Genomic DNA, 450171 nt, shown 5'->3' with positions numbered 1-450171 from the left:
AGGTAACGACGTTCTGCTGTTCGTCGACAACATCTATCGTTACACCCTGGCCGGTACTGAAGTATCCGCACTGCTGGGCCGTATGCCTTCCGCAGTAGGTTACCAGCCGACCCTGGCCGAAGAGATGGGTACTCTGCAAGAGCGTATCACTTCGACCAAGAACGGTTCGATCACCTCGATCCAGGCGGTATACGTACCGGCGGATGACTTGACCGACCCGTCGCCAGCGACCACTTTCGCCCACTTGGACGCCACCGTCGTTCTGTCCCGTGACATCGCTTCCCTGGGTATCTACCCAGCGGTTGACCCACTGGACTCGACCTCCCGTCAGTTGGACCCGAACGTGATCGGTCAGGACCACTACGACACCGCTCGCGGCGTACAGTATGTTCTGCAGCGTTACAAAGAACTGAAGGACATCATTGCGATCCTGGGTATGGACGAACTGTCGGAAACCGACAAGCAGTTGGTATCCCGCGCTCGTAAGATCCAGCGTTTCTTGTCGCAACCGTTCTTCGTGGCTGAAGTCTTCACCGGTGCCTCGGGTAAATACGTTTCCCTGAAAGACACCATTGCTGGCTTCAAAGGCATCCTCAACGGTGACTACGACCACCTGCCAGAACAAGCGTTCTACATGGTCGGCGGCATCGAAGAAGCGATCGAGAAAGCCAAGAAACTGTAATCCTGGCGCCCGGCAACGGGCGCTCATTAGGTTGAGGCAATCAGATGGCTATGACAGTCCATTGCGATATCGTCAGCGCGGAAGGGGAAATATTCTCCGGTCTGGTCGAGATGGTGATTGCGCACGGTGAACTGGGTGATCTTGGTATCGCCATGGGTCACGCGCCGCTGCTCACTAATCTGAAACCAGGTCCAATTCGCCTGATCAAGCAGGGCGGGGAAAGCGAGGTGTTCTACATCTCCGGCGGTTTCCTCGAGGTTCAGCCGAACAAGGTCGAAGTACTTGCCGATACCGTGCAACGTGCTGCCGATCTGGACGAAGCGTCTGCTCAGGAAGCCGTTAAGGCTGCCGAGAAGGCGTTGAATGAAAAAGGCGCAGACTTCGATTACGGCTCTGCGGCCGCACGCCTGGCCGAGGCTGCAGCTCAGCTGCGCACCGTCCAGCAGATCCGCAAGAAGTTTGGCGGTTAAGCCGTCACTTGTTGTGTGATTGATTAAAAAGGGTAGCCTCGGCTACCCTTTTTTCTTTTCCGAATTCAAACCCCGGTCGCAGTTGCTGACCACCCAGGATTGGAAGCCAGTCATGTCACTAGAAATCGTTATCCTCGCCGCCGGTCAAGGCACCCGCATGCGCTCGGCGTTGCCAAAGGTTCTTCATCCGGTCGCCGGCAATTCGATGTTGGGGCATGTTATCCACAGCGCTCGGCAGCTCGATCCACAGCGCATTCATGTGGTGATCGGCCACGGTGCCGAGGCGGTTCGTGAGCGCTTGGCGGCTGACGATCTGAATTTTGTGCTGCAAGACAAGCAGCTGGGCACCGGGCACGCTGTAGCCCAGGCTGTGCCGTTCATCAGCGCTGACACCGTGCTGATCCTTTACGGCGATGTGCCGCTGATTGAAGTTGAAACCCTGCAACGTCTGCTCAAGCAGGCCGGCCCCGAGCAACTGGGGCTGTTGACCGTCGAGCTGGCGGACCCGACCGGTTACGGCCGCATTGTCCGTGACTCGGCCGGCAAGGTGACCGCGATTGTCGAGCAGAAAGACGCCAACGAGGCGCAACGCGCAATCACCGAAGGCAACACGGGCATCCTCGCCGTGCCTTCCGCGCGCCTGGGTGATTGGATGAGCCGCCTGTCGAACAACAACGCCCAGGGCGAGTACTACCTGACCGACGTCATCGCGATGGCCGTCGGCGATGGCCTGGTGGTTGCCACTGAGCAACCGGTGGACGCCATGGAAGTGCAGGGCGCCAACGACCGCAAGCAACTGGCCGAGTTGGAGCGCCATTATCAATTACGTGCCGGCCGCCGTTTGATGGCCCAGGGCGTCACCCTGCGTGACCCGTCGCGCTTCGACGTTCGCGGTGAAGTCACCGTAGGCCGCGACGTGCTGATCGACATCAACGTCATCCTCGAAGGTCGCGTGGTGATTGAGGACGACGTGGTGATCGGCCCGAATTGCTTGATCAAGGACAGCACCCTGCACAAAGGCGTGGTGATCAAGGCCAATAGTCACATTGACGGCGCAGTGCTGGGTGAGGGCAGCGATGCCGGCCCGTTCGCGCGATTGCGTCCGGGCACCGTGCTCGACGCCCGGGCCCATGTGGGTAACTTCGTCGAACTGAAGAATGCTCACCTGGGTGAAGGCGCCAAGGCCGGTCACTTGACCTACTTGGGCGACGCCGAGGTTGGCGCCCGCACCAACATTGGCGCCGGCACCATCACTTGCAACTATGACGGCGTGAACAAGTGGAAAACCGTGATGGGCGCGGATGTGTTTATCGGCTCCAACAACTCCCTGGTGGCACCTGTGGATATCTTGGATGGGGCAACCACGGCGGCGGGTTCGACCATTACCTCGAATGTCGATGCAGCGCAATTGGCGGTCGGGCGTGCGCGCCAGAAGAATATCGATGGCTGGAAACGGCCGGAGAAAGTTAAAAAGTAAGTTATCCACAAGCGTCATCCGGCTTGAGTTATTCACAGGCTGACCCGCTGCACTCGCGAGCAGGCTCGCTCCCACACGGTGGCAACATCCAGTGGCAGCGAGCCTGTTTGCGAATGGCCTCCTGCTTATTTTTCCGCTGCCGGGTTGACGAAGTTTCGCCAATAGGTTTTGATTGCTTCCGTTATCTTTCGAATCGAAACTTAAGCGATCATGTCTAAGCGCAATACCCCTCAACGTCGTCACAACATTCTTGCGTTGCTCAACGAGCAGGGCGAAGTGAGCGTGGACGAATTGGCCAAGCGTTTTGAAACCTCGGAAGTCACCATTCGCAAAGATCTCGCCGCGCTCGAAAGCCACGGCCTGTTGCTGCGCCGATACGGCGGAGCGATCACCATGCCGCAGGAATTGGTGGCCGACCCCGGCCAGCCCGTTTCCCAGTACAAGCAAGCCATTGCCCGTGCTGCGGTGAAAACCATCCGCGAACACGCGCGGATCATCATCGACAGCGGCAGCACCACGGCGGCGATGATTCCGCAACTCGGCCTGCAACCAGGTTTGGTGGTGATGACCAATTCCCTGCACGTCGCCAACGCCCTCAGCGAACTTGAACACGAGCCGGTGCTGTTGATGACCGGCGGCACCTGGGACCCCCATTCCGAGTCTTTCCAGGGGCAGGTCGCCGAGCAGGTACTACGCTCTTACGACTTCGACCAGTTGTTTATCGGCGCCGATGGCATCGATCTGGTCCGCGGCACCACCACCTTCAACGAATTGCTGGGCCTGAGCCGAGTGATGGCCGAAGTGGCACGCGAAGTCGTAGTGATGGTCGAATCCGACAAGATCGGCCGCAAGATCCCCAATCTGGAACTGCCATGGGGCAGCGTCCATACCCTTATTACCGATGATCGCCTGGGCATTGAGGCCCGCGATCAGATTCAGGCCCGCGGCATCACTTTGATCTGCGCGGCTGTCAGCCAGGAGAAATAGCATGTGTGGAATTGTCGGCGCAGTAGCTGAACGGAATATCACTGCGATTTTGCTCGAAGGACTCAAGCGCCTTGAATACCGCGGCTACGACAGTGCCGGTGTGGCGGTCTACACCCAGGACGAGAAACTCGAGCGCATGCGCCGTCCGGGCAAGGTCAGCGAGCTGGAACAAGCCCTGGCCCTGGAGCCGCTGATCGGTCGCCTCGGCATCGCTCACACCCGGTGGGCCACCCACGGCGCACCCTGCGAGCGCAATGCGCACCCGCACTTCTCCGGCGACCTGGCCGTGGTGCACAACGGCATCATCGAGAACCATGAAGCGCTGCGCGAGCAACTTAAAGCCCTCGGCTACGTGTTCACCTCCGACACCGACACGGAAGTCATCGCGCACCTGCTGCACCACACCCTCAAAGACATTCCTGACTTGGCCGACGCCCTTAAGGCGACCGTCAAGCAACTGCACGGCGCCTATGGCCTGGCGGTGATCAGTGCGCGCCAACCGGATCGGCTGGTTGCGGCCCGCAGCGGCAGCCCGCTGGTGATTGGGCTGGGCTTGGGGGAAAACTTCCTGGCGTCCGATCAACTGGCCCTGCGCCAGGTGACTGACCGTTTCATGTACCTGGAAGAAGGTGATATCGCCGAAATCCAGCGTGAAAGCGTGCAAATCTGGGACGTCAACGGCCGCGCCGTCGAGCGCGAGACGGTGCAGTACCGTGACGGGGCAGAAGCCGCCGAGAAGGGTGAGTTCCGCCACTTCATGCTCAAGGAAATTCACGAGCAGCCGGCCGTGGTCCAGCGCACCCTTGAAGGTCGCCTGAGCCAGAATCAAGTGCTGGTCCAGGCGTTCGGCCCACAAGCGGCCGAGCTGTTCGCCAAAGTGCGTAACGTGCAAATCGTTGCCTGTGGCACCAGTTATCACGCCGGCATGGTTGCCCGTTACTGGCTCGAAGAACTGGCTGGCATCCCGTGCCAGGTCGAAGTGGCCAGCGAGTTCCGCTACCGCAAAGTGGTGGTGCAGCCCGACACGTTGTTCGTGACCATTTCCCAGTCCGGTGAAACCGCCGACACCCTGGCGGCCCTGCGCAATGCCAAGGAACTGGGCTTCCTCGCCAGCCTGGCGATCTGCAACGTCGGCATCAGCTCGCTGGTGCGTGAATCCGACCTGACCCTGCTGACCCAGGCCGGCCGCGAAATCGGCGTGGCATCGACCAAAGCGTTCACCACGCAACTGGTGGGACTGTTGCTGCTGACCCTGTCTCTGGGCCAGGTCCGTGGCTCGCTGGCCGCAGGCGTCGAAGCCGAACTGGTGGAAGAACTGCGTCGCTTGCCAACTCGCCTGGGTGAAGCCCTGGCCATGGACAGCACCGTGGAGAAAATCGCCGAGCTGTTCGCCGAGAAGCACCACACCCTGTTCCTTGGCCGCGGCGCACAATTCCCGGTGGCGATGGAAGGAGCGCTCAAGCTCAAGGAAATCTCCTACATTCACGCCGAAGCCTACCCGGCTGGCGAACTCAAGCACGGCCCGCTGGCGCTTGTGGATAACGACATGCCGGTGGTCACCGTGGCGCCGAACAACGAGCTGCTGGAGAAACTCAAATCCAACCTGCAGGAAGTCCGCGCCCGCGGCGGCGAATTGATCGTCTTCGCGGACGAGAAGGCCGGCATGAGCAACGGCGAAGGCACCCACGTCGTGCAGATGCCGCACATCCACGACATCCTCTCGCCGATCCTCTACACCATCCCGCTGCAACTGCTGTCGTACTACGTCGCCGTCCTCAAAGGCACCGACGTCGACCAGCCGCGTAACCTGGCGAAGTCTGTGACGGTGGAGTGAGTTATCCACAGCTGTGTCGCTAAAACAAAAAGCCCCTGATCCCAGGGGCTTTTTTCATGTCTTCGATTTTCCAGTAGTCGAGTTCAGGGTGATCCCCTGTGGCGAGGGAGCTTGCTCCCGCTGGACTGCGCAGCAGGCCCAAAACCATTTAGCCCGGTGTGTCAGGAACACCGCGTGTACAGGATTCAGGGCCGCTACGCGCCCCAGCGGGAGCAAGCTCCCTCGCCACAAATACGCCAGCTTAAAGCGCGAAACGCACCACGGTTTGATTGAGCTGCACCGCCAACCGTGACAATTCATGGCTGGCGACTTGCGTCTGGGTCGCGCCGGTGGCCGATTGCAGCGACAGCTCGCGGATGCTGGTGAGGTTGCGGTCGACTTCCCGGGCCACTTGCGCCTGTTGCTCGGCGGCGCTGGCGATGACCAGGTTGCGTTCGTTTATCTGCGAAATGCCCAAGGTGATTTGCGCCAGCGCTTCGCCAGCGGCATGGGCGCGCTCCAGGGTCTGGCCGGCATGGTCGGCGCTGCTGGACAAGGCCGTGACGGTGGCCTGGGTGCCGTTCTGGATCGACTGGATCATGCTTTCGATTTCCATGGTCGACGCGGCGGTGCGCAACGCCAGCGAACGCACTTCATCCGCCACTACGGCAAACCCGCGACCGTTCTCCCCGGCCCGGGCCGCTTCGATGGCGGCATTGAGCGCCAGCAGGTTGGTCTGGTCGGCGATGTTGCGAATCACGTCGAGCACGCCGCTGATGTCCCGCGCCTGCACCGACAGGCTTTGCGCCTGCTGCGACGCTGCCACCACTTCCCGCGCGAGGTTCTGCACCAGCTCGATCGTCTGCGACACCTGCTGGTGGCCCTCCTGGGTTTGCAGGTCGGACTCGCGCGACAGCTCCGAGGTTGAGGTGGCGTTGTTCGCCACTTCATCGACCGCGCTGCTCATTTCGGTGACGGCGGTGGCGGCCTGGTCGATTTCCTCGTTCTGCTTTTGCAGGTCGCGGGTGCTGTGTTGCATCACCGTGCTCATTTCTTCGGTGGCGGTCGCCAGTTGCTGGGCCGAGTCGCTGATATGGCGGATGGTGCCGCGCAGGTTGTCCTGCATCAGGCGCATGGCCTCCAGCAATTTCGCGGGCTCGTCCTGCCCCTCAATGTGAATCGGCTGGCTCAGGTCGCCGTCGGCGATCGTCTGTGCCGCCGCCAAGGCCTGACGGATCGGCGCAACGATGCTGCGCGTCAGGGCCCAGGCCAGCGCTACCGTGGCCAGCACCGCGACCAGTAACAGGATCGCCACCAGCCGCTGCATCGCCAGATAATCCGCTTCACTGCGACGTGCGGCTTGGTCGGCGCCGCTTTCATTGAGGCTGATCAGCGCTTGCATCGATTGGTTGGTCTCGGCCCCGAGCTGCACCATCACCGCGCTCATTCGATGAATCAACGCAGCATCTGCCTCAGCCGCGTTCATTTGCGCCAGCACTTGGTCGAGCGCTTGGAAATAACCGCCCAGGCTTTTTTTCAGGGCGTCGGTCAGCGCACGTTCTTCAGGGGTGTTGTCGCGTCGGGCGTAGCTGGCCAGCACGCTGTCGATGCTCTGGCGGGCGTCGGTGATCAGGCGCTCGCTGTGGCGCCGCGCGGCGGCGTCATCGGTGGTGCGCACCCGCAGGCTTTCCAGGCGCACAGTGGAGATCCCGCCGTTGAGCTTTTGCAGAGTGGTGATGCCGGACAGCCAGAATTCGTTGATCTGATGGCTGGCATTATTCAGCGCGGCCATTTGCATCAGGCACAGCACGCCGATCAACAGCAGCGTCAAGGTGATCGCGGCAAAGCCGCCTGCGGCTCGTTTTCCGATACTGATTTTTCGTAACAACATGCGCATGACCCCTATGTATGTGAGAGCCAGGGCGCGACGTATCGAAGGTAACTGGCTGTGAGCCGAGGGTCTTACCTCGGTGATGGCGACGTGACATTAGCGCGCCGACAGCCAATCAAAAATAATACCGAGGTATAGGTAAGCTCAGAACGGTGCCGGCCCGATGCCCAGTGCTTCGCCCATGCGCACCAGGTCAGCGAAGGTGCGCGCGCCCATTTTTTTCATCGCGTGGCCGCGATGGATCTTCACCGTGATGTTGCTGATGCCCATGCGGTCGGCGATTTGCTTGTTCAACAGCCCGGTGATGGCCAAGGCCATGGTCTGCCGCTCGCGGGGTGTCAGGGTCTGGTGGCGAGCGCGCAGTTGCTTGAGGGTACTGCACGACGCGCGGCGCTGGCGGTCTTTGGCCAGAGCAGTTTCCACGGCGTCGAGCAGTTCGTTCTGGCGCAAGGGTTTGGTCAGGAAGGTCTCGGCGCCGGCTTTCATTGCCTGGACGCTGACGGCGATGGAGCCCACACCGCTCATGAAAATAATCGGCAGAGGCGGGGCGTCCTGCTGCAACTGCGCTTGCAGGTGCAGGCCGCTGCCCTCGCCGAGCATCAAGTCGAGAATCAGACAACTGTTGACGTCCGGCCGCTCGAACCGCAGGAAGGCCTCGGCACTGTCGAAGCTGATCACCGCTTCATGGCCGCTGGATTCCAGCAGGTTGACCAGCGACGCGCGCAGGTGCGCATCGTCGTCGACGATGTAGATCATTGCTGCCGACGGGGCGTCGGGCAAGGCTGCACGGGTCATCGGCCCACGTCCTTGGTCACGGGCAGAGAGAAACTCAGCGCGGCACCGCCTTGCGGGCGGTTGCCGGCCCAGATCCTGCCGCCATGGCTGTCGACGATGGTCCGGCAAATCGACAACCCCAGACCGAGGCCATCGGCGCGGGTGGTGAAAAAGCCGTCGAACAGCCGTGGCAGATGCTGTTCGCGGATGCCCGGGCCGCTGTCCTCGACGCTCACGTTGAGCTGCTGGTCATCAGCATGGGACAACCGGACATGCAATCGACGATCGTGGATGTCGTCATGGGTCATGGCTTGCAGCGCATTCATCAGCAAGTTGATGAACAGTTGCTGAAGCTGGATGCGATCGCCCAGCAGCGGCGGCAAACAGGCCGGCACATCGGTAGTCACGCTGACGCGTCGGCAACGTGCTTCCTGTTCAAGCATCTGCAGCGACTGCGCCGCCAGTTCACCGAGGTCGACCCACTGCGGTTCGGTGCGGCTGTCGCGGGACATCGCGCGGATATGCTCGACCACCTCACTGGCGCGGCGATTGCCCTCCATCAATTGCTCGAGTGCGTAACGTACCTTGCCCAGGTCGGGGTTTGGCCGGTCGAGCCAGCGCAGCCCAGCCTCGCCATTGAAGCCGACGGCCGCCAATGGCTGGCTGATCTCATGGGCAATCGACGCCGCCAGTTCACCCAGGGTGTTCAAGCGCGTGGCATGCACCAATTGCGCTTCGCGGCGCAGCAGTCGTTCCTCGACGCGGCGGCGCTGGCGCTTGTTCATCAGTGTCAGCAGGCACGCCGTGCAGATCACACAGACGCTGATCAGGCAGCGCAGCGCGGCCGACAAGGCCCAGTCATCGCCGTGGCCAATGAGCCAGGCCAGCACTGTCATGGCGGAGCACACCGCCGTGACCAACAACACGCCTTGGGTGGACAGGATGTTGGCGAAGATCAGGATCACTAGCACATGCAGCGTGGCGATGGCGATGTCCAGTGAGGTGAAGCAGTCGACCACAAAGATCGCCAGGCCAGCGAGCGTCGCGCTGACCAGGAACAGCCGGGTTCGCGCAGGGCTATGAGGTGACGCGCCGGTCAGCAACAGGCGCCGTGTCAATCCAGCGGATGGCTGATTGGCGGACATGCGGAACTCCAGGATATCGAGGCAAGCCTTGTGGGCGCCCGAGCGATTTGAGCCAATGAAACCCTTGCGTGGTCCCAGGCAATCAGCGGCTGGCCGCGAGGTGCCTGGCAGGTGCGCGATGATGTTCGAGCCGCCGGCGAAGATCAACGCTTGCCGACGGCCTCACGGGGCCATACCTTCTGCACCACAGCTCGTGATCAAGGTGCGCTCGATGGACAGGTTTCAGGAAATGCAGGTCTTCGTTGCCGTTGCCCAGGAACAGGGTTTCTCAGCGGCGGCGCGGCGTTTGGGTATGTCTGCGGCCAGCGTCACCCGGGCGGTGGCGGCGCTGGAGCAACGCATCGGCACCTTGCTGCTGATCCGCACCACTCGCACCGTCAATCTCAGCGAGGCTGGCCAGCGCTACATGGAAGACTGTCGGCGGATTCTCGCCGAGGTCCAGGAAGCCGAGGATTCTGCCGCCGGCAGCCACGCCCAGCCCCGTGGGCAATTGACCATCACCGCGCCGGTGCTGTTTGGCGAGTTGTTTGTGGTCCCGGCGGTGGTCAGTTACCTGGAGCACTATCCCGAAGTGAGCATCAACGCGCTGTTGCTTGATCGCACGGTGAGCATGATCGAGGAGGGCGTTGACGTGGCGATCCGCATCGGCGAGCTGCCCGACAGCAACCAGCACGCCGTGCGGGTCGGGGAAGTGCGGCGGGTGATTTGCGCGTCGCCGACTTACTTGAACCGTCACGGTCGGCCGCAACGGCCGGAAGACCTGACGCATGGTTCGGTGGTGGCGCCGTCCTCCATCGGCCAGCTTCGCACCTGGGCCTTTCAGGACCATGGCGAACCCTTGAGCGTGCGGCCCGAACCCCGCCTGGTGGTAACCGCTAATCAGGCCGCCATCAACGCCGCTAGCCTCGGACTAGGCTTTACCCGAGTATTGTCCTACCAGGTGGCGAGCCGGGTAGCGGCGGGTGAACTGGAGATTGTCCTGGCCGAGTTCGAAATGCCGCCCTTGCCGATCCACGTGATGTATCAGGGCGGACGCAAGGCACCGGTGCGGGTGCGCAGCTTTGTCGATTTTGTGGTGAAGGCATTGCGCGAAGACCCGACCCTTACCCAGTAAGGGTTATTGCACAGAGTGAAATAATGGTTTGCGCATGGTGGTGATTCTCCTCATTCCGTCCTCGGGGGAAGATAGCTCCATCGGCGCCACCTACCTGAGCGTCGCCATCACCAACGGAGACGACCATGCGCGCCATCAAATTTTACGATTTCCCCCGTTCCGGCCACGCTCACCGCGTCGAGCTGATGCTTTCCTTGCTGCAACTGCCGACTGAAAACATCTTCGTCGACCTGGCCAAAGGCGCGCACAAGCAGCCTGAATACCTGGCCATCAACGCGTTTGGCCAAGTGCCGGCGATCGAAGACGACGGCGTGGTACTGGCCGACTCCACAGCCATCCTGGTGTACCTGGCGCAGAAATACGGCAACGGTCGCTGGCTGCCAACCGACCCGGTCGGTGCGGCCAAGGTCCAGCGCTGGTTGTCGGTAGCGTCCGGCGCAATTGCTGCCGGCCCGGCCCGTGCACGGCTGATCACGGTGTTCGGTGCGCAGTACAACGCCGAAGAAACCATCGCCCAGTCCCACGCCCTGTTGAAAATCATCGATCAGGAATTGGCCAAGTCCGACTACCTGGTGGGCAACGAGCCGACCATTGCCGACGTTGCCGGCTACAGTTACATCGCCCACGCGCCGGAAGGCAACGTGTCGCTGGACGACTACGCGAATGTTCGCGCCTGGTTGGCCCGCATCGAAGCCTTGCCTGGTTTCGTCGGCATGCCTCGCACCGTCGCTGGCCTGCAACTGACCGCCTGACCTTCACGGCCCGAGTTCATCGGGCCATTTTTTCACTGCGCCGAAGCAGGGAGAACTGCAATGGACCAATCACCGTGGCACGCTGGCGAAAAGCAGTTGCAGGAACACGTGGGTGTCGCGGAGCGGATGGAAGCGTTCGGCCAGCGGGTGATCCGCAGCCTGATGCCCGACCAGCACCGGCAGTTTTATCAGCAGTTGCCGTTCATGCTGTTGGGCGCGGTGGATGCCCAAGGCAATCCCTGGGCGAGCCTGCTTGATGGCCCGGTGGGTTTCGCCCATTCGCCAGACCCGAGTCTGCTGCAATTCGACCGGCTGCCAGCGGCGGATGACCCTGCGCAACTGCAACCCGGCGCGGCGATTGGCCTGTTAGGCATTGAGCTGCACACCCGTCGACGCAATCGGCTCAATGGCCGGGTGACCTCACTGTCGGCCGATGGTTTTAGCGTGACGGTCGAGCAAGCATTCGGCAATTGCCCGCAATACATCCAGCTGCGGCAATTCCAAACCGTGCCGCTCAGCGATCCGCTGACGCGACCGCCGCAGTTTCTCGAAGGCCTGGATGACGCCGCGCGCACGATGATTGCGGAGGCCGACACTTTTTTCGTCGCCAGCTACGCGGACGTCGATGGCAAACGCTCGGTGGACGTGTCGCACCGTGGTGGCCTTCCGGGTTTCGTCCACATCGATGGCGAAAGCCTGACTATCCCGGATTTTGCCGGCAACCTGCACTTCAACACCCTGGGCAACCTGCTGCTCAATCCGCGGGCCGGTTTACTGTTTATCGATTTCTACAGCGGCGATGTGCTGCAACTCAGCGGCCGCACTGAGGTCATTCTCGACAGTCCGCAGATCCCTGCTTTTCAAGGCGCCGAGCGGCTGTGGAAGTTTCACGTCGAGCAGGTGGTGCGGCGGCCGGCGGCGTTGTCGCTGCGTTGGCGCTTCGACGGTATGTCGCCCAACAGTCTGATGACCGGCAATTGGGAACAGGTCGCTGCGCGTTTGCAGGCCGAGGCCCTGGGCAATGCCTGGCGGCCGATGCGGGTGGCGCGGATTGAGCGCGAGAGCCAGAACATTCGTTCGGTGTACCTGGAGCCGGCGGACGACGCCGGCCTGCCGGTATTCAAGGCCGGCCAGCATCTGCCGCTGCGTTTCAACCTCGACGGCGAGACGCACATCCGCACCTACAGCGTGTCGAGTGCGCCGTCGGACACCTTCCTGCGTATCAGCGTCAAGCGTGACGGGCGGGTGTCGGGGCATGTGCACGAGCGGATCAACGTCGGCGACGTGATTGAGGCGCGGGCGCCGCAAGGGCATTTCACCGTCGCGGCGGAAGAGGGCCGGCCACTGGTGTTACTGGCCGCCGGGGTTGGCGTAACACCGTTGCTGTCGATGCTGCGCGAAGTGGTCTACCAGGGCCTGCGCACCCGGCACATCCGCCCGACCTGGTTTTTGCAGAGTTCGCGGACTCTGGCCGATCAGCCGTTCCGCGCCGAGCTGGATCAGTTGCTTGAAGGCGCCGGTGACGCGGTGCGGGTGACGCGGCTGTTAAGCCAACCAGAGCCGGAGGCCATCGAAGGCGAGGATTTCGATCAGGTCGGGCGGATCGACGGCGAGATGCTCAGGGCGCTGACCGAAGTCGATGACTACGACGAAGTGGACTTCGTGCTCTGCGGCCCTGGCAGCTTCACCCAAGGGCTGTACGACCAGTTGCGCGCGATGGACATCCGCGACGCGCGGATCCACGCCGAAACCTTCGGCCCGTCGACCCTGCGCCGGGTGCCGGACCCTGATGCCGTGGCGTTCGAGCAACCGCCCGCCGCTACCACATCGGTGCCGGTGATGTTCGAACGCTCGGCCAAGGAAGCGCGCTGGAAGCCGGACGGCGGCAGTCTGCTGGAACTGGCGGAAAGCCGCGGCTTGCAACCGGAATTCAGCTGCCGCGGCGGTTCCTGCGGCACTTGCGCCACGCGACTGATCAGCGGCCAGGTGCACTATCCACTGCCACCGGCGGAAACTCCGGAGGAGGGCATGGTATTGATTTGCTGCGCGATACCGGCCGCAGGGTCACCGACCTTGGTGTTGGATGTGTAAGCCGGCGTTGAACTGATCGCTGCCTATGCCTGACCATCCTCAGGCATAGGACAGCGACTTCTCTTCGAGCAATTCCTGATACAGCTCATTCCACTTGCGGCCCATTTCCTCGGCGGTGAACAACTGCCGGTAACGCGCCTCGGCCTTGCGGCCCATCTCGGCGGCCAGCACGGGGTTATCCCACAAGGTGCGCATGGCCTCGCGGAAGGCGTGCGGGTTGCTCGGTGGCACCACCAGCCCGGTTTCGTTGTGAATATTGATGTAACTGGTGCCGGTGCCGATTTCGCTGGAGATCATCGGCTTGCCGTACATCGCGCCTTCCAGCAGGGAAATGCCGAAGGCTTCGGAGCGCAGGTGCGACGGGAACACGATCGCGTAGCTCAGTTGCAGCAGTGCGACCTTGTCCTCATCGCCCAGACGCCCAAGGAAATGCACATTGCGCAGGCCCAATGCCGCGGCCTGGGCGTGCAGCTCATTTTCCAGCGGCCCGGCCCCGACGATCACCACCGGATAATCGAGGTTTTGCAGGGCGTCGAGCAGGATGTGCAAGCCTTTGTAGTAACGCATCACCCCGACAAACAGGAAGAACTTGTCGCCGACTCGCTGGCGCCACCGGTTCATGCGCTCGGCGTCGGGCTGTGGATAACCGGCCTTGTTCAAGCCGTACGTAATCACCCGGGTTTTATCCTGAAATTTTTGCAGCACATCGCTTGTATGCAGGTAGTTCGGCGAGGCGGCGACGATGCGATCGGCACTCGCGAGAAAGCGTGTCATCAACGGGCGATAGAGCTTCAGCAGGTTTTTCTGGCGGATGATGTCCGAGTGGTAAGTCACCACGCTCGGTTTAACGATCCCACTGAGAAAGTGCACGACATCCATGAATGGCCAGGGAAAGTGATAGTTGATCACATCTGCTTCGGCAGCCATTTCGCGAAACTTTTTGAACACACTCACGGAAAACCCTGTGGAAGCGATTTGAATATCCAGCTTGGCCCGGTGTATCTGGTGCGTGCCCATGTGCATCACTTCGGGACTGGGGTCAGTGCTGAGGCTTAATACACGGTTGTCGATGTCATAAGGGGCACCGCTCTCGCAGAGTTGAAAAATGACTTGCTCCACGCCACCCATGGAGTCAGGCAGGTAAGTTTTATAAAAATGAAGAATCTGCATTCAACCTCCCACAACCTTGCGATAAGCGCTGGCAGTTTCCCGTGCGCAGCGTTCCCAGGAAAACATCCCGGCCTGTAGCAACCCGGCTTCTCGGCATGCCTGCCAATGCCGTGAGTCGTCGATCAAACGCAGCATGGCCTCGCGCAGTCCGTCGACGTCCCACGGTTCAATATAGTTGCCCGCTTCGCCGGCCACCTCCGGCATTGCCGAACGTCGGCTGGTGATCACCGGCACGCCGCTGGCCATGGCTTCCAGTACCGGCAGACCGAAGCCTTCATACAACGAGGGGAAAATCAGCGCCCGGGCGCCCGACAGCAGTTGCGCCAGTTGTTCGTCCGGCAGGTAGCCGAGCAGGCACACGTGACCGCTGGCCAGGGCAATGCTCAGCTCATCACTCAACTGCTCGCGCTGCCAACCGGCCATGCCGACGATCAGCAGCGGATAGCGCTGGCGCAGGCTTTCCGGTAACTGTGCGTGGGCCTGCAGGGCCAGGCTCAGGTTCTTGCGCGGTTCGAGGGTGCCGACACACAGAAAGTATTCGCCGGCCTCGACCGCATGAGCCTTGAGCACCCCATCGATGTCTTGCGCGGAGCGCGGATGAAAACGCGCCGCGACCCCCAGTGGTGCGACCACGAAACGCTCGGCGGGCAGGCCGAAATAGACTCGTGCTTCGTTGGCGATGAACTGCGAATCGGTAAGGATCAGCTGTGCCTGCTCCACGCCGTGGGCCACGCGCCGCTCGATTTCCCGCAGGCGCGCCGGGGGCTGGGTCTCGGGGTAGTGCAAGTGGGTCAGGTCGTGCAGGGTGATCACCGTCGGGCCGTCGAACGCCAGGGGCCACAGACTCGGTTCGTGATACAGGTCGACAGACCGCGCGCCCCGTTGGTCGAAGCGCTTTTGTTCAATCCAGCGTCGCGCCTGATAAGCGCCAGGGATCTGCCGCAGCAGCGGGCTGAGTCGCGAATAACCCGGCATCGCCGCCGGCGGCAAGGCCTCGCTCCAGCCCCAACCGTGGAACAGCGACAGCTCGATGTCCGGCTCACGGCTGAGGGCGCAGGCCAACTCGGCAACATACTGGCCAATGCCGGTGCGCGGCGCCTGCAGAATCCGTGCGTTAAGGGCAATGCGCATGTGGCCTCGCTTCTGTGGGCGACACCGCCAGCACGTTGCGCAAGGTGCGCTCGACCAATTGCGCACTGGCTTGCTGCCAACCGATCCACTGCCACTGCGCCACATCACGGGCCGCCGGGAACTGGCCGCTGCGTTCAAAATCGAGCACCAGATCGGCCAGGGTTTGCGGTTGCTCCAGGTTGAAGTACGCCATGAACTCGCCACCGATTTCGCGGAAGATCGCGATGTCGCTGCCCATCGCCGGCAAGCCGCGCTGCATGGCCTCCACCAGCGGCAGACCGAAGCCCTCGACGAAGGACGGGAATACAAGCGCCCGAGCGTGGGAGTAAGCGTGTTCGAGGCTGGTGTCGCTGAGGTCGTTGAACATGAACAAGCGCTGGTTCAACTGTGGATGCTTGCGCACTCGTTCCAGCAGGGCGTCGCACTTCCAGCCGATCCGCCCGGCGATGCACAGCCGCGCCTCGGAGCCTGCAGCCCAGGCGCGCTCAAAGGCGTCGAGCAAATAGTCGTGGTTCTTGCGGGGCTCGATGGTACTGACCATCAGGAACACCGGTTGCGGTGTCTCGAACAACCGCTGCAAGCGAGGCTCGATCACCGCGTCGGCGTGCTGCAGGTCCAGCTCCGAGCCCAGATGAAAATAGTCGAACCAGCGCTGCCCGGCCGCCTCCGCGCCGATGCGCAAGGTCAGTTCCTCGCGCACCTGGTCGCGCACCGTGGCGGAAATCGCCACGTAGCCGTCGGCGGTGCGGGTGATCCAGTCGAACCACTGACTGAACATCTGCACCAGCCGCGTATCGTAGAACTGCGGATGGGTCAGCGGGATCAGGTCATAGACCACCGATACGATGCCCACGCCGTCACGTTTGAGTTGTTCCACAAATGGGAGGAAATCCGCGTGCCAGGATGAATCCAACAACACCAATTGATCTCCTGGCTGGTGCTGCAACGGCGCGCAACGCTTGGGCAACTGATACTGGTTAACCGCTTCGATCAGCCGCAACGGTACGCTGAACATGGCCAGGGCGCTGAGCCGATAGGCTACGTGCAGCGCGCGTCGGGTGAAACGAGAGGTGCAGCGCTGATCAAGGTCGCGGTGCCATTGCCAGTAACGATGGGCCAGGCGCGACAGGCGCTCGCCGAAGGTCATCAAAGCATCGAACAACCGGAGGCCCGTCGGCGCCAGTTGCAAGACGCGGTAGAGCTTGCCCTTGAGCATCACCACCGGAAGGCACTCCACGCCATCGACGGCGGCCGGCAACTGTTTGATGACATTGCGCACCACCCGCTGGATCCCTGAATTGACCTTGGGGTGCTGGAACACGTAAGTGCATTCCACCAGGAGACGAGTCATGGCTGGCGCTCCGCAACCATGGGTTCGGTGCTGCGGGTAATGCTGGTTTTTGCGTCGAGCCAGGCACTGCCGACGAAATCTTCCTGACGGTTGTTGATCACGTGGAACACCAGGCCGTAGTCGCGCCATTCGTAATTGCGATCGAGGTGTGAGTCCAGACGCGACAGGCTCAGGGCCACGGAATAGTTGCCCTTGCCCAGGCCCATGACGAAGGCAAAGCGGTAGGTCACTCGCTCGCCGGCTTGCAGGTCGGTGAGGGCCTTGTCCTGGCGATGGGTGTTGATCCCGTACATGGCCTGGCCGAGGCGATCCTTGATCATGAAACCCAGCACCAGCCGCTCGACGGCTTGCCGCACTTCAATCTGCACCTCCAGCACCACGGCTTGACTGACTTCGGCGGCCTCGATCGAACGTTCACGCTCATCGAGCAGCCGTACGCTGAGGATGGCCGCTTCACCGGTGCCGGATACGGTTTGCACCTGCCCACCGTCGAGCATTTCCCGGCGTACCGTCTGGCCTTCGCGTTCAGCCAGCAAGGCGTTGTAGTAATCCATCACTTCTTCCGGTTTGCCATGCAGGGCCATGCGTCCGTTTTCCAGGAGGATCGCCGAGTCGCAAATCGACTGAATTGCCGAGCGGTCGTGGGAGACGATCAGCAGGGTAGTGCCGGCCTTGCGGAAGCTGCGGATGCGGTCGAAGCTTTTGTGCTGGAAGTAGGCATCGCCCACCGATAGCGCTTCGTCGACGATCAGGATGTCCGGGCGGCGCGCCGTGGCGACGCTGAACGCCAGGCGCATTTGCATACCGCTGGAATAGGTGCGCACGGGGTGGTCAATGGCCTCGCCGATTTCCGCGAAGCGTTCGATCTCGGGCATCAGCGCGTCGATTTCTTCGAGGTGCAAGCCCAGCAACTGCCCGGCCATCACCGCGTTTTGCCGACCGGTAAAGTCCGGATGAAAACCCATGCCCAGTTCCAGCAGGGCAGCGACCTTGCCTTGCAGTTCGATGTGGCCGCAGGTCGGTTGGGTGGTGCCGGTGATCATCTTCAGCAAGGTGCTTTTGCCGGCGCCATTGACCCCGACAATGCCTACCGCTTCACCGGGAGCGATCTCGAACGCGACGTCTTGCAGCACCCAATGCTGGCGATGGCGCGGCGGCGAAAACGGGATCAGCCATTCCGCCAGGCGACTCCAGCGCGTGGGGTATTGCTTGTAGGCCTTGCCCAGGCCCGTGACGCGAATATGCCCCATCAGAGTTCATCCACCATTTCGCCAACCCGCTGGCGAAACAGCCGCAGGCCGATCAGGCAGAACAGCACGCCGATCACCAGGGTCGGCAGCAGCGAACTCCACACCGGCCATTGGCCGTACAGCAGCACATTCTGGTAGGCACCGATCAGGTTGGTCAGCGGATTGAGTTGCAACAGACGCTGCACCCACTCGGGCAGGATGCTGATCGGGTAAACGATCGGCGTCAGCCAGAACCAGAACTGCAGGCAAATTGCGTAGAACTGGCCAATGTCGCGAAAGAACACATTGAGCACGCCGAGGATCATCCCCAGCCCGGCGCAGAAGATCACTTGTAATGCCAGCAACGGGATCAGCGCCAGCAGTGCCGGCCCCGGCAACCGCCCGGTGATCAGCAGGAAACCGAGGAACAGGCCGATGATGATCGCGAAGTTGATCCCGGCATTGAGCAGCACGATCACCGGCAGGCAAATGCGCGGAAAGCTGATTTTCTTCAGCAGGTTGGCGTTGTCCAGAAACATGTTCTGGCTGCGCAGGGTGATTTCGGCGAACAGCCCCCAGGTCAGCAGGCCGGCGCACAGGTAGATGCTGTAGGCCATGCCATCGTCCACCCCCGGCAGGCGCGCGCGCATGATGTGGGAAAAAATCACGGTATACACGACGATCATCGACAGCGGGTTGAGCACGGTCCACAGGGCGCCGAACAGCGAGTTGCGATAACGCGACTGGAACTCTCGCTTGACGCTACCGAGGATGAACCCCCGGTAGTCGCGCAGCGAGCGGTAAAGGGAGAGCAGCATTCAATCCGTCCTGCCGTACTGGTCTTCGAAGCGAACGATATCGTCCTCCCCGAGGTATTCGCCGCTCTGCACTTCGATGATCACCAGGTCGATGACCCCGGGGTTTTCCAGGCGATGCTTGTGGCCGGCGGCGATAAAGGTCGATTCGTTCTTGGCCACCAAGTGGGTGCCGGTGCCGTTGTTGGTGACCTTGGCCATGCCTTCGACGACCACCCAGTGTTCATTGCGGTGATGGTGCATTTGCAACGACAGCTTGGCGCCAGGCTTGACTACGATGCGTTTGATCTTGAAGCGCGGACCTTCCTCAAGCACGGTGTAGGTGCCCCACGGTCGGCTGACCGTGCGGTGCAGTCGATATGCTTCGTGTTGCTTGTCCTTGAGTTGCTTGGCGACGCGTCGTACATCCTGGGCGCGGTCGGCGTGGGCTACCAGCACCGCGTCGGCGGTGTCGACGATGATCAGGTGGTCGACACCGACGGTGGCCACCAGTCGGTCGGTTTGCACAAAGTTGCTGCGGCTGTCGATGAACACCGCATCACCGCTGGCGCGGTTGTCGTGGGCATCGGCCGGGACCAGCGCCGCCACGGCGTTCCATGAGCCGATATCGCTCCAGTCGAACGCGGCGGGCACCACGGCAACTTTGTCCGAATGCTCCATCACCGCGTAGTCGATGGAAATGTCTTGCAGCTCGGCGAACAGCGCGGCGTTCAGTTCCTGTTGCAAGCAACCGCCAGCGTCCACGGCGTTGCTTTCCAGCACACAGGCGCGGGCCTGTTCCAGCAACTGCGGGGCGTGGGTGTGCAACTCGGCCAGCAGGGTTGCTACCGAGAAACAGAACATCCCGGAGTTCCACAGGAACTGCCCGCTCTCGACGTAATGGGTGGCGGTTTCCACGTCAGGTTTTTCGACGAAGCGCTGCACCTTGGCGGCGCCCTGGTCGTCCAGCGGCGCGCCGGCTTCGATGTAGCCGAACCCGGTTTCGGGAGCGGTCGGCACCACGCCGAAGGTCACCAGATAACCAGCCTTGGCCAGGCGCACGGCGTGTTCGACCGAGGCCTGTAACGCGGCTTCATCGAGAATCAAATGATCGGCCGGCATCACCACCATGATCGCGGCGTCGCCATGTTCAGCTTCAATCGCCAGGGCCGCGGCGGCCAGCGCCGGGGCAGTGTTGCGGCCGGTGGGCTCCAGCAGGAAGTGCCCGCGATGCCGTTCCAGGCCCGCACCCTGGTAATGATCCTTGCTTTGGAAGTAGTAGTCGCGGTTGGTCACGGTGACGATATCGCCACGGCCGTCGATCAGCCCGGCGGCGCGGCGGTAGGTCTTGCCGAGCAAGGTCTGGCCGTCTGGCAGGACCATGAACGGCTTGGGCTGGCCTTCGCGGGACACCGGCCACAGGCGGGTGCCGGCACCACCGGACAAAATCACTGGAATGAGCATGGCCTACTCCTTGGCGACGCGTTTCATGTCCGCATCCATCATCATGCGGATCAGGGTGTCCAGGTCGGTCTTGGGTTTCCAGCCCAGCACCCGTTGGGCTTTGGCCGGGTTGCCGAGTAACACATCGACTTCAGCCGGGCGGAAGAACGCCGGGTCGACTTTGACGAAGTCGCGGTAATCCAGGCCAACGTGCTCGAAGGCGATCTGGCACATCTCGCGTACCGTGGTGGTGACGCCGGTGGCGACCACGAAGTCGTCGGGTTTGTCCTGTTGCAACATCAGCCACATGGCTTCGACGTAATCCCCGGCAAAACCCCAATCGCGCTTGGCGTCGATGTTGCCCAGGCGCAGCTCCGACTGTTTGCCTTGCTTGATGCGCGCGGCGGCGTCGGTAACTTTGCGGGTGACGAACTCGATGCCACGCAGTGGCGATTCGTGGTTGAACAGAATGCCGCTGCTGGCGTGCAGGTTAAAGCTCTCGCGGTAGTTGACGGTGATCCAGTGGCCGTACAGTTTGGCCACGCCGTACGGGCTGCGCGGGTAGAACGGAGTGTTTTCGTCCTGCTGCTCGGCCTGGATCAAGCCGAACATTTCGCTGGTGGAGGCCTGGTAAAAACGGGTGTCCGGGCTGAACTGGCGGATCGCTTCGAGCAGGTGCGTGACGCCGAGGCCGTCGACGACGCCGGTGATGATCGGTTGATCCCAGGAGGCGGCGACGAAGCTTTGCGCGGCGAGGTTGTACACCTCGTCCGGCGCCGACTTGATCACTGCGCGCTGCACCGAGCTGCCGTCGGCCATGTCGCCGTCGAGGTAGACGATGTCCGCCTCGACGCCCATCTCGCGCAGGCGCCAGCGTGAGTCGCTGCTGCGCCGCGCCACCAGGCCGTGGACCTTGTAGCCTTTGTCGAGCAACAGTTTGGCCAGGTAAGCGCCGTCCTGGCCGGTGATCCCTGTGATCAATGCACTTTTTGTCATTCTTGTTCTACCCGTGACTCCCAGTCGGACAGGATCGCCCGCAAGGATTGTTGTGTTGTGATTGCCGGCGTCCAGCCAGTGGCCTGGTGCAGCTTGGCAGCGCTGCCACAGACTCGACGCTGTTCTGCGCGACGCAAGCGCGCAGGGTCTTGAACCAGTTGCAGCTCGACCTGGGCGATGTCGCCCAATTGTTCGATCAGGCTGCGAATGCTGTGCTCGGTGCCCGAGCAAATGTTGTAGATCTGGCCTGGCTGACCCTTGTCCAGCAGCGCCAGGTAGGCGCAAACCACATCGCCGACATCGAGGAAGTCACGGGTCACGTCGATGTCGCCGACTTCCAGTTGCGGCGCTTGCAGGCCGCGCTGTATGCGGCTGATCTGCCGCGCGGCGCTGGCGATCACGAAGCTGTCCTTCTGCCCGCTGCCGATGTGGTTGAAGGGGCGGGCGACCATTATCGGCCAGCCTTCGCTCATGCCCCACTGCAGGCTCAGCAGTTCGGCGGCGACTTTGCTTACCGCGTACGGATTGCGCGGCGCGGGTGGCTGCAGTTCGGTGATCGGCAATTGACTTTCACTCACCTGACCATAGACGTCGCCTGAGCTTACGTACAGGAAGGTGCCGCTGAAACCTCGGTTCTTGAGCGCTTGCAGCAGGTTCAGGGTGCCCAGCAGATTGACTTGGAAAGTCCGGGCTGGGTCGCGAAAAGCTTCGGGGACGAAAGTTTGGCCGGCGAGGTGGATGACCGCGTCGGGCAGTTCGGGCCACAGGCCTTCGAGGGTGTCGGGCTGGCACAGATCATAAGGCGAAGAGGCGGGCAGCAAGTGCCACCCCGCGGCGCCAGCCTTGAGGCGGGATTGCAGGTGACGTCCTACGAATCCGTTCAGACCCGTGACGAACAGACGCTTGTTCAAACAGCGACCCCTTTAAGCGAATGACTCCGACCCTATACACCTGCCTTGGCAGGAGCGTTCTGGCATTTCTGTAGGACTAAAGATCAGAAAGTTGTGGGCAAAGTCTTTGTTGTAGTTGTTTGGTGACCAATCTGTGCCAATTGCGCGGCAAATTCAACAGGGCAAACCGTGACCGGCCAGTTCTCGTGATTAATCGCGGCGGGCGGTTCCCGAATCCCCAGCGGATGTGTTTAGAATGCCCCTCGTCACGTTTTGTCAGGGTTCTATGAACTGAGTTCAGGGCCGGGCGAACCTGACCACTAAAACAAGAACGTAGGCGGGCCTGCAGACGAAGGAAGAGCGCTGGCAATTCCAGACTTTTTCCGTTGCTCGACCGTCATTGCGTGGGGCTGCCGGGACGGCGGTTTCACCGTGGAATGCGATGAATTTCATTCTTTACTCGGACGTCAACGACAGCTCTATCAGCCAGAGCCTCGGCCGGCCCGAATACAGTTACTACTTCGTGCTCAAGGCCTATCGCCCGGTGCTGGAAAGCCTCGGTCGGGTGCATGTCGTGGCAACAGTGGCCGAGGTCGATCCGTTGTATCGGCGCTTGTTGGCCGAGGGCGAAGACTGTGTGTTCCTGTCGTTCACCCCACCGCAGAAAACCCCGACCGAACTGGCCTGCCCAACGGTGTGCGTGGTGGCCTGGGAGTTCGACTCGATCCCCGATGAAGCGTGGGACAACGACCCGCGTCAGAACTGGACCCACATGCTGGCGGGCCAGGGCCGGGTCATCACGCTGTCGAGCCACACCGCGCGGGCGATCCGCCGGGCCATGGGTGAGGACTTCCCGGTGCTGGTGCTGCCGACGCCGATCTGGGAGCACTACGCCGGGATTCGCGAGCACCGTCACAGCGAGCCGGTCAACCCCGGCGCGCGGCTGGAGATAAAAGGCTGCCTGCTCGACAGCCGCACCCTGGGCCTGAGCGCTGACGCTTTGATTCCGGCACCCCTGAGCGCCGAGCAACTGGCCGAAATCGAAGCCTCGCGCCCGCCGCCGCTGACCCTCAAGCGACGCTTGGTGATCGCCCGGCACTTCCTGCGACTGTGGGCGCTGGACCTCGGACGCTCGCTGCCGGAGCCGCTGCCGCGCACGCACTTCCTCAGCCGCTGGTATTGGGAAGGCTGGCGTGATCTGTTTTCCGACACGGCCCACGCCACCATTGCCCGTCACCTGCCGAGCATCGCCGGCCCGCAGACCGTAGCCGAACCTGAACCGTTGCCGGAGGATTTCCCGGACACCTCGCTGCACGTGCACACCGAGGTTGAAGGCGTGGTGTATGTCACGGTCTTCAACCCTAAGGATGGCCGCAAGAACTGGCATCAGTTGATCACCGCGTTCTGCTGGGCATTGCGCGACACCGAAGACGCGACCCTGGTGCTGAAAATCACCCAGAGCGACCTCGGCGCCTATTACCGCGAACTCATGACCTTGCTCGCGCAGCTTTCGCCCTTCGCCTGCCGCGTGCTGGTGATGCACGGCTACCTCGACGACGCGCAATACGCCCGGCTCTACGGGGCGGCGAGTTTCTACGTCAACGCCTCGCGCTGCGAAGGCCTGTGCCTGCCGCTGATGGAATTCATGTCCAGCGGCACCCCGGTGATCGCGCCGGACCACACGGCGATGGAAGATTACATCGATGACCAGGTGGCGTTTGTCGTGGCCTCGAGCGAAGAACTGACTGTTTGGCCCCAAGACACGCGGATCATCTATCGCACCCTGCGTCATCGTCCGGACTGGGGTTCGCTCAAACGCGCTTACGAAGACAGCTACCGCATGGCCAAAACCGACCCTGATGCCTACCGGCGCATGTCCGAGGCCGCCATCGAGCGGATGCGCGGTTACTGCTCCTTCGCCCCTGTGCAACAGCGCCTGGCGGATTTTTTCGGTCTGGCGCCGCAGGCTTCTGCGCCGTTGGCTGAGAAGGACAACGCCTGATGCTGATCCTCATTCATTCGGAAACCAACCAGCGCACCATCGCCCAGAACCTCGGGCGCTCGGAATACAGCTACTACTTCGTGCTCAAGGAATACCGCCCGGTGCTGGAACGCCTGGGGCGGGTGGTGGAAGTCAGTGACCCTGACACCGAGGTCGATGCCCTTTACCTCGACGCCCAGGCCCGTGGCGAAGACTGCGTGTTCCTGTCGTTCTCGCCGCCGCATCGCACGCCGGTGCACCTGGCGTGCCCGACGCTGCCGGTGTTTGCCTGGGAGTTCAGCACCATCCCCAACGAGCCGTTCGACGGCGAACCGCGTAATGACTGGCGCACGGTGCTCAAGGCCTGCGGCGCGGCGATCACCCATTCCAGCTACACCGTCGATGCCGTGCACGCAGCCATGGGCGCCGAGTACCCGATTGTTGCCGTGCCCGCGCCGGTCTGGGATCGGTTTGCCGCCCGGGGCTCAGCGTTGAAAACCGAAGTGCCACCGAAGCAGTTCCGTCTCAGGCTCAAGGGCTTGCTGGTGGACAGTCGACAGCTGGATCTGCGGGCATTCGGCCCGGCGCACTTGCGCAGGGGCAAAGGTATCGATTTTGCCGCACCCGTGCAGGAGCGCGAGTTGCTGCTCGACGGTGTCGTGTACAGCTCGGTGTTCAATCCTTGCGACGGGCGCAAGAACTGGGAAGACATGCTCAGTGCCTTTTGCGTGAGCTTCCGCGAGGTGGAGGACGCGACGCTGGTGCTCAAGCTGACCCACTTCGACGCCGAAGAAGCGCTGACCGACCTTCTGCATCACCTGTACAAAAATCAACCGTATCGCTGCCGCATCGTGCTGATCCACGGTTACCTCGCGGACGCCGATTACGAGCAACTGGTGCAAGCGACGCGCTACGTGGTCAACACCTCCTACGGCGAAGGCCAGTGCCTGCCGCTGATGGAATTCATGTCCTGCGGTAAACCGGCGGTAGCGCCACGAACCACGGCGATGATCGATTATCTGGATGCCGACAACGCCTTCCTGATCGACTCCACCGACGAACTCACCGCTTGGCCCCACGACCCACGCAAAGCTTTTCGCACGTTGCGCTACATCACCGATTGGGCCTCGCTGTGCCGAGCCTATCGCGCCAGCTACGCGGTGGCGAAAAACGATGCCGTGCGTTACCGGCAGATGTCCGAACACGCGGTGGCAAGCCTGCAAACGTTCTGCAGCCAAGCCATGGCCGAACAGCGTTTGCGGGGCTTTTTCACGCAATTGGCCGCCGCGCGCGCTGCCGCCGTCGCCGAGGCACCACCGGCATGATCCGCGCCTGGCTGAAGCGGCTGTTTCCGGGACCGCCAGCGCCACCGGTGACGCAAGATGGTGCGCCGGTCAGCGTCTCGCCTGCGGATGTCGGCCTGCACGACGCGATTCACGACGGCTGGTTCCTCGGTGACAGCGGCGAGTTGCTCAAGGGCTTCGCGATTGGCGCCGGCGACACCGTGCTGGACGTTGGTTGCGGCGAAGGCGTGGCGACGCTGTTCGCGGTGCGGCAGGGCGCTTCGGTCATTTTCACCGACAGCGAGCACGACAAGGTGCGCGACCTGGCTCGGCAGGTCGAAGCGCAGACCCGGCAACCGTCCCTTGGCCTGGTCAGCAACAGCCTGCCACTGCCACTGGCTGAGGGCTGCGCGAGCAAAGTGGTGTGCATGGAGGTGCTCGAGCACGTCGATCAGCCCGAAGCCTTCATGGCCGAACTGGTGCGCATGGGACGACCGGGCGCGCAGTACCTGCTCAGCGTGCCGGCGGCGTTGGGCGAAGAGCTGCAAAAAGGCATCGCTCCCGTGGGTTATTACCAGTCACCGAACCATGTACAGATCTTCAGCGCCGAACGCTTCGCGGCGTTGGTCGAGGACGCCGGCCTGGTGATCGAACACCGCCAGGCCAGTGGATTCTTCTGGGTGATGGGGATGATTTTCTTCTGGGCTAGCGAGCGGGCGGCCGGGCGTGACCTGGGCGGCGCGGTGCGGGACCGGATTCAGGCGCCATTTGCGCCACTGATGGAGAGTTGGGCGCGCACCTGGCAGGACTTGCTCACACAACCCGATGGCCTGGCGATCAAGGGCCTGCTCGATGCGTTGATGCCCAAGAGCCAGGTGATCATCGCGCGCAAACCGCTGGCAGGCGAAAGCTCGTCCAGGGGGACTTCGTGAGCAGCCAGCGGATCATGGACATCGAATTGCTGCGCGGCATCGCGGTACTCGGTGTGCTGTTCCATCATCTGCAAGACAGCCTGTTTGCTGTCCCTGTACCGCTGTTGGAGGCGATCCACCTGTATGCGCAGCCGTGGTGGGGCGTGGACCTGTTTTTTGCCATCTCCGGATTCGTCATTGCGCGCAGTTTGATTCCGGCGCTGCGCGGGTGCAGTACACCGCGCCAAACCTGGGAACAGACGCGCAATTTCTGGCTGCGTCGCGCTTTTCGTTTGTTGCCGTCGGCCTGGCTGTGGCTGGCGCTGATGCTGCTGGCGTGTGTGTTTCTGAATCGCTCGGGTGCGTATGGCAACGTGCAGGCCAATATCCAGGCGACCCTCGCCGGGGTTCTGCAATACGCCAACTTCCGCTTTGCCGACAGCTTCTTTCATTACGAGTACGGCAGCAGTTTTGTGTACTGGAGCCTGTCCCTGGAAGAGCAGTTTTACCTGTTGTTCCCGTTGCTGATCGTGCTGTGCCGCAAGTATCTGGTGTGGGCGTTGCTGGCGCTGGTGGCGGTGCAACTGTTCACCTGGCGCACGCCGCTGTTGATGGTGGTCCGCACTGATGCGCTGGCTCTCGGCGTGCTGTTGGCGATGTGGTCGGCGCAACCGAGCTATGCGCGCTGGGAGCCGACCTGGTTGCGCCGGCCCGGGCTCGGGTTGACGGTGCTGATCATGTTGAGCGCGGTGTTGAGCTTCATCGCCACCGATCGCTTTACCTTCACCAGTTACCGCATCGGCCTGATCGCGGTGCTGTGCGCGGTTTTGGTATGGCTGGGTTCCTATAACCGCGATTACCTGATGCCCCGTGGTCTGCTGAAAAACCTGATGACCTGGGTCGGCAGTCGTTCCTACGGGATTTACTTGATCCACATCCCAGCGTATTGCCTGGTGCGCGAGTTGATCTTCCGCTTGCAAACCGCCGGCCTGCCGAGCCCGGCGGGGCACCCGATACTTACCCTGCTGGTGGCCGGCGGCCTGATCGTCGTCCTCAGCGAACTCAATTACCGCCTGGTCGAAATGCCCCTGCGCAACCGTGGCTCGCGCCTGGTGCAGCGCATGGGGGTGTCGCGAACCGCTGTCCCTTCTGGAGCCACCTCATGCTGAATCGTTTGAAGAATCTCATGGCGGGTGCGCCCGCTGCCGTACCCACAGTGGCAGCGCCTGCCGGGCAGGTCGACTCGTTCGAACTAGGCCTGCACGATGCGATGCTCAGCGGCTGGTTCAATCACGCCAGCGGCGAGTTGTACACCGGGTTTGCGGTGTCAGCGGAGGACACCTTGCTCGACGTCGGCTGCGGCGACGGTGGCAACGTAAGATTTTGCGGCATGCGTGGGGCGAAGATCATCATTGCTGACATCGACGCGGCCAAAGTCGAGGCGACGCGGCAGCGCCTGGTCGACACGCCAGCGCGGGACGTCGAATGCCACGTCACTGATGGCAACCCGTTGCCGATTGCCGACGGCACCGCCAGCCGTGTGGTGTCCACTGAAGTCATCGAGCACGTCGACGACCCGGCGCAGTTCCTCAGTGAGCTGGTGCGAGTTGGCCAACCAGGCGCGTTGTACCTGCTTAGCGTGCCGCACCCCAGCTCCGAAGACTTGCAAAAAGGCATTGCGGCGCCGGCGTATTATGAGAAACCCAACCACATCCGCGTGATCAGCGAAGATGAGTTCAAAGCAATGGTCAGTGGCGCAGGCCTTGAAGTGCTGAGCCACAGCCAATACGGGTTCTATTGGTCGATGTGGATGCTGCTGTTCTGGGACGCCAAGGTCGACTTGAGCCAGCCTGACCATCCGATGCTCAACCATTGGGCCAACACGTGGCAAGCCGTGCTGTCGTCCCCGCGCGGCGCGCAAATCAAACAGGCGCTGGACGCCGTGGTCGCCAAAAGTCAGGTGATCATTGCCCGCAAGCCGTTGGCTGAGTAGGGTAGGTGACAGTGCAACCAGGGGCCTTGATCGGCCCCTTTTTTGTGGGCTCAAAGCAGGGAGCGGTATGGGGTCTTTGATTCGCTGGGTGGCGATATTCGGTGCGGCACTGTGGCTCAGTGCGTGCGAGCAGTCACCCCGCTCGCCGCTCGACCAACAAGTCTATGTCTGGCAACGGCAATGGACGCCGGCCCATGAGGCGGCACTGCAAGGTAGCCGCGCGGATTTCTCGACCCTGCGGGTGCTGGCGTTGCAGGCGTTCCCGCAGGAGGGTTGGCGCCGGACGCGGGTCGATCCGGCCTTGCTTAAACAGGATGGCCGGCCGCTGATCGCGGTGATTCGCCTCGACGGCCAGCTCGCGGCATTGGCGCCGCCGCAGATCATCACCCAAGTCCAGCAATTGCTCGCGGATTGGCAGGGGCAGGGCCTGACTCTGGCCGGCGTGGAAATCGATCACGATGCCGGTAATGCGCGGCTGGCGGCCTATCGAGCGTTTCTCCAGCAACTGCGCCCGGCCCTGCCCGCCGGATTACCGCTGAGCATTACGGCGTTGCCAGCCTGGCTCAGCAGCCCGGAACTGCCGAAGTTGCTGGCGACGGTCGACAGCAGTGTGTTGCAAGTGCACGCGGTCAGTCGTCCTCAAAACGGCTTGTTCGATCCGACGCAAACGTTGCGCTGGGCCAAAGACTGGAGCCGGGCCAGCGATAAACCCTTCTACCTGGCCTTGCCGGCTTACGGCGTGGCGTTGCTGGCCGCTGACGAGGGCGCGCCGCTGATCGAGAGCGAGGTGCCGTTGGCGATCGCCGGCTCGCGTCAGGAGATGCTGGCCGACCCGTTGCAATTGGCAGCGCTGGCGACGCAACTGCGCGATGAGCGACCGTCGCACCTGGCGGGGTTGATCTGGTTCCGCCTGCCGCTGGTCGGGGATCGCCGGGCCTGGAGCTTGACCACGCTCAAAGCCGTGGCCCGAGGCGATGCCTTGAGCAGTCGCTTGACCGTGGAACTCACCGCGCACGACCGCCTCTATGACGTCAGCGTGCGTAATCAGGGCAACCTCGATCAGCCCTGGCCGCAACGCGTGTCCTTGGTCGCCCGGCAGTGCCAAGGTGCGGATGCGCTGGCCGGTTATGTGTTGCAACAGAGCGCCGATCGGCTGATCTTCACCCGCGTGCACGACGGGCGTATAACGGCCGGCGGCCAGCGCGCCATCGGTTGGGCACGCTGTGCGTTTATTGACCAAGGAGCTTCGAATGTTGACCCGTAACTGGCGGCGCGATCTGCTCTGCCTGAGCCTGGGTGCCGCCGTGCCCATGGGCTCGGCGCTTGCCTGCGGGCCGGACTTCCCCCTGCGGTTGCTGGAGAATCGCGCGCAGTCGCTGGCGCAATTGCCGGAAGGTAACTTCAGGTTTGAAGTCTCGCGTATCGGGCACGCCGTCGTTGGCCTGAACAACGTAACGGCAGCCACCAACAGCCCGGATGTCGGTTATGGCGAACCACCGAATTACGTAGAGCAGCGGGCCACGGCCGAACTCATCGGCTTGAGCCCAGCGCAGCAAACGCGCGTCACCCAGTTACGTGAATTGACCGACCCCCATGAAGTGGCTCGCCTGGGCGTGGACTTACCGGCGGAGATCCGTGATTACCTGGCCGGTGCCGTGGCGTTTACCGCCGGCGAGTACCGAACGGCCGCGGAGTATTTCCAGCAGGTCCTGGCGTTGCCCGCCGAACAGCGACCGTTGCGCAGTACCTGGGCCGCGTACTCGCTGGGTCGCAGCTTGTTCGCCCTCAGCAGCGAGGCCGGTGAGGTTGAGCCGGCGCTCGCGCAAGCACAGCAGGCCTTTGAACAGGCTCGCCAGTTAAGCATCGACGGCTTCAGCGACCCGCTGGAGCTGGGTGTCGCCAGCCTCGGCGAACAGGCGCGGGTGGCACGCACGGCCGGTGACTGGAACCGCGCCATCGAGTTGTATGCCGCGCAAAACTTGCATGGCTCACCCATCGGCTACAGCTCCCTGAAGCTGCTGATGAACGACCTCGCGGCGTTGCCGTCAGCGCACATTGCTACGTTGCTGAAGGGCCCGGCGGTGCAGCAACTGGTCACCGCTTCGCTGATCAGCCGCATCGGCTGGTCGTTCGATGAACAGCCGCCGAACGAAAAGAAACTGATCGCACTGCTGCAACGCAGTACCGCCGGCAGCTTGCAGAATGCCGATCGGTTGGCGGCGATGAATTATCAACAGGGCGATTACGCCAGCGCCAGGGCCTTCCTCGAACATGCCGGCGACGGCGGTCTGGCGTGGTGGCTGCGGGCCAAACTGGCGGTGCGTGACGGTGACACCGCGGCGGCTACGGCGGCCTACGCGAAAGCCGCGCAGGCGTTTCCCAAGGATGAATCCTGGGGCGAACGGCGCACGCCGGACTGGAGCGTCGAGTCGCTGCAGCCCAAATGCCGGGTCGACGGTGAAAGCGCGATCCTCGCGTTGCAGCGCGGCGACTATCTGCAAGCGTTTGATCAGTTGTATCGCAGCAACGGCGTGTATTGGCTCGACGCCGCGAGCGTGGCTGAACGGGTGCTGAGCGTCGATGAGCTCAAGCAATACGTCGACAGCCAAGTGCCGGCGCCGCCGCCGCTGAGCCAGCAGGATCGCGACAATTATGTGCCGTTACCGGTGGCCGCGAGCCTGCGTGACTTGCTGGGTCGGCGTCTGCTGCGTGAGGGCCGCTACGACGAGGCGCCCACATATTTCGACAATCCCGACTTGCAGAACAAGGCCCGCTGGTACGGGCAGATGCGTCAGGACGCCGAATCCAACTGGTGGCCGACCAATCGCGCGTTTGCCTACTATCAAGCAGCGGCATCAGCGCGTTACGACGGCATGGCATTGCTCGGCTACGAACTGTCACCGGATTACGCCACGTTCGGCGGCAACTTCAGCCTCGACCCCGTGGAATTGAAGGCCGGCCCGTGGCTGGCCGACGCGGAGATCCAGCGTCAGCAGGCGACCTTGGCCCAACCGGACCAGCGTTTCCACTATCGTTACGTCGCCACTGCCCTGGCCAGCAAAGCGGCCGATTTGCTGCCCCACAGCAGCCAGGCGTTTGCCGCGGTGTTGTGCAAGGCGTCGAGTTGGGGCACCAGCCTGCAAGAGCAGAGTGCGTTCTACCAACGCTATGTCGAACAAGGGCCTTACGTGGTGTGGGCCGGCGATTTTGGTCATCAATGCCAGGAGCCGGACTTCCGCAACCCCGACAAGCGCTACGTCACGCAGATCATCGACGCGATGCGCACAACCTTGCGTCCGTTCAAATTAGCGCTGCAGATTGCCGGCGTGCTGCTGGTGACGGCGACCGGGTTGCTGTTGATCAATCGGCGGCGCAAAACGGTTCGTTGAAGCCTCAGGTTTGCTGAAGCACTGCCAGACGCAAGGCAAAACCGATCAGCACGCCTCCGAACAACCACTGCTGGACCCGCTGTGCCGAAGGGCTGCGGGCCAGCCAGCGGCCGAGGCTGGCGCCGATCAGCGCATAGAGAATGTCGAACAGCGCGCCGATCAGCACCAGCATCACCCCGAGCCAGGCGAACTGCGTCAGCACTGCGCCACGCAGCGGATCAATGAATTGCGGCAGCAGCACCGAGCAAAACAACAAGGCCTTGGGATTGAGCAGGTTGGTCAACAAGCCGCGCTGGATTGCCGCGCGCCAGGCTGTCCGGCGTGGGATGCCCGATTCACCGTCCAGGTTCGGCACCAGGCTGGAACGCAGGCACTGGATGCCGATCCACAGCAGATATGCCGCGCCCGCCAGGCGCACCACTTCAAACGTCCACGGCGCCGCTTTGAACAGCGCCGCCAGTCCCAATGCCGCCAACGCCACATGACAGCCACGCGCCACGGCCAGGCCCAGCACCGTGGCCAACGCTGCGCCGCGGCCTTGGCGAGCGCCGGTTTGTAAGAGCAGGATCATGTCCGGTCCGGGTAACAGAAACGCCACCGCCAATGCCAAAACGTACAGCCATAACTGCGCCATGCTGCTCACCTCGTTAGCGAATGCGTGGGCAAATGGTACGGCGCAAGGGCAGGGCAGGTGCTTGCGTAATTGGCTTCTCTAGGATGATTAATTGGCATAACCTGCTGGTTATCTCGCCATTAACCCGCGGAATATGCCAATCCATGAAGCTCAATGCCTACGACCGCAAAATCCTCGCCGCTCTGCAACGGGACGGGCGCCTGAGCAATGTGCAATTGGCCGAGGAAATCGGCTTGTCGCCGTCACCCTGCCTGCGCCGGGTGCGCATGCTGGAGGAGGCCGGAGTGATCCGCGGTTACCAGGCGAATCTGGACCGCGATGAAGTCGGTTTGGGGCTGACGGTGTTCGTGGGGGTCAAAGTGGACCGGCACAACGAGGAATGTGCGGATGCCTTCCGCGCGGCAGTCACCGCGTTGCCGGAAGTGATCTCAGCGTTCCTGGTGTCCGGGGAATCGGATTTTCTGTTGCAAGTGGTGGTGCCGGACCTGCGAGCCTACGACCGCTTCGTCACCGCGAGCTTGTTGAAGTTGCCGGGGATCAGCGATATCCGCAGCAACTTCGCGATTAACACGGTGAAGACGCCAGGGCCGTTGCCGCTGGGGCATTTGCCGGCATAAACCCTGGCGCTAGCCTTTTACATCTGCGTCGCCATGCCCTCCACGTTCATCGCCGCCTGGCGCAAGGCCTCGGAACGGGTCGGGTGTGGGTGGCAAGTGAGGGCGATGTCTTCGGCGGAGGCCGAGAACTCCATGGCCACGCAATACTCGCCGATCATTTCACTGACGCTTGGGCCCACCAGGTGCACGCCGAGGATTTCGTCGGTGCGCTCGTCAGCCAAGACCTTGGCGAAGCCTTCGGTCTCGTGGTTAATCTTGGCCCGGCTGTTGGCGGTGAAGGGGAATTTGCCGACTTTGAACGCCCGGCCTTCTGCCTTGAGTTGCTCCTCGGTCTTGCCGACACTGGCCAGTTCCGGACGGGTGTAAATCACGTTCGGGATCAGCTCGTAATTGACTTCCCCGGCCTTGCCGACGATCTGCTCGACGCAGGCCATCGCCTCGTCCTCGGCCTTGTGCGCAAGCATCGGCCCGGAGGTCACGTCACCAATCACCCAGACGCCCGCGGCTTCGGTGCGATGGCCCTTGTTGGCGAGCATGCCGCGTTTGTCGGTGCTCAGGCCAACGTTCTCCAGGCCCAAACCTTGGGTGTACGGCCGGCGCCCGATGGCCACCAACACATAATCGGCTTCCAGCAGTTCGGCGCTGCCGCCGGCCGCCGGTTCGACGCTTAATTGCACGCCGTTGGCCGAGGTCGTGGCGCTGGTGACTTTCGAGCTGAGCTTGAACGTGATGCCTTGCTTGCTCAGTGAACGTTGCAGGGTTTTGCCCGCTTCGCCGTCGACACCGGGGCAGATGCGGTCGAGGTATTCCACCACGGTGACCTGCGCACCGAGCCGGCGCCACACCGAGCCGAGTTCCAGGCCGATGACGCCGGCTCCGATTACCACCAAGTGCTTGGGTACTTCGCTGAGGGACAGCGCGCCAGTGGAGTCGAGAATGCGCTGGTTGTCGATGTCGACGCCGGGCAACGGCGTCGGCTCGGAACCCGTGGCGATGATGATGTCCTTGGCGCTCAGTTCGGACTTGCCGCCCTCGCTGTCGGTCACCGTGACTTTGCCCGGCCCGTCGATGTGGCCCCAGCCCTTGATCCAGTCGACTTTGTTTTTGCGAAACAGAAACTCGATGCCTTTGGTCAGGGCAGTCACGCTTTCGTCTTTCTGTTTCATCATTTGCGCGAGGTTGAGGCTGGGCTTGACCTCGATGCCGAGGTTGGCGAATTCCGCGCCCATGGCCGCGTCGTACAGTTCGGAGGCGTGCAACAAGGCTTTGGATGGCATGCAGCCCACGTTCAGGCAGGTGCCGCCGAGGGTTGCGCGGCCTTCCACGCAGGCGGCTTTCAAGCCCAGTTGGCCAGCGCGAATGGCGGCGTTATAGCCACCCGGGCCACCGCCCAGGATTACGACGTCGTAGGTGCTCATGCGTTGCTCCGCTAATACTCGGGGGATGGTTGACCGTAGGTGTTGCTAAAAATGATGGTCGTAATATGTACCTGGCTCGGGTTTTTGGTCAAGGCGTTCGTCGAGCTGTGCGCGCCGCTGTTGATTTGGCACGTATCGAACAGCTGACTTTGCTGTCGGTGAAACTCAAGGCCACGGCGACTGCATGCGCGCCGAGCGGGAAAACATCGCCTCCTGCGCACTGGTGTCGCGCCGTTTCGCGTATTAGGAGTTCCACGTGGAACAAAGGAGTTAAGCAGCCATTCAGGGGGCTGCTTGGCTTTTTTGCCGCTTTCATTGCCTGTGCTCGACAATGCCGGCCATGCTGCGTTTCCCTGAGCCGTTACTCAAGCTGAAAGTCCCGGTCTAGAGCGGCTATGAGCGGCTGTTTTACAAGTGACAAAACTTTCATGAACTGTTATTCGAAGCACACTTCCTGTGTTTAGAGGGCTCGCGAGCAGTCATAGGTGTTGGCGCGATTAATCATAGAAAAGGGCTATTAGATCGATAGCCGGCTAATTTCCTAGGATGGTCTAACCTCAATCCAGACGTCTGAAACAAGGGGGATCCTCCATGCTCGCGCAACTTCCACCGGCCTTACAGAATCTGCAATTACCGCTTCGTCTGCGGCTCTGGGACGGCCACGAATTCAACCTCGGGCCCGCGCCCAGCGTCACCATTGTGGTCAAGGACCCAACCATGGTGTCGCAGTTTACGCACCCCACGCTCGACACGCTGGGTGCTGCCTTCGTCGAAGGCAAGCTTGAGCTGGAGGGATCGATCAGCGAAGTGATCCGAGTCTGCGATGAACTGAGCCAAGCACTGATCGAAGAAGAGGATGGCCCGCAACCGGCTCGCCATCTACACGACAAAGCCACCGACGCGGCGGCGATCTCGTATCACTACGACTTGTCCAACGACTTCTATCAGCTGTGGCTCGACAGCGACATGGCGTATTCCTGCGCATATTTCGAGACCGGCAGCGAATCCCTCGAACAAGCTCAACAAGCCAAATTCCGTCACCTGTGCCGCAAGTTGCGTTTGCAGCCCGGTGATTATCTGCTGGATGTCGGATGCGGTTGGGGCGGTCTGGCGCGTTATGCCGCGAGGGAGTTTGGGGTCAAGGTGTTCGGTATTACCCTGAGCAAAGAGCAATTGGCCCTGGCGCGCGAGCGAGTCACTGCCGAAGGCCTGGACGATCAGATCGAGCTGCAACTGCTCGACTACCGCGATTTGCCGCAGGACGGGCGCTTCGACAAAGTCGTCAGCGTCGGCATGTTCGAACACGTCGGCCACGCTAACCTCGCCGAGTACTGCCAAACGTTGTTTGGTGCGGTGCGCGAAGGTGGTCTGGTGATGAACCATGGCATTACCGCCAAACACACAGACGGTCGGCCGGTGGGGCGGGGGGCGGGCGACTTCATCGAAAAATACGTATTTCCCAATGGCGAGTTGCCCCACCTGTCGATGATCTCCGCGGAGATCAGCGAGGCCGGGCTGGAGGTGGTGGATGTAGAGAGCCTGCGCCTGCATTACGCGCGGACTCTCGACCATTGGAGCGAGCGTCTGGAGGACAACCTCGACGCGGCGTCAAAAATGGTGCCGGAGCAGGCACTGCGCATCTGGCGGCTGTACTTGGCGGGTTGCGCCTATGCCTTCGCCAAGGGCTGGATCAATCTGCACCAGATTCTTGCGGTCAAGGCCCACGCCGATGGCAGCCATGAATTGCCTTGGACTCGCGACGATATCTACATCCCTTGAAGCTCGATCAAGGTTAGAGAATCGGTGAAATAAGCCGGGCGATCCGCATGCCGACCTGTTGCAGGCGGTGGGTCTCCCGGCGTTCTTCCTTAGCGATTTCCTTGGCCAAGGCAAAGTCAGCGTTGAGCATCTGTTCCACGTCGGCGGCAAACACGCTGTCGACGGTTAACAGCATGACTTCGAAGTTGAGCCTGAACGATCGGTTGTCCAGATTGGCGCTGCCGATCGCGCTGATTTCACTGTCGATCAACACCACCTTCTGATGCAGGAACCCGGGTCCATAACGGAACACCCGCACCCCGGCGCGGACCGCTTCGAAGGCGTATAAGCTCGAGGCGGCATAGACGATCCGGTGATCCGGCCGCGACGGTATTAACAGCCGGACATCAACACCGCGCAAAACGGCCAGGCGCATCGCTGCAAACACCGCTTCATCAGGTATGAAATAGGGGCTGGTGATCCACACGCGTTCGGTCGCCGCGTGGATAGCTTCGACAAAGAATAGCGAACAGGTTTCGTAGGAATCTGCCGGGCCGCTGGCCAGCAATTGGCAGAGCACGCCGTCGTCCGGGTAAACGTCTGGCAGGATCAACGGCGGTAGCGAGCGCGCAGCCCAGAACCAGTCCTCGGCGAACGACTCTTGCATGCAAGCCACTACCGGTCCGCGAACTTGGACATGGGTGTCGCGCCATGGCGCCAGCGGCGGTTTCTCGCCCATGTATTCGTCGCCGACGTTGTGCCCCCCGACGAAACCTTGCACGCCATCCACCACGACAATTTTGCGATGGTTACGGAAGTTGACCTGAAAACGGTTAAGCCAGCCACTGCGGGTGGCGAACGCTTTGACCTGCACGCCGGCCTCGCGCAGTGGTTGCACGTAACTGTGGGGCAGCGCATGGCTGCCAATGCGGTCGTACAGCAGATAAACAGCCACGCCTTCCTCGGCCTTCTGCAATAGCAGCTGGTGCAGGCGCTGGCCGAGCCGGTCGTCGTGAATGATGAAGAACTGGATCAGCACCGCTTCCCGGGCTTGGGCAATTGCCGCGAAGATCGCTTCGAAGGTGGCGTGGCCGTTGATCAGCAATTTCACATCGTTGTTCGCCAGGCACGGCATGCGCCCCAGTTTCGGCATGGCTCGTAGCGACGCGTAGGCGTTGGACGCGCGCGCGGTCAGGGCCTCTTCCACCCACGGTCGCCAGTTCAATTCAGAGACCGCTTTGCGCATCTGATCGTTGGCCTGGCGGCGGGCCTTGATGTAGCCATCGAAAGTACTGCGGCCGAACACCAGATACGGAATCAGCGTGAGATAGGGCATGAATAGCAATGACAGTGCCCAGGCGATCGAGCCTTGCGCGGTGCGCACGGTTAACACAGCATGGATGGCTGCGATCAAACCGAGGGTGTGCAGTAGGGCGATGAGGTAGCCGAAAACATGCGGGCCGAAGTAATCCATGCGGGCAGCCTTGCTCCTGAAGAGTCGATGCTTAACAGACCATGTTCCGTGCAGAATGTCGCTAATTAATTGGTCCATGAACCGAAGCATAAGGCTGACGTCTAACGGCCACTATCGATCAGGAGTTTCATCATGAATGTTCGTCTGCTGGGTTGGGCAATGCTGGCTGGTGTGTCGTTGCCCGTGGTTGCTCAGGCGCAGATGCTGCAGCCCGGCTTGTGGGAATTGACCACCAGTAATATGAAGGTCGATGACCAGAACATGCCGCAGCTTGAAGCATTGATTCAGATGGCCCAAGCGCAAATGACTCCCGCGCAGCGCGCGGAGTTGGAGAAGCAGGGCATCAGCATGGGAGGCAAGGGCATTCGTGCGTGCCTCACCAAAGAGCAGGTGCAAAGCGACAACATCCCGCTGACGGATCCGAAATCGGGCTGCACGCAGAAGATCACCGAGCGCACCGGTAACCAGTGGAAATTCACCTTCGCTTGCCCCAAGGCTCAGGGCGCTGGCGTTGCCACCTTCCTCAGTGATCGAGAGTTCACTACCAAGGTCAACGGCACGTTCAACGCCACCGGCATCCAGCAGAAGGGCAGCCTCGACACCCGCGCGGTGTGGCTGGGTCAGGAGTGCGGGTCGGTCAAGCCTCGAGCTTACTGAGCGAACTGTTTAATCAGGGTTTCCTCAGCGCGTCGTACAGGGTGTTGAGGTTGTGCTCGAACAAACCGATGAAGGTGCTAGCCGGTCCCTCTGCCGCCAGGGCATCGGAGTACAGCGTGCCGCCGATCTTCGCACCGCTTTCATCGGCAATTTGCTTGAGCAGCCGTGAATCCTTGATGTTCTCCATGAACACTGCTTTAACATGAGCCTGGCGAATCTGCGTAATCAATGCGGCGACTTCAGTGGCAGAAGGTTCGCGCTCGGTGGACAAACCCTGCGGCGCCATGAAGTCGATGCCGTAGGCTTGGCCCAAGTAACCAAAGGCGTCATGCGAGGTGACGATCTTGCGATTGCCCGGCGGCAATGCGCCGAGTTTGGCTTTGGCGTCTGTCAGCAAACGGTAGATCCGTTGCAAATATCGCTGAGCGTTGAGTTGATAATCCGCCTGGTTGGCGGGATCTGCCGCGACCAAGGCTTTGGTGATGTTGTTGATGTACAGCTCGGCGTTCGCCAAGTTGTGCCACGCATGTGGGTCGGGCACGGTTTCCCCGTCCTCATCGAGTGAGCGCGGAATCACCCCGCGACTGGCACTGATCACCGTGGCCTTGGTCTCGGTGCTGGTCACCAAGCGATCAAGCCAGGGCTCAAAACCCAATCCGTTTTTCACAATCACGCTGGCCTTGAGCAATGCTTGGGCGTCCTCCGGTGTGGGCTCGTAGGTGTGGGCATCTGCGTCGGGGCCGACCATGCTGGTGATCTGGATATGCTCGCCACCCACTTGCCGGGTCATATCGGCGAGGATGCTGAAACTGGTGACGACTTGCAGCTTTTCTGCCGCTGACAGCGACATCGACAGCAGCAAGCTGAACAGCACGAGTAAAGCGCGCATTGGGTATTACCTCATTGAGATGTGAGCAAAGGCGGGCGGCGCAGCAAACCGTGCACCGGCCCGAACACCACGGACAGCAGATACAAACCCCCAGCGACCAGGACGATCGCCGGACCGCTGGGCAGCGAATAATCGAACGACAACAGCAAACCCAACCACACCGACAAACAGCCGAGCAGCGCGGCGATGGCGATCAGCACCGGCAGTTTTCGACTCCAGAATCGAGACGCGGCGGCCGGCAACATCATTAGGCCGACCACCATTAGCGCGCCGATGGCCTGGAAACCGATCACCAGGTTCAGCACCACCAAGGTCAGGAATGCGCCATGTGCCAGCGCGCCGAGGCGGCTGACGGTTTGCAAGAACAGAGGATCAAGGGTGTCCAGCAGTAGGGGGCGGTAGATCAGCGCCATCGTCAGCAGGCTGAAACCCGAGACCCAGAGCATGCCGTTCAACGTCGGGCCATCCACCGCGAGTGCTGAACCGAGCAGCAAGTGCAGTAAGTCCAGGCGTTTGCCGGCGACACCCAGAATCAGCACGCCGCTGGCCAGTGAGATGGGGTAGATCGCCGCGAGGCTGGCGTCTTCACGCAGGCCCGTGCGGCGAGTGATCCACGCCGCGAGACCGGCCATGCTCAGGCCCGCCCCGAGGCCGCCGAAGGTCAGTGCGGGCAGGCTCAGCCCAGCAAACCAGAAGCCGAGCGCGGCGCCGGGCAGAATGCCGTGTGCCACGGCGTCACCGATCAAGCTCATGCGCCGAAGAATCAGAAATACCCCCAGTGGCGCTGTGCTACAGGCGAGCACCAGACCACCGATCAAGGCTCGGCGCATAAAGATGAAGTCGTGGAAAGGTTGCCAGAGGTGAGCGGCGGCGAGCATTACGCCACCTGTGTGCGTGGTGGTTGCACAATCAAGTCGCGGCTGAGGCCGAGTTGGCAGCCGACGTGCTTGATCAGTAGTACATCCCCGATGTGTTCGCAAACGGCACCAAGATCGTGGCACACCACCAGTAGCGTGCGACCCTCGGCATGCCAGGCGTGGATGTGTCTCCACAGCATGGCCTGGCCTTCTTCGTCGAGTGCGGCATGGGGTTCATCCAGTAGCAACACGGGGGAGTCGGCCAGACTTAGCCGCGCGAGCAGGGCCCTTTGCAATTCCCCGCCCGACAACGCCATCAGTGGGCGTTGTTGCAGACCACTCAAGCACCAATCTTCGAGGGCTAGTTTCATCCGTTGTTTTCGGACCTGAGCGTTTTGTTTGTTGCCCCATAAACCAGCGGCGACTAGTTCCTGCAGGCTGATCGGGAACTGCCGGTCGAGGTACTGCTGTTGTGGCACGAATGACAGGCCACCACGCCGCGGCACCCCCAGCGTCACCTTTCCCGCCAGCGGCTTTTGCAGGCCGGCAATGACTTTCAGCAGGCTGCTTTTCCCCGAACCGTTTGCCCCAATCACGGCGGTGAGGCTGCCAGCCGCCAGCTGGAAATCGACGGCGGGTGTCAGTGGTTGACCCGGCGCGCCCCAGCGCAAGCCTTCTGCGCCGATCATGGTCGGCTCCACCGATGGCTGGTTTCTGCGACTGCATCATGGGCGTGCAGACTCTCTGCGTGGACCATGCGCACGTGAAATGCCTGGATCTCAGGGCTGCGTTTCAGCGCGCTATTCATGCGCCGTGCGGCGTCTTCGCAGAACATCAGGTTTTGTCCATTAGCCAGTGCAAAGGCTTGTTCATCCGCACGCTTGACAGCGGTTTGCACGGCAGTACCCAGGGCGGCTTCCGTGTCATTGATAATGGCGATCAGCGGCAGGTTATCGACATAGTCATGCAGACGAAGCTGCAGTTGCGCCGTACTGCGTTGACTATGCGGCGTTGCGACAATCCCTTTGGTTGAACCCAGCCACGTCAATAGATCAGCGTGTTGCAGCGGTTGATCGGCAAAGTCCCCGATAAATTGTTGCTGGATCAGTTGCCGGGCCAATGCTGCGGAGCAGGGGCACGTCGATGAATACAGCACCTCTATTTTCAGTTCCACGTGGAACACATCGTTAGTCACCTGCGCTTCGATGCTCACGGGATAGCCTTTCCATCCGGCCAACTGACTGACAAGTGCCGGACGTTTAATCAGCAGATTGCTGTGAATCTTGAGAAATGCGCTATTGGCTAAACCGCCGTGGCTGGCGAGAAAATTATCTAAAACGCGCCTCATCAGTGCCGGGGAAAGACCTTCCTGCTCAAGCATCTCCAACGCCAAGTACAACCGCGACATATGAATACCGCGCGCCTCGCAGTCATCGAGACTCACGCCCGCATCGACGCGAGCATTGACTCGTTGACCTTCAAGCAAAATCGGCAAGACGATGCCGCACATGCCAACCCAATCCAGCGAGATGGATTGATGAGAAGACTGCACGGCGATATCGGGCAGAGTCAGCGCGTTCATGAAGGGATCCAGGCTAAGAGAGTTGCGTGATGTTATCTTATAACACTAATATTCACGCAACCTTTTTCCAACGTGCTGATTCACCTGTGAGGAACACCCGATGCTTGATCGTCTCCCCGTGACCGTACTGTCCGGCTTTCTCGGTGCCGGAAAGAGCACTTTGTTGAACCATATCTTGCGCAACCGCGACAATTTGCGAGTCGCCGTGATCGTCAACGATATGAGCGAAATCAACATTGATGGCAGCGAGGTCCAGCGCGATGTCACCCTGAATCGCGCCGAAGAAAAGCTCGTGGAAATGAGCAACGGCTGCATTTGCTGCACCCTGCGCGAAGACCTGTTGCAAGAAGTCAGCGCACTGGCGCGAGAAGGGCGGTTCGATTATTTGCTGATCGAATCCACGGGCATCTCCGAGCCGCTGCCGATCGCCGAAACCTTCACCTTCCGAGACGAGCAAGGCCAAAGCCTGGCGGATATCGCGCGGCTCGACACCTTGGTGACGGTGGTCGATGGTATGAATTTCCTGCTCGATTACCAGGCCGCCGAAAGCCTGGCATCCCGTGGTGAAACCCTGGGCGAGGAGGACGAACGCTCGATCACCGACCTGCTGGTCGAGCAAATCGAATTCGCCGACGTCATCCTCATCAGCAAGATCGACTTGATCAGCACCCGCGATCGCGAAGAGCTGATAGCCATTCTCGAACGGCTAAATGCCCAGGCGCAGATCATCCCGATGGTCATGGGCCAAGTGCCGCTGGACAAGATCCTTAACACAGGACGCTTCGACTTCGAAAAAGCCGCGCAAGCGCCCGGCTGGCTGCAGGAAATGCGCGGTGAGCACGTGGCGGAAACCGAGGAATACGGCATAGCGTCGACGGCCTATCGGGCGCGCCGACCGTTTCATCCACAGCGTTTCTTTGATTTCATCGACGGGCCCTGGGGCAACGGTAAGCTGTTGCGCTCCAAGGGGTTTTTCTGGCTGGCGAGCAAGCACCAGGAGGCCGGCAGTTGGTCGCAGGCGGGCGGGATGATGCGTTATGGGTTTGCCGGGCGCTGGTGGCGGTTCGTGCCGAAAGACCAGTGGCCGCAAGACCCCGAAAGCACCGCGGCGATCATGCGCCACTGGTCGCCGTCCAGCGGTGATTGCCGGCAGGAACTGGTGTTTATCGGCCAGAACATCGACTTCGAACAGCTCCACGCTGAGCTCGATGCCTGCTTATTGAGTGATGACGAGATGGCCCAAGGCAATGAGGCCTGGCACCTGCTGCCCGACCCGTTTGGTCCTTGGCACGAGGCGGCGTGAGGCGCATCGTGATTTCATAAAAAACCGCGCGCCCGCTGACGACGGCGCCCGGTTAATTCAAGGCGCCAGCCAGTTGCCCTGGCTCTGGCTTTCGCAAAACGGCTTCAAATACGCCGCATCGCTGGCCACGCCGTAATAGTGAATATCCTGGCGGTAGGGCATATTGGCGACTTGAGCGTTGCTGCACACGCCGAATGAGCCCTTCGGGCACTGGTCGACATACTGCACGTCGACCTTTTGCCCCGGCAGGTTGGGTTGGCAGAAACCCTCGCTGAAGAGTTTTTGCGGAATGTTGCGGTTCTGCTGGCAGACCTTCACATCCAGCCGCTCCGCTTGGCTGTGGACCACGCAGGCCTGAGCCAGCGCGTCGCCTGAAGCCAGCAGCAAGAGCAGCGACAAGCCCATCGCTCGCATCCTTTTCCTCCTTAGAAATCGTCAATCATGTTGCAGAACATCCCGACTCACGTCATCGCCGGGCCTTTAGGGGCCGGCAAGACCAGCCTGATCAAACACCTGATGAGCCAGCGCCCGGCCCACGAACACTGGGCAGTATTGATCAACGAGTTCGGCCAGATCGGCCTCGACGCCGCGTTGCTGACCCAGGACGCCGATGGTATCGCACTGGGCGAAGTGGCCGGCGGCTGTTTGTGTTGCGTCAATGGTGCGCCATTCCAGATCGGCCTCGGGCGTTTACTGCGCAAGGCGCGGCCGGACCGGTTGTTTATCGAGCCCTCGGGGCTAGGACATCCGGTGCAGTTACTCAAGCAACTGAGCGAGGCGCCTTGGATCGGCGTGCTGTCGCTCCAGCCCTGTGTGCTGGTGCTGGACGCTCAGGTGTTGCTGGCCGGCAAGGCACTGCCCGAGGCGCAGCAACACGCCTTGCCCCACGCGGGGTTATTGGTGATCAACAAGGCTGAAGGTCTGGATGAAACACAGCGCCGCAGCATTGCCGCGCAGCTGCCCCCGCAGCCGCTGTGTTGGACGCAGCAGGCCGAGTTGCCCTTGGGTGAGTTGCCGGGCATCACGTCGCACGCGGCCGAAGGTGTGGATAACTGGGTGGCGCCCAAGGCATTGGCGCAGTTGCCAGCGATCTGGACCGATCCCGCCTCGCCGATTTGCCTGAGTCAGGCGCAGGAGGGCGGGTGGAGTATCGGTTGGCGCTGGCACCCGAGTCAGGTGTTCGACACAGCCCTGATCGCGCAATGGTTGGGGGCTCTGGATTGGCGACGGGCGAAAATGGTGATCCGCAGCAGCGCCGACGGTTGGGTCTCGGCCAATGCGCTGGATAACGCCGCGTTGGCGTGGAAACCGAGCGAATGGCGGCAGGATTCGCGGATCGAGCTGATTTTTGATGAGGTGCAGGAAGTCGAGTTGCTGCAGAAGTGTTTGGCTCAGTGCCGAGTTTCAACGAAAGGCTAAGGGCCTTTTCGCGAGCAAGCCCGCTCCCACATTGGCTGGAGGTGCGTCAGCCATAGTTTCGTCGAACACAAAACCCTGTGGGAGCGAGCCTGCTCGCGAAGAGGCCGTCACAGCCAACATCATCGTCGACGGTGCCAGCGCTTTCGCGAGCAGGCTCGCTCCCACGGGATTTTCGGCGTCAGCCAGTCAGCTCACGGCCGCCACTTGGTGTGTTCCTGGCGCCATTGGCTCAATTCGATCACCTGGCCCCGTGGCTTTTCGACCTCGACCACTGGCGGCGTGTCGTCGAACGGCATCGGGTAGGGCGCCAGTTCAATCTGCGCACTGTGCGCGCCGAACTGGGTGATAGTGCCGTTGTGCCGGGTTTCACCGGTGACGGTGAATTCGAAGTTGTACACCCGCGCCAAGCGCCGACGTCCGTTCGCATCTTTAATGAAAGCGATTTTCTTCAGCGCGACATTGCCGTCCAGCAGTTCGATTTCCATCTTCGCGCAATGCTGTTTGACTCGCTCCAGGGCGCGCTCACGCAAGCCGTGGTTGTGCCACAACCACGCGGCGCCAGTGGCCAACAGCATCAGCACGAAGATATTTCCCAGGGTCAGCATTCACACGCGCTCCAACAAATTAGCGTCAGCTTAACTGCGTCGTCGGTCTGTCGTACAGGCTGCGTTTAGTCGCATACTGCGCGGCTTGGATTTCACTCGTTTTACGGAACTCAGCGCATGAAACGTACACCGCATTTGCTCGCCATCCAGTCCCACGTGGTGTTCGGTCACGCCGGCAACAGCGCCGCGGTTTTTCCGATGCAGCGGGTCGGGGTCAATGTCTGGCCGCTGAACACCGTTCAGTTCTCCAACCACACCCAATACGGGCAGTGGGCAGGAGAAGTGCTCGCGCCCGAGCAGATCCCGGCGCTGATCAACGGCATCGCCGCCATAGGCGAATTGGGCAACTGCGACGCGGTGTTGTCGGGTTATCTGGGCAGCGCCGCACAGGGCCGGGCAATCCTCACGGGCGTGGCGCGGATCAAGGCGAGCAATCCGAAGGCGCTGTACCTGTGCGACCCGGTAATGGGCCATCCGGAAAAGGGCTGCATCGTGCCGCCGGAGGTCAGTGAGTTCTTGCTGGAGGAAGCAGCAGCCGTGGCGGATTTCATGTGCCCGAACCAGTTGGAACTGGACAGCTTCTCCCGGCGCAAGCCGCAATCGCTGTTCGACTGCCTGGCCATGGCCCGCGCTTTGTTGGCCCGTGGGCCGAAGGCGGTGCTGGTCAAGCATCTGGATTATCCCGGCAAGCCGACAGAGAGTTTCGAGATGCTGCTGGTCACCGCCGAGGGTAGCTGGCATTTGCGCCGACCATTGCTGGCGTTTCCCCGTCAACCAGTGGGCGTGGGCGACCTGACGTCGGGGCTGTTCCTGGCGCGGGTGCTGCTCGGCGACAGCCTGGTCGCGGCGTTCGAGTTCACGGCGGCGGCGGTGCATGAAGTACTGCTGGAAACCCAGGCCTGCGCCAGTTACGAGCTGCAACTGGTCCGTGCTCAAGACCGGATCGCCCATCCGCGAGTGCGGTTCGAAGCGCTGCCGATCAGTCTCTGAATCGCGTACAGGCTCGCTTGCGCCGGACCGCTGAAGATCCGTGGGAGCGAACCTGCTCGCGGAGACAGTCTAAAGAACATTCTCTGACAGCCAGGCTGACTCAAACGTCGCCCTTGATCTCCTGATAGCGCTTTTCCAGTTCCTGGCGAATCTGCCGGCGCTGCTGAGCCTGCACGAAGCGCCGCTTGTCTTCGCTGTTCTGCGGCTGCAATGGCGGGACCGGAGCCGGTTTGCGCTGGTCGTCCACAGCCACCATGGTGAAAAAGCAGCTATTGGTGTGGCGCACCGAGCGCTCGCGGATATTCTCGGTCACCACTTTGATGCCGACCTCCATCGAGGTGTTGCCGGTGTAGTTGACCGAAGCCAGGAAAGTCACCAGTTCGCCAACATGAATCGGCTCGCGGAAAATCACCTGGTCTACCGACAGTGTCACCACGTAGCGTCCAGCATAGCGGCTGGCGCAGGCATAGGCGACTTCGTCGAGGTATTTGAGCAAGGTGCCGCCGTGGACATTGCCTGAGAAGTTGGCCATGTCAGGGGTCATCAGTACCGTCATCGACAGCTGGGCGTTTCCGGGTTCCATAACGTACTCACGGTTCAAGGCAGGTTTCAGGGGAAGGCACCTCTGCGAGTGCCTGGCCGGTTTTTCAAACCAACAGTTATCGGGACGCCAGGCGAGCGGCTGCCGTCACGCTCCAATCGATCTGTTTCCATATATTGCACCGCCTTTCTGCCGCAAGTCGCGGTGTTACCCTTCAAAAGCCCTCCCTCAGGGCATTTCCTACACAAAACGCGGATTTTTACTCAGCTCGACCGGGCGTTTTCTTTGCCTGAAAACCGAGCTTTCTCACCCAAGGAGCCCACACCATGCATGCCATCAGTTTCATTCAGGATTTGGCAGTGATCATGCTGGTCGCAGGTGTGGTGACCGTGCTCTTTCACCGTTTCAAGCAACCGGTGGTACTGGGCTACATCGTCGCGGGTTTCATCATTGGCCCGCACACGCCGCCGTTTGGCTTGATCCACGACGAAGAAACCATCAAGACCCTGGCCGAGCTGGGGGTAATTTTCCTGATGTTCTGCCTGGGCCTGGAGTTCAGCCTGCGCAAGCTGTTCCAGGTGGGGGCCACGGCGTTTATTGCGGCGTTCCTGGAAATCGTGCTGATGATCTGGATCGGCTACGAAATCGGTCGCTGGTTCGATTGGAGCACCATGGACTCGCTGTTTCTCGGGGCGATCCTGGCCATCTCGTCCACCACCATCATCGTCAAGGCCCTCAACGACCTGAAGATGAAGAACGAGCGTTTTGCCCAACTGATTTTCGGCGTGTTGATCGTCGAGGACATCCTCGGCATCGGCATCATCGCCTTGCTGTCGAGCATCGCGGTCAGCGGCACGGTCAGTTCCGGCGAAGTGTTTTCCACGGTCGGCAAATTGTCTTTGTTCATGATCGTCGCGCTGGTCATCGGCATCCTGCTGGTCCCGCGTTTGCTGGCTTACGTGGCGAAATTCGAAAGTAACGAAATGCTCCTGATCACCGTGCTTGGCCTGTGTTTCGGCTTCTGCCTGCTGGTGGTCAAACTCGAATACAGCATGGTGCTCGGCGCGTTTCTGATCGGCGCGATCATGGCCGAATCGCGGCAGCTGCTGAAAATTGAGCGGCTGATCGAACCGGTTCGCGACCTGTTCAGCGCAATTTTCTTCGTTGCCATCGGTTTGATGCTCGACCCGCAAATCCTCCTGCAATACGCCTGGCCGATCGCCGTGATCACCGTCGCCGTGGTGCTGGGCAAGATGTTGTCCTGCGGCCTCGGTGCGTTTATCGCGGGCAATGACGGACGCACCTCACTGCGCGTAGGGATGGGGCTTTCACAGATTGGCGAATTTTCCTTCATCATCGCCTCGCTGGGCATGACCCTGCAGGTCACCAGTAACTTTCTGTACCCGGTCGCCGTGGCGGTATCGGTGCTGACCACGTTGATGACGCCGTACCTGATCCGCGCTGCTGATCCGCTGTCGATCAAGTTGTCCTCGGCCATGCCGCAACGCCTGGGCCGTGTATTGGGCATGTATGGCGAGTGGTTACGCAGCATTCAGCCGCAAGGCGAGGGTGCGCTACTGGCGTCGATGATCCGGCGGATTCTGTTGCAGGTCGGAGTCAACCTCGCGCTGGTGATCGCGATTTTCTTTTCCGGGGCGTATTTTGCCGAACGCATCTCGGCCCACCTGCAAGGCTGGGTCAGCGACCCAAGCTGGCAGAAGGCGTTGATCTGGGGCGGAGCGCTGCTGGTGTCGCTGCCGTTCCTGATCGCCGCCTATCGCAAGCTCAAAGCCTTGTCGATGCTGCTGGCGGAGATGGGCGTCAAGCCGGAAATGGCCGGGCGCCACACGCAGCGGGTGCGCAGAGTGATCTCGGAAGTCATCCCGATCCTCTCGCTGCTGGTGATTTTCCTGCTATTGGCAGCCTTGTCAGCCAGTATTCTGCCGACCAACAAGTTGCTGGTGCTGATCGCCGTCGTGGCGGCCGCTGTGGCGGCGCTGCTGTGGCGCTGGTTCATTCGCGTGCATACGCGCATGCAGGTGGCCTTGCTGGAGACCCTGGACAATCACAAGGACTCCGCCGGCCACTGAGCCGGGCAGGGCGTTGGCTGAATCAGCTTTCCAGCCAGACGTCCCGCGCCCAGTGCCAGACCGATTCCCAGGTTTCCTCGGCCACCAGCTCTTCTTCGGCTTGCCACAGCACTACGGTGCCGTCTTCTTCGACGCAGTAGTAATCGTCGCCATCCTGGCAGATCGGGATCAGGCTGCGATCGACCCCGGCGTCCCAGGCGTTGGCCGCCACATCCGGCAGGTAGGTATGGGATTGCGGATCGGTGACGGTCACCGGTTCCAGGCTGCCGTAGACGACATCGCTGACGGTCAGCAGAAATTCCCTGAAGACAAACGGGATGTCGATGAACAGTTGTTCCTCGATTTCCACCAGCAGATCTTCGTCAGGCAGCTCCAAGGGCACCGGTACCGGTTCGTTGGCTTCACGCAGTTGTTCGATGATTTCTTCCACGGCCGGGATCCTCTTGCTCGATGGCGCGGTTTATATGGGGCGGTTTATACAGTAGCTCGCTATAGATGCAACTGCGAAATAGAAAACCCCGGACAAGTCCGGGGTTTTTGTAGGAGCTTTCCTAACGCGGTTCGGTTCAGCCGTTCTGGCGGATACCGGCCACCAGCCAAGGCTGGTTCTCGCCTTGTGGACGTTCCATGTTCCAGCTTTCGCTGAACACTTCGCCCTGGTCGAAACGCGAGGTCTTCGACACGCCGCTGAAGGTCAGGGTGGCGATGGTCTTGTCCGCACGATCGTCCACGCCGTCCAGTTGCACGGCGAGGTTGTCGATGTAGGTGGACTGGAAGCCTTCGCCCAGTTCCGCACGCTCACGCTTGAGGAACTCAAGCAGTTGCGGGGTCACGAACTCGGCGATCTTGTCCATTTCATTAGCGTCCCAGTGTTGCTGCAGGGACTGGAAGTGATTGCGAGCCGCCTCAATGAAACGCTCTTCGTTGAACCAGGCCGGCGCGTTGATCACCGGACGGACGGCAGCAGGCGCGGCCGAACCACCGAAGATCGAACCCATGGCTGGCTTCTGCTCGAAGACTTCACGCTGCATTGGCGCGCCGGCCGGGGCCAGGTGCTCCTGCTGCTTGCGGCGACGAGCGGCGATGAAACGGAAGACCAGGAAGGCGATGACCGCCATGATCAGGATGTCGAAGATCTGCATACCTTCGAAGCCGCCGCCCATGAACATGGAGGCCAGCAGGCCACCGGCGGCGATACCGGCCAGAGGGCCGAGCCAGCGCGAAGCACCGCCGGCCTTGGCCGCGGCGCCAGCGGCACCGGCCGCAGTGGCTGCAGCGCCACCTGCGGCAGAAGAAGGAGCCATTTGGCTGGTCTGGTGAGTCGGCGCGGCGCCGGAGCTCTTGCCGCCACCAAAGCGCTTGGCGTTGGCGTCGAGGCTCATCGTCAGGCCGATGCACAACGCCATGGCGATGCTAAGAAAACGTTTCATAAAGGGAATTCCCATTTGTGGATGGCACGCGCGCCATGTTGCACAGGTGCAGAGTCACTGGCTAGCGGCAGAGTGTTTCGGGCTTTTGCCTGACAGCTCATGTTCAGCTCTGTCGGCGCAAGAGGACCTGTCTACTTTGGTCTGTAGGAAGAGGTAATTGGTTCTGTAGGAAATGGGGATGGCAGGCGCCACATACGACCCCAGTGGGAGCGAGCCTGCTCGCGAAGAACGATAACGTGGTCATCCAAACGTACCGCGATGTACGCATTCGCGAGCAGGCTCGCTCCCACAGGTCGGAAGCAATCGACTCAGATCGCTTCCAGCTTCGCATAGCCCAGCATCAGCCACTTGCTGCCTTCGCTGAAGTTCACCTGCACCCGCGCCTGCGCACCGGCGCCCTCGAAGTTAAGGATCACGCCGTCGCCGAACACCGAATGGCGTACTGCCTGGCCCAGATTGAAACCGGTGTCCGGAATCTCGCTGCCGCCGAACAGGCTGCTGGAACTCTGCTGCTGGCCACCGCCGAACGGGCGGCTGACGCTGTTGGACAGACGCACTTCCTGGATCAGCCCTTTCGGCACTTCGCGTACGAAACGCGAGACCTTGTTGTAGGTTTCGCTGCCATACAAGCGTCGGGTTTCGGCGTAGGTCATCACCAGGTTCTGCATTGCCCGGGTAATGCCCACGTAGGCCAGACGCCGTTCTTCCTCGAGTCGACCGGGTTCTTCCAGGCTCATCTTGTGAGGGAACAGGCCTTCTTCCATGCCCACCAGGAACACGTAAGGGAATTCCAGGCCTTTGGCGCTGTGCAGGGTCATCAGTTGAATGCTGTCTTCATGCTCGTCGGCCTGGGTGTCGCCGGCCTCCAGCGAGGCATGACCGAGGAATGCCGCGAGTGGCGTCAGGTCTTCGTCTTCTTCGCTGTTTTCGAAGTTGCGCGCGGCGCTGACCAATTCCTCAAGGTTTTCTACCCGGGCCTGGCCCTTTTCGCCTTTTTCCGCTTCGTGGTAGGCGATCAGCCCCGACTGCTCAATGACGGTCTGGGTCATCAAGTGCAATGGCATTTCCAAGCATTTGGCGGCGAGGTTCTCAATCAGCTCGATAAACGCGCCCAGTGCGCCGGCCGCACGTCCGGTCAGGCCTTTATTGGCGACCAATTGGCGCATGGCTTCCCACATCGACACATCGCTGTGGCGCGCGTGATCGCGGATCGCCTCGACAGTTTTCTCGCCAATGCCACGGGCGGGCACATTGATCACTCGCTCCAGCGCTGCATCGTTACCTCGACCTTCCAGCAAGCGCAGGTAAGCCATGGCGTTTTTGATTTCCGCCCGCTCGAAGAAGCGCTGTCCGCCATAGATGCGATACGGAATGCGCTCGCGCAGCAAGGCTTCTTCCAGCACGCGGGATTGGGCGTTGGAGCGGTACAGAATCGCGATATCGCTGCGGGCGAGGCCGGTTTTCAGCGCGCTTTCGATGGTTTCCACCACGTAGCGTGCTTCGTCGTGTTCGTTGAACGCGGCGTACAGATTGATTGCTTCACCATCGCCGCCATCGGTCCACAGCTCTTTGCCGAGCCTACCCGTGTTGTTGGCGATCAAGGCGTTGGCGGCCTTGAGAATGCCCGCAGTGGAGCGGTAGTTCTGCTCCAGGCGAATGGTTTCGGTGTCCGGGAAGTCGGCGGAATACTGGTGGATGTTTTCGATCTTCGCCCCACGCCAGCCATAGATCGACTGATCGTCGTCGCCCACCACCATCAAGCTCTCGCCGCCCTTGGCCAGCAGGCGCAACCAGGCGTACTGCACGGCGTTGGTGTCCTGGAACTCGTCCACCAGCACATGGCGGAAGCGTTTCTGGTAGTGCGCCAACAGGCCCGGATGGTCGCGCCACAGATCGAGGGCGCGCAGCAGTAGTTCGGAGAAGTCGATAACGCCAGCGCGCAGGCACGCGGCCTCGTAAGCCTCGTAGATGCTGCGCATGGTCGCCAGGAACAGATCGCCGCTGGCCTGGATGTGCTGCGGACGCAGGCCTTCATCCTTTTGGCCATTGATAAACCACTGCGCCTGACGCGCCGGCCAGCGCTGCTCATCCAGCCCCAGTTCACGGATTACCCGTTTGACCAGGCGTTGCTGGTCGTCGCTGTCGAGAATCTGGAAGGTCTGGCTCAGCCCGGCTTCCTGCCAATGCGCCCGCAACAAGCGGTGCGCCAGGCCGTGGAAGGTGCCGACCCACATGCCGGCCGGGTTGATCCCCATCAACTGCTCGATGCGATGGCGCATCTCGGCCGCAGCCTTGTTGGTGAAGGTCACCGACAGGATGGAGTGGGGCGAGGCGTTCTCGACCTGGATCAACCAGGCGATACGGTGCACCAGCACTCGGGTTTTGCCGGAGCCAGCACCGGCCAGGACCAACTGACGACCCACGGAGGCAGCTACGGCCTGGCGTTGGGCATCGTTGAGGGAGTTCAGCAGAAGGGAGAGGTCATCGCGCATCGGGGCATTCTAGGGGGACGCGTCACACCGGGCAAACCCCACGGCGTTTTAGCCGATGAAAGAAGCGCCGAGGACGACCGGTCAGTCATTGGCTGCAGCCATTGCCGGGGCTCGCTCGCCAGCATTTGGCCAGTGGCCGGTGATGGCCATTTCCGCCGTTTTAATGACCGGCAGCAGTTTGGTCCGCCCGTTGGCTTGTGTATGCTCGGTCGACGTTTCGGGCTCATGCTCATCATTATAAGAACAAGAAATTGCCTATGACCCTCAGCACCGATCCGTCGGGCCCCTCCGTGGAGCCACGGGTTATCCGCAAGCAGTACGCCATGGAAATGGCGGTCGAGCGCACACGCCTGCTGTATCAAGGCTCGCTGCTGCCGACGCTGTTCATGTTGATCAACGGTCTGGTCTGCGCCGGTTTGCTTTGGAGCCCACAGCGTTATTTCCTGGTGAGTGTCTGGCTGATCTGGCTGCTGTCGCTGGTGGCGCTGCGGGTCATTCAAGTGGCGGCGTTCGACTCGGCGATCCCCAGCCGCCAGGCGCAACCGATCTGGCAACGCATGTTTCTCCTGGGCTCGGCCCTGACTGGCCTGACCCTCGCCGGCGCCGGCATTGCCCTGGTGCCCGCCGACAGTTTCCAGCAACAAGCCTGGGTGTTCGGCCTGATCGGCGCGGCGGCCCTGTCGGCCAGCGTCGCTTACGCCGTCAGCCTGCCGGCCTATCTCTCCTTCACCTTGCCCTGCCTGCTGCCGGCGATCCTCTATCTGTTTTGGGGCGGCGACCCGCAAGCGCAGGGGTGGGGCTGGCTCGGGCTGATTCTCTTGGGATCGCTCAGTGTGGTGGCCTGGCAGGTCAATCGGTTGATCCAGCGCGGCCTGCTGCGACGCTTCCAGAACCAGGCGTTGATCGAGCATTTGCAGCAGGCACAAAGCCGCAGCGATCAACTCAATCAGGAACTGGCGCGGGAAGTCGAACAGCGTCGGCATGCTGAAGACGAGTTGCGCGAAGCCCAGGTCGGGCTGGAAAGCCGCGTTGCCCAACGCAGCCTGGAACTGGATGTGGCCAACCAGGCCTTGAGCAAAAGCGAAGCGCGTCTGGCCCTGGCGTTGAAGGCCAGCGAGCTGGGCTTATGGGACTGGAACCTGCAAACCGATGAAGTGCATCACACGCAGGTTAAAGAGCTGTTTGGCCTGGAGCCGGAGTACGTCACCGCCATGCTCAGCCACCTCAAGCCGCGCCTGCATCCCCAGGATGTGCCGTCGCTCAAGCGCGCGCTGGTGGAGCACCTCAAGGGTCGCACCGAGGATTACCAGATCGAATACCGCGTGCGCCACGGCGACGGGCATTGGGTGTGGATCGAAGACCGCGGCCGGGTAGTAGAGCGGGCGGCCAATGGCCGAGTGCTGCGCATGCTCGGCACCCGGCGCGATATCAGCGCCAGCAAGGGCCTGGAAGCGCAGCGGCAATTGGCGGCAACGGTGTTCGAGGCGGCCAGCGAAGGCATCGTGATCTTCAATCCCGACTACGAACTCATCGCGATCAACCAGGCATTCAGCCGGCTCACCGGCTATCACATCGATGACATGCTGGGCCGCAACGTGGTGGAGTTGCCGTGCAGTCGCGATGCCCGGCGCCACTACAGCAGCATCCGCCAGGCGCTGGCGCAGCACGGCAGTTGGCAGGGCGAGTTGGTGGAAACCCGCAAGAACGGCGAGCTGTACCCGCAATGGCTGCACCTCAACGCGGTACGCGACAGTCGCGGGCATGTCAGCCATATCGTCGGTTTTTTCGCCGATCTGTCGGCGCGGCGCGAATCCGAAGAGCGCATGCGCTACCTCACCCATTACGATGAACTGACTGGCCTCGCCAACCGCTCGCTGTTCCGCGAGCGCCTGCGTGAAGCCCATCAGCGCGTGCGCCAGGGCGGGCGCAGCCTGGCGTTGCTGCACATCAACCTCGACCGTTTCAAATTGCTCAACGACAGCCTCGGCCACGAAATCGCCGATCTGCTGCTGCAAAAAATGGCGCGTCGGTTAATCAACGCGTTGCCGGAGGCCGACACCATCGCGCGGCTGTCCGGCGATGAATTCGCGGTGCTGTTCGATACCTACGGCAACTTGTCGAGCCTGGCGCGGGTGGCCACGCGACTGTCGAGCAAACTGCGCTTGCCGCTGACCGTGGAAGGGCATGAACTGGTGGTCAGTGCCTCGATGGGCATCAGCATGCTGCCCGATAACGCCCGGGAAATTTCCGCGCTGGTCAGCCAGTCGAACATGGCCATGCAGCACGCCAAGCATCTGGGCGGCGACAATTTCCAGTTCTACACCGAGAGCCTGCAAGCCAGCACCCTGGAGCGCCTGCAGCTGGAAAACCAACTGCGCAAGGCCATCGAAGAGCGCCAGTTGAAGGTCTTCTACCAGCCGAAACGGTGCCTGGAAACCGGCAAGCTGAACGCGGCTGAAGCCTTGGTGCGCTGGGATCATCCGACCATGGGCCGGATCCCGCCCGCCGACTTTATCGGCCTGGCGGAAGAGACCGGGCTGATCGGGCCGATTGGCGAGTTCGTGCTGCGGCAGGCCTGCTGGCAAGCCTGTGAATGGCAGCGTCAGGGTCTAGAGCCGATTCGTGTGTCGGTGAATCTGTCGGTGCATCAGTTGCGCCAGGGCAAACTGGTCAGCCTGGTGCGGCAAGTGCTGGAGGAAACCGGCCTGGCGCCGCACTACCTCGAGCTTGAATTGACTGAAAGCCAGTTGCTCGACAGCGTCGAGCACATCATCGCGACCTTCCAGCAGTTGCGCGATCTGGGGGTGAAACTGGCGATCGATGACTTCGGCACGGGGTACTCGTCGTTGAGTTACCTAAAGCGCATTCCGGTGGACTACGTGAAGATAGACCAGGCGTTTATCCGCGGGTTGGGGCAGGGCACGGTGGACGCGGCGATTACCCGCGCGATCATCGCCATGGCTCACGGCCTGTCGCTCAAAGTGGTGGCCGAAGGCGTGGAGTTTCAGGAGCAGCTGGAATTTCTGAAGGCCGAGCGCTGCGATGAAGTGCAGGGCTATTTGATCAGCCGCCCGATGGAGGCCGATGGCCTGGCGGCGTTGCTGCGCGCGGAGTTCGGGGCTACATGAGGCGGACCCGCCTGAATGCGGGGCATGTTGTTACGCTTTGGACGGGCAAAAAGGCAATTCATGTAGTATAACTACAAGATTGCTACATCCCCGGCGTCTGTCCACTACATGTCTGCCCCATAACAAGAGTCCAGCCCCTTGAATCTGTTGCAACACATTGCCCAGTCCCGTCATCTGTTACGCAAGTCGGAGCTCAAGGTCGCCGACCATGTGCTGCTTGACCCTGCGGCCGTGATGCACAGCTCCATGGCTGATCTGGCTCACAGCGTGGGCATCAGCGAGCCGACGATCGTGCGCTTTTGCCGGGCGATCGGTTGCTCCGGGTTCCAGGACCTGAAACTCAAATTGGCACAAAGCCTGGCGGCCGGCGCGAGCTTTGGCCAGTTCGCCATTCATGAAGACGATTCCGTCGCCGACTACAGCCTGAAGATCTTCGACACCACCCTGCACACGTTGATGGAGGTTCGCGAGAAACTCGATCCGCTGGAGTTGCAACGGGCGGTCACCCTGATGTCCCAGGCCCAGCGCGTGGAGTTCTACGGGTTTGGCGCCTCGGGCGCGGTAGCAGCGGATGCCCAGCACAAGTTCTTCCGCTTGTTGCTGACGGCGGCGGCCTATTCCGATCCGCATATGCAGGCGATGTCGGCGGTGACGCTGAAGCCAACCGACGTGGCGATCTGCATTTCTCAATCCGGCCGTTCCAAGGACCTGCTGATCACTGCCAACCTGGTGCGTGAAAGCGGCGCCTCGCTCATCACCTTGTGCCCGAGCCAGACGCCGCTGGCCGAGCTGTCGACCGTCAACCTGGCCATCGATGTGCATGAAGACACTGAAATCTACACGCCGCTGACCTCACGCATCGCCCACCTGGTGGTGATCGACGTGCTGGCCATGGGCGTCGCCATGGCGCGCGGCCCGAGCTTGGTGAACCACCTCAAGAGCGTTAAACGCAGCCTGCGCAGCTTGCGCCTGTCCCCCAAATCGGTAAAAGCCCTCGACGATTGAGCCTGGTTTTGGCTTTTTGTGGCGAGGGAGCCTGCTCCCGCTGGAGGCCGCAGGACTACATCCCCCCAACAGCGAAATAAACCGATAAAACCTCCGATGCAGGTTTTGGGGCCGCTCCGCGACCCAGCGGGAGCAAGCTCCCTCGCCACAGGGGAGCGCCACGGCTGCAACTTTCATCAGCCTGTAACCCCTGCGCCGCCAAACCGTCATGCTCCACGCCTATCGTGAAACTCCCGTACTCGCCTTGGGAGACTCGAAATGGCTCAGCCCTACGAAGAACGCAACAGCGCCGCCAAAACCCGTCGTCAGCAAGAAGACCAGCGCCGCATGGAGTTCCGCCGCGCGATCGAAGATCGCTGCGAGAAACGCGCACTGCTCGCTGAAATCGGCGACTTTCCTGACATGAGCGACCTCAACTACTGGCAGGCAGAGTCGGCAGCTTCCCGTCGAAACGCTCAACCAGGCCACTGATCTGCACGCGCTCGCTGCGGATAAACGCAAGGAACGCGTGAGCCACCGGTGACAGGCGTTTCGCCTTGGCCTGCACCAGGCACCAACTGCGATACAGCGGCAACTCTTCGACCGGCAGTTCCACCAGCGCGCCGGTCGCCAGCTCCAGGTTCAGGGCGTGGCGCGTCAACAAGGCCACGCCCAGCCCTGCCAGCACGCATTCGCGTTGCGCCTCGGCCGAGGCCACTTCGGCGGTCTGGGTGAAGTGCACGCGCTTCTCTTTGAAATACTCTTCACACGCCAGTCGAGTGCCCGAGCCGGGTTCGCGCACCAGCAAGGTATAGGGCTCGAGATCCTGCAGGCGCAACGGGCCCATGTGCGAAAGCGGATGATCCGGCGGCGCCACGGCAACGATCGGGTTGTTGAGAAACGGCAGAAACTCCAGGCCCATGTCCTGCGGCACCATCGACATGATCACCAAGTCATCGCGGTTATCCGACAGGCGCCGGATCACTTGTCCACGGTTGACCACGGTCAGGTGCAGGTTTACTTCCGGATGCTGGCGCTTGAACGCGGCGAACAGATGCGGCACAAAGTATTTGGCGCTGGATTCCACCGCGAGTTTGAGCTGGCCTTGCAGTGAACCCTGCATGTCCGAGAGCTGCATATCGAGGTTTTCCAGACGTCCGAAGATGTCCCGGCTGGCACGTTGCAAGGCTTCGGCGGCTTCGGTCATGTAGAGTTTTTTGCCGACATAATCGAACAAGGGCTGGCCAATCAGCTCCTCGAGTTGACGAATTTGCAGGCTCACCGCCGGTTGCGTCAGCGACATTTCGTCGGCAGCACGGCTGTAAGAGCGTAAGTCGCACACCTCATTGAAGATCTGCAATTGACGCAAAGTCATACGCATCAATGACTTACGCATATATTGGTCGCTCCTAGCTGGACAGATCGTCCAACTATAAGTCTTTATTTATGCACGACCCAATAATTAATCATTTTTGTTAATCCCTCCCTAGGACTAGTGTGGTGGCGCGACCATATTGAAACATTTGGTCATGCGTCGACCTGGTCTAGCAGGTCGTGGTGCCACCGGCTCAAGGGAACCTCCAAGTGATAACAAAGATCCTGATCGCCAACCGTGGTGAGATTGCCGTCCGCATCGTGCGGGCCTGTGCCGAAATGGGCATCCGCTCGGTGGCGATCTATTCCGATGCCGACCGTCATGCGCTGCATGTGAAACGCGCGGACGAAGCCCACAGCATTGGCGCCGAGCCACTGGCGGGCTACTTGAATGCGCGCAAACTGGTGAACCTGGCGGTGGAGACGGGTTGTGATGCCCTGCATCCGGGCTACGGATTTCTCTCGGAAAACGCCGAGTTGGCCGACATTTGCGCCGAGCGCGGCATCAAATTCATCGGTCCATCGGCGGAAGTGATTCGCCGCATGGGCGACAAGACTGAAGCCCGTCGCAGCATGATCAAGGCCGGCGTGCCGGTCACTCCTGGCACCGAGGGCAACGTCGCTGATATCACCGAAGCCTTGGTTGAAGGTGATCGCATCGGTTACCCGGTGATGCTCAAGGCCACCTCGGGTGGTGGTGGCCGCGGTATCCGTCGCTGCGACAGCCGCGAAGAGCTCGAACAAGCCTTCCCCCGCGTCATTTCCGAAGCCACCAAGGCCTTCGGTTCGGCGGAAGTGTTTCTGGAAAAATGCATCGTCAATCCCAAACATATCGAGGCGCAGATCCTCGGTGACAGCTTCGGCAACGTGGTGCACCTGTTCGAGCGTGATTGCTCGATCCAGCGCCGCAACCAGAAGCTCATCGAAATTGCCCCGAGCCCGCAACTGACCCCGGAACAACGCGCCTACATCGGCGACCTGTCGGTGCGTGCGGCCAAAGCCGTGGGCTACGAGAACGCCGGCACCGTGGAGTTCCTGCTCGCCGAGGGCGAGGTGTACTTCATGGAGATGAACACCCGGGTGCAGGTGGAACACACCATCACCGAAGAAATCACCGGGATCGACATCGTTCGTGAACAGATCCGCATCGCTTCCGGCTTGCCGCTGTCGGTCAAGCAAGAAGACATTCAGCACCGGGGTTTCGCCCTGCAGTTCCGGATCAACGCCGAAGACCCGAAAAACAACTTCCTGCCCAGTTTCGGCAAGATCACCCGTTACTACGCGCCCGGCGGTCCCGGCGTGCGCACCGACACAGCGATCTACACCGGCTACACCATCCCGCCGTTCTACGACTCCATGTGCCTGAAACTGGTGGTCTGGGCGTTGACCTGGGAAGAAGCGATGGACCGTGGCTTGCGCGCCCTCGACGACATGCGTCTGCAAGGGGTCAAGACCACCGCCGCGTACTACCAGGAAATCTTGCGTAACCCGGAATTCCGTAGCGGCCAGTTCAACACCAGCTTCGTTGAAAGCCACCCTGAACTGACTAACTACTCGATCAAGCGCAAACCCGAAGAGCTGGCCCTGGCCATCGCCGCCGCCATCGCCGCCCACGCAGGCCTGTGAGGAACACTTCCAATGACTAAGAAAATTCACGTTACCGACACCATCCTGCGCGACGCCCACCAATCGCTGCTCGCCACGCGCATGCGTACCGAAGACATGCTGCCGATCTGCGACAAGCTCGACAAAGTCGGCTACTGGTCGCTGGAATGCTGGGGCGGCGCGACCTTCGACGCCTGCGTGCGCTTCCTGAAAGAAGATCCGTGGGAGCGCCTGCGCCAACTGCGCGCCGCGCTGCCTAACACGCGTCTGCAAATGCTCCTGCGCGGCCAAAACCTGCTGGGCTACCGCCACTACAGCGACGACGTGGTCAAAGCCTTCGTCGCCAAAGCCGCAGTCAACGGCATCGACGTCTTCCGTATCTTCGATGCCATGAACGACGTGCGTAACCTGCGCGTAGCCATCGAAGCGGTGAAGGCCGCCGGTAAACACGCTCAGGGCACCATCGCCTACACCACCAGCCCAGTGCACACCATCAAGGCATTCGTCGCGCAAGCCAAGCAAATGGAAGCCATGGGTTGCGACTCCGTCGCGATCAAGGACATGGCCGGCCTGCTGACCCCCTACGCCACTGGCGAGCTGGTCAAAGCGTTGAAAGCCGAGCAATCGCTGCCCGTCTTCATCCACTCCCACGACACCGCCGGCCTGGCCGCGATGTGCCAGCTCAAGGCGGTCGAGAACGGCGCCGATCATATCGACACCGCTATTTCCAGCTTCGCCTGGGGCACCAGCCACCCGGGCACCGAGTCGATGGTCGCTGCGCTCAAAGGCAGCGAGTTCGACACCGGTCTGGACCTGGAACTGCTGCAGGAAATCGGCTTGTACTTCTACGCTGTGCGCAAGAAGTACCACCAGTTCGAGAGCGAATTCACCGCCGTCGACACCCGTGTGCAAGTCAACCAAGTGCCGGGCGGAATGATTTCCAACCTGGCCAACCAGTTGAAAGAGCAGGGCGCGCTGAACCGCATGGGCGAAGTGCTGGCGGAAATCCCGCGGGTTCGTGAAGACCTCGGCTTTCCGCCGCTGGTGACCCCGACCTCGCAAATCGTCGGCACCCAGGCGTTTTTCAACGTACTGGCCGGTGAGCGCTACAAAACCATCACCAACGAAGTGAAGCTGTACCTGCAGGGCGGCTACGGCAAAGCGCCGGGCACGGTGAACGAGAAACTGCGCCGGCAGGCGATTGGCAGCGAAGACGTAATCGATGTTCGTCCGGCCGACCTGCTCAAGCCGGAAATGACCAAACTGCGCGGCGAAATCGGTGCGTTGGCCAAGTCCGAAGAAGACGTGCTGACCTACGCCATGTTCCCGGACATCGGCCGTAAGTTCCTCGAAGAGCGCGAGGCCGGGACGCTGACGCCGGAAGTACTGCTGCCGATTCCTGAAGCCGGTGGCGTCGCCTCCGCCAAGGGCGAAGGTGTACCGACCGAGTTCGTCATCGACGTCCACGGCGAAACCTACCGCGTCGACATCACGGGTGTCGGCGTCAAGGCCGAAGGCAAGCGTCACTTCTACCTCTCCATCGACGGTATGCCGGAAGAAGTGGTGTTCGAACCACTCAACGAATTCGTCAGCGGCGGCAGCAGCAAGCGCAAACAAGCCACGGCCCCGGGCCATGTCAGCACCACCATGCCGGGCAACATCGTCGATGTGCTGGTCAAGGAGGGGGACGACGTCAAGGCAGGCCAGGCTGTGCTGATCACCGAAGCGATGAAGATGGAAACCGAAGTCCAGGCCGCCATTGGCGGTAAGGTCACGGCGATCCATGTGGCCAAGGGCGACCGCGTTAACCCGGGCGAAATCCTGATCGAAATCGAAGGCTGAATCATCCGCCTCGGTCCAACGCTTTAAACCTCGGGGGAGCATGTGCTCCCCTTTTTTTGCCTGACGTTTATGGCCAATCCTACAACCCTGTGGGAGCGAGCCTGCTCGCGAAAGCGTGACTCCGGCGCGCATCGATGTTGGGGCGGCCTCTTCACGAGCAGGCTCGCTCCCACATCAATCAGTGCGCTGTTAAAACACCATCCGCCATTGCCCCATTAAGCCGTGGTTGCGGCTATCGGTGCCGAGCTCGCCGGTGAGGCCGACGCCCAGCGTATGGTCCTTCGACACGCCCAGGTCGAGCCCCGCGTCGAGTTTGAGGCTGTTGCGATCCAGCAGCGCGCCATCCAGGTCGTAAGCCCTGCCGCCGGCGACCAGTTTCTGCCGGGTGACGCTGTCGAGCTTGCCGTAGGTGTGCTTCCAGCCGGCGCTGAGTCGGGGAGTCAGGCGCATGCCGTTATCCAGGGTGTTCACTTGCGCCAGGCGTAAACCGAAGGTGCTGTTGAGGTTGCTCTGCGCCTGCTCGTACACCTTCAGTGCGGCGGCGCCACCTTTTTCAGTGAAGCCGTCCCGTTGATAGCGTTGGTAGCCGAGGCTGGCGAAGGGTTCGATGGTGTGGTTGGCGCGGCCGAGGTTGTAACCCACTTCAGCGAAGGCTTGTTGGGTGCTGGCGTCATAACGGCCCTTGGGGCTGTCGCGGAAACCATTGAAGGCGATAGTGCGTTTGCTGCTGCCGTCGTGGCTGCTGTAGGTCGCGCCGAGACGCAGGGACATCGGGCCGTTCTGGCGCAACGCATAAGCGCCTACATGCCAGCTGTCGAGGTCGCCATCGAGCTGCTTGGCGTCCATGCGGGTCTGGGATTTACCGCCGATCAAGCCCAGGCGCCATTCCTCGTCCAGTCGCCAATCGGCGCCCAGCACCAAGCCTTGGGTGCTGTGGTGCAAGGTGTCGAAATCCCTGTCCAATTTGCCGCCGTGGCCGAGTGCCTGAAGCCACACTCGGCTCTGCTCGCCGCCACCCGCCGCGATCCTGGGACCATGGCGCGAGCCACTTTGCGCGGCGCTGTCCAGTTGGCGCATGGCCGCGAGCAGGCTGTCACTGACCGGGCCGGCCGCGCTGAGCGTGGTCTTGGCCAGGTTGGCGTTGCTGCCGGCGGCGAGTTGTTCGAGGGCAAGTTGCGCGCCCTGTTTGGTCGAGCGCAGCAAAGCGCTGACCGCTGCGCTGCTGGACGCCTGTGAGACCGCGCCGGGCTTGGCGGGCTCCAGGCTGTCGGCGATGCGCCGGGCGTTTTCGCTGGTGGCGACGCTGGCAACGGGCACTTCGTTTCGAGTGTAGGAAAGCATCGCTTTGGTGGCGTCATAGGTGACGACAGGTGTCATGTACGCGAGGTTGCTAACGACGGGACCAAACTCGCCTTCGAGTTTGCCTGCCTCGAGGACAATGTGATGGCTTTGTTCATAATCTGGCGGTGCGGCAACGACACTCAGTGTGGCCTTGTTGAGGTGAGCCGTGCCGTCAACTTTAATGGTTTCACTCGATCCATCGGCGGTGATGCCATACCTCACTTGCGCGCTGTTTGTCAGGGTCATATCACCGCTGACATGAGGAGCGCCCCTGAGTTTGTCGGCAATCAAATAACCCTCTACGTGCAGGCTGCCAACGGTTCCGGTGCCGCCAAGGGTGGCGGACGGATCAACTTGGACATGCCCTCGTATTTCTCCGTTGTTGATCAATGTACTTTCACCAAAAACTCGGGCTCCGATCTCAAAATCACCTTTGCCGGTTGACGTCCACGTTCCTTGTTTAACGTAAAGCCCTTCGACGTTGAGTGTCTCTGGCAGATCGCCGCCATCAGGGGCGTCCAGTTGGATGATGTCTGTGCCTGCACCACCCGCAATACGGCCTTCGAATCTTCCGCCGTTCACGACCACCAACACATCATTGCCTCGGCCCAATCTGAATGCGCCCTCGCGGTTATTGGGTGTAAGCGCATCAACCACGGTGCGATTGGTGGAAGTGGCCATGACGGTCTCCAGCCTGGCCAACGGATCAGCCTCGGGCGCCATCGCCACCGGCGAATCCACAACCGCCGAGGCAGCCTCGGGCGACAGTTGTTGCGCCAATGAAAACTCTGCACACCCCAGCGCCAGCGCAATAGTCAGCGCCAGGTGATGGGGAAGGTATTTATGTTGAGCGGGCATCGAGTCCGGCCTCTTGATCAGAAAGCCAAAACTCTAAAAGCGTGGGCAGGGCGCTGGATGCCGGGCATTTCTGGCGATCCTGCGGGCAATCGGATTTTCCTCTGCGGAAAAAAGACAGCCTTGCAGGTTCGTCGCTAGCGAGCCTGCAATCTGCGGAGAATTACCTTACAGCTTTCACGGAAGACTCTGAATTTACCGTCAGAAGTTCATCTGCCATTGTCCTATCAACCCGTGATTGCGGCTGTTGCTGCCCAATTCACCGCTGTAGCCAAGGCCCAGGTTATGCCGCGCGGAGATGCCCAGATTGAGACCCGCTTCCAGCACCAGACTGTCGCGATCCAGTGAACTGCCTTCGACGCTGAACGCCGTACCGCCACCGAGGAACGCCTGTTGAGTCGAAGTGCTGACGTCGCCATACGTATGTTTCCAGCCAGCGCTCAGGCGTGGGGTCAGGCTCATGCCGTTGTCGAGGGTGCTGAGGTGGGCCAGGCGCAGGCCGAAGGTGGTGCTGAAGTTGTCCTGGGTTTGGCCGTCGACTTGCAGCGCGGCGGCCCCGCCTTTTTCGTTGTAGCTGTCACGGTGGTAGCGCTGGTAACCGAGGTTGGCGAAGGGCTCGGCGCTGAGGCGGCCGCTGCCCATCGCGTAGCCAAGTTCGGCGAAGGCTTGTTGGCTGTCGGCGTCGTAATCGCCTTTGGGGCGGTCGTTGAAGCCGTTGAAGGCCACTGTGCGTTTGCTCTCGCCCTGGTGGCCGCTGTAGGCCGCGCCGAGTCGCAGGGCGAGAGCGCCGCTTTGACGCAAAGCGTAGACCCCGGCGTGCCAGCTTTCGACATTGCCGTCGACGCCGGTGGCGTCGAGGTCGGTTCGGGAATAACCGCCCAGCACGCCGACTCGCCATTGCGGATCGAGGGCCCAATCGGCACCGAGCACGCTGCCCTTAGTGCGTTGTTCCAGGCCACTGCTGCCGTGTTCGCCGTCGAGCTTGCCGTAGCCGCCAATGCCTTGCAGCCACAGGCGGCCCTGGGCGTTCGGGTCGTTCAGGTTGCGCGCTTCGGCCGGTACGCCGGTGGCCGCGAGCACAGGGGTGTCCCGTTGCTCCAGGCCGACCATAAAGCCTGCGCCACCGCCCATTTGCTGCATGGCACTGAGCATGCTGCCACCGACCTGACTGCTGGCGCCGAGGGTCGCGCTGGTCAGGTTGGCGTTGCTGCTACCGGAAAGTTGTTCGATGGCGGCGCCCGCCGTGGCGTTGGTGGTGTTAAGCAGCGCGTTGTACAGCGCATTGCTCTGGCCCAGCGAGGCCAGGCTGCGGGCGGCGCTGCTGCCATTGGCGGTGACCGCGAAGTCGTTGAACGCCACGTCATTGCGGGTGTAAGTCAGGTCGACTTGGGTGGCGCTGTAATCCAGGGTCGGGGTGATAAAGGCGTAGTCGCTGGTGACCTGGCCGAAGGTGCCGTTGATGTGGCCAGCCTGCAGCACGGTGTAATGGCTCTGCCACGGGTAGGTGCCGCTGGCCGGGTTAACCGCCAGGGTCGCGCCATTGAGGTTGGCCGTGCCGCCGACCTTGACCGGTGCGCTGCTGCCGTCGGCGTTGACGCCATAGGCCAGGGTCGCACCGCGACCGAGGGTCAAATCACGCGTCACCGTTGCCGTGCCCAACCCGGTGTGGGTGCGCAAGGTGCCGTTGACCGTCAGGCTGCCCACCGAACCACCGCCGGCATACACACCGCCGCTGTCGACCGTGAGGTCGCCGGCAATCCCGCCCTGGTTGATCAGCGTCGCGCCATTGCGCACCGCGCCGCCATCGCTGAAGTCGCCGCTGCCGGTCAAGGTCCAGGCACCTTGCTTGACCTCCAGCCATTCGAAATGGCGACTGGCGCCGAAGCTGCCGCCCGCTGCGTCGTCCATCAGCACACGGTCGTAACCGCTGCCGCCATCGACCACGCCGTTAAACCGACTGCCGTTGCGCAGGGTCAGGCTGTCGTTGCCCGCGCCGAGGTCGAGCGCCAAGCCATTGCTGCCGCTGATCAAGCCGCCGTTGACCACGTTGTCGTCGAACTCACCGACGAACTTCACGCCAAAGCCGCTCAGGCCCTGGATGGTGCCGAAGTTTTCCAGAGCGGTGGCCGCGACCCCGGCACCGCCACTGCCGTCGTCCACCAGGATAGCGCTGGTGGCGCCGCTGATCAGCGCATCCTTGCCGTTGTATATGGAGCCGCCGCCCAGCGCGATGCCTTCACTGCCGTTGGCAAAACCGTTCTTGTCCACGCCACCGGCGCCGATGCCCTGGATAGTGCCGTAGTTTTCGATATGGCCGATCAAATCGATGTCGACACCATCGCCGTCGCCATTGGGCTGCAAGCCCGAGTACGCGCCGGTGATGACGCCGTGGTTGATCACAGTGCCGTTACCGTCGGAGCCGAAGCCCGAGCCGTTGCGCCCGGTAATCTGACCAAAGTTAGTGAGCGTGGCGCCGAGGTCGGTGGTGATGCCGTGACGACCGCCGGAAATGGTTCCGTAGTTGACCACCGTGACGCCGGTCGCCGAGTCGATATCGATGCCGTCGAACTTGTCGTCGGCGATGCGCGAATCGCCGGTGGAAATTTCGCCGTAGTTGGTGATGGTGGCGTTGGCGCCGGTCTTCATGCCGTCGCTGGCGTCGCCGCGAATCAACCCGCCCGCGCGGTTGATGATGGTGGTCTTCACGCCGTTGCTGCGCAAGGCGTCGAGGTCCAGGCCCTGGCCGGTGGTGGAGCGGATGATGCCGCTGTTGTCGATCAACAGGCTGCCGCTGACAAAGTTGCTGTCGATGCGCAGCGCGTCGTTGAAGCCCAGAATCTGCCCGCCGCTGCGGTTATAGATGCTGTAGTTGCGCGCCTGGGTCAGGTCGCCACTGCTGTCGATCGCCCGGCCACCGGTGGAAATGATCTTCCCGGCGTTATCGATAACCACCCCGGCCCCGCTGGTGCTGTCCTTCAAACTCACCGCCTTGCCAGCGTTGGTGATACTCCCCGGCGCCGTCACCGTCAACGTATCGGCCCCGCCCATGACTTGCGCGGCGGTGGTGGCCGTGTCGATCACGATGGCCTGGTACGGCGCGGCGAGGGCGCCAGTGCTGATCAACAGGGCGATGGACAACGACAAACGCTGGGGCGAGAACAGCATGAGCGGACAGCCTTTTGTTATAAGCGGGGCGTCCTGTATAGCGGAGGGTTTTTACAGAATGATGATAAAGCGGCGGCTTTTCGAACTGCATTTAATTGCAGATAGGGAACTCGATTTTCAGCGGTAACTGCAATTAATTGCAGGTTGCGAAGGAAATTGCCGTTCGTATCTGCACTAAATTGCAGATTCCGCTCTGGCGTCTTGAGGTGAAGTTGAGGCCGCGGGTAAACGGCTAGCGATTAAGGAGTTGAAATGACGCTGAGTATTGATGCTCGAGCTCGACTTATTGAGAGCATTCAGCAGGGAATCGCCGACGGAAGTCTGGGTCTTGACGGTGCCGTACGCCGCCTACGAGTCGAAGTCACCGGCCTGCACCAGGCGCGATTCGCGAAGATGTGCAAAATTTCGGTGCGCACGCTGGTGCATATCGAGCATGGGGAAGGCAACCAAACATTGAAGTCGCTGAACGCGGTGTTTCGGCCGTTTGGGATGAGGATGGCGGCAGCACGATCAATCGCGGCATTCAGCCAAGCTTTTCACTTGCCCGCCATTCGCCTGGTTCTCCTCGCTCAACCAATGCTCGAAACCCGCGCCAATCGCCGGCCATTCCGAGTCGATGATCGAGTACCACGCCGTGTCGCGGTTCTGCCCCTTGACCACCATGTGCTGGCGGAACACGCCCTCGAAGCTGAAGCCCAAACGCTCGGCGGCGTATTTCGAGCGGGCGTTGCCGTTGTTGCATTTCCACTCCAGACGCCGATAACCCAACTCGAAACTTTCCTTGGCCAGCAGGTAAACGGCCTCGGTGCTTTTCGGTGAGCGTTGCATCGGCGCGCCGAAGGTGACGTGGCCGATTTCGATGCGGCCCTGGGCCGGGACGATCGACATCAGGCTGAGGATGCCTTGCACCTGACCCGTGGCGCGGTCGATGACGCTGAAGAAATACGGGTCGCTGCTCGCCGCGTGGCCCTGCAGCCAGGCGTCGAAAGCGGCGCGCTCGGGGAAGGGGCCGTAAGGCAAATAGTCCCAGAGTTTCGGGTCGGCGCCGGGGCCTTCAAGGGCTTGCCACAGCTGATCGGCGTGGCGCGCCGGATCTAGTTTTTCCAGGCGAATGAAGCGCCCTTCGATCAGTTGCGTGGACGGCGCCGGGGCGCCTTTCCAGTCGGCGAGTGAGGTCGACATGCTGTACTCCTGAGGGCCTAAATGGCTTTGCGAAATTGGATGAAACCGGGGCGTTCGGCAATGCGCTCGTAGAGCTGGATCGCGGTGGCATTGGTTTCGTGAGTCAACCAGTGGACCTTGCAGCAGCCATCGGCCTTGGCGGTGCGGTAAACGTACTCGATCAACTGCCGCCCGGCACCGGTGCCGCGAGTTTCAGGCACTACCAGCAGGTCTTGCAGGTAACAGGCGTTTTCGATGCTCCAGTTCGAACGATGGTAGATGAAATGCACCATGCCCACCGCGTTGCCGTCGCTCCAGGCGAGGGCGGCGTGGGTCGGTTCGGCCGGGTCGAGCAAACGTTGCCAGGTGCTCTGGCTGACAGCATCCGACAACTCGGTGTTGTAGAAGCGCAAGTAGGCCTGCCACAGCGGCAGCCAGGCGGCGTGATCATCGGCGGTGACGGGACGGACGTCGAACGAGCTCATGGTTTTTCCTTGGGCATTAGATGGGCGAGGGCCTGATCGCGCGGGTCGCTGCTGGCGCCGAGCCCTGCGCGAATTCCGGCGAAGTCGGCGGCGCTGCGGTTTTGCCCGAGTTTGCGTTTGCCCTCGAGGCGTTCGATCGGCAAGGCGAAGCCGACGATGGCGCGCAGCATGCTGTCGATGTAATCGGTGGGCGCATCCGTGACTTTCCACGGCTCAGCGCGACGCCCTTCATGCCGGTCGGTGAGGTCGCTGACCAGCCGATGCAAACGCTCGGCATCGTTGAACACCTCGGCGCGGCCGTAGGCGTGCACCGCCAAGTAGTTCCAGGTGGGCACCGCTTTGCCGTGTTCGGCTTTGCTCGGGTAAAACGACGGGCTGATGTAGGCCTCGTCACCGGCAAAAATCACCATCACTGGCGCGCCGGCCTCAAGGTCGCGCCACTGCGGGTTAGCCCGGGCGAAATGCCCATACAGCGTGCCCTGCGCCCCTTCTTCGGGGTTGAGCAGCAGCGGCAAATGGCTCGCCTGCAAGCCTTGTTCGCCGTGGGTCACGACGATGGCCAGGCGAGTGTCGAGCATCTGTCGCTGCAGTGAAGACAAGTCATCGAGGGCGAATGCGCTGGGCGTGTACATGAAATTTGTCCTTGGCGAATGTCTCCATCGTAGGCAGGCTATTGGTCTGTTGTAAGAGCCACTATTAGCCAATTTTATGGGTCCATTGCCATGAGCGAGCCCTTGTCCGTGTCGTTCAACCCTGCCGGGATCGAGCTGGATCGCCGTCAGGGCTTGAGTCGTCAGCTGTACCAGGCCTTGCGCTTGCGAGTGCTGGACGGCCGACTCGCCAGTGGCACCCGCTTGCCGGCCAGTCGCGACTTGGCGGCAGCGCTGGCGATTTCCCGCAACAGCGTGGTGCGTGCCTACGACCAGTTGTACGCCGAAGGCTTTATCGAAGGACGGGTCGGTGACGGTACTTACGTCGCCCAATTGCCGAAAACCACGGACGCCGTCAAAAAATTATCCACCAAACTATCCACAGGGTTTTCAACAGGCTTACCCACAGGGTTATCCACAAAATCGCTGGAAATACCTGGTCATTTGTCCAGTCAAGTTATCCACAATGAGCCATTCGATCGCATCGAACGGCATCAATTACCGCGTCCTCCGAGTGGGCCGCCGAGGGCTTTTCGCGTGGGCGTGCCGGCGTTCGACCTGTTCCCGTTCGACGTCTGGGCCAAGCTGAATGCGGCTTTCTGGCGCAAACCGGGTTTACAGCAACTGTGCTACGGCGCGCCGGAGGGCGATGAGCGATTGCGTGGCTTGATCGCCGCGTACTTGCGCAGTTCGCGGGGCATGCAGTGCACGGCTGAACAAATTGTGATCACCAGTGGCGCACAGCAGGCGATTAGCCTTTGTGCACAGTTGCTTGTGGAGCCCGGCGACGGGGTGGCTGTGGAAAACCCTGGCTACCGCGCCGCGGGCCATGCCTTCGCGGTGGCCGGTGGCCGCTTGCACGGCGTGGCGGTGGATAGCGAGGGCATCGACTGTGCGCAACTGGCGCAACTGAACGATTGCCGCTTGGCCTACGTCACGCCGTCGCATCAATACCCCACCGGCGTGATCATGAGTCTGGCGCGGCGCCTGGAGTTGCTGGCCTGGGCCGAGCGCACCCAAGGCTGGATTGTCGAAGATGACTACGACGGCGAGTACCGCTACAGCGGCGCACCGCTGGCGCCCTTGGCCGCGCTCGATCGTCAGGGCCGCGTGTTGTACGTCGGCACGTTCGGCAAGGTCGCGTTCCCGGCATTGCGTCTGGGCTATCTGGTGCTGCCACCGGGTTTGGCCCAGGCGTTCGCCCGGCGCCGCGCGGTGGATGTGCGGCACTCCGAAGTCAGCACCCAAGCGGTGATGGCCGAATTCATGGCCGCCGGGCATTTCCAGCGGCACATCCGCCGCATGCGCCGCGCCGCGCTGAGCCGGCGTAACGCGCTGCTGGCCGGTTGGCCTGCGCAGATTCCGGGTGTCGGCAGCCTGCCCAGCGTGGCCGCTGGTTTGCACCTGACGGTCGCGGTCGATAGCCTGGCGCGCGAACAACAACTGGTGGCGAAGGCCGAATCGGTGGGTGTGGAGATCAACCCGTTGAGCAGTTATTGGCTGCCCGATTCCACCCTGCCGGTCGACCAGCGCGCCGGGTTGGTCTTGGGTTTCGCCGCCGTGCCTGAAGCCGAGATCGCCTCGGCGCTGGCGCGCTTGCGTAAAGCCTGGAGCGTTTGACGGGCAGTAAAAAAAGACCCGCGCGAGGCGGGTCTGTTAGCCGAGGCGTTTGCATCAGGTCCCGGACTTGATCTTGTTCCAGACCCGGGTGCGCGCCCGTTCGGCATCACGAGGCAGCGGTTGCAAGGTGTAGAGCGTCGTCATGGCCGCTTCGGTCGGGTACAGGTTGGGGTTGTTGCGGATCGCCGGGTCGACCATGTCGGTGGCGTCCTTATTCGGGTTCGGGTAGCCGACGAAATCGCTGACCGGCGCAATCACTTGCGGTTGCAGCAAGTAGTTGATGAAGGTGTAGGCGTCTTGCGGGTTCTTCGCGCCCTTCGGAATTGCGAGCATGTCGAACCAGATCGGCGCGCCTTCTTTCGGCAGGCGCATGTCGACCACTACGCCGTTCTTGGCTTCCTTGGCGCGGTTGGCAGCCTGGGAGAAGCTGCCGGAATAACCGACCGCGACGCAGATGTCGCCATTGGCGATGTCGGCCATGTACTTGGACGAGTGGAAATACGTCACATACGGGCGGATTTTCATCAGCAGCGCTTCAGCCTTTTCGTAGTCCGCCGGCTTCTTGCTGTTGGGGTCCAGGCCCAAGTGCTGCAGGGCCAGCGGCAGGATCTCCGACGGTGAGTCGAGCAGCGCCACGCCGCACTGCTTGAGCTTGCTGATGTTCTCTTCCTTAAAGATCAGGTCCCAACTGTCCACCGGTGCCTTGTCGCCCAATGCCGCCTTGATTTTGTCCGGGTTGAAGCCGATCAGGATGGTGCCGTACATGTAGGGCACGGCGAATTTGTTGCCGGGGTCGTTGGCCTCGATCAGCTTCATAAGCTTGGGGTCGAGGTGGTTCCAGTTCGGCAGTTTGCTGCGGTCCAGCGGCTGGAACACGCCGGCTTCGATCTGCTTGGCGAGGAACACGTTGGACGGCACCACCACGTCATAGCCGGAGTTACCGGTCAGCAGCTTGGCCTCCAGCGCTTCGTTCGTGTCGAAGATGTCGTAGACCAGTTTGGTCTGGGTGTTCTGCGCCTTGAAGTCATCCAGCGCCTTGGGGGTGATGTAGTCGAACCAGTTATAAACGCGCAACGTTCGTTCTTCGGCATGGGCGCCGCCGCTAAGCACCGTGGCGCACAGCGCGGGCGCAATAAAACGCGTGAGTCTGTTCATTGTGGCGATTCCTCAGTGGGCGTTTTCAAAACCTTCGAGAACGTTGACGGCATTGATGCCGATTTCCTCTACCGCGTAACCGCCTTCCATCACGAACAGCGTCGGTGCGCCGAGGGCGGCGATGCGTGCGCCCATGGCCAGATAATCCGGGCTGTCGAGCTTGAACTGGGAGATGGGGTCGTCCTTGAAAGTGTCGACGCCCAAGGACACGACGACGATGTCGGCACCGTATGCGTCGATATCTTTGCAGGCCTGTTCCAGCGCCGCGCTCCAGGTGCCCCACGCCGAGCCGGCTGGCAAAGGGTAGTTGAAGTTGAAACCTTCGCCGGCGCCTTCGCCCAGTTCATCGGCGTAACCGAGGAAGAACGGAAACTCGGCTTCCGGATGGCCATGGATCGAGGTGAACAGCACGTCGCTGCGTTCGTAGAAAATCGACTGCGTGCCATTGCCATGGTGGTAGTCGACGTCGAGGATCGCGACTTTCTTGTGGCCCTGATCGAGAAAGGCCTGGGCGGCAATCGCGGCGTTGTTGAGGTAGCAATAGCCGCCCATCAAGTCGCTGGCGGCGTGGTGGCCGGGTGGTCGGCACAGGGCGAATGCGCTGCGGGCGCCGGCCTGGACCGCCGCTTGAGCAGTGAGCGCCACTTGCGCCGCGCTGTAGGCCGCTTGCCAGGTGCCGGCGGTGATCGGCGCGCCGCCGTCGAAACTGTAATAACCGAGTTGGCCGTGCAGGCTGGTGGGTTTGACCCGGCGCAGGGTGCGGGCCGGCCAGGTGTAGGGCAGCAAGTCGCCGTCGGTATTGAATTCGGTCCAGCGCGCCCAGGCGCCTTTGAAGAAGTCGAGGTAGTCGCGGTCGTGAACGCGGGCGATCGGCTCCAGGCCGAAATCCTTCGGCGCCTCGACCGGCCCGAGGTCACGGTCACGCACCCGTTGCAGCACATGGTCGGCGCGGGACGGCATTTCAAAGCAGGGCATCAGTTGCCCGTCCATCAATTCGCAGCGGCCGTGGTGCAGGTGATGATCGTCCGAGTAGATCGTCAGCATTTTGTTGTTCTCCGCAGGCTGGGTCGGTGATCACAGTCTTGCGGCACGGGCGCGTTCAGAGAACGGCAGGAAAGGCCAAAAGGGGATCGATATGGCCAAAACCTCTGACCGAAATTCGCCCCTTAATGGCGCACAAGCGCTTGTGTGGCGAGGGAGCAAGCGCCCTCTCCACAGGTCAGGGCTGGAACTTGCTTGATCAAGGCCGGAACTGGCTCGGCGCCACGCCGCTCCAGCGCACAAAGGCATGGCGGAAGCTAGCGGTCTCGCTGAAACCCAAGGCTTCGGCGATGCGGTAGATCGGCAATTGTTCTTCGCAAAGCATCTGCTTGGCCTGATCGAAGCGCAGTTCGTCGAGCAATTCCTGATAGCTGCACCCCAGGTCTTTGAGGTGCCGGCGCAGGGTGCGTGTCGAGCAATTCATCTGCTCGGCCAGACCGTCCAGCCCCGGTGCGGCATTCAACTGCGCTTTGAGCAACTGGCGGATGCGTCCCAACCAGGCTTGGCGGCCAGTGAACTCGGTGTTTTGCTTGCGACAGCGTTCGGCCATGGCCTGGTGGGTGATCACGTCGGCCAGCGGCAAGGGTTGCTCGAGCCAGCGGCGGTCGAAGGCGAACGCATTGTCGCCGGCGCCGAAATTCAGCGGGCACTTGAAGTGCTCGGCGTAGGTCGCGTCGTAATCCGGCGCGAGGTGTTCGAACCGCGCGCCGAGCAACGGCAAGGCGTGCCCTAATAAGTCTTCGCAAATGACCTTCAGCGACACCAGGCAAAACTCGGCGTTGAACACCGCCAACGCCGGATTTTCCCGGTAGTCGCTGGCACTTAACCAGATACGCTGGCCATCGTCCTGCAGGCTCAGCTCATAGAGTGTTCCCAAAAGCGCGGGATAGCGCAGCGCCAGGCGCAAGGCGTCACCGAAGGTGGCACTGGTGAGCAGCGCATAACCGAGCATGCCGTAAGCCGATACGTGCATGCGCCGGCCCAGTTCCAGACCGATATCGCGCTTGAGCGCCACCGCATTGGCGCACACCCGCATCTCCTGATCGGTGGTGATGCGCGTATCCGCCCGACTCAAATCCGCCGCACTGATACCACTGCCGGCCAACAACGCCTCACTCGACAAGCCTTCGGCCTTGAAAGTGCTGAGCACCAGAGAAACGGCGTTGAGGGTGGTGAGGTGGGAGTGGAGCATGGGATGAATCCACGTGTGGGCCTGGAGAAATAAGAGCAAGTTTTATGCCGGTGGTTTATCGGTCAGCAAGTGAGATAAATATTGTCCAATCATTATTGTGAGCTCTCGCCTAGCCAAATTAATTAAAATATTCGAGTTTGTACACTGTAAGAAGTTACAGGTTTCCTAAGCAAATATAACCGCTGGTCGAATTGTCAAATAGCATTGAAGTTGGCGAGTTTATTGTTTGACTAGTGTCTGGCCGGGTACTAACTTTCAATTATCGCTGCGCTGTAATAAGCCGAGCGATGACAAGGTGTAAGTTTTTCAATCCTGCACGCTGTTCTAAGCGCCTGCGCGCGAATACAAGGAGTTTGTCATGAGCAAGTCATATGAAGAAAGAGTCTCGGAAGAAAAGTCAAAGAGTTATAAGCGATCTGGGACTGGGCATCTGGATGTACGTTATGAGTCGCAAGGAGATACTTCTCGTTATGATGTGAGACTGGCTGAAGATCGGCAGGGCCGACTGAATGTGGAATTCGCATTATTTGAAGGTGACGGAGGTCCGACAAACCGCTTTATTGCCATAACGGTCGGGAAGCCAACGTCAACGCGCCCTCAAAAATTGGAGTTTTCCACTGAGTCGCCGTATTTCCTGTACCAAAGCGCCACTGAAGAATGGCGGCCAAACCAAGGTTGGATGACTATTACTTGGGATGAACAAAAAAAGAGATTTCAAGGGGTGTTGGAGGACGTCGGAAATACCAGGCCGCAAAACACGACCAAATTGTTTTGGGGCAAATTTGACGTGACGATTGACTAAGGCGGTGGTGCAGACCTTCTTACGTTAAAACGTAAGTAGGTCTGCCAGCTGACACTTTCGAGTACTCAAATCAATTCACCGCAGAGATCGAGTTCAACCAAACGCCGCACTTCAGCCCCACTCAGCTCAGCACCCAACAGCGCATGCAATTTGCCGAACGCCGCTTCGCGGGTCATGCCGCCGCCGGACAACACGCCCACCCCGCGCAAGCGGCTACCGGCCTCGTACACATCCAGTTCAACGCCGCCCTCATGGCATTGCGTCACGGCAACCACAACGACGCCGTTGTCCCGCGCCTGCCCAAGCGCCGCGAGAAACGCCGGGTTGTCGCTGGGGCCGGTGCCGCTGCCGTAGCATTCCAGCACCAGGCCCTGAATGCCGCTGCCGAGCAGGCCATTGAGCACCTCGGCACCGATGCCGGGAAACAGCGGCAATACCGCGACGTTCGCCAGTTGCCTGGGCTGGCTGTAGGTCAGTGCTTCCGGCAGAGAAGCCGCTTTCACGCCGCCACCCTGGCGTTCAAGCCGCTTGAAGGGATGCCGGCCGAAACTGCGGACCTTGGCGCAACGGGTCGGGTCGAGCAGCTCACCGTGGAAGTACAAATGCACACCCGGTGCCAGGCCTTGGCCGAGGGCGACCAGGGCGCCGCTGAGGTTTTCCCAGGCATCGCTGTCAGTGACGCCGGCCGGCAACATCGAGCCGGTGAAGCACACCCGTGCGTGCAGGCCGAGCAGTTGGAAGCTCATGGCCGCCGCGCTGTAGGCCAGGGTGTCAGTGCCGTGCAGGATCAGAACGCTGTCGCAGCCTTGGACATCGACGGCATCGACCACCGCTTCGCGCAGTTGTTGCCAGTAGGTCGGGCTCATGTTGGCGCTGTCGATCAGTGGACTCATCTCGCGAAAGCGCCATTGCGGAATTACCAGTTGCGGTTGGCTGTGCAGGTAGTCGCGCATCCGCGCTTCGAAACCCGAGGCCGGGGCCAGGCCATTGGCGCTGGCCTGCATGCCGATGGTGCCGCCGGTGTAAAGCACCATGACGTGCTGGGCGGTGGGGTAGGTTGTGGCATTCATGGTGCTTCTCCGCAGAACAAGGGCTGTGCGTACTTTAACCGAATCAGTGAACCGCTTTTCCGCGGGAGCGGGCCTACGGGGCTGACATAGGGCAAACGGGCAAAAAAAAGGGCCTGAGGCGTGAACCCCAAGCCCTCAAAAGGTGAGAGGTGTCTAGTCCCTCGACCTGGTGAGCGGTGTTACAAACAGCGTGCGGTCAGGCTTTGAGCGGGACCAGACGCGGAGCGATCATGTTTTCCGGGCGCAGGATGTCGGCGAGCATGGCGTCGTCGAGCAAGCCTTCTTCGCGCACCAGCTCCAGCACGCCGCGGCCGCTTTCAAGGGCGACGCGGGCGATGCGGGTGGCGTTTTCGTAGCCGATGTACGGGTTCAGCGCGGTGACCAGGCCGATCGAGTGCTCGACCAGTTCACGGCAGCGTTCTTCGTTGGCGGTGATGCCGACGATGCAGTGCTCGCGCAGCATGTCCATGGCGCGTTGCAACAGGCGGATCGAGTCGAAGATCTTGAAGGCGATCAACGGCTCCATCACGTTCAGTTGCAGTTGCCCGCCTTCGGCCGCGATGGTCAGGGCCAGGTCGTTGCCGATGATCTGGAACGCCACTTGGTTGACCGCTTCCGGAATCACCGGGTTGACCTTGCCCGGCATGATCGAACTGCCCGGCTGGCGCGCCGGCAGGTTGATTTCGTTGATGCCGGTGCGTGGGCCGCTGGACAGCAGCCGCAAGTCGTTGCAGATCTTCGACAGCTTGACCGCGGTGCGCTTGAGCATGCCGGAGAACAGCACGAACGCGCCCATGTCGGAAGTGGCTTCGATCAAGTCGGCGGCTGGCACCAGCGGTTGGCCGCTGATCAGCGCCAAGCGCTCTACCGCCAGCGCTTGATAGCGCGGGTCGGCGTTGATGCCGGTACCGATCGCGGTGCCGCCCAGGTTCACTTCGGTCAGCAGCTCCGGCGCCAGGGTTTTCAGGCGCGCGAGGTCTTCGCCGAGCGTGGTGGCGAAGGCGCGGAATTCCTGGCCGAGGGTCATTGGCACGGCATCCTGCAGTTGGGTGCGGCCCATTTTCAGCACGTGGCTGAATTCTTCACCTTTGGCGGCGAACGCCTGGATCAGGCTGTCGAGGCTGGCCAGCAGCGCATCGTGACCCAGCAGCAGACCCAGGCGGATCGCGGTCGGGTAGGCGTCGTTGGTCGACTGCGCCATGTTCACGTCATTGTTCGGGTGCAGGTATTGGTATTCGCCTTTCTGGTGACCCATGGCCTCCAGCGCGATGTTGGCGATGACTTCGTTGGCATTCATATTGGTTGAAGTGCCAGCGCCGCCCTGAATCATGTCCACCACGAACTCTTCGTGGAAATCACCGCGGATCAGGCGGGCACAGGCCTCACTGATAGCGGCGTGCTTGGCATCACTCAGGTGACCCAGCTCGCGGTTGGCGTCAGCGGCGGCCTGTTTGACCATTGCCAGACCGACCACCAGTTTCGGGTAATGCGAGATCGGAACGCCGGAGAGACGGAAGTTCGTCACCGCTCGCAGGGTCTGGATGCCGTAATACGCTTGAGCAGGGACGTCGAGTACGCCAAGCAGGTCTTTTTCTGTGCGGAATGATGCAGCGGAGGACATGATAGAAATCATCTCGATAGGAACCCGGTCGGTGCCGGAACACTGCAAATGCTAGGCTTCTGGAGAATTTGGAGCCAATGCTGTTAAGCGCTAGGCTATGCATATTCGGCATAATGTCGATGTGACGTCGATAAGATGACAAACGTGCGACCTGTTTTGGTGCGTGGTCCGGGAGGACGGGATGAATCTGGAAAGTAAATGGCTTGAGGACTTCAGTGCCCTGGCCGCCACCCGCAGCTTCTCGCAAGCGGCGGAGCGACGCTTCGTGACGCAGCCGGCATTCAGTCGGCGGATTCGCAGCCTTGAAGCGGCGCTGGGCCTGACCTTGGTCAATCGCTCGCGCACGCCGGTGGAATTGACGGCAGCGGGGCAGTTGTTTCTGGTGACCGCGCGCACCGTGGTCGAGCAACTGGGCGAGGTGCTGCGCCATTTGCATCATCTGGAAGGCGGGCAGGGCGAGGTCATGCAAGTGGCGGCCGCGCACTCGCTGGCGCTGGGCTTCTTTCCGCGCTGGATCGCGCAGCTGCGCAACGAAGGGCTGAACATCGCCACGCGCCTGGTGGCGACCAACGTCGGCGACGCCGTGCATGCGTTGCGTGAAGGCGGCTGCGATTTGATGCTGGCGTTCTATGACCCGGACTCGGCGATGCAAATGGACCCGGAGATTTTCCCCTCGCTGCACCTGGGCCACACCGAAATGCTGCCGGTGTGCACCGCCGGCCCGGACGGCCAACCGCTGTTCGATCTGGAAGGCGAGGCGAGTGTGCCGCTGCTGGCCTACAGCGCCGGGGCATTCCTCGGGCGTTCGGTGAACGGCTTGCTGCGCCAGCGCGCACTGCGCTTCACCACGGTCTACGAGACTGCCATGGCCGACAGCCTGAAAAGCATGGCCCTGGAAGGCCTGGGCATCGCCTGGGTCCCTCAGTTGAGCGTGCGCGCCGAACTGGCGCGCGGTGAACTGGTGGTGTGCGGCGGCCCACAATGGCACGTGCCGCTGGAAATTCGACTGTATCGCTGCGCGCTGGTGCGCAAGGCCAATGTGCGGTTGTTGTGGCGCAAGCTCGAAGGTGGGGCGGCGCAAGGCGCGCAAAACTGAGGAGAAATTCGGTGGGAGCGAGCCTGCTCGCGAAGGGGCCGGGCCTGCCAATGCTGATTTTGAATGCCAGACCGCTTTCGCGAGCAGGCTCGCTCCCACAAGGGTTTCTCACAAGGGTCGGGGTGTTTGCGCGCTGACCTCAAGGTCAATAAAACCGCCGCGTTGCGCCATAAGACAGATGGTCGCACGGGGGGCTGTTTATAGGCTTCATTGAGGTATACTGCGCGGCCTTCGGCCGGCTTGACTGGCCATAATTTGTACAACAAGCCACGCATTTGCGTGGCTTGTTGTTTTTTGATGCGCCCCCGGGCGCCCAGAGAGAAGAGGCACGACGATGAGCGCACTGGTTGGCGTGATCATGGGCTCCAAGTCCGATTGGTCCACCCTTAGCCACACCGCCGATATGCTGGAAAAGCTCGGCATCCCTTACGAGGTGAAAGTGGTCTCTGCCCACCGCACCCCGGACCTGCTGTTCCAGTACGCCGAAGAGGCCGAGGCCCGTGGCATCGAGGTGATCATCGCCGGTGCCGGCGGCGCGGCGCATTTGCCAGGCATGTGTGCGGCCAAGACCCACCTGCCGGTGCTGGGTGTACCGGTGCAGTCGTCGATGCTGTCGGGCGTCGATTCGCTGCTGTCGATCGTGCAAATGCCCGCCGGTATTCCGGTGGCGACCCTGGCCATCGGCAAGGCCGGCGCGATCAACGCCGCGCTGCTGTCGGCGAGTATCCTCGGCGCCAAGCACCCGCAGTTCCACGCGGTGCTGAAAACCTTCCGTGCTGAGCAGACAGACAGCGTGCTGGACAATCCAGACCCACGCATCGCCTGAGGTTGTTGACGATGAAAATCGGTGTAATCGGTGGCGGCCAGTTGGGCCGCATGTTGGCGCTGGCGGGTACTCCGCTGGGCATGAACTTCGCTTTTCTCGACCCGGCGCCGGACGCTTGCGCGGCCGCTTTGGGCGAACACCTGCGGGCCGATTACGGCGACCAGGCTCACTTGCGCCAACTGGCCGATGAAGTGGACCTGGTGACCTTCGAGTTCGAAAGTGTGCCGGCGGAAACCGTGGCCTTCCTTTCGCAATTCGTGCCGGTGTACCCGGGCGCCGACGCCCTGCGCATCGCCCGCGACCGCTGGTTCGAAAAGAGCATGTTCAAAGACCTGGGCATTCCGACTCCGGCCTTCGCCGATATCCAGTCGCAAGCCGACCTGGACGCCGCCGTGGCCTCGATCGGCCTGCCGGCGGTGCTGAAAACCCGCACCCTGGGTTACGACGGCAAGGGCCAGAAAGTGCTGCGTAAACCCGAAGACGTGGTCGGCACCTTCGCTGAACTGGGCAGCGTCGCCTGCCTGCTGGAGGGCTTCGTGCCGTTCACCGGTGAAGTCTCGCTGATTGCCGTGCGCGCCCGCGATGGCGAAACCCGCTTCTACCCGCTGGTGCACAACACTCATGACAGTGGCATCCTCAAGCTGTCCGTGGCCAGCACCGATCATCCGCTGCAAATCCTGGCCGAAGATTATTCGAGCCGCGTGCTCAAGCAGCTGGATTACGTCGGTGTGATGGCGTTCGAGTTCTTCGAAGTCGACGGTGGCCTCAAGGCCAACGAGATCGCCCCGCGCGTGCACAACTCCGGGCACTGGACCACCGAAGGCGCCGAGTGCAGCCAGTTTGAAAACCACCTGCGCGCAGTCGCCGGTTTGCCGCTGGGCTCCACCGCAAAAGTGGGCGAGAGCGCGATGATTAACTTCATCGGCAGCGTGCCGGACAGCGACAAAGTACTGGCCATCGCCGATTGCCATTTGCATCACTACGGCAAGGCGTTCAAGGCTGGCCGCAAGGTCGGTCACGCCAACCTGCGTTGCGCCGACATGGCCACCCTTGAGCAGCAGATAATCAAGGTCGAAGCACTGATCGCCGAGTAACTTCATGTGGCAGCGGTGGAACCTTCAGGGACCACCGTTCTCTGATGGCAGGATGCCAAAGTCTGACTAGGCTTCGCTTAACGCTATCAATCAGAGGGAAATGCCATGGGAATTATCGGAACCATCTTTATCGGCTTGATCGTCGGCCTGCTGGCACGCTTCCTGAAACCGGGCGATGACAGCATGGGCTGGATCATGACCATCCTGCTCGGTATCGGCGGTTCGCTGGCGGCCACTTACGGCGGCCAGGCCCTGGGTATTTACCAGGCGGGCGAAGGTGCAGGCTTCCTCGGCGCGCTGGTCGGCGCGGTGGTGTTGCTGGTGCTGTACGGCCTGATCAAAAAGAACTGATTCACGCGACAAAGCCCTCTGCGCCTCGCGCGCGCGGAGGGCTAGAATGCTCGGCGTTGCACCGTCCCTTTCTTAGCCGAGCCCCTTCATGCGCCGTCTTCTGTTGACTCTTGTTTTACTGGGCAGTGGTTTGGCCCATGCCGGTGAACTGCCGGAAACCGACTGGCTGGAACTGATGCCCAAGTCGGACCAGAAAGCCCTCGAAGCCATGCCCGACATTGATCACAACTCGCCCGAAGCCAGTGGCACCTTTACCGAAAAAGGTGGCATGAAACAGAGCAAGGGCTTGCCCGCGGTAATGTATTCGACCAAAACCGTGCCGGCGATGAACGACAAGCACATCCGCATCGGCGGTTACCCGGTGCCGCTGGAAACCGATGCCAAGGGCCGCAGTACATTGTTCTTCCTGGTGCCGTATCCGGGGGCCTGCATCCACGTACCGCCACCGCCGCCCAATCAACTGGTGCTGGTGCGTTATCCAAAAGGCCTGAAGCTGGACGATATCTACACGCCGTTATGGGTGACCGGCACGCTGAAAGTGGAAAAGGTCAGCAACGACCTGGCCGATGCGGCCTATGCGCTGGAGGCGGCGAAGGTGCGGGTGGTGAAGGAGTCGGATCTGTAGTGGCGCAGATGCGGGAGCGAGCAGGCTCGCTCCCACAATGATTTCCGGTGTCGGTTAGAGCGGCGTGCTGCCGATACTGACACTCAGCGTGTGGCTGGCCCCCGGTTTCAGCACCACCACATCGTCCATCACGTTTGCCGTCTCGATGCACAACATGCGTTGCCAGCCGTCATCTGCCATGTCGGTGAAGGCGGCGGCGCGGTCGATCCAGGGGTTCCAGATCACGGCGCTGCGCGAGCCCGTGCTGGTCAACACGATGCGGCGTTGCCAGTCCGGGTCGACGATGCTCAGTTGGGCCGGTGCATTGAGGTAGATGCGGTCGGTCTCGCCGGTGAAGCGCAAATCGCCGGTCTGCGTGACGGTCTTCCAGTCGTCGGCGGTGTCGATGTAGCTCAGGCCATCGACCCCTTCAACGCTGACGTTGCGAACGTCGCTGACTGCGAAATAGCTGTGCAGTGCCTGGCTGAGGGTAACCTCTTCATCGCCGACGTTGTGGCTGCTGAGGCTGATGTGCAATTGGGCATTGAGGCGAATCGTCAGTTTCAGGTCGACCTTGTGCGGCCAGCCCGGCAAACCGCCGTCGGGGTAGGGCAGGAGGAATTCGACCTTCAGGCTGTCCCCCTCGGCTTCGATGCCACCCAGCTCCCAATCCAGCGCCCGGACCAGACCGTGGGCCGGCGCCGGTTCGTTGCTGACGCGCATCGCTTGCACACTCTGCGGGTTGCGCGCGAAGTTGCCAAACCACGGCCAGCACACCGGCACGCCGGCACGGATGCTTTTGCCGGTCTCAAACACGGCTTCGTCATTGAGCCAGATCAGCGGCGGCTGCCCGGCCAGTTGATAACTGAGGATGTGTGCGCCTTGCTGGGCCACCAGCAATTCAGCCTGACCGTGGCGAATGCGCCAGCAGTTCAGGTCATCCAGTTTCACGGCTTCAACATTGGGCGTAGGCATGCGGCGGATCTCGTTCAGGAACAATGACTGCTATGGACCATCAATCGGCCGTCGGGTTTAACGCGCCCGCGACGGCACCGATCGGGTGCGGCCACTGCCGTCGATGGCCACAAACACGAACACAGCTTCAGTGACTTTGCGCCATTCGCTCGACAATGGGTCGTCGCTCCACACTTCGACCATCATCTGGATCGAGCTACGGCCGATTTCCAGCGCTTGCGTATAAAAGGACAATTGCGCGCCCACGGCCACCGGCACCAGGAACGCCATGCGATCAATGGCGACGGTGGCCACGCGGCCGCCCGCGACTTTGCTGGCCATCGCGGTGCCGGCCAAATCCATCTGCGCCACCAGCCAGCCGCCGAAAATATCGCCGAAGCCGTTGGTTTCGCGGGGTAGCGCGGTGATTTGCAAGGCCAGATCGCCTTGCGGGATTGGATCTTCTTGTTCGAGCTCTATCATGCCGGGGGTGCCTCTGACCCGTGACTCTTCGTTGTCTTTCAGGTGGATAGCCGTCTCCATGAAAAACGATTCAGCCCCGAACCTATCACGTTCGTCACGTTTTTCTTGAGGCGCCTAAAGGGAAACTCTGCGAAACCGGCTGTTCAAGCCATCACCTTCTTAAGCAATTACCTTGCCCGGCGTCCAGCGGCGTTTTCGCACAGCAACCCTTTACAAATGTTGCAGGGCAGCGAGTATATCGGTCGGTAGACTCCGAGACGACCATCAGGTTCTCATTTCGACTGCAATCGGCGCTGTAACGAGGTTTTCAGCGGAAACTATTCAGTCGCCGTTGAACTAATGGCGTTGAATCTGTGCCGTGTGGGAATAATCCGCCGTTTGAAGTGTTAACCGGGTCAGTACCGTCATTTTCAAGTGCCCCTCAAGAGAAGCCCTTTCATGTCCTCTGTGCCTGCAAGCACTGCCACACCGGCCCGTCCACTGACTCGCAACGACTACAAAACCCTGTCGCTGGCCGCCCTCGGCAGCGCGCTGGAATTTTACGATTTCATCATCTTCGTGTTTTTCGCGGCGGTGGTGGGCAAGCTGTTTTTCCCGCCGGACATGCCCGAATGGATGCGCCTGATCCAGACCTTCGGCATCTTCGCCGCCGGTTACCTGATCCGGCCGTTGGGCGGGATCGTGATGGCGCACTTCGGCGATCTGTTGGGCCGCAAAAAAATGTTCACCCTGAGCATTTTCCTGATGGCAGTGCCGACGCTGGCGATCGGCTTGCTGCCGACCTACGCGCAGATCGGCCTATGGGCGCCGCTGCTGTTGCTGCTGATGCGGATGATCCAGGGCGCGGCCATTGGCGGTGAAGTGCCGGGCTCCTGGGTGTTCGTCGCCGAGCATGTGCCGACCAAACGCATCGGTTATGCGGTGGGCGTGCTGACCGTAGGGCTGAACCTGGGGATTTTGCTCGGTTCGTTGATCGCCACTGCCATCAACGGTCTGTACACCCCGGAGCAAGTGGCTGATTACGCCTGGCGCATCCCGTTCCTGCTCGGCGGTGTGTTTGGCCTGCTGTCGGTGTACCTGCGGCGCTGGTTGCATGAGACGCCGGTATTCGCCCAGCTGCAGCAACGCAAGGCGCTGGCCAAGGAAGTGCCGCTGCGTTCGGTGTTGCGTGATCATCGCGAAGGCATCGTGCTGTCGATGCTGCTGACCTGGTTGCTGTCGGCCGGGGTCGTGGTGGTGATCCTGATGACCCCGGCCCTGCTGCAGGGGGTTTACCACTTCGCGCCCAAGGTCGCGTTGCAGGCCAACAGCCTGGCAATTGTCGTGATGAGCCTGGGTGTGGTGACCTCCGGCCTGTTGTGTGATCGCATCGGCGCCGGTCGCGTGCTGGTGTTCGGCTGCGCGGGCATGATGCTGTCGTGCTGGACGCTCTACACCAGCCTGGCCAGTCATCCCGAATGGCTGTTCCCGTTGTACGCCCTGACCGGGCTGTTTGTGGGTACGGTGGGCGCGGCGCCATTCGTGATGGTCAAGGCCTTCCCGGCACCGGTGCGTTTCAGCGGATTGTCGTTCTCCTACAACCTGGCCTACGCCGTGCTCGGCGGCCTGAGCCCGGTGTTTGTGTCGCTGCTCCTGAAGGAGAGCCCGATGGGCCCGGCGTATTACGTCGCGCTGGTGTGTGTGGTCGGCATGCTGGTCGGGGCGTACTTGTGGAAGCGCGGTCGATAGCGACTGGTCGGCAAAATCGACGGGCGCGGTGTGTGCTTTTCCGGGCGATTTGCTATCGTGCCCGACCGACGCTGGCGCTTGCCAGGGTCAAGCGCCCGTCGATCTGACAATAAGAGAAGCCTTGCCATGTCCTCCGTGCCCGCAAGCAGTGCGCCTACCTCGCGCCCGCTGACCCGCAACGACTACAAAACCCTGTCGCTGTCCGCCTTGGGCGGGGCGCTGGAGTTTTACGATTTCATCATTTTCGTGTTCTTCGCCACGGTCGTGGGGAAGCTGTTTTTCCCCGCCGACATGCCGGAATGGCTGCGCTTGATGCAAACGTTTGGCATCTTCGCCGCCGGTTACTTGGCACGGCCGCTGGGCGGCATTGTCATGGCGCACTTCGGCGACCTGCTGGGCCGCAAGAAAATGTTCACCCTCAGCATCTTTATGATGGCCGTGCCGACCCTGATCATGGGTCTGTTGCCGACGTACGAGCAGATCGGCCTGTGGGCGCCGATCCTGTTGCTGCTGATGCGTGTGATCCAGGGCGCGGCGATTGGCGGTGAAGTGCCAGGTGCCTGGGTGTTCGTCGCAGAACACGTACCGGCGCGGCACATCGGCTACGCCTGCGGCACCCTGACCAGCGGCCTTACTGCCGGCATCCTGCTGGGCTCTTTGGTGGCCACGGCTATCAACAGCATTTATACGCCTGTGGAAGTGGCCGATTACGCTTGGCGGATTCCGTTCCTGCTGGGCGGCGTGTTCGGGTTGTTCTCGGTCTACCTGCGGCGCTTGCTGCACGAAACCCCGGTATTCGCCGAGCTGCAACTGCGCAAGGCCCTGGCTGAAGAAGTGCCGTTGCGCGCGGTACTGCGCGACCACCGTGGCGCGATCGTGCTGTCGATGCTGCTGACCTGGTTGCTATCCGCCGGGATCGTGGTGCTGATCCTCATGACCCCGACCGTGTTGCAGACCGTTTACCACTTCTCGCCAACCACCGCGCTGCAATCCAACAGCGTGGCCATCGTGTTCCTGAGTATCGGTTGCGTGATCTCCGGCGTCCTGGCCGACCGCTTCGGCGCGGGCCGGGTGTTCGTGTTCGGTTGCGGCGCGCTGCTGGCCAGTTCCTGGACCTTCTACCACAGCCTTGCCGAACACCCGGACTGGCTCTTCCCGCTGTACGGCCTAACCGGTTTGCTGGTGGGCAGCATCGGCGCCGTGCCCTACGTGATGGTCAAAGCCTTCCCGCCGGTGGTGCGTTTCAGCGGCCTGTCGTTCTCCTACAACATGGCCTACGCGATCTTCGGCGGCCTGACCCCGATGGTCGTCAGCCTGCTGCTCAAGGAAAGCCCGATGGGCCCGGCGTACTACGTCGCCGCACTGTGCGGCATGGGCATGCTGATCGGGGCGTGGCTTTGGAGGCAGGGGCGCTGATTCCTGTGCCCAGTGAGTTTGATTACCCCTGCGCTCTCGAAAGGCCAGCCATCTAAGCGGATGATGGCCTTTCATCCAATTGTCATATTTCAGCCATAGAGTGTTCACACGGCCTGCCGATACTTGGCCCCGACTTAACACACCCTATCTGCTAGGAGTAAGGCATGAAACTGAAGCGTTTGATGGCGGCTATGACTTTTGTCGCTGCTGGCGTTGCGACTGCCAACGCGCTCGCCGCTGTTGACCCTGCTATCCCGAGCTACACCAAGACCACTGGTGTGTCGGGCAACTTGTCCAGCGTCGGTTCCGATACCCTGGCCAACCTCATGACCTTGTGGGCCGAGAACTACAAAAAGGAATACCCGAACGTCAACATCCAGATTCAGGCCGCTGGCTCCGCCACCGCGCCACCGGCGCTGACTGAAGGCACCTCGAACCTGGGCCCGATGAGCCGCAAGATGAAGGACACCGAACTGGCGGCCTTCGAACAGAAATACGGTTACAAGCCAACCGCTATCCCGGTCGCCGTGGATGCTCTGGCCGTGTTCGTGCACAAAGACAACCCGATTCAGCACCTGACCATGGAACAAGTCGACGCCGTGTTCTCGTCGACCCGTCTGTGCGGCGCCAAAGCCGATGTGAAAACCTGGGGTGACCTGGGCGTAACCGGTGACCTGGCCAACAAGCCAGTGCAACTGTTTGGTCGTAACTCGGTATCCGGCACCTACGGCTACTTTAAAGAAGAAGCCCTGTGCAAAGGCGACTACAAAGCCAACGTCAACGAGCAACCGGGCTCGGCGTCGGTGGTGCAGTCGATCAGCTCCTCGCTGAACGGCATCGGTTACTCGGGCATCGGTTACAAGACCGCCAGCGTGAAAACCGTGGCACTGGCCAAGAAGGGCGGCACTGAGTTCATTGAAGACACCGAAGAAAACGCCCTGAACGGCAAATACCCGCTGTCGCGTTTCCTCTACGTCTACGTCAACAAAGCCCCGAACAAGCCTCTGGCCCCGCTGGAGGCTGAGTTCGTGAAACTGGTGCTGTCCAAACAGGGCCAGGAAGTTGTAGTGAAGGACGGCTATATCCCGCTGCCAGCCAAGGTTGCTGCAAAAGCACTGGCTGACCTGGGTCTGCAAGAAGGCAGCTCGGTCGCCAAGCAGTAAGACCTGAGTCCGGGGGCGACCCCGGATTCCCGTGTGGGGCTTGCCCCGCACGACTAATTTTCAATCCGCTGCCGGTTCACGCCGTTGGCGGATTTGTTGCGTCACTGCACTGTCATCTTTCTGTCATACAGGATCGCTAGGGTGTGCGCATGAATGATCTGGCCAATTCCCCCATGACTACGACTTCTCCTCCCAAGCGCATTGATTTCAATACGCCTGAGCTGCAACGCAAGCGCCGAATCCGCGCGCTGAAAGACCGCCTGACCCGTTGGTACGTCCTTGTTGGCGGCCTCGCCGTGCTCGCCGCCATCACCCTGATCTTCTTCTTTCTTGCCTATGTCGTCGCCCCGTTGTTCCAGGGCGCAAGCCTGACCAGCGAAGACGCGATCACTCCGGCGTGGATGCAGGACGCCGGCAAGCCGCTGATGATTTCCCTGGAAGAACAGAACCAGGTCGCCATGCGGGTTTCCGACAAGGGCCAGGCGCTGTTCTTTAACATCGACAGCGGAGCCGAATTGCGCCGCGTCGACCTGCCGATCCCCGCCGGTACCACGGTCACCTCGATCGCCGAAGACCAGCCAGGCCATCCGCTGGTTGCGGTGGGTCTGTCCAATGGCCAGGCGCTGGTGTTCCGTCACACCTATAAAGTCAGCTACCCGGACGGCAAGAAAACCATCTCGCCCGCCGTTGAATACCCGTACGGCGAAGCACCGATTGCCCTGAACGAAGCGGGCGGTGCGCTGGAACATGTCAGCCTCAATGCCACCGACTCCACGCTGATGCTGGTGGGCTCCACCGGTTCGCAGCTGAATGTGATCTCGCTGACCAGCGAAGAAAACATGATGACCGGCGAAGTCACCAGCGAGCAGAAGCGCATCGACCTGCCGCAGATGACTGAGCCGGTGAAACACATCTTCGTCGACCCGCGCCAGCAATGGCTGTACGTGATCAACGGGCGCGCCCAGGCCGATGTGTTCAGCCTGCGCGACAAGAGCATGAACGGGCGCTACAAGTTGCTCGAAGACGGCACCACTGAAATCACCGCCGCCACGCAATTGGTCGGTGGTATCTCGCTGATCCTCGGCGATTCGAAGGGTGGCCTGGCGCAGTGGTTCATGGCCCGCGACCCGGATGGCGAGCAACGCCTGAAGCAGATTCGCACCTTCCAGATGGGCAAGACGCCGATCGTGGAAATCACCGCTGAAGAACGTCGTAAAGGCTTCCTTGCCCTGGACCGCGCCGGTCAGCTCGGCGTGTTCCACAGCACCGCGCACCGTACCTTGCTGGTGGATCAAGTGGTCGAAGGCCAGGGCATTTTCGGCCTGTCGCCGCGGGCCAACCGGGTGATCGTTGAGCACGATGGAAAGATCCAACCGCTGTTGCTGGATAACCCGCACCCGGAAGTCTCGTGGAGTGCCTTGTGGAGCAAAGTCTGGTACGAGAACTACGACGAGCCTAAATACGTCTGGCAATCGACCGCCGCCAACACCGACTTCGAACCGAAGCTGAGCCTCTCGCCGCTGACCTTCGGTACCTTGAAAGCCGCTTTCTACGCCATGTTGCTGGCGGCGCCGCTGGCCGTTGCCGCCGCGATCTACACCGCGTACTTCATGGCTCCGGGCATGCGCCGCAAGGTCAAGCCTGTGATCGAACTGATGGAAGCGATGCCGACGGTGATCCTCGGTTTCTTCGCCGGTCTGTTCCTCGCGCCGTATGTCGAAGGGCATTTGCCGGGCATCTTCAGCCTGCTGATGTTGTTGCCGATCGGCATTCTGATCGCCGGTTTCGCCTTCAGCCGCTTGCCTGAGTCGATTCGCCTGAAAGTGCCGGACGGCTGGGAAAGCGCGATCCTGATTCCGGTGATCCTGTTCGTCGGCTGGCTCTCGCTGTACATGAGCCCGTACCTGGAAACCTGGTTCTTCGGCGGCGACATGCGCATGTGGATCTCCCACGACCTGGGCATCACCTACGACCAACGCAACGCGCTGGTGGTCGGCCTGGCCATGGGCTTCGCGGTAATCCCGAACATCTACTCGATCGCCGAAGACGCCGTGTTCAGCGTGCCACGCGGCCTGACTCTGGGCTCGTTGGCCCTGGGCGCCACGCCGTGGCAGACCATGACCCGCGTGGTGATCCTTACCGCGAGCCCGGGGATTTTCTCGGCGCTGATGATCGGCATGGGCCGTGCCGTGGGGGAAACCATGATCGTGCTGATGGCCACCGGCAACACCCCGGTGATGGAGATGAACCTGTTCGAAGGCCTGCGCACCCTGGCGGCCAACGTCGCGGTGGAAATGCCCGAGTCGGAAGTCGGTGGCAGCCACTACCGCGTGCTGTTCCTGTCGGCGCTGGTGCTGCTGTTGTTCACCTTCGTCATGAACACCCTCGCGGAGCTGATTCGTCAGCGTCTGCGCAAGAAATACTCGTCGCTTTAAGAAAGGTAGAAGTCTGTGAAACAGAACTCCCTGAATGGATGGTTCAAGAGCGGCGCCCCGGGCGTCTGGATCAGCGGTGGCGCGGTGTCCATCGCGGTCATCATGACCATTGGCCTGCTGGCGGTGATTGCCGTGCGCGGTCTGGGCCACTTCTGGCCGGCCGACCTGGTGCACGCCAGCTACGACGTACCGGGCCAGGCCAACCACCTGGTGATCGGCGAGGTGGTGCAGAAAGAAGAAGTACCCCGTGCCCGTCTGAAAAGCGCCGGCCTGCCGGTGCCGGACGAAGGCCCGGAATTCATGACCCGCGAGCTGATCAAGGTCGGCAACCGCGACTTGAACGGCAACGACTTCACCTGGATCGTCGGCGAGTGGCTGACTAACCAGACTACGCCCCGTGAACTGATGACCATCGAACGTCGCGAGTGGGGCAATTTCTACGGCTACCTGGTCAACGTAAAGCAGGACGGCAAGGTGATCGCCGAGGGCGAAGCGGCCTGGCCGGAATTGCAGGCGCGGGTCGATCGGGTGAACGGCCTCGCGGCGCAGCTCAAGACCCTGGAGAAGGTCGACATCGGCGCGATCAACTCCGGCCTTGAGCGCATCCGCCTGCAAAGCCGCAGACTGGAACTCGACGGCAAGCTCGACGCCGCCGCGCAAGCGGACATGGAGTCCGAGCGCGCCGAGTTGAACGCCCGCTACAAGGATATCGAGGCGCGCCTGGCGGACCTGCACGCGCAGTTCAACCGCGACAGCCTGACCGCCCGCGATGCCAACGGCAAAGAAGTGGTGATCGACATCGGCAAGGTGGTACACGCCTTCCAGCCGAACGCCATGGGCACCTTCACCAAGATTGGTTTCTACCTCAGCAAGGTCTGGGAATTCCTCAGCGACGACCCCCGTGAAGCGAACACCGAAGGCGGGATCTTCCCGGCCATTTTCGGCACCGTGATGATGACGCTGATCATGGCGATGATCGTTACCCCGTTCGGCGTCCTGGCGGCGGTCTACCTGCGTGAATACGCCAAGCAGAACGCCTTGACCCGGATCATCCGCATCGCCGTGAACAACCTCGCGGGCGTTCCGGCGATCGTGTACGGCGTGTTCGGCCTGGGCTTCTTTGTGTATGTGCTGGGCGGTTCGGTGGATCGGCTGTTCTTCCCCGAAGCACTGCCGGCACCGACCTTCGGAACGCCTGGCCTGCTCTGGGCCTCGCTGACCCTGGCGCTGCTGGCGGTGCCGGTGGTGATCGTGGCCACTGAAGAAGGCTTGGCGCGGATTCCCCGCACCGTGCGCGAAGGCTCGCTGGCACTGGGCGCGACCAAAGCAGAGACGCTGTGGAAGATCGTGCTGCCGATGGCCAGCCCGGCGATGATGACCGGCATGATCCTCGCCGTGGCCCGCGCCGCCGGTGAAGTGGCGCCGCTGATGTTGGTGGGTGTGGTCAAACTGGCGCCGTCGCTGCCGCTGGACGGCAACTACCCGTACTTGCACCTGGACCAGAAGATCATGCACCTGGGCTTCCACATTTATGACGTCGGCTTCCAGAGCCCGAACGTCGAAGCCGCGCGACCGCTGGTGTACGCCACGGCGCTGCTGCTGGTGCTGGTGATCGCGACGTTGAACCTGTCGGCGGTGTACATCCGCAACCATCTGCGCGAGAAGTACAAGGCGCTGGATAGCTAAGGAGAGTCTTGTGGGAGCTGGCTTGCCAGCTCCCACAGGGATCGGCGTCAGCCACAGATTTTGAGTAAGCCATTGGCCATGCCAGTGGTTCATAGAACCGAATTTGTTAGCACAGGGAGCCTCCCATGCAGCACGAAACACCTACCCACGGCATCAACATGTCCGCCTTGGGCCGCGACAAGCAGAGCCTGAACCTCGATCAGGAAACCGTGGCCATTGAAGTGCCGGGCCTGAGCCTGTTCTACGGCGACAAACAAGCGCTGTTCGACGTCAGCATGAACATTCCAAAGCAGCGCGTGACCGCGTTCATCGGTCCGTCCGGCTGCGGCAAGTCCACGCTGTTGCGCACCTTCAACCGCATGAACGACCTGGTTGACGGCTGCCGTGTCGAAGGCGCGATCAACCTGTACGGCAACAACATCTACCGCAAAGGCGAGGACGTCGCCGAGCTGCGTCGTCGCGTCGGCATGGTGTTCCAGAAGCCCAACCCGTTCCCGAAAACCATCTACGAAAACGTGGTGTACGGCCTGCGCATCCAGGGCATCAACAAAAAGCGCGTTCTCGACGAAGCCGTTGAGTGGGCGTTGAAGGGCGCGGCGCTGTGGGACGAGGTCAAGGACCGTTTGCATGAATCGGCACTGGGCTTGTCCGGTGGCCAGCAGCAACGTCTGGTGATCGCCCGTACCATCGCTGTGGAGCCAGAAGTCCTGCTGCTCGACGAACCTTGCTCGGCACTCGACCCAATCTCCACACTGAAAGTCGAAGAGCTGATTTACGAACTGAAATCCAAGTTCACCATCGTCATCGTGACCCACAACATGCAACAGGCCGCGCGGGTTTCCGACTACACGGCGTTCATGTACATGGGCAAACTGGTGGAATTCGGCGACACCGATACGCTGTTTACCAATCCGGCGAAGAAGCAGACCGAAGACTACATCACCGGGCGCTACGGCTAGGAAGCTATTGCTGCTGACTGAACTGACGCTGCGGTTCACCGCACCTTACCGGACGCTCCAAGGACGCCAACATGATTAGTAAAGAAGGCCTTACCCACCACATCTCTGCACAGTTCAACGCCGAGCTTGAGGAAGTGCGCAGCCACCTCCTGGCGATGGGTGGGCTGGTGGAGAAGCAGGTCAACGACGCGGTGACCGCGCTGATCGAGGCCGACTCGGGCCTGGCCCAGCAAGTGCGCGAGATCGACGACCAGATCAACCAGATGGAACGCAACATCGATGAAGAGTGCCTGCGCATCCTGGCCCGTCGTCAGCCAGCGGCGTCCGACTTGCGCTTGATCATCAGCATTTCCAAATCGGTAATCGACCTTGAGCGCATCGGCGACGAAGCCACCAAAATCGCCCGTCGCGCCATCCAGTTGTGTGAAGAAGGCGAGGCGCCGCGCGGTTACGTCGAGGTGCGCCACATCGGCGACCAAGTGCGCAACATGGTCCGCGATGCGCTGGACGCGTTTGCCCGTTTTGACGCCGACCTGGCGTTGTCGGTGGCGCAGTACGACAAGATCATCGACCGCGAATACAAGACCGCGCTGCGTGAGCTGGCGACCTACATGATGGAGGACCCACGTTCGATCTCGCGGGTGTTGAGCATCATTTGGGTGCTGCGTTCGCTGGAGCGGATCGGTGACCACGCGCGCAATATTTCCGAACTGGTGATCTACCTGGTACGCGGCACCGACGTGCGGCACCTGGGCCTCAAACGCATGAAAGAAGAAGTTGAAGGCACCAGCGGCGAAAGCGCTAATGTTCCGGGCGAAGCTGACGATAAGTAAGATTGCCCGAGAAAAAACGCCCGGTCCTTTGGCCGGGCGTTTTTTTGCGCGGTGTTCAACTTTAAAAAGCAGCACCCGCGAACGAAAAGTCCCGGCGTGACTGAAGGTTTTTGGCAATGTGCCATTAGTAAGGCGGTATGCTTGCCGGGGTATTTTCGAGGGGTGGTGGATGAGCAAGATCAGTGTGTTGGTGGTGGACGATGCGGCATTCATTCGTGACCTGGTGAAGAAATGCCTGCGCAACTACTTTCCGGGGATTCGCACGGAAGACGCCATCAACGGCAAAAAGGCGCAGGCGATGCTGGCCAAGGAAGCGTTCGACCTGGTGCTCTGCGACTGGGAGATGCCGGAAATGTCCGGCCTGGAACTGCTGACCTGGTGCCGCCAGCAAGACGCTCTGAAAACCATGCCGTTCGTGATGGTCACCAGCCGTGGCGATAAAGAGAACGTGGTGCAGGCGATCCAGGCCGGCGTCTCTGGCTACGTCAGCAAGCCGTTCACCAACGAGCAACTGCTGACCAAGGTCAAGCAGGCGCTGAACAAGGTCGGCAAACTCGACACCTTGATGAACAGCGCACCGACCAAAATGAACACCGCGTTTGGCAACGACTCGCTGATCGCCCTCACTGGCGGCAAGGCTGAAGTGGTCAGCGCCCCTGCGCCCAACGCCTACTTGCAGAGCACTGCGCCCGCAGCCGCTGCCGCCCCGACCAAAGGCTTGCTCAACAGCCCGCCGGTCAAGGCCCCTGCGGCGCCAGCCGGCAGCGGTGGCGGTGGTCGCGGCCAGGGCCAATTGCGTCTGTCCAGTGGCAACCAGCTCTGCGTCATCAAGGCCCTGAGCCTCAAGGAAGCGCTGCTGGTGGTCAAACGCACCGACAACCTGCCGCAGATCCTCGACAGCGCCGTGCTCGATCTGGAGCAAGGCGAAAACGCCGAAGTCGCTCGCCTCAATGGCTACCTGCACGCCGTCGTCGCCCACGAGCCCAAGCCCGACAGTGACTGGCTGCAACTGACCTTCCGCTTCGTCGACCAGGACGCGCAGAAACTCGACTACATCTCCCGCCTGATTGCCCGTGGTACTGCACAGAAACACTTCATTCCAGGCGCGTAAGCGCTGCGTTGCCTCGGGCAACCTTCGCGAGCAGGCTCGCTCCCACCGGTTGAGGGGTGTCGGCACGACGGCGTGACCGAGCCGAAACCTTGTAGGGAGCGAGCCTGTTCGCGAAACGTCTATCAGACCCGCCGCCGATCTTGCGGCCAGACCAATTTGAAACATCTGCCGACTACCCAGGTCTCTTTCACCTGCTAGGCTGCTTCCAGGCCTTCTTTCGACAGAATTTTGCCCATGCTCGCGCGCCTGCTGTTTTTCTGTGGTCTTGTCATGGCCTCCACCACGGCTGTGGCCATGACGATTTACAAATCCACCAATGCCGATGGCGTGGTGTCGTACAGCGATCGTCCGAGCAAGGGCGCGCAGGTGTTCGTTTTCCGTGACCGGATGGAGGAGCATCTGGAGCGCCAGGTGTATCTCGACATCAAGAAGCAGAAAGGCCTGGACGTGGTGTACGTGCGCAATGACCTGTACGCGCCGGTGGAGGTGGAGTTGAGCTTCGCCGGGTTGAGCAACGTCAAGGGCGCGCCGGGGCAGCCGATCCGGCGGGTGCTGCCAGCGCGCAGCAACTCACGTCTGGCGCTGCTGACGGCGATTACAGGCGGCAAGCCGTTGGTGTACACCCCGAAGTTCGAATATTCACTGGGTGACCCGGCAGAGGCCGCACAGAGCTATCGCTATCCGTTGCCGTGGCGGGGCGGGCCGTTCCGCCTCAGCCAGGGCGCGAACGGCCAGTACAGCCACTACGGGCCGAAGAACCGCTATGCCATGGACATCGCCATGCCCGAGGGCACACCGATCATTGCGGCGCGGGGCGGGGTGGTGGTCAAGACCGAGAATGGACAGAACGGGCGCGGCAATGATCCGTCCGGCAATTTCGTGCGGGTGCTGCACGACGACGGCACGATGGGCGTTTACCTGCATTTGCAAAAGGGTTCGGTGAGCGTGCGGGAAGGCCAGCGGGTGGCGGTGGGCAGCCCGCTGGCGCTGTCAGGCAATACCGGCAACAGCAGCGGGCCGCACCTGCATTTCGTGGTGCAGCGCAATACTGGGTTGGGGCTGGTGTCGATTCCGTATCAGTTCGTGCAACCGATGGGCGTGCTGCCCAACTTTGCGTTGGGCAAGCAGTGAGCGCAATGGGTATCCAGAGCGACACTTCCAGGCTCTAAGCTTTTTTGTGGCGAGAGGGCTTGCCGCCGTTGGGCTGCGAAGCGGCCCCAAATCCATCAGTCCACTAAATCCTGACCTAGTGTATTCAGGGCGAGGGACGGCGTTGCCGTCCAACGGGGGCAAGCCCCCTCACCACAGCAGCCCACCACAAGAGCCCAATTACCACCGGTATTGTCGTTAATCGAGCATCAACACCTTGGCCAGAATGATCTTCGGACCTTTCATCTTCTTGATGATGATCCGCAGGCCCTCGACTTCCAGCACTTCTTCCTCTTCTGGCACGCGCTTGAGGGTTTCGTAGATCAGCCCGGCGAGGGTTTCCGCCTCGATGTGGTCGAGGTCGACACCCAGCAGGCGTTCGACCTTGAACAGCGGGGTGTCGCCGCGTACCAGCAACTTGCCCGGCTGATAGGCCAGGATGCCGCGCTCGGCCTTGCGGTGTTCGTCCTGGATATCGCCTACCAGCACTTCCAGCACGTCTTCCATGGTCAGGTATCCGATGATGTTGCCATCGGCTTCTTCGACGACGGCGAAGTGCGAGCCGCCCTTGCGGAACTGCTCCAGCAACTGCGACAGCGGCATGTGCCGGGAGATGCGCTCCAGCGGCCGGGTCAGCTCGGCCAGGTTGAACGACTCGGGAATGTGGTCCAGCGCTGCCAGTTCCAGCAGCAGATCCTTGATGTGCAACAGGCCGACGAACTCCTGGCGTTCGCTGTCGTACACCGGATAACGGCTGAACTTGTGGCGACGGAACATCGCCAGGATCTCCTTCAGCGGCGCGTTGAATTCCAGCGTCACCAGGTCTTCCCGGGAGTTGGCCCAGTCGACCACTTCCAGCTCGCCCATTTCCACGGCCGAGGCCAACACACGCATGCCTTGATCGCTCGGGTCCTGGCCACGGCTGGAGTGCAGGATCAGTTTCAGTTCTTCACGGCTGTAATGGTGTTCGTGGTGCGGGCCGGGCTCACCCTGGCCGGCGATGCGCAGAATCGCGTTGGCGCTGGCGTTAAGCAGGTAAATCGCCGGGTACATCGCCCAATAGAACAGGTACAGCGGCACGGCAGTCCACAGCGACAGCAGCTCGGGTTTGCGGATCGCCCAGGACTTGGGGGCCAGCTCGCCGACCACAATGTGCAGGTACGAAATCACGAAGAACGCCGCGAAGAACGACACGCCCTTGATCACTTCGGCCGACTGCACGCCGAGCGCTTCAAGCAGCGGCTCAAGGATGTGCGCGAACGCCGGCTCACCGACCCAGCCCAGGCCCAGCGAGGCGAGGGTGATACCCAGCTGGCAGGCGGACAGATAAGCGTCGAGCTGGCTGTGCACCGTGCGCAGGATGTGGCCGCGCCAGCCGTTTTGTTCGGCAATGGCTTCGACCCGGGTCGAGCGCAGTTTGACCATGGCAAATTCCGCCGCAACGAAGAATCCGTTGAGCAAAACCAGGATCAGTGCAAAAAGAATCATGCCGAAATCGGCGAAGAGTGTCGCGAGGGTCAAGCCAGGGGAAGGGTCCATGATGGAGTTTTGCGGGTTCCGTGTGATTCGAAATGAAGAAATGGGTGCCTGAAAGGCAGGCACAAGTCAGCCAATGTAGCGGCTGACCGGGCGATTGCCTAGTGGTGCGTGCTCGCCGGTATCAGCCGGCGGTGTCGGCGACGCGCATTTGGCTGACCTGGGCCGGGGCGAAATGGCAAGTGAAAGTGCTGCCGTGGCCGGGCACGCTGCTGATTTCCATGCGCGCGCGATGGCGCAGCAGCACATGTTTGACGATCGCCAGGCCCAGCCCGGTGCCACCGGTGTTGGAGTTGCGGCTGGAGTCGACGCGGTAGAAGCGCTCGGTCAGGCGCGGCAAGTGTTTGCTGTCGATGCCGATGCCGGAATCTTGCACGCTCAGGTGCGCACCCTGATCATCGCCCCACCAGCGAATGCGGATATTGCCTTCGGCCGGGGTGTATTTCACCGCATTGAATACCAAGTTGGAGAACGCGCTGCGCAATTCCGCTTCACTGCCCTTGAGCATGACTTTAGGGTCCGCCTCCAGACTGATGCGCTGATTGCGTGGGCCGGATAGCTGTTGCGCATCGCTCTTGATCGATTGCAGCAAGCTATCGATCGAGACCGGTTGATTGTCAGATGGATAATCAGTGGCTTCCAATTTCGCCAGCAACAGCAGGTCATTGAGCAGCGTCTGCATGCGCCCGCCTTGTTGCTGCATCTGCTCCAGCGCGCGAGTCCAGCGTGGGTTCACATCTTCGACGTTATCCAGCAAGGTCTCCAGGTAACCGCAAATCACCGTCAACGGCGTGCGCAATTCATGAGAGACGTTGGCGATGAAGTCTTTGCGCATTTGCTCAAGTTGATGAATACGGGTGACGTCGCGCACCAGCATCAAGTGTTCGTTGTTGCCGTAGCGGGTGATGTACAGCTGAATGCGTACGCGATCGTTGGTCGGCGAGGGGATTTCCAGCGGTTCGGCGTAATTGCCCTGCTCGAAGTATTCCTTGAAGCGCGGGTGGCGGACCAGGTTGGACACCGGTTGGCCGCTGTCTTGCGGGGTCTTGAGGCCGAGCAGGGTTTCAGCGGCGCGGTTCCACCACTCCAGGTTGCCATCGCTGTCGAGCATGATCACCGCGTCTTTCAGCGCGGCAGTGGACTCTTGGACCCGGTCGATCACCGCTTGCAGACGCCCTCGTACTCTTTGGTCGCGGCGCTGCAGGTGATAGATGCTGTCGAACACCTCGCCCCACAGGCCATATCCATCGGGCGGTGCTTCATCGGGTTTGTGCTGGCGCAGCCATTCGTGCAAGCGCAGCAGTTGCTTGAGGGTCCAGGCCAGGTACAGGCCCAGGCCAGCCGCCAGGCTCCAACCGTAATAACCGGTAATCAGACCGATCACCAGGCAGCCTGTCACCAGCAACAACATGTGACGGATCAGGGGGCCATACCAGTTTTGGTTCACTTGAACACGCGTCCTTGTCGGCTTGTCGGGCAGTGAAGGGCTGGATCAGGCCTTGGTGGAAAACCGGTAACCGGTGCCGCGCACCGTTTGTACCAGGCTTTCATAGGCATCACCGAGGGCTTTGCGCAGGCGACGGATGTGCACGTCGACCGTGCGCTCCTCGACATACACGTTGCCACCCCACACCTGATCAAGCAACTGGCCGCGGGTGTAGGCGCGTTCCTGGTGGGTCATGAAAAACTGCAACAGACGATATTCGGTCGGGCCCATCTCGGCCGGTTTGCCGTCGATGGTCACGCGGTGGCTGATCGGGTCCAGCAGCAGGCCGCCGACCTCGATTGGCGCTTCGCCGTCGGTCGGGCCGGCGCGACGCAGCACGGCTTTGAGGCGCGCGACCAGCTCGCGAGGGGAAAACGGCTTGGTGATGTAATCGTCAGCGCCCACTTCCAGGCCCTGGATCTTGTTGTCCTCTTCGCCCTTGGCGGTGAGCATGATGATCGGGATGTCCCCGGTCAGCTCATCACGCTTGAGGCGTCGGGCCAGTTCGATGCCGGAAGTGCCGGGCAGCATCCAGTCGAGCAGGATCAGGTCCGGCTTGCGGTCGACGATGATGGCGTGGGCCTGCTGGGAGTTCTCCGCCTCCAGGCAGTCATAGCCGGCCATTTCCAACGCAACGGCGATCATTTCACGAATGGGCGCTTCGTCGTCGACGATCAGAATGCTCCTGCCAACCATGCCTTAATCCTCTTGTCATTTAACTGTCTTGCGCCGCATTAGATAACGGAATTATTGCAGTCGTGTGACAGTATTTCTGATGCGGCGGTTGGCTAGAAGCTGGACTAAGCTTTAAATCCGAATCCTGACAACCACCCGAGAAGGTTTCCATGACTCAGTACACGCAATCCTTTAAGGCCCTTTTGTTGGCCGCTGCCCTGGCTTTACCCGGTATGGCTTTTGCCGCAGAACCGGCGATGGTCAACGATGGCATTCTGGTCGATCACAAGGGAATGACCCTGTACACCTACGATAAAGACTCTGGTGACAAATCGATGTGTAACGGTGGCTGTGCCGATAACTGGCCGCCACTGAAGGCCGAGGCCGGCGCCAAGGCTGAGGGCGACTGGACCATCGTCACTCGCGACGACGGCGTCAAGCAATGGGCGTACAACGGCAAGCCGGTGTACCTGTTCAAAAACGATAAATCGGCTGGAGACAAGACCGGTGATAAGAAGGGCGATGTCTGGCACGTGATTCCGGAATAACCACACCGCACTCCGGCCTGTCGCGCTTGAAGCCGCAGGCCGGGTTCAACGCAAAGCGTAATCCAGCACAATCCCCACGAAAATCGCCAACCCCGCCCAGTGGTTGTGCAAAAACGCCTTGAAGCAGCGCATGCGGTCCTTGCCACGGGTGTACCAGAACTCCCAGGCAAAACAGCCCGCCGCCGCGAGCAGGCCGAGATGGAACCAGCCGCCCAACTCGAACCGCGAACCCGCCAGCAACAGGCAACCCAACGCCAGGCATTGCAAGGTCAGGATGATCACCCGGTCCGCTTCGCCAAATAGAATTGCCGTGGATTTGACCCCGATGCGCAAATCGTCGTCGCGGTCGGTCATCGCGTAGTAAGTGTCGTAGCCCACGGTCCACAGCAGATTGGCGATATACAGCAACCACGCCGCGGCCGGCAGCTCACCGGTCTCGGCGGTGAAGGCCATCGGCATGCCCCACGAGAACGCCGCGCCGAGCACCACTTGCGGGTAATAGGTGTAGCGCTTCATGAATGGATAACTGCACGCCAGGGCCAGGCCACCCAATGACAGCCAGATAGTCGTGGCATTGGTGCACAGCACCAGCAGAAAGCTCACGCCCATCAGCACCGCGAAGAACACCAGCGCCTCTTTGGAGCTGATCTTGCCACTCACCAACGGCCGTTGTTCGGTGCGCTTCACGTGGCCGTCGACCTTGCGATCGGCCCAATCGTTGATCACGCAACCGCCGGCGCGGGTCAGCACCACGCCGAGGACGAAAATCACGATATTGGCCAGCGACGGCGAGCCTTTGCCGGCAATCCACAACGCCCAGAGTGTCGGCCACAGCAGCAGGTAAATGCCGATCGGCTTGTCCATGCGCGTCAACTGAATGAAGTCCCAAGCGCGCGGGTTCAAGCGGTTCAGGGACTTGAGCAGGCTCTGGTACATCAGCAGGTCTCCGGATGGGCGCGGGCGGCGCGCCACAGCGTCGGCAGGAAAATCTCCGCCACCAGTACGCTTAGGGCGCCACGGTCGAAGCGCGAGCGGCGGCCCCACAACTCGGGCTCGCGCGCCTCGCTAGGCAGCCAGTCTTGTGGATAGTGGCAAACCTCGATCGCCCGGCGCTGAAACGCCTGGTCGCAAAACAGTAACTCGCCCAGGGATCGGCTGCCCAATTCGTCCATGTGCAAGCCATCGCCCTGCAAGGCGCTGCGCGCGGCCACGCTGCGGGCAAATACCCACGGCTCGCCGTGGCCGCGCAAATACACCTCGCGCACCCAGCCTTCGCTGCCTTGCGCCAGGTCCAGCGCGGCGCACTCATCGGCGCGCAACGGCTGCCAGCCTTCGAACAGCGGCGTGACGCTAAAGCCGTCCTCCGACAAGCGCGTCAGGCGACGGGTCAGCGAGCCTTGGTCGAACAGCCAGTCAAGCGTCAGGGCATCGGGAGTCGGCGTCAGTTGGCCGAGGGATAGCCAGGCGGGAGCAAAAAACGGGGAATTAGAGTGCGGCACGGTGAGTCAGTATTGGCAGCAAATGAGGCGGCGAGCTTACCATGGTGACCGGGGAGTTTGCCGCCCGACCCTGCCGCCGCGCCGAACAGGCTTGCATCTGCTGCGAGGGGTCAGTACAAAACGCCCTGAGCCGCCGGGCAGCGCTTCACCCATCGACCCGGCGCGCCAGCCTTAGCCTGACTCTTGAGGAAGTACCGGAATGAAAAAGTGGCAATGTATTGTCTGCGGCCTGATCTACAACGAAGCCGATGGCTGGCCGGATGACGGCATTGCGCCGGGCACCAAGTGGGAAGACGTGCCCGAAGACTGGCTGTGCCCGGACTGCGGCGTGGGCAAAATGGATTTCGAAATGATCGAGATCAACTAAGGCATTTTTAAGGAGTAGGGCATGAACGCACCTGTCGTGATCGTCGGCACTGGCCTGGCGGGTTACAACCTGGCCCGGGAGTTTCGCAAACTCGATAGCGAAACACCGCTGCTGCTGATCACCGCTGACGACGGGCGCTCCTACTCCAAGCCAATGCTGTCCACCGGGTTCGGCAAAAACAAAGACGCCGACGGCCTGAGCATGGCCGAGCCTGGCGCCATGGCCGAGCAACTCAAGGCTGAAGTCCGCACCCACACCCGCATCAGCGGCATTGACCCCGGCCACAAGCGTTTGTGGATCGGCGAAGAAGCGGTGAGCTATCGCGACCTGATCCTGGCGTGGGGCGCGGAAACCGTGCGCGTGCCCATCAAGGGTGACGCGGCGGAGCTGGTGTTCCCGATCAACGACCTCGAAGACTACGCACGCTTTCGCCTCGCGGCCGCGGGCAAACGTCGGGTGTTGCTGCTCGGTGTCGGCCTGATCGGTTGCGAGTTCGCCAATGACCTGAGCCTCGGCGGTTTCGAGGTGCAATTGGTCGCGCCGTGCGAGCAAGTGATGCCGACGTTATTGCACCCGGCCGCCGCCGCTGCGGTGCAGGCCGGCCTCGAAAGCCTCGGCGCACGCTTCCACCTCGGCCCGGTGCTCACGCGCTTGCAACGCGTGGCTGATGGCCTCGAGGCACATTTGTCCGACGGCCAGGTCATTGCGTGTGACGTAGTGGTCTCCGCCATCGGTTTGCGCCCGCGCATCGACCTTGCGGCCGCCGCCGGCCTGCAGGTCAATCGCGGCGTGATGGTCGACCGCCACCTGAAAACCTCCCACGTCAATATCTACGCCCTGGGCGACTGCGCCGAGGTCGATGGGTTGAATTTGCTGTACGTGATGCCGCTGATGACCTGTGCGAGGGCGCTGGCGCAAACCCTCGCCGGCAACCCGACGGCCGTCAGCTATGGCCCGATGCCGGTCACCGTGAAAACTCCGGTCTGCCCGTTGGTGGTGTCGCCACCACCACGGGGTACTGAAGGCGTCTGGAGCGTCGAAGGGCAGGGCGCCGACATCAAGGCCCTGTGCCGCGACGCCAACGGTAACCTGCTGGGTTATGCGCTCACCGGCACGGCGGTCATGGAAAAACTCGCGCTGAACAAACAACTTCCGGCGTTGCTGGCGTAAATACTGGACGTTCTGTCGGAATCACCCCGCTTTTGACCCTACAAAGATCGCGGGAAGACTGGCGCCGCCCTTGAGCGCGTGCCATCCTCACTCCCGTCTGCCGCAGAGTAGAGCACCTGCGGCGCTTTGGGCGCTGTCCAGATAAGGACAGCACGGACATAACAACAAAAAACCGTCAAAGGGGCTTCACTAATGCGTAAACCAGAACTCGCCGCCGCCATCGCTGAAAAAGCAGACCTGACCAAAGAGCAGGCCAACCGTGTCCTCAACGCCGTTCTCGAAGAAATCACCGGCGCCTTGCACCGCAAGGACAGCGTCACGCTGGTCGGCTTTGGCACCTTCCTGCAACGCCACCGCGGCGCCCGCACCGGCAAAAACCCGCAAACCGGTGAGCCTGTGAAAATCAAGGCCAGCAACACCGTCGCGTTCAAGCCAGGCAAATCCTTGAAAGACAGCGTTAATCCGTAATTGCGGTCGACTTCCTGAAGTGCAGGGAGTTGCGGATTGAAAAATGGGCACACCGATTTGGTCGGGTGCCCATTTTTTTCGTTCAATGACTCAGTAATAACGATCGCCTGCTGTGCAAACTCTCCGTTATAAATTGCCATCAAAGTACTGGCAGACTTTTTATTATTTCTCGCTCGCCGCGCTCCAGTTAATTAATGCCTGCCGTATTTCGGATTATTCCTACAGTTATCGGCTGACATTGTTGGCATGCTTCACCACATCCCAAACGTCAACGGGCCAAGGGTATGCAAAGGTTTCGTCAGGGGCTCGGACTCCAGCTATTAGGGGGGTAGGCGCCTGAGATTTCGCGATTTTCATGTCCGTCAAATTGCGGGTTGGCATATAGGGAAAGATCCTACAAATATTAAAGAAAAGTCATCTCGTTGTTTCATCGAATGTTTGCTAGTGGCCTCCGTCGCCAATGCGATCGCCCGTTTTAAGCGCACTGAATTCGATGGATGAGTATTTTCCACGATGCTTTTCCATGGTTATGCGCTTCTGGGTGCGTGACAGAAAAAGTTAAATAAAGGCCAGGGATGTCCTACTCAAACAAACTATCCGCTCATTATCTTGAACTCGCTAAAACACCTATTTCCGAACAGAGTTTTGCGGGCGAGGACGTGCGTTTTTCGGGCGAATATGAGGCGCTGGAAAGCGAGCTGGGCAAGGCGCAATCCATGCATGCGAGTGGTCAGATCGACTGGCTGACGATCCGTGACGACAGCGAGCACCTGTTGCGCAACCAATCCAAGGATTTGCGCGTCGGTGCCTGGCTGGCCTGGGCTTTGTATCAGCGTGAGTCTTTCCAGGGGCTGCTCGCCGGCGTTGGCCTGTTGCACCACTTGTGTGAACACCACTGGGCCGCGTTGCACCCGAGCAAGCCTCGCACCCGCGCCGCCGCCATCGGCTGGCTGGTGCCGCGCCTGGAGCAAGTGCTCAGCGAAACCATCGCGATCAAGGAGCAATTGCCGCTGTTCCGCCGCCTGGTCGAACACCTTGAAGGCCTCGACGCTGCCTGCACCCGGTACTTGGGCGATGACGCACCGTTGTTGCTGCCGATCTGCCGGCGTCTGCGCAGTCTGGTCCAACGTGCCGCCGACCATCAGCCGGAGCCTGGCGTGGTGAGTGCGGCGGTGGCACAAGTCAAGCAAGCGGCCACGCAACTGTTCACCCCCGGCGCACCAATCGATAACGAAAAAGAAGCTCACAAGGCATTGCGTGCCCAGCAAGACAGCGCGCGGCCATTGTGTGCCTGGTGGCTCAAACAGAATGCGACTGACCTGCGCGCGCTGCGCCTCAACCGCACCTTGTTGTGGTTGCCGATAGACGCCGTGCCGGAGCGCAACGCCGAGCAGATCACCGCGTTGCGCAGCCTGCCGGCCGACAAGCTCAAGGCGTACCAGGACAGTTTTGACCAAGGGAAATACGCCGACCTGCTGGTGGAACTGGAGGCGAGCCTGGCGAAGGCGCCGTTCTGGTTCGATGGCCAGCGGCGGGTCTGGGAGTGCCTGCAACACCTTAACGCCGAACTCGCCATGCGCGAGGTGGAAATCCACTTCGCGCTGCTGATTCAGCGGCTGCCCGGGATCATCGAATTGCGTTACCACGATGGCGTGCCGTTCGCCGACCCGGCCACCCGCGCGTGGATCAGCGCCAGCGTCATGCCGCATCTGCAAAGCGCCAGCGCGCCGCGCAAGGTTGAAGCGCTCGACGGCCTGCCCGCCTGGGAACTGGCTCTTGAAGAGGTCATGCCAATTTTGCGCAAGGACGGCCTCAAGGCTGCTGTGCAGATCCTCAAGCAGGGCTTGGACACCGCCCAGGGGGGGCGTGCGCGATTCTTCTGGCAGTTCGCCCTCGCGCAGCTGTGCTTCACGGCCGGGAAATACGAACTGGCCAAGACCCAACTCGACACCCTCGACCAGGCCTTACAGGACTCCGGCCTGCACGCGTGGGAGCCGGATCTTGCGCTGCAAGTGCTGCATTTGCTGCACAGCTGCTGCGAGTTGCTGCCGCAGAACCATGCTGTCAGAGAACGCAAAGAACAGATTTATCGCAGGCTGTGCCACCTCGATCTTGAAGTGGTACTCGAATAGGCCCCCGGGCCACAACCGCAAGGAGAAACGCCATGGCCAAAGAAGGCTCGGTAGCCCCCAAGGAACGCATCAACATCACCTTCAAGCCCGCCACTGGCGGTGCCCAGCAGGAGATCGAACTGCCGCTGAAGTTGCTGGCGATCGGTGACTACACCCAGCGCAATGACGAGCGCAAGGTCGAAGACCGCAAGCCGATCAGTATCGACAAGATGACCTTCGATGACGTGCTGGCCAAGCAAGCGTTGAACCTGACGCTGAGCGTGCCGAATCGTCTGCAGGAGGACGTCGACAACGAAGAGTTGGCGGTGCAGTTGCGCGTCAATTCGATGAAAGACTTCAACCCCGCCAGCCTGGTCGAGCAAGTGCCGGAGCTGAAGAAACTAATGGAACTGCGCGATGCGCTAGTGGCCCTCAAAGGCCCGCTGGGCAACGCGCCTGCGTTCCGCAAAGCCATCGAAGGCGTGCTTGCCGATGTTCAATCCCGCGGTCGTGTCCTGGGTGAACTGGGCCTGAACGCCAGCCCTGACGCCTGAGTCCCCCAGCCAAGGAAGCCAACACATGAGCACCAGCGCAGCACAGCAAAAAGTCGCCGAAAACGGCGAACTGAGTATCCTCGATAGCATCATTGCCGAGACTCGCCTGACCCGCGACGACGACGCCTACGACATCGCCAAGCGCGGCGTTTCCGCGTTCATCGAAGAATTGCTCAAGCCGCAAAACCACGGCGAGCCGGTGAAGAAGGCCATGGTCGACCGGATGATCGCCGAGATCGATGCCAAGCTCAGCCGGCAGATGGACGAGATCCTGCACCACCCGGATTTCCAGGCGCTGGAGTCGTCGTGGCGTGGCCTGCAACTGCTGGTCGACCGGACCAACTTCCGCGAAAACATCAAGATCGAAATCCTCAACGTCTCCAAGAATGACTTGCTGGACGACTTCGAAGATTCGCCGGAAGTGATGCAGTCGGGCCTGTACAAGCACATCTACACCGCTGAATACGGTCAATTCGGTGGCGAGCCCGTAGGCGCGATCATTGCCAACTACTTCATGTCTCCCAGCTCGCCGGACGTGAAACTGATGCAGTACGTGTCCAGTGTTGCCTGCATGTCCCACGCGCCTTTCATCGCCGCCGCCGGGCCAAAGTTCTTTGGCTTGGAAAGCTTCACCGGCCTGCCGGACCTCAAGGACCTGAAGGATCATTTCGACGGTCCGCAATTTGCCAAATGGCAGAGCTTCCGTGATTCGGAAGATGCCCGCTATGTCGGCCTGACCGTGCCGCGTTTCCTGTTGCGCAACCCTTACGACCCGGAAGAAAACCCAGTCAAGTCGTTCGTCTACAAGGAAACCGTCGCCAACAGCCACGAGCACTACCTGTGGGGCAACACCGCTTACGCGTTCGGCAGCAAGCTGACCGACAGCTTCGCCAAATTCCGCTGGTGCCCGAACATCATCGGTCCGCAGAGCGGTGGCGCGGTGGAAGACCTGCCGTTGCATCACTTCGAAAGCATGGGCGAAATCGAAACCAAGATCCCGACCGAAGTGTTGGTGTCCGACCGTCGCGAATACGAACTGGCCGAGGAAGGTTTCATCTCCCTGACCATGCGCAAAGGCAGCGACAACGCCGCATTCTTCTCTGCCAGTTCGGTGCAGAAGGCCAAGTTCTTCGGAATCAGCGCTGAAGGCAAGACCGCGGAGCTGAATTACAAGCTCGGCACCCAGTTGCCTTACATGATGATCGTCAACCGTCTGGCGCATTACCTGAAAGTGCTGCAGCGCGAGCAGCTCGGTTCGTGGAAAGAACGCACCGATCTCGAACTGGAACTCAACAAGTGGATTCGCCAGTACGTCGCCGACCAGGAAAACCCCAGCGCCGAAGTCCGTGGCCGGCGTCCGCTGCGTGCCGCGCAGATCGTCGTCAGTGACGTTGACGGCGAGCCGGGCTGGTACCGCGTCAGCCTCAACGTGCGTCCGCACTTCAAGTACATGGGGGCCGATTTCACCTTGTCGCTGGTTGGCAAACTGGACAAGGAGTAAGCACATCTCATGACCGGATACGGCAGCCTTTTCGAACGCCTGGGTGGCGACGCCGACAAGCGCGTCGGCTGGAGCCGCGAGATGTCGGCCATGGCGTCAGTGGCTGCCCATCTGGCGAAGATGCTCAGCACCCGGGCGGGCAGCGTGCAGACACTGTCCGACTACGGGCTCCCCGATCTCAATGACATGCGCCTGAGCCTGCACGACTCCCTGAGCCAGGCACGTCTGGCCATCGAGCGCTTCATCGAAGCCTACGAGCCACGCCTGAGCAACGTGCGTGTCATTCCCCTGCCGCGAGACAACGATCAACTGCGCCTGTCCTTCCAGATCGAAGGCTTGCTCGAAGTTGAGGGTTTCAAGCGCCAGGTCAGTTTCGCCGCGCGCCTGGATGGCGGCGGACACGTGACGGTCAGCTAAGGAAAGTGCAATGACATGCTTGAACACGCCAGGAAGGTAACCCGTGTCCTTTAACCACTATTACCAAAGCGAATTGACCGCGCTTCGCCAGTTAGGCCGCCGCTTCGCTGAGCGCAGCCCGGCATTGGCGCCGTTCCTCGGCCAGGCCGGGCGGGATCCGGACGTGGAGCGCCTGCTGGAAGGCTTCGCGTTTTTGACCGGACGCTTGCGGCAGAAGCTCGATGACGAATTGCCGGAGCTCAGCCATTCGCTGATGCAGTTGCTGTGGCCCAACTACATGCGGCCGCTGCCGGCGTTCAGCATTTTGCAGTTCGACCCGTTGAAGCGGTCCGGCCCGGCGCTGTTAGTGGAGCGCGATACGCCGGTGGAGAGCAAGCCGATCGATGACGTGCGGTGCCGCTTCCGCACCTGCTACGCGACCGAGGTCCTGCCGTTGCAGCTGGCCGCACTGAATTATTCGGTCAAGGGTGGCGGATCTCTGTTGAGCCTGCGTCTGGAGATGAGCGCCGACGGCCATCTCGGCGAGCTGAACCTCAGCCACTTGCGTCTGCACCTGGCCGGCGAACGCTACATCAGCCAGATGCTCTACCTGAGCCTGCTGCGCCATCTCGAAGGCGTCGAATTGATCCCGCTGGACAGCACCGACAAACCCGTGAGCGGTGCCAACGGTTTGCCGATGGCGTTCAAAATCCCCGGCAATCCTGTGCAACCCGTGGGTTTTGCCGAAGAAGAAGCATTGATTCCGTATCCGCTGAATACCTTTCGTGGCTATCGCTTTTTGCAGGAATATTTCGCCTTTCAGGACAAATTCCTTTTCGTCGATATCAACGGACTCGATCTGCTCAAGGCCTTGCCTGAGGACACCCTGAAGCTAATTCGTGGCCTGGAAGTGCGCTTCGACATTCGCCAGAGCGGCATCCAGCGTATGCGCCCGACTCTGGACAACGTGAAGCTGTATTGCACGCCCATCGTCAACCTGTTCAAGCATGATGCCTTGCCGATTCGCGTCGACGGTAAACAGGACGAATACTTGCTGTTGCCGGCGGAATACGGCTTGCAGCATTGCGGCGTGTATTGCGTGGAAAACGTTACTGGCTGGAGGCCCGGCGGGCTCGGCTATCAGGCCTACGTGCCGTTCGAATCCTTCGAGCACGACCCGAGTTTCGACGTGCCCGAGAGCCGCCCGCATTACAGCATCCGCCAGCGTTCATCCTTGCTGCACGATGGCCTCGACACCTACCTGAGCTTCGGCCTCCGCCATCCCGACGCCCACGAAACCCTGTCGACCGAGCTGACGTGCACCAACCAGAATCTGCCGCGCAAGCTCAAGCTCGGTGACATCAACCAGGCGTGTGACGACACCCCGGAATTCCTTAGCTTCCGCAACATCACCCCAGCCACCTCCAGTTTCGCGCCGCCGCTGAACCGCGACTTTTTGTGGAAGCTGATCAGCAACATGTCGCTCAACTACCTGTCGCTGGCCGACGTCAACGCCCTCAAGGTGATCCTCGAAACCTACGACCTGCCGCGCTATTACGACCAGCACGCGGAGAAAGTCAGCAAACGCCTGCTCGGCGGCCTCAAGTCGATCAGGCACCAGCACGTAGACCGGCTGCACAGAGGCCTGCCGGTACGCGGATTGCGAACCGAGCTGACCATCGACCCCGAAGGCTATATCGGCGAGGGCGATCTGTTCGTTTTCGCTTCGGTTCTCAACGAGTTTTTTGCGCTTTACGCCAGCCTCAATTCGTATCACGAACTGCGGGTCAAAAGCACACAGGGAGAGGTGTACCAATGGACACCCCGTATGGGCCTGCAGCCCCTGCTTTAAGCAGGCTGGCCCGAGGCATCCGCGAATACTCACTGTTCCAGGCCGTGCTGCTGGTGGTAGACCGCTTGCGCGAGGCGCACCCGGATCTGAGCGAAGACGAGCTGTACGACCAATTGGAGTTCCAGGCCAACCCGAGCCTGGGGTTCCCGGGCAGCGACGTCGAGCGCGTGGAGTTTTTCCAGGAGCACGGGCAATTACGTGCGCGGCTGCGTTTCAACCTGATCAGCCTGGTCGGCTCCGGCTCGCCGCTGCCGGCGTTCTACGGCGAGCAGGCCCTGGGCGACAGCGAGGACGGCAATCCGACGCGCAACTTCCTCGACCTGTTTCACCATCGCCTGCAACGGCTGATGCTGCCGATCTGGCGCAAGTACCGCTATCGCGCGAGTTTCCAGAGCGGTGCGCTGGATGCGTTTTCGGCGCAGTTATTCGCCTTGATCGGCCTCGGCGGCGGCGACATTCGCAAGGCCAGGGAGCTGAACTGGAAACGCCTGCTGCCGTACCTCGGTCTGCTCAGCCTGCGCGCGCACTCGGCGGCGCTGATCGAAGCGGTGCTGCGCTACTACTTCAAACACGCCGAGTTGAACATCGAGCAGTGCATCGAGCGCCGCGTCGAAATTCTCGACGAGCAGCGCAATCGTCTGGGCCAGACCAACAGCCGACTTGGCGAAGACCTGGTGGTGGGCGAGCAGGTCCGTGATCGCAGCGGCAAATTCCGCATCCACATTCGTCAGCTCGACTGGCAGCGTTTCCACGAATTCCTGCCGATCGGGTTCGGTTACCAGCCGTTGTGCGCACTGGTTCGCTTCACCCTGCGCGACCCGCTCGATTACGACATTCGCCTGGTGCTGCGCCAGGAAGAAATCCGCGAACTGCGCATCGGTGAGCAGAACGCCTGCCGCCTCGGATGGACCAGTTGGCTGGGCCGCGAGCATGCAGACGGCGTGGTGACCCTGGGCAGCAAACTCATTAAGGACCTGAGCCATGATTAACCTAGACCTGCAACAACTGATTCAGGCGCTGGACGCCGAGACTCGCCGCGATCTGGAGCGTTCCGCCGAGCGCTGCGTGGCCCGTGGCGGCAGCAAAATCCTCGTCGAAGACTTGCTGCTCGGCTTGCTGGAGCGCCCGCAGGGCTTGCTCGCCCGCGCCCTGCAAGACGCCGAGGTTGATGCCGGCGAGCTGAGTGCCGCGTTGCATTCGCGGGTCGAGCACAATGCCTCGCGCAACCCGGTGTTCGCCCCGGAACTGGTGCAATGGCTGCAAGATGCCCTGCTGGTGGCCAACCTCGAACTGGGTCAGACCCAGGTCGAGCCAGCGGCGCTGATCCTTGCCTTGCTGCGCAATCCGCTGCGCTACGCCGGCAGCCGTTACCAGCCGTTGCTGGCCAGGCTGAACATCGAGCGACTCAAGGAATTTGCGCTTTCACAACAGCAACAACCGGCCAGCGGCAAACCGCTGGCCCAGGGTGAATCGCTGCTTGGGCGTTTCACCCACAACCTCACCCAGCAGGCCCGCGACGGCAAACTCGACCCGGTGCTGTGCCGCGATGGCGCGATCCGCCAGATGATCGACATCCTCGCTCGTCGGCGTAAAAACAACCCGATCGTGGTCGGTGAAGCTGGCGTCGGCAAAACCGCCATCGTCGAAGGTCTGGCCTCGCGAATTGCCGCCGGTGAAGTGCCGCAGGTGCTCCAAGGTGTCGAGCTGCTGTCGCTAGACATGGGCCTGTTGCAGGCCGGTGCCAGTATCAAAGGCGAGTTCGAACGCCGGCTCAAGGGCGTGATCGACGAAGTCAAAGCCTCGCCCAAGTCGATCATCATCTTCATCGACGAGGCGCACACGTTGATCGGCGCCGGCGGCACTGCCGGCGGTTCGGACGCGGCCAACCTGCTGAAACCGGCCCTGGCCCGTGGCGAATTGCGCACCATCGCCGCAACGACCTGGGCGGAGTACAAGAAATATTTCGAAAAAGACCCGGCCCTGGCCCGGCGTTTCCAACCGGTGCAATTGCACGAGCCTACCGTCGAGGAAGCGGTGACCATCCTTCGCGGTCTGGCCCAGGTCTACGAGAAGAGCCACGGCATCTATCTGCGGGACGATGCAGTAGTGGCGGCAGCGCAACTGTCGGCGCGCTACCTCGCCGGTCGACAATTGCCAGACAAAGCGGTGGACGTGCTCGACACCGCCTGCGCTCGCGTGCGCATCAGCCTCGCCGCCGCGCCGCAAAGCCTGGAGCTGTTGCGCGGGGAACTCGCCGAGGGCGGCCGTCAACGCCAGGCCTTGCGCCGCGATGCCGACGCCGGTTTGCCGATTGATCACGAAGCGCTGCAAGTCTTGGAAGATCGCCTCGAAGCCGCTGAAGACGAACGTGCCTCGCTGGAAACCCGTTGGACCGAGCAAAAGGCCTTGGCCGAACGCTTGCTGGAACTGCGCCAGCGACTGGCGGCGGCTCGCGATGCGGCGGGCATTGCTGACGAAACGCAAAGCGTCGAAGCGCTGGAAGCCGCGCTCAATGAAACCCACCGCGCACTGACCCAGGCCCAAGTCAACGAGCGTTTGGTGAGTTTCGAAGTGTGCCCGCGTCTGGTGGCAGAAGTGATCAGCGCCTGGACCGGCGTGCCGTTGACGCAACTGGCCCGTGAGCACAACGCCAAAGTCGCCAGTTTCGCCACCGACCTGCGGGCGCGAATTCGCGGTCAAGAGCATGCGGTTCACGCCCTCGACCGTTCGATGCGCGCTACCGCCGCCGGCCTCAATCGGCCCGATGCACCGGTGGGTGTGTTCCTGCTGGTGGGCCCTAGCGGCGTCGGCAAGACCGAAACCGCGCTGGCGGACTTGCTCTACGGCGGCGACCGTTTCATCACCACCATCAACATGTCCGAATTCCAGGAGAAGCACAGCGTGTCGCGCCTGATTGGCGCGCCGCCGGGCTACGTGGGTTACGGCGAGGGCGGCATGCTCACCGAAGCGGTGCGGCAGAAACCCTACTCGGTGGTGCTGCTCGATGAGGTGGAAAAAGCCGACCCCGACGTGCTCAACCTGTTCTACCAAATCTTCGATAAAGGCATGGCCAACGACGGCGAAGGGCGCGAGATCGACTTTCGCAACACGCTGATCCTGATGACCTCGAACCTGGGCAGCGACTGCATTAGCCACCTCTGTGAAAACGGCGAGCGGCCGGGCATCGAGGTGCTGGAAGAAACCCTGCGCCCGGTGCTCAGCGACCATTTCAAACCGGCGCTGCTGGCGCGCATGCGGGTGGTGCCGTATTACCCGGTGGGCGGCCCGGTGCTGCGCGAGCTGATTGAAATCAAGCTCGCACGTCTGGGCGAACGCCTCAAACGCCGCGAACTGGATTTCAGCTACTGCCCGGCGCTGGTCGATCACTTCGCCGAGCGTTGCACTCAAAGCGATAGCGGCGCGCGGCTGATCGACCACTTGCTCGACTTGCACGTGCTGCCGCTGGTGGCTGATCGCCTGCTCGACGCCATGGCCCGTGGTGAAAGGCTCAAGCGCGTGCATGCGACGCTCGACGCTGAGTCCAGTGTCATCTGCGAGTTCGCCTGAGGTGGGTGTTATGTTGACGCAGGTGCCGCAACCGCTGGTGTATGCCGAGGCCTTGCTGGGGCAATTCACCGGGTTATCACGGGCGGCGGACGGCGCGGCGTTGCTGGGTGAGTTCGTGCGCGGCGTGGCGGCGCTCAGCGGCTGCGAGCTGAGCCAGTTGTACCTGCTGGACGCGACGCACACGCGCCTGGGCATGAACGCCGAATGCCTCAATGGCATCCTGCAACCTCGTGAGGCGACGAGCTTGCCGGCGGACTACAACGGCGAGCAGTTGCTGCAGTTCGCGCTGTGCCAGAACCGCGTGCTGTGCCTGGCTGAACTTAGCGGCAGCCTGCACGAGACCAGCTTTCTGCCAACCCTGGCCACGCCCTGGCAATCGTTGCTTTGCGTGCCGCTGGTCAACCGGCAAAAGGCTGTCGAAGGCTTGCTGCTGTGCGCCAGCCGGCAGCGCGTTGACCTGCACGGCTTCGCTGAATCCCTCGGCCAGCTAGGTTCCTTCGTCCTCGGCCAGTTGCAATTGCTGCAACGGCTGCGGCGGCCGACCGAGGTGACCACCGTGGCACCGCTCAGCGTGCCGAATGCGAGCGGCTACGGCTTGATCGGCAAAAGCGCGGCCATGCGCCAGACCTATTTACTGATCAGCAAAGTGCTGCACAGCGGCTACACCGTGCTACTGCGGGGCGAAACCGGCACCGGAAAGGAAGTGGTGGCGCGGGCGATCCACGAGTGCGGCCCGCGTCGCTCCAAGGCGTTCATCGTGCAGAACTGCGCAGCATTTCCCGAAAGCCTGCTGGAAAGCGAGTTGTTCGGCTACCGCAAAGGCGCGTTCACCGGCGCCGACCGCGATCGCGCCGGGCTGTTCGATGCGGCTAACGGCGGCACATTGCTGCTGGATGAAATAGGCGACATGCCGCTGTCGCTGCAAGCCAAGTTGCTGCGGGTGTTGCAGGAGGGGGAGATTCGACCGCTGGGGTGCAACGACACGCACAAGATCGACGTGCGGATCATTGCGGCGACACACCGGGATTTATCAGTGCTGGTCAGCGAAGGCAAATTCCGCGAAGACCTGTATTACCGGCTCGCGCAGTTTCCGATCGAGTTACCGGCCCTGCGCCAGCGTGACGGCGACATCCTCGACCTGGCCCGGCATTTCGCTGACAAGGCCTGCGCTTACCTCAATCGTGACCCGGTGCAGTGGTCCGACGCCGCGCTGGACCATCTGTGCAGCTACGCCTTCCCTGGCAATGTGCGCGAACTCAAGGCTCTGGTTGAACGGGCGATTCTGCTGTGCGACGGCGACGAATTACAGGTTGAGCATTTCGCCCTGCGTCTGGATGCGCACCCGAAAGAACACAACCTCGACCTGCGTAAGCAACTTGAACAGGTCGAGCGCAATCTGCTGCTCAAATGCCTGCGCAAAAACCGTGGCAACCAGACCCTCGCTGCTCGCGAACTCGGCCTGCCGCGCCGCACCCTGCTGTACCGCCTCGGACGGCTGAACATCAACCTCGGTGATCTGGATGCTTGATGCGCAGTCATGCCCTTTGTGGCACGAGCATTTGTGGCGAGGGAGCAAGCTCCCTCGCCACAAGAGCACCATTTGTTCATATACGGAGACCTTCTGATGCCTGTTCGTCAATGGCCCGCCGTGTTGCTGACCCTCGTCGTCCTGTGCGGCCTGGGCGGTTGCAGCGGCAACTACAAATTCAACGACAACACCTATCGCCCACTGGGTGATCCGCAGGCGGTCAATCGCGGCAAGTGACCGCAAGGAGCATCACGATGGAACTGGTTTTCGACCTGCTGAACTCACAGCAATTCGTGCCCACAGAGCTGTGCCAGAAGACCTTCAAACAGGCCGGCGGGGTGATTGGTCGGGGCGAGGATTGCGATTGGATCATCCCAGACCGTAAGCGTCACTTGTCCAACCACCATGCGCTGATCAGTTTTCGTGACGACGTTTTTTACCTGACCGATACCAGCAGCAACGGCGTACAGACCGGTGGCAGCGGCGCGCGGCTGCGCAAGGGCGAACCGACGCGCATCGAGCACGGCGGCGTTTACCTGCTGGGTGATTTCGAGATTCGAGCGCGGCTGGTGCGTGACCCGGCGATATTCGAAGGCGAGGCCGGCCGTCCGGCGGCGGCGGGCAGCATCATCCCCGATGACGCGTTTCTCGACCTCGATCCGCTGAACGCCCTCGAACAGCAAGAGCGCGTGTATTCGGAAGTCGACGAGTTGCTCGCGCCTGGCACTACCCATGAAGACGCCAGCCAGCGCGCCGACTACGCACGCATCGACATGGAAAGCCTGCGGGTGCCTGAGCTGATTGCCGCGCCGGTCGAAGCGCCCTGTGCGCCGGCCGCCAGCACCGTGGAGCGGCAGAGCGAAACCTTCTGGGATCAGTTTGCCGCCGCCCTCGGCGTGGACCTCGCAGGCCTTGATCACGATGCTCGAGAAACCCTGGCGCTGAACGCCGCGCGCCTGCTCAAGCAAAGCATCGGCGGCCTGCAACAAAGCCTGCGTACCCGCAGCGAACTGAAAAACGAACTGCGCCTGGGGCAAACCATCGTGCAGGGCAGCCAGAACAATCCGCTGAAATTCGCCGTCGATGCCGGTGAAGCCCTGGGGATTTTGCTGCACGCGAACAAACCCGGGCAGTTGCCGGCGGAGCACGCGGTTTCCCGGGCCTTCCGCGATCTGCAAGCGCATCAGGTGGCACTGCTCAGCGCCAGCCGCGCCGCCGTCCGCGGTACCCTGGAACACTTCTCGCCGCAGCAATTGACCCTGCGTTTCGAGCGCGACCACAAACCGCTACTGGCCACCGCAGGCAGCCGCTGGCGCGCCTACTGCCGTTATCACCAAGCCCTGCGCCAAGACGATGACTGGTGCGAACGGCTGTTGGCGCGGGATTTCGCCCAAGCCTACGAAGAACAGATCCGCCTGATTTCCACCCTGCACACCGACGCTCAAGGATGACACGCATGTCTCGCCGCTCGACCCTGTTACTCCACACACTGACTGCGCTGGCCTTGCTGCTGATGGCCGGCTGTTCTTCGCTGTCACCGTACTCGACCGTGACCAAACTCAACCTGACTTTGACCGCCAGCGATCAATTGAATCCGGACCTCAATGGCCGGCCGTCGCCCATCGTGGTGCGCTTGCTGGAACTCAAGCACCCGGTGGCGTTCGAGAATGCCGACTTCTTCAGCCTGTACGAGCACGCCAAGCAATCCCTGACGCCTGATCTGGTGGCCAGCGAAGAGCTGGAGTTGCGCCCCGGCGACACCCTCGATCTGAAGCTCAGCGTCGAGAAGGGCAGCCGCTACGTCGGCGTGCTCGCCGCCTATCGCGATCTGCCGGAAAGCCAGTGGCGCTACACCGTGCAATTGGCCCCGGTAGACATCACTAATGCCAGGCTGACCCTCGACCAGAGCGGCATCCGCAACGCCGACGGCATGCTCGCCAAGGCGGATGACTGACCATGAATGCGCATAAAGTCATTTGGCAGGAAGGCATGCTCCTGCGCCCGCAACACTTCCAGCACAACGATCGTTACTACGATCACCAGATGAAAACCCGAACGCAGATTCTGGGTAGCTACACCTGGGGTTTTCTCGCGTTGGACATCGATGTGCAGTTTCTCAACATGGGCAAGCTGGTGATCAGCACAGCGGCGGGAATTTTGCCGGACGGCAGCCTGTTCGAATTGGCCGGCAGTGCCGAGCCGCTGGCGCTGGACGTGCCGCCGAACACCGGCAACATGCCGATCTACCTGGCACTGCCGCTGGTGACTGGCAACCACATCGAGTCACGCCGCTCGGAGCAGTCCGATGTGCTGGCGCGCTACACCGCGTACGAAGCGCAGGTCACTGACTCCAATGCCGGTGACGACTCCAGCAGCGCGGTCAGTTGCGCGCGCCCGGACTTCCGCCTGTTGCTCGGCGAACAGCAGAGCGATCAGGCGTACGTCAAACTGAAGGTCTGCGAAGTGCTCGACACATCCCCGGACGGGGTGATCAGCCTAGACCCTGACTTCGTGCCGACCTTCATTCAAGCGCATTCCTCCAGCTACCTGCTGTCGTGCCTGAAGGAAGTCATCAGCATGCTCGGTCACCGGGGCGACACCATTGCCGAACGGATTCGCTCCAACGGCAAGGTCGGTGGCGCGGAAGTCGGCGACTTCATGATGCTGCAACTGATCAACCGCACTGAACTGCTGCTGCGTCATTACCTCGGTCTGGAGCAGGTTCACCCGGAAGCGCTGTACCGCACGCTGCTGACCATGCTAGGCGAACTGGCGACCTTCTCCGGCGAGCACAAGCGACCGCGCCTCGACAGCCGTTACCAGCATAGCGACCAAGGCGCGAGTTTCCGCAAGTTGATGGAAGCGATCCGCCAAGTACTGTCGATGGTCCTCGAACAGCACGCCATCGAACTGATCCTGCAAGCGCGTCAGTACGGGATCATCGTATCGCCGCTGCACGACCATAAACTGCTGGGCTCGGCGTCGTTCGTGCTGGCCGCCAGTGCCAACTGCGATGCCGAGGAACTGCGCCACCGTTTGCCAGCGCACCTTAAGGTCGGCCCGGTGGAGCGCATCCGCCAACTGGTCAACCTGCACTTGCCGGGCATCAAGGTCAAACCCTTGCCGGTGGCGCCACGGCAGATCGCGTTCCACTCCAACAAAACCTATTTCATCCTCGAACTCAGTTCCGAAGACCTGGCGCATCTGGAGAGGTCCGGCGGTTTCGCGTTCCACGTGTCCGGCGAATTTGCCGAGCTTGAACTGAAATTCTGGGCCATCAGGAACTGACGGACATGATCAAGGACATGCAACATCCACAGGACGATAAAACTGTTCTGCTCGACCGGTACGGCCACGGCCCGGCGTCGAGCCCACTGACCGACTTCGCCGCGCCGCCGCGTTTCGAGCAGCTCGAAGAACGCATGATTTACGCCGCGCGGCTACGCCCGGCGGAGGCTTTCACGATCGGCCTCAACGCCCTGGTGGCGGCCGCGTCTGACTTGCTCTCGCAGGTGGTGCGGCTCAAGCACAGCGCCAATCGCGAGGATTTGTATGCCCTCAACGAACGGCTGAGCACGGCGCTGAAACTGTTCGAAGTCCGTGCATTGCACAACGGCGTCGAAAGCAGCCAGGTGATGGCCGCACGTTACGTGTTGTGCACTGTGGTCGATGAGGCGGTGGTCACCACCCCGTGGGGCAACGAAAGCGAATGGTCGCAGATGAGTCTGCTCAGCAGCTTCCACAACGAAACCTTCGGCGGCGAGAAGTTTTTCCAGCTGCTCGATCGCTTGTCGAAAAATCCGGTCAAGCACCTACCGATGCTCGAGCTGATGTACCTGTGCCTGTCCCTCGGCTTCGAAGGCAAATATCGAGTGCAGGCCCGCGGCATGCTCGAACTCGAAGGTATCCGCGACGCGTTGTACCGGCAAATTCGCCAATTACGCGGCGACGTGCCTCGCGAGTTCTCGCCGCACTGGGAAGGCCTCAACGACCCGCGCCGCAGCCTGGTGCGCGTCGTGCCAGCGTGGATGGTGCTGCTGTTCACCCTGGTCTGCCTCGTAGTGATGTATTCGGGTTTTGCCTGGGTGTTGGGCGAGCAGCGCGACAGCGTGCTGCAACCCTATCAGCAACTTGGTCCAGCGGCCGTGCAGCCGCAGTCGCCACGGTAAACAGGGACGTGTGATGAAAAAGTTTTTCAAAAAAACCGGTGCCGTGCTGCGCCAGACCTGGGTCTGGACCTTGCTGCTGGTGTTGTTCGTGGCGCTGCTGGTGTGGTTCGCCGGGCCGCTGCTGGCCGTCAACGATTACAAGTTCTGGGGTGGCTCGTCCGCGCGGTTGTTGAGCATCAGCCTGTTGTTTTTGCTCTGGGGCCTGAGCATGGTCTTCGTCAGTTGGCGCGCCGCTGTGCGCAAGAAAGCCGTCGAGGCCACCGAGGACGGCCAGCAGCGCATTCGCCGTGATGAGCTGATCGAAGAGGAGAGCCGTGAGTTGAAGGCGCGTTTCAAGGATGCGCTGAAAACCCTGCAGACCTCGAGCCTGTATCGCGGCCGCAGCGAGCGCTGGCGCAGTGACTTGCCGTGGTATTTGCTGATCGGCCCGCAAGCCAGCGGCAAGACCAGCCTGCTGGACTTCTCGGGGCTGGAATTCCCGATCAACAAGATCGAACGCAAGCTGACCCGTGACACCGTCGGCACCCGACACTGCGACTGGTATTTCGCCGACCACGGGGTGCTGATCGACACGGCCGGTCGCTACCTGACCCAGCCGGATGTCGAGGTCGACGGCAGTGCCTGGAGCACCTTGCTCGCGCTGCTGCGCCAGCGTCGGCGCAGTCGTCCGTTGAACGGCGTGCTGGTAACCATTGCGGTGGAGACCCTGCTCGGCGGCAGCGAGAAAGACCTCGAGACCCTGGCCCGCCAGGTGCGCGCGCGTCTGCAAGAGGTGCATCAAACACTGCATGTCGACGTGCCGATCTACCTGGTCCTGAGCAAGGCCGACCGGTTGCTCGGCTTCGATGAATTCTTCGATCAACTCACCCGCGAAGAAAGCGATCAAGTGCTGGGCACCAGTTTCCGCAAGGAGCAGAGCGGCAGCGATGTCGCGGTGCTGCGAGCCGAATTTGAAGAACTGCTGCGGCGTCTCAACAGCCAAGTGATCATGCGCATGCATCAGGAACGCAATACCCAGCGCCGGGGACGCATCCTCGACTTCCCGCATCAGTTGGGGCAAATCGGTGAGCGCTTGTGCCTGTTCGTCGACATGGCATTTACCGGCAATCGTTATCAGCGCGCCAGCCAATTACGCGGTTTCTACCTGACCAGCGCACCGCACCTCACCGGACAAATGGACGAGACCGCCGCCAGCATCGGCGCTAACTTGGGCATGAACGCCGGGGTGTTGCCAACTTTACGCAGTGGCCGCTCGCGGTTCATTCACCACGTGCTCAGCCGGGTGATTTTCCCCGAGGCCAACCTGGCCGGGTTGGACAAACGCGAGCGCAGCCGCATCCATTGGGGCCAGCGTGCGTTGTATATCGGCGCTCTGGCGACGCTCACGCTGTTCGGCGTACTGTGGGCCAGTGGTTTCTCAGCCAACTACGAGCGTCTTGAAAGCCTGCGCAACCTGGCGCAGACCTGGAAGGAGCAACGCTCGGTACTCAGCGCTCGCGACGACTCGATGGCGGCGCTGCATGTCCTCGATACTCGTTACACCGCGACCCGTACCTTCGCGAAAACCGCCGACCTGGCGTATTACCAACGGACCGGGTTGTATCAAGGTGGCGCTGTCAATCCGCTGGTCGCTGCGGCGTACGAGCAAGAGCTTGCAGCGCAACTGTTGCCCAGGGTCGCGACTTTGCTCGAAGGCCAGATCCGCGCCAACCTGCATGATCGCGAGCGGCTGCTTAACAGCCTGCGCGCGTACCTGATGCTGAACATGCAGGACCGTCGCGATGCTCGTTGGCTCAAAGAGTGGCTCGCCCGTGACTGGTCGGTGCGCTACGCCGGCAACACCGCCGTACAGAACGGCTTGAACACGCACCTTGAGCGTTTGCTGCAACAGCCATTTATCCATCCGCTGAACGAGCAATTGGTGGCCCAGGCGCGGCAAGTGTTGCGCAGTGAATCCCTGGCCAACGTGGTGTATCGCATGCTGCGCGAGCAGGCTCGCGATTTGCCGGAATACCGTTTGGGTCAGCACCTCGGCCCGCAAGGTGCACTGCTTATCGGCACCGATTACCGAATCCCGGGTTTCTACACCCAACAGGGTTATCAGCAGTATTTTTCGGTCCAGGGCTCAGCGCTGGTTACCCATCTCCTGCGCGACAACTGGGTGCTGGGTGAAGGTGCCGGCATCAGCGGCATGGACCTGCGGCGGCTGATGGTCGAACTGGAGCAACTGTACTTCCACGACTACGCCCATTTCTGGAGCGAGGCGGTGGGGCAGGTCGCGCTGCCGCCGATCAATGACGCGGGCGAGGGTGCCGAGCAGCTGGCCGGTCTGACCTCGGCCAACTCGCCAATCGTGCAGTTGCTGGTGCAGGTGCGTGACAACACTCGCTTCCCGATGATTGCCGACAGCGCCGATGGCGCCGATGGCGCGCTCAAGGTTGCGGACCAACTCGCGGAGAAGGGCGGCAAGCTCGGCAAACTGGCGGCCGCTGCGGCGGATAAAGCCTCGGACATGGCCTCGAACTTAGCCACGCAGCTACCGGATACCGCGAAGAAATCCCTGCAACGGCGCTTCGAACCTTTGCACCATTTGCTCGATGACCACAACGGTCCGGCCGCGGACCTGATGCCGGCATTGCAGGCCCTCGACGAGGTGCAGATGCAGCTATCGAGCCTGGCCCGGGCGAGTGCGCCCGAGCAAGCCGCGTATGAAATGGCCAAGCTGCGCATGAGCGGCCAGCGCGACGCCTTGAGCATCTTGCGCAACGTCTCGGGACGGTTGCCACGGCCGCTCAGCGCGTGGTTCGGCGGGCTGGCCGAAGACACCTGGCGCCTGGTGCTCAGCGACGCGTATCAGTACCTGAATCAGCGTTATCAGAGCGAGCTATACAGCTTTTATGGCAAGGCCATCAATAAGCGTTACCCGTTCAGCGCCAGCAGCACCAGTGACGTGGCCATCAGCGACTTCCGCGAGTTCTTCAAGGCCCAGGGCATTGCCGACCGGTTCTTCGATCACTACCTGCGACCCTTTGTCAGCGGCGATCCCGGCAACTACCGCCTGCGCAGCGTCGATGGTCGCAGCCTGCCGATGTCCAAGCTGTACTTCGACCAGATGGCCGCCGCGCAGGTGATCCGCCAGAGCTTTTTCTCTGCCAACCCGGACGAGCCGCAGGTGCAGTTCAAGCTTGAGCCGTACACCCTCGATCCGACGGTCGGCCGCGCCGAGTTCAAGTTCGGCGACAAAATCCTCGAATACCGTCACGGCCCGATCATGCCGGTGGCGTTCAAATGGCCGACCGACGCCGAGGACGGCCGCACTAGCCTGGTGATGGAAAAAATGGTCGGGAGGCCCATCGGCATCGAGAAAAATACCGGCCCCTGGTCGCTGTTCCGCCTGTTCGACCTGATGCAGACCGAGTACCTCCATGGCCGCGACGTCATGGTGCTCAAGGCCGATGTCGGTGGCCTGCGCGCCAATTACCTGCTGACCAGTCAGCGCACGCCGAACCCGTTCGACATGGCCGTGCTGCGAACTTTCCGTATGCCGGTACGGCTCTGATGCCAGTGGGTAACGCTTGGCGCAGCGCGGCGCGAACCCACCCGGGCAAGGTCCGGGCGCACAACGAAGACGCTGTTCTCGATTGTCCACGGCAGGGCTTATGGGCGGTCGCTGATGGCATGGGCGGGCATCAGGGGGGCGACATCGCCAGCCAGTTGATCGTCGCCAGCCTCGCGGACCTACCGCCCCAAGACGATTTCAACGAGCGTCTGCAAGCGGTGCGTCGGTGTCTGCATTGGATCAACCGCCGCTTGAGCCATGAGTTGACGGTCAGCGCCGGACGCTCGGATAACGTCATCGGCAGCACCGTGGTGGCCCTGCTGCTGGAGGGTGACCGTGCAGCGTGCGTCTGGGCCGGCGATAGCCGTTGCTACCTGTGGCGTGGTCAGCGTTTGTATCAACTGTCCAGGGACCATTCATTGCAGCAGCAATTGATCGATGAACAACAGATGAGCCTCGACGACGCCCAGGCACATCCCGCCGCCCACGCCTTGACTCGCGCGGTGGGCGCCACTGAGCAGCTGACTCTCGACGTGCTGGAACTGCGGGTCGACCCCGACGATGCGTTTTTACTGTGCAGCGATGGCTTGTACCAAGGCCTGAGTAGCAACGCCTTGGGCGATGCCTTGAGCCTGGCAGCGCCGCATGTTGCCCTGGGACGTCTGTTCGACAGTGCATTGCGCGGCGAGGCAAAGGACAACCTGACTGCCGTGGTGATCCGCCAATGAGCCCAAGCCTGTCGCCGGATGATGATCTGATCGAGTGCGAAGCAGCGCCCTCCGACCTGACCTGCTTCGCCTTCGCCCATGCACCGCCGGTGGCGGTTATGCCGGCAGGTGCGCCGGCCACCCGCGCGAGCATTGGCGAGTTGCCGCAAGTGCTTGCCGGTCGCTACCGACTCGAACGCCTGCTCGGTGCTGGCGGCATGGGTGCGGTGTTCCGGGCGCGGGACTTGCTGCACGAGCAATTCGGCGATCCCGATCCTTACCTCGCGGTGAAAATCCTCAGCGAAGAGTTCGCCGAATCGCCGGACGCCAGCGCCTTGCTCTACAGCGAGTTCGCCCTGACCCGGCATCTGCGCCACGCCAACGTGCTGCGCTTGCACAGTTTTGAAGTCGACACCCAATGTCAGCGCGCATTTATCACCATGGAGCTGATGCGTGGGCTGACCCTCGACAAACTCCTGTGCGAGCGTCCGTTGGGCTTGCCGTGGCAAGAACAGTGCGACATCGCGCTGCCGTTGCTTGAGGCTCTGGCTTACGCCCACGCGCGTGGCGTGCTGCATGGCGACATCAAGCCGAGCAACGTGATGCTCTGCGAGCAAGGCGTGCGTCTGTTCGACTTCGGTCTGGGCCAGGCCGAGGCGGGCGAGTTGTCGGGTTTGCCACGTTTGAGCCGCGAGCGCTTCAACGCCTGGACGCCCGGTTACGCCGCGCCGGAATTGCACGATGGCGCGCCGCTGTCGGCCAGCGCAGACGTCTACGGCGTGGCGTGCGTGATTTATGAATTGGCGGGCGGCAAACCGCCGTTCCGCCGCTTGCCGTCGAACCAGGCCAGGGACGGCCAACTGGAGCGCGAACTGCACGCGCCCAGACGTTTGCCCAAGCGTTGCTGGCCCGTGCTACGCAAGGCGTTGAGCTTTGATCCGGCGCAGCGCACGGTCAGCGCGCTGCAATTGCATGACGTCTTGAGTAGCACGTCGTCATGGCTGCAACGCCGGGCTCATCGGCGCAATGGATGACACTCGAACAGGGAGCAAAACATGTTCAACCCCTCTAACGAAACGCGTTTCAGCCTGTCTGTCGACGGCTTCGAAGGCGACCTGCAAGTGCTGGCGTTTACCGGCACCGAGGGCATCAGCCGGACTTACCGCTTCGACCTGGATCTGGTCAGCGAAAATCCTGGCCTGGACCTGGAAGCCCTGCTGCACAAACAGGCATTTCTCGCGTTTGATTCGCCAGGTTCTGGCATTCACGGGCAGATTTACTGCGTCGCTCAAGGTGATGCCGGCACACGCCTGAGCCGCTACACCCTCTCGCTGGTGCCGCAGTTGCAATACCTGCATCACCGCCGCAACCAGCGCATCTATCAGCAGATGACGGCGCCGCAGATCATCGCGCGGATACTCGAAGAGCATGGCATCCAGGGCAACGCCTATCGCTTCCAGCTCAGCGTGCCATGCCCGGAGCGCGACTACTGCGTGCAGTACGACGAGACCGACCTGCATTTCGTCCAGCGTCTGTGTGAGGAGGAGGGGATTCACTATCACTTCGAACACAGCCAGAGCAGTCATACGCTGGTGTTCGGCGACGACCAGACCGTGTTCCCCAAACTCGACCCGCCGACCCCCTATGTGCCGGGCAGCGGCATGGTTGCTGAGGAACCGGCGATCAAAAGCTTTGAGTTACGCCTGGAGACCCGCACCGGTCGTACCACCCGTCGCGACTACGACTTCGAAAAACCGCGCCTGCAGCTGGAAGCGGGTTTTCGACTCGACAGCGAGGGCAGCGAGCCAGACCTTGAAGACTACGACTACCCCGGCCGTTTTCTGACCCGCGAGCGCGGCAAATTCCTCAGCCAACGCGCCCTCGAGCGCCACCGCGCCGACTACCGCCAGGCCGAAGGTTTCGGCGACCAGACCACCCTGGTCAGTGGCTACTTCCTGGAAATCTCCAGGCACCCGCGCCAGGAATGGAATGATCTGTGGCTGCTTACCGAGGTTTTCCATGAGGGCAAACAACCGCAAGTGCTGGAAGAGTTGATCACCAGCGCTATCACCGACCATAAAGACGACTTCCACCAGGGTTACCGCAATCGCTTTTTCGCCATCCCGTGGGACGTGTTCTACCGCCCGGCCCTCAAGCACCGCAAACCCCGTGTCCTCGGCAGCCAGACTGCGGTGGTCACTGGACCCAATGGGGAAGACATCCACTGCGATCAATACGGCCGCGTGAAAGTGCAATTCCATTGGGACCGCGAAGGCCAGGCCGACGACAAAACCAGCGGTTGGCTGCGCGTTTCCAATGCCTGGGCCGGCGATCGCTTTGGCGCCATCGCTATCCCCCGCGTCGGCACGGAAGTGCTCGTCACCTTCCTCGAAGGCGATCCCGACCAGCCGCTGGTCAGCGGTTGCCTGTACCACAAAGAAAACGAGGTGCCCTACAAGCTGCCGGCGAACAAAACCCGCAGCGTGTTCAAAAGCCTCAGCTCACCGGCTGGCGGTGGCTACAACGAACTGCGCATCGAAGACAAAAAAGGCGCCGAGCACATCTTCGTCCATGCCCAGCGTGATTGGGACGAGCACATCGAGCACGACCAGACCATCCGCGTCGGCCACCAGCGCCACGACACCGTCGAAAACAACACTTACACCGAACTCAAAGCCGAAGAACACCACACCACCGCCGCCGACCGTAAAACCGAAATTCGCGCCGACGACCACTTGACCGTCGGCGGTTCCCAGCACATCAAACTCGGCACCGCGCAACTCACCAGCGCCGGCAAGGAAATCCACCTCAAGGCTGGCGACAAAATCGTCATCGAGGCTGGAGTGGAGCTCACGGTGAAGGCGGGCGGCAGCTTTATCAAACTCGATGCCAACGGCGTCGCCCTGGTGGGCCCGGTGGTGAAGATCAATGAAGGTGGCTCGGCGGGGAACGGCACAGGGATTGCCATCAAGTTGCCGCAGCTACCCGGGGTGGAGGGCAGGGATGAGGCAGGGAGATCAGTGGAAGCGGCGTTAATCAATGCGCCCGAGGTGCAGCCCAAACGCAAACAGAAACGGATGCTCAGCTTTTCCGGTTAATCAACACAGACGGCCACCAAGCCACCAAGGAATGGAAGCAGGTTAGGGTCATGACAGAAACAATCAGCAAGATCGAAAAATGGTCGTATCCGCTCAAAACAGCGGCGGACGAGACGGCAGATCCGCAGCAGTTTTATCGAGCACTGGCCAAGGCCAGGGATGGTTACTACCCGCTCGGCGCCAATGGACTTTGGCACGGCGGCGTTCACTTTGATGAAGACACCGGATTGGTGAATGACGCGACGGAGGTCAGGTGCATCGCGGACGGCGAGGTCGTGGCTTATCGGATTGACGAGGTCTATCCGACGTCTGAGTTCGGTTCGATGCGTGCCCTGTATTCGACGGGGTTTGTGTTGGTTAAGCACCGTTTGGAAATCCCGGCTGACCCCGGCGCCCAACCCGCGCCTGGCCTGACGATTTTTAGTCTGTATATGCACCTGCTGGACTGGAGCACCTACCGCGCGACGCCCATCCTCGGTCGACCGGCATTCTGGAGCAGTGGTGTCGGGCAGGTCAAAGCAACCGCTAAGGCTCGAGTCTTGGGTTTAAGGGTGCGACAGGCACCGAAAGGCAAACCAGGTTATGGCACTGTCCTGACCGTATTACCTCGCGGCACGATCGTTGAAACGGGAGAAGCGGACCGAGGCTGGCTCAAAGTCGTTAGCGTTACGCCTGCGCAGGCCACCTTGGCGCCGGAAACGGGTTGGGTGTTCAAAGCGGAGATGACAGCGACCACAACGCCCAACCGTTACGTGATCGGACCTGCCGCGAAAGACGAAATGATCCCGCCGCAGAAGGGCCTGGAGGTGCGCGCGGCTGCCAGCCAAACCAGTGCGGTGAAAGCCATTTTGCCGATCGACACCCAAGTGAAAATCGGCAATGACGGAACGCCCGGTAAATACCAGAAACTGCTCGAAATCGTCAGCGGCAATGCCGTTCCGCCACTGGCGCTAACCGATGGGATTCTTGGTTATGTGTGGGAAGGTTCGTTAAAAACCATCAGTGAGCCGGCGACCAAAAACGCTGTTCATGTCCTGAATCAGCCATTTCCCTTGAAGGCCGGAAGCTTGATCGGGCATGTGGGCAAGTATCAAAACCACTCCGACCCTGCGCCCAGGAATTTGCTGCACCTTGAAGTATTCAGTTGCGAGGACGTGGAGGCCTTTGCGCAGCAGAGCAAGTCCCAAGTCATGAACCTGCCCGCCACTGAAAAGACGCTGGTCAAGATTCCGAAAGACAGCCTGTTGATTACCCATGTCGAAGGCATGAACGCGGCCAATCCGCCCAAAGTGACCGATGCGCACAAGACTGTTGGCCATGACTTTATGATCCCGGTCGCTGCACTTGAAGCGCTCCCCGCCGAGAAGAAAATCAAAGTCCCCGTGGTCATGGGCGGCAGCACTACCTACACGTTCTGGTGGCGTGTGGATGGATTGCTCGGGGACGCGGAGGGCAATGAGATCAGTGGCTGGTTCGCGGAGCCCGATATCGCGTTGTCACGGCATTCACCTTTTGAGTGGGAAGGGTTTACGTTTATTAAAGAAGCGGCGACCAATGTTGATCATTTGGCAGACTTTCTTCAAGCGCAGGGCAGCCTTGATGAAGAAGAGCGGGCAGCTTATTTGTCAAATCTCGGGATTACCAACAATGGCCCTGTTAAGCAAAGTTTGTATCGCATTTTTGATAAAAATGACGACAAGAAAATCACGATCTTAGAGATAAGGGAGGCACTTGCGAAACCTTGGTTTTCCCAGCCCATCTCTCAAATGATTACGCAGTACGAGAGCGAGTGGCAGTACAGATATGAGAAATGGGATTGTTTAGATGAGCTGATGGGTCATAGCGACTCTAGTCCGCATGAATTATGGATTAAAGAAAAGTCCAGAATTGATAGATTAAGTTGGTGGGATACTCTGTCGGGGCGTCACGGAATGAGCGGTAGCGCAGTTGTTCACCATCTTCATCCCCTGGGTTTATTGAATAATTTTTTGTCCGGGTGTCCAGAAAAGTGCAAGTCAGAAGTTTATACGATGGAGACATCGGTTGGGTTATACGTTGTCTCCAAAAAGTTATTTGAATTTTTGCTTCAAATCGAGTCCTATCGAGAGCATCCCTATGCGTTAACTGACAATAATAGTGGTGTGACCATTGGGTATGGCTATGATCTTGGTCAGCAAACGGCTGCGCGGGTTGATGCAGAGCTGGCGGGTCTTTATACGGCGCATGAAATCGATAGGCTGAAAGGCGCCCTAGGGAGAAAAGGCCAGGATGCAAGAGACTTTCTTCATAATGTAAGTTCAATAGCTATAAGTAAAGAAAACGCTTTGAAGCTTGCAGTCATAATGAAGAAGAGGTACGCGCAGCAAGTCGTCAACGTTTATCCCAAAGCGATTGGTTTGCACCCTGATTGCCAAGGCGTACTACTTTCCCTTGTGGTCAATAGAGGCAGCGCTTTAAGTGGCAATACTCCAGCTGCAGCTCTGCGCCGTCTGGAGATGAAACAGATAAAGGAAGATCTCGATGGTGACCAGCCAGAGTTAATTCCTTCGCGGCTGCGTAGTATGAAACGGCTTTGGGAAGATGATGCCCAGACAGCCGGGGTCGCTCTGAGACGCGAAAAAGAGGCCGTATTTTTTGAGGAGGCATTGAAATGCAGTTGTTGGAAATAGTTTATAAATCAATAGCGTTTTTCTCGGTATTGTCGTTCTCAATAACGCCCGCATTTGGTGACATTAAATGTAATATTGTAAATTTATCTAATCCAAATATTGTATCCTGCTCTCAAATTTCTTTTGAGAGAATAGACAAAATTCTTAATGAGCAATATAAAGCGTTATCGGCGGATATAGACTCGTCTTTAAAGCCGAATTTGCTAGCAACACAAAGAGCCTGGATAAAACTTAAAGAGGAATACTGTGTTGGTGATGATTATTCAGGTCTGGAAGGGCCGATAGAACGTCTTTCGTGCATGAAGCAATTTACCAGTTTCCGTTTGAATGAACTTGTTTATCTACGAACGGGTGTGATAAACGATGGATTTTATAAAGCAGTGTCAATTGTCAATGAAAGGATCACTGCCATGAACTACATCAAAGCGTTCGAATATGTAAGTGGTGAAGTAAGCTTTGGTCATTTATGGTCGGACTACGCAGAAAAGAATTGCGCCATGACGTTAATTCTATACGGCGAGGCTACTGACAAATGTATGGCGAGAATGAAGTTTCAGATGCCTATTCATTAAAGTTGATGAGGGTAGCAGCCGTGCGCAAATGTGCGAGACCGGGCATATCGAGCCCAGCGACCCGTGAAGCAGTATTTTGCGGTGGTGAGCAGGACTATCCGGGATCTCGGCTCCAACTAGTTCACGACTGACGCCGCTACTTGAAGAACATTTCCGGCTACCTGGCGCGGCGTCGCTCAGGCAGAAAAGCGTGACTTGGCAGTCATCATGCAGGAAAACCATTTCATCTTCCCGTAACGCGTTGCAATGGTGGTGTTATCGGGCCAACTCGCTAAACTGCCCCGGCCGTTCATTTTCGATTGAGGCTATGCGCATGAAATTTCGTTTTCTGTTGTGGATGCTGGGTTTATTGATGGGCAAGGCCAGTAGGACCAACCCCGCGTTTCAGCAGCAGTTGGGTGACAAGGAGTTGGTGTTTCAGCTACAGACCCTGGACGGGAGAGTGGCGCGGCATTTTCGAGTGAAGGATCAGCGTATCACCAGTCAGTCGGGGACTTACCCGGAGCCGGCGTTTGCGATCGCGTTCAAGGATGCAGCGTACGGCTTTGCGACGCTGCAGGCCAAGAACAAGCAGTTGGCGTTTATGACGGGGATTCAGGACAAGTCTATTCAGATCAAGGGCAACCCGGCGCTGGTGATCTGGTTCCAGGGGTTGACCAAGTATTTGAAGCCGAGGAAGGCCAAGCCTAAGGCTTGAGTGGGGCGTGTAGAGTGGCTGGTTTTGGGGCTGCTGCGCATCCCAGCGGGAGCAAGCCCCCTCGCCATGGGTTGGGTGGTATTTCAGGAAGTGCGGGTTGGATTCTTCGCGAGTAGGCTCGCTTCCACAGTCGATTGACTGTGGAAGTGGTGCCTCAGGCCTGGCTGAACTGAGAAGCCAGTTCGCGCAGCAGCACTTCGGCTTCGAGTACTTTGCTGACGACGTCGTTGGCTTTGTCGCGGGTCAGACCGACGCGTTCCAGCAGGGCATCGGGGATGTCCTCGTCGGGACCTGAGCCGATGCCGCGAGCGCGCAGCAGGCGCACGGCCAGACAGACCAAGTTCGGATATTCGGCGTAGGCGCCGTCGTAGTGCGGGTCGTGCTGGAAGCGCAGGGCGGTGGCCAGTTCGTCGGGCATGTCCCAGAAACGCATCAGCCAAGAGCCGATCTGTTCGCGGCTGATGCCCAGCAGGTGTTGCTCGACGTAGCTGTGGCACAGGTGCGGGTTGACCTCCAAATGACGGCAGATCAACGAGAAGTGCGGCGGGAACACATGCGCCAATAGTAAATAGCCGAAGTTGTGCAGCAGGCCGGCCAGGTAGGTCAGGCCGGCTTCCGGGCGTTGGGCGCGGGGCATGGCGCGGGTCAGGCCTTCGATGACGGCAGCGGTGTAGATCGACTGCTGCCAGTACGGCGTGGTCTGTTGCGGATGGTCCTTGGGCAGGCTCAGGGTTTTGCCGAGGGCCAGGCCCAGCGCCAGGTTGATCACCAGATCAAAACCCAGCACCCGCACGATCGCGTCTTCCACCGAACGAATCTTGCCCGGCGACGCGTAGTACGGCGACGCCGCCCAGCTCACCACTTGTGCGGCCAATGCCGGGTCGGTTTCGACCACGCCAGTAATGTCGTCGATGGTGGCGTTGGGGTCGACCCGCAGCTTGATGATTTTCTGCGCGGTCTCGGCCAGCGGTGGAATTTCAATTGTGGATTCGAGACGTTGCTGGATACGCCGCGCGGTGAACGCCTGGACGGCCTGGGTGATTTCCTTGCGGTCGTCGTCCGGGCGGTCGAGGTTCGGCTGGATGCGGCTCACGGCCTCACCGAAATTGGCGGCGCTGGCCTTGGTGAGCATGGTTTTGAAATCGTCACTGCTGACTTCCAGCAACAATCCAGGTTCGCCGCAATTGATCAGCAGCGAAGGCACGCGCAGCAGGCTTTCTTCGTACAGGCACGGCGCCGAGACCAGGGCCGGCAGGCCGGGCAACAGGCTGAGGTTGTGCTTGCCGAGCATCTTCTCGAGGCGATCGGTTGGCACCGCAGTGAGGCGGCGGCCGGTCAGTTCGGTGAGACGGTTGAGGTCCAGTAACTGGCTCTGCGGAAACAGGATCATCAACGCCCCGACCGCGTCGTCGAGCAGCACGGCCTGGACTCGGCGCTCGGCGCTCAGGCCCGGTTGATCAAGGACTTCCGTGTAGCTGATGCCGAGTTTGCCGAGCATCAGCCGAATAACAGACGGAGCGTGCGGGGTGGCGGGTGCGAGGGCAGCTTCTGTCATGACCTGTATCCGTTTTTGAAACAATTGCAGGAGTATAACCAGCTTGCGAATCGCTATCGCCTAGAAACTGCGACGGTGCTCACACTTGGCCGTATTGCTGGCCATGGCGCAGCCAGCGATCGAGCAGCGGGCTGACGTGGTCGGGCCAGCGCTCCAGCAGGGCTTGGGCGGCGTCGCGCACGGCGGGCAGCAAGTCGGCGTCGCGCATCAGGTCCGCAACCTTGAATTGCAGCAAACCGGTCTGGCGGGTGCCGAGCATTTCGCCGGGGCCGCGCAGCTCCAGGTCTTTCTCGGCGATGACAAAACCGTCGTTGGTTTCGCGCATGATGCCCAGGCGTTGGCGGCCGATCTGCGACAGCGGCGGATGATAGAGCAGCACGCAATGGCTGGCGGCGCTGCCTCGGCCGACGCGTCCGCGCAATTGGTGCAGTTGTGCCAGGCCAAGGCGTTCGGGGTTTTCAATAATCATCAGGCTGGCGTTGGGCACGTCGACGCCGACCTCGATCACCGTGGTCGCGACCAATAGCTGCAGATTGCCGGCCTTGAATTCGGCCATCACTGCGGCTTTCTCGACCGGCTTCATGCGCCCGTGGATCAGCCCGACCTTCAGCTCGCCGAGGGCGGCGGTGAGGTCTTCGAAAGTGGTTTCGGCGGCCTGGCAGGTCAGCTCTTCCGACTCTTCGATCAGCGTGCACACCCAATAGGCCTGGCGGCCCTCGGCACAGGCGCCGCGTACGCGCTCGATCACTTCGACGCGGCGGGTATCGGTCACCAGCACGGTGTTGACCGGGGTGCGGCCGGGGGGCAATTCATCGAGGATCGAGGTATCGAGATCGGCGTAAGCGCTCATCGCCAGGGTTCGTGGGATCGGTGTGGCGGTCATGATCAACTGATGTGGACACATGCGCCCGCCGACGCCTTTCTGGCGCAACGCCAGCCGTTGCTGCACGCCGAAACGGTGTTGCTCGTCGATGATCACCAGCGCCAGGTTCTTGAACTTCACCTCGTCCTGGAACAGCGCATGGGTGCCGACCACCATCGGCGTGCCGCTGGCGATCTGCTCCAGCGCAGCCACCCGGTTCTTGCCTTTGAGTTTGCCGGCCAGCCACGCCACTTCAATGCCCAGCGGTTCGAGCCAGCGCTTGAAGGTGATGAAGTGCTGTTCAGCGAGAATCTCGGTGGGCGCCATCAGCGCCACTTGATAACCGGACTCCAGCGCTTGCAGGGCGGCAAGGGCGGCGACCACGGTTTTGCCGGCGCCGACGTCACCCTGAATCAGCCGCAGCATCGGCTCGTGCTGACTGAGGTCGTAGGCGATTTCGTTGCCAACCCGTTGTTGGGCGCCAGTCGGGGCGAAGCCGAGGTTGGCCAGGTACTTGGCCGGCAGCTGCTTGGCCTTCGGCATCGCCGGGGCGCGCAACGAACGCATGCTTTCGCGCAGGCGTTGTTGCGAGAGCTGGTGGGTCAGCAGTTCTTCGAAGGCCAGGCGATGCTGGGCCCAGTGATGACCGAGCGCCAACTCGTCGACATCGGCGTCGGCGGGCGGGTGATGCAAATAGCGGATCGCATCGGCCAGCGGCGCCAGTTGATAGTCACGGGCGAGTTCGGTCGGCAGCCAGTCGGGCAGGCTGGTGGGCCCCAGCAGGGTCAATGTCTGCATGCACAGTTGACGCAAGCGCTGTTGGGTCAGGCCTTCGGTCAGCGGGTAGACCGGGGTCAGGGTTTCGTCCACGGGCGGCGGCTCGTCGCCGGTGATGGCGCGGTATTCCGGGTGGTAGATTTCCAGGCCTGACGCGCCGGGCCGGGCTTCGCCGTAACAGCGAATCCGCGTGCCGCGCTTGAGGCCTTCTTTCTGCGCGTTGCTGAAATGGTAGAAGCGCAGGCTTAAGCCGCCGGTGCCGTCCTGCAAGCGCACGACCAGGCTGCGGCGGCGGCCCATGACCACATCGGCGCCGCTGACGGTGCCTTCAATGACGGCGTCCTGGCCGGGGCGCAAATGGCCGATCGGCACCACACGAGTGCGGTCCTGATAACGCAGCGGCAGGTGAAACAGCACGTCCTGAAGGTTTTCCAGGCCAACCTTGGCCAATTTTTCGGCCATGGCTTCACCGACGCCCTTGAGCGCAGTGACCGAGACCTGCGACAGCTCTGTCATGACCGAGGATTAACCGGCCACCACCGGCACCGGTGGCTTGGCCACGGAGCACAGGCGAATGGAGTCGGCGAGGATCTCGATGGCTTTCGGCCGCGGGAAACTGGCGCGCCAGGCGATGGCCACGGTACGGAACGGCACCGGCGGCGTCAGTGGCCGCACGGCAATCACGCCGGGAGCGTAGTGATGGCTGTCGACTGCCGACAGCGGCAGGATCGAAATGCCCAGCCCCGAGGCGACCATGTGGCGGATGGTTTCCAGCGAACTGGATTCCACCGTGGTGTGCTTGGCGCCGTCGTTGCCCTTGGTCAGCGTCGGGCAGGCTTCGAGCACCTGGTCGCGGAAGCAGTGGCCTTCGCCGAGCAGCAGCAAGCTCTTGTCGTTGAGCAAGCCAGCGTCGATCGATTCCCTTTGCGTCCACGGGTGCTGGGCCGGCATCAGGACGTAGAACGGCTCATCGTAGAGCGGCAGGGTCAGCACGTCGGCTTCATTGAACGGCAGGGCGATGATGATCGCGTCCAGTTCGCCGTTGCGCAGTTTGTCGCGCAGCACGTGGGTGAAGTTTTCTTCGATGTACAACGGCATCTGCGGGGCGACCCGGTGCAGTTGCGGAATCAGGTGCGGGAACAGATAAGGGCCAACCGTGTAGATCGCGCCGACTTTCAGCGGAGCGGTCAGTTGGTTCTTGCCAGCCTGGGCCAGTTCGCGGATGCCTTGCGCCTGCTCCAGGACTTTCTGCGCCTGAGCCACAATGCCTTCGCCGACCGGAGTCAGGCGCACGGCACTTTTGCTGCGCTCGAAAATCAGCACACCGAGTTCGTCTTCAAGCTTTTTCACGCCCACCGAAAGCGTCGGTTGACTGACGTGGCAACGCTCGGCCGCATGGCCGAAATGCTGCTCTTGGGCGAGGGTAACGATGTAGCGTAATTCTGTGAGGGTCATTAGCAAGCGTCCATGAAGTTGCGGGCCAGGCGGACCAACAGTAATCGATAGACGCAGGTTATCAGAACGATTGTATGAAGCGACACCGGGCAATGCGTGTTCGTCGTTACCGGATACGCAAAAAGGCACCTTTTGGTGCCTTTCCGGGTGTGACGCAGTCGAGTGAGAGCAAGCTCCCGCGCCACAGGGTTCTGCGTCAGCGGCGGCGGTCCAGCGAATACACAAATGGCGCGACGATTTCGATCGAGCCGTTGTTCAGCATGTCGGCCGGTGGCTTGGGCAGTGGCTGGGCGCGACGGATCATTTCCAGGGTGGCCCGGTCCAGATCGGCGTTGCCGGAGCGTCCGACGAGTTCGAACGACAGCACGTTACCTTCGGCATCAACTACGAACCGCAGACGGTTCAAGCCTTCCTTGCCTCGCGCCTGAGCACTGGCCGGGTACTTTTTGTACTTGGCCAAGTGGGCGAGCAGCGTGCCTTGCCAACTGGCCTTGGCCGCCATCTGCGCCGGCGAAGGGCCGGGTGCGGGCTGGGCGGATTTCTCTGTCGGCGCCTGGGTCGGTTGAGTTTCGGCCGGTTTTTCCTCGGAAGGTTTTTCCTTCGGTGGATCGGGCTTCTTCTCGACCGGCTTCGGTGGCTGCGGCTTGGGCTTGGGTTTGACCGGCTTGGGCACGGCAATCTCAGCCTTCGGTGCTTCCGCCAGTTTCGGCAGCGGCAGTTCCTCGACCGGAGCCGGTGGCTGCGGTGGCGTGACGACTTTCGGCGGTGCCGGCGGTGGTGGGGCTGGAATCGGCGCCAGCTCGACCATCATGGCCTGGGGAGGCAGCTCGATGGGTGGGCGGGCGGACCAGTTCAGCGCCAGCGCGATGGCCAGGGCGTGAACGCCTAGCACCACGGCCAGGCTACCGCTGTAACGCGTCAGCTTATGGCGCGTCGTGATCATTTCTTGGCTGCCGTCTCGAGTCCGACCAGGCCAACCTTCAGGTAACCGGCAGCGCGCAAAGCGTCCATCACGCCCATCAGGTCGCCGTAGTCCACGCCTTTGTCGGCCTGGAAGAAGATCGTCGTGTCTTTCTTGCCTTGAGTCTTGGCATCGAGCGTCGCGCCCAGGGCCTCGGTTTTGACTTCGTCTTCCCCGAGGAACAGGCGCTGGTCAGCCTTGACGCTGAGGAACACTGGCTTCTCTGGCCGCGGTGCCGGTTTGGCGGTGGACGCGGGCAGGTCAACCTTGATGTCGACGGTGGCCAGCGGTGCAGCGACCATGAAGATGATCAGCAGCACCAGCATGACGTCGATGAACGGCGTGACGTTGATTTCGTGGTTCTCGGCCAGATCGTCGTCTGCGCCTTCTTTCAAATGCAGGCCCATGGCCGATTACCCCATTTTCACCATGTGCGGTTGCGAACTGCGCTCGACCGGTTGGTGGTCGAGATCGCGGCTGACCAGCAGCAGGACTTCTGCTGAAGCATCGGAGACCTGCGCCTTGTAGCCGGCGATGGAACGGGCGAAGACGTTGTAGATGACCACCGCAGGAATCGCCGCGACCAGGCCAAGCGCCGTGGCCAGCAGGGCTTCGGCGATGCCGGGCGCGACGACGGCGAGGTTGGTGGTCTGGGTTTTGGCAATGCCGATGAAGCTGTTCATGATGCCCCACACGGTGCCGAACAGGCCGACGAAGGGCGCGGTGGAACCGATGGTTGCGAGCACGCCGGTGCCGCTGCTCATGTTGCGACCGCAGGCGGCAACGAGGCGCTCGAGGCGGAAGCTGACGCGCTCCTTGATGCCTTCTTTTTCACGGCTGTTGACCGACAAGCGCATTTCTTCGAGAGCGTCGTGCACCAGAATATTGGCCAGGGTACCGGGCTTGGTCGAGCAGGCGCTCGCTTCGGTCAGGGTGGTGGCTTTTTTCAGGGCAAGGATTTCCTGGCGCAGACGGCGCTTGGCGCCCATCAGTTCGAAGCCCTTGGCGATCCAGATGGTCCAGGTGATGATTGAGGCGATGGCCAGGCCGATCATCACGATTTTGACGATGATGTCGGCGTTCTGGTACATGCCCCACGGCGACAGGTCGTGGGCCATGCCCAACGTGTTGTCGGCTTCGAGCACTTCCGGTGCTTCATTACCGGTGGCGGGGGCTGGATCGGTTGCCAACGGGGTGGCAGCTGGCGCGGTAGCCGGTGCAGCCTGTTCGGCCGCTGGCGGTGTAGCGGGTGCCTGGGCGTCAGCGATGGCGGCCGCCGGGGTCAGCAGCAGGCTGAACAGCATGACGGCCAGCGCGCTCCAGGCGCGAGGTCGGGTGGTTGGCGAAGCGGGTTTTTGATTGCGTGTCATGCTGGCCGGACCTGAAGGGGGAAATAAGGTTAATGTTCTTCAAGGCCTCGTAGGCCGAGAACAAAAGTGGCGGGCATTATTGCAAGTAATTCTTGTTAACAAAAGTAATAAGGTAACTTTTTTTCCGCTCATGCCCGCCGCCTGTCTTGTGCCGTGCGGGGTTTAACCGTTGCTAATGGGAGTTTTCAGATGTCAGGGCCTTCTGTATTGATCGCCGGTTGTGGCGATGTCGGCAGTCGTCTGGCCGAGCAGTTACTGGCTGAGCAATGGCAGGTGTTTGGGCTGCGGCGCACGGTTTCACGGCTGCCGGCGGGCGTGATCGGGGTCGCGGGCGACTTGTTCAACGAACAATGCCCTGCGGATTGGCCGGCGACGACGCTGGATTATCTGGTGTATAGCGCGGCCGCCACCGACCACGATGAGGCCGGCTACCGCGCGGCGTATGTCGAGGGGTTGCAGCATGTGCTGAGCTGGTTGAAGCAACACGGCCAGCAGCCAAAGCGGATTCTGTTCGTGTCCAGCAGCAGCGTGTATGGGCAGCAGGCAGGGGAGTGGATCGACGAAACCTCCGCCACCGAGGCCAGTGGTTACTCTGGGCGGCTGATGCTGGAAGCCGAACAGTTGGCGCTCGACAGCGGCATCCCGGCAACGCGCGTGCGTCTGACCGGTATCTATGGCCCCGGCCGCGAATGGCTGCTGACCCAAGTGCGTCGCGGTTATCGCGTGGCGGTGGAACCGCCGTTATATGGCAACCGGATTCACGCCGATGACGCGGCAGGGTTGATGGCGTTTCTGCTGAAGGCCGATCACCAAGGCGAGGCGCTGGACGATTGCTACATCGGCGTCGACGATGCACCGGCGCCGCTGGCCGAAGTGGTGGCCTGGCTGCGCGAATACATGGGCGTTACCGAATGGGCCGAGGATGCCACCGTGCGTCGAACCGGCAGCAAGCGCTGCAGCAACGCCCGGGCCAAGGCGTTGGGCTGGCTGCCCGGATACGCGACTTATCGCGAGGGGTATGCGGCGGTGCTGGCGGGGAGCTGATAAACGATAGTGGGAGCGAGCTCGCTCGCTCCCACTGCGGGTTACTGCTTCTCCAGCAACCACTTGCGATCGCCGGCGGTGTACGACGGCATTTCATCCGCCAATGCCGTGTTCACGCTCTGGAAAATCTCCAGGGTTTTGCCTTTGCGCGCAAAGATCCAGCTATTGCCTTGGCCACCTTGTTGCAGCCAGATGCTGTCGTTGCCGCCGCTCATCGAGGCGCAATCGCCCGCCAGGCACAACGCGTAGCGATCAGCGCCGGGCAGACCGGTGACTTGGCCGTCGGCCTGGAACTGCACGGTATTGCCCTCGCCGTTACCGCTGACGACTTGCCAGCTGCCGCCCATATAGGCGGAGTACAGCGCTCGCTCGAAGCTGGCGCCGATCGGTGCACCCTCAGGCACGGGAATCACGGCGCGGTCGAAGACTTGTTCTGGCTCATTTTCGCTGGCGGCCTGGCTCAACTGCTTGCCGTCGCGTTTGAGTTCAGTGGCCGAACTGCCGTAAAAGTCGACGGCCCAGGCCCCGGGCTTCTCGCCCAGCAATTTGCCCTCGACGTTTTCAAAACCGTTGGTGTAGCGGGCCTGGGCTGCCTTGGTGTTGACGTCCCATTCCAGGTTCGGACCGTATGCCTGCAGTGCTTCGCGCAGCGGACCGCCCTTGGCCGCGGCATCGATCGCCACCTGGTTGATCCAGGTGCCGCTGATATCACGATCTGCAGGGTTGCTGGCACAGCCGCCGAGGAGCACGGCGCACAAGGAGAGGGCAAGCGCTTTGCGCATGGTGGAATCCTTTCAAAGCGAAGTCGGCGCAGCGGCGGACGCTGCGCCGGGTGTATTACTCGATGACCAGGATGGCATCCATTTCAACCTGCGAACCTTTCGGCAGAGCGGCCACGCCGATGGCGGCGCGTGCCGGGTAAGGCTGGTCGAAGTACTTGCCCATGATCTCGTTGACCTTGGCGAAGTGGCTCAGGTCGGTGAGGAAGATGTTCAGCTTGACGATGTCTTTGAACGAACCGCCGGCAGCTTCGGCCACGGCCTTGAGGTTCTCGAACACCTGCACGGTCTGGGCTTCGAAGCCTTCGACCAGTTCCATGGTTTTTGGATCGAGGGGGATCTGACCGGACATGTAGACGGTGTTGCCGGCCTTGATCGCCTGTGAATAGGTGCCGATGGCGGCGGGGGCCTTGTCGCTGGTGATAACAGTCTTGGTCATGAAGAACTCCTGGTAATGGGAAGGGCTACGCCCGCATGCGAGTGATGCGGATGACCCCGGTCAGGGCGCGCAGTTTCTTGATCACGCGGGCCAGGTGCACGCGGTCGTGCACGCTGACCACCAGTTGGACGACGCTGATGCGACCATCGCGTTCATCCATGCTGATTTTTTCGATATTGCCGTCGGCAGCGTTGACGCTGCTGGCCAGCAGGGCAATCAGGCCACGCTGGTGTTCCAGCTCGACGCGCAGCTCGACGTTGAATTCGCCGGTGACATCCTTGGCCCAGGAGAGCTGGATGCATTTTTCCGGGTTGTGGCGGATTTCGCTGATGTTGCGGCAGTTGTCCAGGTGCACGACCATGCCTTTGCCCGCGGACAGGTGGCCGACAATCGGATCGCCCGGGATTGGCGTGCAACACTTGGCGTAGCTGAGCACCAGGCCTTCGGTGCCGCGAATTGCCAGTGGACCTTCAGGGCTCGGCAGTTGTTCGCCTTCGCCCAGCAGGCGGCGGGCGACTACGTAAGCCATGCGATTGCCCAGGCCGATGTCTTCGAGCAAGTCTTCGATCAGTTCGAGGCGGTACTCATTGAGCATCAGCGCCACGCGTTCGGCCGGGATTTTCTCCAGCGAACTGTCGAATCCGTTCAGCACCTTGTTCAGCAGGCGCTCGCCGAGGCTGATGGATTCGGAGCGGCGTTGCAGCTTGAGCGCATGGCGAATATGCGTGCGGGCCTTGCCGGTGACCACGAAGTTGAGCCAGGCCGGGTTTGGCCGTGCGCCGGGGGCACTGACGATCTCGACCGTGGAGCCGCTTTGCAGCGGTTCAGACAGCGGCGCGAGACGGCGATTGATTCGGCAGGCAATGCAGCTGTTGCCAACGTCGGTGTGTACGGCATAAGCGAAGTCGACCGCCGTGGAGCCCTTGGGCAGCTCCATGATTCGGCCCTTGGGCGTGAACACGTAGACCTCGTCCGGGAACAGGTCAATCTTCACGCTTTCAATGAATTCCAGCGAGTTGCCCGCGCGTTGCTGCATTTCCAGCACGCCTTTAACCCACTGCCGTGCGCGGGCGTGGGTGCCTTTCGGTTGTTCGTCGCCGCTGGATTTGTACAGCCAATGGGCAGCGATGCCGTTGTTGGCCATCTCTTCCATCTCACGGGTGCGGATCTGGATTTCGATCGGAACGCCATGCATGCCGAAGAGCGTGGTGTGCAGCGACTGATAGCCGTTGGCCTTGGGGATGGCGATGTAGTCCTTGAAGCGTCCCGGCAAAGGTTTGTACAAATTATGTACAGCACCCAGAACGCGGTAGCAGGTGTCCACCTTGTCGACGATGATCCGGAACGCGTAGACGTCCATGATCTCGTTGAAGGCCCGACGTTTGCCGCGCATTTTCTTGTAGATGCCGTAGAGGTGTTTCTGCCGACCGCTGACCTCGCCCTGGATGCCGTCGATGGCCAGGCAGTGGCTGAGGGATTCTTCGATTTTGTTGACGATTTCCTTGCGATTGCCCCGGGCGCGCTTGACGGCCTGGTAGATCCGCGCGGATCGCATCGGGTGCATGGCCTTGAAGCCGAGGTCTTCGAATTCGATGCGGATGGCGTGCATGCCGAGCCGGTTGGCGATCGGCGCATAGATTTCCAGGGTTTCCTTGGCGATGCGCCGGCGTTTCTCGCCGGACAGCACTTCCAGCGTGCGCATGTTGTGCAGGCGGTCGGCCAGCTTGACCAGGATCACGCGAATGTCGCGGGCCATGGCCATGGCCATTTTCTGGAAGTTTTCAGCCTGGGCTTCGGCCTTGGTCTCGAAGTTCATCTGGGTCAGTTTGCTGACCCCGTCGACCAGTTCGGCTACGGTTTCACCGAACTGCGCTTGCAGCGCTTCTTTGGCAATCCCGGTGTCTTCGATCACGTCGTGCAGCATGGCGGCCATCAGGCTTTGATGGTCCATGTGCATGTCGGCAAGAATATTCGCCACTGCAAGCGGGTGCGTGACGTACGCCTCGCCGCTGCGGCGGCGTTGGCCGTCGTGGGCTTGTTCGGCGTAGAAATAGGCTCGGCGGACCAGATTGACCTGGTCCGTGCCGAGGTAGGTCGATAAGCGATCGGCGAGGGCGTCTATGCTCGGCATGATGACTCCTGCCGTAAGCTGTATTCCCGCGCCGTGCTACGTCGACCAGGCATAGGCTTAGACGGCCTCGTTGGACTCGTCCTCGAACGCTGCGAACAGCGGTTCGTCTTCAACGATTTCTTCGTTGGCGATCATTTCGTAGCTCACCAGGCCTTCAGCGATTTCGCGCAGGGCCACCACGGTAGGCTTGTCGTTTTCCCATGCTACTTTCGGCTCTTTGCCGCCTGTAGCCAGTTGACGGGCACGCTTGGTAGAGAGCATGACCAGCTCAAAGCGGTTATCCACGTGTTCTAGACAGTCTTCAACGGTTACGCGGGCCATGGTCTTCCTCGTAGCAAAATGCAAGATGCGCGCTGCCCGGATGGGCGAGCGGACTCAGCAGTTTAAAAAATCACCAGCGATTAGGGAAGCGCTGATTTTTTAACCAGACCCTCAAACACGCTGCAAGTGCCAATGTAAGGCCCTCGCAGCTATTTTGGGAAGGGCTGTTTAACCGAGCAATTCAGCCAAAAGTTTTCCATGCAGCTGCTGTTGACGCTTCTGGTGCAGCTGATTGGCGCGGAAAATGGCCTTCAAGTCATGCAGCGCGTGGGCAAAGTCGTCGTTGATGATCAGGTAGTCATAGTCGACGTAATGGCTCATTTCGCTGACTGCCTCGCGCATCCGTCCGTCAATGATCTCGTCGCTGTCCTGGCCACGGTTGGTCAGGCGCTGGTGCAAGGCCTGCAGCGACGGCGGCAGAATGAAGATCGAGCGGGCTTGCGGCATGAGCTTGCGCACTTGCTCCGCACCTTGCCAGTCGATCTCCAGGATCAGGTCGTGGCCTGCGTCCAGGGTTTGCTGCAGGTGGCTTTGCGAGGTGCCGTAGAGGTTGCCGAACACTTCGGCGCGCTCCAGGAAGTCGCCGTGTTCGCCCATCTTCACGAACACTTCTCGCGAGACGAAGTGATAGTTCACCCCGTCCACTTCACCCGGGCGCATGGCGCGGGTGGTGTGGGAGACCGAGACGCGGATCTGCTGGTCGGCGTCAGTCAGGGCCTTGACCAAGCTGCTCTTGCCCGCGCCAGAAGGGGCGGAAATGATGTACAGGGTGCCAGTGCTGTGGGTCATGTCGGGTTTGCCTTACTCAATATTCTGCACTTGTTCGCGCATCTGTTCGATCAACACTTTGAGGTTGACCGCCGCCTGTGTGCTGCGCGGGTCGAAGGCTTTGGAGCCCAGTGTGTTGGCTTCGCGGTTGAGTTCCTGCATCAGGAAGTCCAGGCGCCGGCCGGCCGCGCCGCCGGACTTGAGCACCCGGCGGACTTCGATGATGTGAGTGCTCAGGCGATCCAGTTCTTCGGCCACGTCGCTTTTTTGCGCCAGCATGACCATTTCCTGCTCGAGACGTTGCGGGTCCAGCTCGGCTTTCATGTCGGCGAAACGGTCGAGGACTTTTTGGCGTTGGGTGGTGAGCATCTGCGGCACCAGTTCGCGCAGGGTCACCACGTCTTCTTCGATCGAGGTCAGCCGTTCATTGATCAGGCGAGCCAGCTCCGCGCCTTCGCGCTCGCGGCCGGCCTTCAGTTCTTTCAGGCACTGATTGAACAGAGTGAGCGCTTGGGCGTTCAGCGCTTGCGGGTCGATGGCGTCAGCGACCAGCACGCCAGGCCACGCCAGCACTTCAAGAGGATTGAGCGCTGCCGGATTTTTGATCAGGCCCGCGATGGTTTCTGCCGCCGCGACCAGTTGCGCCGCGCGCTCGCGATCAATTTGCAATGGCTTTCCGGTGCTTTCCTCGGTAAAGCGCAAGGTGCATTCGAGTTTGCCTCGGGAGATACCCTGGCGCAGCGCTTCGCGGACCGCGCCTTCGAGGTCGCGAAAGGATTCCGGCAGGCGCAGGTGCGGTTCCAGGTAACGGCTGTTGACCGAGCGCAGCTCCCAACTCAGGGTGCCCTGGGCGCCGGCGTTCTCGACGCGGGCGAAGGCGGTCATGCTGTGCACCATGGAGGAACCTCGCAATACGGGCCGGCGCCGGATGGCAGACCCGCTATCAATAAATGTGAGCCAGTGAATAAAGTCGACGGGCAGCAAAGGCGCAGGATTGTAGCGCAGTGACGCGGATGCGCCCAAACGCCGGCTGTGACAAAGGACTGCACGCCGTCGGTAAAGCGATGTCCTACAAACATATCGGAGTCTTCGGTCGTCACCCGCCGTGATTAGAACTGCCCACTGGCGGCATGCGGCTCTATAATGCTCCGCAGTTTTCCGTCCCCGTACAGGTATCCCTTATGAAACGTCCAAGTGGTCGCGTTGCCGATCAGCTCCGCTCGATCCGCATCACCCGCAACTACACCAAACACGCCGAGGGATCTGTACTGGTCGAGTTCGGTGATACCAAGGTGATCTGCACCGTCAGCGTTGAGAATGGCGTGCCGCGCTTCCTCAAGGGGCAGGGGCAGGGTTGGTTGACCGCCGAGTACGGCATGCTGCCACGCGCCACCGGCGAACGTAACCAGCGTGAGGCCAGCCGTGGCAAGCAGGGCGGTCGGACTCTGGAAATCCAGCGCCTGATCGGCCGTTCGCTGCGCGCTGCCCTGGATATGTCCAAGCTGGGCGACGTGACCCTGTACGTCGACTGTGATGTGATCCAGGCCGACGGCGGCACCCGCACCGCGTCCATCACCGGCGCCATGGTGGCCCTGGTCGACGCCTTGAAAGTAATCAAGAAGCGCGGCGGCCTGAAAGGCGGCGACCCGCTCAAGCAAATGATCGCTGCCGTGTCGGTGGGCATGTACCAGGGCGAGCCGGTCCTGGACCTCGACTACCTGGAAGATTCCGCCGCCGAGACCGACCTGAATGTCGTGATGACCAGCACCGGTGGCTTCATTGAAGTCCAGGGCACTGCCGAAGGCGCGCCGTTCCAGCCGGAAGACCTGAACGCCATGCTGGAACTGGCGAAGAAAGGCATGACCGAGATCTTCGAACTGCAGAAAGCCGCCCTGGCTGACTGAATCGCTGTTCACAGCAAAGGAGAGCGCCATGAGTGACGAACAACCGCTGCTTCCCACCCCGAGCCGAGAAGCTCGCCAGTGGGCGATGTTGTGTCACTTGTCGGCGTTTCTTGGTGTCTGGTTTCCCTTCGGGCATTTGCTGGGGCCGCTGATTCTCTGGCAGCTCAAGCGCGAAAGTGATCCGTACATCGATGCCCAAGGCAAAGAGGCGCTGAATTTCCAGATCACCGTGGCGTTGGTTTCCGGTATCTGCTACTTGCTGATGCTAGTGATTATCGGCTTCGCGTTGCTGCCACTGGTGCTGATCGGCGCGATGGTTCTGTCGATCATTGGCGGGATCAAAGCCAATGAAGGCGTGCCGTATCGCTATCCGTTCACGTGGCGGTTGGTGAAGTAAAAGCCTGGCGCAAAAAAAAGCCGACTGTGAAGTCGGCTTTTTTGTGGCTGCGAACCAACGCTTAGATGGTCAGCGTCCAGTCATAGTCCACGATCAACGGGGCGTGCTGCGAGAACCGTGGTTGACGCGGCAAGCGTGCGCTGCGAACGAAGCGCCGCAGACCCGGCGTCAGGATCTGGTAGTCGAAGCGCCAGCCGAGGTTCAGCATCTCGGCTTGTTCGTTATCTGGCCACCAGCTGTACTGATCGCCTTCGCGGCTGACTTCGCGCAGGGCATCGACATAACCCATGTTGCCGACAATCTCGTCCATCCAGGCCCGTTCCGGCGCCAGGAAGCCCGGTGATTGCTGGCTGTCGCGCCAGTTTTTAATATCCAGCTTCTGCTGCGCCACGTACAGCGAGCCACAGTAAATGTACTCGCGACGCTTGCGCCGTTGCTTGTCCAGGTAACGGGCAAAATCGTCCATTAGCTTGAACTTCTGGTTCAAATCTTCATCGCCGTTCTGCCCCGAAGGAAGCAGTAAGGTCGCGATGCTGACCTTGTCGAAATCGGCTTGCAGGTAGCGCCCGTAGCGGTCGGCCGTCTCGAAACCGAGACCGCTGATGACAGCCTTCGGTTGCAGCCGCGAATACAAAGCCACGCCACCTTGGGCAGGAACTTCGGCATCGCAGGCATAAAGGAAGTATCCATCCAGTTGGAAGGCTGGATCGTCCAGTTCAAAGGCGGAGGCGCGGGTGTCCTGCAGGCAGATGACGTCGGCATTCTGTGCTTGCAGCCAACTGAGCAAACCGCGCTCGACTGCCGCCTGAATACCATTGACGTTCACACTGATGATCCGCATAAATGGCCCCAAAAATCGCGTGCGTGTATGATACACGGCGTCAAGCTAATTAGCTAAATCCGTGGTATTTGGGGTTTTTTTCATGCAGGCGTATCAGCGCGATTTCATTCGTTTTGCCATCGATCGCGGCGTATTGCGCTTCGGTGAGTTCACCCTGAAGTCCGGGCGCACCAGTCCTTACTTCTTCAATGCCGGCCTTTTCAACTCCGGTTCGGCGCTTGCGCAACTGGGGCGTTTTTACGCGGCGGCCATCGTTGAGAGCGGCATCTCCTTCGACGTACTGTTCGGCCCGGCCTACAAAGGCATCCCGTTGGCGGCGACCACCGCCGTGGCGCTGGCCGAGCACCATAACCGTGACTTGCCTTGGTGCTTTAACCGCAAGGAAGCGAAGGCCCACGGCGAAGGCGGGAGCCTCGTCGGTGCACCATTGACCGGCGAAGTGCTGATCATTGACGACGTGATCACCGCCGGCACCGCCATCCGTGAAGTGATGCAGATCATCGCCTCCCAGGACGGCGCAAAAGCGGCGGGCGTGCTGATCGCGTTGAACCGCCAGGAGCGTGGCAATGGCGAATTATCGGCGATCCAGGAAGTGGAGCGTGATTTCGGTATCCCGGTCATCAGCATCGTTTCGCTGAACCAGGTGCTGGAGTTCCTCGCGGATGACCCGCAACTCAAGCAGCACTTGCCCGCGGTGGAAGCCTACCGGGCACAGTTCGGCGTATGAACAACAGGCCTTGCGCAAGCAGGGCCTTTTTTTGCGCGGTGTTTAATGCAGCTTGAACCACTTGGCGCAGAGCTGCGCCGTGAGCATCAGGTTGTACAGCGCAAACAGCAGCAGTGCGACCACAACCATCACGTACAGCGTGCGATCGACGTCGAAATCCCACAGATCCAGGACGCTGGTGTCGATCACCCGCCACGCCGCTGGCAAGTTCACATAAAACAACCCGACGAACATGCCGGACAGCGGCAGCGCACAGCCCAACAGTGCGCGTCGAGCCTTGTCCCGGCTGCGTTTTCTCGCCTGCGGCCCTGCCTGGCGTTCATCCAGTTGCAGGGCTTCATTAACCTGCGGCCAGGCCAGGTTGAAGAGGAAGGTGGTCAGGGTCAGCAGCAAGCCACTGACCGCGACGATGTCACTGAACAGGATCCAGCCCCAGTTGGCGGCACAGCAATGCGTGGGAATCTTCGCTGATTTCAAACTGCCCGGCGCTGCCCTTGCGTTTGGTGATCGGTTTGAAGGTCGGCTCGTTCTGAGTGATCAGCATGTTCAATTCATCCTTGATCACGTCCGAGTGAATCACCACCAGGTACACCGTCTGCGCGTGCTCCGCCGACTCAATCACCGCCCGCATGCTGTGTTGCAGGATGTCGTCGAGCTGATTGCGAAAGCGTGACACCGTGTTTTTCAGCAGCGTTTTGCTTTGGCTCTGCGTGAGCTGAAAGATCGTCGAGATCTGCGATTCGGTCGGCAGCGTTTGCCCGAAGTAGCTTTGAATCAGATACAACAAGCGATCCTGCTTGGCCTCGTCCGCCCGGCTGGGCATGCCGCCTTCAACCAGCATCTTCAGGTATTCGGTCAAGCTGGCCTTGGCGATGCGCTGCAAGGCATGAGCGATTTCGCCGTCGGAAATGCGCAAGGTCTTTTTGACCGGCTCCTTTTGTTCCTGGTCGAACGCATGGGCATCAATCGTGAAGGAGATCTGCATGGTTCTGGCTCTCCTGGATCAGTCTTTGCTCGCAGGGCGGGTGACCACGGCCTGGTTGGTCGCAGCCAGCGTTTCGGTGGTCTCGGGATAAGGATCTTGGACAGCATCGCCTTGCCCGGTCAGGATATTCCAGCCATTGATCAAGTGCGTGCTGGGTGTGAAGTCGGGGCACGGCGGCAGCGAAGATTTCGACTGGTTGCTGTACTGGCGTCCGCAATCGGCGCACGCGTAAGTACCGGCCGACACATCGCTGCCGTAAGGGACGTTGTTTTTCTGCATGGGGAAGATCTCCAGTGGATTCACGGAAGATCCTAAGCAGATAAATTCCGGCGTGATGTCGGACGTTTCGCTGATTTAAGTAGGGCGTTTCCCGCGCGCATAAAAAGACCGCAGGCTTCACCGTTTCCTACAGGCGTTTCATACGCTTGCAGAGGACAGCCAGGCCTGCGGTCGTTTTATGCAGTCGCTCAGTGACGTTTGCGGTTGCTGATCAAAGTACCCACGCCGGTATCGGTGAAGATTTCCAGCAGGATCGCATTCGGCACGCGACCGTCGATGATCAGCGAACTGCCGACGCCACCCTGGACCGCTTCCAGTGCGCAGCGGATCTTCGGCAGCATGCCGCCGTAGATAGTGCCGTCGGCGATCAATTCGTCGACCTGGGCGGTGCTCAAACCGGTCAACACCTTGCCTTGCTTGTCCATCAGGCCGGCAATGTTGGTCAGCAGCATCAGTTTCTCGGCTTTCAGGGCCTCGGCGACTTTGCCCGCGACCAGGTCGGCGTTGATGTTGTACGACTCACCGTTGGCGCCTACGCCAATCGGCGCGATTACCGGGATGAAATCGCCCTTGACCAGCAGGTTCAGCAGATCGGTGTTGATCCCGACCACTTCCCCCACTTGGCCGATGTCGATGATTTCCGGCTGGGTCATCTCCGGGGTCTGGCGGGTCACGGTGAGTTTCTTCGCCCGGATCAATTCGGCATCCTTACCGGTCAGGCCGATGGCGCTGCCGCCATGACGGTTGATCAGGTTGACGATGTCTTTGTTGACCTGGCCGCCGAGCACCATTTCCACCACGTCCATGGTCTGCGCGTCGGTGACGCGCATGCCGTCGATGAAGTGGCTTTCGATCGACAGGCGCTTGAGCAAGTCGCCGATTTGCGGGCCGCCGCCATGCACGACCACCGGGTTGATGCCCACGGCCTTCATCAGCACGATGTCGCGGGCGAAGCCGGTTTTCAGCTCCTCGCTTTCCATCGCGTTGCCGCCGTATTTGATCACCAGGGTCTTGCCGACGTAGCGTCGGATGTACGGCAACGCTTCGGACAGGACCTTGGCGGTGTTGGCGGCGGCTTCGCGTTCGAGGGTCATTCGGGGCTCCGGCACTTCAAAAGGCGCTTCAAAAATCAGAACGGTAGTTGGAGATCAGGTGCAACACGTTTCAATTGGCTGTGGAACACGTCCTTGATGCGCTGCAGTTCCGCCTCGTCGTCAGCCTCGAAGCGCAGCACCAGCACCGGCGTGGTGTTGGACGCGCGCACCAGGCCCCAGCCTTTGGCGTAGTCGACCCGCACACCGTCGATAGTGGTCAGGTCAGCACCGTCGCCCCATTGGGCGTCGTGCAGTGCATCAATGATGCTGAATTTGCTCTCTTCGGTCACATGGATATTGATTTCCGGCGTGGAAATATCATTCGGGAAGGTCGCAAACAACGCCTCCGCGCTGAGTTTTTCCTTGCTGAGGATTTCCAGCAGCCGCGCGGCGCTGTAAATGCCGTCGTCGAAACCGAACCAACGTTCCTTGAAGAAGATGTGCCCGCTCATTTCACCGGCGAGCAGTGCACCGGTTTGTTTCATTTTCTTTTTGATCAACGAGTGACCGGTCTTCCACATTAGCGGCCGACCACCATATTCCTTGATCAGCGGCGTCAGCCGGCGGGTGCATTTGACGTCGAAGATGATTTCCGCATCCGGATTGCGCGCCACCACGTCGCGGGCGAACAGCATCAGCAGGCGATCCGGGAAAACGATGCTGCCGGTGTTGGTCACCACGCCGACGCGGTCGCCGTCGCCGTCGAAAGCCAGGCCGATGTCGGCGTTGGTTTCCTTGACCTTGGCGATCAGGTCGACGAGGTTTTCCGGTTTGCCGGGGTCCGGGTGGTGGTTCGGGAAGTTGCCGTCGACTTCGCAAAACAGCGGGATCACTTCGCAGTTCAGCGCTTCGATCAGTTGCGGGGCAATCACCCCGGCCGCGCCGTTACCGCAGTCGACCACCACTTTCAGGCGGCGGGCGAGTTTGATGTCCTGGACAATTTCGGTGTTGTAGCGGTCGAGGATCTCGACCTGGGTGATGCTGCCCTGGCCGCTGCTCAGGTTGTTGGTCTTTAGGCGATCGTGCAGGGCCTGGATCTGTTCGTTGGCCAAGGTGTCGCCGGCAATGACGATCTTGAAACCGTTGTAGTTCGACGGGTTGTGGCTGCCGGTGAGCATTACCCCGGACTTGCCCGCCAGCACATTGGCGGCGTAATACAGTGCAGGAGTCGGCACCAGGCCGACGTCGCTGACGTGACAACCGCTGTCGGCGATGCCCTTGATCAATTGTTCGACCAGTTCCGGGCCGGACAGGCGGCCGTCGCGGCCGACGTTAACGTTAGGTTCACCCTGGGCGAGACTTTCGGAGCCGATGGCGCGGCCGATCCAGTAAGCGGTTTCAGCGTTCAAGAATTCCGGGACGGTGCCACGGATATCGTAGGCGCGGAAGATGCTGTCGGGGAACTTGGGGGCGACGCGGACGGGGGTGCTCATCTGTGGAAATGCTCCATCTTGAAAGTGGCTGGACAGGCCGGCGAATCAACCGCCGGCTGGTTCAAACTGAAAGGTAAGACGGTGTTTTCCACAGAGAGTTCGTGGTGGTTAAAGGCCATGCCACCGACGTTTGCCGTCTCAGCGACTGCCCGAATGCCCGAAACCGCCCGCGCCGCGCTCGGTTTCGACGAACGCCTCCACCATCTCGAAATGCGCCTGAACCACCGGCACCAGCACCAGTTGGGCCAGGCGTTCGCCGACCTCAAGGGTGAAATCTTTGTCGCTGCGGTTCCAGCACGACACCATCAACGGACCCTGGTAATCGGAGTCGATCAGACCCACCAGGTTGCCGAGCACGATGCCGTGTTTATGGCCGAGGCCGGAGCGCGGCAGGATCAGCGCCGCCAGGCCGGGATCGCCGATGTACACCGACAGGCCGGTGGGGATCAGCAGGGTTTCGCCCGGCTTGATCACGGTGTCCTGTTCCAGCATGGCGCGCAGGTCGAGGCCGGCGGAGCCCGGCGTGGCGTACTGCGGCAGCGGGAATTCGGTGCCAATGCGGGGGTCGAGGATTTTGGCTTGCAAAGCGTGCATACGAATTAAACCTGGTTCAGCCGGTCGGCGATAAAAGTGATCAGTTGGCGAGCAATCTTGCTCTTGCTGGTCTGGGCGAAGAGGGTGGCGTGCAGTTGGCGATCGATCACGCTGCAGGCGTTTTCTTCGCTGTTGAAGCCAATGCTCGGGTTGGCGACGTCATTGGCGACGATCAAATCGAGGTTTTTGTCTTGCAGCTTGCGTGCTGCGTAGTCGAGCAGGTGTTCGGTCTCGGCGGCAAAGCCGACACTGAAGGGGCGATCCGGACGGGTGGCGATGGTGGCGAGAATGTCCGGGTTGCGGACCATTTGCAGCAACAAGCCGTCGCCTTTCGTAGGATCTTTCTTGAGTTTCTGTGGGGCCACGACTTCCGGGCGGTAGTCGGCCACCGCCGCGGAGGCGATGAACAGGTCGCAGGGGATCGCTGCTTCACATGCCGCCAGCATGTCGCGGGCGCTGACCACGTCGATGCGCGTGACGCGATCCGGGGTCGGCAAATGCACCGGGCCGGTGATCAGGGTCACGCGGGCGCCGGCTTCCACCGCTGCTTCGGCGAGGGCGAAGCCCATTTTGCCGGAGCTGTGGTTGGTGATGTAGCGCACCGGGTCGATGTTTTCCTGGGTCGGGCCGGCGGTGATCAGCACGTGCTTGCCGGTCAGTGCCTGACGCTTGAAGCAATCGGCAGCCAACTGCGCCAGGTCGGTGGCTTCAAGCATGCGGCCCAGGCCGACATCACCGCAGGCCTGGCTGCCAGAAGCCGGGCCAAAGACCTTGAGGTCGCGACTTTCCAGCAATTGCAGGTTGGCCTGGGTCGCCGGGTCGCGCCACATCGCCTGATTCATCGCTGGCGCCAGCGCCACTACAGCATCGGTGGCCAGCACCAGGGTAGTCAGCAGGTCGTTGGCGATGCCTTGCGCCAGGCGTGCGATCAGGTCGGCGGTGGCCGGCGCGATCAGCACCAGATCGGCCCACTTGGCCAGCTCGATATGGCCCATTGCTGCCTCGGCAGCCGGGTCAAGCAAGTCGAGGTGAACCGGGTGGCCAGACAGGGCCTGCATGGTCAGCGGCGTGATGAACTCACTGCCGCCACGGGTCATGACCACGCGCACTTCAGCACCCTGGTCCATCAGTCGGCGGACCAGGTCGGCACTCTTGTAGGCAGCAATGCCGCCGCCGACGCCCAGAACGATGCGTTTCCGATACAGCCGCTGCATAGGCCTGCCTTTCAAATTCAATGATGACAACAAAGCGATGTGGGGCGAATTCGCCCACAAAAAAGATGGGCTACGATATCACAGCGACCGCTACGGAACAGCGGCGCCCACAGACATGGAGGTGTTATGAGCATTCGCGATTGGCCAGCGGCAGAGCGGCCGCGGGAGAAACTTCTGGAGCAGGGCTCGGCAAGCTTGTCGGATGCCGAGTTGCTGGCGATTTTTCTACGGACCGGCGTCTCCGGTAAAAGCGCCGTAGACCTGGCGCGGCATCTGTTGCATCAATTCGGCAGCCTGCGCGCCTTGCTGGAAGCCGATCAACCAACCTTTGCCAGCCAACTCGGCCTCGGCCCGGCAAAATTCGCCCAGTTGCAAGCGGTGCTGGAAATGGCCCGCCGCCACCTGGCCGAACGGTTACGACAGAACTCGGTGCTGGACAGCCCCTTGGCCGTGCGCGATTACCTCAAGGCCATGCTGCGCCACGAGCCGCACGAAGTATTCGGTTGCCTGTTTCTTGATTCCAAACATCGGGTGCTGGCGTATGAGGCGCTGTTTCGCGGGTCGATCGACACCACCAGCGTTTACCCGCGCCAAGTGGTCAAGCGCGCCCTGGCGCACAACGCCGCGGCGCTGATCCTCTGCCACAACCACCCGTCGGGCAGCACCGACCCCAGCCAGGCCGACCGGGTGTTGACCAAGCGCTTGCAGGAGGCGCTGGAATTGATCGATGTGCGGGTACTGGACCACTTCATCGTCGGCGACGGTGATCCGCTGTCCATGGCGGAGTACGGGTGGATGTAGCGGGGCCGCGAAGTCGGGTGAGGCCATGTGGGAGCGAGCCTGCTCGAAGGCGTCGTGTCAGTCAGTACCAATGTCTACTGAAAGAATGATTTCGCGAGCAGGCTCCCTCCCACGGGTTTTGCGGTGTGCTGATTACTTGAGGTTGACCTTGGAGTAATCCTGCCGCCCAAACGGGCTGACCGAGTAACCCTCGACATCCTTGCGTGTCAGCGCGTATGCGGTCGGGTGCGCCAATGGCAACCACAACGCCTGTTGCTGGATCTGTGTCTGCGCCTGCTCGTACAGCTTGGTGCGCACGCCTTGTTCGCTGGTGGTTTTGCCAGCGCTGATCAGCTTGTCCAGGCCGGCGTCGCAGTAGCGGGAGAAGTTGGTCCCGGATTTCACCGCCGCGCAGGAGAACTGCGGAGTGAGGAAGTTATCCGGGTCGCCGTTGTCGCCGGCCCAGCCCATGAACAGCAGATCGTGCTCGCCGGCCTTGGCGCGGCGGATCAGTTCGCCCCATTCGATCACGCGGATTTCCGCCTGGATGCCGATTTCCGCGAGGTCTGACTGCAACAGTTGTGCGCCGAGGCTCGGATTAGGGTTCAGCAGGCTGCCGGAAGGGCGGGTCCAGATGGTGGTTTTGAAGCCGTCCTTGAGGCCGGCCTTGGCCATCAACGCGCGGGCCTTTTCCAGGTCGTGCGGGTAGCCGGGCAAGCTCTTGGCGTAACTCCAGGTGTTCGGCGGGTAGGGGCCGTTGGCGGCCTCGGCGGTGTTCTCGAACACGGCTTTAAGGTAATTGGTCTTGTCGAAGGCCAGGTTGACCGCCTGGCGCACTTCAACTTTGTCGAACGGCGGATGCTGGCTGTTGATCGCCAGGAAAGCGGTCATGAACGCGTCAGTTTTTTCGACTTTGAGCGTCGGTTCTTTTTCGGCGGCTTGCACATCCAGTGGTTTTGGTGACAGGGCGATCTGGCATTCGTTGCGTCGCAACTTCTGCAGCCGCACGTTGGCGTCCGGGGTGATGGCGAAGATCAGCGGATCCACCGACGGCTTGCCGCCGAAATATTCCTTGTTGGCGGCATAGCGGATCGAGGCGTCTTTCTGGAAACGGGTGAACACGAACGGGCCGCTGCCGATCGGCTGACTATTGAGCTTCTCCGGCGCGCCGGCCTTGAGCAGTTTATCGGCGTACTCTGCCGAGTAGATCGAGGCGAAGCCCATGCTCAGGGTGGCGAGGAAGGTCGAGTCCGGGTGATCGAGGGTGAAGCGTACGGTCAGTGGATCGAGGGCATCGATCTTCTTGATCAGCGCCGGCAACTGCATCGACTGCGCATGGGGGAATCCGCTCTGGGCCACTTTGTGCCAGGGGTTCGCCGGGTCGAGCATGCGGTCGAAGCTGAACTTGATGTCTTCGGCGCTCAACTCGCGGGTCGGGCTGAAGTAGTCGGTTTTGTGGAATTTCACCTGCGGGTGCAGCTTGAACACGTAAGTCAGGCCGTCGGTGGACACCTCCCAGCTGTCCGCCAGGCTCGGGACCACTTTGCCGCTAGCGGTGTCGAACTCCACCAGGCGATTCATCAGCACATCGGCCGAGGCGTTGGTGGTGGTCAGTGAGTTGTACTGCACAACGTCAAAACCCTCGGGGCTGGCCTCGGTGCAGACACTGAGGGCAGCGGCTTGGGCCAGTGGGCTCAGCAGCAGAGGGGCAAGCAACAGCGGTAGGGCAGCAAGGCGCATGGTCGGTTCCTTTACAGATCGAAGGCCCATCTGCGAGTGCAGTCTGGAAAAGGCTTACCCTAGTGGGCTCTTTTACAAATGACTATCCCCTTTTTCATTTTATGCGGAGTAAAGTGGCAGGCTTGCCGGCACTGCCTGGTGTGAAACCTCGATTTTTGTGGACGCGCTCGCGCTTCTGCGACGAGCGGTCACCAGCGCTCCCGGCCTTTGTCCTAGGCCCTTACGCGCAGAAAAACAGGCTTTTTACGCAGTGATGTCACAGCGGTTGTTGTTGCTCTGTGGTCTTTCTGGTATAAAGCAGCGCTCTTTTCTAGGGGCCCGGTTCCTTCGTTTGTAGGTGTAGCCGGTAAGACCCCTAAAGAAACGCGGCGCCTGGCGCCAAATGACTGAGAGATTAAGCGGCCAACCCATGCCGGGTTGGGCATGTGGTTTTAGAGGGCTGAGGCATGTCGAGAGTCTGTCAAGTTACCGGTAAGGGTCCGGTGACTGGGAATAACATTTCCCACGCAAATAACAAAACCCGTCGTCGTTTCCTGCCGAACCTGCAGCATCACCGCTTCTGGGTCGAAGAAGAGAAACGTTTCGTGCGTCTGCGCGTATCTGCCAAAGGCATGCGTATCATCGACAAGCGTGGCATCACTGTCGTGCTGGCCGAAATCCGCAAAGCTGGCAAGATCTAAGGGAGCTAATCATGCGTGAATTGATTCGTTTGATTTCGAGCGCCGGTACTGGTCACTTCTACACTACCGACAAGAACAAGCGTACTACCCCGGACAAACTCGAGATCAAGAAATTTGATCCGGTTGTTCGCAAGCACGTGATCTACAAAGAAGGCAAAATCAAGTAATTGATTTTCTCCTCTTACAAAAAAGGCCCGTATCGCGAGATACGGGCCTTTTTTGTCGCCTGCAGATTATGAGGCGCCTGGCTGTACCCCTTCGCGAGCGGGTTCGCTCCTACGGTGTCCGCGTTCAAATAATTGCGCGCAAAAGCGTCGGACTGGTGCAACAAGCACGCTCAAGCCTTCTGCTCAAACACCACATAAATCTTGCGGCAGGTTTCCAGCACTTCCCAAGTCCCGCGGAAGCCGGCGGGGATGACGAAGCGATCGCCCACGCGCAGGGTTTTGCTGTTGCCGTCATGGTCGCGCAGGACTGAAACACCCTGAAGGATTTCGCAATATTCGTGCTCGGTGTAATTGACCATCCATTGCCCGACCTCGCCTTCCCAGACGCCGGCACTCATTTGCCCGCACGGACTGTTGTAATGGTTGTACACCGATTGCTCGGGATCGCCCTTGAGCACTTTGGTCGGATCGGGGCGGTAGCGCTCAGGTTGCGGCGTGGCCTGGCTGAAATCGACGACATCCTGAATGTTCATGCTGGAATTCCCCGTAGTAACGGTGCGAAGTGGCTGGACAGTCCGAAGTCTATGTTTATTAAAATGAACATCGCAAGGCCGTTTAGCGCGCTTATGTCAAATATATTGAAACAACACTGGTCGCTGGTTTAGGGTGGCGGGTGCCTTGGGCCGAAAGCAGGCTGGCCAGGCAGAATTCCTGAAGAGGCCACTGAACACCCGTGGCGCTCCGTATTCAATGAGAGGAGGACACTCGCATGACCACCCTGACCCGTGCCGACTGGGAACAACGCGCCAGCGATCTGCAGATCGAAGGCCGCGCCTACATCAATGGCGAATACACCGACGCCGTTTCCGGCCAGACCTTTGAATGCATCAGCCCGGTCGATGGCCGTCTGTTGGGCAAGATCGCCAGTTGCGATCTCGACGACGCTCAGCGTGCGGTGGAAAACGCCCGCGCCACCTTCAATTCCGGCGTCTGGTCGCGCCTGGCGCCGACCAAACGCAAAGCCACCATGATTCGTTTCGCCAGCCTGCTGAAACAGCACGCCGAAGAACTCGCCCTGCTTGAAACCCTGGACATGGGCAAGCCGATCAGTGACTCGCTGTACATCGACATCCCCGGCGCCGCGCAAGCGTTGAGCTGGAGCGGTGAAGCCATCGACAAGATCTACGACGAAGTCGCGGCCACCCCGCACGACCAACTCGGCCTGGTCACTCGCGAGCCGGTTGGCGTGGTCGGCGCGATCGTACCGTGGAACTTTCCGCTGATGATGGCCTGCTGGAAACTCGGGCCGGCACTGTCCACCGGTAACTCGGTGATCCTCAAGCCGTCGGAAAAGTCTCCGTTGACCGCCATCCGCATCGCCGCGTTGGCCGTTGAAGCCGGTATCCCGAAAGGCGTGCTCAACGTGCTGCCAGGTTACGGTCACACCGTCGGCAAGGCGTTGGCGTTGCATAACGATGTCGACACCCTGGTGTTCACCGGTTCGACCAAAATCGCCAAACAGCTGCTGATCTACTCCGGCGAATCGAACATGAAGCGCGTCTGGCTCGAAGCCGGCGGCAAGAGCCCGAACATCGTGTTCGCCGACGCGCCGGACCTGCAAGCCGCTGCCGAATCGGCGGCCAGTGCCATCGCATTCAACCAGGGCGAAGTCTGCACCGCCGGTTCGCGCCTGCTGGTGGAGCGTTCGATCAAGGACACTTTCCTGCCGCTGGTGATCGAGGCGCTCAAGGCCTGGAAGCCGGGCAATCCACTGGACCCGGCGACCAACGTCGGTGCGCTGGTCGACACTCAGCAGATGAACACCGTGCTGTCCTACATCGAGTCCGGCCACACTGACGGCGCCAAGCTGGTAGCGGGCGGTAAGCGCATCCTGCAAGAAACCGGCGGCACCTATGTCGAACCGACGATTTTTGACGGCGTGAGCAATGCCATGAAAATCGCTCAGGAAGAGATTTTCGGCCCGGTGCTGTCGGTGATTGCTTTCGACAGCGCAGAAGAAGCCATCCAGATCGCCAACGACACGCCTTATGGGCTGGCCGCAGCGGTATGGACCAAGGACATCTCCAAGGCACACCTGACCGCCAAGGCGTTGCGCGCCGGCAGTGTTTGGGTCAACCAGTACGATGGCGGCGACATGACCGCGCCGTTTGGTGGCTTCAAGCAGTCGGGCAATGGTCGCGATAAATCGCTGCACGCTTTCGATAAGTACACCGAGCTGAAGGCGACCTGGATCAAGTTGTAAGTCCAGAGCACCCTGCAGGAAAAATGTGGGAGCGAGCCTGCTCGCGAAAAGCGGTCTGACAGTCGACGACAATGTTGAATGTGCAACCGCCTTCGCGAGCAGGCTCGCTCCCACAGTGTTTTTGCCGTGAAAAATAATGATCCACAGGAGCGTGGAAATGCGTTGGGCGACTTATTTCGCCGTGTTGGCGTCCGTCCTCAGTGTCGGCCTGGCCCTCGGGGTCAGCATGCCGTTGGTGTCGTTTCGTCTGGAGAGCTGGGGCTACGGCTCGTTCGCCATCGGTGTAATGGCAGCGATGCCGGCGATCGGCGTGTTGCTTGGGGCGAAGATTTCCAGTCGCCTGGCCGCTTACTTCGGTACCGCCAACCTGATGCGCCTGTGTCTGTGGGCCGGGGCGCTGTCGATCGGGCTGCTGGCGCTGTGGCCGAGTTACCCGGTCTGGCTGCTGTTGAGGCTGATGATCGGGGTGATCCTGACCATCGTCTTCATCCTCGGTGAAAGCTGGATCAACCAGTTGGTGGTCGAACAGTGGCGCGGGCGCCTGGTGGCGCTGTACGGCAGCAGTTACGCCCTGAGCCAGTTGGCCGGCCCGGTGCTCCTGGGCTTTATGGGTACCGACCACGATTATGGTTTCTGGGTCGGCGTTGGCCTGCTGATCGCCTCGCCATTGCTGCTGCTCGGACGCAGCGGTGCGCCGAGCAGTGAGGCGTGCAGCGTGACCTTTCGTGACCTCTGGGCGTTCTGTCGCGGCCTGCCGGCAATCGGTTGGGCAGTGTCACTGTTTGCCGCGTTCGAGGCGATGATTCTGACCCTGCTGCCGGTCTACTGCCTGCGTCAGGGGTTCACGGCGGAAATCGCCCTGGCCATGGTCAGTACGGTGGTGGTCGGCGATGCCTTGCTGCAATTGCCAATTGGCGCACTGGCGGATCGCATTCCCCGGCGTACCTTATTCGCCGGTTGCGCGGTCATCCTGCTGTTGTCGAGCCTGGCGATTCCGCTGTTGATCGACAGCTTGCTGATCTGGCCGTTGTGGGTGCTGTTCGGCGCCAGCGCAGGGGGCTTGTTCACCCTGTCGCTGATCCTGATCGGCGAGCGTTATCGCGACGATGCGCTGGTGCGTGCCAATGCGCACATCGCGCAACTGTGGGGCATCGGCTGCCTGGTCGGCCCACTGGTGGCTGGCGCCGGCAGCCAGTGGGTCAGTGGCCACGCCTTGCCGCTGTTCATGGCGGCGGGGGCGTTGGGGCTGGTGATTTTGTTGATGCGCCAAGGGGCCTTCGGCGCCGCGCCGGAGCCGGCTTAGAGCATCCGCTCCAGGCCGACGCTGGTGCTGAACCACGCGTTGAAACGCCGCCACCAACTGCCCGGCTCCTGGGTCAAGGTGTGCATCTGGCCGTTGTCTTCGGTGACCCACACCACGTGTCCGTCCTGTAATTTCGCCTCGTAGGCCAAGGGCGGCGCCATGCCTTGCAGGGCCAGTTCGCGCACATGCGCGGCGAGTTCGGGGCTGTCCACCAGCACGCCGACTTCGGTGTTCCACAGCACCGAACGGGGGTCGAAATTGAACGAGCCGATGAAGGATTTCTGCCCGTCGAAGATGATCGCCTTGCTGTGCAGGCTCGAGTCCGAACCACGATAAGACTTGCCATAAAACAGATGCGGGCCGCTGCCGCCGCTGCCTTCGTCCCCGGGTTGGCGGCGCAATTCGTAGAGCTTCACACCGTGTTCCAGCAGGGCCTTGCGATAGGGCGCATAACCTCCGTGCACGGCGGGCACGTCGGTGGCCTCCAGGGAGTTAGTCAGCAAGCTCACCGAAACGCCTGCGTCGGCGCGACCGGTCAGGTATACCAAGCCCGGTTGCCCGGGCACGAAGTACGCGGAAATCAGCACCAGTTCCTTGCTGACCCCGGTCAGCTCCGGCGCCAATTGCGTGGTCAGCAGCAATTGCGGGTCCGGCTCGTCCTTGGCCAGCACCTTGCTCGGCGCATCCCATAAGGCCTGGTTCCAGGCCCAGATCAACTCCGAGCGCCACAGGTCCATGCGCGGGTGAGTGGTGTAGGTCATCAGCTGTTGGTAGAGCGCGTGATTCTGTTTGCGGGTTTCTTCCAGCGACTCCTCCAGGCGCGTGCGGGTGTTGGCCAAGTCCTTGGCGGTCGGCGGGCTGGAGAGGAACTCGTCGATTGGCTTGCTCAACGCGCTGTTCCAGTACTGATCGAAACTGTGCCCCAACTGCTCGGCCACCGGGCCAATGCCGAGCATGTCGATGTCAGTGAAGTTCATGTTCGGCTCGGCGTCGAAATACTCGTCGCCCAGATTTCGGCCGCCGACGATCGCCGCGCTGTTGTCCGCCAGCCATAACTTGTTGTGCATGCGCCGGTGTTGCAGCGACAGGTTGAACAGCCGCCCTGCGGCCCTCGTCACGCCGGTGCTGCGGCCCAAGTGCAGTGGGTTGAACAGGCGAATGTGAATCTGCGGATGCGCGGCAAGGGTGGCAATGGCCTGGTCGAGGCCGTCGCTGGTGGTGTCGTCCAGCAGGATGCGCACGCGTACGCCGCGATCGGCGGCCTTGAGCAACTCATCCACCAGCATGCGGGTACTGACGCCGTCGTGGACGATGTAGTACTGCAGGTCGAGGCTGGTTTGTGCATTGCGGATCAGTTCGGCCCGCGCCATGAACGCTTCGCTGCTGTTGGACAGCAGCCGAAAACCCGACTGGCCCTTGTAGGGCGCCGCCTGGGCCTGGATCGAACGGCCGAACGCGGACTGCGCGGCCGGCAGTGCCTGGCTCGGTTCGCGGGGAGCATCGAAGGTCGCGCAGCCACTCAGCGACAGGGCCAGAAACAGGGCAAGGGGCAGGACCGTACTTGATCTCAAGGCGGATTCTCTGTGGGCGGGGCGAAGGCCGAAGTATGGCACGGCGTCGGGTGACGCCGTATCTGACAGATCAAGTGCCGCCAAGTTGTCAGTCACACGCCGAAAATGCGTAGAAGCTACACGGTCAGTCGGAAAAGCCTGATCGTTTGGGCGAGATGTCCTACAGAAAACACGCCTTAAACGGGGAATGATCGCTGCGCATCCGGCGCTTTGCGTGTCCGGAATTTCCGGTCACGAAGGCGCCTGCATTGATGCAGCCCACTTTTCACAGGATGTGTACATGAACAAGATTTTTTCCGCGCTGGCCCTGGCCACCGCAGTCGCGCCTTTCACGGCGCAGGCAGCCAGCGTTGACCTGACCGTCACTGGCACCGTCATCCCCACGGCTTGCATCCCGGCGTTCGCCAGCGGCACTAACGTTGATCTCGGGCGCATCTATTCGGCTGCCCTTGACCCCATTGCGCAGAACGATCTGCCGCCACGGGATATCACCCTCAAGGTCGCCTGCGATGCTCCGGCGGCGGTGGAAATCGCGGTCACCGATAACCGTGGCGCCACCAAAGTGCCGGGCCTGGCGTTCAATGGCCGCCTCAACGACGACCTCTACTATGGCCTCGGCAGCACGCAAGGCATCGGCATCGGTGGTTTTGGTTTGTTGACCGGCCAACCGAACACCGATGGCAATGCGCAAACCTTGCTGGCTCGTTCCCCCGCTGATCCGGCATGGCGGGTGCCGGTCACCGGCCTGGTGGCCAATGCGCCGATCTCTTATTCGTGGGGCCCGAGTGCGGTTACCGGTCCGGCCGCTGCTCGCCTGCACACCTTCCCGATGAAAGTCGCCGCGGTGATTCGCGCCACTTCCGAGCTGCCACCGACCACCAGCGATTTCCCGCTCGACGGTTCGGTGACATTTGACCTGTTTTACCTCTGAGCCGACGGATCGGCCGGGTCAAACACGCCGCGCCGCCGCCTCGATAGGTTCGCCCTGAGAGGGCCGGCGCGGGATGTCATCGAGCACCGACGGATGTGGTGATCCCACGCCTGTCGGTGCTATCTGGAGAAACTCATGCACCCCTCAATTCCCTTGCGGACGCTCGGCGCCGTCGCGTCGCTGTGCCTGGCATTCCATAACGACTCGGCTATCGCAGCCGGGATGATCCCGGAAACACCCGTGGTCGTGGTCGATCAGCAATGGGGCGAAGCCACCCTCAACGTCCGGAACTCCGACGACCGACCGGCCTTGCTCTACAGCAGTGTCGAGAACATCGCCGAGGACACCGAGCGGTTGCTGGTATTGACGCCGCCGGTGGCGCGGGTTGAGCCAGGGCAGAGTCAGCAAGTGCGGTTCATCCTCGCCAGCGACAAGCCGCTGACCACCGAGCGCCTCAAGCGAGTCATCCTCGAAGGCATCATGCCCCGACAGGATGCGGGTGGCGCACGGATCAGCCTGAGTGTGCGACAGAACATTCCGGTGATTCTGCGGCCGGCGAACTTACCGATAGACCGCGCGCCATGGAAACGCCTGACCTGGACGGCCGGTGTCAATCAGTTGCAGGTGAGCAATCCCAGCCCTTACGTCGTGCGCTTGGCCAAATCCGTGACGCTGCTGCCCGGCGGCCAGACCCTGGAGCTCAATCGCACTTACATTTTGCCCGGTGAAACCCTGAAACTCGTGGCGGCGTCGACCCTCGGCAGCCACGTGCGGCTGTTTCCCGCGACCACCTACGGGTTCGCCGTGGACAGCTACGACGCACCGTTGAGCCGGCGCTAGTGAGCCGGCGCAACGCCTGGCTGATGGGGTTGATCCTGAGCCTGGTCGTGGGGCAAACCTCGTCGGCCGAGCCGGCCACCGAGTTTGATCCGTCGGTGCTGGCGGCGCGTGGCATCGATCCGCAGGTGGCCGAATACTTTCGCGCCACGCCGCGTTTTACCCGGGGGCGCCAACGAGTGCTGCTGCAGGTCAACGGCACGCCGGTTGGCCAGGTCATGGCGGCGTTCGATGGCGACGGGCAATTGTGCCTCGATGAAAACCTGCTGAAGCTTGGTGGTATTCGGTCGACGCTGATGCTGCCCGAAAATGCCGAGTTGGAGAGCTGCATTGGGGCGCTCGACGGTTTGCCCGGCGCGCAGGTCAGGCTCAACCCGGGTCTGCAACAAGTGGCGCTGCTGGTGCCGACCGAACACTTGATGACGCGGGGCGCGCAGCACCGCCACTGGGCCTCGGGCGGTGCGGCCGGGGTGTTCAATTACGACGCGTTGCTGGTTTCCAGCACCTATCAAGGCCGGTCGAGCCAGTACCGCAACCTCGGCACGGAGCTAGGGTTCAACGCCGGGGATTGGGTGGTGCGCAGCCGCCAGAACTACACCTCGTTCCAGGGCGTCGAGCGCTCCGAAACGCTGTACACCCAGGCCTCGCGCACTTGGGAGCGTTACCAGGCGAACGTGCAACTCGGTCAATTGAACCTGCAGTCACCGCTATTTGCCGGCGAGCCCTTCAGCGGCTTTCAGATCCGCCCGGAACAAGCGCTGCAGTGCGATTATCCACCAGGCGTGGGCGGTGGCAGCCGGGTTGAGGGGGTGGCCTATACGTCGTCGCGGCTCGAGGTGCGCCAAAGCGGGGTGATGATCTACACCACGGTCGTGCCGGCGGGGCCTTTCACGCTGACCGATTTGCCGCTGATCAGCCAGCACCTCGACCTTGACGTCAGCGTGGTCGAAGAGGGCGGCGCGCAGCGGCACTTTCGCGTGCTGGCCGCCGACTTGCGCCCTGCCGGGGTTGGCGCGCCACCGGGTTACGCACTGGCGGCGGGCAAAGTGCGGCGGTTCAGCCAGGACGTGCGACCGGCACCCTCGTTTCTGGCGGCGAGCAAGGATTGGCAATGGCGAGTGGGCACCCAATTCAACGCCGGTCTGATGGCGGCGGATGATTACCGCGCGGTGGGCTGGGGCGTGCAGCAGGCTGTGGCGCGCAGTTCGCGGCTGAGCGTGCAGCAATTGCGATCGCGCGATCCGCTCGGCGGCCAAGGGCAGGAAGTGCAAGCATCGCTGAGCAGCGCGTTCAGCCCGAGCGGGTCGGTGAGCCTCAGCGCGGTGCAACGCAGCGGGGGCTTTCGGACAATGGCCGACAGCGGCGTGCAGCCCTCGACGGCGCCAACCTTCAGTCGCGCGCAGCATCAGTGGGGCGTTTCATTCAGCTATGCCGACCGGCACTGGGGCGCGTTCAGCGGCGCGCTGGCTCGTTATGCCGCGAATGCAGGGTCGCAGCAAACCCGGTTGAGCGCGTCCTGGTCACGGATGTTCGAAGGCGCGAATGTGTCGTTAAGCGTGCAGCATGAGCCGGGCAACAACGTCGAACGCTCGGCTAACACTGCGCTGTATGCGACCCTGAGCCTGCCACTGGGGCCAAGCCGCAGCCTCAGTCTGTACAGCCGCCGCGATGGCACCAGCGGAATGCGCAGTGGCGCGCGCTACACCGAACAGCTCAGCGACACCTTGGGCTACAGCGTCGCCGGCGAACGTTCCGACTTAGGCGCAAGCAGTTTCAACGGCCGCGTCAACGCCTTGCCGCGCTACACCAGCGTCGATCTGGGTTACGCCCGCAGCGGCTTCGGCGCCAGCAACTCCGACCTGGGCCTGCGCGGCGGATTGGCGCTGCACGAAGGCGGGCTGACGCCGTCGCCGTATCCGTTGCGCGACACCTTCGGGCTGCTCAAGGCCGGCGACGCCAATGGCATCAAACTCAGCACGCCACAGGGCCCGGTATGGACCGATGCCGGTGGCCATGCGGTGGCCGCGAGCCTGCCGGCGTACCAGACCAGCCGCCTGGAAATCGACACCCGCAGCCTGCCGCGGCATGTCGGTGTGCTTAACGGTTTCCAGGAAGTGGACGCCGGGCGCGGTGCGGTGCCGCGCCTGGATTTCACGCTCAGTTCGGCGCGCGGGGTGGTGCTACATGTGCGCGACGCGGACGGCGCCTTCGTGCCCCGGGGCGTGGCGGTTTTTGATCGCCACGGCGAGTACCTGACCAGCGTGGTCGATGCCGGCCTGGTGTATCTGGCCGATGCGCCACAGCCATTTGAGCTGCGACTGGCATTGCCGAACGACGGCACCTGCCTGGTCGCCCTCGAATTGCCCGAGCCCACTGAAGCAGCGATGCCTTACGACATCGTCGAGGCAGTGTGCCGCACGTCGTGATGCTCCATAAAAGGACGTTTATGAATCGACTGATTAGCCTATTGATTGGCCTGGTGCTGTCGGGCGTTCAAATCGCTAACGCGCAAGCGCCGTGCTCGATGCAGTTAAGTCACCCCGCGCTGGATTTCGGCGCCTATTCCGCCGACCCGTGGCGAGCGCCTCTGACTTTCGGCCCGCGCCGCGTGCAGTTGCAGGTGCAGTGCGCTGAACCGCAATCGCTGCGGCTGCACTTCGACGCCCCGTCGGTAGACGGCCAGCGCTACCGTTTTGGTGCCGGCAGCTTGCAGGTCCAGGTGCTGTCGGCCCAGGTGGATGGCCAGGCCAGCCGCTGGTCGAGCGGGCCGGACGGCGCGGACACTTTGCCGTCATGGCGTCCGGGACAGCCGCTGCAACTGGTGTTGCCCGGAAGGTATCTGCACCTGGAGCTGGAAATCGAACCGACGCTGGATGGGCACGCGGCGAAGGTTCGCGACATCAGCCTGCTGCGGGCGTCCGGTCGGTTTCGGTTGGAGTGAAAGCTCAGCCTTCGGCCTGCGCATCGGCCAGCAACTTGATTGCTGCTGCGCCCACCTTGCGCACCGCTTCTTCAATCTGCGGGGTTGGCTTGGCGGCGTAGTTCATGCGCAGGCAGTTACGGTATTTGCCGGACGCCGAAAAGATACTGCCGACCGCAATCTGCACGCCCTGACCATACAGTTCGCGATTGAGCTTCAAACTGTCGAAGGTCTCCGGCAGTTCGACCCACAGCAAGAAACTGCCTTGCGGGCGACTGGCGCGGGTGCCCGCGGGGAAATAGCGCGTGACCCAATCGATCATCACGTCGCGATTACGCTGGTATTGCGTGCGCATCCGCCGCAAATGCGGCTCGAAATGCCCGCCCTTGAGAAACTCGGCAATAGCAATTTGCGGTTGTGGTGCCGTCGAGCCGGTGCTGATGTATTTCATGTGCAGCACTCGTTCGAGATAACGGCCGGGCGCGACCCAACCGATGCGCAAGCCAGGGGCGAGGGTTTTGGAGAAGGAGCTGCACAGCAGGACGCGTCCGTCTTCGTCGAAGGACTTGATGGTGCGCGGTCGCGGATAGGTGTAGGCCAATTCGCCGTACACATCGTCTTCGATGATCGCGACGTCAAAGCGCTGGGCCAGGAGGATCAGCGCCCGTTTGCGTGATTCCGGCATGATGTAACCCAGCGGGTTATTGCAGTTGGGGGTCAACTGAATGACTTTGATCGGCCATTGTTCCAGCGCCAGCTCCAAGGCTTCGAGGCTGATGCCGGTCAGCGGGTCGGTGGGGATTTCCAGGGCTTTCATGCCCAGGCCCTTGAGGGTCTGCATGGCCCCGTGAAAACTCGGTGAATCCACCGCGACGATATCGCCGGGTTCGCAGATCGCACGAATGCTGGTGGACAGCGCTTCGTGGCAGCCGGTGGTGATGACCAAGTCATCGGCGCTCAACTGGCAGCCAGAATCGAGCATCAGCCGAGCGATCTGTTCGCGCAGTTCGAAGGTGCCATAGATATTGTCGTAATACAGGCCGGGCATGTCTTGCCGACGACTGATCCGCGCGAGGCCGCGCAGCAGCGGTTTCATGGTCGGCGTCGAAATGTCCGGCATGCCCCGGCCCAGTTGCACCACGTCTTTATTGACCTTGGTACGGATGAGCTCCAGCACCTGATCCCACTGCGAAATTTCTACCGGCCGTTGCGCCGGGCGGCCGACCGCGGGCAGTTCCGGCAGCTCACGGCTGACGGGCACGAAGTAGCCGGATTTCGGTTTCGGCGTGGCCAGGCCGCCGTCCTCCAGCATCCGGTACGCTTGCTGCACGGTGCTCAGGCTGACCCCGTGCTCGACGCTCAAGGCCCGTACCGAGGGCAGTCGGTCGCCGGGGCGATAGAAGCCCTGTTCGATGCGGGTGCCGAGCAATTCGGCGAGGTTGACGTAAAGCGTCATGATTCAGCCTCGGGGCGGGTGGATCGGTTAACCAATACAGATGGGTAGAAAAACTGCAATTCAGCGCCAGCAGCTCGAATCTGTATGGAATTAATACCGTATCGTTGAATCTGTCATGGTTTTTAGCGTCCGCGCATCATGTCTCTCCAAGGCAACACAAGTAAACAGGAGTGACTGAAATGAACGGCTTGAGCGATGTGCGGCTGACCTTACACAACCAGGAGCTGGCGGCGGGACAGGACCGCGAACGACCGATAGTCCTCTGCGTCGCGCCGTCCGGCCTGAGTCTCTGGGGCCAGTTTCGTCATCGTTTGCACACCCGCAGGGCGTTGCTGGCGCTGACGCCGGAACAGCTCAAGGATGTCGGGCTGACGCTGCAACAGGCGCGGGAGGAGGGGTTGAAGCCGTTTTGGCGGGTATGAGTGTTGCGTTGGCCGGTAGAACCGTTCGCGAGCAAGCTCGCTCCCACAGGGAAAATCAGTGTGGGAGTGAACGGCGTCAGTCAGGCCAACTCTTTCAACCGATGCCACAACATCCCTAGCGCCAGCAACGGCGAGCGCAGATGCTTGCCGCCGGGGAAGGTGATGTGCGGCACCCGGGCAAACAGGTCGAAACCGCCGCCCTCCTGACCGCTGATGGCCTCGGCCAGCAGTTTGCCGGCCAAGTGTGTGGCGTTCAGGCCATGGCCGGAATAGGCCTGGGCGTAATACACATTCGGCTGATCCTTGAGCCGGCCAATCTGCGGCAAACGGTTGGCGCCGATGCCGATCATGCCGCCCCACTGATAATCAATCTTCGCCCCGGCCAGTTGTGGGAACACCTCAAGCATTTTTGGCCGCATGTAAGCTGCGATGTCCCGCGGGTCGCGCCCGGAGTAATGGCACGCGCCGCCGAACAGCAAGCGACGGTCGGCGGAAAGGCGGTAGTAATCCAGTGCGACGCGCTGGTCACACACCGCCATGTTCTGCGGCAATAGCTGATGCGCTTGTTCTTCGCTCAAGGGTTCGGTGGCGATGATGTAGCTGCCGGCGGGCAACACTTTGCCGCTGAGTTCCGGGTTGAGGCCGTTGAGGTAAGCGTTGCACCCCAGCACCAGCGTCTTGGCGCGGACCGTGCCGTGGGCAGTGTGAACCTTGGCTTCAGGGCCATAATCGATACGCGTCACGGCGGACTGCTCGAACACCTGCACGCCCAATTGCTGCACCACGGCGGCTTCGCCCAAGGCCAGATTCAACGGGTGCAAATGCCCCGAACCCATGTCGATCAAGCCGCCGACATAGCGCTGCGAGCCCACCACGCTGTGCATCTCATCGGCCTGCAGCAGGCGGGTCTGATGGCGATAGCCGAGGCTTCGCAGTTCTTCGGCGTCGGCGGCGAAACCTTCGAGGTCGCGGGGTTTATTGGCCAGGTCGCAGTAACCCCAGGTCAGGTCGCAGGGAATCTGATAGCGCTCGATCCGCTGACGGACGATGTCCACGGCTTCCAGGCCCATCAGCTTCATCTGCCGCACGCCATCGCTGCCGATCACCGGCGCAAACTGGTCGAGCCCGTGGCCAACGCCGCGAATCAACTGCCCGCCATTGCGACCGCTGGCGCCCCAGCCGATTTTCCGCGCTTCGAGCAACACCACGCTGAAGCCGCGCTCGGCCAGTTCGAGAGCCGTGTTCAACCCGGAAAACCCGCCTCCGACCACGCACACGTCGGCCAACAGATCGCCCTGCAGCACGGGGAAGTCAGGCTGCGGCACGCTGCTGGCGGCGTAGTAGGAAGCGGCGTGCCGGGCAGGGGCAGTCATAAGGAACATCCTGATTCGCGTGGTTGAAAAATTCGACGGAGCATAAGCGCAGCGTCCGGGGCGGGCAACACGGGGCGGTTGTTGCTGTGCGGATCGAGCTTTTGCGGCAAACTCCCACGCACTATCACTGTTGGGTCACTGTTTCGATGAGCTGCAACCGCCAGATTATCAGCACGCTACGGCAGCAGATTCCCTCGTTCGAGTGCGTGCCCGGCTGCCATGACTGCTGTGGTCCGGTGACCACCTCACCGGAAGAAATGTCGCGCCTGCCGCGCAAGACCCGCGCCGAGCAGGATGCCGCCCTGGAAGCGCTGAACTGCGTGCACCTGGGGCCCAATGGCTGCACCGTGTATGACGAGCGGCCACTGATTTGTCGCTTGTTCGGCACCACCAAGACCTTGCCGTGCCCCAATGGTCGGCGGCCGGTGGAACTGATTCACCCTCAGGTTGAGAAGCAGATTCACGGGTACATGGCGTCGACGCGGCAGGTGTTGGTCTGAGTGAGGATCGAGTCGTCTGCATTCGCGAGCAGGCTCGCTCCTACACAGATAACGCTGGCCCTGTGGGAGCGAGCCCGCTCGCGAAGACGGCCGAACAGGCGCCGAACATCTCAATCCGGAATCGGCAGGCTCAAGCTCTCTTTCACCTCTTCCATCACGATATAGCTTTTGGACTCGCGCACATGCGGCAGTTTGAGCAAGATGTCGCCGAGCAATTTGCGGTACGAGGCCATCTCGGAAATCCGTGCTTTCACCAGGTAGTCGAAATCCCCTGAGACCAAATGGCATTCCAACACGTGCGGCAGTTTGAGTACCGCACGTCGGAACTCTTCGAAAGTATCCCCGGATTTGTAGTCGAGGCTGATCTCGACGAACACCAGCAGACTACCCTTCAGATGCTGTGGATTCAGGCGGGCGTTGTAACCCATGATGATCCCCTCGCGCTCCAGGCGCCGCACCCGTTCGGTACAGGGTGTGGTCGAGAGCCCGACCTTTTCCCCCAGCTCGGTGAAGGAAATACGCCCGTCCGCTTGCAGGATGCGCAGGATGTTGCGGTCGATCTTGTCCAGCTCGCGTTTGGTCTGGGTGTTGGTCCGCATAGGGGATGCGCCTCCGTGAAAAGGGTTTTTGCCGAGAATTGTCGCCAAATATAGGTGCTTATATAGTGAAAAGCACTGGCTAATCTTTTTTAAACTGCCCACATCTTCGGTCTGAACACTACGTCAGCGGTTTACCGCGATGAGGGATAACAAAATGCGCGTCATGGTCTTGGGTAGTGGCGTTATCGGTGTCACCAGTGCTTATTATCTGGCCCGCGCCGGATTTGAAGTGGTGGTGGTAGACCGTCAGCCGGCGGCGGCCATGGAAACCAGCTTCGCCAACGCCGGCCAGGTCTCGCCGGGTTATGCCTCACCGTGGGCTGCGCCGGGCGTACCGCTTAAAGCCATCAAGTGGCTGCTGCAACGCCACGCACCGCTGGCCATCAAGGCCACTGGCGATATCGACCAATACCTGTGGATGGCGCAAATGCTGCGCAACTGCACCGCCAGCCGTTACGCGGTGAACAAGGAGCGCATGGTCCGCCTGTCCGAGTACAGCCGCGACTGCCTCGACGAATTGCGCGCCGAAACCGGCATTGCTTATGAAGGTCGCAGCCTCGGTACCACGCAGTTGTTCCGCACCCAGGCGCAACTCGATGGCGCCGCCAAAGACATCGCCGTGCTGAAGGAATCCGGCGTGCCTTTTGAGCTGCTCGACCGCGCCGGCATTGCCCGGGTCGAACCGGCCCTGGCCAGCGTCACCGACATTTTGTCCGGTGCCCTGCGCCTGCCGAATGACCAGACCGGCGACTGCCAGATGTTCACTACTCGCCTGGCGGACATGGCCGCCAAACTCGGCGTGGAATTCCGCTACGGCCAGGACATTCAGCGCCTGGACTTCGCCGGTGAGCGCATCAACGGCGTGTGGATCGACGGCAAGCTGGAAACCGCCGACCGTTATGTCCTCGCGCTGGGCAGCTACTCGCCGCAATTGCTCAAGCCGCTGGGCATCAAGGCGCCGGTGTACCCGCTCAAGGGTTATTCGATGACCGTGCCGATCACCAACCCGGCGATGGCCCCGACGTCGACCATCCTCGACGAGACCTACAAAGTCGCGATCACCCGTTTCGACAACCGCATTCGCGTTGGCGGCATGGCGGAGATTGCCGGTTTTGACCTGTCGCTCAACCCGCGTCGGCGCGAAACCCTGGAGATGATCGTCAACGACCTTTATCCTCAGGGCGGTAATCTGGCCGAGGCGAGTTTCTGGACCGGCCTGCGCCCAACCACCCCGGACGGCACACCGATCGTTGGCGCCACGCCGTTCAAGAATCTGTTCCTCAACACCGGTCACGGCACGCTTGGCTGGACCATGGCCTGTGGCTCCGGTCGTTTGCTGGCTGACCTGATGGCGAAGAAAACCCCGCAAATCAGCGCCGAAGGCCTGGATATTTCCCGTTATGGCAGCACCGCACAGGAGTCCGCAAAACATGGCAATCCAGCGCCAGCTCACCAATGAGCGCATGAGTCAGATCGTCGCTCACAACGGTACGGTCTACCTGGCCGGGCAAGTCGGTGACGACATGACCGCCGACATTGAGCAGCAGACCCGCGAAACCCTGGCCAATATCGAGCGCCTGCTCGACCTGGCCGGCACCGACAAGCGCCATCTGCTGTCGGTCACTATCTACCTGAAAGACATCGATGCACACTTCGCCGGGATGAATTCGGTGTGGGACCAGTGGCTGCCCAAGGGCGTCGCTCCGGCTCGCGCCACCGTCGAGTCGAAACTCTGCGAGCCAGACATTCTGGTGGAGTTGTCGGTGGTCGCGGCGCTGCCGTAAACCTCTGCAAAAATCCCTCTCCCGGTGCGCTGGCGGTTTACGCCGCCCACGCGTGCCGGTTTTCTTCCCATGACCGCCTAGAAGCCTGCCGCCATGCGTCCAGCCCGTGCCCTGATCGACCTTCAAGCCCTGCGCCACAACTACCGCATTGCCCGTGAAATTACCGGGGCCAGAGCCCTGGCGGTGATCAAGGCCGATGCTTATGGGCATGGCGCGGTGCGTTGCGCCCAAGCGCTGGAGGCCGAGGCCGATGGCTTTGCCGTGGCCTGCATCGAAGAAGCGCTGGAGCTGCGCGCCGCCGGCATCCGTGCGCCGGTGTTGCTGCTCGAAGGCTTCTTTGAAGCGGATGAGCTGGCGCTGATAGTCGAGCACAACTTCTGGTGCGTGGTGCATTCGCTATACCAGTTGGAAGCGATCGAGAATGCCTCCCTGGCCAAGCCGATTACCGTATGGCTGAAGCTGGATTCGGGCATGCACCGCGTCGGCCTGCATCCCAAGGATTATCAGGCGGCTTATCAACGGCTGCTGGCGACCGGCAAAGTGGCGAAAATTGTGTTGATGAGCCATTTCGCTCGCGCCGATGAATTGCACGAGCAGGCCAGCGCCGATCAAGTCGCGGTGTTCGAAGCGGCCCGTCAGGGCTTGTCGGCTGAAGTCAGCTTGCGCAACTCGCCGGCCACCATGGGCTGGCCGCAGATCCCGAGCGATTGGGTGCGCCCCGGCATCATGCTCTACGGCGCGACGCCGTTCGAAGAAGCCAACGCCGTGGCCGACCGTCTGCGACCGGTGATGACTCTGGAATCGAAAGTGATTTGCGTACGTGAACTGCCCGCCGGCGAGCCGATTGGCTACGGCGGCACATTCGTCACGCCCAAGCCGATGCGCGTCGGGGTCGTCGCCATGGGTTACGCCGATGGCTATCCACGTCACGCGCCGACCGGCACGCCGGTGCTGGTGGCCGGCAAACGCAGCCAACTGATCGGCCGGGTGTCAATGGACATGCTGTGCGTCGACCTCAGCGACGTCCCCGAGGCGGGGCTCGGTTCGACGGTGGAGTTGTGGGGCAAAAATATCCTTGCCAGCGACGTGGCCGCCGCTGCGGATACCATTCCGTATCAGATTTTCTGCAACCTGCGGCGGGTGCCAAGGCTCTATTCCGAGGCTTGAGTCCGGCTGCGCGACACCCGTCCTGACAAGGCCCTACAGGATTCAGGGTCAAGTGTTGTAAATACTGAACGCTGTCGCCATGATAACGCTCAATATTCCAACAACCTGAATCCCTGGAGGCTCCAGCATTGGACGTCGGTGAACGACTGCAATCCATCCGTAAACTGAAAGGTCTTTCACAGCGTGAGCTCGCCAAGCGTGCGGGTGTGACCAACAGCACCATTTCGATGATCGAGAAGAACAGCGTCAGCCCCTCGATCAGTTCGCTGCGCAAGGTGCTGGGCGGGATTCCCATGTCCATGGTGGAGTTCTTTTCCGAAGAGATCCTTCAGGAAAAACCGACTCAGGTCGTCTATAAAGCCAATGAGCTGATCGATATTTCCGATGGCGCGGTGACCATGAAACTGGTCGGTCGGGCGCATCCGAGCCGGGCCATTGCCTTCCTCAACGAGATCTACCCGCCGGGCGCCGATACCGGCGAAGAAATGCTCACCCACGAAGGCGAAGAGACCGGGATTCTGGTCGAAGGCAAACTTGAGCTGGTGGTCGGGCTCGAGACATTCGTGCTGGAGGCTGGCGACAGCTACTATTTCGAAAGCACCAAGCCGCACCGATTCCGTAATCCGTTCGATGTGCCCGCGCGACTAATCAGCGCAGCCACTCCTGCGAATTTCTGACAGAAGAGGCGCCAGCCAAGGATTTGAAGGCGCCCGAAGCAACATCTCACCGTGGCACATAACCCCTTCGACTTTGGGGTTGTTTCAGTGCGACGGGGTAACCGTTATACTTGCGCCCGCCCGCGAAACCGTGGCCGTGGGCGTGACTAGCCACCATTGAGGGTGAACGCGTGAACCTAATTATGAAAATGCTGGCCGCACCAGCAACCGTATTGGCCCTTTGGGCTGTGAGCGCTCAAGCTGCAACGAATGACGATATTGCGAAACGCCTTGAGCCCGTCGGCCAGGTCTGTGTGACGGGGCAAGAGTGCAAGGGGATGGAAGTTGCCGCGACCGCAGGCGGCGGTGGTGGAGCCAAGGCGCCGAAAGATGTTATTGCAAAACATTGCAATGCTTGCCACGGCAGCGGCCTGTTGGGCGCGCCGAAAATCGGTGACACCGCGGCGTGGAAAGAACGCGCCGATCACCAAGGCGGTCTCGACGGCATCCTGGCCAAAGCCATTACCGGCATTAACGCCATGCCACCAAAAGGCACCTGCGCCGATTGCTCGGATGACGAGTTGAAAGGCGCGATTCAAGAGATGTCCGGCCTCAAGTAAGCCTACATCCCGCACAAAAAAACCGCCTGACCAGCGGTTTTTTTGTGCCCGGGATTTGCTTGCCGAGGCTGTTCATTGCAGCAAAGACGCGGCAAGCTCGGTCCAAGCCCTATTCATGGATCGCGAGGGAGAATCAGATGGTGCAGTTGTGTTCGATCGAGCAAGCCGTCGACGACGTTTTGGCGCGGCTGCCCGCGCACATTCACCTGGGGCTACCGCTGGGGCTGGGCAAACCCAATCCCTTCGTCAACGCGTTGTACCGACGCCTGGTGCAGTTGCCCGAGCGTCAGCTGACCATCTACACCGCGCTGTGCCTGGGGCGTCCGAACCTGGGCGATGGCTTGCAGAAACGCTTTCTCGAACCCTTCATCGAACGGGTGTTCGCCGATTATCCCGAACTGGATTTCCTTGCTGATTTGCAGCGAGACAAGCTGCCGAGCAACGTCAGGGTCCAGCAGTTTTTCATGCAGCCCGGCAGTTTGCTGCACAGCGCCACGGCGCAGCAGCAGTACGTCAGCAGCAACTACAGCCACGCCGCGCGGGATATCAACGCCGCCGGTCTGAACCTGGTGGCGCAAATGGTCGCCAGCCACAGCGAGCTTCCGGACCGGCTGAGCCTCAGTTGCAACCCGGACATCACCCTCGACCTGCTGCCGATGATCGCCAAGCGCCGGGCGGCGGGGGAGACCATTCTGCTGGTGGGTCAGGTGCACAACGATCTGCCGTACATGCCCGGCGACGCCGAATTGGGCATGGACGCCTTCGACCTGCTGATCGATGAAAAGGACAGCAGCGCACTCTTTTCCACCCCGAACATGCCGGTGGGTTTCCAGGATCACTTCATTGGTCTGCACGCCAGCACCCTGGTGCGCGACGGCGGCACCCTGCAGATCGGCATCGGCTCGATGGGCGATGCGTTGACCGCCGCATTGCTGGCGCGCCAGGCCGACAATGACGGTTACCGCGCGTTACTTGCCGATATCAACCTCAGCCAGTGGGCGCAGTTGATCGAGCGCGAAGGCGGGACCGGGCCGTTCGCCAAAGGCCTCTATGGCTGCAGCGAAATGTTCGTCAATGGCCTGCTGGTGCTGGCGGATGCCGGGATCATTCGGCGCAAGGTCTACCCCGACGTCGCGACCCAGCAACGGGCCAATGACGGCACCCTGGACGAGGCCGCCGAGCCTGACGGGATCTCGGTCCACGGCGGTTTTTTCCTCGGCCCGCGCAGTTTTTACCAGCGCCTGCGGGAGCTGCCGCAGAGCAAACGCCTCGAATTCAACATGACCCGCATCAGCTACATCAACGAGCTGTACGGCCAGGAAGACCTCAAGCGGTTGCAGCGCCTCGACGCGCGGTTTATCAACACCGTGTTCACCATGACCCTGCTCGGCGCCGGCGTGGCGGACCAATTGGAAGATGGCCGAGTGTTGAGCGGCGTCGGCGGCCAGTACAACTTTGTCGCCCAGGGCCATGCGCTGGAGGGCGCGCGTTCGGTGCTGATCCTGCGCAGTTGGCGCGAGTCCGGCGGTGACGTCAGCTCGAACATTGTCTGGGAGTACGGCCACTGCACCATTCCCCGTCATCTGCGCGACATCGTGGTCACCGAGTACGGCATCGCTGATCTGCGCGGCAAAGCCGATGCGGCGGTGATCGAAGCCTTGCTCAACATCAGCGACTCACGCTTCCAGCCCGGCCTGATCGAACAGGCACAGAAAGTCGGCAAACTGCCGAAGGATTTCCGCCTCGATCCACGCTTTGCCGACAACACTCCGCAGCGGTTGCAAGCGATTCAGGCACGCCACCCGAACCTGTTTCCGGAGTATCCGCTGGGCTGTGATTTCACCGACGTCGAGCGCGACCTGCTGCGGGCGCTGAACTGGCTCAAGAGCAAATTCAAACTCAGCGAGATGCTCGATTTGGGCAAGGCGGCGCTGGACGCGCCAGAGCCTTCTGCCTATCCCGAGCATTTGCAACGCATGGCGTTGACCGAGCCTGACGGGCTGAAACAAGAACTGTATCAGCGGTTGTTGCTGGCGGGCCTGAAGGCGAGCGCGATCTAACGCTTAACAGAAATCAAATGTGGGAGCGGGCTTGCTCGCGAAAGCGGTGTGTCAGTCACTGTTGATGTCGACTGACACATCCTCTTCGCGAGCAAGCCCGCTCCCACAAGGTTTTTGCGGTGCTGCGATTATTCGATAAAGGTCACCACACCATCCTTCAGCGACTGCACCCGCGCCAGGGATTCAACCCGGTAACCTTGGGCATCCAATTCCGCACGACCGCCCTGAAACGACTTCTCGATCACGATGCCCAGGCCTGCGACGGTGGCGCCGGCCTGTTTGATGATCGAGATCAGCGCTTGCGACGCCTTACCGTTGGCCAGGAAGTCATCGATGATCAGCACGCGGTCGCTGCTGGTCAGGTGACGCGGCGAAATGGCCACGGTGCTTTCGGTCTGCTTGGTGAACGAGTACACGGTGGCCGACAACAGGTTTTCGGTCAGGGTCAGGGACTGTTGCTTGCGGGCGAAGATCACCGGTACGCCGAGGTTCAGGCCGGTCATGATCGCCGGGGCGATGCCCGAGGCTTCGATGGTGACGATCTTGGTGATCCCCGAATCCTTGAACAGCGCGGCGAATTCGTCGCCGATCAGCTTCATCAGGGCCGGGTCGATCTGGTGGTTCAGAAAGGCGTCGACTTTCAGGACGTGGTCGGACAGCACAATGCCTTGTTCGCGAATTTTCTGGTGCAGTGCTTCCATGAAGCGGTCCTCTTTCAGCGCCGTGTGCGCCTGGCGTGGAAAAAATAATGGTTAAAAAGTAGTCGATTCTAACGCTTGAGCATCGCGCGGATATCCGCCAGTGCGCTGTTGCCGCGCACCGCTTTGACTTCGGTCGGGGTGTCGTCGTTGCCTTCCCAGGCCAGGTCGTCGGGCGGCAGTTCATCAAGGAAGCGGCTCGGCGAGCAATCGATGATTTCCCCGTACTGCTTGCGCTTGGCGGCGAAGGTGAAGGCCAGGGTCTGCCGCGCGCGAGTGATGCCCACGTACGCCAAACGGCGTTCTTCTTCAATGGTATCGGCCTCGATGCTGGAGCGGTGCGGGAGGATTTCCTCTTCCATGCCCATGATGAACACGTAGGGGAATTCCAGGCCTTTGGAGGCGTGCAAGGTCATCATTTGCACGCCTTCGGCGCCGTCCTCTTCTTCCTGCTGCCGTTCGAGCATGTCGCGCAACACCAGTTTGCCGATCGCATCCTCGACGGTCATTTCGCCTTCTTCGTCTTTTTCGAGGGTGTTCTTCAGCGCTTCGATCAGGAACCAGACGTTGCCCATGCGGTAGTCGGCGGCCTTGTCGCTGGAGCTGTTGGTGCGTAGCCAGTTCTCATAATCGATGTCCATGACCATGCTGCGCAGCGCCGAGATCGGGTCTTCGCCGGCGCACTGCTCGCGGACCTTGTCCATGAAGCGCTTGAAGCGCGACAGGCGATCGGTGAAGCGCGTGTCCAGATGTTCGCCGAGGCCGATTTCGTCGGTGGCCGCGTACATCGAGATCTTGCGTTCAGTGGCGTAGTTGCCGAGCTTCTCCAGGGTGGTCGAGCCGATTTCCCGGCGCGGCACGTTGATCACCCGCAGGAAGGCGTTGTCGTCGTCCGGGTTCACGATCAGGCGGAAGTAGGCCATCAGGTCTTTCACTTCCTGACGGCCGAAGAAGCTGTTGCCACCGGACAGGCGATACGGCACCTGGTGATGCTGCAACTTCAGCTCGATCAGTTTGGCCTGGTAGTTACCGCGATAGAGAATGGCGAAATCGCTGTATGGCCGGTCGGTGCGCAAGTGCAGGCTGAGGATTTCCACGGCCACGCGCTCGGCTTCGGCGTCTTCGTTGCGGCAGCGGATCACGCGGATCTCGTCGCCGTGACCCATCTCGCTCCACAGTTGTTTTTCAAACTCGTGTGGGTTGTTCGAAATCAGTACGTTGGCGCAGCGAAGGATGCGGCTGGTGGAGCGGTAGTTCTGCTCGAGCATTACCACTTTCAGGGACGGGTAATCGTCCTTGAGCAGCATCAGGTTTTCCGGGCGGGCGCCGCGCCAGGCATAGATCGACTGGTCATCGTCGCCGACCACGGTGAACTGATTGCGCTGGCCGATCAGCAATTTCACCAGCAGGTATTGGCTGGCGTTGGTGTCCTGGTATTCGTCCACCAGCAGGTAGCGGACCTTGTTCTGCCACTTCTCGAGGATGTCGGCGTGTTCCTGGAACAGCTTCACCGGCAGCAGGATCAAGTCGTCGAAGTCCACCGCGTTGAACGCTTTAAGCGTGCGCTGGTAGTGGGTGTAGACGATGGCGGCGGTCTGTTCCTTGGGGTTGCGCGCGTTTTCCAGGGCTTCGGCGGGCAGGATCAGGTCGTTTTTCCAGGCGCCGATCATGTTCTTGATCTCGTCGACGCCGTCGTCGCCTGCGTATTCCTTCTGCATGATGTCGGTCATCAGGGCTTTGACGTCGGTCTCGTCGAAGATCGAGAAGCCCGGCTTATAGCCCAGCCGCGCGTGCTCCTTGCGGATGATGTTCAGGCCCAGGTTGTGGAAGGTACACACCGTCAAGCCACGGCCTTCACCGCCCTTGAGCAAGGTGCCGACCCGTTCCTTCATCTCGCGCGCGGCCTTGTTGGTGAAGGTCATGGCGACGATGTACTGGGCGCGGATGCCGCAGTTCTGGATCAGGTGGGCAATCTTGCGCGTGATCACGCTGGTCTTGCCGGAGCCTGCGCCGGCGAGCACCAAAAGAGGGCCGCCGACGTAGCTCACGGCTTCTTGCTGCCGGGGATTGAGTCGGGACATACGAAATTGTCGGAGTCGGTAACGAAATGGGCCGGCATTTTAACAGGCTCAGCGAATTGTGCTGCTCTCTCCGACTTGTGACCCCGGACTTATCTCTAATTGCCGCTTTTGCGACTTTCGCGCAGGATGCGCGGTGAATTTGCGTCTACTGTTCCAGTTTCAGACACAAATCAGTATTTGATAACGAATGTCATTGGGACATCGGTGATGGCACCGGCATAATGCCCGCCGCCAACACCTTTGCAGAGTCTAGGGAGCTAGCTTGTCTACGCCTGTCGAACCCTTGCGTTTGCTGCTACTGGCCGAAGAGCCGGCGTGGGCAGCGTTGTTGCGCGAGTGTCTGGCTCCGATGGGGAGCTCGGCTTTGCTGATCACGGCACCGAATTGGGAGGCTGTGAACAGTTTGTTCAGCGACAACCGCAGCGCGGTGTTGCTGACCACCCCGAGCCTTCAGCCAGCACCCGGTCGTTGCAACCTGCCGACGGTATTGCTGCTCGATCACGAGCCGCTCACTGCGCCCGATGGCGTCAGCGACTGGTTGGTGCACGATCTGCTGGACGCGGGCACCTTGCGCCGCTGCCTGCGGCATGTGCGCGAGCGCGGCGTGTTGGAAAACACCCTGCAACGCCTGGCGGAACAAGATCCGCTGACCGGCATCGCCAATCGCCAGGGTTTTCAGACCTTGCTCGCGGCGCGCCTGGCGGAGAACGACGGCCGTGGCCTGGCGCTGGGGCATCTGGACCTCGACAACTTCCGACACGCCAATGACGCCCTCGGTCATCAGGCCGGCGATCGGCTGATCCTGCAGGTGGTGGCACGGCTGAAAAGCCAACTGGAAGTCGGCGATCAGCTCGCCCGTCTCGGCAGTGATGAATTCGCCCTGTTGATCGACACCCGCCGCGCGCCGCAACGGGCCGAGTGGATGGCCGAGCGCATTGTCGAGGTGATGTCCGAGCCCTATTGGGTCGACGGTGAAAGCCTGCTGATCGGTTGCAGCCTGGGCATCGCCCATGCCCGCGCCCAGGCCGGCGCCGATCCCCTGATGTGGCACGCGCACATCGCCATGCAGCAGGCCAAAAGCACCCAGGGCTGCACCTTCCATATCTTCAATGAACGCATCAACCGCAATGCCCGCAGCCTCGCCGACCTGGAAACCGAATTGCGCCGGGCCCTGCGTCGTGACGAGCTGGAGCTGCATTACCAGCCGCGCCTGAACCTGGCGGACGGGCGGATCGTCGGCCTGGAAGCCCTGGTGCGCTGGCGCCATGGCGAGCGCGGCTTGTTGCCGCCGAGCGAGTTCGTGCCGCTGGCCGAGCAGAGCGGCTTGATCGTGCCGTTGGGTTACTGGGTAATTTCCCGCGCCTTGCGTGACATGCAGGCCTTGCGCGAGCGTGGTTTGCCGCCGCTGCACATGGCGGTGAATTTGTCGTTCCGCCAGTTCCAGGACAGCCAGTTGCTTTCGACCCTGAGCCGGCTGATTGCCGAACGCGGCGTCGAGGCGCAATGGCTGGAGTTCGAATTGACCGAAACCGCCGTAATGCGTCGCAGCGACCTGGTCCAACAAACCATGGACGCCCTCGGACGCCTCGGTGTGCGCTTTTCCCTGGATGACTTTGGCACTGGGTTTTCCTCATTCGTGCACCTCAACAGCCTGCCAATTGCCTTGCTCAAAATCGACAAAAGCTTCGTCGGCGGCATGGAGCAACGGGAAGAAAACCGCAAACTGGTACACGCCATGATCAACCTGGCCCATAACCTGAGCCTGCAAGTGGTGGCCGAAGGTGTGGAAACCCAGGAACAACTCGACCTGTTGAGCGGATTTGGCTGCGATCAAGTGCAGGGTTACCTGATCAGCAAGCCGTTGGCGCTGGTGGACTTGGTGGAGTTCCTCACCTCCGACAGCAATCAGCAGGCCGTGTTGGAAGGGGTGGTTTAGGCCGGTTGTTCATGGCCACGACACCTGTGTGGCGAGCCTGCTCGCGAAATCCCAGGGTCAGTCGCCATCCATGTTGACTGACACACCGCATTCGCGAGCAGGCTCGCTCCCACAAGGCGACTCATTCGGGCTGAAGCCCTTCCAGTCGTGGCTGCGCCAGCGGCTCGCTGCGAATCATCCGCTTGATCTTCCGTTCAAACGCCCAAGTCAAGCCCAGCGCCGCGCAGGCCAGCCCGACGGCCAGGCCCCACCAGACACCGGTCGGGCCCCAGTGCAGATGAAACGCCATCCACCACGCCGCCGGCGCGCCGATTAGCCAATAGCAGCCCAGCCCGACCAGGAAAGTTGTCTTGGCGTCCTTGAGCCCGCGAATGCAGCCCATGGCAATGGTTTGCGTGCCGTCGAACAGCTCGAACCACGCGGCCACCGCCAGTAGGCTCACGGCCAGATTGATCACATCGCCAAATGCCGGATCGTTGAGGTCCAGAAACAGCCCGAGCAATTGATAGGGCAAGAACCACAAGACCATGGCAAAACACAGCATGATCGCCGCGCCGAAGGCGAGGCCGACCCGCCCGGCGAGGCGCGCCTGAAGCAATTGCCCAGCGCCGTAGTGCTGGCCGATGCGCATGGTGATCGCATACGACATACCCGCCGGCACCATGAACGCCACCGAGACAATTTGCAGGGCAATCTGATGCGCCGCCAACGGCGTGCTGCCCATGGTGCCCATGCACAGCGCGGCGAACGCAAACAACCCGGCTTCCACCGCGTAAGTGCCGCCAATCGGCAGGCCCAGGCGCCACAGTTCCTGCAGGTATTGGCGGTTTGGCCGCGACAGGCCATGGCGCAACGGGTAAGCGTCGTACGCGCGGTGCCAGCGAATGTGCAGGGCCAACGCCAGGGCCATCAGGTTGGCGACAATCGCCGTCACCAGGCCAATGCCCATCAAACCCAGTTTCGGCAAGCCGAACATCCCGGTGATCAACGCATAGTTGAGCAGGAAGTTGGCCACCGTGCCGCAGACGCTGATCACCATTACCGGAGAGGCGCGGCCGATCGCGCTGGTAAAGCCGCGCAGGGCCATGAAAGTCAGGTAGCCGGGCAGGGCGAAGGGCAGGGCGATCAGGAACTGCCCGGCCATCTGCACGTTGCTGTCAGTCTGGCCGAACATCAGCAGCACCGGTTTCAGGTTCCACAGCAGCAACGCAGCCAGCAGCGCCATGATCCACGCGAGCCACAGGCCAGCCTGGGTCAGACGCGCGGCACCTTCGAGATCGCCGCCGCCCTGACGGATCGCCACCAGCGTGCCGACCGCCGCAATCACTCCGATGCAGAAAATCGACACGAACGAATAACTCGCCGCGCCCAGGCCGCCGCCGGCCAAGGCCTCGGGGCTCAAGCGCGCCATCATCAGCGTATCGGTGAGCACCATCAGCATGTGCGCCAACTGCGAGGCGATCAGCGGCCCCGACAGCCGCAGAATGGCCCAGAGTTCGCGACGTGCAGGATGCTTCATGGTCATCACGCTCAATTCTTATAGAGGACAGGAAACCGTCGATTCTCGGCGCTCTCAACCCTTTGCACAAAGGGATAAAAACGATCATTAGCATGACTCAAACTCATGCTGGGGAGTTTCTGCTAGGGTGACAGCATCCCGTTGTCAGAGATTTCCCAATGTCCCGTCGTCTTCCTCCCCTTTATGCCCTGCGCGCATTCGAAGCGGCGGCGCGGCACAGTTCGTTTACCCGGGCCGCGGAAGAGCTGTCGATCACCCAAAGCGCAGTCAGCCGGCACATTCGCACACTGGAGGAGCATTTTGCCTGCCGCTTGTTTCACCGTAGCGGCCGTAACCTGCAACTTACCGAGTCGGCGCGGCTGATCCTGCCGGGCATCCGCGAGGGCTTCACCGCCCTGGAGCGCGCCTGCAATACCCTGCGTGCCGAAGACGACATCTTGCGCATGAAAGCCCCGTCGACCCTGACCATGCGGTGGCTGCTGGCGCGGCTCAGTCGTTTTCGCCACCTGCAACCCGGCAATGAAGTGCAACTGACCAGCGCCTGGATGGACATTGATCGGGTGGATTTCAACCACGAACCGTTCGACTGCGCGGTGATTCTCAGCAACGGTAATTTTCCTCCGGACTGGGAAGCCACTCTGCTGTTTGCTGAGGAACTGATCCCGGTGGGCGCGCCGAACCTGCTCGACGATCAGCCGTGGGACGTTGCCCGGCTGGCCAGTACCGAGCTGCTGCACCCGGCGCCGGATCGCCGCGACTGGCGCAATTGGCTGGAACGCATGGGCCTGGCGGACAAGGTCTCGCTCAAGGGCGGGCAGGTGTTCGATACCCTGGAGCTGGGCATGATCGCCGCCGCGCGTGGGTACGGCGTGTCGATGGGGGATTTGCTGATGGTGGCCGAAGACGTTGCCCAAGGACGGTTGAGCCTGCCGTGGCCGACCGCCGTGGCCAGCGGGGAACACTATTACCTGGTGTGGCCCAAGACACGACCCGGCGGTGAACGCATGCGCCGACTCAGCGACTTCCTGCAACACGAAGTCAGCGCCATGGAATTGCCCGCAGTCGAGCGCCTCGCGTGAACGTTTGCGCCCCCTGAAATAAAGGCTTACAGCCATACCCGCACAATTCGCTCAAGTATTGGCTTTTGCCGCCGAATCTTGAACATGGGACTTCCGTTTGCAGCGGCCCCGTTTCACCCCTTTTTCTAGAATATTTTGCTGAGCGTGCCACGAGATTATGGATGATCCGTCGACTCGGCCAGGAGCTGTCATGTCTCAACCCCGTGCCCGGATCGCCTCGCAGCTAGGCCTTGCCCTTGCCGTGATACTGGCGATCGTGATCAGCGGCAGTACTGTGTTCGCCTTGCGTTCGCTGGACGCCGCCAACCTCGACACCCGTGAAGAGCATCTCGCCAGTGAAGCACGGCTGCTGGCTGACCAGTTGAACACTTTCCACAGCACGCTGCGTGAAAGCACCCAGCGTCTGGCAGGGCTGTTCGAGAAGCGCTTCAGCGCCGGCTTGACGGTGCATGCAGACGAACCTGTGGTAGTGGCCGGCACGCAAACGCCGGGTCTGCACCTGGGCAGCGAAGTGTTGAACAACAACTTCAAGGAAGTCGACGAGTTCAAGCAAATGACGGCCGGTGTCGCGACCGTGTTCGTGCGCAGCGGTGACGAGTTCATTCGCGTCAGTACCAACGTCACCAAGCAGGATGGCAACCGGGCCATCGGCACCGTGCTCGATCATGCGAACCCGGCTTATGCACGCTTGATGGCGGGGCAAAACTACGTCGGCCGCTCCTTGCTGTTCGAGCGCTTTTACATGTCGCAGTACACGCCCGTTCGCGACAGCAGCGGCAAAGTGATTGCGGTGTTGTACGTCGGTTTTGACTACACCGACGCGCAGAACGCGCAGTTTGAAAACCTCAAGCGTTTCCGTATCGGCCAGACCGGCTCGCTGGCGCTGCTGGACGAGCAGAACAAGTGGCTGGTGCCGATCGCCGGCGTGCAGGCGCTGGACGTGGCCACGCCGATCATCGCCAGCCTGGCGAAAACCCCGGGCAAGGGCGATTTCTGGAGCGACAAGTCCGAAGACTTCTACAGCGTAGCCGTGCCATTCGAAGGTGGGCCATGGTCGGTGGTGGCGAGCATGCCGAAAACCGAAATCCGCGCCGTGACCTGGAGCGTCGGCATCCAGTTGGCTATCGGCAGCCTGTTGGCGATGTTGATCGCGGTAGGTTCGGCGGTGTGGCTGCTGCGCAGCAAATTGGCGCCGCTGGGCGACCTGGTGCGCCAGGCGGAAGCCTTGGGCGCGGGTGATTTGAGCGTTCGTCTGAACGTGGCCAGCAACGACGAAATTGGCCAACTGGCTCGCGCCTTCAACAAGATGAGCGAAGCACTGTCGACCATGGTTTCGCACATTCGCAAAGCGTCCGAAGAGGTCAACAGCCGCGCGCAGGCTTTGTCTGGTCTGTCTGGCGGTGCCTACGAAGGCATGGAGCAGCAGTCCGGCGAAATCACCAGCATGGCCGGCGCGGTGGAAGAATTCAGCGCCACCTCGCTCAACATCGCCGACAACATGGGTGCCACCCAACGTCTGGCGCAGGAGAACGCCCAGCAAACCCAGATCGGCCGGAGCTCGATGAACGAAGCGTCGTCGTCGCTGGAGCAAATTGCCGGTGCACTGAACAGCACCGCTACGGTGATCAACACCTTGGGCCAACGCTCCCAGGAAATCGGTGGCATCGTCGGCGTCATTACCTCGATCGCCGAACAAACCAACCTGCTGGCACTCAACGCCGCCATCGAAGCCGCCCGTGCCGGCGAGCAGGGCCGAGGCTTTGCCGTGGTCGCCGACGAAGTCCGCAACCTCGCCTCTCGCACCCGCGAAGCCACCGATGAAATCTCCGGGATGATCCACAGCATCCAACAGGAAACCGGCAACGCCATCAGCACCATGGAACAAGGCAACCTGTTGATGCAGGAAGGCCTGTCACGCAACGCCAACGTCGCCTCGGCCCTGGCTCGCATCGACGAACAAAGCCGCTCCGCCGGCCAGCAATTCGCCGCCATCACCACTGCCACGCAAGAGCAAAGCAGCACCGCGACCTTGCTCAGCAGCAACCTGCAAAGCATCGCCCTGGCCAACAGCGAACAGCGCGAAGTGGTGTCGAACCTGGCGATCACGGCCAAGGAACTGGAGAAATTGGCAGCCGACTTGCGAGCCGAGGTTGATCGCTTCCGCTGAGTGGCCCCGTGTTTGTGGCGAGGGAGCAAGTTCCCTCGCCACATGATTCGGACATGGAGCGCTCAGTCATACCAAAGCATAAAAAGACCGCGCCGAGGTATGAGTGTCAGCCTGGCTTTCAAGATTTAAAGTGTGTTGACGATCAAACAGCCAGGCGAAGTTGTCATGAAAGTCAGACAGATTCTATGTGCCTTGTTTTTATGGGCAGTCTTCACGGCCAATGCTTCTGAATTCTCCCTCACCAGCAGCGACATCGCACAAGATCAGCCGCTGACCCGTGCTGAAGTGTTCAAGGGCTTCGGCTGCGATGGCGATAACTTGTCTCCTCAGCTCTCCTGGCACAACGCACCGGCGGGCACCAAGAGCTTTGCCATCACGGTGTTCGATCCTGACGCACCCACGGGCAGCGGCTGGTGGCACTGGACGGTGGTCAATCTGCCCGTCACGGTCACTAGCGTGCCGCGCGCTGTTGGCTCAACACTTCCCGTCGGAGCCGTCCAGGGGCGTACCGATTATGGGCAAGCCGGATTCGGTGGGGTCTGCCCTCCTGCGGGTGACAAACCTCATCACTACCAATTCACTGTCTGGGCTTTGAAAGTCGACAAGTTGCCGCTAGACGCCCAGGCCAGCGGGGCATTGGTTGGCTATATGTTGAATGCCAGCGCCTTAGCCAAAGCGACCATTGTTGCAACCTATCAGCGGTAGTCGGTGCCCCTTGAAAACCTCCGGTGTCCATTGTTGGCGGATAGATTGATCACTGCGTTGCCGGTCGATACTGCAACGCCTCTGCCAGATGCTCGCGCTTGATCCTGTCCACCTGCTCAAGGTCCGCCAACGTTCGCGCGACCTTGAGCAATCGGTGTGCCGCTCGCAACGACAACGTCAGCCGCTCGCAAGCCGTTTCCAGCCAGGTTTCATCAGTGGTCGATAACGTGCAGTGCTGGCGCAGTCCAGGCAGGTCGAGGAAGGCATTGGCGCAGCCCTGGCGTTTTTGCTGCCGTTCCCGGGCGTCAGCGACCAATATCGCTGCCGCAGCCGTGTCATCTCCGGGCTTGCTGACCGGGTTCAGTGCCGTTGCCTCTCGCGCCACCGTCAGGTGCAAATCGATCCGATCCAGTAATGGCCCTGACAGTTTGTTGCGGTAGCGCTGCACCATGTCCGGCGTGCATGAGCATTTGCCGCTGGGTTCGCCCAGATAGCCGCAGGGGCAGGGGTTCATCGCGGCCACTAGCTGGAATCGCGCCGGAAACCGCACTCGATCCCGCGCTCGGGAAATCACGATATGCCCGGACTCCAGCGGCTCCCTCAGGACTTCCAAAACCTTACGATCAAACTCCGGCAGTTCATCGAGGAACAGCACGCCATGGTGAGCGAGGGTGATCTCGCCGGGTTGCGGTTTCGAGCCGCTGTAGGCTTTCGAAATACATGATAAATAGCTACGCTAGAGGCCGCTATTGGCCATCAAAACCTTCTGAAATTACTGAGACACTTGTCGGTAATAAATGAGACCAGATAAAAAATGATCGGAAATAGATGCGACCAGATTAAGCCGGTCCGGAAGATCAAGCCGACCCGCCGCAGCATTTCAGGAGTGATGGCTTTCAAAGGGTTAGGTGGGGTCGCTTTTGAGTCGTCATTGGAAAGAGACTTTCTGAAGCGTATGCGCTTCTCTCACCAGGTTGAGTCGGTTATCTCCCAACCGGTGGAGGTTCCTTTCTCCGACTCCCTAGGACGCCCGCAGATCTACACGCCTGATTATCTTGTTTTTTACCACCAGCAGAACTTGCCTTACTTTGGCGTGCTACGGCCGCTGCTTGTGGAGGTAAAACCGAGGGAACAATGGGTAGAGAACTGGCGAGCCTGGTCAGGCAAGTGGAAGGAAGCACGCCGGTTGGCTCGTAGCCAGGGGTGGCAGTTCCGCATTTATGACGAGTCGCGGATTCGTGGCCTTCCGCTCGAAAACATTGTGTTCCTCGAGCGCTTTGAGCGAATGATCTTTGAACAAAGTGACATCGATACAGTGCTGAATACGCTGCGCGAGATGGAAGTTGCTCCGGTGCACTACCTCCTGGCACGGCATTTCAACGGTATTTTCCGCGATCGGGGCGTATCGCTGCTGTGGCACCTGATCGCTACTCGTCAGGTTGACTGCGACATTACTGAACCGCTGAATCATGACCTCGAACTCTGGGTGCCTGATCATGAAACTGTATGAAGACGACACCAGCGAGCATCTGGTCCCGTTTGAGCCCGTTCGGTCTCGCGTTGCCATTGAGGTCGGCGCGATGGTGCGGCGAGACAGGCAGGTCTACCGGATTGTTCAGATCTTGGATCTGCAAACGGTGATTGCGACGGAGGTCGAGACCGGTCGCAGTACGGCTCTACAGATTCTGGACCTAAGGGCTGTGGATGCGGAAAAACTGGACGGCCTATACGTTAACCACGATATCAGCAGCATCAGCTCAGATGCCTGGGCTATTGCGCAAAAGCGTTACTCCGCAATTCTGCCGTTGCTAGGCAACACGGTCTTATCCAAAGAAACCGTCGCGGCGCGTGCGAAGGCGACAGGAATCAGCCCGGCAACCCTTTATCGTTGGCTAGATCGCTACAATCGATGGAATGAGGTCTTGGCTCTCGTGCCGCGCAAACGAGGATGGCGTGAGGGCAGTACGCGTCTTTCTGTTGAAGGAGAAAAGCTCGTACAAGAGGTACTGGCTGATTACTACCTGACTGAGCAAAGGTACACGGTTCAGTCCACCATTTCGGAAGTCGAACGTAGAGCGCGAGTGCTAGACATTCAGCCTCCGGGTGCATCCGCCATCAGGGCCCGGATCCGACAGATTCCCGAGGTGGTGAAGCTTCGCCGGCGCGGATATGCCGAGCAGGCGAACAATAGACACACACCTTCAGTCGGTCAGTTTCCAGACGAAGGCTATCCCCTAGCCGTTGTGCAGATCGACCATACCCCGGTCAATCTCATTGTGGTGGACGAACGCCATCGCAAGCCAATTGGTCGGCCATGGCTCACCCTTGCCATCGACATCTACTCCTGCATGATCGTTGGCTACTACTTGGCGTTCGAGTCGCCTTCCGAGACATCTGTGGCGATGTGCATCGCACATTCGATTTTGCCCAAGGAAGCCTGGCTGGCTGCCCACGACATCCGTGGAGAGTGGCCGGTATGGGGCTTTCCGCGCACGATTCACACTGATAACGGTGCAGACTTCAGGGCGCAGAACATCGTAGATTCTTGCAAGAACTACGGGATAGACAGCGTCTTCCGACCATCCAAGGTTCCAAAGTACGGTGGTCGAATTGAGCGGGTGCTTGGTACCTTCATGAGAATGGTGCACGAGCTACCGGGAACCACCTTCAGTAACCCTCAGGAGCGTGAGGGCTATGACTCGGATGCTAAAGCCGTTCTCACAATGGCGGAATTCGAGGTATGGCTGGTTCGGTCAATTTTGAAGTACCACCAGACCTACCATAAAAAGCTCCACATGAGCCCAGCTCGCAAGTGGCAGTTGGCATTCTTCGGCAATCGGGAGGTAGATCCCCTGATCAGCGTGCCGGCGCGACCGACGGATCCTTTGGCGGTACAGCTGGACTTCCTCCCATCTGTTCGCAGGACAGTGCAGACGTATGGTGTGCAGTGGGATCTGTTCTACTACTCCGAGGCGCTGCGTCATTGGATCAATCAAAAGGATCCCACGACCGGAAAGGCTCTCAAACTGCTCTTCAGGCGGGATCCTAGGGATGTAAGCGTCATTTGGTTCTACGACCCTGTTCTGAAGCAATACTTCCGAGTGCCGGCCTCATACCAGGCATTTCCTGCGGTAACCCTCTGGGAGTATCACGCTGCCAAGGACAAAGCTGTCAGCGAAGGGCGCGAGAACATAGACGATGCGTTGATCGCCGAGTACGCCGTCGAAAACCGAAAGCTTGTCGAAGAGGCGTCCGCGAACAGCAAGAAAGCCCGCAAAGACGCTCAGAAGAGTCGTACCCACAGCAGGAAGGGTACGCCGGCCCAACCGAGCAAGCCCGTTGCGAAGCTGGTACTAGATCCCATTCAGGAGGATTCTGACCTACTTATGCTTTCGGAGGTCGAATCGACAGGTGAAGTCGAATGAGCACATACGAACACATCCATTCTGATTTTCGACCGGTGTTGCAGCTGAGTGACCGGGAACGGATCCTTTTCATGGGAGAGGAGCGCTGGATCGGGTATGCATCGGCTCGCACGATCCTGGATACGCTTAATGACCTGATCGTCATGCCCAAGCGAGCGCGAATGCCTAATCTGCTGATTGTGGGCGATTCCAACAACGGCAAGACGACCATCATTCGGCGCTTCCAGAAAACGCATGGCGAAGGGTACGTCGACGAAAATGATGACCCGGTCCGCCCGTTGATTCTGGCGGAGGCACCTTCGGCTGCTGACGAGAAGGCGCTGTATGTGGCTTTGTTGGAGCAGCTATGGATGCCTTACAGAATCACGGATACCAAGTTGGCATTGCGTTACCAAGTGATCCATTCCTTCCGTGAGCTCAGGGTCAGAATGCTGATCATTGATGAGTTCCATTCGTTGCTGACGGGCTCTGCGATCAAGCAACGTGAGGTGATGAACGCCTTGAAGTCGCTCTGCAATGAACTGGTAATACCGATCATTGGCGTCGGAACAACGGATGCCGTTCGTATCCTTCATCATGACCCACAACATGCCAGTCGCTTCGATGTCATCAAACTCGATCAGTGGAAGCTTGATCCCGAATTCCAGCGCGTACTCAAAGGGTTTGAGTCGGTACTGCCGCTGAAGAAGCCCTCTGAGTTGGCGCATCCAGATAAGGCTCGGCGTATACACGCCATTTCGGGCGGAAACCTGGGGAATGTGCACCGGCTTCTGATGGAGTGTACGAAGCAGGCCATAGCTTCTGGTAAGGAGTGCATTGAGATAGAACTTATCGAGAGCATGTCATGGTTACGTCCTACTCGTGGCATCCGGGAGCAGGCCCTGTAAACTCGATCTGGCCCCTCAGTAAACCGCTGCTCGCCGACGAGCTTCTGACTTCGTGGATTGTCAGGATGGCACTTGCTCACGGCTGCTCCCCCGCAGCGTTGACCGCAATCGCATGGCCTGGCTTTAGAGCTTGGGCAAGTGACCTAGGTCGAACTGTGGCAGAGAATAGGCTTGCGGTTCTGAGCCGGCTGTCGGGTGTACCTTGCGCGAGTCTGCAGTTCGCTACCCTTGGGCATGCGATGTCTTCGATCGTGCACCGTCCGGACAGACTGCCGCGTGGGAATTGGCCTTGGCTAACAGTGCTGGGCTGCAGAGGGGGGCATCATAGTGGGGGGCTGCAATGCTGCCCGGATTGCATTGCGCAATACAACTCGCGGTACTGCATTCAATCGCGCTTGGCCTGGCATACCTGCTGCCCTATCCATGGGGTAGAGCTTGTTGATCGGTGTGGACGTTGTCTGGCTCCTCTGCAGCCGGAGCAACTGAGAGCCGGTGCCATGTTCAGCGACTGCCATAGGTGCGGTGCTGCGCTAAGCGGTGGAGCTCGGAGCCCTGCTGCAGAAGCTGCGCTGGCTTTTCAGAGGTACGTAGACGAAAGCATTGGCCTGCGCCCCCTGTACGGAACATCGTCTCTCGATTTTCGCGATTGGTTAACCATTGCACGAACCATGGTGAGTTTTGCCCAGGTAGCAATACGTCGCCATAGCGCTGCTGCCGGACGATTCTTTGAATCACTGGGCATACCGCTTGAGTCCATTCAACCGATTCCATTGGGTTTACCCCTTGAATACCTTTCTCCCGCTGAACGCTCTGTGCTGCTCAGCATCGTGTGGGTGATAATGTCAGCCGGGCCACAAACGTTTATCGAAGCAGCACGACATGAATCACTTCCAGCCTCGACTCTGCATTTCTCCCCCAATAGTGCGCCCCCAGTTCTGCTGGATTTGGTCGCAGCACTGCGGTCGCCTAGACATCATTTGATGAGCGTTGTTGGCCGTGAACATACCAGTAGCCCCGCGCAGACGCTGCGTATGTGGTTGCGACTGAAACGAAAGGTCAGACGACGTGGCATCTGTTGAGTATTTGGGTCGCTGTGAATGCGACGGCTGTGGCCGTGCCATTGAGCAGCCCAAAAGGATTTACCGAGAAAAGCGCTATTGCGGGAACTGCTATCCACGGCTGTTCAAGCGTCGACTCTGTCCTGGCTGCAGCAATTTCTCCAGGCTTCCGACATTTGATAAGGCCGCGCGCTGCAGCGCCTGCTTAAGGAGTGGGCCATGTGCCCGATGCAACAAGGTCGATTTCAAAGTCGGGCGAATTACTCCATATGGGCCTGTGTGCAAGCCTTGCGCAGTGCACTTTCGTGAGCCGGCAATCTGCGAATCCTGCGGGACGCATTCACAGCGAGTAGCGAGGAATACGCGGACTGGCAAATTGCTCTGCCCAAAATGCAGTGGTCCTGCTGCCGAGACATGTCCTGACTGCCGGCGACATCGCGTATTGATTGCGGGATCTGATGGTCGTCGGCGCTGCAAGGTCTGCATCACAGCAGGTGTGCATGCGTGTGTGACTTGTCGTGTCAGTACACCAGCCGGGCGTGGCGAAGAGTGTGAGCAATGTTATTGGGAAAGAACCTTCCACAAGCGCTTGGCAATTAACGTTGCCGGATTGAGCGTTCAATCCATGGCGCAGCGGTTTCAGCGATTCGGAAGTTGGGCTTTGCTTGAGCTTGGTCCCAAGGCGGGAGCCTTGAAGATCAACACTTATTACAAGTTCTTCAAAGAGCTCGAAAACGTCTGGCAGGATGTGCCTCCGTACGTTGAACTGCTGCGGCATTTCTCGGCTGAAGGATTGCGCCGTGCACGCGTTCCCATGCGTTGGCTGAGCGAGCTCGACGGTTTGATGGTGCGCGCGCAGGCCCGCGAAACAGATTCTGAGCAGCGACGTGTGCAGGGCATCATGGAGCAACCCCGAGAACCCTGGCCCGAGCAATTGATTGTCGGTTATTACCGCATGCTGCAAAGCCGCTTGGCGGCCGGTGACATTAGCCTTAGATCAACCAGGCTCGCTTTACGATCTGCCTCTGATTTGCTGGAACACTCGCGGCTGAAGGCCGGCGCCATGGTTGACCAGAAAGCGCTCGATAGTTATTGGCGTAAGTCGCCGGGGACGGTGGCAAGTGTCACCGGGTTCATCGGGTACTTGAACAGGGTTTACAGCGCGGGACTGAACTCTCGTCCGGATGCGAATTGGGCAAGACAGCAGAAGCTAGCGAAACGCGAGCGAAAGCTTGTCGAGTTGCTGCCACAACGCGACGAGACAAGTGATTTTGAGTCTCGATGGATTGTTAAGGCCTTGGCCTATTTTCATGGTATCGACAGGATCAGTCGCAAGGCACTGGTTTATGTTCCGGCAACCTATCAAGGGACTGCAGGATTCAACATTGAATGTCCGCAAGGGGTGCTGTGGGTGCCATCAGCGGGCACCTATGAGCGAACCATCGTCGATTAAAGGGTAATCCATGGACTTAGCCATCTCTCTGCATTCTACCTGACCATCATGCAGCGCGGCCGCAGCCTGCGGAGAGTGTCTCGTCGCGGTAAGTCATCTATGACTCCAGAGTCCGGGGTAGTTATCTAGCACTGCCGTAGTTGCATGATCGCGTCTGCAATCGCTTTTGAATTTACATCCAGGGTTTCCATAGCTGCCACTGCATTGGCTGCAACACTCTCTACACCATTCTCAGAAAGCCACTTGGTGATTTCTTCGATCGCCGCGCCTAGTGCGTGCTGGTTGTGCAGAAGCAGCGTCAGAGCATCAGCCGTGGCGATCTTGCAGTCTGAGTAGTCAGTCATGACGGTCGTCCTTGGAAAGACCTTCTGGAAGCCTAGTTCATCTCGCCGGCTACAGCGGGACGCTTCTCTAGGGAGTCAGTAGAGCTCCAAGATTAGACAAGCGCTAGATCGAGCTCACCGAATTTGTTGATGAGGATGTTCCGGTAAAGAATTTCCTTGTCATGTTTGCCATGGTTAAAGGTGACGTATTCTTCTGGGTACAGCTTCTTGAGTTTGCTGAACACCCCTCTGTAGCCGGGAATCCTTCGGCATAGCTCGTTGACGAAATGCTTGAATGTCTCTTCATTTCCGCTGAACGTCATCAACAGTCCTGCAGATCCCGGAGGGATTTCACCTTCTTTCCCGTCCTTTCGCTGAACCTCGAAGCAAAAGAAATTGCCCTTGGTCGTCTTGATGCGGACGATCAATATTCCCCGCCGCAGTCCGGCGCTTCGGTCGAGATACAGCCAGGAGCGAACATCTGATGGAAGCTCCTCTTCGTTTTCGACCATGAGCTCAACGACACCGAGTGGCGGCTTACTGCTGAATCGTGCCAGGGGCGTGTACCAGTCAACGCGTAGGATCTTTTCCGGATTGTCAGCGGCGATTGATTTGAGTGCATTCCAGATGTCCATAAAAAAGCCTTGAGTTTCCAGCGCCACGTCAGGTGCTGTCTCATGCTCTGCATCCGACACGGTCTCAAGCTTGCCGACGTTCTTTCCACTTCCGGTGCCAGTACCCGCAGAGACTCCATCTGCCTCAGGTGGTGCTGGGCCAAGTGGACTTTTGTTGGCTTTCACTACAGATTTTGATTTCTTCACTGGCCGTTTTTCGCCAAGCACTTTGAAAGGCGCGGCTTTCGCCTCGTAGATTTCGGCATGTCGATCGGGCTCAATCGTGGAGCGTTCCTGGAGGAACTCCTCGAGGGCAGCGCTTTTGATCGGACGCGGCAGCACGATTCTTCCTAGGCCATCCAAGCCTTCGCTACTGTCGAACTTCAGTTTTTGAAATTCAACTTCTGGACCTTTGGGCATGCTGGTTCCCATCAGATCCAAGCACAGAAAAGTTTTCCCGTCATTCAGCCATTTGCCCCGACCGAGGATCTCACCATGACCTTCGAACCATGGTTCGCATTTGAGGAGCATGGGCTTGCCCGGTGCTTGGGACATGAATTGCGAATTCACCCTTTTTACAATGCTAGCCGTGTACGGGTCGTAGAGAATATGAGCCAGGAACACTGCGTCGAAGAAGCGCATTCTCGGGCCCGGGCGAACTAGCCAAACGGGCAGATTACGCTCTGCTTTTGGGTTTTGATAAAGAACATTAAAAACATCGTCCCATCGCAAATTAGCAAGGGCCCTGCAGATCTCCATGTTTCTGGCATAGGCACGTACGAAGTACTCTGTGCAGGGGATCAGTAGATTTTTATCATCACCCAACGAGAAGTCGAGAAGCTTGCAGGCATCGTCGTTTCCCTTGAGTAACGGATACTCGTCATCTGAGAAAAGCATCCCTTGATCCGCGGCGATGAGCCCTCTGCGTGAGGTAATCCGCCGTCTTGATGCGTTGAAGTTTACCGCTAGCCTTGCCGTGTCGAGCTCGGTGTCTGATATGCAGTGACCATTGCGCCAGATTGTGCCGACTCTGTAATGGGGAAGGCTGGTGAAGGGAACGTGGGCCACCTTAAATTCACCAGGGACGTTATCCTTCAGTTCGCGGAACAGTACGGCCGCAAGGGGGATGGACATCGCCCTGTTATTACGCATCACGGGGCCGTACCACCAGACGATGTAGTCGCCTACCCAGTTTTGAGTTTTGCTATCAGGATTCCTGAGGTCAGGCCTTCGGTATGCAAAATTGCAACGCGTCACTGCTTTGGTCACCGACCATTCTCTCCTGACTTGCAGTTCAACCCATTTCCCGCTTCACCGGCACCGCCGATGTGCCATTTATTTGCCATCACTTGCCGGTGGCAGTGTACTCAGTCGTTTTGTTTGATGCGATGAAAATTGGCGCCGACTTTCGGCCTGGCTGCGGGCTCCTTCAAATCACGTGCGACAGGCGACTTATCCACTGAAACCTTATCCAATACAGCAATCATCCCTCTTCGTCGGTAAAGGTGGCAGTTCGGCTTCAGCGGAAACTATGCCCCCGGCATCACCGTTAATGGAGGCTTCGGGTTTCGCACTACGGGCCCGGTGTGATATGAATTTGCGATTACCGCATCATCATTAAAGAGCTTGGCGCATCAGATGCCGCGCGATTGGATTACCGTTAGAAAGCTGGCAGGAAGATAACAAGATGTTGCGGACGGGACCAAAACGAAAAGCGATTTACGCCATTTCTGGCCACATCTACGTCATCGCCGGTTTGATGTCCTCGGGGACAATCTGGCTGATGGACGTTGAAAAGGACGACAAATGGATCGCCCAGAGACCGGTGGTCTGGACGCTCGTCGACAGCTTCCAGGAGGTAGCAATCTGGGTACTGCTGGCTATCGCGGCGGTGGTCGTTGCCATGGCCGTTATCAAGCATATGGCAGACCCGTGGGTCGTTGAAAAGCTGCAGTTCATCCTCGATGAATACCAAGGGAAGGTATTCAAAGATCTCAATGTACCCAAGGATCACAATAGGGTCACTCTATTCAAATACCGCAAAGGGCTGTTCTTTCGCCGTCATTGGCTCGAGGAGAGTAAGGATGGCTGGTGGCCCTTCAAAACTCGACGGCTCTATGGGAATTATCTGGTTCCGTACATGCGGTCCGGCCATCTGACACTGAAAACCAAGACGCTATTTTTCATCGACAATGAAAACAGCGCACGTACTCAAGGGCTTGCCGGCCTCGCTTGGTCGACTCGCCAGGTTGCCTTGCTGTCTGACCTCCCTGAGATCAAACCGGGGACGGGTGCTGCCAAAAAAGAGAGTTATGCTAAGGTGACCAGGTCGTCAGTGAGGTTTGTGGAGAGGTACCTTGCTGAAGGAAGGACGCTCCCACGCTCCATGGCTGCCGTGCCAGTGGAGTGCAACGGCAAGCTTTGGGGGGTAGTCGTCTTGGACAGTTTGACGTCCTTGGCGGTGACACAAGAGTCCGTTGAGCATTACACGCTCACGGTCGCTCTAATAGGTCACTTATTGGAGAGAGCCTGATGCGTACATCACTTGAAGAGTGGATTTCGGTCTCCCAGCACGATCTCAACGAAGTGGAATCCAGAGAGCAGCGTGGTCTGAAGGTTCAGTTCATGGTGGCTCCGTCCGACCTGCCGAGTGCGTGGAGAGTCGTCCACGAGAAGGCAGACTCTGTCGAGGTCGAGTTCAAATACCTGGGTGGTAACGAGCCGAAACAGCTTGAGCATTGCTCGAATAACATCACCTTGGAAGTCGGCAAAAACAGCAAGCGGATCTACAAGATCACCTTGGACGTGCGGAGCGTGCCTACTTCGGGTGAGCTGATGATCTCCCGTGCTGCGGACGTCGTCGAACATGGTTCCGGACTAAACAAGGGCAATTCGGAAGTCATCCACCGGTTTCTGACGTCCAAGCGATCGAAACCTGAGATCTTAGAGCGTATGGCTCCCTGAGTGCACTGCTCAACACGTCCGGGCTCATGCCCGCTCGGCGTAGCACCTGAGGTGCTCCATCGGATGACTCAAAGGCCTAGTCGTTACTTATTGGGCCACGCAAATCAGCACGCCTTGGTCGCGCATCGATATCCACACCACGATACCGCTGCTCACTAATATGGATAATTGCACTGAGTTGACCGGGCATTTGATCTGGCCAACCAGTTGCATAAGACCTGACCAATACCATTTGGGACAGTGACTAGCTGAGATCCAATCCCACCGTAGCCCAGTGATTGGCTGCTGGAAGAGCAAATGGTAAGGCTCAGGGAGTCGTGATCGAAAAACTCTACTGCAGCGGGCCTAGCCGGCGACGCCGCTGGCTCGGATCTCTGTTGCGCATAACCTCTTTGAGGCGTTCAGTTGCTTCCGCGAAGACCGCAGGGTCTGCCTCTCGGATAGCTTTCATTAGATCTTCGCGTCGGCGAGCCTTGCCCTCAATGATCTCGGCAAAGTTGCTATCTGACTTATGAGAACTACTCATTTGGGCAGCCTCGTGAATCGGGCGGTGTTCTGAGCGTACCACACGGATAGCTGGATGAGACGGTGGGTTTGCAAGGGCCTGGGCGATGGCGCCATGACTCAGACATCAATGTACGCTCTCACCATTCAGTTGGTCATAACTTGAGAAGATTAGTAACCAAGGTGGCCATTCGATATCTCGGCGTTGTGCAGCCGATTATTACTGATGTAGATTGAACCGTATTTGATCAACCCAGCTCGGAATCATTGAAGATGAAAGAGTCGGGCACTGGCCGGCTTCCCTACGCGTCTTGAGGGTAAGCACAAGACTGAGTTTAAAAGCCTCTACCTCACTGCAAGATAATCGTGGATGAGGGCTAAAGCAAAAAAATTGGGACTCAATGGTAGGTGCTCGTAGGGAGATTCTATGGCGTTATCGTAAAGTGCCGTAGCACCAACGCCCTTCGCTCCGAAGACGTTGCGGGCATGAATGAACCAGCGCCCGTTTCAATAGACATCGTCTGGGTAGAAAAAATGCTATGTCTCAAGCCAGTCGCTGCCCCAAGGATGAGCTAAATGTCTAACAATCTCCAAAAAACTAACGGCCCGGAGCTCGGAGAGCCAAATTTCGAGCGCTTTACAGTTGATGCGGCTTTGTTGAGGGAGCTAGGTGAGCGGCTGGTTGGCAAGCCCCACATCGCATTGGCTGAGCTGGTGAAGAATAGCTACGACGCGGATGCCACGAAGGTTACGATACGGTTTGGAAAGGATACTATCTCTGTAATTGATAATGGTGACGGTATGTCGCCGCTTGAATTCAAGAATTTCTGGCTTCGTATCGGTACAACGCACAAGCAGGCAAGCTTCCGAACTGAGAGAAATCGTCAGGTCACTGGTTCTAAAGGGGTGGGTCGACTGTCGGTGCAGTTCCTTGGCGACAAGGTAGATATAGTTTCTCGTAGTAAAGACACTGGGCAGGCGTTCAGTGCTTCTGTGGATTGGACGGGAGCAAGGCAGGCAGGGGAGTTAGTAGAAGCTGGCGCCTTAGTCAGAGCTGCACCTAATATCACTTCGATCGACAATCAATACGGGCATGGTACCGTCGTTACCATCAGCCTGCTAAAGAAGGTTTGGTACAACACCGACCTTCAAGAGCTTGCCAAAGAATTATGGTTTCTGAAACCTCCCTCTGATCTTCTGAATAGTGAAAACGCATCAGAGATCCCGGATGTTTTTGACGTGACTCTAGACGGTGTCACCGAGAGTGCTGAAGGGACCTTTACTGAGCAGATGAACCAGGCTCTTGAGAACTGGATCGCAGTGATTGAAGGGAAGCTAAATGATGGTCGTCAAGGTGGTCCGAACGAAGTAAAACTTACATTTAGGGATGGAGACAGTTATCCGGCCACCTTTCCAACACGTTCACAAGCGTTGGATAAAGCACATTTTAAAATATACATATTTAAACTGTCCGGGAAGCAAACTGGCGGTGTGCAAGTCGGCGCAGCACGTGAGTATTTCAAAAAATTTGGCGGCGTGCATATCTATGACAACAGTTTCAGGCTTCCATTCTATGGTGGGGACGAACAAGACTGGCTGCAGTTGGAGATCGCTCACTCTCATCGCCTGAATAAATCCTATCTGCTTCCTTCGAACCTTCAAGTTCAAAGCGGATTGAACGATTTGCCAACCAACTCTCGGATTTTCGGAATCGTTAACATCTCGACTTCCCACGAGCGCATTGCTGCCGGAAAGGATGAGATAGATAAGGGGCGATATCTTAACGTTCAGGTTACTCGTGATCGGCTCATAGATAACGACGCTTTCGAAGAGCTGCAGCACTCCGTGCGATGGGCAATGGATTTTTATGCTATGCGTTCCTACGAGCGCAGGCAGAGAACGATCGCGTCTCATCGTCTTGATATGCCGGACACGCAGGAGAAAGTTTCCGAAATTCGAGAAGAGCTTTTCCAGATCTCATTAAGTGCCCCATCTGAACTCGCGCAAAGATTAGAGGCGGTATCAAGCCACTTTGAGGAGCTAGAGGCGCTAGAAGCCCAGCGAAAATCAGCGTTCGAAGAGGAGCGAGTTTTGCTGGCTGCGCTAGCGACTACAGGCATGGCGGCTATCGCTATGGAGCACGAGATGCATAAGGAGCTCACTATCCTTAATGATATCCGGCGACGGCTGAATGAGGGTGGAAGCGTGCTAAACGAACCGGTACTTCTTGAAACCCTAAATTCTTGGGCAGAACGCACCGCAAACGCACGAAAGCTATTTTCACCACTTATGCATGAGTCGGATCGTGAAAAGCGGAATTCCTATAATGGTAAGAAACTTTTAGCGAAGATAGTTGATAACTCTGAAATTTTATTGCGGGGCGTGCATATTGTTAATGCTGTCCCTGAGAACGTGAAGCTACCGTCCGCAACCTTGGCAGCTTGGAACGCAGTATTTCAGAATGTATTGATTAACGCTGTCAATGCGATGTTAGAAGTTGAAGTAAGAAGTATAAGGTGTTCTGGAGAAATCAATGATCTTGGAGGCGCCATCTATATTTCTGACACTGGCGTTGGGGTGCGGCTGAAGGATAGTGATGATCTGTTCAAACCTTTCATTCGGCGATTAGAGATTCCTGAAGAAAGGAAGGCGCTTGGGATGGGTGGGATGGGGATTGGATTAACAATTGTGAAAATGGTGGCCGACTCAGTTGACTGTAAGGTTCATTTTATTGAGCCGCATTTGGGTTACAAAACCACTTTCAAAATCGAATGGAGCGAGTTATGAAAATCCTTATTTTAGACGACGAGACCAATCGGGCGAAACTCTGGAAAGAGTCCTTGGATAAATTCGTAAAGGGTGAGGTTGTAGTTTACCAGCCTAATGAGGTATCGAGTCTCATCGGTGAGTTACATAGATCTCGTCTAGCTTCTCGTGGCGAAAAATTTATTCCTGTAGAAGCTTTAAATGGGTTCGACCTAGTCATAATTGACTATGATTTACTAGGTTTAGAAATGGAGTCTCCTGCTGCTTGGGCTACTGGCGCTGAGCTAGCCTATAGTATCCGCCTTATGTCGGAGGTCGGTCCAGTCATCGTAGTCAATCAATTTGGAACCAATGCTTTCGACCTCACTATGCGCAGAAATGTTTCATCTTATGCTGACGTAGATATAGGAAGTGCGCAGATACAGTCGCCGGGACTTTGGTTGTCTAGCGGATTCGATTTATATCGGCCATGGCACTGGCCTAATCTGAACGAAGAGATAAAAAGGTTCGAGTTGATTCAGAGGTATATTTTGCAAAAACTGGACGAGCCTGTTATGGCTACGTTAGGTTTTGAGCTGGAGGATACTGAGGCTTCGAATTATATCAGCTATGAAGTTGCGGCGTTTCTAGGCTCCAGTCCTGGGAAAAAGGATATGACATTTCGAGACATTGTCGTTAGTAATGACGGTCTAAGACTTTTCAATATTCTCGAAAAAGATGTGAAGGTTATCGAGAATTTCTCAGTCGAGCAGACTGCTCGCGTATGTACTGCGATCCTAATTCATTGGCTGGAAAAGGTAGTGCTGCCATCACAGGAAGTCGTTGCTGATGCTCCTCACTTAAGCGGGCAGTTGCCTTGGATTGTATCTGATGCCCGGAGTCTTGAAGCTTGGAATCACTTGTGTCGTCTAGATGCGGTGAGCGTTCCAGAAGCGCTCGCACCATTCGCTGTAGTGCCTGATTTTTTATTCTCCCGTCCGGTTTTTTGGGCTGAAAAGGCACGTCGTGAGATTGCATGTCCAGAAGGTTTCGCTTTTGCTGAGCTGCAGCCTCTCCAGTTTTGTGAGGATAGCTCAAGCTTTGTTCTTGAGGATGATGCATCAAGTTATCCAAGTGACGTTATTGCATTCGACAAGAAACGGTGGGTCAAGGTAGTTAAAAATAATGCTCTTCCCACGGTAAATTATGAGCCTCAATCTTATCTTTTGATGTAATGGTGCAGTCATGGACGAAAATCGAGCGAAGAAACTTGCGGATTTTTTAACAAATTTACATATCGCGAACTCTAAGAAGATACAAGCGAAGCAGGCACTACGTAAATTTCAAGCCATTCAAGAGTCTCCACGTGGGAGGAACGCGTGTGCTATTAACTATTCCAGTGATGTTGCATCTATTTTGAAGGGGAATCTGGTTAAATTTTTATCCCAGCCTCGTGGGTGCTCGGCTGTACTAGTACTTAGCGTTGACGAGAAACATGACTGGATCCGTCTAATTCGTTTCGTAGCCAGGGGGGGAGACGAGTTCAACGCTGAAACTATTTCGTTAACTGGAAAAGGGGTGCCGGGCTATAATGGATTTGGCTATCGTTATGAGCATCCTGAAGATGAAGGAGACGAGCATAATTTCTTTCACGTTCAACCGATCGTCACTACGTCCGCAGGAGAGTCCATCCCTGGCGCCCCTGAATGGTTATCGCATCGTTTTCCGACATTCTATATGCAAGCCGAAAATTCATACGAGCTCGGGATTTATGCGGTAAGTTCAGTCTGCAGTTGGAATGACCTGCAAAAGTATCAGTCGGCCTCCTACGAAGATTGTTGGTTGTTGAGCCATCTTATCTCTAAAGGTAGGGATGCGAAGGCCAGAAACGCTACGACAGTTACATGACGCCCTCTGAGGTAAGAACAAAAATAATGCGCTCGGTGTCTCGTGGAGACACTAGGCCAGAAATATTGGTTCGGTCGCTGTTGCATCAATTAGGATTTCGTTTCCGGCTTCACCAGAAATCTCTCCCAGGGACACCTGATATTGTGCTTCCAAAGTATCATACAGTGGTATTCGTCCACGGTTGCTTTTGGCACAGACATCCAGGTTGCAGGTATGCCAGTACGCCTAAAACTAGACAAGATTATTGGCTGCCTAAATTTGAAGCGAATGTAATGCGAGATGCCAGAAAAGAAGCCCAACTGCATGAGTTGGGCTGGAGGGTTTTGGTTGTTTGGGAGTGTGAAACGCGCGCGGTTTCCGATTTAAGAGACCGTCTTAAGCAGGAGTTCACTGAAGTGCATGTTGCTCGTGGCTCCTGACATGCTGCATCAGGCTTTCGCCGATTATTTGGCCGAGGCGTACTGGGACGGCGTTACCAATCATCCGGCCTACTGCTTTGAATGTAATTTGATCCGGTGGCATGAATTCATAGTCTCGAGGAAATGACTGAAGAATCGCAGCCTCGCGTAAAGAAAGCGCTCGAGCTTGCTCATAGTGACCAAAGCGGCCATTGCCAAATCCATAACATAGCGTAGTCATAGTCGGGCTTGGCTCATTCCTATTCATTCTGCCATAAACGCTAGCATAGGTCTTACCAGTGTCCTTCCGGTGACAATCCGCAATCAGGTGAGGAGGCCAATCCCTCCAAGTACCACCTTCACGGGAGTTCATGATTCGTTGCAAGTTGATAGGGGTCAGCGTGGCTGCTCTATGCATGGGATCGTTTGGGTCGCAGCCGCCAGCAGAAAGTTGCGGTAAGTCGCCAATCATCTGCTTTACGGTCACAGGCGAGTCTAAATGGGTAGGCTCAATCAGCTCAATTGGGCCTAGCTTGGACGCTAATAAAACATGCCGTCTACGGCGCTGAGGCAATCCGTACTCGACGCAAGCGACACGTTTAGCCCAGACTTTGTACCCCTGATCCTCCAAATTTTTCACAAAGTCGCCATAAACTTCGTGTTTTGTCACATCAGGTACATTTTCCATTGTTACGAGCTCAGGCTGAAGCTCTTGAATTAGGCGTGCAAAGTGATACAACAATGGCCATTTGCTGTCACTGCTGGTGTCTCGTCCTTGGTTATAGGTTGAGAAGGGCTGGCATGGTGCACAGCCCGCGAGTAAGCGATAGCGCCCATTTGCTCGGGGGTACCATTCTTCAAGCTGGGTTTTGGTCAGACTTTTAACGTCTTGAGCTACGAATACCGCGTTATTGTTCACCTCATAGGCATGCTTGCACTGGGATTCAATGTCGTAGCCCGCATGCACGTCGATTCCGGCGAGTCGCATGCCCGCGGTTAGGCCGCCAGCACCACAAAAGAGGTCAACTGCATCAATCATGAATAGGTCTTCTTTAAACTAAGCGCATTTTGGAAGCTGAAGGGCGCTGGGGGTCGGTTTCATTTGGATACGCCCAGCCATCTTGGATGCGAAACATGACTTCTTCTTTGAGAAGCACTCCATCTGGATAGGCGGTGAGCGCGTAGCCTATGAAGCTGGTCACACCTTTCTTCAGATATTCGATGATCTCCACTTCCCAAGTAAAATCACCATGTGGCGTCGCGATTCCGAACGGTATGATGCTTTTCGCCCAGTCGTCGCCAGAGCGGGCGCCGTCGTAACTTTCATGAATTTCAATGTCGTTCGCCTGTAGGGAGTATTCAACCCCTTCAGAAACATAGCTCCCGTCATTACAGATCTCTATCCAATACATTCTCACACCTTCCCTGTGCCTTGATGTGAGGATGATCGATCACGCAGAGCGTCTCGTCAATCGTTGATCGCTTCACGTGTGCCGCAATCCCGTGCATACGGGGGAGGAGCGGTCTGCTGAGGCTTGCTTCCGCCCAACACACCTTGCGTGATTAAACGGGCGCTCACGTTTGCTGCAACAGCTCGGTGAGCTCGCAAGCTACGTCGTAAGGGCGTGCAAGAGCATTCTTCAGTACGCACACGAATCATGAAGTGTAGATTTCTGCCTTGGCACCCGTTATTGCCCATGGTGGGAGACTCTGACGCCAAAACTCAAGGTCCAAAATTTACTAGATCTTTCCTATGCAATAATCCTGAAAGGCTAGCTCCGAGGTTCGTGGGCGAAAGCCTCCTCTTGGAGATACTCGAAAGAAAAGCCCATCATCCGATGGGCTTTTTTTGTATCACATACAAAATATCTCACTCTTTTTGGATGCCATACGCAGTGTTTTTTGGAGGATAGATATTTGCTACTGGGATTTGTTGATATACAATCTATATCACCTCCTGTCAGGAGGCGTCGGCACCCGACCTGGGAGCCCTCAGCACACTACCTATCGATACATACCGAGTCTTTCAGATTCTTACCACCTACGTGGAGTTACACATGACCCTCATCGCCGAAAAAACTGAAAGCGTCCTACTGCGCCTTCGCAGAAAGGATACGCCAACAGGGGTAAGCAGTCAGACAGTGGATCTGCTTGCCCAACAAACCGGCCTGAGCAAAACGGAAGTTATTCATCTTGCTCTGCGCCAGCTAGCTGATCGCTGCCTGCCTAAGTACGAGTTGGACGACGGACCACTAACCGATGCGCAATTATCGGCTATCCGTGCAGCGAGCCCCGCTACTCAGATTCCGATCGAGCGCTTTACACAAGGCCTCTTTAAAAATGAACGAGATATTAATCTATAACCCTCTACCTGCTTGCGGCGATTTCGTCTGGGTGAAATTTCCGCAAGCAGAACGTCCTGGGGTCCCAGGATTAAAGCCGCGACCGGCTTTAGTCCTATTTATTTCTCCCACTGATAACGCGGTGATCGTCGCGTACGGCACCAGCCAGCGGACCGAAAAATTGTTTCCTGGCGAATTTGTTTTAGACCCTAACGACCCTGGGTTTTCGCTCTCCGGCCTCAGTGTGCGCACAAAATTTGATGTGTCTCGTACTGTTCAATTGCCTTTCAATTCGGACTGGTTCGATCCAGCACCTGGTGTTCACATCAACAGCCCTCTCCCTAAGATGGGCACGCTGCACCCAAGCTACATGGTTGTAGTGAATGAAGCGCGTAAGCAGTCGATTTAGTTCGTTCAGGGCCTGGCGATTGTGCGCCAGGCATCCTGATGCATCGCCCAGTTTTCTGACCAAACGTGTAGATCAGAAGGAGTTTCAAAATGAGTGATAGCTGGACTAGCCCTGTGTGGGACGGTTTCCAATGGCTCTACGGAGCTGCCGCACGCGAATACCGAATTAAGAAGGCGGGAGGAGTGGACATCATCATATTCAACGCCGCGACTGCGGCAGTAAAAAACGCATTTTCTGCTGTAGAGCAGCTTACGAATAGCTCTGCGAACGCAAAGAACAACGTCGTGGGGATTCGCCGCATTCCCCGTTCAAAGACGCGGTAATTGCATCAAATGTTGGACGGTAGTCGTAGACAACCGAGCGAATGGCGGCGAGTGTTGTTTAGCTGCCTTCGCGATGCACCCCTTTAACCATAGCCGCCAGTAGCACCGAGGGACGCAGAGGAGTGATGCGTCCCTTCGCAGCTCAGGCTATTAGTGAGTTCCCCACCCCTGTGGGAGTGATATTTCTGGATTAAAGCAGCGCATGGACGCTAGCCTCGTTGCTTCGGACGGGGCGTACCCCGAGGTAGTACCCCGAGATACCGGGGTACGTTGCCAGTGGTGTATTCCGCAAGCGTGTCCTCCAGAACTGTTTCAATTCGTCGCATCATTGCTTTGTCTTCAGTAATAAATCCGAAGGGTATTGGCACCGGATGGCGATCTGGCTGAACTAGGTGATATACGACGATCGCAAATGAGTCGACAAGGCTTACAATTTCAAGTCCGGATAGGACTTCACTCTCAATAAAGCCGTGTAAGTATGCTTCAGCTTCTTTACATTCATTAAAAGCTTGGCGCATTGCAAAATTATCAAACTGATTGGCTAATGGGATAAGAACTTTCGGATTGAAAACTGACTTTTCCTTTCCACTGATCGAGACCGTGGCAGAACAAACAAATGCACTCAACGCTTGACCATGGCGCGAGGACTTGCCCCATAAACCATGTGTGGAAGGTGCCAGCCAGGTCATTGCGGCTGGTGGCTTATCATGTTCGGCTGCCAATCGTTTTGCATATTTAGAAAGAAGGGCCGCTACTTTATCCCAGTTATGAGTTAGTTGGAGGGCCCCATATATAGGCTCAATTTTTATTTGACCAGGTCTAGTAGTTGCCTGAGCCTGCGCTGCCTTACGGGGGTCAAAGATGCCGTCCGCTAGAAAGGTCAGGGTGTGGGTGTCATTTATTTTTTCAGCAAAAGATATTAGTGCGTCTGTGTTGGGTTGCCCTATTAGGCTGGCCAACTGCTGACTACGTTGACTGATGTACGCGTTTTCTTGCGGCAAGCCGGCTCGTTCCGAGAAGCTGTAACTAAGCGTGTCTAATTCAAAGCAATAGGATTCGGCAAATCGAATGAACCCGTCCTTTTTCTTAATTACTTCGCTTATTTTATATAGCTCAGGGGGCTGAGCTTCTTCTGACTTGCCAGTTAGCTCGCCTGAACGATAAATCTTGGACAGGTTGAACTGAAATGCTCGCTCAGCTTCAATCGTGGAGTCAGCACGTTTAGAGGGATCGGTATTCAAAGTTACAGAGCATTTTGACGATTCAAGACGATGCTTTGCATGTTCAGTAAATGAATAGGCAAGTAGATCGAACGTAAATACCCGGCGGTACTCCATGCGGCCCTTAACGACTGGGGTGTCGTCGTCACCGCTAAACATCCTCAGCCCTTTTTCTGTAAGTGTCACTCGCCCATCCTGCGCGATTTTCACTTCGCCCTGCTGTAGAAACATTAGTAGAGCGGTACTGACCTCTTTCAGGGTGAATCCAAAAAAACGTGCAATGTCTGCAGGTGTTAACGCTGATACCTTCAGAAGTCTGAGGAGATACTCAGGAATCAAAGGCAGACCACCTTTCTCAACAAGGGTGTACTCGATACGAAATTGCTGTACCGGCACACTGAAGTCTACTTCAAAAAGAGTTTGCTCCTTGAGTATCATTTCGCGACTCCTTTGGCCGGTATGATTCCATAGCCTATTTCATGTTGACGCTGCCTTATGAACGTAGACACCCTGCCAAGGGGCAATGGCGCATTCTTCCCAGCCCACATTCGCATATCGCCAACCACAACGAGACGATCCATTGCCCTAGATAACGCGACGTTCACCCGATTGGACGAGCCGAGAAATCCTGGATTCAGATCTGGCCAAGAGCGAGTAAGGGATATGATCACAATGCGGTTTTCCTTGCCTTGATAGCTGTCCACCGTGTCGATTTTAACCAGTCGCCTGAACGCATCTGGCCAGTTCTGCTCGGCGAACTTCCTCCGAATCAGTTTTTTCTGCTCACCGTACATGCAGATAATGCCGATGGCGGGTTCCTGGGTATGGCCCATCTCATCAATCAGGTCATCGGAAAATTTACTGTTTTGTTCGATCTCTTTGAGTATTTGGATGATTGCATCGGCTTCAGCGTGGTTGATCAGGCTCGTACTACCTTTAGGTAATTGGTGATGAGCCTTATCCCCGAGAGCACCGGTGTCTAGCCAAGTGCATACATGTTTTAGACAACCAGGTGCGTGATCAAAATGTGCTGGTATAGGTCGCTTTCCAGTTTCCAAGACACCGTCGTAGAACACCTCCGAGACCATGTCTCCAATAGCGGGCTGCATTCGATATTGAGTTTTCAAAGTCGCACTGGCCAACTGACCATAGGGGGACTCAAACGCACGCTCAAAGTCGCTGCGCATTATATTTTGGAACTCTTTGGAGGCGGTGCTGAGTTCAAGCGCCCTGGCAATCGCCTTTCTGTGGTCAGCATCGTAAAACGGAGGTAGTTGCCTGTGGTCACCCACCAGAAGGACTCGGCGGCCGACTTGCATTGCGATCGCCAATTCTGTTGGTGAGGAGCGGGCTGCCTCATCTATAATTACCCAATCAAACCTACTTTCGGCGAGGTTCAGATGCTTGACGCCGATGCCGACACAGGTTCCGCATACCAACGTACGGGACCGGAGTAAGAACTCATCATAATTGGCTTTGTCGCTCCCCATCCGCTCAATCATGTCACCTGAGAGTGCGATGAGTGCCAAACAGCGTTTTTGTTCGTGTAGACGGATCCCGAAGTCGGTGGCGATCTTATTTTGAACCTGTTCTAGCCAATTGGAGGGCGCTTCGTCTACATCAACATCGATCGCGAAGTCATTGCGTAGCAAATTCAAGAGCTCTGCACGCATTTCGTTCACAGCATCCGACGTAACACCATCTATGTCTTCTCGCTCGTCCCTGCTATTCATGTCGGCTGTTAATCGTGCGATGCCCTTTACAAGTCCACCGACTTTCTGTTGAACCGTGATTAGCTGCGCAAGGAATGCAGCGCTGACTCCAAGTGAAGGAGCCATGAGGCTCAACCGATGTGTCATCTCTGCGCGGAATGACTCGCGCTGCTGGCTTACGATAGAACGAGAGTAGACATCTCGAAGCTCATCAGAAACGGCCTGCTCACTATTGCTGAACCGAACCATATCTAGGTCGGTGTCCAGCTTTCTGCAATGGGAGCGGATACGCTCTGCTGCAGTATTCACCGCTTCATGAGATTGGCTGGTCAGGAGAATGTTACGGGCGCCCACTACACTGACTAGATAATGACAGAACGCCGCGATGAATTCGGTTTTCCCTGTGCCGGGAGGGCCTTGTAGAAGTCCCAGTGGACCATGACTGACTAATCGTGAAAAGGCCTCTTTTTGAGCTTCATTAAGGCCAATTACTGATCCATCAGCGGCGGGCCGCTCATACATTTTAAAGTGTTGCTCGGTCGGGAGTTCATGGATGCGCTCAGGTATCGCATCACAGTCCTCATCGAAATAGTCGACCAGATTCGGGACAACGGCTAAGCGATCCAGCAGTCGTTCGGTTGCGCGTTTGCGGCGGGAGAACGAGGTGCGTGCTGCTTGGGATTGCATAAACAGTTGGTCGTCAACTTTAATTCCCTGAGCTCGCGTCGACAGAGTTAAGTATAGCTCTGCTAGTGTGCTTTTTCGAATGTTAATAATACCCAGATTAGTAGTAATGCCATCTTTTCGCTTCGAGAGGAAAACAGCATCATCCGGGTCAAAGGACTCTAAAATATCCCGCTCCGCCGAATACGGAATCAGTAAGCCGAGGCGATCCTTGTGCATCTTTGGCGTATCGGCTACTTCAATACTCGGCAATGCTTCGGGCTCGGTCTCTAGAATTGCTTTCCATACTTTAGCGACCGGATATGAATTGGATGGTGACTCAGGGGAAGTCGGAACTAGGTCTGCTGTTTGGTTTAAGTCGACCAGTTGTAACACCGCCTCCCGATCGTCTGATCCTGGAGTGATAGACTTTTCGTTGAAGATACTAACAGCAAGCTCGCCGAAGCCCACCTGTTGCGCCATGCATTCAGTCAGTGCGCCCAAATTGGAGTAGTAACCTTTAGAAACTTTGATGTTCATGTCGACTTCAAAGTCCGCGTTGTGGATTTCGCGAGGCCTGACACTGTCCTGAAACCTAGGTGCGAAGGCCTTGATGAAGCTCCTTACTTTAGGATCATAGGTCGCACGGAACGCTCCACCCACTCCATCGAAGCTTACGACCAGAAGTGTTTTGTCTTGCCGATCCTGATCAATTTTAATGTAAAGTCGGCCATTGTCCGGGTAGATAGTGAACTCTTCTTGTTCATCCCGGCTTGCGATGTCTATAGCAATCGTTGGTCGTGCCTTGGGTGGGTTGCACGCCTGCTCAAAGGCCTCTTTGAATCGATCTAGGGAAAGAAAGCCCGACTCGCTTTGCTGTTCGTGGCTGATGGCTGCCCTGAGTACGGGGACATCGTCATCACCGACGTCCTCCCAGTCCATTCCCAGCAGCTCGACCACCATGCGCATTACTGCGAAGTTGTCTCGTTCAATATCGGTGCAGTTCTCAATGAGAGGGCTGTATCGATAATTGCATGGCTGGATGCCTGAAGCGCATATGTCGGGCATGTCCAGCAGATACAAAAGTGAGGCGGCCGTATCTTCACTGTTGAGACTTACCCTCACGTTCTGAGGGTGCAGGTCACCATGGACTATTTGCTGCTCGTGAAGACATTCCACAGCGGCAATTAGCTTTCGAGCTATAACATAAGCGGTATCTCGCCCGACGGGAGGCAGTTCATTCCAATCGCTACCGTCAACATGGCGCTGGATAATGAAGGGAGTACCGCTTCTGCCATATCCAAAATTTTCTATTATCGGTAGAAATTCGTAACTGCTTTTTTGCAGTAATTCGATCCGCTCAAAAAAACCGAGCAGTAAAGGGCCTTCGCCTCCAGAAACAGAGGTGGCGTCAAGGTTTGGCCACATCTTGACGATATGAGAGCCTGATCGATAAACATCCTTGCTCTCTGAGTCGACAAGCTGGTCCTCTACTGGAAAAGCTTTGTAGGGGACAAAGCCGGCTGACGCGAAGCGCTCCAAAACGCTGTGATCAAACTCAAATTCGGCTTCAGTTTTTGGCGTGTGCTGGTTCAGAGCTTCGAGCAGGGTACCGGCGTCCTCGTAGCGATCGGTAGGATCGGTTTCAATAGCCTTCAGCAAAACTTCAGAATACCAATTATCTGAGCTCATTAGCTTTTGACGTACATCGACTATATGTGAGCTTTCGAATTTGAGAGGAAGCGCGTTTGCGGTGATGAGATGCCAGCACATTAGACCGAGAGCGAATACGTCTCGCTGAAATGGTGTACCTCGATGCGTGTCCGGACTCGCATCTTCAGGCATGCAGATGGCACCGATGCTTAGCTGGTCGCGATGTGGGCCGACGGTTCCAGCTGGCTGGTGATAGGCGGCAATGAAGTTGGATAACGCTATATTGCTGTCGGGAGAGAACCAGATGCTATGGTCGCCGAGATCTCGGTGTGCCACTTTGAACCCGTGCATGGTACCAAACTGCGAGACCATCACTTTGGCCAGACGTACTCGGCCGGCTTGGTCGAATTGCTCGACAAAACGGTTGATGAATTCATTGAGCCGGTAGTGTTCCGAAGGCAACTCGCAAAGTTCAGAATACTCCTGAGTCACAGAGTCCTTGGACGGATTCTTCATTGGCCTTAGGCAACGTCTGCTTAAGTCCAGGTCTCGATTGCTTAAGTAGACCAGTACTTCGCGTTCGCGGGAAAGAATCTTGAAACGTCCTTCCGGCGTTTTTGCATCAATGTCGTCCAGTTTGGAAAAGTCCCAAAGGCGGAGTAGCGCGCGCTCGTGCTTATTGTTGTCATTTTTTGCCTGGTGTTCGACATACACTTTGCCGGGATGCTCAAAAATCAGCTCTTGAGCCCGGAAGCCATCAACGACTAATTCTTTGGGCTTTGTGTTTCCTTTGCTAAACAAACGATCAAACACATCGAAGTGCCCATTCAGACCTTGTGCGCTTGGATGCGGTCGGAACCTCTTGTTGTAAATTCCTTCATTAGCAAGTTTTAGAAAGTCTGAGAGCGTTATAACATGCTTTAGGTCGCTGTCTGGTAAGCTAGAGAAGGTGCAGTCTCCAGATAGCACAACACAAAATTGAACATTTGGAATGCGGCCTTCAGGAAGGCGCTTTTTTACTGTCTGGAGCTTTCTTTGGAGCAAAAACGATTTGTTTTGAGTGACGGCAACAGGCGAGCGTCCTCTCTCATCACCATTTTGGAACCACTTTCCACCGTGGGAAGTGATCTCACCATTCCAATGTTTAAGTTCAACAATCAGTACGTTCTTGTGAGTAACAATTACCAGATCAAACTCGCCCTCTGAACCCCGCGCATCAGCAAAGCGGAATCCTGCATATCCGCGCCAAGGCCACATGCCTCCAGCCCCGGCGGTGAGCGCTTTTAATTGCTCGGCCATACCTCCTTTGAGAGACCCATTGCCAGCAGATTCAGGGCTCTTGAAGGCGTTCACCATGGCTTCGATGGCACAAACTTCGTGGCGTAGCAGACCACCTTCCCAGTACAGAACATCCATTCCATGATCTCCAAAGCTAACGCCACGCAGGTAAGGCGGGTTCAATTGCTGAAAAATGGAATGGACTGTATCAGCGAAAATATGTGGCATTCAAACCAGCATTTACGCTTGTTCTAATTCTTCACACCCTGCCAGACCGTTTTCTGCTCGCAAGGCGCAACCCGGCCAGAATAATGAACGTCTGCTTAGGGGCTTGTAGCCAGCTTTCAGCGTGATTTGAATTTCTTTAGCAAAGTAAATGCGATCAAAAATTCTGAGTCGCATTAATTTCGAAAAACTCGCATTAATTTCGAAAACCTACAGCCGCCGCCCACCAGCGCCGGGCCGGACGCAGAGTGGTGTGGTTGGCGGAACGGACGCTGCGGCCAATGACTCAGCGGCACGCAACTGGCCACCGACTGGATCGCCGCCACTTCCAGCGCTTCACCTTCTGACAGTGGCGGCAACAACCCTGGCAAGCGGCTGGCGAGTAAGGTTTTGCCCGTTCCGGGTGGCCCGCTGAACAGCAGGTTATGTGCGCCGGCCGCAGCGATCAGCAACGCCCGTTTGGCGGCTTTCTGGCCTTGGACTTCGTTCAAATCGGGATAGGGTTTACTGGCGCACATCAAGCCGTCGGACACGTAGGGTTCGACCGGTGTGTGGCCATTGAAATGCGCCACGGCCTCAAGCAAATGCTCCACCGCAATTACCTTCAGGCCCGACGCCAGGCACGCTTCCTCGGCATTCTCCCGTGGCACCAACAACGTGCGCCCGGCCTTGCGCGCCGCCAACGCCGCCGGCAACACCCCGCGCACTGCCCGCACCGCACCGGACAACGCCAGTTCGCCCAAGCATTCCACGTCGTCCAGCGTCAGGGTCGGCACCTGCACGCTGGCCGAGAGAATCCCCAAGGCAATCGCCAAATCAAAGCGCCCGCCATCCTTGGGTAAATCCGCCGGCGCCAGATTCAGCGTGATCCGGCGCGCGGGAAACTGCAGCCCCGAATTGATAATCGCACTGCGCACGCGATCCTTGCTCTCCTTCACCGCCGCCTCCGGCAAGCCGACCATGGTCAACGACGGCAAACCATTGGCCAGATGCACTTCAACGGTGACGGCAGGGGCGTCGACACCCACCTGGGCGCGGCTGTGGACGATGGCTAGGGACATGGTCGTTCCTTGAGTGTGAAGGGGCCGCTTCCTGCGGGTTTTTTGAGACTAGTTGGGGCTGGAAATTTTGATGGTGATGTTCGACGGGTAAACCTTCACTGAATGTTGCCACGCTCCCGTCCGCTTGCGCATTACAGACCGGAGAACAGGAAGTAGGGCCGTTCTGGCGGCTTGAGCAGGCTCTTTCTCAAATTCTTGAACGCGTGACAAGAAGACACGAAAGCACCGTTGCGCAAGTCACTTGAGGCGATACACTCAAGATTAATGCATAACGTTAAGCTTTAAATTATGATCGTTAGCTTTAAATGTTCTGAGACCGAATATCTGTTTCGCAACGGTAAGACCCGTGTGTGGTCAGCCATTCTGAGTGTCGTGGAACGAAAGCTGGCAATGCTGGATGCCGCAGCGATCTTGATGGACCTCAGCTCGCCTCCAGGTAATCGTCTTGAAGCGCTGGAGGGAAATCGGAAAGGACAGCACAGCATCCGCGTGAACGGCCAATGGCGAATTTGCTTTGTCTGGGGCACCCACGGACCAGAAAACGTAGAAGTCGTAGATTATCACTGAGGTGAAAAATGACTAAGAACGGTATGCGCCCGGTTCATCCTGGCGAGATCCTCAAAGAAGAATACCTGGAGCCGTTAAGCCTCTCGGCTGCTGCTTTGGCTCGGGCACTGAGCGTCTCGACACCCTCGGTCAATGACATCGTGCTTCTGCGTCGCGGAGTCAGCGCAGATATGGCTTTGAGACTTGCCATTTGTTTGGATACGACGCCCGAATTCTGGCTGAACCTGCAGTTGACGTATGACTTGCGAAAGGCAGAGCTCGAGCGCGGGCCGGCGATCAGGGATCAGGTTGAGCGTCTTGCTCACTGCGCCTGAATGTTGAAACTCAAAAAAACCCACGGTCAAAGCGTGGGTTTTTTCGTTATTAGGGCGGAGCAGGCTCGCATTCACTCTGACAGCGTTTACTCGGCGGTCGGTGGATTCAGCTTCGCTTCCAGCTCCGCCACTTTGGCCTCGAGACTTTCCAGGCGTGCCCGAGTCCGGGCGAGGACGACCATCTGGCTGTCGAATTCTTCGCGGCTGACCAGGTCCAGTTTGCTGAAAGCGCTTTGCAGCAGGGCTTTGAACTGGCTTTCGATTTCGCTTTTCGGCAACGGCGTGTCGCCGTTGAAAAGGCGGGAGGCGGTGCCGCTCAGGGCGTCGAGGAAATCTTTGGGCGCGAGCATGGGAGAGGTCCTGGAAACAATGGCGCGCAGTGTATCACGCAGTGCCTATAGTCAATCCCGCAGGCGGGGATGCACGCTTTTCGCGCATGGGGACGAACGGCTGCGCACTGTTGTTGTGCGTATCCGTCGTGATCCGTGCGCGAGGAGCCCTGCGGCAGCGGCCAAAGGATTGAATTCAGTGGGTTTGGGCGAGATGGCAAGCTTTCTGCTTAGTGGCTAGTGACCCATGCACTGATGCAGTCGCTGTGACGAATGCAGTGCGGCTGACGGAGCGGGGAGTTTCGTCGGAGGCGGTTAGCTGGCGTCAGTCGGGCAACTTGGGCCGACGATGCGTTACAAAGCCAGGCACTGCGCTTAGACTTGAGACGGGTTTGTTTTCCTGGGGCAAGTCCACCAATTCGGGAGAGAGTTTTCATGAAGCTAGTCACTGCCATCATTAAGCCGTTCAAACTGGACGACGTGCGCGAGTCGCTGTCCGAGATCGGCGTGCAGGGCATTACCGTTACTGAGGTCAAAGGCTTCGGTCGGCAGAAGGGTCACACCGAGCTGTATCGCGGCGCGGAATATGTGGTCGATTTTCTGCCGAAGGTGAAGATTGATGTCGCCATTGACGACAAGGATCTTGACCGGGTTATCGAAGCGATAACCAAGGCCGCCAACACCGGCAAGATTGGTGACGGCAAGATCTTCGTGGTCAATCTGGAACAGGCTATTCGCATCCGTACCGGCGAAACCGATACCGACGCAATCTAAGCCGCCAAACCCAACGCCCCAGGAGAAAACAATATGACTCTGCGTAAATTCGCAGGGCTAGGAGCCCTGTTGTCCCTCGTAATGCCCAGCCTGGCTATGGCGGCAGACGAAGTGGCGGCCCCAGTCCTGAACTCCGGCGATACCGCCTGGATGCTGACCTCCACAGCCCTCGTGCTGTTCATGACCATTCCCGGCCTCGCGCTGTTCTACGGCGGCATGGTTCGTTCCAAAAACATTCTTTCCGTGATGATGCAGTGCTTCGCCATTACTGGTCTGATCAGCATTCTGTGGGTCATTTATGGCTACAGCATTGCGTTCGACACCACCGGCATGGAGCAGGGCGTCGTCAACTTCAACTCGTTCTTCGGCGGCATGGGCAAGGCGTTCCTCGCCGGCGTCACGCCTTCGAGCCTGACGGGCCCTGCGGCGCTTTTCCCTGAGGCGGTGTTCATCACCTTCCAGATGACCTTCGCCATCATCACTCCAGCGTTGATCGTCGGTGCCTTCGCCGAGCGGATGAAGTTCTCCGCGATGCTGATCTTCATGGGCATCTGGTTCACCCTGGTGTATGCACCGATCGCGCACATGGTCTGGTCCGGCAACGGCGGCCTGATGTGGGACTGGGGCGTGCTCGACTTCGCGGGCGGCACCGTGGTGCACATCAACGCCGGTGTGGCTGGCCTGATTGCCTGCCTGGTACTGGGCAAGCGTAAAGGTTTCCCGACCACCCCGATGGCTCCGCACAATCTGGGTTATACCTTGATGGGCGCGGCAATGCTGTGGGTTGGCTGGTTCGGCTTCAACGCCGGTTCCGCCGCCGCCGCCAACGGCACTGCCGGTATGGCCATGCTGGTCACCCAGATCGCAACCGCCGCCGCTGCACTGGGCTGGATGTTCGCGGAGTGGATCACCCACGGCAAACCAAGTGCACTGGGTATTGCTTCGGGTGTGGTCGCCGGTCTGGTTGCCATCACTCCAGCGGCCGGCACCGTGGGCCCGATGGGCGCCCTGGTGATCGGTCTGTCGGCTGGCGTGGTGTGCTTCTTCTGCGCCACCACCCTGAAACGCAAACTCGGCTACGACGATTCCCTGGACGCCTTCGGCGTGCACGGCATCGGCGGTATCCTCGGCGCGATCCTGACTGGCGTGTTCGCTGCACCATCGCTGGGCGGCTTCGGCACTGTGACTGACATCGCTGCACAAGTCTGGATTCAGTGCAAAGGCGTCGGCTTCACGGTGATCTACACCGCGATCGTCACCTTCATCATCCTCAAGGTACTGGACGCCGTCATGGGTCTGCGTGTCGCCGAGGAAGAAGAAGCCGTGGGCCTCGACCTGGCTCAACACAACGAGCGCGGTTACAACCTGTAATCTTCGCTGAAAAAATTGCCCGGTTCGCCGGGCATTTTTTTGCCTGCGATTTGTCATTTGCATCATGGTTGAAAGGTTTTTTGCGACGGGGTTTGGCGTGTTTGCCGTGGGCGTTTTTCTGGGGCGAAAAACTTACAGCATTGCAGGAATATTAGGGCCTTTGTTTTTTCCCAGAGCGCGCTAGAATGCGCCCCGAACGTGCGGAGAACTGTATGTGGCAACAGACTCTGATTACCCTGCGGGCAAGGCCCCGGGGCTTTCATCTGGTAACGGACGAGTTACTCGCTGGCCTGCCTGAACTGAAGGCATGTCGGGTCGGTCTGTTGCATTTGTGGCTGCAGCATACCTCGGCGTCGTTGACCATCAACGAGAACGCCGATCCGGCGGTACGTCGCGACTTCGAACGGTTTTTCAATCGTCTGATCCCACAAGGAGAAGGCGACTATGAGCACAACGACGAAGGCCTGGACGACCTCCCGGCGCACTTCAAGGCGAGTTTGCTAGGCTTTCAGTTGAGTCTGCCGATCATGGCCGGCCGACTGGCGTTAGGCAGCTGGCAAGGTGTTTATCTGGGCGAGCACCGTGACCATGGCGGTGCTCGTAAAGTCCTCGCCACCCTGCACGGTGACGAGGCGTAAACCGCTGGTTACCAGTGGATGTGAATTTTTTCCGGCAGCCTTCGACAGACGGCGAAGCTGGGCTATAACTAATCTGCTTTTCGCAAGTCATGAGGTAGAACATGAGCGACGATGATCTGGAAAACGACGAACTCGAAGTAGGCGACGACGACGAAACCGAGGAAGGCCTTGAGGCAGCGGCGGAAGACGTTGCCGAAGACGATGGCGGTGAAGCGCCGGCCCCCACCGCCAAAGGCAAAGCCAAGGCTGCGGTGTCGGTCGATGAGCTGCCCAGCGTAGAAGCCAAGAACAAGGAGCGGGATGCCCTGGCCAAGGCCATGGAAGAGTTTCTCGCCAAAGGTGGCAAGGTGCAGGAAGTGGAGGCCAACGTGGTCGCCGATCCACCCAAGAAGCCTGATAACAAGTACGGCAGCCGGCCGATCTAAGCCGCCGCGCCTGCTTGCCGAAAAAGCCCGCCGTCGCTGCGGGCTTTTTCATGGGTCAGGCAAAACATGCCATTCATTGTGGGAGCGAGCCTGCTCGCGAACAGTCCAGTCAGAAGTTATGTTGACTGGCACACCGCATTCGCGAGCAGGCTCGCTCCCACAAGGGATTATTGCAGTGCGTGCCACTGAACAAGCAACGCCGGTAATTCCGTCAGGCTACGGATCTCCGCATCTGGCAGCCGCTCGGCCTCCCATACTTTGCCCGCCGGGTTGTACCAGATCGCTCGCAGCCCGGCCTGTTGGGCGCCAGCGATGTCGTCGCCAGGGTGATCGCCAATGTGCACAGCGCGCTCGGCCACGGTGCCGCCCCGTTGCAGGGCTTCGTGGAACAGCCGTGAGTCGGGTTTGGCGATGCCGATGTCTTCGGCGCACAGCGCGAACTTGAAGTAGTCCGCCAGCCCCAGGCGACGCACATCGGCGTTGCCGTTGGTGACCACCCCCAGGGCGAAATGGTTGGCCAGTACTTCCAGGGTCGGCTCGACCTCAGGGAACACCTGAATCTGATGCCGGGCGTGCAGGAACACCTCAAAGCTTTGGTCCGCCAGGTCCGACGCTTGCCCATGGTCATAACCCGCTTCTTCGAGGGCATGGAACAACACCCGGCGGCGCAAGGCACTGATGCGATGCTTGAGGCTCGGATCGTTGCTCAACACCCGTTCGCGGATCGACCACAGATGCTCCACCGGCACCGCGCCCAGGTTGGGTGCATGCTCCACCAACCACTCGCGCAACGTCGCTTCGGCGCCGACGATCACCGGGGCGGTGTCCCACAGGGTGTCGTCGAGGTCGAAGGTAATCAGTTCAATCGTCATGACTATCGCCTTTGATGCGTTTGGCCCGTGGATGAGCGCTGTCGTAGACCGAGGCCAGGTGCTGGAAGTCCAAGTGGGTGTAGATCTGCGTGGTCTTGATGTCCGAGTGACCGAGCAATTCCTGAACCCCGCGTAAATCCTGGGAAGACTCCAGCAAATGACTGGCGAAGGAGTGCCGCAGCATGTGCGGGTGCAGGTTCTGCCCGAGTTCGCGGGCGCCGGCGGCTTTGACCCGCACCTGAATCGCTCGCGGCCCGAGGCGCCGGCCTTGTTGGGTGACGAACACCGCGCCATCGGGCGGGTTGGTCAGGTCGCGAAACGGCAGCCACAACTCCAGCGCCTCGCGGGCCTTTTTGCCCACCGGAAGCAGTCGCGTTTTGCTGCCTTTGCCGAGCACCTGCACCATGCCGTCGGCCAGGTCCAGTTGATCGAGATTGAGCCCGGTCAGCTCGGACAGGCGCAGCCCGGAGGAATAGAACAGCTCAAGAATCGCCTGGTCGCGGCGGGCCAGAAAGTCGTCCTCGACGGCCCCCTCCAGCAACTGCAGCGCGCGGTCAGTATCGAGGGTTTTCGGCAGCTTGCGATCGCCCTTGGGCGGTGCCAGGCCATTGGCCGGATCGTGATCGCACAAGCCTTCGCGGTTGAGGTAGTGATAGAGCCCGCGCACCGCCGACAGAAGCCGCGCCAGGCTGCGGGACGATTGGCCCTGGGCATGCAGGCGCGCCACCAGGCCGCGCAAGCGCTGGATATCCAGCGCCGACCAGCTGCCGATGTTTTGCTTCGCGCACCAGCCCAGCACCTTGTCGAGGTCGCGGCGGTAAGCGCTGAGGGTGTGCGGCGACACCTGACGCTCACTGCGCAGGTGTTCGCAGTAGGCGTCGAGTTGCCGTTGCATGGTCAGCGTACCGAGCGCAGGGAACTGTTGACCCGTGGCAGCACGCGGCCCAGGACTTCGGCGATGTAGCTGAGGAACAGGGTGCCGACCGAGCTTTTGTAATGCTGCGGGTCACGGCTGGCGATGGCCAGGATCCCGTGAATGCCTTGGTGGCTGATGGCGACGACTGCGCTGGAGCCGATCTGCTGGCGTTGTTCTTCGCCAAACAGGAAGTCCAGTTCATGGTCGCGCAACGTGCCGCTGACGCTCTTGCCTTCGGTGAGCAAGCCGCCGATGGCGGTTTGCGCGTCGGCGTGGGTCACCCAGCGGCCGACCGGCATCGGGTTATCGCCGAGCAGGATCAGGCTGACGAAGGGCACCTGGAAATCCTGGCGCAGGCTGTCATCGACGCTGATCACCACGTCTTCCAGGCTGGTAGCGTCCATCAGGGCGAGGATCAGGCGACGGGTCTTGTCGAACAGGCGATCGTTATCCCGCGCCACGTCCATCAACTGCGAGAGGCGATGGCGCATCTCGATGTTGCGGTCGCGCAGAATCTTCATCTGCCGCTCCACCAGCGACACGGTGTCGCCGCGCTGGTGCGGGAGCCGCAGCGTCGCGAGCAGTTCTTCGTGTTCGACGAAGAAATCCGGATGGGCCTCCAGGTACGCGGCAATCGCCGCCGCCTCAAGGCTTTCGGAAGGTACTTCGTCGGGCTGCAGGGCGGGTACCTGGGGCTTATCGGTCATTGTGGTTGCTCACTCAAAGACGTACTTGTCCTTCGTATACACGAACCGCCGGGCCGGTCATCAATACCGGTTGGCCGGGGCCTGCCCATTCAATGGACAAACGCCCGCCCGGCAGGTCGATCAATAGCGGCGAATCCATCCACCCCTGGCTGATCGCGGCGACGGCCGCGGCGCAAGCACCGGTGCCGCACGCCTGGGTTTCCCCGGCGCCGCGTTCCCATACGCGCAACTGCGCGCGATTGCGGTCGATCACTTGCAGGAAGCCGACATTGACCCGTGCCGGGAAGCGCGGGTGATGTTCGATCTTGCGCCCCAATTCATGCACCGGGGCGCTGTTGATGTCGCTGACCCGCAGCACGGCATGGGGGTTGCCCATCGACACGGCGGCCAGTTCGACTGTATTGCCGTCGACGTCCAGTCGATAGCTCAAGGCCTGCGTCGGCGCTTCGAATGGAATGTCCGCCGGCACCAGGCGCGGTGCGCCCATGTTGACGCTGATCTGGCCGTCGTTGCGGATGTCCAGTTCGATGACCCCGCTTTTGGTCTCGACGCGGATCTGCCGCTTGGCGGTCAGGCGCTTGTCGAGCACGAAGCGTGCGAAGCAGCGGGCACCGTTGCCGCATTGCTCCACTTCGGAGCCATCGGAATTGAAGATCCGGTAGCGGAAGTCCACGTCCGGGTTACTCGGCGCTTCGACGATCAGCAACTGATCGAAGCCGATGCCGGTGTGCCGATCACCCCATTGCTTGGCGTGCTTGGGCAGAATATGCGCGTGCTGGCTGACCAGGTCGAGGACCATGAAGTCATTGCCCAGGCCGTGCATCTTGGTAAAACGCAGCAGCATGGTCTTACTCCGGCAGCAGGCTTTCGCCAGCAAACAACTCGGCTACCGTCTCGCGGCGACGCACTTCAAATGCCTGATCACCGTCCACCAACACTTCGGCGGTACGTCCGCGGGTGTTGTAGTTGGAACTCATGACAAACCCGTAGGCGCCGGCCGAGTGAATCGCCAGCAAGTCGCCTTCTTCGAGGGCGAGCTGACGCTCCTTGGCCAGGAAATCGCCGGTCTCGCAGATCGGGCCGACAATGTCGTAGTGGCGGCCAGCGCCTTCGCGCGGGCTGACGGCGGTGACGTTCATCCACGCCTGGTACAGCGCCGGGCGGATCAAGTCGTTCATGGCCGCGTCGACGATGGCGAAATCTTTGTGTTCGGTGTGCTTGAGGTATTCGACCTGGGTCAGCAGCACGCCGGCGTTGGCGACGATGAAACGACCCGGCTCGAACATCAGCGCCAGGTCACGGCCTTCGCAGCGCTCGCGCACGGCTTTGATGTAGTCAGCCACCAGCGGCGGCTCTTCATCGCGGTACCGCACACCCACGCCGCCACCGAGGTCGATGTGGCGCAGGTAGATGCCGCATTCGCCGAGGCGGTCGATCAAGCCCAGCAGGCGATCGAGCGCGTCAAGGAACGGCGGCAGGCTGGTCAGTTGCGAACCGATGTGGCAATCGACACCCAGCACTTCCAGGTTGGGCAGTTGCGCGGCGCGGATGTACACGTCTTCGGCATCGGCAATGGCGATGCCGAACTTGTTCTCTTTGAGGCCGGTGGAAATGTACGGGTGGGTGCCGGCATCGACGTCCGGGTTGACCCGCAGCGAGATCGGCGCGCGGACGCCCATCTCGGCGGCCACCACTTGCAGGCGCTCGAGCTCGTCGGTGGACTCGACGTTGAAGCAGTGCACGCCGACTTCCAGGGCGCGACGCATGTCTTCACGGCTCTTGCCGACGCCGGAAAAAACGATCTTGTCAGCGCTGCCGCCGGCGGCCAGTACGCGTTCCAGTTCACCGCGCGAGACGATGTCGAAGCCAGCGCCGAGACGGGCCAGGACATTCAGTACGCCGAGGTTGGAGTTGGCCTTGACTGCGAAGCACACCAGGTGCGGCACGCCGGCGAGGGCATCAGCGTAGGCCAGGTACTGGGCCTCGATGTGGGCGCGGGAATACACATAAGTCGGGGTGCCAAAGCGTTCGGCGATGGCGGACAGGGCAACCCCTTCCGCGAACAGCTCGCCGTCACGGTAGTTAAAAGCGTCCATGGCGTTCCCTTATTGGTAGACGTCGTGCTTGTGTGCCTTGGAGGCTGGCGGCTTTTGCGACGACTTGGCCTGCTCGACCGGATCCTGGTCTTCATCAGGCAGGTACAGCGGGCCTTTTTGACCGCAGGCCGAGACCAGGCAGGCAACCGCGACGAGCGCAGCAAGGGAAGAGATCAGGCGCTTCATGGCGAAATCCTTGAAAAATGCGTTAATTGCGCCGGAGTATACCGGCCACCCGGCGCCTTGCCTATGCGACGGGGCTCCCGTCCGGCGGGGCTTGTGCTGCGGGCGGGCCGGGCAGACGCAGTCTCTGCTCCCGCAACGGCGATGCCCAAGGTATCGATGGTGGTTGCTGGTCGGTATCCTTTGCATTCGCCGAGGCTCGGCCGTATCTTGCGGCGCTTGAGCGTGATCAGACATTTTTTGAGGTTGCCACAATGAGTTTGACCGAAGCCCGTTTCCACGATCTGGTCGATACCACCCAGCAGACGCTGGAGGATGTGTTCGACGAGAGCGACCTGGACATTGATCTGGAGAGCTCGGCCGGTGTGCTGACCGTCAAGTTCGAAAACGGCAGCCAGTTGATCTTCAGCCGCCAGGAGCCACTGCGTCAGTTGTGGCTGGCGGCGGTCTCCGGCGGCTTCCACTTCGACTACGACGAAGAGAGCGAGCGCTGGATGTGCGACAAAAGCGAAGAGCAGTTGGGTGAAATGCTCGAGCGCATCGTCGAACAGCAAGCTGGCGTCAAACTCGATTTCGAAGGCCTGTAAGTTCGTGACCCAGACCGCGCCCGTTCGCCCGCCCAAGCCGTTGTACAGCAACGTCAGCCCGGCCGTGCCGTCGCCCTGCACCAGCGTGTGCAAGCTCGACGAGGATAAGGTCTGCCTGGGCTGTTTCCGCCATGTCGAGGACATCCGCGAGTGGCGCTCGGCCGATGACGCGCGGCGCCGGGTGATTGTGGCGCAGGCTGCGCAGCGCAAAGCGTCGGCGTAAGCGCTGGTGTGCCCGCTCGGTAGTGGTGAATCAAAAAGGGGCCGCTTCGCGCCCCAGCGGGAGCAAGCTCCTTCGCCACAGGTCATTCCACTCCTGGCCCCGGCTTGTATATTTATTGAGCTGTGATAGTGTCCGGCTACGCCTCAATCCACCGAGGCCCGTGAAAACCCCGCCTGTTTCTGGCGGGGTTTTGCTTTTTTTGTGCAGAAGAAAGGAGTCTGCCCGGATCATGACCGCACCTTCCATCACCCTTACCCGTCTGGACGTGCAACGTCTGGAGCGCCTGATCGACAGCCTGGATGACACGCTGCCGGGCGTGATCGCACTGCAAACCGAGCTCGACCGCGCCGATACCCTGGTCGGCCACGACGAAGTGCTCGCCGATGTCGTGACCATGAATTCCCGGGTGCACTGCCGTGAAGAAGTCAGCGGCAAGGACTATCACCTGACCCTGGTCTACCCCAAGGACGCGGACGCTGACGCTGGGCGGATTTCGATCCTGGCGCCGGTCGGCAGCGCCTTGCTCGGCCTGAAAGTCGGCCAGCACATCGACTGGCCGGCACCGCTGGGCAAAACCCTCAAGCTGACGTTGCTGGAAGTCGAGTCGCAGCCCGCCAATGGCGGCGACTTCCCGGAGTGACCCGCCCTCAGACCTGGTCCAGTGCCTCGTTCAGCGCGCGTTCCAGGTCGCTCTTGTAGCGCAAGTACAACTGGCTCGAACCCTGGCCATCGCCGAGCAGGCCTGACAGGTCCAGGTCGGTGATGTAACAGCGGTAGCGCTGCACTTCCCGGCGTTGCTCGACGATCTCTCGGGCGACCACGCCGAACAATTCGTCGCCGTGCTCCAGCTCGGAAAACTCCCGCTGATTGCAATACAACGTGACGTGCACCTCACCGGGCGCGCCTTTGCCGATGATCGCCTGGACGTCGTAGAACGGCTTGTCCAGCGGCGTCTGCGGCGCCGGCCGTGGTTCGACCCGGCGCGCTCGCACAGGTCCAGATGGCAACAGTTGGTAATACAAAGTATCGAGCATGCTCGGCTGCGCGGTTTCCATCGGTAATAACGCTTCGCGTCGATACAGAATCGATTGCAGAAAGCGCTGCAAGGGCACCAGCAGACTGGGTTCATCGTGATACGGCAAACGCTGTTGCCACAAGGCGTTGAATTCATCCAGCACGTACAGATCGGCGTATTGCTCATGCACCCGGTAAAACACCTGGATGCAGTCCGGCTGGCCCATTGGCAGGATCAACGCCAGGTCGTGGTCTTCCAGGGCCTTGGGGTCCAGGTGCAACGGGCTGTAGCTCGGCAGTTCTTCACTGAGGTAATCGAGCAGCGCCGGCAGGCTGGCCAGCGGCACATGGTTAACCTGCCCCGGCACCAACTCCAGTACGTGATAGTGCTGCTGCACCTGAATCAGGTAGCGGTGGTTGAGCTGGCTCATCAGCAAAGTCTGCGCGGTGTCGATGATCTCCTCGACACGCTGGGCGATGAACTGCGCGCGGTTGTGGCAGAAACAGCGCACGCGCAATTTCGGCTGGCGCAGCCCGGTCGGCAGGTTGTTGAGGTAGTCGCGCAGGCAGTCGAGCAACGCGTGCGGGCCGTCGAAGCGGTTGACCAGGGTTTCATTCCAGCTATTAAGCGTCACTTGGTCGAGGGTCAACACCAGGTTCTCGCGCACGCCGGCGTAACTCAGCGAGTCAGTCCGCTCGGTGGTCATCAGGATGTTCAGGTCGCGGTGATGCTTGAGCGGGTCGACGCCGACGTTGACCAGAATCAGCACTTCGTCGGGCACGCTGGCGCGCAACAGCGGTTCTTCTTCAACGGTCGGCAAGGGCAGGGCGATGGTCTGCTGCAGGCTACCGAGCAGGTTGAACAGCTCGAATTCGCTCAAATCGCTGGCGCCGGGGTGCAGGGCCAGGCGCGTGCTGCTGTCGATCACGCCGTTGCGGTGGCACCAGGTCAGCAGTTCAAGCAGTTCGCGGCTGCGCTTGATCGGCGCGAAGTGTTCCCACTCATGGGCCCCGAGGCTGCCGTTGTACAGGCCCCACTGGGTTTGCCCAGGCTCTTTTTTGTTGCGCGATTGCACCAGGGTCAGGGTGTCTTCGGCCAGGTCCGGGGCGATTCCGGGGTTGATGAACTCCACCTTGTCAGCCTTGCGCTCGAACGCCGCGTACAGGCGCCGCCCGAGCACATTGAGGTCGCGTTTATTGATCAGGCTAACGGTTTGCTCGGTGCGCGCGAACTGGGTCAGGAAGCGATAGCTGTAGTTCAACTCATTCACCAGCGCCCGTCGCTCCGCGCTGACCTGCCGCACTTTCCATTGGCTGCGGCTGTCGAGCAGCGCCAATTGCCGCTGATCCCAGCCCCACTCGTGGGCCAGCCGTTCGAGCAGGCTGCGCTGCCAGCTCTGGCTGCGGGCGTTGGGGCCGGTGAGCTTGCGATTAACCTTCAAATACAAGGCGCGGCGTACCAGTTCCAAGCGCTCCGGCTCGTTGCGCGCCGAGAGGTATTCCTCAATACGGCGATAGACGACCATGTACGGGTCTAGCTCGTCGAGGTCGAGCTGGTTGGCGAACACCGCTTGCTTAAAGCGCAGGCTCAGGCAGTGAACCTTGGGGTGCTCGCTGGCGTAAACCTCGGTCAGCAGCAGTTTGAGCACCGATTTGTACGGCGATTCAATGCCCTTGAACAATTGCCAGAGTCCGGCGCCGATAAACTCGCCGGGCGGGATGTGCGCCAGGTGCCCGAGGTCGAGGGTTTCATCGGCACGGATAAAGCGCTTGGACAGCAGGGCGTGAGTGTAGAGGTCGTAACTGGCTTCTTCATAGACCGGCACCAGCCACCAGATCGGCGTGCGCCCGGCCAGCCAGATCGCCGTGCGGTAGAACTCGTCGAGCAGCAAGTAATGCTGGGTGGAACCGCAGTTTTCCGAGCTCAGTTGCGTATCGCGTTCGCCGACGATGAAGCGGGCCGGGTCGATCAGGAAAAAATGCGCCTCGGCACCCTGGCTCGCGGCCCAGGTTTCGAGCAACTGGCATTTCTTGCGCAGTTCGGCCAGCTCGTTTTCGCTGAGGTCCGGGCCATGGCAGACCCAGACGTCCATGTCGCTTTGGTCAGCCTGGGCCAACGTGCCGAGGCTGCCCATCAGAAACAGCCCGTGAATCGGCCGCGGCGGGTTGCTGCCGTGGCGCGGCTTGTAGGAGAACGAGCGGGTCAGCCGCTGGGCTTCGGCGAGGGCGTTGGCATCGGGTTCGAAATTCGACAGCCCGGCTGGCGTGCTGCCGGAGACATAACCCGGCAACAACGGATGATTGACGTGGAAAAACAGCGGCAGCAGGGTCAGAACGCCTTGCTGGCGCGTCGACAAACCTTCCATGGCGCGGGCCATGCGGCCTTGGTTGAGCTTCAAGAAACGCGCGCGCAACTGGTTAAGAACCTTGCGATCGATGCCTTCATCCAAATCAGGACGGATTTCGTGGGTGCGGGTCATTTCAGCTCAAACCGGCTCGCGGCAAGGGGTCTTGGAATGAGCGGCAGTTTAGCGCCTGGACCTGGGGACTTTTAAGCTGAATTTGTTTTCTGACGCCAAATTTGTAGCGTCGGCCGACAGACTACCCGCGGAAATCCCGAAAACAGGGTTTCCGTGGGCGATGCGGGGATAATTCAGGCTGTTTCCTGGACGCTCAGAATGGTCAGCACGGTTTGTATGTTTTGCGCGGCATCGCGCCCCAGGCTGGTCAGGTAACCGCCATCGGGTTGGTCGATCAGTTCTTTTTCGTACAGGCGTTGGGCAGCAGCAATGGCTTTGGGGGCGGCGGTCTGATGAATTTTCAAACCTTCCTGGGAACTGTCCAGGTTGAAGAGTGCAAGGATTTCCAGTTCGGCAACCAGCTCAGGGGTAAGCGACATAAGGACTCCAGACTTTCTAGGAATTAGACGACAGCGCCCCTAAGGTGAGCCGACTCGCGCGGCATGTCCAGTGCTCGTGGCAGGGATTTTTACCTTGAGAACGCCTTGTGCAGCAGGTCCGCCAGAGACGGAGTGCTTGCAGTGTAGACAGGCTCCGGAAGAAGGCAGGCGTGATGGGTGACAATTTGTGTGGGAGCTGAACGCTCCCCTACGGTGAGGCTTATTTTTTCTCCGGCGGCAACTCAGGCAATGCGCGTAGGGCGGCTTCGTACCATTGTGTGTCGAACGCGCGGTCTTCTTCGAGAATCGCGTCGATTTCCACCGCCAGTACATGGGCCATCAGGTTGAGGATCTCCTCGCGCTCGTAGCCCACCAGGGTCAGTTTGTTGAAAGTGGCTTTGGCGGCCGGCGGGTTGTCGCTTTCGATCTGGTTTTCGATGGCTTCGATCAACGTGTCTTCGGTGAAGGCTTCTTCATCGTCGTCGATGGGGGTTGGCTCGCTCATGGCAGGCTCCTCGGGAAAAGATTGCCAGTTTACCTGCATTCAGCGCGGTGATGCTGCTGGCGGGAAGCGGGCCGCGGATCTATAACGGGGGCAGCCAACCCCGACACGGCCTGGAGGCTGCGTGATGCTCAAGCTTTACGGATTTTCCGTCAGTAACTACTACAACATGGTCAAACTGGCACTGCTGGAAAAAGGCTTGCCGTTCGAGGAAGTGCCGTTCTACGCCGGCCAGACCCCGGAAGCCCTGGCCATCAGCCCGCGCGGCAAAGTCCCGGTGCTCAAGACCGAGCAGGGTTTCATCAACGAAACCAGCGTGATCCTCGACTACCTCGAACACAGCCAGCCAGGCCCGGCGCTGTTACCCGCGGACGGCTTCGCGCGCGCCCAGGTGCTGGCGCTGGCGAAGGAAATCGAGCTGTACATCGAATTGCCGGCGCGGGCCTGTTACGGCGAAGCGTTTTTCGGCGTACACGTCCCGGATGCGATCAAGGACAAGACACGCTCGGAGTTGCTGTTGGGCTTTGCCTCGTTGGCCCGGCATGCCGAGTTTTCCCCATTTGTCGCGGGCGACCGTTTGAGCATCGCGGACATTTACTTCCTGTACAGCGTACCGCTGGCCTGTGCGGTCGGCGGCAAGTTGTTTGGGATCGATCTGTTGGAAGCGATGCCTGCCGCCAAGGCGCTGCTGGAGCGGCTGGAGCAGAATCCGAACGTGCAGCGGATCGCGGCGGACAAAGACGCGGCGATGCCGGCGTTTATGGCGATGATCGCGTCCAAGAAGTAGTGTTTTGTAGCGTCTTCAAGATTGCTTTCGCGAGCAGGCTCGCTCCTACAGAGTACGCATAACCCGGTGGGAGCGAGCCTGCCCGCGAAGCTTTTAGCGGCTGGCGAGCAACGCCTGGCCACGAACCACGGCAGCCTTGACCTGCGCCGGCGCAGTCCCGCCGATATGGTCACGGGCGTTCACCGAGCCTTCCAGGGTTAGCACGGCGAACACGTCCTGATCGATCTGGTCGCTGAACTTGCGCAATTCTTCGAGGCTCATTTCCGCCAGGTCCTTGCCGCTTTCCACGCCGTATTTCACCGCATGGCCGACGATTTCGTGGCAGTCACGGAACGGCAGGCCACGGCGTACCAGGTAGTCGGCCAGGTCGGTGGCGGTGGAGAAACCGCGTAGCGCCGCTTCGCGCATTATCGCGTGCTTGGGTTTGATCGCCGGGATCATGTCGGCAAAGGCCCGCAGCGAGTCGCGCAGGGTGTCGGCGGCGTCGAACAGCGGTTCTTTGTCTTCCTGGTTGTCCTTGTTGTAGGCCAGCGGTTGGCCCTTCATCAAGGTCAGCAGGCCCATCAGCGCACCGAACACCCGGCCGCTCTTGCCGCGAACCAGTTCCGGCACGTCCGGATTTTTCTTTTGCGGCATGATCGAGCTGCCGGTGCAGAAACGGTCCGGCAGATCGATGAACTGGAATTGCGCGCTGGTCCACAGCACCAGCTCTTCGGAGAACCGCGACAAGTGCATCATCGCGATGCTGGCGGCGGCGCAGAACTCGATGGCGAAGTCGCGATCGGAAACGTTGTCCAGCGAGTTGCCACCTACAGCATCGAAGCCCAGCAGTTGCGCGGTGTATTCGCGGTCGATCGGGTAAGTGGTGCCGGCCAGCGCAGCGCTGCCCAATGGCATGCGGTTGGTGCGTTTGCGGCAATCCGCCAGGCGCTCGTAATCGCGGCTGAGCATTTCGAACCAGGCCAGCATATGGTGGCCGAAGGTCACTGGCTGCGCGGTCTGCAAGTGGGTGAAGCCGGGCATGATGCTGCCTGCTTCGCGCTCGGCTTGTTCCAGCAGGCCTTTTTGCAGGCGGGTGATTTCGCCGAGGATCAGGTCGATTTCATCGCGCAGCCACAGGCGGATGTCGGTGGCTACCTGGTCGTTACGGCTGCGGCCGGTGTGCAGTTTTTTGCCGGTGACGCCGATGCGGTCGGTCAGGCGTGCTTCGATGTTCATGTGCACGTCTTCCAGGTCGATGCGCCAGTCGAACTGGCCGGCCTCGATTTCGCCCTGGATGGTTTTCAGCCCATCGATGATGCTGTCGCGTTCGGCGTTAGTCAGCACGCCGACCTTGGCCAGCATGGTGGCGTGGGCGACGGAGCCCATGATGTCGTGGCGATACAGGCGCTGGTCGAAAGTGACGGAGGCGGTGAAGCGGGCGACGAAGGCGTCGACGGGTTCACTGAAGCGGCCGCCCCAGGACTGATTGGTCTTGTCAGTGCTCATGAATTCGCTCGTGATCGGCTGTTGAAAATAGGGCATGGAAAGCTGCGGCGGATAATAACAGGGTTGCCAAGGCTGGCGCTGACACTGGTCGATACGTTTTCGCCTGCTGACACAGGCGCGCTTTGGCGGTTCCGACAGCAATAAACGCAACGATATTTTTCGATTGAGCAATATCGTTCCGGCGAGCGTCTACAGTTGGACAGTAGGATCGGCGCCATCAAGCCATGCAAAGTGCTGGCCGCCGACTATAAGAAGAGAGGAGTGGGCGTTTTGTCTCTCGGCAATTTCACCGGCGAAGGCGGGCAACAGCGGGGTTTGAGCAGTATCGCGCGGGTTCTGGCAAATATTGCAACCCGACGTACGGCACTTTTTGACCCACGGGCTAGTCTTAGCGTGGATCGCTGTGACGGACGTCACTTCACCTGTCTACGCTTTCTTTTCGCGAGACTCACGCAGGAATCCAGTGCTCTATGAATGTCCTGATCGTTGATGACGAACCCCTATCCCGCGAGCGCCTGAGCCGTATGGTCGGCGAGCTCGAGGGTTACAGTGTCTTGGAGCCGAGCGCCACCAATGGCGAAGAGGCGTTGGCCCTGATCGACAGCCACAAGCCGGACATCGTGCTGCTCGATATCCGCATGCCTGGCCTCGACGGCCTGCAAGTGGCCGCCCGCCTGTGCGAACGCGAGGCGCCACCCGCCGTGGTGTTTTGCAGCGCCCAAGAAGAATTCGCCCTGGACGCTTTGCAGGCCAGCGCCGTTGGCTTCCTGGTTAAACCGGTCAAGCCCGAGCAATTGCTCGAAGCTTTGAAAAAAGCCGAGCGGCCGAACCGTGTGCAACTGGCCGCGCTGACTCGACCCGCCGCCGAAAGCGGCAGTGGCCCGCGCAGCCATATCAGCGCCCGCACCCGCAAAGGCATCGAACTGATCCCGCTGGACCAAGTGGTCTACTTCATCGCCGACCACAAGTACGTGACCCTGCGCCACGAGGGCGGTGAGGTGCTGCTGGACGAACCGCTGAAGGCGCTGGAAGACGAGTTCGGCGAGCGTTTTGTGCGCATCCACCGCAATGCGCTGGTGGCCCGCGAGCGGATCGAACGCCTGCAGCGCACGCCGCTGGGGCATTTCCAGTTGTTCCTCAAAGGCCTGAATGGCGACGCATTGATCGTCAGTCGCCGCCACGTCGCCGGTGTGCGCAAGATGATGCAACAGCTGTAATCCGTCACTGGCGCGCGGTTTTGTCGCACATTCTCAGGGTCATTTGCGGCCAGGGAGGCCACGCGATGCCTGATTCAGGCCAAGCCGGATTGGGCTGAGCTGTTATTATCCGCCGTATCTTTTCAGTACGGATTGATCCATGTCCTCTCGCCAGATCCGCATCGCCACCCGCAAAAGTGCTCTTGCCCTGTGGCAGGCCGAATACGTCAAAGCCCGTCTTGAGGCGGCTCATCCGGGGTTGCGGGTGACACTGGTGCCTATGGTCAGCCGCGGTGACAAACTGCTCGACTCGCCGCTGTCGAAAATCGGCGGCAAGGGTCTGTTCGTCAAGGAACTGGAAACCGCGCTGCTGGAAAACCAGGCCGACATCGCCGTGCATTCGATGAAAGATGTGCCCATGGACTTCCCCGAAGGCCTGGGCCTTTTTTGTATCTGCGAGCGCGAAGACCCGCGCGATGCGTTCGTCTCCAACACCTATGCCAGCCTTGAAGAGTTGCCTCAGGGCAGCATCGTCGGCACTTCCAGCCTGCGCCGTCAGGCACAGTTGCTGACCCGCCGTCCGGACCTGCAGATTCGCTTTCTGCGCGGCAACGTCAATACGCGGCTGGCCAAGCTCGATGCCGGCGAATACGACGCCATTATCCTCGCCGCCGCCGGGCTGATTCGTCTCGGTTTCGAAGACCGCATTACTTCGGCGATCAGCGTCGACGACAGCTTGCCCGCCGGTGGCCAAGGCGCGGTGGGCATCGAATGCCGCAGCGTTGACAGTGAAATCCACGCGCTGCTCGCGCCGCTGCATCACCAGGACACTGCCACCCGCGTCACCGCCGAGCGTGCTTTGAACAAGCACCTGAACGGCGGCTGCCAGGTGCCGATCGCCTGCTACGCGGTGCTCGAAGGCGAGCAGATCTGGTTGCGCGGCCTGGTGGGTGATCCGAGTGGCGGCCTGCTGCTCAGCGCCGAGGCCCGCGCCCCACGCATCGCCGCCGAGACCCTGGGCGTGCAGGTCGCCGAAGATCTGCTGAGTCAGGGCGCCGCCGACATCCTCAAAGCGGTGTATGGCGAGGCGGGCCACGAGTGAATGGCTGGCGTTTGCTGTTGACCCGTCCTCATGACGAGTCGGCAGCGCTCGCCAGCACGCTGGCCGAGTCAGGCGTTGTCAGCAGCCTGTTCCCTTTGCTTGAGATCGAGCCCTTGTCGGTCGATGACACGCAGCGGGCGTTGATCAAACGTCTGGATCAGTACTGCGCGGTTATTGTCGTCAGCAAACCGGCCGCTCGCCTAGGATTGGCCTTGCTCGATCAATATGGGCCGCAAGTGCCGGCCCAGCCATGGTTCAGCGTAGGCGCGGCGACCGGGCAAATTTTAATCGAGCGCGGGCTGCGGGTTTTTACCCCGGCCGACGGCGATGACAGCGAAGCACTGCTTGAGCTGCCAGCGCTGCGTGAGGCGGTCGCTTGTCCCGCAGCCCAGGTCCTGATCCTGCGCGGTGAGGGCGGGCGTGAGCTGCTGGCGGAGCGTTTGCGCCTGCAAGGTGCTAACGTCGACTATCTGGAGTTATACCGCCGCCGCTTGCCGGACTACCCGCCGGCGGCACTCGCCCGGCAGATCGAAGCGGAACGCTTGAACGGCCTGGTGGTCAGCAGTGGACAGGGTTTCGAGCACCTGCACCGGTTGGCCGGCGATGCCTGGCCCCGCCTGGCGCGGTTGCCGTTGTTTGTACCAAGCCCTAGGGTTGCCGAGCTGGCGCGTGCCGCCGGTGCCCAAACAGTTGTGGATTGTCGTGGCGCCAATGCCGCGGCTTTGCTGACGGCGTTACGGGAGCAACCCGTGCCCGTTCTCTAATGCAAAGGATGGATACGTGAGCGAAACAGCCTTGCCTAAAGATGATGTCCAGCCTGTGATCGATACACCGGTTGAAATGCCGCCACCTGCTGTCGTGCAGCGCCGGGGCAACGGGCTGGCAGTGGTCGCGCTGTTGCTGGGCGCCGCCGGGGTGGCCGTAGGCGGTTGGGGTGTCTGGCAGGTGCGGCATCTGCAAGCGAACAACCAGCAGCAGTCGAGCCAGGTCCAGGTGCTCAATGACCAGGCGCAAAGCCTAAAGCTCAATGAGCAGCGCTTGACCGATCGCCTCGCGCAGCTGCCAGGTGCTGAGGAGCTGGAAGAACGCCGTCGCCTGGTGGCGCAGTTGCAAGGCGATCAGCAGAAACTCAATCAGCGTCTGGAAACCGTTCTCGGCGCCAGCCGCAAAGACTGGCGCCTGGCCGAGGCCGAGCACCTGTTGCGCCTCGCCAGCCTGCGCTTGTCAGCCTTGCAAGACATCAGCAGCGCCCAGGCGCTGGTACAGGGCGCCGACGAAATCCTCCGCGAACAAAACGACCCCGGTGCCTTCGCCGCCCGCGAGCAAGTGGCAAAAACCCTGGTCGCGTTGCGCAGTACTGAACAGCCAGATCGTACCGGGTTGTTCTTGCGCATCGGTGCCCTGCGCGATCAAGTGATCAACCTCACCGAGCTGGCGCCAGAGTACAAGGATCGCGGCGAGTCGCTGCTGGGCCTGACCGCCGATGGCGACGGCGCCAGTCGCTGGGCGCAGTGGTGGGATCAGATTTCCCATTACGTTCGCATCGATTTCAACGCAGACAAAAACGTACGCCCCTTGCTCGCCGGACAGAGTTTGAGCCAAGTGCGCCTGGCCCTCAGCCTGGCGCTGGAACAGGCGCAATGGGCGGCGCTCAACGGCCAGGCGCCGGTTTACACCCAGGCCCTGGCGGAAGCGCGGGATGTACTCAAGGGCAACTTCAACCCGGACAACCCGCAAAGCAAAGTGATGCTCGAGCAGGTCGGCGAGCTGAGCAAGCAGCCGGTGACCGTGGCCACCCCGGACATGACCGGCACGCTAAGCGCGGTGCAGGGCTACCTGCAACGGCGCAACGTCAACGCTGAAGAATCGATCAAGCCGCTGACCAAACCTGACGCAGCCTCTGCGCAGGAGACGGCCCCATGAAGCGTCTTTACCTCATTGTTTTCATCGTTATCGCGGCCGCCGCTGCTCTGGGCCTGGCGATCGCCGAACACTCCGGTTACGTGCTGATCGCGTACAAGAGCTTTCGCTTCGAATCGAGTCTTTGGGCGACCTTGGCACTGGTGGCGGTGTTGTGGCTGGTGTTCTGGGGTATCAAGGCGCTGGTCGAACTGGTGATGACCTCCAGTGGCGTGGTCAATCCCTGGTCGCGGCGCAACCGCAGCCGGCGTGTTCAGGTAGCCATCGAGCATGGCCAGCTCGATCTGGCCGAAGGTCGCTGGGCCAGTGCGCAGAAACATTTGCACCGCGCCGCTGAAGCCGAGCGTCAGCCGTTGCTCTACTACCTCGGCGCCGCCCGTGCGGCCAACGAACAGGGGCATTACGAGCAGAGCGACAGCCTGCTGGAGCGTGCGCTTGAACGTCAGCCTCAGGCGGAATTGGCGATTGCCCTGAGTCACGCGCAGTTGCAGACCGATCGCGGTGACACCGAAGCGGCTCTGGAGACCCTGCAAGCGATGCACGCGCGCCACCCGCACAGCGTGCAGGTCCTGCGGCAGTTGCAGCGTTTGCATCAGCAGCGGGGCGACTGGTCGGCGGTGATCCGCTTGCTACCCGAACTGCGCAAAGACAAGGTATTGCCGGCCAGCGAACTGGCCGACCTCGAACGGCGTGCGTGGGGCGAGAACCTGAGCCTGGCGGCCCATCGCGATGAAGACGGAACGGTCGGTTTGCAGTCGCTGCAACGGGCATGGCAACAGTTGAGTTCGGCCCAGCGTCAGGAACCGCAACTGGTGCTGGCCTATGCCGAGCAACTGCGTCAACTGGGTGCCCAGGTCGAAGCTGAAGACGTGCTGCGCACAGCGCTCAAGCGACAATACGACAGTCATCTGGCGCGTTTGTATGGGCTGGTTCGCGGTGCGGATCCGGCGAAGCAATTGCAAACCGCCGAAGGCTGGCTCAAGGACCATCCCGCCGACCCGAGCTTGCTGCTGACCCTCGGTCGTCTGTGTTTGCAAAGCAGCTTGTGGGGCAAGGCGCGGGACTATCTGGACAGCAGCCTGCGGGTGCAACGCAACCCTGAAGCCTGTGCCGAACTGGCACGTTTGCTGGCGCAGTTGGGGGATACCGAGCGCAGCAATCAATTGTTCCAGGAAGGCCTGGGCCTGCTGGACGAACGCCTGCTGGCGGCGCCGCTGCCGGTGGCCGTGCGCGGCTGAAACCTGCGCCTAAACGAGGTCGCCCCACGGCGGCGGCCCCGGTACTTTCAAGCCGGAAAAATTACCGGTGTAGGACGTTTTGGGTAACGTCTTACAAGGGGCTACACCTATTCCTCACCTGTTTGTCGGGTTTTCCCTACATGCCTGCTGAAGAGTCGCCATCCCCGCGCCTTGAAAGGCCGGCGCGCTTTCCTCTACCGTAACCGCCTGTCTTTACTGTTACGGATAAGCCATGTCTTTGGCCTGCTCACGCTCCTTGTTTTTCATGGCTTTCATCGCGGGTGCCCTGGCTGTGGGCGTTTCCTATTACCTGGAATATGCGGTGGGGCTGACCCCCTGCGGGCTATGCCTGTTGCAGCGCTGGTGCCTGCTAGGGCTGACGGCCGTGTGCCTGGTCGCGACCCTGCACGGGCCGCGGCGCCTTGGCAGTGCGCTGTACTGGTTGCTGGGCTGCTTCGGCAGTGTCGCGGGAATGGCGACCGCGTGGCGCCAAGTGGTGGTGCAAACCGACCCGCTGCACCAAGCCTTTACCTGCGCGCCGGAGCCCCCGATCGTGTCGTTGCGCTGCGTGCTGCAGCAACTGTTTAACAGCCGCGAGACCTGCGTGGAAATTTCCTGGACGCTGTTCGACCTGAGCGTCCCGGAGTGGAGCCTGATGTTCTTTTTGCTGATGACGATCCTCTGCGCGTACCAGTTGCTGCGCATTGTCTGGCGCTCCTGGCGACGACCGCTCAGCGGCGAGTCGCCGCATCCACGGGGGCAGGCGGATTAAACACTTGTATGAACTTTATCGCGTGCGTACCTTGAAGCCAGTGTCGTGCGGGCATAATCTGGCCCGCACGTGTCATTGGAATTATGTTGCTCGATGACGCTCTGCCTGACCGATGCTGACCTCAGGATTGCGCAGGTGTAGAGCAGCATGACCCATAAGGGAAGAGAGATCACCATGCTCGAAAGTTGTCAGAATGCTCAGGAACGCTGGGGTGGGGTGCATCTGCTGATCGACCGCTGGTTGCAGGAGCGTCAAGAACTGGTTCAGGCCTATGATGCGCTCGGCGCCAAGCCTGAAGCGTTGGGCGAAACCCGTAAACCGTTGCAGGAATTTTGCGGCGTTTTGGTCGATTACGTCTCGGCGGGCCACTTCGAGATCTACGAACAATTGACCGGGGAGGCCAAGGCCTTCAACGACACCCGCGGCCTGGAACTGGCCGACACGATCTACCCACGCATTGACGTGATCACCGAGAAGCTGCTGGCGTTCAACGACCTGTGCGATGAAGGCAAGTGCGTCGCCGAGAAATTCAAGGAGCTGGGCGGGCTGTTACACGAACGCTTCGAACTCGAAGACTGCCTGATCGAAGTCCTGCACACCGCGCATAAGGAAGTCGATTCGGTCCAGGCTTGAATCGCCGATTGACCCGATCCTGATACACACGTGAAGCCAGAAAACGGTGCGCATTGCGCGCCGTTTTTCGGTTCAACCGTTAGCTGGTGGCGCCGCGTAATTCCACGTCAAACACCAGTGGCGTGAAAGGTGCAATCAGATCACCGGCACCGTCCGCGCCGTAGGCCTGGGACGACGGAATCACCAAACGCCACTTCGCGCCCACCGGCATGTTTTGCAACGCGCTGCGCCATCCACTGATCACGCTGTCCAGGCTGAACCATTGCGGCTGGCTGTTCTGATCGAACACCGTGCCGTCCGGCAAGCGTCCGATGTACATCACTTGCACGCGTCCATTCGCGCCGGGCTTGGGGCCGTTGCCGGGCGCGAGTTCGGTCAGCAGGATGCCGTCGGCCAACTCGCGCACGCCGGGCTTGGCTTTTTCCGCGGTGAGAAAACGTTCTTCTGCCTGCATCGCGGCTTCGCTTTGCGGGGCCGCCGGTTGTTCTGCGACCTGGGCTTCATGGTCGGCGAGAATCTGCTCGATCTTCGCATCCGACAGCGCCAGTGGCTTGCCTTGATAGGCCTGCTGCAAGCCTTCGATCAAGGCTTGCAGTTGCAGCTCGGGGACCTCTTGGCGCAGCCGCTCACCCAGGCTGGCGCCCAGGCTGTACGCGAGGTTGCGACTGTCGGTGTCGGCGTTTTTATCGACGGGTTTTTCCGCCGCATGAGCCATGGAAAAGAACACGCACAGGGGTAAAAAAAGGTAACGCGACATGGGCACTCTCCGGCCTGAGATGCGGCTGATTATGCCAGTGTGAATGCGGCGAACGGTGAACTGCTTTCGCTCGCACGCAGAAGTTTTGCGCCTCGGTGCAACGCACTGCATTTGTTAGTGTCAAGATGACCTAGCGGCGGTAGCAGCAGAGGTCTAGTATGAGCCGCATTCACGTCAGCCAGGAGGTAAACCATGTCGGCCACCAAGAAGCCTGTAAATACTCCGTTGCACTTACTCCAACAGCTCTCGGGCAGTCTGCTCGAACATTTGGAAAACGCTTGTTCCCAAGCCTTGGCTGATGCTGAAAAACTGCTCGCCAAGCTGGAAAAACAACGTGGCAAGGCGCAAGAAAAACTGCACAAATCCCGCACCAAATTGCAGGACGCCGCATCGGCCGGTAAGGCCAAGGCGCAGACCAAAGCCAAGGGCTCCGTCAAGGAACTTGAAGACTTGCTGGATGCCTTGAAAGATCGTCAAACCGAAACGCGCACCTACATTTTGCAACTCAAGCGCGATGCTCAGGAAAGCCTGAAACTGGCGCAAGGCGTAGGCCGTGTGCAAGACGCCGTGGCCAAGGTCCTGTCCTCGCGTTCGGCCAAGCCGGCCGCTGCGGCAGTGAAAAAACCGGCGGCAAAATCGACCACGGTAAAAGCCGTTCCAGCGAAAACCGCAGCGTCCAAACCGGCCGCTAAACCTGCCACAAAAACCGCGGCGAAAGCCCCGGCAAAAGTTGCCAGCAAGCCGGCTGCCAAGCCTGCTGCGAAGAAGCCAGCCACCGCCGCGTCGAAACCGGCTGCGAGCAAAGCACCGGTGAAAACCGCTGCGGCTAAACCTGCTGCCAAGCCTGCCGCCAGCAGAACCGCTGCGGCAAAACCAGTCGCTAAGCCAGCGGTAAAAACTGCGGCCAAACCGGCGGCCAAAGCACCGGCCAAACCGGCTGCTAAAACCGCTGCCGCGAAGCCTGCCGCCAAGCCAGCCGCGAAACCGGCCGTAGCCAAAACCGCTGCGGCCAAGCCCGCTGTTGCAAAAGTTGCCGCCAAGCCTGCCGCAAAACCTGCGGCCAAACCGGCTGCTCCCAAAGCCCCGGCCAAACCGGCCGCTGCTAAACCAGCCACCGCTGCCAAGCCTGCCACTGCCGCTAAGCCAGCAGCAGCTAAACCAGCAGCTGCCAAACCTGCCGCCGCCAAGCCAGCCGCTGCTAAACCGGCCGCTAAGCCAGCCGTGAAAAAACCAGCCGCGGCCAAGCCAGCGACTGCACCGGCGTCCAAGCCAGCCACTCCGGCGGCGGCATCGCCAGCGCCAGCGGCCAGCACTTCGACCGCACCTGCCGCAGCTTCGACGCCAACCCCGGCGCCGACCACCAGCAGCACGCCAACCAGCGCTTCCTAAGTGCCGGTGACCGCGACGCGCAGCCGATGCAGCGCGTCGCGGTTCAGGTCGGCCGCTTCGGCGGCCGCGCCATCCAGCCACGCCAACTGATCCTTCGCTTCACCCCGTGGCCAGTCCTGCGCCGCGATTTCCAGCCTGCGCAACAACTCCCGTTCCGCTTCGAGCTCCATGCCCTTGATGTGTTGGCGTAATTCGTCGAGCGCTGCATCTTGCTGCGCCAGCGGTTTCCATCGCGTGCGCAGTGCCCGCAGTGGCTGTACCACATCGCGATCCCACGGCGTCGCCACTTGGCGCAGGCGCTCCAACCGGGGCTGGCTGAAGGTGACGCCCCGTTGTTCCAGCCACGCCGCACACAGCAGCAGGCACACCGTCGCGCCAGCCGATTGCAGATCGAGGCAGACCTGCTCGACACCCGGGCGGGCATAAAGGGTCAGGGAAAAGCTCCACAGGTCAGAGGACATAGTGCTACTCGCGCCAGTTGCGAGCGAAGCTGGTAGACTCCGCCGCCATTATGATTCGACTTCAGAACCTGACTTTACAGCGTGGCCCGCAACGTCTGCTAGAAGACGCCGAGCTGACCCTGCACGCCGGCCACAAAGCCGGCCTCATCGGTGCCAATGGCGCCGGCAAATCGAGCCTGTTCGCCTTGATCCGTGGCGAACTGCACCCGGACTCGGGTGACTGCTTCCTGCCGGCCGACTGGCGCATCGCCCACATGCGCCAGGAGATCGAGACCCTCGAGCGCCTGGCGGTCGACTACGTGCTCGATGGTGACGTGCGCCTGCGCGAGGTGCAACGTGACCTCGCCGCCGCTGAAGCGGCCCACGACGGCGCGGCACAGGCCCGCCTGCACTCGGAACTCGACAGCGCCGACGGCTACACTGCCGATGCGCGGGCGCGCAAGTTGCTCGCCGGGTTGGGATTCACCAATGAGAAGATGGATCGCCAAGTGGGAGATTTCTCCGGTGGCTGGCGGATGCGTCTGAATCTGGCGCAGGCATTGATGTGCCCCTCGGACCTGTTGCTGCTCGATGAACCGACCAACCACTTGGACCTCGACGCCATCATCTGGCTGGAAGACTGGCTCAAGAGTTACCCCGGCACCCTGCTGTTGATTTCCCACGACCGCGACTTCCTCGACGCCGTGGTCGATCACGTCGCCCACGTCGACCAGCGCAAGATCACTTTGTATCGCGGCGGCTACAGCGCCTTCGAACGCGCCCGCGCCGAGCGTCTGGCCCAGCAGCAACAGGCCTACGAGAAGCAGCAGGCGCAACGGGCGCACATGGAAAGCTACATCGCGCGCTTCAAGGCCCAAGCCACCAAGGCCCGCCAGGCGCAGAGCCGGATCAAGGCCCTGGAACGCATGGAAGAACTGTCGGCGGCGCACGTCGATTCACCGTTCGATTTCGTCTTTCGCGAGTCGAGCAAAATTTCCAGCCCGCTGATTGACCTGTCCGATGCGCGCCTGGGCTACGGCGACAAAACCGTGCTGGAGAAGGTCAAGCTGCAACTGACCCCCGGCGCGCGGATTGGTCTGCTCGGCCCGAACGGTGCGGGCAAGTCGACGCTGATCAAAAACCTCAGCGGCGAACTCGAGCCGTTGGCCGGTCGCCTGACCCGTGGCGAGAACACTGTGGTCGGTTACTTCGCCCAGCATCAGCTCGACTCGCTGGATTCCAAGGCCAGCCCGTTGCTGCACCTGCAGCGCCTGGCGCCGACCGAACGAGAGCAGACCCTGCGCGACTTCCTCGGCGGTTTCGACTTCCGCGGCGCGCGCATTGACGAGCCGGTGCTGAATTTCTCTGGTGGCGAAAAGGCCCGCCTGGCGCTGGCGTTGATCGCCTGGGGACGGCCGAACCTCCTGCTGCTCGACGAACCGACCAACCACCTAGACCTGGAAATGCGCCTGGCGCTGACCATGGCCTTGCAGGAATTCACCGGTGCGGTGCTGGTGGTGTCCCACGATCGTCACTTGCTCAAGAGCACCACGGATAACTTTTTCCTGGTGGCCGATGGCAAAGTCGAAGAGTTCGACGGCGACCTGGAAGACTACGCCCGCTGGCTAGTGGAGTATCGCCAGCGCAATGCGCCGGTGAGCACCACGGTGGTCAACCCGGACAAGACCGACAAGAAAGCCCAGCGCCAGGCCGCTGCCGCGTTGCGTCAGCAACTGGCGCCGCACAAGCGCGAGGCCGACAAGCTCGAAGCCGAACTGGGCAAGCTGCACGAGAAACTGGCGAAGATCGACACCAGCCTCGGCGACAGCGACATTTACGAGCCGGCACGCAAAAACGAACTGCGTGATCTGCTCGCCGAACAGGCCAAGCTCAAGGTTCGCGAGTCGGAACTGGAAGAAGCCTGGATGCAAGCCCTTGAATTGCTGGAAAGCATGCAGGCGGAGCTGGAAGCGCTGTCGTGACAGACGGTCCGGGCATGACAAAAAATCAATAGCCATGGCCCCAAACCGGGATTAGCTTATTCGCTCTGAGCGGATTCCAAGTTGAGGTGTGTAATGGTGCTGCAAACATGGCTGGCGTTCTTTGCCGCCGCCTGGGTCATCAGTATTTCTCCGGGGGCAGGCGCGGTGGCATCGATGTCCAGCGGGCTACGTTATGGGTTCTGGCGCGGTTACTGGAATGCCATCGGTTTGCAGTTTGGCCTGGCCCTGCAGATTTTTATTGTCGCGGCGGGCCTGGGGGCGATTCTCACGGCATCGTCCACTGCGTTTTATGCAATCAAATGGTTTGGCGTGGCGTACCTGGTGTACCTCGCCGTCAAGCAATGGCGCGCGCCGCCCAGCGACCTCAGCGACGAGGCGGATGGCCGGCCGATCGGCAAGCCGATGGCGCTGATGTTTCGCGGGTTTTTGGTCAACACCAGCAACCCCAAGGCCTTGGTGTTCATGCTGGCAGTGCTCCCACAGTTCATTGATCCGCAGGCGCCGTTGGTGGCGCAGTACCTGATCCTCGGCGCGACCATGATCGCCGTCGACATGGTGGTCATGGCCGGTTACACCGGATTGGCGTCGCGGCTGCTGCGGTTGTTGCGCACACCCAAGCAGCAGAAACGCATGAATCGCACGTTCGCCGGGTTGTTCATTGGGGCGGCGGCGTTTATGGCGACGTTGCGTAAAGCGGTGGTGTAGAGCTTTAAGAAAAATTGAGAGTGGAACCCCCATGGTGAGTGGGGTTGCCTGTGGTGAGGGGGCAAGCCCCCTCACCACAAAGTCAAAAGCCACAAAGTCAAAAGCCTGAAGCCTGAAGCCTGAAGCCTGAAGCCTGAAGCCTGAAGCCTGAAAGCCTCCAGCCTCAATCCTAAAACCCAAAGCCCAAATACCACCGCAGTCCCAATCAGCGCAAGATCACCGGCGCGGTATCCCGTGGCAGGTTGTTGCGCGGTGTCGCTTGCCCCGGCTGTTCATAACCGCCACCGCCGAGTTGTTGGCTCAGTTGCGCGGCGACGTCTTCGCCCAGGGCTTTGGACACGTCACGCACCACCCGCGGGCGGTTGAGCGAGATGCGGATGTCGCGGTTGTTCACCAGTTTGGTGTCCTGGCCCTCGCCCATCGCGGTGAAGGCCGAGGTGATCTCATAGGTCTTGGTGTTGATCAGGCTGAAATCTGCAACCAGCGTTAACGCCAGCACCGCCGAGTAGCTATCAGTGTTGGCCAGTTCGTTGATGTCGCGGGTGAAGTCGATGTCCGACACGGTGCCGAACAACACGTAGTCCGCGCCTTTGAAGTGGCCGGCCTTGATCCGTTTGATCACATCGTACACATCGCCCTTGGACGACGCGGTGTACGGTGTGCCTTGGACCAACTGGAACAGCCCGGTGCGCAGCATCTCGCCCTTGATGTCTCCGGTAAATTTACGCAACTCACCCTGCTCGATGTAGCTGGTGGTGGCTTCAATCTCGTTGTAGCTCGAAGAGCCGCTGGCGCTGTAATAGCCTTCGCGGTGGCTGCTCTGCGCCGAAATAATGTGAATGTATTGCTCCACCCGTTCCTGATAAGCCAGGTCGGTGACTGCGACTTTCGGCGCCGCGTGCACGCTGCACACGCACGCCAGGGCCATCATGCCAATCCATGCACGCATTGCTTAGCGCTCCGTGGTTTTGCGGATCTCTTTTTCGTCCATCCACTCAGCCAGGCCGCTTTCGACATCGATCAATTGCAGGCTGAATTTGTAGAAGACGTCCTTGTAGTCGCTGCTGCGCTTGACGATCGAGCTGATCGAGCCTTCCAGGCGATATTTCGCGGCGATCATGTTGCCGGTCTTGGCCACGGTGCTCTTCTTGTACAGGCCGCTCTGGTTTTGCAGTTTGAGCTGGTCGACCTGGCTCTGCATCGCGGTGTTGTCGCTGGCGAACCGCGCGGTACCGGTCTTCATCAACTGGGTCTTGATGGAGGTGGTGATCTCGCGGGTGTCGATGTACTCGCTGGTCTTGTTCTTCACGTCGTAGACCTGAACCACCGGGCGGCCCTGCAGAATGCCGGACTGGGCCAGGGAACGGGTCATGGACTCGGCAATCATCTGCAGGTCGGTGGAGCCGAACTCGTTGGTCACCGTTTCCACTGCCTTGGTGTCGCCGTAGCTGATGTTCTTGCTGCCCAGGGTTGGCGAAGTGTTGGCGCAACCGCTGGCCAGGACGGCGATGACGGCGATAAACGAAAAGCGTGCAAACATGGGAATACTCTCTGCAACTGAATTGGGTAGGGCTTAAGGCGTCTTGATCTCGAGACGGAAATCCACGGCTTTGGCGGTCGGCGCAATCGCCTGGATGAAGCTGGTCTGCTCGCCGTACATCAACTGGCTTTTCCAGACTTCTTCTTCGGCAACCGGAAAACCTTCCGGGCCGAGCCAGGCGAAGCGGTAGTAGAACGTTTTGTTGTTGTAGCTGGTGTTGCTCAACTGCACGTTGACCGTCATGAAGCCGTTTTCCCGCGCCACGCGCATGGCACCGACCACGATGTTTTTCAGTTTGCCCATCGCCACCACTTTGCTCGCGGCACTGCCCGGCTCCGGTGGTGGCGGGGTCGCGCAGCCGGCCAGCAAGGCCAGGGCGACGACGGCGAAAAGTTTGCAACGCATGTACAAAGACTCCCTTCTTAAGGTTGTTTGAGGCTGGCCACGGCGGTCGAGTTGGCGCTCGGCATCACCTGCGCGGCGAGGCCGCTGGCGAACACCTGGCTGCCCACCGCCCGCAGGCTGACCACTTGATAACGCTGGTCGACGGTGACCTTGACCACCGTCCCGCCCACGGCGCTCGGCAGGGTGACGTGGTGCTCGCCCTTCTTCAAGCGCAAACGCACCACTTGGGTGTTGTCCGGCAAGGTCCGCCAGGTACGGGTATCGGCACCTTCGAGCACGGCTGAAGTAATGCCGACAGCCAGACCCGCGAGCGGGTTGGTTTCGTTGATTTTCTTCTGCGCAACGCCACGGGTGATCGCCCTTACGGTGGTGCGCACGATGATCCCCGGCATGTCGTCACGCAGGGCGCGACGGGACATGGCGGTGGTGCTGTTGAGTTGGGTCAGGTTGAGCTGTTGGCCGTCGACACCAATCTGCGCGAAGGGCGCGGTGGAGGTGTCGGCCTTGATCACCGGGAACGATAACGGAGTGATCACCACGTTGTTGGCGATCGGCAGCGGCAACGGAATGCGGATCGAGTCGCGGGACGGTGCCAGGCCGCTTTGCACCACGATCAGGATGTCGCTGTCGTCGCCCTTGGTCGGTTTGTCGAGATTGATCAGCGCCTGTTCCAGCAGCGGCGTGTTCGGGCGCAATTCGGCGGCTTTGCGATAGCCCGGCGCGGCCAGGTCTTTTTCGCCCAGGGCCTCGTAGACGAATCCGGCCAGGTAATGGCTGAACGCGCTCTGGTAGCTGTTTTTCAGGCTGACCACGTCCGGCGCGTCGAGGCTGGCGACCGGATAACCCTGCAGGTCTTTGTATTGGGTCTTGACGCCTTCCTTCTCGGCTTCCTCTTCGCTTTTCAGGTATTCCTTGTCGCGCAGGTCGGCGATCACCGCTTCCCGTTCGTGGGTGCGCTTGATTGCGCTGCGGGCGCCGTCGAAGTCGTTGACCGCCAGCAGATTAAGGGCCATCTGCGTGGTCAGCATGACTTTCTCGTAGTCGTAGCCTTCGTAGCGGCGCACCTTGTCATTGACCATGAAGCTGCCGAATTGCGCGACGTACCTGGCGGTGTCGAGCTTGACCGAGTCTTCCCATTTGCCCACCACTTGGTCGGCGCTGGTCCAGGCGTTCTGGCTGCCGGACAGGTCACCCTTGGCGCGCAGCAGTTCACCTTTTTCGAAGTAATACAGCAGGTCTTTGTCTTCGCCGGTGTTGTTCTTTTCCAACAAGGTCAGGGCGGCATCGACATTGCCGGTGGCGAGTTGCTGGTTGGTCTGGGCCAGTTCCGAATCGTAGTTGCGAAAGGCCGAACAGCCGGACAACAAAGTGACAGCGCTGAGTGCGAGCGAGGTGAGGGCGCGGGAGGCCATTGACGTTGTTCTTCCGTGATTAACAGCCGCGCTTGCTGGTCGGGCTGGAGGGACCCATCGGTGGACGCTGGCGTCCTGCCAATTCCTCAATCACTGAGGAGCGATGTGCCCGGTCAGCGGGACCGGGGCGCGGCATTATAAACAGGCAATGATGGCTATGTAATGGCTTTTTAGTCTCGCTTACTGATCAGATGCCATCATTTGCTCGGTGTCGGATCCGGCAGCCGGGCGGTGCCAACGATGTTGGCGATGACGTTCAGCACTCGCAGGTTGATCACCTGATGATCGCGGTCGATGCGCAAGGTCACCGGCGCGGTGCCGGGGGCATTGGGCGCATGAAACAGATGATTGCCTTTCTTCAGGCGCAGCCGCGTCACCAGGGTTTTGTCCGGCAGGGTGCGCCAGGTGCGGGTGTCGGCCTCTTCAAAAGGATCGTGCTCGGTGACCACCAGCGACGCTTTCGCCGGGTTGCGCTCGTTCTCCTGAGCCTGGCTGATTGCCGCCATGTTCGCGCGGAACATCGCCCGGGAAATGATGGCCGGCATGTCGTCACGCAGTGTGCGCAGCGCCATGTCGGTGGTGCTGTTGATGACGGTCAACGGACGTTTACGGCCATCGACGATGAGTTGGTCGAAGCTTGGCGTCACCGTGTCCGGCACCATCACCGGGAACGAGATCGGGGCGATGATCACCAGGTGTTCATTGAGCCGCACTGGAATGGGCACCTGCACTGAGCTGCGGGCCGGCGCCAGCCCGCTTTGCACGATGATCAGCACGTCGCTTTCATCAGCCTTGGCTGGCGGTTTATCGAGGTCACGCAAGGCTTGCTGCAGGAATGGCAAGTCCGGGCGCAGCTCGATGGCATGGCGATAACCCGGTGCTGCGAGGCCTCGTTCGCCCAAGGCTTCGTAGGTGAAACCGGCCAGGTAATGGCTGAACGCGCTTTGGTACCCGTTCTTCAGTTCGATCACCGCCGGCGCGTCCAGGGTCGCCACGGGATAGCCCTGCAGATCCTTGTATTGCACGGCGATGCCTTGGGATGTGGCCTGCGTTTCCAGCTCTTCGTATTGGCGCTCCCGTTGTCGGGCAATCAGCGCTTCCCGTTCGTGGGTTTTCTTGATGTCGGCGCGGGCGCCGTCGAAATCGTTCGCGCCCAACTGGTTGAGGGCCATTTGCGTGGTCAGCATGACCTTTTCGTAGTCGTAGCCTTCGTACCGGCGCAGTTTGTCGTTAACCAGCATCGTGCCCATCTCGTCGCCGAAGCGGCTGAGCAGCTTCATCGCCGCGGATGGTGCGGCGTCCTCGCGCTGAAAGATCATCTGATCGGCGCTGCGCCAGGCTTTCTGGCTCGGTGGCAGGGCATTGGCGAAGCTGAGGATCGAGCCTTTCTCGAAGTAATACAGCAGGTCTTTGTCGTCCCAGGGGTTATGCGCTTCCAGCAGATCCAGCGCGCCCTGGTAATTGCCGCGCATTAACTGGTCGTTGGTCTGCTGCATTTCCAGGTCGTAGTTGCGGTAAGCCGCGCAGCCGCTGAGTTGTAAAGCGAGGAGGACCAGCAGAGACGGCAGGCGAATGGACATGAACGGTGGTTCTCCCTTGAAAAGTACAGCAGGGACGAATGGCAAAGTGCCGCCAAATCTACACGCGCCGTTGCAAGAAATGCCAACAAAGCTTGAGTGAAGCCAATTGGAAGTGAACAATGTGTTACTTCTTATTTCCTGCTGAGATTCATTCATGACTGCCCCGTCCCGTTTCTTGGCCCGGCTGCTATGGCCGCTGCTTGTCCTGAGCAGCGCCCACCTGCTGGCCGACACCCAGGAAACCGCTCCGCAAGCGCTGCACCTGCTGGATTACATTGGCGCGGACTATTCGCAAGCGGTGCAGGCGGGCAAGGTCATCGACGAGGCACGGTACCAGCAGCAACTGGAATTGATCAGCTCGCTTAAAAGCGTGATCGCCGCGCTGCCGGGCAAATCCGATAAGGCTGAACTCGAGCAGAGCGTCGACAGCCTGCGCGGCGCGGTGGTCCAGCATCAGGACGGCAACGACGTCACGCGCCAGGCCCGGCAATTGTCGGCGCGGCTGGCTGCGGCGTATGAGGTCAGCCAGGCGCCGATCATCACCCCGGACCCCACGCGTGGCGCGCCGCTGTTCGCACAACAGTGTTCGGTGTGCCACGGCGATGCCGGCGCTGGAGACGGCCCGGCCGGCGTTGGCCTGATGCCACCGCCGGGGGATCTGCGCGACGCGGCGCGGATGGATCGGTTGAGCCTCTACGGCCTCTACAGCACGGTTAGCCAGGGGCTGGAAGGCACCGACATGCCGGCGTTCGCCGATCAACTGGATGAGCGTCAGCGCTGGGACTTGGCTACCTACATCGCCAGCTTCAGTGCCGACCCAGCGTCAGCGCAATCCGACAAAACCTACAACCTGGCCGACCTTGCGCGGCAGACCCCTGCCGAGGTCCTCGCCGCTGACGGCCCGCAGGCCGCTGCCACCTTCCGTGCCCAGCGTGCGCAACCGCCGCAGGTCAAACGCGGCCCGGCGCAGTTACTGGATTACACCGCCGCGACGCTGGACAAGAGCATCGCCGCCTACCGCGCCGGCGAGCACGACCAAGCCTATGACTTGTCGGTGGCAGCCTACCTGGAAGGTTTTGAACTGGTCGAAAGCTCCCTCGATAACGTTGACGCCAGCCTGCGCAAAGACACTGAAAAATCGTTGATGGCGTACCGTCAGTCTTTGCAGGACGGTTTGCCGGTGGCGCAGGCCGAGCAGCGCCTGGCGTTGGCCAAAAGCAAACTCACCGAGTCCGCCGGCAAGCTCGGCAGCGATGGCTTGAGCTGGTCCCTGAGCTACGTCTCCGGGTTGTTGATCCTGCTGCGCGAAGGCCTGGAAGCGATCCTGGTGCTGGCAGCGATCCTCGCTTTCCTGCGGAACACCGGCCAGCAATCGGCGGTGCGCAGTGTCAACGTCGGCTGGGGTTTGGCATTGCTGGCGGGGCTTGGGACCTGGGCGCTGGCGGCCTATGTGATCGACGTCAGCGGTTCGCAGCGGGAATTGCTCGAAGGCTGTACCGCGCTGTTCGCCGCGGTGATGGTGCTGTGGCTCGGCGTGTGGATGCACGACCGGCGTCACGCGGCAGCCTGGCAGGATTACATCAAGAGCAGTCTGGTGGGCGGCGGCGGCAAGTTCGGTTTCGCGACCCTGGCGTTTTTCTCGGTGTATCGCGAGCTGTTCGAAGTGATCCTGTTCTACGAAACCCTGTGGCTGCAGGCCGGCCCGGCCGGGCACAACGCGGTGCTCGCCGGCGGCGCGACGGCGATGGTGATATTGGTGGGCCTGGCCTGGGTGATTTTGCGCGGCTCGGCGAAACTGCCGCTGGCGCTGTTCTTCGGCATCAACGCAGCGCTGTTATGCGCGCTGTCGGTGGTGTTCGCCGGGCACGGCGTCAAGGCGCTGCAAGAGGCCGGGATCTTTGGCACGCGGCCGGTGGCGTTCTTCGACTTCGACTGGCTGGGGATTCATGCCGACGCCTACTCGCTGGGCGCGCAGGTGATAGCGATCGTGGCGATCATTGTGCTGTATGGTCGCAGCTGGATGGCGGACAAGCGGCGGGCGGCGGTTTCCTGAAGCATTCGCTGCGCTGATATTCGCGAGCCTGCTCGCGAAGCTTTTGCAAAGGAGCAACTCAATGCGTGTGTGGATCGACGCCGACGCCTGCCCACGGGCGGCAAAAGAGCTGGTGGTGAAGTTCGCTCTCAAGCGCCAGTTCGAGGTGGTGATGGTCGCCGGCCAGCCGCAGGTCAAACCGGGACTGGCCCTGGTCAAGCTGATCGTGGTGCCCAGCGGGCCGGACGCGGCGGACGATTATCTGGTGGAGCACGCCGTGCCAGGGGAGTTGGTGATTTGCAGCGACGTGCCGCTGGCCGATCGGCTGGTGAAGAAGGGTGTGGCTGCGCTGGACCCGCGCGGCAAAGAGTTCGATGCACAGAACATGGGCGATCGCCTGGCGGTGCGCAACCTGTTCACCGACCTGCGCGAGCAAGGGCAAATGAGCGGCGGCCCGGCACCGTTCGGCGACCGTGAGAAGCAAGCGTTCGCCAATGCGCTGGATCGGATATTGACCCGGTTGATCCGCAAGGTCTGACCTGCGCTGCATATCCGTAGGGCGAGGGAGCTTGTCTAGCGAGGAAGCTCCTGTGGAAGGAGCTTTTGTGGTGAGGGGGCTTGCCCCCGTTGGGGCGCGCAGCGGCCCCAAAAATCGCCAGCCATTCAGATCCGTGTGAGTGTTGCGCACTCAAGCGGGAGCAAGCTCCCTCGCCACAAAGAGCACAGGCGTCACGCATCGTTTTCGTGAGTCAGCTCCAGCACCCGGTCCACCAGCTTATTGATCCCCGACGCCACTTCACTGATCGACTGCGCCAGCATGTAACCCGGCGTGCTCACCAGTTTGCGCGCCTTGTCTTCGATGATGTCGCTCACCGCGCAGTCTTCGTGGGTAGCGCCCATTTTGTTCATGGCGGCGGCGGTTTCAGCGTCGTTACCAATGGTGCACGTCACCCCAGGGCCGTAGATTTTTGCCGCCAGTGCCGGGGAGATGCAGATCAGGCCCACCGGTTTGCCCGCTTCGGCGAAGGCTTCAGCCAGCGCCAAAACGTCCGGCTGCACGCTGCATGCGGCGCCTTCCACGGCGAAGTTCGAAAGGTTCTTGGCCGCGCCGAAACCGCCGGGCACGATCAACGCATCGAAGTCTTCGACACTGGCTTCGGCCAAGTCCTTGATGTCGCCGCGGGCGATGCGTGCCGATTCCACCAGCACATTGCGCGTCTCGGGCATTTCTTCGCCGGTGAGATGGTTGATTACATGCATCTGCGCAATGTCGGGGGCGAAACACTGGACCTGAGCGCCGCGCTGGTCCAGGCGCAGCAGGGTGATGACGCTTTCATGGATCTCGGCACCGTCCTGTACGCCACAGCCGGAAAGGATCACTGCAACTTTTTTGCTCATGGGTTTCTCTCCATATTCATGGCGTTAAATGTCCACTAATTTGTCACTCGTTGCCATAGGGATAATTCGCAGCTACACCTAGGATCTGTCCTCAAGATTCCGATCAGGGCGCGTCATGGACTTCATTCTGTATGCAGTGCCGTTTTTCTTTGTGCTGATTGCCGTCGAGTTGCTGGCGGACCGCTGGCGCGGGGTCAGTCACTACCGCCTGGCGGACGCGATCAACAGCATCAGCACTGGCATTTTGTCGACCACCACCGGCCTGTTGACCAAGGGCGTCGGACTGCTGACCTATGCCTTCGCCCTCAAGCACCTGGCTGTGTTCGAACTGGCGGCGGACAGCATTTGGACCTGGCTGTTTGCCTTTGTCCTGTACGACTTCTGCTACTACTGGCTGCACCGCATGGGCCACGAGCGCAACATCCTCTGGGCCGCGCATTCGGTGCATCACCAGAGCGAGGACTACAACCTCTCCACCGCCCTGCGCCAGACCAGCACCGGGTTTCTCCTGAGCTGGATTTTCTACCTGCCGATGGCCGTGCTCGGCGTGCCGCTGCTGGTGTTCGTCAGCGTCGCGGCACTCAACCTGCTGTATCAGTTCTGGGTGCATACCAGGCACATTCCCAAACTTGGCTGGTTCGAGTGGTTCTTCGTCACGCCATCCAATCATCGGGCCCACCATGCACAGAACGCTCTCTACATGGATCGCAACTACGGCGGGGTGTTCATTCTTTGGGACCGACTGTTCGGTTCGTTCCAGGAAGAGGACGACAACGAGCCGGTGATCTTCGGCGTGACAACGCCGCTGGCGAGCTGGAATCCGTTGTGGGCCAACCTGCAGTTTTACGCGCAGTTATGGGAGGATGCGCGGCGCACCGAGCGCTGGCAGGACAAGCTACGGATCTGGTTTATGCGCACCGGTTGGCGCCCGGCGGACGTCGCGGCCAAATACCCGATGAACAAGCCGGACCTCAGCCAGTTCCGCAAATTCGAAGTGCCGCTCGACGGGCGCCAGCAGCTCTATGTGCTGGCGCAGTTTTGCGTCTACATCGCGCTGGGCAGTTACCTGATGAACTTCGAGCGAGCGCTGTCGACGCCAGCCCTGATGCTGGGCCTGGTCGCAGTGGGGGCGGGGTTGTTTGTGCTGGGCGCGGCGCTGGAGAATCGTCCGTGGGCGTGGAAGGCTGAGTTGCTGCGGCTGGCGTCGAACCTGCCGCTGGTGTGGCTGGCGCCGCTGGTCGGGCTATGGCCGGCCAGCGCGGTGGGCTGGATCGGCGTGCTCAGTTACAGCCTGCTCAGTGGCATTGGCCTGTATTGCTGCCGCAGCCGATTTACTCGCTTGGCGTCTTAGCCGCGTCCGCCTTGGCCTGTTCGGCCTTCAGCGCTTGCTCGTCGGCGTATACCTGGCGGGCCAGCCGCGCGTTCTTGAAGCGCCGGCGCAGCCACAGGCCGACACCCAGCACCAGCAACGCGCCGAGCACCCACAGCTCATATTTCTTGACGCTGCCAAGCATGCCTTCCAGCACCGCGCCAAAGTGGTAGGCCGCCGCCGCCAGCGCCGAAGCCCAAATGGCTGCGCCAATGCCGTTGAGCAACAAATAGCGGCCCGGCGGGTAACCGGACAAGCCGATCGCCACCGGCATCACCGTGCGCAATCCGTAGACAAAGCGGAAGCTCAGGACCCAGATGTCTGGATGCTTGCGGATATGTTCCAGCGCCCGGTCGCCCATCATCTGCCAGCGCGGCTTGCGCGCCAGTAACTTGCGGCCGTGCTTGCGCCCCAGGAAGTACCACAGCTGATCTCCGGCATAACTGCCAAAGAACGCCACGACCACCACCAGGTTGATGTCCATGTATCCGCGGAACGCAAGGAAGCCTGCGAGCACCAGAATGGTTTCGCCTTCGAAGAACGTGCCGAGAAAAAGGGCAAAATAGCCGAAGTCATGCAGAAATTGTTGGAGCATTGTCTGGGTGCTGGCGAAATGAACGCGCAGCCTAACCCTTCGTGCACATTCGTGAAAGTGTCCAAATGTGTCTCGACGTGAACATTTCCTACAACGACAATGGAATGCGGCTACGTGTCACAGGGGTGCACACAACTGTAATACGACGGTCATAATGGTCGCTTATAACTGTCACGCTCGCCAGCCAGTGCGGGCTCAGGAGTCTGCCGTGAGCTTTACCCCAGCCAACCGTTTGTTCCCTGGTACCCGCTTGCGTCGCAATCGCCGCGACGATTTTTCCCGCCGACTGGTGCGTGAAAACGTCTTGACCGTCGACGATCTGATTCTTCCGGTGTTCGTGCTGGACGGTGAAAACCGTCGCGAAGCCGTGGCCTCGATGCCTGGCGTCGAACGCCTGACCATCGACCTGTTGCTGGAAGAAGCGGCCAAATGGGTCGAATTGGGTATTCCGGCACTGGCGTTGTTCCCGGTGACCCCGGTGGAACTCAAGACCCTCGACGGCGCCGAAGCCTGGAACCCGGACGGCATCGCCCAACGCGCCACCCGTGCCTTGCGCGCGCGTTTCCCGGAACTAGGCGTAATCACTGACGTGGCGCTGGACCCGTTCACCACCCACGGCCAGGACGGCATCCTCGACGAAGAGGGCTACGTGCAGAACGACATCACCGTCGACGCACTGGTCAAGCAAGCGCTGTCCCACGCCGAAGCCGGCGCCCAGGTGGTCGCGCCGTCGGACATGATGGACGGTCGCATCCAGGCCATCCGCGAAGCCCTGGAACTGGCCGATCACGTCAACGTGCGCATCATGGCCTACTCGGCCAAGTACGCCAGCGCCTACTACGGCCCATTCCGCGATGCGGTGGGCTCGGCGCTGAACCTCGGCAAGGCCAATAAAGCCTCCTACCAAATGGATCCGGCCAACAGCAACGAAGCCCTGCATGAAGTGGCTGCGGACTTGTCAGAAGGCGCGGACATGGTCATGGTCAAACCAGGCATGCCGTACCTGGACATCCTTTTTCGGGTCAAGGACGAGTTCAAAGTCCCGACCTTCGTCTACCAGGTCAGCGGCGAATACGCCATGCACATGGCGGCGATCCAGAATGGCTGGTTGAGCGAAGGGGTGATTCTCGAATCCCTGACCGCTTTTAAACGCGCCGGCGCCGATGGCATCCTCACTTACTTCGCCATCCGCGCCGCTCAATTGTTACGAGAGCAAAAATAGCCCTCCCAGGAACCGTTCATGAATACCGAAGGACTCACTGAAGTTGCCGTAACCGAGGCTCAGCCCGTCGCCGAGCCGATCGTCGAAACCCCGCCGGAGCTCGAACCCGCGCCGCCCGCGGTGGTGGCCGAAGCGGTTCCGGCCGCACCGGCGATCACGATTCCTGGCCTGGATGACAGCAGCCTGTACATCCACCGTGAGTTGTCGCAACTGCAGTTCAACATCCGCGTGCTGGAACAGGCGCTGGATGAGTCCTACCCGTTGCTGGAGCGGCTTAAGTTCCTGCTGATCTTCTCCAGCAACCTGGACGAGTTCTTCGAAATTCGTGTCGCCGGGTTGAAGAAACAAATCACCTTCGCCCGCGAACAGGCTGGCGCCGATGGCCTGCAACCACACCAGGCGCTGGCGCGCATCAGCGAGCTGGTGCACGGCCACGTCGACCGTCAGTACGCGATCCTCAACGACATCCTGTTGCCGGAACTGGAAAAACATCAGGTCCGCTTCATTCGTCGGCGTTACTGGACCACCAAGCTGAAGACTTGGGTCCGCCGGTATTTCCGCGACGAGATCGCGCCGATCATCACCCCGATCGGCCTCGACCCGACGCACCCGTTCCCGTTGCTGGTGAACAAAAGCCTGAACTTCATCGTCGAGCTCGAAGGCATTGACGCCTTTGGCCGCGATTCCGGCTTGGCGATTATCCCGGCGCCACGTTTGCTGCCACGGATCATCAAGGTTCCGGAAGAAGTCGGCGGCCCTGGCGACAACTACGTGTTCCTCTCGTCGATGATCCACGCCCACGCCGATGACCTGTTTCAGGGCATGAAGGTCAAGGGTTGCTATCAGTTCCGTCTGACCCGTAACGCCGATTTGTCGGTGGACACCGAGGACGTCGAAGACCTGGCGCGCGCCCTGCGCGGAGAGTTGTTCTCCCGGCGCTACGGCGATGCGGTGCGTCTGGAAGTGGCCGACACCTGCCCGAAACACCTGTCCGACTACCTGCTCAAGCAGTTCAACCTGCACGAAACCGAGTTGTACCAGGTCAATGGCCCGGTCAACCTCACACGGCTGTTCAGCATCACCGGCCTCGACAGCCATCCGGAGCTGCAATACACGCCGTTCACGCCGCAGATCCCGAAACTGCTGCAGAACAGCGAGAACATTTTCAGCGTGATCAGCAAGCAGGACATCCTGCTGCTGCACCCGTTCGAGTCGTTCACCCCGGTGGTCGACCTGCTGCGCCAGGCGGCGAAAGACCCGCACGTCCTGGCTGTGCGGCAGACCCTGTACCGTTCCGGTGCCAACTCGGAAATCGTCGACGCGCTGGTGGATGCGGCGCGCAACGGTAAGGAAGTCACCGCGGTGATCGAATTGCGCGCGCGCTTTGACGAAGAGTCCAACCTGCAACTGGCCAGCCGTCTGCAAGCGGCCGGCGCGGTGGTGATTTACGGCGTGGTGGGCTTCAAGACCCACGCCAAGATGATGCTGATCCTGCGTCGCGAGGCCGGCGAGATCGTCCGTTACGCGCACTTGGGCACCGGCAACTACCACGCCGCCAACGCCCGTTTGTACACCGACTACAGCTTGCTGACTTCCGACGACGCCTTGTGCGAAGACGTCGGCAAACTGTTCAGCCAGTTGATCGGCATGGGCAAGACGCTGCGCATGAAAAAGCTGCTGCATGCGCCGTTCACCCTGAAGAAGGGCATGCTCGACATGATTGCCCGCGAAACCCAGTTCGCCCTCGACGGCAAACCGGCGCACATCATTGCCAAGTTCAACTCGCTGACCGATCCGAAGATCATCCGCGCGCTATACAAGGCCAGCCAGTCCGGCGTGCGCATCGACCTGGTGGTGCGCGGCATGTGCTGCCTGCGTCCGGGCATCCCCGGGGTCTCGCACAACATCCATGTGCGTTCGATCATCGGCCGCTTCCTTGAGCACACGCGGGTGTTCTATTTCCTCAATGGCGGCGACGAGCAGATGTTCCTGTCCAGCGCCGACTGGATGGAACGCAACCTCGATAAACGGGTAGAGACCTGCTTCCCGGTCGAGGGTCGCAAGCTGATCGTGCGGGTCAAGAAGGAGCTGGAAAGCTACCTCACCGACAACACCCACAGCTGGAGCCTGCAGTCGGACGGCCGCTACATCCGCAATACACCGACCGGCAACCAGAACCCGCGCAGTGCCCAGGCCACCTTGCTGGAACGTTTGGGTAGCCCGATTTTGACCGTGAACTAACGCAACACCCCTGTGGGAGCGAGCCTGCTCGCGAAAGCGGAGTGTCAATCAAAGCCCTGTCGGCTGATGCACCCTCTTCGCGAGCAGGCTCGCTCCCACAAGGGACGTGCGGTGATTTGTTGGATTGCGCGCACAAAAAAGGCCTTCATTTGAAGGCCTTTTTTCGTTTCAGCGCAGGTTGAGGGTGAAGCCTACGCGGGTCAGCCACTCGGCTTCCAGGGCGAAGTCGGCCTGGGTCAGTTGGTTTTCGTCCAGCCAGTTTTCCGGGAACATCACATCCAGGCTGTCACCGTGGGCGCGCAGCACCACTTGCGGCATTTCCTGGGTACCACGGATGTGGTGGAACAGGATCGCGAAGCGCAGCAGCACGCACAGGCGAATCAGCTTGATGCCGTCGTCGCCGAAGTCAGCGAACTTGTCCCGGGGAATGTTGCGGCGGTGGCCACGCACCAGCAGCGCGAGCATTTGCTGGTCTTCGCGGGAGAACCCGGCCAGGTCCGAGTGCTCGATCAGGTAGGCGCCGTGCTTGTGGTAGTGATAGTGAGCGATGTCCAGGCCCACTTCATGGACCTTGGCCGCCCAACCCAGCAATTCGCGCCAGACGCCATCGTCGAGGTCCCAATCCGCCGCCACTTGATCAAACGCATGCAACGCCTTGCGCTCGACCCGCGCCGCCTGGTCGAGGTCGACGTGGTAACGCTCCATCAGCGAGCTGAGGGTGCGCTCACGCACGTCTTCGTGATGATGACGGCCCAGCAGGTCATAGAGCACGCCTTCACGCAGAGCGCCTTCGCAGTGATCCATGCGTTGCAGGTCGAGCGCATCGAAGATCGCTTCGAGGATCGCCAGGCCGGCGGGGAAAATCGCCCGACGATCAGGCTTGATGCCTTCGAAATCGATTTTCTCCACGTCGCCCAGTTTGAACAGCTTGCGCTTGAGCCAGGCCAGGCCCTCGGCGTTGACTTCGCCAGTGCCGTGGCCGCCGGCCTTCAGCGCCAGGCCGATGGCGCGGATCGTGCCCGAGGAGCCGATGGCTTCATCCCAGGTCAGGCGGTGCAGGGCGTGTTCGATGCTCATTATTTCCAGGCGTGCCGCAGTGTAGGCCTGGGCGTAGCGCGCCGGGGTGATCTTGCCGTCCTTGAAATAACGCTGGGTAAAGCTCACGCAGCCCATTTGCAGGCTTTCGCGCAGCAGCGGCTCGAAGCGCTGGCCGATGATGAACTCAGTACTGCCGCCGCCGATATCGGCGACCAAACGTTTGCCCGGGGTGTCGGCCAGGGTGTGCGACACGCCGAGGTAGATCAGGCGGGCTTCTTCACGTCCGGAGATGACCTCTACCGGGTGGCCAAGGATTTCTTCGGCACGGCGGATGAATTCGCCACGGTTGCGCGCCTCGCGCAGGGCGTTGGTGCCGACGATGCGCACAGCGCCGAGGGGCATGCCGTTGATCAGTTGGGCGAAGCGCTTGAGGCAATCGAGCCCGCGCTGTATGGATTCTTCGTTGAGTTGGCGCGCGTCGTCGATCCCGGCCGCCAACTGGACCTTCTCTCCGAGCCGCTCGAGGATGCGGATTTCACCGTTCTGGGCCTTGGCCACGACCATGTGGAAGCTGTTGGAGCCCAGGTCAATGGCGGCGATCAGGGACAGGTTCTTGGCTTGGGATTGCGGCATGGTTAAGGGGTCTCGGTCGATAACTCCGCCATCGTGCCACGATCAACCGCTGGCGCCAACGCGCAGAGCACAAAGCTTGATCCAGCACACTGAAGCTGTGAGGAGGGAGCAAGCTCCCTCGCCATACAAACATGCCCGGCCACTGAGGCATCCGGTGATCAGAACTTCCAGTTCATCCCGACCCGCAGCAATTGCCCGTCGTTCTTGAACTTGGAGTCGTAACCGGTGCCCGCGCCGCCGTTGCCGGGGATGACCGCGACATCGAGTTTCTCGGTGCCCAGATCGTAGTACATGTATTCGGCCCTGAAGGTCAGGTTGTCGTCGATCGCCTGTTCGATCCCGGCGCCGACTATGTAACCGGTACTGAATTGGCTTTGCGAGCCGGAGAACTGCGTGGCGCCGTTGGCTCCGAACATGTCGACGCTCTGTTCGGTGCGGCCGTAGGCCAGGCCGGCGGTGCCGTAGAACAGCGTGCGATCGACCGCGTAGCCGACGCGGCCGCGCAGGGTGCCGAGGTAGTTGATCTGCGATTCGAATTTATTGTTCAGCGCCGCGCCGGTATTCAGCGCACGGGTGCCGACGTTGCTGGAGTCGCTGAGGTCGGCGGCAGAAATATCGGCCTCGACGCCAAACACCCACTGTTCGACCTGGTAGTTGTAGCCGGCCTGCAGGCCGCCGACGAAGCCGTTACGGTCCAGGTCAACCGAGCCCGGCCGCGCGCCGCCATTGATGTTGGCGATGTTCGGCGCGGCCTGGCCCTTGGTGCGGATGTCGCCATCGCCGCCAAAGCCGTAGCCGGCGTTGAAACCGGCGTAGAAGCCAGTCCAGTTGTACGGTTCGGCGGCCTGCGCCGCAGTGGAGCCCAGCAAAGTCGCGGCGGTGACCGCCAGCAGTCGATTGATCATGTGTGTCCCCAATAGTTGATGTTGTTTTTTCGTCAGCCACACTTCCACGCCGCATGCACAAGGCATTCGCTTAACCAAAGCTCGGTGGGATGACGCGTGACGTTCGTCAGCGCCAGGGCGGCGCTGTCGAAAGGAACAACAATCGGGGTGCGGGTTTTATTCCCTCGCTTTTTCTAACGTCTCAGGCGTGTTCGACGGAGCCGATGAAGTTAGCCAGCTCCACAGTCTGCGGGTGGGCGAACAGGATCTTCGGGTCGCCTACTTCATGGACCTTGCCCTGATGCATAAACACCAGTGTGTCGCCGACTTCGCGGGCGAAGCGCATTTCGTGAGTGACCATGATCAGGGTCATGCCTTCCTTGGCCAATTGGCGCACCACGCTGAGCACTTCGTTGACCAGTTCCGGGTCCAGCGCCGAGGTGATTTCGTCGCACAGCAGCACTTTCGGCGACATCGCCAGGGCGCGGGCGATGGCTACGCGTTGTTGCTGGCCGCCGGAGAGGCGATCGGGGAAGGCATCGAATTTTTCCCCGAGGCCGACCCGTATCAGCATCTGCCGCGCCAGCTCTGCGGCTTTGGCCTTGGGGACTTTTTGTACCACTTGCGGGGCGAGCATCACGTTTTCGCCGACGGTCAGGTGCGGGAACAGGTTGAATTGCTGGAACACCATGCCGACTTTCTGCCGCAGGCTGCGCAGATCCGCGCGAGCGGCGTCCAGGTACTCGCCATCGACTTCGATCACGCCGTCGTTGATCGACTCCAGGCCATTGAGGGTGCGCAGCAAGGTGGATTTGCCCGAGCCGCTACGGCCGATGATCGCCACCACCTGGCCCTCCTCGACGCTGAGGTCGATGCCTTTGAGCACATGGTGGTCGCCGTAATATTTATGCAGGGCAGAAATTCTAAGCAGAGGCATGCAGTCTCCTTTCCAGATAGCGCGCACTGAGGGACAACGGGTAGCAGAGCGCGAAGTAACCGAGCGCGACCAGGCCGTAGACCATGAAGGGTTCGAAGGTGGCGTTGGCGAGCATGCCGCCGGTCTTGGTCAGTTCGGTAAAGCCGATGATCGAGGTCACTGCAGTGCCCTTGACCACTTGCACCGAGAAACCCACGGTCGGCGCCACGGCGATGCGCAGGGCTTGCGGCAGGATCACGTAGCGCAGTTGCTCCAGCGGATTGAGCGCCAGGCTCGACGAGGCTTCCCACTGACCGTTGGGGATCGAATCGACGCAACCGCGCCAGATCTCCGCCAGGTAAGCGCTGGTGAACAAGGTCAGCGCCGTCGCGGCGGCCATCCACGGTGAAATCTCGACGCCGGCCAGGGCCACGCCGAAGAACACCAGGAAGAGCTGCATCAGCAGCGGTGTGCCCTGGAACAACTCGATGTAGGTGCGGGCGACATTACGCGGCAAGGCTTTTTTCGAAATGCGCATGACCATCACCAGCAAACCGATCAGGCCGCCGCCGATAAATGCCACCAGCGACAGCGCCAGGGTCCACTGCAACCCCGTCAGCAAGTTGCGCACGATGTCCCAGAAGGTGAAATCGCTCATTGGCTGCTCCGGGTCAGGTAGCGTCGGCCGAGCCAGTTAAGCAACTGGCGGATCATCAGCGCCATGCACAGGTAGATCAATGTGGTCAGGGCGTAGGTTTCAAAGGCGCGGAAGTTACGCGACTGAATGAAGTTGGCGGCGAAGCTCAGCTCTTCGGTGGCGATCTGCGAACACACCGCCGAACCCAGCATGACAATGATGATCTGGCTGCTCAGCGCCGGCCAGACCTTGCTCAGGGCCGGCACCAGCACCACGTGGCGAAAGGTTTCGGCGCGGCTCATGGCCAGGGCCGCCGAGGCTTCCAGTTGCCCGCGAGGGATCGCCTGAATACCGGCGCGGATGATTTCCGTGGAGTAGGCGCCGAGGTTGATCACCATCGCCAGCACCGCCGCTTGCCACTCGGAGATCTGCAGCCCGAGCGATGGCAGGCCGAAAAAGATGAAAAACAGCTGCACCAGGAACGGCGTGTTGCGGATCAGCTCGACATAGACGCCAAAGATCCGCGCGAACGGTTGGATATTCCAGGCCCGGACCACGGCCCCGAGAATGCCCAGCCCGACCCCGAACACCGCGCCGATGGCCGTCAGTTCCAGGGTGAACAGCGCGCCGCGCAGCAGCAGGTCGGTGTTCTGCACCACCGGTAGAAAGTCGAACTGATAGGCCATGCGCCAACTCCTAGGCTGGAACGGTCAGAGGTCGGCCGGCAGCGGCTCTTTGAGCCAGGTCAGGGCGTTCTTTTCCAGGCTGCCGTCGGTCTTGGCGGTGGCGAGGATCTGGTTGACCTTGTCCAGCAGTGCGGTTTCGTTCTTGTTCACGCCGACGTACACCGGCGAGTCCTTGAGCTTCACTTTCAGCGCCGGGACGCGTTTCGGGTTTTTCTCGCTGATGGCGACCATCACCACGTTGCCGCTGGCGATCAGGTCGACCTGGCCGGCCAGGTAGGCGGCGATGGTCGAGTTGTTGTCTTCGAAGCGCTTGATGGTCACGCCTTCGGGGGCGACTTTGCTCAGTTCGATGTCTTCGATGGCGCCGCGGGTGACGCTGATGGTTTTGCCCTTGAGGTCGTCGAGGCTGCTGATGGCGGCGTCTGGCGGGCCGAACACGGCGAGGTAGAACGGCGCGTAGGCACGGGAGAAGTCGATGACTTTTTCACGCTCGGGGTTTTTGCCCAGGCTGGAGATCACCAGGTCGACCTTGCCGGTGGTGAGGAACGGGATGCGGTTGGTGCTGTTGACCGGGGTCAGCTCGAGTTTGACCTTGAGCTGGTCGGCCAGCAGTTTTGCCGTGTCGATGTCCAGGCCACGGGGTTTCATGTCCGGCCCCACCGAGCCGAACGGCGGGAAGTCTTGCGGCACGGCGACCTTAAGGGTGCCGCGCTTGACCACGTCCTCCAGACCGTCGGCGTGGGCGGGCACCTGGCTGAGCAGCAGGCTGGCAAACAGGGCAGAGAGCAGGGCGCTGAAACGCGGGGTCATGGTCAATCTCCGAATCGGCGGGGGATGATTTCTGTCAATCGACAGAGCACGGGGCATGCCAACCCCGTCGAAACGTCCCGCAGGCCACGGCTTTGTTGGTACGGATCGGTCTTACTGGTCTGAACAGTCGGCGGGCATTTCGCACCGTCATCGCGCATCCTGGCAACCCGCCGAACCCTGCTGGGGCACGACTTGCCGGGCGCTGCGAATAGCTTTACAACTAGCCGCTCATTGGCCCGGTTTGTCTAAAAAACCATGAATTTGATCGCTCGCGCCGTACCCGAAGTGGCCTTGCACGCCATCCGCAAATTGATTGCCGAACAAGGTTTCGGGCCGGGGGATGCCTTGCCCTCGCAACGGGACCTGGCCGTGCAATTGGGTGTGAGCCGGGCTTCGTTGCGTGAAGCGTTGTCGTCCTTGAGCGCGTTGGGGGTGATCAGCGTGCAGCCCGGCAAAGGCGTGTTTGTCCAGGCGCTGGAGGGGCTGGCGTCGACGCCGGGGGCCAGTTGGCCATTTGCTGCACAAGCGTCGCCGATGGATATCTTTCAACTGCGCTACGCCTTGGAGGGTTTTGCCGCGGGGCTGGCGGCGACGCTGCTGAGCCTCGACGACCTGGATGCCCTGGAGGCCAACGTCGAAGCCATGCGCCGCGAATTGCGCGCCGAGGATTTCGATGCGGCGGCGCGGCTGGACTTCGAATTCCACCGACGGATCCTGCTGGCCAGCGGCAATCAGGCGATGTTGAACATCCTCACGGCCCGCGCCGACATCTTCTTGGAAAGCCAGAAACTGCCGTTCATCCGGGCCGAGCGGGCCATGGAAACCTGGCAAGAGCACCGCAAAATTCTTCGAGCCCTGGCGCGCGGGGCGTCTGGCCCGGCACAGAAAGCCATGCAAGAACACGTGCGCAATGCCGCGTTGCGCACCGGTATTGCCTTCGTGGCTCCCGGCACCTTGTGACTTGAGCTATACCCAAAGTCATAAAACGCCATAGCGAGACTCAATCATCTGCACCTTCCTGAACAGGGGAAGGGCGGCTATGATGGGCCACGTTTTTTTGCTTACAACCTGGAGACTTCCATGAGCAGCGATCTTATCAAACACGTTAGCGACGCTAGCTTCGAGGCCGATGTACTCAAGGCCGAAGGCGCTGTACTGGTCGACTACTGGGCTGAGTGGTGCGGCCCATGCAAAATGATCGCTCCGGTCCTGGACGAAATTGCTGAAACCTACAAAGGCAAGTTGACCATTGCCAAGCTGAACATCGACGAAAACCAGGAAACCCCTGCCAAGCACGGCGTGCGTGGTATCCCGACGCTGATGCTGTTCAAGAACGGCAACGTCGAAGCCACCAAGGTCGGCGCGCTGTCGAAGTCGCAACTGGCGGCTTTCCTCGACGCCAACATCTAAGTCGGCTCGTTGTCAGCGTCACCGAAAAGCCCCGCCATTCAGCGGGGCTTTTTCCGTATCCAGGGCTAGACGCTCCGAAACTCAGGTGGTACATTCGGCCCCGCACTGGTTTCTCCACTGCCCCCTGCTAGCCGTCGCCGACGCACTCCTTTTCGAATAAGTACGCGATCCTGTCGCCTTCTCCGCGGCGCGGCCTCATTAAGCCAAAAGCTTAATTTCCCCCCTCCATAAATGATTACGTCATTCCTATATGAATCTGACTGAACTCAAGCAAAAGCCGATTACCGACCTGCTCCTGCTGGCCGAAGAAATGGGCATAGAAAATATGGCCCGTTCGCGCAAGCAGGACGTGATTTTCTCCCTGCTCAAGAAGCACGCTAAAAGCGGTGAGGAAATCTCCGGTGATGGCGTGCTGGAGATCCTCCAGGACGGCTTCGGTTTCCTGCGCTCCGCTGACGCTTCCTACCTGGCCGGCCCGGACGATATCTACGTCTCGCCCAGCCAGATCCGTCGTTTCAACTTGCGCACCGGTGACACCATCGTTGGCAAGATCCGCCCTCCTAAGGAAGGCGAGCGTTATTTCGCCCTGCTCAAGGTCGACACGATCAACTTCGATCGTCCCGAGAACGCGAAAAACAAGATTCTCTTCGAGAACCTGACCCCGCTGTTCCCGACCGTGCGCATGAAGATGGAAGCCGGTAACGGTTCCACTGAAGACTTGACCGGTCGCGTGATCGACCTCTGCGCACCGATCGGCAAAGGCCAGCGCGGCCTGATCGTGGCCCCGCCGAAAGCGGGCAAGACGATCATGCTGCAGAACATCGCGGCCAATATCGCCCGTAACAACCCCGAAGTTCACCTGATCGTGCTGCTGATCGATGAGCGTCCGGAAGAAGTGACCGAAATGCAGCGCACCGTGCGCGGCGAAGTGGTTGCCTCGACGTTCGACGAGCCGCCAACCCGCCACGTGCAGGTTGCCGAAATGGTGATCGAGAAGGCTAAGCGCCTGGTCGAGCACAAAAAAGACGTGGTGATCCTGCTCGACTCCATCACCCGTCTGGCCCGTGCCTACAACACCGTGATCCCGAGCTCCGGCAAGGTACTCACCGGTGGTGTCGACGCCCACGCTCTGGAGAAACCGAAACGTTTCTTCGGCGCCGCGCGCAACATCGAAGAAGGCGGCTCGCTGACCATCATCGCCACCGCACTGGTTGAAACCGGTTCGAAGATGGACGAAGTGATCTACGAGGAATTCAAAGGTACCGGCAACATGGAGCTGCCTCTGGATCGCAAGATCGCCGAGAAGCGTGTGTTCCCGGCCATCAACATCAACCGTTCCGGCACCCGCCGCGAAGAGTTGCTGACCGCCGACGACGAACTGCAGCGCATGTGGATCCTGCGCAAACTGCTGCACCCGATGGACGAAGTCGCGGCCATCGAGTTCCTGGTCGACAAGCTGAAACAGACCAAGACCAACGACGAGTTCTTCTTGTCGATGAAGCGTAAGTAACACGGCTCGTTGAGCCGAAAAAATGGCGCCTTACGGGGCGCCATTTTTTTGCGTGAAAAATGGAAGGTTTGGGACCCGTCATGGTCCCTTAGGGAGCAACAAACCCTCGAAGGCCGGCTGATGCGCTGGCGGGCCGCGCGGGCGGGCTGTTCAAACAACAATTTCTGACTGGCTTCTGATGACATGACCACTCTTGCTTATCGAAGGGATATCGACGGCTTGCGCGCCATCGCCGTAATTGCGGTGGTGCTGTTCCATTTCGGCATTCCGGGCTTCACTGGCGGCTTCGTGGGTGTCGACGTGTTCTTCGTCATCTCCGGCTACCTGATCACCTCGATCATCTGGAACCAGCGCCAGGCCGGGCGTTTCAGCTTCGTCGATTTCTGGGCGCGCCGGGCGCGGCGGATTCTGCCGGCGCTGTTCGTGATGATTATCGCGGTGCTGGCGGTGGGCTGGTTCTTGCTGGCGCCCAAGGATTACGAAGAGCTGGGGCGCTCGGTGCGTTACCAGATGATGTTTTTCTCCAACGTGCTGTTCATGCGCCAGGACGGCTATTTCGACGTCGCCTCAGACTTGAAGCCGTTGCTGCACACTTGGTCGCTGGCGGTAGAGGAACAGTTCTACATCATCTTCCCTTTATTACTGACCCTGCTCTCGAGCCGCTTCAAGCATTGGCGGCTGGCGTTGTTTGCGGTGTTGCTGGTGTCGTTTGGGCTCAGTGTCTGGGCGGTGGCCCATCACCCGGAGAAAGCCTTCTTCCTGCTGCCGATGCGTGCCTGGGAGTTGCTTGCCGGGGCGATGCTGGCCGTGGCGCCAAGAAGCACCTGGCGCTTGACCCCGCTTGGCGCGCAAGCGATCAGCGGGGCGGGATTCGCGCTGATTCTGCTGGCGGTGTTCTGCTATGACAAAAGCACGCCGTTCCCTGGTGCGGCGGCGCTGCTGCCGACTCTGGGCGTGGTCGCGCTGATCTGGGCCAACGGCCATCGGCAAACCCTGGTCGGCGCGTTGTTGGCCAGCCGCGTGATGGTCGGCCTTGGGTTGATCTCCTATTCCTGGTACCTGTGGCACTGGCCGATCTTCGTGTTCGCCAGTTACGCCAGCGTCGACGAGCCGTCGGCGCTCGACATCGCCGGGCTGATCCTGTTGAGCCTGGTGCTGGGTTACCTGTCGTGGCGTTGGGTCGAGACACCGTTCCGCGAGCGGCGCTTGCTGGCGGGGCGGCGGCAGATTCTGGTGGCGGCAGCGTTCGGTGTGCTGGTACTCGGCCTGGCCGGACAAACCCTGCGCTGGACTGATGGTTTGCCGTGGCGCCTGTCCGACTCGGCATTGCAGTACGCCAAGGCTCGTGAGTGGCGGCCAGAGCTGATGGACTGCCTGGCGGATGACAAAACCCCGGACGACAAGCTGTTCTGCCATTACGGCTCATCGGTATCGCCCAAGGCGCTGGTGTGGGGCGACAGCCACGCCACGGCGCTGATTCCGGTATTCGACGACGGTGCGCGCAAGCATGACGTCGATGTGATCCTCGCCAGTTCTCCCGGTTGTGTGCCGGTCGCCGGCCTGGAGCACGATGCCCGTTGTGCGCGGTTCAACCAACGGGTCGAAAGCGCCTTGAAACCGCAAGCGGTGGCGGATGTGGTGTTGGTCGCGCGCTGGAGCCTGTACCTCTACGGCGACGTCAAGGGTGACCTCGGCCACGCCTTGCGCAACCCCGAGGGCCGTTACGAGCGCGGCGTCGCCGAGCAACGCCTGGCCGACGGCTTGCGCGCGCGGGTGCAACAACTGCGCGCTGGCGGGCACCGGGTCTGGCTGGTCAAGGAAGCACCGTTGCAGACCTTCAGTCCGCCGTACCGTCTCAGTCGCCTGGCGATGCTCAATCGGCCGACCTCGGCAGAGGGCCTGGCACTCAGCGAGCACCTCAAGCGCCAGGCGTTCATCAGTCAGTTGTTCAACCAACTGGCGGCGGATGCGAACGTGCGGGTGGTCGACCCGGCGCCGCAGCTGTGCGATGCCCAGGGCCTGTGCCGGGTCGAGCTCGACGGTCATTCGCTGTACACCGACGATAACCACCTCTCGGAAGTCGGCGCGCGACGGGTGGCACCGGTGCTGCAACCGCTGTTTGACAGTCTGCAAGCGCAAGCGCGGCTGGGCGGCGGCAACGCGAATGCGGCCAACTGAGCAGCGATAAGCTGTCAGCCGCCCTGAGAGCAGGTAGGATGTACGCCTATTTTCGGGGTGGCAACGTCAATGAAATTCAAGGACCTTCGGGATTTCGTGCAGCAACTGGAGCAGCGCGGAGAGTTGAAACGTATCCAGATTCCCGTCTCTCCCGTGCTAGAGATGACCGAAGTCTGCGATCGCACGCTGCGCGCCAAAGGCCCGGCCCTGCTGTTCGAGAACCCTACCGGTTATGACATCCCGGTGCTCGGCAACCTGTTCGGTACCCCCGAGCGCGTGGCCATGGGCATGGGCGCCGAGGCGGTCAGCGAACTGCGCGAAATCGGTAAGCTGCTGGCGTTCCTCAAGGAGCCGGAGCCACCGAAGGGGTTGAAGGACGCCTGGTCGAAGCTACCGATCTTCCGCAAGATCATCGCCATGGCGCCGAAAGTGGTCAAAGACGCGGTGTGCCAGGAAGTGGTCATCGAAGGCGAGGACGTCGACCTGGCGATGCTGCCGGTGCAGACCTGCTGGCCGGGCGACGTCGGGCCGCTGATCACCTGGGGCCTGACCGTCACCAAAGGCCCGAACAAGGACCGGCAGAACCTCGGCATCTACCGTCAGCAAGTGATCGGCCGCAACAAGGTCATCATGCGCTGGTTAAGCCATCGTGGCGGCGCCCTGGATTTCCGCGAATGGTGCGAGAAGCATCCCGGCCAGCCGTTCCCGGTTTCGGTGGCGCTGGGTGCTGATCCGGCGACCATTCTCGGCGCGGTTACCCCAGTGCCGGACACGCTGTCCGAATATGCCTTCGCCGGTCTGCTGCGCGGTAACCGCACCGAACTGGTGAAGTGCCGGGGCAACGACCTGCAAGTGCCGGCCACGGCGGAAATCATCCTTGAAGGGGTCATCCATCCCGGCGAAATGGCCGATGAAGGCCCGTATGGCGACCACACCGGTTACTACAACGAAGTCGACAGCTTCCCGGTGTTCACCGTCGAGCGCATCACCCACCGCATCAAGCCGATTTACCACAGCACCTACACCGGCCGGCCACCGGATGAGCCGGCAATCCTCGGCGTGGCGTTGAACGAAGTGTTCGTGCCGATCCTGCAGAAGCAGTTTCCGGAGATCACCGATTTCTACCTGCCGCCCGAAGGTTGCTCGTACCGCATGGCCATCGTGACCATGAAAAAGTCGTATCCAGGGCATGCAAAGCGGGTAATGCTCGGCGTCTGGTCGTTTTTGCGACAGTTCATGTACACCAAGTTCGTTATCGTCACTGACGACGACATCAATGCCCGGGACTGGAATGACGTGGTCTGGGCCATCACCACGCGCATGGACCCCAGGCGCGACACGGTGATGATCGACAACACGCCGATCGATTACCTGGACTTCGCCTCACCAGTGTCTGGCCTGGGTTCGAAGATGGGGCTCGACGCCACGCACAAGTGGCCGGGTGAAACCACGCGGGAATGGGGTCGGGTTATCGTCAAGGACGAGGCCGTGACCCAGCGGATCGATGCCATCTGGAACCAGTTAGGAATAGATTGATGCGTGTAACTTTGCAGCCCTCCGGTGCGGTCCTTGAGATTGAGCCCGGCGAGCGGATTCTCGACGGTGCGCGGCGCCTGGGCTACGACTGCCCGCAAAGCTGCCGCAACGGCAACTGCCATGTGTGCGGGGCGTTGCTGGTGGAAGGGCGCGTCGAACAGGACGGCCAGGTTCGCGATCATGGCGAGTTCTACACCTGCATCGCCGAGCCGCTGGAAGACTGCATCGTGCTGTGGGATGGCGTGCTGGCCCTGGGAGAGCTGCCGGTGCGCAGTCTGTCGTGTCAGATCATCAGTTGCGTGGATGTCGGCGGTGACACCTGGCGTGTACGCCTGCGAGCCCCGGCCGGCAAGCCGCCGCGTTATCACGCCGGGCAGTACCTGATGATCCACCGCGACAATGGCGAGAAATCCTCGTTCTCGCTGGCCTCGGCGCCCCACGGCGGCCGCGACCTGGAAATTCATGTGCTGGCGCGCGAAGCCAGTGCACTGAACCTGATCGAACAGCTGCGCCGAGACGCCTTGGTGCGCATCGACATGCCGTTCGGCGATGCGCACCTGGCGGAGTTGCCTGACGGACCGTTGGTGCTGATCGCCGCCGGCACCGGCATGGGCCAGATCCACAGCCTGATCGAACATTGCCGCGCCACTGGCTTCAAGCACCCGGTGCATTTGTATTGGGGCGTACGCCGGCCGGAAGACTTCTATGAAATCGAACATTGGGACGAGTGGCTGAAACTGCCGAACCTGTTCCTGCATAAAGTCGTCAGCGATCAATGTGGCTGGACCGGGCGCTGCGGCATGTTGCACGAAGCGGTCTGCGAAGACTTCCCCGATCTCAAGCCCTTGCACGTCTACGCCAGTGGCTCGCCGGCCATGGTGTACGGCACGCTGGATGCGCTGGTCGCGGCAGGGATGGATGCGCATCAGATGCGCGCCGATGTGTTTGCCTACGCCCCTCGTTCTTGACACTGTCTCATCTATATAACGCTGTATATAGCCGATCGGTATTTATGATGTTGAGTAAATATCGGTAGGTTATATCTCCCTAGGTAATTATTTAAAAACTGTGCCATGGCACTTAAATTGCCTTAAACCATATGTGCCTTATTGTTACAGCGGTGCGTTCTATTAAGTAATTCGTCACTTGCGGGGAGCTGAACGCTATTCGCCATGAGCGCCATTGAATCGTCAATTTTGAACCTGGCTTACCCTCCGCGGCTCGATCTGGGGCCGCAGCTCACTCACGAACAATTGCTCAGTTCGATGCAATCCACCATGGCGCGCCACAAGGGCGGGCCGGTCTGGCTGTTTGCGTATGGGTCGTTGATCTGGCGTCCGGAGTGCACCGCCGTGGAGCGGGTGCGCGGTCGAGTGCACGGTTACCATCGCGGCTTGTACCTGTGGTCCCACGAACATCGCGGCACCCCGGAAATGCCCGGCCTGGTGTTTGGCCTGGATCGCGGCGGTTCCTGCAGCGGTTTTGCTTATCGTCTTCCTGAGGAACAACTCGAAGCCTCGCTCTATGCCTTGTGGAAGCGCGAGATGCCGTTTCCCTCCTATCGCCCGCACTGGCTCAACTGCCGCCTCGAAGATGGCACTCAGGTGCAGGCCTTGGGATTTGTCCTGGAGCGGCACCTGCCCAGCTATGCCGGCAACTTGCCGGATCATGTGCTGAGCCAGGTGTTCGAAAGTGCTTGCGGGCGTTACGGCACCACTCGCGATTATGTCGAGCAGACCGCCAACGCCCTGCGTAGCCACGCCATGCCAGACCGGAATCTGGAGGCGCGGCTCAAGCGCTGTGGTTCAAGCGGTGATCAGGAGGCGGTGGCTTCGCGGCTCTGACTGGCGACTTGCTTGTGCCACAGGGTCGGGGCCAGGAACGCCATCGCCAGCAGGCACGCGCCGATCAGCAGCACGAAGCCGCCATTCCAGCCGAAGTGGTCCACGGTGTAGCCCATCGCCGCACTGGCCGCGACCGACCCCCCGAGATACCCAAACAGACCGGTGAAACCCGCAGCGGTGCCGGCGGCTTTCTTCGGCGCCAGTTCCAGCGCTTGCAGGCCGATCAGCATCACCGGGCCATAGATCAAGAAGCCGATTGAAACCAGCGCGATCATGTCGACGGTCGGGTTGCCGGCCGGGTTGAGCCAGTAAACCAGGGTCGCGACGGTCACCAGGGCCATGAACACCATGCCGGTCAGGCCACGGTTGCCACGGAAGATCTTGTCCGACATCCAGCCGCACAGCAGCGTCCCCGGAATCCCCGCCCACTCGTAGAAGAAGTACGCCCACGAGGTTTTGTCCACGGTGAAGCCCTTGGCTTCCTTCAGGTAGGTCGGCGCCCAGTCCAGCACGCCGTAGCGCAGCAGGTAGACGAACACGTTGGCCATGGCGATGTACCACAGCATTTTGTTGCGCAGCACGTATTTGACGAAGATTTCCTTGGCGCTGAATTCTTCCTCGTGGCTGGCGTCGTAGCCTTCCGGGTAGTCGTTCTTGTACTTCTCGATCGGCGGCAAGCCCACCGATTGCGGGGTGTCACGCATGGTCACGAAGGCAAACACCGCCACCGCCATGGCCACCGCTGCCGGCACGTAGAACGCTGCATGCCAGTCATTGAACAAGCCCATGCCGAGCAGGAACAACGGGCCAATCAGGCCGCCGCCGACGTTGTGCGCCACGTTCCACAGCGACACCACGCCGCCGCGTTCCTTCTGCGACCACCAGTGCACCATGGTCCGTCCGCTCGGCGGCCAACCCATGCCCTGGGCCCAGCCGTTGATAAACAGCAGCACGAACATGATGGTCACGCTGGACGTTGCCCAATGCGAGAAACCGAAGATAAACATCACTGCCGCCGAGACCATCAGGCCGAACGGCAGGAAGTAACGCGGGTTGGATCGGTCGGAGACGATGCCCATCAGGAACTTGGACAAACCGTAGGCGATGGCAATCGCCGACAACGCGACGCCCAGCTCACCACGGGTGTAACCCTCGTCGATCAGGTACGGCATGGCCAGGGAAAAGTTTTTGCGCAGCAGGTAGTAGCCGGCGTAACCAATAAAGATACCGGCGAAGATCTGCCAGCGCAGACGCCGATAGGTGCTATCGATTTTTTCTTCAGGCAAAGGAGCCTGATGTGCAGCAGGTCGAAAGAAAGCAAACATTCAGGTACTCCAGAATTCTTGTTTTTGACTGCGGATGTGAATGTTACAGTTTCGTTACCGAAAATAGCACCGCTTCTCATCGGCAAAATAGCGGAAATGTTCAAGATTTCATGTTCTTTTACGAACATGTCGCTTAGGTGCAATTGAAGGGCGCTGTCAGACCTGTGCACTGAAGTGTTTTCAGCGTGCCACGGCAGGTGATGGGAGACAGGGCTTTTGGAACAGTGGCGATTTCAGCCATGGACCGTTTCCGCACGCTTGCTGCCGAGGGAGATTCGGCAATGGCTGCGGTTGCGGCGTAGATTGAAGCGGCCCGGTATCCGGGCCGCTCAGTGACTCAACGAACCTGCACCACCACTTTGCCAACCGCCTTGCGTTGCGCCAGGTCATTGATTGCCTGCGCGGCACTGGTCAGCGGATAAACCTGCGACACCAGCGGCTTCAACTGGCCTTCGGCGAACCAGGTGAACAGTTGCTGAAAGTTGGCTGCGTTGTCCTGAGGCTGGCGCTGGGCGAACGAGCCCCAGAACACACCGAGTACCGCGGCGCCTTTGAGCAGGGCGAGATTGACCGGCAGTTCGGGGATGCGCCCGCTGGCGAAGCCCACCACCAGCAGGCGACCGTTCCAGGCGATGGCGCGGATGGCCTGATCGAACAGGTCGCCGCCGACCGGGTCGTAGATCACGTCGGCGCCCTGGCCGTCGGTCAGGCGTTTGATTTCGTCTTTGAGGTTGCCTTCGCTGTAGTTGATCAGCTCATCGGCGCCGGCAGCCTCGGCCACCGCGAGTTTCTCGGCGCTGCTGGCGGCGGCGATCACCCGGGCACCCATGGCTTTGCCGATTTCCACTGCGGCCAGACCTACGCCGCCCGAAGCACCGAGTACCAGCAGGGTTTCGCCGGGTTGCAGATTGCCGCGCTGCTTGAGGGCGTGCATCGACGTGCCATACGTCATGCTGAAAGCGGCGGCGGTGTTGAAGTCCATAGACGGCGGAATGGGCAGCACGTTGTAGCCGGGCACCGCGACCTCCTCGGCGAAACTGCCCCAGCCAGTCAGCGCCATGACGCGGTCGCCGACCCTCAGGTGGCTGATCTTTTCGCCCACGGCGCTGACCACGCCGGCGGCTTCACCGCCCGGTGAAAACGGGAAGGGCGGCTTGAACTGGTATTTGCCCTCGATGATCAGCGTGTCGGGAAAGTTGACCCCGGCGGCGTGCACCTCCAGGAGGATTTCATTCTTCTTCGCCACCGGACTGGCGACGTCTTCCAGCACCAGCGATTCGGCGGGGCCGAAGGCTTTGCACAGCACGGCTTTCATCAGGGCTATTCCTTTGGGAGTGATGGCCGATAAGTGTAGGTGGGTGCGTCGATGGGTCAACGAGCATGCCCGACCCTGATAGTCAGCCATAAGCTTGTGCTTGCGCGGCGGGCCGTTATGCTAGGCCGCAAACCGGATAAGGAGCGAATTGTGAAAGCGTGGATCATGTTGTTGCTGGCCCTGTCTCTGCCCGTGGCAGCGCTGGCCGAAGAAGCCAAAGAGGGTGAAGCGCCTAAGGTCAATTACATCACCCTGAGCCCGCCGTTCGTGGGTAACTATGGGCTCGATGGTACCGCCAAGCTCAAGGTCTACAAGGCCGACGTGGCGTTGCGCGTGACGGGCGAAGAATCGACCAAAGCGGTTAAGGCCAATGAGCCGTTGATCCGTAATCAACTGGTGGCGCTGTTCGCCCAGCAAACGGCCGAGACCATGAACAACGTCGAGGCCAAAGAGAAACTGCGCCAGGAAGCGTTGAAGCAGACGCAACAAGTGATGAACGACGAAACCGGCAAGCCAGTGGTCGAGGATTTGTTGTTTAACAACCTGATCATTCAGTAAAGGACAGGTTGGTCGAGCGGGCCTCATCGCTGGCAACCCAGCTCCCACAGGTTGTGGTGTTGAATGCAAAATGTGTGTTCGCCCGAAACCACCGTGGGAACTGGCTTGCCAGCGATAGCGATCTCAGGACTTGAGCGCAATCACCGCCGCCCATTGCTCGGCCGTTACCGGCATCACGGACAGTCGGGTGCCTTTTTGCACCAGCGGCAGTTCCGCCAGCGCGGTTTGCTGTTTCAGGTAATCCAGCCGCAGTACGCTGGCAAAGGTTTCAACATGAGCGACATTCAACGCGCTCCAGGGGTTTTTTTCGGCGGTCGCTTTCGGGTCGTAATAGTGGCTGTCCGGCTCAAGCGCGGTCGGGTCGGGATACGCGGCTTCGACAATCTTGCCGATACCGGCGATGCCCGGCTCCGGGCAACTGGAGTGATAAAAGAAGAAGTGGTCGCCCACCGCCATCGCCCGCATAAAGTTGCGCGCCTGGTAATTGCGCACACCGTCCCAACGCGCCTCGCCAAGCTTTTCCAGGCCTTTGATCGATAGCTCGTCGGGCTCGGATTTCATTAGCCAATAGGCCATGGTTTTGCTCCTGGACGGTTAATTGGGCAAGTTGTTCGGCAATTTTATGACAAACCGACAGTCGGTTGACGTCAGCATTTGCGTGACGGTTCACGTTACCGCAAAATGCCGGCCTTCTTAGCTTGACGCTGCTGCACGGCCTACAACGGAAACCGCTGCTGTCATCGTGTGTGATATGCCTTTGGGGGGCAATCGATGAAACGCAAACCGGATTTACTATGGATTTTGGTTATTTTGTTCGGTTTGGGCGTGGTCACGACCGGCTACGCGCAAAGCCTGTGGGCCAACAAGACTGATGCACCGATCGAGATTGCACAACAACAGACTTCGGCCTTCAAACGCTGAAGCTGTTTCGGCGCCGCTGAGTCCGGTGGCGCCACACTAGTCCGCGAAATACCACGCCTTGTCTGTCACCGTTCCCTGCAACGGCACATCCCAACTCGCTTGCGCCAGGCGCTGCACCTTCTGACATTCGTGGGCCAGACCCAACAACGTCGGCTTGCGCCAGTTTTGGCGGCGTGCCAGGTACGCCAGGCTGCGGTCATAAAAGCCACCGCCCATGCCCAGCCTTCCGCCGACATCGTCGAACCCCACCAGTGGCAATAACACCAGGTCCAGCGCCCAGACTTTGCGTTGCCGGGCCACGTTGACCCGAGGTTCGAGAATACGGAAGCGATTGGGCCGCAGTTTCTCCCCGGGGCGAATGCGCTGGAAGACCATTTTGGTCCGTGGCCAGGCACTGAGCACCGGCAGGTAGGTCGCCTTGCCCCGACGTTGCGCTGCACGTAACAGCAGGCGCGGGTCGATTTCACCGTCGGTGGGCAGGTACAGGGAGAGGTGTCGGGCACGGCGGAACAATGGATGCTGCGCCAATTGCTGATAGAGCCCGCGAGCCGCTCGACGTTGCTGACTGGGCGTCAGCGCGCGGCGGGCCTTGCGCAGCATGCGTCGAAGTTGCGGGCGAGGAAGCAGCGCAGGTTCGGTCATGGATTTGGCTTCGGCAGTACGCGCAACGGCCAGGGCCTGCGCATAAAAAAGCCGATGCCGGCGTAAAACCGGCATCGGACTGGAATCAGGCTCCCCGGATGAACCGCTGCTGACTTAGCCCTTGAACCCGAAAGTTCAAGGTGGACGATGCAGTAGACCTTAAGGCTTTCCGTCTAGCGGACATGCACACCGGCCCAACGTGCAACATCCAGGGTAGTGCGAATCGGCTCAGGGACATCGTCAACTGGCAAGCACCCCAGGGAGTGGCGCGAGTATACCGCAAGCCGTCCCGCGATTCAGCCTTTGGTGACGTCCGGATCAGTGGCGAGCGCCAGATCGACCCGGTCGAGCAAGTCGCGCACCTGCTCACGGGTTGAGCCGCTGGCCTGTACATCCGGGCGATCTCCCTTGTGCAGTAGGTCGTGGGTGATGTTCAGCGCGGCCATCACGGCGATACGGTCGGCACCAATGACTTTGCCACTGCTGCGGATCTCGCGCATCTTGCCGTCGAGGTAACGGGCGGCGCTCACCAGGTTGCTGCGCTCTTCCTGGGGACAAATGATCGAATATTCTTTATCGAGAATCTGCACGGTGACGCTATTGCTTGAACTCATGAGTCTTGCTCCAGGGCCTTGAGGCGCGAAATCATCGATTCGACCTTACGCCGGGCGATTTCGTTTTTTTCAATGAGGTGCGCGCGTTCCTCGCGCCAGGTCTTTTCCTGAGCTAATAGGAGTCCGTTTTGGCTCTTAAGTTGCTCGACTCGGGTAATTAGCAGTTCGAGTCTGGCCATCAGCGCTTGCAGGTCGGTGTCTTCCATTGTGTCCACGGGTTGGTGTCTGATGGAGGGCGAGGTCTGCGGGAAAGCGCGCGACGCGGCGAGTTTTCCTACAGACCCTGCGGTCGGACAGCCTTTAATAGTCTTGGCGAGTCTGTCGATGTAGGATACAAGGCCTTCATTCTAGACATAGCGCCGTCTGGCGCCTAGCTGCCCATGCCCATTCAGAATTCCCCGTACCAAGGTTTCGCCACCCTGCTGACTTCCAGCGGTCACTCCGTCTCGCCTGCCGAACTGCATGGCCTGTTGCTCGGTCGCAGCTGCGCCGGCGCTGGTTTCGATGCCGATGGCTGGCTGGTCGATGCCGCCGAACTGCTCGAGACCGAGCCGCAGGATAACGTCCGCGCCGCGTTGATTGGCCTGCAAGAGATGGTCAAGGGCGAATTGACCGGCGATGACGTGACCGTCGTGCTGTTGCTGCCGAGTGACGACGCCCCCTTGGCCGAACGTGCAGTGGCTTTGGGTGAATGGTGCCAGGGTTTCCTCAGCGGTTTTGGCCTGAACTGCCGCGACAGCAGCATGCTCAGCACCGAAGCCACCGAAGTGCTGCAGGACCTGGCGGCGATTTCCCAGGTGCAAGACGCCCTGGAAGAGTCCGATGACGGCGAAAACGACTACATGGAAGTCATGGAATACCTGCGCGTCGCGCCGCTGTTGCTGTTCAGCGAAACCGCCAAGCCGCAGGCCCCGGCGGTCAAACCGTCGCTGCATTAATCGCTCGCCAGGGAACGCCGTCTGCCCATGATTCATATCCCGAAATCGGAATACAGCCGCCGCCGTAAGGCGCTGATGGCGCAGATGGAACCCAACAGCATCGCGATTCTGCCCGCCGCCGCGGTGGCCATCCGCAACCGCGACGTCGAGCACGTCTATCGCCAGGACAGCGACTTCCAGTACCTCAGTGGTTTTCCTGAGCCGCAAGCTGTGATCGTCTTGATGCCTGGCCGCGAGCACGGCGAGTACCTGCTGTTCTGCCGCGAGCGCAACGCCGAACGGGAATTGTGGGACGGCCTGCGCGCCGGCCAGGAAGGCGCGATCCGTGATTTCGGCGCCGATGACGCGTTTCCCATTACTGATATCGACGACATCCTGCCGGGCCTGATCGAAGGTCGCGACCGGGTGTATTCGGCCATGGGCAGCAACCCTGAATTCGATCGCCACCTGATGGACTGGATCAACGTGATCCGTTCCAAGGCGCACCTGGGCGCCCAACCGCCGAACGAATTCGTTGCCCTGGATCATCTGCTACACGACATGCGTCTGTATAAATCGGTGGCGGAAGTGAAAGTGATGCGCGAAGCGGCGCGGATTTCCGCACAGGCGCACATTCGCGCGATGCAGGCCAGTCGTGCCGGGCTGTTCGAGTTCAGTCTCGAAGCCGAACTTGACTACGAATTCCGCAAGGGCGGGGCGAAGATGCCCGCCTATGGCTCGATCGTCGCGGCCGGGCGCAACAGTTGCATCCTGCATTACCAGCAGAATGACGCGTTGCTCAAGGACGGTGACCTGGTGCTGATCGACGCCGGCTGCGAGATCGACTGCTACGCCAGCGATATCACCCGCACCTGGCCGGTCAACGGCAAGTATTCCCCGGAGCAGAAGGCGATTTATGAGCTGGTGCTGGCCTCGCAGGAAGCGGCCTTCGCCGAAATCGCCCCCGACAAGCACTGGAACCAGGCGCACGAAGCCACGGTTCGCGTGATCACTGCCGGGCTGGTCGAACTGGGTTTGTTACAAGGTGAGGTGGACGAGTTGATCGCCAGCGAAGCCTACAAAGCGTTTTACATGCACCGCGCCGGCCATTGGCTGGGCATGGATGTGCACGATGTCGGCGAATATAAAGTCGGTGGCGAATGGCGGGTCCTGGAAGTCGGCATGGCGCTGACCGTGGAACCGGGCATCTACATCGCCCCGGACAACCGAACCGTAGCGAAGAAATGGCGTGGCATTGGCGTACGCATCGAGGACGACGTGGTGGTGACCAAATCCGGCTGTGAAATATTGACCCAAAGCGTGCCCAAGACCGTGGTCGAGATCGAGGCCCTGATGGCAGCCGCGCGGACCCAGGCCGCATGAGCCGGGTCAACCTGGCAATCATCGGCGGCGGTCTGGTCGGCGCCAGCCTGGCATTGGCGCTCCAGGCCGGAGCCAAGGCCCGTGGCTGGACAATTACGCTGATCGAACCGTTCGCCCCCGGCGACAGCTATCAGCCGAGCTACGATGCGCGATCGTCGGCGCTGTCCTACGGCGCTCAACAGATTTATCAACGCCTGGGCGTGTGGCAGGCCATCTCCCGCCGCGCCGAGCCGATCAAGCAGATTCACGTTTCTGACCGTGGACGTTTTTCCACTGCGCGCTTGTCGGCAATGGAAGAGGGCGTCCCGGCCCTGGGTTACGTGGTGGAAAACGCCTGGCTCGGCCAATGCTTGTGGCAAGGGTTGGACAAAGACGTGATCAGTTGGCGCTGCCCGGCGGAAGTCACGAGGATGGAGCCGCTCACCGATGGTTATCGCCTGACCCTCAACGATGAAACCACCCTCGAGTGCGACCTCGCGGTGCTAGCCGACGGAGGCCGCTCAGGCTTGCGTGAGCAACTGGGTATTGGCATCAAGAAGCGCCCGTACAACCAGAGTGCGCTGATCGCCAACATCAGCCCGAGCGAAGCGCACAACGGCATGGCGTTCGAGCGCTTCACCGATGACGGGCCCATGGCCTTGCTGCCTCTGCGGGACAACCGCTGCGCGCTGGTCTGGACCCGTCTGGGTATGGACGCACAACGTTTGGTTGAGCTGGATGAACGCAGTTTCCTCAGCGAATTGCAGGGTGTGTTCGGTTACCGTCTCGGCACGTTGAAGCAGGTCGGCGTGCGGCATTTGTATCCGTTGTCGCTGATCGAGGCCGAAGAACAGGTTCGCCCGCATCTGGCGGTGCTCGGCAATGCCGCCCACAGCTTGCACCCGATTGCCGGCCAGGGGTTCAACCTGTCCCTGCGCGACGCTCAGGCCCTGGCCGATGCGTTGCTGGCCAGCGACCAGGCGCCGGGGGATTTCGCCACGTTGCAGGCCTATCGCGAGCGCCAGCGCCTCGACCAGAACCTCACCGTGGGCTTCTCCGATCAGGTCACGCGCCTGTTCGGCAGCACCCTGCCGCTGGTGTCGCTGGGGCGCAACATCGGTTTGCTAGGCCTCGACCTGCTGCCGCCGGCCAAGCGCTGGTTCGCCCGCCAGGCCATGGGTCTGGGTACGCGCCCGGATGCGTGAGTCGCGGGTCCATCCCCTCATCCAGGAATTCCTGGGGTCGAGACAACTTTTTACCGGCGGCTCAGGCTGCCAGCGAGACAGGCTTAAAGCATGGACATGCGCGCAGATCTGTTGATTGTCGGGGCCGGAATGGTCGGTAGCGCGTTGGCGCTGGCGTTGCAGGACAGTGGCCTGCAAGTGCTGCTGCTCGACGGCAGCCCGCTGAGCGTCAAACCGTTCGATGCCCAGGCGGCGTTCGAGCCGCGGGTCAGTGCTTTATCGATCGCCAGCCAGCGCATTCTCCAGCGCCTCGGCGTGTGGGACGGCATCGTCGGGCGGCGCAGCAGTCCGTACACCGACATGCACGTGTGGGACGGCAGTGGCACTGGGCAGATTCATTTCTCGGCGGCCAGCGTGCACGCCGAGGTGCTCGGGCACATCGTGGAAAACCGCGTGGTCCAGGATGCCTTGCTCGATCGCCTGCACGACTGCGACCTCGGCCTGCTGGCCGGTGCGCGTCTGGAACAGATGCGGCGGTCGGGCGATGACTGGCTGCTGACCCTCGCCGATGGCCGCAAGCTGCGAGCGCCGCTGGTAATCGCGGCGGATGGCGCCAATTCGGCGGTGCGCCGTCTGACAGGCGTGGTCACCCGCGAGTGGGATTACTTGCATCACGCCATCGTCACCAGTGTGCAATGCTCGAAGCCGCATCAGCGCACGGCCTGGCAGCGCTTCACTGATCACGGGCCGCTGGCGTTCCTGCCACTGGAACGTGACGGCCAGCACGATTGGTGCTCTATCGTCTGGTCGACCACACCGACCGAAAGCGAACGCTTGATGGCGCTGGATGAACCGGCCTTCTGCGCGGAACTGGAGCGCGCCTTCGAAGGCCGGCTCGGCACGGTCATCGGCGCCGACCCGCGATTGTGCGTGCCGCTGCGCCAACGCCATGCCAAACGCTATGTGGCCGAAGGCCTGGCACTGATCGGCGACGCTGCGCACACCATTCACCCGTTGGCCGGGCAAGGCGTGAACCTCGGGTTCCTCGACGCCGCGGTGCTGGCTGAAGTACTGCTGCAAGCGACTCAGCGGGGCGAGCGCCTGGCGGACGTCAAAGTGCTGAGCCGCTACGAACGCCGGCGCATGCCGCACAACCTGGCGCTGATGGCGGCGATGGAAGGCTTCGAGCGGTTATTCCAGGCTGACCCGCTGCCAGTCCGCTGGCTGCGTAACACTGGGCTGAAGCTCGTGGAGCAACTGCCGGAAGCCAAGGCACTGTTCGTGCGCGAAGCGCTGGGGCTAACTGGAGATCTGCCAGCGCTGGCCAAGGCCTGATCGCGCTGGCGTTGGCTTTTGACTCTTGCCTTATGGCTTTTGTGGTGAGGGGGCTTGCCCCCGTTCGAGCCTTCACAGCTCTCTATGCAACATCTGGTAACGCCTCTAGCAACTGTTCGATTGAGCTACTAAATGTGAGTCCTTATCATTTGGCCTCACTTTTCAATCGAGAGACCACCGTTATGTCAGCACCCAAGCGTCTACTGACCGCACTGGCCCTGACCCTGATCGGCAGCACCGCCGCCCAGGCCGCCGATGAGGTGGTGGTCTACTCCTCACGTATCGATGAATTGATTAAACCAGTCTTCGATGCCTACACCGTCAAAACCGGGGTGCAGGTGAAGTTCATCACCGACAAGGAAGCGCCGCTGATGCAGCGGATCAAGGCCGAAGGCGAAAACGCCACCGCCGACCTGCTGCTGACCGTCGATGCCGGCAACCTCTGGCAAGCCGAGCAGATGGGCATTCTCCAGCCGTTCACCTCCAAGACCATCGACAGCAACATCCCGCTGCAATACCGCTCTTCGGCCCACGCCTGGACCGGCCTCAGCCTGCGCGCGCGGACCATCGCCTACTCCACCGACCGGGTAAAACCGGGCGAACTGACCACCTACGAAGGGCTGGCCGACAAGAATTGGGAAGGGCGCCTGTGCCTGCGCACGGCGAAGAAGGTGTACAACCAGTCGCTGACCGCCACCATGATCGAAGTCCACGGCGCGAGCAAAACCGAAGAAATCCTCAAGGGCTGGGTCAATAACCTGTCCACCGATGTGTTCTCCGACGACATCGCCGTGCTCGAAGCGATCAACGCCGGTCAATGCGACGTCGGCATCGTCAACACCTACTACTACGGCCGCCTGCACAAGCAGAAACCGGACCTGGCGGTGAAACTGTTCTGGCCGAACCAGGGCGACCGTGGCGTGCACGTCAATCTGTCGGGCATCGGCCTGACCAAACATGCACCGCACCCGGAAGCCGCCAAGGCGTTGGTGGAATGGATGACGACGCCGGAAGCGCAGCGTATCTTCGCCGACGTCAACCAGGAGTTCCCGGCCAACCCGGCCGTGCCGCCGTCCGCCGAAGTGGCCAGTTGGGGTAAATTCGTCGCCGACACCCTGCCGGTGGAAATTGCCGGCAAGCGCCAGGCCGAAGCCATCCGCATGATGGACCGCGTCGGCTGGAACTGAGCCTCAACCACGCCTGCTGATAATGTGCCCACGCCTAGCGTGGGCACATTCATTTAATACCGAGAACGTTTCCTTGGCCCACCCCGCCCAACGCCGCTGGTACTCCCTGGTCTTCGCCATCGCCGCGTTGGTGCTGTTGCCGCTCAGCGTCCTGTTGCTATCCTGGCAAACGATCGACTTGCAGATCTGGGGGCATCTCTGGGACACCCAGATGCCGCGTCTGCTGGGCAATACCCTGACGCTGATCCTCGGCGTCGGTGTTGGTGTGACCCTGCTGGGCGTCAGCCTCGCGTGGCTCACCAGCCTCTGCGAATTCCCCGGCCGACGCTGGCTCGACTGGGCGCTGATGCTGCCGTTCGCCATTCCCGCGTATGTGCTGGCCTTCGTGTTTGTCGGCCTGCTCGACTTCGCCGGCCCAGTGCAAAGCCTGTTGCGCGAACTGTTCGGCAACGGCGTGCGCTTGCCGCGCGTGCGTTCCACCGGCGGAGTGATTCTGGTCCTGGTGCTGGTGTTTTATCCCTACGTCTACTTGCTGGCGCGCACCGCGTTCCTGGCTCAGGGCAAAGGTTTGATGGAAGCGGCGCGGGTGCTTGGGCAATCGCCGTGGCAAGCGTTCTGGCGGGTGGCGTTGCCGATGGCGCGCCCGGCGATCGGTGCGGGCGTGGCGCTGGCACTGATGGAAACCCTGGCGGATTTCGGCGCGGTGTCGGTGTTCAATTTCGATACTTTCACCACCGCCATCTACAAGACCTGGTACGGCTTCTTCAGCCTGTCCACCGCCGCGCAGCTGGCCAGCCTGTTGCTGCTCGCGGTGATGCTGGTGCTGTACGGCGAGCGCCGTGCCCGTGGCGCTAACCGGGCGAGCAATGAACGGCCACGGGTCAAGGCGCTCTATCACCTGCGCGGGTTGAAGGCCTTCGCCGCGTCCTGCTGGTGTAGCCTGGTGTTCGCCTGTGCCTTCGTCATTCCGATGCTGCAATTGGTGGTGTGGTTCTGGCAGCGCGGGCGATTCGACCTCGACGAGCGCTACGCCGGGTTGATCGTTCACACCTTGTACCTCGGCGGCATGGCGGCGCTGATCACGGTCAGCGTGGCGTTGGTGTTGGCGTTCGCCCGGCGCCTGGCACCGACCCGGGCGATCCGCTCCGGCGTCAGCCTGGCGAACCTCGGTTACGCTTTACCTGGCTCGGTGCTGGCGGTGTCGATCATGCTCGCCTTCAGTTACCTCGACCGTGAACTGGTGGTGCCGCTGTCCGGCTGGCTCGGCGGCGCGGGTAAGCCCTTGCTGCTCGGCAGCCTCGCGGCGTTGCTGCTGGCGTACCTGGTGCGGTTCATCGCCGTGGCCTATGGACCACTGGAAAACAGCCTGGCGCGGATTCGTCCTTCATTGCCGGAAGCGGCACGCAGCCTGGGCGTCAGTGGCCCGCGATTGTTTTTCAAGGTGTATCTGCCATTGCTGCTACCCGGTACCTTGAGCGCTGCGCTGCTGGTGTTCGTCGACGTGCTCAAGGAAATGCCCGCCACCTTGCTGATGCGCCCGTTCGGCTGGGACACACTGGCGGTGCGCATCTTTGAAATGACCAGCGAGGGCGAGTGGGCGCGCGCATCATTGCCGGCTCTGACCTTGGTGCTGGTCGGCCTGTTGCCGGTCATCGGATTGATCCGACGTTCAGCGCATCGAAACCGCTAGGTGCCAGTCCTACACCTTGCGGCTACAATGCGCGGCATTCGGTGCGGCCCGCCCGTTGGGCCCGGTCTCTGAAATCGGCTGAAAGTCCTGTGTAACAAGGCTCTTACCGGGTCCAGTGGCTGTCCGCACCTTCGCCACGCCCGGAAGGAGAAACCCATGGGACAGCGTACGCCTCTGTATGACCTTCATCTCGCCCTGGGCGCGAAGATGGTCGATTTTGGCGGTTGGGATATGCCTCTGCATTACGGCTCGCAGGTCGAGGAACACCATCAGGTGCGCCGCGATTGCGGGGTTTTCGATGTATCCCACATGACCGTGATCGACGTTGACGGCCCCCAGGCCAAGGAATGGCTCCAGCATTTGCTGGCCAATGACGTCGACCGCCTGCACGCCACCGGCCGCGCCCTCTACAGCACCATGCTCAATGAGCTCGGCGGCATCGTCGACGACATGATCGTCTACCGCACCGACGCTGGTTATCGGCTGGTGGTCAACGCGTCCACCCGAGAACAAGACCTGGCCTGGATGCAGGCGCATCTCGACGGCTTCGACGCCGCGCTGCACGAGCGCCCCGACCTGGCGATGCTGGCAATCCAGGGCCCGCACGCCCGGCACAAAATCGCCGAACTGGTGACCCAGTCCCGCGGTGCATTGATCCAGCAACTCAAACCTTTCGAAGGCCAGGCCGACGGTGACTGGTTCATCGCGCGTACCGGCTACACCGGTGAAGATGGCCTGGAAATCATTTTGCCCGCGCGTCAGGCACCGGGATTCTTCAATGACCTGGTGGGTGCCGGCATTTCACCGATTGGCCTGGGCGCGCGGGATACCCTGCGGGTCGAGGCCGGCATGAACCTTTACGGGCAAGATATCGACCAGAACGTATCGCCGCTGGCGTCGAACATGGCCTGGAGCATCGCCTGGGAGCCCGCCGACCGCGCCTTCATCGGCCGCGACGCGCTAGCCGCGGAGCGGGCCCGGGGCGTAGATCACAAATTGGTCGGCCTGGTGCTCGAAGAGCGCGGGGTTTTGCGCGCGCATCAGGTGGTTCGCATCGCTGAAGTTGGCGAAGGGGAGATCACCAGTGGTAGTTTCTCTCCTACGCTTAGCAAGTCGATTGCTCTGGCGCGTGTGCCGATGGCCACAGCGGACCGCGCAGAAGTGGAAATCCGTGGCAAGTGGTACCCGGTTCGAGTGGTCAAACCGACCTTCGTGCGCCATGGCAAAACCTTGATCTAATCTTTTCCGGCTGGCCGCAGGCCGCTGACATTACTTCTTGAGGACACAGAATATGAGCAATATCCCTGCTGAGCTGCGTTTTGCCGAAAGCCACGAATGGGCCCGACTGGAAGCCGATGGCACGGTCACCGTGGGCATCAGCGACCACGCCCAGGAAGCCTTGGGTGATGTGGTGTTTGTCGAACTGACCGAAGTCGGCAAGACCTTTGCTGCTGGCGATCAGGCCGGTGTGGTTGAGTCGGTGAAAGCCGCGTCCGACATCTACTCCCCCATCAGCGGTGAAGTGGTTGCGGTCAACAGCGAACTCGACGGCTCCCCGGAGTCGCTCAACTCCGACCCGTACGGCGCGTGGATCTTCAAGCTCAAGCCAAGCGACAGCGCTGAGCTGGACAAACTGCTGGACGCCGCCGGTTACAAGGCTGCCATCGGCGAGTAAGTCCTACGAGTGCCCCGCAAAGCCCCGACCCGTCGGGGCTTTTTTGTGCCCGGGATTTGCCCGCGACATCGACTGCTATGCTGCTTTGACCGTGTTGCATCGACGCTGAGCGCCAGTCAAAAGAGAGCCCGTCATGTCCCAGATGCCGTCCTTGAGTCAGTTACGCGACCCCAATGCCTTCCTGCGCCGCCATCTGGGCCCGGACGCCGTCGAGCAGCAAGCGATGCTCGACAGCCTCGGCCTGGGCAGTCGCGTCGAGCTGATCGAGCAAACCGTGCCGCCGGGCATTCGCCTGAACCGCCCGCTGGACTTGCCGCCTGCGCTGGATGAGGAAGCAGCGCTGGCCAAGCTGCGCAGGTATGCCGAGCAGAACCAGGTCTGGACCAGCCTGATCGGCATGGGCTACCACGGCACCCTGACGCCGGCGGTGATTCTGCGCAACGTGCTGGAAAACCCCGGTTGGTACACCGCTTACACGCCGTATCAACCGGAGATCGCCCAAGGCCGGCTCGAAGCCTTGCTCAATTTCCAACAAATGACCATCGACCTCACCGGGCTGGAGCTGGCCAACGCCTCACTGCTGGATGAGGCCACTGCCGCTGCCGAAGCCATGTCTTTGGCCAAACGGGTCGCCAAGTCTAAAAGCAATCTGTTCTTCGTCGACGAAAACTGTCATCCGCAGACCATTTCCGTAGTCCGCACCCGCGCCGAAGGGTTTGGGTTCGAGGTGATCGTCGATGCGGTGGATAACTTGAAACAACACCAGGTGTTCGGCGCGTTGCTGCAATACCCTGACACCCACGGCGAAATCCGTGACCTGCGACCGCTGATCGATCACCTGCACGCTCAGCAAGCCCTGGCCTGCGTGGCCACTGACCTGCTCAGCCTGCTGTTACTGACGCCGCCCGGTGAACTAGGCGCTGACGTGGTGTTCGGCTCGTCACAGCGCTTTGGTGTACCGATGGGCTACGGCGGTCCGCACGCGGCGTTCTTTGCCAGTCGCGACGAATACAAACGGGCGATTCCCGGGCGAATCATCGGCGTATCGAAAGACGTCCGCGGCAACGTCGCGTTGCGCATGGCCCTGCAAACCCGCGAACAACACATCCGCCGCGAGAAGGCCAATTCCAACATCTGCACCGCCCAAGTGCTGCTGGCCAATATCGCCAGTTTCTACGCGGTCTACCACGGCCCCGAAGGCCTCAAGCGCATTGCCCAACGGGTGCATCGCCTGACCTGCATCCTCGCCACTGCCCTGGAACGCCACGGTATCCAGCGGCTCAATCGGCATTTCTTCGACACCTTGACCCTGGACGTTGGCGGCAGTCAGACGGCGATCATTGAAAGTGCCAAGGCCGCGCAGATCAACCTGCGGATTCTTGGGCGCGGTCACTTGGGCCTGAGCCTTGACGAAACGTGCGACGAAAGCACCGTCAGCACATTATTGGATATTTTTCTCGGCGCCGATCACGGCCTGAACGTCGCCGATCTGGACGCTGAAGCTTTGCCCTGCGGCATTCCTGAAGGTTTGCTGCGCAGCAGTGGTTATCTGCGCCATCCGGTGTTCAGCGCGCACCACAGCGAAACCGAGATGCTGCGCTACCTCAAGCAACTGGAAAACAAAGACCTGGCGCTCAACCAGTCGATGATTCCGCTCGGCTCCTGCACCATGAAGCTCAACGCCAGCAGCGAGATGATTCCCATCACCTGGCCGCAGTTCGCCAACCTGCATCCTTTCGTGCCGCAAGAGCAGGCCGTCGGTTATGGATTGATGATTGGCGAACTTGAACGCTGGCTGTGCGCGATCACCGGTTTCGATGCGATCTGCATGCAGCCCAACTCCGGCGCCCAAGGCGAATACGCCGGGCTGCTGGCGATTCGCAAATACCACGAGAGCCGGCATCAGGGCGGGCGGGATATCTGCCTGATTCCATCGTCGGCCCACGGCACCAACCCGGCGTCGGCGCAGATGGCCGGGATGCGTGTGGTGATTGTCGAGTGTGACGAGGCGGGCAACGTCGACCTCAATGACCTGAAAGACAAAGCTGCCAGCGCCGGGGAGAAACTGTCGTGCCTGATGGCGACCTATCCGTCGACTCATGGTGTGTACGAGGAGGGCATCAGCGAGATCTGTGAAGTTATCCACAGCCACGGCGGCCAGGTGTACATGGACGGCGCCAACCTCAATGCGCAAGTCGGCCTGGCCCGGCCGGCAGACATTGGCGCCGATGTATCGCACATGAACTTGCACAAAACCTTCTGCATTCCCCACGGCGGTGGCGGCCCCGGCATGGGGCCGATTGGCGTTCGCGCGCATCTGGCGCCGTTCGTGGCCAATCACCCGGTGATACCGATCGAGGGACCACTGGCCGACAACGGTGCGGTCAGCGCCGCGCCTTGGGGCAGTGCGAGCATCCTGCCGATCAGTTGGATGTACATCGCGATGATGGGCCCGCAACTGGCGGATGCCAGCGAAGTGGCGATTCTCGCGGCCAATTATCTGGCCCGGCATCTGTCCGGCGCTTTCCCGGTGCTCTACACCGGGCGTAACGAGCGGGTCGCGCATGAGTGCATTCTTGATCTGAGGCCCCTCAAGGCGCAAACCGGGATCAGTGAAGAGGACGTTGCGAAGCGCTTGATGGACTACGGGTTCCATGCGCCGACCATGTCCTTTCCGGTGCCGGGCACCTTGATGGTCGAACCGACGGAAAGCGAATCCAAAGCTGAGCTCGACCGCTTTATCGCCGCGATGTTGAGCATTCGCGCCGAAATCACCGAAGTGCAAAACGGCCATTGGGACGCCGAAGACAACCCGCTCAAACGCGCGCCGCACACTCTGGCTGACATCACGGGCGTGTGGGAGCGGCCCTACAGCCTCGAGCAGGCCGTCACGCCCGACGCTCACACCAAAGCGCACAAGTATTGGCCGGCGGTGAATCGGGTGGACAATGTGTACGGCGATCGCAACCTGTTCTGCGCCTGTGTGCCGGTGGATGACTATCGCTGAACGCTCTCGCGATTTTATCCACAGGCAAAAAAATGCCGCTCATTCGAGCGGCATTTTTGTTACGTCGGCGGTGTTTATTCAGACGCCACGGCGTTTTTCGCCAGGATCGCGTTTGCCAATTCCATGTCCGTTGCTTGCAGGCCAGGGTTGTCGGCGCGGACTTTCTGCATGGCGGCTTCCAGGTACGGACCGCGAATTCCGCCATCGCTGGCGACGAAGCTGCCGGCATCATCCTGTGCGGCGACGATCAGCTTGTGGTCCTTGAAGGTCAGGTAGGTCGAGCCGGTGGTGGCGCCGGACGAAATGACGTTACGCCAAAAGCTGTCGGCCATCGCTGAGCCAACGGGAAGGGACAGCAGGGCGAGGGTGGCGACAGCAAGTTTGAGACGCATGATGAGAGACTCCACTGGGTTAACTAGCAGCTTGGATAGCCGATCCCCCATCCAGTTCCGTAGCCGCTACTGCACCGGTTCGGTCAGCAGGATCACCCCGTCCTGGCCGACGACCCGGACCCGACTACCCAACGCAGCGTCCGGCCCACGAGCCAGCCACACGCTGTCGCCGACCTTGATCTTGCCGCGGCCATCGACAATCGCTTCGCTGACCAAAAACACCTTGCCCACCAGTTCCTGGCCGCGCAGGTTCAAGTGTGGCTGATCGCTGCGGCGCACGGCGCTGCGTTGGCGCCACCACCAATACAGCGCCATCAGAATCGAGAACAACGCAAACAGCAGCAGTTGCAGTTCCCAGGGCAGTGCCGGCAGGAGGAAGGTCAACACCCCGACCGAGGCCGCGGCCATGCCGATCCACAGCAAGTAACCACCAGCGCCGAACACCTCGAGGATCAACAGCAAGGTGCCGAGTGCGAGCCAGCTCCAGAACGAAAACAGCTCCATGGGCACCCGCCTCAGCCTTTCTTGCCATCGAAGGTGGCTTTGACGATTTCACCGATACCACCCACGGCGCCGATCATCGAGCTGGCTTCCAGTGGCATCAGGATCACCTTGCTGTTGTTCGCCGAGGCCAGTTTGCCCAAGGCGTCGATGTATTTCTGCGCCACGAAGTAGTTCACCGCCTGCACGTTGCCCTCGGCGATCGCCTGGGACACCACTTGCGTCGCGCGCGCCTCGGCTTCGGCTTCCCGCTCGCGGGCCTCTGACTCGAGGAACGCGGCCTGGCGATTGCCCTCGGCTTCGAGAATCTGCGCCTGCTTCTTGCCCTCGGCCGTCAGGATCGCCGACGCCCGCAGGCCTTCGGCTTCAAGTATCTGCGCGCGCTTGATCCGCTCGGCTTTCATCTGCCCGGACATCGCCGCCATCAGGTCCTCCGGCGGGCTGATGTCCTTGATTTCGATTCGGGTGATCTTGATCCCCCAAGGCGCCGTGGCTTCATCGACAGTGCGCAGCAGTTTCTCGTTGATGTTGTCGCGCTGGCTGAGCATCGCGTCCAGCTCCATCGAGCCGAGCACGGTGCGGATGTTGGTTTGCAGCAGATTGCGAATGGCGTGTTCGAGGTTATTCACCTCGTAAGCCGCTTGGGCAGTGTTGATCACCTGAAAGAAACACACGGCATCGATCTGCACCGTGGCGTTGTCAGCGGTGATGACTTCCTGGGGCGGAATGTCGAGCACGCTTTCCATCACGTTGATCTTCCGACCGATGCGGTCCATCACTGGGATGATGATGTTCAGGCCTGGCTTCAAGGTCGTGGTATAGCGGCCAAACCGCTCCACCGTCCACTCGAAGCCCTGCGGCACAACCTTGAAACCCATGAAAAGAATAGCCACGGCCAGCGCGACAAAAAGGATCAGTGCAGTTCCCATAACGTTCCTTGTTCAGTGTGATGGAGGTGCGATGGGCCAGAGTGTAAGGCAAAAGGCCGGCATCTTTGTGTTCAATTTGTAGCCAAGTGCGCCTTAGCGCTGCTCACTCTGCGGTGTGACCCGCAACACTTCCTCTATCGTCGTCAAACCTGCAGCGACTTTCTGTGCGCCGGACAGGCGCAGGCTGCGCATGCCTTCCTTGAAGGCCTGGCGGCGAATGGCTTGCAGGTCGGTGTCGGGGTTGATCAGGGTTTTCAGGCTGTCGGTCAGTTGCATGATTTCGTAGACCCCGGCGCGACCGCGATAGCCGGTGTCGCGGCATTCCAGGCAGCCGATGGCCCGTTGGGCGTGACTCGGTAGTGGGGCTTGCCAGGGGCGGGTCAGGGTTTGCCAGTCTTCTTCGCCCAAGGTCAGCGGCGCCTTGCAGTGCGGGCACAGGGTGCGCACCAGGCGCTGGGCCATGACCCCGAGCACGGTGGCTTTGATCAGGTAATGCGGCACCCCGAGTTCGAGCAAACGACTGATGGCGCTCGGGGCGTCGTTGGTGTGCAGGGTCGACAGCACCAGGTGCCCGGTGAGTGCCGCCTGGATCGCCATTTCCGCGGTTTCGAGGTCGCGGATCTCGCCGATCATGATGATGTCCGGATCCTGCCGCATCAGCGCGCGCACCCCGGCGGCGAAGGTCAGGTCGATGTTGTGCTGGACCTGCATCTGGTTGAACGCCGGCTCGACCATTTCGATCGGGTCTTCGATGGTGCACAGGTTGACCTCGGACGTGGCCAGTTTTTTCAGGGTCGTGTACAGCGTGGTGGTCTTGCCCGAGCCCGTGGGACCGGTGACCAGGATGATGCCGTTGGGCTGACGGGTCATGTCTTGCCAGCGCCGCAGGTCGTCGGCGCCGAAACCCAACTGGTCGAAGTCCTTGAGCAACACCTCGGGGTCGAAAATCCGCATGACCATTTTTTCGCCGAACGCCGTGGGCAGGGTCGACAGCCGCAACTCGACTTCGCCGCCGTCCGGGGTCTTGGTCTTGACCCGGCCGTCCTGGGGTTTGCGCTTTTCCGCAACGTTCATCCGTCCCAGGCTCTTCAAGCGACTGACGATGGCCATGGTCACTTGCGGCGGGAATTGGTAGACGTTGTGCAACACGCCGTCGATGCGAAAACGCACGGTGCCCTGTTCGCGCCGGGGTTCGACGTGGATATCACTGGCGCGCTGCTGGAAGGCGTACTGGAACAGCCAGTCGACGATGTTGACGATGTGCGCGTCATTGGCGTCCGGCTCCTGATCGCTGGCGCCCAGGTTCAGCAATTGCTCGAAATTGCCGAGGTTGTTGCCTTGGGCATCGGCGTTACTCGCACCGGTGACGGATTTGGCGAGGCGAAAAAACTCGACGCTGAAGCGCTGGATGTCCGCTGGATTGGCCACGACTCGCTTGATCGGCAGCTTCAGCACGTGGGTCAGGTCGGCTTCCCAGGCATTGACGTAGGGCTGGGCGCTGGCCACGGTCACGGCGTCGTGGTCGATGGATACCGCGAGAATCTTGTGTCGCTGGGCGAACGCGTAGGACATCAACGGCGTGATCGCGGCGACATTGATTTTCAGCGGATCGATGCGCAGGTACGGCTGGCCCGCCTGCTGCGACAGCCACAGGGTCAGGCTTTCCAGGTCGAGGCGCTTGCCTGGGCGGCTGAGATCGTCTAGCTGCTGGCTGGCGATGAACTCCAGCGGATGCATCTGGCCGTGCGCCGCTTGGCGACGACGGGCGTTGAGCGCGTGCTCGGCGCCATCCTGGCTGATGAAACCCTGGGCGACCAGTTCGCGCAGCAGGTCATTGAGATCCAGCCAGCGGTCCTGAGTGGCGAGTTGAACGGACATGCAGCTTCCTTTTGAACATTCTTGCAAGCGGCGGTGTGAAACCGGCGTGGGCAAAGAATAGTCGCGCAGGCGCTGACCGTTGGGCCACTACCCGACGAAGCCGTATCGAGTTTTTTCAGCCCGCCGCTTGAATGGCGTCAGCCCAGGCCACATCCGCGCTTTGCAAGGCCACCGAACACACGCTGATCAGGTTACGAAGTTTTTCCGCGATCACCTCGGCGCGATGCCAGCTCAGGCCGTCGATGACGATATCGATCGCCAGCACATCGTCATCGCGCTGCACGTTGACCTGCTGCGGCGTGAGGAACTGCAAGGCAAACAGGTTCAACGCGCGGCACAGCAGGTCCGGCTCGGCTTCGGCGAGCAATTGGTAATGCACGCGGCAGTGGCTGTTGCTGGCGTGCCAGACATCAGCGCGGGGTGTTGGGGAAGTCACGGCTTCGAGTAGCGGCATGGCGGATCTCCAGATCAATGGAGAAATTTTTACATTCGAGCAGGGGTATTTCTTATCTAAGATGTACGCTATTTCACGAATATTGAATTGAGTGATTCAGCTTACTACCTATTGAAGGTTTATTTATGCACAGCGAGCTAGATGGCTACGACCGCAAAATTCTCGCCCTGCTGCAAGAGGACGCGTCACTGTCCAGTGCGCAGATCGCCGAACAGGTGGGCCTTTCACAGTCGCCGTGCTGGCGGCGCATTCAGCGGATGAAGGAGGAGGGGATCATTCGCGGCCAGGTGACCTTGCTTGACCGCAAGAAAATTGGCTTGAACACGCAGATCTTCGCCGAAATCAAACTCAACGCCCACGGACGCTCGAACTTCACCGAATTCACCGAGGCGATCCGCGGTTTTCCCGAAGTGCTGGAGTGCTATGTGCTGATGGGCGCGGTGGATTTCTTGCTGCGAATTGTCACGGCGGATATCGAGGCGTATGAACGCTTCTTCTTCGAGAAGCTGTCGATGGTGCCAGGGATACAGGAAGTGAATTCGATTGTGGCGCTGTCGGAGATTAAATCGACGACGAGTTTGCCGGTCTGAATGCGGCGGTTGTGCGGGCCTCATCGCTGGCAAGCCAGCTCCCACAGTTTCCGTGTTGAAACACAATCCGCGTTCCAACAGCCAGCGCTCACAGGTGTGTGTTGAAACACACAATGCAGTTCCGCATCTCACCCTGTGGGAGCTGGCTTGCCAGTGATGATCTTACAGACGCAGCAGCATCTTCCAGGCACGGTTCTGATACACCGCAATCGCCTGCTGCTTGCGCGCATCGAGGGCTTCGTCGGTGATCGGTTCGTTGGCCAGTTGCGCCAGTTTGTTCAGCTCACCGTAGAGGCGATCCATTTCCGGAATCTCCAGCACGCCACGGGCATGGTGCAGCCAGGACTGGATGCGTTCGATGCGCGGCAGTTGTTCGGCGAGGTCTTCCGGCTGTTGCTGGTAGCGTTGCAATTGCAGTGAGTTGGCTTCTTCACCCAGCAGCCGAGGCAACCAGCTGCCCAACTGCGCGGCACCCTGGCGATTGCCTCGGGTGTTGCGGTCGGCGGCCCAGGTGCGGGCCAGCAGCCAGCGCGAGGTGCTCAGGGAAAACTGGCCCCAGCGCGGGTCTTCCAGTTCTTCGAGGAACTGCTCCGGCGCCGCTTTGCGCACGTCCTCATCATCGAGACCGGCCAGCACCAGCGGGCGCCAGTCTTCCAGCAAGGCGTCCAGGGCCACGCGCAAATCGTGGGTCGACTGACGCGGCGCAGCCTGGCCGAGGCTGCTCACCAAGGCGCGCAGCTCAGCGAGGTTTTCCACCCAGTCCTGCAACAGGCGCCAGTGGCCGTTGAAACGGTACTGTTCGGCCAAGCGCTGGCTGCTGCCGAGCAAGTGCCAGCCGAGCGCGGCGAAGGCATCATCGAGTGGGGTTTCAGCGCTGATCTGCGGCGCCGGCAGGCTCAGCGAATAGCTGTTGGCGTCAAACAGACGGTAGCCGCGTTCGGCCTTGCTGATGTCGCACGGCATCAACGGCAGGGTCGCAGCCAGCTCGGCGGCCAGTTCCAGCAAAGCGGACGGCTCGCCTTCGCGCAGTTCAAGTTCCAGCTCGCAGATTTCTTCTTTCTGCTTGCCGACCACCACGTGGCCCAGGTCCAGCGCGGCCTCGATCACCACTTTGGTCTTGCCACGGCCCCAAGCGATTTCCGCGCGTTCGCGGACGAAATCGGTGGTGAAAATCGGCTTCAGGGTTTTCTTGTCCAGCTCAGCCAGCGCTTCAGGCCAGCATTCGCCGTCGAGTTTCTTCACGTCGAGCTTGGCTTTGGGCAGGCTCCAGTCGTACTCGTTGCGTTCCGACAGGCCGGCGATGCTCTGGCCGCGAGTCTTGAGGGTCTGGATCACTTCGTCACCGTCGCGGCGCAGGCGCAGGGCGACTTTGGCTTGGGCCAGGTCGCGCTCGGGGGTGTCGAAGTATTGGTTCATCAACTCACGGCGTTCCCAGCCACTTTTGTTGCGTTTTTTCAGCAGTGGGTGCTCACGCAGGGCGGCGAGGGTTTCGCGGCTGACGCGGAGTTTGATTTCGGTTTCTTTCTGCATGGCCGGAAAATCCAGGATCGGGAGCGCAGCCGGGGGAATGTGTGGCTGCCAAGGCCGTGCAGTGTACAGGACTCAGCCTGGCTCCGCGCCGCGACGGTTTATTCCTGTCGCCGGATGGTTCTATGATGGACCTCACTTTGGGAGTTCGGAGTCAGCGATGCCTTTGCCGTCCATGAAAGATCAGTTCGCTGAGCTGATTGCCGCGCCGTCGGTGAGCTGCACCCAGCCCAGCCTCGACCAGAGCAATCGCCCGGTGATCGACCTGCTCGCCAGCTGGCTCGGCGACTTGGGGTTCGCCTGTGATATCCAGCAGGTCAGCCCCGGCAAATTCAATTTGCTCGCCAGTTTTGGCTCCGGCCCTGGTGGCCTGGTGCTGGCCGGGCACAGCGACACGGTGCCGTTCGATGGCGCCTTGTGGCAGACCGATCCGTTGAAACTCACCGAAGTCGATGGGCGCTGGGTCGGGCTCGGTAGTTGCGACATGAAAGGTTTTTTTGCCTTGGCGATTGAAGCGGTCAGACCGTTGCTCGACCAACCGTTCAAGCAACCCCTATTGATCCTCGCCACCTGCGATGAAGAAAGTTCGATGTCCGGCGCCCGCGCCTTGGCTGAGGCCGGGCGACCACTGGGCCGCGCGGCGGTGATCGGCGAGCCGACCGGGCTCAAGCCGATCCGCATGCACAAAGGCATCATGATGGAGCGCATCGACATCCTTGGGCAGAGCGGCCATTCCTCCGACCCGCGCCTGGGCCACAGCGCCCTTGAAGCCATGCACGATGCCATGGGCGAACTGCGTGGCTTACGCCTGTTGTGGCAGCGCGAATACCGCAACCCGCAGTTCAGCGTGCCGCAGCCGACCCTGAATTTCGGCTGCATTCATGGCGGCGACAACCCTAACCGGATTTGCGGCCAGTGCTCCCTGGAGTTCGATCTGCGTCCGCTGCCGGGCATGGACCCGCAGGTGTTGCGCGCGGCGATTCGCGAGCGGCTCAACCCGGTGGCCGAGCGGCATCAGGTGAAAATCGAGTACGCGCCGCTGTTCCCCGAAGTGCCGCCGTTCGAGCAAGCCGAGGACGCCGAGCTGGTGCGGATTGCCGAAAAGCTCACCGGCCATCGCGCCGAGGCAGTGGCGTTCGGCACCGAAGCACCTTATCTTCAGCGCCTTGGCTGCGAAACCCTGGTGCTCGGCCCCGGCGACATCGCCTGTGCACACCAGCCGGGTGAATACCTCGAGATGTCACGTTTGCAGCCTACCGTGCATCTATTACGGCAGTTGATTGAACATTATTGCCTGACGCCGGCGAGTTAGCGCCCTACATGTGGGAGCGAGCCTGCTCGCGAAGAAGGCGTGTCAGAGACGTTGATGATGGCTGGCCAATTGCATTCGCGAGCAGGCTCGCTCCCATAGGAAGTTCTGTGTGCCAGCTGACCGAGCGGTATAAATTGCCACTGCCCCAACCCGTACTTATGAGGAGAGCGCGCGTGTCGCCAAGCCTGTTCCGACGATAACCATCAGCCCGCTGTGCGTTGTGCGTTTCATCCTTTTCGGCTGCTATTTATGACAGGCCCAGGTTCATGCCCGAATACGTTAACTGGCTTCGCCACGCTTCGCCCTACATCAACGCTCACCGCGATTGCACCTTCGTCGTCATGCTGCCCGGCGACGGCGTCGAGCATCCGAACTTCGGCAACATCGTCCACGACCTGGTGCTGCTGCACAGCCTCGGCGTGCGCCTGGTGCTGGTCCACGGCTCGCGCCCGCAGATTGAAGCCCGCCTCGCTACTCGCGGCCTGACCCCGCATTACCACCACGGCATGCGCATCACCGACGCCGCGACACTGGAGTGCGTGATCGATGCCGTGGGCCAGTTGCGCATCGCCATTGAGGCGCGGCTGTCGATGGACATGGCCTCGTCGCCGATGCAGGGTTCGCGCCTGCGGGTCGCCAGCGGCAACCTGGTGACCGCACGGCCCATCGGTGTGCTCGAAGGCGTTGATTATCACCACACCGGCGAAGTGCGCCGGGTCGATCGCAAGGGCATTAACCGCTTGCTGGACGAGCGCTCGATCGTGCTGCTGTCGCCGCTGGGGTATTCGCCGACCGGGGAAATTTTCAACCTGGCCTGTGAAGACGTCGCCACCCGCGCGGCCATCGACCTGGCGGCCGACAAGTTATTGCTGTTCGGTGCCGACCTCGGTTTGATCGACGAGAACGGTCGTTTGGTGCGCGAGTTGCGTCCGCAGCAAGTGCCGGCGCATCTGCTGCGCCTGGGTAGCAACTATCAGGGCGAGTTGCTTGATGCGGCAGCCGAGGCGTGCCGTGGCGGCGTGGCGCGCAGCCATATCGTCAGTTATGCCGAGGACGGCGCGCTGCTGACTGAATTGTTCACCCGCGACGGCGGCGGCACGCTGGTGGCCCAGGAACAATTCGAGCTGGTCAGGGAAGCGGCGATTGAAGACGTTGGCGGTTTGCTCGATCTGATCAGCCCGCTGGAAGAGCAGGGGATTCTGGTGCGGCGTTCCCGCGAAGTGCTGGAACGGGAGATCGAGCAGTTCAGCGTGGTCGAGCGGGAAGGGATGATCATTGCCTGTGCGGCGCTGTATCAGATTGCCGATTCGGACGCCGGTGAACTGGCATGCCTGGCGGTCAACCCGGAGTATCGTCATGGCGGTCGCGGCGATGAACTGCTGGAGCGCATCGAAACCCGTGCCCGGGCGCAAGGCTTGAAAACCCTGTTCGTGCTCACCACCCGCACGGCGCACTGGTTCCGCGAACGCGGTTTCGAACCCAGCAGTGTCGAACGCCTGCCGTCGGCGCGGGCCTCGCTGTACAACTACCAGCGCAACTCGAAGATCTTCGAGAAGACGCTGTAACTGCAGCTCACTGTGGTGCGGGAGCAAGCTCCCGCACCACAAAAGCAGTCAATTACTCAGCCACAAACTTGGCGCTGACATACGGCGAGTAATCCGCCAGTACGTTTTCCACTTTGCCTTGCTCCTTCAAGAATTTCGCTGTCTCCCCAATCGCCTTGGCCGTGCCGCCGTCGAGCAGAGCGCTGCTCTGTTGCGCCTTGGCATCCGGGAAGGTCGAGCCGGCCAGCAGCTCCGGTACATCGGCGGCGTTGGCGCCGGTCAGTTTGGCGATTTTCTGGACCGGCACCGAGTCAGCGGTCCAGCTGTCTTTGTGCGCGGCGTAATCGGCAAAGGAGTCGAGGGTGACCTTGGCGAACTTGGCGATCACCTCCGGGTGTTTCTCGGCGTAGTCCTTGCGCGCCACCCACACTTCGAAGGTCGGCGCGCCCCATTGGCCGACTTCAGCGGCATCGGTCAAGGTCTTGCCGGTCTTGCGGATTTCCCCCAGGGCTGGCGACCAGACGAAGGCGCCATCGATGTCGCCACGCTTCCACGCCGCGGCGATTTCCGCCGGTTGCAGGTTCACCACTTTGACTTGCGAAGTGTTCAGGCCCCAGTGCTTGAGCGCCCCGAGCAGGCTGTAGTGCGAGGTGGAAACGAACGGCGTGGCGATGGTCTTGCCGATCAGATCTTGCGGTTTATCGATACCGCTGCCATTGCGCACCACCAGCGCTTCAGCGGCGTTGATCTGCGCCGAGACAATGAACGCGACGATGGGCAGGTTGCGCGACGCGGCGGCGGCCAATGGGCTGGAGCCGAGATTACCGATCTGCACGTCGCCGGATGCGATCGCCGTGACCACTTCCGGGCCACTGTTGAAGCGGCGCCAGTCGATTTTCTCGCCGATGGTTTTTTCGTACAGGCCGTCGGCCTGGGGCACTTTGCTGGGGTCGATGCCAGTTTGATAACCGACCGTCAGCCCCGCGGCATGAGCCGAAAAAGAAAATATTACCGACACAAAAACTGTAACAAATTGACTAGATAGTGCGCGTTTGGCCATCATGCCGCCGCCTTTTCAGATTGGTTGACGTGGGTGGAGCGGCGTCAACGCTAATCGATCTAAAAAATGGCTAATAAATACTATTTAGGAATTAGCTTATGAGTCGATACCCATGGGTTCGGCTTGATGATCTGCCCAGCTCTATATTTCCGAATGGTATAAAAAATAGATAAACAATTCTTTTTAGGTTTATCAGGATAGCCTTAATCTGCAGGGACCAAAATTACTGCGGTTAGACAAAAGTCGTAGACATGAACGGTTACGATTGACTTATCGGTCACGGTCTGGCGCTAATCGCGCATCTTAGGATCCAGGGCATTCGACTCCGGACCAGGAACACAAGAATTAGAAACGAGAGGAGCGAAATAATGAACAAGTCGACCTTGGCTCTGGCCGTGGCCGTAGGGGTAGTGGCGCAGCAAGCAGGCGCCGCCGGGTTTATCGAAGACAGCAAGGCAACCTTGGGTCTGCGTAACTACTACATCAACACCGATAACCGTGATGGCGCTGGCGCCAACAAGAACGAAGAGTGGGGCCAAGGCTTCGATCTGCGGTTCATCTCCGGCTACACCCAAGGCACTGTCGGTTTTGGTATTGATGCCATCGGCCTGTTGGGCGTGCGACTGGATTCGGGCGGCGGCACCAACGGCGCTACGGCTGCCAGCGGCGCTAACTTCGGTTCCTACGGCGGCACCGTGTTCCCGAGCAAATCCAACGGCGAAGCCGTTGATAACTTCTCCAGCCTGGGTCTGACTGCCAAAGCCAAGATCTCCCAGACTGAACTGAAGCTCGGTACCCTGCAGCCGAAGAACCCGGTCATCGTGACCAACGATGGTCGTTTGCTGCCACAGACCTGGCAGGGCGGCCAGATCACTTCCGGCGACATCAAGGACCTGACCCTGGTCGGCGGCCAGATCGAAGCCGTGAAGGGCCGTAACTCCAGCAACAACGAGCAACTGTCCATTGGCGGCGCCAACGGCCGTACTTTGAACGGTCGCGACAGCAACAAGTTCATCTATGGCGGCGGTGATTACAAGCTCACCAAAGACCTGACAGCCTCGTACTACTACGGCAACCTGGAAGACTTCTACAAGCAGCACTTCCTGGGTCTGGTCCACAACTGGGCGATCGGCCCGGGCGTCCTGAAGTCCGATCTGCGCTACTTCAACAGCTCCGACGATGGCAAAAACGGTAACACCCCGAACTACTACAGCTCGGGCAACTACACCGGTTTCGCCAGCGGTCGCGGTAAAGTCGACAACAACCTGTACAGCGGTCTGTTCCTGTACACCGTTGCCGGCCACACCTTCGGCGGCGGCTACCAGGTCAGCAACGGCAGCAGCGACTTCCCTTGGCTGAACCAGGGCGACGGTTCGTCGAACTACACCATCACCGACATGCAAATCCAGAAGTTCGCTCGTGCCGGCGAGAAAACCTGGCAAGCCCGCTACTCGTATGACTTCGCCAAAGTCGGCCTGCCTGGCCTGACCGCCGGTGTGGTTTACCTGAAAGGTGATTCGATCGACACGGTCGGCGGCAACGGCCGCGAAAACGCGTCGAACCGCTCTGAGTGGGAACGCGACTTCACCATCGGTTACGTCGTACCGGAAGGCCCGCTGAAAAACGTCGGCTTCATGTGGAAAAACGCTGTATGGCGTACCGACCTGCCGAACACCCGTTCCCAGGACGAAAACCGTCTGATCCTCAGCTACTCGATCCCGCTGTTGTAATAGCGCGCTCTGGTACGCCAAGGTAAAAAAAGCCCCGTCCGGCATCGCGCCGGCGGGGCTTTTGCTTTTCCGGGTCCGGCTCACCCCCGCAAGCCTTCCCCGGATGTCACCTTTTCCAGCTACTCAAGGCCTTCTCGAACCTTGGATTTGATGGTCGCCGTTATAGATCCGAGGGTCCAGTGAACAGATGTTTAATATTCGTTTATGATCTAAATAAATGGATATTCATTCTTTTTAATTAGGCTGTAATACAGGCACAGTAACGTCCATAAGCACTCAACAGGAGCAGCAACCATGAGCCTCAGACTCGGCGACATCGCCCCCGATTTCGAACAGGATTCCAGTGCCGGCACGATCCGTTTCCATGAATGGCTGGGCGATAGCTGGGGCGTGCTGTTCTCTCACCCGGCTGATTTCACCCCGGTGTGCACTACCGAGCTGGGCTTCACTGCCAAGCTCAAGGATGAATTCACCCAGCGTGGCGTCAAGGCCATCGCCCTGTCGGTCGACCCGGTGGACTCGCATCACAAGTGGATCGAAGACATCAACGAAACCCAGAACACCATCGTCAACTTTCCGATCCTGGCCGACGCCGATCGCAAAGTGTCCGACCTGTATGACCTGATCCACCCGAATGCCAGCGACACCCTGACCGTGCGTTCGCTGTTCGTGATCGACCCGAACAAAAAGATTCGCCTGACCATCACCTACCCGGCCAGCACCGGGCGCAATTTCCACGAAATCCTGCGGGTGATCGATTCGCTGCAGCTCACCGAAAACTACAAAGTGGCCACCCCGGCCAACTGGCAGGACGGTGAAGACGTGGTGATCGTGCCGTCGCTCAAAGACGAAGACGAAATCAAAAAGCGCTTTCCAAAAGGGTATCGGGCGGTGAAGCCTTACCTGCGTTTGACTCCACAGCCGAACAAGTAAGGCCTGACGCCTTCGCGAGCAGGCTCGCTCGCACACTGACCACGCTGTACCTGTAGCAGCGAGCCTGCTCGCAAAGCGTCCGCTCCAGACACTCCCGATTCAAGTAGTAGCTGCATCCTCAAAGCAGGGGTTTTTCGGGCCGTTTCGACGGCCTTTTTTTCGCCCGTAAGAAAGTCGCCTTAATATTCGTTAAAGATATAAACAAATGAATTAATGTGATTTATGGATATATAAATCACCTGTTAAGGTTTGCTCATCCAGGCGAGATCGCAACCCGCGAATCGCCCATCACGCTTAAGGATTCTCTGCATGCTGGTCGTCTCACTCGGTGGCAGTCCCAGCCAGCGTTCCCGTTCCGGGGTGCTGCTGGACCGCTCCCAACGCTGGTTGCAACAGCAAGGGGTGGAGGTGGTGAGTTATCGGGTACGGGACTTTCCGGCCGAGGACTTGCTGCACGCCCGCTTCGATAGCCCGATGGTGATCGACTTGCTGCAACACATCGATAACGCCGACGGCTTGTTGATCGCCACGCCGGTGTACAAGGCGTCGTTTTCCGGTGCGTTGAAAACCGTGCTGGATTTGCTGCCCGAGCGTGCCCTGAGCCACAAAGTGGTGCTGCCCATGGCCACTGGCGGCAGCATCGCCCACATGCTGGCGGTGGATTACGCACTCAAACCCGTATTGTCGGCGCTCAAGGCCCAGGAAATGCTCCATGGGATTTTCGCCGAGGACAGCCAGATCGCTTACGGCGTAGGCAGTGCTCAGGCGCAACTGGCGCCGGAGCTGGAGCAACGCTTGAACGAAGCGCTGGAGCAATTTCTCAGTGCCATGGCGCGACGGCCCAAGCCGCTCGACCCGAACCTGTTGAATGAACGTCTGCTGAGTGCTCGCTGGAGCATTTGAGCCACCCCCGAATTTGATCCACTCCACCTTACTCAAGCCGCTAACGGCGAGCAGGTGCAGCCAACCCCCACTGCAAAAAGGAGAGCGCAATGCGCACTGTCATTTTGCGTCGTGGCCTGGTCGCTCTGTTTGCAGCGGCTGTGTCCTTCGGCGCCATCACTCAAGCTCAGGCCGAGACGATCCGTATCGGTTACCAGAAGTACGGCACCCTGGTGTTGCTCAAGGCCAAAGGTTCGCTGGAAAAGAAACTCGCCGCCCAAGGCGTCGACGTGCAATGGACTGAATTCCCCGGCGGCCCGCAACTGCTCGAAGGCCTGAACGTTGGTTCGATCGACTTCGGCGTGACCGGCGAAACCCCGCCCGTATTTGCCCAGGCCGCCGGTGCCGATCTGCTGTACGTGGCCTACGAACCGCCAGCGCCGACCAGCGAAGCGATCCTGGTGCCGAAAGATTCGCCGATCAAATCGGTGGCTGAACTCAAGGGCAAGAAAATCGCCCTGAACAAAGGCTCCAACGTGCATTACTTGCTGGTCCGCGCCCTCGAAGACGCCGGCCTCAAGTACAGCGACATCCAGACTGTGTTCCTGCCACCGGCCGATGCCCGTGCGGCGTTCGAGCGCGGCAGCGTCGATGCCTGGGTGATCTGGGACCCTTACCAGGCCGCCGCCGAACAGCAACTGCAGGCACGCACCCTGCGTGACGGCAAAGGCATCGTCGACAACCACCAGTTTTACCTGGCGACCAAGCCTTACGCCGTAAAGCACCCTGAAGTGATCACCACCCTGGTCGAAGAAGTCCGCGCCGTGGGCGAATGGTCCAAGGCCAACCCGCAAGACGTCACCCAACAGGTCGCGCCACTGCTCGGCCTGTCGCCGGAGATCACCCTGACCTCGGTGAAACGCCAGGGCTACGGCGCGTTGTTCCTGACCCCGGAAGTGGTCGCCGCGCAGCAGAAAATCGCCGACAGCTTCTACCAGCTCAAGCTGATTCCGAAGCCGCTCAGCATCAAAGACGTGATCTGGACGCCGCCGGCGTTTGTCGCCAAAGCGCAGTAATTCGAATTCCTAAGGAGACCACTCCATGAGCCTCAATATCTTCTGGTTCCTGCCTACCCACGGCGACGGCCATTACCTTGGCACCGCCGAAGGCGCTCGCGCTGTCGACCACGGTTATTTGCAACAAATCGCGCAAGCGGCCGATCGGCTCGGCTTCGGCGGGGTGCTGATCCCCACCGGACGCTCGTGCGAAGACTCGTGGCTGGTGGCGGCGTCGCTGATCCCGGTGACCCAGCGTTTGAAATTCCTGGTTGCGCTGCGCCCCGGGATCATTTCCCCGACGGTCGCCGCGCGGCAGGCCGCGACCCTCGATCGTCTCTCCGGCGGCCGGGCGCTGTTCAACCTGGTGACCGGTGGTGATCCGGATGAATTGGCCGGCGATGGTTTGTTCCTCAGCCACGAAGAGCGCTATCAGGCCTCGGTGGAATTCACCCGCATCTGGCGTCGGGTGCTGGAGGGCGAAACCGTCGATTACGACGGCGAGCACATCAGTGTCAAAGGCGCCAAGTTGCTCTACCCGCCGGTCCAGCAACCGCGTCCGCCGCTGTACTTCGGCGGCTCGTCGGAAGCCGCCCAGGACCTGGCCGCCGAGCAGGTGGAAATGGTCCTGACCTGGGGCGAACCGCCCGCAGCGGTTGCGGAGAAAATTGCCCAGGTACGGGCCAAAGCCGAGAAGCTGGGGCGTACCCTGCGTTTCGGGATTCGCTTGCACGTCATCGTGCGTGAGACTAACGCTGAGGCCTGGGCCGCAGCGGACAAGCTGATTTCTCACGTCGACGACGACACTATCGCTCGCGCCCAGGCTTCGCTGGCGCGGTTCGATTCGGTCGGCCAGCAGCGCATGGCCGCGTTGCACGGTGGCAGCCGCGACAACCTCGAAGTCAGCCCCAACCTGTGGGCCGGCGTTGGCCTGGTGCGCGGCGGTGCCGGTACGGCACTGGTGGGCGATGGCCCGACCGTGGCGGCGCGGGTCAAGGAATACGCCGACCTGGGCATCGACACCTTCATCTTCTCCGGCTATCCGCATCTGGAAGAGTCCTATCGCGTGGCGGAGTTGCTGTTCCCGCACCTCGACGTGCAACGCCCGGAAGCCCCGCAAGGCGCCAATTATGTCAGCCTGTTCGGTGAGATGGTCGCCAATGACATTCTGCCCAAAGCCGCGTCGCAGAGCTGAGGCGTCATCATGAAGAAAGTCATTCACAGCTTTGCGCCCTGGGCCTTGCCGGTGTTGTTGCTGGCGGTGTGGCAGTTGTCGGTGTCGGCGGGCTGGTTGTCGACACGGATTCTGCCCGCGCCGGTGGCGGTGATCGAAGCCGGCGTGAGCCTGGTGCGCAGCGGCGAAATCTGGACGCACCTGGCGATCAGCGGCTGGCGCGCCGCTGTGGGGTTCGCCATTGGCGGCGGCCTCGGTTTGATCCTGGGCTTTATCACCGGGCTTTCGAAATGGGGCGAACGCCTGCTCGACAGTTCGGTACAAATGGTCCGTAACGTGCCGCACCTGGCGCTGATCCCGTTGGTGATTCTGTGGTTCGGGATCGACGAGTCGGCGAAAATTTTCCTGGTGGCGCTGGGCACGCTGTTCCCGATTTACCTCAACACCTACCACGGCATCCGCAACGTCGACCCGGCGCTGGTGGAAATGGCCCGCAGTTACGGCTTGTCCGGGTTCAGCCTGTTTCGCCAGGTGATCCTGCCGGGCGCGTTGCCGTCGATTCTGGTCGGCGTGCGCTTCGCCCTCGGGTTTATGTGGCTGACGCTGATCGTTGCGGAAACCATCTCCGCCAGCTCCGGTATCGGCTACCTGGCGATGAACGCCCGGGAGTTTTTGCAGACTGACGTGGTGGTTCTGGCGATTCTGTTGTACGCGGTGCTCGGCAAACTGGCCGACCTCGCCGCCCGTGGCCTGGAACGCGTGTGGCTGCGCTGGCACCCGGCCTATCAAGTGGCCAAGGGAGGTGCGGCATGACCGCTCAACAACCCCCGCATCTGCGCCGCGGCATTCCGCTGGCGGTGCGCAAGCTGCAAAAAACCTTCGGCTCGCGGCCAGTGCTGCGGGGAATCGACCTGCACATTCCGGCCGGGCAGTTTGTCGCCGTGGTCGGCCGCAGCGGTTGCGGCAAGAGTACCTTGCTGCGTCTGCTGGCCGGTCTCGACCAGCCCACTGGCGGCGAGTTGCTGGCCGGTTCGGCGTCGCTGAGCGAGGCGCGGGAAGACACGCGGCTGATGTTCCAGGAAGCGCGTCTGCTACCGTGGAAAAAGGTCATCGACAACGTCGGCCTCGGTCTCAAGGGCGACTGGCGCCCGCAAGCGTTGCAAGCCCTGGAGGCGGTTGGCCTGGCTGATCGCGCCAATGAATGGCCGGCGGCACTGTCCGGTGGCCAGAAGCAACGCGTGGCCCTGGCCCGTGCGCTGATCCACAAACCGCGCTTGCTGCTGCTGGACGAGCCGCTGGGCGCACTGGATGCCCTGACCCGCATCGAGATGCAGCAATTGATCGAACGGCTGTGGCAGCAACACGGCTTCACTGTGTTGCTGGTGACTCACGACGTCAGCGAAGCGGTGGCGATTGCCGACCGGGTGATCCTGATCGAGGACGGCGAAGTCGGCCTCGACCTGCACGTTGAACTGCCACGTCCGCGCGTGCGCGGCTCGCATCGCCTGGCCGCGCTGGAAACCGAAGTGCTTAACCGCGTGCTCTCGCTGCCCGGCGAGCCACCGGAACCGGAACCCGTTTCACCGCTGCCCACGCAATTGCGTTGGGCTCAGTAAATCCACCTTGCACACCTAACTCACGACAGGAATTGACCTCATGACCATCAAAGCCATCAACGTTCGTAATCAATTCAAAGGCACCATCAAGGAAATCGTCGAAGGCGACGTGCTCTCGGAAATCGACGTGCAGACCGCCTCCGGCATCGTCACCTCGGTCATCACCACGCGCTCGGTCAAAGAGCTGGAACTGGTGATCGGCAGCGAAGTCATCGCATTCGTCAAATCCACCGAAGTGTCCATCGCCAAGCTCTAAGCGGTGCGCTGTCGACAACCCCGGAGGGTGTGAGCCCTTCGGGGTTTTTTATTGGGCGCGGCGACGGTGATACAGTCCGGAGCGGATAACGTTCGATTGAAGCCCAACGAAAAGGAGATCAACAGTGACAGTGAGGATTGCGGATTACATTCAGGATCTGGCCGACTCGCCCTTGGCGCAGTGGGCGGATCTGACGCCGTGGGCGCTGGTGGTCAACGCACCTGAGCGGGTGTCGGCGCTGCTGGCGCAGCTTTCGCCGGATGAGTACGAAGTGCGCGGCGATGTCGCGGTGCATCGCACCGCGCAGGTCGAGGACGGGGCGGTTCTCAAGGGCCCGCTGATCATCGGCCCGGGCTGTTTTATCGCGGCTGGGGCTTATCTGCGCGGCGGTTGCTGGTTGGGGGAGGGCTGCATCATCGGCCCGGGCGCCGAACTCAAGACCACGTTCATGTTCGGCGGCAGCAAGCTTGCGCATTTCAATTTTGTCGGCGATTCGGTGCTCGGTTGCGGAGTGAATCTGGAGGCCGGCAGCATCATCGCCAATTACCGCAACGAGCGGGCCGACAAAGGCGTGAACGTGCGGATCAACGACCAATTGCAGGCCACCGGTTGCGACAAGTTCGGCGCCTTGCTCGGTGACGGTGTGCGCCTGGGTGCTAACGCGGTGGTGGCGCCGGGCGGGTTGTTGCTGCCGGGCACGGTGATCCGCCGGCTGGCGCTCTACGATTGCGAAGTGGCCTAGGCCTCAAGCGCGTTTCGGCAGGTACGGCGGCAGATACAAGCCGAGGTAGGCATCGAATACGCGCATGCCTTCCTCGGCCATGCGCGGGGTGATCTGCCCGTGCTGCTGCACCGAGCGCGCGTAGACCCGATCTCCCAGCTCCATCGCCAGGGCAAACACGTCGACGTCAGTCGGCAGCCGGGGCAATTCGAAGTGTTGGTCGAACAGTTTGTGCATCAGGTCGCCGAGTTCGATGTCGTGCTGACGGTCAGCCTGCGTCACTTCGGTGAGCCCGTGCTGGGCCAGGATCAACTGGCGGGCGGCGGCGTCCTGGTCGTAGATGTCGAGCATGCGCTGCTCGACCAAGCGCGACAGGTCGCGCCAATCCCTGAGTGCCGCGTGGTCGATCGGCGCTTGCAGGCAGGCGCGAAAGGCACCGTGAACGTCGGCGGTCAGGGCTTCGAGCAGGGCCGGGACGCTGGCGAAAAAGTGGTAGACCGAGGAGGGCGGGATCTGCGCGCGCTCGGCCACGCTGTAGATCGACAGACTGTCCACGCCTTCGGCAGCCAGTAGCGTGCGGGCGGCGTCGAGGATCGAATCAATCCGCGCCTGGCTGCGGGCGCGCGGTTTGCGAACAGTGGCGGGGCGGGTCATGGCAGTCCTCCAGCGGGGCAGCGGGCATTGTACGCAGAGCGCGCCGATCTGCCATATCCCCGTGGTGCAGCACTGGCCTTGGATATCCCGATGGTGCAGCGCGGCTCTTGTGGCGAGGGAGCTTGCTCCCGCTGGGGCGCGGAGCGGCCCTGAAACCTGTGCGCTCGGTGTGCCTGACGCATCCGTGTTGCGGATGAAGGGGAGGCCTTCGGCCTCCAGCGGGAGCAAGCTCCCTCGCCACACTGATCGGTGGCGAACATAAAAAAACGCCGCAGGCTGTGGGGCCGGCGGCGTTTTTTTACTGCATCCGCTTAAACGGTGTGCAGGTACCAGTTGTATTCGAGGTCGGAGATGGAGTGTTCGAATTCTTCCAGCTCACTTTCCTTACAGGCGACGAAGATATCGATGTATTTAGGATCGATGTACCTGGCCATGACTTCGCTGTCGTCCAGTTCGCGCAGGGCATCGCGCAAGTTGTTCGGCAGGCTCTGCTCGTTCTGCTCGTAGCTGTTGCCTTCCACCGGCGCGCCGGGCTCGATCTTGTTGGTCAGGCCGTGATGCACGCCCGCCAGGACCGAAGCCATCAACAAGTAAGGGTTGGCATCGGCACCGGCCACACGGTGTTCCAGACGCACTGCGTCGGCGGAACCGGTCGGTACGCGCAGGGCCACGGTGCGGTTGTCCAGGCCCCAGCTCGGCGAGTTCGGCACGTAGAACTGTGCGCCAAAGCGGCGATACGAGTTGACGTTCGGGCACAGGAACGCCATTTGCGCCGGCAGGGTCTCGAGCACACCGCCGATTGCGTGACGCAATGCGGCGTTCTGCTCGGGATCCTCGCTGGCGAAGATGTTTTTGCCGTCCTTGTCGAGAATCGAGATATGGACGTGCAACCCGTTGCCTGCCTGACCGGGGTAAGGCTTGGCCATGAAGGTAGTGTCCATTTCATGGTCGTAGGCGATGTTTTTGATCAGACGCTTGAGCAGGACCGCGTAGTCGCACGCCTTGATCGGGTCGGCGACGTGGTGCAGGTTCACTTCGAACTGCGCCGGGGCACTTTCCTTGACGATGGCGTCGGCCGGGATGCCTTGCTCTTTCGCGCCTTCCAGAATGTCCTGGAGGCAGTCGACGTATTCGTCGAGGTCGTCGATCAGGTAGACCTGTGTCGAGTGCGGACGTTTGCCAGAGACTGGCGAGCGTGGCGGTTGCGGTCGGCCGTTCACGTTCTCCTGGTCGATCAGGTAGAACTCCAGCTCGAACGCGGCGCAGATGGTCAGGCCCATTTCGTCGAACTTGCGCACGACATTGGCCAGCACTTCACGCGGGTCAGCGAAAAACGGCTGGCCTTCGAGTTCGTGCATGGTCATCAGCAGTTGCGCGGTCGGGCGCTTTTGCCAGGGTTCATTGCACAGGGTGTCGGGGATTGGATAGCAGATTCGGTCAGCATCGCCGATGTCCAAGCCCAGGCCAGTGCTTTCCACTGTCGAGCCATTGATATCCAGAGCAAATAGAGAGGCCGGCAGGTTGATGCCTTTCTCGTAAACCTTGTGGAGGCTGGTGCGTTCGATGCGCTTGCCGCGCACCACACCATTCATATCCGCAATCAGAAGGTCAACGTACAGAACCTCAGGATGTTCCTTAAGGAACGCGTTCGCTTCGTTAAGCTGAACGGCACGCGGGGGTACCGACATGATGCAACACCTTTGTTGTTAAAAATATCAATCATTGATCTCTTCGGGTTTCAGTCAACCCGAACGGCATGCCGAAGTCAAGCAAGGCCTTTTTTGCCCTAAAAAAGCGCCAGCGAGGCATATTTGAGGCACTTTGGGGCGTTTTTTTGTGTTCGCACATCTTACGGTCCGCAAGCTTGAGCGGGCCGTGTTGTATTTTTTACGGGGGTGTTGTGTAAAAAAATGAACAAGGCTAAGCTCGATTCAAACCCATAACAGCAATAATACCGGGGTGCTGCATGTCTCGCCTGCCGTTAATCGGCGCCACCGCCTGCCCAGCGCAGCGCGGTCTGGATGCTCATCACATCAGTGGCGATCTTTACGACTTAGCTACGGCCAGCAATGCCAAAGGCATGCCGCCGGCGCTTTTGACTCGGTCCGTTCAGCCCAGTCTGCCCGATATTATTGACGGTCAGGGTGACAGCCTGTTTAACCGGACCTCTTCCAATATAGAACTTTTTCCTGCCCTCGGCCTGGCCCGTGCGCGGCGTCGTGCTCATGATTCTGCACGGCTTGGCGCGTTTTGTGCGCAGCAGTGGTTGGCGCAGGTCGCACCACGCCGGCGGCAATCACCCCTAAGCTTCACCCAATGCGACACCCCGCGACGCCGATGCGTCAACTAATGCCTGGGTCCAACGACCCAGGAAACTCAGCCTAGAGGCATTTATGAGTAACAACCTCGACCAGCTCACCGATTGGTTGAAAGACCACAAGATCACAGAAGTCGAATGCATGATTGGCGACCTGACCGGCATCACCCGGGGCAAGATCTCGCCGACCAACAAGTTCATTGCCGAGAAAGGCATGCGCCTGCCCGAGAGCGTTCTGCTGCAGACCGTGACCGGCGACTATGTCGAAGACGACATCTATTACGAACTGCTCGACCCGGCCGACATCGACATGATCTGCCGCCCGGACGAGAACGCGGTGTTCCTGGTGCCCTGGGCCGTCGAGCCCACCGCCCAGGTGATTCACGACACCTACGACAAGCAGGGCAACCCCATCGAGCTGTCGCCGCGCAACGTGCTCAAGAAAGTCTTGAAGCTGTATGCCGACCACGGCTGGCAGCCGATCGTGGCGCCGGAAATGGAGTTCTACCTGACCAAGCGCAGCGACGACCCCGACTATCCGTTGCAACCACCAGTGGGCCGCTCCGGCCGCCCGGAAACCGGCCGGCAGTCGTTCTCCATCGAGGCCGCCAACGAATTCGATCCGCTGTTCGAAGACGTCTACGACTGGTGCGAATTGCAGGAGCTGGACCTCGACACGTTGATCCACGAAGACGGCACGGCGCAGATGGAAATCAACTTCCGTCACGGTGACGCGTTGTCCCTGGCCGACCAGATCCTGGTGTTCAAGCGGACCATGCGCGAAGCGGCGCTCAAGCATGACGTGGCTGCGACCTTCATGGCCAAGCCCATGACCGGCGAACCGGGCAGCGCCATGCACTTGCACCAGAGCATCGTCAGCCTGGAAACCGGCAAGAACGTCTTCTCCAATGAAGACGGGACCATGAGCCAGCTGTTCCTGAATCACATCGGTGGCCTGCAGAAATTCATCCCCGAGTTGTTGCCGCTGTTCGCACCCAACGTCAACTCGTTCCGCCGCTTCCTGCCGGATACCTCGGCGCCGGTAAACGTGGAGTGGGGCGAAGAAAACCGCACGGTCGGCCTGCGCGTACCGGATGCGCCGCCGCAAGCACGCCGGGTGGAAAACCGCCTGCCGGGCGCCGACGCCAACCCGTACCTGGCGATCGCCGCGAGCCTGCTCTGCGGTTTCATCGGCATGGTCGAAGGCCACAACCCGAGCGCGCCGGTGGTGGGCCGTGGCTACGAGCGCCGCAACCTGCGCCTGCCGCTGACCATCGAAGACGCCCTCGAGCGCATGGAAAACAGCGCGACCATCGAGAAATACCTGGGCAAGAAATTCATCACCGGCTACGTCGCCGTAAAGCGGGCCGAGCATGAAAACTTCAAGCGCGTGATCAGTTCGTGGGAGCGGGAATTCCTGCTCTTCGCCGTCTGATGCGCCGGGCGCCGCTGCGATGGGCGGCGCCTTCCACGATTCCAAGGAGATTCGCAATGACCAGCAACAACCCGCAAACCCGTGAGTGGCAAACCCTCAGCAGCGATCACCACTTGGCGCCGTTCAGCGACTTCAAGCAGTTGAAAGAAAAAGGCCCACGGATCATCACTAATGCCAAGGGCGTGTACCTCTGGGACAGCGAAGGCAACAAAATCCTCGACGGCATGGCTGGCCTCTGGTGCGTGGCCATCGGTTACGGCCGCGATGAACTGGCCGATGCCGCCGCCAAGCAAATGCGCGAACTGCCGTACTACAACTTGTTTTTCCAGACGGCCCACCCGCCGGTGCTGGAACTGGCCAAGGCGATTTCCGATATCGCTCCGGCCGGCATGAACCACGTGTTCTTCACCGGTTCCGGCTCCGAAGGCAACGACACCATGTTGCGCATGGTCCGCCACTACTGGGCGATCAAGGGCCAGCCGAACAAGAAAGTCATCATCAGCCGCAAGAACGGCTATCACGGTTCGACCGTCGCCGGCGCCAGCCTGGGTGGCATGACCTACATGCATGAACAAGGCGACTTGCCGATCCCCGGCATCGTGCACATCGCGCAGCCGTACTGGTTCGGCGAAGGCGGCGACATGAGCCCGGACGAGTTCGGTATCTGGGCGGCCAACCAACTGGAAGAAAAAATTCTCGAGCTCGGCGTCGATAACGTCGGGGCTTTTATTGCCGAGCCGATCCAGGGCGCCGGCGGCGTGATCATCCCGCCCGACAGCTACTGGCCGCGCATCAAGGAAATCCTCGCCAAGTACGACATCCTGTTCGTGGCCGACGAAGTGATCTGTGGTTTCGGCCGCACCGGTGAGTGGTTTGGTACCGACCATTACGATCTGAAACCGGACATGATGACCATCGCCAAAGGCCTGACTTCCGGCTACATCCCGATGGGTGGGCTGATCGTGCGCGACGACGTGGTCGCGGTGCTTAATGAAGGCGGTGATTTCAACCACGGCTTTACCTATTCCGGGCACCCGGTGGCCGCGGCGGTGGCCCTGGAAAATATCCGCATTCTGCGCGAAGAGAACATTATCGAGCGAGTGCAGGAAAAAACGGCACCGTATTTGCAAAAGCGTCTGCGGGAACTGAACGATCATCCGCTGGTAGGGGAAGTGCGCGGTGTGGGGCTGTTGGGGGCCATTGAACTGGTCCAGGACAAAGCCACGCGCAAGCGCTACGAAGGCAAGGGCGTCGGCATGATCTGCCGGCAGTTCTGCTTCGATAATGGCCTGATCATGCGCGCCGTGGGCGACACCATGATTATCTCGCCGCCGCTGGTGATCAGCGAGGCGGAAATCGATGAACTGGTGGCCAAGGCGCGCAAGTGCCTGGACCTGACCCTGAGTGCTTTACAGGGCTAAGTGCTAGGCTCTGGGCGAGGTGCGCTGCGGGCACTTCGCCCAGTGCAAACAAAGGGCGGTCTTTCCTTGAAAGGCGGCCATGGATCTTGCCAGACTACCCGGCTGATTCAGTTGTCCAGCAACAGGCAACCGAACAGACCGTAAAAAGAATAAACCGGAGCAATACCCATGAAGGCATTAGGTATGAAGATAGCTGGCAAGACCCTCCTCGCCATGTCGCTGATGGGCGTGATGGCGGCTGCCGTCCAGGCGGACGACAAAGTGCTGCACGTCTATAACTGGTCGGACTACATCGCCCCGGACACGGTCAAGAAGTTCGAAGCCGAGTCGGGCATCAAAGTGGTCTACGACGTCTTCGACAGCAACGAAACCCTCGAAGCCAAGTTGCTGGCAGGCAAGTCCGGCTACGACATCGTCGTGCCGTCGAACAACTTCCTGGCCAAGCAGATCAAGGCTGGCGTTTACCAGAAGCTGGACAAGTCCAAGCTGCCGAACTGGAAAAACCTCAATCCGGATCTGCTCAAGGCCGTTTCGGTCAGCGACCCGGGTAACGAGCACGCCTTCCCGTACATGTGGGGTTCGATCGGCATTGGCTTCAACGCCGAGAAGGTCAAGGCTGCACTGGGTGCCGACGCGCCGACCAATTCCTGGGACCTGCTGTTCAAGCCGGAAAACGCCGCCAAGCTCAAGTCCTGTGGCATCAGCTTCCTCGATTCGCCAACCGAGATGATTCCGGTGGCGCTGCATTACCTGGGCTATCCAACCGACAGCCAGGACAAAAAACAACTGGCCGAAGCTGAAGCACTGTTCCTGAAGATTCGTCCTTCGGTGGGTTACTTCCACTCGTCCAAGTACATCTCCGACCTGGCCAACGGCAACATCTGCGTAGCGGTCGGTTACTCCGGTGACATCTACCAGGCCAAGGCTCGCGCGGCTGAAGCCGGTGACAAGGTCAAGGTCAGCTACAACATTCCGAAAGAAGGTGCTGGCAGCTTCTACGACATGGTCGCTATCCCTAAAGATGCGGAAAACGTCGAGGGCGCCTACAAGTTCATGACCTTCCTGATGAAGCCGGAAATCATGGCTGAAATCACCAACGCCGTGCGCTTCCCGAACGGCAACGCCGCCGCCACCGCACTGGTCGACAAAGACATCACCAGCGACCCGGGCGTGTACCCGCCAGCGGACGTGTTGGCCAAGCTGTACGCGATCGCCGACTTGCCGGCCGCGACCCAGCGGATCATGACCCGCAGCTGGACCAAGATTAAATCCGGTAAGTAAGTCGTAAACCCTGTGGGAGCGAGCCTGCTCGCGAAAAAAAATCGGAACGCAGTGGAGTGTCAGGCACCCTGCGTCACCGTTTACGACCTTCGCGAGCAGGCTCGCTCCCACACGGGTCTTTATGAAGTTTGCTGGAATGGTTTTTCGAGGGTAAGTTGCGCGCCGGTTTTGTTGCTGGGCAGCCATGGCTGTCATGTAACGCTGGGCAACTTGGGCCCAACTAATTTGAGAGGACCTTCACGTGCCTATTTTTTCTTCGTTACGCAATGCACTGCTCGCCGCCGCCGGGCTGACCCTGGCCGCCAGCGTGCAAGCCGCCGGCACTGTGCATATTTATAATTGGTCCGACTACATTGGCGAGACCACCCTGGCCGATTTCGAAAAAGCCACCGGCATCAAACCGGTGTACGACGTGTTCGACTCCAACGAAACCCTGGAAGGCAAGTTGCTGGCCGGGCGTACCGGCTACGACGTGGTGGTGCCGTCCAACCACTTCCTCGGCAAGCAGATCAAGGCCGGCGCCTTCCAGAAACTGGACAAGGCCCAGCTCACTAACTATTCCAACCTCGACCCGGTGCTGCTCAAGCGCCTGGAACAGAACGATCCCGGCAACCTCTACGCCGTGCCGTACCTGTGGGGCACCAACGGCATCGGCTACAACGTCGACAAAGTCAAAGCCGTGCTCGGCGTCGACAAGATCGATTCCTGGGGCGTGTTGTTCGAGCCGGAAAACATCAAGAAACTGCACAGCTGCGGCGTCGCGTTCCTCGATTCCGCCGATGAGATGATGCCCACGGTCCTCAACTACATGGGCCTGAACGCCAACAGCACTAACCCCGAAGATTACAAAAAGGCCGAAGCCAAGTTGCTCGCCGTTCGGCCCTACGTGACCTACTTCCACTCCTCCAAATACATCGCCGACCTGGCCAACGGTGACATCTGCGTCGCCATCGGGTTCTCCGGCGACATGTTCCAGGCCCGCAACCGGGCCAAGGAAGCAGGCAAAGGCGTGAACGTCGCCTACACCATCCCTAAAGAAGGCGGTGCGCTGTGGTTCGACATGCTGGCGATCCCCAAGGATTCGCCCAACGCCAAACAGGCTCACGCGTTCATCAACTATCTGCTGAAACCTGAGGTGATCGCCCAGGTCAGTGATTACGTCGGCTACGCCAACCCCAACCCCGGGTCGGACAAATTGATGGAGCAGTCCATCCGCACCGACGAAGCGGTTTATCCGCCGCAGAGCGTGCTCGACAAGACCTACGTGTCGATCGAGCTGCCCGCCACTATTCAACGCTTGATGACCCGCAGCTGGACCAAGGTCAAGTCGGGCAAATAGTGACCAAGGCTCAAACTATCCAAGGTTGGCTCACCTTGAGCGAACTGCACTCTTTTTTTTCGGGAGTTTCGTAAATGGCAGTTGCCTCCGGCGCCTACAAGAAAGCCCTCGAGGGCGACCAGACACCTAAACAGGTGCTGGTCAAAATCGACCGGGTCACGAAGAAGTTCGACGAGACGATTGCCGTGGACGATGTGTCCCTGGAAATCAAAAAGGGCGAGATTTTTGCCTTGCTCGGCGGTTCGGGATCGGGCAAGTCCACGCTGCTGCGTATGCTCGCGGGCTTCGAACGGCCGACTGAAGGCCGGATCTTCCTCGACGGCGTCGACATCACCGACATGCCGCCGTATGAGCGGCCGATCAACATGATGTTCCAGTCCTACGCCTTGTTCCCGCACATGACCGTGGCGCAGAACATCGCGTTCGGGCTCAAGCAGGACAAGATTCCTGCCGCCGAAGTCGACGCCCGTGTGGCCGAGATGCTCAAACTGGTGCAGATGAGCCAGTACGCCAAGCGCAAGCCGCATCAGCTGTCCGGCGGCCAGCGCCAGCGTGTGGCCCTGGCCCGTTCCCTGGCCAAGCGTCCGAAACTGCTGCTGCTCGACGAACCCATGGGCGCACTGGACAAGAAACTGCGTTCGCAGATGCAACTGGAGCTGGTGGAGATCATCGAGCGCGTCGGCGTGACCTGCGTGATGGTGACCCACGACCAGGAAGAGGCCATGACCATGGCCGAGCGCATCGCGATTATGCACCTGGGCTGGATCGCGCAGATCGGCAGCCCGATCGACATCTACGAAACCCCGACCAGCCGCCTGGTCTGCGAATTCATCGGCAACGTCAACATCTTCGAAGGCGAAGTGATCGACGACGCTGAAGGTCACGCGACGATTACCTGCAAGGACCTCGACCGGCAGATCTACGTCGGCCACGGCATCAGTACGTCGGTGCAGGACAAATCAGTGACCTACGCGATTCGCCCGGAAAAGCTCCTGGTGACCCCGGACATGCCGACCTGCGAATACAACTGGTCCAGCGGCAAGGTGCACGACATCGCCTACCTCGGCGGGCACTCGGTGTTCTACGTTGAATTGCCCAGCGGCAAACTGGTGCAATCCTTCGTCGCCAACGCCGAACGCCGTGGCCAGCGCCCTACCTGGGGTGATCAGGTCTACGTCTGGTGGGAAGACGACAGCGGCGTGGTACTTCGCTCATGAACATGCGCAAGTTCAAACGCCGGCTCAACCGAATAATTCCCAATGGCCGGCAGATGGTCATCGGGGTTCCGTTCATTTGGCTGTTCCTGTTCTTCATGTTGCCGTTCTTCATCGTCCTGAAGATCAGCTTCGCCGAAGCCGACGTGGCCATCCCGCCGTATACCGAGATCTACAGCTACGCCGAGCAGAAACTGCAACTGCTGCTGAACCTGGGCAACTACGCGATGCTGGCCGGCGACGAGTTGTACATCGCCGCCTACCTCGGCTCGCTGAAAATGGCGCTGATCAGCACCGTGCTTTGTCTGCTGATCGGCTACCCGATGGCCTACGCCATCGCCACCGCCCGCAAAGAAATGCAAACGGTGCTGGTGCTGCTGATCATGATGCCGACCTGGACCGCGATCCTGATCCGCGTCTACGCGTGGATGGGCATCCTCAGCAACAACGGCTTGCTCAATGGCTTCCTGATGAGCATGGGCTGGATCAGCGAGCCGCTGCAGATCCTCAACACCAACCTGGCGGTGTACATCGGCGTCGTTTATTCGTACCTGCCGTTCATGATCCTGCCGCTCTACGCCAACCTGGTGAAACACGACAACAGCTTGCTGGAAGCCGCGTCGGACCTGGGTTCGAGCACCTTCAACAGTTTCTGGAAGATCACCATTCCGCTGTCCAAGAACGGCATCATCGCCGGCTGCATGCTGGTGTTTATCCCGGTGGTGGGCGAGTTCGTGATCCCGGAACTGCTCGGCGGTCCGGAAACCCTGATGATCGGTAAAGTGCTCTGGCAGGAATTCTTCAACAACCGTGACTGGCCGGTGGCGTCTGCCCTGGCGGTGGTGATGCTGGCGATCCTGATTGTGCCGATCATCCTGTTCAACCGGAGTCAGGCCAAGGAAATGGAGGGCAAAGAATGAAGCGCTTCAGTTTTTCAAGCCTGATGCTGGTGCTGGGTTTGCTGTTTATCTACGCGCCGATGCTGATCCTGGTGATCTACTCGTTCAACGCCTCGAAACTGGTGACGGTGTGGGGCGGCTGGTCGGTGAAGTGGTACGTCGGTCTGCTCGACAACACCCAACTGATGGGCTCGGTGGTGCGCTCCCTGGAAATCGCCTGCTACACCGCCATCGCGGCGGTGGCGCTGGGCACCCTGGCGGCGTTCGTGCTGACTCGCATCACCCACTTCAAGGGCCGCACGCTGTTCGGTGGCCTGGTCACCGCGCCTTTGGTGATGCCGGAAGTGATCACTGGCCTGTCCCTGTTGCTGCTGTTCGTGGCCATGGCGCAGATGATCGGCTGGCCGCAGGAGCGCGGCATTGTCACCATCTGGATCGCCCACACCACGTTCTGCGCGGCGTATGTGGCGGTGGTGGTGTCGGCACGGTTGCGTGAGCTGGACCTGTCGATCGAAGAAGCGGCGATGGACCTCGGCGCGCGGCCGTGGAAGGTGTTCTTCCTGATCACCATCCCGATGATCGCGCCGTCGCTGGCGGCGGGCGGCATGATGTCGTTTGCTTTGTCGCTGGATGACCTGGTACTGGCCAGTTTCGTGTCCGGGCCGGGTTCCACGACCCTGCCGATGGAAGTGTTCTCGGCGGTGCGCCTTGGGGTCAAGCCTGAGATTAATGCCGTGGCCAGTCTGATTCTGTTGGCGGTATCGCTGGTGACCTTCCTGGTGTGGTTCTTCAGCCGCCGTGCCGAAGAAGCGCGCAAGCGCGCGATCCAGCAAGCCATCGAAGAAGCGGCGGCAGACGGTTGGAAACAACCGGACATCCGCCGGGCGCCGGCGCCGAAAACGGCTTGACTGTCGCCTCCAATGTGGGAGCGAGCCTGCTCGCGAAAGCGGTGTATCAGCCAACATTTTTGGCGACTGACACTTCGTCTTCGCGGGCAAGCCCGCTCCCCCAGGGTTTTGAGTGGCCTTTGAATAGGCTCAGGACACCCAAGGCGACTTGCGGATGATCTCGACGAAATTCATCGGCTTGAAGCCTGGTTGGCTGTCTACCAGCACATCGGCATTCACCGTGCCGAAGGTGGTGTCAGGCCGGTGCTTGAAGCCATCGGCGAAGGCACACAGGATGCATTCCTTGAAACCGTCACCGCGCGGGTGGGCATGCACCACGGCTTCACATTGCACGGTGGAAAACGCCGCGTAGTCGAGGCCCAGCACGTCCATCTCGACGCCAGCAGTCACCAGGGCCACGTTCGGGCGCAGGTGATGCACGACGTTCGGCGTGGTGTGCAGCGCGATCGATAACCACACCTGCTCAATGTCGGCATCGGAAAACCCATAAGGCTTGAGGAACGCCTTGGCGGCGTTGGCGCTGTCGACTTCGAAGCGCTCGGTGTCGCTGCGGTGGCCTTCCACCAGGCCCAGGTCATGGAACATCGCGCCCACGTAGAGCATCTCCGGATCGTACTTGAGTTGCTTGCGTTCACCGGCCAACGCACCGAACAGAAACACCCGGCGGGAATGGTGGTAGAGCAGGTCGGATTCGGCATCGCGGATATATTCAGTGGTGGCCTTGGCCAACGCGCTGTCGGGGATTTTGATACCTGCAATCGTGTTCGTCATCGTCGGACTCCTCGCCAAAGCACCGGTGCGGCGCTGATGAGTCCAGTCTGTGCGCGCCGGCAAAAGCGGACAATCGGCCCATGGCTGCGATCCTTGCCAATCAACGCGTACTTCGCGCCATATGGCTTCTTGGCCGTGAATTGGCTAGGGTGGCTCAGCCGTTCCTCACCCCCAAGGCGCCAGACCATGAGCAAAACCGTAGCCATCGTGGTATTCAACGGCGTGCAGTCCCTGGACGTCACCGGCCCCATGGACGTATTCGCCGAAGCCAATCGTTTCCTCGCCCAAGAGGATCACTATCGGCTGGAGGTGATTGGCGTCGAACGCGGGGCGATGGCGTGCTCCAACGGCCTGACCTTGCAGGCCCATCGGCACTTCAGCGAAGCGCTGCAACCTTATGACCTGTTGCTGACCGCCGGCGGGCCGCAGTTGCCGATGCTGGATTTCGGCCCGGCGTTCGATGCCTGGCTGCGCGATGCCACGGCGTTGGCGTCGCGCTTCGGTTCGATCTGCAACGGCGCGTTCATGCTGGCACGGGCCGGTTTGCTCGAAGGTCGCACCGTGACCACCCACTGGAACGACGCCGCGGCCCTGGCGGCTCTGTGTCCAGGCGCGCGGATCGATGCGGATCGTTTGTACGTGCAGGACGGCGAGTTGTTCACGTCGGCGGGGGTCACGGCGGGTATTGATCTGTCGTTGTACTTGCTGGGCCGCGATCATGGCCCGCAAGTCGCCCTGAGCGTGGCCAAGCGGCTGGTGGTATTCACCCAACGCTCTGGTGGCCAGTCACAGTTCAGCCCGTTCCTTACCCCGCATGCCGAGCCGACTTCAGCCGTCGCGCTGGTGCAGTTGTACGTGCTGGCGAACCTCACCGGGGATTTGTCGATCGCTGATCTGGCCGCTGCGGCCAACATGAGTGCGCGCAATTTTTCTCGGGTGTTTGCCCGTGATGCCGGGATGACGCCGGCGGAATTCGTTGAGCGGGCGAGGGTGGATGCCGCGCGGGTGATGCTGGAAAGCACCGCGGCCCCGCTCAAGACCGTGGCCTATCAATGCGGTTTTCGCGATGCCCAGCATATGCGCAGTGTGTTCAATCGACGCTTGGGGGTCACGCCGCAACAGTTTCGCCTGAACTTTGCGGCGATGGTCTGAGCCCTCAACTGCCCGCGCAACCGTTGCCCAGCACCGAGTAGCTCACGGTGTGCTGCACGCCGCGGGAGTCTTCGTAGACCAGCTCCACCGGGACTATCCCGCACGCCTTGCTGGTGTCGGTGATGCTGATGGTTTTCGCCACATCCAGCGGGACACCGGTGTGGGCCTGTTCGGCGGCGAAAACGCTGCTGGCGGCCAGGGTGAGGAATAAGGCAGTGATGATTTTCATGGTAGTTCTCCAAGGATTCAGAAGGTTCAAGCGTTAAGGTCTTTGAGCAAACGGCGGGCGGAGTCGGCCATCACGGGCAGGGCTCCAGCGAGCATCAGGACATCTTTGAGCACCAGCCGACCGCCGCCGGACAAGAAGGGGAAGCCGTGCTCGGCATCACCGCCCGCCGCGACCCAGGCCTCCGGCGTGGTGATCAGAAAACTCAAGGTCACCAGCGGCGTGGCGAACGCCAGTGCGCCACCCAGCAGGCCGGTCTTGCGTGAGAGAGGGTTCGACAGCACCAACAGACCGATCAGGATTTCCACCACGCCGAGGCCGTGGGAGAAGCCGTAGGTGTTGTTGGCGGTTTGCCAGGCGCGTTTCTCGGGGTTCAACTCGCCTTCGTGGGTCAGGTGCGCCTTGTAGTCTTCAGGGTGTTCGTAGAAGAACGACATGAACGGGCTGTTGGCGACGAAGGGGGTGATGCTGTCGGCTTCGTAGGGCACGAACTTCAGTGCGCCGATCCACAGGAACACGATGGCGATGGCCAGGCGCATCAGGTGGGTACCGAGGGTGTCGAGCTTGCCGATTTGGCGCAGCGCGGTGGTCATGGAATGCAACATGGGGCTTCTCCGGTCATTCACAGTGTGTGAGTCGATGGGAGAAGTCTGGGGTTTTGCCCTGTCGGGCTTTTGTGCGTCGCGCTCAGTTTTTTGCTCGATCGTCTCAATGTGCAGGCGACCGAGCCGATGATGAAAAAATCGCTTAGTCTTGGCCTTCCGCGTTTTTTGCAATGGGCTGCCATGAATTCAATCGACAAACTCATTTCGCTGGCCAACGTGCGCGGCAGTCTGGATCTGCGCTGTCAGTTCCAGGGCGACTGGGCCCTGGAGCATGGTCAGGAAGCGCTAGGCATGGCGCCGTACCACATCGTGCTGGCGGGGGAGTGTCGGGTGGAGTTCCCCGATGGCCAACGCCTGCCGATGCGTGCCGGGGACATTCTGCTGTTGCCGTCAGGCACCGCGCACGTGATCCACAGCCCCGGCAAAACCGTCGCACCGCGCAAGCCCGAGGTGATTACTGGCGGGGTGTTGAGGGTGCATCGCATTGGAGGCGCCAGCCCGGACCTGGACATGCTTTGCGGCCGCTTCCATTACAACCGCGCGTCGCTGCTGTTTGCCGCGTTGCCGGCGTATTTAGTGATCCCCAGCGGCGCGCTACCGGCCAATGGGCCGTTGACGGCCCTGGTCGCAATGCTGCGCGGTGAGGCCGATGGCGAGCAGGCGGGAGCGCGGTTCTTGCTCGATGCGTTGTCGCAGGCGCTGTTCACCCTGATGCTGCGGGCGCACCTGGCCACGCACGGCCAGGACAGCGGCACTTTGGCGCTGCTGGCGGACAAACGCCTGGGCCGCGCCTGGCAGGCTATGCTCGCCGACCCCGCCCACGACTGGACCATCGACAGTCTGGCAGAGACTGCAAGCATGTCGCGCGCGACCTTCATGCGGGCGTTCGTAAAGGTGGCCGGGGTCTCGCCGTGGTTGCTGCTCACGCAAGTGCGCATGGAGTTGGCATTCAGCCTGCTGAGCCACTCCCATCTGGGTCTGAACGACATCGCCGCACAGGTGGGGTATCAATCGCAGGCGGCGTTCAGCAAGAAATTCAAGGAAGTGTACGGCGAGGCGCCTGGGCGGGTGCGCAAGGGGATCTGACTTTCAGGGGCCGGACGGGGCCTCTTTGCGAGTAGGCTCGCTCCACACTGGGTCCATGGTCGACATAAATACCCTGTGGGCGCCGGCAAGCCCGGCTCCCACAGGGTATTTTCAGTGCGATCACTATCAGGTGAACACCCCACAACCCTGTGGGAGCTGGCTTGCCAGCGATAGCTGTCCCCGGTTCACTTCGCCGCCCGCGCCGGCAAAAATTTCAACGTGCTGCGGGTATTCGCCGTCACTTCCTCTTCATTGAAATGCGCCTGCACATACTCCCCTTCGACATACGCCTCGGCCTGGTCGTCGTAATGGCGGTCGAACGGCACGCCGCTCTGGCCGACCGGGTTGATGGTCAGGCTGTGGGCGGTATCGGCGAAGTCGATCAGGCGTCGAGTCGACGGGCCGTAGGTGACTGGCCAGGGTGCCGGACCGATGTTGGCCGACAGGTTGTTCGGCACTTCATGGCTGCCGGGCGCCGCGAACGGGCCGACGTTAAAGATCCGGTCCAGCGGCTTTTGCTGGCCCAGCGGATGCCCGTGGGTGAGGGTGTGCGCGGCGCCCCACTGCCATTGGCTCGGGTCGGCGCCGAAGGTGCTTTGCAAATGCGCGATGCTCGCCCGCCATGCCACTTTCACTGTGTCGGCGCGAGTTTCCTTCGCCGGGGTCTGGCGGTTGTCCCACCATGGCGAATCGGCAGATGCCGCCAGCCGTGGCAACGCAGAATCAATCACCCGTGTCGATAACAGCGTCTTGAACAACTCGTCACCCAATTCATCGTGCAGGGCACTGTCGGCGAGGTTGAACAACAACTGGTTGAACAACGTGGCGCTGGTCGAATCCAGCGGGTAATCGCCTTTCCACTGCGCCAATTGCTCGACCAGTTTCAGCTCATTGGCGTCGCTGACCACCTCGCGCAACACCGGCAGCAAAGGTGCCAGCAGCCGCGGTCCGTAGCCGGTGGTGGTACCAAGCTGTAGTTTCTGGCTGGTTTCCAGATCCCATTTCACGCTTTTGTCACTGAGCTGACGGTTAAGCTGTTGGCCACGATCCGCCAGGTTGTAGTAGCCAGGGATTTCCATGCCGGTCGGTGAAACCGGCTGGAAGTTGGCCGAGAGGATGTAGCCCCGCGCCGGGTTTTCTTCCTGCGGGTTGGCGCTGAACGGATAGAAGCCTTCCTTCTCGGCCTGCGGGCTGCTGCCGTCGAGAATGAAACCCGGCTTGGCCCCCGCCGCGCGTTTGGGCAGCAGTGCCGCAGCCCACCAGGCGATATCGCCCTTGGCGCTGGCCCAGACAATGTTCAGCCCCGGCGCCTGGACTTTGGCCGCCGCCGCACGGGCCTTGGCCAGGGTGTCGGCGCGGTTGAGCTGGTAGAAACCGTCGAGGATCGGGTTCGGCGTTTCGAGGAAGGCCCACCACATGGCGATCGGGGTTTTGCCAGCGTTTGGCCCGATGACATCGTTGACGATCGGGCCGTGGGGCGATTGGCGCAACAGCAATTTAACCGGCGCCTGGCCCTTGACCGCGATCAGTTGCTCGCTGCTCACCAGGTCAACCCATTGGTCGCGGTACCAGACCTGGTTGGGATTGTCCGGGTTGACCTTTTCCGCGATCAGATCGAGGTCATCGTTCTGGAACATGGTGATGCTCCAGCCGAAATCGCGGTTGAAGCCGAGGCTGGCGAACGGCATCAGCGCTTGGTAGTGGCCGTAGAGTTCAAACCCCGGCGCACTCAGCTGCGCCTCGTACCACACCGACGGTGCCGAGAAGCGGATGTGCGGGTCACCGGCCAGCAGCGGTTTGCCACTCTTGGTATGGCTGCCGGACACCGCCCAGGCGTTGCTGCCCTCGAACTGCGGCAGGCCGTTGTCGGCCAGGGCCTGCTCGCTGAGGCGGGCGAGGGCGTTGAGGTCTTTCCAATCATTGGCCGACAGCGCCGGGGACTTGGCTGGACCATTGACCAACACACCCTTGGCCTGCCAGTCGAGGTCGAACAGATTCAGGTACGGCTCGCCCAATTGATCACGAACATACGTCAGCAGCGGCTCGGTGCGGAACGCGGCGGCGAAGCTGTAGGCCATGTAGCCGGCGATGCTGAAGGTGTCTTCGGCGGTGAACGGACGTTTCTGAATACCCAGCACGTCGAACTCCACGGGTTTGCCGTGGCTGTCCTGATACTGGTTGATACCGTCCAGATAAGCCTGCATGGCGAGCCAGGTCGGCGAGGTTTTGTCGACGCTTGCCATGTAGGTGTCGGCCCGTTCGCGAATGCGCAGGCTGCGCATCAGCTTGTCGGTGTCGAGCAGTTTCGGCCCCAGCACCTCGGCCAGTTCGCCACGGGCCAGGCGCCGGAGAATTTCCATCTGGAACAGCCGGTCCTGAGCGTGCACGTAGCCGAGGGCGCGATACAGGTCGGTTTCGTTGTCGGCGCGAATGTGCGGCACGCCGCGCTCATCGAAGCGCACGGTGACCGAGCCTTGCAGGTGTTGCAGTTCCACCATGCCTTGGCGCGAGGGCTGCTTGCTGTAGAGGTAACCGCCGACGCCAATGGCGAGGACGACGATCAACAGCGCGAGGACGCTCAGCCAGCGTTTCATGGTGACTCCTTGTGGACAAAGTTAGCGGCTATTCCTGGCCGTGTGGTGTACCACGGCCGACCCGCCCGGCGCATCGCCCCTAGGAGGTATTCGTCCGGGGTTTGTCAGCTTCACGGCGGGGTCTCTGCTGACCAGGGGCAGTAACAACCCACCGCCAGCGTGTGCGTGGCATCGACCTCGCGCCCTGCATTCAAGGCTTGCAGGATTGGTTCGATAAAACTGTTGTTCGAGTTGCAGGTCAGGCCTTCGCTGTACGGGCCGAAGTAGGCAAGCTTGCCGCTGCGGTCCCAGATTGCCACGGCCGGGCTGGCGGGCAGTTGCTCGGCGCCAGGCAGGACCTCAATGGTCTTCAGCGAGCTGAGGGTTGCCGGCAGTTGGCCGTGGCTGCCGCTTTTTTGCACGGCGAAGAACTGCACACCCTGCGGGCCGTACTGCTGGACCAATTCGGAGAGGTGTTGCTGGTTGCCGACATTGCACGGGCAGGCCGGGTCCCAGAAGTGCACCAGGCGAATCGCGCCGGGGCCGGCAAGACTTTCCGGCAAGCGCAGCGGGTCGCCGGAAAACACCGCCGTGTGCGAACTGAACGCCCGCAGATAACGCCCCTGAAACCAGTCATACGCGGCCCACAACACGGCGGCGCACACGAGGGCGAGCAGGCTGGCGAGCAGGGTTGTGCGGTAGGACGGGCGCATGGGATCAATCCTCGGAGGTCGCGTAGCTTGCCATGCTTGCCGCGACAGATGAATATCGCAGGCCGATAAAGTCTGATTTGCGCTTTGGAATACGCCATGCCTGCCACGTTTGACCCGGATCACCTGCGCGCCCGCCTGCGGCCATTGGCCGAGGCACGCCCTCTGTCGGAGGAAGACCTGGCCTACCAGCAGTTCTATGGCTTGGAGTTGGGTGAGCGCCGTGGCATGGGGCGCTTCGAGGTGGCGGGCTATGAACTGGTCAGCCACGTCTGGTGGCCGGCGCGGCCTAAGGCGACGCTGTTTCTGTTCCACGGTTTCTACGACCACACAGGGCTCTATCGCCATGTGATCGAATGGGCACTGGCTCAGGGTTTCGTGGTGATCGCCTGCGACTTGCCGGGCCATGGTTTGTCCAGCGGCGAACGGGCGAGCATCGGTGACTTCGCCGAGTATCAAGCGGTAGTGCAAGGTTTGTTTGCCGAAGCTGTTTCGCTGCAATTGCCGCCGCCATGGCACCTGTGCGGGCAGAGCACTGGCGGTGCGATCGTGATCGACCACGTGCTGAACAGCGGCGCCGACAGCCCGGCCCAGGGCCAGGTGATTCTGCTGTCACCGCTAGTGCGGCCGCGCGCCTGGGGCTGGTCGCAGCTCAGCTACAACCTGCTCAAACCCTTCGTCAAAGGCATCGCCCGGCGTTTCAGCGAGAACTCCAACGACCCGGCGTTCTTGCCGTTCCTGCAGGCCGATCCTTTACAACCGCGGCGCTTGCCGACCGCGTGGGTGGGTGCGCTGGCCAAGTGGATCAAACGCATCGAAGCCGCGCCGGGCAGTGCGCGGCGGCCGCTGATCATTCAGGGCGAGGCGGACATGACGGTGGACTGGCAGCACAACCTTGAAGTGCTCAACGCCAAGTTCGATCGACCGCAGGTGTTGATGCTGCCTGAGGCGCGGCATCACCTGGCCAATGAGAGCGTGGCGTTAAGGGATGAGTATTTCGGGTTTCTGAGTAAGCGGATCAAGGGCAGGAATCTGTAGCGCCTGTTCTGGCTTCTTCGCGAGCAGGCTCGCTGCCACAAAGGAGATTCAACGTGGGAGCGAGCCTGCTCGCGAAGGCGGCCCCTCAGGCGCTGCAAATCACTGCGCCAGATTCGAAGAACTCTGCCCCACCGCCAACCCCGCGCGAATCGCTGCCAGCGCCGCCTGGTAATACGCCTTGCCTTCAGTGGACTCAGCGAAGGTGGCGAACTCTTCCAGCTCGGTATCCGACAAGTCGCGGTAGACGTACAGCAGCGTGTTGTTGAGGTCGCTGCCGATCTGGTCCATCAAGCGCTGGCGCTGGCCGTTGAGCATGCCTTGCGCCTGGCCGCCGCCGAGCAGGCCGGGGATCATCGAACTCAGGCTATCCGCCGCGACACCGGCAATCGCCAGGCTGACCTCGGCCCCGGCTTCACGGGCCGGCAGTGCCTGGGCCAGGTGGCCGACGATCAACTGACGGTTGTCGCTGGCTTCGATCTTCGGCAAGCCCTTGGCGTTTTTCGCCAACTGGTCGCGGCGAGTCGCCAGCAACTCGGCGGCGACGATCTTCTTGCCAAGGGGCGACTGGAAAAACGTCAGCGCCGGTTTCGGATCGGCGAGGTTTTTGCGCAACTGCGCTTCGGCCCGCTGATCCATGGCTTGCGGCGCAAAACGTTGATTGCTGTTGTTGACCAGGGCCTGGAACACGGCTGGCGGCAGGCTGTTCTGATAGCGTTGCTGCGCGGCGGCCAGGGCGTCGTTGAAATGCGCGCGCTGGTCTGGCCAGCCGGCGACCTTGTACAACTGGTCGTGGCCGTCTGCCCAGGCGGGCAATACACAGAGCATCAGCAGTGAGAAAAGCAAACGGCGCATAGGGACTCCTGTCAGCAGGCGACTATTCTCCGGGGCAGGGCGCAAGTTGTCGAGAATTCGTATCAGCCTTGTCGTCTTATCCGACGACTCTCCGCCACGCGGCTCTGTCGGATTTTCAGGCACAGGAATACTATGCGCGCCATGCCCATACCCTCTGATCATCCACTGCTGTTACGCATCGTCGACGACCTGGCCACACGCGGCTGGTCGCAGCAGAATATTTTCCTGCCCCAGGCTCTGACCCTGGCGCTGGCGGCCGAGTGCCGTAAACGTTCGGCCGAGGGCGAACTGGCGCCAGCGGCGGTGGGGCGCGGGCCGTTTTCGGAGATCCGCGAGGGTATCCGCGGCGATCACATCCAGTGGCTGGAGCCCGGTCAGGTGGCGGCTTGCGACGATTACCTGAGCCTGATGGACAGCCTGCGCGAAGCCATGAATCGCGGTTTGTACCTGGGCCTCGAAGACTTCGAGAGCCACTTTGCGCTGTACCCGCCGGGGGCGTTTTATCGCAAGCATGTCGACCGCTTCCGCGATGACGACCGGCGCATGGTCTCGGCCGTGATTTACCTCAACGACGCCTGGCTGCCGGAGCACGGCGGGCAGTTGCGCATGTACCTGGAGAACGACGCAGCCTACGACGTGCAGCCCACCGGCGGTTGCCTGGTGGTGTTTCTCTCCGGCGATGTGCCCCACGAAGTCTTGCCGGCGACCCGCGAACGCCTGTCGCTGACCGGTTGGTTCCGCCGGCGCGGCAACGAGCCGTTCTGACATGCACAAGATTCTGGTCAGCCGTTGCTTGCTGGGGCACCGCGTGCGTTACGACGGTGGTGCGAGCGGGCCGTTCGATGTTCTGCAGCAATGGATCGACGAGGGGCGGGTGGTGCCGTTGTGCCCGGAAGTGGCCGGCGGTTTGCCGACCCCGCGAGCAGCAGCGGAAATACCCGGTGGGCAGGGCAGCGAGGTGCTCGATGGCCTGACGTCTGTGATCACCGTCGAAGGCCAGGACGTCAGCGCCGAGTTTCTCAACGGCGCGCATCAGGCGCTGGCACTGGTCCGCCAACACGGCATCTGTATCGCCGTGCTCAAGGCCAACAGCCCGTCGTGTGGCAATCGACAGACCTATGACGGCACGTTCAGCGGGGTCAAGGTCAGCGGCGAAGGCGTCACCGCGGCGCTGCTCAAGCGTCATGGGGTATTGGTGTTCAGCGAGCTGGAGCTGGCTGAGGCTGGCCAGGCGTTGGCAACGCTGAACTGAAGCTCGGCATAACGCCAAAGTGGGAGCGAGCCTGCTCGCGAAAGCGGCGTTTCATCCAACGATGATGTTGGCTGATACGCCCTCTTCGCGAGCAGGCTCGCTCCCACCGGTTTATGGCTTCGGTGCTGCATCCTTGTCGGGTTGCAGCCATTTCTGCGACAGCGCCTCCAGTCGCCCATCCGCCTTGATCCGCTGCATCGCACTGGCCAGGCTAGTGTGGAACGCCGGGTTGCCTTTCTGAAACGGAATCGCCAGGTCGACTGGCGTGTCGGGCTTCTTCTCTGCATTCAACGATTGCACCAGCACCATCGGCCGTGGCGCGTCGTCCTGCATGGCGATGCGTTGAGAACTGGCCTGGCCGTAGGATTCGCTGAAGTCGAAACGATCCTTGAGTTGCGGGGTCACTGCTATGTGGTTGAGGGCGATGTCGTATTTGCCGCTTTCGACACCAGGGAGCAACTCGGCGGCGTCCACCACGACAAACTCGGCGCGTACATCCAGCTCGTTGGCCAAAAGTTGTCCGAGCTCGACTTCGAAGCCCGTGAGTTTGCCGTCGTCCCTGAAATTGAAAGGCGGAGTGTTGGCCTCCAGGGCAATACGCAGTTCGCCACGGTCGTTGATGTCATCAATGAGTTCGGCATGAGCCAGAGGGCTCAAGAGAGGCAGCAGGCAGATCAGGCCAGGCAGAAAACGCATGGTCACTCCTTTGAATTTCATGTACGCGGCCCCTCCGTTGGGGGTGCGCTTTGCTATGGTTGTCGAGAGCCTTCGACAACGAATGGTCATGAAGTTGTCATGGCCAAACGGATTTTTCGGAAAAACGGGAGAAGAAGATGAAAACCTTTATGTCACGAGCGGCGATGGCGGGGCTGTTGATGGGGGCTTCGATGCTGGCCGGCGCGGCCACGCCAGCCCCTAAAGGCGCGGAAGTGTTCATCGTTTCGCCGGAAGACGGCGCGACGGTACCACAAACTTTTACCGTCAAATTCGGTGTGAAGGATATCGCCCTGGCACCGGCCGGTGATGTCACCAAGAACACCGGGCACCATCATTTGCTGATCGACGTGAAAGAGCTGCCGGCCGCAGGCGCGCCGATTCCGACCGATCCACACCATATGCACTTCGGCAAGGCCCAGACCCAGGCCGACATCAAACTCGCCCCCGGCAAGCACACCTTGCAACTGGAGCTGGGCGACAGCGGCCACATGCCGTTCGATCCGCCGATTGTGTCGAAGAAAATCACCGTCAACGTCGAGTAACGTTCACCAAAAAGGGAGCCCGAAGGCTCCCTTTTCTTGTCGCTCAAATCGCTGTCAGAACAAAACGCGGCAACGAATGGTGCCGTTGATGTGCTGCAGCTTCTCTTGCGCCAGGTCGGAGTACTCGGCGTCGACGTCGATGACTACATAGCCGACTTTCTCGTTGGTCTGCAGGAACTGACCGGAGATGTTGATACCGTTTTCGGCAAAGACCTTGTTGATCTCGCTCATCACACCCGGAATGTTTTCGTGGATGTGCAACAGACGGTGCTTGCCAGGGTGAGCCGGCAGCGCCACTTCCGGGAAGTTGACCGAGGACACCGACGTACCGTTGTCGCTGTACTTGACCAGTTTTTCCGCCACTTCCAGACCGATGTTGGCCTGGGCTTCAGCGGTGGAGCCACCGATGTGCGGGGTCAAGATCACGTTGTCCAGGCCACGCAGCGGGCTCTCGAATTCTTCATCGTTGGAGCGCGGCTCGACCGGGAACACGTCGATGGCGGCGCCGATCAGGTGCTTGTCCTTGATCGCGGCGGCCAAGTGATCCAGCTCGACCACGGTGCCGCGCGCGGCGTTGATCAGGATCCCGCCCTTCTTGATCGCGCGGATTTCCTTCTCACCGATCATCCACTGGGTGGCGGCGGTTTCCGGGACGTGCAGGGTGACGATGTCGGACATGCCCAGCAGTTCGGTCAGGCTGCCGATCTGCGTGGCGTTGCCCAATGGCAGCTTGGTTACGGTGTCGTAGAAGTACACCTGCATGCCCAGGCCTTCGGCCAGGACCGACAATTGCGTGCCGATCGAGCCGTAACCGACGATACCGAGTTTCTTGCCACGGATTTCGAACGAGTTGGCCGCGCTCTTGATCCAGCCGCCACGGTGGCAGGATGCATTCTTCTCGGGGATGCCGCGCAGCAACAGGATCGCTTCGGCCAGCACCAGTTCAGCCACGGAGCGGGTGTTCGAGTACGGGGCGTTGAACACCGCGATCCCGCGCTCGCGCGCTGCGTTGAGGTCGACCTGGTTGGTGCCGATGCAGAAACAACCGACCGCGACCAGTTTCTTGGCGTGGTCGAAGATCTCTTCGGTCAGTTGAGTGCGGGAGCGAATGCCGATGAAATGCGCATCAGCGATCTTTTCCTTCAGCTGGGCTTCAGGCAGAGAACCGGTGAGGTACTCGATGCTGGTGTAGCCCGCCGCCTTGAGGACGTCGACAGCCGATTGGTGGACGCCTTCGAGAAGAAGGAACTTGATCTTGCTCTTATCGAGAGAAGTCTTGCTCATCTGCGTAAACCTGTGTCCCGGAGAAAAATGGCAGGGAAATAGCCAGCAGACGCTGACCCGAACGGCACGACCGCCGTTACCGCAGAACAGCCTTTCAGCACTACCCTGCGGGGTCGGTATGCTAGCATACGCACCCCGCTAAACACTCATTCCTGCGACGTGAAGCGTTCTCAGGATGACTATGAATTGTTCGAGAGTTCTGTCGATGACCAATCCTGCGCTGATAGAAGAGCTGAAGACCCTGGTTGAGCCTGGCAAGGTGCTGACCGATGCCGACTCGCTGAATGCTTATGGCAAGGATTGGACCAAGCATTTCGCCCCGGCCCCCACGGCCATCGTGTTTCCCAAGACCACCGAGCAGGTCCAGGCCATCGTGCGCTGGGCCAATCAGCACAAGGTCGCGCTGGTGCCGTCTGGCGGTCGCACCGGGCTGTCCGCCGCTGCCGTGGCAGCGAACGGCGAAGTGGTGGTGTCCTTCGACTACATGAATCAGATTCTTGACCTGAACATGACCGATCGCACCGCCGTTTGTCAGCCCGGCGTGGTCACCGAGCAATTGCAGAACCTCGCCGAAGAAAACGGCCTGTACTACCCGGTGGATTTCGCTTCGGCGGGTTCCAGCCAGATTGGCGGCAATATCGGCACCAATGCCGGCGGGATCAAGGTGATTCGCTACGGCATGACCCGCAACTGGGTGGCCGGCATGAAGGTGGTCACCGGCAAGGGCGATCTGCTGGAGCTGAACAAAGATCTGATCAAGAACGCCACCGGTTACGACCTGCGCCAATTGTTCATCGGCGCCGAAGGCACCCTGGGCTTTGTGGTCGAAGCCACTATGCGCCTTGATCGCGCGCCGAAGAACCTGACCGCCATGGTCCTCGGCACCGCTGATTTCGACGCGATCATGCCGGTGCTGCACGCCTTCCAGAGCAAGCTCGACCTGACCGCTTTCGAATTCTTCTCCGACAAAGCGCTGGCCAAGGTCATGGGTCGCGGCGACGTGCCGGCGCCGTTCGAGTCCGATTGCCCGTTCTACGCGTTGCTGGAGTTCGAAGCGACCACCGAAGAAGTGGCTAACCACGCCCTGGAAACCTTCGAGCATTGCGTCGAGCAGGGCTGGGTGCTGGACGGCGTGATGAGCCAGAGCGAAAGCCAGTTGCACAACCTGTGGAAACTGCGCGAGTACATCTCGGAAACCATTTCCCACTGGACGCCGTACAAGAACGATATCTCGGTCACCGTCTCGAAAGTGCCGGCCTTCCTGAAAGAAATCGACGCGATCGTCGGCGAACACTACCCGGATTTCGAAATTGTCTGGTTCGGCCATATCGGCGACGGCAACCTGCACTTGAACATCCTCAAGCCGGAAAACCTGAGCAAGGATGAGTTCTTCGCCAAGTGCGCCACCGTCAACAAGTGGGTATTTGAAACCGTCGAGAAGTACAACGGTTCGATTTCCGCCGAGCACGGCGTGGGCATGACCAAGCGTGACTACTTGACCTACAGCCGCTCGCCGGTCGAGATTGAATACATGAAGGCCGTCAAAGCGGTATTCGATCCTAACGGGATCATGAACCCGGGCAAGATCTTCGCTGTTTGACTTTGCATTTAAGCGCTACGAACCAGGAGTCGGTTATGAGCTATCAGCACCAGTATGTCGACGGTACGCGGATTCACTTCCCGCTGGGTAAAGTGGTGTGCATCGGCCGCAACTACGCCGAACACGCCAAGGAACTGGATAACCCGGTGCCGACCGAACCGCTGCTGTTCATCAAACCCGGCAGTTGCGTGGTGCCGCTGGAAGGTGGCTTCAGCATTCCGACCGAGCGCGGCTCGGTGCACTACGAAGCGGAAATCGCCGTGTTGCTCGGCAAGTCGCTGTCGACCAAACCCAGCCGTGAAGAAGTGCTGGACGCCATCTCCGGTTTCGCCCCGGCGCTGGACCTGACCTTGCGCGACAAGCAAGCCGAACTGAAAGCCAAGGGCCTGCCGTGGGAAATCGCCAAGTCGTTCGACGGCGCGGCGGTGATTGCCCCGTTCGTGTCCGGCAGCACCTTCGCTGACCTGACTGACATTGGCATTCGCCTGACCATCAACGGCGAAGTGCGCCAGGATGGTAACAGCAGCGTCATGCTCAACCCGATCGTGCCGATGATCCAGCACATGGCCGGCTGCTTCTCGCTGCAGGCCGGCGACGTGATCCTGACCGGCACGCCGGTGGGCGTCGGGCCGCTGAACGTGGGTGACGAATTGGTACTGGAACTGCCGGGCGCCAGTCGCTTTACCAGCACTGTGCTTTAACAGCACACGCTGAACCCTGTGGGAGCGAGCTTGCTCGCGAAAGCGGTGTATCAGTCTTCATTGAATTGGCTGGCACACGCTATTCGCGAGCAGGCTCGCTCCCACACTGGTTTTCAGTGTCCGTAATAACGGCATTCCCGCCATTTGCCATTTTTTTCACATCCCGTCTGGATAATTTCGCGGCCGGCCGCCTCTGCGCCAGCCCCGTTTGTGCTATTACCCTTAGCCTGATTTTCTGGAACCCCCCGTTGATGGCCACTCGACCGCTTTCCCCTGCGCAATTCTCCCGTCGTCCCCGTTTTCTGCTGCGTTGGTATTACTGGTTATTGCTGGCAGTCGCCGTCGCTTACGGCCTGGCCTTCGCCATGCATTGGGATGACCGTGGCGTGCTCTGGGTGCAGGAGCGCTTCGAAAGCCCGGCCGAGCGCAAAGAGAGCGTGTGGCTGCCGGATTACCACGCGGTGATCGACGGGAAATTGTTGCCCGGCATGGAGAAGGACGAAGCATCCGATCTGGCCTACAACCCGCAAACCAAAACCCTGTTTTCGGTGATGGGCAAGAATCCGTTCCTGGTGGAGCTGACCTTGCAGGGCGAGGTGCTGCGCAAGATGCCGCTGATGGGTTGGAGCAACCCTGAGGCCGTGACGGTCATGGAAAACGGCTTGCTGGCCATCGTCGACGAGCGCGAGCATTTACTGTCGATCGTCAAAGTCGAGGCCGAGACTCGCGAGTTGCATCGGGATGCCTTCCCTAAATACGACCTCGGCCCGTCCGAGGACCAGAATAAAGCCTTCGAAGCCATTACCTGGGACCCGCGCAACCAGCAACTGCTGCTGGGCGAAGAGCGTCCGGCGGCGTTGTTCAGCTGGAAAAGCGACGGCAGCCAGACCTTGACCGGCAGCAAGCAGAAACTGGTCAACGGCGAACTGGACGTTCGCAACCTGTCGGCCCTGGCAATTGATCCACGCACCGGCCACACCCTGGCGCTGTCGGCGGATTCGCACCTGTTGCTGGAGCTGGACGAGCAGGGCGAGCAAGTCAGCTTCATGACCCTGCTGCGCGGCTTCAATGGGCTGAGCAAGACCATCCCTCGCGCTGAGGGCGTGACCATCGACGATGCCGGTAATATCTACATGGTCAGCGAACCGAACCTGTTCTATCGTTTTGAAAAGCAGTAAACCCGGCAGGGTTGTAGGTTAAGGCCAGTGGCCATTAAGCTTGAATTCATACAGCCGTGGTATTTCATCCGCCACTGACTGTTCATGAGCTTGCCCAATGCGTCGATTTGCCCGCCCTAAACCGCTTTTCATTATTCTTCTGCTGGCCACGCTGATCGGCCTGGCCGTGGTCGGTCAGTACCTGCGTCTGTTCGAACGCGCCTGGTTCAATGCGCGGACGATGTGGCTGCCGGCCTCGGAACTGGCGATCAACCTCGATCGCTATCAAGTGGCAATCGAAGCCAAGGTTATCGAGGGGCTCGACGACGATGTCTCGGCCCTGACCTACGATCCGGTGCGCAACAGCCTGTTCACCGTCACCAACAAGAATGCCGAACTGGTGGAGTTGTCCCTCGACGGCCAGATCCTGCGGCGTGTGTCGCTCATCGGTTTTGGCGATGCCGAAGCGGTGGAATTCATCAGCGCCGACACTTACGTAATTTCCGATGAGCGCCAGCAACGCCTGATCAAGATCCATCTGGACGACGACGTCACCTTCCTCGACGCGGCGGAAGCCGAGCAAATGACCTTGGGCGTGCACATGGGCGGCAACAAAGGCTTCGAAGGCCTGGCCTATGATTCCCTGGGCAAGCGACTGTTCGTGGCCAAGGAGCGCGACCCGATGCTGGTCTACGAAATCCAGGGCTTCCCCCATTACACCCCGGACAAATCCTACGCGGTGCATGTGGTGAACAATCCCAAGCGCGATGCCGGGATGTTTGTGCGTGACCTGTCGAGCCTGCAATACGACGAGCGCAGCGGGCACTTGCTGGCGCTGTCGGATGAGTCGCGATTGATTCTAGAACTGGCGGTGGACGGTCGGCCCCTGAGCACCATGTCCCTGAGCAAGGGCCGCCAGGGTTTGCAGAAAACCGTGCCACAGGCCGAAGGCATTGCCATGGATGACGACGGGGTGTTGTATCTGGTGAGTGAGCCGAATCTGTTTTACGTGTTCAAGAAACCTGCGCAGGAATAACTCACACCACTTAATCAATGTGGGAGCGAGCCTGCTCGCGAAAGCGATATGTCAGTCATCACGGCATCGACTGACACACCCTTTTCGCGAGCAGGCTCGCTCCCACTGTTTTTGCGGCGTCTGGAATTACTCAGCGCGCAGGGTCTTCACACCTTCACTGGTGCCCAGCAGCAGCAAGTCTGCCGGCCGCGCCGCGAACAGGCCATTGGTGACTACGCCGACGATGGCATTGATCTGCTTTTCCAGTTCCACCGGATCAGTGATCTGCAGGTTGAACACGTCGAGGATGATGTTGCCGTTGTCGGTCAACACGCCTTCGCGGTACACCGGGTCGCCGCCCAGTTTCACCAGGGCGCGGGCCACGTGGCTGCGAGCCATTGGGATCACTTCCACCGGCAACGGGAAGGCGCCGAGCACCGGCACCAGTTTGCTGGCGTCGGCGATGCAGATGAAGGTCTTGGCCACGGCCGCGACGATCTTCTCGCGGGTCAGGGCCGCGCCGCCGCCCTTGATCAGGTTCAGGTGGGCGTCGCTTTCATCGGCGCCATCGACGTAAAACTCGAGATCGCTGACCGTGTTCAGCTCATACACCGGAATCCCGTGGCCCTTAAGGCGCGCGGCGGTGGCTTCGGAACTGGCGACCGCGCCATCGAATGCGCCCTTGTGCCTGGCCAGCGCATCGATGAAGCAATTGGCAGTGGAGCCGGTGCCGACGCCGACGATGCTCTTGTCGTCGAGTTTCGGCAGGATGAAGTCGACGGCAGCCTGGGCCACGGCCTGTTTGAGTTGATCCTGGGTCATGCGGGCTCCGGAAGCGGGCAGGGGGGAACGGAAAGGCCGGCATTATAGGCCCCGCGACGGGACCGGGGGAAACACTCCTGTGGCGAGGTGGCTTGCCTGCGGCGAGTGGACTTGCCTGTGGTGAGGGGGCTTGCCCCCGTTGGAGCGCGGAGCGCTCCCCCCTGGACACCCTTCACCAGCCGGTTTCACGACTGCTTCGCAGCCGAACGGGGGCAAGCCCCCTCACCACAGGTAGTGCTTCAGGGCTTAAAACCTCAGGATTCGTGTGGTCCGCCAGCCAAAAGCCGGGTTAGACTCCTTGGCCCTGCCCACCTCGCTCAGTGATGTTTTCCAATGCTTGAACACTATGTGAAAAAGATCCTCACCTCGCGCGTCTATGACGTTGCCGTCGAAACCCCGTTGCAGACTGCTCGCCAGCTCTCCGAGCGGTTGGGCAACGACATTTGGCTCAAACGTGAAGACTTGCAGCCAGTGTTCTCCTTCAAGATTCGTGGCGCCTACAACAAGCTCACGCAACTGAGCGATGAGGAACGCGCCCGAGGCGTGGTCACCGCGTCGGCCGGCAACCATGCGCAAGGCCTGGCCCTGGCGGCCAAGGTGTTGGGCGTGAAAGCGACCATCGTCATGCCCAAGACCACCCCGGAAATCAAAGTCGAAGGCGTGCGTTCGCGCGGCGGCAAAGTGGTGCTGCACGGTGATTCGTTCCCGGAAGCCTTGGCCTATTCGCTGAAACTGGTCGACGAAAAAGGCTACGTCTACATCCACCCTTATGATGATCCCCACACCATTGCCGGGCAGGGCACGGTGGCCATGGAGATTCTGCGCCAGCACCCAGGACCACTGGACGCGATTTTTGTCCCGGTGGGCGGTGGCGGCCTGATCGCCGGGATTGCCGCGTATGTGAAATACCTGCGCCCGGACATCAAGATCATCGGCGTCGAACCCGACGACTCCAATTGCCTGCAAGCGGCGATGGCGGCGGGTGAGCGCGTGGTGCTGCCGACTGTGGGCATCTTTGCCGACGGCGTGGCGGTGGCGCAGATCGGCCAGCACACTTTTGATATCTGCAAGCACTACGTCGATGAAGTGATCACCGTCAGCACCGACGAGATCTGCGCGGCGATCAAGGATATCTACGACGATACCCGCTCGATCACTGAACCTGCTGGCGCCCTCGGCGTGGCCGGGATCAAAAAATACGTCGAGTCCCGTGGAGTCAGCGGTCAGACCTTCGTGGCGATCGACTCCGGCGCCAACGTCAATTTCGACCGCTTGCGCCACGTCGCCGAGCGCGCCGAACTGGGCGAGGGCCGCGAAGCCATCATCGCGGTGACCATCCCCGAGAAGCCTGGCAGCTTCAAGGCGTTCTGCGAAGCGGTCGGCAAGCGGCAGATCACCGAGTTCAACTACCGCTACAACACCGGCAGCGAAGCGCACATCTTTGTTGGCGTGCAGACCCACCCGGACACCGACCCGCGCAGCGCGCTGATCGCCAGCCTCACCGAGCAAGGCTTCCCGGTGCTGGACCTGACCGACAACGAACTGGCCAAGTTGCACATCCGGCACATGGTCGGCGGGCACGCGGCGCATGTGGTCGATGAAGTGGTGCTGCGCTTCGAGTTCCCGGAGCGGCCGGGGGCGCTGTTCAACTTCCTCAACAAGCTCGGCGGGCGCTGGAACATCTCGATGTTCCACTACCGCAACCACGGTGCCGCCGATGGCCGAGTTGTCGCAGGCCTGCAAGTGCCCCACAACGAGCGCCACCTGGTGCCCGCTGCGCTTGAGGAAATCGGCTATCCGTACTGGGACGAAAGCGACAACCCGGCTTATCAGCTGTTCCTGGGCTGAACGGCTACGCTGAAGGGCAGGCCATAAGGAAATCGAAGCATGGAAACGTTAACCGCCCTGAAAATGGCGCACACCGCCGCCACCGCCATCTTGCTCGGTTGTGCTTTGGGCCTGGGGATCTGGGTCTGGCAAACGCGGCGCGGCGGCGATGCCACGGCTCCCGCCCGCACCTTGCAGCGGCCGCGGCTGTTCGTCTGGCTGCTGATGGGCCTGGCGCTGCTGAGCATGCCATTTACCGGTTGGTGGATGGTGCACCTGGTGGGCTGGCCGCTGGGGCAGACCTGGCTGCTGGTCTCAAGCGTGCTCTATACCGTGGCGGCGCTGGCCTGGTTCTGGTTGCTGGTGCGCCTGAACACATTGCGCAAAGCGCCGGGTGGCGCCGGGAAATTCACCTTTGCCTTGGCGCTGTTCAGTTTTGTTTGCCTGGTGGCGATTGCCGGGTTGATGGGGGCCAAACCTGTTTAAGGCTTGAAACCGGGTTGCGGCAATCGCTGGCAAGCCAGCTCCCACAGGGTCTTTCAGTGAACACACATTCGGTGGCCACCTAAAAACCTTGTGGGAGCGAGCCTGCTCGCGAAGGCGTTATCAGCCACGCAAACTGATCACCGGCCAACCCCGCTTCTCAGCCTCAGCTTGCAAATTCGGATCAGGATCAACCGCCACCGGGTGGGTCACCTGCTCCAGCAGCGGCAAATCGTTCATCGAGTCGCTATAGAAGTAGCTGTCGTCCAGTGAATTCCCGGTTTCTTCCAGCCAACGATTCAACCGTGTCACCTTGCCTTCGCGAAAGCACGGGATGTCGGTGCTGCGCCCGGTGTAACGGCCGTCAGCCATTTCGCACTCGGTGGCGATCAGGGTCTCGACCCCCAGGCGCGCGGCGATCGGCGCGGTGACGAAGCGGTTGGTGGCGGTGATGATCACCAGTGTGTCGCCGGCGTCGCGATGTTTGGCCAGCAGTTCGAAGGCCTTGGGCAGCAGGATCGGCTCGATGCAGTCACGCATGTAGTCGCGGTGCCATTGATCGAGCACGGCCATGTCGGTGCGGCCGAGGATTTCCAGGCAGAAGTTCAGGTATTCGGCGTTGTCCAGCTTGCCCGCCAGGTAATCCTGATAGAACGCATCGTTGCGTGCCTTGTACGTCACGGCGTCGAGAAAGCCGCGCTCGCACAGGTAATCGCCCCAAGCGTGATCACTGTCGCCGCCCAGAAGGGTATTGTCCAAGTCGAATAAAGCCAGGCGCATTGCAGTTACCCGCTGATAAGTCGGTAAGTGGGTGGATCGGTAAAAAGGCGACAAGAATACGGTCTTTTCACAAGAGTGCACATAAGGTAGGAAGCTTCGTTGCCGCCTTCACAACCTTTGTGGAACAATGCGACGACATGCGTTTGCGAGGTTGTTGCCGTGATCGACCCCGATGGTTTCCGCCCCAATGTCGGGATCATTCTGACGAATGATGCCGGCCAGGTGCTGTGGGCTCGCCGTATCAATCAAGATGCCTGGCAGTTTCCTCAAGGTGGGATCAACCCCCAGGAGACGCCGGAAGACGCCTTGTATCGCGAGTTGAACGAAGAAGTCGGCCTGGAGCGCGAAGATGTTGAAATACTCGCCTGCACCCGTGGCTGGTTGCGCTATCGTTTGCCGCAACGCCTGGTCCGTACCCACAGCCAGCCGCTGTGCATCGGCCAGAAACAGAAATGGTTTCTCCTGCGCCTGATCTCCAACGAGCAGCGGGTGCGGATGGATTTGACCGGTAAACCGGAGTTCGATGGTTGGCGCTGGGTCAGCTATTGGTATCCGTTGGGCCAGGTGGTGACATTCAAGCGCGAGGTGTATCGACGCGCTCTCAAAGAGCTTGCCCCGCGCCTTTTATCGCGCGACTGACGACGGAGTTCGACCCCGAGCCATGCTCAATACGCTGCGCAAGATCGTCCAGGAAGTTAACTCCGCCAAGGATCTCAAGGCGGCGTTGGGGATTATTGTGTTGCGCGTCAAAGAGGCCATGGGCAGCCAGGTCTGCTCGGTCTACCTGCTTGACCCGGAAACCAACCGCTTCGTGCTGATGGCGACCGAGGGCTTGAACAAGCGCTCGATCGGCAAGGTCAGCATGGCCCCCAACGAAGGTCTGGTTGGCCTGGTCGGCACGCGTGAAGAACCCCTTAACCTCGAAAACGCGGCCGGTCACCCGCGTTATCGCTACTTCGCCGAAACCGGTGAAGAGCGCTATGCCTCGTTTCTCGGCGCACCGATCATCCACCACCGCCGCGTCGTCGGCGTATTGGTGATCCAGCAAAAGGAGCGACGTCAGTTCGACGAGGGCGAAGAAGCCTTCCTCGTGACCATGAGCGCGCAACTCGCCGGGGTTATCGCCCACGCTGAGGCCACCGGTTCGATCCGGGGCCTGGGCCGTCAGGGCAAGGGCATCCAGGAAGCCAAGTTCATCGGCGTGCCGGGTTCACCGGGCGCGGCGGTCGGCACCGCGGTGGTCATGCTGCCGCCGGCCGACCTGGATGTGGTGCCGGACAAGACCATTACCGATATCGACGCCGAACTGGCGCTGTTCAAGACCGCCATCGAAGGCGTGCGCGCCGACATGCGCGCGTTGTCGGCGAAACTGGCGACCCAACTGCGCCCGGAAGAGCGCGCGCTGTTCGACGTCTACCTGATGATGCTCGACGATGCCGCCCTGGGGAACGAAGTCACCACCGTGATCAAGACCGGCCAGTGGGCTCAGGGCGCGTTGCGTCAGGTGGTCACCGATCACGTCAACCGTTTCGAATTGATGGACGACGCCTACCTGCGTGAGCGCGCTTCGGACGTCAAGGATTTGGGCCGGCGCCTGCTCGCGTACTTGCAGGAAGAGCGCCAGCAGAATCTGGTCTACCCGCAAAAAACCATTCTGGTCAGCGAAGAACTGACGCCGGCCATGCTCGGCGAGGTGCCGGAAGGCACGCTGGTCGGCCTGGTCTCGGTGCTCGGTTCCGGCAACTCCCACGTTGCGATCCTTGCCCGGGCGATGGGCATCCCGACGGTGATGGGCCTGGTCGACCTGCCGTATGCCAAGGTCGACGGCATCGAATTGATCGTCGATGGCAATCGCGGCGAGGTTTACACCAACCCCAGCGACGTGCTGCGCAAGCAGTTCGCCGAGGTGGTGGAAGAAGAGAAGCAACTGGCGCTCGGCCTCGATTCCCTGCGCGACCTGCCGTGCGTGACCGTCGACGGCCACCGCATGCCGCTGTGGGTCAATACCGGCCTGCTGGCGGACGTGGCGCGGGCGCAGAAGCGCGGGGCCGAGGGCGTGGGCCTGTACCGCACCGAAGTGCCGTTCATGATCAACCAGCGTTTCCCCAGCGAAAAGGAACAACTGGCGATCTACCGCGAGCAACTCGCCGCGTTCCACCCGCAACCGGTGACCATGCGCAGCCTCGACATTGGCGGCGACAAATCGCTGTCGTACTTCCCGATCAAGGAAGACAACCCGTTCCTCGGCTGGCGCGGCATCCGCGTGACCCTCGACCACCCGGAAATTTTTCTGGTCCAAACCCGCGCCATGCTCAAGGCCAGTGAAGGCTTGAACAACCTGCGGATTCTGTTGCCGATGATCTCCGGCATCCACGAGCTCGAAGAAGCCCTGCACCTCATTCACCGGGCCTGGGGCGAGGTGCGCGACGAAGGCACCGACGTGCCGATGCCACCGATTGGCGTGATGATCGAAATCCCGGCGGCGGTGTATCAGACCAAGGAACTGGCGCGGCAGGTGGATTTCCTCTCGGTCGGCTCCAACGACTTGACCCAATACCTGCTGGCCGTGGACCGCAACAACCCTCGGGTGGCCGATCTTTACGACTACCTGCACCCGGCGGTGCTGCAAGCCTTGCAGAACGTGGTGCGCGACGCCCACGCCGAAGGCAAGCCTGTGAGCATCTGCGGCGAAATGGCCGGTGACCCAGCGGCGGCGGTGCTGTTGATGGCGATGGGTTTCGACAGCCTGTCGATGAACGCCACCAACCTGCCGAAAGTGAAATGGATGCTGCGCCAGATCAACCTCAGCAAGGCCAAGGAACTGCTCGCGGAACTGATGACCATCGACAACCCGCAGGTGATCCACAGCTCGCTGCAACTGGCGCTGAAGAATTTGGGATTGGCGCGAATGGGCAATCCGGTGGCTGCCAAGCCTCTGTAACAGGCTGAAGGCGCTATCGCTGGCAAGCCAGCTCCCACAGGGATTTGTGCTGTTCACACATCCAATGTGGGAGTCTACTCGCGAAGAAGTCGGTAGACACTGAAGTCACATACGACAAAGCCCCCTGTGGGAGCTGGCCTACGATAACGTCAGCCCAGTCAACCGCGCACTACAACCTGAGCTCCACCTCCCCCAAATGCCCGCCATACGGCCCAAAACTGCGCTCGACCATCCACCGCGAACCATCCGCCTGGACGATCAACACCGTGCTCGCTCGCGTGCCATACGTGGGGCTGGCGATGAACACGCTCGACAGCAACGTCTCGGTGGCCAGCCCGACGCCGGTGTCCGGTAACTCGTTGACGGGGGCGGGTTGCGGATCGTTCAACAGCGCCAGCAACGTCTCAGGCCGGGGATCGTCCAGCAACGCCTCAAGGCCGGCGCGGGCCTTCAGCAGTTTGGGCCACGGCGTGTCCAGCCCGGCATTCGATAAGCCGTAGACCCCCGGCGCCAGCAACACCGCTTCCCGTTCCCGCGCGTTGTAGTGCCACAACTCATGGCTGTTGCCGACCAGCAGGTTGAATCCGGCGTATTCCGTCGAGCGCCCGACCACATCGGTCAAATAATCATCAATCGGCATCTCGCCGCTGAGAAAACGCGCCACCAGTTCACCACGGGATTTGCGGGCGGGCGCTTGCTGCGGGTCGCGGATGTTGGTGAGCGCCGCAAAGCGGCCGTGGTCGCCGACCCCGAGCCAAGTGCCGCCAGCCTCCAGATCACGACCGGCATGCACTTGCGGCGCTTCCGGCCATTGCCCCAGCGGCAGGCTGGGCCGGGCGTAAAATTCGTCGCGGTTGGCCGCCACGATCAGCGGTTGGGTGTGCCCCGGCCGCCAGGCAAAAACGATCAGGCACATAAGGTGGTCCTTGTGTGTTTTCTGCCCACTCTACGCAGTCGGCCTCCGGGCATCCATCGCCACGTCGATGCGGCGACCCAGTCTTGCATTTACTCATTCGGATAATTCAACTAACCATTCATCCCGGTTAAATTGTTTCTGTTATTCGTTCGATAACAATTTAACTGTGTGCCAAGTCACAGATAATTGGCTAAATAACAGTTTAGTGATATCAACTTGATATTGGTTTTATGCACAACTTAACCTGTGAAAAACCTTTCACAAGCTTTCACAACGATGTTCGATCTTTTCTAAGTAGTCTTTCGATGTGCCAGCCAGACAGCCCCTGCGGTTGGTACACAAGCCATGCAGTTGTTGGCTTTCGAGAAACTTACCTACTTGAAGAAGGATGTTGAACATGTCTGACGTGCCTCCAGTAAGCTCCGGTAACTCCCAAGCCGCTATTGATAAAATGGCCGCCGTATTTGATATGGCGATCGAGAAGTCTGCTCAAATTACTTTGATCAGCACCCAGAAAAAAGCTGAACTTGACGCTACGAAACAACGACCTAACTAATAAGTCGTGTTTGCGGGCGGCGGCCTCGCTGCCCGCAAGTTTTCGCACTTCGCCAATGATTAATCATCATGATTTTCCTCGGCAGTCACCCCGATGTGCCCTGTGGATTCAAAGGGTGGTATCCCAATCATGACGGCCCTGATTTCCCTGTCCACGACACCCCAGGCCCAACGTCCGCTGCTGAGCATCCTCGACGGCGTGCATCAAGGCGTGGCGTTGTCGCTCGATCAACCGGTGTATGTCCTCGGCGCGGGTTTGCACTGTGATTTAGTGCTCAGCGATCCGGGTATCGCCGACGAACACCTGCACCTGCGCATGACTGAACGTGAGCTGGCCATCGAAGCACGCGGCGGCGACGTGCGCGTTGTGCGTGGCGGGCAATCGATCAACGTGCCCATGGGCAGCGGCCATCGCGCGCGGTTGCCGGTGAACATCCATATCGGCGCTGCTCGATTGCAGATTGAGCAAGTCGGCCCCGCAACAGGCACCACAAACGCACCGCGCCGCGATGATAGCCGCTGGCTGTGGATGGTCGCGCTGGTGGCGTTGTTGCTGGGGGGCTCGGCGTTTGCTCTGCAAAGCGCCCCTGAGCGGAGCCAGCCAGCGCTGGCCGTGGCGTCTCGTGTGGCCACGACAGCGAGCCAACCGGTGCTGACCCTGAAAGAAGCTCGCACCTGGCTCGAAGCACAACTGCGCAGCGACGGTTTCCCCGCCATCACCCTCGAAACCGCCGGCGACCAGCTCCTCGCCAAAGGCGTGTTCGATCGGCCGCTCAAGTCGCGCTGGGCCGATCTGCAACAGCGTTTCGACCAGCGTTTCGGCGGCCAAGTGATCTTGCGCTCCAGCGTGACCCAGCGGGCCGACATCGCCGCGCCGCGCGTGCGCTTCCAGGCTGTGTGGTTCGGCACCGACCCCTACGTGATCAGCGACAGCGGCAAGCGTCTGTATCCCGGCGCGGCTCTGCCGGACGACTGGGTGCTGGAGCGCATCGATCCTGACGCGGTGGTGTTGTCCCGTGGCGACGAACGCTTCAGCCTCACGTTGTAACCCTCCCGGCCGGACATCTTATGCAGACTCCTGAATGAAGATCGAACCCCATCTGCCGCTGGCGCCAAGCCCTCGCACCGCCCCGGTGGAGGAGCTCAAGCCAACGCACGCGCGCCAGTCCCAGGCGTTTGATGCGGTGCTCAGCAGTCGCGAAATCCGCGCCCGGCGCTCCCTGCGCGGTGAAGCGGAAAAAACCGCCGACAGCGAAAGCATCAGCGCCGAACTGTTCGGCAATCGGCGTTCCCTCGACATCCTCGATCACGTGCTGCGGCACATCGTGCCGGCCATGGACGCCGACCCCGAGACGCAACAACTGGCCGAGGCGCTGATCCGCGAAGAGATCCAGACGCGCACGGCATTGGAAGCCCAGCGTTCGCAGGGGCAAGGCTGATGTCCCGGCGCGACCGCGAGGGCGTCGAGTTGCTCAAGGGCCTCGCCGATTTGTATCGGCGCGGCGGCCAGGCGCCACGGGCGCTGGTGTTGCTGCTGATCGCGGCGCACGTGGCGCCAGAAGACGGCGCGCTGCTCAGTCGCCTGGCGCTGCTGTTCATCGAAACCGGTAACGCCTCCCGCGCACTCAATGCCCTCGACCGGCTGGTGGCGCTGCAGGGTGAGTCGGCCAGTTCGTTGCTGCTGCGCAGCCGCGCGCTATGGCTTGGCGCCGATCACGATGCAGCGCGCCAATGCTTCAAACGTTACCTCGCCGCCCGCCGGCAATCCCATGAGTAACCCGTCAATGCGCGTCGTGTCCCGACTCAATGGCCTGGCGCAAATTGCGTCCAAGCGTACCGACGTGATCATCGTCGCATTCATGCTCATGGCCATCGCGATGATGATCATCCCGCTGCCGACCTTTCTGGTGGACGGCCTGATCGCCATCAACATTGCCCTGAGCCTGTTGATCCTGATCCTCGCGTTCTACATCTCGCACTCGGTGGATTTCTCCGCGCTGCCGCCGCTGATTTTGCTCAGCACGCTGTTTCGCCTGGCGCTGTCGATCACCACCACGCGCCTGATCCTGCTGCACGGCGACGCCGGGCACATCGTCAAGGCGTTCGGCGATTTCGTGATTGGCGGGCAAGTGGTGGTGGGTCTGGTGGTGTTCCTGATCATCACCATCGCCCAGTTCATCGTCATCACCAAAGGTGCGGAGCGGGTGGCCGAAGTGGCGGCGCGTTTCACCCTGGACGCGATGCCCGGCAAGCAGATGAGCATCGACAACGACCTGCGCAACGGCGACATCGATCAACCGGAAGCACGCCGCCGCCGCTCGCGGGTCGAGCGCGAGAGCCAGATGTTCGGCGCGATGGACGGGGCGATGAAATTCGTCAAGGGCGACGCCATCGCCAGCCTGGTGATCCTCGCGGTGAACCTGCTGGGCGGCATGGTGATCGGCATGCTCGAACGGGACATGGCCTTCGCCGATGCGGCGCACACCTACACCTTGCTCTCGGTGGGCGATGGGTTGATCGCGCAGATTCCGGCGCTGATGATTTCCGTGGCGGCGGGCACCGTGGTCACCCGGGTCAACGGCGAAGGCGTGCAGGGCGACCTGGGCTCGGAAATCATCCGGCAACTAGGGGCCAGCCACCGCGCGTTAGCGTTGACCGGTCTGATCCTGGCAGGCATGAGCCTGCTGCCGGGCTTTCCATCGACGGTGTTCCTTATTCTCGCGCTGCTGTTCGGCGGCGCAGCGTTGCTGATGCACCGGCGGCAGAAAGCCGCAACCGAAGAAGCGCCGGTCGAGGCCGTCGTGGAAGAACCGGTCGCCGAAGCAGTCCATGAGCCCATCGAGCAGACCAGCAAACCCTTGGACAGCCGTGTGCTGTTGATCCTCGGTTCGGCGCTGGCCGCTTCGGCGCCGGTGCACGGTTTGCGTCAGCGCCTGGAGTCGCTGGGCCACGAGATCCGCGCCGATCTCGGCCTCGAAGTGCCGGTGCCGGAGGTCTATGTCGAGCGCTCCGCAGCAGCGGAACACTTTCGCATCGAGCTTGAAGGCGTGCCGGTCAGTGAAGGGACGATGCCGGCCGATCACCTGTTACTGCAAGACGATCCGGTGCACCTGCACCTGTCGCAGATCCCGCTGCTCGAAGCCGACTCGCCCCTCGACTGGCGCCCCGCGCACTGGATCGAAATTCAGCATGAGGCAGCGCTGAAAACCGCTGGCATCGGCTTCCTGTACCCGGATGAAATTCTCCGCGCATTGGTTGATCGCACGTTGCGCCGTTACGTCGGTGATTTCCTCGGCATCCAGGAAACCCGGGCGATCCTCGAACGTGCCGAAAGCAGTTACGGCGAACTGGTTAAGGAAGTACTGCGCGGCCTGCCGATCCAGCGCATGGCCGAAGCGCTGCGCTTGCTGATCAGCGAAGGCGTGTCGATCCGCAATCAACGGGCGTTGCTCGAAGCCATGGTCGAGTGGGGCCCGCGCGAAGCGGACGCCACGCAACTGGCGGAACACTTGCGCAGCGCCCTGGCCCGGCAGATTTGCCATCAGCACGCCGACCGCAACCGAGTGATCAGCGCCTTCGTGCTGGCGCCGCGTTTGGAGGAACAACTGCGCTCGGCGCTGCGGAAAAAGGAGCATGGCCGCGACCAGTTTCCCGAAGAGTTGAACCGCGCCCTGCTGATGCAGATGCGCCAGGTGTGCGCGCCGCTGGCGCCCGGCGTCACCGGCGTATTGCTGGCGCACCCGGAACTGCGGCGCGGCCTGCGACGCCTGGCGGATCGCGGCGAACTGGAGCTGGCGGTGTTGTCGTTCCGCGAACTGGCCAGCGAATACCACCTGCAAGCCCTGGCCACACTTGGGCTAAACGAAATCACCCACCGCCGCGAGCCTGTTGCCGCGACGGTCACTTCACTGGCGAGCGCTTCATGACCTGTTTTCGACGAATTGCCCTGTGCCTCGCCGCAGTGTGCTGGATACCGCTGCCATCGCACGCCCAGGCCCAGGACATTCGCTCCGGCAGCCGCGGCAGCCTTGACTTGGCGCTGAGCGAAGGCAAGGTCTTGCACTTCGCCGCACCGGTGGAATCGGTGCTGGTGGCTGATCCCGCCGTGGCGGATCTGCAAGTGGTGTCACCGGGGGTGATCTACGTGTTCGGCAAGACGCCGGGGCAGACCTCGCTGATTGCCTTGGGCGGCGACGGCCAGGAAATCGCCGCGCTGGCGGTGAGCGTCAACAGCGGCACGCAAGCGGTGGTGCAACCCTTGAAAGCGCTGCATCCCGGCACCGGGGCGCAGGTCGAAGCCAGCGGCAATCGCCTGATCGCCAAAGGCTCCGTGGGCAGTGTTGCCGAGGCCACCGACCTGAACGCCTTGCTCAGCAGCGAGGGGCAGAACTTCCAGAGCGCGTTGAACAGCGCCACTTACACAGGTTCCGCCCAGGTCAATATCCGCGTGCGCTTCGCCGAAGTCTCTCGCACCGAACTGCTGCGCTACGGCGTCAACTGGAATGCCTTGTTCAACAACGGCACCTTTTCCTTCGGCCTGATCACCGGCGGTGCCCTGGCGTCGGATGTCGCCTCGGGGGCGACCAACGTGATCAGCGCCGGGCTCAGTTCCGGCAACGTCAACGTCGACACTTTGCTTGAAGCCCTGCAAAGCAACGGCATCCTGGAAATCCTCGCCGAACCGAACATCACCGCCATGACCGGGCAGACCGCCAGTTTCCTCGCCGGTGGCGAAGTGGCGATTCCGGTGCCGGTCAACCGCGACGTGGTGGGCATCGAGTACAAGCCGTTCGGCGTGTCGCTGATGTTCACCCCGACTCTGCTGCCCAACGGCCGCATCGCCCTGCAAGTGCGCCCGGAAGTCAGCAGCCTGATGGGCAGCACCGTGGAGCTGGGCGAGTTTCGCGTGCCGTCGTTCCGCGTGCGCCGCGCCGATACCCGGGTGGAAGTCGGCAGCGGCCAGACCTTCGCCATCGCCGGGCTGTTCCAGCGCGAGAGCAGCCAGGACATGGACAAGCTGCCGCTGTTGGGCGACGTGCCGATTCTCGGCAACCTGTTTCGCTCCAAACGCTTCCAGCGCAACGAAACCGAACTGGTGATCCTGATTACCCCGTACCTGGTGGAGCCGGTACGCGGTCGCACCCTGGCGACACCGCTGGATGCCCAGCGCGCCGAGGCCACGACGCTGTCCGCCGGACCGCGCAGCGGCGGCAAATTCGGCTTCTACATGAACTGATCGAGGCGCACCGATGACGTATTTTCCACCGTTGCTTGGCCTGTTGCTGATCACCGCACTGGCGGGCTGCAAGACGCACCTGGACCCGGTCTCTTATTCACCGGATTACCAGGCCACTCGCGGCGCCGATGGCCGGGTCGAGCTGACGCCGGTCGAGTGCCTGAAACCCTCGGCGCCGGATCAGTTCGAGCTGGCCGAGGACTATCGGCCGTCGCTGGCGTTGGGCTGTGCCAATGCGCTGAACCTGTTGCAAATGGTCGAGCAGCGCCAGGACCTGACCCAGGGCCGCGCCACCGGGCCGACGATGGCGGCGCCGGTCGGCCGCGCGGCGCAGGTGTACATCGACGGTTACGACCGTGAAGAGCTGCGTCGACGCCAGGCCGAACAACGGGCCAGCGTCGACACCAAGGAGGGCCAATGAACCGCGCCGCTTCACTGACTGTCGATCAACCCCAGTTCGCGGGCCTGGGCCTGCGGGTCGCTGATGGCTTTGATGCGGCGCGCTTCCACCAGCAATTGCTGGCGTTCGGCGGGGCTGATGTCGTCCAGCGGCGTGCTCAGGGCGTCTTGCTCGTGCCCGGCGAGCACCATCACCAACAGTTCGTTGCGCTGGTGCCGCGCCTGCGCCCGGGGCGATTGACTGACTTTTCGAATGTCGCTCAAGGCTTGTTGCGATTGACCGCCCAAGGCGTAGGCCAGGGCCAGGTTGGATTGTGTGTCGAGGTCCGCCGGCGCCAGGCTCAGGCTCTGCTTGAACGCTGCCTGCGCCGCGCCCGGCTGGCCGCGCAAAATCTGCGCAATACCCAAGCGGTTGTAAGCGACTGGCTGTTTCGAGGTGCTGGCGGCCTGGCTCAAGGCGTTCACCGCGCGCTCCAGTTTGCCTTCGCGCAGTTGCGCGGTGCCGAGGCCGAGCAGGCCTTGCGCGTTGTTCGGGTCCAGTTCGAGGGCTTGCTGGAACGCGCGTTCGGCCCCTCGCGGGTCGCGGCTGTCGAGACGGGTCTGGCCGAGTTTCAGCCACACCTCGAGGCCGGCGCCCGGTTGCGTACTCGCCCGCTCGTACAACGCCGCGGCGGTGGCCGGGTCGCCGCGTTTTTCCACGTCGGCAGCCAGGCGCATGAAACGCTCGTATCCGCTGTCGGGCGTCGACTGGCTGGCGCAACCGGCCAGCAATACAGCGCCGCTCAGCAGCAGGGAACAGGCAAGGATGTTTCGCATGAACAAGGCTCTCGGGTCGGAAGTGACGCCAGCGCCGAGGTGACAACCCAGCGGCGCGAATCAGGGATGAAATCTGCCAGCGACTCTACCAACTTTGCCTCCAATAGCGACCTCTTTATTGGCGTGGCATGCACCATCGGTGGCGATCATGCGTAACGTTCTGATCGTGTTGCTGGCGTGCCTCGCCGCCGTCGTCGCATGGCCGTCGCTGGCCGCGCAAAGCGCTGCACAGAAACAGCCGGACTGGTACGCCGAACCCTATCCCTACGTGCTGGTGGATCAGGATTTGCGCGCCGCGCTCAATGAGTTCGGTCATCACCTAGGGCTGATCATGGTGCTCTCGGACAAGGTCCGCGGTCGTTCGCGGGGCAACCTGCGCGCCGACAGCGCCGGGCAATTTTTGACGCTGCTCAGCGACTCCAATCATCTCAGTTGGTATTTCGACGGCCACATGCTGTACGTCCACGCCGAAGACGAAGCCGCCACGCGTCTGTTCAATCGTTCATCAACCAATATCGAGCAATTGCACGGCTGGCTCGATGGCCTGGACGTGTATGGCCAGCCGCTGTCGGTGCGCGCCAGCGCCGACGGAAACGAGTTGCTGGTGTTTGGCGCCCCGCCGTTTCTGGCGCGGGTCCAGCAGCACCTTGATCAAACGGTGAAACCGGTGGCGGCGGCGCCCGCCCGTGGCCGACCGATGCGTGTGTTTCGTGGCAACAGTGTCACTGAAGTCAACCCTTGAAGTCTTGAACCTACCCAATCGAGCACTCACTCAGGAGCAGCACTATGTCAGTCAACCCAGTGGAAAACGCCAACCCTGGCGGCGTCACCCCGGAAGCCCAGTTCAACGTGGCGCTGGACAATGCCTCGATCAAAGCCAAGGCCGAACCGGCGCCGTCGGGCGAGTTCAGTGACGATGAGCTCGATCAACTGGTGGGCCAGGCCGTGGTCCTCGGCGGGCAGTTCATCGTCATGCCGATGATGCAGAACCTGTTGAAGGAAGCTCAGGAAGACGACGAAGAATAGGGCCCGGCCATGAGCATCAGTCTCGCAGCAAACGCAGCACCGGCGGCTATGCCGCCGGCAGGAGGGCCGGGCGCGGCGCAAGCTTCGCAAAGCCTGTTCGAACACATGGCCAACACCGCCAAGGTCACGCCGGAAGGCGCCGGCCCGCACGAGTTGGGGGCCAACCTGATGGAGCGCCTCAACGGTTTTATCGACCGTTCGCGCGGGTTTTCCGAGCGCACCGACCTGGTGGCCAAAGGCGCCACGCCGACTGAACAACCTGCACTGGCCGCGGCGGAAAAAGCCCCGTCGCAGTCGGGCGAAGCGCCGAAAAAAGTCGGAGAACAGCAGGTCGATCAACTGGTGCACTCGCTGGGGAAAATGTTCGATTACTCCATCGAAACGCAAATGGTCGTGCGCGGGGCGACGCAAGTCTCCGGCGCCGCCAACACCTTACTCAAAGGCCAATAAGCCATGATCCAGCGTCGCCGCCCTGTGCGTTTCATCGGCCTGCTCGTGTTGATCTGCCTGTTGCAAGGCTGCGACATGGACCTCTACACCAACCTCAGCGAGCGCGAAGCCAACGCCATGGTCGCGGTGTTGCTGCGCGAGGGCATTCCCGCTGCGCGCAAGGTCCAGGCCGACGGCCAATTGAAAGTGGTGGTCGACGAGCAACGCTTCCCCGAGGCCATGGCGCTGCTCGACAGCGCCGGTTTGCCGCAACAGGCATTCGCCAACATGGGTCAGGTGTTCAAGGGCAATGGCCTGGTGGCCTCGCCCGTGCAGGAACGCGCGCAGATGATCTATGCCCTCAGCGAAGAGCTGTCGCACAGCGTGTCGCAGATCGACGGCATCGTCTCGGCGCGGGTGCACGTGGTGCTGCCGGACAACGATTTGCTCAAGCGGGTGATCTCGCCGTCCTCGGCCTCGGTGCTGGTGCGCTACGAGCCGTCCACCGACATCAATCAGTTGATTCCGCAGATCAAGACGTTGGTCGCTAACGGCATCTCCGGCCTGAGTTATGAAGGCGTGTCGGTGACCGCGGTGAAGGCGGCGACCTCCAGCAGCCAGGCCAATCGGCAGCCGGCACTCGCCAGTTTCATGGGCCTGTGGCTGCTCGAAGAAAACCTCGGGCAAGCGCGCTGGATGTTCGGCGGATTGTTGCTGGTGGCGCTGCTGCTGGCCGGGGTGCTGGTCAACCAATGGTGGACCCGGCGGCGCGGGCAGTCAGTGTATGCGCTGGAATCGCGACCATGAGCGAACGATACGCCGAGTGGCAACAACTGACCGCGCAGCCGTTGGATTTCGTCAGCGGCGACAGCCTGCGCGCCTGCTTTGCGTCGTCGATCCCTGTCGAGCAGATTCACGGCCTGATCACCCGGCCACGATTCAGCGAGCGTTTGTTGCACCTGCTGATGACGCGTCGCCAATTGTCGCCGCTGGTCAGCGTGCCACTGCCGGAGGAACACGACCTCGCGGTCCTGCTGCTGAGCGCCGAGGCTTTCGCCCAATTGCCGCGTTTGTGTGGCGCGGTGTGGCATGGCGTGACCCTCAGCCGGGAGATTCGCAGCGAAGTGCTTAACCCGCTGCGCGCCGCGTTGGGCGCCGAGGTGTACGCCCAGGCCTTGGCGCATCGGCATCTGGCGGGCGCCGCCAACCTGTTGCTGGATCCGCCGGCACTGATCGCCGCCATCGAGCGCGACGGTCTGGCCTGCGTCAATGCCTGGTTCCGCGAGCAACCACCTGCTCTGCAAGCCTGGCTGCGCCTGCGCCTGCCGGACCTGGGCGAGGATGGGGCGCGCCTGGCGAAAGGCGCGCAGATCGTCCGCGAGATGGCGATCACCTTGACCTCCACCCATAAGGCGCAACCCCATGAATGAACTGCCGAGCCGGCCCACCGCAACCATTCTGCGCGCCGCTGAAGCCGATGCCTGGATCGACGGCTACGGCTTTTTGCAGGCCGCCCGGGAGGAAGCCGAACGTGTGCGCCAGGACAGCCAGCAATGGCTGCGAGCGGCCCGCGACGAAGGCTTCGCCGAGGCCCGTCGGCACGGTGATGAGCAAGTGATCGAACGCCTGGCGCAGACCGCGCAGCAGGTCGACAGCTACCTGGCCGGCATTGAAACGGCATTGGTTGATCTGGCGCTGGGCGTAGTCCGCGAAGTGCTGGACCAGCAGGAACCCGCCGCTCTGCTGCTGTCCTGCACACGCAAGGCACTGCTCGCATTTCGTCAGGACCAGCACTTGACGCTGTTCGTCCCGACCGTCGAGGTGGCGGCGGTGCGTGAACAGTTCGACAACGAAGCGCCGCCGTCGCCGCTGCTGAACGTCGAAGCCGATGCGCAGTTGGCCCCCGGCCAGGCACGCCTCAGCGGTCCGACCGGCACCGTGGAAGTCGGGCTGGAGGCGCAGTTGCAGAACATCCGCCGCAGCCTGCTGCCGTTTGCAGGGGAGAGCGCGGCGTGAACCCGTTGTTGCAACCGCTGATGGCGCAACTCGGCGAGCGCCTGAGCCAGGCGCGACCGCGACCGATGAAAAGCACCGTGCGCAGCATTCGCGGGGTGCTGTTGCGCGCCAAAGTGGCGGGGGTGCGCATCGGCGAATTGTGCCTGTTGAACGACCCGGACACCGGTCGCAGCTTGTCCGCCGAAGTCATCGGTTTCGAGGAAGACGAAGCGATTCTCTCGCCCATCGGTTCCATGCAGGGCCTGTCGACCCGCACCTGGATCGTCGCCACCGGCGAAACCCTCGGCGTCAGCGTGGGCGACGGTTTGCTCGGCCGGGTGGTCAGCGCCATGGGCGAAGTGCTCGATGACCCGAGCATGCCGGTCATCGGTCCGATGCAGCGCTACCCGTTGCACGCCGAGCCGCCGTCGCCGTTCAGCCGTCAACTGATCAGCCAACCGTTGGCGCTGGGCATTCGCTCGGTGGACGGCTTGCTGACCATGGCCCAAGGGCAACGCATGGGCATCTTCGGCGAGCCGGGGGTGGGCAAGTCATCGCTGCTGGCGAGCATCATCCGCCACACCGATGCCGATGTGATCGTGATTGGCCTGATCGGTGAGCGCGGTCGCGAAGTCCGCGAATTGCTCGATGTACAACTCGACGCCCAGGCCCGCGCGCGCACCGTGGCAGTGGTGGCGACCTCGGACCGGCCCGCCGCCGAACGGGTGCGCGCGGCGTTCGTCGCCACCGCCATGGCCGAATACCACCGCGACCAGGGGCGCAACGTGTTGCTGCTGATGGACAGCCTCACGCGTTTTGCCCGAGCGCAACGGGAGATCGGTCTGGCCGTCGGTGAACCGCCCACCCGGCGCGGTTATCCGCCGTCGTTCTTCGCCGCGTTGCCGCGTTTGCTCGAACGGGCTGGACCCGGTGCGCGAGGCAGCATCAGCGCTTTGTATACGGTGCTGACCGAGGGCGATGCGTCGATGGACCCGGTGGCCGAGGAAGTGCGTTCGATCCTCGACGGCCACCTGGTGCTCAGCGCCGAACTGGCCCAGCGCAACCATTTCCCGGCCATCGATGTGCTGCGCAGCCGCAGCCGTTTGATGGACCAGGTGACGAACGACGAACAGCGTCACCTGGCGATGCGCGTGCGTGAGTTGATGGCGCGTTACGCCGACATCGAATTGCTGATCCGGGTCGGCGAGTACAGCGCCGGCAGCGATCCACTGGCTGACGAAGCCATTGCCCGGCACGACGCCATCGAACAATTCCTGCGCCAGAGCGCCGAGCAACCCTGCGGCCCGCACGCCACCTTGCGTCACTTGTGCGAGGTGCTGGCATGAGCGGCGGCCATCCTTCCCTGAACCGGCGAACCCATCGATGAAAACCCATGAACTGCGCAACTTGCAGGCCCTGCGGCAATTGCGCGAGCAACGGGCCGCCACGCAACTGCTGGTCGAACAGCGGCAATGTCAGGAACGCGAGCGTGAACTCGCGCTGGCGAAGCAGCGCCTGCACCGGCACCGCGAACAATTAGCGCGCGAAGCACAACAGGCCTATGCGGCGTTGGCCGACGGCCTGTCGGTGACCCAGTGGCACGTCGCGCAAAGCCAGTTGCAAGGTCTGAGCGATGAACAAGCGCAACTGCAAACCGCTGCCGACGCCATGACCCGGCAGCGCGACCAACAGCTCCAGCGCCGCGAAGACTGCCGCGTGCAGCACCTCGCCCGGCAACGCCAGTGCGACGCCTGGGACAGCGTGGTCGAGCACCGCCAGCGCGGCGAACTGCGCGCCGCCGAGCACCGCGAAGACGCCGACGAAGGTGTGCAGACACCCTCCGCCGCAGGGGCGAATTGATGCACGCCACGCCCCTGACCCTGACACTCCACGATCCCGCCTGGCTCGATCTGCACAACCGCTTGCACCAACCGCGCCAGGCGTGGTCGGCAACCCTCGGCGAACAGTCTATCGAGCTGAGTTGGGGCGCTGCGGCGCCGTTGAATGAGTCCACGCGAGACCTCTGGTTGACCCTCGGCGAAGCCTGGCTGCGCCTGCGCATTAGCGGCAACGCCGTGCCAACTGCGTTGCCCGTCGCCAGTGACGATGCCGAGGCCGATGCACTGCTGATGGAACTGGCGTTGCTGGCCGTGCTGGAACCGCTGGAAGTGCGGCTCGGCGTGCCTCTACGGGTGCGTGCCGAACGCGATTTCCCGGCCACGGACTTACCCCTGAATTTGCACCTGGCGCTGAGCATCGACCATGGCCCTGCGCACTCTGTGCAACTGGAGATGGACGCGACGGCCGCCGCGTTGCTCGCCGATCGGCTGCTGCCCCAGGCGCGTCCGCTGCTGGACAGTTTCACCGCGCTGGCCGTGGTGCTCGCGGTCGAGGCCGGGCAGGCCTGGCTGAACCTCGCTGACTGGCGCGGTTTACGCCCAGGGGATGTGGTGATGCTCGACACACCCGCCGAGCGAATGCTGGTGCTCAACCGCACGTTGCAAGCGCGCGCTGAACGCCACGGTGAGGCGGCGATCCGTCTGCTGGAACCCCTGAATCCCGTCAATCCGACTCTGGAAAACCCGATGAACTCACCTGAATACCCACGTGCAGAGGACGCGACCTTGAATGACTTGCCGCTCAAATTGGTGTGCCAGATCGGCAGCCTCGAGTTGTCCTTGGCGCAGTTACAACAGTTGGGCGTTGGCAGCTTGCTGCAACTGACACCGCGCACCGATGAAGCCGTGGACTTGATGATCAACGGCCGTTGCGTCGGGCGCGGACACCTGGTGCAAATCGGTGAAGGCCTGGGCGTGCGCCTGCAGAGTTTCGCCAAAGCATGAGTGGCTTCCAGCCCAATCTGATCGAGATCATTCTGGTGGTCGCGACCATCGGTTTGATCCCGCTGGCGGTGGTGACCCTGACCGGTTTCATGAAGATTTCGGTGGTGCTGTTCCTGGTGCGCAACGCCTTGGGTATCCAGCAGACGCCGCCGAACATGGTGCTTTACGGCATCGCGCTGATCCTCTCGGTGTATGTGACCACGCCGCTGATCAACGACATGTACAAGCAGGTGCAGGGCCGTGAAATCAACCTGGAAAACGTCGAGCAATTGAAGGAACTCGGCGACGCCCTGCGTCCGCCGTTGCAGGCGCACCTGGCGCGGTTCGCCAATGAGACCGAGCGCGGGTTCTTCGTCTCGGCCACCGAGACCATCTGGTCGCCGGAAGCCCGGGCCGACCTGCGCGATGACGACCTGGTGGTGCTGATTCCAGCGTTTGTCAGCAGCGAGCTGACCCGCGCCTTCGAGATCGGTTTTCTGCTGTACATCCCATTCCTGGTGGTCGACCTGTTGGTCTCCAATGTGCTGATGGCCATGGGCATGTCGATGGTCTCGCCGCCGCTGATTTCGATTCCCTTGAAAATTCTGTTGTTTGTCTCGTTAAGCGGCTGGTCGCGCTTGATGCACGGTTTGATCCTTAGCTACGGGTGACCTTATGGGCCAGGACATGTTTCTTTCGCTGATGAAACAGGCGCTGATGACAGTGCTGTTTCTCTCGGCGCCGGCGTTGGGCGTGGCGATCCTCGTGGGCATGGGCGTGGGGTTGTTGCAGGCGCTGACGCAAATCCAGGACCAGACCTTGCCGCAAGTGGTGAAGCTGGTGGCGGTGCTGCTGGTGATCGTATTTGTCGGGCCGCTGCTAGCCGGGCAGGTGGTGGAACTGGGAAGCCTGGTGCTGGACAACTTTGCCCTGTGGACCCGTTGATCGACATGGACGGCGGTTTCGCCACGCCGCTGGTGGAGGTCGCTTACCCGGTGATTACTTCGGCGGCGCTGGCGGCGTGTCGCGCCACCGGGTTGGTGCTGATCACCCCGGCCTTCAATCGCCTGGGCCTGACCGGGATGATTCGCGGCTGCGTTGCCGTGGCGATTTCGATCCCGATGTTCATGCCGGTGTTCGGCGTACTCACCTCGCTGACCGATTACGGCGGCCTGTTTCTCGCAGGGTTGATGGTCAAGGAGTTCCTGATTGGCCTGTTGATCGGCCTGCTGTTCGGCATTCCGTTCTGGGCCGCCGAAGCGGCGGGGGAGATGATCGACCTGCAACGCGGCTCGACCATGGCGCAACTGGTCGACCCGCTGTCGTCCGGCGAGTCCAGCGTGATGGCGACGCTGCTGACGGTGATGCTGATCACCCTGTTCTTTATGTCCGGCGGTTTCATCATGGTCATCGATGGCTACTACCACAGCTATCAACTGTGGCCTGTTGCTGCGTTCACGCCGTTGTTCGCCGCGTCGGCGCTGCTGGCGGTGCTGTCGATCCTCGACCAGATCATGCGGGTCGGCGTGGTGATGGTTTCGCCGCTGATCATCGCGCTGCTGATCACCGACGTGATGCTCGCCTACCTGTCGCGCATGGCGCCGAACCTGCACATCTTCGACCTGTCGCTGCCGGTGAAAAACCTGTGTTTCTCGGTGCTGATGGTGATCTACATCACCTTCCTGATCCCGGTGATGCTCGACCAGCTCAGCGAGTTTCGCGGGGTGGTGGCGGTGCTCAAGACCCTGGTCGGTGAATCATGAAACCGTTGGCCGGAGACCTTGGCGATGGGTGAAACCAGCGAAGAAAAATCCCAGCCGGCCACGGACAAAAAGCTGCGCGAAGCGCGCAAGAAAGGCCAGGTCGCCAAGAGTCAGGATTTGGTCTCGGGTATGGTGATTCTCGCGTGCACCCTGTGCATCTCGGTGATCGTGCCCAAGGCCCAGGCGCAAATCACCGCGCTGATTGACCTGACCGCGCAGATCTACATCGAGCCCTTCGCCAAGGTCTTGCCGCGTCTGCTCGATACCGCGCAGCAGTTGTTGATCAGCCTGACCTTGCCCGTGATGGCGGTGACCCTGACCACGGTGATTCTGACCAACCTGGTGAGCATGCGCGGCTTTGTGTTTTCCACCGAACCGATCAAGCCTGATTTCAAGCACATCAATCCCGCCGAGGGCTTCAAGCGGATTTTCTCGATGCGCAGCTTTATCGAGTTCCTCAAGGGACTGGTCAAGGTGCACCTGTTGGCGGTGGCGTTTTACGTGATCGGCCGCCACTCGCTGCAAGCTTTGATGGAGGCGTCCCGTTGTGGCGCCGAGTGTATCGAGTCGACCTTTTTCCTGATCCTCAAGCCGTTGATGTTCACCGTGCTGGCGGCATTCCTGCTGGTGGGCGCTGTGGACGTGCTGATGCAGCGCTGGCTGTTCGGCCGGGAAATGAAGATGACCCTCAGCGAACAGAAACGCGAGCGCAAGGACACCAACGGCGACCCGGCGATCAAGGCCGAACTGCGGCGTCAGCGTCAGGAAATGCAGGCGTTGGCGACCAAGCTTGGCGTTGGCCGTGCTTCACTGATGATCGGCGTTGCCGGCGGCTGGGTGATCGGCGTGCGCTACGTGCGCGGCGAAACCCCGGTGCCGGTGGTGGTCAGCAAAGCCTCGGCGGAGGAGGGCGCGGCGATGCTGGTGCAAGCCAGCGAGTGGGGCATCGCTCAAGTGCGCGACCCGTCCCTGGCGGAAAAAATCGCCAAGCGCGCAGTGATCGGCGATCCGGTACCGGATACAACGTTCCAGGCCGTGGCGGACGCACTGGTGGCGGCGCGGCTGATTTAACTCCTAGATGTCGAGTTCCTCGCACTTTATAAATTTTAACGACTTGCCTCGAGCGTTAAGTAAGTTGCGAATTCCTTAAACTTATGGACCAACTTATAAATTTTTATAACAGTGGCCATTAGTGGCAAATAGCCTAATTGTTATTTATCGGTTTGTTTTAAAACTGTCACATTCGTGCTGCACTCTTTTTGTCTCAACAGTTGCTGTAAATAGGCCTGAGACCCTCGTACTACCTGGGTTTCCAGCTCGGCCTGTTTAACTCCAGGTAAACCCCCAATTCGCCAAGGGTCTGTCATGGATCAGAATGAAGAGAACACCGACAGCGTATTATCAACTTACCCTGACCGATGCGCCGGGTCCGACACGGCCTATTGTTTCGGCACTTTCACCTTAATTCCCCGGCAACGATTATTGTTGAACAATGATCAGCCTGTCTCTATCGGTAACCGCGCACTTTGCCTGCTGAGTGCGTTGGTCATGCGCCCCGGCGAAGTGCTGGAGAAAGATGAACTACTGGCGCTGGTCTGGCCACGGCTGGTGGTGGAGGAGTGCAACTTGCGCGCCCAGGTCGTGGCGCTGCGCCGGGTGTTGGGTGCGGACAGTTCGACGGGTTATGTGCTGACCATTCCCGGTCGCGGCTATCGCTTCGTGGCGCCGGTGACGGTGAAAAAACACCAGGGTGAATCGACGTTCGCCCCTTCCAGGGTGGCGACCTTGCCGCCACCCGGCCGCGATGTGATTGGCCGCCAGGCGCTGATCGACGCGCTCGGCGTGCAACTGCTCGAACGCCGCTGCCTGACCCTCACCGGCCCCGGCGGTATCGGCAAGTCGACCGTGGCGCTGACCCTGGCCAACCAGCATGCCGCCGCGTTCGCCCAAGGCGTGTGCTTCGTCGACCTCGCGACGGTGACCGTGGCGCAGCAGGTGCCCGAGCTGCTGGCCATGGCGCTGGGCATCCAGTGCGCGAGTGGCGATCCGTTGAGCGCAGTCGCCGAGCGGCTCGGCCAGGCGCGGCTGTTGCTGCTGCTCGACAGTTGCGAACACGTGCTCGATAGCGTCGCGGCGCTGGTCGAGCGCTTTTTGCGGGATGTACCCAACAGCTGCGTGCTGGTGACCAGCCGCGAACCTTTGCGCGCGGCGGGCGAAAGCGTGCATCGGCTGGCGCCGCTCGAGGCGCCGCTGGAACGGCATCAGGACCTCAGCGCCAGCCAGGCGCTGCGTTATTCGGCGGTGCAGTTGTTCGTCGAGCGGGCGACCAGTGACGCTGCGGATTTCATTTTCAGCAATGCCGAGGTGCGCGCCGTCAGTGCCATCTGCCGCAAACTCGACAACAACCCTTTGGCGATCGAATTGGCGGCGGCGCGGGTGCGGACTTTCGGCCTCACAGCGCTGGTGGATCTGCTCGATGGCCGCTTGCGCTTGCAAATGAGCGGGCGGCGCAACGGCGCGGAGCGTCACCAAAGCCTCGGCGCATGCCTGGACTGGAGCTATCGACACTTGTCGGTGGCGGAGCAACACCTGTTGCGCCAACTGTCGGTGCTGCCGGGTTCCTTCACCCTGGAAGCGGTGGCGGCGATGGTCGAGGATGGCCACGATGTGCTCTCGGTGCTGGAAAGCCTGGTCGATAAATCTTTGCTGGTGCCGCTCGGCTCTCCTGCGGCGCAGCGCTATCACTTGCTGGAGATCACCCGCGCCTACGCCCTGGAACAACTGGCCGGGCACGGCGAAGTGGCGGTCGCCCAGCGACGTCGGGCGGTGTACGCCTTGCGCGTGATGCGCGAGGCCTGCGCCTGTCTCAACAGCCTGAGCAGCGCGCATTGGCTGGCGCTGTACGGCCCGGAAGTGGAACTGGTGCGGCGCACGTTTGCCTGGGCCTTCACCCCCGGCGGTGATCCGGACCTGGCGGCCGAATTGAAAACATTGAGCGTGCCGCTGTGGCTGCATCTGTCCCTGCCCGTGGAGAGCCAGCAATGGAGCGGCCGCGCGCGCGGCTACCCACGACCGGCACCGCCGTTGGCTTACGATCACTTGGATCATTACGCCGTTTCCGCCTGAGGCGCGTGGACGGTTCGACCGCCACGCACCTGTTGGCTGGAGCGGGCTCAGGTGGCGCTGGTCGGGATGATGTCGTCGATATCGCCATCCTCCTTCGGCCCACCGGTCAGCTCGTATTTCTGCAGGGTCGGGACCAGGCCTTCGTAGAACTTGTTCTGTTCCGCCTCACGCTTGGCGACGAAGATCACCGGCACGATAATCCCGGCCAGTATCCCGACCCCCGCCGCTGCCCAACCGAGAATTCCGGCGGTGGTGCCGGCCAGGGTGCCCACCAGCCCGGCGGTGGAACTGCCAAACAACCCGGCCGCGCCTTCGATGATCGAGGCGACCGCCGCACCGGTGCCGAGGATGCCGCTGGTCAGGGAGAACCCGGCGTTGAGCTTGTCGCCGCTGAACGCCGCGTTGACCCCGCTGACAATGCCAAACACCCCGCCGATGAAACTGCCGGCGCCGCCGATGATCTTGCCGATGTTACCCATGGCTTTGATCTGGTCGGCAGTGAACGGGCCCTGGCCGGCGCGCAGGCTCACGTTGCTGTTGGGTACCGGTTTCCATTCTTTGCCGTAGCCCGCTTCCTTGGCGTACTTGGTCCCGCCTTCCATCAACAACCCGGCGAACTGCATGCCGGCGGATACGCGCAAGGCGTTGTCGGTCGGGGTATTGCCGCCGCTGGTGGAGCGCACCGTCAACACCGCACCGGCCAACAGCGCGCTGCCGACGTGCAGTAGCCCTTGCTTGTAGGTTTCGGACGCATCGGCCTTGAAGCCGTCGATGGCCTTGGGCAGCACATCGCTCATCTTCTGGCCCTGACGCTCCAGGTCCCAGCTCGAACGAATCATCGTCACCACATCACCGGCGGCAATCGGTTTGCCGGCGGCATCGGTGAACATGGCCGGGTCGTCGGCCATGGCTTTGTCGATGATTGCCTTGGTCTTGGCCTCGTCGAAATTGCCGTTGGCATCGCCGAAGATCTGTTTCATCACGTCATCGTTGGCGCCATCCACCAGGGTCTCGGAGATTTTCTGCGAGATGATCTGCTGGGTGACATCGGCGTCCTCGGGGCTGACTTTGTCGCCCAGGTAAGCCTTGTACAGCGTGGCGTCATTGGAAAACTTGGCAATCACCGCCGCCGGGTCAGCCTTGTCACCGTTGGTTTCGCGATCCTTGGCCAGTGCCTCGTCGAGGGCTTTGCCGGTGACGATGTTCTCGCGGAAATACTGTTCGATCTGCTCGCTCTTGCCAGAGTTCTTGGCGATGACCGACAGGTCCACTTCGCCGTTGCCGCCGAGGGCCATGTCGGTGATGCTGGCATCGGTGGCGGCGAGGTACATGCCATCGGTGAGGCTGAGGGTCTTGCCGTCGGCATCCTTGCGCTCGAGGCTCTTGTTGAGCACGTTGCCGCTGTTGATTTCGCGATCCTGGAAGTGCTGCAGCTCGATCTTCATCGCCGGGTCGGCGTTGATGATGTCGCGCATGCCGGTGCCCTGGTTCTGCGCGAAGAAGTTCTGCACATCCGGGTCGGCGGACAGCTTGGCGATGGTCGCGTCCAGTTGCGCGGTAATCTTGGCCTTGTTCGGGTTGATCCCGCGCATGTCCGATTGACCCTGGGAAAACAGGTCGGAGTCGTCCTTGGGGTTGGCGCTGAGCTCCATGCGCACCCGGGCATCGGTGATCTCGGTGAGCACCGCGGCCTTGGTTTTGCCGTCGTATTTTTCCGGGTGTTCGAACACATCCTTGGTCAGCTTCGAGGTGTCGACATCGGCCACCGAGTTCCGCGCCGAGGCGTTGCTAAGCATCATCAGCACACCGTGATCGTCGGTCGGCGCCTGGCGCTCCAGCCAAGTGGCGAAGTTGTGTTGCTGGGCGATGCCGTCGGTCTTCATGGTGGCCGGGTGGTCGCCGCCATTGTCGAGCAGGCGGAACATGCCAGGGCTCGACCAGTAACCGGCGGCGCCGGTCAGGGATTTGCTCAACGCCGCGTCGCCCTCTATGGCGTCCATGTTGCTGGTGTTGAGGTTGCCGACACTGGTGCGGCGGTTGTCGCCCTGCATCTCCGGCCCGGCGCTGCTGACCAGCGAAATATTGGCCATGACCAGCGCGGCGGACTTGGCGTTTTCCTTGGCCAGGGGCGTGGCGTCCGGGTGGGCCTTGATAAATTTGTCATAGGCGCCGGAAGCGGCGGACAAGTCCTTGTCGGCCTGCTTGGCGAAGTTCTTCACATCGTTGCGGGTGATCACACCGTCGGTCTTGCCGTAGCCACCGGAATCCAGCGCGGCCATCAGGTTCGGGCTGCTGGCGACGTATTTCAGGGTGGCCTGGGCTTCCGGCGGCAAGGTCGACGGTGGGTTGGAAAAGTCGATTTTCTCGCCGTGCAGGTTCCAGTTGTCCCAGTTTTCTTCCAGCAGCTTGGCCGCTGCGCGAGGGCGGTCGAGGTCTTTTGCTTCCTGGGTCGGCGTACCGCTGCCGTTGCCGACAATCTTGTCCCAATCCTTGGCGCCGGCGCCGTACTTGGAATTGTCGATCAGGGCAGTGTCCACCGCGCCCGACACGCCAAACAGGGCGTTGCTCTCTTTGACTTTCTGGTCGTAGAGGTCCGGGGTGATGTTTTTCGAGACGATGACTTTGTCACCGCTGGTGGTCTGGTAGCGAATCAAGTCGTGGCCCAACTCGTCCGCTTTGCCGGTCACGCCGGTGCTGCTGGCCGCTTCGCCGGGCTGCGCCAGACGATAGCCGTCCTTCTGGTTGTCGTTGATGATCTTCAGGGCTTCGCTGTCGGACTTCACCTGCTCATACAGGCCCATGTTCACTTCTTTGCTGACGATGATCTTGTTACCGGAAAAAGTTTCATAACGAATCATCCCCGGGCCGACTTCATCGGCATTGCCGAGAAACTTGTAATCACCCATGCCCGGTGCGACATCCCCGGCCTGCGCCAGTGTGTAACCTTCGGCCATGGACTTGTTGATGGTGTTGACCGCGTCGGTTTTACCGGCCATGCCATCGAATAAATAAGGCGTGGCTTGTTTGACGATAATAATGGTGTGGTGATCGCGGGTTTTAAGTTCGAGTACGTTTTCCGAAAGTTTGTTGATCGAGGCGATGTTTGCCAGGGGCACGCCGGTATTGCCCAGGCCGGCGAGGTTTGGGTCGTCCAGGCGTTTGAGCGCTTCCTTGTCGCCGGTGGCCTCGACTTCGGCCCTGATCGCGGCTTTGTCGGTGGGCGCGGGGTAGGTCTTGACGGTCTGCGTGGTCAGCACCAGGGGTTTCTTGAACGTGTCGTCCGCCGCCGGCTGTTGGAGGCTGGTCAAGGCGCGGGCCATGGCGGTTTCAAAAACGCCCCGCAGGTGATTGGGGTTCGGGTTGGCGGCGGGTTGTACTTTTAACGGAGGCGTCGTCATGTTTCCAATTCCCTTGTGCAAATAACCGATGGGCGCAGTTGAAATTCAAACACGGGCAAAGTGTTCGGAGAGTGATTCGCGATGGGGTCGGATTCTAATCAGGCAAGTTGTGTGGCGGGCGAAGTTCGCAGAGGTTTCACAGCTTTTTAACAAGTTTGCTGGAACCGATTTAGTGCAACTTAACTGTCATGTTTTATTCATGTTAGTTGCGGGATTGATGTCTGCCGCCAAGCCCCGGCCATCCGCCCACTGCACCCGGCAGTGGAGGCGCGGGGCCTGCATCCGTTACCATGCCGCACCCTTTTGCGCTGCGCGTCGGAACACCACCATGGAATTTCTGCTGTATCTGCTGCTGGGCGCCGTCGCAGGCGTGTTGGCCGGCCTGTTTGGCGTGGGCGGCGGGATCATCATCGTGCCGGTGCTGGTGTTCAGTTTCACCCTGCAGGGGTTCGACGCGTCGATCCTCACCCACCTAGCGGTGGGCACGTCCCTGGCGACCATCATTTTTACGTCGATCAACGCTATCCGTGAGCATCACCGCCGGGGCGCGGTGCGCTGGCCGATTTTCGCCTGGCTGACGGTCGGGATTCTGGTTGGTGCCGGTTTCGGTGCGCTGACCGCCGAGGCGATCTCCGGGCCAAACCTGCAAAAAATCATCGGTGTGTTCGCCTTGGTGATCGCCGCGCAGTTGATGCTCGACGTCAAACCCAAGGCCAGCCGAACGGTGCCGGGCAAACTCGGTCTGACCCTCGCGGGCAGCGTGATCGGTTGGGCGTCGGCGATTTTCGGCATTGGCGGCGGTTCGCTGACCGTGCCGTTCCTGACCTGGCGCAGCGTACCGATGCAGCAAGCGGTGGCCACGTCATCGGCCTGCGGCTTGCCGATCGCCCTGGCCAGTGCGTTAAGTTTCATGATTCTGGGCTGGCACGATCCGTTGTTGCCCGCTCATAGTCTCGGTTTTATTTATTTGCCGGCGCTGTTGGGCATTGCCCTGACCAGCATGGTGTTCGCCCGTTTCGGCGCGCGATTGGCCCATCGACTGTCGCCGCGCTTGCTGAAACGGCTGTTCGCCGCTTTGCTGTTTTGCGTGGGGCTGAACTTCCTGCTCTGATCGCCGTGGCAATCCTGGCTTAATCCTGAGGTGGCAGCGTCGCCCGGGCATTTTTATTGATTGAACTCAACAAGGAGTCGCAATGCTGCCTTACCCGCAGATTGACCCGGTGGCCCTGGCCATTGGTCCGCTGAAAATCCACTGGTACGGCCTGATGTACCTGATCGGCATCGGCGGCGCCTGGCTGTTGGCCTCGCGCCGACTCAATCGCTTCGACCCGACCTGGACCAAGGAGAAGCTCTCCGACATGGTGTTCTGGATGTCGATGGGGGTGATCGTCGGCGGGCGCCTGGGCTATGTGCTGTTCTACGACCTGAGCGCCTATCTGGCCAACCCGACGCTGATCTTCGAAGTGTGGAAGGGCGGCATGTCGTTCCACGGTGGCTTCATCGGCGTGATGCTGGCAGCGCTGTGGTTCGGCAAGAAGAACAACAAGTCGTTCTTCCAGCTGATGGATTTCGTCGCGCCGATGGTACCGATCGGTCTGGGCGCCGGGCGCATTGGCAACTTCATCAATGCCGAGCTGTGGGGCAAAGCGACCGACGTGCCGTGGGCCATGGTCTTCCCGCCGTTCAGCGACCCGGCGCAATTGCCGCGCCATCCGTCGCAGCTGTACCAGTTCGCCCTCGAAGGCGTCGCGCTGTTCCTGATTCTCTGGTTGTTCTCGCGCAAGCCGCGGCCGACCATGGCGGTGTCCGGGATGTTCGCGCTGTTCTACGGTATCTTCCGTTTCATTGTGGAATTCGTCCGCGTGCCCGACGCGCAACTGGGCTACCTGGCCTGGAACTGGCTGACCATGGGCCAGGTGTTGTGCGTACCGATGATCCTCGGCGGCTTGTTCCTGATCTGGCTGGCCTACCACCGCGCACCGGCAGCGCCCGCGGCGGCTGTATAAATTCGAACCCCGGGGGCGACGGCTCCCGGGTTCAAGGACACAGGTAACTCATGAAGCAATATCTCGATCTGGTGGCGCACGTCATCAAGAACGGCACCAAGCAAGCCAACCGCACCGGGGTCAACACCATCAGTTTCCCCGGCGCCATGCTGCGCTACGACCTTAAGGAAGGGTTCCCGGCGATCACCACGCGCAAGATGGCCTTCAAGTCGGCGATCGGCGAGATGTGCGGGTTCCTGCGCGGGGTCAACAACGCCGCTGAATTCCGCGCCCTGGGCTGCAAGGTCTGGGACCAGAACGCTAACGAAAACGCGCAATGGCTGGCCAACCCGTTCCGCCAGGGCGACGACGACCTGGGCGAAATCTACGGCGTGCAATGGCGCAAGTGGCCGGCGTACAAGCAGATCCCGCTGAGCAACCCGGCGGCCATCGAGCAAACGCTGAGCCAGGGCTACCGACAGATCGCCGAGGGCGAAGAAAACGGCCAGGCCTACGTGGTGCTGTACAAAGCCATCGACCAGGTTCGCCAATGCATCGACACCATCATCAAGGACCCCGGCAGCCGGCGGATCCTGTTCCACGGCTGGAATTGCGCGCAGCTCGATGAAATGGCCTTGCCGCCGTGCCATCTGCTGTACCAGTTCCACCCGAACGTCGAGACCAAAGAGATTTCGTTGACGCTGTACATCCGCTCCAACGACCTGGGCCTTGGCACGCCGTTCAACCTCACAGAAGGCGCCGCGCTGCTGAGCCTGATCGGGCGCTTGACCGGCTACACGCCGCGCTGGTTCACCTATTTCATCGGCGATGCCCACGTCTACGAAAACCACCTCGACATGCTCAACGAACAGCTCACCCGCGAGCCGTTCCCGATGCCGAAACTGCTGATCAGTGATCGCGTGCCGGAATTCGCCAAGACCGGCGTCTACCAGCCGGAATGGCTGGAACTGGTCGAGCCGAGCGATTTTTCGCTTGAGGGTTACCAGCACCATGCACCAATGACTGCGCCGATGGCGGTTTAAGCCTTCACCCGATCAAAACTGTGGGAGCGAGCGTGCTCGCGAAGAGGAGTGTCAGCCGGCAGAAATGTTGTCTGACACACCGCTTTCGCGAGCAGGCTCGCTCCCATATTGGGTTTTGTGGTGTGAGTTCAGTGACCGTGACTACGCCCCACATGCGAATGCTCCACCTCAGTCGCCACCACGCCGCCGCTGATTTCCAGGCGTTGCAAAATCCCGCATTGATCGGCTTCCGGCCCTTCGCCGCAGCGTTGGCGCAGGTCGAGCAGTTGCGTCTGCAAGGCCAGTAAACCGTCGATGCGCGCCTTGACGTGATGGATGTGTTCGTCGATCAGCGCGTTGACGCTCTCGCATTGGTCCTGGGGGCTGTCGCGCAGGGTCAGCAGGCTGCGGATTTCTTCGAGGGTCATGTCGAGGGTGCGGCAGTTGCGGATGAACGTCAGGCGCTCGGCGTGGGCCTGGGTGTAGACCCGGTAATTGCCGTCGCTGCGGGCCGGTTCCGGCAGCAGTTGTTCGCGCTCGTAATAGCGGATGGTTTCCACCGGGCAGTCGGTGAGTTTTGCCAATTCTCCGATCTTCATGACGACGATCTCCAAATGGGTGCTTGACCCTATAGTGGCTACAGGGTCTCTACTTGGCAACAGGCACCTTTATGGACGCAACCTGATGAGCGATTCCCTGCACATTCACGACCCCAAATCCGCGCATGACCACTGCTGCAAACCGCAGCCCGTGATTGAGCATGACCATGCCAGCCATGGTGATACCTGCTGTGGTTCGACGGCCAACGCACCGTCGCTGGTCAAACTGAGCGAGGCGCCGACCGAGGGCGCGCGGCTGAGCAGTTTCCGCATCGAAGCCATGGACTGCCCGACCGAGCAGACGCTGATCCAGAACAAGCTCGGCAAACTGGCTGGGGTGCAGCAGCTCGAATTCAACCTGATCAACCGCGTACTGGGCGTGACCCACGACTTGCCGAACACTGCGCCGATTATCGATGCGATCAAGTCCCTGGGCATGCAGGCCGAGCCGCTGGAGCAGGGCGTCGACTCGCCGGCCAAACCAGCCGAGAAGAAAGCCTGGTGGCCGCTGGCGTTGTCCGGCGTGACCGCAGTGGGCGCGGAAGTCCTGCATTTCACCGATGCGGCGCCGACTTGGGTGATCGCCATTGTCGCGCTGATCTCGATTTTCAGCGGCGGCCTCGGCACCTACAAGAAGGGCTGGATCGCCTTGAAGAACCTCAACCTGAACATCAATGCGCTGATGAGCATTGCCGTGACCGGGGCGATTCTGATCGGCCAGTGGCCGGAAGCGGCGATGGTGATGTTTCTGTTTACCGTGGCCGAGTTGATCGAAGCCAAATCCCTGGACCGCGCGCGCAACGCCATCAGCGGCCTGATGCAGATGACCCCCGAGCAAGCCACGGTGCAATTGGCCGACGGCCGCTGGGTCGAGCAGGAGGTGAACACCATCGAACTCGGCGCGCGGGTGCGAGTGCGTCCGGGCGAGCGCATTGGCCTCGACGGCGAAGTGCTCTTGGGCAACTCGACCATCGACCAGGCGCCGATCACCGGGGAAAGCCTGCCGGTGGAGAAAACCGTCGGCGACAAAGTGTTCGCCGGCACCATCAACCAGGCCGGGTCGCTGGAATACTCGGTGACCGCGGCGGCGAACAACTCGACCCTGGCGCGGATCATCCACGCAGTCGAACAAGCCCAAGGGGCGCGGGCGCCGACCCAGCGTTTTGTCGATCAGTTCTCGAAAATCTACACCCCGGCGGTGTTTGCCTTCGCCCTCGCGGTGGCGGTGATTCCGCCGCTGTTCATGGGCGCGCTGTGGTTCGACTGGATCTATCGCGCGCTGGTGCTGCTGGTGGTGGCGTGCCCGTGCGCGCTGGTAATTTCCACGCCGGTGACCATCGTCAGCGGCCTCGCGGCGGCGGCGCGCAAAGGCATTCTGGTCAAGGGCGGCGTGTACCTGGAGGGCGGTTACAAGCTCGATTACCTGGCCCTGGACAAGACCGGAACCATCACTCACGGCAAACCGGTGCAGACCGATTATCTAGTGCTGGACGCCACCGCCGAAGCCACCGCGCCGGCGATTGCGGCGGCGTTGGCCGGGCGTTCCGATCACCCGGTGTCGTTGGCAATCGCCAACGCAGCGGACAAACAATCTGCCGCGCTGGCAGTGGATAACTTCGAAGCACTGGCCGGTCGCGGGGTGCGCGGTGAGGTCAACGGCCAGGTTTATCACCTGGGCAACCATCGCCTGGTCGAGGAACTGGGCCTGTGCTCGCCCGCGCTGGAAGAAAAACTCTTTGCCCTGGAGAAACAAGGCAAATCCGTGGTGCTGCTGCTCGACTCCTCCGGCCCGCTGGCGCTGTTCGCCGTGGCGGATACGGTGAAGGAATCCAGCCGCGAAGCGATCCAGCAGTTGCATGACCTCGGCATCAAAACCCTGATGCTCACCGGCGACAACGCCCACACCGCCCAGGCGATTGCCGCGCAAGTCGGCATCGACCAGGCTCAGGGCGACTTGCTGCCGACCGATAAGCTGCAGGCCATCGAAGCGTTGTACGCCCAGGGGCACCGGGTCGGCATGGTCGGCGACGGCATCAATGACGCCCCGGCCCTGGCCCGCGCGGAAATCGGTTTCGCCATGGCCGCCGCCGGCACCGACACGGCGATCGAAACCGCGGATGTCGCGCTGATGGACGACGATCTGCGTAAGATCCCGGCCTTCATACGCCTGTCGCGGCAAACCGCGAGCGTGCTGAAACAGAACATCGCCCTGGCGCTGGTGATCAAGGCGATTTTCCTCGGCATGACCTTCGCCGGTGTCGCTACTATGTGGATGGCGGTGTTCGCCGACATGGGCGTGAGCCTGCTGGTGGTATTCAACGGCTTGCGCCTGTTGCGCAAATAAGGATGAGGGAAGGCTGTGCTGAGTGCCGAGCTGAAGGCGTTTTACATGGTGGCCCGCCTGGGCAGCATTACCCTGGCTGCCAAGAAACTCGGCTTGAGTCAGCCCACCGTGACGACACAGATTCGCCACTTGGAAAGCCAATATTCGGTTGAATTGTTCTACCGTGGCGGCCGTCGTCTCAGTGTCAGCGATGAAGGCGCGCGGTTGCTGCCGATGGTCAAGGCGCTGTTGCAGCAGGAAGCCGATATCGAGTTCTTCCTGCGCAACAGTGGCCAAGTGCAGGGCACCTTGCGCATCGCCGCCACGGCGCCGTATTACATCCTCGATCTGGTGAAGACCTTTCGCGAACGCCTGCCGCAGGTGGAAGTGTCAGTGGAAATCGGCAACTCCCAGCAAGTGCTCGAAGCGCTGGAGGATTACCGGGTGGATGTCGCCGCGTCCTCGCAGTTGCTGGACGATGCACGGCTGATTCGCCGGGTGCTGGGCAGCGATCCGCTGGTGCTGGCGGTGCATCGCAACCATCCGCTGGCGGTGCATGATCATGTGCCGCTCAGTGCTTTGGCCGGGCATACGTTATTGATGCGTGAAACAGGCTCGACCACCCGGCGCTTGACCGAAGAATTGCTGGCGGGCGCCGGCGTGGGTTTGGGGCCGTTGCTGGAGATTGGCAGCCGCGAATCGATCCGCGAGGCGGTGCTGCGCAACATCGGCATCAGCATCATCGCCCGCCAGGAAGTGCCCCATGACCCGCAACTGCGGGTGCTGACCATCGAAAATGCGCCGCAGATTCCCGAGTATTTGTATTGCCTCAAGGAACGCAAAGGCGCGCGATTGCCGGCGGCGTTTCTTGGGTTGGCGCAGGAAATGGCCCCTGCGTAGTTCTTGTGGCGAGGGAGCTTGCTCCCGCTGGGGCGCGAAGCGGCCCCCGCTTATCCTGAAATGCGGGGGACTGCTGCGCAGTCCAGCGGGAGCAAGCTCCCTCGCCACAGGTATTCATTGCCCGGTCTATCCAACCCAAATCCCCGAATACCACTATCGGCCGTTTTTGCCTCACTGCCATATGACGGACGCATTACAAACCTAGGATGACCCTCATCTGTTAGATGAGGTCTGTCCATGAACCGCTCGTTCGCAACTGCCCTGACCAACCCCGGCGCGCCGATGAAAGTGCGTGGTGTGCAGAAGCGCTTTGGCGCGTTCACCGCGCTGGAAAACGTTTCCCTCGACGTGGCGGCGGGTGAGCTGGTGTGTCTGCTGGGCCCGTCGGGTTGTGGCAAAACCACCTTGCTACGGTGCATCGCCGGCCTGGAGAAACAAGACAGCGGCGAGTTGTACCTCGGTGATCGTGATGTGTCGCACCTGGCGCCGCAGGCACGGGACTACGGCATTTTGTTCCAGTCCTACGCGCTGTTCCCCAACCTGACCGTCGAAGCGAACATTGCCTACGGCCTCGCCGGCAGTGGTCGCGATGAAGTGCGTCAGCGGGTCGGGCAGATGCTGGAACTGGTCGGCCTGACCGGCAGCGAGAAAAAGTACCCTGGCCAGTTGTCCGGAGGCCAGCAACAGCGTGTGGCCCTGGCTCGCGCATTGGCGCCAGCCCCTTCGCTGTTGCTGCTCGACGAACCGATGTCGGCCCTCGATGCGCGGGTTCGCGAGCACCTGTGCACGGAGCTGCGCCAACTGCAACGCAACCTTGGCGTCACCACCCTGATGGTCACCCACAATCAGGACGAGGCCATGCTGATGGCCGACCGCATCGCCGTGATGAACAACGGCAAGGTGGAGCAGTACGCCACGCCGCAGGACATTTACGACCGCCCGGCCACACCCTTTGTCGCGGAGTTCGTCGGCCAGGGCAACTGGCTGCCGTTCCATCGCAGCAGCGACAGCCATGCCCAGGTCGGCGGGATGAACATGCGCCTGGCGGACGGCAGTGCAAAAACCGCGTCCGGCCGATTGTTCTGCCGACCGGAGGCGATCAACGTCAACCCGCTGGTGCATGAGGAAAACCTGTTCCCGGCCAAGGTCCGTGAGATCACGTTCCTCGGCAATCGCTGCCGCATGAGTTTCGAACTCGACCAATTGCCCGGCCATCCGTTGTTGGCCGAACTCGCACCGGAAGCCATGCCGCGCCTGGGCGCGCAGCACATCATGGTTGCCTTGCCGCCGCGCAGCCTGCAGGTGTTCGCCTGATGAGCGCAAACCTCGCGCTGCCGATCCCGCGCAAACAGGTTCGGCAGACCGCCCGTGCCGAGATCGGCGATCGCTTGTTCGTGGTCGGTGGCAAAGTCCTGTTGCTGGTGCTGCTCGGCATTGCCGTGTTGATGCCGTTGCTGGCGATTTTCTGGCGCGGGTTCAGCACCGAAGCCGGGCAGGGCGGTGGCCTGGTCGCTGCCCGGGAATTAGTGAGCAGCGAGAACTTCCACTGGCTACTCGGTAACAGCTTGAAAGTGTCCCTCAGCGTCGCGGCGATTGTCGTACCGCTGGCCTATTTGTTTGCTTACGCCCTGCAACGCACCTTGATACCTGGCAAAGGCATCTGGCGTGGCATTTCCCTGCTGCCGCTGATGGCGCCGTCGATGCTGCCGGGGATTGCGCTGGTCTACCTGTTCGGCAACCAGGGCATGCTGCGCGGGTTGCTCTCGGACAATATCTACGGCTTTTGGGGCATTGTGCTCGGCGAGGTGATCTACACCTTCCCACACGCCTTGATGATTCTGCTGTCGGCGCTGTCCCTGGCGGATGCGCGCCTGTTCGACGCCGCTTCGAGCATGGGCGCCAGTCCGGCGAAAGCCTTTCGCAGCATCACCTGGCCGGCGACCCGCCAGGCGGTGTTCGCCGCATTCTGTCTGGTGTTCACCCTGACCATCACCGACTTCGGCGTGCCGGTAGTGGTCGGTGGCGACTATCAAGTGCTGGCTCTGGAAGCCTACAAAGCAGTGGTCGGTCAGCAACAATTTGGTCGCGGTGCGCTGATCGGCATGGTCCTGCTGCTGCCGGCGCTGCTCAGCTTCGCGGTCGATGCCTGGCTGCGTCGGCGTCATGGCGATTCCATGAGTGGCCGCGCACAAGTCTTTCAACCGGCGCCGTCCAGACTGCGCGACGGCTGCTACCTGGTCATCGTGCTGCTGATCTGCGCGGTGTTGCTGCTGGTGTTCGGCATGGCGGTGTTCTCATCGCTGGTGAAGTTCTGGCCGTACAACCTGTCCCTGTCGCTCAACCATTACCAGTTCAACGACACGGCGGGCGGCGGCTGGCTGGCCTACGGCAACAGCGTGAAGATGGCGGTGTGCACGGCGCTGATCGGTAGCGTGCTGATCTTCACCGGCGCCTACCTGATGGAGAAAACCAAGGGCCAGCGCGGACTCAATGTGACGTTGCGCATGCTCAGTTTCGTACCGATGGCGGTGCCGGGCCTGGTGCTGGGGTTAGGTTACGTCTTCTTCTTCAACCTGACCGGCAACCCGCTGCATGTGCTCTACGGAACCATGACCCTGCTGGTCGCCTGCACCATCGCGCACTATTTGACCACCGCGCAAATGACCGCCACCACCGCGCTGCGCCAGCTCGACGCCGAGTTCGAAGCCGCCGCGCTGTCACTCAAGGCGCCGCTGTATCGGCATTACCTGCGGGTGACCGTACCGATCTGCCTGCCGGCGCTGCTGGACATTGTCCGCTACCTGTTCGTCTCCGCGATGACCACCGTCTCCGCGGCGATTTTCCTCTACAGCCCCGACACCATCCTCGCGGCGGTGGCGGTGCTGAACATGGACGACGCCGGCAACGTCGGCGGCGCGGCGGCCATGTCGACCCTGATTCTGTTCACCTCGGTGGGTGTGTCCCTGCTGCTGGCCTGGGCCTCGCGCGGTTTGCTGCGCCGCTCCCAGGCCTGGCGGCAGACCGCGCCCGGCCATTGATTCGCTGCTCTCCATCCACTCAACACAGGAAAACGATCATGTTCAAGCCCCTGGCCCTGGCCGCTGCTGTCCTCACCGCTTTCAGCCTGAACGCCTTCGCGGCGACCACCGAGTTGACGGTGTACACCGCCCTCGAAGCTGAACAACTGAAGACCTACAAGAACGCCTTCGAAAAGGCCAACCCGGACGTCGAGATCAAATGGGTGCGTGACTCCACCGGGATCATCACTGCCAAATTGCTGGCCGAAAAAGAGCGCCCGCAGGCCGACGCAGTGTGGGGCCTGGCGGCGTCGAGCCTGGCGATCCTCGATCAGCAAGGCATGCTGCAAAGTTACGCGCCGAAGGATCTGGACAAGATCGGCGGCAACTATCGCGATGCCGCCAACCCACCAGCCTGGGTCGGCATGGATGTCTGGGCTGCGACCATTTGCTTCAACACGGTCGAAGCCGAGAAGCAGGGCCTGAGTAAGCCCGTGAGCTGGCAAGACCTGACCAAGCCTGAGTACAAAGGCAAGATCGTCATGCCCAACCCGGCCTCGTCCGGCACGGGTTTCCTCGACGTCAGCGCCTGGCTGCAAACCTTTGGCGAGAAGCAGGGCTGGACCTACATGGATGACCTGCACCAGAACATCGGCCAGTACGTTCACTCGGGCTCCAAGCCATGCAAACTCGCGGCCTCGGGTGAATTCCCGATCGGTATTTCCTTTGAATACCCCGCAGTCCAGCTGAAACGCCAGGGCGCACCGCTGGACATCATCCTGCCGAAAGAAGGCCTGGGCTGGGAGATTGAAGCCACCGCTGTGATCAAGGGCTCCGCCCACGAAGAAGCGGCGAAAAAACTTGCGGACTTCTCCGCCAGTCCGGCGGCGATGGAGTTGTATAAAGAGAACTTCGCCGTCCTCGCCCAGCCTGGCATCGCCAAGCCGCAGACGGAATTGCCGGCGGATTATGAGCAGCGCCTGATCAAGAACGACTTCGCCTGGGCCTCGAAAAACCGCGACGTGATCCTGGCTGAATGGCGCAAGCGCTATGACGGCAAGTCCGAGAAAGTGGTTGCCAAGTAAATCTTCGCAGGCTGACAGGGCCCCATCGCTGGCAAGCCAGCTCCCACAGGTTCTTTGGTGTTCACAACATCTGTGTTCACAGCAAAACCCTGTTGGAACTGGCTGCCAATCCTGCAAGTTCCTTGGTGTTCACAACAGTTGTGCTCACCGCAAAACCCTGTTGGAGCTGACTGCCAATCCTGCAAGTTCCTTGGTGTTCACAACATCTATGTTCACCGCAAAACCCTGTTGGAGCTGACTGCCAATCATGCAGGTTCCTTGGTGTCCACAACAGTTGTGTTCACCGCGAAACCCTGTGGGAGCTGGCTGCCAATCCTGCAGGTTCCTTGGTGTTCACAACAGTTGTGTTCACCGTAAAACCCTGTGGGAGCTGGCTTGCCAGCGATGACGGCATCGAATTCAGGACAAATTCCCATGACACACCACAACGACCTGCTGATCGTCGGCGCCGGCATCCTCGGCCTGTCCCACGCCTACGCCGCCGCGCGGCGCGGTTTGAAGGTCAGTGTTTTCGAGCGCAGTGAAACACCGCTCGGCGCCTCGGTCCGCAACTTCGGTCAGGCCCTGGTCACCGGCCAGCCACCGGGCCCGATGCTGGAACTGGCCAAGGCCAGTCGCGACATCTGGGGTCATTGGGCCAATGTCGCCGGCCTGCAACTCAAGCGTAACGGCTCATACCTGTTCGCCCGCACTGAAGCCGAAGAACACCTGCTGCAGGCCTTTTGCAACGGTCGAGCCGTGGAGCACCGGTACAACGTCGAACTGCTGCGCGGCGCGGCGTTGCGCGATGTGTACGGCGGCCAGTTCAGCCATCATCGTGCGGCGCTGCACGGCCTGGACGACCAGCAACTGTATTCCCGCGAGGCAATCCCGGCGCTGATCGACTACCTGTGCCGCGAACTCGGCGTCGAGTTTCACTTTTCCACCCTGGTGCGGGACATCGAGCCCGGCCGCTTGCACAGCACCGCCGGCCGTTTCAGTGCGGGTCATATCATCGTTTGCTCTGGCCATGACTATCAGACCTTACTGGCCGAGCCGATCGCCGCGCTCAACCCGCAAATCTGCCGTCTGCAAATGCTCCGCGCCCGCCCGCACATCGAGTTGAACCTGCAACACGCGCTGCTCACCGGGCTGAGTTGCGTGCATTACGGCGCGTTCGCTGATCTGCCGGAGGCCGCCGCCGTGCAGGCGCAAATTCTGCGCGATGTGCCACACCTGCATGACAACGGCATTCACCTGCTGATCAGCCCGACGCCCTATGGCGAGCTGATCATTGGCGATTCCCACCATTACGGCGGTGATCCATCGCCATTCAACGCTGAACAGGTGGATGACTGGATGATCGAACTGGCCGAGCAGACCTTGGGCTGCAAGGTCCAGGTGGTCGAACGCTGGCAGGGTGTCTATGGTTCCAAGGGGCCGGGACCGTTTTCTTTCCTGCGCCCGCAACCGGGGGTGAGCGTGGCGCTGATGCACACGGGCGTCGGCATGAGTGTCGGGCCGGCAATGGCCGAACGTAACGTCGCGCAATTACTGGGGGAGCAATGATGAATCGCAATCAGCAAGTGGTGGCCGAGGTCTTCGGTTTGTACGAACGCTTTGGCGACAGCGACTACATCGGCGAGCCGGTGTCGCAGATCGAGCACATGTCCCAGGCCGCCGAGCTGGCCATGGCCGAAGGCTTCGACGATGAAGTGGTGCTCGCGGCGTTCTTTCACGACATCGGGCACATCTGCGCCGAAGATGCGGAAAACATGGGCGGTTTCGGGGTGGTCAGCCACGAGCGCCTGGGCGCCGATTACCTGCGCCGCGCCGGTTTCAGCGAACGCCTGGCGCGGCTGGTGGAATACCACGTCCAGGCCAAGCGCTACCTGACGCTGCGCGAGCCGGGGTATTTCGACCGGCTAAGCGAGGCCAGCCGCCGCACCTTGGATTATCAGGGCGGGGTGATGAGCGACGCCGAGGCCGACGCGTTCGAGCAAGACCCGTTGTGCGCGGTCAGCCTGCGCATGCGCCAGTGGGACGAACAGGCCAAGGAGATGCGGGTACCGCTGATTGACCTGACGATCCTCAAAGACAAGGCCACTGCGCTGTTGTCTGGCGCAGCGCGCTGATTTGTCCGACGGGTTGCAGCGAATCGGCGGATAGAGCGTCCGGCGCTGATCAGTCAGGCTGAGTTTTTCCCCAAGGAGCGCAAGGATGCGTTATCTGAAAGTGATTGCTCAGGACCGTAGTGGTCATCAAGCAGCCGACACGCTGCAGTTCCTCTTCTTCGACGGCGGGCAATTGCTGGGCGAGGCCACGCTGGCGGATCGGCAGCGGCTGCGGGTGCTCGGCAAGACCTATCTGAAATGCGCCTGGTCCAACGCCGGGTCGAGTGACGCCCGACACTTGCGGATCTTCGCCGAAAACCCCAGCGCCGACGGCAGCCCGGAACTGGTGCGCCTGCATTTTCATGACGGCCCGCAGATTGCTTACAAAGCGGCGGCGCGGGATCTGGACAACGACGGCGAACTGGAGCTGATCCTCAGTTCGGACGTGGACAACGACGGGCACGCCAACCGCACCGACCGCGCTCGGGTGAGGACCATGGCCAAGGAGTTTTTGCGCCTGGGCTGGAAGTAGCCGGCGGGTCTGTTCCGGCCGGGTGAGATCACAACTGCCGGGCTAACAGCTCGACTTGCTCCTGGCGTTCCGCCTGGCTCAATTTTGCCTGCGGGTTGAGCGAGGACCATTGCGGATGGGCGCGGGCTTTGTGCAGGGCATCGGGCAACTTGCCTTCGCGCCAGGTTTTGTCTTGCGGCGTGGCCACCTGGATGCTGTCCATCGCCGCATGGCCGCGCTGGTTCAGCGCGTGCAGCAATTGCCGTTGGCGCAGGGCCAGCAAGCGCAGCACGTTGTCGTCCACGGTCAGTTCGCGTTGGCCGCGGATTTTGCCGAGTAAGCGGCCGCCGTAACTGCGCGCGGTTTGCAGCGCGCCGCCGGCAATCGCCCCAGCCAGGGCCGCTGCGCCAAGGGTCAAGCCGCCGACCAGCAAATCGACGCCAGCCCCCGCCGCCGCGCCGGCCGCGATCCCGCCACCGACCCGCACGCCCAGTTGCTTGAGGGTTTCCGGGTTGAACAGGTCATCGCCCCAACGGCCATCCAGCAACGGCAAGTCGCTGGCCGAGGCGTCCTGCGGGCGAAACGCATACAGCGTGAGCAACGCCTCCACGCAACGCTGCTCACGCTGACGCACGGCTTTGCGCAATTCGCTGATCGCTTGCTGTTCCCGTTCGGCTTCACTGACTACGCTGCGTCGGCAGGCTGCACAGTCGATCAACAATTCGGCGATCAGCCGCGCTGCGCTCTGTTGTCGGGCCAGGCGCTGGGTCTGTTGATCGTCAATCAGTCGTTGCAGTTGCGGGCGGGCGTTTTCCAGTAAAAGGGCGAGGCTCTCATAGAGACGGCGTTCGCCATCTTCCGGCGGCGCGACGCTGTCGAACCGCACCAGCGCATGCAGCCCCAGCCGTGCCAAGGCTTCACGCCAGTCCGGCTCGCGGTGCTGGGCGCTGCTGACAAAATTGAGCACCGGCAGCAACGGCTTGCCGCAACTGGCCAGCACTTGCAGTTCGTCGCGGTATTTGGCCAGCACCGGTTCACGGGCATCGATCACATACAGGCCCGCATCGGAGGCCAGCAACTGGCGCAGCACCTTGGCTTCCTGCTCGAAACGCTGGCGCGCTTCGCTGCCGTCGAGGAATCGCGCGAGCCGCGCCGGGCCGTCGAGGCGTTCGCCGGGGCGCTCCAGGCGTTCGAGGAAATCCAGCAGGGCGATGGCGTCCTCCAGGCCCGGCGTGTCGTACAACTCGAGCAGGGCTTCGCCGTCCACCGACAGCCGCGCACCCTCGACGTGCCGCGTGGTGCTGTGACGGTGCGAGACCTCGCCGAAGCCGACGTCGCGGGTCAGGGTACGCATCAGCGAGGTCTTGCCGACGTTGGTGTGGCCGACCACCGCGAGTTTCAGGGGTTTAGTCATGCCCGGTCTCCAACCAATGCAGCGGTGCGCAATCGGCAAACGGCAGGTTGAGTTGCTGCAGTGCGCTGTGCCAGTCGCCCAGGCGTTCGGCGTCCAGCGCCTCGCCCGGTGGCGCTTGCAACAGCCACACCCGTGTGGCCCCAGCGCTGCGCGCCAGTTCGCCGATCAGCGCCAGGCTGCCACGGTCTGGCGAGCGTCGCGGATCACAAGCAATCGCCAGTCGTGCCGGGGGGAAGCGGCCGAGTTGTTCGAGCAATTTGTGCCGCGATTCACGGCTGTCGAGGATCCCGGCGTTGCTGACGCTGGCCGGCAAGGTCGGTGGCCAGGGGCGTTGCGGGTCGAGTTCGATGGCGACCAGCAGCGCGCCATCGCTCTGGGCGTTGCTGACGCCAGTTTCCACGCGGTGCAATTGCTCCGGCGCGGCGTCGCTGACACCGAGGCGCTCGCTGGTGGGCATCAGGCGTTCGCGCAATTGCCCGTAGCCCGGCAGGTTCAAGTCCAGTTGCAGGCCGGCGCGCCCGACTTTCCAGCGCCACAGGCACAGCAGCGCCAGTAGCAGGCGCGGCAGCACGCCGTACACCAGCAACACCCCGACCAGCCACGCGGCCCAAGCCTGGCGGGCGCTCTCGATATTCAGCGCGGATTCGCCACTGGCGCGGATCATCTCCACGGTCGGCACGCTGAAACCGAGCACGCCGGGCAGGGCGCCGAGGGCTTGGGTCAGGCCGACGAAAGTGTCGCCGCCAAGAATCGTGGTTTCCCAGACGAAGCCGTAGCGCCGGGTGGCCATTAGCAGCAAGGTGATCACCAGCGCGCTGAGCAACGCCAGCAACCACAGGCTGTTGACCAGCACGCCGATCGCCCAGCGGTTGAGTTTGCGCCGTTGCAGCAACAACAGTAGCGCTGGCGGCAGTTGCGCAGCCTTCGCATCGCGGGCGAGCTTTTCGCTCAGCCACAGCCACAGGCGTCCAAGGCTGGCGCCATGTTCGCCGGCAAACACCAGACCGAGCAACCAGCTCAGCAGCAAGATCAGATTGAGCCCGAGCAAACTGCCCAACGCCCAGAACACATTCACCGGGGTCTGCCCGTCGCCCAGTGCGGCGAAGGCCAGGCCCGCGCCGCTGACCACGGCGAACACCGCCAGCAGCAGCAACGCCAGGCGCGCGCCTTGCAGCCAATGGACGAGGGCGCCGCTCAGGCCATCGCGCTCGGCCAGCCACAGGGCGCGGCGTTGGATGCGGGTCGGCAGATCGCCGCCGGCGCTGCGGGCCAGGCGATTGGCTTCCAGATCATCCAGGGGGCCGGCGTGTTCCTCACGCAGGCGCACGGCTTCGGTCAGCCAGAGGGTGTGCAGTTCCGTCACGCGTCGTTCCGTCGTTTTGATGAGTCGTGAGCATAACCGCTGTGGCGCTTATCGGGGTACGCGGCGCTCTGGTATCCTCGCCGGCATGACTAAATCACTCCCCCTCAGCCTGATCGCAGCCCTCGGTGAAAACCGCGTGATCGGCGTCGACAACAGCATGCCCTGGCACTTGCCGGGGGATTTCAAATACTTCAAGGCCACCACCCTCGGCAAGCCGATCATCATGGGTCGCAAGACTTGGGATTCCCTCGGTCGACCTTTGCCGGGCCGCTTGAATATCGTGGTCAGCCGCCAGGCCGGCTTGGTGCTGGAAGGCGCGGAGGTTTATCCGTCGCTGGAAACCGCCGTCGTTCGCGCTCAAGCATGGGCGAACGAGCAGGGCGTCGATGAGGTGATGCTGATTGGTGGCGCGCAGTTGTACGCCCAAGGCCTGGCCCAGGCGGATCGGCTGTACCTGACCCGCGTGGCGCTGAGCCCGGAGGGGGATGCGTGGTTTCCGGAGTTTGATCTGGCGCAGTGGAAGTTGGTGTCGGATGTGGCGAATGCTGCCGAGGGCGACAAGCCCGCTTACAGCTTCGAAATCTGGGAGCGCCGTTAAACCTGTGGCGAGGGAGCTTGCTCCCGCTCGAGTGCGCAGCGCTCGCAAAAACTTGGGGCCGCTGCGCAGCCCAACGGGAGCAAGCTCCCTCGCCACAAGGTTGCTTAAGGCTTGAGGGGCAAGCTCCCTCGCCGCAGGATGGCTTCAGGCTCAGGCGTGAGCCAGCGCCGAGTGCTCATCCGCCTCCAGCAGTTCTTTATCGGTCTGCTGCATCAACTGGCTGGTGATCGCCCCGGCGGTGATCGAACCGCTGACGTTCAGCGCGGTGCGGCCCATATCGATCAATGGCTCGACGGAAATCAGTAGCGCCACCAGTGACACCGGCAAACCCATGGCCGGCAGCACAATCAACGCTGCAAAGGTCGCGCCACCGCCGACCCCGGCCACCCCGGCCGAACTCAGCGTGACAATCGCCACCAGCGTAGCAATCCACAGCGGATCGAGCGGGTTGATGCCCACGGTCGGCGCCACCATCACCGCCAACATCGCCGGGTACAGACCCGCACAACCGTTCTGGCCGATGGTTGCGCCGAATGACGCGGCGAAACTGGCGATCGATTGTGGAATGCCCAAACGGCTGGTTTGCGCTTCGATGCTCAGCGGAATGGTCGCGGCGCTGGAACGGCTGGTGAAGGCAAACGTCAGCACCGGCCAGATCTTGCGGAAGAAGCGCAACGGATTGATCCCCGCCGCCGACACCAGCACGCCATGCACCACGAACATCAGCCCGAGGCCGAGGTAGGAGACCACCACAAAACTGCCGAGCTTGATGATGTCTTGCAGGTTCGAACCGGCAACCACTTTGGTCATCAGCGCCAGCACGCCATACGGTGTCAACTTCATCACCAGTCGCACCAGGCGCATCACCCAGGCTTGCAGGGTGTCGATGGCGTTGATCACTTTCTGACCTTTTTCCACGTCATCCTTAACCAGTTGCAGCGCAGCGACGCCGAGGAATGCGGCGAAGATCACCACGCTGATGATGGAGGTCGGCTTGGCCCGGGCCAGGTCGCCAAACGGGTTCTGCGGGATAAACGACACCAGCAATTGCGGCACATTGAGGTTGGCGACTTTGCCCGCGTAATCGGTCTGGATGGTTTGCAGGCGCGCCAGTTCCTGGGTGCCGGCCACCAGGCCTTCGGCGGTGAGGCCGAACAGGTTAGTCAGGCCGATGCCGATCAGCGCTGCGATCGCGGTAGTGAACAGCAGGGTGCCGATGGTCAGGAAACTGATCCTGCCCAGCGACGAGGCGATGTGCAGCCGCGCCACGGCGCTGAGGATCGAGGCGAATACCAGCGGGATAACGATCATTTGCAGCAACTGCACGTAGCCGTTGCCCACCAGATCGAACCAACTGATCGACGCCTTGAGCACTGGGTGACCAGCACCATAGATCCCGTGCAGCGCCACACCAAACACCACGCCCAGCACCAACGCCAGCAAGACTTTCTTGGCCAGGCTGAACGAGGTGTGGCGGGTTTGCGCGAGGCCGGCCAGCAAGCCAGCAAATACCAATAGATTGAGAATCAGCGGCAGATTCATGACAACTCCAGAAAGACCTGTACTTGCCGCCTTCCAGGGCGGCTCCGAGCCGGCAAGCCTAACAGGCTGATATCTAATGAATTAATACTGAAATCGCATGACCTGCGTCGCTTTTGGAATATAAAAAGGTCGTTTTTGGACACGCGACTGGCGCGATCGGGACGCAGCCAGTCGTGGTGGGGCGAGGAGCGTCACACCGATTTGCTAGCGTCGATGTCTTTGAATCAGGGAGAAAGGCCGATGAAATTCGCTCCGAAGTTACTCGCCGCCGCACTCTGCCTGGGCCTCGCCGGCCAGGTCCTTGCCACCGACCTCAGGCACTGGCCCGCCGACCAGGCCAGAGCGCTGAACGCGATGATCGCGGCCAACGCCAACAAGGGCAATTTCGCCGTGTTCGACATGGACAACACCAGCTACCGCTACGACTTGGAAGAGTCGCTGCTGCCGTTCATGGAAAACAAAGGCCTGATCACCCGGGACACCCTCGACCCGTCGCTGAAACTGCTGCCGTTCAAGGACACCGCCGAGCACAAGGAGAGTCTGTTCAGTTACTACTACCGCCTCTGTGAACTCGACGACATGGTCTGTTACCCGTGGGTGGCGCAGGTGTTTTCCGGCTTCACCCTCAGCGAACTCAAGGGCTACGTGGACGAGTTGATGGCGTCCGGTAGACCGGTGCCGGCCACGTATTACGAAGGCGACGTGGTCAAAACCCTCGACGTCCACCCGCCGAAAATCTTCGCCGGCCAGCAAGAGCTCTACAACAAGCTGATGGAGAACGGCATCGAGGTCTACGTGATGACCGCCGCGTCGGAGGAACTGGTGCGCATGGTCGCGGCCGATCCGAAGTACGGCTACAACGTCAAACCGCAGAACGTGATCGGCGTGACCACGCTGCTCAAGGACCGCAAAACCGGCGAGCTGACCACCGCGCGCAAGCAAATCACCGCTGGCAAGTACGACGAGAAAGCCAACCTAGGCCTCGAACTGACACCCTACCTGTGGACCCCGGCGACCTGGATGGCCGGCAAGCACGCGGCGATCCTGACGTACATCGACGAATGGAAAAAACCGGTCCTGGTCGGCGGTGACACCCCCACCAGCGATGGATACATGCTGTTCCACGATGTCGACGTGGCCAAGGGCGGCATCCATCTATGGGTCAATCGCAAAGACAAATACATGAACCAGCTCAACGGCATGATGGCCAAGCACGCAGCAGCCCAGGCCAAGGAAGGCTTGCCGGTGACAGCAGACAAAAACTGGGTGATCGTCAAGCCCGAGGAAATTCAATAACTGCCGAGAGTGGGTGTGGGAGCCACGATGATGTGATCGACGCAAGCCTGCAGTGGGAGCGAGCCTGCTCGCGAAAGCGCCGTGTCAGCCAACCCATATTTGTCTGACACTCCCTCTTCGCGAGCAGGCTCGCTCCTACAATTGACCGAGTTGAACACAAAAAAGCCCCGCACTTGGCGGGGCTTGGTTTTACGGATGAATCACTGCACCAGCTTGTCCAGCAGGGCTTTGTCCCGCACGGCGCCCTTGTCTGCGCTGGTCGCCAGCAAGGCATAGGCCTTCAGCGCGGTGGTGACTTTGCGCGGACGCACTTCCACCGGTTTCCAGCCTTTCTTGTCCTGCTCGGCACGGCGCGCGGCCATTTCTTCGTCGCTGATCAGCAGGTTGATCGACCGATTCGGAATGTCGATCAGCACTTTGTCACCGTCGCGGACCAGGCCAATCGCGCCGCCGGCCGCTGCTTCTGGCGAAGCGTGGCCGATGGACAGGCCCGAGGTACCGCCGGAGAAACGACCGTCGGTGAGCAAGGCGCAGGCTTTGCCCAGGCCTTTGGATTTCAGGTACGACGTCGGGTAGAGCATTTCCTGCATGCCCGGGCCGCCTTTCGGGCCTTCGTAACGAATGATCACGATGTCGCCGGCCTGTACTTCGTCGGCGAGGATGCCGCGAACGGCGCTGTCCTGGCTTTCGAAGATTTTCGCGTTGCCTTCGAACACATGGATCGACTCGTCGACGCCGGCGGTTTTCACCACGCAGCCGTCGAGGGCGATGTTGCCGTAGAGCACGGCCAGGCCGCCTTCTTTCGAGTAAGCGTGCTCGACACTGCGGATGCAGCCGTTTTCACGGTCGTCGTCGAGGGTTTCCCAGCGGGTCGACTGGCTGAACGCGGTTTGCGTCGGAATGCCTGCCGGGCCGGCCTTGAAGAAGTGATGCACGGCTTCGTCGGTGGTCTGGGTGATGTCCCACTTGGCGATGCCTTCGGCCAGGGTCTTGCTGTGCACGGTCGGCAGGTCGGTGTGCAACAAACCGCCACGGGCCAGTGAGCCGAGGATGCTGAAGATCCCGCCGGCACGGTGCACGTCTTCCATGTGGTACTTCTGGATGTTCGGCGCGACCTTGCACAGTTGCGGTACATGGCGGGAGAGACGGTCGATGTCGCGCAGGTCGAAATCGATCTCGGCTTCCTGGGCAGCGGCCAGCAAGTGCAGGATGGTGTTGGTGGAACCGCCCATGGCGATGTCCAGGGTCATGGCGTTCTCGAACGCCTTGAAGTTGGCGATGTTGCGCGGCAGCACCGACTCGTCATTGTCGTGGTAGTAGCGCTTGCACAGCTCGACGATGGTCCGGCCAGCCTGCAGAAACAACTGCTCGCGGTCGCTGTGGGTGGCGAGGGTCGAACCGTTGCCCGGCAAGGCCAGTCCCAGCGCTTCGGTCAGGCAGTTCATCGAGTTGGCAGTGAACATGCCGGAGCAGGAGCCGCAAGTCGGGCAGGCACTGCGCTCGTACTCAGCGACTTTCTCGTCAGAAGCGCTGGAGTCGGCGGCGATGACCATGGCGTCTACCAGGTCCAGACCATGGCTGGCGAGCTTGGTTTTGCCGGCTTCCATCGGGCCGCCGGAAACGAAGATCACCGGAATGTTCAGGCGCAGGGCGGCCATCAGCATGCCGGGGGTGATCTTGTCGCAGTTGGAGATGCAGACGATGGCGTCGGCGCAATGGGCGTTGACCATGTATTCGACGGAGTCGGCGATGATCTCGCGGCTCGGCAGCGAATACAGCATGCCGTCGTGCCCCATGGCGATGCCGTCGTCGACCGCGATGGTGTTGAATTCCTTGGCGACGCCACCGGCCCGTTCGATTTCTCGGGCGACCAGTTGGCCGAGGTCTTTGAGGTGCACGTGGCCCGGTACGAACTGGGTGAACGAGTTGGAAATGGCGATGATCGGCTTCTTGAAGTCGTCATCCTTCATCCCCGTGGCGCGCCACAATGCGCGGGCGCCGGCCATGTTGCGGCCGTGGGTGGATGTTTTCGAGCGGTAATCAGGCATGGAGCACTCCGGGCGGCTAATCAGGTATCAAAAGGGAAGTGAGCTTCTATTGACGTCTGGAACACTCAGAAATAGCCGTGTGTCCTGAAGTTGCCGATGACTTTGCGGGATCGCCGCTTGCCTCAGCCTGAGCTCATAAACCCGCCGGGGGATGACTGGCGATGAATGCAGCGATTCTACACCGCTGGCGCCAGGAAGGAATGGCGGCAAGCGTTGATCCAGGGCCAGCGGCGTGTGCGGGATGACGATCGGTGGCCATTATTCGCTCGTTGTGCGGGCACGCCGCCCTTCGGCGCGCCGGTTGATTCGGTGGTTCAGTACCAGCGCGGCGCCGCTGAGCGCGATGAAACTGAAGCCCAGGGTGGAGGCCAATTCGATGCTGCTGAGGCTGACGATGGCACTGATCAGCCCGCCGCAGATAAAGATCAAGGTGCTGCCGGCCGAAGCGGCCGTGCCGGCATTGTCCGGGAACAGGCCCATGGCCTGGGTTGTGGCCGCAGGCCTGGCGATGGTGGTGCCGGTGGTGCAGATGAGCATCGGGATCAGCACGCTGGTGACCGACAGGGGCAGCAGGGTCGAGAACAGCAGCATGACCATGCCGGATAGCAGGATCATGCTCAGGCCAAGGGTGATCTGCTGCGACGGACGCATTCGTCGGTTGAGCACCGCAGCCACCAGTCCGCCAAAAACGTAGGCCGCGCCATAGATCAACAGGATCAGGGAGAAATCGTAGCCGGACAGTTGCAGGCGCTCCATGAACATCAGCGGCGAGGTGACGATGAAGGAAAAGTGGCAGGCAAAGGCGAAGGCCGATATCAGCCAGTAGGCGACGAAGTCGAAATCGCCGCAGACCCTTCGATAAGCTTTGAATAGTGCTGGCCGGGTTGCGTTGGTGGCGGGGCGCGGATTGTCGAGAAAGACGCTGGCGCTGAGCAGCACAACCAAAGCGAGCGCAGCGAACAGTAGAAAACTGCCTGGCCAGTCCAGCGTCGATTGGAGCGCCGTGCCGACCAAAGGCGATACGGAAATGCAAACGCCGGTGGCCGTTACCAGCAGAATTCGCAAGCGATTACGCTGTTCACCGTCGAACAAGTCCTGGACCAGGGCTTGGGAGAGCACGAAGCAACCGCAACCCAGGGCCTGCACGAAACGCATCGCCAGAAACACCGGGTAGTCCGTCGCCAGTGTGCAGCCCACGGCGCCGACCATCGCGGTTGCCATGCCCGCGAGCAGCAAGTGCTTGCGCCCGACCACGTCGGACAGCGGCCCGATCAGCCATTGTGACAATGCGACGCCTACCGCAAAGAGGCTGACGGACAGTGCAATATCCGCCGGCGCGGTGCGGTAATGCTCGGCCAGCGCTGGAAACGAAGGCAATACGACGTCCAGCGGAAACACTCCGAGCACCGACATGCTCAACAGCAGGATCACCGCGATACGACGTTGCCCCGGTGAGTTATCCATCGCGCTGCATCAATGCCTTGAGTTCCTTGCACATGGCCTGGCCATCACTTTTCCCGCAACCAACGAAGAACAGCGGCTGCTCGGCACTGTGCTCCAGGCCCAGAGCGGCCTCGACCTTGTCGTCGGTCAGGGCGCCTGTCAGCCAGGTGTTGAGGCCCAGGGCAGTGGCGACCAGTTGAAAGGTCTGGGCAATGTGCCCGGCTTCGACGAACGCCATGCGGTAGGCGCGGGAGTGCGGATACTTCCACCACAACTTATCGAAGCGCGCGGTGATGTAGAGGCCAAGCGGCAGGTTGTTGATGAAATGCTGGCCGCACAGCAGCAAGCCGAGCGCATCCCCCGGCAGTGGGCCCACTGGGCTCAGGGCGTGGTCGGCCGAATGGTAGCGGTACAGGCCCGGATCCAGACCACTGACGTTGTGCACCTGAATGAATCCTTCGCAGGCATTCAGACCACCACCGGAAGGACTGCAGCGGCGATCCCCCAGGCCTTCGGCCACGCAGTCATCGCGATCCGCTTCACGTTCGTGCAGGTAGCCCAGGGACAAATAGAGCAGGGTGCCGAGGTCGCTGAGGGAGAGCGCTTCTCCGGTGAAAGAGCGACAGGTTTTGCGCTGGAGCAATGCGTCGTGCAGGCGGTGTTCAAGACTCGCGGCTGCAGGCAACGGAATGAGCCTGACCGACGGATCTTTACCGCTGGGCGGTGGTGCCGTGGCTTGCACCTCGGTGCAATGGTCGAGGTAGAGACGGGCCCATTGTTCGATGTTTTGGGGGATATGCGCACAGGGGATATTCTTGGTGCCTATATGAAATATCTTGGAAAGATCATCCCAGCCCCAGTCAATATCCGCTTGTTCAGTGCGTGTAAGAATGCCGGCATCCAATAATTCAATGTCAATTGAATGCTGGGGGTTAAATCGTTCGGGGGATTGAGTAAGTTGCAGGATTCGCGAAAGATAATCCTGGCTTAGTTCATATTGTTTGTGGCGCTTATAATCCCAAAGCACTGGGTTGGGCGCACGTGGAATGACGAATAAATAGGGATTGATATGCATGAATGGCTCGCACTGATAATCGACAAAGCCGCCGGTTAGCCGGCACTTCTCGGCGGCTTACTCACTTAGCGGGCTTTGGCGGCGACCACGAAAGCCAGGTTGGCGAGGGTGTTGGATTCCAGATTGATGATTTTCATACGGGTTGCTCCTTATTGTTTTCAAAGTGTCACTTCGTTGTGACGACTTCATCATAGTTTGTGCCTGATGCTTATCAAGGGGAATATGAGTAGGAATATTCCAGTAATTATGTGGGAGACTTCCATGTTTATTATTGTGCCGGTGTTTGTCAGCGTTTAAGTAATTGATTGATAAATAAGATCCATAAAAAAGGGAGCCTTTCGGCTCCCCTGTTAACATCAGCCTGTTTAGCTGTTAGGCAACAGTCGGCAGGTGATGCTTTTGATGTAGCGGGTTTCGGCAATCGCCGGGTGCACCGGGTGATCCGGGCCCTGGCCGCCGCGTTCGAGCATCTGGATGTTGCGGTCCAGGTGGCGGGCGCTGGTCAGCAGGATGTTTTGCAAGTCATCCTCGGGCAGGTGCATCGAGCACGAAGCGCTGACCAGGATGCCGTCCTTGCTGAGCAGGCGCATGGCCTGCTCGTTCAGCCGACGGTAGGCGCCTTCGCCGTTCTTCATGTCTTTCTTGCGTTTGATGAAGGCCGGTGGATCGGCAACGATCACATCGAAACGCTCTTCGCTGGCTTTCAGTTCTTTCAGCGCTTCGAAAACGTCGCCTTCGATGCAGGTCATTTTCTCGGCGACGCCGTTAAGCGCGGCGTTACGCTCAACGCCATCAAGGGCGAAGGCCGACGCGTCGACGCAGAACACTTCACTGGCACCGAACGCCGCGGCTTGCACGCCCCAGCCGCCGATGTAGCTATAAAGGTCGAGCACGCGTTTGCCCTTGGCATAGGGGGCGAGGCGGGCGCGGTTCATGCGGTGGTCGTAGAACCAGCCGGTTTTCTGGCCCTGGATCACCGGGGCTTCGAATTTCACGCCGTTCTCTTCCAGGGCGACCCATTCCGGCACCAGGCCGAATACGGTTTCGACGTAGCGGTTGAGGCCTTCGGCATCGCGGGCGGCGGAATCGTTCTTGAACAGAATGCCGCTGGGCTTCAGCACTTGGGTCAGCGCGGCGATCACGTCGTCTTTGTGGGTTTCCATGGTCGCCGAGGCGATCTGCACCACCAGGATGTCGCCGAAACGGTCGACCACCAGGCCCGGCAGCAAGTCGGAATCGCCATACACCAGGCGATAGAACGGCTTGTCGAACAGACGCTCGCGCAACGACAGTGCGACGTTGAGCCGGTGCACCAGCAGCGATTTGTCCAGCGGCAACTTGACGTCGCGCGACAGCAGGCGGGCGCAGATCAGGTTTTGCGGGCTCATCGCGACGATGCCCAACGGCTTGCCGCTGGCGGCTTCGAGGATCGCCTGGTCGCCCGCCTGGAAACCATGCAACGGCGTGGCGGCTACATCGATTTCGTTGCTGTAGACCCACAGGTGACCGTTGCGCAGGCGACGGTCGGCGTTGGCTTTGAGGCGCAGGCTAGGCAGGGACATGACGTCGCTCCGGAAAAAAGAGCGGGAGTATAGCGTGTTGAAGCTTTCAGCAGGCCGGCGAGTGGACATGTGGCGAGGAGCGGTCTTTAGTGAAACTTCCTTGTTCGACCGGTCAAGCTGTCGACGGCTTGTGGTTAAGGGTTAGAATCGCCGCCTGGTCCAGAGTGAGTACTTATGTCCCAAGAGCTATCTTCCGAGCAGATCCAACAGGCCCTGCAAGGCATCAGCGTCCCGCCCCAACCGCAAATCATGGTGGATTTGCAGATGGAGCAGTACATGCCCGACCCGGATCTGGAAGTGATCGCCAAGTTGATCTCCCAGGATCCAGGCCTTTCCGGCGCATTGTTAAAAATCGTCAACTCGCCTTATTACGGCCTCAGCCACAAGATCGCCTCGATCCAGCGCGCCGTGAATTTGCTGGGCAGCCGTTCGATCATCAACCTGATCAACGCACAGTCGATCAAAGGCGAGATGAACGACGACACCATCGTCACCCTCAACCGTTTCTGGGACACCGCGCAAGACGTGGCCATGACCTGCCTGACCCTGGCCAAGCGCATCGGCGCCCAGGCCGGCGATGAAGCCTACGCGCTGGGGTTATTCCACGATTGCGGCGTGCCCCTGATGTTGCAGCGTTTCCCCAATTACATGACCGTGCTGGAAGAGGCCTACGCCAGCGCCAGCCCGGAATGCCGGGTGGTCGATACCGAAAACCGCGTGTTCAACACCAACCACGCGGTGGTCGGTTACTACACGGCGAAGTCCTGGCGGTTGCCTGAGCACGTCACCGCGGCGATCGCCAATCACCACAATGCACTGGCGATTTTCAGCGACGAATCCTCGCGCCATGCGCACGTGAAAACGCTGCTGGCGATCCTGAAAATGGCCGAGCATATCTGCGCGTCGTACCGGGTGCTGGGCAACCAGGCCGAGGACTACGAGTGGAACGCGGTGGGCCCCTTGGTGCTGGATTACGTCGGCCTCTCGGAGTACGACTTCGAAACCCTCAAGCAAACCATCCGTGACCTGGGCGCTCACTGAGTTGAACGCCCGGAGCCTGCGCGCCTGATTCGAGAACAGCATGCCTGAATTGCCAGAAGTCGAAACCACCCGCCGCGGTATCGCCCCGCACCTGGAAGGGCAACGCGTCAGCCGGGTGGTGGTGCGTGACCGGCGCCTGCGCTGGCCGATTCCCGAAGACCTCGACGTGCGTCTGTCCGGGCAGCGGATCGTGCTGGTGGAACGGCGCGCGAAGTACCTGTTGATCAACGCCGAGGTCGGCACCCTGATCAGCCACTTGGGCATGTCGGGCAACCTGCGGCTGGTGGAAATCGGCATGCCGGCGGCCAAGCATGAACATGTGGATATCGAACTCGAATCGGGGCTGGCGTTGCGCTACACCGACCCTCGGCGGTTCGGCGCGATGCTCTGGAGCCTCGACCCGCACAATCACGAATTGCTGCTGCGCCTGGGGCCGGAGCCATTGACCGCGCTGTTCGACGGCGAGCGCCTGTTTCAGCAGTCCCGTGGGCGTTCGATGGCGGTGAAGCCGTTCATCATGGACAACGCGGTGGTGGTGGGCGTGGGCAATATCTACGCGACCGAGGCGCTGTTCGCCGCCGGCATCGACCCGCGCCGCGAAGCCAAGGGCATTTCCCGGGCGCGCTACCTGAAGCTGGCGATTGAGATCAAACGCATCCTTGCGGCGGCGATCGAACGGGGCGGCACCACCTTGCGCGACTTCATTGGCGGGGATGGCCAACCGGGTTATTTCCAGCAGGAGTTGTTCGTCTACGGCCGTGGTGGCCAGCCGTGCAAAGTCTGTGGCACTGAACTGCGGGAAGTGAAGCTCGGCCAGCGCGCCAGCGTGTTTTGCCCACGTTGTCAGCGCTGACGGCGGTGGAACAAGTCTGAGGGTCTATAGTGAGGTGTCTGACCGCTTAGCCCGAAGGACCGCACCATGAAATCGTTGCAAACCCTGCTTATCGCGTCGCTGCTCTGCTTCAGCCTGCCCGCCCTGGCCAATGAAAGCGGCAGCGGCGACCCACGCTACACCATCCAGAATCCCCCCGCGTATGCCATGCTCGGCGACCTGCTGATCGCCCGACCCTTGCTGGTGGTGGGCACGGTGATCGGGGCGGCGGCGTTTGTAGTGTCGCTGCCGTTTACCGCGCTGGGCGGCGGCATCGGCGATGCCGGGCAGGCGCTGGTCGTTGATCCGGCCAAGGCTGCGTTCGTGCGATGCCTGGGGTGTGTGGGGGAGGGATTTGAGCAGCGGGAGTGAGGGGGTTATAGCTTCGCTGGATTGGAAGGCCTCATCGCGGGCAAGCCCGCTCCCACAGGAAATGCGGTGTACACAAAAAAATTGTGATCACTTCAGAACCCTGTGGGAGCGGGCCTGCCCGCGATGACGTCAGCACTGGCAACCGATTATTCAAGCCTTGCCAGTAATGAGCCGATACTTGGCCATCAGCTGTTCTTCGGTCTCGGGGTGCGCCTCGTCCAGCGGGATGCAATCCACCGGGCAGACCTGCTGGCACTGCGGTTCGTCGTAGTGGCCGACGCACTGGGTGCACAGGTTCGGGTCGATCACGTAGATCTCTTCGCCCTGGGAGATGGCGGCGTTCGGGCACTCGGGTTCGCAGACGTCGCAATTGATGCAATCGTCGGTGATGATCAGGGACATGCTTACTCCTGCCGGGGCGCTGGGCCCGGGCATCTGAAAACGAATGCGCGCAATTGTGCCGCATTGGCGCCCGCAGTGCACGCGGGCGCCGCTTCAGCGGTCGTTACTTCTTGAAGCGCAGGGTCAGGGCGTCGGCCACGGCAGGGTGGACAAACTTGGTGATATCACCGCCCAGGGCCGCGATTTCACGGACCAGCGTCGAGGAAATGAACGAATAACGCTCGGATGGCGTGAGAAACAGGCTCTCGACGTCCGGCGCCAGCTGGCGGTTCATGTTGGCCAGCTGAAATTCGTATTCGAAGTCCGACACCGCCCGCAGCCCACGCAGGAACACGTTGGCATTCTGCTCTTTGGCAAAGTGCGCCAGCAGCGTCGAGAAGCCGACGACTTCGACGTTCGGCAGATGTCGGGTGACCTCGCGGGCCAGCTCCACGCGTTGTTCCAGGGGAAACAACGGGTTTTTCTTGGGGCTGGCGGCGACGGCAATGATCACATGATCGAACAGGCGCGCGGCGCGTTCGACCAGATCGCCATGGCCCTTGGTAATCGGGTCGAAGGTACCTGGGTACAACACTCGGTTCATCGCGTCGTCCTGGCGGGAGTCCGTTGGGGAGTCGGATGGTATCGCAGCCTTCCCGGTCGGGAAAGCCGCCTGTTCGGTAAGAAAGCACTATAGACGATCGCAATCGAGTGTTGGCTCAAGGGTTTTTCAGCCGTTCGGCGAGGGCGGTGGCCAGTTGCGCGGTCAGCCCGTACACCGACAATTGCGGGTTGGCGCCAATGCTGGTGGGGAACAGCGAGCCGTCGTGGATCGACAGATTGCCGACTTGGTGATGGCGGCCAAGACTGTCGGTGACCGCGTTTTTCGGGTCCTCGCCCATGGCGCAGCCGCCCATCACGTGGGCGCTGCCGAGTTTGGTGCGGTACAGCTCAAGGCTCAGACCGTCGATCATGCTTTGCGCCTCGGCCAGGGTTTTCACGTACCGCGCGTCCGCGTGCAGCGGCATCACCGCTTTCGCACCGCCGGCGAACTGGATCTCGGCCATGCTGTGAAACGCCCGGCGCAAACCGTCCCAGGTATAGGGCGAAACCTGGTAGTCGAGCACCGGCGTGCCGTCGCCGCGCAGTTCGACGTGGCCGCCGGGGCTGTCCGGGTGAAAGCCATCGCGCAGCAGCGCCAGCATGGCGTGGGTGTGCGGCAGGTCCTGCATGTGCTCGGCGTTCTGCTGGCCGAAACCGCCGAGCAAGGTCGCCGCCAGTGCCGGGTGCAGCGGCGGCACTTCCAGTTTGTAGGACATTCTGCCGGCGGCGCCGTCCTGCCATTGGAAATGATCGGAATAGATCGACTGCGGCGCGCCGTAAAACGGGTTGATCACTTCGTCGAAACGGCCGGCCGACATGTTCACCAGATGCAGAAACGTTCGTTGGCCGAGGCGTTCGTGGGGATCGGGGGCCTCGGACCGCAGCAGCAGCGCCGGGCTGTTGATGCCGCCGCCGGCCAGTACGTAATGCCGCGCCTTGACCGTGATGCGTCGCCCGGTCGGCGCGACACAGCGTTGGTCCATGGCCAGGCATTCCAGGCTGACCACTTGATCATGCTTGAACGCCAGTTTTTCCGCCCGCGCCAGGTACAGCAACTCGCCGCCCTGTTCCAGGGTCGCGGGGATCGTGGTCACCAGCATCGATTGCTTGGCGTTGGTCGGGCAGCCCATGCCGCAGTAACCGAGGTTCCAGCAGCCACGCACGTTGCGCGGGATCACATGCCAGGCGTAACCCAATTGTTCGCAACCTTTGCGCACCACGTCGTTGTTGGCGTTGGGCGGAACCCGCCACGGGGCGACGCCCAGGCGTTGTTCCATGCGTTCGAACCACGGTGCCATCTCTGCTGCGCTGTGACCCTTGACCCCGTGTTCGCGGGCCCAGTGTTCCAAGGTTGGGGTGGGCGTGCGGAAACTCGAGGTCCAGTTGACCAGGGTACTGCCGCCCACCGCGCGGCCCTGCAGGATGGTAATCGCGCCATCCTTGCTCATCCGGCCGATGCCTTCCTGGTAGAGGCTGCTGTAGGCCTGGTCTTCGATTAGCTTGAAGTCGCTGCTGGTCTTGAGCGGCCCTTCCTCGATCAACAGCACTTTGTAGCCGGCGGCGCTGAGGATTTCCGCGGTGGTGCCGCCGCCGGCGCCGCTGCCGATGATCGCCACGTCGGCTTCGAGCGTCAGGTCGCTGGTCAGTTGCGCGCCGTTGTAGGTTTTCCAGCCTCGGGAGAGGCCTTCGCGGAAGGGATCGGGGACGGGCATCGTTTGGGCTCTCTTATTATTGTTGGGTGTGTGGTGGGGCTGATGGCCTCATCGCTGGCAAGCCAGCTCCCACAAAGATGTTTGTTGCTGATCAGATCGCATGAACGCCTAAAACACCTGAGGGAGCTGGCTTGCCAGCGATCAGGCTTACCTTTGGTCTCAGACCGTGGGCGGTCCCGGATACCCGCAATGTCCCCACGACTCGCGGCAGCCATACCACGCCATCATCACCAGTTGCAGAATCGACGCATGGCCCATGCGCAACAGGCTCAACGAGCTGTTTTGCCAGCGGTCGAGGAAGCGTCGGATGTCGTCGGCGCTGGCGTTTTCCCAGGCGCCCCAGATGCCCGTCAGTGGGCCGCGGGTCACGCCCATCGCCAGCACGTCGAACAATTGCCGGGTGAGTTTGAGCATTTCCGGGGACAGGTGATCGAGGCCATGGTCGAGGCTGCGCAGGGTGCGGTCGACAGCGACGCTCAACCCGTCGGCCGTCACGGCGCCGTCGAGCATCACCGGCACCAGCGCCCGCAGGAACGGCAGATCACTGTCGCGCAATACTGCAAAGCCGTTGGCCGGGGCGCTCGACGAACAGCCACTCAGGCTCGCGCCCAGGCCGGCGGTCGCCAGGAAGGCGCTGGCGCCAAGGCTCAATTTCAGCAGGCCGCGCCGTGACAGCGCGGGGGAATCGGTCAGGCTTGGGTGCATTGTTGTTATTACCCGAGTGGCGCGACGGTTAACGGATAAACAATTTCTGAATCAGCTTCTGAATCGATTTGCCATACGGCGGGTAAATCAGTTTCGCCGCATTGAACCGTTGCTTGATCAACACGCCCTTGGCCTTGCTGAAGGTCAGGAAGCCTTCATGACCGTGGTAATGGCCCATGCCCGAGGCGCCGATGCCGCCGAAGGGCATGTCGTCCTGAGCGACGTGCAGCAAGGTGTCGTTCAGGCACACCCCCCCGGAATGGGTTTCGTGCAGCACCCGGTGTTGTTCGGTCTTGTCGTAGCCGAAGTAATACAGCGCCAGTGGCCGCGGTCGCTGATTGATGTAGGCAAACGCCTGGTTGAGGTCGGTGTACGGCACGATTGGCAGAATCGGGCCGAAGATTTCGTCCTGCATCACGGTCATCTGGTCGCTGACGTTCAGCAGCAGGCTGTGGCCCATGCGCCGACCCTGGCCTTGCTCGAATAACGGGATCAGCAACGCGCCTTTGCCGGTGGCATCGCTGAGGTAGCCGTTGAGCCGTGCCAGTTGTCGGTCGTTGATGATGGCGGTGTAGTCCGGGTTGTCCGCCAGCGTCGGATAAAACCCGCGAACCGCTTGGCGGTAGGCTTCGACGAAGGCGCCGACGCGCTCTTCCGGCACCAGCACGTAGTCCGGCGCAACGCAGGTTTGCCCGGCATTCAGGGTCTTGCCGAAGGCAATGCGTTCGGCGGCGTCCTTGAGCGGCACGTCCCGCGACACAATGGCAGGCGACTTGCCGCCGAGTTCCAGAGTGACCGGGGTCAGATTCTCCGCTGCCGCGCGCATCACATGCTTGCCGACGCTGGTGGCGCCGGTGAACAGCAAGTGGTCCAGTGGCAGTTTCGAGAACGCCATGCCGACGTCCGCTTCACCGAGCACCACGCACACCAAGTCTTGCGGGAACACTCGGCCCAGCAATTCCTTGAGCAACAACCCGGTGGCTGGTGTTGATTCGCTGAGTTTGAGCATCACGCGGTTGCCCGCCGCCAGTGCCCCGACCAAGGGCCCGATCGCCAGGTACAACGGGTAGTTCCACGGCACGATCACGCCGATGACACCCAAAGGCTGATACACCACTTTCGCCGACGCGGGCTGGAAAGCCAGGCCCACGTGGCGCCGCGAGGCTTTCATCCAGCGCTTGAGTCGGCGGCTGGCGTAATCGATGCCGTGCAGGCTGGGCATCAACTCGGCCAACAGGGTTTCGTCGGCGCTGCGATGGCTGAAGTCCTGGCTGATCGCGTCGATCAACGCCTGGCGTTCGCTGCTGAGCAAGTCGCGCAGGCTCTTCAGCCATTGCTGACGTTGCGCGGCGGGTGGCATGGGATTGGCGGCATAAGCTGAACGCTGGGCGTCGAACAGTTCGCGGAGCTCGATCAAGGGCTGTTGGCTGGTCTGCATGTAGGCAATGTCGGCGGTCATGATCGGCTCTGTCTTTATTGGAATGAAGAACTTTTTAGAGTCTATGCTCTAGGTTGTCAAATCACATCCTCGTACTCGCTGGTTTTCTCCCTGCGCCGTTGGTCGTAAGATGCCCGCCATCGCACTCTGAATTAAAGCTCAAGCCATGGCCCCCAGAATAAAAACCAGCGAGCGCATCGTTCAGAACAGCCTGGAGCTGTTCAACCAGCAGGGCGAGCGCAGTATCAGCACCAACCACATTGCCGCCCACATGGAGATTTCTCCGGGTAACCTCTACTACCACTTCCCTAACAAGCAGGCGATCATCGCCGTGCTGTTCAGCGAATACGAAGTGCTGGTGGACAGCTTTCTGCGCCCGCCCCAGGGCCGCGCCGCCACCGTTGAAGACAAGCGTTTCTATCTCAAGGAATTGCTCTCGGCGATGTGGCGCTACCGCTTTCTGCACCGCGATCTGGAACATTTGCTCGACAGCGACCCGGACCTCGCCGGGCGTTATCGGCGTTTCTCCCAACGCTGCGTGATCCAGGGCGCGGCGATCTACGAAGGCTTTGTCGCCGCCGGGATTCTGAAGATGGACCAGGTGCAGATTGAGTCCCTGACGCTCAACGCCTGGATCATCCTCACCTCGTGGGTGCGTTTCCTGTGCACCACTCGGGAGAACTCCAACCACCTCAGTGAACAAGCCATCAAACGTGGCGTTTATCAGGTGCTGGTACTGGAAGCCGGGTTCGTCACCGAGCAGGCGCGCGAAGAAGTGAACGCTTTGTTTGATGAATTTTATGTCCCGCTGGCCCAAGCGCTCGAGGAAGTGAAGTAGGACCGGCCATCGATCTGAACCAGGAGCCCGCTATGCCTATTGCGCAGTTGATCAGCCCGCACGCCCTTGAACAGAAAAAGCAGCAGCCAGGGCTGGTGATTCTTGATTGTCGGTTTGCTCTCGAAGACTCGGATTATGGCCAGCGCAGCTACGCCGAAGGGCACATCGCCGGTGCGTCCTATGCCGACCTGGAACGCGACCTCAGCGGTCCGGTGATCAAGGGCCAGACCGGGCGTCATCCGTTGCCGGACGCGCAACAGTTTGTCGAGCGCCTGCAAGCTTGGGGCGTCAACAACGACAGCGAAGTCGTGCTCTACGACGATGGCCCCGGCGCGTTTGCAGCGCGGGCCTGGTGGTTGCTGGCCTGGCTGGGCAAGCGCGATGGCGTGTTCATTCTGGACGGTGGCCTCAAGGCCTGGCACGCGGCGGGCTTGCCATTGAGCCTCGATGCGCCATCCCGGCAGGCCGGTACCTTTAGCGGTACGCCGGACGACAGCCTGCTTCTGAGCGCCGAGCAATTGCAGCAGCGTTTGCAGCAGCCGAGCCTGACCCTGCTCGATGCCCGTGCCTTGCCGCGTTTTCGCGGTGAAGTGGAGCCCATCGACCCCATCGCCGGGCACATTCCCGGCGCGCAATGCGCGGCCTTCACCGACAACCTGAGCAGTGACGGTCGCTTCCTGCCGGCCGATCAACTCAAGCAACGCTTTGCCGAAAAACTCGGTGATCGTTCGCCGACTGAACTGGTGGCCTACTGTGGTTCCGGCGTCACGGCATGCCACAACCTGTTCGCCCTGTGCCTGGCGGGTTATCCGTTGGCGGGGTTGTATGCCGGGTCGTGGAGCGAGTGGATCAACGAGCCTGCGCGCGGCATCGCCACCGGCAACTGAGCGGCCTTGGGCAAAAACTGATCACCCGCCATCGGCCGCCATCAACCATCGCGGGATGCGCCGCTCCAGGTAATACGTCGGCCGGCGCAAGGTGCCGTCGACGAACCCCACATGCCCGCCCTTGGGCTGCAATTCAAACTGCGTGCAAGCCGACAATTCGTCGGCTTGCGGCAGGCTGTGAGGAAACACAAAGGGATCGTCCGCCGCTTGAATGATCAGGGTCGGCGTCTGGATTTCGCTGAGGAAATAACGGCTGGAGGCCCGGCGGTAGTAGTCCCCGGCGTCGGTGAAGCCATGCAGTGGCGCGGTGACCCGGCCGTCGAAGTCCCAGAAGGTGCGCATGTTTTCCAGTGAGCCCAGCGCCGCCAGCGCGGCGGCGCCATCCTGACGCCCGTCATGCTGGAACTGGCGCTGCTTGTTCTTGATGTAAGCCACCATCTCGCGCATGAAATGCGCCTGATAGACCTTGGAAAAGCCTTGGCCGATCCGGTCGGCGCACTGGTCGAGGCGGAACGGCACCGACACCGCAACCGCGCCCTGCAGACCGCTGGCATGCCCTGTTTCCCCCAGATGCTTGAGCAGCACATTGCCGCCCAGTGAATATCCCACGGCATACAACGGCGCCAAGGGGCGTTGCGCGCGCAAATGCTGGATGGCTTCGGCCAGGTCTTCGCTGGCGCCGGAATGGTAGCTGCGCGCCAGCAAATTGGGTTCGCCCGAGCAACCCCGCCAGTTCAGCGCCACGCTGGCCCAGCCTTGATCACCCAGGGTTTTCTGCAGACCGGCGACATATGGCGAATTCGACGAGCCGGTCAGCCCGTGCAACACCAGCACCAATGGCGCATCGGCCCTGTGCGGGCCGTGCCAGTCAAGGTCGAGGAAGTCGCCGTCGACGAGCCAGAGTCGCTCGCGCGAGCGTTCAAGGTGCGTGGTTTTGCGCCACAACGGGCCCCACAAGGTTTGTAAGTGCGGGTTGCCGAGGCCGACGGCAGGGATGAAGCGTTCGCTGGGCGGGAGCACGATGGATCTCTGAAAGGTAAAACGGCAGCAGCCACGCCATCACGGGCGCGGCGGCTTGTGGGTCGAAGGAAACTAACTTGCCACATTCCCGGTATCGGCGCGACACATGTGCCCTGCGGTGCCACTGGCTGGCGGCGGCAGCGGTTGCTGGTCGACGGTCGGGCCAAGGGTCACCACCGACCATTTTTTCGCATCAAATTGCCGGTTCAGGGCCGCTTTGATCTGAGCCACGGTCAGGTTCTGCACCTGGCTGACCGAGAAATCCAGGTCGAGGGGCAAATCGAACTGATTGATCTCGACCAGTCGCGAAAGGATCTGCGCGTTGCTGGCACTGTTCAATGCATTGCTGCTGCGCAGATAGGCTTTGGCATCGTCGAGTTCTTGCTGAGTCGGCCCATCGCGCAGGAAGTCGGCGTACAGCGTTTGCACCATCGCCACGCTGCCATCGCGGTACTGCGGGCGTGTCTTGAAGTCGATGATTGCGAGGCTGGCAGCCTGCCAGGCCGGCGTTTGCAGTTGGGCGGTGTAGGTCAGTCCGCGTTTTTCCCGCAGCTCGGTCATCAGGCGCGAGTTGAGTCGCTGTCCGCCGAAGATCACGTGCGCCACTTTGAGCGCCAGGTAATCCGGGTGTTGCACCGCCACACCGGGCTGGCCCAGCAGGATGTGGGTCTGGCTCGACGGTCTTTCGATGTGCCGCGAGTTGATCGCGTCCGAGGGCAGCGGACTCAGGGTCGCCGGCATTGCCGCGCTGGCTGGCAACGCATTGATCACTTGCAGGCTGAGCGCTTGCGCTTGTTCCACGGTCAGGTCGCCGACCAGCGTGATCAACGTACCCGTGGCGCTGTAAGCCTGGCGGTGGAACGCCAGGATCTGCGCGTGGGACAGCGCTGAGACACTCGCCGACGTGCCGAACACCGGACGGGCATACGGGTGTCCGGGTAGCAGTGTTTCCCTGAGCGCCTGGTTGATCTGCACGTCGGGATTGAGTCGCTGCGCCTCGATCAGCTCATGCAGTTGGCTCTTGACCCGTTTCAATGCCTCATCGGACAGCACGGGCTGGCCCAGCAACTGGTTGAACAGGTGTAAGGCCGGTTCGCGCTTGTCGTCGGCCGCCAGACTGCGCAGCGAGAAAGTGACACGGTCGTGATTGATGTTCATGTCGAACCGGGCGCCCAGACCATCGAAGGTTTCCATGATGGCTGCGAGGTCTTTGCCTGGCACACCTTCGTTGATCAGGCTGAAGGTCGCGGCGGCCAGGCCCGGATGTGCGCCATCGTGCGCACTGCCGGCGGCAAAGCTGACATGCAAATCGATGATCGGCAGTTCGGTGGTGCGGATAAACAGCACCTTGCCGCCGGTGGGCGCTTTCCAGCCGTGAATATTCAGGGTTCTGGAGGCCGGCGGCTGTTGTTCCATCTCCACCAGCGATTGCAGGCGTTGTGAGGGCTGTTCTGCCGCTTGCTCTGCGGCACACGCGTGTGGACTGTGCAGGCTGTAGAGAAACACCAGGCCGAGGGCGGCCGTGACGTATTTATTCATGACGGTTCTCCACCAGGACATGGGCGACACTCAGGCGCTGGCGCGTCAGGTAGGTGACGGCGACGTGCTGGATGTCTTCGGGGGTGACTTGATTCAGTTCATCGACCTCGTTGTCGAGGTCTCGCCAGGACGCACCGATGCTCTCGAGGGAGCCAAGTCGATCCGCCTGCTGCTCGATGGCGTCTCGGTCGTATAGCTGTTTGGCGATCAGCAACGTGCGCACACGCTCAAGTTCGTCGCGGGTGGGCGGGGTAGCTTTGATGTCGTCGAGCACTGTCCAGATACGGGTCTGCGCGTCATCGAGACTGATGGGGTGCTGAGTGCTGATTTCGACATCCAGGGTGAACAGGCTGTCGCCCCGGTACAGCGCGTTGTAATCCGACAATGTCGCGGAAAACACACGCTCTCCGAACTGCAGGCGTTTGCGCAGGCGAGCACTGTTCGAGCCCGCCAGCAAGGCGTTGAGCAAGCGCAAGGCGTGCACGGTTTTGCGCTGGTCGGCGGTCATCAGGCTGGGCACGTTGAAGGCCATCATCAGGCGTGGCGCAGCAATCGGCTGGTGCAGGATGATCTTGCGCTCGCCGGGTTCGGCCAGTTCCAGTGGGGTTCTGGATTCGACCAGCGGCCGCGCCGGCAGCACACCAAAGTAGCGTTCGGCCAGGGTTTTAACGGTGTTCTGGGTGACATCGCCGACCACCACCAGCGTCGCATTCCCCGGTGCGTAGCGTGCCTGGTACCACTGGCGCAAGTCGGCGGCGCTCAGGCGTTGCAGGTCGTGCATCCAGCCAATGATCGGCACGCCGTAGCTGCTGGCGGGGTGCGCGAGGCTGGCGAGGCGCTCCTGGGCGCGGCCGTTGAAGTCGTCATCTACCCGCAGTCGGCGTTCTTCCTGGATGACCGCCCGCTCCGGAAGGAAGTCTTCCGCACGCAACCTGGCGGTCGACATCATGTCCGCCATCAACTCAAAGGCAACGCCCAGTTGGTGCGGTTGCAAGGTCTGGTAATAGGCGGTGACGTCTTTGTCAGTGAAGGCGTTCTGCGACGCGCCGAGGTTTTCGAGAATGCTCGCCGCTTCGCCGGCGCAGACTTTGCTGCTGCCTTTAAAGAGCATGTGTTCGAGGGCGTGAGACAGGCCAGACTGGCCGGGCGGCTCATCGGCGGAGCCGACCTTGAACCACAGTTGTGAGGTGACGACGGGCGCGCGATGGTCTTCGCGCACCACGACCTTGAGTCCATTATCGAGCGTGAACTGGTGTGTCGGTTGTGCCGGCTCGGCCAACGCCAATAATGGCAGTAGCCAGGCGATAAGCAGCGTCCCGCTGCGTTGAGTGTCCATCCGTGGTGATCCTCAGTGGTGTCTGAAAAGTTCATGACCACTTTGGATAACCGGAAGGGGGAACGTGCGGTACATATGTATTGCACATTCGATTTTGTTTTGGGTAATGCTGGAGGCCAGATCAGTTGGCGAGGCTGCGCTGCCACAAGGCGTAATACACCCGCCCGGATTTCTGCTCGCGGTGCAGGCGCCAGTTACCCGGCAGGCCCAGGGTCGAGGGTGCGCTTTCGCTCTCGGTGTAGACCCAGGCCTCATCCGCCAGCCATTGCCGTTCTTCGAGCAGGGCGCACACCGCTGGCAACAGGTTCTGGTTGAACGGGGGGTCAAGGAACACCAGGTCGAACGCGATCGCCGGTTGGGTTTCCAGATAGCGCAAGGCGTCGGCGGTCTGCACCTGGCCGGTGGTGCAGCGCAGCGTGCCGAGGTGTTCCTTGAGGCTTGAGACCGCAATATTGCTGGCGTCCAGAGCCTGGCCCATCGCCGCGCCGCGGGACAAGGCTTCAAGAAACAGCGCGCCGCTGCCGGTGAACGGGTCGAGCACCTTAGCGCCGGCGACGTAGGGCGCGAGCCAGTTGAACAGGGTTTCGCGCACGCGGTCCGGCGTCGGGCGCAGGCCAGGAGCATCCGGGAAGCTCAGCTTACGGCTGCGCCATTCACCGCCGATGATGCGCAGTTGGTTCACGCCGTTGTGGACGTTGTGAACAGGCTTTTTGGGACGGGATGGGCTGGCCATTAATGCTCCGGGACCCCGAGCGGCTGCTCGGCGGGTTTATCTGTGGGGGCCGGTAACGGCTTTTGCGGCACGGTCGGGCCAGCGCTGACGATGACCATTTTGTCCGTGCTCAAGTGTTTGTTCAGGGCGGTTTTGACCTGTTCGACGGTCAGCGCCTGGGATTGGCGCATGAAGTCGTCGAGATAGCTCAAGGGCAGATTGTAGAAGCCCATGGCGCCGAGCTGGCCGACGATATCGGCATTGCTCGCGGTGGACAGCGGAAAGCTGCCGGCCAGTTCGCGCTTGGCATCGTCCAGTTCTTTCTGGGTCGGGCCGGTCTTGAGGTAGTCGGCCAGCACGTCCTGCACCAGCTTCAGCGTGCCTTCGCTCATTTCGGCGCGGGTTTGCAGGTTGATCATGAATGGACCACGGGCCTGCATCGGGGTGAAGCCCGAGTACACACCGTAGGCCAGGCCGCGTTTCTCGCGCACTTCGCTCATCAGCCGAGTGCCGAAACCACCGCCGCCCAGGATCTGGTTGCCCATCGACAGCGCCGCGTAATCGGGGTCGTCACGGTTGATGCCCAATTGCGCGAGCATCAGGTTGGTCTGTTTGGACGGAAATTCGATATGGCCGATGCTCGCCTTCGGTTCGACCGCAGTCGGAATCTTCGCCAGGGCCGGGCCTTTGGGCAAGGCGCCAGAGATCTGGGTGGCGATGGCTTCGGCTTCGCTGCGGGACAAGTCACCCACCAGGGCGATCACCACGTTGCCGGCGGCATAGGCTTTCTGATGAAAGGCTTGCAACTGCGCGAGGGTCACCAGCGGGATGCTTTTCGCATTGCCGTCGCTGGAGTGGCCATAAGGATGGTCGCCATAAAGGCGCGTCATCAGTTCCAGGCCCGCCAGTTTGCCGGGGCTCTGTTTCTGGTACTCGAACCCGGCGAGCAACTGGTTCTTGATGCGGGCCAGGGAGTCGGCGGGGAAAGTCGGCTTGCCGACCACGTCGGCGAACAGCTGCAAGGCCGGATCGCGTTTATCGGCGGCACTCAGGCTGCGCAACGAAGCCACGGCCATGTCCTTATAGGCACCGTTGCCAAAATCCGCGCCCAACCCTTCGAAGCCCTGAGCGATGGCGCCGACGTCTTTGCCGGACACGCCTTCGTTGAGCATGGCGTTGGTCAGCATGGCCACGCCAGGCGTGTTGCCGTCCTGGCTGCTGCCAGCGGCGAAGATCAGCCGCAGGTCGAACATCGGCAGTTCGCGCGCTTCCACGAACAGCACCTTGGCGCCTTCGGCGGTATTCCAGGTCTGTACGTTCAAGGTGCGGTGGCTCGGTGCCTTACCGTCCAGTTCGGCCAGGGATTGCAGTTTGTTGGTGGCTTTGGCCTGGTCCAGTGCTTCGCTGGCCACGGCGGCATCCGGGCGCGTCATATAAAAAGCGCCGGCGCCAACCAGCGCGGCCGCAAACAGGCCAGCCAGCAGCAGGTGGGAAGGGGCGCGCTTACTCATGAGTCGTGTCCTTTGGCAGTGGCAAGACATGGGCGACGCTGAGACGTTCGCGAGTGAAATACAGCTTGGCGGCGTTCTGGATGTCTTGCGGGGTCACGCTTTGCAAGTCGGCCAGTTCGGTGTCCATCAGTTTCCACGACAGACCCACGGTTTCCAGTTGGCCAATGGCAGTAGCCTGGCTGGTGATCGAATCACGCTCGTAAACCAGGCCGGCGATGACCTGGGCGCGCACGCGCTCAAGCTCTTCGGCAGTCGGTGCGGTGGTTTTGAGCTGTTCGAGCAGCTTCCAGAGCCCGGCTTCGGCCTGCTCGAGGGTTTTGTTTTTCTGGGTGTTGGGCGTGGCCGACAAGGTGAACAGGCTATCGCCGCGGCTATAGGCGTCGTAGCTCGACGAGCCCCCGGACACCAGCTCTTCGCCGCGTTCCAGTTGCGTCGGAATACGACCGCTGTAGCCGCCGTCGAGCAGTGCCGAAATCAGCCGCAAGGCGTTGACCGAGCGTTTGTCCTCAGTGGTGGCAATGCTCGGCACGTTGAAGGCCAGCATCAGGCTCGGCAATTGGGTCTGCACATGCAGGGTGATCAGCCGCTCGCCGGGTTCGGCCAGTTCCAGAGGGATTTTCGCCGGCGGCACATCGCGCCGCGGGATCGGCCCGAAGTAGCGCTGGGCCAAAGCCTTCACTTCATCCGGCGTGACGTCGCCGACCACCACCAGCGTGGCGTTGTTCGGTACGTACCAGGATTGGTACCAGTGGCGCAATTCTTCGACTTTCATTCTCTCAAGGTCAGCCATCCAGCCGATGGTCGGCGTGTGATAACCGCTGGCGGGGTAGGCCATGGCCTTGAAGCGCTCGTAGGCTTTGGACATGGGCTTGTCGTCGGTGCGTAACCGTCGTTCTTCCTTGATCACTTCGATCTCGCGAGTGAACTCGTCGGCGGGCAGGCGCAGGCTGGCCATGCGATCGGCCTCGAGCTCGAAGGCCACGCCCAGGCGATCCCGCGCCAGCACTTGGTAATAGGCGGTGAAATCGTCGCTGGTGAAGGCATTCTCTTCGGCGCCCAGGTCTCGCAGGATCAACGAAGCCTCGCCCGGCCCGACTTTCTCGCTGCCCTTGAACATCATGTGTTCCAGCGCATGGGATAAACCGGTTTGCCCCGGCGTCTCGTAGCTCGAGCCGACTTTGTACCAGACCTGCGACACCACGACTGGCGCGCGATGATCTTCGCGCACCACCACCTTCAAGCCGTTGTCGAGCGTGAATTCGTGGGTCGGTTGCGGATCGGCGGCGAAGGCGGTGAGGGGCAGGCAGACCGTGCTGAGCAGCAGGCCTGCGACGCGGCGGGCAAGAGCATTCATTCGTATTTTTAACCTGTCGGGCTGCCTGCTTAGCTTTAGCGTCTGCGGGCGAGAGGGTGCTAGGATACTGATCCGTTTTACTGGCGGCCACGCCTATCAGGCCTTTGATCGGCCGATGGGTTGTTTGGGTAGTCGGCAGAAGCTTTGGGTTTGTCAGCTAAACTCTGCGTTTTCGCCGATGATGACGTTCCAGTCCTTCGTAAACGTCGACCTTTTCCGTGCTTTTGCGCACGTCGACAAAATGTTGCGCCTGAACAAGCTGGATCAATTGCAGTCTGTTCTGCATCGATAATTTATTGCCGAGGCGCCAGTGTGGCGCGTCGCTACCGTGAGATAGCCGTCCTCCATGTTTGGTTCCAACGACGACAAGAAGACCCCAGCTGCGGCTGGTGAGAAAAAAAGCCTGTTCGGATGGCTGCGCAAAAAGCCGCAGGAAACCGTCGTCGAACAGCCGCAAACGCTTCCTGAGACAGTGCCGGAACCGGTTTTGCCAGAACCGGTCAGCGAGCCCGCTTCTCCCGCTTCTATAGAAGCCACGCCGATTGTTTTGCCAATGGCTGAGCCGGTCCTCCAACCGGTGCCCGAGCCAGAACCCGTCGCCGAATCCGAGCCCGCGCCTTGGCCGCCATTGCCCGTTGCCGAAGAACCGGTGGCGCTGGTCGAGGACGAAGCCGCCGAGCATCTGCCGCCGCCGATCCCCGCGCCGACCGAAGCCCAGCAAGCCGTCGAACTGTTGGTGGTCGAGCCGGAGCCGCTGGCTGAACCTCTTATCGAAGAGCCTGACGTGCCACAACCGGTGATCGCCGCGTTTGTCGAGCCAGCGCCCGCACCCGTTGAAGCGCCTACGGTGGTCGACGCACCGCCAGCCGTCGTTACCGCCGAAACCAAGGCCGGTTTTTTCGCCCGTTTGAAGCAGGGGCTGTCGAAGACCAGCGCCAGCATCGGCGAAGGCATGGCCAGCCTGTTTCTCGGCAAGAAAATCATCGATGACGAGTTGCTCGAAGACATCGAAACCCGTTTGTTGACCGCCGACGTAGGCGTCGAAGCCACCTCCGTGATCATTCAACGCCTGACCCAGAAAGTCGCGCGCAAGGAATTGGCCGATGCCGCCGCGCTGTACAAGTCGCTGCAAGCAGAGCTGGCAACCATGCTCAAACCGGTCGAACAGCCGCTGGTGATCAGTTCGCAACACAAGCCCTTCGTGATTTTGGTGGTAGGTGTCAATGGTGCCGGCAAAACCACCACCATCGGCAAGCTGGCGAAGAAGCTGCAACTCGAAGGCAAGAAAGTCATGCTTGCCGCCGGCGATACCTTCCGTGCCGCAGCAGTCGAGCAGTTGCAGGTCTGGGGTGAGCGCAACAAGATCCCGGTGATCGCCCAGCACACCGGCGCGGATTCGGCTTCAGTGATCTTCGATGCGGTGCAGGCCGCCAAGGCCCGCGGCATCGACGTATTGATCGCCGACACCGCCGGCCGCTTGCACACCAAAGACAACCTGATGGAAGAGCTGAAAAAGGTTCGCCGGGTGATCGGCAAGCTCGACGCCGACGCGCCGCACGAAGTGCTGCTGGTGCTCGACGCCGGTACCGGCCAGAACGCCATCAACCAGGCCAAGCAATTCCACCAGACCGTTGCACTGACCGGGCTGGCGCTGACCAAGCTGGATGGCACGGCCAAGGGCGGGGTGATTTTCGCTCTGGCCAAGCAATTCGGTTTGCCGATTCGCTACATCGGTGTCGGTGAAGGCATTGATGATCTGCGCACTTTTGAGGCTGAACCCTTTGTCCAGGCACTGTTTGCCGAGCGGGAGCGTTCATGATTCGTTTCGAACAGGTCGGTAAACGCTATCCGAACGGCCACGTCGGCCTGCATGAGCTGAGCTTTCGAGTCCGTCGCGGCGAATTCCTGTTTGTCACCGGCCATTCCGGTGCCGGTAAAAGCACCTTGCTGCGCCTGCTGCTGGCGATGGAGCGCCCGACGACAGGAAAACTGCTGCTGGCCGGGCAAGACCTGAGCACCATCAGCAATGCGCAGATTCCGTTCCTGCGCCGGCAGATCGGCGTGGTGTTCCAGAATCACCAGTTGCTGTTTGATCGCACGGTGTTCAACAACGTGGCCTTGCCGTTGCAGATTCTCGGTTTGTCGAAGGCGGAAATCACCAAGCGCGTGGATTCGGCCCTGGAGCGCGTGGCGCTGTCGGACAAGACCGATCTGTACCCTGGCGACCTGTCCACCGGTCAGCAACAGCGGGTCGGTATCGCCCGCGCCATCGTCCATCGCCCGGCCTTGCTGCTGGCGGATGAACCCACCGGTAATCTCGACCCGCGCCTGGCGGCGGAAATCATGGGTGTGTTCGAAGACATCAATCGCCTGGGCACCAGCGTACTGATTGCCAGTCACGACCTGGCCCTGATCGCGCGCATGCGCCATCGCATGCTGACCTTGCAGCGTGGCCGATTGATCGGCGACGGGGAGGCCGGGGTATGAGTGCGACCCGTAGCCCTAAAGTCTCCGAACGCGTGGCCCCCAAGGCTGCCGATCCGCAACCGCAGAAGAAAAAACGCGACGATGATGACGGCCCGGACTTCGCGACGCTGTTTCACGCCTGGATCGAAAGCCATCGTGCCAGCCTGCTCGACAGTCTGCGCCGGTTAGGCAAGCAGCCGATCGGCAGCTTCTTCACCTGCCTGGTGATGGCGGTGGCATTGAGCTTGCCCATGGGCTTGTCGCTGCTGCTCAGTAATGTCGAGCGGCTTGGCGGTTCGTGGCAGCGGGCAGCGCAGATTTCGCTGTACCTGCAATTGGAAGCCTCGCCGACCGAAGGCGAGGCCTTGCGCGAGCAGATCAAGAACATGCCTGGCGTGGCGGAAGCTGAGTACATCAGCCGTGACAAGGCGCTCGAAGAATTCCAGCAGCAGTCTGGCCTGGGCGAGGCGCTCAAGGAGCTGCCAAGCAACCCGTTGCCGGGCGTGGTGCTGGTGACGCCGAACGAAGTCGACAAGCCGGCGCTTGAAGCATTACGACAAAGACTTTCCGAGCTGCCGAAGGTACAACAGGCGCAACTTGATTTAGTCTGGGTTGAGCGTCTGGCGGCGATTCTCAAGCTCGGCGACCGGTTTGTCTTCGGCCTGACGGTGCTGCTGGTGTCCGCATTACTTTTGGTGATAGGCAATACCATTCGTCTTCATATCGAAAACCGTCGCACCGAGATAGAAGTGATTAAACTCGTCGGCGGCACTGACAGCTATGTGCGCAGGCCTTTTCTTTATATGGGCGCGTTGTATGGCTTCGGTGCGGGGATTTTGTCCTGGGGCGTTTTGGCGTTCGGCCTGGATTGGCTGAACGATGCCGTCGTCGGGCTGGCCGGTTTGTACGGCAGCGATTTTGCGCTGGCCGGGGTGCCAGCGGCCGACGGTCTGTCGCTCTTGCTTGGTGCGGTGCTGTTGGGGTATATCGGTGCATGGATTGCGGTAGCGAGGCATCTAAGGGAACTCGCGCCGAAGTAGTGTCTTTTTGCTCGTATTGACCTTTCAGCGTGTATGGGAACTTGTCCTACGGTTCCCGGTCAATTTTCGCAGTGCTGAACTGCACGAGTTATGTAAGTCGGAGGTTTTTTCGTATGACCACTTCTTTGCAACCTGCTTATGCTCTGGTTCCAGGCGCAAACCTGGAAGCCTATGTGCACACGGTGAACAGCATTCCATTGCTGACGCCAGAGCAGGAGCGTGAACTGGCCGAGAGTCTCTATTATGAGCAGGATTTGGGGGCGGCTCGGCAGATGGTGCTCGCCCACCTGCGATTTGTCGTACACATTGCCCGCAGCTATTCCGGCTACGGCCTGGCCCAGGCTGACCTGATCCAGGAAGGTAACGTTGGCTTGATGAAAGCGGTCAAGCGCTTCAACCCGGAAATGGGCGTGCGCCTGGTGTCCTTTGCGGTGCATTGGATCAAGGCTGAAATTCACGAATTCATCTTGCGCAACTGGCGGATCGTGAAAGTTGCGACCACCAAGGCGCAGCGTAAGCTGTTCTTCAACCTGCGCAGCCAGAAGAAACGTCTGGCGTGGCTGAACAACGAAGAAGTCCATCGCGTGGCTGAGAGCCTCGGGGTGGAGCCGCGCGAAGTGCGCGAGATGGAAAGTCGCCTGACCGGCCACGACATGGCGTTCGACCCGGCCGCCGAAGCGGATGACGACAGCGCCTTCCAGTCGCCGGCCAACTACCTGGAAGACCACCGGTACGACCCGGCGCGTCAACTGGAAGATGCCGACTGGAGCGACAACTCCAACCACAACCTGCACGAAGCGCTGGAAGTGCTGGACGATCGCAGCCGTGACATCCTCTACCAGCGCTGGCTGGCAGAAGAGAAAGCCACGCTGCACGACCTGGCGCAAAAGTACAACGTGTCGGCCGAGCGTATTCGTCAGCTCGAGAAGAGCGCAATGAACAAGCTCAAGTTGTCGATCGCCGCCTGACCTTAGCGACAGGCAACAAAAAAACGCCCTGATCAGTGACGATCGGGGCGTTTTTGTTTCTGGCCGGTGGGAGCGAGCCCGCTCGCGAATGGGGCTTATCAGTCGGCACAACATTGATTGATCCAGCGCTTTCGCGAGCAGGCTCGCTCTCTAGTGGTCTAGGGTGTTCTATCGAAGCTACTGCGCCCAAGGCGCTCGCCGCGAATCATTCAGCCCCACCAGATAGCCATCGCCGCCCAACTGGTTCATCTGCTGGCGAATCCAGCCGGCCCGCCGCGCTACGTAGGACGTTGGATGGCTGGCACTCCACACCCGGGGGTTGGGCAGCACCGCGGCGAGCAAACTGGCCTGCTGGCGCGACAGCGAGCGGGCGCCGACGCCGAAGTGATGGCGGGCCGCCGCCTCGGCGCCAAACACGCCGTCGTCCCACTCGACGCTATTGAGGTACACCTCAAGAATTCGCTGCTTCGGCCAGAGCACCTCGATCAGCCCGGTGAACCAGGCTTCCAGGCCTTTGCGCAACCAACTGCGACCGGACCACAGGAACAGGTTTTTCGAGACTTGCTGGCTCAGGGTGCTGGCGCCGCGAATCGAACCACCACGCTCGTTATGGGCGAAAGCGGCCTGTATCGCGCCGATATCGAAGCCCCAATGCTCAGCGAATTTCTGGTCCTCGCCGGCGATCACTGCGACTTTCAGGTCGTCGGAGATTTCATCCCAGGGCTTCCAAGTGCGTTGCAGGTCAATGGGTTCGCCATCGATCCACGACTCGACTTTGCGCTCGACCATCAGCGCCGTGCCCGGCGGGGGCACCACGCGAAACAGCAAAACCAGCACGACGCTGCCGCCCATGAACCAGAGCAGGGCCTTTGTGAACCGGCGGAGAAATAATCGCAGCATAGAGATGGCTTGGCCGAACCCGTGGAGCGGGCCATTATACAGACCCTGCTGATCGAGTCTGACTGGAGTTCTTCATGCTGCGTGGCTTTCTGATGCTGGCCGCTTTCTTCGGTTTCACCGGTGTCGCCCTCGGCGCGTTCGCCGCCCATGGCCTGAAAAACCGCCTGAGCGCGGAGTATCTGGCGATTTTCCAGACCGGCGTCACCTATCAACTGGTGCACACCCTGGCCTTGCTTGGCGTCGCACTGCTCGCAACGCAGATTCCTGGGCGCCTGGTGACCTGGGCCGGCGCTTCGTTTGTCATCGGCATCCTGCTGTTCTCCGGCAGCCTGTACCTGCTGACCCTGACCGGCGTCAGCAAGCTCGGCATCGTCACCCCGTTTGGCGGTTTGGCATTCCTGATTGGCTGGTTCTGTCTGGGGCTTGCCGCCTGGCGGTTGAGCTGACCGTACAGTCCATTTCGTCATGAATGGGTTGGGCCGACCTGACGGATCAGGCTAGAATGCCAGCCCCTAAAAATGATGGCGGCTTTCGGCATGCGCATTCAGTTGAACGGCGAATCCCTTGACCTGCCCGACGGTGAAACCGTTGCGGCCCTGCTGACCCGTCTGGAACTGACCGGGCGCCGGGTGGCGGTGGAGCTCAATCTGGATATCGTCCCGCGCAGCCAGCATGCCGACACCACGCTCAATGACGGCGACAATGTCGAAGTCGTGCACGCCATCGGCGGCGGTTGATCATTCGGCCCCCAGCGGCCGCGGCATTCTGCAGAACCTCACCCCAACAGAGGATTTCCCATGAGCATCGTTCGTAGCGACAAGCCTTTCGTCTTGGCCGGTCGTACTTACCAGTCGCGTTTGCTGGTCGGTACCGGCAAATACCGTGACATGGAAGAAACCCGCCTCGCCATCGAGGCCTCGGGTGCCGAGATCGTCACCTTCGCCGTGCGCCGCACCAACCTCGGCCAGACCCCGGGCGAACCGAACCTGCTCGAAGTCCTGTCACCGGATCGCTATACCTTCCTGCCGAACACCGCCGGCTGCTACGACGCCATCGAGGCCGTGCGCACCTGCCGCCTGGCCCGTGAGCTGCTCGACGGCCACAATCTGGTGAAGCTGGAAGTGCTGGCGGACCAGAAAACCCTGTTCCCGAACGTGATCGAAACCCTCAAAGCCGCCGAAACGCTGGTCAAGGAAGGGTTCGACGTGATGGTCTACACCAGCGATGACCCGATCATCGCCCGGCAACTGGCGGACATCGGCTGCATCGCTGTCATGCCGCTGGCCGGTTTGATCGGCTCGGGCCTGGGGATCTGCAACCCGTATAACCTGCAGATCATCCTCGAAGAAGCCAATATTCCCGTGCTGGTCGATGCCGGCGTGGGCACCGCCTCCGACGCTACCATTGCGATGGAATTGGGTTGCGACGCGGTGCTGATGAATTCGGCCATCGCCCACGCCCAGCAACCGATCATGATGGCCGAAGCCATGAACCACGCGATCGTCGCGGGCCGCCTGGCCTACCTCGCCGGCCGCATGCCGAAGAAACTCTATGCCAGCGCTTCCTCGCCGCTGGATGGTCTGATCAAGTAAGAGCCATTGATGACTGAATCGAACGACACGCCTATCCAGACGGAAGAAGGCGAAGAGCGCCAACACCGCCGCATCAAGAGTTTCGTGATGCGCGCCGGGCGCATGACCGAAGGCCAGCAGCGCGGCCTCGACCAAGGCACGCCGCTGTTCGTGCTGCCGCTGGCCGACGCGCCGGTGGACTTCGACCAGGTGTTCGGTCGCTCGGCACCGCGCTCGCTGGAAATCGGTTTCGGCATGGGCCATTCGCTGCTGGAAATGGCTGCCGCGGCACCGGAGCAGGATTTCATCGGCGTCGAAGTGCACCGTCCGGGTGTCGGCGCGTTGCTCAATGGTGTGCTGACCCAAGGCCTGAAAAACCTGCGGGTCTACGATTGCGACGCGATCGAAGTGCTCAATCGTTGCATCGCCGATAACAGCCTCGATCGCTTGATGCTGTTTTTCCCCGACCCTTGGCACAAGAGTCGTCACCACAAGCGCCGGATCGTCCAGGCTTCGTTCGCCGAACTGGTGCGCAGCAAGTTGAAAGTCGGCGGTGTGCTGCACATGGCCACCGACTGGGAACCCTACGCCGAGTACATGCTGGAAGTGATGAACGTCGCCCCGGGCTACCGCAACCTCGCCGAAGACGGCAAATGCGTCCCGCGCCCGAGCGAGCGGCCGATCACCAAGTTCGAACGCCGTGGCGAACGCCTTGGGCATGGCGTCTGGGACCTGAAGTTCGAAAAACTGTCCTAAGCCCTACGCAATACCAATGTGGGAACGAGTCCGCTCGCGAAGGCGGTCTGACATTCACAGAAGATGTTGAATGCCATGGCCTATTCGCGAGCAGGCTCGCTCCCACATTTTTTTGTGCAGCGAAAAAATCAGCGGCGGTCAGCAACCACGCCAATCAACACCAGCACCACCAACAACACCGGTGCCAGGCTGTAATTGTTGAACTGGCTCAGCCCACGGATGATCCACGGGGTGGCGTAGATCAGCGCCAGGCCGCTGCCGACCATGCACACCAGGGCCATCAGCGGGACGCGCAAGGCGCCGGCGATGCTGCCCAAGCGTTGATCGACCCAGCCTTTGATGTCGGCGCCGAACAGCACCAGCAGACAGCCCACCAGCGCCAGCGAAATTTCCGACAGGTTACTGCGGCTCCAGCGGGACACGGTGGCGAGCAGGTCGAGGATCAAATCCATTGGTTTTCCCTTAAGGCTGAAATCAGCTCAGAAATGTCTGCAGCAAGTCGTTAAGAAACAGCTGGCCGCGTTCGGTGGCCGCCAGGCGTGACGGTTCGACTCGCAACAAGCCGCTTTGTTCGGCCTCGCGGCGGCCGGCGGCGAGGCTTTCCAGGGGCAGGCCGGTACGCTCGGAATAGAGCCGCGACTCAACACCTTCTGTCAGGCGCAAGGCGTTCATCAGGAACTCGAACGGCAGTTCGTCGTTGGTCAGCGCCTTTTCGCCGGCCTGGAAGTGTTTCGCGGGGTTGAGGTAATCCTTCGGTAACCGGGTCTTCCAGGTGCGCACGATGCGCCCGTCCGGATGGCTAAGCTTGCCGTGGGCGCCGGCGCCGATGCCAATGAAGTCACCAAAACTCCAGTAATTGAGGTTATGCCGCGCCGGGCGACCGGGCTGGGCATAGGCTGACACTTCGTATTGCGCGTAACCGTGCTCGGCCAGCAACGCCTGGCCGGCCTCTTGAATGTCCCACAGCGTGTCGTCTTCCGGCAGGGCCGGCGGCTGGTTCCAGAACACGGTGTTCGGCTCCAGGGTCAGTTGATACCAGGACAAATGCGTCGGCTTTAGGGCGATGGCTTGGCGCAAATCGCTCAGCGCATCGTCCAGGGACTGATCGGGCAAGCCGTGCATCAGGTCCAGGTTGAAGTTGTCGAACCCAGCCTGGCGAGCCATGCCAGCAGCACGCACCGCTTCGTCACCGTTGTGAATCCGCCCCAGGGCTTTGAGTTTCTCTTCCTGGAAGCTCTGGATACCGATCGACAGGCGATTGATCCCCAGCGCCCGGTACGCGACGAATTTCTCTTGCTCGAAGGTGCCGGGGTTGGCTTCCAGGGTGATTTCAATGTCGCTGGCAAACCGGATGCGCTGCTCGACGCCTTCGAGTAGCCGGCCCAGGGCTTCGGCGCTGAACAGGCTGGGCGTGCCGCCGCCGAAGAAGATCGAACTCAGTTCACGGCCATACACCGCGTGCAGGTCCTGGTCGAGATCGGCCAGCAATGCGTCGACGTACTCCTCTTCCGGCAGCACCGGGCTGGCGGTATGGGAGTTGAAGTCGCAATAGGGGCATTTGCGCACGCACCACGGGATGTGAATGTACAGCGCCAAGGGCGGCAGTATCGGCAATGCGCGCCGAGGGGTGGTTGCGGCGCCGCCCGCAATCAGCGGTAACGCGGATGCGTCGTGGGTCATTTCAGGCCCAGACGCTGGCGCAGCAGAACCATCGCGCGGGCGCGGTGGCTGATCTGGTTTTTGTCGGCGGGGCTCAGCTCGGCGCTTGAGCAGTCGCGCTCCGGCACCCAGAACAACGGGTCGTAGCCAAAACCGTGTGCACCGCTGGCAGTGTGCAGAATGCGCCCGTGCCACAGGCCTTCGCAAAGGATCGGCAGCGGATCGTCGGCATGCCTCACCAGTGCCAGCACGCAGACGAACTGTGCACCGCGCTCGGCGTCCGGCACGTCTTTCAAGGCGTCGAGCAACTTGGCGTTGTTCGCCGCGTCGCCCTGGCCGTTGGCGTAACGGGCCGAGTAGATGCCCGGCGCGCCGCCGAGGAAATCCACCGCCAGCCCGGAATCATCGGCCAGCGCCGGCAGGCCGGAAATACGCGCCGCGTTACGGGCCTTGAGGATGGCGTTCTCGACGAACGACAGGCCGGTTTCTTCGGGCTCGACCTGACTGAACTCACCGATCGAGCGCAGTTGCACCGAATCACCGAGCATGGCCTGGAGTTCTTTGAGTTTGCCGGCGTTGTGGCTGGCCAGTACGAGTTGCGGGAAAGTGATCATTCGCCGGGGAAAAGCTCTTGGTTGAAGTTGATGGTGTTGATCTTGTCGCCGGTCTGCACCTTGATCTCGAAGGTACGGGTTTCCTGCTGGTCGACCGGGTATTGCGCGAGGTAGTAGATCGCGCCTTGCTCGGTCACCTGGCGGAACGTCAGGGGCACGCTTTTGCTGGTCAGGTCTTTGACCGTACCGCTGACTTGCGCCATTAGCGGCTTGCCGCCCTTGATCACCGACACATTGATCACGCCCTGGTTCTTGCTGCGGATCAACTCGGCAGCCTTGGCGATCTCTGGCGTCAGGTAAGTCGAGTGGAACGTGTTGTAATGCACCGTCACGTCGCCAAAGGTTTCCTTGCGTTCGCCCTTGATGACGTCGGCGGCCGTTGCCGAGACGCTCAGGCAGGCGCCGAGCAGCATTAACGCGAAACGACCCATGATCGTTCTCCTTGAGTACGAGGTTTACACCGCGATTTTGAGGTCCGCAAGCGCGGGGCTGCTGACGCGGTAAATGCCGATTTCACCCAACAGATTAGGCCAAAGCTTGCTGGCCCACCCGTGGCGGTGCTGTTGATCCACAGCCAGCCGATCAATGACCTTGGCGTCCCGTTCGCGGCACAGGGCTTCGAAGTCTTCGAAGGTACAGAAGTGGATGTTCGGCGTGTTGTACCAGGTGTACGGCAAAAATTCCGAGACCGGCATCCGGCCTTTGCTCGCCAGGTACCAGCGGCAGCGCCAGTGCCCGAAGTTGGGGAAAGTGATGATGCACTGGCGGCCGACCCGCAGCATTTCGTCGAGGATGCGGTCCGGGTAATGCACCGCTTGCAACGCCTGGGTCATGACCACCACGTCAAAACTGTCGCTGGCGAAGTTGCCCAGGCCCTTGTCCAGATCTTGCTCGATAACGTTGATGCCCTTGGCCACGCACTCGGCGATGTTATCTGGGTCGTTCTCCAGGCCGTAGCCGGTCACTTGCTTGTGGTCGCGCAACCAGGTCAGCAACTCGCCGTCGCCGCAACCGAGGTCGAGCACGCGGCTGCCGGCGGGGATCCATTCCTGGATGATTTCCAGATCAGCTCTCATGGCTTTCTCACACCCTCACTCGATTCATGTAATTGCTGAAGGCCTGCAGATAACGCGGGATCGGAATCAGGAAGGCGTCGTGGCCCTGCGGTGCGTCAATTTCCAGGTAGCAGACGTCTTTTTTCGCCGCCATCAGCGCGTTTACCAGTTCCCGCGAACGGGCCGGGGAGAACCGCCAGTCGGTGGTGAACGACATCACGCAGAACTTGGCCTTGGCGCCGGCGAAGGTTTTCGCCAGGTCATCGTCGAAGTTCGCCGCCGGATCGAAGTAGTCCAGGGCCTTGGTCATCAGCAGGTAAGTGTTGGCGTCGAACCGCCCGGAGAACTCCTCGCCCTGATAGCGCAGGTAGCTTTCCACCTGGAACTCAACGCTGTGGAAGTCGTAGTTAAGCTTTTCGCTTTTCAGGCCGCGGCCGAATTTCTCGCCCATGGAATCGTCGGACAGGTAAGTGATGTGCCCGACCATCCGCGCCAGCATCAGCCCACGCTTGGGGATCACGCCCGCTTCCTGGAACGAACCGCCATGGAACTCGGGGTCGGTGAGGATCGCCTGGCGCGCCACTTCGTTGAAGGCGATGTTCTGCGCCGACAACTTTGGCGCCGAGGCAATGGCCAGGCAATGGCGGATGCGCTCGGGGTAAGTAATGCTCCATTGCATCGCCTGCATGCCGCCGAGGCTGCCGCCGATGACAGCCGCCCATTGGCCGATGCCCAGGCGATCAGCGAGGCGCGCCTGGCTGTGCACCCAGTCTTCGACGGTCAGCACCGGGAAGTCGGCGCCGAAGGGTTTGCCGGTCTCCGGGTTGAGGCTGCTCGGGCCAGTGGAGCCGTTGCAGCCGCCCAGGTTGTTCAGGCTGACCACGAAGAACTTGCGGGTGTCGATGGGCTTGCCGGGGCCGATGCAGCTGTCCCACCAACCGGGTTTGCGCTCGTCGACGCTGTGGTAACCGGCGGCATGGTGGTGGCCGGACAAAGCGTGGCAGATCAACACGGCGTTGCTCGCCGTGGCGTTCAGCGTGCCGTAGGTTTCGTAGATCAGGTCATACGCGGGGAGCGAACGGCCGCAGGCCAAGGCCAGGGGGTCGCTGAAGTGCGCCACTTGCGGCGTCACCAGACCAACAGAATCGGGGGGGAAGGCAGCTGGCATCGACCCTGCTCTCATTGAAATGAGGCGTAAGTCTAAAGACCGCTGCCCCTAGCGGCAAGCGAAGGCCCAAGGCCTGACTTCATTCATTCGAATGGGAGGCGCGGCCTTCGCGAGCAGGCTCGCTCCCACAAGGGCAGACAGAGTGGGAGCCATGCTTGGAACTATTCGCGAAGGCTGCGTTTTTTTCGGGTCATCAGATCAGCAGCCGCAGGATCTCCGGCATCTGGGTCATCGCCGCCAGGTTGTTGATCACCAGCATGTCCAGCAGTTTGAGGACCATGAAGGCGAGAATCGGCGAGATGTCCAGACCACCGAGGTTCGGCAGGATTTTGCGGAACGGCGCCAGGGCCGGCTCGCAGATCTGGTTGACCAGTTCGGCGCCTGGGTTGTGGCTGCCCGGGGCGACCCACGACAGGATCACGCTGATGATCAGGGCGAAGAAGAAAATCTTCAGGAACAGCGCGGTCACGCCAATGATCGACCAGATCAGCAACTGCAGGAAGCTGCCGGTGGTGCCGTAGGTGAGCAGCAGGGTCAGGGCCATCAGCGCCAGTTGCACCAGGATCGCCAGTACCAGCGAGGACATGTCCAGGCCGAACAGGCTCGGGATAATCCGGCGCAGCGGCTTGAGCAGCGGCTGGGTCGCTTTCACGGCGAACTGGCACAGCGGGTTATAGAAGTTGGCGCGGACCAGTTGCAGCACGAAGCGCAGCAACACGATCAGCAGGTACAGACTGCCGAGGGTTTGCAGCACGTAGACCGCGGCGGTGTTCAATCCAATCATGAAAGTCCCCTTATTGACCCAGTTGTTCGGCCATTTCGGCCGAGCGGTGCGCGGCGGCACCCAATGCTTTTTCCACCAGGGCTTCGAAGCCCCCGGCCTGGAACGACTTGATCGCGGCTTCGGTAGTACCGGCCGGCGATGTCACCCGGCGGCGCAATTCCGCGGCATCGACATCACTGGCCACCGCCATGTGCGCGGCGCCGAGGGCGGTTTGCAACGTCAACTGGGCGGCGGTGGCGGGCGGCAGGCCGAGCTTCACGCCAGCGGCGGTCATGGCTTCGATCAACAGGAAGAAGTACGCCGGGCCGGAACCGGACACCGCGGTCACCGCGTCCAGTTGCTGTTCTTGGTCGAGCCACAAGGCGATGCCCACGGCGGACAGGAGCTCTTGTGCCTGCTGGCGCTGTTCGGCGCTGACCTGGGCGGTGGCGAACAGGCCACTCACGCCCTGGCGCAGCAGTGCCGGGGTGTTGGGCATGCAGCGCACGATCGGTTGAGGGCCGAGCCAGCTATTCATGCTCGCGCAAGTGATGCCGGCGGCAATCGAGACCACCAGTTGCTCGCCGGTAAGGCGGGGGCGAAGGGCTTCGCACACGGCTTTCATCGCCTGCGGCTTGACCGCCAGCACGATCACGTCGGCGCCCTGGATGGCCTCGGCGTTATCCGCGAACAATTCGATGCCGTGTTCGGCGTTGACCCGCGCACGGGTCTCGGCAGTGGGATCGCTGGCGCGGATCTGCGAAGCGTCCAGGCCCTTGGCGCGCAAGCCGCCGATCAAACTCGCGGCCATGTTTCCGGCACCGATAACGGCAATACGGGTCTTGCTCATGTCAGGTCCTTATAAAGAGGGGAGTCGGTCACGTTCAAGGCTGACCGTAGTCGCGGGCGCCAAACAGGGCGGTACCGATCCGCACCCAGGTGGCGCCTTGGGCGATGGCTGACTCAAGGTCATGGCTCATGCCCATGGAAAGGGTGTCGACCGGCAAATCGAGGTGGTCGCGCAGGTGCTCATTCAAGGTCTGTACGGCAGCAAAAGCGGCATCCTGGGCGGCGCGATCTTCAGTCGGCTCGGGAATCGCCATCAGCCCGCGCAACGTCAGGCGCGGCAATGCACTGATGGCGCTGGCCAGGGCGGGCAGGTCGTCCGGGGCACAGCCTGATTTGCTGGCCTCGCCACTGACGTTGACCTGGATGCAGATGTTCAGCGGCGGCAACTCGGCCGGGCGTTGTTCGGAGAGGCGTTGGGCGATTTTCAAGCGATCCACGGAATGCACCCAAGCGAAGTTCTCGGCGATAGCGCGCGTCTTGTTCGATTGAATGGGGCCGATGAAGTGCCAACTCAAGGGCAGGTCGGCCAATTCGGCCTGCTTGCCCAGCGCCTCTTGCAGGTAATTCTCGCCAAACTCCCGCACGCCGGCCGCGTAGGCCTCGCGCAGCGCCTCGGCGGGTTTGGTCTTGCTCACGGCCAGGAGCCGCACGCTGTGTTCGTCGCGGTGAGCGGCGAGGGCGGCAGCGCGGATGCGTGCCTCAACCCGTGCGATGTTGTCTGCTATCGTGGACATCAAGAGGCGCCAGCGGTCTGAAGGTTCGCGGCATTCTACTGGAATTGAGGAGCACTATGGATATCACGGAGCTGCTGGCGTTCAGCGCCAAACAGGGCGCATCGGACTTGCACTTGTCGGCTGGCCTGCCGCCGATGATTCGGGTCGACGGCGATGTGCGACGGATCAATCTGCCGGCGCTGGACCACAAACAGGTCCAGGAATTGATCTACGACATCATGAACGACAAGCAGCGGGTGGACTTCGAGGAGTCGCTGGAAACCGACTTTTCCTTCGAAGTGCCCGGTGTCGCGCGGTTTCGGGTCAATGCCTTCAACCAGAATCGTGGGCCGGGCGCGGTATTCCGCACCATCCCGTCGAAGGTCCTGAGCATGGATGACCTGGGCATGGGAGAAGTGTTTCGCAAGATTACCGAATCCCCCCGTGGCCTGGTGCTGGTCACCGGCCCCACCGGTTCCGGCAAGTCCACAACCCTGGCGGCGATGATCGATTACCTGAACAACCATCGTCATCACCACATTCTCACCATCGAAGACCCGATCGAGTTCGTCCACGAATCGCGTAAATGCCTGATCAACCAGCGCGAAGTGCACCGCGACACCCGCAGCTTCTCCACGGCCCTGCGCTCAGCCTTGCGCGAGGACCCGGACGTGATTCTGGTAGGGGAGATGCGCGACCTGGAAACCATTCGCCTGGCACTGACCGCGGCAGAAACCGGGCACTTGGTGTTCGGCACCCTGCACACCACCTCAGCGGCGAAAACCATCGACCGGGTGGTGGACGTGTTCCCGGCCGAAGAGAAATCCATGGTGCGCTCGATGCTCTCCGAATCCCTGCAAGCGGTGGTTTCCCAGACCCTGATCAAGAAAATCGGCGGCGGCCGGGTGGCGGCGCACGAGATCATGCTGGGCACCTCGGCGATCCGTAACCTGATCCGCGAAGACAAAGTGGCGCAGATGTACTCGTCGATCCAGACCGGCGGCAACCTGGGGATGCAGACCCTGGACATGTGCTTGAAGGATTTGGTGGCCAAGGGGCTGATCAGTCGCGATCAGGCGCGGGAGAAGGCGCGGACACCGGATAATTTCTGAGAAGTGCTGTGGGCTTTAGCTGTGTCTTTCGTGGCGAGGGAGCTTGCTCCCGCTGGACTGCGCAGCAGGCCCAAGCCTGTTTAAGGCGCTGCGCGACTTCGCGAGGGCAAGCTCCCTCGCCATAGTTACTCGGCCCTTAACGAAAAAGCCCACCATGAAGGTGGGCATTTGTCAGATCAGCGCTGAACGACGCGCATCTGGTTCGGTTCTTTCGGCAGAACCCGCTTGGCCACCACATAGTGGCTTTCCCAGTACGGTTTCTTCAGGGTATCGATGGTCACCGATTTGCCACGGCGCGGGGCGTGGATAAAGCGGTCGTTGCCCAAGTAGATGGCCACATGGTTGACCCGACGGCTCTTGATGTTGAAGAAAATCAGGTCGCCCGGCTTCAAGTCGCTGCGCTCGACTTTCTCCCCGTGGCCGCTGGCCATGGCGTTCGAGGTGCGGGGCAGGTCGAAGGTCTCGTCGTTGAACGCGTATTTCACCAGGCCGCTGCAATCGAAGCCTTTGCTCGGGCTGCTGCCGCCCCAGCGATAAGGGGTGCCCAGCACATTAACGGCACGGCTGAGCACATTGCTGCTCTGCTTGGTCGCCATGGGCGGTACCAGCTTGCTGTTGGCCTTGCTGAGGGTGGTCGACTGTTTAGTGCTTTTCTTGTTTTTGCTGACGGGAGCAGAAACATGGGATTTTGGGGTGTAACCATTTACGTTAGGAAGACGTTGCTCACGATTGGTGGCGTGGGCGGCCAGTGGCATTAATAGGCAAATGGTTAGCCATGTCTTGAAAAATGGACGCATTAGGCAAGGCTCATATAAGTTAGCGCGCAACTTTATAACAGCTTTTTTGTCCCTTCTGAGGCCGTTGGTCGATTCAACCTCGGGGTCAACGTCGGCAAAGAAGCGGCAATTTGGCGCAATTGTCGGACAGAAGTCAGGCGTAGCAAGGCTTTGACGGGAGTGAAGGTAGCATTTGCCATACGTCGGGCGCGCGTAAAAAAGTCACAAAGAATCCAAGAATATTTATCTATCAAGCGTGGAGAGGGAACTTATGAACACCTATCGAACGCCTGTCGTCACCCGCAATACCCACAGCAACGTCATGGGTTACCTGTTGTGGATTTTCGGTTTCACCGGCGCACACCGCTTTTATTACGGCAAGCCAGTCACCGGGACGATTTGGTTCTTCACCTTCGGTTTGCTGGGAATTGGCTGGCTGATTGACCTGTTTCTGATCCCGGCCATGGATCGCGAGGCGACTTTGCGCTTCACACCGGGCCCGATCGAATACAGCGTGGCGTGGTTGCTGCTGACCTTCCTCGGCTTGCTGGGCGTGCATCGCATGTATCAAGGCAAATGGCTCAGCGGCTTGCTGTACCTGGTGACGGGTGGGTTGTTCTTCCTGGGCATCCTGTACGACTTCTGGACCTTGAACGACCAGATTTCGGTGCGTAACGCCCAAAGCCGCTGAGCCTGCTTTTTGTGGCGAGGGAGCATGCCCCCCGCCACCGTGTCAGGATCACGCCTGGTGACTGATTCGCCCATCCACCAGCGTATAGCGCACCAAGCTCGGCAAGGTCTGCCCGAGGAACGGGCAGTTCTCACCCTTGGATAACCAGCCTTCGCCGACCACAGTGGACGCCGCCGGATCGAACAGCACGATATCCGCCGCGCCACCCACCGCCAGTTTGCCCGCCGGCAAGCGCAAGGCCTCGGCCGGGCCGCTGCTCAGGCGACTGAGCAAAGTCGGCAGGTCGAGCAGACCATCTTCCACCAGAGTCATCGCCAGCGGCAGCAACAGTTCGACGCTGCTGATGCCCGGCTCGGTAGCGCCGAACGGTGCCAGTTTGGCGTCGCGTTCGTGGGGCTGGTGATGGCTGGAGATTGCCGAAATCACCCCTGACTTCACCGCTTCGCGCAGGCCATCGCGGTCAGCGCGGGTGCGCAGCGGCGGCTGTACGTGATAGAGGCTGCTGAAGTCGATCAGCGCTTCATCGGTGAGGATCAACTGATACAACGCTACATCCGCTGTGACCTTCAGACCACGGGCCTGGGCCTGGGCAATCAACGCTGCGCCGCGACCGCTGGTCAGTTGGCTGAAATGCGCGCGCACACCGGTCTGTTCCACCAGCAGCAGATCACGGGCGAGGGCCACGGTTTCGGCGGTTTCCGGAATCCCTGGCAAGCCAAGGAAACTGGCAGTGGCGCCTTCGTGCGCCAGGCCGCCTTCAGCGAGGTCGTGGTCTTGGGAGTTGAAAATCACCGTCAGGTCGAAGGTCGCCGCGTAATCCAGCGCCCGGCACAGGGTGCGGGTGTTGCGGAAGCTGTCCAGGCCATTGCCGAATGCCACGCAACCGGCGTCGCGCAAGGCAATCAGCTCGGCCAGTTGCTCGCCGTCGAGGTTTTTGCTCAAGGCGCCAATCGGGAACACTTTGGTGTTGCCGGCCTCGCGGGCGCGGTCGAGGATCAGTTCAGCGACGGCCGAGGTGTCCAGCACCGGTTTGGTGTTGGGCGGGCAGCACAGGCTGGTCACGCCGCCAGCCGCCGCAGCGCGGGTTTCGCTGGCGATCGAGCCTTTGCGGCTGTAGCCCGGCTCGCGCAGGGCGACGTTCAGGTCGACCAGCCCCGGTGCGGCCACCAGGCCTTGGGCGTCGATGGTTTCCAGAGCGCTGAAACCGGCGGGTGCGGCGCCGAGGGCGACGATCTTGCAGGCTTCGATATGAATGTCGGTAACGCTGTCCAGCCCGGAGACTGGATCGATGACGCGGGCGCCGAGAATGCTGAGCTTCACTGGGCCTTCTCCTGCTCGAATTGACGTTGCGCCGTTTGCCCGCTCATGGCCATGGACAACACGGCCATGCGGATTGCGATGCCATAGGTGACTTGATTGAGGATCACCGAATGCGGACCGTCGGCCACCGCGGACTCGATTTCCACCCCGCGGTTGATCGGCCCCGGATGCATCACGATGCAATCAGGCTTGGCCCCGGCCAGGCGCGCGGTGGTCAAGCCGAACAAACGGTAGAACTCGCCTTCGCTGGGCAGCAGGCCGCCGGTCATTCGCTCGCGTTGCAGGCGCAACATGATCACCACGTCGACGTCCTTCAAGCCCTCGGTCATGTCGGTGTAGACCTTGACCCCGTATTGCTCGATGCCGATCGGCAGCAGGGTTTTCGGCGCGATCACCCGGATGTCCGGGCAACCGAGGGTTTTGAGCGCCAGCATGTTCGAGCGTGCCACTCGCGAGTGCAGGATATCGCCAACGATTGCCACCGAAAGGTTCTCGAAACCGCCCTTGTGCCGGCGAATGGTCAGCATGTCGAGCATGCCTTGGGTCGGGTGCGCATGCCGGCCGTCGCCGCCGTTAATGATCGCCACCTGCGGGCAGACGTGTTCGGCGATGAAGTGCGCCGCGCCGGAATCACCGTGGCGCACGACGAACATGTCGGCGGCCATGGCTTCCAGGTTGCGCAGGGTATCCAGTAGCGTTTCCCCCTTGCTCGCCGACGATGTCGACACGTTCAGGGTAATCACATCCGCTGAAAGCCGTTGGGCCGCCAGTTCGAACGTGGTACGGGTGCGGGTAGAGTTTTCGAAGAACACGTTGCACACGGTCTTGCCGCGCAGCAACGGGACTTTCTTCACCGCCCGGGCGCCGACTTCGAGGAACGAGTCGGCGGTGTCGAGAATTTCCGTCAGCAACTCGCGGCGCAAACCGTCGAGCGAGAGGAAGTGTTGCAGCTGGCCCTGATCATTGAGCTGCAGCGGGCGCTTGGTATCTAGAGGCGTCATCGCGAGGGGGACTCTCAATAGGGCGGATTAAAGGGCGAAGTCTTGCAGTTCAAGGGCCAGCGGCGACGGCCCGGACAACTTGACCCGCTCGTGCGCGGCCAGCGCCAGGGTGGCGCCGACCACATTCGGGCGGATCGGCAGTTCGCCGGCGTCCAGGTCCAGCAGGCAGACCAGGGTCACGCTGGCCGGGCGACCGTAGTCGAACAATTCGTTGAGGGCGGCGCGGATGGTGCGACCGCTCATCAGCACGTCGTCGATCAGCACCAGATGCTGGCCTTCGATTTCAAAGGGCAGGGCCGACGGACGCACTTGTGGGTGCAGGCCGTTCTGGCTGAAGTCGTCGCGATAGAAGGAAACGTCCAGGGTGCCGAGCGGCGAATCGCTGCGCAGTTCGGCGAGCAAGGCCTGGGCGACCCACACGCCACCGGTGCGAATGCCGATGTAGCGCGGTTCGCTGATGCCACGGTGATGCAAATGGGCGGTCAGGCGCGTCGCCATCTGACTGATCAGTTCGGCGGGATTGGGCAGGCTCATGGTTGCTCCTTCTTGGGCCCGAGCCGGGATTCGCGGGTGTGGCACGCGGGATGTGGCTCGGGTTGTAGCTAAGAGAGACGCCGTGGCGGCTCTTCAGGATTCGAACAGTGCGGTGTTTTCGTCGAGCCAGCCTTGCAGCAGCAGGGCGGCGGCGATCGCATCCACCGGGTTGTCGCGGTAACTGCCTTTCTGGCCGCCACGATCACGGCGCTCGCCCTTGGCCTCGAAGGTGGTCAGGCGTTCATCGTGGGTATAAAAGGGCAGATTGAAGCGGCCGTTGAGGCGCCGGGCGAACTTCTCCGCGCGCAAGCACATCTCGCTCGGCGTGCCGTCCATGTTCAGCGGCAGGCCGACGACCACGGCATCGGGTTTCCATTCCTTGATCAGCGCTTCGACCTGATTCCAGTCGGGCACGCCGTTCTGCGCTTTCAAAGTGCACAGTTCACGGGCCTGGCCGGTGATCACCTGGCCCACGGCAACGCCGATCTGTTTGGTGCCGTAGTCAAAACCGAGGATCAGACGCAGGGCCATCAGGCGTGGCCCGCCTGGCTGGTGAGCAAACTGAGGTTGACGCCCAGGTGCCGGGCCGCGGCTTCAAGGCGACTTTCGCTGTTGGTGTTGAACAGGATGTCGGCGCTGTAAGGGCAGGTCAGCCAAGCGTTATCCGCGAGCTCGGCTTCGAGCTGCCCGGCTTCCCAGCCGGCGTAGCCGAGGGCGATCAGGCTTTGTGTCGGCCCGACCGCATCCGCGATGGCGAACAGCACGTCTTGCGAGGTCGACAGCGCCAGCTCGCCTTCCAGCTCGACCGTGGCCTGAAAGGTCTTGCCGGACGGGTGCAGGACAAACCCGCGATCCGTCTGCACCGGCCCGCCGATGAAGATCGGCACGTGCTGGCAGAGCACTGGCGGCTCGATGTCCGGGCGCAGCTGCTCGAGGATGTCGGCCAGGTTCAGCTCTTGCGGTCGGTTGACTACCAGCCCCATGGCCCCATTCGCTGTGTGCTCGACGATGTAGGTCAAGGTATGAGCAAAATTCGGGTCGGCCATATGCGGCATGGCGATCAGGAAGTGATGCTTGAGGTAGGTGGGGCTGACGTTTTTCATGTGCGCTAGTGTGGCGTCGGAGGGGCGAACTGACAAGCTGGGGATGGCGCAATTTGGCAACCAGCACAGATCAAATGTGGGAGTGGGCTTGTTGTGGCGAGGGAGCTTGCTCCCGCTCGAGTGCGCAGCGCTCGCATTTTTTTTGGGGCTGCTTCGCAGCCCAGCGGGAGCAAGCTCCCTCGCCACACTAGCTCCCTCGTCACAAAGGCTGAAGCGTGTAATCAGTTACTGGACAGCCTGTCGCCGCGGGCAAACTTCCAGGTGCGGATGATTTCCAGTCGATCAATGTCCGACAAATCCCCGGTGAACGGCGAAAACGGCGCGGCGAGCCGGACGATGCGCTGCGCCGCCTGGTCGAGCAGCGGTTGGCCCGAGGACTCCAGCACCAGCACTTCGTACAGCGAGCCGTCGCGGTTGATTGAGACCATCAACCGCAAATTGCCGTAGATCTGTTTGCGTCGGGCTTCGTCGGGGTAATTGAGGTTGCCGATGCGCTCGACCTTCTTGCGCCATTCATCCTTATACCAGGCACCTTTGTCGCGCATGGTCGACGCGGCGCTCAAGCGGTGGATGCGTGGGCGCTTGGCGTACAGCTGTTGTTCGTTAGCGAGTTCGGCTTCCAGGCTGGCGATGTCGCTGGACAGTTGCGAACTGTCGAAAGTCGGCGCGGGCGGTTTGGGCGTCGGCTCCGACTTGATCTCTTCTTTCTTGGGCGAGGCCTTTTTCGGCTGCGGCGCCGTCGTGGTCACCGCAGCCTTGGGCGCGGCCTCGACTTCCCGGGGCTTGGCCGGCGGCGGTGGCGTGACCTTCTTCACTTCGTTGGCCTGGAACGGCGCCACTTCGGTGGTCTTAGGGACCGCCTTCTTATCGAGCGTGCCGCTGCCTTGCTGGTTTTCCTGGGCGAGAAAGTCGGCTTTCTTCGGCGCGGTCTCGCTTTTGAAGGTGGCGAGAGTGATTTCCAGGGTTTTGCTGATGGTTTTTGGCTCGGCGAAGGTAAATCCCAGGCCAAGGATCAGGGCCAAGTGCACCAGCGCCGCGAGGAACAGGGTAAAACCCAGGCGATCGGCCGGGCGCACGCCGCGATGGGCGAGTTCGGCAGGCAGATCGGAAGGGAGTGTCATCAGCAAAAGACCAACATCGCGTTTTTTACAGGCCGCGCATCATAACGCAATGTTGGCTGCATCTAGATCAGCGCGCCTTGAGCTTCTGATCGATGGCATCCATCAGCATGCCGCCAATGTCCGTGCCAAAGGCATTGTCGATTTCGCGGATGCAGGTCGGGCTGGTGACGTTGATTTCGGTCAGGTGCTCGCCGATCACATCGAGGCCGACGAACAGCAGGCCTTTCTCGCGCAGGGTCGGGCCGACTTGTGCGGCGATCCAGCGATCCTTGTCGCTCAACGGACGCGCTTCGCCACGGCCGCCGGCCGCGAGGTTGCCACGGGTTTCGCCGGCGGCCGGGATCCGTGCCAGGCAATAATCCACCGGTTCGCCATCGATCATTAGAATGCGCTTGTCGCCGTCCTTGATCGCTGGCAGGTAAGCCTGGCCCATGATTTGCTGGGTGCCGAGGGCGGTCAGGGTTTCGAGGATCACCGACAGGTTAGGGTCGCCGACCCGGTGGCGGAAGATCGAGGTGCCGCCCATGCCGTCCAGCGGCTTGAGGATCACGTCACCGTGCTTGGCGGCGAATTCACGCAAGACGTCGGCGCGGCGGCTGACCACGGTCGGCGGCGTGCACTGCGGGAACAGCGTGGCGAACAGTTTTTCGTTGCAGTCGCGCAGACTCTGCGGCTTGTTGACCACCAGCACGCCGGCGGCTTCGGCCTGTTCCAGCAGGTAAGTGCTGTAGACGAATTCCATGTCGAACGGCGGATCCTTGCGCATCAGGATCACGTCCAGATCGCTTAGCAGCGCATCGCTTTCAGCGCCCAGTTCGAACCATTTTTCCGGATTGGCGAACACCTGCAGCGGACGCATCCGAGCGCGGGCAGCGCCTTCGCCCTGATACAAATCGCGCTGCTCCATATAGAACAGCTCCCAGCCGCGCTTTTGCGCCGCCAGCAACATGGCCAGCGAGCTATCCTTTTTATAGGAAATGCTGGCGATAGGGTCCATGACAATCCCGACGCGAACGCTCATGGGGGTTTCCTCGAAATTTGGGTGGCCGAATGGCGATGAAAAAGTGGCGTCAGAGTGGCGCTGAGCGGGTTCCCGGTCAAGGAAAAACCGCCGCATCGGTCAGTCGATAGATTGCCGCAGGCGTCTGTGCTAAAAAGGCTGCCACGCCGTGCTGGCCCTTGAGCATCAAGGGTTTCTGGCGCAGGGGAACCGCACACGGACAAAATAGATGACCACCGGCGACGGCAGAGCAGATATGGAACAGCAGTCCAGCGCCTTGAAGGTTATGGTGATCGACGATTCGAAGACGATCCGCCGCACCGCCGAAACGCTGTTGAAACACGTGGGGTGCGAAGTGATCACGGCCATCGACGGGTTCGATGCCTTGGCCAAGATCGCCGATCACCACCCCGGCATCATCTTTGTCGACATCATGATGCCGCGTCTGGATGGCTATCAGACCTGCGCGCTGATCAAGAACAACAGTGCGTTCAAGTCCACGCCAGTGATTATGCTGTCGTCCAAGGACGGGCTGTTCGACAAGGCGAAGGGCCGCATCGTCGGATCTGATCAATTTTTGACCAAGCCTTTCAGCAAGGAAGAACTGCTCAACGCAATCCAGGCCCATGTTCCGGGCTTTGCCGCTGTAACGCCGCAGTAGGACACGCACCCTGATGCTCGGCCAGTGGGCCGGGGGTCGACAAAAAAATGGGGAAGACCATGGCTCGTATTCTGATCGTCGATGACTCGCCGACTGAAATGTACAAACTGACCGGTATGCTGGAAAAGCACGGTCATGAAGTGTTGAAGGCCGAAAACGGCGCCGACGGCGTGGCCCTGGCCCGCCAGGAAAAACCCGATGCAGTGCTGATGGACATTGTCATGCCCGGCCTCAATGGTTTCCAGGCCACCCGCCAACTGACCAAGGACCCGGACACCGGGCACATCCCGGTGATCATCATCACCACCAAGGATCAGGACACCGACAAGGTCTGGGGCACTCGCCAGGGCGCCAAGGATTACCTGACCAAACCGGTCGACGAAGAAACCCTGATCAAGACCCTGAACAACGTATTGCCCGGCTGACGGCGCGGTCATGAGCGAATCGCTGACCGCGTTCGAGCTGCTGCTGCAAATTGACCAGCGCTGTCGCTTGCTGGCGGCGGATTTGCCGTCGCAACCGGCGCGCCAGGACAATTGGAGCGGCATTGGCTTTCGCCTCGGCGAGCGCTGGTACGTGGCACCGATGGGCGAAGTCAGCGAGGTGCTGCACGAACCGCGCGTGACCCAGATGCCGGGCGTACGCTCGTGGGTCAAGGGCGTGGCCAATCTGCGCGGGCGGCTGCTGCCGGTGATGGACCTGTGCGCGTTGTTCGGGCACGAACTGTCGCCGCTGCGCAAACAGCGCCGGGTATTGGTGATCGAGCATGACGACGTGTTTGCCGGGCTGATGGTCGATGAAGTGTTCGGCTTGCAGCATTTCGCCCAGGACAGCCTGGAGCCGCTGCTGATGGACGACCTCGACGGGCCGGTGTCGGCCTTCATCCAAGGACGCTTCCAGGGTGAACAGCACTGGCAGGTGTTCAGCCCGTTTGCGCTGGTGCGGTCGTCGGGCTTCAGGGATGTCGCCATATAGTGTGAGCGATGGTGCTCCTGGTGGGAGCGAGCCTGCTCGCGAAGACGGCAGCCCATCCGAAAAGGATGCAAGCTGATCCAACGCATTCGCGAGTAGGCTCGCTCCCACAGGTTTAATGTGGGTTAACAGGCGAGGACCAATGATAAAAGCAAAAACAGGCAAGGCATTGGCAGGGTCGCGCAGTCGTTCGCAGATCGTCGCGCTATTTATCGCGCTGATCGTCTTCATCATGCTGCTGTTCGCCAACTTCGCCTACCTCAACACCCAGGCCACCTACGACAAACAGTACATCGGCCATGCCGGGGAGCTGCGGGTGCTGTCGCAACGCATCGCCAAAAACGCCACCGAAGCGGCGGCCGGCAAAGCGGCAGCGTTCAAGTTGCTCAGCGATGCGCGCAATGACTTCGCCCAGCGTTGGGGTTACCTGAAAAAAGGCGACCCGGCCACCGGCCTGCCGCCCGCTCCGGCTGCCGTGCACCCGGAAATGCGCGCGGTGCAGACCGACTGGGAACGCTTGCTGAAAAACACTGACGCGATTCTCTCCAGCGAGCAGACCGTGCTCTCTCTGCATCAAGTGGCCGCGACCCTCGCCGAGACCGTGCCGCAACTGCAGGTGGAATACGAACACGTGGTGGAAATCCTCTTGCAGCGAGGCGCCCCGGCGGCGCAAGTGGCCATGGCCCAGCGCCAGTCGCTGTTGGCCGAGCGCATTCTCGGTGCGGTCAACACCGTGCTGGCGGGCGACGAAACCGCGCAACAGGCCGCTGACGTCTTCGGTCGCGATGCCGCACGGTTCGGCCAGGTGCTCAACGGCATGCTGCAAGGTAATCCGACCCTGAAAATCCCTCAGGTCGAAGACCGCGATGCCCGGGCGCGTTTGACGGAAATTTCCGAGCTGTTTGAATTCGTCTCCGGCTCGGTGGACGAAATCCTCGAAACCTCGCCGGAGCTGTTCAAGGTCCGCGAATCGGCCTCCAGCATCTTCACCTTGTCGCAAACCCTGCTCGACGAGGCTTCCCATCTGGCGACCGGTTTCGAAAACCTCGCCGGCGGGCGCAACATCGACACCATTGGCGGTTACGTGCTGGGGCTGGCGGCGTTGATGTCGATCATCCTGATTGGTCTGGTGATGGTCCGCGAGACCAACCGCCAGTTGCAGGAAACCGCCGAGAAGAACGAGCGTAACCAGACCGCGATCATGCGCCTGCTCGATGAGATCGAAGACCTGGCCGACGGCGACCTCACCGTGACCGCCTCGGTGACCGAAGACTTCACCGGGACCATCGCCGACTCGATCAATTATTCCGTGGACCAATTGCGCGATCTGGTGGCGACCATCAACCTCACCGCCGGCCAGGTCGCCGCCGCCGTGCAGGAAACCCAGGCCACCGCCATGCACCTGGCGCAAGCCTCGGAGCACCAGGCGCAGCAGATCTCCGAAGCGTCCACCTCGATCAATGAAATGGCCCAGTCCATCGACCAGGTGTCGGCCAACGCCGCCGAATCCTCGGCGGTGGCCGAGCGCTCGGTGGAGATCGCCAACAAGGGCAACGAGGTGGTGCACAACACCATCCACGGCATGGACAACATTCGCGAGCAGATCCAGGACACCGCCAAGCGCATCAAGCGTCTGGGCGAGTCGTCCCAGGAAATCGGCGACATCGTCAGCCTGATCGACGACATTGCCGATCAGACCAACATCCTCGCCCTGAACGCCGCCATCCAGGCTTCGATGGCCGGGGATGCCGGGCGCGGGTTTGCGGTGGTCGCCGATGAAGTTCAGCGCCTGGCCGAGCGCTCGTCGGCGGCGACCCGGCAGATCGAAACCCTGGTGCGGGCGATCCAGACCGACACCAACGAAGCGGTGATTTCCATGGAGCAGACCACCACCGAAGTGGTGCGCGGCGCGCGACTGGCGCAGGATGCCGGGGTGGCCCTGGAAGAAATCGAAGGCGTGTCCAAGACCCTGGCGGCGTTGATCCAGAGCATCTCCAACGCGGCGCAGCAGCAAACCTCGTCGGCGGGGCAGATTTCCCTGACGATGAACGTGATCCAGCAGATCACCACGCAGACCTCGTCCGGCTCCACCGCCACCGCCGAGAGCATCGGCAACCTGGCGAAAATGGCCAGCCAGTTGCGCCGCTCGGTGTCCGGTTTCACCTTGCCGGCGGCGCCAGTCGCGGATGTGGACAAAGCTTGAGCCGCCTGCGGGCGCATGAATGTTGATGGGAGTGGTTATGGGTGATCGGCACGACTATGTGGCCCTGGAATGGGTCAAGGGCGAAATTGCCGAAACGCTGAAGCACGCCTCTCTCGCGCTGGAAAGCGTGGCGCTCGACGCCCAGGGCGAACAGCCGGTGGATCGCCTGCATGGGCTGGACGAATGCCTGGCGTGGATTCATCAGGTGCACGGCAGCCTGCAAATGGTCGAGTTCTACGGCGCGGCATTGCTCGCCGAAGAAATGGAGCAACTGGTGGGCGCGTTGCAGCGCGACCGGGTCAGTCACCATGACGAAGCCATGCGCGTGTTGCAGCAAGCCCTGACGCAACTGCCGATCTATCTCGACCGGGTGCAGAACGCCCGGCGCGATCTGCCGTTGGTGGTGTTGCCGTTGATCAACGATCTGCGCAGCGCCCGTGGCGAAAGCCTACTCTCGGAAACCAGCCTGTTCAGCCCGCACTTGCCGTTGATTCCGCCGCTGGACGAAGAAGCCCTGGCGCTGCTGGAGCCGGCAGAACTGCCGAACGTGCTGCGCAAGTTGCGGCAGATGCTGCAAATGGCCCTGGTCGGTTTGCTCCGCGAGCAGGACGACGCCACGCACCTCGGTTACCTGGCGAAAGTCTTCGCCCGGCTCGAAGCACTGTGCCGCAACGCGCCGCTCAACCCGTTGTGGCAAGTCGCTTCGGCGTTGGTCGAGGGCATGCTGCAAGGGCGCATCGCCAACAGCCCGGCGTTGCGCAGCCTGTTCAAGGATGCCGACAAGGAACTCAAGCGCCTGCTCGAACAAGGCATGTCCGGAATTAACCAGCCTGCGCCGCCGGAGCTGCTGAAAAGTCTATTGTTCTATATCGCCAAGGCCGACCAACCCAGTGGGCAGATGCACCTTATGAAAGACCGCTACCGGCTGGACGACGCGTTACCCGACAGCGCCATGGTCGACGAGGAACGCGCGCGGCTCGCCGGCCCCGACCGCGATGCCATGCGCTCGGTGCTCGCGGCGCTGTGCGAGGAACTGGTGCGGGTCAAGGAGCGCCTCGACCTGTTCGTGCGCAGCGACCGCCAGCACGCCGCTGACCTCGACAGCCTGCTGGCGCCGCTGCGGCAGATCGCCGACACCCTGGCGGTGCTCGGTTTCGGCCAGCCGCGCAAGGTCATCATCGATCAACTGGCAGTGGTGCAAAGCCTGGCCCAAGGGCAGCGCGAACCGAATGACGCGACCCTGATGGACGTCGCCGGCGCCTTGCTCTACGTCGAGGCGACCCTGGCCGGAATGGTTGGCCATGTCGAGGAAAGCCGCGAAGAAAGCCGCCTGCCGACCACCGATCTGACGCAGATTCACCAGATTGTCATCAAGGAAGCGCGGGTCTGCCTGCAACAGGCCAAGGACATGATCGTCGACTACATCGACGCCGATTGGGATCGCACGCAGTTGCAGGCATTGCCAGCGCTGCTGACCCAGGTGCGCGGGGCGCTGGCAATGATCCCGCTGAGCCGCGCGGCGTGTCTGGTCGAGGCGTCCAACGGGTTTATCCGCGATCGGCTGCTGGTGGATTCGACCCAGCCGCCGTGGCAACAACTCGATAGCCTCGCCGACGTGATCACCAGCCTCGAGTATTACCTAGAGCGCCTCGGCGACGACCCGGAAGCGCCCGGTGAAGCGCTGCTCGATGTCGCGCAGAATGCCCTGGTTGCGCTGGGTTGCCTGCCGGACGAATTGCTTGCGCCATTGCTCGAAGAGGTGCTCAGCCCCACCGAAGCGCAGGTCCTGCACGACCTCCAAGCGCTGGACGATCCGCAGATCGTGCAGTCCTTGGCCGATGTGATGGCCAGCCCGGTGTCGGCGCTCAATCCGCCGGCCCTGAATTCGCCGGACAGCCTGCTGCCGCCCCCGCCCGATGAAGAGCCGGTGGACGACGAACTGCGCGAAGTGTTCCTCGAAGAAACCGATGAAGTGCTGGAGGTGCTGCGCGAATACCTGCCGCGCTGGTCGGTCAACCCTGAGGACAAAGCCGCGTTGAGCGAACTGCGTCGGGCCTTCCACACTTTGAAAGGCAGTGGCCGGATGGTCCGCGCGCTGGTGCTGGGCGAACTGGCCTGGGCGGTGGAAAACCTGCTCAACCGCGTGCTGGAACGCAGCGTCAAACCCGGCGCCGCAGTCCAGCAGTTGCTCAGCGACACGCTGCAATTGCTGCCGGAACTGATCAGCGAATTCGCCGTGCAACTGCAGCGTCAGCGCAACGATGTCGACCGCTTGGCCGCCCGTGCCCATGCCCTGGCCAAGGGCGCCGAACAGGAAGAGGACGAAGACCGGCAAGACGTCACCGCCCTCGATCCGCTGCTGCTGGAAATCTTCCGCAACGAAGCGCACACCCATCTGGCCAGCCTCAACCGTTTCCTCGAACAAGCCGCCGAGCATGTGCCGTTGCAGGCCAGCGACGAGTTGCAGCGGGCGTTGCACACGCTCAAGGGCAGCGCCTCGATGGCCGGGGTGTTGCCGATTGCCGAACTGGCCGCGCCGCTCGATCAACTGGCCCGGGAATACAAGGCGCACCTGTTGCCGCTGGACCTCGATGAAGTGGAACTGCTGCTCGAAGCCGAAGGTTTGTTCCGCCTCGGCTTGCGCCAACTGACCAGTGATCCGCTGGCGGAAATTCCCGGCGCGGCGGCGCTGATCGAGCGTACTCAAGCGCTGTACACCGAACGCCTGCAAGCCATCCTCAGCGCGCCGAATACCGGGCTGCGGATCAAGCGCGATCCGCAACTGATCAACAACTTCCTGGCCCAAGGCATGGACATCCTGCTCGACGCCGAAAGCCTGCTGCAACGCTGGCAGCAACACCCCGGCGAGCGCCAGGAACTGAGTGCCTTGCTCGACGAACTGACCACCCTCGGCGAGGGCGCGCACCTGGCGGATCTGCACCCGGTGGACGAACTCTGCGAAGCCTTGCTCGACCTCTATGGCGCCGTGGAAGAAAGCAGCCTGGCGGTCAGCGAGGGATTTTTCCGCGAAGCGCAGAACGCCCACGAAGCGCTGATCAACATGCTCGACGAGCTGGCCGCCGGCCAGGAAGTCAGCCCACAACCCGAGCGTGTGCTCGCCTTGCGCCGCTTGCTCGACGACAGCCTCGATCCTTCGGCCATGGGCCTGATCCGCAGCGATGGCAGCCGCACCCTGAGCATCCGCGAACTGGGCAGCGTCACCGCCGAACTGGAACACGACAACCCGGCGCTGGAACAGGACGACGAGATCGTCGCGATCTTCCTCGAAGAAGCGGTGGACATCCTCGACAGTGCTGGCCAGGCCTTGCAGCGCTGGTTGAGTGATCCGGACAACGGCGCCCCCCTGTTGTCATTGCAACGGGACCTGCACACCCTGAAGGGCGGGGCGCGGATGGCCGAAGTGGCGCCGGTCGGCGACCTCGCCCATGAACTGGAAAGCCTCTATGAAGGCTTGGTCGACCGCCGCTTCAGCCACAGCCCGGCGCTGGCCGACCTGCTGCAACGCAGCCACGACCGCCTCGCGCGGTTGCTGGAGCAATTGCAGCAGTATCGGCCGCTGGACGATCCGCAGGAGCTGATCGAGGCGATTCATGCCTTCCGCCAGGGCGCGCCAAACGCGGCGCAAACCGTAGAGCCAGCGAGCACCACCTATTCGCCGGGGCATGACCCGGAGTTGTTGGAGATCTTCCTCGAAGAAGGTGTCGACATCATCGAAAGCTCCGGCGCGGCGCTGCTGCGCTGGCAAGCCGAGCCGAACAGCCGCCAAGACCTGGAAACCCTGCTGCGCGATTTGCATACCCTCAAGGGCGGCGCGCGCATGGTGGAAATCGCCGCCATCGGCGACCTGGCCCACGAACTGGAGTTTCTCTACGAAGGCCTGTCCGCCGGCATCTTCCAACCGACCCCGGCGCTGTTCAGCCTGTTGCAAGCCAGTCACGATCGCCTGGCGCAAATGCTCGACGCCACCCGCGCCGGGCAAGCGGTGGCGCCAGCCGATGGCTTGATCGCCAAGATCGTCAACTTCAGTCACCCCGAGGCACCCGCCACGCCGAGCGCGCCGATCGCGTTGCCGACGCTGAACCTGCCGGCCAAGGGCGAGCCGGCACCGGTCGACCCCAACGCCGACATGGTCAAGGTCTCGGCTGACTTGCTCGATGATTTGGTCAACCTGGCCGGGGAAACCTCGATTTTCCGAGGCCGCATCGAGCAACAGGTCAATGATGCCCGGGTGACCCTGAACGAAATGGAAACCACTATCGAGCGCATGCGCGACCAGTTGCGGCGGCTCGACACCGAAACCCAGGGGCAGATTCTCAGCCGCCAGCAGGTCGACGCCGAACGCTCGGGCTACGAAGAATTCGATCCGCTGGAAATGGACCGGCATTCGCAGTTGCAGCAGTTATCCCGCGCGCTGTTCGAATCGGCCTCTGACTTGCTCGATCTCAAGGAAACCCTCGACCGGCGTAATCTCGACGCGGAAAACCTGTTGCAGCAGCAAGGGCGGATCAACACCGAATTGCAGGAAGGCCTGATGCGCACGCGCATGGTGCCGTTCGAACGGATGATGCCACGGCTCAAGCGCATCGTGCGCCAGGTGTCCGGCGAGTTGGGCAAGGACGTCGAGTTCACGGTGGGCAACGCCGAGGGCGAGATGGACCGCAACGTCCTGGAGCGCATGGCCGCGCCGCTGGAGCACATGCTGCGCAATGCCGTCGACCATGGCCTGGAGACCACCGAAGTGCGCCTGGCCGCCGGCAAACCGGCGCAAGGGCGGATCACCCTCGACCTGTCCCGCGCGGGCGGCGACATCATTTTCGATATCCGCGATGACGGCGCCGGGGTGCCGTTGGAAGCGGTGCGGCGCAAGGCGATCAAGCGCGGCTTGCTGGCCGAGGACAGTGAGATCAGCGATCGCGAAGTGCTGCAGTTCATCCTGCAGCCGGGGTTCTCCACCGCCGAGAAGATCACCCAGATTTCCGGGCGTGGCGTCGGCATGGACGTGGTTCACGAAGAAATCCGCCAATTGGGCGGCAGCCTGAGCATCGAATCGACGCCGGGGCAGGGCGCGCATTTCCGCATTCGCCTGCCATTCACCGTGTCGGTCAATCGGGCGTTGATGGTGCAGTGCCTGGATGAGCAATATGCGATCCCGCTGAACACCATCGACGGCATCGTCCGGGTCCTGCCCAATGAGCTCGAAGGGCATTACCAACTCGATCCACCGGCCTACCAATACGCCGGCCAGCGCTATGAACTGTGCTACCTCGGCGAGCTGCTCAACACCAGCCCGCGCCCCAAATTGCTCGGGCAAAACCTGCCGCTGCCGGTGTTGTTGGTGCAGTGCAACGAGCGGCACGTGGCGGTGCAAGTGGACGCCACGCTGGGCACTCGCGAGATCGTGGTGAAAAGCCTCGGCTCACAATTCGCGGCGGTGCAGGGTTTGTCCGGGGCGACCATTCTCGGTGACGGCCGGGTGGTGCTGATTCTCGATCTGCTGGCGCCGATCCGCGCGTTGCAGGCGCAAGTTGTGCGGCGCGCGGCGCTTAACGAGGCGGGGCACGACAGCGAGCCGGCGCGGCCGAAACTGGTGCTGGTGGTCGACGATTCGGTCACCGTGCGCAAGGTCACCAGCCGTTTGCTGGAACGCCACGGCATGAACGTGCTGACCGCCAAGGACGGGGTCGACGCCATGCTGCTGCTGGAAGAACACCTGCCGGACCTGATTCTGCTGGACATCGAAATGCCGCGCATGGACGGCTTTGAAGTGGCCCAGCAAGTGCGCAGCGATCCGCGTTTGCAGCACCTGCCGATCATCATGATCACCTCGCGCACCGGGCAGAAACACCGCGATCGGGCGATGGCCATTGGCGTCAACGACTACCTCGGCAAGCCGTATCAGGAATCGGTGCTGCTCGACAGCATCGCGCAGTGGAGCAACAGCCATGTTTGAGCGGCGCATCAACGACCGCACCAGCCAGGTTACCGGGCTACTGCTGCCCTTGGCCGACCGACACCTGATCCTGCCCAATGTGGCGGTGGCCGAGCTGATCGACTACCAACCTGCCGCGTTCGACCTCGACACCCCGCCCTGGTACCTGGGGCGAGTGACCTGGCGCGAACGGCAGATCCCGCTGCTCAGTTTCGAACTGGCCTGCGGCCAGAAAACCGTGATCGGCGACCGCGCCCGCATCGTCATCCTCAACGCCCTAGGCGGCCGTCCTGAACTGAAATTCATCGCCCTGCTGGTCCAGGGCATTCCCCGCTCATACAAACTCGACAGCCAGTTGAGCTACGTCGACGTGCCCCTGTGCCGACTGGAACGAGCGGCGGTGCAGGTCCAGGACCACGTGGCGAAAGTCCCGGATTTGCTGGCGCTGGAGGAATTGTTGGTGGGGGCGGGGTTGGTCTGACCGGAGCTTGTGGCTCGCCACAGGGTGTATGCAAACCATTACCCTCACCGTAACAATCCGCCACTGAGCTTGATTGATGCCTCCAGACCATGCTCCTAAGGTGAGCCCCACGACAGCAAACCCGTGGAGTGGTCATGACAACAATCAATTCACCCGACTCGCGCTGGACGCGGCGGCGCAGCGAGAAGCAGCGGCGGCTGGAGCAGGTGCGGGCGCTGGCTGATGGCGTGGTGTTGCCCAGCGACAAAATTGTCGCGGCGCTCGAAGCCTTGATCATGCCCGGCGACCGTGTGGTGCTGGAGGGGAACAACCAGAAGCAGGCGGATTTTCTTTCCCGCTCCCTGGCCAAAGCCGATCCCGCCAAGCTTCACGACTTGCACATGATCATGCCCAGTGTCGGCCGCTCCGAGCATCTGGATTTGTTTGAACGCGGCATCGCCCGCAAGCTCGATTTCTCCTTCGCCGGTACGCAAAGTCTGCGCATCAGCCAGTTGCTCGAAGACGGGTTGCTGGAAATCGGGGCGATTCACACCTACATCGAACTCTACGCGCGGCTGGTGGTGGACCTGATTCCCAACGTCGTGCTCTCGGCCGGGTTCATGGCGGACCGCGCCGGCAACATCTACACCGGCCCCAGCACCGAAGACACCCCGGCGCTGATCGAACCGGCGGCGTTCAGCGACGGCATTGTGATCGTCCAGGTCAACCAATTGGTGGACGATGTCAGCGAATTGCCGCGAGTCGATATTCCGGCGTCCTGGGTCGATTTCGTGGTGGTGGCCGATAAACCCTTTTACATCGAACCGCTGTTCACCCGCGATCCACGGCACATCAAACCGGTGCACGTGTTGATGGCGATGATGGCGATTCGCGGCATCTACGAAAAACACAATGTGCAATCGCTGAACCATGGCATCGGCTTCAACACCGCCGCCATTGAGCTGATCCTGCCAACCTACGGCGAGTCCCTCGGCCTCAAGGGCAAGATTTGCCGCAACTGGACCCTCAACCCGCACCCGACGCTGATCCCGGCGATCGAGAGTGGCTGGGTCGAAAGCGTGCACTGCTTCGGCACCGAGCTGGGCATGGAGAATTACATCGCCGCGCGCCCGGACGTGTTCTTCACTGGCCGCGACGGCTCGTTGCGGTCCAACCGCATGTTCAGCCAATTGGCCGGGCAATACGCGGTGGACCTGTTTATCGGCGCGACCCTACAAGTGGACGGCGACGGTCATTCGTCCACCGTGACCCGCGGGCGACTGGCCGGTTTCGGTGGCGCGCCGAACATGGGTCACGACCCGCGCGGTCGTCGGCACGGCACGCCGGCCTGGCTCGACATGCGCCACGGCGATGCCCCCGAGCCGATGCTGGAGCGGGGTAAAAAACTGGTGGTGCAAATGGTCGAGACTTTCCAGGAGGGCGGCAAACCGACCTTCGTCGAAACCCTCGACGCCGTGGAAGTGGCGCGCAAGAGCGGCATGCCGCTGGCGCCGATCATGATCTACGGCGATGACGTCACCCACCTGCTGACCGAAGAAGGCATCGCCTATCTGTACAAGGCGCGCACGCTGGAAGAGCGCCAGGCGATGATCGCCGCCGTGGCCGGGGTCACCGTGATCGGCCTGCGCCATGACCTTAAAGACACCGCGCGCATGCGTCGCGAAGGCTTGATCGCTTTGCCCGAAGACCTTGGTATCCGCCGCACCGACGCTACCCGCGAGTTGCTCGCGGCGAAAAGCGTGGCCGATCTGGTGGAGTGGTCCGGCGGTCTCTACAACCCACCCGCCAAGTTCAGGAGTTGGTAATGCACGCCTTTAATCTGCATGCGCAACCTTTATCCCTCGCTGACCATTTGGCCGACCTTGCGGTGGAAGCGCTGATCGACGAAGCCGACCTGTCACCGAAACCGGCGCTGGTGGACCGTCGCGGCAACGGCGCGCACAGTGATTTGCACCTGGGCCTGATGCACGCATCGGCGCTGGCGTTGTGGCCGGCGTTCAAGGAAATGGCCGAAGCCGCCATCGACATCGGCGAAGTTGGCTTGCCGTTACGTGAAACCATCGGCCGGATCGGGCGCGAAGGCGAAGCGGCGATGCTCGCCACGACTCACGGCGTAAACACCCATCGTGGCGCGATCTGGGCGCTGGGCCTTTTGGTCACGGCGGCAGCGCTGGAACCAGAAGCCAGTGGCGCCGCCAGCGTAGCGTTCACCGCGGCGAAACTCGCGTTGCTCAACGACCGTCATGCACCGCAGCCCTTCAGCCATGGCGCACAAGTCGCGCAACGCTACGGCGCGCACGGTGCCCGCGAGCAGGCGCAATTGGGCTTTCCGGCGGTGCTGCAAGGCGCGCTGCCACAGCTGGCACGCAGCCGCGCGGCCGGCCATGGCGAGCAGAACGCCAGGCTCGATGCCTTACTCGCGATCATGACCGGCCTGGCCGACACCTGCGTGCTGTACCGCGCGGGTGAGCAAGGCCTGCGCACCATGCAAAACGGTGCGCAAGCGGTGCTCGATGCCGGTGGCAGCGCCAGCCTGGCCGGGCGGCGTCGGCTGCACGAACTCGATCACCAACTGCTTGCGCTGAACGCCTCACCGGGCGGCGCCGCTGACTTGCTCGCCGCCTGCCTGTTGCTCGATCGCATCGAGCGCGGCGCTGACCTGAACTCAGGAGCTTTGTGATGGAAACCTTGACCTTTGAATTCCCCGCCGGCCAACCACCACGGGGCAGGGCGCTGGTGGGCTGCGTCGGCTCGGGCGATCTGGAAGTGCTGATCGAACCCGGCGTCAGCGGCAAATTGACCATTCAGGTGCAGACCTCGGTCAACGGCGCCGAGCAGCGCTGGCAGCACTTGTTTGCGCGGATGTTCGACGGCCAGACACCGCCGGCACTGGCCATCGATATTCACGACTTCGGTGCCACCCCCGGCGTGGTGCGCTTGCGTCTGGAGCAGGGCTTCGAGGAGATCGGCCATGACTGACAGCGCAGCGTTGCTCAACAAACACAGCTTTGTCGAACTCGGCGCTCGGCAACGGGCCAAGGCGCTGCTCGATGTCGGCAGCTACCGCGAATTGCTCGACCCATTCCAGCGAATCATGTCGCCGTGGCTCGAACGCCAGGGCGTGGTGCCGCAAGCCGATGACGGGGTGGTGATCGCCAAGGGCAGTGTCGGCGGATTGCCCGTGGTGATCGCTGCCATCGAAGGTTCGTTTCAGGGCGGCAGCCTCGGTGAAGTCGGCGGGGCGAAGATTGCCGGCGCCCTGGAACTGGCCGCCGAGGACAATCGCAACGGCATCCCGACCCGCGCCGTGCTCTTGCTGGAAACCGGCGGCGTGCGTTTGCAGGAGGCCAATCTCGGGCTGGCGGCGATTGCCGAGATTCACGCGGCCATCGTCGACCTGCGTCGTTACCAGCCGGTGGTCGGCGTGGTCGCCGGCAGCGTCGGTTGTTTTGGCGGGATGTCGATTGCCGCTGGATTGTGCAGCTACCTGATCGTGACTCAGGAAGCGCGTCTGGGCTTGAACGGCCCGCAAGTGATCGAACAGGAAGCCGGGCTGGAGGAATACGATTCCCGCGACCGGCCGTTTATCTGGAGCCTGACCGGCGGCGAGCAGCGCTTCGCCACGGGATTAGCCGACCGCTTCGTCGGTGACGATGTGGCGCAAGTGCGCGAGCAAATCAGCCAACTGCTTGACCTCGGCGTGCCGGCCGAGCATCGCAGTTCCCAGTCCGAACTGTTCCTGCAACGCCTGGCGCGACTGGATGCCGAACCGCAAATCGACCCGGCAACGGTGCGCGACCTGTATCAAGGAGACCGTTCATGAGCAGCTATTCCCTCAGAGGTTTGCACTGGTTCGAAGCCTTGAGTGCCAACGCCAAACCCTTCCCTGGCCTGCCGGCATCGCTGCGCGTTGCTGACGGCGTGTTGGGCGATCAAGCGGTGCGCTGGCTGGCGGTTGTTGCGGATCCGGACAACCGTTTTGCCCGCGCGCGCAACGGTGAAGTCGGTCTGCTCGAAGGCTGGGGCCTGGCCAAAGCGGTGGACGAGGCGATTCAGGCCGACCGCGATCAAGCGCAGAAACGGGCGTTGATCGCCATCGTCGGTGTGCCGAGCCAGGCCTACGGTCGCCGCGAAGAAGCCCTCGGCATTCACCAGGCCTTGGCCGGTGCGGCGGACAGCTACGCCCGCGCGCGCCTGGCCGGCCACGCGGTGATTGCGTTGCTGGTGGGCAAAGCCATGTCCGGGGCGTTCCTGGCCCACGGTTACCAGGCCAACCGCTTGATCGCCCTGCGCGATCCGGGCGTGATGGTGCACGCCATGGGCAAGGCCTCGGCGGCGCGGGTAACGTTGCGCAGCGTGGAAGAACTGGAAAAACTCGCCGCCAGCGTGCCGCCGATGGCTTATGACATCGACAGTTACGCCAGCCTCGGCTTGCTCTGGGAAACCCTGTCAGTCGAGCAAATCGAGCAGCCCAATGCCGCCGATATAAGCCGCGTTAGCCATTGCCTCGGCCAGGCGCTGGCGGATGTCGCCGCTAACGGCCGCGATTTGCGCAGCCGCTTGGGTGCCAGCAACCGTGCGGCATCGAGCCGGGTGCGGCAACTGTTGAGTGAGCAGTGGTGAACTGCGTCCTCGCCCACGACCTGCTCTGGGGCCTGACCCCGGCGCAGTTGCCCGTGGAGGCGCCGCACTGGGCCGTCGAAGCCATGGCCCTCGGCCAACCGGTGGTTGTGCGGCGCGCATCGTGTGCGGCGGGGCAGGTCGCGGTGGGCGTTCGCGGCGTATTGCGTGAGCAGCGCTTTGCCACGCTGATGTTGATCGATGCCATTGAACGTCGGGTGCGCCCGGAAGACTTGTGCGCTGTCCGTTCCGACAGGGATGTGCCGGCGCTGCACGCCTTGGCGCATTTGCGGCCGATGCTCGACGCCTGCGGTTGGGTGTGGGGCATCAGCGGCAGCGCCGGGTTTGAATTGGCCAGTGGTTGCGCGGCGCTGCATGAGCGCAGCGATCTGGACTTGATCTTGCGCGCGCCGCAGCCGTTGGCGCGCACTGAAGCGCAGGCCCTGCTGTCGCTATTGGACGCGGCGCCATGCCCGATCGACCTGCAAGTGCAAGCCCCTTACGGCGCCATCGCCTTGCGCGAATGGGCCGGCCCGGCGCGCCGGGTGTTGCTGAAAAACTCCGAGCAAGCCTGCCTGGTACTCGACCCGTGGAACCCGCAGGAGCAGGCAGCGTGAGCAGCTTGCTGGTGTTTCCCGGCCAGGGCGCGCAACAGCCGGGCATGCTGCAACGTTTGCCGGCCGAAGAGCTCAGCGAGGCCAGCGACGTGCTTGGCGAAGATGTGTTGTTGCTGGACGACGCCGAGGCCCTGCAATCGACCCGCGCCGTTCAACTCTGCTTGCTGATCGCCGGGGTGGCGTTCGCCCGGCGGTTGCTCGAGGACGGGACGGCGGCGGATTACGTCGCTGGGTTGTCGATCGGTGCCTATCCCGCTGCGGTCGTCGCTGGCGCTCTGGCCTTTGAAAACGCGTTGCGTTTGGTGAGCCTGCGCGGTGAATTGATGCAGCAGGCGTATCCGCATGGCTACGGCATGACCGCGATCACCGGCCTCGAACTGGCGACGGTCGAGTCCTTACTGGCCCTGGTGCATGGCGATGATTCGCCGGTGTACCTGGCCAATATCAACGCCGATAACCAAGTGGTGATTGCCGGCAGCGACGCAGCGATGCACGCGGTGGCTGACTTGGCGCGGCGACGCGGAGCCGGTTTGGCCAAGCGCCTGGCGGTCAGCGTGCCGTCCCATTGTCCGTTGCTCGACGCCCCGGCGCAGCAGTTGGCCGAAGCCTTCACCCAGGTGCCGATGCAACTGCCTACCCTGGCTTACCTGAGCGGCAGCCGCGCGCGGCCGATCCGCTCGGTGGAGGCCTTGCGCGATGACCTCGCGTTCAACATGTGCCGCGTGGTGGATTGGCGCGGCACCGTGCAAAGCGCTTACGAGCGCGGTGTGCGGCTACAGATCGAACTGCCGCCCGGTGCGGTGTTGACCGGGCTGGCGCGCCGGGTATTCGAGCAAGGCACCGTGATCGCCTGTGACGGTGCGCGGCTCGACACCCTGCAAGCGCTGCTGCTAGAGGAGGGCCGTCGCCGACCCTAGACACCGCTCAGGCTTGCGAAGCACAAAAACAACAACTTCGACGATGCACTTTGAGGAAAACAACCATGATTATTTACGGTGTGGCGCTGCTGGCGATTTGCATGCTGGCAGGGGTAATTGTCGGTGACATGCTGGGCATGCTGCTGGGGGTGAAATCCAATGTCGGCGGGGTCGGCATTGCGATGATCCTGCTGATTTGCGCGCGGTTGTGGATGCAGAAGCGCGGCGGTATGTCCAAGGAATGCGAGATGGGCGTCGGTTTCTGGGGCGCCATGTACATTCCGGTGGTGGTAGCGATGGCCGCGCAACAGAACGTTGTCACCGCGTTGCACGGCGGGCCGGTGGCGGTGCTGGCGGCGATCGGCTCGGTGGTGGTCTGCGGCTGCACCATTGCCTTGATCAGCCGGACCCACAAGGGCGAACCCTTGCCCGATGAACCGCTGGACATCACCCCGCTCGGCACGCCAGTAGGGGGTCGCTGATATGTGGGAAGTCATTGATAAAGGCCTGACGGCCAACGGCCTGGTGACGGCGTTCGCGTTTGTCGGGGTGATCATGTGGGTGTCGGTGGTGCTGTCCAAGCGCCTGACCTTCGGCCGCATTCATGGCTCGGCCATTGCGATTGTGATCGGGCTGGTGCTGGCCTGGGTCGGCGGGACCATGACCGGCGGGCAAAAAGGCCTGGCGGACCTGACACTGTTCTCCGGCATCGGCCTGATGGGCGGCGCCATGTTGCGGGACTTCGCCATCGTCGCCACGGCGTTCGAAGTGCAGGCCACGGAAGCGAAGAAGGCCGGGATGATCGGCGTGATCGCGCTGCTGCTGGGGACGATTCTGCCGTTCATTGTCGGCGCGAGCATTGCTTGGGTCTTTGGTTATCGCGATGCGGTGAGCATGACCACCATCGGCGCAGGCGCGGTGACTTACATTGTCGGCCCGGTGACCGGCGCGGCGATTGGCGCGACCTCGGACGTGATGGCGCTGTCGATTGCCACCGGGTTGATCAAGGCGATTCTGGTGATGGTCGGCACGCCCATGGCGGCGCGCTGGATGGGCCTGGATAACCCGCGTTCGGCGATGGTTTTCGGTGGTCTGGCCGGGACGGTCAGCGGTGTGACCGCCGGGCTGGCGGCAACTGATCGGCGCTTGGTGCCTTACGGCGCATTGACGGCGACCTTCCACACCGGGCTGGGCTGTTTGCTCGGGCCTTCGCTGCTGTACTTCATTGTTCGCGGGATTGTGGGGTAAGCGTCTGATTGCTTTTTGTGGCGAGGGAGCTTGCTCCCGCTCGAGTGCGAAGCGCTCGCAAGTTGTTTGGGGCTGCTGGGTAGCCTAGCGGGAGCAAGCTCCCTCGCCACAAGCAAGCGCCCTCGCCACAAGGAAGCCCTCGCCACAGTGTTTTTCAAACCTGGCGATTGGCATACATCCGGCACTCGGCCAATAACGCCAGCAGGTTCGGGTCGCGCTCCTTGGCCTTGAGGAACACTACGCCGATGTGCTGCTGCATGCGATAGCGGTCCTGCAACGGGATCAGCTTCACCCGGTTCTCGTACACCGCGGCAATCCGCCCCGGCAGCAACGCGTAACCCACGCCCGAACTGACCATGCTCAGCAGGGTAAAGATGTCGTTGACCTGCATCGCCACTTTCGGCTCGAACCCCGCCTGCTTGAACACCCGATTGGCGTCCTGGTGCGTGGCGAAGCCTTGGGTCAGGGTGATGAAGGTCTCGTCGCGAACGTCGGCGAGGTCGACTTCGCTGCGTTGCGCATAGGGCGAATCGGCTGGGGTGGCGAGGAAAATATCGTCGGAGAACAGCGCAATCTGCTCGCAGTCCGGGTCGTTGACGCTGTCGTCGAGGGACACCAGGATCGCGTCGACTTCCATGTTCTTCAGTTTGTAGATCAGGTCGATGTTGGAGCCGAGGATCAGGTCGATATTCAGCTCGCTGCGGCGGATCTTCAGGCCCATGATCAGTTGCGGCACGGTTTTCACCGTCAGCGAATACAGCGAACCAAGCTTGAAACGCTCCGCCGAGAATCCGGCGGCTTCGCGGGTCAGGCGTACGCTCTCGACCACGTCGGCAATCAGCTTCTGTGCTCGTTCTTCCAGCACGTAGGCGCTTTCGAGCGGCGTCAGGTTACGCCCCTCGTGTTTGAACAACGGGCAGCGCAGGGCATTTTCCAGGGAATGAATCGCCCGGTGCACGCTGACGTTGCTGGTCTGCAACTCGGCAGCGGCCCGCGCCAGGTTGCCGGTGCGCATGAAGGCCAGGAACACCTCGAGTTTTTTCAGGGTCAATTCTTCGTCGATCAGCATCGCGCAGACTCTTTTTGGAATGGCTCGATTGTGCCCAATTGGCCGCCGATTGGCTCAAAGGATTACCGAGGCGCGATGATCGGACACATTGTGCTTTTACCGTTGAGGCCTGAGCCTTGGCGATTGCGTGACAGAAATTGAGGTAAGCAACGGATGTATCACGGGGAACGATTGAACGCGTGGACCCATTTGGTCGGGGCGGTGGCGGCGTTTATTGGCGCGGTGTGGCTGCTGGTGATCGCCAGCCTGGATGGCGATCCGTGGAAGATTGTCAGCGTGGCGATTTATGGTTTTACCTTGCTGGTGCTGTATAGCGCGTCGACCGTGTACCACAGCGTGCGCGGGCGCAAAAAAGAGATCATGCAGAAGGTCGATCATTTTTCGATCTACTTGCTGATCGCCGGCAGCTACACCCCGTTCTGCCTGGTGACCCTACGCGGGCCGTGGGGCTGGACGCTGTTCGGGATTGTCTGGGGGCTGGCGCTGATCGGCATTCTGCAGGAAATCAAACCGCGCTCTGAAGCGCGGATTTTGTCGATCGTGATTTACGCGGTGATGGGCTGGATCGTGCTGGTGGCGGTCCAGCCATTGCTGGCGGCACTGGGCAGCACCGGGTTCGCCTGGCTGGCCTGCGGCGGCGTGCTGTACACCCTGGGCATCATCTTTTTTGCCCTCGACCATCGGCTGCGGCATGCCCACGGGATCTGGCACCTGTTCGTCATCGCCGGCAGCCTGCTGCATTTTGTGGCGATTTGGTTTTATGTGCTTTAGGGCTTTAGGGCTTTAGGGCTTTTGGGGCTTTGGATTTTTTGTGGCGAGGGAGCTTGCTCCCGCTCGAGTGCGCAGCGCTCGCAGGCTTTTTAGGGCTGCTGCGCAGCCCAGCGGGAGCAAGCTCCCTCGCCACAAGCAAGCTCCCTCACCACATGTGGGTGTTAGAAATCCCCCCAAAGCTGCTGCGCCACCGCCAATGCCACTACCGGCGCCGTCTCGGTGCGCAACACCCTCGGCCCCAACCGCGCGGCATGAAATCCAGCCGCTTTGGCCTGATCCACTTCCCCATCGCTGAGCCCGCCTTCCGGCCCTATCAAAAATGCCAGGGTCGCGGGTTTGGCATGGCTCACCAGCGGCTCGGCCACCGGGTGCAGCACCAGTTTCAGCTCGGCCTCAGTCTGTTTCAGCCAGTCCGCCAACAGCAGCGGCGGATAAATCACCGGCACCCGCGAGCGCCCGCATTGCTCGCACGCGCTGATAGCGACCTGGCGCCAGTGCAGCAGGCGTTTGTCGGCGCGCTCGTCCTTGAGGCGCACTTCACAGCGGTCAGTGAAGATCGGGGTGATCTCGCTGACGCCCAGTTCGGTGGCTTTCTGAATCGCCCAGTCCATGCGCTCGCCACGGGACAAGCCCTGGCCGAGGTGGATCTGCAAGGGTGACTCGACTTGCCCGGCGAAGCTTTCATCGAGCTGCACTACCACGCGCTTCTTGCCGACCTCGACCAGGCTGCCACGAAACTCATGGCCCGAGCCGTCGAACAACTGCACCGCATCGCCCTCGGCCATTCGCAGCACGCGACTGATGTAATGCGCCTGAGCCTCAGGCAACTCGTGCTCGCCGGTGCTCAGGGGCGCGTCGATAAAA

At 61.0% G+C, this 450171-nt stretch carries 419 protein-coding genes, 1 other RNA gene and 5 pseudogenes (2 of these 425 only partly in view); 250 read left to right on the top strand and 175 right to left on the bottom strand.

The features are described from left to right. From atpD to glmS, 5 genes are all read left to right on the top strand, one after another. On the top strand, window positions 1-682 hold the final stretch of the coding sequence (gene atpD, locus RG836_RS06895; RefSeq protein ID WP_310844303.1) for a F0F1 ATP synthase subunit beta. 698 nt of this gene lie to the left of the window's left edge; only the last 682 of its 1380 coding nucleotides appear in the window; its start codon lies off the left edge, out of view; the stop codon is at window positions 680-682. 44 nt (window positions 683-726) lie between these two features. Then, window positions 727-1152, top strand: a complete 426-nt coding sequence (locus RG836_RS06890) for a F0F1 ATP synthase subunit epsilon (protein ID WP_310844302.1) — start codon at window positions 727-729, stop codon at window positions 1150-1152. 112 nt (window positions 1153-1264) lie between these two features. Next, on the top strand, window positions 1265-2629 hold the full coding sequence (glmU, locus tag RG836_RS06885) for a bifunctional UDP-N-acetylglucosamine diphosphorylase/glucosamine-1-phosphate N-acetyltransferase GlmU (protein ID WP_310844301.1): 1365 nt from the start codon (window positions 1265-1267) through the stop codon (window positions 2627-2629). 207 nt (window positions 2630-2836) lie between these two features. Beyond that, complete coding sequence (locus RG836_RS06880; RefSeq protein ID WP_310844451.1) at window positions 2837-3616, top strand: DeoR/GlpR family DNA-binding transcription regulator; 780 nt, start codon at window positions 2837-2839, stop codon at window positions 3614-3616. A gap of 1 nt (window position 3617) precedes the next feature. Beyond that, window positions 3618-5450: a glutamine--fructose-6-phosphate transaminase (isomerizing) gene (gene glmS / locus RG836_RS06875; protein WP_310844300.1), complete on the top strand. Its 1833-nt coding sequence runs from the start codon at window positions 3618-3620 to the stop codon at window positions 5448-5450. Window positions 5451-5691: 241 nt separating this feature from the next. Here the strand turns inward: glmS and RG836_RS27280 are convergent, their stop codons facing one another. From RG836_RS27280 to RG836_RS06860, 4 genes and pseudogenes are all read right to left on the bottom strand, one after another. Then, on the bottom strand, window positions 5692-6468 hold the full coding sequence (locus RG836_RS27280; RefSeq protein WP_409078058.1) for a methyl-accepting chemotaxis protein: 777 nt from the start codon (window positions 6466-6468) through the stop codon (window positions 5692-5694). Window positions 6469-6549: 81 nt separating this feature from the next. Next, window positions 6550-7320 (bottom strand): annotated as a pseudogene (locus RG836_RS27275) (MCP four helix bundle domain-containing protein); the annotation flags it as partial. Between the two features lie 144 nt (window positions 7321-7464). Continuing rightward, window positions 7465-8115 carry a response regulator transcription factor gene (locus tag RG836_RS06865; RefSeq protein ID WP_310844297.1) on the bottom strand — a complete coding sequence of 217 codons (651 nt, stop codon included), beginning with the start codon at window positions 8113-8115 and terminating at the stop codon, window positions 7465-7467. Then, complete coding sequence (locus tag RG836_RS06860) at window positions 8112-9239, bottom strand: sensor histidine kinase (protein WP_310844296.1); 1128 nt, start codon at window positions 9237-9239, stop codon at window positions 8112-8114. Before RG836_RS06860 ends, RG836_RS06865 begins: the two co-directional genes overlap by 4 nt. Before the next feature lie 211 nt (window positions 9240-9450). Here RG836_RS06860 and RG836_RS06855 point away from each other — a divergent pair, with 211 nt between their 5' ends. From RG836_RS06855 to RG836_RS06845, 3 genes are all read left to right on the top strand, one after another. Beyond that, a complete protein-coding gene (locus tag RG836_RS06855) occupies window positions 9451-10353 on the top strand; it encodes a LysR family transcriptional regulator (RefSeq protein WP_310844295.1) in 903 nt (300 codons plus the stop codon). Window positions 10354-10478: 125 nt separating this feature from the next. Next, complete coding sequence (locus tag RG836_RS06850) at window positions 10479-11105, top strand: glutathione S-transferase family protein (protein ID WP_310844294.1); 627 nt, start codon at window positions 10479-10481, stop codon at window positions 11103-11105. A gap of 60 nt (window positions 11106-11165) precedes the next feature. Next, a complete protein-coding gene (locus RG836_RS06845; protein WP_310844292.1) occupies window positions 11166-13196 on the top strand; it encodes a pyridoxamine 5'-phosphate oxidase family protein in 2031 nt (676 codons plus the stop codon). A gap of 39 nt (window positions 13197-13235) precedes the next feature. Here RG836_RS06845 and RG836_RS06840 read toward each other — a convergent pair whose 3' ends face one another. From RG836_RS06840 to RG836_RS06805, 8 genes are read right to left on the bottom strand one after another with little or no spacing between them, the layout of a single operon-like run. Then, the gene (locus RG836_RS06840; RefSeq protein ID WP_310844290.1) at window positions 13236-14366 is read right to left on the bottom strand and encodes a glycosyltransferase family 4 protein; all 1131 of its coding nucleotides are present in this window, start codon (window positions 14364-14366) and stop codon (window positions 13236-13238) included. Further along, entirely contained in the window at window positions 14367-15497 is a 1131-nt protein-coding gene (locus RG836_RS06835; protein ID WP_310844289.1) for a glycosyltransferase family 4 protein, read from the bottom strand. It abuts the gene before it with no gap. Further along, entirely contained in the window at window positions 15481-16848 is a 1368-nt protein-coding gene (locus RG836_RS06830) for a glycosyltransferase family 4 protein (protein WP_310844288.1), read from the bottom strand. The genes RG836_RS06835 and RG836_RS06830 overlap by 17 nt, the downstream gene beginning before the upstream one ends. Beyond that, entirely contained in the window at window positions 16845-18098 is a 1254-nt protein-coding gene (locus RG836_RS06825) for an ABC transporter ATP-binding protein (RefSeq protein WP_310844286.1), read from the bottom strand. The genes RG836_RS06830 and RG836_RS06825 overlap by 4 nt, the downstream gene beginning before the upstream one ends. After that, window positions 18098-18895 carry an ABC transporter permease gene (locus RG836_RS06820; protein WP_310844284.1) on the bottom strand — a complete coding sequence of 266 codons (798 nt, stop codon included), beginning with the start codon at window positions 18893-18895 and terminating at the stop codon, window positions 18098-18100. Before RG836_RS06820 ends, RG836_RS06825 begins: the two co-directional genes overlap by 1 nt. After that, window positions 18896-20335, bottom strand: coding sequence for a mannose-1-phosphate guanylyltransferase/mannose-6-phosphate isomerase (locus RG836_RS06815; RefSeq protein WP_310844282.1), 1440 nt, complete (start codon window positions 20333-20335; stop codon window positions 18896-18898). It abuts the gene before it with no gap. Between the two features lie 3 nt (window positions 20336-20338). Continuing rightward, on the bottom strand, window positions 20339-21310 hold the full coding sequence (gene gmd / locus RG836_RS06810) for a GDP-mannose 4,6-dehydratase (RefSeq protein ID WP_310844281.1): 972 nt from the start codon (window positions 21308-21310) through the stop codon (window positions 20339-20341). Continuing rightward, on the bottom strand, window positions 21307-22221 hold the full coding sequence (locus RG836_RS06805; RefSeq protein ID WP_310844280.1) for a GDP-mannose 4,6-dehydratase: 915 nt from the start codon (window positions 22219-22221) through the stop codon (window positions 21307-21309). The genes gmd and RG836_RS06805 overlap by 4 nt, the downstream gene beginning before the upstream one ends. Before the next feature lie 421 nt (window positions 22222-22642). Here RG836_RS06805 and RG836_RS06800 point away from each other — a divergent pair, with 421 nt between their 5' ends. The 7 genes from RG836_RS06800 (at window position 22643) to RG836_RS06770 (ending at window position 31757) form a co-directional block, all read left to right on the top strand. Continuing rightward, the gene (locus tag RG836_RS06800) at window positions 22643-24202 is read left to right on the top strand and encodes a glycosyltransferase (protein WP_310844278.1); all 1560 of its coding nucleotides are present in this window, start codon (window positions 22643-22645) and stop codon (window positions 24200-24202) included. Next, window positions 24202-25506 (top strand): glycosyltransferase, encoded by a 1305-nt coding sequence (locus RG836_RS06795; RefSeq protein WP_310844277.1) that lies wholly within the window; start codon window positions 24202-24204, stop codon window positions 25504-25506. Before RG836_RS06800 ends, RG836_RS06795 begins: the two co-directional genes overlap by 1 nt. Beyond that, window positions 25503-26396 (top strand): class I SAM-dependent methyltransferase, encoded by an 894-nt coding sequence (locus RG836_RS06790; RefSeq protein WP_310844276.1) that lies wholly within the window; start codon window positions 25503-25505, stop codon window positions 26394-26396. The genes RG836_RS06795 and RG836_RS06790 overlap by 4 nt, the downstream gene beginning before the upstream one ends. Then, a complete protein-coding gene (locus tag RG836_RS06785; protein ID WP_310844275.1) occupies window positions 26393-27544 on the top strand; it encodes an acyltransferase family protein in 1152 nt (383 codons plus the stop codon). Before RG836_RS06790 ends, RG836_RS06785 begins: the two co-directional genes overlap by 4 nt. Next, window positions 27538-28368, top strand: coding sequence for a class I SAM-dependent methyltransferase (locus RG836_RS06780; protein ID WP_310844274.1), 831 nt, complete (start codon window positions 27538-27540; stop codon window positions 28366-28368). Before RG836_RS06785 ends, RG836_RS06780 begins: the two co-directional genes overlap by 7 nt. A gap of 67 nt (window positions 28369-28435) precedes the next feature. After that, window positions 28436-29632, top strand: coding sequence for a DUF3142 domain-containing protein (locus RG836_RS06775; protein ID WP_310844272.1), 1197 nt, complete (start codon window positions 28436-28438; stop codon window positions 29630-29632). Next, window positions 29619-31757, top strand: a complete 2139-nt coding sequence (locus tag RG836_RS06770) for a hypothetical protein (protein ID WP_310844270.1) — start codon at window positions 29619-29621, stop codon at window positions 31755-31757. The genes RG836_RS06775 and RG836_RS06770 overlap by 14 nt, the downstream gene beginning before the upstream one ends. 4 nt (window positions 31758-31761) lie before the next feature. Here the strand turns inward: RG836_RS06770 and RG836_RS06765 are convergent, their stop codons facing one another. Beyond that, window positions 31762-32391, bottom strand: coding sequence for a LysE family translocator (locus RG836_RS06765; RefSeq protein ID WP_310844269.1), 630 nt, complete (start codon window positions 32389-32391; stop codon window positions 31762-31764). A 143-nt stretch (window positions 32392-32534) separates the two neighbouring features. Between RG836_RS06765 and RG836_RS06760 the strand changes: the two genes are divergently transcribed. After that, window positions 32535-33008: an Lrp/AsnC family transcriptional regulator gene (locus RG836_RS06760; protein ID WP_310844267.1), complete on the top strand. Its 474-nt coding sequence runs from the start codon at window positions 32535-32537 to the stop codon at window positions 33006-33008. 17 nt (window positions 33009-33025) lie between these two features. Here the strand turns inward: RG836_RS06760 and lpdA are convergent, their stop codons facing one another. Further along, a complete protein-coding gene (gene lpdA, locus RG836_RS06755; RefSeq protein WP_310844266.1) occupies window positions 33026-34426 on the bottom strand; it encodes a dihydrolipoyl dehydrogenase in 1401 nt (466 codons plus the stop codon). Between the two features lie 591 nt (window positions 34427-35017). On the opposite strand from lpdA, the gene cfaB reads away from it, so the two are divergent. After that, window positions 35018-36205 carry a C17 cyclopropane fatty acid synthase CfaB gene (cfaB, locus tag RG836_RS06750; protein ID WP_310844265.1) on the top strand — a complete coding sequence of 396 codons (1188 nt, stop codon included), beginning with the start codon at window positions 35018-35020 and terminating at the stop codon, window positions 36203-36205. Between the two features lie 13 nt (window positions 36206-36218). On the opposite strand, the gene cls is transcribed toward cfaB, so the two are convergent. Next, window positions 36219-37658, bottom strand: a complete 1440-nt coding sequence (gene cls, locus RG836_RS06745; protein WP_310844264.1) for a cardiolipin synthase — start codon at window positions 37656-37658, stop codon at window positions 36219-36221. 132 nt (window positions 37659-37790) lie between these two features. Between cls and RG836_RS06740 the strand changes: the two genes are divergently transcribed. Continuing rightward, a complete protein-coding gene (locus RG836_RS06740; RefSeq protein ID WP_310844263.1) occupies window positions 37791-38315 on the top strand; it encodes a DUF3617 domain-containing protein in 525 nt (174 codons plus the stop codon). A 13-nt stretch (window positions 38316-38328) separates the two neighbouring features. Here the strand turns inward: RG836_RS06740 and RG836_RS06735 are convergent, their stop codons facing one another. From RG836_RS06735 to folE2, 4 genes are read right to left on the bottom strand one after another with little or no spacing between them, the layout of a single operon-like run. Continuing rightward, window positions 38329-39204: a metal ABC transporter substrate-binding protein gene (locus tag RG836_RS06735; protein ID WP_310844262.1), complete on the bottom strand. Its 876-nt coding sequence runs from the start codon at window positions 39202-39204 to the stop codon at window positions 38329-38331. An 11-nt stretch (window positions 39205-39215) separates the two neighbouring features. Further along, window positions 39216-40082, bottom strand: coding sequence for a metal ABC transporter permease (locus RG836_RS06730; RefSeq protein WP_310844260.1), 867 nt, complete (start codon window positions 40080-40082; stop codon window positions 39216-39218). Beyond that, the gene (locus RG836_RS06725; protein ID WP_310844259.1) at window positions 40082-40750 is read right to left on the bottom strand and encodes a metal ABC transporter ATP-binding protein; all 669 of its coding nucleotides are present in this window, start codon (window positions 40748-40750) and stop codon (window positions 40082-40084) included. The genes RG836_RS06730 and RG836_RS06725 overlap by 1 nt, the downstream gene beginning before the upstream one ends. Then, on the bottom strand, window positions 40747-41643 hold the full coding sequence (gene folE2, locus RG836_RS06720) for a GTP cyclohydrolase FolE2 (protein WP_310844257.1): 897 nt from the start codon (window positions 41641-41643) through the stop codon (window positions 40747-40749). Before folE2 ends, RG836_RS06725 begins: the two co-directional genes overlap by 4 nt. A 100-nt stretch (window positions 41644-41743) precedes the next feature. On the opposite strand from folE2, the gene zigA reads away from it, so the two are divergent. Further along, window positions 41744-42946: a zinc metallochaperone GTPase ZigA gene (gene zigA, locus RG836_RS06715; RefSeq protein WP_310844255.1), complete on the top strand. Its 1203-nt coding sequence runs from the start codon at window positions 41744-41746 to the stop codon at window positions 42944-42946. Window positions 42947-43003: 57 nt separating this feature from the next. Here zigA and RG836_RS06710 read toward each other — a convergent pair whose 3' ends face one another. Beyond that, window positions 43004-43360, bottom strand: coding sequence for an NADH:ubiquinone oxidoreductase (locus RG836_RS06710; protein ID WP_310844254.1), 357 nt, complete (start codon window positions 43358-43360; stop codon window positions 43004-43006). A gap of 27 nt (window positions 43361-43387) precedes the next feature. Between RG836_RS06710 and RG836_RS06705 the strand changes: the two genes are divergently transcribed. Continuing rightward, window positions 43388-44365 carry a CobW family GTP-binding protein gene (locus RG836_RS06705; RefSeq protein ID WP_310844252.1) on the top strand — a complete coding sequence of 326 codons (978 nt, stop codon included), beginning with the start codon at window positions 43388-43390 and terminating at the stop codon, window positions 44363-44365. A gap of 191 nt (window positions 44366-44556) precedes the next feature. Here the strand turns inward: RG836_RS06705 and RG836_RS06700 are convergent, their stop codons facing one another. Continuing rightward, entirely contained in the window at window positions 44557-44970 is a 414-nt protein-coding gene (locus RG836_RS06700) for a DUF3301 domain-containing protein (RefSeq protein ID WP_310844251.1), read from the bottom strand. Between the two features lie 117 nt (window positions 44971-45087). Here RG836_RS06700 and pdxY point away from each other — a divergent pair, with 117 nt between their 5' ends. Beyond that, window positions 45088-45960: a pyridoxal kinase PdxY gene (pdxY, locus tag RG836_RS06695; protein ID WP_310844250.1), complete on the top strand. Its 873-nt coding sequence runs from the start codon at window positions 45088-45090 to the stop codon at window positions 45958-45960. A gap of 100 nt (window positions 45961-46060) precedes the next feature. Here the strand turns inward: pdxY and RG836_RS06690 are convergent, their stop codons facing one another. Next, window positions 46061-46543: an acyl-CoA thioesterase gene (locus RG836_RS06690; protein ID WP_310844249.1), complete on the bottom strand. Its 483-nt coding sequence runs from the start codon at window positions 46541-46543 to the stop codon at window positions 46061-46063. Window positions 46544-46827: 284 nt separating this feature from the next. Between RG836_RS06690 and RG836_RS06685 the strand changes: the two genes are divergently transcribed. Further along, the gene (locus RG836_RS06685) at window positions 46828-48591 is read left to right on the top strand and encodes a cation:proton antiporter (protein ID WP_310844247.1); all 1764 of its coding nucleotides are present in this window, start codon (window positions 46828-46830) and stop codon (window positions 48589-48591) included. Between the two features lie 22 nt (window positions 48592-48613). Here the strand turns inward: RG836_RS06685 and RG836_RS06680 are convergent, their stop codons facing one another. The 3 genes from RG836_RS06680 to uvrD all read right to left on the bottom strand — a co-directional run bounded on the left by RG836_RS06680 (window position 48614) and on the right by uvrD (window position 52513). Continuing rightward, window positions 48614-49021: an SMI1/KNR4 family protein gene (locus RG836_RS06680; RefSeq protein WP_024616886.1), complete on the bottom strand. Its 408-nt coding sequence runs from the start codon at window positions 49019-49021 to the stop codon at window positions 48614-48616. A gap of 136 nt (window positions 49022-49157) precedes the next feature. After that, complete coding sequence (locus RG836_RS06675; protein ID WP_310844245.1) at window positions 49158-50021, bottom strand: Tim44 domain-containing protein; 864 nt, start codon at window positions 50019-50021, stop codon at window positions 49158-49160. A gap of 308 nt (window positions 50022-50329) precedes the next feature. After that, entirely contained in the window at window positions 50330-52513 is a 2184-nt protein-coding gene (gene uvrD / locus RG836_RS06670) for a DNA helicase II (protein WP_310844243.1), read from the bottom strand. Between the two features lie 257 nt (window positions 52514-52770). Between uvrD and RG836_RS06665 the strand changes: the two genes are divergently transcribed. The 3 genes from RG836_RS06665 (at window position 52771) to RG836_RS06655 (ending at window position 57117) form a co-directional block, all read left to right on the top strand. Then, window positions 52771-55641: a putative bifunctional diguanylate cyclase/phosphodiesterase gene (locus tag RG836_RS06665; RefSeq protein WP_310844241.1), complete on the top strand. Its 2871-nt coding sequence runs from the start codon at window positions 52771-52773 to the stop codon at window positions 55639-55641. Window positions 55642-55779: 138 nt separating this feature from the next. Next, on the top strand, window positions 55780-56646 hold the full coding sequence (gene hexR / locus RG836_RS06660; RefSeq protein ID WP_007954250.1) for a transcriptional regulator HexR: 867 nt from the start codon (window positions 55780-55782) through the stop codon (window positions 56644-56646). Between the two features lie 258 nt (window positions 56647-56904). Then, window positions 56905-57117, top strand: coding sequence for a PA3496 family putative envelope integrity protein (locus RG836_RS06655; RefSeq protein WP_310844239.1), 213 nt, complete (start codon window positions 56905-56907; stop codon window positions 57115-57117). Here the strand turns inward: RG836_RS06655 and RG836_RS06650 are convergent. Further along, the gene (locus tag RG836_RS06650) at window positions 57059-58021 is read right to left on the bottom strand and encodes a LysR family transcriptional regulator (RefSeq protein WP_310844237.1); all 963 of its coding nucleotides are present in this window, start codon (window positions 58019-58021) and stop codon (window positions 57059-57061) included. The genes RG836_RS06655 and RG836_RS06650 overlap by 59 nt on opposite strands. A gap of 188 nt (window positions 58022-58209) precedes the next feature. Here RG836_RS06650 and RG836_RS06645 point away from each other — a divergent pair, with 188 nt between their 5' ends. Together RG836_RS06645 and oadA are read left to right on the top strand one after the other, a co-directional pair. Then, window positions 58210-59625 (top strand): acetyl-CoA carboxylase biotin carboxylase subunit, encoded by a 1416-nt coding sequence (locus RG836_RS06645; protein WP_310844235.1) that lies wholly within the window; start codon window positions 58210-58212, stop codon window positions 59623-59625. 12 nt (window positions 59626-59637) lie between these two features. Then, window positions 59638-61446 carry a sodium-extruding oxaloacetate decarboxylase subunit alpha gene (oadA, locus tag RG836_RS06640; RefSeq protein ID WP_310844233.1) on the top strand — a complete coding sequence of 603 codons (1809 nt, stop codon included), beginning with the start codon at window positions 59638-59640 and terminating at the stop codon, window positions 61444-61446. A gap of 189 nt (window positions 61447-61635) precedes the next feature. Here oadA and RG836_RS06635 read toward each other — a convergent pair whose 3' ends face one another. After that, a complete protein-coding gene (locus RG836_RS06635; RefSeq protein WP_310844232.1) occupies window positions 61636-62823 on the bottom strand; it encodes an autotransporter outer membrane beta-barrel domain-containing protein in 1188 nt (395 codons plus the stop codon). Window positions 62824-62889: 66 nt separating this feature from the next. Between RG836_RS06635 and RG836_RS06630 the strand changes: the two genes are divergently transcribed. Continuing rightward, window positions 62890-63231 (top strand): hypothetical protein, encoded by a 342-nt coding sequence (locus RG836_RS06630; protein WP_310844230.1) that lies wholly within the window; start codon window positions 62890-62892, stop codon window positions 63229-63231. Window positions 63232-63843: 612 nt separating this feature from the next. On the opposite strand, the gene RG836_RS06625 is transcribed toward RG836_RS06630, so the two are convergent. Beyond that, the gene (locus RG836_RS06625; RefSeq protein WP_310844228.1) at window positions 63844-66807 is read right to left on the bottom strand and encodes an autotransporter outer membrane beta-barrel domain-containing protein; all 2964 of its coding nucleotides are present in this window, start codon (window positions 66805-66807) and stop codon (window positions 63844-63846) included. Between the two features lie 252 nt (window positions 66808-67059). Between RG836_RS06625 and RG836_RS06620 the strand changes: the two are divergent. Next, a pseudogene (locus RG836_RS06620) lies at window positions 67060-67317 on the top strand (helix-turn-helix domain-containing protein); the annotation flags it as partial. Here the strand turns inward: RG836_RS06620 and RG836_RS06615 are convergent. Genes RG836_RS06615 through RG836_RS06605 form a run of 3 tightly spaced genes read right to left on the bottom strand, consistent with a single transcriptional unit; the run spans window position 67318 to window position 69085 of the window. After that, entirely contained in the window at window positions 67318-67989 is a 672-nt protein-coding gene (locus RG836_RS06615; protein WP_310844226.1) for a GNAT family N-acetyltransferase, read from the bottom strand. A 17-nt stretch (window positions 67990-68006) separates the two neighbouring features. Continuing rightward, window positions 68007-68453 carry a GNAT family N-acetyltransferase gene (locus tag RG836_RS06610; RefSeq protein ID WP_310844225.1) on the bottom strand — a complete coding sequence of 149 codons (447 nt, stop codon included), beginning with the start codon at window positions 68451-68453 and terminating at the stop codon, window positions 68007-68009. Continuing rightward, a complete protein-coding gene (locus RG836_RS06605) occupies window positions 68450-69085 on the bottom strand; it encodes an FMN-binding negative transcriptional regulator (RefSeq protein ID WP_310844224.1) in 636 nt (211 codons plus the stop codon). Before RG836_RS06605 ends, RG836_RS06610 begins: the two co-directional genes overlap by 4 nt. 90 nt (window positions 69086-69175) lie before the next feature. Here RG836_RS06605 and pdxR point away from each other — a divergent pair, with 90 nt between their 5' ends. After that, on the top strand, window positions 69176-70723 hold the full coding sequence (gene pdxR, locus RG836_RS06600; protein WP_310844222.1) for a MocR-like pyridoxine biosynthesis transcription factor PdxR: 1548 nt from the start codon (window positions 69176-69178) through the stop codon (window positions 70721-70723). Window positions 70724-70777: 54 nt separating this feature from the next. On the opposite strand, the gene RG836_RS06595 is transcribed toward pdxR, so the two are convergent. The 3 genes from RG836_RS06595 to RG836_RS06585 form a co-directional block, all read right to left on the bottom strand. Continuing rightward, a complete protein-coding gene (locus tag RG836_RS06595; protein ID WP_310844219.1) occupies window positions 70778-71878 on the bottom strand; it encodes a polyamine ABC transporter substrate-binding protein in 1101 nt (366 codons plus the stop codon). 12 nt (window positions 71879-71890) lie between these two features. Then, window positions 71891-72922 carry a histone deacetylase family protein gene (locus tag RG836_RS06590; protein WP_310844217.1) on the bottom strand — a complete coding sequence of 344 codons (1032 nt, stop codon included), beginning with the start codon at window positions 72920-72922 and terminating at the stop codon, window positions 71891-71893. 196 nt (window positions 72923-73118) lie between these two features. After that, window positions 73119-74111 (bottom strand): AraC family transcriptional regulator, encoded by a 993-nt coding sequence (locus RG836_RS06585; protein WP_310844215.1) that lies wholly within the window; start codon window positions 74109-74111, stop codon window positions 73119-73121. 358 nt (window positions 74112-74469) lie between these two features. On the opposite strand from RG836_RS06585, the gene RG836_RS06580 reads away from it, so the two are divergent. Then, window positions 74470-74913, top strand: a complete 444-nt coding sequence (locus RG836_RS06580; RefSeq protein ID WP_310844213.1) for a hypothetical protein — start codon at window positions 74470-74472, stop codon at window positions 74911-74913. 65 nt (window positions 74914-74978) lie between these two features. Here the strand turns inward: RG836_RS06580 and RG836_RS06575 are convergent, their stop codons facing one another. Then, a complete protein-coding gene (locus RG836_RS06575) occupies window positions 74979-75983 on the bottom strand; it encodes an asparaginase (RefSeq protein ID WP_310844211.1) in 1005 nt (334 codons plus the stop codon). Window positions 75984-76179: 196 nt separating this feature from the next. After that, complete coding sequence (locus RG836_RS06570; RefSeq protein WP_310844209.1) at window positions 76180-77604, bottom strand: aspartate ammonia-lyase; 1425 nt, start codon at window positions 77602-77604, stop codon at window positions 76180-76182. A gap of 181 nt (window positions 77605-77785) precedes the next feature. Here RG836_RS06570 and RG836_RS06565 point away from each other — a divergent pair, with 181 nt between their 5' ends. The 5 genes from RG836_RS06565 to RG836_RS06545 all read left to right on the top strand — a co-directional run bounded on the left by RG836_RS06565 (window position 77786) and on the right by RG836_RS06545 (window position 81596). Continuing rightward, the gene (locus RG836_RS06565) at window positions 77786-78700 is read left to right on the top strand and encodes a LysR substrate-binding domain-containing protein (protein WP_310844207.1); all 915 of its coding nucleotides are present in this window, start codon (window positions 77786-77788) and stop codon (window positions 78698-78700) included. Window positions 78701-79034: 334 nt separating this feature from the next. Beyond that, the gene (gene purE, locus RG836_RS06560) at window positions 79035-79526 is read left to right on the top strand and encodes a 5-(carboxyamino)imidazole ribonucleotide mutase (RefSeq protein WP_019694319.1); all 492 of its coding nucleotides are present in this window, start codon (window positions 79035-79037) and stop codon (window positions 79524-79526) included. Window positions 79527-79537: 11 nt separating this feature from the next. Next, window positions 79538-80620: a 5-(carboxyamino)imidazole ribonucleotide synthase gene (locus RG836_RS06555; RefSeq protein ID WP_310844206.1), complete on the top strand. Its 1083-nt coding sequence runs from the start codon at window positions 79538-79540 to the stop codon at window positions 80618-80620. Between the two features lie 105 nt (window positions 80621-80725). Then, complete coding sequence (locus tag RG836_RS06550) at window positions 80726-80971, top strand: GlsB/YeaQ/YmgE family stress response membrane protein (RefSeq protein ID WP_310844204.1); 246 nt, start codon at window positions 80726-80728, stop codon at window positions 80969-80971. Between the two features lie 88 nt (window positions 80972-81059). Continuing rightward, window positions 81060-81596 carry a DUF3299 domain-containing protein gene (locus tag RG836_RS06545; RefSeq protein WP_310844203.1) on the top strand — a complete coding sequence of 179 codons (537 nt, stop codon included), beginning with the start codon at window positions 81060-81062 and terminating at the stop codon, window positions 81594-81596. 54 nt (window positions 81597-81650) lie between these two features. Here RG836_RS06545 and RG836_RS06540 read toward each other — a convergent pair whose 3' ends face one another. Beyond that, on the bottom strand, window positions 81651-82550 hold the full coding sequence (locus RG836_RS06540) for a D-hexose-6-phosphate mutarotase (protein ID WP_310844201.1): 900 nt from the start codon (window positions 82548-82550) through the stop codon (window positions 81651-81653). Between the two features lie 57 nt (window positions 82551-82607). Next, window positions 82608-83012: an acyl-CoA thioesterase gene (locus RG836_RS06535; protein ID WP_003176975.1), complete on the bottom strand. Its 405-nt coding sequence runs from the start codon at window positions 83010-83012 to the stop codon at window positions 82608-82610. A 438-nt stretch (window positions 83013-83450) separates the two neighbouring features. On the opposite strand from RG836_RS06535, the gene RG836_RS06530 reads away from it, so the two are divergent. The 9 genes from RG836_RS06530 (at window position 83451) to RG836_RS06490 (ending at window position 95474) form a co-directional block, all read left to right on the top strand. After that, window positions 83451-84740 carry an MFS transporter gene (locus RG836_RS06530; RefSeq protein ID WP_310844200.1) on the top strand — a complete coding sequence of 430 codons (1290 nt, stop codon included), beginning with the start codon at window positions 83451-83453 and terminating at the stop codon, window positions 84738-84740. Between the two features lie 126 nt (window positions 84741-84866). Continuing rightward, window positions 84867-86156: an MFS transporter gene (locus RG836_RS06525; RefSeq protein WP_310844198.1), complete on the top strand. Its 1290-nt coding sequence runs from the start codon at window positions 84867-84869 to the stop codon at window positions 86154-86156. A 164-nt stretch (window positions 86157-86320) separates the two neighbouring features. Next, complete coding sequence (locus tag RG836_RS06520) at window positions 86321-87319, top strand: phosphate ABC transporter substrate-binding protein PstS (RefSeq protein WP_310844196.1); 999 nt, start codon at window positions 86321-86323, stop codon at window positions 87317-87319. Between the two features lie 149 nt (window positions 87320-87468). Further along, window positions 87469-89754, top strand: coding sequence for an ABC transporter permease subunit (locus RG836_RS06515; RefSeq protein WP_310844194.1), 2286 nt, complete (start codon window positions 87469-87471; stop codon window positions 89752-89754). A 15-nt stretch (window positions 89755-89769) separates the two neighbouring features. Continuing rightward, on the top strand, window positions 89770-91440 hold the full coding sequence (gene pstA, locus RG836_RS06510) for a phosphate ABC transporter permease PstA (RefSeq protein WP_310844192.1): 1671 nt from the start codon (window positions 89770-89772) through the stop codon (window positions 91438-91440). Window positions 91441-91565: 125 nt separating this feature from the next. Continuing rightward, window positions 91566-92399 (top strand): phosphate ABC transporter ATP-binding protein PstB, encoded by an 834-nt coding sequence (pstB, locus tag RG836_RS06505; RefSeq protein WP_310844190.1) that lies wholly within the window; start codon window positions 91566-91568, stop codon window positions 92397-92399. 71 nt (window positions 92400-92470) lie between these two features. Continuing rightward, window positions 92471-93232: a phosphate signaling complex protein PhoU gene (gene phoU, locus RG836_RS06500; protein ID WP_310844189.1), complete on the top strand. Its 762-nt coding sequence runs from the start codon at window positions 92471-92473 to the stop codon at window positions 93230-93232. 169 nt (window positions 93233-93401) lie between these two features. Beyond that, window positions 93402-94343: a response regulator gene (locus RG836_RS06495; RefSeq protein WP_310844188.1), complete on the top strand. Its 942-nt coding sequence runs from the start codon at window positions 93402-93404 to the stop codon at window positions 94341-94343. Window positions 94344-94577: 234 nt separating this feature from the next. Next, window positions 94578-95474 (top strand): peptidoglycan DD-metalloendopeptidase family protein, encoded by an 897-nt coding sequence (locus RG836_RS06490; protein ID WP_310844186.1) that lies wholly within the window; start codon window positions 94578-94580, stop codon window positions 95472-95474. Between the two features lie 216 nt (window positions 95475-95690). Here the strand turns inward: RG836_RS06490 and RG836_RS06485 are convergent, their stop codons facing one another. The 3 genes from RG836_RS06485 to phoB all read right to left on the bottom strand — a co-directional run bounded on the left by RG836_RS06485 (window position 95691) and on the right by phoB (window position 99210). Next, window positions 95691-97031, bottom strand: a complete 1341-nt coding sequence (locus RG836_RS06485) for a hemolysin family protein (RefSeq protein ID WP_310844184.1) — start codon at window positions 97029-97031, stop codon at window positions 95691-95693. Between the two features lie 121 nt (window positions 97032-97152). Further along, window positions 97153-98439: a phosphate regulon sensor histidine kinase PhoR gene (gene phoR, locus RG836_RS06480; RefSeq protein WP_310844448.1), complete on the bottom strand. Its 1287-nt coding sequence runs from the start codon at window positions 98437-98439 to the stop codon at window positions 97153-97155. A gap of 81 nt (window positions 98440-98520) precedes the next feature. Next, window positions 98521-99210: a phosphate regulon transcriptional regulator PhoB gene (phoB, locus tag RG836_RS06475; RefSeq protein WP_310844182.1), complete on the bottom strand. Its 690-nt coding sequence runs from the start codon at window positions 99208-99210 to the stop codon at window positions 98521-98523. A gap of 149 nt (window positions 99211-99359) precedes the next feature. Between phoB and RG836_RS06470 the strand changes: the two genes are divergently transcribed. Further along, window positions 99360-99737, top strand: coding sequence for a COG4315 family predicted lipoprotein (locus RG836_RS06470; protein WP_310844180.1), 378 nt, complete (start codon window positions 99360-99362; stop codon window positions 99735-99737). Window positions 99738-99782: 45 nt separating this feature from the next. Here RG836_RS06470 and ubiA read toward each other — a convergent pair whose 3' ends face one another. Next, entirely contained in the window at window positions 99783-100673 is an 891-nt protein-coding gene (gene ubiA, locus RG836_RS06465) for a 4-hydroxybenzoate octaprenyltransferase (protein ID WP_310844179.1), read from the bottom strand. Then, window positions 100673-101236: a chorismate--pyruvate lyase family protein gene (locus RG836_RS06460; RefSeq protein ID WP_310844177.1), complete on the bottom strand. Its 564-nt coding sequence runs from the start codon at window positions 101234-101236 to the stop codon at window positions 100673-100675. The genes ubiA and RG836_RS06460 overlap by 1 nt, the downstream gene beginning before the upstream one ends. A gap of 199 nt (window positions 101237-101435) precedes the next feature. Here RG836_RS06460 and RG836_RS06455 point away from each other — a divergent pair, with 199 nt between their 5' ends. The 23 genes from RG836_RS06455 (at window position 101436) to RG836_RS06345 (ending at window position 130221) form a co-directional block, all read left to right on the top strand. Further along, window positions 101436-101603 (top strand): rubredoxin, encoded by a 168-nt coding sequence (locus RG836_RS06455; protein ID WP_038997996.1) that lies wholly within the window; start codon window positions 101436-101438, stop codon window positions 101601-101603. Window positions 101604-101624: 21 nt separating this feature from the next. Beyond that, a complete protein-coding gene (locus RG836_RS06450) occupies window positions 101625-102773 on the top strand; it encodes an NAD(P)/FAD-dependent oxidoreductase (RefSeq protein ID WP_310844175.1) in 1149 nt (382 codons plus the stop codon). 192 nt (window positions 102774-102965) lie between these two features. Then, window positions 102966-103241: an HU family DNA-binding protein gene (locus RG836_RS06445; protein ID WP_003213368.1), complete on the top strand. Its 276-nt coding sequence runs from the start codon at window positions 102966-102968 to the stop codon at window positions 103239-103241. Between the two features lie 575 nt (window positions 103242-103816). Further along, the gene (gene tssA, locus RG836_RS06440; RefSeq protein WP_310844173.1) at window positions 103817-105373 is read left to right on the top strand and encodes a type VI secretion system protein TssA; all 1557 of its coding nucleotides are present in this window, start codon (window positions 103817-103819) and stop codon (window positions 105371-105373) included. Between the two features lie 32 nt (window positions 105374-105405). Further along, window positions 105406-105906, top strand: a complete 501-nt coding sequence (gene tssB, locus RG836_RS06435; protein ID WP_310844171.1) for a type VI secretion system contractile sheath small subunit — start codon at window positions 105406-105408, stop codon at window positions 105904-105906. A gap of 25 nt (window positions 105907-105931) precedes the next feature. Next, window positions 105932-107407, top strand: coding sequence for a type VI secretion system contractile sheath large subunit (tssC, locus tag RG836_RS06430; RefSeq protein ID WP_310844169.1), 1476 nt, complete (start codon window positions 105932-105934; stop codon window positions 107405-107407). A gap of 9 nt (window positions 107408-107416) precedes the next feature. After that, window positions 107417-107824 carry a type VI secretion system baseplate subunit TssE gene (tssE, locus tag RG836_RS06425; RefSeq protein WP_310844167.1) on the top strand — a complete coding sequence of 136 codons (408 nt, stop codon included), beginning with the start codon at window positions 107417-107419 and terminating at the stop codon, window positions 107822-107824. A gap of 43 nt (window positions 107825-107867) precedes the next feature. Continuing rightward, window positions 107868-109655: a type VI secretion system baseplate subunit TssF gene (gene tssF / locus RG836_RS06420; protein WP_310844166.1), complete on the top strand. Its 1788-nt coding sequence runs from the start codon at window positions 107868-107870 to the stop codon at window positions 109653-109655. Further along, window positions 109619-110644, top strand: a complete 1026-nt coding sequence (gene tssG, locus RG836_RS06415) for a type VI secretion system baseplate subunit TssG (RefSeq protein WP_310844165.1) — start codon at window positions 109619-109621, stop codon at window positions 110642-110644. The genes tssF and tssG overlap by 37 nt, the downstream gene beginning before the upstream one ends. Further along, on the top strand, window positions 110637-113222 hold the full coding sequence (gene tssH, locus RG836_RS06410; RefSeq protein WP_310844162.1) for a type VI secretion system ATPase TssH: 2586 nt from the start codon (window positions 110637-110639) through the stop codon (window positions 113220-113222). Before tssG ends, tssH begins: the two co-directional genes overlap by 8 nt. 10 nt (window positions 113223-113232) lie before the next feature. Then, the gene (locus tag RG836_RS06405; RefSeq protein WP_310844160.1) at window positions 113233-114750 is read left to right on the top strand and encodes a sigma-54 interaction domain-containing protein; all 1518 of its coding nucleotides are present in this window, start codon (window positions 113233-113235) and stop codon (window positions 114748-114750) included. Window positions 114751-114846: 96 nt separating this feature from the next. Further along, the gene (locus tag RG836_RS06400) at window positions 114847-114987 is read left to right on the top strand and encodes a type VI secretion protein (protein WP_310844158.1); all 141 of its coding nucleotides are present in this window, start codon (window positions 114847-114849) and stop codon (window positions 114985-114987) included. Between the two features lie 17 nt (window positions 114988-115004). Next, the gene (tagH, locus tag RG836_RS06395) at window positions 115005-116201 is read left to right on the top strand and encodes a type VI secretion system-associated FHA domain protein TagH (RefSeq protein WP_310844156.1); all 1197 of its coding nucleotides are present in this window, start codon (window positions 115005-115007) and stop codon (window positions 116199-116201) included. Between the two features lie 5 nt (window positions 116202-116206). Beyond that, window positions 116207-116704: a type VI secretion system lipoprotein TssJ gene (gene tssJ, locus RG836_RS06390; RefSeq protein WP_310844154.1), complete on the top strand. Its 498-nt coding sequence runs from the start codon at window positions 116207-116209 to the stop codon at window positions 116702-116704. A gap of 2 nt (window positions 116705-116706) precedes the next feature. Beyond that, window positions 116707-118038, top strand: a complete 1332-nt coding sequence (gene tssK, locus RG836_RS06385; protein ID WP_310844153.1) for a type VI secretion system baseplate subunit TssK — start codon at window positions 116707-116709, stop codon at window positions 118036-118038. 5 nt (window positions 118039-118043) lie between these two features. Then, entirely contained in the window at window positions 118044-118919 is an 876-nt protein-coding gene (icmH, locus tag RG836_RS06380; protein ID WP_310844151.1) for a type IVB secretion system protein IcmH/DotU, read from the top strand. A gap of 13 nt (window positions 118920-118932) precedes the next feature. Beyond that, a complete protein-coding gene (gene tssM, locus RG836_RS06375) occupies window positions 118933-122478 on the top strand; it encodes a type VI secretion system membrane subunit TssM (RefSeq protein WP_310844150.1) in 3546 nt (1181 codons plus the stop codon). Beyond that, window positions 122478-123206, top strand: a complete 729-nt coding sequence (locus tag RG836_RS06370) for a PP2C family protein-serine/threonine phosphatase (protein ID WP_310844148.1) — start codon at window positions 122478-122480, stop codon at window positions 123204-123206. Before tssM ends, RG836_RS06370 begins: the two co-directional genes overlap by 1 nt. After that, complete coding sequence (locus tag RG836_RS06365; RefSeq protein ID WP_310844146.1) at window positions 123203-124219, top strand: serine/threonine-protein kinase; 1017 nt, start codon at window positions 123203-123205, stop codon at window positions 124217-124219. The genes RG836_RS06370 and RG836_RS06365 overlap by 4 nt, the downstream gene beginning before the upstream one ends. 21 nt (window positions 124220-124240) lie before the next feature. After that, complete coding sequence (locus RG836_RS06360) at window positions 124241-126283, top strand: type VI secretion system Vgr family protein (protein ID WP_310844144.1); 2043 nt, start codon at window positions 124241-124243, stop codon at window positions 126281-126283. 50 nt (window positions 126284-126333) lie between these two features. Further along, window positions 126334-128952 (top strand): pesticin C-terminus-like muramidase, encoded by a 2619-nt coding sequence (locus RG836_RS06355; protein WP_310844142.1) that lies wholly within the window; start codon window positions 126334-126336, stop codon window positions 128950-128952. After that, window positions 128934-129524: a lysozyme inhibitor LprI family protein gene (locus RG836_RS06350; RefSeq protein WP_310844139.1), complete on the top strand. Its 591-nt coding sequence runs from the start codon at window positions 128934-128936 to the stop codon at window positions 129522-129524. Before RG836_RS06355 ends, RG836_RS06350 begins: the two co-directional genes overlap by 19 nt. Before the next feature lie 313 nt (window positions 129525-129837). Then, window positions 129838-130221 (top strand): helicase, encoded by a 384-nt coding sequence (locus RG836_RS06345; protein WP_310844138.1) that lies wholly within the window; start codon window positions 129838-129840, stop codon window positions 130219-130221. Between the two features lie 154 nt (window positions 130222-130375). Here RG836_RS06345 and RG836_RS06340 read toward each other — a convergent pair whose 3' ends face one another. The 6 genes from RG836_RS06340 to exbB all read right to left on the bottom strand — a co-directional run bounded on the left by RG836_RS06340 (window position 130376) and on the right by exbB (window position 137201). Then, on the bottom strand, window positions 130376-131776 hold the full coding sequence (locus tag RG836_RS06340) for an aminoacyl-tRNA deacylase and HDOD domain-containing protein (RefSeq protein WP_310844137.1): 1401 nt from the start codon (window positions 131774-131776) through the stop codon (window positions 130376-130378). Window positions 131777-131855: 79 nt separating this feature from the next. After that, window positions 131856-133931, bottom strand: a complete 2076-nt coding sequence (gene recG, locus RG836_RS06335) for an ATP-dependent DNA helicase RecG (protein ID WP_310844135.1) — start codon at window positions 133929-133931, stop codon at window positions 131856-131858. Between the two features lie 9 nt (window positions 133932-133940). Beyond that, window positions 133941-134870 (bottom strand): hydrogen peroxide-inducible genes activator, encoded by a 930-nt coding sequence (locus tag RG836_RS06330; protein WP_310844133.1) that lies wholly within the window; start codon window positions 134868-134870, stop codon window positions 133941-133943. Between the two features lie 196 nt (window positions 134871-135066). Beyond that, window positions 135067-135813, bottom strand: a complete 747-nt coding sequence (locus tag RG836_RS06325; RefSeq protein ID WP_310844132.1) for an energy transducer TonB — start codon at window positions 135811-135813, stop codon at window positions 135067-135069. Continuing rightward, window positions 135810-136238, bottom strand: a complete 429-nt coding sequence (gene exbD / locus RG836_RS06320) for a TonB system transport protein ExbD (RefSeq protein ID WP_310844131.1) — start codon at window positions 136236-136238, stop codon at window positions 135810-135812. The genes RG836_RS06325 and exbD overlap by 4 nt, the downstream gene beginning before the upstream one ends. Before the next feature lie 6 nt (window positions 136239-136244). Next, the gene (exbB, locus tag RG836_RS06315; protein ID WP_310844129.1) at window positions 136245-137201 is read right to left on the bottom strand and encodes a tonB-system energizer ExbB; all 957 of its coding nucleotides are present in this window, start codon (window positions 137199-137201) and stop codon (window positions 136245-136247) included. 189 nt (window positions 137202-137390) lie between these two features. Here exbB and RG836_RS06310 point away from each other — a divergent pair, with 189 nt between their 5' ends. Then, on the top strand, window positions 137391-138245 hold the full coding sequence (locus tag RG836_RS06310; RefSeq protein ID WP_310844126.1) for an SDR family oxidoreductase: 855 nt from the start codon (window positions 137391-137393) through the stop codon (window positions 138243-138245). A 41-nt stretch (window positions 138246-138286) separates the two neighbouring features. Here the strand turns inward: RG836_RS06310 and RG836_RS06305 are convergent, their stop codons facing one another. From RG836_RS06305 to RG836_RS06280, 6 genes are all read right to left on the bottom strand, one after another. Next, window positions 138287-139027 (bottom strand): putative periplasmic lipoprotein, encoded by a 741-nt coding sequence (locus tag RG836_RS06305; RefSeq protein ID WP_310844124.1) that lies wholly within the window; start codon window positions 139025-139027, stop codon window positions 138287-138289. Window positions 139028-139082: 55 nt separating this feature from the next. Then, window positions 139083-139463 (bottom strand): RidA family protein, encoded by a 381-nt coding sequence (locus tag RG836_RS06300; RefSeq protein ID WP_003229509.1) that lies wholly within the window; start codon window positions 139461-139463, stop codon window positions 139083-139085. Between the two features lie 25 nt (window positions 139464-139488). Next, window positions 139489-141594 carry a bifunctional GTP diphosphokinase/guanosine-3',5'-bis pyrophosphate 3'-pyrophosphohydrolase gene (spoT, locus tag RG836_RS06295; RefSeq protein WP_310844122.1) on the bottom strand — a complete coding sequence of 702 codons (2106 nt, stop codon included), beginning with the start codon at window positions 141592-141594 and terminating at the stop codon, window positions 139489-139491. A gap of 57 nt (window positions 141595-141651) precedes the next feature. Continuing rightward, a complete protein-coding gene (gene rpoZ, locus RG836_RS06290; protein ID WP_010447888.1) occupies window positions 141652-141915 on the bottom strand; it encodes a DNA-directed RNA polymerase subunit omega in 264 nt (87 codons plus the stop codon). A 168-nt stretch (window positions 141916-142083) separates the two neighbouring features. Beyond that, window positions 142084-142704, bottom strand: coding sequence for a guanylate kinase (gmk, locus tag RG836_RS06285; RefSeq protein WP_310844119.1), 621 nt, complete (start codon window positions 142702-142704; stop codon window positions 142084-142086). A 12-nt stretch (window positions 142705-142716) separates the two neighbouring features. Then, window positions 142717-143580, bottom strand: a complete 864-nt coding sequence (locus tag RG836_RS06280; protein ID WP_310844117.1) for a YicC/YloC family endoribonuclease — start codon at window positions 143578-143580, stop codon at window positions 142717-142719. Between the two features lie 284 nt (window positions 143581-143864). Here RG836_RS06280 and rph point away from each other — a divergent pair, with 284 nt between their 5' ends. Both rph and RG836_RS06270 read left to right on the top strand, forming a co-directional pair. Further along, window positions 143865-144587: a ribonuclease PH gene (gene rph, locus RG836_RS06275; protein ID WP_310844115.1), complete on the top strand. Its 723-nt coding sequence runs from the start codon at window positions 143865-143867 to the stop codon at window positions 144585-144587. Window positions 144588-144615: 28 nt separating this feature from the next. Further along, window positions 144616-144984: a DUF4870 domain-containing protein gene (locus RG836_RS06270; protein ID WP_310844113.1), complete on the top strand. Its 369-nt coding sequence runs from the start codon at window positions 144616-144618 to the stop codon at window positions 144982-144984. A gap of 61 nt (window positions 144985-145045) precedes the next feature. Here RG836_RS06270 and RG836_RS06265 read toward each other — a convergent pair whose 3' ends face one another. Continuing rightward, window positions 145046-145825: an exodeoxyribonuclease III gene (locus RG836_RS06265; protein ID WP_017125545.1), complete on the bottom strand. Its 780-nt coding sequence runs from the start codon at window positions 145823-145825 to the stop codon at window positions 145046-145048. Between the two features lie 82 nt (window positions 145826-145907). On the opposite strand from RG836_RS06265, the gene pyrE reads away from it, so the two are divergent. Continuing rightward, on the top strand, window positions 145908-146552 hold the full coding sequence (pyrE, locus tag RG836_RS06260) for an orotate phosphoribosyltransferase (RefSeq protein WP_150734013.1): 645 nt from the start codon (window positions 145908-145910) through the stop codon (window positions 146550-146552). A gap of 42 nt (window positions 146553-146594) precedes the next feature. On the opposite strand, the gene RG836_RS06255 is transcribed toward pyrE, so the two are convergent. The 7 genes and pseudogenes from RG836_RS06255 to coaBC all read right to left on the bottom strand — a co-directional run bounded on the left by RG836_RS06255 (window position 146595) and on the right by coaBC (window position 152151). Further along, window positions 146595-146978: a hypothetical protein gene (locus tag RG836_RS06255; RefSeq protein WP_310844447.1), complete on the bottom strand. Its 384-nt coding sequence runs from the start codon at window positions 146976-146978 to the stop codon at window positions 146595-146597. Further along, window positions 146965-147537, bottom strand: coding sequence for a hypothetical protein (locus RG836_RS06250; protein ID WP_310844109.1), 573 nt, complete (start codon window positions 147535-147537; stop codon window positions 146965-146967). Before RG836_RS06250 ends, RG836_RS06255 begins: the two co-directional genes overlap by 14 nt. Before the next feature lie 18 nt (window positions 147538-147555). Further along, on the bottom strand, window positions 147556-147816 hold the full coding sequence (locus tag RG836_RS06245; protein ID WP_310844107.1) for a hypothetical protein: 261 nt from the start codon (window positions 147814-147816) through the stop codon (window positions 147556-147558). Between the two features lie 188 nt (window positions 147817-148004). Beyond that, window positions 148005-148910 (bottom strand): acetylglutamate kinase, encoded by a 906-nt coding sequence (argB, locus tag RG836_RS06240; protein ID WP_310844105.1) that lies wholly within the window; start codon window positions 148908-148910, stop codon window positions 148005-148007. A 35-nt stretch (window positions 148911-148945) separates the two neighbouring features. Next, window positions 148946-150349, bottom strand: a pseudogene (locus tag RG836_RS06235) (phosphomannomutase/phosphoglucomutase); the annotation flags it as partial. Window positions 150350-150481: 132 nt separating this feature from the next. Further along, window positions 150482-150937: a dUTP diphosphatase gene (gene dut / locus RG836_RS06230; protein ID WP_310844103.1), complete on the bottom strand. Its 456-nt coding sequence runs from the start codon at window positions 150935-150937 to the stop codon at window positions 150482-150484. Window positions 150938-150942: 5 nt separating this feature from the next. Continuing rightward, a complete protein-coding gene (gene coaBC / locus RG836_RS06225; RefSeq protein WP_310844101.1) occupies window positions 150943-152151 on the bottom strand; it encodes a bifunctional phosphopantothenoylcysteine decarboxylase/phosphopantothenate--cysteine ligase CoaBC in 1209 nt (402 codons plus the stop codon). Window positions 152152-152277: 126 nt separating this feature from the next. Here coaBC and radC point away from each other — a divergent pair, with 126 nt between their 5' ends. After that, a complete protein-coding gene (radC, locus tag RG836_RS06220) occupies window positions 152278-152952 on the top strand; it encodes a RadC family protein (protein WP_310844099.1) in 675 nt (224 codons plus the stop codon). Window positions 152953-153084: 132 nt separating this feature from the next. On the opposite strand, the gene RG836_RS06215 is transcribed toward radC, so the two are convergent. Then, window positions 153085-154671, bottom strand: coding sequence for an ABC transporter substrate-binding protein (locus RG836_RS06215; protein ID WP_310844097.1), 1587 nt, complete (start codon window positions 154669-154671; stop codon window positions 153085-153087). A gap of 446 nt (window positions 154672-155117) precedes the next feature. Here RG836_RS06215 and rpmB point away from each other — a divergent pair, with 446 nt between their 5' ends. Together rpmB and rpmG are read left to right on the top strand one after the other, a co-directional pair. Then, complete coding sequence (rpmB, locus tag RG836_RS06210) at window positions 155118-155351, top strand: 50S ribosomal protein L28 (RefSeq protein WP_007894701.1); 234 nt, start codon at window positions 155118-155120, stop codon at window positions 155349-155351. A gap of 11 nt (window positions 155352-155362) precedes the next feature. Next, window positions 155363-155518 carry a 50S ribosomal protein L33 gene (gene rpmG / locus RG836_RS06205; RefSeq protein ID WP_095057645.1) on the top strand — a complete coding sequence of 52 codons (156 nt, stop codon included), beginning with the start codon at window positions 155363-155365 and terminating at the stop codon, window positions 155516-155518. 170 nt (window positions 155519-155688) lie between these two features. Here the strand turns inward: rpmG and RG836_RS06200 are convergent, their stop codons facing one another. Continuing rightward, on the bottom strand, window positions 155689-156051 hold the full coding sequence (locus tag RG836_RS06200) for a cupin domain-containing protein (RefSeq protein WP_310844094.1): 363 nt from the start codon (window positions 156049-156051) through the stop codon (window positions 155689-155691). A gap of 236 nt (window positions 156052-156287) precedes the next feature. On the opposite strand from RG836_RS06200, the gene RG836_RS06195 reads away from it, so the two are divergent. Together RG836_RS06195 and RG836_RS06190 are read left to right on the top strand one after the other, a co-directional pair. After that, entirely contained in the window at window positions 156288-157781 is a 1494-nt protein-coding gene (locus RG836_RS06195) for an aldehyde dehydrogenase (RefSeq protein WP_310844091.1), read from the top strand. Window positions 157782-157938: 157 nt separating this feature from the next. Beyond that, complete coding sequence (locus RG836_RS06190; RefSeq protein WP_310844090.1) at window positions 157939-159084, top strand: MFS transporter; 1146 nt, start codon at window positions 157939-157941, stop codon at window positions 159082-159084. On the opposite strand, the gene RG836_RS06185 is transcribed toward RG836_RS06190, so the two are convergent. After that, complete coding sequence (locus RG836_RS06185; protein WP_310844088.1) at window positions 159081-160655, bottom strand: phospholipase D family protein; 1575 nt, start codon at window positions 160653-160655, stop codon at window positions 159081-159083. The genes RG836_RS06190 and RG836_RS06185 overlap by 4 nt on opposite strands. 280 nt (window positions 160656-160935) lie before the next feature. Between RG836_RS06185 and RG836_RS06180 the strand changes: the two genes are divergently transcribed. The 4 genes from RG836_RS06180 to RG836_RS06165 all read left to right on the top strand — a co-directional run bounded on the left by RG836_RS06180 (window position 160936) and on the right by RG836_RS06165 (window position 165364). After that, entirely contained in the window at window positions 160936-161586 is a 651-nt protein-coding gene (locus tag RG836_RS06180) for a DUF1120 domain-containing protein (RefSeq protein ID WP_310844086.1), read from the top strand. 135 nt (window positions 161587-161721) lie between these two features. Then, on the top strand, window positions 161722-162426 hold the full coding sequence (locus RG836_RS06175; RefSeq protein ID WP_310844084.1) for a fimbria/pilus chaperone family protein: 705 nt from the start codon (window positions 161722-161724) through the stop codon (window positions 162424-162426). After that, the gene (locus RG836_RS06170; RefSeq protein WP_310844082.1) at window positions 162426-164849 is read left to right on the top strand and encodes a fimbria/pilus outer membrane usher protein; all 2424 of its coding nucleotides are present in this window, start codon (window positions 162426-162428) and stop codon (window positions 164847-164849) included. Before RG836_RS06175 ends, RG836_RS06170 begins: the two co-directional genes overlap by 1 nt. A gap of 20 nt (window positions 164850-164869) precedes the next feature. Beyond that, window positions 164870-165364, top strand: coding sequence for a DUF1120 domain-containing protein (locus tag RG836_RS06165; RefSeq protein WP_310844080.1), 495 nt, complete (start codon window positions 164870-164872; stop codon window positions 165362-165364). A gap of 4 nt (window positions 165365-165368) precedes the next feature. On the opposite strand, the gene RG836_RS06160 is transcribed toward RG836_RS06165, so the two are convergent. Beyond that, window positions 165369-166799, bottom strand: coding sequence for an aminotransferase-like domain-containing protein (locus RG836_RS06160; RefSeq protein WP_310844078.1), 1431 nt, complete (start codon window positions 166797-166799; stop codon window positions 165369-165371). Between the two features lie 179 nt (window positions 166800-166978). Between RG836_RS06160 and RG836_RS06155 the strand changes: the two genes are divergently transcribed. Further along, complete coding sequence (locus tag RG836_RS06155) at window positions 166979-167221, top strand: DUF1127 domain-containing protein (RefSeq protein WP_310844077.1); 243 nt, start codon at window positions 166979-166981, stop codon at window positions 167219-167221. Between the two features lie 80 nt (window positions 167222-167301). On the opposite strand, the gene RG836_RS06150 is transcribed toward RG836_RS06155, so the two are convergent. Beyond that, complete coding sequence (locus tag RG836_RS06150; protein ID WP_310844076.1) at window positions 167302-168594, bottom strand: NAD(P)/FAD-dependent oxidoreductase; 1293 nt, start codon at window positions 168592-168594, stop codon at window positions 167302-167304. Between the two features lie 146 nt (window positions 168595-168740). On the opposite strand from RG836_RS06150, the gene RG836_RS06145 reads away from it, so the two are divergent. Further along, window positions 168741-169094: a YkgJ family cysteine cluster protein gene (locus RG836_RS06145; RefSeq protein ID WP_310844074.1), complete on the top strand. Its 354-nt coding sequence runs from the start codon at window positions 168741-168743 to the stop codon at window positions 169092-169094. Window positions 169095-169204: 110 nt separating this feature from the next. Here the strand turns inward: RG836_RS06145 and RG836_RS06140 are convergent, their stop codons facing one another. Beyond that, entirely contained in the window at window positions 169205-169693 is a 489-nt protein-coding gene (locus RG836_RS06140; protein WP_003177284.1) for an Lrp/AsnC ligand binding domain-containing protein, read from the bottom strand. 154 nt (window positions 169694-169847) lie between these two features. Here RG836_RS06140 and dadA point away from each other — a divergent pair, with 154 nt between their 5' ends. The 6 genes from dadA to RG836_RS06110 all read left to right on the top strand — a co-directional run bounded on the left by dadA (window position 169848) and on the right by RG836_RS06110 (window position 175980). Beyond that, window positions 169848-171152 carry a D-amino acid dehydrogenase gene (gene dadA, locus RG836_RS06135; RefSeq protein WP_310844071.1) on the top strand — a complete coding sequence of 435 codons (1305 nt, stop codon included), beginning with the start codon at window positions 169848-169850 and terminating at the stop codon, window positions 171150-171152. Next, complete coding sequence (locus RG836_RS06130) at window positions 171124-171477, top strand: RidA family protein (protein WP_310844070.1); 354 nt, start codon at window positions 171124-171126, stop codon at window positions 171475-171477. The genes dadA and RG836_RS06130 overlap by 29 nt, the downstream gene beginning before the upstream one ends. A 93-nt stretch (window positions 171478-171570) precedes the next feature. Continuing rightward, complete coding sequence (gene alr / locus RG836_RS06125; protein ID WP_310844069.1) at window positions 171571-172644, top strand: alanine racemase; 1074 nt, start codon at window positions 171571-171573, stop codon at window positions 172642-172644. A gap of 128 nt (window positions 172645-172772) precedes the next feature. Continuing rightward, entirely contained in the window at window positions 172773-173321 is a 549-nt protein-coding gene (locus RG836_RS06120) for a cupin domain-containing protein (protein ID WP_310844067.1), read from the top strand. 182 nt (window positions 173322-173503) lie between these two features. Further along, a complete protein-coding gene (locus RG836_RS06115; protein ID WP_310844065.1) occupies window positions 173504-173920 on the top strand; it encodes a c-type cytochrome in 417 nt (138 codons plus the stop codon). 137 nt (window positions 173921-174057) lie between these two features. Further along, window positions 174058-175980, top strand: coding sequence for an acetyl-CoA hydrolase/transferase C-terminal domain-containing protein (locus RG836_RS06110; protein WP_310844063.1), 1923 nt, complete (start codon window positions 174058-174060; stop codon window positions 175978-175980). 128 nt (window positions 175981-176108) lie between these two features. On the opposite strand, the gene RG836_RS06105 is transcribed toward RG836_RS06110, so the two are convergent. Both RG836_RS06105 and rep read right to left on the bottom strand, forming a co-directional pair. Then, entirely contained in the window at window positions 176109-176681 is a 573-nt protein-coding gene (locus RG836_RS06105) for a xanthine phosphoribosyltransferase (protein WP_310844061.1), read from the bottom strand. A gap of 68 nt (window positions 176682-176749) precedes the next feature. Continuing rightward, window positions 176750-178759 (bottom strand): DNA helicase Rep, encoded by a 2010-nt coding sequence (gene rep, locus RG836_RS06100; RefSeq protein WP_310844058.1) that lies wholly within the window; start codon window positions 178757-178759, stop codon window positions 176750-176752. A gap of 262 nt (window positions 178760-179021) precedes the next feature. Between rep and RG836_RS06095 the strand changes: the two genes are divergently transcribed. Next, the gene (locus RG836_RS06095; protein WP_310844056.1) at window positions 179022-180695 is read left to right on the top strand and encodes a putative bifunctional diguanylate cyclase/phosphodiesterase; all 1674 of its coding nucleotides are present in this window, start codon (window positions 179022-179024) and stop codon (window positions 180693-180695) included. 121 nt (window positions 180696-180816) lie between these two features. On the opposite strand, the gene RG836_RS06090 is transcribed toward RG836_RS06095, so the two are convergent. Next, entirely contained in the window at window positions 180817-182214 is a 1398-nt protein-coding gene (locus RG836_RS06090; protein WP_310844054.1) for a NorM family multidrug efflux MATE transporter, read from the bottom strand. 158 nt (window positions 182215-182372) lie between these two features. Between RG836_RS06090 and RG836_RS06085 the strand changes: the two genes are divergently transcribed. The 3 genes from RG836_RS06085 (at window position 182373) to RG836_RS06075 (ending at window position 186165) form a co-directional block, all read left to right on the top strand. Continuing rightward, on the top strand, window positions 182373-183293 hold the full coding sequence (locus tag RG836_RS06085) for a LysR substrate-binding domain-containing protein (RefSeq protein WP_310844052.1): 921 nt from the start codon (window positions 182373-182375) through the stop codon (window positions 183291-183293). Window positions 183294-183483: 190 nt separating this feature from the next. Further along, window positions 183484-185460: a methyl-accepting chemotaxis protein gene (locus RG836_RS06080; protein WP_310844051.1), complete on the top strand. Its 1977-nt coding sequence runs from the start codon at window positions 183484-183486 to the stop codon at window positions 185458-185460. Between the two features lie 165 nt (window positions 185461-185625). Continuing rightward, complete coding sequence (locus RG836_RS06075) at window positions 185626-186165, top strand: YbhB/YbcL family Raf kinase inhibitor-like protein (RefSeq protein ID WP_310844049.1); 540 nt, start codon at window positions 185626-185628, stop codon at window positions 186163-186165. Window positions 186166-186214: 49 nt separating this feature from the next. Here the strand turns inward: RG836_RS06075 and RG836_RS06070 are convergent. Further along, window positions 186215-186865 (bottom strand): annotated as a pseudogene (locus tag RG836_RS06070) (ATP-binding protein); the annotation flags it as partial. A 255-nt stretch (window positions 186866-187120) separates the two neighbouring features. Here RG836_RS06070 and RG836_RS06065 point away from each other — a divergent pair. The 5 genes from RG836_RS06065 (at window position 187121) to RG836_RS06050 (ending at window position 192988) form a co-directional block, all read left to right on the top strand. After that, a complete protein-coding gene (locus tag RG836_RS06065) occupies window positions 187121-187675 on the top strand; it encodes a TnsA endonuclease N-terminal domain-containing protein (RefSeq protein ID WP_310844445.1) in 555 nt (184 codons plus the stop codon). Then, on the top strand, window positions 187662-189590 hold the full coding sequence (locus RG836_RS06060) for a helix-turn-helix domain-containing protein (RefSeq protein WP_310844048.1): 1929 nt from the start codon (window positions 187662-187664) through the stop codon (window positions 189588-189590). The genes RG836_RS06065 and RG836_RS06060 overlap by 14 nt, the downstream gene beginning before the upstream one ends. Then, window positions 189587-190477 carry a TniB family NTP-binding protein gene (locus RG836_RS06055; protein WP_310844046.1) on the top strand — a complete coding sequence of 297 codons (891 nt, stop codon included), beginning with the start codon at window positions 189587-189589 and terminating at the stop codon, window positions 190475-190477. Before RG836_RS06060 ends, RG836_RS06055 begins: the two co-directional genes overlap by 4 nt. Continuing rightward, a complete protein-coding gene (locus tag RG836_RS27270; protein ID WP_409078054.1) occupies window positions 190435-191556 on the top strand; it encodes a TniQ family protein in 1122 nt (373 codons plus the stop codon). The genes RG836_RS06055 and RG836_RS27270 overlap by 43 nt, the downstream gene beginning before the upstream one ends. Before the next feature lie 670 nt (window positions 191557-192226). After that, the gene (locus RG836_RS06050; RefSeq protein WP_310844044.1) at window positions 192227-192988 is read left to right on the top strand and encodes a hypothetical protein; all 762 of its coding nucleotides are present in this window, start codon (window positions 192227-192229) and stop codon (window positions 192986-192988) included. A gap of 125 nt (window positions 192989-193113) precedes the next feature. Here RG836_RS06050 and RG836_RS06045 read toward each other — a convergent pair whose 3' ends face one another. Together RG836_RS06045 and RG836_RS06040 are read right to left on the bottom strand one after the other, a co-directional pair. After that, a complete protein-coding gene (locus RG836_RS06045; RefSeq protein ID WP_008439394.1) occupies window positions 193114-193332 on the bottom strand; it encodes a hypothetical protein in 219 nt (72 codons plus the stop codon). 92 nt (window positions 193333-193424) lie between these two features. Further along, window positions 193425-195194 carry a hypothetical protein gene (locus tag RG836_RS06040; protein ID WP_310844040.1) on the bottom strand — a complete coding sequence of 590 codons (1770 nt, stop codon included), beginning with the start codon at window positions 195192-195194 and terminating at the stop codon, window positions 193425-193427. Window positions 195195-195612: 418 nt separating this feature from the next. Between RG836_RS06040 and RG836_RS06035 the strand changes: the two genes are divergently transcribed. The 6 genes from RG836_RS06035 to RG836_RS06010 all read left to right on the top strand — a co-directional run bounded on the left by RG836_RS06035 (window position 195613) and on the right by RG836_RS06010 (window position 202465). After that, window positions 195613-196458, top strand: a complete 846-nt coding sequence (locus tag RG836_RS06035) for a GAF domain-containing protein (protein WP_310844037.1) — start codon at window positions 195613-195615, stop codon at window positions 196456-196458. After that, entirely contained in the window at window positions 196458-196889 is a 432-nt protein-coding gene (locus RG836_RS06030; RefSeq protein WP_249483063.1) for a hypothetical protein, read from the top strand. Before RG836_RS06035 ends, RG836_RS06030 begins: the two co-directional genes overlap by 1 nt. Window positions 196890-197969: 1080 nt before the next feature. After that, a complete protein-coding gene (locus RG836_RS06025) occupies window positions 197970-200180 on the top strand; it encodes an ATP-binding protein (RefSeq protein WP_310844036.1) in 2211 nt (736 codons plus the stop codon). Further along, entirely contained in the window at window positions 200177-201373 is a 1197-nt protein-coding gene (locus tag RG836_RS06020) for a hypothetical protein (RefSeq protein ID WP_310844035.1), read from the top strand. The genes RG836_RS06025 and RG836_RS06020 overlap by 4 nt, the downstream gene beginning before the upstream one ends. A gap of 10 nt (window positions 201374-201383) precedes the next feature. Continuing rightward, window positions 201384-202046: a hypothetical protein gene (locus RG836_RS06015; protein ID WP_310844033.1), complete on the top strand. Its 663-nt coding sequence runs from the start codon at window positions 201384-201386 to the stop codon at window positions 202044-202046. Next, complete coding sequence (locus RG836_RS06010; RefSeq protein WP_310844031.1) at window positions 202043-202465, top strand: very short patch repair endonuclease; 423 nt, start codon at window positions 202043-202045, stop codon at window positions 202463-202465. The genes RG836_RS06015 and RG836_RS06010 overlap by 4 nt, the downstream gene beginning before the upstream one ends. Here RG836_RS06010 and RG836_RS06005 read toward each other — a convergent pair. Together RG836_RS06005 and RG836_RS06000 are read right to left on the bottom strand one after the other, a co-directional pair. Next, on the bottom strand, window positions 202434-203483 hold the full coding sequence (locus RG836_RS06005) for a DNA cytosine methyltransferase (RefSeq protein ID WP_310844029.1): 1050 nt from the start codon (window positions 203481-203483) through the stop codon (window positions 202434-202436). The genes RG836_RS06010 and RG836_RS06005 overlap by 32 nt on opposite strands. 13 nt (window positions 203484-203496) lie before the next feature. Then, entirely contained in the window at window positions 203497-203856 is a 360-nt protein-coding gene (locus RG836_RS06000; protein ID WP_310844028.1) for a hypothetical protein, read from the bottom strand. A gap of 645 nt (window positions 203857-204501) precedes the next feature. Here RG836_RS06000 and RG836_RS05995 point away from each other — a divergent pair. From RG836_RS05995 to RG836_RS05985, 3 genes are all read left to right on the top strand, one after another. After that, on the top strand, window positions 204502-204807 hold the full coding sequence (locus RG836_RS05995; RefSeq protein WP_310844027.1) for a hypothetical protein: 306 nt from the start codon (window positions 204502-204504) through the stop codon (window positions 204805-204807). Further along, the gene (locus tag RG836_RS05990; RefSeq protein ID WP_310844025.1) at window positions 204785-205195 is read left to right on the top strand and encodes a hypothetical protein; all 411 of its coding nucleotides are present in this window, start codon (window positions 204785-204787) and stop codon (window positions 205193-205195) included. Before RG836_RS05995 ends, RG836_RS05990 begins: the two co-directional genes overlap by 23 nt. 89 nt (window positions 205196-205284) lie before the next feature. Next, on the top strand, window positions 205285-205518 hold the full coding sequence (locus RG836_RS05985) for a hypothetical protein (RefSeq protein WP_310844024.1): 234 nt from the start codon (window positions 205285-205287) through the stop codon (window positions 205516-205518). A gap of 209 nt (window positions 205519-205727) precedes the next feature. Here RG836_RS05985 and RG836_RS05980 read toward each other — a convergent pair whose 3' ends face one another. The 3 genes and pseudogenes from RG836_RS05980 to RG836_RS05970 form a co-directional block, all read right to left on the bottom strand. After that, on the bottom strand, window positions 205728-207176 hold the full coding sequence (locus RG836_RS05980; RefSeq protein ID WP_310844022.1) for a hypothetical protein: 1449 nt from the start codon (window positions 207174-207176) through the stop codon (window positions 205728-205730). Next, the gene (locus tag RG836_RS05975; protein WP_310844020.1) at window positions 207173-212182 is read right to left on the bottom strand and encodes an AAA domain-containing protein; all 5010 of its coding nucleotides are present in this window, start codon (window positions 212180-212182) and stop codon (window positions 207173-207175) included. Before RG836_RS05975 ends, RG836_RS05980 begins: the two co-directional genes overlap by 4 nt. A 296-nt stretch (window positions 212183-212478) precedes the next feature. Beyond that, window positions 212479-213330: pseudogene (locus RG836_RS05970) on the bottom strand (YifB family Mg chelatase-like AAA ATPase); the annotation flags it as partial. A 288-nt stretch (window positions 213331-213618) separates the two neighbouring features. Between RG836_RS05970 and RG836_RS05965 the strand changes: the two are divergent. Next, entirely contained in the window at window positions 213619-213897 is a 279-nt protein-coding gene (locus RG836_RS05965; protein WP_310844019.1) for a type II toxin-antitoxin system RelE/ParE family toxin, read from the top strand. An 8-nt stretch (window positions 213898-213905) separates the two neighbouring features. After that, a complete protein-coding gene (locus tag RG836_RS05960; RefSeq protein WP_310844017.1) occupies window positions 213906-214211 on the top strand; it encodes a HigA family addiction module antitoxin in 306 nt (101 codons plus the stop codon). An 86-nt stretch (window positions 214212-214297) separates the two neighbouring features. Here the strand turns inward: RG836_RS05960 and RG836_RS05955 are convergent, their stop codons facing one another. Beyond that, the gene (locus RG836_RS05955; protein WP_310844015.1) at window positions 214298-214561 is read right to left on the bottom strand and encodes an accessory factor UbiK family protein; all 264 of its coding nucleotides are present in this window, start codon (window positions 214559-214561) and stop codon (window positions 214298-214300) included. A 414-nt stretch (window positions 214562-214975) separates the two neighbouring features. On the opposite strand from RG836_RS05955, the gene glnK reads away from it, so the two are divergent. The 4 genes from glnK to sutA all read left to right on the top strand — a co-directional run bounded on the left by glnK (window position 214976) and on the right by sutA (window position 217748). Beyond that, window positions 214976-215314 (top strand): P-II family nitrogen regulator, encoded by a 339-nt coding sequence (glnK, locus tag RG836_RS05950; protein WP_002555808.1) that lies wholly within the window; start codon window positions 214976-214978, stop codon window positions 215312-215314. 33 nt (window positions 215315-215347) lie between these two features. Beyond that, a complete protein-coding gene (locus tag RG836_RS05945; protein WP_310844013.1) occupies window positions 215348-216685 on the top strand; it encodes an ammonium transporter in 1338 nt (445 codons plus the stop codon). 212 nt (window positions 216686-216897) lie between these two features. Beyond that, a complete protein-coding gene (locus RG836_RS05940; protein WP_310844010.1) occupies window positions 216898-217323 on the top strand; it encodes a secondary thiamine-phosphate synthase enzyme YjbQ in 426 nt (141 codons plus the stop codon). A 101-nt stretch (window positions 217324-217424) separates the two neighbouring features. Further along, a complete protein-coding gene (sutA, locus tag RG836_RS05935) occupies window positions 217425-217748 on the top strand; it encodes a transcriptional regulator SutA (RefSeq protein WP_310844008.1) in 324 nt (107 codons plus the stop codon). 167 nt (window positions 217749-217915) lie between these two features. Here sutA and RG836_RS05930 read toward each other — a convergent pair whose 3' ends face one another. Genes RG836_RS05930 through lptM form a run of 6 tightly spaced genes read right to left on the bottom strand, consistent with a single transcriptional unit; the run spans window position 217916 to window position 222525 of the window. Beyond that, window positions 217916-218620, bottom strand: a complete 705-nt coding sequence (locus RG836_RS05930; protein ID WP_310844006.1) for an HAD family hydrolase — start codon at window positions 218618-218620, stop codon at window positions 217916-217918. Further along, a complete protein-coding gene (xerC, locus tag RG836_RS05925; protein WP_310844004.1) occupies window positions 218610-219515 on the bottom strand; it encodes a tyrosine recombinase XerC in 906 nt (301 codons plus the stop codon). The genes RG836_RS05930 and xerC overlap by 11 nt, the downstream gene beginning before the upstream one ends. 2 nt (window positions 219516-219517) lie before the next feature. After that, window positions 219518-220243, bottom strand: coding sequence for a DUF484 family protein (locus RG836_RS05920; RefSeq protein ID WP_310844002.1), 726 nt, complete (start codon window positions 220241-220243; stop codon window positions 219518-219520). A 13-nt stretch (window positions 220244-220256) separates the two neighbouring features. Continuing rightward, window positions 220257-221087 carry a diaminopimelate epimerase gene (gene dapF, locus RG836_RS05915; RefSeq protein WP_310844000.1) on the bottom strand — a complete coding sequence of 277 codons (831 nt, stop codon included), beginning with the start codon at window positions 221085-221087 and terminating at the stop codon, window positions 220257-220259. A gap of 4 nt (window positions 221088-221091) precedes the next feature. Beyond that, a complete protein-coding gene (gene lysA, locus RG836_RS05910; RefSeq protein ID WP_310843998.1) occupies window positions 221092-222339 on the bottom strand; it encodes a diaminopimelate decarboxylase in 1248 nt (415 codons plus the stop codon). Between the two features lie 9 nt (window positions 222340-222348). Next, window positions 222349-222525: an LPS translocon maturation chaperone LptM gene (gene lptM / locus RG836_RS05905; protein WP_310843996.1), complete on the bottom strand. Its 177-nt coding sequence runs from the start codon at window positions 222523-222525 to the stop codon at window positions 222349-222351. A gap of 251 nt (window positions 222526-222776) precedes the next feature. Here lptM and cyaY point away from each other — a divergent pair, with 251 nt between their 5' ends. From cyaY to rnk, 3 genes are all read left to right on the top strand, one after another. After that, on the top strand, window positions 222777-223109 hold the full coding sequence (gene cyaY / locus RG836_RS05900) for an iron donor protein CyaY (protein WP_310843994.1): 333 nt from the start codon (window positions 222777-222779) through the stop codon (window positions 223107-223109). A 4-nt stretch (window positions 223110-223113) separates the two neighbouring features. Continuing rightward, window positions 223114-223332: a DUF1289 domain-containing protein gene (locus RG836_RS05895; protein ID WP_310843992.1), complete on the top strand. Its 219-nt coding sequence runs from the start codon at window positions 223114-223116 to the stop codon at window positions 223330-223332. Between the two features lie 229 nt (window positions 223333-223561). Further along, window positions 223562-223972, top strand: a complete 411-nt coding sequence (rnk, locus tag RG836_RS05890) for a nucleoside diphosphate kinase regulator (RefSeq protein WP_310843991.1) — start codon at window positions 223562-223564, stop codon at window positions 223970-223972. A 7-nt stretch (window positions 223973-223979) separates the two neighbouring features. On the opposite strand, the gene RG836_RS05885 is transcribed toward rnk, so the two are convergent. The 3 genes from RG836_RS05885 to RG836_RS05875 all read right to left on the bottom strand — a co-directional run bounded on the left by RG836_RS05885 (window position 223980) and on the right by RG836_RS05875 (window position 227750). After that, window positions 223980-226826 carry a class I adenylate cyclase gene (locus RG836_RS05885; RefSeq protein ID WP_310843988.1) on the bottom strand — a complete coding sequence of 949 codons (2847 nt, stop codon included), beginning with the start codon at window positions 226824-226826 and terminating at the stop codon, window positions 223980-223982. 173 nt (window positions 226827-226999) lie between these two features. After that, window positions 227000-227245: a TIGR02647 family protein gene (locus RG836_RS05880; RefSeq protein ID WP_210641984.1), complete on the bottom strand. Its 246-nt coding sequence runs from the start codon at window positions 227243-227245 to the stop codon at window positions 227000-227002. Window positions 227246-227465: 220 nt separating this feature from the next. Further along, window positions 227466-227750 carry a hypothetical protein gene (locus tag RG836_RS05875; protein WP_310843985.1) on the bottom strand — a complete coding sequence of 95 codons (285 nt, stop codon included), beginning with the start codon at window positions 227748-227750 and terminating at the stop codon, window positions 227466-227468. Window positions 227751-227874: 124 nt separating this feature from the next. Between RG836_RS05875 and RG836_RS05870 the strand changes: the two genes are divergently transcribed. After that, a complete protein-coding gene (locus RG836_RS05870) occupies window positions 227875-228534 on the top strand; it encodes a glutathione S-transferase family protein (RefSeq protein WP_310843983.1) in 660 nt (219 codons plus the stop codon). Window positions 228535-228627: 93 nt separating this feature from the next. Here RG836_RS05870 and argH read toward each other — a convergent pair whose 3' ends face one another. After that, a complete protein-coding gene (argH, locus tag RG836_RS05865) occupies window positions 228628-230022 on the bottom strand; it encodes an argininosuccinate lyase (RefSeq protein WP_310843982.1) in 1395 nt (464 codons plus the stop codon). Window positions 230023-230492: 470 nt separating this feature from the next. On the opposite strand from argH, the gene RG836_RS05860 reads away from it, so the two are divergent. The 7 genes from RG836_RS05860 (at window position 230493) to rsd (ending at window position 236883) form a co-directional block, all read left to right on the top strand. After that, window positions 230493-231239: a LytR/AlgR family response regulator transcription factor gene (locus tag RG836_RS05860; protein WP_310843979.1), complete on the top strand. Its 747-nt coding sequence runs from the start codon at window positions 230493-230495 to the stop codon at window positions 231237-231239. Between the two features lie 139 nt (window positions 231240-231378). Continuing rightward, the gene (gene hemC, locus RG836_RS05855) at window positions 231379-232320 is read left to right on the top strand and encodes a hydroxymethylbilane synthase (RefSeq protein ID WP_310843977.1); all 942 of its coding nucleotides are present in this window, start codon (window positions 231379-231381) and stop codon (window positions 232318-232320) included. Then, complete coding sequence (locus RG836_RS05850) at window positions 232317-233084, top strand: uroporphyrinogen-III synthase (protein ID WP_310843975.1); 768 nt, start codon at window positions 232317-232319, stop codon at window positions 233082-233084. Before hemC ends, RG836_RS05850 begins: the two co-directional genes overlap by 4 nt. Window positions 233085-233100: 16 nt before the next feature. Continuing rightward, window positions 233101-234243: a uroporphyrinogen-III C-methyltransferase gene (locus tag RG836_RS05845; RefSeq protein ID WP_310843973.1), complete on the top strand. Its 1143-nt coding sequence runs from the start codon at window positions 233101-233103 to the stop codon at window positions 234241-234243. Then, window positions 234240-235478, top strand: coding sequence for a heme biosynthesis protein HemY (locus RG836_RS05840; RefSeq protein WP_310843971.1), 1239 nt, complete (start codon window positions 234240-234242; stop codon window positions 235476-235478). The genes RG836_RS05845 and RG836_RS05840 overlap by 4 nt, the downstream gene beginning before the upstream one ends. A gap of 232 nt (window positions 235479-235710) precedes the next feature. Continuing rightward, window positions 235711-236250 (top strand): disulfide bond formation protein B, encoded by a 540-nt coding sequence (locus tag RG836_RS05835; protein ID WP_310843969.1) that lies wholly within the window; start codon window positions 235711-235713, stop codon window positions 236248-236250. A gap of 174 nt (window positions 236251-236424) precedes the next feature. Continuing rightward, window positions 236425-236883 carry a sigma D regulator gene (gene rsd, locus RG836_RS05830; RefSeq protein ID WP_310843967.1) on the top strand — a complete coding sequence of 153 codons (459 nt, stop codon included), beginning with the start codon at window positions 236425-236427 and terminating at the stop codon, window positions 236881-236883. 79 nt (window positions 236884-236962) lie between these two features. Here rsd and RG836_RS05825 read toward each other — a convergent pair whose 3' ends face one another. After that, the gene (locus RG836_RS05825; protein WP_310843965.1) at window positions 236963-237640 is read right to left on the bottom strand and encodes an FKBP-type peptidyl-prolyl cis-trans isomerase; all 678 of its coding nucleotides are present in this window, start codon (window positions 237638-237640) and stop codon (window positions 236963-236965) included. Window positions 237641-237832: 192 nt separating this feature from the next. Here RG836_RS05825 and RG836_RS05820 point away from each other — a divergent pair, with 192 nt between their 5' ends. After that, window positions 237833-239029: an AlgP family protein gene (locus RG836_RS05820; RefSeq protein WP_310843963.1), complete on the top strand. Its 1197-nt coding sequence runs from the start codon at window positions 237833-237835 to the stop codon at window positions 239027-239029. On the opposite strand, the gene RG836_RS05815 is transcribed toward RG836_RS05820, so the two are convergent. Then, a complete protein-coding gene (locus RG836_RS05815) occupies window positions 239026-239490 on the bottom strand; it encodes a TIGR02444 family protein (protein WP_310843961.1) in 465 nt (154 codons plus the stop codon). The two genes, RG836_RS05820 and RG836_RS05815, sit on opposite strands and share 4 nt — an antisense overlap. Window positions 239491-239540: 50 nt before the next feature. Between RG836_RS05815 and RG836_RS05810 the strand changes: the two genes are divergently transcribed. Next, window positions 239541-241451 (top strand): ATP-binding cassette domain-containing protein, encoded by a 1911-nt coding sequence (locus tag RG836_RS05810; protein WP_310843959.1) that lies wholly within the window; start codon window positions 239541-239543, stop codon window positions 241449-241451. 93 nt (window positions 241452-241544) lie between these two features. After that, window positions 241545-242177 (top strand): LysE family transporter, encoded by a 633-nt coding sequence (locus tag RG836_RS05805; protein ID WP_310843957.1) that lies wholly within the window; start codon window positions 241545-241547, stop codon window positions 242175-242177. 205 nt (window positions 242178-242382) lie between these two features. On the opposite strand, the gene RG836_RS05800 is transcribed toward RG836_RS05805, so the two are convergent. The 5 genes from RG836_RS05800 to RG836_RS05780 form a co-directional block, all read right to left on the bottom strand. After that, window positions 242383-243126 (bottom strand): penicillin-binding protein activator LpoB, encoded by a 744-nt coding sequence (locus RG836_RS05800; protein WP_310843956.1) that lies wholly within the window; start codon window positions 243124-243126, stop codon window positions 242383-242385. 3 nt (window positions 243127-243129) lie between these two features. Then, the gene (gene lpoB, locus RG836_RS05795; RefSeq protein ID WP_310843955.1) at window positions 243130-243717 is read right to left on the bottom strand and encodes a penicillin-binding protein activator LpoB; all 588 of its coding nucleotides are present in this window, start codon (window positions 243715-243717) and stop codon (window positions 243130-243132) included. Between the two features lie 33 nt (window positions 243718-243750). Then, the gene (locus tag RG836_RS05790) at window positions 243751-244122 is read right to left on the bottom strand and encodes a YcfL family putative periplasmic lipoprotein (RefSeq protein ID WP_310843953.1); all 372 of its coding nucleotides are present in this window, start codon (window positions 244120-244122) and stop codon (window positions 243751-243753) included. A gap of 17 nt (window positions 244123-244139) precedes the next feature. Beyond that, window positions 244140-245534 (bottom strand): COG3014 family protein, encoded by a 1395-nt coding sequence (locus RG836_RS05785; protein ID WP_310843951.1) that lies wholly within the window; start codon window positions 245532-245534, stop codon window positions 244140-244142. A 197-nt stretch (window positions 245535-245731) separates the two neighbouring features. Continuing rightward, window positions 245732-247114, bottom strand: a complete 1383-nt coding sequence (locus tag RG836_RS05780) for a COG3014 family protein (protein WP_310843949.1) — start codon at window positions 247112-247114, stop codon at window positions 245732-245734. Between the two features lie 154 nt (window positions 247115-247268). Between RG836_RS05780 and RG836_RS05775 the strand changes: the two genes are divergently transcribed. Together RG836_RS05775 and RG836_RS05770 are read left to right on the top strand one after the other, a co-directional pair. After that, the gene (locus RG836_RS05775; protein WP_310843948.1) at window positions 247269-249167 is read left to right on the top strand and encodes an FTR1 family protein; all 1899 of its coding nucleotides are present in this window, start codon (window positions 247269-247271) and stop codon (window positions 249165-249167) included. A 61-nt stretch (window positions 249168-249228) separates the two neighbouring features. Further along, the gene (locus tag RG836_RS05770; protein WP_310843945.1) at window positions 249229-249684 is read left to right on the top strand and encodes a YaiI/YqxD family protein; all 456 of its coding nucleotides are present in this window, start codon (window positions 249229-249231) and stop codon (window positions 249682-249684) included. A 191-nt stretch (window positions 249685-249875) separates the two neighbouring features. Here RG836_RS05770 and elbB read toward each other — a convergent pair whose 3' ends face one another. After that, on the bottom strand, window positions 249876-250544 hold the full coding sequence (gene elbB / locus RG836_RS05765; protein WP_310843943.1) for an isoprenoid biosynthesis glyoxalase ElbB: 669 nt from the start codon (window positions 250542-250544) through the stop codon (window positions 249876-249878). A 115-nt stretch (window positions 250545-250659) separates the two neighbouring features. Between elbB and RG836_RS05760 the strand changes: the two genes are divergently transcribed. After that, window positions 250660-251895, top strand: a complete 1236-nt coding sequence (locus tag RG836_RS05760; RefSeq protein WP_310843941.1) for a sterol desaturase family protein — start codon at window positions 250660-250662, stop codon at window positions 251893-251895. Here RG836_RS05760 and RG836_RS05755 read toward each other — a convergent pair. After that, on the bottom strand, window positions 251876-252508 hold the full coding sequence (locus RG836_RS05755) for a DedA family protein (RefSeq protein WP_310843940.1): 633 nt from the start codon (window positions 252506-252508) through the stop codon (window positions 251876-251878). The two genes, RG836_RS05760 and RG836_RS05755, sit on opposite strands and share 20 nt — an antisense overlap. A gap of 208 nt (window positions 252509-252716) precedes the next feature. On the opposite strand from RG836_RS05755, the gene hemB reads away from it, so the two are divergent. Together hemB and ppk1 are read left to right on the top strand one after the other, a co-directional pair. Further along, window positions 252717-253730, top strand: coding sequence for a porphobilinogen synthase (gene hemB / locus RG836_RS05750; protein WP_310843938.1), 1014 nt, complete (start codon window positions 252717-252719; stop codon window positions 253728-253730). A gap of 18 nt (window positions 253731-253748) precedes the next feature. Beyond that, complete coding sequence (ppk1, locus tag RG836_RS05745; RefSeq protein ID WP_310843935.1) at window positions 253749-255971, top strand: polyphosphate kinase 1; 2223 nt, start codon at window positions 253749-253751, stop codon at window positions 255969-255971. 168 nt (window positions 255972-256139) lie between these two features. Here the strand turns inward: ppk1 and ppx are convergent, their stop codons facing one another. From ppx to RG836_RS05715, 6 genes are all read right to left on the bottom strand, one after another. Continuing rightward, window positions 256140-257642 (bottom strand): exopolyphosphatase, encoded by a 1503-nt coding sequence (gene ppx / locus RG836_RS05740; protein WP_310843934.1) that lies wholly within the window; start codon window positions 257640-257642, stop codon window positions 256140-256142. Window positions 257643-257800: 158 nt separating this feature from the next. Then, window positions 257801-258547 (bottom strand): outer membrane protein, encoded by a 747-nt coding sequence (locus tag RG836_RS05735; RefSeq protein WP_310843933.1) that lies wholly within the window; start codon window positions 258545-258547, stop codon window positions 257801-257803. Between the two features lie 181 nt (window positions 258548-258728). Next, window positions 258729-259463 (bottom strand): amino acid ABC transporter ATP-binding protein, encoded by a 735-nt coding sequence (locus RG836_RS05730; protein WP_310843931.1) that lies wholly within the window; start codon window positions 259461-259463, stop codon window positions 258729-258731. After that, on the bottom strand, window positions 259450-260100 hold the full coding sequence (locus RG836_RS05725) for an amino acid ABC transporter permease (protein ID WP_310843930.1): 651 nt from the start codon (window positions 260098-260100) through the stop codon (window positions 259450-259452). The genes RG836_RS05730 and RG836_RS05725 overlap by 14 nt, the downstream gene beginning before the upstream one ends. After that, the gene (locus RG836_RS05720; protein ID WP_310843928.1) at window positions 260097-260765 is read right to left on the bottom strand and encodes an amino acid ABC transporter permease; all 669 of its coding nucleotides are present in this window, start codon (window positions 260763-260765) and stop codon (window positions 260097-260099) included. The genes RG836_RS05725 and RG836_RS05720 overlap by 4 nt, the downstream gene beginning before the upstream one ends. Before the next feature lie 24 nt (window positions 260766-260789). Beyond that, window positions 260790-261575 carry a transporter substrate-binding domain-containing protein gene (locus RG836_RS05715; protein ID WP_310843925.1) on the bottom strand — a complete coding sequence of 262 codons (786 nt, stop codon included), beginning with the start codon at window positions 261573-261575 and terminating at the stop codon, window positions 260790-260792. Between the two features lie 255 nt (window positions 261576-261830). On the opposite strand from RG836_RS05715, the gene RG836_RS05710 reads away from it, so the two are divergent. The 7 genes from RG836_RS05710 to RG836_RS05680 all read left to right on the top strand — a co-directional run bounded on the left by RG836_RS05710 (window position 261831) and on the right by RG836_RS05680 (window position 270053). Then, window positions 261831-262535, top strand: coding sequence for a FadR/GntR family transcriptional regulator (locus RG836_RS05710; RefSeq protein ID WP_310843923.1), 705 nt, complete (start codon window positions 261831-261833; stop codon window positions 262533-262535). 120 nt (window positions 262536-262655) lie between these two features. Further along, complete coding sequence (trxA, locus tag RG836_RS05705; protein ID WP_003177349.1) at window positions 262656-262985, top strand: thioredoxin TrxA; 330 nt, start codon at window positions 262656-262658, stop codon at window positions 262983-262985. A gap of 250 nt (window positions 262986-263235) precedes the next feature. After that, window positions 263236-264495 (top strand): transcription termination factor Rho, encoded by a 1260-nt coding sequence (gene rho / locus RG836_RS05700; RefSeq protein ID WP_310843920.1) that lies wholly within the window; start codon window positions 263236-263238, stop codon window positions 264493-264495. Window positions 264496-264678: 183 nt separating this feature from the next. Continuing rightward, complete coding sequence (locus tag RG836_RS05695; RefSeq protein ID WP_310843917.1) at window positions 264679-266673, top strand: acyltransferase family protein; 1995 nt, start codon at window positions 264679-264681, stop codon at window positions 266671-266673. Between the two features lie 69 nt (window positions 266674-266742). Beyond that, the gene (ubiD, locus tag RG836_RS05690) at window positions 266743-268209 is read left to right on the top strand and encodes a 4-hydroxy-3-polyprenylbenzoate decarboxylase (RefSeq protein ID WP_310843916.1); all 1467 of its coding nucleotides are present in this window, start codon (window positions 266743-266745) and stop codon (window positions 268207-268209) included. Next, window positions 268209-269177 carry a CDP-6-deoxy-delta-3,4-glucoseen reductase gene (locus RG836_RS05685; protein ID WP_310843913.1) on the top strand — a complete coding sequence of 323 codons (969 nt, stop codon included), beginning with the start codon at window positions 268209-268211 and terminating at the stop codon, window positions 269175-269177. Before ubiD ends, RG836_RS05685 begins: the two co-directional genes overlap by 1 nt. Window positions 269178-269381: 204 nt before the next feature. Then, window positions 269382-270053 carry a gamma-glutamylcyclotransferase gene (locus RG836_RS05680; RefSeq protein WP_310843911.1) on the top strand — a complete coding sequence of 224 codons (672 nt, stop codon included), beginning with the start codon at window positions 269382-269384 and terminating at the stop codon, window positions 270051-270053. On the opposite strand, the gene glpT is transcribed toward RG836_RS05680, so the two are convergent. Beyond that, window positions 270026-271378 carry a glycerol-3-phosphate transporter gene (gene glpT / locus RG836_RS05675; RefSeq protein WP_310843909.1) on the bottom strand — a complete coding sequence of 451 codons (1353 nt, stop codon included), beginning with the start codon at window positions 271376-271378 and terminating at the stop codon, window positions 270026-270028. The two genes, RG836_RS05680 and glpT, sit on opposite strands and share 28 nt — an antisense overlap. Before the next feature lie 337 nt (window positions 271379-271715). After that, window positions 271716-272693 (bottom strand): NADPH:quinone oxidoreductase family protein, encoded by a 978-nt coding sequence (locus RG836_RS05670; protein WP_310843907.1) that lies wholly within the window; start codon window positions 272691-272693, stop codon window positions 271716-271718. Between the two features lie 150 nt (window positions 272694-272843). Here RG836_RS05670 and RG836_RS05665 point away from each other — a divergent pair, with 150 nt between their 5' ends. Beyond that, entirely contained in the window at window positions 272844-273251 is a 408-nt protein-coding gene (locus tag RG836_RS05665) for a flagellar basal body-associated protein FliL (RefSeq protein WP_310843905.1), read from the top strand. Between the two features lie 123 nt (window positions 273252-273374). Here the strand turns inward: RG836_RS05665 and RG836_RS05660 are convergent, their stop codons facing one another. After that, a complete protein-coding gene (locus RG836_RS05660; RefSeq protein WP_310843903.1) occupies window positions 273375-273827 on the bottom strand; it encodes an EVE domain-containing protein in 453 nt (150 codons plus the stop codon). Window positions 273828-274022: 195 nt separating this feature from the next. On the opposite strand from RG836_RS05660, the gene RG836_RS05655 reads away from it, so the two are divergent. Continuing rightward, window positions 274023-274172, top strand: coding sequence for a hypothetical protein (locus RG836_RS05655; RefSeq protein WP_310843901.1), 150 nt, complete (start codon window positions 274023-274025; stop codon window positions 274170-274172). A 36-nt stretch (window positions 274173-274208) separates the two neighbouring features. Here the strand turns inward: RG836_RS05655 and RG836_RS05650 are convergent, their stop codons facing one another. The 4 genes from RG836_RS05650 to RG836_RS05635 form a co-directional block, all read right to left on the bottom strand. Beyond that, on the bottom strand, window positions 274209-274814 hold the full coding sequence (locus RG836_RS05650; protein WP_310843899.1) for a 5-formyltetrahydrofolate cyclo-ligase: 606 nt from the start codon (window positions 274812-274814) through the stop codon (window positions 274209-274211). Window positions 274815-274901: 87 nt separating this feature from the next. Further along, window positions 274902-275080: non-coding RNA, 6S RNA (ssrS, locus tag RG836_RS05645), on the bottom strand. Between the two features lie 30 nt (window positions 275081-275110). Further along, window positions 275111-275428 carry a cell division protein ZapA gene (locus RG836_RS05640; protein WP_310843897.1) on the bottom strand — a complete coding sequence of 106 codons (318 nt, stop codon included), beginning with the start codon at window positions 275426-275428 and terminating at the stop codon, window positions 275111-275113. After that, window positions 275425-275634 carry a TIGR02449 family protein gene (locus RG836_RS05635; RefSeq protein ID WP_007982902.1) on the bottom strand — a complete coding sequence of 70 codons (210 nt, stop codon included), beginning with the start codon at window positions 275632-275634 and terminating at the stop codon, window positions 275425-275427. The genes RG836_RS05640 and RG836_RS05635 overlap by 4 nt, the downstream gene beginning before the upstream one ends. 174 nt (window positions 275635-275808) lie before the next feature. On the opposite strand from RG836_RS05635, the gene RG836_RS05630 reads away from it, so the two are divergent. The 9 genes from RG836_RS05630 to gcvP all read left to right on the top strand — a co-directional run bounded on the left by RG836_RS05630 (window position 275809) and on the right by gcvP (window position 287785). Next, a complete protein-coding gene (locus RG836_RS05630; RefSeq protein WP_310843889.1) occupies window positions 275809-276366 on the top strand; it encodes a YecA/YgfB family protein in 558 nt (185 codons plus the stop codon). A gap of 27 nt (window positions 276367-276393) precedes the next feature. Then, a complete protein-coding gene (gene pepP, locus RG836_RS05625) occupies window positions 276394-277728 on the top strand; it encodes a Xaa-Pro aminopeptidase (protein WP_310843887.1) in 1335 nt (444 codons plus the stop codon). Beyond that, window positions 277725-278912 carry a 2-octaprenyl-6-methoxyphenyl hydroxylase gene (gene ubiH / locus RG836_RS05620; protein WP_310843885.1) on the top strand — a complete coding sequence of 396 codons (1188 nt, stop codon included), beginning with the start codon at window positions 277725-277727 and terminating at the stop codon, window positions 278910-278912. The genes pepP and ubiH overlap by 4 nt, the downstream gene beginning before the upstream one ends. Window positions 278913-279008: 96 nt before the next feature. Further along, on the top strand, window positions 279009-280226 hold the full coding sequence (locus RG836_RS05615; RefSeq protein ID WP_310844444.1) for a 2-octaprenyl-3-methyl-6-methoxy-1,4-benzoquinol hydroxylase: 1218 nt from the start codon (window positions 279009-279011) through the stop codon (window positions 280224-280226). A gap of 182 nt (window positions 280227-280408) precedes the next feature. Then, window positions 280409-281413, top strand: coding sequence for an extracellular solute-binding protein (locus RG836_RS05610; RefSeq protein WP_310843883.1), 1005 nt, complete (start codon window positions 280409-280411; stop codon window positions 281411-281413). 73 nt (window positions 281414-281486) lie between these two features. Further along, window positions 281487-283103, top strand: a complete 1617-nt coding sequence (locus RG836_RS05605; protein WP_310843882.1) for an ABC transporter permease — start codon at window positions 281487-281489, stop codon at window positions 283101-283103. Between the two features lie 156 nt (window positions 283104-283259). After that, on the top strand, window positions 283260-284342 hold the full coding sequence (gene gcvT / locus RG836_RS05600; RefSeq protein WP_310843881.1) for a glycine cleavage system aminomethyltransferase GcvT: 1083 nt from the start codon (window positions 283260-283262) through the stop codon (window positions 284340-284342). 52 nt (window positions 284343-284394) lie between these two features. After that, a complete protein-coding gene (gcvH, locus tag RG836_RS05595; RefSeq protein WP_310843880.1) occupies window positions 284395-284778 on the top strand; it encodes a glycine cleavage system protein GcvH in 384 nt (127 codons plus the stop codon). Between the two features lie 133 nt (window positions 284779-284911). Next, window positions 284912-287785 carry an aminomethyl-transferring glycine dehydrogenase gene (gene gcvP / locus RG836_RS05590; protein ID WP_310843878.1) on the top strand — a complete coding sequence of 958 codons (2874 nt, stop codon included), beginning with the start codon at window positions 284912-284914 and terminating at the stop codon, window positions 287783-287785. 74 nt (window positions 287786-287859) lie between these two features. Here gcvP and RG836_RS05585 read toward each other — a convergent pair whose 3' ends face one another. The 5 genes from RG836_RS05585 to RG836_RS05565 all read right to left on the bottom strand — a co-directional run bounded on the left by RG836_RS05585 (window position 287860) and on the right by RG836_RS05565 (window position 291939). Further along, entirely contained in the window at window positions 287860-288180 is a 321-nt protein-coding gene (locus tag RG836_RS05585) for a DUF2388 domain-containing protein (protein ID WP_169843014.1), read from the bottom strand. A 63-nt stretch (window positions 288181-288243) separates the two neighbouring features. Continuing rightward, on the bottom strand, window positions 288244-288681 hold the full coding sequence (locus tag RG836_RS05580; protein WP_310843877.1) for an NfeD family protein: 438 nt from the start codon (window positions 288679-288681) through the stop codon (window positions 288244-288246). A gap of 11 nt (window positions 288682-288692) precedes the next feature. Beyond that, entirely contained in the window at window positions 288693-289607 is a 915-nt protein-coding gene (locus RG836_RS05575; RefSeq protein WP_310843875.1) for an SPFH domain-containing protein, read from the bottom strand. Window positions 289608-289700: 93 nt separating this feature from the next. Then, window positions 289701-291485 (bottom strand): type IV pilus assembly ATPase TfpB, encoded by a 1785-nt coding sequence (tfpB, locus tag RG836_RS05570; RefSeq protein ID WP_310843874.1) that lies wholly within the window; start codon window positions 291483-291485, stop codon window positions 289701-289703. Between the two features lie 115 nt (window positions 291486-291600). Continuing rightward, window positions 291601-291939 (bottom strand): hypothetical protein, encoded by a 339-nt coding sequence (locus RG836_RS05565; RefSeq protein WP_310843873.1) that lies wholly within the window; start codon window positions 291937-291939, stop codon window positions 291601-291603. Window positions 291940-292064: 125 nt separating this feature from the next. On the opposite strand from RG836_RS05565, the gene RG836_RS05560 reads away from it, so the two are divergent. Next, window positions 292065-292529 carry an Lrp/AsnC family transcriptional regulator gene (locus RG836_RS05560; RefSeq protein ID WP_310843872.1) on the top strand — a complete coding sequence of 155 codons (465 nt, stop codon included), beginning with the start codon at window positions 292065-292067 and terminating at the stop codon, window positions 292527-292529. Between the two features lie 162 nt (window positions 292530-292691). Here the strand turns inward: RG836_RS05560 and RG836_RS05555 are convergent, their stop codons facing one another. Beyond that, on the bottom strand, window positions 292692-294059 hold the full coding sequence (locus tag RG836_RS05555; RefSeq protein ID WP_310843871.1) for a CYTH domain-containing protein: 1368 nt from the start codon (window positions 294057-294059) through the stop codon (window positions 292692-292694). Window positions 294060-294216: 157 nt separating this feature from the next. On the opposite strand from RG836_RS05555, the gene argE reads away from it, so the two are divergent. Further along, the gene (gene argE / locus RG836_RS05550; protein ID WP_310843870.1) at window positions 294217-295368 is read left to right on the top strand and encodes an acetylornithine deacetylase; all 1152 of its coding nucleotides are present in this window, start codon (window positions 294217-294219) and stop codon (window positions 295366-295368) included. 266 nt (window positions 295369-295634) lie between these two features. Then, a complete protein-coding gene (argA, locus tag RG836_RS05545) occupies window positions 295635-296933 on the top strand; it encodes an amino-acid N-acetyltransferase (RefSeq protein WP_310843869.1) in 1299 nt (432 codons plus the stop codon). A 52-nt stretch (window positions 296934-296985) separates the two neighbouring features. Here argA and tauA read toward each other — a convergent pair whose 3' ends face one another. Continuing rightward, window positions 296986-297975 carry a taurine ABC transporter substrate-binding protein gene (gene tauA, locus RG836_RS05540; RefSeq protein ID WP_310843868.1) on the bottom strand — a complete coding sequence of 330 codons (990 nt, stop codon included), beginning with the start codon at window positions 297973-297975 and terminating at the stop codon, window positions 296986-296988. Between the two features lie 365 nt (window positions 297976-298340). Between tauA and RG836_RS05535 the strand changes: the two genes are divergently transcribed. From RG836_RS05535 to RG836_RS05495, 9 genes are all read left to right on the top strand, one after another. Further along, a complete protein-coding gene (locus RG836_RS05535) occupies window positions 298341-299702 on the top strand; it encodes an OprD family porin (RefSeq protein ID WP_310843867.1) in 1362 nt (453 codons plus the stop codon). A 294-nt stretch (window positions 299703-299996) separates the two neighbouring features. Continuing rightward, entirely contained in the window at window positions 299997-300635 is a 639-nt protein-coding gene (locus RG836_RS05530; RefSeq protein WP_310843866.1) for a peroxiredoxin, read from the top strand. A gap of 309 nt (window positions 300636-300944) precedes the next feature. After that, complete coding sequence (ssuE, locus tag RG836_RS05525; protein ID WP_310843865.1) at window positions 300945-301538, top strand: NADPH-dependent FMN reductase; 594 nt, start codon at window positions 300945-300947, stop codon at window positions 301536-301538. An 89-nt stretch (window positions 301539-301627) separates the two neighbouring features. Continuing rightward, window positions 301628-302593: a sulfonate ABC transporter substrate-binding protein gene (locus tag RG836_RS05520; RefSeq protein WP_310843862.1), complete on the top strand. Its 966-nt coding sequence runs from the start codon at window positions 301628-301630 to the stop codon at window positions 302591-302593. A 25-nt stretch (window positions 302594-302618) separates the two neighbouring features. Next, window positions 302619-303767 (top strand): FMNH2-dependent alkanesulfonate monooxygenase, encoded by a 1149-nt coding sequence (gene ssuD, locus RG836_RS05515; protein ID WP_310843860.1) that lies wholly within the window; start codon window positions 302619-302621, stop codon window positions 303765-303767. A 9-nt stretch (window positions 303768-303776) separates the two neighbouring features. Next, entirely contained in the window at window positions 303777-304559 is a 783-nt protein-coding gene (gene ssuC / locus RG836_RS05510) for an aliphatic sulfonate ABC transporter permease SsuC (RefSeq protein WP_310843858.1), read from the top strand. Beyond that, a complete protein-coding gene (ssuB, locus tag RG836_RS05505; RefSeq protein ID WP_310843857.1) occupies window positions 304556-305362 on the top strand; it encodes an aliphatic sulfonates ABC transporter ATP-binding protein in 807 nt (268 codons plus the stop codon). Before ssuC ends, ssuB begins: the two co-directional genes overlap by 4 nt. Before the next feature lie 40 nt (window positions 305363-305402). Next, window positions 305403-305618, top strand: a complete 216-nt coding sequence (locus RG836_RS05500) for a TOBE domain-containing protein (RefSeq protein ID WP_003213899.1) — start codon at window positions 305403-305405, stop codon at window positions 305616-305618. A gap of 130 nt (window positions 305619-305748) precedes the next feature. Continuing rightward, on the top strand, window positions 305749-306360 hold the full coding sequence (locus RG836_RS05495; RefSeq protein WP_409078057.1) for an LbetaH domain-containing protein: 612 nt from the start codon (window positions 305749-305751) through the stop codon (window positions 306358-306360). 3 nt (window positions 306361-306363) lie between these two features. Here RG836_RS05495 and RG836_RS05490 read toward each other — a convergent pair whose 3' ends face one another. Both RG836_RS05490 and RG836_RS05485 read right to left on the bottom strand, forming a co-directional pair. After that, window positions 306364-306993 carry a TetR/AcrR family transcriptional regulator gene (locus RG836_RS05490; protein WP_310843839.1) on the bottom strand — a complete coding sequence of 210 codons (630 nt, stop codon included), beginning with the start codon at window positions 306991-306993 and terminating at the stop codon, window positions 306364-306366. Window positions 306994-307304: 311 nt separating this feature from the next. Next, window positions 307305-308681, bottom strand: coding sequence for a glutamine synthetase family protein (locus RG836_RS05485; RefSeq protein WP_310843837.1), 1377 nt, complete (start codon window positions 308679-308681; stop codon window positions 307305-307307). Window positions 308682-308959: 278 nt separating this feature from the next. On the opposite strand from RG836_RS05485, the gene RG836_RS05480 reads away from it, so the two are divergent. The 8 genes from RG836_RS05480 (at window position 308960) to RG836_RS05445 (ending at window position 317807) form a co-directional block, all read left to right on the top strand. After that, complete coding sequence (locus RG836_RS05480) at window positions 308960-309343, top strand: glutamine amidotransferase (RefSeq protein ID WP_310843835.1); 384 nt, start codon at window positions 308960-308962, stop codon at window positions 309341-309343. A gap of 43 nt (window positions 309344-309386) precedes the next feature. Further along, window positions 309387-310745, top strand: a complete 1359-nt coding sequence (locus tag RG836_RS05475) for a glutamine synthetase family protein (protein WP_310843833.1) — start codon at window positions 309387-309389, stop codon at window positions 310743-310745. A 56-nt stretch (window positions 310746-310801) separates the two neighbouring features. Next, window positions 310802-312166, top strand: a complete 1365-nt coding sequence (locus RG836_RS05470; RefSeq protein ID WP_310843831.1) for an aspartate aminotransferase family protein — start codon at window positions 310802-310804, stop codon at window positions 312164-312166. Between the two features lie 183 nt (window positions 312167-312349). After that, window positions 312350-313447 carry a polyamine ABC transporter substrate-binding protein gene (locus RG836_RS05465; protein ID WP_310844443.1) on the top strand — a complete coding sequence of 366 codons (1098 nt, stop codon included), beginning with the start codon at window positions 312350-312352 and terminating at the stop codon, window positions 313445-313447. Window positions 313448-313688: 241 nt separating this feature from the next. Next, window positions 313689-314786 (top strand): polyamine ABC transporter substrate-binding protein, encoded by a 1098-nt coding sequence (locus RG836_RS05460; protein ID WP_310843829.1) that lies wholly within the window; start codon window positions 313689-313691, stop codon window positions 314784-314786. Window positions 314787-314860: 74 nt separating this feature from the next. Beyond that, window positions 314861-316003 (top strand): ABC transporter ATP-binding protein, encoded by a 1143-nt coding sequence (locus tag RG836_RS05455; RefSeq protein WP_310843827.1) that lies wholly within the window; start codon window positions 314861-314863, stop codon window positions 316001-316003. A gap of 35 nt (window positions 316004-316038) precedes the next feature. Beyond that, window positions 316039-316920 (top strand): ABC transporter permease subunit, encoded by an 882-nt coding sequence (locus RG836_RS05450; protein ID WP_310844442.1) that lies wholly within the window; start codon window positions 316039-316041, stop codon window positions 316918-316920. After that, window positions 316917-317807: an ABC transporter permease subunit gene (locus tag RG836_RS05445; RefSeq protein ID WP_310843824.1), complete on the top strand. Its 891-nt coding sequence runs from the start codon at window positions 316917-316919 to the stop codon at window positions 317805-317807. Before RG836_RS05450 ends, RG836_RS05445 begins: the two co-directional genes overlap by 4 nt. Before the next feature lie 129 nt (window positions 317808-317936). Here the strand turns inward: RG836_RS05445 and RG836_RS05440 are convergent, their stop codons facing one another. Continuing rightward, on the bottom strand, window positions 317937-318578 hold the full coding sequence (locus RG836_RS05440; protein WP_310843822.1) for an HD domain-containing protein: 642 nt from the start codon (window positions 318576-318578) through the stop codon (window positions 317937-317939). A gap of 186 nt (window positions 318579-318764) precedes the next feature. Here RG836_RS05440 and RG836_RS05435 point away from each other — a divergent pair, with 186 nt between their 5' ends. Beyond that, complete coding sequence (locus RG836_RS05435; protein ID WP_310843820.1) at window positions 318765-319730, top strand: GlxA family transcriptional regulator; 966 nt, start codon at window positions 318765-318767, stop codon at window positions 319728-319730. 4 nt (window positions 319731-319734) lie between these two features. Here RG836_RS05435 and RG836_RS05430 read toward each other — a convergent pair whose 3' ends face one another. Both RG836_RS05430 and rclC read right to left on the bottom strand, forming a co-directional pair. Then, window positions 319735-319959 (bottom strand): DUF2790 domain-containing protein, encoded by a 225-nt coding sequence (locus tag RG836_RS05430; RefSeq protein ID WP_310843818.1) that lies wholly within the window; start codon window positions 319957-319959, stop codon window positions 319735-319737. Between the two features lie 26 nt (window positions 319960-319985). Continuing rightward, window positions 319986-320561 (bottom strand): reactive chlorine resistance membrane protein RclC, encoded by a 576-nt coding sequence (rclC, locus tag RG836_RS05425; RefSeq protein WP_310843816.1) that lies wholly within the window; start codon window positions 320559-320561, stop codon window positions 319986-319988. Window positions 320562-320741: 180 nt separating this feature from the next. Between rclC and RG836_RS05420 the strand changes: the two genes are divergently transcribed. Continuing rightward, window positions 320742-321647 carry an AraC family transcriptional regulator gene (locus tag RG836_RS05420; RefSeq protein ID WP_310843814.1) on the top strand — a complete coding sequence of 302 codons (906 nt, stop codon included), beginning with the start codon at window positions 320742-320744 and terminating at the stop codon, window positions 321645-321647. Between the two features lie 185 nt (window positions 321648-321832). Here RG836_RS05420 and RG836_RS05415 read toward each other — a convergent pair whose 3' ends face one another. Both RG836_RS05415 and RG836_RS05410 read right to left on the bottom strand, forming a co-directional pair. Further along, window positions 321833-324241, bottom strand: coding sequence for a penicillin acylase family protein (locus RG836_RS05415; protein WP_310843811.1), 2409 nt, complete (start codon window positions 324239-324241; stop codon window positions 321833-321835). A 110-nt stretch (window positions 324242-324351) separates the two neighbouring features. Then, a complete protein-coding gene (locus tag RG836_RS05410; protein WP_310843809.1) occupies window positions 324352-324933 on the bottom strand; it encodes a DUF6436 domain-containing protein in 582 nt (193 codons plus the stop codon). A gap of 96 nt (window positions 324934-325029) precedes the next feature. Here RG836_RS05410 and bipL point away from each other — a divergent pair, with 96 nt between their 5' ends. Next, window positions 325030-325968, top strand: a complete 939-nt coding sequence (bipL, locus tag RG836_RS05405; protein WP_310843806.1) for a phospholipase BipL — start codon at window positions 325030-325032, stop codon at window positions 325966-325968. A 99-nt stretch (window positions 325969-326067) separates the two neighbouring features. Here bipL and RG836_RS05400 read toward each other — a convergent pair whose 3' ends face one another. Next, window positions 326068-326820, bottom strand: a complete 753-nt coding sequence (locus RG836_RS05400; RefSeq protein ID WP_310843803.1) for a DUF2059 domain-containing protein — start codon at window positions 326818-326820, stop codon at window positions 326068-326070. A 132-nt stretch (window positions 326821-326952) separates the two neighbouring features. Here RG836_RS05400 and RG836_RS05395 point away from each other — a divergent pair, with 132 nt between their 5' ends. Further along, on the top strand, window positions 326953-327585 hold the full coding sequence (locus tag RG836_RS05395) for a 2OG-Fe(II) oxygenase (protein ID WP_310843800.1): 633 nt from the start codon (window positions 326953-326955) through the stop codon (window positions 327583-327585). A gap of 1 nt (window position 327586) precedes the next feature. Further along, the gene (locus tag RG836_RS05390) at window positions 327587-328072 is read left to right on the top strand and encodes a 2-thiouracil desulfurase family protein (protein ID WP_310843798.1); all 486 of its coding nucleotides are present in this window, start codon (window positions 327587-327589) and stop codon (window positions 328070-328072) included. A 111-nt stretch (window positions 328073-328183) separates the two neighbouring features. Here RG836_RS05390 and RG836_RS05385 read toward each other — a convergent pair whose 3' ends face one another. Next, window positions 328184-328768, bottom strand: coding sequence for a transporter substrate-binding domain-containing protein (locus RG836_RS05385; RefSeq protein ID WP_310843796.1), 585 nt, complete (start codon window positions 328766-328768; stop codon window positions 328184-328186). Between the two features lie 137 nt (window positions 328769-328905). Between RG836_RS05385 and RG836_RS05380 the strand changes: the two genes are divergently transcribed. Then, window positions 328906-329331 carry a DUF4399 domain-containing protein gene (locus RG836_RS05380; RefSeq protein ID WP_310843794.1) on the top strand — a complete coding sequence of 142 codons (426 nt, stop codon included), beginning with the start codon at window positions 328906-328908 and terminating at the stop codon, window positions 329329-329331. A gap of 54 nt (window positions 329332-329385) precedes the next feature. Here RG836_RS05380 and serA read toward each other — a convergent pair whose 3' ends face one another. Beyond that, the gene (gene serA / locus RG836_RS05375; protein ID WP_310843792.1) at window positions 329386-330615 is read right to left on the bottom strand and encodes a phosphoglycerate dehydrogenase; all 1230 of its coding nucleotides are present in this window, start codon (window positions 330613-330615) and stop codon (window positions 329386-329388) included. A gap of 205 nt (window positions 330616-330820) precedes the next feature. On the opposite strand from serA, the gene RG836_RS05370 reads away from it, so the two are divergent. The 4 genes from RG836_RS05370 to RG836_RS05355 all read left to right on the top strand — a co-directional run bounded on the left by RG836_RS05370 (window position 330821) and on the right by RG836_RS05355 (window position 335109). Beyond that, on the top strand, window positions 330821-332215 hold the full coding sequence (locus RG836_RS05370; RefSeq protein ID WP_310843790.1) for an FAD-binding oxidoreductase: 1395 nt from the start codon (window positions 330821-330823) through the stop codon (window positions 332213-332215). A gap of 35 nt (window positions 332216-332250) precedes the next feature. Then, window positions 332251-332916: a fumarylacetoacetate hydrolase family protein gene (locus tag RG836_RS05365; RefSeq protein WP_310843788.1), complete on the top strand. Its 666-nt coding sequence runs from the start codon at window positions 332251-332253 to the stop codon at window positions 332914-332916. A 251-nt stretch (window positions 332917-333167) separates the two neighbouring features. Then, the gene (locus tag RG836_RS05360; RefSeq protein ID WP_310843787.1) at window positions 333168-334094 is read left to right on the top strand and encodes an SdiA-regulated domain-containing protein; all 927 of its coding nucleotides are present in this window, start codon (window positions 333168-333170) and stop codon (window positions 334092-334094) included. A 97-nt stretch (window positions 334095-334191) separates the two neighbouring features. After that, complete coding sequence (locus RG836_RS05355; RefSeq protein ID WP_310843784.1) at window positions 334192-335109, top strand: SdiA-regulated domain-containing protein; 918 nt, start codon at window positions 334192-334194, stop codon at window positions 335107-335109. A gap of 126 nt (window positions 335110-335235) precedes the next feature. Here RG836_RS05355 and rpiA read toward each other — a convergent pair whose 3' ends face one another. Next, entirely contained in the window at window positions 335236-335910 is a 675-nt protein-coding gene (rpiA, locus tag RG836_RS05350) for a ribose-5-phosphate isomerase RpiA (protein WP_310843783.1), read from the bottom strand. A 333-nt stretch (window positions 335911-336243) separates the two neighbouring features. Between rpiA and ilvA the strand changes: the two genes are divergently transcribed. Both ilvA and RG836_RS05340 read left to right on the top strand, forming a co-directional pair. After that, window positions 336244-337758, top strand: coding sequence for a threonine ammonia-lyase, biosynthetic (gene ilvA, locus RG836_RS05345; protein WP_310843781.1), 1515 nt, complete (start codon window positions 336244-336246; stop codon window positions 337756-337758). 39 nt (window positions 337759-337797) lie between these two features. Further along, window positions 337798-338223, top strand: a complete 426-nt coding sequence (locus tag RG836_RS05340) for a DUF2269 domain-containing protein (protein ID WP_310843779.1) — start codon at window positions 337798-337800, stop codon at window positions 338221-338223. 120 nt (window positions 338224-338343) lie between these two features. On the opposite strand, the gene RG836_RS05335 is transcribed toward RG836_RS05340, so the two are convergent. Then, window positions 338344-339000: a histidinol-phosphatase gene (locus RG836_RS05335; RefSeq protein WP_310843777.1), complete on the bottom strand. Its 657-nt coding sequence runs from the start codon at window positions 338998-339000 to the stop codon at window positions 338344-338346. Between the two features lie 159 nt (window positions 339001-339159). Between RG836_RS05335 and RG836_RS05330 the strand changes: the two genes are divergently transcribed. Together RG836_RS05330 and ptsP are read left to right on the top strand one after the other, a co-directional pair. Continuing rightward, window positions 339160-339639 (top strand): RNA pyrophosphohydrolase, encoded by a 480-nt coding sequence (locus RG836_RS05330; RefSeq protein WP_028623697.1) that lies wholly within the window; start codon window positions 339160-339162, stop codon window positions 339637-339639. Window positions 339640-339661: 22 nt separating this feature from the next. Continuing rightward, a complete protein-coding gene (gene ptsP, locus RG836_RS05325) occupies window positions 339662-341941 on the top strand; it encodes a phosphoenolpyruvate--protein phosphotransferase (RefSeq protein WP_310843773.1) in 2280 nt (759 codons plus the stop codon). 169 nt (window positions 341942-342110) lie between these two features. Here the strand turns inward: ptsP and RG836_RS05320 are convergent, their stop codons facing one another. Then, on the bottom strand, window positions 342111-342857 hold the full coding sequence (locus RG836_RS05320; RefSeq protein WP_310843770.1) for an NRDE family protein: 747 nt from the start codon (window positions 342855-342857) through the stop codon (window positions 342111-342113). 397 nt (window positions 342858-343254) lie between these two features. Here RG836_RS05320 and RG836_RS05315 point away from each other — a divergent pair, with 397 nt between their 5' ends. The 7 genes from RG836_RS05315 to RG836_RS05285 all read left to right on the top strand — a co-directional run bounded on the left by RG836_RS05315 (window position 343255) and on the right by RG836_RS05285 (window position 349069). Continuing rightward, window positions 343255-343413, top strand: a complete 159-nt coding sequence (locus RG836_RS05315) for a hypothetical protein (RefSeq protein ID WP_310843768.1) — start codon at window positions 343255-343257, stop codon at window positions 343411-343413. A gap of 129 nt (window positions 343414-343542) precedes the next feature. After that, window positions 343543-344460 (top strand): SctD/MshK family protein, encoded by a 918-nt coding sequence (locus tag RG836_RS05310; protein WP_310843766.1) that lies wholly within the window; start codon window positions 343543-343545, stop codon window positions 344458-344460. Between the two features lie 34 nt (window positions 344461-344494). Then, window positions 344495-344851, top strand: a complete 357-nt coding sequence (locus RG836_RS05305) for a hypothetical protein (RefSeq protein ID WP_310843765.1) — start codon at window positions 344495-344497, stop codon at window positions 344849-344851. Next, a complete protein-coding gene (locus tag RG836_RS05300) occupies window positions 344851-345189 on the top strand; it encodes a tetratricopeptide repeat protein (protein WP_310843763.1) in 339 nt (112 codons plus the stop codon). Before RG836_RS05305 ends, RG836_RS05300 begins: the two co-directional genes overlap by 1 nt. A 7-nt stretch (window positions 345190-345196) precedes the next feature. Beyond that, window positions 345197-347338: a type III secretion system export apparatus subunit SctV gene (sctV, locus tag RG836_RS05295; RefSeq protein WP_310844441.1), complete on the top strand. Its 2142-nt coding sequence runs from the start codon at window positions 345197-345199 to the stop codon at window positions 347336-347338. Beyond that, window positions 347335-348648 carry a type II and III secretion system protein family protein gene (locus RG836_RS05290; protein ID WP_310843760.1) on the top strand — a complete coding sequence of 438 codons (1314 nt, stop codon included), beginning with the start codon at window positions 347335-347337 and terminating at the stop codon, window positions 348646-348648. Before sctV ends, RG836_RS05290 begins: the two co-directional genes overlap by 4 nt. A gap of 13 nt (window positions 348649-348661) precedes the next feature. After that, window positions 348662-349069 (top strand): hypothetical protein, encoded by a 408-nt coding sequence (locus RG836_RS05285; RefSeq protein ID WP_310843759.1) that lies wholly within the window; start codon window positions 348662-348664, stop codon window positions 349067-349069. 11 nt (window positions 349070-349080) lie between these two features. Here RG836_RS05285 and RG836_RS05280 read toward each other — a convergent pair whose 3' ends face one another. Next, window positions 349081-349863 (bottom strand): tetratricopeptide repeat protein, encoded by a 783-nt coding sequence (locus tag RG836_RS05280; protein WP_310843757.1) that lies wholly within the window; start codon window positions 349861-349863, stop codon window positions 349081-349083. Between the two features lie 148 nt (window positions 349864-350011). On the opposite strand from RG836_RS05280, the gene RG836_RS05275 reads away from it, so the two are divergent. The 14 genes from RG836_RS05275 to RG836_RS05210 all read left to right on the top strand — a co-directional run bounded on the left by RG836_RS05275 (window position 350012) and on the right by RG836_RS05210 (window position 361024). After that, on the top strand, window positions 350012-350605 hold the full coding sequence (locus tag RG836_RS05275; RefSeq protein WP_310843755.1) for a type III secretion protein: 594 nt from the start codon (window positions 350012-350014) through the stop codon (window positions 350603-350605). A 44-nt stretch (window positions 350606-350649) separates the two neighbouring features. Further along, window positions 350650-350889 carry a hypothetical protein gene (locus tag RG836_RS05270; protein ID WP_310843753.1) on the top strand — a complete coding sequence of 80 codons (240 nt, stop codon included), beginning with the start codon at window positions 350650-350652 and terminating at the stop codon, window positions 350887-350889. 105 nt (window positions 350890-350994) lie between these two features. Continuing rightward, complete coding sequence (locus RG836_RS05265) at window positions 350995-351339, top strand: hypothetical protein (protein ID WP_409078056.1); 345 nt, start codon at window positions 350995-350997, stop codon at window positions 351337-351339. Window positions 351340-351342: 3 nt separating this feature from the next. Beyond that, window positions 351343-352125, top strand: a complete 783-nt coding sequence (sctJ, locus tag RG836_RS05260; RefSeq protein WP_310843749.1) for a type III secretion system inner membrane ring lipoprotein SctJ — start codon at window positions 351343-351345, stop codon at window positions 352123-352125. After that, window positions 352122-352748, top strand: a complete 627-nt coding sequence (locus RG836_RS05255) for a type III secretion protein (protein WP_310843747.1) — start codon at window positions 352122-352124, stop codon at window positions 352746-352748. The genes sctJ and RG836_RS05255 overlap by 4 nt, the downstream gene beginning before the upstream one ends. Continuing rightward, on the top strand, window positions 352741-353334 hold the full coding sequence (locus RG836_RS05250; protein ID WP_310843745.1) for a FliH/SctL family protein: 594 nt from the start codon (window positions 352741-352743) through the stop codon (window positions 353332-353334). Before RG836_RS05255 ends, RG836_RS05250 begins: the two co-directional genes overlap by 8 nt. Window positions 353335-353354: 20 nt before the next feature. After that, a complete protein-coding gene (locus RG836_RS05245; RefSeq protein ID WP_310844440.1) occupies window positions 353355-354659 on the top strand; it encodes a FliI/YscN family ATPase in 1305 nt (434 codons plus the stop codon). Window positions 354660-354696: 37 nt separating this feature from the next. Then, on the top strand, window positions 354697-355173 hold the full coding sequence (locus tag RG836_RS05240) for a hypothetical protein (protein ID WP_310843744.1): 477 nt from the start codon (window positions 354697-354699) through the stop codon (window positions 355171-355173). Next, complete coding sequence (gene sctQ / locus RG836_RS05235; RefSeq protein ID WP_310843742.1) at window positions 355173-356156, top strand: type III secretion system cytoplasmic ring protein SctQ; 984 nt, start codon at window positions 355173-355175, stop codon at window positions 356154-356156. The genes RG836_RS05240 and sctQ overlap by 1 nt, the downstream gene beginning before the upstream one ends. Next, on the top strand, window positions 356153-356806 hold the full coding sequence (gene sctR / locus RG836_RS05230; protein ID WP_310843740.1) for a type III secretion system export apparatus subunit SctR: 654 nt from the start codon (window positions 356153-356155) through the stop codon (window positions 356804-356806). Before sctQ ends, sctR begins: the two co-directional genes overlap by 4 nt. A gap of 4 nt (window positions 356807-356810) precedes the next feature. After that, complete coding sequence (locus RG836_RS05225) at window positions 356811-357080, top strand: EscS/YscS/HrcS family type III secretion system export apparatus protein (protein ID WP_310843737.1); 270 nt, start codon at window positions 356811-356813, stop codon at window positions 357078-357080. Window positions 357081-357085: 5 nt separating this feature from the next. Then, the gene (gene sctT, locus RG836_RS05220) at window positions 357086-357898 is read left to right on the top strand and encodes a type III secretion system export apparatus subunit SctT (RefSeq protein WP_310844439.1); all 813 of its coding nucleotides are present in this window, start codon (window positions 357086-357088) and stop codon (window positions 357896-357898) included. A gap of 24 nt (window positions 357899-357922) precedes the next feature. Beyond that, on the top strand, window positions 357923-358969 hold the full coding sequence (locus tag RG836_RS05215) for an EscU/YscU/HrcU family type III secretion system export apparatus switch protein (protein ID WP_310843735.1): 1047 nt from the start codon (window positions 357923-357925) through the stop codon (window positions 358967-358969). 414 nt (window positions 358970-359383) lie between these two features. Further along, a complete protein-coding gene (locus tag RG836_RS05210; RefSeq protein WP_310843733.1) occupies window positions 359384-361024 on the top strand; it encodes an ATP-binding protein in 1641 nt (546 codons plus the stop codon). Window positions 361025-361071: 47 nt separating this feature from the next. Here the strand turns inward: RG836_RS05210 and RG836_RS05205 are convergent, their stop codons facing one another. Then, a complete protein-coding gene (locus RG836_RS05205) occupies window positions 361072-364422 on the bottom strand; it encodes a type III effector HrpK domain-containing protein (protein WP_310843730.1) in 3351 nt (1116 codons plus the stop codon). A gap of 328 nt (window positions 364423-364750) precedes the next feature. Here RG836_RS05205 and RG836_RS05200 point away from each other — a divergent pair, with 328 nt between their 5' ends. From RG836_RS05200 to RG836_RS05190, 3 genes are all read left to right on the top strand, one after another. Continuing rightward, window positions 364751-365533: a sulfite exporter TauE/SafE family protein gene (locus tag RG836_RS05200; protein ID WP_310843728.1), complete on the top strand. Its 783-nt coding sequence runs from the start codon at window positions 364751-364753 to the stop codon at window positions 365531-365533. Between the two features lie 82 nt (window positions 365534-365615). Continuing rightward, a complete protein-coding gene (gene lgt, locus RG836_RS05195; RefSeq protein WP_310843726.1) occupies window positions 365616-366428 on the top strand; it encodes a prolipoprotein diacylglyceryl transferase in 813 nt (270 codons plus the stop codon). 50 nt (window positions 366429-366478) lie between these two features. Then, window positions 366479-367450, top strand: coding sequence for a thymidylate synthase (locus RG836_RS05190; RefSeq protein WP_310843725.1), 972 nt, complete (start codon window positions 366479-366481; stop codon window positions 367448-367450). Between the two features lie 128 nt (window positions 367451-367578). Here the strand turns inward: RG836_RS05190 and cadR are convergent, their stop codons facing one another. Next, a complete protein-coding gene (gene cadR, locus RG836_RS05185) occupies window positions 367579-368028 on the bottom strand; it encodes a Cd(II)/Pb(II)-responsive transcriptional regulator (RefSeq protein WP_310843722.1) in 450 nt (149 codons plus the stop codon). 85 nt (window positions 368029-368113) lie between these two features. On the opposite strand from cadR, the gene RG836_RS05180 reads away from it, so the two are divergent. The 8 genes from RG836_RS05180 to RG836_RS05145 all read left to right on the top strand — a co-directional run bounded on the left by RG836_RS05180 (window position 368114) and on the right by RG836_RS05145 (window position 377978). Beyond that, the gene (locus RG836_RS05180; RefSeq protein ID WP_310843720.1) at window positions 368114-370372 is read left to right on the top strand and encodes a heavy metal translocating P-type ATPase; all 2259 of its coding nucleotides are present in this window, start codon (window positions 368114-368116) and stop codon (window positions 370370-370372) included. Between the two features lie 15 nt (window positions 370373-370387). After that, entirely contained in the window at window positions 370388-371251 is an 864-nt protein-coding gene (locus tag RG836_RS05175) for a LysR family transcriptional regulator (protein WP_310843718.1), read from the top strand. Between the two features lie 237 nt (window positions 371252-371488). After that, complete coding sequence (locus tag RG836_RS05170; protein WP_310843717.1) at window positions 371489-372565, top strand: putative 2-aminoethylphosphonate ABC transporter ATP-binding protein; 1077 nt, start codon at window positions 371489-371491, stop codon at window positions 372563-372565. Next, window positions 372565-374289, top strand: coding sequence for a putative 2-aminoethylphosphonate ABC transporter permease subunit (locus RG836_RS05165; RefSeq protein WP_310843716.1), 1725 nt, complete (start codon window positions 372565-372567; stop codon window positions 374287-374289). Before RG836_RS05170 ends, RG836_RS05165 begins: the two co-directional genes overlap by 1 nt. A gap of 38 nt (window positions 374290-374327) precedes the next feature. Further along, window positions 374328-375353 carry a putative 2-aminoethylphosphonate ABC transporter substrate-binding protein gene (locus RG836_RS05160; protein WP_310843714.1) on the top strand — a complete coding sequence of 342 codons (1026 nt, stop codon included), beginning with the start codon at window positions 374328-374330 and terminating at the stop codon, window positions 375351-375353. Window positions 375354-375767: 414 nt separating this feature from the next. Then, a complete protein-coding gene (locus RG836_RS05155; protein ID WP_310843712.1) occupies window positions 375768-376901 on the top strand; it encodes a TIGR03364 family FAD-dependent oxidoreductase in 1134 nt (377 codons plus the stop codon). Further along, window positions 376901-377467, top strand: a complete 567-nt coding sequence (locus tag RG836_RS05150; RefSeq protein ID WP_310843710.1) for a phosphonate degradation HD-domain oxygenase — start codon at window positions 376901-376903, stop codon at window positions 377465-377467. The genes RG836_RS05155 and RG836_RS05150 overlap by 1 nt, the downstream gene beginning before the upstream one ends. 85 nt (window positions 377468-377552) lie before the next feature. Beyond that, window positions 377553-377978: a hypothetical protein gene (locus RG836_RS05145; protein WP_310843709.1), complete on the top strand. Its 426-nt coding sequence runs from the start codon at window positions 377553-377555 to the stop codon at window positions 377976-377978. Window positions 377979-378006: 28 nt separating this feature from the next. On the opposite strand, the gene RG836_RS05140 is transcribed toward RG836_RS05145, so the two are convergent. Together RG836_RS05140 and RG836_RS05135 are read right to left on the bottom strand one after the other, a co-directional pair. Next, entirely contained in the window at window positions 378007-379371 is a 1365-nt protein-coding gene (locus RG836_RS05140; protein WP_310843708.1) for a DUF3482 domain-containing protein, read from the bottom strand. After that, on the bottom strand, window positions 379364-380734 hold the full coding sequence (locus RG836_RS05135; protein WP_310843707.1) for a DUF2868 domain-containing protein: 1371 nt from the start codon (window positions 380732-380734) through the stop codon (window positions 379364-379366). The genes RG836_RS05140 and RG836_RS05135 overlap by 8 nt, the downstream gene beginning before the upstream one ends. Before the next feature lie 85 nt (window positions 380735-380819). Here RG836_RS05135 and RG836_RS05130 point away from each other — a divergent pair, with 85 nt between their 5' ends. Then, entirely contained in the window at window positions 380820-381332 is a 513-nt protein-coding gene (locus RG836_RS05130) for a dihydrofolate reductase (RefSeq protein ID WP_310843706.1), read from the top strand. Between the two features lie 150 nt (window positions 381333-381482). Here RG836_RS05130 and RG836_RS05125 read toward each other — a convergent pair whose 3' ends face one another. Next, window positions 381483-382874 (bottom strand): L-cystine transporter, encoded by a 1392-nt coding sequence (locus RG836_RS05125; RefSeq protein ID WP_310843705.1) that lies wholly within the window; start codon window positions 382872-382874, stop codon window positions 381483-381485. Between the two features lie 240 nt (window positions 382875-383114). On the opposite strand from RG836_RS05125, the gene RG836_RS05120 reads away from it, so the two are divergent. Further along, window positions 383115-384170, top strand: coding sequence for an HAD family hydrolase (locus RG836_RS05120; RefSeq protein WP_310843704.1), 1056 nt, complete (start codon window positions 383115-383117; stop codon window positions 384168-384170). Between the two features lie 200 nt (window positions 384171-384370). On the opposite strand, the gene ilvD is transcribed toward RG836_RS05120, so the two are convergent. The 4 genes from ilvD to RG836_RS05100 form a co-directional block, all read right to left on the bottom strand. Further along, window positions 384371-386218 (bottom strand): dihydroxy-acid dehydratase, encoded by a 1848-nt coding sequence (gene ilvD / locus RG836_RS05115; protein WP_310843703.1) that lies wholly within the window; start codon window positions 386216-386218, stop codon window positions 384371-384373. Window positions 386219-386476: 258 nt separating this feature from the next. Next, complete coding sequence (locus RG836_RS05110; RefSeq protein WP_310843702.1) at window positions 386477-387682, bottom strand: multidrug effflux MFS transporter; 1206 nt, start codon at window positions 387680-387682, stop codon at window positions 386477-386479. Then, window positions 387675-388736, bottom strand: coding sequence for a SagB family peptide dehydrogenase (locus tag RG836_RS05105; RefSeq protein ID WP_310843700.1), 1062 nt, complete (start codon window positions 388734-388736; stop codon window positions 387675-387677). The genes RG836_RS05110 and RG836_RS05105 overlap by 8 nt, the downstream gene beginning before the upstream one ends. Before the next feature lie 365 nt (window positions 388737-389101). Continuing rightward, window positions 389102-390298: a class I SAM-dependent rRNA methyltransferase gene (locus RG836_RS05100; protein WP_310843699.1), complete on the bottom strand. Its 1197-nt coding sequence runs from the start codon at window positions 390296-390298 to the stop codon at window positions 389102-389104. A 174-nt stretch (window positions 390299-390472) separates the two neighbouring features. On the opposite strand from RG836_RS05100, the gene RG836_RS05095 reads away from it, so the two are divergent. The 3 genes from RG836_RS05095 (at window position 390473) to RG836_RS05085 (ending at window position 392582) form a co-directional block, all read left to right on the top strand. Further along, entirely contained in the window at window positions 390473-391339 is an 867-nt protein-coding gene (locus RG836_RS05095; RefSeq protein ID WP_310843697.1) for an HDOD domain-containing protein, read from the top strand. A 40-nt stretch (window positions 391340-391379) separates the two neighbouring features. Then, on the top strand, window positions 391380-392192 hold the full coding sequence (gene mutM / locus RG836_RS05090; RefSeq protein WP_310843695.1) for a bifunctional DNA-formamidopyrimidine glycosylase/DNA-(apurinic or apyrimidinic site) lyase: 813 nt from the start codon (window positions 391380-391382) through the stop codon (window positions 392190-392192). A gap of 66 nt (window positions 392193-392258) precedes the next feature. Next, on the top strand, window positions 392259-392582 hold the full coding sequence (locus RG836_RS05085) for a multidrug transporter (RefSeq protein ID WP_310843693.1): 324 nt from the start codon (window positions 392259-392261) through the stop codon (window positions 392580-392582). A 150-nt stretch (window positions 392583-392732) separates the two neighbouring features. Here the strand turns inward: RG836_RS05085 and RG836_RS05080 are convergent, their stop codons facing one another. From RG836_RS05080 to RG836_RS05060, 5 genes are all read right to left on the bottom strand, one after another. Next, complete coding sequence (locus tag RG836_RS05080) at window positions 392733-392984, bottom strand: YfhL family 4Fe-4S dicluster ferredoxin (RefSeq protein WP_017139475.1); 252 nt, start codon at window positions 392982-392984, stop codon at window positions 392733-392735. 103 nt (window positions 392985-393087) lie between these two features. Then, window positions 393088-393567, bottom strand: coding sequence for a pantetheine-phosphate adenylyltransferase (gene coaD / locus RG836_RS05075; RefSeq protein ID WP_248795101.1), 480 nt, complete (start codon window positions 393565-393567; stop codon window positions 393088-393090). Window positions 393568-393682: 115 nt separating this feature from the next. Further along, window positions 393683-395278: a GMC family oxidoreductase gene (locus RG836_RS05070; protein ID WP_310843690.1), complete on the bottom strand. Its 1596-nt coding sequence runs from the start codon at window positions 395276-395278 to the stop codon at window positions 393683-393685. A gap of 159 nt (window positions 395279-395437) precedes the next feature. Continuing rightward, window positions 395438-395983, bottom strand: a complete 546-nt coding sequence (locus tag RG836_RS05065; protein ID WP_310843689.1) for a twin-arginine translocation pathway signal protein — start codon at window positions 395981-395983, stop codon at window positions 395438-395440. A gap of 28 nt (window positions 395984-396011) precedes the next feature. Continuing rightward, complete coding sequence (locus RG836_RS05060; protein ID WP_310843687.1) at window positions 396012-397442, bottom strand: coniferyl aldehyde dehydrogenase; 1431 nt, start codon at window positions 397440-397442, stop codon at window positions 396012-396014. A gap of 145 nt (window positions 397443-397587) precedes the next feature. On the opposite strand from RG836_RS05060, the gene RG836_RS05055 reads away from it, so the two are divergent. Both RG836_RS05055 and RG836_RS05050 read left to right on the top strand, forming a co-directional pair. Continuing rightward, a complete protein-coding gene (locus tag RG836_RS05055) occupies window positions 397588-398259 on the top strand; it encodes a TetR/AcrR family transcriptional regulator (RefSeq protein ID WP_310843686.1) in 672 nt (223 codons plus the stop codon). A gap of 32 nt (window positions 398260-398291) precedes the next feature. Continuing rightward, window positions 398292-399146, top strand: coding sequence for a sulfurtransferase (locus RG836_RS05050; RefSeq protein ID WP_310843685.1), 855 nt, complete (start codon window positions 398292-398294; stop codon window positions 399144-399146). A 21-nt stretch (window positions 399147-399167) separates the two neighbouring features. On the opposite strand, the gene RG836_RS05045 is transcribed toward RG836_RS05050, so the two are convergent. The 7 genes from RG836_RS05045 to RG836_RS05015 all read right to left on the bottom strand — a co-directional run bounded on the left by RG836_RS05045 (window position 399168) and on the right by RG836_RS05015 (window position 407075). Continuing rightward, on the bottom strand, window positions 399168-400166 hold the full coding sequence (locus RG836_RS05045; protein WP_310843684.1) for a hydrolase: 999 nt from the start codon (window positions 400164-400166) through the stop codon (window positions 399168-399170). 72 nt (window positions 400167-400238) lie between these two features. Next, window positions 400239-401705, bottom strand: coding sequence for a M16 family metallopeptidase (locus RG836_RS05040; protein WP_310843682.1), 1467 nt, complete (start codon window positions 401703-401705; stop codon window positions 400239-400241). Further along, the gene (locus RG836_RS05035) at window positions 401698-403041 is read right to left on the bottom strand and encodes a M16 family metallopeptidase (RefSeq protein ID WP_310843681.1); all 1344 of its coding nucleotides are present in this window, start codon (window positions 403039-403041) and stop codon (window positions 401698-401700) included. Before RG836_RS05035 ends, RG836_RS05040 begins: the two co-directional genes overlap by 8 nt. 121 nt (window positions 403042-403162) lie before the next feature. After that, window positions 403163-403774 (bottom strand): 16S rRNA (guanine(966)-N(2))-methyltransferase RsmD, encoded by a 612-nt coding sequence (rsmD, locus tag RG836_RS05030; protein WP_310843679.1) that lies wholly within the window; start codon window positions 403772-403774, stop codon window positions 403163-403165. Continuing rightward, a complete protein-coding gene (locus RG836_RS05025) occupies window positions 403774-405264 on the bottom strand; it encodes a M16 family metallopeptidase (protein ID WP_310843678.1) in 1491 nt (496 codons plus the stop codon). The genes rsmD and RG836_RS05025 overlap by 1 nt, the downstream gene beginning before the upstream one ends. Beyond that, window positions 405257-406618 (bottom strand): M16 family metallopeptidase, encoded by a 1362-nt coding sequence (locus tag RG836_RS05020; RefSeq protein ID WP_310843677.1) that lies wholly within the window; start codon window positions 406616-406618, stop codon window positions 405257-405259. Before RG836_RS05020 ends, RG836_RS05025 begins: the two co-directional genes overlap by 8 nt. 157 nt (window positions 406619-406775) lie before the next feature. After that, window positions 406776-407075 carry a hypothetical protein gene (locus RG836_RS05015; protein ID WP_310844456.1) on the bottom strand — a complete coding sequence of 100 codons (300 nt, stop codon included), beginning with the start codon at window positions 407073-407075 and terminating at the stop codon, window positions 406776-406778. On the opposite strand from RG836_RS05015, the gene ftsY reads away from it, so the two are divergent. The 4 genes from ftsY (at window position 406965) to rpoH (ending at window position 411092) form a co-directional block, all read left to right on the top strand. After that, window positions 406965-408437, top strand: coding sequence for a signal recognition particle-docking protein FtsY (gene ftsY, locus RG836_RS05010; RefSeq protein WP_310843675.1), 1473 nt, complete (start codon window positions 406965-406967; stop codon window positions 408435-408437). The genes RG836_RS05015 and ftsY overlap by 111 nt on opposite strands. After that, complete coding sequence (ftsE, locus tag RG836_RS05005) at window positions 408434-409105, top strand: cell division ATP-binding protein FtsE (protein WP_310843674.1); 672 nt, start codon at window positions 408434-408436, stop codon at window positions 409103-409105. The genes ftsY and ftsE overlap by 4 nt, the downstream gene beginning before the upstream one ends. After that, a complete protein-coding gene (gene ftsX, locus RG836_RS05000) occupies window positions 409102-410124 on the top strand; it encodes a permease-like cell division protein FtsX (RefSeq protein ID WP_310843672.1) in 1023 nt (340 codons plus the stop codon). The genes ftsE and ftsX overlap by 4 nt, the downstream gene beginning before the upstream one ends. A gap of 113 nt (window positions 410125-410237) precedes the next feature. Then, a complete protein-coding gene (gene rpoH, locus RG836_RS04995; RefSeq protein ID WP_003176698.1) occupies window positions 410238-411092 on the top strand; it encodes an RNA polymerase sigma factor RpoH in 855 nt (284 codons plus the stop codon). 177 nt (window positions 411093-411269) lie between these two features. Here the strand turns inward: rpoH and mtgA are convergent, their stop codons facing one another. Continuing rightward, window positions 411270-411992 (bottom strand): monofunctional biosynthetic peptidoglycan transglycosylase, encoded by a 723-nt coding sequence (gene mtgA / locus RG836_RS04990; RefSeq protein WP_310843670.1) that lies wholly within the window; start codon window positions 411990-411992, stop codon window positions 411270-411272. A gap of 74 nt (window positions 411993-412066) precedes the next feature. Here mtgA and RG836_RS04985 point away from each other — a divergent pair, with 74 nt between their 5' ends. From RG836_RS04985 to trmB, 4 genes are all read left to right on the top strand, one after another. Beyond that, on the top strand, window positions 412067-412438 hold the full coding sequence (locus RG836_RS04985; RefSeq protein WP_310843669.1) for a DUF423 domain-containing protein: 372 nt from the start codon (window positions 412067-412069) through the stop codon (window positions 412436-412438). Between the two features lie 90 nt (window positions 412439-412528). Next, a complete protein-coding gene (gene thiS, locus RG836_RS04980) occupies window positions 412529-412729 on the top strand; it encodes a sulfur carrier protein ThiS (protein ID WP_310843667.1) in 201 nt (66 codons plus the stop codon). 60 nt (window positions 412730-412789) lie between these two features. Beyond that, window positions 412790-413584: a thiazole synthase gene (locus tag RG836_RS04975; protein ID WP_310843666.1), complete on the top strand. Its 795-nt coding sequence runs from the start codon at window positions 412790-412792 to the stop codon at window positions 413582-413584. 9 nt (window positions 413585-413593) lie between these two features. Further along, the gene (trmB, locus tag RG836_RS04970; protein WP_310843665.1) at window positions 413594-414319 is read left to right on the top strand and encodes a tRNA (guanosine(46)-N7)-methyltransferase TrmB; all 726 of its coding nucleotides are present in this window, start codon (window positions 413594-413596) and stop codon (window positions 414317-414319) included. 128 nt (window positions 414320-414447) lie between these two features. Here trmB and RG836_RS04965 read toward each other — a convergent pair whose 3' ends face one another. From RG836_RS04965 to RG836_RS04925, 9 genes are all read right to left on the bottom strand, one after another. Then, window positions 414448-414771 (bottom strand): DUF3392 domain-containing protein, encoded by a 324-nt coding sequence (locus RG836_RS04965; protein WP_310843664.1) that lies wholly within the window; start codon window positions 414769-414771, stop codon window positions 414448-414450. 22 nt (window positions 414772-414793) lie between these two features. Beyond that, window positions 414794-415999 (bottom strand): radical SAM family heme chaperone HemW, encoded by a 1206-nt coding sequence (gene hemW / locus RG836_RS04960; protein ID WP_310843663.1) that lies wholly within the window; start codon window positions 415997-415999, stop codon window positions 414794-414796. Further along, entirely contained in the window at window positions 415996-416592 is a 597-nt protein-coding gene (gene rdgB / locus RG836_RS04955; protein WP_310843662.1) for an RdgB/HAM1 family non-canonical purine NTP pyrophosphatase, read from the bottom strand. Before rdgB ends, hemW begins: the two co-directional genes overlap by 4 nt. Next, window positions 416589-417023 carry a DUF4426 domain-containing protein gene (locus tag RG836_RS04950; RefSeq protein ID WP_310843661.1) on the bottom strand — a complete coding sequence of 145 codons (435 nt, stop codon included), beginning with the start codon at window positions 417021-417023 and terminating at the stop codon, window positions 416589-416591. Before RG836_RS04950 ends, rdgB begins: the two co-directional genes overlap by 4 nt. A 24-nt stretch (window positions 417024-417047) precedes the next feature. Continuing rightward, window positions 417048-417668, bottom strand: coding sequence for a methionine biosynthesis protein MetW (gene metW, locus RG836_RS04945; RefSeq protein ID WP_310843659.1), 621 nt, complete (start codon window positions 417666-417668; stop codon window positions 417048-417050). Between the two features lie 7 nt (window positions 417669-417675). Then, window positions 417676-418815 carry a homoserine O-succinyltransferase MetX gene (metX, locus tag RG836_RS04940; protein ID WP_310843658.1) on the bottom strand — a complete coding sequence of 380 codons (1140 nt, stop codon included), beginning with the start codon at window positions 418813-418815 and terminating at the stop codon, window positions 417676-417678. 193 nt (window positions 418816-419008) lie between these two features. Continuing rightward, a complete protein-coding gene (locus RG836_RS04935; RefSeq protein WP_310843657.1) occupies window positions 419009-419599 on the bottom strand; it encodes a YggT family protein in 591 nt (196 codons plus the stop codon). A 10-nt stretch (window positions 419600-419609) separates the two neighbouring features. Further along, entirely contained in the window at window positions 419610-420428 is an 819-nt protein-coding gene (proC, locus tag RG836_RS04930) for a pyrroline-5-carboxylate reductase (RefSeq protein WP_310843656.1), read from the bottom strand. 34 nt (window positions 420429-420462) lie between these two features. Further along, window positions 420463-421161 carry a YggS family pyridoxal phosphate-dependent enzyme gene (locus RG836_RS04925; protein WP_310843655.1) on the bottom strand — a complete coding sequence of 233 codons (699 nt, stop codon included), beginning with the start codon at window positions 421159-421161 and terminating at the stop codon, window positions 420463-420465. A 56-nt stretch (window positions 421162-421217) separates the two neighbouring features. Here RG836_RS04925 and RG836_RS04920 point away from each other — a divergent pair, with 56 nt between their 5' ends. Next, window positions 421218-422252 carry a type IV pilus twitching motility protein PilT gene (locus tag RG836_RS04920; RefSeq protein ID WP_310843654.1) on the top strand — a complete coding sequence of 345 codons (1035 nt, stop codon included), beginning with the start codon at window positions 421218-421220 and terminating at the stop codon, window positions 422250-422252. Between the two features lie 176 nt (window positions 422253-422428). Here RG836_RS04920 and RG836_RS04915 read toward each other — a convergent pair whose 3' ends face one another. Beyond that, entirely contained in the window at window positions 422429-423049 is a 621-nt protein-coding gene (locus RG836_RS04915; protein ID WP_310843653.1) for a C40 family peptidase, read from the bottom strand. Between the two features lie 250 nt (window positions 423050-423299). Between RG836_RS04915 and RG836_RS04910 the strand changes: the two genes are divergently transcribed. Then, on the top strand, window positions 423300-423719 hold the full coding sequence (locus tag RG836_RS04910) for a TM2 domain-containing protein (RefSeq protein ID WP_310843652.1): 420 nt from the start codon (window positions 423300-423302) through the stop codon (window positions 423717-423719). A gap of 48 nt (window positions 423720-423767) precedes the next feature. Here RG836_RS04910 and RG836_RS04905 read toward each other — a convergent pair whose 3' ends face one another. The 7 genes from RG836_RS04905 to gshB form a co-directional block, all read right to left on the bottom strand. Next, window positions 423768-425039 (bottom strand): dihydroorotase, encoded by a 1272-nt coding sequence (locus RG836_RS04905; RefSeq protein WP_310843650.1) that lies wholly within the window; start codon window positions 425037-425039, stop codon window positions 423768-423770. Next, on the bottom strand, window positions 425036-426040 hold the full coding sequence (locus RG836_RS04900) for an aspartate carbamoyltransferase catalytic subunit (protein WP_310843649.1): 1005 nt from the start codon (window positions 426038-426040) through the stop codon (window positions 425036-425038). The genes RG836_RS04905 and RG836_RS04900 overlap by 4 nt, the downstream gene beginning before the upstream one ends. A 27-nt stretch (window positions 426041-426067) precedes the next feature. Continuing rightward, a complete protein-coding gene (pyrR, locus tag RG836_RS04895; RefSeq protein ID WP_310843648.1) occupies window positions 426068-426574 on the bottom strand; it encodes a bifunctional pyr operon transcriptional regulator/uracil phosphoribosyltransferase PyrR in 507 nt (168 codons plus the stop codon). A 93-nt stretch (window positions 426575-426667) separates the two neighbouring features. Further along, the gene (gene ruvX / locus RG836_RS04890) at window positions 426668-427105 is read right to left on the bottom strand and encodes a Holliday junction resolvase RuvX (RefSeq protein ID WP_310843647.1); all 438 of its coding nucleotides are present in this window, start codon (window positions 427103-427105) and stop codon (window positions 426668-426670) included. Further along, on the bottom strand, window positions 427105-427677 hold the full coding sequence (locus RG836_RS04885; RefSeq protein ID WP_310843646.1) for a YqgE/AlgH family protein: 573 nt from the start codon (window positions 427675-427677) through the stop codon (window positions 427105-427107). The genes ruvX and RG836_RS04885 overlap by 1 nt, the downstream gene beginning before the upstream one ends. A gap of 221 nt (window positions 427678-427898) precedes the next feature. Next, complete coding sequence (locus RG836_RS04880; protein ID WP_310843645.1) at window positions 427899-428798, bottom strand: energy transducer TonB; 900 nt, start codon at window positions 428796-428798, stop codon at window positions 427899-427901. Window positions 428799-428865: 67 nt separating this feature from the next. Further along, a complete protein-coding gene (gshB, locus tag RG836_RS04875) occupies window positions 428866-429819 on the bottom strand; it encodes a glutathione synthase (protein WP_310843644.1) in 954 nt (317 codons plus the stop codon). A 235-nt stretch (window positions 429820-430054) separates the two neighbouring features. Between gshB and pilG the strand changes: the two genes are divergently transcribed. The 15 genes from pilG to madM all read left to right on the top strand — a co-directional run bounded on the left by pilG (window position 430055) and on the right by madM (window position 447467). Then, window positions 430055-430459: a twitching motility response regulator PilG gene (gene pilG / locus RG836_RS04870; protein WP_310844438.1), complete on the top strand. Its 405-nt coding sequence runs from the start codon at window positions 430055-430057 to the stop codon at window positions 430457-430459. 59 nt (window positions 430460-430518) lie between these two features. Further along, window positions 430519-430884, top strand: coding sequence for a twitching motility response regulator PilH (gene pilH / locus RG836_RS04865; protein WP_310843642.1), 366 nt, complete (start codon window positions 430519-430521; stop codon window positions 430882-430884). Between the two features lie 10 nt (window positions 430885-430894). Further along, entirely contained in the window at window positions 430895-431434 is a 540-nt protein-coding gene (locus tag RG836_RS04860) for a chemotaxis protein CheW (RefSeq protein WP_310843641.1), read from the top strand. Between the two features lie 139 nt (window positions 431435-431573). Next, on the top strand, window positions 431574-433634 hold the full coding sequence (locus tag RG836_RS04855; RefSeq protein ID WP_310843640.1) for a methyl-accepting chemotaxis protein: 2061 nt from the start codon (window positions 431574-431576) through the stop codon (window positions 433632-433634). A 37-nt stretch (window positions 433635-433671) separates the two neighbouring features. Then, on the top strand, window positions 433672-439605 hold the full coding sequence (locus tag RG836_RS04850) for an Hpt domain-containing protein (RefSeq protein WP_310843639.1): 5934 nt from the start codon (window positions 433672-433674) through the stop codon (window positions 439603-439605). After that, a complete protein-coding gene (locus tag RG836_RS04845; protein WP_310843638.1) occupies window positions 439598-440065 on the top strand; it encodes a chemotaxis protein CheW in 468 nt (155 codons plus the stop codon). The genes RG836_RS04850 and RG836_RS04845 overlap by 8 nt, the downstream gene beginning before the upstream one ends. A 134-nt stretch (window positions 440066-440199) precedes the next feature. Beyond that, a complete protein-coding gene (gene mdcA, locus RG836_RS04840; RefSeq protein ID WP_310843637.1) occupies window positions 440200-441870 on the top strand; it encodes a malonate decarboxylase subunit alpha in 1671 nt (556 codons plus the stop codon). Continuing rightward, entirely contained in the window at window positions 441870-442745 is an 876-nt protein-coding gene (locus RG836_RS04835; protein WP_310843636.1) for a triphosphoribosyl-dephospho-CoA synthase, read from the top strand. The genes mdcA and RG836_RS04835 overlap by 1 nt, the downstream gene beginning before the upstream one ends. Then, window positions 442745-443044: a malonate decarboxylase subunit delta gene (locus RG836_RS04830; protein ID WP_310843634.1), complete on the top strand. Its 300-nt coding sequence runs from the start codon at window positions 442745-442747 to the stop codon at window positions 443042-443044. The genes RG836_RS04835 and RG836_RS04830 overlap by 1 nt, the downstream gene beginning before the upstream one ends. After that, a complete protein-coding gene (locus RG836_RS04825) occupies window positions 443037-443888 on the top strand; it encodes a biotin-independent malonate decarboxylase subunit beta (protein WP_310843633.1) in 852 nt (283 codons plus the stop codon). The genes RG836_RS04830 and RG836_RS04825 overlap by 8 nt, the downstream gene beginning before the upstream one ends. Then, window positions 443885-444688 carry a biotin-independent malonate decarboxylase subunit gamma gene (gene mdcE, locus RG836_RS04820; RefSeq protein WP_310843632.1) on the top strand — a complete coding sequence of 268 codons (804 nt, stop codon included), beginning with the start codon at window positions 443885-443887 and terminating at the stop codon, window positions 444686-444688. Before RG836_RS04825 ends, mdcE begins: the two co-directional genes overlap by 4 nt. Beyond that, on the top strand, window positions 444682-445302 hold the full coding sequence (locus RG836_RS04815; protein WP_310843631.1) for a malonate decarboxylase holo-ACP synthase: 621 nt from the start codon (window positions 444682-444684) through the stop codon (window positions 445300-445302). The genes mdcE and RG836_RS04815 overlap by 7 nt, the downstream gene beginning before the upstream one ends. Continuing rightward, window positions 445299-446219: a malonate decarboxylase subunit epsilon gene (gene mdcH, locus RG836_RS04810; protein ID WP_310843629.1), complete on the top strand. Its 921-nt coding sequence runs from the start codon at window positions 445299-445301 to the stop codon at window positions 446217-446219. Before RG836_RS04815 ends, mdcH begins: the two co-directional genes overlap by 4 nt. A 65-nt stretch (window positions 446220-446284) precedes the next feature. Further along, window positions 446285-446701, top strand: a complete 417-nt coding sequence (madL, locus tag RG836_RS04805) for a malonate transporter subunit MadL (RefSeq protein ID WP_310843628.1) — start codon at window positions 446285-446287, stop codon at window positions 446699-446701. 1 nt (window position 446702) lies between these two features. Next, window positions 446703-447467, top strand: a complete 765-nt coding sequence (gene madM / locus RG836_RS04800) for a malonate transporter subunit MadM (RefSeq protein ID WP_310843627.1) — start codon at window positions 446703-446705, stop codon at window positions 447465-447467. 154 nt (window positions 447468-447621) lie between these two features. Here madM and RG836_RS04795 read toward each other — a convergent pair whose 3' ends face one another. Further along, window positions 447622-448536: a LysR family transcriptional regulator gene (locus tag RG836_RS04795; protein WP_310843625.1), complete on the bottom strand. Its 915-nt coding sequence runs from the start codon at window positions 448534-448536 to the stop codon at window positions 447622-447624. A gap of 153 nt (window positions 448537-448689) precedes the next feature. On the opposite strand from RG836_RS04795, the gene trhA reads away from it, so the two are divergent. Further along, window positions 448690-449307 (top strand): PAQR family membrane homeostasis protein TrhA, encoded by a 618-nt coding sequence (trhA, locus tag RG836_RS04790; RefSeq protein ID WP_310843624.1) that lies wholly within the window; start codon window positions 448690-448692, stop codon window positions 449305-449307. A 161-nt stretch (window positions 449308-449468) separates the two neighbouring features. Here the strand turns inward: trhA and RG836_RS04785 are convergent, their stop codons facing one another. Beyond that, window positions 449469-450171: the 3' portion of a 16S rRNA (uracil(1498)-N(3))-methyltransferase gene (locus tag RG836_RS04785; RefSeq protein WP_310843622.1), read on the bottom strand. The gene runs 17 nt beyond the window's last position; the window shows 703 of its 720 coding nt (coding positions 18-720); its start codon lies beyond the right edge, outside the window; its stop codon occupies window positions 449469-449471.

The organism is Pseudomonas rhizozeae, assembly GCF_031583775.1.
Taxonomy (GTDB): Bacteria; Pseudomonadota; Gammaproteobacteria; order Pseudomonadales; family Pseudomonadaceae; genus Aquipseudomonas.
Note: the sequence above shows the minus strand (reverse complement) of the source record. Positions and strands in the feature narration are given on the sequence as shown.

Excerpts from the sequence above, each read along its gene's own strand:
- RG836_RS06615 (WP_310844226.1), bottom strand. The coding sequence starts at position 67,989 with ATGTCGACCTCACTCGCCGACTGGAAAGGCGCCCCGGCGCCGTCCACG.
- RG836_RS05240 (WP_310843744.1), top strand. The coding sequence starts at position 354,697 with ATGAAAACCCATGAACTGCGCAACTTGCAGGCCCTGCGGCAATTGCGC.
- sctR (WP_310843740.1), top strand. The coding sequence starts at position 356,153 with ATGAGTGGCTTCCAGCCCAATCTGATCGAGATCATTCTGGTGGTCGCG.
- RG836_RS04965 (WP_310843664.1), bottom strand. The coding sequence starts at position 414,771 with ATGGATTTGATCCTCGACCTGCTCGCCACCGTGTCCCGCTGGAGCCGC.
- RG836_RS06215 (WP_310844097.1), bottom strand. The coding sequence starts at position 154,671 with ATGCGCCTTGCTGCCCTACCGCTGTTGCTTGCCCCTCTGCTGCTGAGC.
- RG836_RS06065 (WP_310844445.1), top strand. The coding sequence starts at position 187,121 with ATGCGCTTCTCTCACCAGGTTGAGTCGGTTATCTCCCAACCGGTGGAG.
- RG836_RS05820 (WP_310843963.1), top strand. The coding sequence starts at position 237,833 with ATGTCGGCCACCAAGAAGCCTGTAAATACTCCGTTGCACTTACTCCAA.
- thiS (WP_310843667.1), top strand. The coding sequence starts at position 412,529 with ATGCGCATTCAGTTGAACGGCGAATCCCTTGACCTGCCCGACGGTGAA.
- rpmG (WP_095057645.1), top strand. The coding sequence starts at position 155,363 with ATGCGTGAATTGATTCGTTTGATTTCGAGCGCCGGTACTGGTCACTTC.
- pdxR (WP_310844222.1), top strand. The coding sequence starts at position 69,176 with ATGAGCGAGCCCTTGTCCGTGTCGTTCAACCCTGCCGGGATCGAGCTG.
- RG836_RS05565 (WP_310843873.1), bottom strand. The coding sequence starts at position 291,939 with ATGCCGCTACTCGAAGCCGTGACTTCCCCAACACCCCGCGCTGATGTC.
- RG836_RS05730 (WP_310843931.1), bottom strand. The coding sequence starts at position 259,463 with ATGCCTCTGCTTAGAATTTCTGCCCTGCATAAATATTACGGCGACCAC.
- mdcA (WP_310843637.1), top strand. The coding sequence starts at position 440,200 with ATGACAACAATCAATTCACCCGACTCGCGCTGGACGCGGCGGCGCAGC.
- RG836_RS06860 (WP_310844296.1), bottom strand. The coding sequence starts at position 9,239 with ATGTCCGCCAATCAGCCATCCGCTGGATTGACACGGCGCCTGTTGCTG.
- metX (WP_310843658.1), bottom strand. The coding sequence starts at position 418,815 with ATGCCAGCTGCCTTCCCCCCCGATTCTGTTGGTCTGGTGACGCCGCAA.
- RG836_RS05555 (WP_310843871.1), bottom strand. The coding sequence starts at position 294,059 with ATGCAGAAAGAAACCGAAATCAAACTCCGCGTCAGCCGCGAAACCCTC.
- exbD (WP_310844131.1), bottom strand. The coding sequence starts at position 136,238 with ATGGGCCTGCATTTGAAAGAAGGCGCAGACGACGATCTGGCCGAGAAC.
- RG836_RS05490 (WP_310843839.1), bottom strand. The coding sequence starts at position 306,993 with ATGACCCGCCCCGCCACTGTTCGCAAACCGCGCGCCCGCAGCCAGGCG.
- RG836_RS06690 (WP_310844249.1), bottom strand. The coding sequence starts at position 46,543 with ATGGAACCCGGAAACGCCCAGCTGTCGATGACGGTACTGATGACCCCT.
- RG836_RS05020 (WP_310843677.1), bottom strand. The coding sequence starts at position 406,618 with ATGAATGCTCTTGCCCGCCGCGTCGCAGGCCTGCTGCTCAGCACGGTC.
- dapF (WP_310844000.1), bottom strand. The coding sequence starts at position 221,087 with ATGCTGCTGCGTTTTACCAAGATGCACGGCCTGGGCAATGACTTCATG.
- RG836_RS06605 (WP_310844224.1), bottom strand. The coding sequence starts at position 69,085 with ATGTACACGCCCAGCGCATTCGCCCTCGATGACTTGTCTTCACTGCAG.
- dut (WP_310844103.1), bottom strand. The coding sequence starts at position 150,937 with ATGCACGCTTTGCAAGCCAAAATCCTCGACCCCCGCATTGGCACCGAA.
- glnK (WP_002555808.1), top strand. The coding sequence starts at position 214,976 with ATGAAGCTAGTCACTGCCATCATTAAGCCGTTCAAACTGGACGACGTG.
- RG836_RS05875 (WP_310843985.1), bottom strand. The coding sequence starts at position 227,750 with ATGAGCGAGCCAACCCCCATCGACGACGATGAAGAAGCCTTCACCGAA.
- RG836_RS05205 (WP_310843730.1), bottom strand. The coding sequence starts at position 364,422 with ATGACGACGCCTCCGTTAAAAGTACAACCCGCCGCCAACCCGAACCCC.
- RG836_RS05360 (WP_310843787.1), top strand. The coding sequence starts at position 333,168 with ATGGCCACTCGACCGCTTTCCCCTGCGCAATTCTCCCGTCGTCCCCGT.
- RG836_RS06700 (WP_310844251.1), bottom strand. The coding sequence starts at position 44,970 with ATGCTGACCCTGGGAAATATCTTCGTGCTGATGCTGTTGGCCACTGGC.
- glpT (WP_310843909.1), bottom strand. The coding sequence starts at position 271,378 with ATGTTTGCTTTCTTTCGACCTGCTGCACATCAGGCTCCTTTGCCTGAA.
- argE (WP_310843870.1), top strand. The coding sequence starts at position 294,217 with ATGCCTTTGCCGTCCATGAAAGATCAGTTCGCTGAGCTGATTGCCGCG.
- RG836_RS05615 (WP_310844444.1), top strand. The coding sequence starts at position 279,009 with ATGCGCGCAGATCTGTTGATTGTCGGGGCCGGAATGGTCGGTAGCGCG.
- RG836_RS05530 (WP_310843866.1), top strand. The coding sequence starts at position 299,997 with ATGAGCCTCAGACTCGGCGACATCGCCCCCGATTTCGAACAGGATTCC.
- metW (WP_310843659.1), bottom strand. The coding sequence starts at position 417,668 with ATGAGAGCTGATCTGGAAATCATCCAGGAATGGATCCCCGCCGGCAGC.
- RG836_RS05630 (WP_310843889.1), top strand. The coding sequence starts at position 275,809 with ATGCCCATTCAGAATTCCCCGTACCAAGGTTTCGCCACCCTGCTGACT.
- tssB (WP_310844171.1), top strand. The coding sequence starts at position 105,406 with ATGGCCAAAGAAGGCTCGGTAGCCCCCAAGGAACGCATCAACATCACC.
- argA (WP_310843869.1), top strand. The coding sequence starts at position 295,635 with ATGCCCGAATACGTTAACTGGCTTCGCCACGCTTCGCCCTACATCAAC.
- RG836_RS05960 (WP_310844017.1), top strand. The coding sequence starts at position 213,906 with ATGACTAAGAACGGTATGCGCCCGGTTCATCCTGGCGAGATCCTCAAA.
- RG836_RS06485 (WP_310844184.1), bottom strand. The coding sequence starts at position 97,031 with ATGGACCCTTCCCCTGGCTTGACCCTCGCGACACTCTTCGCCGATTTC.
- RG836_RS06015 (WP_310844033.1), top strand. The coding sequence starts at position 201,384 with ATGGACGAAAATCGAGCGAAGAAACTTGCGGATTTTTTAACAAATTTA.
- bipL (WP_310843806.1), top strand. The coding sequence starts at position 325,030 with ATGCCTGCCACGTTTGACCCGGATCACCTGCGCGCCCGCCTGCGGCCA.
- RG836_RS05980 (WP_310844022.1), bottom strand. The coding sequence starts at position 207,176 with ATGATACTCAAGGAGCAAACTCTTTTTGAAGTAGACTTCAGTGTGCCG.
- RG836_RS06155 (WP_310844077.1), top strand. The coding sequence starts at position 166,979 with ATGAACGGCTTGAGCGATGTGCGGCTGACCTTACACAACCAGGAGCTG.
- RG836_RS06265 (WP_017125545.1), bottom strand. The coding sequence starts at position 145,825 with ATGCGGATCATCAGTGTGAACGTCAATGGTATTCAGGCGGCAGTCGAG.
- RG836_RS06145 (WP_310844074.1), top strand. The coding sequence starts at position 168,741 with ATGAGCTGCAACCGCCAGATTATCAGCACGCTACGGCAGCAGATTCCC.
- pilG (WP_310844438.1), top strand. The coding sequence starts at position 430,055 with ATGGAACAGCAGTCCAGCGCCTTGAAGGTTATGGTGATCGACGATTCG.
- RG836_RS05040 (WP_310843682.1), bottom strand. The coding sequence starts at position 401,705 with ATGAATAAATACGTCACGGCCGCCCTCGGCCTGGTGTTTCTCTACAGC.
- RG836_RS06025 (WP_310844036.1), top strand. The coding sequence starts at position 197,970 with ATGTCTAACAATCTCCAAAAAACTAACGGCCCGGAGCTCGGAGAGCCA.
- RG836_RS05140 (WP_310843708.1), bottom strand. The coding sequence starts at position 379,371 with ATGACTAAACCCCTGAAACTCGCGGTGGTCGGCCACACCAACGTCGGC.
- RG836_RS06705 (WP_310844252.1), top strand. The coding sequence starts at position 43,388 with ATGTTGCAGAACATCCCGACTCACGTCATCGCCGGGCCTTTAGGGGCC.
- RG836_RS04795 (WP_310843625.1), bottom strand. The coding sequence starts at position 448,536 with ATGCTGATCGACGAAGAATTGACCCTGAAAAAACTCGAGGTGTTCCTG.
- RG836_RS05660 (WP_310843903.1), bottom strand. The coding sequence starts at position 273,827 with ATGGCCTATTGGCTAATGAAATCCGAGCCCGACGAGCTATCGATCAAA.
- tssM (WP_310844150.1), top strand. The coding sequence starts at position 118,933 with ATGAAAAAGTTTTTCAAAAAAACCGGTGCCGTGCTGCGCCAGACCTGG.
- RG836_RS05840 (WP_310843971.1), top strand. The coding sequence starts at position 234,240 with ATGAAGCGTCTTTACCTCATTGTTTTCATCGTTATCGCGGCCGCCGCT.
- RG836_RS05245 (WP_310844440.1), top strand. The coding sequence starts at position 353,355 with ATGGCGCAACTCGGCGAGCGCCTGAGCCAGGCGCGACCGCGACCGATG.
- RG836_RS06115 (WP_310844065.1), top strand. The coding sequence starts at position 173,504 with ATGAAAATGCTGGCCGCACCAGCAACCGTATTGGCCCTTTGGGCTGTG.
- ubiD (WP_310843916.1), top strand. The coding sequence starts at position 266,743 with ATGAAATTCAAGGACCTTCGGGATTTCGTGCAGCAACTGGAGCAGCGC.
- gcvP (WP_310843878.1), top strand. The coding sequence starts at position 284,912 with ATGTCCCAGATGCCGTCCTTGAGTCAGTTACGCGACCCCAATGCCTTC.
- RG836_RS04925 (WP_310843655.1), bottom strand. The coding sequence starts at position 421,161 with ATGTCCACGATAGCAGACAACATCGCACGGGTTGAGGCACGCATCCGC.
- ilvA (WP_310843781.1), top strand. The coding sequence starts at position 336,244 with ATGCTTGAACACTATGTGAAAAAGATCCTCACCTCGCGCGTCTATGAC.
- ppx (WP_310843934.1), bottom strand. The coding sequence starts at position 257,642 with ATGCCGCAATCCCAAGCCAAGAACCTGTCCCTGATCGCCGCCATTGAC.
- RG836_RS05065 (WP_310843689.1), bottom strand. The coding sequence starts at position 395,983 with ATGCACCCAAGCCTGACCGATTCCCCCGCGCTGTCACGGCGCGGCCTG.
- RG836_RS06575 (WP_310844211.1), bottom strand. The coding sequence starts at position 75,983 with ATGAATGCCACAACCTACCCCACCGCCCAGCACGTCATGGTGCTTTAC.
- RG836_RS06840 (WP_310844290.1), bottom strand. The coding sequence starts at position 14,366 with ATGCAGATTCTTCATTTTTATAAAACTTACCTGCCTGACTCCATGGGT.
- RG836_RS06330 (WP_310844133.1), bottom strand. The coding sequence starts at position 134,870 with ATGACCCTCACAGAATTACGCTACATCGTTACCCTCGCCCAAGAGCAG.
- recG (WP_310844135.1), bottom strand. The coding sequence starts at position 133,931 with ATGACAGAGCTGTCGCAGGTCTCGGTCACTGCGCTCAAGGGCGTCGGT.
- RG836_RS05775 (WP_310843948.1), top strand. The coding sequence starts at position 247,269 with ATGACTGCCCCGTCCCGTTTCTTGGCCCGGCTGCTATGGCCGCTGCTT.
- pepP (WP_310843887.1), top strand. The coding sequence starts at position 276,394 with ATGATTCATATCCCGAAATCGGAATACAGCCGCCGCCGTAAGGCGCTG.
- RG836_RS05785 (WP_310843951.1), bottom strand. The coding sequence starts at position 245,534 with ATGGCCTCCCGCGCCCTCACCTCGCTCGCACTCAGCGCTGTCACTTTG.
- RG836_RS06085 (WP_310844052.1), top strand. The coding sequence starts at position 182,373 with ATGTCCCGTCGTCTTCCTCCCCTTTATGCCCTGCGCGCATTCGAAGCG.
- tssH (WP_310844162.1), top strand. The coding sequence starts at position 110,637 with ATGATTAACCTAGACCTGCAACAACTGATTCAGGCGCTGGACGCCGAG.
- RG836_RS05335 (WP_310843777.1), bottom strand. The coding sequence starts at position 339,000 with ATGCGCCTGGCTTTATTCGACTTGGACAATACCCTTCTGGGCGGCGAC.
- RG836_RS06725 (WP_310844259.1), bottom strand. The coding sequence starts at position 40,750 with ATGATCGGCGCAGAAGGCTTGCGCTGGGGCGCGCCGGGTCAACCACTG.
- RG836_RS05095 (WP_310843697.1), top strand. The coding sequence starts at position 390,473 with ATGTCCCAAGAGCTATCTTCCGAGCAGATCCAACAGGCCCTGCAAGGC.
- RG836_RS06140 (WP_003177284.1), bottom strand. The coding sequence starts at position 169,693 with ATGCGGACCAACACCCAGACCAAACGCGAGCTGGACAAGATCGACCGC.
- RG836_RS05390 (WP_310843798.1), top strand. The coding sequence starts at position 327,587 with ATGCACAAGATTCTGGTCAGCCGTTGCTTGCTGGGGCACCGCGTGCGT.
- hemC (WP_310843977.1), top strand. The coding sequence starts at position 231,379 with ATGTCCTCTCGCCAGATCCGCATCGCCACCCGCAAAAGTGCTCTTGCC.
- RG836_RS06045 (WP_008439394.1), bottom strand. The coding sequence starts at position 193,332 with ATGACTGACTACTCAGACTGCAAGATCGCCACGGCTGATGCTCTGACG.
- RG836_RS06675 (WP_310844245.1), bottom strand. The coding sequence starts at position 50,021 with ATGAAACGTTTTCTTAGCATCGCCATGGCGTTGTGCATCGGCCTGACG.
- alr (WP_310844069.1), top strand. The coding sequence starts at position 171,571 with ATGCGTCCAGCCCGTGCCCTGATCGACCTTCAAGCCCTGCGCCACAAC.
- RG836_RS06310 (WP_310844126.1), top strand. The coding sequence starts at position 137,391 with ATGTCAGGGCCTTCTGTATTGATCGCCGGTTGTGGCGATGTCGGCAGT.
- RG836_RS05465 (WP_310844443.1), top strand. The coding sequence starts at position 312,350 with ATGAAGATAGCTGGCAAGACCCTCCTCGCCATGTCGCTGATGGGCGTG.
- ppk1 (WP_310843935.1), top strand. The coding sequence starts at position 253,749 with ATGAATACCGAAGGACTCACTGAAGTTGCCGTAACCGAGGCTCAGCCC.
- sctJ (WP_310843749.1), top strand. The coding sequence starts at position 351,343 with ATGATCCAGCGTCGCCGCCCTGTGCGTTTCATCGGCCTGCTCGTGTTG.
- RG836_RS05270 (WP_310843753.1), top strand. The coding sequence starts at position 350,650 with ATGTCAGTCAACCCAGTGGAAAACGCCAACCCTGGCGGCGTCACCCCG.
- tagH (WP_310844156.1), top strand. The coding sequence starts at position 115,005 with ATGGAACTGGTTTTCGACCTGCTGAACTCACAGCAATTCGTGCCCACA.
- purE (WP_019694319.1), top strand. The coding sequence starts at position 79,035 with ATGAGCGCACTGGTTGGCGTGATCATGGGCTCCAAGTCCGATTGGTCC.
- RG836_RS04975 (WP_310843666.1), top strand. The coding sequence starts at position 412,790 with ATGAGCATCGTTCGTAGCGACAAGCCTTTCGTCTTGGCCGGTCGTACT.
- RG836_RS06130 (WP_310844070.1), top strand. The coding sequence starts at position 171,124 with ATGGCAATCCAGCGCCAGCTCACCAATGAGCGCATGAGTCAGATCGTC.
- RG836_RS06355 (WP_310844142.1), top strand. The coding sequence starts at position 126,334 with ATGACAGAAACAATCAGCAAGATCGAAAAATGGTCGTATCCGCTCAAA.
- RG836_RS06610 (WP_310844225.1), bottom strand. The coding sequence starts at position 68,453 with ATGAGCTCGTTCGACGTCCGTCCCGTCACCGCCGATGATCACGCCGCC.
- rsd (WP_310843967.1), top strand. The coding sequence starts at position 236,425 with ATGCTCGAAAGTTGTCAGAATGCTCAGGAACGCTGGGGTGGGGTGCAT.
- RG836_RS05100 (WP_310843699.1), bottom strand. The coding sequence starts at position 390,298 with ATGTCCCTGCCTAGCCTGCGCCTCAAAGCCAACGCCGACCGTCGCCTG.
- tssC (WP_310844169.1), top strand. The coding sequence starts at position 105,932 with ATGAGCACCAGCGCAGCACAGCAAAAAGTCGCCGAAAACGGCGAACTG.
- RG836_RS06865 (WP_310844297.1), bottom strand. The coding sequence starts at position 8,115 with ATGACCCGTGCAGCCTTGCCCGACGCCCCGTCGGCAGCAATGATCTAC.
- RG836_RS06195 (WP_310844091.1), top strand. The coding sequence starts at position 156,288 with ATGACCACCCTGACCCGTGCCGACTGGGAACAACGCGCCAGCGATCTG.
- RG836_RS06790 (WP_310844276.1), top strand. The coding sequence starts at position 25,503 with ATGATCCGCGCCTGGCTGAAGCGGCTGTTTCCGGGACCGCCAGCGCCA.
- pdxY (WP_310844250.1), top strand. The coding sequence starts at position 45,088 with ATGAAACGTACACCGCATTTGCTCGCCATCCAGTCCCACGTGGTGTTC.
- RG836_RS06890 (WP_310844302.1), top strand. The coding sequence starts at position 727 with ATGGCTATGACAGTCCATTGCGATATCGTCAGCGCGGAAGGGGAAATA.
- mtgA (WP_310843670.1), bottom strand. The coding sequence starts at position 411,992 with ATGCTGCGATTATTTCTCCGCCGGTTCACAAAGGCCCTGCTCTGGTTC.
- RG836_RS05355 (WP_310843784.1), top strand. The coding sequence starts at position 334,192 with ATGCGTCGATTTGCCCGCCCTAAACCGCTTTTCATTATTCTTCTGCTG.
- RG836_RS06795 (WP_310844277.1), top strand. The coding sequence starts at position 24,202 with ATGCTGATCCTCATTCATTCGGAAACCAACCAGCGCACCATCGCCCAG.
- RG836_RS05310 (WP_310843766.1), top strand. The coding sequence starts at position 343,543 with ATGACGGCCCTGATTTCCCTGTCCACGACACCCCAGGCCCAACGTCCG.
- RG836_RS06760 (WP_310844267.1), top strand. The coding sequence starts at position 32,535 with ATGAAGCTCAATGCCTACGACCGCAAAATCCTCGCCGCTCTGCAACGG.
- RG836_RS05400 (WP_310843803.1), bottom strand. The coding sequence starts at position 326,820 with ATGCGCCGTTTGCTTTTCTCACTGCTGATGCTCTGTGTATTGCCCGCC.
- RG836_RS05780 (WP_310843949.1), bottom strand. The coding sequence starts at position 247,114 with ATGTCCATTCGCCTGCCGTCTCTGCTGGTCCTCCTCGCTTTACAACTC.
- RG836_RS06590 (WP_310844217.1), bottom strand. The coding sequence starts at position 72,922 with ATGCTGACGATCTACTCGGACGATCATCACCTGCACCACGGCCGCTGC.
- RG836_RS05760 (WP_310843941.1), top strand. The coding sequence starts at position 250,660 with ATGGACTTCATTCTGTATGCAGTGCCGTTTTTCTTTGTGCTGATTGCC.
- cyaY (WP_310843994.1), top strand. The coding sequence starts at position 222,777 with ATGAGTTTGACCGAAGCCCGTTTCCACGATCTGGTCGATACCACCCAG.
- gcvH (WP_310843880.1), top strand. The coding sequence starts at position 284,395 with ATGAGCAATATCCCTGCTGAGCTGCGTTTTGCCGAAAGCCACGAATGG.
- RG836_RS06270 (WP_310844113.1), top strand. The coding sequence starts at position 144,616 with ATGAGTGACGAACAACCGCTGCTTCCCACCCCGAGCCGAGAAGCTCGC.
- RG836_RS05920 (WP_310844002.1), bottom strand. The coding sequence starts at position 220,243 with ATGACCGATAAGCCCCAGGTACCCGCCCTGCAGCCCGACGAAGTACCT.
- ilvD (WP_310843703.1), bottom strand. The coding sequence starts at position 386,218 with ATGCCTGATTACCGCTCGAAAACATCCACCCACGGCCGCAACATGGCC.
- RG836_RS05715 (WP_310843925.1), bottom strand. The coding sequence starts at position 261,575 with ATGACCCCGCGTTTCAGCGCCCTGCTCTCTGCCCTGTTTGCCAGCCTG.
- RG836_RS06585 (WP_310844215.1), bottom strand. The coding sequence starts at position 74,111 with ATGCTCCACTCCCACCTCACCACCCTCAACGCCGTTTCTCTGGTGCTC.
- RG836_RS05575 (WP_310843875.1), bottom strand. The coding sequence starts at position 289,607 with ATGGGAACTGCACTGATCCTTTTTGTCGCGCTGGCCGTGGCTATTCTT.
- RG836_RS04910 (WP_310843652.1), top strand. The coding sequence starts at position 423,300 with ATGAACACCTATCGAACGCCTGTCGTCACCCGCAATACCCACAGCAAC.
- RG836_RS05285 (WP_310843759.1), top strand. The coding sequence starts at position 348,662 with ATGACGTATTTTCCACCGTTGCTTGGCCTGTTGCTGATCACCGCACTG.
- trmB (WP_310843665.1), top strand. The coding sequence starts at position 413,594 with ATGACTGAATCGAACGACACGCCTATCCAGACGGAAGAAGGCGAAGAG.
- RG836_RS05315 (WP_310843768.1), top strand. The coding sequence starts at position 343,255 with ATGTCTGACGTGCCTCCAGTAAGCTCCGGTAACTCCCAAGCCGCTATT.
- tssE (WP_310844167.1), top strand. The coding sequence starts at position 107,417 with ATGACCGGATACGGCAGCCTTTTCGAACGCCTGGGTGGCGACGCCGAC.
- RG836_RS06075 (WP_310844049.1), top strand. The coding sequence starts at position 185,626 with ATGAAAGTCAGACAGATTCTATGTGCCTTGTTTTTATGGGCAGTCTTC.
- RG836_RS05125 (WP_310843705.1), bottom strand. The coding sequence starts at position 382,874 with ATGAATCTGCCGCTGATTCTCAATCTATTGGTATTTGCTGGCTTGCTG.
- RG836_RS05945 (WP_310844013.1), top strand. The coding sequence starts at position 215,348 with ATGACTCTGCGTAAATTCGCAGGGCTAGGAGCCCTGTTGTCCCTCGTA.
- tssK (WP_310844153.1), top strand. The coding sequence starts at position 116,707 with ATGAATGCGCATAAAGTCATTTGGCAGGAAGGCATGCTCCTGCGCCCG.
- RG836_RS06350 (WP_310844139.1), top strand. The coding sequence starts at position 128,934 with ATGCAGTTGTTGGAAATAGTTTATAAATCAATAGCGTTTTTCTCGGTA.
- ssuC (WP_310843858.1), top strand. The coding sequence starts at position 303,777 with ATGAAGAAAGTCATTCACAGCTTTGCGCCCTGGGCCTTGCCGGTGTTG.
- RG836_RS06010 (WP_310844031.1), top strand. The coding sequence starts at position 202,043 with ATGACGCCCTCTGAGGTAAGAACAAAAATAATGCGCTCGGTGTCTCGT.
- cls (WP_310844264.1), bottom strand. The coding sequence starts at position 37,658 with ATGGATTACTTCGGCCCGCATGTTTTCGGCTACCTCATCGCCCTACTG.
- RG836_RS27270 (WP_409078054.1), top strand. The coding sequence starts at position 190,435 with ATGGTTACGTCCTACTCGTGGCATCCGGGAGCAGGCCCTGTAAACTCG.
- RG836_RS06780 (WP_310844274.1), top strand. The coding sequence starts at position 27,538 with ATGCTGAATCGTTTGAAGAATCTCATGGCGGGTGCGCCCGCTGCCGTA.
- argB (WP_310844105.1), bottom strand. The coding sequence starts at position 148,910 with ATGACCCTCGAACGCGAAGCCGCCGCCAACACCGCCAAGGTCCTGTCC.
- glmS (WP_310844300.1), top strand. The coding sequence starts at position 3,618 with ATGTGTGGAATTGTCGGCGCAGTAGCTGAACGGAATATCACTGCGATT.
- RG836_RS04850 (WP_310843639.1), top strand. The coding sequence starts at position 433,672 with ATGGGTGATCGGCACGACTATGTGGCCCTGGAATGGGTCAAGGGCGAA.
- RG836_RS06365 (WP_310844146.1), top strand. The coding sequence starts at position 123,203 with ATGAGCCCAAGCCTGTCGCCGGATGATGATCTGATCGAGTGCGAAGCA.
- lgt (WP_310843726.1), top strand. The coding sequence starts at position 365,616 with ATGCTGCCTTACCCGCAGATTGACCCGGTGGCCCTGGCCATTGGTCCG.
- RG836_RS06470 (WP_310844180.1), top strand. The coding sequence starts at position 99,360 with ATGACTCAGTACACGCAATCCTTTAAGGCCCTTTTGTTGGCCGCTGCC.
- dadA (WP_310844071.1), top strand. The coding sequence starts at position 169,848 with ATGCGCGTCATGGTCTTGGGTAGTGGCGTTATCGGTGTCACCAGTGCT.
- RG836_RS06250 (WP_310844109.1), bottom strand. The coding sequence starts at position 147,537 with ATGCAGATCTCCTTCACGATTGATGCCCATGCGTTCGACCAGGAACAA.
- RG836_RS06685 (WP_310844247.1), top strand. The coding sequence starts at position 46,828 with ATGCATGCCATCAGTTTCATTCAGGATTTGGCAGTGATCATGCTGGTC.
- RG836_RS06200 (WP_310844094.1), bottom strand. The coding sequence starts at position 156,051 with ATGAACATTCAGGATGTCGTCGATTTCAGCCAGGCCACGCCGCAACCT.
- RG836_RS04825 (WP_310843633.1), top strand. The coding sequence starts at position 443,037 with ATGACTGACAGCGCAGCGTTGCTCAACAAACACAGCTTTGTCGAACTC.
- RG836_RS06090 (WP_310844054.1), bottom strand. The coding sequence starts at position 182,214 with ATGAAGCATCCTGCACGTCGCGAACTCTGGGCCATTCTGCGGCTGTCG.
- RG836_RS05385 (WP_310843796.1), bottom strand. The coding sequence starts at position 328,768 with ATGCGTTTTCTGCCTGGCCTGATCTGCCTGCTGCCTCTCTTGAGCCCT.
- RG836_RS05955 (WP_310844015.1), bottom strand. The coding sequence starts at position 214,561 with ATGCTCGCGCCCAAAGATTTCCTCGACGCCCTGAGCGGCACCGCCTCC.
- RG836_RS04920 (WP_310843654.1), top strand. The coding sequence starts at position 421,218 with ATGGATATCACGGAGCTGCTGGCGTTCAGCGCCAAACAGGGCGCATCG.
- RG836_RS05985 (WP_310844024.1), top strand. The coding sequence starts at position 205,285 with ATGAGTGATAGCTGGACTAGCCCTGTGTGGGACGGTTTCCAATGGCTC.
- RG836_RS05370 (WP_310843790.1), top strand. The coding sequence starts at position 330,821 with ATGACCAATCCTGCGCTGATAGAAGAGCTGAAGACCCTGGTTGAGCCT.
- RG836_RS06630 (WP_310844230.1), top strand. The coding sequence starts at position 62,890 with ATGGCTTTGTTCATAATCTGGCGGTGCGGCAACGACACTCAGTGTGGC.
- RG836_RS05250 (WP_310843745.1), top strand. The coding sequence starts at position 352,741 with ATGAATGAACTGCCGAGCCGGCCCACCGCAACCATTCTGCGCGCCGCT.
- gmk (WP_310844119.1), bottom strand. The coding sequence starts at position 142,704 with ATGACCCACAGCACTGGCACCCTGTACATCATTTCCGCCCCTTCTGGC.
- RG836_RS05130 (WP_310843706.1), top strand. The coding sequence starts at position 380,820 with ATGACTAAATCACTCCCCCTCAGCCTGATCGCAGCCCTCGGTGAAAAC.
- RG836_RS05770 (WP_310843945.1), top strand. The coding sequence starts at position 249,229 with ATGCGTGTGTGGATCGACGCCGACGCCTGCCCACGGGCGGCAAAAGAG.
- RG836_RS05255 (WP_310843747.1), top strand. The coding sequence starts at position 352,122 with ATGAGCGAACGATACGCCGAGTGGCAACAACTGACCGCGCAGCCGTTG.
- RG836_RS06830 (WP_310844288.1), bottom strand. The coding sequence starts at position 16,848 with ATGACTCGTCTCCTGGTGGAATGCACTTACGTGTTCCAGCACCCCAAG.
- RG836_RS04855 (WP_310843640.1), top strand. The coding sequence starts at position 431,574 with ATGATAAAAGCAAAAACAGGCAAGGCATTGGCAGGGTCGCGCAGTCGT.
- pstB (WP_310844190.1), top strand. The coding sequence starts at position 91,566 with ATGCAGCACGAAACACCTACCCACGGCATCAACATGTCCGCCTTGGGC.
- RG836_RS06655 (WP_310844239.1), top strand. The coding sequence starts at position 56,905 with ATGGCTCAGCCCTACGAAGAACGCAACAGCGCCGCCAAAACCCGTCGT.
- lpoB (WP_310843955.1), bottom strand. The coding sequence starts at position 243,717 with ATGTTTGCACGCTTTTCGTTTATCGCCGTCATCGCCGTCCTGGCCAGC.
- tfpB (WP_310843874.1), bottom strand. The coding sequence starts at position 291,485 with ATGTCCGTTCAACTCGCCACTCAGGACCGCTGGCTGGATCTCAATGAC.
- RG836_RS06835 (WP_310844289.1), bottom strand. The coding sequence starts at position 15,497 with ATGCGCATTGCCCTTAACGCACGGATTCTGCAGGCGCCGCGCACCGGC.
- RG836_RS05110 (WP_310843702.1), bottom strand. The coding sequence starts at position 387,682 with ATGGATAACTCACCGGGGCAACGTCGTATCGCGGTGATCCTGCTGTTG.
- RG836_RS05485 (WP_310843837.1), bottom strand. The coding sequence starts at position 308,681 with ATGTCGGTACCCCCGCGTGCCGTTCAGCTTAACGAAGCGAACGCGTTC.
- gcvT (WP_310843881.1), top strand. The coding sequence starts at position 283,260 with ATGGGACAGCGTACGCCTCTGTATGACCTTCATCTCGCCCTGGGCGCG.
- sctV (WP_310844441.1), top strand. The coding sequence starts at position 345,197 with ATGCGCGTCGTGTCCCGACTCAATGGCCTGGCGCAAATTGCGTCCAAG.
- RG836_RS06635 (WP_310844232.1), bottom strand. The coding sequence starts at position 62,823 with ATGACACCTGTCGTCACCTATGACGCCACCAAAGCGATGCTTTCCTAC.
- rpoZ (WP_010447888.1), bottom strand. The coding sequence starts at position 141,915 with ATGGCCCGCGTAACCGTTGAAGACTGTCTAGAACACGTGGATAACCGC.
- rnk (WP_310843991.1), top strand. The coding sequence starts at position 223,562 with ATGACCGCACCTTCCATCACCCTTACCCGTCTGGACGTGCAACGTCTG.
- RG836_RS06520 (WP_310844196.1), top strand. The coding sequence starts at position 86,321 with ATGAAACTGAAGCGTTTGATGGCGGCTATGACTTTTGTCGCTGCTGGC.
- RG836_RS04950 (WP_310843661.1), bottom strand. The coding sequence starts at position 417,023 with ATGGGTCGTTTCGCGTTAATGCTGCTCGGCGCCTGCCTGAGCGTCTCG.
- RG836_RS06110 (WP_310844063.1), top strand. The coding sequence starts at position 174,058 with ATGGTGCAGTTGTGTTCGATCGAGCAAGCCGTCGACGACGTTTTGGCG.
- RG836_RS05060 (WP_310843687.1), bottom strand. The coding sequence starts at position 397,442 with ATGACCGCCGACATTGCCTACATGCAGACCAGCCAACAGCCCTTGATC.
- RG836_RS06535 (WP_003176975.1), bottom strand. The coding sequence starts at position 83,012 with ATGATAGAGCTCGAACAAGAAGATCCAATCCCGCAAGGCGATCTGGCC.
- RG836_RS05070 (WP_310843690.1), bottom strand. The coding sequence starts at position 395,278 with ATGCCCGTCCCCGATCCCTTCCGCGAAGGCCTCTCCCGAGGCTGGAAA.
- RG836_RS06740 (WP_310844263.1), top strand. The coding sequence starts at position 37,791 with ATGAATGTTCGTCTGCTGGGTTGGGCAATGCTGGCTGGTGTGTCGTTG.
- RG836_RS06360 (WP_310844144.1), top strand. The coding sequence starts at position 124,241 with ATGTTCAACCCCTCTAACGAAACGCGTTTCAGCCTGTCTGTCGACGGC.
- RG836_RS05735 (WP_310843933.1), bottom strand. The coding sequence starts at position 258,547 with ATGATCAATCGACTGCTGGCGGTCACCGCCGCGACTTTGCTGGGCTCC.
- RG836_RS05995 (WP_310844027.1), top strand. The coding sequence starts at position 204,502 with ATGACCCTCATCGCCGAAAAAACTGAAAGCGTCCTACTGCGCCTTCGC.
- trxA (WP_003177349.1), top strand. The coding sequence starts at position 262,656 with ATGAGCAGCGATCTTATCAAACACGTTAGCGACGCTAGCTTCGAGGCC.
- RG836_RS05965 (WP_310844019.1), top strand. The coding sequence starts at position 213,619 with ATGATCGTTAGCTTTAAATGTTCTGAGACCGAATATCTGTTTCGCAAC.
- RG836_RS06665 (WP_310844241.1), top strand. The coding sequence starts at position 52,771 with ATGACCCTCAGCACCGATCCGTCGGGCCCCTCCGTGGAGCCACGGGTT.
- RG836_RS05670 (WP_310843907.1), bottom strand. The coding sequence starts at position 272,693 with ATGAAAGCCGTGCTGTGCAAAGCCTTCGGCCCCGCCGAATCGCTGGTG.
- RG836_RS05225 (WP_310843737.1), top strand. The coding sequence starts at position 356,811 with ATGGGCCAGGACATGTTTCTTTCGCTGATGAAACAGGCGCTGATGACA.
- RG836_RS05160 (WP_310843714.1), top strand. The coding sequence starts at position 374,328 with ATGTTCAAGCCCCTGGCCCTGGCCGCTGCTGTCCTCACCGCTTTCAGC.
- tssG (WP_310844165.1), top strand. The coding sequence starts at position 109,619 with ATGGACACCCCGTATGGGCCTGCAGCCCCTGCTTTAAGCAGGCTGGCC.
- RG836_RS06005 (WP_310844029.1), bottom strand. The coding sequence starts at position 203,483 with ATGATTGATGCAGTTGACCTCTTTTGTGGTGCTGGCGGCCTAACCGCG.
- RG836_RS05635 (WP_007982902.1), bottom strand. The coding sequence starts at position 275,634 with ATGGAAGACACCGACCTGCAAGCGCTGATGGCCAGACTCGAACTGCTA.
- rdgB (WP_310843662.1), bottom strand. The coding sequence starts at position 416,592 with ATGATCACTTTCCCGCAACTCGTACTGGCCAGCCACAACGCCGGCAAA.
- folE2 (WP_310844257.1), bottom strand. The coding sequence starts at position 41,643 with ATGAACGCGCTGACTCTGCCCGATATCGCCGTGCAGTCTTCTCATCAA.
- tauA (WP_310843868.1), bottom strand. The coding sequence starts at position 297,975 with ATGATGGCCAAACGCGCACTATCTAGTCAATTTGTTACAGTTTTTGTG.
- RG836_RS06580 (WP_310844213.1), top strand. The coding sequence starts at position 74,470 with ATGAGCAAGTCATATGAAGAAAGAGTCTCGGAAGAAAAGTCAAAGAGT.
- xerC (WP_310844004.1), bottom strand. The coding sequence starts at position 219,515 with ATGCAACGGCAACTCGACGCCTACTGCGAACACCTGCGCAGTGAGCGT.
- RG836_RS04880 (WP_310843645.1), bottom strand. The coding sequence starts at position 428,798 with ATGACACTCCCTTCCGATCTGCCTGCCGAACTCGCCCATCGCGGCGTG.
- RG836_RS05320 (WP_310843770.1), bottom strand. The coding sequence starts at position 342,857 with ATGTGCCTGATCGTTTTTGCCTGGCGGCCGGGGCACACCCAACCGCTG.
- RG836_RS06190 (WP_310844090.1), top strand. The coding sequence starts at position 157,939 with ATGCGTTGGGCGACTTATTTCGCCGTGTTGGCGTCCGTCCTCAGTGTC.
- RG836_RS05870 (WP_310843983.1), top strand. The coding sequence starts at position 227,875 with ATGCTCAAGCTTTACGGATTTTCCGTCAGTAACTACTACAACATGGTC.
- cadR (WP_310843722.1), bottom strand. The coding sequence starts at position 368,028 with ATGAAGATCGGAGAATTGGCAAAACTCACCGACTGCCCGGTGGAAACC.
- RG836_RS06855 (WP_310844295.1), top strand. The coding sequence starts at position 9,451 with ATGGACAGGTTTCAGGAAATGCAGGTCTTCGTTGCCGTTGCCCAGGAA.
- RG836_RS06400 (WP_310844158.1), top strand. The coding sequence starts at position 114,847 with ATGCCTGTTCGTCAATGGCCCGCCGTGTTGCTGACCCTCGTCGTCCTG.
- RG836_RS05480 (WP_310843835.1), top strand. The coding sequence starts at position 308,960 with ATGTCTCGCCTGCCGTTAATCGGCGCCACCGCCTGCCCAGCGCAGCGC.
- RG836_RS05165 (WP_310843716.1), top strand. The coding sequence starts at position 372,565 with ATGAGCGCAAACCTCGCGCTGCCGATCCCGCGCAAACAGGTTCGGCAG.
- RG836_RS06245 (WP_310844107.1), bottom strand. The coding sequence starts at position 147,816 with ATGCAGAAAAACAACGTCCCTTACGGCAGCGATGTGTCGGCCGGTACT.
- RG836_RS05680 (WP_310843911.1), top strand. The coding sequence starts at position 269,382 with ATGAGCGCCATTGAATCGTCAATTTTGAACCTGGCTTACCCTCCGCGG.
- RG836_RS06565 (WP_310844207.1), top strand. The coding sequence starts at position 77,786 with ATGAATCTGGAAAGTAAATGGCTTGAGGACTTCAGTGCCCTGGCCGCC.
- RG836_RS05640 (WP_310843897.1), bottom strand. The coding sequence starts at position 275,428 with ATGAGTTCAAGCAATAGCGTCACCGTGCAGATTCTCGATAAAGAATAT.
- RG836_RS06490 (WP_310844186.1), top strand. The coding sequence starts at position 94,578 with ATGCTCGCGCGCCTGCTGTTTTTCTGTGGTCTTGTCATGGCCTCCACC.
- RG836_RS27280 (WP_409078058.1), bottom strand. The coding sequence starts at position 6,468 with ATGCAACACAGCACCCGCGACCTGCAAAAGCAGAACGAGGAAATCGAC.
- RG836_RS04915 (WP_310843653.1), bottom strand. The coding sequence starts at position 423,049 with ATGCGTCCATTTTTCAAGACATGGCTAACCATTTGCCTATTAATGCCA.
- RG836_RS05265 (WP_409078056.1), top strand. The coding sequence starts at position 350,995 with ATGGCCAACACCGCCAAGGTCACGCCGGAAGGCGCCGGCCCGCACGAG.
- RG836_RS04830 (WP_310843634.1), top strand. The coding sequence starts at position 442,745 with ATGGAAACCTTGACCTTTGAATTCCCCGCCGGCCAACCACCACGGGGC.
- RG836_RS05055 (WP_310843686.1), top strand. The coding sequence starts at position 397,588 with ATGGCCCCCAGAATAAAAACCAGCGAGCGCATCGTTCAGAACAGCCTG.
- RG836_RS05430 (WP_310843818.1), bottom strand. The coding sequence starts at position 319,959 with ATGAAAATCATCACTGCCTTATTCCTCACCCTGGCCGCCAGCAGCGTT.
- RG836_RS05710 (WP_310843923.1), top strand. The coding sequence starts at position 261,831 with ATGAATTTGATCGCTCGCGCCGTACCCGAAGTGGCCTTGCACGCCATC.
- RG836_RS05215 (WP_310843735.1), top strand. The coding sequence starts at position 357,923 with ATGGGTGAAACCAGCGAAGAAAAATCCCAGCCGGCCACGGACAAAAAG.
- RG836_RS06300 (WP_003229509.1), bottom strand. The coding sequence starts at position 139,463 with ATGACCAAGACTGTTATCACCAGCGACAAGGCCCCCGCCGCCATCGGC.
- RG836_RS06035 (WP_310844037.1), top strand. The coding sequence starts at position 195,613 with ATGTTGCGGACGGGACCAAAACGAAAAGCGATTTACGCCATTTCTGGC.
- ptsP (WP_310843773.1), top strand. The coding sequence starts at position 339,662 with ATGCTCAATACGCTGCGCAAGATCGTCCAGGAAGTTAACTCCGCCAAG.
- RG836_RS05440 (WP_310843822.1), bottom strand. The coding sequence starts at position 318,578 with ATGACGAACACGATTGCAGGTATCAAAATCCCCGACAGCGCGTTGGCC.
- RG836_RS05560 (WP_310843872.1), top strand. The coding sequence starts at position 292,065 with ATGCACAGCGAGCTAGATGGCTACGACCGCAAAATTCTCGCCCTGCTG.
- RG836_RS04985 (WP_310843669.1), top strand. The coding sequence starts at position 412,067 with ATGCTGCGTGGCTTTCTGATGCTGGCCGCTTTCTTCGGTTTCACCGGT.
- RG836_RS06730 (WP_310844260.1), bottom strand. The coding sequence starts at position 40,082 with ATGCTCGCCGCCGCTCACCTCTGGCAACCTTTCCACGACTTCATCTTT.
- RG836_RS05395 (WP_310843800.1), top strand. The coding sequence starts at position 326,953 with ATGCGCGCCATGCCCATACCCTCTGATCATCCACTGCTGTTACGCATC.
- coaD (WP_248795101.1), bottom strand. The coding sequence starts at position 393,567 with ATGAACCGAGTGTTGTACCCAGGTACCTTCGACCCGATTACCAAGGGC.
- RG836_RS06165 (WP_310844080.1), top strand. The coding sequence starts at position 164,870 with ATGAATCGACTGATTAGCCTATTGATTGGCCTGGTGCTGTCGGGCGTT.
- RG836_RS06495 (WP_310844188.1), top strand. The coding sequence starts at position 93,402 with ATGAGCAAGATCAGTGTGTTGGTGGTGGACGATGCGGCATTCATTCGT.
- uvrD (WP_310844243.1), bottom strand. The coding sequence starts at position 52,513 with ATGCGCGATGACCTCTCCCTTCTGCTGAACTCCCTCAACGATGCCCAA.
- RG836_RS06530 (WP_310844200.1), top strand. The coding sequence starts at position 83,451 with ATGTCCTCTGTGCCTGCAAGCACTGCCACACCGGCCCGTCCACTGACT.
- phoR (WP_310844448.1), bottom strand. The coding sequence starts at position 98,439 with ATGTTGTTGCTGGTGACAGGCTGCCTGGTGATCGGTCTGATTACCGGT.
- RG836_RS06000 (WP_310844028.1), bottom strand. The coding sequence starts at position 203,856 with ATGTATTGGATAGAGATCTGTAATGACGGGAGCTATGTTTCTGAAGGG.
- rpiA (WP_310843783.1), bottom strand. The coding sequence starts at position 335,910 with ATGACCCAGGATCAACTCAAACAGGCCGTGGCCCAGGCTGCCGTCGAC.
- RG836_RS05300 (WP_310843763.1), top strand. The coding sequence starts at position 344,851 with ATGTCCCGGCGCGACCGCGAGGGCGTCGAGTTGCTCAAGGGCCTCGCC.
- RG836_RS06525 (WP_310844198.1), top strand. The coding sequence starts at position 84,867 with ATGTCCTCCGTGCCCGCAAGCAGTGCGCCTACCTCGCGCCCGCTGACC.
- RG836_RS06845 (WP_310844292.1), top strand. The coding sequence starts at position 11,166 with ATGGACCAATCACCGTGGCACGCTGGCGAAAAGCAGTTGCAGGAACAC.
- RG836_RS06570 (WP_310844209.1), bottom strand. The coding sequence starts at position 77,604 with ATGTCCTCCGCTGCATCATTCCGCACAGAAAAAGACCTGCTTGGCGTA.
- RG836_RS06710 (WP_310844254.1), bottom strand. The coding sequence starts at position 43,360 with ATGCGAGCGATGGGCTTGTCGCTGCTCTTGCTGCTGGCTTCAGGCGAC.
- RG836_RS05835 (WP_310843969.1), top strand. The coding sequence starts at position 235,711 with ATGTCTTTGGCCTGCTCACGCTCCTTGTTTTTCATGGCTTTCATCGCG.
- RG836_RS06305 (WP_310844124.1), bottom strand. The coding sequence starts at position 139,027 with ATGCGCAAAGCGCTTGCCCTCTCCTTGTGCGCCGTGCTCCTCGGCGGC.
- rpmB (WP_007894701.1), top strand. The coding sequence starts at position 155,118 with ATGTCGAGAGTCTGTCAAGTTACCGGTAAGGGTCCGGTGACTGGGAAT.
- RG836_RS05810 (WP_310843959.1), top strand. The coding sequence starts at position 239,541 with ATGATTCGACTTCAGAACCTGACTTTACAGCGTGGCCCGCAACGTCTG.
- RG836_RS05155 (WP_310843712.1), top strand. The coding sequence starts at position 375,768 with ATGACACACCACAACGACCTGCTGATCGTCGGCGCCGGCATCCTCGGC.
- RG836_RS05720 (WP_310843928.1), bottom strand. The coding sequence starts at position 260,765 with ATGGCCTATCAGTTCGACTTTCTACCGGTGGTGCAGAACACCGACCTG.
- RG836_RS05880 (WP_210641984.1), bottom strand. The coding sequence starts at position 227,245 with ATGTCGCTTACCCCTGAGCTGGTTGCCGAACTGGAAATCCTTGCACTC.
- glmU (WP_310844301.1), top strand. The coding sequence starts at position 1,265 with ATGTCACTAGAAATCGTTATCCTCGCCGCCGGTCAAGGCACCCGCATG.
- mdcE (WP_310843632.1), top strand. The coding sequence starts at position 443,885 with ATGAGCAGCTATTCCCTCAGAGGTTTGCACTGGTTCGAAGCCTTGAGT.
- RG836_RS06555 (WP_310844206.1), top strand. The coding sequence starts at position 79,538 with ATGAAAATCGGTGTAATCGGTGGCGGCCAGTTGGGCCGCATGTTGGCG.
- ssuD (WP_310843860.1), top strand. The coding sequence starts at position 302,619 with ATGAGCCTCAATATCTTCTGGTTCCTGCCTACCCACGGCGACGGCCAT.
- RG836_RS05610 (WP_310843883.1), top strand. The coding sequence starts at position 280,409 with ATGTCAGCACCCAAGCGTCTACTGACCGCACTGGCCCTGACCCTGATC.
- RG836_RS06105 (WP_310844061.1), bottom strand. The coding sequence starts at position 176,681 with ATGGAAGCACTGCACCAGAAAATTCGCGAACAAGGCATTGTGCTGTCC.
- RG836_RS05025 (WP_310843678.1), bottom strand. The coding sequence starts at position 405,264 with ATGAGTAAGCGCGCCCCTTCCCACCTGCTGCTGGCTGGCCTGTTTGCG.
- exbB (WP_310844129.1), bottom strand. The coding sequence starts at position 137,201 with ATGACACGCAATCAAAAACCCGCTTCGCCAACCACCCGACCTCGCGCC.
- RG836_RS06595 (WP_310844219.1), bottom strand. The coding sequence starts at position 71,878 with ATGAACAGACTCACGCGTTTTATTGCGCCCGCGCTGTGCGCCACGGTG.
- RG836_RS05930 (WP_310844006.1), bottom strand. The coding sequence starts at position 218,620 with ATGACGATTGAACTGATTACCTTCGACCTCGACGACACCCTGTGGGAC.
- RG836_RS05415 (WP_310843811.1), bottom strand. The coding sequence starts at position 324,241 with ATGAAACGCTGGCTGAGCGTCCTCGCGCTGTTGATCGTCGTCCTCGCC.
- RG836_RS05940 (WP_310844010.1), top strand. The coding sequence starts at position 216,898 with ATGTGGCAACAGACTCTGATTACCCTGCGGGCAAGGCCCCGGGGCTTT.
- trhA (WP_310843624.1), top strand. The coding sequence starts at position 448,690 with ATGTATCACGGGGAACGATTGAACGCGTGGACCCATTTGGTCGGGGCG.
- RG836_RS06445 (WP_003213368.1), top strand. The coding sequence starts at position 102,966 with ATGCGTAAACCAGAACTCGCCGCCGCCATCGCTGAAAAAGCAGACCTG.
- RG836_RS05435 (WP_310843820.1), top strand. The coding sequence starts at position 318,765 with ATGAGCAAAACCGTAGCCATCGTGGTATTCAACGGCGTGCAGTCCCTG.
- RG836_RS04885 (WP_310843646.1), bottom strand. The coding sequence starts at position 427,677 with ATGAAAAACGTCAGCCCCACCTACCTCAAGCATCACTTCCTGATCGCC.
- RG836_RS05990 (WP_310844025.1), top strand. The coding sequence starts at position 204,785 with ATGAACGAGATATTAATCTATAACCCTCTACCTGCTTGCGGCGATTTC.
- RG836_RS06175 (WP_310844084.1), top strand. The coding sequence starts at position 161,722 with ATGCACCCCTCAATTCCCTTGCGGACGCTCGGCGCCGTCGCGTCGCTG.
- RG836_RS05410 (WP_310843809.1), bottom strand. The coding sequence starts at position 324,933 with ATGCGCCCGTCCTACCGCACAACCCTGCTCGCCAGCCTGCTCGCCCTC.
- RG836_RS05035 (WP_310843681.1), bottom strand. The coding sequence starts at position 403,041 with ATGGACACTCAACGCAGCGGGACGCTGCTTATCGCCTGGCTACTGCCA.
- rclC (WP_310843816.1), bottom strand. The coding sequence starts at position 320,561 with ATGTTGCATTCCATGACCACCGCGCTGCGCCAAATCGGCAAGCTCGAC.
- RG836_RS05170 (WP_310843717.1), top strand. The coding sequence starts at position 371,489 with ATGAACCGCTCGTTCGCAACTGCCCTGACCAACCCCGGCGCGCCGATG.
- phoU (WP_310844189.1), top strand. The coding sequence starts at position 92,471 with ATGATTAGTAAAGAAGGCCTTACCCACCACATCTCTGCACAGTTCAAC.
- radC (WP_310844099.1), top strand. The coding sequence starts at position 152,278 with ATGAGCATTCGCGATTGGCCAGCGGCAGAGCGGCCGCGGGAGAAACTT.
- ssuB (WP_310843857.1), top strand. The coding sequence starts at position 304,556 with ATGACCGCTCAACAACCCCCGCATCTGCGCCGCGGCATTCCGCTGGCG.
- proC (WP_310843656.1), bottom strand. The coding sequence starts at position 420,428 with ATGAGCAAGACCCGTATTGCCGTTATCGGTGCCGGAAACATGGCCGCG.
- rpoH (WP_003176698.1), top strand. The coding sequence starts at position 410,238 with ATGACCACTTCTTTGCAACCTGCTTATGCTCTGGTTCCAGGCGCAAAC.
- serA (WP_310843792.1), bottom strand. The coding sequence starts at position 330,615 with ATGAGCAAGACTTCTCTCGATAAGAGCAAGATCAAGTTCCTTCTTCTC.
- tssA (WP_310844173.1), top strand. The coding sequence starts at position 103,817 with ATGTCCTACTCAAACAAACTATCCGCTCATTATCTTGAACTCGCTAAA.
- RG836_RS05695 (WP_310843917.1), top strand. The coding sequence starts at position 264,679 with ATGACCACTCTTGCTTATCGAAGGGATATCGACGGCTTGCGCGCCATC.
- hemW (WP_310843663.1), bottom strand. The coding sequence starts at position 415,999 with ATGACCCACGACGCATCCGCGTTACCGCTGATTGCGGGCGGCGCCGCA.
- RG836_RS05080 (WP_017139475.1), bottom strand. The coding sequence starts at position 392,984 with ATGTCCCTGATCATCACCGACGATTGCATCAATTGCGACGTCTGCGAA.
- RG836_RS06775 (WP_310844272.1), top strand. The coding sequence starts at position 28,436 with ATGGGGTCTTTGATTCGCTGGGTGGCGATATTCGGTGCGGCACTGTGG.
- RG836_RS05975 (WP_310844020.1), bottom strand. The coding sequence starts at position 212,182 with ATGGATGTTCTGTACTGGGAAGGTGGTCTGCTACGCCACGAAGTTTGT.
- RG836_RS05340 (WP_310843779.1), top strand. The coding sequence starts at position 337,798 with ATGGAAACGTTAACCGCCCTGAAAATGGCGCACACCGCCGCCACCGCC.
- RG836_RS06735 (WP_310844262.1), bottom strand. The coding sequence starts at position 39,204 with ATGCGCGCTTTACTCGTGCTGTTCAGCTTGCTGCTGTCGATGTCGCTG.
- RG836_RS06515 (WP_310844194.1), top strand. The coding sequence starts at position 87,469 with ATGAATGATCTGGCCAATTCCCCCATGACTACGACTTCTCCTCCCAAG.
- RG836_RS04835 (WP_310843636.1), top strand. The coding sequence starts at position 441,870 with ATGCACGCCTTTAATCTGCATGCGCAACCTTTATCCCTCGCTGACCAT.
- RG836_RS05445 (WP_310843824.1), top strand. The coding sequence starts at position 316,917 with ATGAAGCGCTTCAGTTTTTCAAGCCTGATGCTGGTGCTGGGTTTGCTG.
- RG836_RS06765 (WP_310844269.1), bottom strand. The coding sequence starts at position 32,391 with ATGGCGCAGTTATGGCTGTACGTTTTGGCATTGGCGGTGGCGTTTCTG.
- RG836_RS06650 (WP_310844237.1), bottom strand. The coding sequence starts at position 58,021 with ATGCGTAAGTCATTGATGCGTATGACTTTGCGTCAATTGCAGATCTTC.
- RG836_RS05190 (WP_310843725.1), top strand. The coding sequence starts at position 366,479 with ATGAAGCAATATCTCGATCTGGTGGCGCACGTCATCAAGAACGGCACC.
- RG836_RS06820 (WP_310844284.1), bottom strand. The coding sequence starts at position 18,895 with ATGCTGCTCTCCCTTTACCGCTCGCTGCGCGACTACCGGGGGTTCATC.
- RG836_RS05800 (WP_310843956.1), bottom strand. The coding sequence starts at position 243,126 with ATGCGTGCATGGATTGGCATGATGGCCCTGGCGTGCGTGTGCAGCGTG.
- ftsX (WP_310843672.1), top strand. The coding sequence starts at position 409,102 with ATGAGTGCGACCCGTAGCCCTAAAGTCTCCGAACGCGTGGCCCCCAAG.
- RG836_RS04845 (WP_310843638.1), top strand. The coding sequence starts at position 439,598 with ATGTTTGAGCGGCGCATCAACGACCGCACCAGCCAGGTTACCGGGCTA.
- RG836_RS06850 (WP_310844294.1), top strand. The coding sequence starts at position 10,479 with ATGCGCGCCATCAAATTTTACGATTTCCCCCGTTCCGGCCACGCTCAC.
- sctT (WP_310844439.1), top strand. The coding sequence starts at position 357,086 with ATGGACGGCGGTTTCGCCACGCCGCTGGTGGAGGTCGCTTACCCGGTG.
- sutA (WP_310844008.1), top strand. The coding sequence starts at position 217,425 with ATGAGCGACGATGATCTGGAAAACGACGAACTCGAAGTAGGCGACGAC.
- RG836_RS05305 (WP_310843765.1), top strand. The coding sequence starts at position 344,495 with ATGAAGATCGAACCCCATCTGCCGCTGGCGCCAAGCCCTCGCACCGCC.
- RG836_RS06800 (WP_310844278.1), top strand. The coding sequence starts at position 22,643 with ATGAATTTCATTCTTTACTCGGACGTCAACGACAGCTCTATCAGCCAG.
- madM (WP_310843627.1), top strand. The coding sequence starts at position 446,703 with ATGTGGGAAGTCATTGATAAAGGCCTGACGGCCAACGGCCTGGTGACG.
- RG836_RS06020 (WP_310844035.1), top strand. The coding sequence starts at position 200,177 with ATGAAAATCCTTATTTTAGACGACGAGACCAATCGGGCGAAACTCTGG.
- RG836_RS06455 (WP_038997996.1), top strand. The coding sequence starts at position 101,436 with ATGAAAAAGTGGCAATGTATTGTCTGCGGCCTGATCTACAACGAAGCC.
- RG836_RS06180 (WP_310844086.1), top strand. The coding sequence starts at position 160,936 with ATGAACAAGATTTTTTCCGCGCTGGCCCTGGCCACCGCAGTCGCGCCT.
- rep (WP_310844058.1), bottom strand. The coding sequence starts at position 178,759 with ATGTCCCGACTCAATCCCCGGCAGCAAGAAGCCGTGAGCTACGTCGGC.
- mutM (WP_310843695.1), top strand. The coding sequence starts at position 391,380 with ATGCCTGAATTGCCAGAAGTCGAAACCACCCGCCGCGGTATCGCCCCG.
- RG836_RS05825 (WP_310843965.1), bottom strand. The coding sequence starts at position 237,640 with ATGTCGCGTTACCTTTTTTTACCCCTGTGCGTGTTCTTTTCCATGGCT.
- ftsE (WP_310843674.1), top strand. The coding sequence starts at position 408,434 with ATGATTCGTTTCGAACAGGTCGGTAAACGCTATCCGAACGGCCACGTC.
- RG836_RS06160 (WP_310844078.1), bottom strand. The coding sequence starts at position 166,799 with ATGACGCTTTACGTCAACCTCGCCGAATTGCTCGGCACCCGCATCGAA.
- gmd (WP_310844281.1), bottom strand. The coding sequence starts at position 21,310 with ATGACAAAAAGTGCATTGATCACAGGGATCACCGGCCAGGACGGCGCT.
- ruvX (WP_310843647.1), bottom strand. The coding sequence starts at position 427,105 with ATGGCCCTGCGTCTGATCCTCGGTTTTGACTACGGCACCAAACAGATC.
- RG836_RS05650 (WP_310843899.1), bottom strand. The coding sequence starts at position 274,814 with ATGACCGAACCTGCGCTGCTTCCTCGCCCGCAACTTCGACGCATGCTG.
- zigA (WP_310844255.1), top strand. The coding sequence starts at position 41,744 with ATGCTTGATCGTCTCCCCGTGACCGTACTGTCCGGCTTTCTCGGTGCC.
- RG836_RS05520 (WP_310843862.1), top strand. The coding sequence starts at position 301,628 with ATGCGCACTGTCATTTTGCGTCGTGGCCTGGTCGCTCTGTTTGCAGCG.
- RG836_RS06815 (WP_310844282.1), bottom strand. The coding sequence starts at position 20,335 with ATGCTCATTCCAGTGATTTTGTCCGGTGGTGCCGGCACCCGCCTGTGG.
- RG836_RS06625 (WP_310844228.1), bottom strand. The coding sequence starts at position 66,807 with ATGCTGTTCTCGCCCCAGCGTTTGTCGTTGTCCATCGCCCTGTTGATC.
- RG836_RS06770 (WP_310844270.1), top strand. The coding sequence starts at position 29,619 with ATGTTGACCCGTAACTGGCGGCGCGATCTGCTCTGCCTGAGCCTGGGT.
- RG836_RS06080 (WP_310844051.1), top strand. The coding sequence starts at position 183,484 with ATGTCTCAACCCCGTGCCCGGATCGCCTCGCAGCTAGGCCTTGCCCTT.
- pilH (WP_310843642.1), top strand. The coding sequence starts at position 430,519 with ATGGCTCGTATTCTGATCGTCGATGACTCGCCGACTGAAATGTACAAA.
- RG836_RS05280 (WP_310843757.1), bottom strand. The coding sequence starts at position 349,863 with ATGCGAAACATCCTTGCCTGTTCCCTGCTGCTGAGCGGCGCTGTATTG.
- RG836_RS05120 (WP_310843704.1), top strand. The coding sequence starts at position 383,115 with ATGAAATTCGCTCCGAAGTTACTCGCCGCCGCACTCTGCCTGGGCCTC.
- RG836_RS05805 (WP_310843957.1), top strand. The coding sequence starts at position 241,545 with ATGGTGCTGCAAACATGGCTGGCGTTCTTTGCCGCCGCCTGGGTCATC.
- RG836_RS06345 (WP_310844138.1), top strand. The coding sequence starts at position 129,838 with ATGAAATTTCGTTTTCTGTTGTGGATGCTGGGTTTATTGATGGGCAAG.
- rsmD (WP_310843679.1), bottom strand. The coding sequence starts at position 403,774 with ATGGCCAGCCCATCCCGTCCCAAAAAGCCTGTTCACAACGTCCACAAC.
- RG836_RS05145 (WP_310843709.1), top strand. The coding sequence starts at position 377,553 with ATGCGTTATCTGAAAGTGATTGCTCAGGACCGTAGTGGTCATCAAGCA.
- RG836_RS05200 (WP_310843728.1), top strand. The coding sequence starts at position 364,751 with ATGGAATTTCTGCTGTATCTGCTGCTGGGCGCCGTCGCAGGCGTGTTG.
- ssuE (WP_310843865.1), top strand. The coding sequence starts at position 300,945 with ATGCTGGTCGTCTCACTCGGTGGCAGTCCCAGCCAGCGTTCCCGTTCC.
- ftsY (WP_310843675.1), top strand. The coding sequence starts at position 406,965 with ATGTTTGGTTCCAACGACGACAAGAAGACCCCAGCTGCGGCTGGTGAG.
- RG836_RS05150 (WP_310843710.1), top strand. The coding sequence starts at position 376,901 with ATGAATCGCAATCAGCAAGTGGTGGCCGAGGTCTTCGGTTTGTACGAA.
- pyrE (WP_150734013.1), top strand. The coding sequence starts at position 145,908 with ATGCAGGCGTATCAGCGCGATTTCATTCGTTTTGCCATCGATCGCGGC.
- RG836_RS06030 (WP_249483063.1), top strand. The coding sequence starts at position 196,458 with ATGCGTACATCACTTGAAGAGTGGATTTCGGTCTCCCAGCACGATCTC.
- RG836_RS05275 (WP_310843755.1), top strand. The coding sequence starts at position 350,012 with ATGCGTAACGTTCTGATCGTGTTGCTGGCGTGCCTCGCCGCCGTCGTC.
- sctQ (WP_310843742.1), top strand. The coding sequence starts at position 355,173 with ATGCACGCCACGCCCCTGACCCTGACACTCCACGATCCCGCCTGGCTC.
- RG836_RS06545 (WP_310844203.1), top strand. The coding sequence starts at position 81,060 with ATGCGCCGTCTTCTGTTGACTCTTGTTTTACTGGGCAGTGGTTTGGCC.
- RG836_RS06540 (WP_310844201.1), bottom strand. The coding sequence starts at position 82,550 with ATGCCTACGCCCAATGTTGAAGCCGTGAAACTGGATGACCTGAACTGC.
- RG836_RS05290 (WP_310843760.1), top strand. The coding sequence starts at position 347,335 with ATGACCTGTTTTCGACGAATTGCCCTGTGCCTCGCCGCAGTGTGCTGG.
- RG836_RS05105 (WP_310843700.1), bottom strand. The coding sequence starts at position 388,736 with ATGCATATCAATCCCTATTTATTCGTCATTCCACGTGCGCCCAACCCA.
- RG836_RS05815 (WP_310843961.1), bottom strand. The coding sequence starts at position 239,490 with ATGTCCTCTGACCTGTGGAGCTTTTCCCTGACCCTTTATGCCCGCCCG.
- RG836_RS06325 (WP_310844132.1), bottom strand. The coding sequence starts at position 135,813 with ATGATCACGACGCGCCATAAGCTGACGCGTTACAGCGGTAGCCTGGCC.
- elbB (WP_310843943.1), bottom strand. The coding sequence starts at position 250,544 with ATGAGCAAAAAAGTTGCAGTGATCCTTTCCGGCTGTGGCGTACAGGAC.
- RG836_RS05475 (WP_310843833.1), top strand. The coding sequence starts at position 309,387 with ATGAGTAACAACCTCGACCAGCTCACCGATTGGTTGAAAGACCACAAG.
- ubiH (WP_310843885.1), top strand. The coding sequence starts at position 277,725 with ATGAGCCGGGTCAACCTGGCAATCATCGGCGGCGGTCTGGTCGGCGCC.
- RG836_RS05885 (WP_310843988.1), bottom strand. The coding sequence starts at position 226,826 with ATGACCCGCACCCACGAAATCCGTCCTGATTTGGATGAAGGCATCGAT.
- RG836_RS06280 (WP_310844117.1), bottom strand. The coding sequence starts at position 143,580 with ATGGTGCACAGCATGACCGCCTTCGCCCGCGTCGAGAACGCCGGCGCC.
- RG836_RS05380 (WP_310843794.1), top strand. The coding sequence starts at position 328,906 with ATGAAAACCTTTATGTCACGAGCGGCGATGGCGGGGCTGTTGATGGGG.
- RG836_RS05500 (WP_003213899.1), top strand. The coding sequence starts at position 305,403 with ATGACCATCAAAGCCATCAACGTTCGTAATCAATTCAAAGGCACCATC.
- phoB (WP_310844182.1), bottom strand. The coding sequence starts at position 99,210 with ATGGTTGGCAGGAGCATTCTGATCGTCGACGACGAAGCGCCCATTCGT.
- RG836_RS06550 (WP_310844204.1), top strand. The coding sequence starts at position 80,726 with ATGGGAATTATCGGAACCATCTTTATCGGCTTGATCGTCGGCCTGCTG.
- tssJ (WP_310844154.1), top strand. The coding sequence starts at position 116,207 with ATGTCTCGCCGCTCGACCCTGTTACTCCACACACTGACTGCGCTGGCC.
- oadA (WP_310844233.1), top strand. The coding sequence starts at position 59,638 with ATGACTAAGAAAATTCACGTTACCGACACCATCCTGCGCGACGCCCAC.
- RG836_RS04860 (WP_310843641.1), top strand. The coding sequence starts at position 430,895 with ATGAGCGAATCGCTGACCGCGTTCGAGCTGCTGCTGCAAATTGACCAG.
- argH (WP_310843982.1), bottom strand. The coding sequence starts at position 230,022 with ATGAGCACTGACAAGACCAATCAGTCCTGGGGCGGCCGCTTCAGTGAA.
- RG836_RS05860 (WP_310843979.1), top strand. The coding sequence starts at position 230,493 with ATGAATGTCCTGATCGTTGATGACGAACCCCTATCCCGCGAGCGCCTG.
- RG836_RS05535 (WP_310843867.1), top strand. The coding sequence starts at position 298,341 with ATGAACAAGTCGACCTTGGCTCTGGCCGTGGCCGTAGGGGTAGTGGCG.
- RG836_RS05725 (WP_310843930.1), bottom strand. The coding sequence starts at position 260,100 with ATGAGCGATTTCACCTTCTGGGACATCGTGCGCAACTTGCTGACGGGG.
- RG836_RS04900 (WP_310843649.1), bottom strand. The coding sequence starts at position 426,040 with ATGACGCCTCTAGATACCAAGCGCCCGCTGCAGCTCAATGATCAGGGC.
- RG836_RS06825 (WP_310844286.1), bottom strand. The coding sequence starts at position 18,098 with ATGGGGCATATTCGCGTCACGGGCCTGGGCAAGGCCTACAAGCAATAC.
- lysA (WP_310843998.1), bottom strand. The coding sequence starts at position 222,339 with ATGGACGCTTTTAACTACCGTGACGGCGAGCTGTTCGCGGAAGGGGTT.
- rho (WP_310843920.1), top strand. The coding sequence starts at position 263,236 with ATGAATCTGACTGAACTCAAGCAAAAGCCGATTACCGACCTGCTCCTG.
- lpdA (WP_310844266.1), bottom strand. The coding sequence starts at position 34,426 with ATGAGCACCTACGACGTCGTAATCCTGGGCGGTGGCCCGGGTGGCTAT.
- RG836_RS06340 (WP_310844137.1), bottom strand. The coding sequence starts at position 131,776 with ATGACAGAAGCTGCCCTCGCACCCGCCACCCCGCACGCTCCGTCTGTT.
- RG836_RS06060 (WP_310844048.1), top strand. The coding sequence starts at position 187,662 with ATGAAACTGTATGAAGACGACACCAGCGAGCATCTGGTCCCGTTTGAG.
- ubiA (WP_310844179.1), bottom strand. The coding sequence starts at position 100,673 with ATGTACCAGAGCCTGCTCAAGTCCCTGAACCGCTTGAACCCGCGCGCT.
- RG836_RS05580 (WP_310843877.1), bottom strand. The coding sequence starts at position 288,681 with ATGGAGCTGTTTTCGTTCTGGAGCTGGCTCGCACTCGGCACCTTGCTG.
- madL (WP_310843628.1), top strand. The coding sequence starts at position 446,285 with ATGATTATTTACGGTGTGGCGCTGCTGGCGATTTGCATGCTGGCAGGG.
- gshB (WP_310843644.1), bottom strand. The coding sequence starts at position 429,819 with ATGAGCGTTCGCGTCGGGATTGTCATGGACCCTATCGCCAGCATTTCC.
- spoT (WP_310844122.1), bottom strand. The coding sequence starts at position 141,594 with ATGCCGAGCATAGACGCCCTCGCCGATCGCTTATCGACCTACCTCGGC.
- RG836_RS05085 (WP_310843693.1), top strand. The coding sequence starts at position 392,259 with ATGAAATCGTTGCAAACCCTGCTTATCGCGTCGCTGCTCTGCTTCAGC.
- pyrR (WP_310843648.1), bottom strand. The coding sequence starts at position 426,574 with ATGAGCCTGCCCAATCCCGCCGAACTGATCAGTCAGATGGCGACGCGC.
- RG836_RS05050 (WP_310843685.1), top strand. The coding sequence starts at position 398,292 with ATGCCTATTGCGCAGTTGATCAGCCCGCACGCCCTTGAACAGAAAAAG.
- icmH (WP_310844151.1), top strand. The coding sequence starts at position 118,044 with ATGATCAAGGACATGCAACATCCACAGGACGATAAAACTGTTCTGCTC.
- RG836_RS05655 (WP_310843901.1), top strand. The coding sequence starts at position 274,023 with ATGAAACGCAAACCGGATTTACTATGGATTTTGGTTATTTTGTTCGGT.
- RG836_RS06405 (WP_310844160.1), top strand. The coding sequence starts at position 113,233 with ATGTTGACGCAGGTGCCGCAACCGCTGGTGTATGCCGAGGCCTTGCTG.
- RG836_RS06055 (WP_310844046.1), top strand. The coding sequence starts at position 189,587 with ATGAGCACATACGAACACATCCATTCTGATTTTCGACCGGTGTTGCAG.
- coaBC (WP_310844101.1), bottom strand. The coding sequence starts at position 152,151 with ATGCAGCGGCTGTATCGGAAACGCATCGTTCTGGGCGTCGGCGGCGGC.
- RG836_RS05180 (WP_310843720.1), top strand. The coding sequence starts at position 368,114 with ATGAGCGATTCCCTGCACATTCACGACCCCAAATCCGCGCATGACCAC.
- RG836_RS06450 (WP_310844175.1), top strand. The coding sequence starts at position 101,625 with ATGAACGCACCTGTCGTGATCGTCGGCACTGGCCTGGCGGGTTACAAC.
- RG836_RS05685 (WP_310843913.1), top strand. The coding sequence starts at position 268,209 with ATGCGTGTAACTTTGCAGCCCTCCGGTGCGGTCCTTGAGATTGAGCCC.
- RG836_RS05455 (WP_310843827.1), top strand. The coding sequence starts at position 314,861 with ATGGCAGTTGCCTCCGGCGCCTACAAGAAAGCCCTCGAGGGCGACCAG.
- rph (WP_310844115.1), top strand. The coding sequence starts at position 143,865 with ATGAAACGTCCAAGTGGTCGCGTTGCCGATCAGCTCCGCTCGATCCGC.
- RG836_RS05755 (WP_310843940.1), bottom strand. The coding sequence starts at position 252,508 with ATGCTCCAACAATTTCTGCATGACTTCGGCTATTTTGCCCTTTTTCTC.
- RG836_RS06150 (WP_310844076.1), bottom strand. The coding sequence starts at position 168,594 with ATGACTGCCCCTGCCCGGCACGCCGCTTCCTACTACGCCGCCAGCAGC.
- RG836_RS05790 (WP_310843953.1), bottom strand. The coding sequence starts at position 244,122 with ATGCGTTGCAAACTTTTCGCCGTCGTCGCCCTGGCCTTGCTGGCCGGC.
- RG836_RS05365 (WP_310843788.1), top strand. The coding sequence starts at position 332,251 with ATGAGCTATCAGCACCAGTATGTCGACGGTACGCGGATTCACTTCCCG.
- RG836_RS06370 (WP_310844148.1), top strand. The coding sequence starts at position 122,478 with ATGCCAGTGGGTAACGCTTGGCGCAGCGCGGCGCGAACCCACCCGGGC.
- lptM (WP_310843996.1), bottom strand. The coding sequence starts at position 222,525 with ATGAAGCGCCTGATCTCTTCCCTTGCTGCGCTCGTCGCGGTTGCCTGC.
- cfaB (WP_310844265.1), top strand. The coding sequence starts at position 35,018 with ATGCTCGCGCAACTTCCACCGGCCTTACAGAATCTGCAATTACCGCTT.
- RG836_RS04935 (WP_310843657.1), bottom strand. The coding sequence starts at position 419,599 with ATGATTGGATTGAACACCGCCGCGGTCTACGTGCTGCAAACCCTCGGC.
- RG836_RS05420 (WP_310843814.1), top strand. The coding sequence starts at position 320,742 with ATGAATTCAATCGACAAACTCATTTCGCTGGCCAACGTGCGCGGCAGT.
- RG836_RS05470 (WP_310843831.1), top strand. The coding sequence starts at position 310,802 with ATGACCAGCAACAACCCGCAAACCCGTGAGTGGCAAACCCTCAGCAGC.